Origin of the sequence: Cobetia sp. L2A1 (assembly GCF_009796845.1) — a bacterium.
Lineage (GTDB): Bacteria > Pseudomonadota > Gammaproteobacteria > Pseudomonadales > Halomonadaceae > Cobetia.
In genome coordinates, this window is record NZ_CP047025.1 from 1,670,491 (window position 1) to 2,131,863 (window position 461,373).

General features: G+C 56.5%; 388 protein-coding genes and 3 pseudogenes (2 of these 391 cut by a window edge). 198 read left to right on the top strand and 193 right to left on the bottom strand.

Annotated features, from left to right (window positions below):
- The 8 genes from glnT to amt all read left to right on the top strand — a co-directional run.
- Positions 1-1,050 carry the 3' portion of a type III glutamate--ammonia ligase gene (gene glnT / locus GQR90_RS07285; protein WP_158773516.1) on the top strand. 285 nt of this gene lie to the left of the window's left edge, so only the last 1,050 of its 1,335 coding nucleotides appear in the window; the start codon falls outside the window, past its left edge; it ends in the stop codon at positions 1,048-1,050.
- Between the two features lie 140 nt (positions 1,051-1,190).
- Complete coding sequence (locus GQR90_RS07290; RefSeq protein WP_158773517.1) at positions 1,191-2,108, top strand: class II glutamine amidotransferase; 918 nt, start codon at positions 1,191-1,193, stop codon at positions 2,106-2,108.
- Complete coding sequence (locus tag GQR90_RS07295; RefSeq protein WP_233266473.1) at positions 2,109-2,795, top strand: protein glxC; 687 nt, start codon at positions 2,109-2,111, stop codon at positions 2,793-2,795.
- 14 nt (positions 2,796-2,809) lie between these two features.
- Positions 2,810-4,150 carry an FMN-binding glutamate synthase family protein gene (locus GQR90_RS07300; protein ID WP_158773518.1) on the top strand — a complete coding sequence of 447 codons (1,341 nt, stop codon included), beginning with the start codon at positions 2,810-2,812 and terminating at the stop codon, positions 4,148-4,150.
- 505 nt (positions 4,151-4,655) lie between these two features.
- On the top strand, positions 4,656-5,342 hold the full coding sequence (locus GQR90_RS07305) for a dimethylamine monooxygenase subunit DmmA family protein (RefSeq protein ID WP_158773519.1): 687 nt from the start codon (positions 4,656-4,658) through the stop codon (positions 5,340-5,342).
- Positions 5,327-6,271, top strand: a complete 945-nt coding sequence (locus GQR90_RS07310) for a PDR/VanB family oxidoreductase (RefSeq protein ID WP_158773520.1) — start codon at positions 5,327-5,329, stop codon at positions 6,269-6,271. The genes GQR90_RS07305 and GQR90_RS07310 overlap by 16 nt, the downstream gene beginning before the upstream one ends.
- Positions 6,272-6,312: 41 nt before the next feature.
- Positions 6,313-7,362 (top strand): heme-dependent oxidative N-demethylase family protein, encoded by a 1,050-nt coding sequence (locus GQR90_RS07315; RefSeq protein WP_158773521.1) that lies wholly within the window; start codon positions 6,313-6,315, stop codon positions 7,360-7,362.
- A gap of 127 nt (positions 7,363-7,489) precedes the next feature.
- Complete coding sequence (amt, locus tag GQR90_RS07320; protein WP_158773522.1) at positions 7,490-8,836, top strand: ammonium transporter; 1,347 nt, start codon at positions 7,490-7,492, stop codon at positions 8,834-8,836.
- 108 nt (positions 8,837-8,944) lie between these two features.
- Here the strand turns inward: amt and GQR90_RS07325 are convergent, their stop codons facing one another.
- From GQR90_RS07325 to purU, 11 genes are all read right to left on the bottom strand, one after another.
- Positions 8,945-11,194, bottom strand: a complete 2,250-nt coding sequence (locus tag GQR90_RS07325) for a TRAP transporter permease (protein ID WP_158773523.1) — start codon at positions 11,192-11,194, stop codon at positions 8,945-8,947.
- Complete coding sequence (locus GQR90_RS07330) at positions 11,194-11,682, bottom strand: DUF1850 domain-containing protein (protein WP_158773524.1); 489 nt, start codon at positions 11,680-11,682, stop codon at positions 11,194-11,196. The genes GQR90_RS07325 and GQR90_RS07330 overlap by 1 nt, the downstream gene beginning before the upstream one ends.
- A 41-nt stretch (positions 11,683-11,723) precedes the next feature.
- Positions 11,724-12,695: a TAXI family TRAP transporter solute-binding subunit gene (locus GQR90_RS07335; RefSeq protein WP_158773525.1), complete on the bottom strand. Its 972-nt coding sequence runs from the start codon at positions 12,693-12,695 to the stop codon at positions 11,724-11,726.
- A gap of 28 nt (positions 12,696-12,723) precedes the next feature.
- Positions 12,724-13,809: a formimidoylglutamase gene (locus GQR90_RS07340; RefSeq protein ID WP_158773526.1), complete on the bottom strand. Its 1,086-nt coding sequence runs from the start codon at positions 13,807-13,809 to the stop codon at positions 12,724-12,726.
- A gap of 373 nt (positions 13,810-14,182) precedes the next feature.
- The gene (locus tag GQR90_RS07345; RefSeq protein WP_158773527.1) at positions 14,183-15,034 is read right to left on the bottom strand and encodes an IclR family transcriptional regulator; all 852 of its coding nucleotides are present in this window, start codon (positions 15,032-15,034) and stop codon (positions 14,183-14,185) included.
- 112 nt (positions 15,035-15,146) lie between these two features.
- Entirely contained in the window at positions 15,147-15,842 is a 696-nt protein-coding gene (locus GQR90_RS07350) for a sarcosine oxidase (protein ID WP_199269486.1), read from the bottom strand.
- A 1-nt stretch (position 15,843) separates the two neighbouring features.
- Complete coding sequence (locus tag GQR90_RS17780; protein ID WP_199269487.1) at positions 15,844-18,801, bottom strand: 2Fe-2S iron-sulfur cluster-binding protein; 2,958 nt, start codon at positions 18,799-18,801, stop codon at positions 15,844-15,846.
- Entirely contained in the window at positions 18,798-19,109 is a 312-nt protein-coding gene (locus GQR90_RS07360; protein WP_158773528.1) for a sarcosine oxidase subunit delta, read from the bottom strand. Before GQR90_RS07360 ends, GQR90_RS17780 begins: the two co-directional genes overlap by 4 nt.
- A gap of 33 nt (positions 19,110-19,142) precedes the next feature.
- A complete protein-coding gene (locus tag GQR90_RS07365; RefSeq protein ID WP_158773529.1) occupies positions 19,143-20,384 on the bottom strand; it encodes an FAD-dependent oxidoreductase in 1,242 nt (413 codons plus the stop codon).
- A gap of 40 nt (positions 20,385-20,424) precedes the next feature.
- Entirely contained in the window at positions 20,425-21,390 is a 966-nt protein-coding gene (gene folD, locus GQR90_RS07370; protein ID WP_158773530.1) for a bifunctional methylenetetrahydrofolate dehydrogenase/methenyltetrahydrofolate cyclohydrolase FolD, read from the bottom strand.
- A gap of 39 nt (positions 21,391-21,429) precedes the next feature.
- Positions 21,430-22,308 carry a formyltetrahydrofolate deformylase gene (purU, locus tag GQR90_RS07375; RefSeq protein ID WP_158773531.1) on the bottom strand — a complete coding sequence of 293 codons (879 nt, stop codon included), beginning with the start codon at positions 22,306-22,308 and terminating at the stop codon, positions 21,430-21,432.
- Positions 22,309-22,738: 430 nt separating this feature from the next.
- Here purU and GQR90_RS07380 point away from each other — a divergent pair, with 430 nt between their 5' ends.
- The 5 genes from GQR90_RS07380 (at position 22,739) to GQR90_RS07400 (ending at position 27,025) form a co-directional block, all read left to right on the top strand.
- The gene (locus GQR90_RS07380; protein WP_158773532.1) at positions 22,739-23,032 is read left to right on the top strand and encodes a hypothetical protein; all 294 of its coding nucleotides are present in this window, start codon (positions 22,739-22,741) and stop codon (positions 23,030-23,032) included.
- 300 nt (positions 23,033-23,332) lie between these two features.
- Positions 23,333-23,692 carry a hypothetical protein gene (locus tag GQR90_RS07385; protein WP_158773533.1) on the top strand — a complete coding sequence of 120 codons (360 nt, stop codon included), beginning with the start codon at positions 23,333-23,335 and terminating at the stop codon, positions 23,690-23,692.
- 669 nt (positions 23,693-24,361) lie between these two features.
- On the top strand, positions 24,362-24,778 hold the full coding sequence (locus GQR90_RS07390; protein WP_199269488.1) for an RcnB family protein: 417 nt from the start codon (positions 24,362-24,364) through the stop codon (positions 24,776-24,778).
- Between the two features lie 966 nt (positions 24,779-25,744).
- Complete coding sequence (locus GQR90_RS07395; RefSeq protein ID WP_158773534.1) at positions 25,745-26,203, top strand: RcnB family protein; 459 nt, start codon at positions 25,745-25,747, stop codon at positions 26,201-26,203.
- A gap of 405 nt (positions 26,204-26,608) precedes the next feature.
- Positions 26,609-27,025, top strand: coding sequence for an RcnB family protein (locus tag GQR90_RS07400; RefSeq protein WP_158773535.1), 417 nt, complete (start codon positions 26,609-26,611; stop codon positions 27,023-27,025).
- A gap of 140 nt (positions 27,026-27,165) precedes the next feature.
- Here the strand turns inward: GQR90_RS07400 and GQR90_RS07405 are convergent, their stop codons facing one another.
- The gene (locus tag GQR90_RS07405; RefSeq protein ID WP_158773536.1) at positions 27,166-27,657 is read right to left on the bottom strand and encodes a GlcG/HbpS family heme-binding protein; all 492 of its coding nucleotides are present in this window, start codon (positions 27,655-27,657) and stop codon (positions 27,166-27,168) included.
- 431 nt (positions 27,658-28,088) lie between these two features.
- On the opposite strand from GQR90_RS07405, the gene GQR90_RS07410 reads away from it, so the two are divergent.
- Both GQR90_RS07410 and GQR90_RS07415 read left to right on the top strand, forming a co-directional pair.
- A complete protein-coding gene (locus GQR90_RS07410) occupies positions 28,089-30,005 on the top strand; it encodes a TRAP transporter permease (protein WP_158773537.1) in 1,917 nt (638 codons plus the stop codon).
- A 73-nt stretch (positions 30,006-30,078) separates the two neighbouring features.
- Positions 30,079-31,059: a TAXI family TRAP transporter solute-binding subunit gene (locus tag GQR90_RS07415; protein WP_158773538.1), complete on the top strand. Its 981-nt coding sequence runs from the start codon at positions 30,079-30,081 to the stop codon at positions 31,057-31,059.
- 183 nt (positions 31,060-31,242) lie between these two features.
- Here the strand turns inward: GQR90_RS07415 and GQR90_RS07420 are convergent, their stop codons facing one another.
- The 8 genes from GQR90_RS07420 to GQR90_RS07455 all read right to left on the bottom strand — a co-directional run bounded on the left by GQR90_RS07420 (position 31,243) and on the right by GQR90_RS07455 (position 40,798).
- Positions 31,243-32,658: an amidase family protein gene (locus GQR90_RS07420; protein ID WP_158773539.1), complete on the bottom strand. Its 1,416-nt coding sequence runs from the start codon at positions 32,656-32,658 to the stop codon at positions 31,243-31,245.
- A complete protein-coding gene (locus GQR90_RS07425; protein ID WP_158773540.1) occupies positions 32,655-33,338 on the bottom strand; it encodes a DUF2848 domain-containing protein in 684 nt (227 codons plus the stop codon). The genes GQR90_RS07420 and GQR90_RS07425 overlap by 4 nt, the downstream gene beginning before the upstream one ends.
- A gap of 113 nt (positions 33,339-33,451) precedes the next feature.
- Positions 33,452-34,732, bottom strand: a complete 1,281-nt coding sequence (locus GQR90_RS07430) for a TRAP transporter large permease (protein WP_158773541.1) — start codon at positions 34,730-34,732, stop codon at positions 33,452-33,454.
- Positions 34,732-35,337 (bottom strand): TRAP transporter small permease subunit, encoded by a 606-nt coding sequence (locus tag GQR90_RS07435; protein ID WP_158773542.1) that lies wholly within the window; start codon positions 35,335-35,337, stop codon positions 34,732-34,734. Before GQR90_RS07435 ends, GQR90_RS07430 begins: the two co-directional genes overlap by 1 nt.
- A 198-nt stretch (positions 35,338-35,535) precedes the next feature.
- A complete protein-coding gene (locus GQR90_RS07440; RefSeq protein ID WP_233266474.1) occupies positions 35,536-36,582 on the bottom strand; it encodes a TRAP transporter substrate-binding protein in 1,047 nt (348 codons plus the stop codon).
- A gap of 157 nt (positions 36,583-36,739) precedes the next feature.
- Positions 36,740-37,540: a putative hydro-lyase gene (locus tag GQR90_RS07445; RefSeq protein WP_158773544.1), complete on the bottom strand. Its 801-nt coding sequence runs from the start codon at positions 37,538-37,540 to the stop codon at positions 36,740-36,742.
- A gap of 568 nt (positions 37,541-38,108) precedes the next feature.
- Entirely contained in the window at positions 38,109-39,845 is a 1,737-nt protein-coding gene (gene dld / locus GQR90_RS07450) for a D-lactate dehydrogenase (RefSeq protein WP_233266475.1), read from the bottom strand.
- A gap of 50 nt (positions 39,846-39,895) precedes the next feature.
- Complete coding sequence (locus tag GQR90_RS07455; RefSeq protein WP_158773545.1) at positions 39,896-40,798, bottom strand: LysR family transcriptional regulator; 903 nt, start codon at positions 40,796-40,798, stop codon at positions 39,896-39,898.
- 481 nt (positions 40,799-41,279) lie between these two features.
- Between GQR90_RS07455 and GQR90_RS07460 the strand changes: the two genes are divergently transcribed.
- The 6 genes from GQR90_RS07460 to GQR90_RS07485 all read left to right on the top strand — a co-directional run bounded on the left by GQR90_RS07460 (position 41,280) and on the right by GQR90_RS07485 (position 47,454).
- The gene (locus GQR90_RS07460; RefSeq protein WP_158773546.1) at positions 41,280-42,209 is read left to right on the top strand and encodes a LysR family transcriptional regulator; all 930 of its coding nucleotides are present in this window, start codon (positions 41,280-41,282) and stop codon (positions 42,207-42,209) included.
- A 315-nt stretch (positions 42,210-42,524) separates the two neighbouring features.
- A complete protein-coding gene (locus tag GQR90_RS07465; protein WP_158773547.1) occupies positions 42,525-43,400 on the top strand; it encodes an MBL fold metallo-hydrolase in 876 nt (291 codons plus the stop codon).
- A gap of 276 nt (positions 43,401-43,676) precedes the next feature.
- Entirely contained in the window at positions 43,677-44,702 is a 1,026-nt protein-coding gene (dctP, locus tag GQR90_RS07470) for a TRAP transporter substrate-binding protein DctP (protein ID WP_158773548.1), read from the top strand.
- Positions 44,703-44,777: 75 nt separating this feature from the next.
- The gene (locus GQR90_RS07475) at positions 44,778-45,413 is read left to right on the top strand and encodes a TRAP transporter small permease (RefSeq protein WP_233266476.1); all 636 of its coding nucleotides are present in this window, start codon (positions 44,778-44,780) and stop codon (positions 45,411-45,413) included.
- Entirely contained in the window at positions 45,410-46,687 is a 1,278-nt protein-coding gene (locus GQR90_RS07480; RefSeq protein ID WP_158773549.1) for a TRAP transporter large permease, read from the top strand. Before GQR90_RS07475 ends, GQR90_RS07480 begins: the two co-directional genes overlap by 4 nt.
- 17 nt (positions 46,688-46,704) lie before the next feature.
- Positions 46,705-47,454, top strand: coding sequence for a M15 family metallopeptidase (locus tag GQR90_RS07485; RefSeq protein WP_233266477.1), 750 nt, complete (start codon positions 46,705-46,707; stop codon positions 47,452-47,454).
- A gap of 101 nt (positions 47,455-47,555) precedes the next feature.
- Here GQR90_RS07485 and GQR90_RS07490 read toward each other — a convergent pair whose 3' ends face one another.
- The 5 genes from GQR90_RS07490 to GQR90_RS07510 form a co-directional block, all read right to left on the bottom strand.
- Positions 47,556-48,419, bottom strand: a complete 864-nt coding sequence (locus GQR90_RS07490) for a fumarylacetoacetate hydrolase family protein (RefSeq protein WP_158773550.1) — start codon at positions 48,417-48,419, stop codon at positions 47,556-47,558.
- A 164-nt stretch (positions 48,420-48,583) separates the two neighbouring features.
- Positions 48,584-49,165, bottom strand: a complete 582-nt coding sequence (locus tag GQR90_RS07495; RefSeq protein ID WP_158773551.1) for a cupin domain-containing protein — start codon at positions 49,163-49,165, stop codon at positions 48,584-48,586.
- Positions 49,166-49,217: 52 nt separating this feature from the next.
- Complete coding sequence (locus tag GQR90_RS07500; protein WP_199269490.1) at positions 49,218-51,104, bottom strand: TRAP transporter permease; 1,887 nt, start codon at positions 51,102-51,104, stop codon at positions 49,218-49,220.
- A gap of 102 nt (positions 51,105-51,206) precedes the next feature.
- Positions 51,207-52,151: a TAXI family TRAP transporter solute-binding subunit gene (locus GQR90_RS07505; RefSeq protein ID WP_158773553.1), complete on the bottom strand. Its 945-nt coding sequence runs from the start codon at positions 52,149-52,151 to the stop codon at positions 51,207-51,209.
- Between the two features lie 345 nt (positions 52,152-52,496).
- Positions 52,497-53,210 carry a GntR family transcriptional regulator gene (locus GQR90_RS07510; protein ID WP_158773554.1) on the bottom strand — a complete coding sequence of 238 codons (714 nt, stop codon included), beginning with the start codon at positions 53,208-53,210 and terminating at the stop codon, positions 52,497-52,499.
- Between the two features lie 476 nt (positions 53,211-53,686).
- Between GQR90_RS07510 and GQR90_RS07515 the strand changes: the two genes are divergently transcribed.
- The 5 genes from GQR90_RS07515 to GQR90_RS07535 all read left to right on the top strand — a co-directional run bounded on the left by GQR90_RS07515 (position 53,687) and on the right by GQR90_RS07535 (position 57,955).
- Entirely contained in the window at positions 53,687-54,670 is a 984-nt protein-coding gene (locus GQR90_RS07515; protein ID WP_199269491.1) for an ABC transporter substrate-binding protein, read from the top strand.
- 62 nt (positions 54,671-54,732) lie between these two features.
- Positions 54,733-55,494 carry an ABC transporter permease gene (locus GQR90_RS07520; protein ID WP_158773555.1) on the top strand — a complete coding sequence of 254 codons (762 nt, stop codon included), beginning with the start codon at positions 54,733-54,735 and terminating at the stop codon, positions 55,492-55,494.
- Positions 55,491-56,333, top strand: a complete 843-nt coding sequence (locus GQR90_RS07525) for an ABC transporter ATP-binding protein (protein WP_199269492.1) — start codon at positions 55,491-55,493, stop codon at positions 56,331-56,333. Before GQR90_RS07520 ends, GQR90_RS07525 begins: the two co-directional genes overlap by 4 nt.
- A gap of 10 nt (positions 56,334-56,343) precedes the next feature.
- A complete protein-coding gene (locus GQR90_RS07530) occupies positions 56,344-57,096 on the top strand; it encodes an ABC transporter permease (RefSeq protein ID WP_158773556.1) in 753 nt (250 codons plus the stop codon).
- 172 nt (positions 57,097-57,268) lie between these two features.
- Positions 57,269-57,955, top strand: coding sequence for a fumarylacetoacetate hydrolase family protein (locus GQR90_RS07535; RefSeq protein ID WP_158773557.1), 687 nt, complete (start codon positions 57,269-57,271; stop codon positions 57,953-57,955).
- A 131-nt stretch (positions 57,956-58,086) separates the two neighbouring features.
- On the opposite strand, the gene GQR90_RS07540 is transcribed toward GQR90_RS07535, so the two are convergent.
- Positions 58,087-59,370, bottom strand: a complete 1,284-nt coding sequence (locus GQR90_RS07540) for a Zn-dependent hydrolase (protein ID WP_158773558.1) — start codon at positions 59,368-59,370, stop codon at positions 58,087-58,089.
- A gap of 134 nt (positions 59,371-59,504) precedes the next feature.
- Complete coding sequence (locus GQR90_RS07545; protein WP_158773559.1) at positions 59,505-60,290, bottom strand: FadR/GntR family transcriptional regulator; 786 nt, start codon at positions 60,288-60,290, stop codon at positions 59,505-59,507.
- A 287-nt stretch (positions 60,291-60,577) separates the two neighbouring features.
- On the opposite strand from GQR90_RS07545, the gene GQR90_RS07550 reads away from it, so the two are divergent.
- Complete coding sequence (locus tag GQR90_RS07550) at positions 60,578-62,011, top strand: NAD(P)/FAD-dependent oxidoreductase (RefSeq protein ID WP_158773560.1); 1,434 nt, start codon at positions 60,578-60,580, stop codon at positions 62,009-62,011.
- Positions 62,012-62,027: 16 nt separating this feature from the next.
- Here the strand turns inward: GQR90_RS07550 and GQR90_RS07555 are convergent, their stop codons facing one another.
- Positions 62,028-63,194 carry an alpha-hydroxy acid oxidase gene (locus GQR90_RS07555; RefSeq protein WP_158773561.1) on the bottom strand — a complete coding sequence of 389 codons (1,167 nt, stop codon included), beginning with the start codon at positions 63,192-63,194 and terminating at the stop codon, positions 62,028-62,030.
- A 346-nt stretch (positions 63,195-63,540) separates the two neighbouring features.
- On the opposite strand from GQR90_RS07555, the gene GQR90_RS07560 reads away from it, so the two are divergent.
- The 9 genes from GQR90_RS07560 to GQR90_RS07600 all read left to right on the top strand — a co-directional run bounded on the left by GQR90_RS07560 (position 63,541) and on the right by GQR90_RS07600 (position 73,325).
- On the top strand, positions 63,541-65,316 hold the full coding sequence (locus GQR90_RS07560) for a phosphotransferase (protein ID WP_158773562.1): 1,776 nt from the start codon (positions 63,541-63,543) through the stop codon (positions 65,314-65,316).
- Positions 65,309-66,211, top strand: a complete 903-nt coding sequence (locus GQR90_RS07565; RefSeq protein WP_158773563.1) for a GAK system ATP-grasp enzyme — start codon at positions 65,309-65,311, stop codon at positions 66,209-66,211. Before GQR90_RS07560 ends, GQR90_RS07565 begins: the two co-directional genes overlap by 8 nt.
- Entirely contained in the window at positions 66,208-67,488 is a 1,281-nt protein-coding gene (locus tag GQR90_RS07570; protein WP_158773564.1) for an HprK-related kinase B, read from the top strand. The genes GQR90_RS07565 and GQR90_RS07570 overlap by 4 nt, the downstream gene beginning before the upstream one ends.
- A gap of 2 nt (positions 67,489-67,490) precedes the next feature.
- Positions 67,491-68,465: an NUDIX domain-containing protein gene (locus GQR90_RS07575; RefSeq protein ID WP_158773565.1), complete on the top strand. Its 975-nt coding sequence runs from the start codon at positions 67,491-67,493 to the stop codon at positions 68,463-68,465.
- Positions 68,462-69,235 carry a histidine phosphatase family protein gene (locus GQR90_RS07580; protein WP_158773566.1) on the top strand — a complete coding sequence of 258 codons (774 nt, stop codon included), beginning with the start codon at positions 68,462-68,464 and terminating at the stop codon, positions 69,233-69,235. The genes GQR90_RS07575 and GQR90_RS07580 overlap by 4 nt, the downstream gene beginning before the upstream one ends.
- A gap of 75 nt (positions 69,236-69,310) precedes the next feature.
- On the top strand, positions 69,311-70,621 hold the full coding sequence (locus GQR90_RS07585; protein ID WP_158773567.1) for a metallophosphoesterase: 1,311 nt from the start codon (positions 69,311-69,313) through the stop codon (positions 70,619-70,621).
- Between the two features lie 70 nt (positions 70,622-70,691).
- Entirely contained in the window at positions 70,692-70,982 is a 291-nt protein-coding gene (locus GQR90_RS07590; protein WP_158773568.1) for an amphi-Trp domain-containing protein, read from the top strand.
- Positions 70,983-71,155: 173 nt separating this feature from the next.
- Positions 71,156-72,007 carry a class A beta-lactamase gene (gene bla / locus GQR90_RS07595; protein WP_158775380.1) on the top strand — a complete coding sequence of 284 codons (852 nt, stop codon included), beginning with the start codon at positions 71,156-71,158 and terminating at the stop codon, positions 72,005-72,007.
- A 211-nt stretch (positions 72,008-72,218) separates the two neighbouring features.
- Positions 72,219-73,325 carry an NADH:flavin oxidoreductase/NADH oxidase gene (locus tag GQR90_RS07600; RefSeq protein ID WP_158773569.1) on the top strand — a complete coding sequence of 369 codons (1,107 nt, stop codon included), beginning with the start codon at positions 72,219-72,221 and terminating at the stop codon, positions 73,323-73,325.
- Between the two features lie 198 nt (positions 73,326-73,523).
- Here GQR90_RS07600 and GQR90_RS07605 read toward each other — a convergent pair whose 3' ends face one another.
- Positions 73,524-73,742 (bottom strand): TIGR02450 family Trp-rich protein, encoded by a 219-nt coding sequence (locus GQR90_RS07605; protein ID WP_158773570.1) that lies wholly within the window; start codon positions 73,740-73,742, stop codon positions 73,524-73,526.
- A gap of 35 nt (positions 73,743-73,777) precedes the next feature.
- Positions 73,778-74,686, bottom strand: a complete 909-nt coding sequence (locus GQR90_RS07610) for a LysR substrate-binding domain-containing protein (RefSeq protein ID WP_158773571.1) — start codon at positions 74,684-74,686, stop codon at positions 73,778-73,780.
- Between the two features lie 305 nt (positions 74,687-74,991).
- Here GQR90_RS07610 and GQR90_RS07615 point away from each other — a divergent pair, with 305 nt between their 5' ends.
- The 8 genes from GQR90_RS07615 to GQR90_RS07650 all read left to right on the top strand — a co-directional run bounded on the left by GQR90_RS07615 (position 74,992) and on the right by GQR90_RS07650 (position 84,061).
- The gene (locus GQR90_RS07615) at positions 74,992-75,912 is read left to right on the top strand and encodes a DMT family transporter (protein WP_267902049.1); all 921 of its coding nucleotides are present in this window, start codon (positions 74,992-74,994) and stop codon (positions 75,910-75,912) included.
- A 559-nt stretch (positions 75,913-76,471) separates the two neighbouring features.
- A complete protein-coding gene (locus GQR90_RS07620; RefSeq protein ID WP_158773572.1) occupies positions 76,472-77,485 on the top strand; it encodes a D-cysteine desulfhydrase in 1,014 nt (337 codons plus the stop codon).
- A 141-nt stretch (positions 77,486-77,626) separates the two neighbouring features.
- Positions 77,627-78,943, top strand: coding sequence for a histidinol dehydrogenase (gene hisD, locus GQR90_RS07625; protein WP_158773573.1), 1,317 nt, complete (start codon positions 77,627-77,629; stop codon positions 78,941-78,943).
- Positions 78,944-78,955: 12 nt separating this feature from the next.
- Positions 78,956-80,167: a DegT/DnrJ/EryC1/StrS family aminotransferase gene (locus GQR90_RS07630; protein ID WP_158773574.1), complete on the top strand. Its 1,212-nt coding sequence runs from the start codon at positions 78,956-78,958 to the stop codon at positions 80,165-80,167.
- Positions 80,168-80,333: 166 nt separating this feature from the next.
- Positions 80,334-81,272, top strand: a complete 939-nt coding sequence (locus GQR90_RS07635; protein ID WP_199269494.1) for a TRAP transporter substrate-binding protein — start codon at positions 80,334-80,336, stop codon at positions 81,270-81,272.
- Positions 81,273-81,399: 127 nt separating this feature from the next.
- A complete protein-coding gene (locus GQR90_RS07640) occupies positions 81,400-81,957 on the top strand; it encodes a TRAP transporter small permease (protein ID WP_158773576.1) in 558 nt (185 codons plus the stop codon).
- A 5-nt stretch (positions 81,958-81,962) separates the two neighbouring features.
- Positions 81,963-83,243, top strand: coding sequence for a TRAP transporter large permease (locus GQR90_RS07645; RefSeq protein ID WP_158773577.1), 1,281 nt, complete (start codon positions 81,963-81,965; stop codon positions 83,241-83,243).
- Between the two features lie 98 nt (positions 83,244-83,341).
- Entirely contained in the window at positions 83,342-84,061 is a 720-nt protein-coding gene (locus GQR90_RS07650; protein WP_158773578.1) for an aspartate/glutamate racemase family protein, read from the top strand.
- A gap of 73 nt (positions 84,062-84,134) precedes the next feature.
- On the opposite strand, the gene GQR90_RS07655 is transcribed toward GQR90_RS07650, so the two are convergent.
- Positions 84,135-84,962, bottom strand: a complete 828-nt coding sequence (locus tag GQR90_RS07655) for an AraC family transcriptional regulator (protein WP_199269495.1) — start codon at positions 84,960-84,962, stop codon at positions 84,135-84,137.
- A gap of 155 nt (positions 84,963-85,117) precedes the next feature.
- Between GQR90_RS07655 and GQR90_RS07660 the strand changes: the two genes are divergently transcribed.
- A complete protein-coding gene (locus GQR90_RS07660) occupies positions 85,118-86,317 on the top strand; it encodes an MFS transporter (RefSeq protein WP_158773579.1) in 1,200 nt (399 codons plus the stop codon).
- A 227-nt stretch (positions 86,318-86,544) separates the two neighbouring features.
- A complete protein-coding gene (locus GQR90_RS07665; protein WP_158773580.1) occupies positions 86,545-88,458 on the top strand; it encodes a bifunctional 2',3'-cyclic-nucleotide 2'-phosphodiesterase/3'-nucleotidase in 1,914 nt (637 codons plus the stop codon).
- Between the two features lie 97 nt (positions 88,459-88,555).
- Here the strand turns inward: GQR90_RS07665 and GQR90_RS07670 are convergent, their stop codons facing one another.
- Complete coding sequence (locus GQR90_RS07670; protein WP_158773581.1) at positions 88,556-88,861, bottom strand: 2OG-Fe(II) oxygenase; 306 nt, start codon at positions 88,859-88,861, stop codon at positions 88,556-88,558.
- Positions 88,862-89,039: 178 nt separating this feature from the next.
- Between GQR90_RS07670 and GQR90_RS07675 the strand changes: the two genes are divergently transcribed.
- The gene (locus GQR90_RS07675; RefSeq protein WP_233266480.1) at positions 89,040-89,882 is read left to right on the top strand and encodes an alpha/beta fold hydrolase; all 843 of its coding nucleotides are present in this window, start codon (positions 89,040-89,042) and stop codon (positions 89,880-89,882) included.
- Between the two features lie 185 nt (positions 89,883-90,067).
- Here GQR90_RS07675 and GQR90_RS07680 read toward each other — a convergent pair whose 3' ends face one another.
- On the bottom strand, positions 90,068-90,721 hold the full coding sequence (locus GQR90_RS07680) for a GNAT family N-acetyltransferase (protein ID WP_158773582.1): 654 nt from the start codon (positions 90,719-90,721) through the stop codon (positions 90,068-90,070).
- A 453-nt stretch (positions 90,722-91,174) separates the two neighbouring features.
- On the opposite strand from GQR90_RS07680, the gene GQR90_RS07685 reads away from it, so the two are divergent.
- Genes GQR90_RS07685 through GQR90_RS07700 form a run of 4 tightly spaced genes read left to right on the top strand, consistent with a single transcriptional unit; the run spans position 91,175 to position 96,067 of the window.
- Positions 91,175-92,734, top strand: a complete 1,560-nt coding sequence (locus tag GQR90_RS07685) for an ABC transporter substrate-binding protein (protein ID WP_158773583.1) — start codon at positions 91,175-91,177, stop codon at positions 92,732-92,734.
- Complete coding sequence (locus tag GQR90_RS07690; protein WP_158773584.1) at positions 92,731-93,657, top strand: ABC transporter permease; 927 nt, start codon at positions 92,731-92,733, stop codon at positions 93,655-93,657. Before GQR90_RS07685 ends, GQR90_RS07690 begins: the two co-directional genes overlap by 4 nt.
- Positions 93,654-94,553 carry an ABC transporter permease gene (locus GQR90_RS07695; protein WP_158773585.1) on the top strand — a complete coding sequence of 300 codons (900 nt, stop codon included), beginning with the start codon at positions 93,654-93,656 and terminating at the stop codon, positions 94,551-94,553. The genes GQR90_RS07690 and GQR90_RS07695 overlap by 4 nt, the downstream gene beginning before the upstream one ends.
- Entirely contained in the window at positions 94,550-96,067 is a 1,518-nt protein-coding gene (locus GQR90_RS07700; protein WP_199269497.1) for an ABC transporter ATP-binding protein, read from the top strand. The genes GQR90_RS07695 and GQR90_RS07700 overlap by 4 nt, the downstream gene beginning before the upstream one ends.
- Positions 96,068-96,167: 100 nt before the next feature.
- Here the strand turns inward: GQR90_RS07700 and GQR90_RS07705 are convergent, their stop codons facing one another.
- Entirely contained in the window at positions 96,168-96,692 is a 525-nt protein-coding gene (locus GQR90_RS07705) for a TspO/MBR family protein (protein WP_158773586.1), read from the bottom strand.
- A gap of 113 nt (positions 96,693-96,805) precedes the next feature.
- Complete coding sequence (gene rhtA, locus GQR90_RS07710) at positions 96,806-97,699, bottom strand: threonine/homoserine exporter RhtA (RefSeq protein WP_158773587.1); 894 nt, start codon at positions 97,697-97,699, stop codon at positions 96,806-96,808.
- 146 nt (positions 97,700-97,845) lie between these two features.
- Here rhtA and GQR90_RS07715 point away from each other — a divergent pair, with 146 nt between their 5' ends.
- Both GQR90_RS07715 and GQR90_RS07720 read left to right on the top strand, forming a co-directional pair.
- Positions 97,846-98,406, top strand: a complete 561-nt coding sequence (locus GQR90_RS07715) for a helix-turn-helix domain-containing protein (protein WP_233266481.1) — start codon at positions 97,846-97,848, stop codon at positions 98,404-98,406.
- A gap of 503 nt (positions 98,407-98,909) precedes the next feature.
- Entirely contained in the window at positions 98,910-100,370 is a 1,461-nt protein-coding gene (locus GQR90_RS07720; RefSeq protein WP_158773589.1) for a Na+/H+ antiporter NhaC family protein, read from the top strand.
- Positions 100,371-100,594: 224 nt separating this feature from the next.
- On the opposite strand, the gene GQR90_RS07725 is transcribed toward GQR90_RS07720, so the two are convergent.
- Positions 100,595-101,395 carry a helix-turn-helix transcriptional regulator gene (locus tag GQR90_RS07725; protein ID WP_158773590.1) on the bottom strand — a complete coding sequence of 267 codons (801 nt, stop codon included), beginning with the start codon at positions 101,393-101,395 and terminating at the stop codon, positions 100,595-100,597.
- A 205-nt stretch (positions 101,396-101,600) separates the two neighbouring features.
- On the opposite strand from GQR90_RS07725, the gene GQR90_RS07730 reads away from it, so the two are divergent.
- The 3 genes from GQR90_RS07730 (at position 101,601) to GQR90_RS07740 (ending at position 105,223) form a co-directional block, all read left to right on the top strand.
- Positions 101,601-102,452, top strand: a complete 852-nt coding sequence (locus GQR90_RS07730) for a carbon-nitrogen hydrolase family protein (protein WP_158773591.1) — start codon at positions 101,601-101,603, stop codon at positions 102,450-102,452.
- A gap of 98 nt (positions 102,453-102,550) precedes the next feature.
- Entirely contained in the window at positions 102,551-103,885 is a 1,335-nt protein-coding gene (locus GQR90_RS07735) for an APC family permease (RefSeq protein ID WP_158773592.1), read from the top strand.
- A 300-nt stretch (positions 103,886-104,185) separates the two neighbouring features.
- Positions 104,186-105,223, top strand: a complete 1,038-nt coding sequence (locus GQR90_RS07740) for a hypothetical protein (protein WP_158773593.1) — start codon at positions 104,186-104,188, stop codon at positions 105,221-105,223.
- A 179-nt stretch (positions 105,224-105,402) separates the two neighbouring features.
- Here GQR90_RS07740 and GQR90_RS07745 read toward each other — a convergent pair whose 3' ends face one another.
- From GQR90_RS07745 to GQR90_RS07755, 3 genes are all read right to left on the bottom strand, one after another.
- Positions 105,403-105,918, bottom strand: coding sequence for a DUF3455 domain-containing protein (locus GQR90_RS07745; protein ID WP_158773594.1), 516 nt, complete (start codon positions 105,916-105,918; stop codon positions 105,403-105,405).
- Between the two features lie 232 nt (positions 105,919-106,150).
- Positions 106,151-106,690 (bottom strand): redoxin domain-containing protein, encoded by a 540-nt coding sequence (locus GQR90_RS07750; RefSeq protein WP_158773595.1) that lies wholly within the window; start codon positions 106,688-106,690, stop codon positions 106,151-106,153.
- A 123-nt stretch (positions 106,691-106,813) separates the two neighbouring features.
- On the bottom strand, positions 106,814-107,386 hold the full coding sequence (locus GQR90_RS07755; RefSeq protein ID WP_158773596.1) for a manganese efflux pump MntP: 573 nt from the start codon (positions 107,384-107,386) through the stop codon (positions 106,814-106,816).
- Positions 107,387-107,816: 430 nt separating this feature from the next.
- Here GQR90_RS07755 and yghU point away from each other — a divergent pair, with 430 nt between their 5' ends.
- Positions 107,817-108,680, top strand: coding sequence for a glutathione-dependent disulfide-bond oxidoreductase (gene yghU, locus GQR90_RS07760; RefSeq protein ID WP_158773597.1), 864 nt, complete (start codon positions 107,817-107,819; stop codon positions 108,678-108,680).
- A gap of 130 nt (positions 108,681-108,810) precedes the next feature.
- Here yghU and GQR90_RS07765 read toward each other — a convergent pair whose 3' ends face one another.
- A complete protein-coding gene (locus tag GQR90_RS07765; RefSeq protein WP_158773598.1) occupies positions 108,811-109,875 on the bottom strand; it encodes an alcohol dehydrogenase family protein in 1,065 nt (354 codons plus the stop codon).
- A complete protein-coding gene (locus GQR90_RS07770; RefSeq protein ID WP_233266482.1) occupies positions 109,872-110,429 on the bottom strand; it encodes a TetR/AcrR family transcriptional regulator in 558 nt (185 codons plus the stop codon). Before GQR90_RS07770 ends, GQR90_RS07765 begins: the two co-directional genes overlap by 4 nt.
- Positions 110,430-110,839: 410 nt before the next feature.
- Here GQR90_RS07770 and GQR90_RS07775 point away from each other — a divergent pair, with 410 nt between their 5' ends.
- Positions 110,840-112,915, top strand: a complete 2,076-nt coding sequence (locus GQR90_RS07775; RefSeq protein ID WP_158773599.1) for a TonB-dependent siderophore receptor — start codon at positions 110,840-110,842, stop codon at positions 112,913-112,915.
- Between the two features lie 321 nt (positions 112,916-113,236).
- Positions 113,237-114,001, top strand: coding sequence for an HD-GYP domain-containing protein (locus GQR90_RS07780; RefSeq protein ID WP_158773600.1), 765 nt, complete (start codon positions 113,237-113,239; stop codon positions 113,999-114,001).
- 240 nt (positions 114,002-114,241) lie between these two features.
- Here the strand turns inward: GQR90_RS07780 and GQR90_RS07785 are convergent, their stop codons facing one another.
- Both GQR90_RS07785 and putP read right to left on the bottom strand, forming a co-directional pair.
- Complete coding sequence (locus GQR90_RS07785) at positions 114,242-115,111, bottom strand: urea carboxylase-associated family protein (RefSeq protein ID WP_158773601.1); 870 nt, start codon at positions 115,109-115,111, stop codon at positions 114,242-114,244.
- Between the two features lie 96 nt (positions 115,112-115,207).
- On the bottom strand, positions 115,208-116,692 hold the full coding sequence (gene putP / locus GQR90_RS07790) for a sodium/proline symporter PutP (RefSeq protein WP_158773602.1): 1,485 nt from the start codon (positions 116,690-116,692) through the stop codon (positions 115,208-115,210).
- Between the two features lie 183 nt (positions 116,693-116,875).
- Between putP and GQR90_RS07795 the strand changes: the two genes are divergently transcribed.
- The gene (locus tag GQR90_RS07795) at positions 116,876-117,802 is read left to right on the top strand and encodes a LysR substrate-binding domain-containing protein (RefSeq protein ID WP_088743312.1); all 927 of its coding nucleotides are present in this window, start codon (positions 116,876-116,878) and stop codon (positions 117,800-117,802) included.
- Positions 117,803-117,935: 133 nt separating this feature from the next.
- Here the strand turns inward: GQR90_RS07795 and GQR90_RS07800 are convergent, their stop codons facing one another.
- The 5 genes from GQR90_RS07800 to GQR90_RS07820 all read right to left on the bottom strand — a co-directional run bounded on the left by GQR90_RS07800 (position 117,936) and on the right by GQR90_RS07820 (position 122,018).
- Positions 117,936-119,249: an arsenic transporter gene (locus tag GQR90_RS07800; RefSeq protein WP_158773603.1), complete on the bottom strand. Its 1,314-nt coding sequence runs from the start codon at positions 119,247-119,249 to the stop codon at positions 117,936-117,938.
- A 40-nt stretch (positions 119,250-119,289) separates the two neighbouring features.
- Positions 119,290-120,024, bottom strand: coding sequence for an arsenical resistance protein ArsH (gene arsH / locus GQR90_RS07805; protein ID WP_158773604.1), 735 nt, complete (start codon positions 120,022-120,024; stop codon positions 119,290-119,292).
- A 51-nt stretch (positions 120,025-120,075) separates the two neighbouring features.
- The gene (arsC, locus tag GQR90_RS07810; RefSeq protein ID WP_158773605.1) at positions 120,076-120,495 is read right to left on the bottom strand and encodes an arsenate reductase (glutaredoxin); all 420 of its coding nucleotides are present in this window, start codon (positions 120,493-120,495) and stop codon (positions 120,076-120,078) included.
- Entirely contained in the window at positions 120,488-120,877 is a 390-nt protein-coding gene (locus tag GQR90_RS07815) for an ArsR/SmtB family transcription factor (RefSeq protein WP_158773606.1), read from the bottom strand. The genes arsC and GQR90_RS07815 overlap by 8 nt, the downstream gene beginning before the upstream one ends.
- A gap of 220 nt (positions 120,878-121,097) precedes the next feature.
- Positions 121,098-122,018 (bottom strand): LysR family transcriptional regulator, encoded by a 921-nt coding sequence (locus GQR90_RS07820; protein WP_158773607.1) that lies wholly within the window; start codon positions 122,016-122,018, stop codon positions 121,098-121,100.
- Positions 122,019-122,121: 103 nt separating this feature from the next.
- Here GQR90_RS07820 and GQR90_RS07825 point away from each other — a divergent pair, with 103 nt between their 5' ends.
- A complete protein-coding gene (locus GQR90_RS07825) occupies positions 122,122-122,493 on the top strand; it encodes a hypothetical protein (RefSeq protein ID WP_158773608.1) in 372 nt (123 codons plus the stop codon).
- Between the two features lie 63 nt (positions 122,494-122,556).
- Here the strand turns inward: GQR90_RS07825 and GQR90_RS07830 are convergent, their stop codons facing one another.
- Complete coding sequence (locus GQR90_RS07830; protein ID WP_158773609.1) at positions 122,557-123,471, bottom strand: LysR substrate-binding domain-containing protein; 915 nt, start codon at positions 123,469-123,471, stop codon at positions 122,557-122,559.
- A gap of 201 nt (positions 123,472-123,672) precedes the next feature.
- On the opposite strand from GQR90_RS07830, the gene GQR90_RS07835 reads away from it, so the two are divergent.
- The 4 genes from GQR90_RS07835 to GQR90_RS07850 all read left to right on the top strand — a co-directional run bounded on the left by GQR90_RS07835 (position 123,673) and on the right by GQR90_RS07850 (position 128,507).
- A complete protein-coding gene (locus GQR90_RS07835) occupies positions 123,673-124,929 on the top strand; it encodes a M24 family metallopeptidase (RefSeq protein WP_158773610.1) in 1,257 nt (418 codons plus the stop codon).
- Between the two features lie 281 nt (positions 124,930-125,210).
- Positions 125,211-126,842 carry a BCCT family transporter gene (locus GQR90_RS07840; protein WP_158773611.1) on the top strand — a complete coding sequence of 544 codons (1,632 nt, stop codon included), beginning with the start codon at positions 125,211-125,213 and terminating at the stop codon, positions 126,840-126,842.
- An 82-nt stretch (positions 126,843-126,924) separates the two neighbouring features.
- On the top strand, positions 126,925-127,314 hold the full coding sequence (locus GQR90_RS07845) for a hypothetical protein (protein ID WP_158773612.1): 390 nt from the start codon (positions 126,925-126,927) through the stop codon (positions 127,312-127,314).
- A 122-nt stretch (positions 127,315-127,436) separates the two neighbouring features.
- Entirely contained in the window at positions 127,437-128,507 is a 1,071-nt protein-coding gene (locus GQR90_RS07850; protein ID WP_158773613.1) for an NAD-dependent epimerase/dehydratase family protein, read from the top strand.
- A 56-nt stretch (positions 128,508-128,563) separates the two neighbouring features.
- On the opposite strand, the gene GQR90_RS07855 is transcribed toward GQR90_RS07850, so the two are convergent.
- From GQR90_RS07855 to GQR90_RS07870, 4 genes are all read right to left on the bottom strand, one after another.
- Positions 128,564-128,776 carry a DUF3820 family protein gene (locus GQR90_RS07855; RefSeq protein WP_158773614.1) on the bottom strand — a complete coding sequence of 71 codons (213 nt, stop codon included), beginning with the start codon at positions 128,774-128,776 and terminating at the stop codon, positions 128,564-128,566.
- A gap of 51 nt (positions 128,777-128,827) precedes the next feature.
- Positions 128,828-129,742 carry a copper homeostasis membrane protein CopD gene (gene copD / locus GQR90_RS07860; protein WP_158773615.1) on the bottom strand — a complete coding sequence of 305 codons (915 nt, stop codon included), beginning with the start codon at positions 129,740-129,742 and terminating at the stop codon, positions 128,828-128,830.
- Positions 129,739-130,104 (bottom strand): copper homeostasis periplasmic binding protein CopC, encoded by a 366-nt coding sequence (copC, locus tag GQR90_RS07865; protein WP_199269499.1) that lies wholly within the window; start codon positions 130,102-130,104, stop codon positions 129,739-129,741. Before copC ends, copD begins: the two co-directional genes overlap by 4 nt.
- 240 nt (positions 130,105-130,344) lie before the next feature.
- On the bottom strand, positions 130,345-130,935 hold the full coding sequence (locus GQR90_RS07870; RefSeq protein ID WP_158773617.1) for a sulfite exporter TauE/SafE family protein: 591 nt from the start codon (positions 130,933-130,935) through the stop codon (positions 130,345-130,347).
- Between the two features lie 169 nt (positions 130,936-131,104).
- On the opposite strand from GQR90_RS07870, the gene GQR90_RS07875 reads away from it, so the two are divergent.
- The 10 genes and pseudogenes from GQR90_RS07875 (at position 131,105) to GQR90_RS07925 (ending at position 145,144) form a co-directional block, all read left to right on the top strand.
- Positions 131,105-132,229, top strand: coding sequence for a tyrosine-type recombinase/integrase (locus GQR90_RS07875; protein WP_158773618.1), 1,125 nt, complete (start codon positions 131,105-131,107; stop codon positions 132,227-132,229).
- Positions 132,222-134,300 carry a site-specific integrase gene (locus tag GQR90_RS17520; protein ID WP_199269500.1) on the top strand — a complete coding sequence of 693 codons (2,079 nt, stop codon included), beginning with the start codon at positions 132,222-132,224 and terminating at the stop codon, positions 134,298-134,300. Before GQR90_RS07875 ends, GQR90_RS17520 begins: the two co-directional genes overlap by 8 nt.
- Positions 134,300-136,174: a tyrosine-type recombinase/integrase gene (locus GQR90_RS07885; RefSeq protein ID WP_158773619.1), complete on the top strand. Its 1,875-nt coding sequence runs from the start codon at positions 134,300-134,302 to the stop codon at positions 136,172-136,174. Before GQR90_RS17520 ends, GQR90_RS07885 begins: the two co-directional genes overlap by 1 nt.
- Positions 136,158-136,607, top strand: coding sequence for a hypothetical protein (locus GQR90_RS07890; protein WP_158773620.1), 450 nt, complete (start codon positions 136,158-136,160; stop codon positions 136,605-136,607). The genes GQR90_RS07885 and GQR90_RS07890 overlap by 17 nt, the downstream gene beginning before the upstream one ends.
- 295 nt (positions 136,608-136,902) lie before the next feature.
- Positions 136,903-138,039, top strand: a pseudogene (locus GQR90_RS07895) (IS3 family transposase).
- Positions 138,040-138,905: 866 nt separating this feature from the next.
- Complete coding sequence (locus tag GQR90_RS07900) at positions 138,906-139,964, top strand: CHAT domain-containing protein (protein WP_158773621.1); 1,059 nt, start codon at positions 138,906-138,908, stop codon at positions 139,962-139,964.
- A gap of 133 nt (positions 139,965-140,097) precedes the next feature.
- Positions 140,098-141,105, top strand: a complete 1,008-nt coding sequence (locus GQR90_RS07905; protein ID WP_158773622.1) for a PIN domain-containing protein — start codon at positions 140,098-140,100, stop codon at positions 141,103-141,105.
- A 385-nt stretch (positions 141,106-141,490) separates the two neighbouring features.
- A pseudogene (locus GQR90_RS17620) lies at positions 141,491-142,419 on the top strand (IS30 family transposase).
- Between the two features lie 278 nt (positions 142,420-142,697).
- Positions 142,698-143,777 (top strand): HNH endonuclease, encoded by a 1,080-nt coding sequence (locus GQR90_RS07920; protein WP_158773625.1) that lies wholly within the window; start codon positions 142,698-142,700, stop codon positions 143,775-143,777.
- A 497-nt stretch (positions 143,778-144,274) separates the two neighbouring features.
- Positions 144,275-145,144: a DUF2971 domain-containing protein gene (locus tag GQR90_RS07925; RefSeq protein ID WP_158773626.1), complete on the top strand. Its 870-nt coding sequence runs from the start codon at positions 144,275-144,277 to the stop codon at positions 145,142-145,144.
- Positions 145,145-145,368: 224 nt separating this feature from the next.
- Here the strand turns inward: GQR90_RS07925 and GQR90_RS07930 are convergent, their stop codons facing one another.
- The 4 genes from GQR90_RS07930 to GQR90_RS07945 all read right to left on the bottom strand — a co-directional run bounded on the left by GQR90_RS07930 (position 145,369) and on the right by GQR90_RS07945 (position 149,862).
- On the bottom strand, positions 145,369-145,626 hold the full coding sequence (locus tag GQR90_RS07930) for a hypothetical protein (protein WP_158773627.1): 258 nt from the start codon (positions 145,624-145,626) through the stop codon (positions 145,369-145,371).
- Between the two features lie 281 nt (positions 145,627-145,907).
- Complete coding sequence (locus tag GQR90_RS07935; protein WP_158773628.1) at positions 145,908-147,155, bottom strand: TauD/TfdA family dioxygenase; 1,248 nt, start codon at positions 147,153-147,155, stop codon at positions 145,908-145,910.
- A 241-nt stretch (positions 147,156-147,396) separates the two neighbouring features.
- Complete coding sequence (locus GQR90_RS07940; RefSeq protein ID WP_233266484.1) at positions 147,397-148,392, bottom strand: GlxA family transcriptional regulator; 996 nt, start codon at positions 148,390-148,392, stop codon at positions 147,397-147,399.
- A gap of 84 nt (positions 148,393-148,476) precedes the next feature.
- The gene (locus GQR90_RS07945) at positions 148,477-149,862 is read right to left on the bottom strand and encodes a bifunctional diguanylate cyclase/phosphodiesterase (protein ID WP_158773629.1); all 1,386 of its coding nucleotides are present in this window, start codon (positions 149,860-149,862) and stop codon (positions 148,477-148,479) included.
- A gap of 167 nt (positions 149,863-150,029) precedes the next feature.
- Between GQR90_RS07945 and GQR90_RS07950 the strand changes: the two genes are divergently transcribed.
- From GQR90_RS07950 to GQR90_RS07960, 3 genes are all read left to right on the top strand, one after another.
- Positions 150,030-152,552, top strand: coding sequence for a DNA polymerase II (locus GQR90_RS07950; protein ID WP_233266485.1), 2,523 nt, complete (start codon positions 150,030-150,032; stop codon positions 152,550-152,552).
- Positions 152,553-152,769: 217 nt separating this feature from the next.
- Positions 152,770-154,488, top strand: a complete 1,719-nt coding sequence (locus GQR90_RS07955; protein ID WP_158773630.1) for a multidrug ABC transporter permease/ATP-binding protein — start codon at positions 152,770-152,772, stop codon at positions 154,486-154,488.
- A gap of 464 nt (positions 154,489-154,952) precedes the next feature.
- The gene (locus tag GQR90_RS07960; protein ID WP_158773631.1) at positions 154,953-156,977 is read left to right on the top strand and encodes a TonB-dependent siderophore receptor; all 2,025 of its coding nucleotides are present in this window, start codon (positions 154,953-154,955) and stop codon (positions 156,975-156,977) included.
- An 88-nt stretch (positions 156,978-157,065) separates the two neighbouring features.
- On the opposite strand, the gene GQR90_RS07965 is transcribed toward GQR90_RS07960, so the two are convergent.
- The 10 genes from GQR90_RS07965 to gloB all read right to left on the bottom strand — a co-directional run bounded on the left by GQR90_RS07965 (position 157,066) and on the right by gloB (position 171,577).
- On the bottom strand, positions 157,066-158,250 hold the full coding sequence (locus GQR90_RS07965) for a DUF1513 domain-containing protein (protein ID WP_158773632.1): 1,185 nt from the start codon (positions 158,248-158,250) through the stop codon (positions 157,066-157,068).
- Positions 158,251-158,256: 6 nt separating this feature from the next.
- Positions 158,257-159,396 carry an imelysin family protein gene (locus tag GQR90_RS07970; RefSeq protein ID WP_158773633.1) on the bottom strand — a complete coding sequence of 380 codons (1,140 nt, stop codon included), beginning with the start codon at positions 159,394-159,396 and terminating at the stop codon, positions 158,257-158,259.
- Between the two features lie 99 nt (positions 159,397-159,495).
- A complete protein-coding gene (locus GQR90_RS07975; protein WP_233266486.1) occupies positions 159,496-161,004 on the bottom strand; it encodes a di-heme oxidoreductase family protein in 1,509 nt (502 codons plus the stop codon).
- 181 nt (positions 161,005-161,185) lie between these two features.
- On the bottom strand, positions 161,186-162,499 hold the full coding sequence (locus GQR90_RS07980) for an imelysin family protein (RefSeq protein ID WP_158773634.1): 1,314 nt from the start codon (positions 162,497-162,499) through the stop codon (positions 161,186-161,188).
- Positions 162,500-162,927: 428 nt separating this feature from the next.
- Positions 162,928-164,565 (bottom strand): ABC transporter ATP-binding protein, encoded by a 1,638-nt coding sequence (locus tag GQR90_RS07985; protein ID WP_158773635.1) that lies wholly within the window; start codon positions 164,563-164,565, stop codon positions 162,928-162,930.
- On the bottom strand, positions 164,562-165,677 hold the full coding sequence (locus GQR90_RS07990; RefSeq protein ID WP_158773636.1) for an ABC transporter permease: 1,116 nt from the start codon (positions 165,675-165,677) through the stop codon (positions 164,562-164,564). The genes GQR90_RS07985 and GQR90_RS07990 overlap by 4 nt, the downstream gene beginning before the upstream one ends.
- A 1-nt stretch (position 165,678) precedes the next feature.
- Positions 165,679-166,767 (bottom strand): microcin C ABC transporter permease YejB, encoded by a 1,089-nt coding sequence (locus GQR90_RS07995; RefSeq protein WP_158773637.1) that lies wholly within the window; start codon positions 166,765-166,767, stop codon positions 165,679-165,681.
- Positions 166,768-166,929: 162 nt separating this feature from the next.
- Positions 166,930-168,855 (bottom strand): extracellular solute-binding protein, encoded by a 1,926-nt coding sequence (locus GQR90_RS08000; protein WP_233266487.1) that lies wholly within the window; start codon positions 168,853-168,855, stop codon positions 166,930-166,932.
- A 309-nt stretch (positions 168,856-169,164) separates the two neighbouring features.
- The gene (locus GQR90_RS08005; protein WP_158773638.1) at positions 169,165-170,562 is read right to left on the bottom strand and encodes a LysM peptidoglycan-binding domain-containing protein; all 1,398 of its coding nucleotides are present in this window, start codon (positions 170,560-170,562) and stop codon (positions 169,165-169,167) included.
- Between the two features lie 226 nt (positions 170,563-170,788).
- Positions 170,789-171,577, bottom strand: coding sequence for a hydroxyacylglutathione hydrolase (gloB, locus tag GQR90_RS08010; protein ID WP_158773639.1), 789 nt, complete (start codon positions 171,575-171,577; stop codon positions 170,789-170,791).
- Between the two features lie 633 nt (positions 171,578-172,210).
- On the opposite strand from gloB, the gene GQR90_RS08015 reads away from it, so the two are divergent.
- From GQR90_RS08015 to nudC, 4 genes are all read left to right on the top strand, one after another.
- The gene (locus tag GQR90_RS08015; protein ID WP_158773640.1) at positions 172,211-173,056 is read left to right on the top strand and encodes a methyltransferase domain-containing protein; all 846 of its coding nucleotides are present in this window, start codon (positions 172,211-172,213) and stop codon (positions 173,054-173,056) included.
- Positions 173,057-173,316: 260 nt separating this feature from the next.
- On the top strand, positions 173,317-173,805 hold the full coding sequence (rnhA, locus tag GQR90_RS08020; RefSeq protein ID WP_158773641.1) for a ribonuclease HI: 489 nt from the start codon (positions 173,317-173,319) through the stop codon (positions 173,803-173,805).
- A gap of 133 nt (positions 173,806-173,938) precedes the next feature.
- On the top strand, positions 173,939-174,712 hold the full coding sequence (gene dnaQ / locus GQR90_RS08025) for a DNA polymerase III subunit epsilon (RefSeq protein WP_158773642.1): 774 nt from the start codon (positions 173,939-173,941) through the stop codon (positions 174,710-174,712).
- On the top strand, positions 174,712-175,485 hold the full coding sequence (gene nudC / locus GQR90_RS08030; protein WP_158773643.1) for an NAD(+) diphosphatase: 774 nt from the start codon (positions 174,712-174,714) through the stop codon (positions 175,483-175,485). The genes dnaQ and nudC overlap by 1 nt, the downstream gene beginning before the upstream one ends.
- Before the next feature lie 149 nt (positions 175,486-175,634).
- Here nudC and GQR90_RS08035 read toward each other — a convergent pair whose 3' ends face one another.
- Complete coding sequence (locus tag GQR90_RS08035; RefSeq protein ID WP_158773644.1) at positions 175,635-175,952, bottom strand: SCP2 sterol-binding domain-containing protein; 318 nt, start codon at positions 175,950-175,952, stop codon at positions 175,635-175,637.
- Positions 175,953-176,260: 308 nt separating this feature from the next.
- Here GQR90_RS08035 and sohB point away from each other — a divergent pair, with 308 nt between their 5' ends.
- A complete protein-coding gene (sohB, locus tag GQR90_RS08040) occupies positions 176,261-177,355 on the top strand; it encodes a protease SohB (RefSeq protein WP_158773645.1) in 1,095 nt (364 codons plus the stop codon).
- A gap of 264 nt (positions 177,356-177,619) precedes the next feature.
- On the opposite strand, the gene GQR90_RS08045 is transcribed toward sohB, so the two are convergent.
- Positions 177,620-177,934 carry an ArsR/SmtB family transcription factor gene (locus tag GQR90_RS08045; RefSeq protein ID WP_158773646.1) on the bottom strand — a complete coding sequence of 105 codons (315 nt, stop codon included), beginning with the start codon at positions 177,932-177,934 and terminating at the stop codon, positions 177,620-177,622.
- A 478-nt stretch (positions 177,935-178,412) separates the two neighbouring features.
- Here GQR90_RS08045 and GQR90_RS08050 point away from each other — a divergent pair, with 478 nt between their 5' ends.
- Positions 178,413-180,389: an acetate--CoA ligase gene (locus tag GQR90_RS08050; RefSeq protein WP_158773647.1), complete on the top strand. Its 1,977-nt coding sequence runs from the start codon at positions 178,413-178,415 to the stop codon at positions 180,387-180,389.
- Positions 180,390-180,529: 140 nt separating this feature from the next.
- Here GQR90_RS08050 and GQR90_RS08055 read toward each other — a convergent pair whose 3' ends face one another.
- Positions 180,530-182,131 (bottom strand): Na+/H+ antiporter NhaC family protein, encoded by a 1,602-nt coding sequence (locus tag GQR90_RS08055; protein ID WP_158773648.1) that lies wholly within the window; start codon positions 182,129-182,131, stop codon positions 180,530-180,532.
- Positions 182,132-182,643: 512 nt separating this feature from the next.
- Between GQR90_RS08055 and GQR90_RS08060 the strand changes: the two genes are divergently transcribed.
- The 3 genes from GQR90_RS08060 (at position 182,644) to GQR90_RS08070 (ending at position 185,823) form a co-directional block, all read left to right on the top strand.
- Entirely contained in the window at positions 182,644-184,095 is a 1,452-nt protein-coding gene (locus tag GQR90_RS08060) for an alanine/glycine:cation symporter family protein (RefSeq protein ID WP_158773649.1), read from the top strand.
- 215 nt (positions 184,096-184,310) lie between these two features.
- Complete coding sequence (locus GQR90_RS08065; protein ID WP_158773650.1) at positions 184,311-184,976, top strand: 7-cyano-7-deazaguanine/7-aminomethyl-7-deazaguanine transporter; 666 nt, start codon at positions 184,311-184,313, stop codon at positions 184,974-184,976.
- Between the two features lie 91 nt (positions 184,977-185,067).
- Complete coding sequence (locus tag GQR90_RS08070; protein ID WP_158775391.1) at positions 185,068-185,823, top strand: ParA family protein; 756 nt, start codon at positions 185,068-185,070, stop codon at positions 185,821-185,823.
- A gap of 144 nt (positions 185,824-185,967) precedes the next feature.
- On the opposite strand, the gene GQR90_RS08075 is transcribed toward GQR90_RS08070, so the two are convergent.
- Positions 185,968-186,792, bottom strand: coding sequence for an inositol monophosphatase family protein (locus tag GQR90_RS08075; RefSeq protein WP_158773651.1), 825 nt, complete (start codon positions 186,790-186,792; stop codon positions 185,968-185,970).
- 455 nt (positions 186,793-187,247) lie between these two features.
- Here GQR90_RS08075 and GQR90_RS08080 point away from each other — a divergent pair, with 455 nt between their 5' ends.
- Positions 187,248-188,531: a pyridoxal-phosphate-dependent aminotransferase family protein gene (locus tag GQR90_RS08080; protein ID WP_325064296.1), complete on the top strand. Its 1,284-nt coding sequence runs from the start codon at positions 187,248-187,250 to the stop codon at positions 188,529-188,531.
- Complete coding sequence (locus tag GQR90_RS08085) at positions 188,528-189,862, top strand: allantoate amidohydrolase (RefSeq protein ID WP_158773652.1); 1,335 nt, start codon at positions 188,528-188,530, stop codon at positions 189,860-189,862. Before GQR90_RS08080 ends, GQR90_RS08085 begins: the two co-directional genes overlap by 4 nt.
- A gap of 47 nt (positions 189,863-189,909) precedes the next feature.
- On the opposite strand, the gene uraD is transcribed toward GQR90_RS08085, so the two are convergent.
- Positions 189,910-190,443, bottom strand: a complete 534-nt coding sequence (gene uraD / locus GQR90_RS08090; RefSeq protein WP_158773653.1) for a 2-oxo-4-hydroxy-4-carboxy-5-ureidoimidazoline decarboxylase — start codon at positions 190,441-190,443, stop codon at positions 189,910-189,912.
- Between the two features lie 283 nt (positions 190,444-190,726).
- Between uraD and uraH the strand changes: the two genes are divergently transcribed.
- Both uraH and GQR90_RS08100 read left to right on the top strand, forming a co-directional pair.
- Positions 190,727-191,065, top strand: coding sequence for a hydroxyisourate hydrolase (gene uraH, locus GQR90_RS08095; protein ID WP_158773654.1), 339 nt, complete (start codon positions 190,727-190,729; stop codon positions 191,063-191,065).
- Between the two features lie 9 nt (positions 191,066-191,074).
- Complete coding sequence (locus tag GQR90_RS08100; RefSeq protein WP_158773655.1) at positions 191,075-192,298, top strand: urate hydroxylase PuuD; 1,224 nt, start codon at positions 191,075-191,077, stop codon at positions 192,296-192,298.
- A gap of 109 nt (positions 192,299-192,407) precedes the next feature.
- On the opposite strand, the gene GQR90_RS08105 is transcribed toward GQR90_RS08100, so the two are convergent.
- Complete coding sequence (locus GQR90_RS08105) at positions 192,408-193,064, bottom strand: TetR/AcrR family transcriptional regulator (RefSeq protein WP_158773656.1); 657 nt, start codon at positions 193,062-193,064, stop codon at positions 192,408-192,410.
- A gap of 255 nt (positions 193,065-193,319) precedes the next feature.
- Between GQR90_RS08105 and GQR90_RS08110 the strand changes: the two genes are divergently transcribed.
- Entirely contained in the window at positions 193,320-195,416 is a 2,097-nt protein-coding gene (locus GQR90_RS08110) for an NADH:flavin oxidoreductase (protein ID WP_158773657.1), read from the top strand.
- A 57-nt stretch (positions 195,417-195,473) separates the two neighbouring features.
- Here the strand turns inward: GQR90_RS08110 and sodX are convergent, their stop codons facing one another.
- From sodX to GQR90_RS08135, 5 genes are all read right to left on the bottom strand, one after another.
- Complete coding sequence (gene sodX, locus GQR90_RS08115) at positions 195,474-195,770, bottom strand: nickel-type superoxide dismutase maturation protease (protein ID WP_158773658.1); 297 nt, start codon at positions 195,768-195,770, stop codon at positions 195,474-195,476.
- 43 nt (positions 195,771-195,813) lie between these two features.
- Positions 195,814-196,314, bottom strand: a complete 501-nt coding sequence (gene sodN, locus GQR90_RS08120; protein ID WP_158773659.1) for a superoxide dismutase, Ni — start codon at positions 196,312-196,314, stop codon at positions 195,814-195,816.
- Positions 196,314-196,526, bottom strand: a complete 213-nt coding sequence (locus GQR90_RS08125; protein ID WP_158773660.1) for a hypothetical protein — start codon at positions 196,524-196,526, stop codon at positions 196,314-196,316. Before GQR90_RS08125 ends, sodN begins: the two co-directional genes overlap by 1 nt.
- Before the next feature lie 24 nt (positions 196,527-196,550).
- Complete coding sequence (locus GQR90_RS08130) at positions 196,551-196,955, bottom strand: hypothetical protein (RefSeq protein WP_158773661.1); 405 nt, start codon at positions 196,953-196,955, stop codon at positions 196,551-196,553.
- Between the two features lie 274 nt (positions 196,956-197,229).
- Positions 197,230-197,916 carry a hypothetical protein gene (locus GQR90_RS08135; protein ID WP_158773662.1) on the bottom strand — a complete coding sequence of 229 codons (687 nt, stop codon included), beginning with the start codon at positions 197,914-197,916 and terminating at the stop codon, positions 197,230-197,232.
- A gap of 366 nt (positions 197,917-198,282) precedes the next feature.
- On the opposite strand from GQR90_RS08135, the gene GQR90_RS08140 reads away from it, so the two are divergent.
- Positions 198,283-198,942, top strand: a complete 660-nt coding sequence (locus tag GQR90_RS08140; protein WP_158773663.1) for an NADPH-dependent FMN reductase — start codon at positions 198,283-198,285, stop codon at positions 198,940-198,942.
- A gap of 117 nt (positions 198,943-199,059) precedes the next feature.
- Here GQR90_RS08140 and GQR90_RS08145 read toward each other — a convergent pair whose 3' ends face one another.
- The 6 genes from GQR90_RS08145 to GQR90_RS08170 form a co-directional block, all read right to left on the bottom strand.
- Positions 199,060-200,103: a type II asparaginase gene (locus GQR90_RS08145; RefSeq protein ID WP_158773664.1), complete on the bottom strand. Its 1,044-nt coding sequence runs from the start codon at positions 200,101-200,103 to the stop codon at positions 199,060-199,062.
- 135 nt (positions 200,104-200,238) lie between these two features.
- On the bottom strand, positions 200,239-201,948 hold the full coding sequence (locus GQR90_RS08150) for a gamma-glutamyltransferase family protein (protein WP_158773665.1): 1,710 nt from the start codon (positions 201,946-201,948) through the stop codon (positions 200,239-200,241).
- Positions 201,949-202,050: 102 nt separating this feature from the next.
- Positions 202,051-202,890 (bottom strand): sulfite exporter TauE/SafE family protein, encoded by an 840-nt coding sequence (locus GQR90_RS08155; RefSeq protein WP_158773666.1) that lies wholly within the window; start codon positions 202,888-202,890, stop codon positions 202,051-202,053.
- 171 nt (positions 202,891-203,061) lie between these two features.
- A complete protein-coding gene (locus GQR90_RS08160; RefSeq protein WP_158773667.1) occupies positions 203,062-204,390 on the bottom strand; it encodes a TRAP transporter large permease in 1,329 nt (442 codons plus the stop codon).
- Complete coding sequence (locus tag GQR90_RS08165; protein ID WP_158773668.1) at positions 204,387-204,914, bottom strand: TRAP transporter small permease subunit; 528 nt, start codon at positions 204,912-204,914, stop codon at positions 204,387-204,389. The genes GQR90_RS08160 and GQR90_RS08165 overlap by 4 nt, the downstream gene beginning before the upstream one ends.
- A gap of 90 nt (positions 204,915-205,004) precedes the next feature.
- Complete coding sequence (locus GQR90_RS08170; RefSeq protein WP_158773669.1) at positions 205,005-206,096, bottom strand: TRAP transporter substrate-binding protein; 1,092 nt, start codon at positions 206,094-206,096, stop codon at positions 205,005-205,007.
- Positions 206,097-206,913: 817 nt separating this feature from the next.
- Between GQR90_RS08170 and GQR90_RS08175 the strand changes: the two genes are divergently transcribed.
- Entirely contained in the window at positions 206,914-207,714 is an 801-nt protein-coding gene (locus tag GQR90_RS08175) for a hypothetical protein (RefSeq protein WP_158773670.1), read from the top strand.
- A 40-nt stretch (positions 207,715-207,754) separates the two neighbouring features.
- Here GQR90_RS08175 and GQR90_RS08180 read toward each other — a convergent pair whose 3' ends face one another.
- The 4 genes from GQR90_RS08180 to GQR90_RS08195 all read right to left on the bottom strand — a co-directional run bounded on the left by GQR90_RS08180 (position 207,755) and on the right by GQR90_RS08195 (position 212,688).
- A complete protein-coding gene (locus GQR90_RS08180) occupies positions 207,755-208,243 on the bottom strand; it encodes an Lrp/AsnC family transcriptional regulator (RefSeq protein WP_233266488.1) in 489 nt (162 codons plus the stop codon).
- Between the two features lie 170 nt (positions 208,244-208,413).
- Positions 208,414-210,147, bottom strand: coding sequence for a bifunctional UDP-sugar hydrolase/5'-nucleotidase UshA (gene ushA / locus GQR90_RS08185; protein ID WP_325064297.1), 1,734 nt, complete (start codon positions 210,145-210,147; stop codon positions 208,414-208,416).
- 88 nt (positions 210,148-210,235) lie between these two features.
- Positions 210,236-211,666, bottom strand: a complete 1,431-nt coding sequence (locus tag GQR90_RS08190; RefSeq protein WP_158773671.1) for a uracil-xanthine permease family protein — start codon at positions 211,664-211,666, stop codon at positions 210,236-210,238.
- A gap of 119 nt (positions 211,667-211,785) precedes the next feature.
- Complete coding sequence (locus tag GQR90_RS08195; RefSeq protein ID WP_158773672.1) at positions 211,786-212,688, bottom strand: LysR substrate-binding domain-containing protein; 903 nt, start codon at positions 212,686-212,688, stop codon at positions 211,786-211,788.
- Between the two features lie 108 nt (positions 212,689-212,796).
- Here GQR90_RS08195 and GQR90_RS08200 point away from each other — a divergent pair, with 108 nt between their 5' ends.
- The 6 genes from GQR90_RS08200 to GQR90_RS08225 all read left to right on the top strand — a co-directional run bounded on the left by GQR90_RS08200 (position 212,797) and on the right by GQR90_RS08225 (position 218,573).
- Positions 212,797-213,555 (top strand): 5-oxoprolinase subunit PxpA, encoded by a 759-nt coding sequence (locus GQR90_RS08200; protein ID WP_158773673.1) that lies wholly within the window; start codon positions 212,797-212,799, stop codon positions 213,553-213,555.
- 97 nt (positions 213,556-213,652) lie between these two features.
- Positions 213,653-213,910 (top strand): acetyl-CoA carboxylase, encoded by a 258-nt coding sequence (locus GQR90_RS08205; RefSeq protein WP_158773674.1) that lies wholly within the window; start codon positions 213,653-213,655, stop codon positions 213,908-213,910.
- Positions 213,907-215,283, top strand: a complete 1,377-nt coding sequence (locus tag GQR90_RS08210) for an acetyl-CoA carboxylase biotin carboxylase subunit (RefSeq protein WP_158773675.1) — start codon at positions 213,907-213,909, stop codon at positions 215,281-215,283. Before GQR90_RS08205 ends, GQR90_RS08210 begins: the two co-directional genes overlap by 4 nt.
- Positions 215,280-216,176 (top strand): 5-oxoprolinase subunit B family protein, encoded by an 897-nt coding sequence (locus tag GQR90_RS08215; protein WP_158773676.1) that lies wholly within the window; start codon positions 215,280-215,282, stop codon positions 216,174-216,176. Before GQR90_RS08210 ends, GQR90_RS08215 begins: the two co-directional genes overlap by 4 nt.
- Positions 216,166-217,137, top strand: coding sequence for a biotin-dependent carboxyltransferase family protein (locus tag GQR90_RS08220; RefSeq protein WP_158773677.1), 972 nt, complete (start codon positions 216,166-216,168; stop codon positions 217,135-217,137). Before GQR90_RS08215 ends, GQR90_RS08220 begins: the two co-directional genes overlap by 11 nt.
- Positions 217,138-217,190: 53 nt before the next feature.
- Positions 217,191-218,573 carry a purine-cytosine permease family protein gene (locus GQR90_RS08225; protein ID WP_233266489.1) on the top strand — a complete coding sequence of 461 codons (1,383 nt, stop codon included), beginning with the start codon at positions 217,191-217,193 and terminating at the stop codon, positions 218,571-218,573.
- Between the two features lie 163 nt (positions 218,574-218,736).
- Here the strand turns inward: GQR90_RS08225 and GQR90_RS08230 are convergent, their stop codons facing one another.
- The 6 genes from GQR90_RS08230 to GQR90_RS08255 all read right to left on the bottom strand — a co-directional run bounded on the left by GQR90_RS08230 (position 218,737) and on the right by GQR90_RS08255 (position 226,652).
- Positions 218,737-219,045 (bottom strand): putative quinol monooxygenase, encoded by a 309-nt coding sequence (locus tag GQR90_RS08230; RefSeq protein WP_158773678.1) that lies wholly within the window; start codon positions 219,043-219,045, stop codon positions 218,737-218,739.
- A gap of 236 nt (positions 219,046-219,281) precedes the next feature.
- Positions 219,282-219,941: an oxygen-insensitive NAD(P)H nitroreductase gene (gene nfsB / locus GQR90_RS08235; RefSeq protein WP_158773679.1), complete on the bottom strand. Its 660-nt coding sequence runs from the start codon at positions 219,939-219,941 to the stop codon at positions 219,282-219,284.
- 214 nt (positions 219,942-220,155) lie between these two features.
- Positions 220,156-221,700, bottom strand: coding sequence for a guanine deaminase (gene guaD / locus GQR90_RS08240; RefSeq protein WP_233266490.1), 1,545 nt, complete (start codon positions 221,698-221,700; stop codon positions 220,156-220,158).
- A complete protein-coding gene (gene xdhC / locus GQR90_RS08245; protein ID WP_158773680.1) occupies positions 221,697-222,692 on the bottom strand; it encodes a xanthine dehydrogenase accessory protein XdhC in 996 nt (331 codons plus the stop codon). The genes guaD and xdhC overlap by 4 nt, the downstream gene beginning before the upstream one ends.
- Entirely contained in the window at positions 222,689-225,127 is a 2,439-nt protein-coding gene (gene xdhB / locus GQR90_RS08250) for a xanthine dehydrogenase molybdopterin binding subunit (protein WP_158773681.1), read from the bottom strand. Before xdhB ends, xdhC begins: the two co-directional genes overlap by 4 nt.
- Positions 225,105-226,652 carry a xanthine dehydrogenase small subunit gene (locus GQR90_RS08255; protein WP_158773682.1) on the bottom strand — a complete coding sequence of 516 codons (1,548 nt, stop codon included), beginning with the start codon at positions 226,650-226,652 and terminating at the stop codon, positions 225,105-225,107. The genes xdhB and GQR90_RS08255 overlap by 23 nt, the downstream gene beginning before the upstream one ends.
- A 315-nt stretch (positions 226,653-226,967) precedes the next feature.
- Between GQR90_RS08255 and GQR90_RS08260 the strand changes: the two genes are divergently transcribed.
- Positions 226,968-227,645 (top strand): TetR family transcriptional regulator C-terminal domain-containing protein, encoded by a 678-nt coding sequence (locus tag GQR90_RS08260; RefSeq protein ID WP_158773683.1) that lies wholly within the window; start codon positions 226,968-226,970, stop codon positions 227,643-227,645.
- 160 nt (positions 227,646-227,805) lie between these two features.
- On the opposite strand, the gene GQR90_RS08265 is transcribed toward GQR90_RS08260, so the two are convergent.
- Positions 227,806-228,381: a hypothetical protein gene (locus GQR90_RS08265; protein WP_158773684.1), complete on the bottom strand. Its 576-nt coding sequence runs from the start codon at positions 228,379-228,381 to the stop codon at positions 227,806-227,808.
- Positions 228,378-228,737: a hypothetical protein gene (locus GQR90_RS08270; protein WP_158773685.1), complete on the bottom strand. Its 360-nt coding sequence runs from the start codon at positions 228,735-228,737 to the stop codon at positions 228,378-228,380. The genes GQR90_RS08265 and GQR90_RS08270 overlap by 4 nt, the downstream gene beginning before the upstream one ends.
- Positions 228,738-229,110: 373 nt before the next feature.
- On the opposite strand from GQR90_RS08270, the gene GQR90_RS08275 reads away from it, so the two are divergent.
- Positions 229,111-230,058 (top strand): MurR/RpiR family transcriptional regulator, encoded by a 948-nt coding sequence (locus GQR90_RS08275; RefSeq protein WP_199269501.1) that lies wholly within the window; start codon positions 229,111-229,113, stop codon positions 230,056-230,058.
- Positions 230,059-230,333: 275 nt separating this feature from the next.
- Here GQR90_RS08275 and GQR90_RS08280 read toward each other — a convergent pair whose 3' ends face one another.
- From GQR90_RS08280 to GQR90_RS08335, 12 genes are all read right to left on the bottom strand, one after another.
- Entirely contained in the window at positions 230,334-230,738 is a 405-nt protein-coding gene (locus GQR90_RS08280) for a hypothetical protein (RefSeq protein WP_158773686.1), read from the bottom strand.
- 51 nt (positions 230,739-230,789) lie between these two features.
- Positions 230,790-231,404: a TerD family protein gene (locus tag GQR90_RS08285; protein WP_158773687.1), complete on the bottom strand. Its 615-nt coding sequence runs from the start codon at positions 231,402-231,404 to the stop codon at positions 230,790-230,792.
- Between the two features lie 78 nt (positions 231,405-231,482).
- A complete protein-coding gene (locus GQR90_RS08290; RefSeq protein WP_158773688.1) occupies positions 231,483-232,214 on the bottom strand; it encodes a hypothetical protein in 732 nt (243 codons plus the stop codon).
- A 17-nt stretch (positions 232,215-232,231) separates the two neighbouring features.
- Positions 232,232-233,107, bottom strand: a complete 876-nt coding sequence (locus GQR90_RS08295) for an aldolase/citrate lyase family protein (protein ID WP_158773689.1) — start codon at positions 233,105-233,107, stop codon at positions 232,232-232,234.
- A complete protein-coding gene (locus GQR90_RS08300) occupies positions 233,104-234,276 on the bottom strand; it encodes a cysteine protease StiP family protein (RefSeq protein WP_233266491.1) in 1,173 nt (390 codons plus the stop codon). The genes GQR90_RS08295 and GQR90_RS08300 overlap by 4 nt, the downstream gene beginning before the upstream one ends.
- Complete coding sequence (locus GQR90_RS08305; protein WP_158773690.1) at positions 234,273-235,028, bottom strand: hypothetical protein; 756 nt, start codon at positions 235,026-235,028, stop codon at positions 234,273-234,275. Before GQR90_RS08305 ends, GQR90_RS08300 begins: the two co-directional genes overlap by 4 nt.
- Complete coding sequence (locus GQR90_RS08310; RefSeq protein ID WP_158773691.1) at positions 235,028-236,224, bottom strand: phosphoribosyltransferase domain-containing protein; 1,197 nt, start codon at positions 236,222-236,224, stop codon at positions 235,028-235,030. The genes GQR90_RS08305 and GQR90_RS08310 overlap by 1 nt, the downstream gene beginning before the upstream one ends.
- A complete protein-coding gene (locus tag GQR90_RS08315; protein WP_158773692.1) occupies positions 236,221-236,649 on the bottom strand; it encodes a hypothetical protein in 429 nt (142 codons plus the stop codon). Before GQR90_RS08315 ends, GQR90_RS08310 begins: the two co-directional genes overlap by 4 nt.
- Before the next feature lie 56 nt (positions 236,650-236,705).
- Positions 236,706-237,284 (bottom strand): TerD family protein, encoded by a 579-nt coding sequence (locus tag GQR90_RS08320; protein ID WP_158773693.1) that lies wholly within the window; start codon positions 237,282-237,284, stop codon positions 236,706-236,708.
- A 93-nt stretch (positions 237,285-237,377) separates the two neighbouring features.
- Complete coding sequence (locus GQR90_RS08325) at positions 237,378-237,950, bottom strand: TerD family protein (RefSeq protein ID WP_158773694.1); 573 nt, start codon at positions 237,948-237,950, stop codon at positions 237,378-237,380.
- 100 nt (positions 237,951-238,050) lie between these two features.
- A complete protein-coding gene (locus tag GQR90_RS08330; RefSeq protein ID WP_233266522.1) occupies positions 238,051-239,055 on the bottom strand; it encodes a TerC/Alx family metal homeostasis membrane protein in 1,005 nt (334 codons plus the stop codon).
- Positions 239,056-239,069: 14 nt separating this feature from the next.
- Positions 239,070-239,534 (bottom strand): tellurite resistance TerB family protein, encoded by a 465-nt coding sequence (locus GQR90_RS08335; RefSeq protein WP_158773696.1) that lies wholly within the window; start codon positions 239,532-239,534, stop codon positions 239,070-239,072.
- Positions 239,535-239,875: 341 nt separating this feature from the next.
- Here GQR90_RS08335 and GQR90_RS08340 point away from each other — a divergent pair, with 341 nt between their 5' ends.
- From GQR90_RS08340 to GQR90_RS08390, 11 genes are all read left to right on the top strand, one after another.
- On the top strand, positions 239,876-241,096 hold the full coding sequence (locus GQR90_RS08340) for a TerD family protein (protein ID WP_158773697.1): 1,221 nt from the start codon (positions 239,876-239,878) through the stop codon (positions 241,094-241,096).
- Positions 241,097-241,267: 171 nt separating this feature from the next.
- Complete coding sequence (locus GQR90_RS08345; protein WP_158773698.1) at positions 241,268-241,912, top strand: vWA domain-containing protein; 645 nt, start codon at positions 241,268-241,270, stop codon at positions 241,910-241,912.
- An 11-nt stretch (positions 241,913-241,923) separates the two neighbouring features.
- On the top strand, positions 241,924-242,571 hold the full coding sequence (locus GQR90_RS08350) for a vWA domain-containing protein (RefSeq protein WP_158773699.1): 648 nt from the start codon (positions 241,924-241,926) through the stop codon (positions 242,569-242,571).
- Positions 242,572-242,580: 9 nt separating this feature from the next.
- Complete coding sequence (locus tag GQR90_RS08355; protein WP_158773700.1) at positions 242,581-243,642, top strand: TerY-C metal binding domain-containing protein; 1,062 nt, start codon at positions 242,581-242,583, stop codon at positions 243,640-243,642.
- On the top strand, positions 243,639-245,513 hold the full coding sequence (locus GQR90_RS08360; RefSeq protein WP_158773701.1) for a PP2C family serine/threonine-protein phosphatase: 1,875 nt from the start codon (positions 243,639-243,641) through the stop codon (positions 245,511-245,513). Before GQR90_RS08355 ends, GQR90_RS08360 begins: the two co-directional genes overlap by 4 nt.
- Positions 245,506-247,002, top strand: a complete 1,497-nt coding sequence (locus tag GQR90_RS08365) for a helix-hairpin-helix domain-containing protein (RefSeq protein WP_158773702.1) — start codon at positions 245,506-245,508, stop codon at positions 247,000-247,002. The genes GQR90_RS08360 and GQR90_RS08365 overlap by 8 nt, the downstream gene beginning before the upstream one ends.
- Positions 247,003-247,468: 466 nt before the next feature.
- Complete coding sequence (locus tag GQR90_RS08370; RefSeq protein WP_158773703.1) at positions 247,469-248,278, top strand: transporter substrate-binding domain-containing protein; 810 nt, start codon at positions 247,469-247,471, stop codon at positions 248,276-248,278.
- 47 nt (positions 248,279-248,325) lie between these two features.
- Positions 248,326-249,051, top strand: a complete 726-nt coding sequence (locus GQR90_RS08375) for an amino acid ABC transporter permease (protein WP_158773704.1) — start codon at positions 248,326-248,328, stop codon at positions 249,049-249,051.
- Entirely contained in the window at positions 249,048-249,701 is a 654-nt protein-coding gene (locus GQR90_RS08380; protein ID WP_158773705.1) for an amino acid ABC transporter permease, read from the top strand. Before GQR90_RS08375 ends, GQR90_RS08380 begins: the two co-directional genes overlap by 4 nt.
- Positions 249,685-250,485 (top strand): amino acid ABC transporter ATP-binding protein, encoded by an 801-nt coding sequence (locus GQR90_RS08385; protein WP_158773706.1) that lies wholly within the window; start codon positions 249,685-249,687, stop codon positions 250,483-250,485. Before GQR90_RS08380 ends, GQR90_RS08385 begins: the two co-directional genes overlap by 17 nt.
- 52 nt (positions 250,486-250,537) lie before the next feature.
- The gene (locus GQR90_RS08390; RefSeq protein WP_158773707.1) at positions 250,538-251,815 is read left to right on the top strand and encodes an amidase family protein; all 1,278 of its coding nucleotides are present in this window, start codon (positions 250,538-250,540) and stop codon (positions 251,813-251,815) included.
- Positions 251,816-251,930: 115 nt separating this feature from the next.
- On the opposite strand, the gene puuE is transcribed toward GQR90_RS08390, so the two are convergent.
- The 3 genes from puuE to GQR90_RS08405 all read right to left on the bottom strand — a co-directional run bounded on the left by puuE (position 251,931) and on the right by GQR90_RS08405 (position 257,625).
- Positions 251,931-252,884, bottom strand: a complete 954-nt coding sequence (puuE, locus tag GQR90_RS08395; RefSeq protein ID WP_158773708.1) for an allantoinase PuuE — start codon at positions 252,882-252,884, stop codon at positions 251,931-251,933.
- A gap of 89 nt (positions 252,885-252,973) precedes the next feature.
- Complete coding sequence (locus GQR90_RS08400; RefSeq protein WP_158773709.1) at positions 252,974-255,718, bottom strand: ATP-dependent DNA helicase; 2,745 nt, start codon at positions 255,716-255,718, stop codon at positions 252,974-252,976.
- Positions 255,715-257,625, bottom strand: coding sequence for a VRR-NUC domain-containing protein (locus tag GQR90_RS08405; RefSeq protein WP_158773710.1), 1,911 nt, complete (start codon positions 257,623-257,625; stop codon positions 255,715-255,717). Before GQR90_RS08405 ends, GQR90_RS08400 begins: the two co-directional genes overlap by 4 nt.
- Positions 257,626-257,911: 286 nt before the next feature.
- On the opposite strand from GQR90_RS08405, the gene GQR90_RS08410 reads away from it, so the two are divergent.
- The gene (locus tag GQR90_RS08410; RefSeq protein WP_158773711.1) at positions 257,912-258,634 is read left to right on the top strand and encodes a DUF3581 family protein; all 723 of its coding nucleotides are present in this window, start codon (positions 257,912-257,914) and stop codon (positions 258,632-258,634) included.
- Positions 258,635-258,779: 145 nt separating this feature from the next.
- Here GQR90_RS08410 and selD read toward each other — a convergent pair whose 3' ends face one another.
- Positions 258,780-261,188 carry a selenide, water dikinase SelD gene (selD, locus tag GQR90_RS08415; protein WP_199269503.1) on the bottom strand — a complete coding sequence of 803 codons (2,409 nt, stop codon included), beginning with the start codon at positions 261,186-261,188 and terminating at the stop codon, positions 258,780-258,782.
- 69 nt (positions 261,189-261,257) lie between these two features.
- Between selD and GQR90_RS08420 the strand changes: the two genes are divergently transcribed.
- Both GQR90_RS08420 and GQR90_RS17810 read left to right on the top strand, forming a co-directional pair.
- Complete coding sequence (locus tag GQR90_RS08420; protein ID WP_158773712.1) at positions 261,258-261,893, top strand: ACP phosphodiesterase; 636 nt, start codon at positions 261,258-261,260, stop codon at positions 261,891-261,893.
- Positions 261,894-262,277: 384 nt separating this feature from the next.
- A pseudogene (locus tag GQR90_RS17810) lies at positions 262,278-263,258 on the top strand (IS30 family transposase).
- Positions 263,259-263,389: 131 nt separating this feature from the next.
- Here the strand turns inward: GQR90_RS17810 and GQR90_RS08430 are convergent.
- From GQR90_RS08430 to GQR90_RS08485, 12 genes are all read right to left on the bottom strand, one after another.
- Positions 263,390-264,184: a carbonic anhydrase gene (locus GQR90_RS08430; protein WP_158773714.1), complete on the bottom strand. Its 795-nt coding sequence runs from the start codon at positions 264,182-264,184 to the stop codon at positions 263,390-263,392.
- A 194-nt stretch (positions 264,185-264,378) separates the two neighbouring features.
- A complete protein-coding gene (locus tag GQR90_RS08435; protein WP_158773715.1) occupies positions 264,379-265,686 on the bottom strand; it encodes a molybdopterin molybdotransferase MoeA in 1,308 nt (435 codons plus the stop codon).
- Positions 265,676-266,206 (bottom strand): molybdenum cofactor biosynthesis protein B, encoded by a 531-nt coding sequence (gene moaB, locus GQR90_RS08440; RefSeq protein WP_158773716.1) that lies wholly within the window; start codon positions 266,204-266,206, stop codon positions 265,676-265,678. Before moaB ends, GQR90_RS08435 begins: the two co-directional genes overlap by 11 nt.
- A 2-nt stretch (positions 266,207-266,208) precedes the next feature.
- On the bottom strand, positions 266,209-266,553 hold the full coding sequence (locus GQR90_RS08445) for a DUF1244 domain-containing protein (protein WP_158773717.1): 345 nt from the start codon (positions 266,551-266,553) through the stop codon (positions 266,209-266,211).
- 251 nt (positions 266,554-266,804) lie between these two features.
- The gene (locus GQR90_RS08450) at positions 266,805-267,863 is read right to left on the bottom strand and encodes a formate dehydrogenase subunit gamma (protein WP_199269504.1); all 1,059 of its coding nucleotides are present in this window, start codon (positions 267,861-267,863) and stop codon (positions 266,805-266,807) included.
- Positions 267,864-267,872: 9 nt separating this feature from the next.
- Positions 267,873-268,535: a formate dehydrogenase FDH3 subunit beta gene (gene fdh3B, locus GQR90_RS08455; RefSeq protein WP_024953166.1), complete on the bottom strand. Its 663-nt coding sequence runs from the start codon at positions 268,533-268,535 to the stop codon at positions 267,873-267,875.
- A 157-nt stretch (positions 268,536-268,692) separates the two neighbouring features.
- Entirely contained in the window at positions 268,693-271,539 is a 2,847-nt protein-coding gene (locus GQR90_RS08460) for a molybdopterin-dependent oxidoreductase (RefSeq protein ID WP_158773718.1), read from the bottom strand.
- Positions 271,540-271,785: 246 nt separating this feature from the next.
- Positions 271,786-272,016, bottom strand: coding sequence for a formate dehydrogenase (locus tag GQR90_RS08465; protein ID WP_158773719.1), 231 nt, complete (start codon positions 272,014-272,016; stop codon positions 271,786-271,788).
- Positions 272,017-272,216: 200 nt separating this feature from the next.
- Positions 272,217-272,891: a TorD/DmsD family molecular chaperone gene (locus tag GQR90_RS08470; RefSeq protein WP_158773720.1), complete on the bottom strand. Its 675-nt coding sequence runs from the start codon at positions 272,889-272,891 to the stop codon at positions 272,217-272,219.
- 67 nt (positions 272,892-272,958) lie between these two features.
- Positions 272,959-274,989 carry a 4Fe-4S dicluster domain-containing protein gene (locus tag GQR90_RS08475; RefSeq protein ID WP_158773721.1) on the bottom strand — a complete coding sequence of 677 codons (2,031 nt, stop codon included), beginning with the start codon at positions 274,987-274,989 and terminating at the stop codon, positions 272,959-272,961.
- A gap of 417 nt (positions 274,990-275,406) precedes the next feature.
- On the bottom strand, positions 275,407-276,261 hold the full coding sequence (locus GQR90_RS08480) for a DUF3306 domain-containing protein (protein ID WP_158773722.1): 855 nt from the start codon (positions 276,259-276,261) through the stop codon (positions 275,407-275,409).
- A complete protein-coding gene (locus tag GQR90_RS08485; RefSeq protein ID WP_233266492.1) occupies positions 276,258-276,857 on the bottom strand; it encodes a DUF3305 domain-containing protein in 600 nt (199 codons plus the stop codon). The genes GQR90_RS08480 and GQR90_RS08485 overlap by 4 nt, the downstream gene beginning before the upstream one ends.
- 308 nt (positions 276,858-277,165) lie before the next feature.
- Between GQR90_RS08485 and GQR90_RS08490 the strand changes: the two genes are divergently transcribed.
- Positions 277,166-278,074 (top strand): formate dehydrogenase accessory sulfurtransferase FdhD, encoded by a 909-nt coding sequence (locus tag GQR90_RS08490; protein ID WP_158773723.1) that lies wholly within the window; start codon positions 277,166-277,168, stop codon positions 278,072-278,074.
- Positions 278,071-279,036 carry a helix-turn-helix transcriptional regulator gene (locus GQR90_RS08495; RefSeq protein WP_158773724.1) on the top strand — a complete coding sequence of 322 codons (966 nt, stop codon included), beginning with the start codon at positions 278,071-278,073 and terminating at the stop codon, positions 279,034-279,036. Before GQR90_RS08490 ends, GQR90_RS08495 begins: the two co-directional genes overlap by 4 nt.
- A gap of 227 nt (positions 279,037-279,263) precedes the next feature.
- On the opposite strand, the gene GQR90_RS08500 is transcribed toward GQR90_RS08495, so the two are convergent.
- On the bottom strand, positions 279,264-279,896 hold the full coding sequence (locus tag GQR90_RS08500; protein ID WP_158773725.1) for a helix-turn-helix domain-containing protein: 633 nt from the start codon (positions 279,894-279,896) through the stop codon (positions 279,264-279,266).
- Positions 279,897-280,074: 178 nt separating this feature from the next.
- Complete coding sequence (locus tag GQR90_RS08505) at positions 280,075-281,172, bottom strand: histone deacetylase family protein (protein WP_325064298.1); 1,098 nt, start codon at positions 281,170-281,172, stop codon at positions 280,075-280,077.
- 237 nt (positions 281,173-281,409) lie between these two features.
- On the opposite strand from GQR90_RS08505, the gene GQR90_RS08510 reads away from it, so the two are divergent.
- From GQR90_RS08510 to GQR90_RS08525, 4 genes are all read left to right on the top strand, one after another.
- Positions 281,410-284,316 (top strand): bifunctional acetate--CoA ligase family protein/GNAT family N-acetyltransferase, encoded by a 2,907-nt coding sequence (locus GQR90_RS08510; RefSeq protein ID WP_158773726.1) that lies wholly within the window; start codon positions 281,410-281,412, stop codon positions 284,314-284,316.
- Positions 284,317-284,584: 268 nt separating this feature from the next.
- Entirely contained in the window at positions 284,585-285,793 is a 1,209-nt protein-coding gene (locus GQR90_RS08515; RefSeq protein WP_158773727.1) for a quaternary amine ABC transporter ATP-binding protein, read from the top strand.
- Positions 285,790-286,647, top strand: a complete 858-nt coding sequence (locus GQR90_RS08520) for an ABC transporter permease (RefSeq protein ID WP_158773728.1) — start codon at positions 285,790-285,792, stop codon at positions 286,645-286,647. Before GQR90_RS08515 ends, GQR90_RS08520 begins: the two co-directional genes overlap by 4 nt.
- Before the next feature lie 370 nt (positions 286,648-287,017).
- On the top strand, positions 287,018-287,911 hold the full coding sequence (locus tag GQR90_RS08525; protein WP_158773729.1) for a glycine betaine ABC transporter substrate-binding protein: 894 nt from the start codon (positions 287,018-287,020) through the stop codon (positions 287,909-287,911).
- Between the two features lie 182 nt (positions 287,912-288,093).
- Here the strand turns inward: GQR90_RS08525 and GQR90_RS08530 are convergent, their stop codons facing one another.
- The 5 genes from GQR90_RS08530 to GQR90_RS08550 all read right to left on the bottom strand — a co-directional run bounded on the left by GQR90_RS08530 (position 288,094) and on the right by GQR90_RS08550 (position 291,533).
- Positions 288,094-288,765: an RluA family pseudouridine synthase gene (locus tag GQR90_RS08530; RefSeq protein WP_158773730.1), complete on the bottom strand. Its 672-nt coding sequence runs from the start codon at positions 288,763-288,765 to the stop codon at positions 288,094-288,096.
- 83 nt (positions 288,766-288,848) lie between these two features.
- A complete protein-coding gene (locus GQR90_RS08535; RefSeq protein WP_158773731.1) occupies positions 288,849-289,400 on the bottom strand; it encodes a hypothetical protein in 552 nt (183 codons plus the stop codon).
- A 139-nt stretch (positions 289,401-289,539) separates the two neighbouring features.
- Complete coding sequence (pdxH, locus tag GQR90_RS08540) at positions 289,540-290,190, bottom strand: pyridoxamine 5'-phosphate oxidase (protein ID WP_158773732.1); 651 nt, start codon at positions 290,188-290,190, stop codon at positions 289,540-289,542.
- Positions 290,191-290,319: 129 nt separating this feature from the next.
- The gene (locus GQR90_RS08545) at positions 290,320-290,706 is read right to left on the bottom strand and encodes a branched-chain amino acid transporter permease (protein WP_158773733.1); all 387 of its coding nucleotides are present in this window, start codon (positions 290,704-290,706) and stop codon (positions 290,320-290,322) included.
- Entirely contained in the window at positions 290,703-291,533 is an 831-nt protein-coding gene (locus tag GQR90_RS08550; RefSeq protein ID WP_233266493.1) for an AzlC family ABC transporter permease, read from the bottom strand. The genes GQR90_RS08545 and GQR90_RS08550 overlap by 4 nt, the downstream gene beginning before the upstream one ends.
- Before the next feature lie 273 nt (positions 291,534-291,806).
- Here GQR90_RS08550 and GQR90_RS08555 point away from each other — a divergent pair, with 273 nt between their 5' ends.
- A complete protein-coding gene (locus GQR90_RS08555) occupies positions 291,807-292,523 on the top strand; it encodes a cytochrome b/b6 domain-containing protein (protein WP_158773734.1) in 717 nt (238 codons plus the stop codon).
- A 116-nt stretch (positions 292,524-292,639) separates the two neighbouring features.
- Here the strand turns inward: GQR90_RS08555 and GQR90_RS08560 are convergent, their stop codons facing one another.
- The 4 genes from GQR90_RS08560 to GQR90_RS08575 form a co-directional block, all read right to left on the bottom strand.
- Positions 292,640-293,113, bottom strand: a complete 474-nt coding sequence (locus GQR90_RS08560) for a c-type cytochrome (protein ID WP_158773735.1) — start codon at positions 293,111-293,113, stop codon at positions 292,640-292,642.
- 175 nt (positions 293,114-293,288) lie between these two features.
- The gene (locus tag GQR90_RS08565) at positions 293,289-293,696 is read right to left on the bottom strand and encodes a DUF2069 domain-containing protein (RefSeq protein ID WP_158773736.1); all 408 of its coding nucleotides are present in this window, start codon (positions 293,694-293,696) and stop codon (positions 293,289-293,291) included.
- Positions 293,697-294,314 carry an NAD(P)H:quinone oxidoreductase gene (gene wrbA / locus GQR90_RS08570; RefSeq protein WP_158773737.1) on the bottom strand — a complete coding sequence of 206 codons (618 nt, stop codon included), beginning with the start codon at positions 294,312-294,314 and terminating at the stop codon, positions 293,697-293,699. It abuts the gene before it with no gap.
- 31 nt (positions 294,315-294,345) lie between these two features.
- Positions 294,346-294,705, bottom strand: coding sequence for an ArsC/Spx/MgsR family protein (locus GQR90_RS08575; RefSeq protein WP_158773738.1), 360 nt, complete (start codon positions 294,703-294,705; stop codon positions 294,346-294,348).
- Between the two features lie 110 nt (positions 294,706-294,815).
- Between GQR90_RS08575 and GQR90_RS08580 the strand changes: the two genes are divergently transcribed.
- The 7 genes from GQR90_RS08580 (at position 294,816) to smrA (ending at position 302,554) form a co-directional block, all read left to right on the top strand.
- Entirely contained in the window at positions 294,816-296,129 is a 1,314-nt protein-coding gene (locus GQR90_RS08580) for a YihY family inner membrane protein (protein WP_158773739.1), read from the top strand.
- A gap of 214 nt (positions 296,130-296,343) precedes the next feature.
- Positions 296,344-297,444: an alpha/beta fold hydrolase gene (locus tag GQR90_RS08585; protein WP_199269505.1), complete on the top strand. Its 1,101-nt coding sequence runs from the start codon at positions 296,344-296,346 to the stop codon at positions 297,442-297,444.
- Between the two features lie 363 nt (positions 297,445-297,807).
- Positions 297,808-298,962 carry a spermidine/putrescine ABC transporter ATP-binding protein PotA gene (gene potA, locus GQR90_RS08590; RefSeq protein ID WP_158773740.1) on the top strand — a complete coding sequence of 385 codons (1,155 nt, stop codon included), beginning with the start codon at positions 297,808-297,810 and terminating at the stop codon, positions 298,960-298,962.
- Positions 298,959-299,840 carry a spermidine/putrescine ABC transporter permease PotB gene (gene potB / locus GQR90_RS08595; protein ID WP_158773741.1) on the top strand — a complete coding sequence of 294 codons (882 nt, stop codon included), beginning with the start codon at positions 298,959-298,961 and terminating at the stop codon, positions 299,838-299,840. Before potA ends, potB begins: the two co-directional genes overlap by 4 nt.
- Positions 299,837-300,625, top strand: a complete 789-nt coding sequence (potC, locus tag GQR90_RS08600) for a spermidine/putrescine ABC transporter permease PotC (protein ID WP_233266494.1) — start codon at positions 299,837-299,839, stop codon at positions 300,623-300,625. Before potB ends, potC begins: the two co-directional genes overlap by 4 nt.
- A gap of 1 nt (position 300,626) precedes the next feature.
- The gene (locus GQR90_RS08605; RefSeq protein ID WP_233266495.1) at positions 300,627-301,718 is read left to right on the top strand and encodes an extracellular solute-binding protein; all 1,092 of its coding nucleotides are present in this window, start codon (positions 300,627-300,629) and stop codon (positions 301,716-301,718) included.
- A 200-nt stretch (positions 301,719-301,918) separates the two neighbouring features.
- Positions 301,919-302,554 carry a DNA endonuclease SmrA gene (smrA, locus tag GQR90_RS08610; protein ID WP_158773742.1) on the top strand — a complete coding sequence of 212 codons (636 nt, stop codon included), beginning with the start codon at positions 301,919-301,921 and terminating at the stop codon, positions 302,552-302,554.
- Positions 302,555-302,686: 132 nt separating this feature from the next.
- Here the strand turns inward: smrA and GQR90_RS08615 are convergent, their stop codons facing one another.
- Positions 302,687-303,229, bottom strand: coding sequence for a hypothetical protein (locus tag GQR90_RS08615; RefSeq protein ID WP_158773743.1), 543 nt, complete (start codon positions 303,227-303,229; stop codon positions 302,687-302,689).
- A gap of 437 nt (positions 303,230-303,666) precedes the next feature.
- Between GQR90_RS08615 and GQR90_RS08620 the strand changes: the two genes are divergently transcribed.
- Together GQR90_RS08620 and GQR90_RS08625 are read left to right on the top strand one after the other, a co-directional pair.
- Entirely contained in the window at positions 303,667-305,682 is a 2,016-nt protein-coding gene (locus GQR90_RS08620) for a BCCT family transporter (RefSeq protein ID WP_158773744.1), read from the top strand.
- A gap of 409 nt (positions 305,683-306,091) precedes the next feature.
- Complete coding sequence (locus GQR90_RS08625) at positions 306,092-307,846, top strand: AMP-binding protein (protein WP_233266496.1); 1,755 nt, start codon at positions 306,092-306,094, stop codon at positions 307,844-307,846.
- 133 nt (positions 307,847-307,979) lie between these two features.
- On the opposite strand, the gene GQR90_RS08630 is transcribed toward GQR90_RS08625, so the two are convergent.
- The gene (locus GQR90_RS08630) at positions 307,980-309,227 is read right to left on the bottom strand and encodes a dicarboxylate/amino acid:cation symporter (RefSeq protein ID WP_158773745.1); all 1,248 of its coding nucleotides are present in this window, start codon (positions 309,225-309,227) and stop codon (positions 307,980-307,982) included.
- Between the two features lie 605 nt (positions 309,228-309,832).
- Between GQR90_RS08630 and GQR90_RS08635 the strand changes: the two genes are divergently transcribed.
- The 5 genes from GQR90_RS08635 to GQR90_RS08655 all read left to right on the top strand — a co-directional run bounded on the left by GQR90_RS08635 (position 309,833) and on the right by GQR90_RS08655 (position 316,511).
- Positions 309,833-311,035 (top strand): thiamine pyrophosphate-dependent dehydrogenase E1 component subunit alpha, encoded by a 1,203-nt coding sequence (locus GQR90_RS08635; RefSeq protein ID WP_158775408.1) that lies wholly within the window; start codon positions 309,833-309,835, stop codon positions 311,033-311,035.
- 95 nt (positions 311,036-311,130) lie between these two features.
- Positions 311,131-312,099, top strand: a complete 969-nt coding sequence (locus tag GQR90_RS08640; protein ID WP_158775409.1) for an alpha-ketoacid dehydrogenase subunit beta — start codon at positions 311,131-311,133, stop codon at positions 312,097-312,099.
- A gap of 88 nt (positions 312,100-312,187) precedes the next feature.
- A complete protein-coding gene (locus GQR90_RS08645; RefSeq protein WP_158773746.1) occupies positions 312,188-313,879 on the top strand; it encodes a dihydrolipoyllysine-residue acetyltransferase in 1,692 nt (563 codons plus the stop codon).
- Between the two features lie 53 nt (positions 313,880-313,932).
- Positions 313,933-315,867, top strand: coding sequence for a protein kinase domain-containing protein (locus GQR90_RS08650; RefSeq protein ID WP_158773747.1), 1,935 nt, complete (start codon positions 313,933-313,935; stop codon positions 315,865-315,867).
- A gap of 191 nt (positions 315,868-316,058) precedes the next feature.
- Positions 316,059-316,511 carry a hypothetical protein gene (locus tag GQR90_RS08655; RefSeq protein ID WP_158773748.1) on the top strand — a complete coding sequence of 151 codons (453 nt, stop codon included), beginning with the start codon at positions 316,059-316,061 and terminating at the stop codon, positions 316,509-316,511.
- 110 nt (positions 316,512-316,621) lie between these two features.
- On the opposite strand, the gene GQR90_RS08660 is transcribed toward GQR90_RS08655, so the two are convergent.
- Positions 316,622-318,031 (bottom strand): aspartate ammonia-lyase, encoded by a 1,410-nt coding sequence (locus GQR90_RS08660; protein ID WP_233266524.1) that lies wholly within the window; start codon positions 318,029-318,031, stop codon positions 316,622-316,624.
- Between the two features lie 322 nt (positions 318,032-318,353).
- Here GQR90_RS08660 and GQR90_RS08665 point away from each other — a divergent pair, with 322 nt between their 5' ends.
- Positions 318,354-319,286 carry a LysR substrate-binding domain-containing protein gene (locus tag GQR90_RS08665; protein ID WP_158773750.1) on the top strand — a complete coding sequence of 311 codons (933 nt, stop codon included), beginning with the start codon at positions 318,354-318,356 and terminating at the stop codon, positions 319,284-319,286.
- Between the two features lie 99 nt (positions 319,287-319,385).
- Here the strand turns inward: GQR90_RS08665 and GQR90_RS08670 are convergent, their stop codons facing one another.
- The 3 genes from GQR90_RS08670 to GQR90_RS08680 all read right to left on the bottom strand — a co-directional run bounded on the left by GQR90_RS08670 (position 319,386) and on the right by GQR90_RS08680 (position 322,884).
- A complete protein-coding gene (locus GQR90_RS08670; protein ID WP_158773751.1) occupies positions 319,386-320,543 on the bottom strand; it encodes a bifunctional nicotinamide-nucleotide adenylyltransferase/Nudix hydroxylase in 1,158 nt (385 codons plus the stop codon).
- Between the two features lie 340 nt (positions 320,544-320,883).
- Positions 320,884-321,837, bottom strand: a complete 954-nt coding sequence (locus GQR90_RS08675; protein WP_158773752.1) for a nucleoside hydrolase — start codon at positions 321,835-321,837, stop codon at positions 320,884-320,886.
- A 126-nt stretch (positions 321,838-321,963) separates the two neighbouring features.
- Positions 321,964-322,884 (bottom strand): ribokinase, encoded by a 921-nt coding sequence (locus tag GQR90_RS08680; protein WP_158773753.1) that lies wholly within the window; start codon positions 322,882-322,884, stop codon positions 321,964-321,966.
- 168 nt (positions 322,885-323,052) lie between these two features.
- On the opposite strand from GQR90_RS08680, the gene GQR90_RS08685 reads away from it, so the two are divergent.
- Positions 323,053-324,984, top strand: coding sequence for a PDC sensor domain-containing protein (locus tag GQR90_RS08685; RefSeq protein ID WP_158773754.1), 1,932 nt, complete (start codon positions 323,053-323,055; stop codon positions 324,982-324,984).
- Between the two features lie 147 nt (positions 324,985-325,131).
- Here GQR90_RS08685 and GQR90_RS08690 read toward each other — a convergent pair whose 3' ends face one another.
- A complete protein-coding gene (locus tag GQR90_RS08690; RefSeq protein ID WP_158773755.1) occupies positions 325,132-326,187 on the bottom strand; it encodes a D-2-hydroxyacid dehydrogenase in 1,056 nt (351 codons plus the stop codon).
- 312 nt (positions 326,188-326,499) lie between these two features.
- On the opposite strand from GQR90_RS08690, the gene GQR90_RS08695 reads away from it, so the two are divergent.
- The 13 genes from GQR90_RS08695 (at position 326,500) to GQR90_RS08755 (ending at position 338,314) form a co-directional block, all read left to right on the top strand.
- Positions 326,500-326,724, top strand: coding sequence for an FmdB family zinc ribbon protein (locus tag GQR90_RS08695; RefSeq protein WP_158773756.1), 225 nt, complete (start codon positions 326,500-326,502; stop codon positions 326,722-326,724).
- Between the two features lie 130 nt (positions 326,725-326,854).
- Complete coding sequence (gene aspS, locus GQR90_RS08700) at positions 326,855-328,639, top strand: aspartate--tRNA ligase (RefSeq protein ID WP_158773757.1); 1,785 nt, start codon at positions 326,855-326,857, stop codon at positions 328,637-328,639.
- Between the two features lie 243 nt (positions 328,640-328,882).
- Positions 328,883-329,461: a crossover junction endodeoxyribonuclease RuvC gene (gene ruvC, locus GQR90_RS08705; protein ID WP_158773758.1), complete on the top strand. Its 579-nt coding sequence runs from the start codon at positions 328,883-328,885 to the stop codon at positions 329,459-329,461.
- Between the two features lie 303 nt (positions 329,462-329,764).
- Complete coding sequence (gene ruvA / locus GQR90_RS08710; RefSeq protein ID WP_158773759.1) at positions 329,765-330,379, top strand: Holliday junction branch migration protein RuvA; 615 nt, start codon at positions 329,765-329,767, stop codon at positions 330,377-330,379.
- A gap of 202 nt (positions 330,380-330,581) precedes the next feature.
- Positions 330,582-331,625, top strand: coding sequence for a Holliday junction branch migration DNA helicase RuvB (gene ruvB / locus GQR90_RS08715; protein ID WP_158773760.1), 1,044 nt, complete (start codon positions 330,582-330,584; stop codon positions 331,623-331,625).
- Positions 331,622-332,056, top strand: a complete 435-nt coding sequence (gene ybgC / locus GQR90_RS08720; RefSeq protein ID WP_233266497.1) for a tol-pal system-associated acyl-CoA thioesterase — start codon at positions 331,622-331,624, stop codon at positions 332,054-332,056. Before ruvB ends, ybgC begins: the two co-directional genes overlap by 4 nt.
- A 123-nt stretch (positions 332,057-332,179) precedes the next feature.
- Positions 332,180-332,857, top strand: coding sequence for a protein TolQ (tolQ, locus tag GQR90_RS08725; protein ID WP_158773761.1), 678 nt, complete (start codon positions 332,180-332,182; stop codon positions 332,855-332,857).
- 13 nt (positions 332,858-332,870) lie between these two features.
- Complete coding sequence (tolR, locus tag GQR90_RS08730) at positions 332,871-333,317, top strand: protein TolR (protein ID WP_158773762.1); 447 nt, start codon at positions 332,871-332,873, stop codon at positions 333,315-333,317.
- A 3-nt stretch (positions 333,318-333,320) separates the two neighbouring features.
- Positions 333,321-334,616, top strand: a complete 1,296-nt coding sequence (gene tolA / locus GQR90_RS08735) for a cell envelope integrity protein TolA (protein WP_158773763.1) — start codon at positions 333,321-333,323, stop codon at positions 334,614-334,616.
- A complete protein-coding gene (tolB, locus tag GQR90_RS08740; protein ID WP_158773764.1) occupies positions 334,613-335,905 on the top strand; it encodes a Tol-Pal system beta propeller repeat protein TolB in 1,293 nt (430 codons plus the stop codon). Before tolA ends, tolB begins: the two co-directional genes overlap by 4 nt.
- 70 nt (positions 335,906-335,975) lie before the next feature.
- Positions 335,976-336,485, top strand: coding sequence for a peptidoglycan-associated lipoprotein Pal (pal, locus tag GQR90_RS08745; RefSeq protein ID WP_158773765.1), 510 nt, complete (start codon positions 335,976-335,978; stop codon positions 336,483-336,485).
- A 138-nt stretch (positions 336,486-336,623) separates the two neighbouring features.
- Positions 336,624-337,385: a tol-pal system protein YbgF gene (ybgF, locus tag GQR90_RS08750; RefSeq protein ID WP_158773766.1), complete on the top strand. Its 762-nt coding sequence runs from the start codon at positions 336,624-336,626 to the stop codon at positions 337,383-337,385.
- Positions 337,386-337,549: 164 nt separating this feature from the next.
- Positions 337,550-338,314 carry a YciK family oxidoreductase gene (locus GQR90_RS08755; protein ID WP_158773767.1) on the top strand — a complete coding sequence of 255 codons (765 nt, stop codon included), beginning with the start codon at positions 337,550-337,552 and terminating at the stop codon, positions 338,312-338,314.
- Positions 338,315-338,433: 119 nt separating this feature from the next.
- Here GQR90_RS08755 and GQR90_RS08760 read toward each other — a convergent pair whose 3' ends face one another.
- On the bottom strand, positions 338,434-339,120 hold the full coding sequence (locus GQR90_RS08760; RefSeq protein ID WP_158773768.1) for an HAD-IA family hydrolase: 687 nt from the start codon (positions 339,118-339,120) through the stop codon (positions 338,434-338,436).
- Positions 339,117-339,884 carry a bifunctional 2-polyprenyl-6-hydroxyphenol methylase/3-demethylubiquinol 3-O-methyltransferase UbiG gene (ubiG, locus tag GQR90_RS08765; protein ID WP_199269506.1) on the bottom strand — a complete coding sequence of 256 codons (768 nt, stop codon included), beginning with the start codon at positions 339,882-339,884 and terminating at the stop codon, positions 339,117-339,119. Before ubiG ends, GQR90_RS08760 begins: the two co-directional genes overlap by 4 nt.
- A 226-nt stretch (positions 339,885-340,110) precedes the next feature.
- Here ubiG and mtnA point away from each other — a divergent pair, with 226 nt between their 5' ends.
- The 3 genes from mtnA to GQR90_RS08780 all read left to right on the top strand — a co-directional run bounded on the left by mtnA (position 340,111) and on the right by GQR90_RS08780 (position 343,602).
- A complete protein-coding gene (gene mtnA, locus GQR90_RS08770) occupies positions 340,111-341,229 on the top strand; it encodes an S-methyl-5-thioribose-1-phosphate isomerase (protein ID WP_158773769.1) in 1,119 nt (372 codons plus the stop codon).
- 195 nt (positions 341,230-341,424) lie between these two features.
- Entirely contained in the window at positions 341,425-342,309 is an 885-nt protein-coding gene (gene galU, locus GQR90_RS08775) for a UTP--glucose-1-phosphate uridylyltransferase GalU (RefSeq protein ID WP_158773770.1), read from the top strand.
- A gap of 3 nt (positions 342,310-342,312) precedes the next feature.
- The gene (locus GQR90_RS08780; protein ID WP_158773771.1) at positions 342,313-343,602 is read left to right on the top strand and encodes a nucleotide sugar dehydrogenase; all 1,290 of its coding nucleotides are present in this window, start codon (positions 342,313-342,315) and stop codon (positions 343,600-343,602) included.
- Positions 343,603-343,755: 153 nt separating this feature from the next.
- On the opposite strand, the gene GQR90_RS08785 is transcribed toward GQR90_RS08780, so the two are convergent.
- Positions 343,756-344,340, bottom strand: coding sequence for a superoxide dismutase (locus GQR90_RS08785; RefSeq protein ID WP_158773772.1), 585 nt, complete (start codon positions 344,338-344,340; stop codon positions 343,756-343,758).
- Positions 344,341-344,922: 582 nt separating this feature from the next.
- On the opposite strand from GQR90_RS08785, the gene GQR90_RS08790 reads away from it, so the two are divergent.
- The 3 genes from GQR90_RS08790 (at position 344,923) to tamB (ending at position 352,606) form a co-directional block, all read left to right on the top strand.
- Positions 344,923-346,104 carry a hypothetical protein gene (locus GQR90_RS08790; protein WP_158773773.1) on the top strand — a complete coding sequence of 394 codons (1,182 nt, stop codon included), beginning with the start codon at positions 344,923-344,925 and terminating at the stop codon, positions 346,102-346,104.
- A gap of 141 nt (positions 346,105-346,245) precedes the next feature.
- On the top strand, positions 346,246-348,255 hold the full coding sequence (gene tamA, locus GQR90_RS08795) for an autotransporter assembly complex protein TamA (RefSeq protein ID WP_158773774.1): 2,010 nt from the start codon (positions 346,246-346,248) through the stop codon (positions 348,253-348,255).
- Between the two features lie 175 nt (positions 348,256-348,430).
- Positions 348,431-352,606, top strand: coding sequence for an autotransporter assembly complex protein TamB (gene tamB / locus GQR90_RS08800; RefSeq protein ID WP_158773775.1), 4,176 nt, complete (start codon positions 348,431-348,433; stop codon positions 352,604-352,606).
- Positions 352,607-352,770: 164 nt separating this feature from the next.
- Here the strand turns inward: tamB and GQR90_RS08805 are convergent, their stop codons facing one another.
- Positions 352,771-353,250, bottom strand: coding sequence for a YchJ family protein (locus GQR90_RS08805; protein ID WP_158773776.1), 480 nt, complete (start codon positions 353,248-353,250; stop codon positions 352,771-352,773).
- A gap of 49 nt (positions 353,251-353,299) precedes the next feature.
- Between GQR90_RS08805 and msrA the strand changes: the two genes are divergently transcribed.
- Positions 353,300-353,938, top strand: a complete 639-nt coding sequence (gene msrA, locus GQR90_RS08810) for a peptide-methionine (S)-S-oxide reductase MsrA (protein WP_199269507.1) — start codon at positions 353,300-353,302, stop codon at positions 353,936-353,938.
- Between the two features lie 152 nt (positions 353,939-354,090).
- Here the strand turns inward: msrA and GQR90_RS08815 are convergent, their stop codons facing one another.
- The 11 genes from GQR90_RS08815 to can all read right to left on the bottom strand — a co-directional run bounded on the left by GQR90_RS08815 (position 354,091) and on the right by can (position 368,230).
- The gene (locus tag GQR90_RS08815) at positions 354,091-355,323 is read right to left on the bottom strand and encodes an MFS transporter (protein ID WP_158773777.1); all 1,233 of its coding nucleotides are present in this window, start codon (positions 355,321-355,323) and stop codon (positions 354,091-354,093) included.
- A gap of 166 nt (positions 355,324-355,489) precedes the next feature.
- Positions 355,490-356,668 (bottom strand): dicarboxylate/amino acid:cation symporter, encoded by a 1,179-nt coding sequence (locus GQR90_RS08820; RefSeq protein WP_158773778.1) that lies wholly within the window; start codon positions 356,666-356,668, stop codon positions 355,490-355,492.
- Positions 356,669-356,875: 207 nt separating this feature from the next.
- Positions 356,876-357,934: a hydrolase gene (locus tag GQR90_RS08825; protein ID WP_158773779.1), complete on the bottom strand. Its 1,059-nt coding sequence runs from the start codon at positions 357,932-357,934 to the stop codon at positions 356,876-356,878.
- Positions 357,935-358,158: 224 nt separating this feature from the next.
- A complete protein-coding gene (pepQ, locus tag GQR90_RS08830) occupies positions 358,159-359,523 on the bottom strand; it encodes a Xaa-Pro dipeptidase (protein WP_158773780.1) in 1,365 nt (454 codons plus the stop codon).
- A gap of 104 nt (positions 359,524-359,627) precedes the next feature.
- The gene (locus GQR90_RS08835; protein WP_158773781.1) at positions 359,628-360,554 is read right to left on the bottom strand and encodes a LysR family transcriptional regulator; all 927 of its coding nucleotides are present in this window, start codon (positions 360,552-360,554) and stop codon (positions 359,628-359,630) included.
- A 306-nt stretch (positions 360,555-360,860) separates the two neighbouring features.
- Positions 360,861-361,928 (bottom strand): ABC transporter ATP-binding protein, encoded by a 1,068-nt coding sequence (locus GQR90_RS08840; protein WP_199269508.1) that lies wholly within the window; start codon positions 361,926-361,928, stop codon positions 360,861-360,863.
- Positions 361,925-362,956 (bottom strand): ABC transporter ATP-binding protein, encoded by a 1,032-nt coding sequence (locus GQR90_RS08845; RefSeq protein ID WP_158773782.1) that lies wholly within the window; start codon positions 362,954-362,956, stop codon positions 361,925-361,927. The genes GQR90_RS08840 and GQR90_RS08845 overlap by 4 nt, the downstream gene beginning before the upstream one ends.
- Before the next feature lie 19 nt (positions 362,957-362,975).
- The gene (locus GQR90_RS08850) at positions 362,976-363,956 is read right to left on the bottom strand and encodes an ABC transporter permease (RefSeq protein ID WP_158773783.1); all 981 of its coding nucleotides are present in this window, start codon (positions 363,954-363,956) and stop codon (positions 362,976-362,978) included.
- Entirely contained in the window at positions 363,953-364,999 is a 1,047-nt protein-coding gene (locus GQR90_RS08855) for an ABC transporter permease (protein ID WP_158773784.1), read from the bottom strand. Before GQR90_RS08855 ends, GQR90_RS08850 begins: the two co-directional genes overlap by 4 nt.
- 284 nt (positions 365,000-365,283) lie before the next feature.
- Complete coding sequence (locus tag GQR90_RS08860; RefSeq protein WP_158773785.1) at positions 365,284-366,879, bottom strand: ABC transporter substrate-binding protein; 1,596 nt, start codon at positions 366,877-366,879, stop codon at positions 365,284-365,286.
- Positions 366,880-367,573: 694 nt separating this feature from the next.
- Complete coding sequence (can, locus tag GQR90_RS08865) at positions 367,574-368,230, bottom strand: carbonate dehydratase (protein ID WP_158773786.1); 657 nt, start codon at positions 368,228-368,230, stop codon at positions 367,574-367,576.
- 285 nt (positions 368,231-368,515) lie between these two features.
- On the opposite strand from can, the gene gorA reads away from it, so the two are divergent.
- The 4 genes from gorA (at position 368,516) to GQR90_RS08885 (ending at position 375,897) form a co-directional block, all read left to right on the top strand.
- Positions 368,516-369,904 carry a glutathione-disulfide reductase gene (gene gorA, locus GQR90_RS08870; RefSeq protein WP_233266498.1) on the top strand — a complete coding sequence of 463 codons (1,389 nt, stop codon included), beginning with the start codon at positions 368,516-368,518 and terminating at the stop codon, positions 369,902-369,904.
- 422 nt (positions 369,905-370,326) lie between these two features.
- Positions 370,327-371,316 carry a TAXI family TRAP transporter solute-binding subunit gene (locus GQR90_RS08875; RefSeq protein ID WP_158773788.1) on the top strand — a complete coding sequence of 330 codons (990 nt, stop codon included), beginning with the start codon at positions 370,327-370,329 and terminating at the stop codon, positions 371,314-371,316.
- Positions 371,317-371,643: 327 nt separating this feature from the next.
- Positions 371,644-374,223: a TRAP transporter permease gene (locus GQR90_RS08880; RefSeq protein WP_158773789.1), complete on the top strand. Its 2,580-nt coding sequence runs from the start codon at positions 371,644-371,646 to the stop codon at positions 374,221-374,223.
- Between the two features lie 273 nt (positions 374,224-374,496).
- Complete coding sequence (locus GQR90_RS08885) at positions 374,497-375,897, top strand: PhoH family protein (RefSeq protein WP_158775414.1); 1,401 nt, start codon at positions 374,497-374,499, stop codon at positions 375,895-375,897.
- Between the two features lie 207 nt (positions 375,898-376,104).
- Here GQR90_RS08885 and GQR90_RS08890 read toward each other — a convergent pair whose 3' ends face one another.
- A complete protein-coding gene (locus GQR90_RS08890; RefSeq protein ID WP_158773790.1) occupies positions 376,105-377,070 on the bottom strand; it encodes a DNA-binding protein in 966 nt (321 codons plus the stop codon).
- Positions 377,071-377,463: 393 nt separating this feature from the next.
- Here GQR90_RS08890 and GQR90_RS08895 point away from each other — a divergent pair, with 393 nt between their 5' ends.
- Positions 377,464-378,768 carry a tyrosine-type recombinase/integrase gene (locus GQR90_RS08895; RefSeq protein WP_158773791.1) on the top strand — a complete coding sequence of 435 codons (1,305 nt, stop codon included), beginning with the start codon at positions 377,464-377,466 and terminating at the stop codon, positions 378,766-378,768.
- Between the two features lie 94 nt (positions 378,769-378,862).
- Complete coding sequence (locus GQR90_RS08900; RefSeq protein ID WP_158773792.1) at positions 378,863-379,294, top strand: SufE family protein; 432 nt, start codon at positions 378,863-378,865, stop codon at positions 379,292-379,294.
- A gap of 190 nt (positions 379,295-379,484) precedes the next feature.
- Here the strand turns inward: GQR90_RS08900 and GQR90_RS08905 are convergent, their stop codons facing one another.
- The 13 genes from GQR90_RS08905 to GQR90_RS08965 all read right to left on the bottom strand — a co-directional run bounded on the left by GQR90_RS08905 (position 379,485) and on the right by GQR90_RS08965 (position 390,205).
- Entirely contained in the window at positions 379,485-380,267 is a 783-nt protein-coding gene (locus GQR90_RS08905; protein WP_158773793.1) for an ATP-binding cassette domain-containing protein, read from the bottom strand.
- Positions 380,268-381,227, bottom strand: coding sequence for an iron chelate uptake ABC transporter family permease subunit (locus GQR90_RS08910; protein WP_158773794.1), 960 nt, complete (start codon positions 381,225-381,227; stop codon positions 380,268-380,270).
- A complete protein-coding gene (locus GQR90_RS08915; RefSeq protein WP_158773795.1) occupies positions 381,224-382,231 on the bottom strand; it encodes an iron chelate uptake ABC transporter family permease subunit in 1,008 nt (335 codons plus the stop codon). The genes GQR90_RS08910 and GQR90_RS08915 overlap by 4 nt, the downstream gene beginning before the upstream one ends.
- Complete coding sequence (locus GQR90_RS08920) at positions 382,231-383,145, bottom strand: Fe(3+) dicitrate ABC transporter substrate-binding protein (RefSeq protein ID WP_158773796.1); 915 nt, start codon at positions 383,143-383,145, stop codon at positions 382,231-382,233. Before GQR90_RS08920 ends, GQR90_RS08915 begins: the two co-directional genes overlap by 1 nt.
- A gap of 202 nt (positions 383,146-383,347) precedes the next feature.
- Positions 383,348-384,061, bottom strand: a complete 714-nt coding sequence (locus GQR90_RS08925; RefSeq protein ID WP_158773797.1) for an RES family NAD+ phosphorylase — start codon at positions 384,059-384,061, stop codon at positions 383,348-383,350.
- A complete protein-coding gene (locus GQR90_RS08930; RefSeq protein ID WP_158773798.1) occupies positions 384,058-384,459 on the bottom strand; it encodes an MbcA/ParS/Xre antitoxin family protein in 402 nt (133 codons plus the stop codon). Before GQR90_RS08930 ends, GQR90_RS08925 begins: the two co-directional genes overlap by 4 nt.
- Positions 384,460-384,514: 55 nt before the next feature.
- Entirely contained in the window at positions 384,515-384,859 is a 345-nt protein-coding gene (gene yidD / locus GQR90_RS08935; protein WP_158773799.1) for a membrane protein insertion efficiency factor YidD, read from the bottom strand.
- A 5-nt stretch (positions 384,860-384,864) separates the two neighbouring features.
- Positions 384,865-385,308, bottom strand: coding sequence for a phosphoribosyl-AMP cyclohydrolase (hisI, locus tag GQR90_RS08940; RefSeq protein WP_158773800.1), 444 nt, complete (start codon positions 385,306-385,308; stop codon positions 384,865-384,867).
- 39 nt (positions 385,309-385,347) lie between these two features.
- Positions 385,348-386,169 carry a metal ABC transporter permease gene (locus GQR90_RS08945; protein WP_158773801.1) on the bottom strand — a complete coding sequence of 274 codons (822 nt, stop codon included), beginning with the start codon at positions 386,167-386,169 and terminating at the stop codon, positions 385,348-385,350.
- 64 nt (positions 386,170-386,233) lie between these two features.
- Complete coding sequence (locus GQR90_RS08950) at positions 386,234-387,058, bottom strand: metal ABC transporter ATP-binding protein (RefSeq protein WP_158773802.1); 825 nt, start codon at positions 387,056-387,058, stop codon at positions 386,234-386,236.
- Positions 387,059-387,181: 123 nt separating this feature from the next.
- Positions 387,182-388,261 (bottom strand): metal ABC transporter solute-binding protein, Zn/Mn family, encoded by a 1,080-nt coding sequence (locus GQR90_RS08955; protein WP_158773803.1) that lies wholly within the window; start codon positions 388,259-388,261, stop codon positions 387,182-387,184.
- 75 nt (positions 388,262-388,336) lie between these two features.
- Positions 388,337-389,674 (bottom strand): dihydroorotase, encoded by a 1,338-nt coding sequence (locus GQR90_RS08960; RefSeq protein WP_158773804.1) that lies wholly within the window; start codon positions 389,672-389,674, stop codon positions 388,337-388,339.
- A gap of 60 nt (positions 389,675-389,734) precedes the next feature.
- The gene (locus tag GQR90_RS08965; RefSeq protein WP_158773805.1) at positions 389,735-390,205 is read right to left on the bottom strand and encodes a Fur family transcriptional regulator; all 471 of its coding nucleotides are present in this window, start codon (positions 390,203-390,205) and stop codon (positions 389,735-389,737) included.
- A gap of 240 nt (positions 390,206-390,445) precedes the next feature.
- Between GQR90_RS08965 and GQR90_RS08970 the strand changes: the two genes are divergently transcribed.
- The gene (locus GQR90_RS08970; protein ID WP_158773806.1) at positions 390,446-391,147 is read left to right on the top strand and encodes a DUF1826 domain-containing protein; all 702 of its coding nucleotides are present in this window, start codon (positions 390,446-390,448) and stop codon (positions 391,145-391,147) included.
- An 80-nt stretch (positions 391,148-391,227) separates the two neighbouring features.
- Here GQR90_RS08970 and GQR90_RS08975 read toward each other — a convergent pair whose 3' ends face one another.
- The 3 genes from GQR90_RS08975 to GQR90_RS08985 form a co-directional block, all read right to left on the bottom strand.
- On the bottom strand, positions 391,228-392,244 hold the full coding sequence (locus GQR90_RS08975; protein ID WP_158773807.1) for an alpha-L-glutamate ligase-like protein: 1,017 nt from the start codon (positions 392,242-392,244) through the stop codon (positions 391,228-391,230).
- A gap of 1 nt (position 392,245) precedes the next feature.
- Complete coding sequence (locus tag GQR90_RS08980) at positions 392,246-393,808, bottom strand: inactive transglutaminase family protein (protein WP_158773808.1); 1,563 nt, start codon at positions 393,806-393,808, stop codon at positions 392,246-392,248.
- Positions 393,809-393,906: 98 nt separating this feature from the next.
- Complete coding sequence (locus GQR90_RS08985) at positions 393,907-394,737, bottom strand: ATP-dependent zinc protease family protein (RefSeq protein ID WP_158773809.1); 831 nt, start codon at positions 394,735-394,737, stop codon at positions 393,907-393,909.
- 926 nt (positions 394,738-395,663) lie between these two features.
- On the opposite strand from GQR90_RS08985, the gene GQR90_RS08990 reads away from it, so the two are divergent.
- Entirely contained in the window at positions 395,664-396,251 is a 588-nt protein-coding gene (locus GQR90_RS08990; protein ID WP_158773810.1) for a DUF3833 domain-containing protein, read from the top strand.
- A 1-nt stretch (position 396,252) separates the two neighbouring features.
- On the opposite strand, the gene GQR90_RS08995 is transcribed toward GQR90_RS08990, so the two are convergent.
- The 6 genes from GQR90_RS08995 to nfuA form a co-directional block, all read right to left on the bottom strand.
- On the bottom strand, positions 396,253-398,127 hold the full coding sequence (locus GQR90_RS08995) for an EAL domain-containing protein (protein ID WP_158773811.1): 1,875 nt from the start codon (positions 398,125-398,127) through the stop codon (positions 396,253-396,255).
- A gap of 268 nt (positions 398,128-398,395) precedes the next feature.
- Positions 398,396-398,788, bottom strand: a complete 393-nt coding sequence (locus tag GQR90_RS09000; RefSeq protein ID WP_158773812.1) for an ectoine synthase — start codon at positions 398,786-398,788, stop codon at positions 398,396-398,398.
- A gap of 122 nt (positions 398,789-398,910) precedes the next feature.
- Positions 398,911-400,173 (bottom strand): diaminobutyrate--2-oxoglutarate transaminase, encoded by a 1,263-nt coding sequence (ectB, locus tag GQR90_RS09005; protein WP_158773813.1) that lies wholly within the window; start codon positions 400,171-400,173, stop codon positions 398,911-398,913.
- 227 nt (positions 400,174-400,400) lie between these two features.
- The gene (gene ectA / locus GQR90_RS09010; protein ID WP_233266172.1) at positions 400,401-400,964 is read right to left on the bottom strand and encodes a diaminobutyrate acetyltransferase; all 564 of its coding nucleotides are present in this window, start codon (positions 400,962-400,964) and stop codon (positions 400,401-400,403) included.
- Positions 400,965-401,249: 285 nt separating this feature from the next.
- On the bottom strand, positions 401,250-403,091 hold the full coding sequence (locus tag GQR90_RS09015) for a sensor domain-containing diguanylate cyclase (protein ID WP_158773815.1): 1,842 nt from the start codon (positions 403,089-403,091) through the stop codon (positions 401,250-401,252).
- 283 nt (positions 403,092-403,374) lie between these two features.
- On the bottom strand, positions 403,375-403,965 hold the full coding sequence (gene nfuA / locus GQR90_RS09020; RefSeq protein ID WP_158773816.1) for a Fe-S biogenesis protein NfuA: 591 nt from the start codon (positions 403,963-403,965) through the stop codon (positions 403,375-403,377).
- Between the two features lie 333 nt (positions 403,966-404,298).
- Here nfuA and metH point away from each other — a divergent pair, with 333 nt between their 5' ends.
- The 6 genes from metH (at position 404,299) to GQR90_RS09050 (ending at position 416,124) form a co-directional block, all read left to right on the top strand.
- On the top strand, positions 404,299-408,006 hold the full coding sequence (gene metH, locus GQR90_RS09025) for a methionine synthase (protein WP_158773817.1): 3,708 nt from the start codon (positions 404,299-404,301) through the stop codon (positions 408,004-408,006).
- Between the two features lie 263 nt (positions 408,007-408,269).
- Positions 408,270-409,598: an MATE family efflux transporter gene (locus tag GQR90_RS09030; RefSeq protein WP_158773818.1), complete on the top strand. Its 1,329-nt coding sequence runs from the start codon at positions 408,270-408,272 to the stop codon at positions 409,596-409,598.
- Positions 409,599-409,775: 177 nt separating this feature from the next.
- The gene (locus GQR90_RS09035) at positions 409,776-411,086 is read left to right on the top strand and encodes an ABC transporter substrate-binding protein (protein ID WP_158773819.1); all 1,311 of its coding nucleotides are present in this window, start codon (positions 409,776-409,778) and stop codon (positions 411,084-411,086) included.
- A gap of 232 nt (positions 411,087-411,318) precedes the next feature.
- Positions 411,319-413,649, top strand: coding sequence for a bifunctional diguanylate cyclase/phosphodiesterase (locus GQR90_RS09040; protein WP_158773820.1), 2,331 nt, complete (start codon positions 411,319-411,321; stop codon positions 413,647-413,649).
- Positions 413,650-413,927: 278 nt separating this feature from the next.
- Positions 413,928-415,580 (top strand): nitrite/sulfite reductase, encoded by a 1,653-nt coding sequence (locus tag GQR90_RS09045; protein WP_158773821.1) that lies wholly within the window; start codon positions 413,928-413,930, stop codon positions 415,578-415,580.
- Positions 415,573-416,124, top strand: a complete 552-nt coding sequence (locus tag GQR90_RS09050; protein WP_233266173.1) for a DUF934 domain-containing protein — start codon at positions 415,573-415,575, stop codon at positions 416,122-416,124. The genes GQR90_RS09045 and GQR90_RS09050 overlap by 8 nt, the downstream gene beginning before the upstream one ends.
- Positions 416,125-416,258: 134 nt before the next feature.
- On the opposite strand, the gene GQR90_RS09055 is transcribed toward GQR90_RS09050, so the two are convergent.
- Positions 416,259-416,432, bottom strand: coding sequence for a DUF2970 domain-containing protein (locus tag GQR90_RS09055; protein WP_158773822.1), 174 nt, complete (start codon positions 416,430-416,432; stop codon positions 416,259-416,261).
- Between the two features lie 262 nt (positions 416,433-416,694).
- Here GQR90_RS09055 and GQR90_RS09060 point away from each other — a divergent pair, with 262 nt between their 5' ends.
- Positions 416,695-417,060, top strand: coding sequence for a hypothetical protein (locus GQR90_RS09060; protein ID WP_158773823.1), 366 nt, complete (start codon positions 416,695-416,697; stop codon positions 417,058-417,060).
- 115 nt (positions 417,061-417,175) lie between these two features.
- Here GQR90_RS09060 and GQR90_RS09065 read toward each other — a convergent pair whose 3' ends face one another.
- Positions 417,176-417,460, bottom strand: a complete 285-nt coding sequence (locus tag GQR90_RS09065) for a hypothetical protein (RefSeq protein ID WP_158773824.1) — start codon at positions 417,458-417,460, stop codon at positions 417,176-417,178.
- A gap of 518 nt (positions 417,461-417,978) precedes the next feature.
- Between GQR90_RS09065 and GQR90_RS09070 the strand changes: the two genes are divergently transcribed.
- The 10 genes from GQR90_RS09070 to GQR90_RS09115 all read left to right on the top strand — a co-directional run bounded on the left by GQR90_RS09070 (position 417,979) and on the right by GQR90_RS09115 (position 432,593).
- Positions 417,979-420,210 carry a cache domain-containing protein gene (locus tag GQR90_RS09070; protein ID WP_158773825.1) on the top strand — a complete coding sequence of 744 codons (2,232 nt, stop codon included), beginning with the start codon at positions 417,979-417,981 and terminating at the stop codon, positions 420,208-420,210.
- 215 nt (positions 420,211-420,425) lie between these two features.
- Positions 420,426-421,217, top strand: a complete 792-nt coding sequence (locus GQR90_RS09075) for a FadR/GntR family transcriptional regulator (RefSeq protein ID WP_233266175.1) — start codon at positions 420,426-420,428, stop codon at positions 421,215-421,217.
- 118 nt (positions 421,218-421,335) lie between these two features.
- The gene (gene dgoD, locus GQR90_RS09080) at positions 421,336-422,484 is read left to right on the top strand and encodes a galactonate dehydratase (protein ID WP_158773827.1); all 1,149 of its coding nucleotides are present in this window, start codon (positions 421,336-421,338) and stop codon (positions 422,482-422,484) included.
- A gap of 124 nt (positions 422,485-422,608) precedes the next feature.
- Complete coding sequence (locus tag GQR90_RS09085) at positions 422,609-423,394, top strand: SDR family NAD(P)-dependent oxidoreductase (RefSeq protein WP_158773828.1); 786 nt, start codon at positions 422,609-422,611, stop codon at positions 423,392-423,394.
- Positions 423,391-424,422 carry a 2-dehydro-3-deoxygalactonokinase gene (locus tag GQR90_RS09090; protein ID WP_233266177.1) on the top strand — a complete coding sequence of 344 codons (1,032 nt, stop codon included), beginning with the start codon at positions 423,391-423,393 and terminating at the stop codon, positions 424,420-424,422. Before GQR90_RS09085 ends, GQR90_RS09090 begins: the two co-directional genes overlap by 4 nt.
- Before the next feature lie 27 nt (positions 424,423-424,449).
- Positions 424,450-425,064, top strand: coding sequence for a 2-dehydro-3-deoxy-6-phosphogalactonate aldolase (locus GQR90_RS09095; RefSeq protein WP_158773829.1), 615 nt, complete (start codon positions 424,450-424,452; stop codon positions 425,062-425,064).
- Positions 425,065-425,134: 70 nt separating this feature from the next.
- Positions 425,135-426,046 carry an SMP-30/gluconolactonase/LRE family protein gene (locus GQR90_RS09100; protein WP_158773830.1) on the top strand — a complete coding sequence of 304 codons (912 nt, stop codon included), beginning with the start codon at positions 425,135-425,137 and terminating at the stop codon, positions 426,044-426,046.
- Positions 426,047-426,319: 273 nt separating this feature from the next.
- Entirely contained in the window at positions 426,320-428,551 is a 2,232-nt protein-coding gene (locus GQR90_RS09105) for an alpha-galactosidase (RefSeq protein ID WP_158773831.1), read from the top strand.
- A gap of 49 nt (positions 428,552-428,600) precedes the next feature.
- On the top strand, positions 428,601-430,622 hold the full coding sequence (locus GQR90_RS09110) for a beta-galactosidase (protein ID WP_158773832.1): 2,022 nt from the start codon (positions 428,601-428,603) through the stop codon (positions 430,620-430,622).
- A gap of 582 nt (positions 430,623-431,204) precedes the next feature.
- Positions 431,205-432,593 carry a GntP family permease gene (locus GQR90_RS09115; RefSeq protein ID WP_158773833.1) on the top strand — a complete coding sequence of 463 codons (1,389 nt, stop codon included), beginning with the start codon at positions 431,205-431,207 and terminating at the stop codon, positions 432,591-432,593.
- A 127-nt stretch (positions 432,594-432,720) separates the two neighbouring features.
- Here the strand turns inward: GQR90_RS09115 and GQR90_RS09120 are convergent, their stop codons facing one another.
- The 7 genes from GQR90_RS09120 to GQR90_RS09150 form a co-directional block, all read right to left on the bottom strand.
- Positions 432,721-433,044, bottom strand: coding sequence for a hypothetical protein (locus GQR90_RS09120; RefSeq protein WP_158773834.1), 324 nt, complete (start codon positions 433,042-433,044; stop codon positions 432,721-432,723).
- A gap of 297 nt (positions 433,045-433,341) precedes the next feature.
- On the bottom strand, positions 433,342-435,546 hold the full coding sequence (locus tag GQR90_RS09125; protein ID WP_158773835.1) for an FUSC family protein: 2,205 nt from the start codon (positions 435,544-435,546) through the stop codon (positions 433,342-433,344).
- Between the two features lie 3 nt (positions 435,547-435,549).
- The gene (locus GQR90_RS09130; protein ID WP_158773836.1) at positions 435,550-436,491 is read right to left on the bottom strand and encodes an efflux RND transporter periplasmic adaptor subunit; all 942 of its coding nucleotides are present in this window, start codon (positions 436,489-436,491) and stop codon (positions 435,550-435,552) included.
- Positions 436,492-436,595: 104 nt separating this feature from the next.
- Complete coding sequence (locus GQR90_RS09135; protein WP_233266179.1) at positions 436,596-436,838, bottom strand: DUF1656 domain-containing protein; 243 nt, start codon at positions 436,836-436,838, stop codon at positions 436,596-436,598.
- A gap of 605 nt (positions 436,839-437,443) precedes the next feature.
- Entirely contained in the window at positions 437,444-438,739 is a 1,296-nt protein-coding gene (locus tag GQR90_RS09140; protein WP_158773837.1) for a TRAP transporter large permease, read from the bottom strand.
- Positions 438,729-439,352: a TRAP transporter small permease gene (locus tag GQR90_RS09145; RefSeq protein WP_158773838.1), complete on the bottom strand. Its 624-nt coding sequence runs from the start codon at positions 439,350-439,352 to the stop codon at positions 438,729-438,731. The genes GQR90_RS09140 and GQR90_RS09145 overlap by 11 nt, the downstream gene beginning before the upstream one ends.
- Before the next feature lie 157 nt (positions 439,353-439,509).
- On the bottom strand, positions 439,510-440,553 hold the full coding sequence (locus tag GQR90_RS09150; protein WP_158773839.1) for a DctP family TRAP transporter solute-binding subunit: 1,044 nt from the start codon (positions 440,551-440,553) through the stop codon (positions 439,510-439,512).
- Positions 440,554-441,129: 576 nt separating this feature from the next.
- On the opposite strand from GQR90_RS09150, the gene GQR90_RS09155 reads away from it, so the two are divergent.
- The 9 genes from GQR90_RS09155 (at position 441,130) to GQR90_RS09195 (ending at position 452,441) form a co-directional block, all read left to right on the top strand.
- On the top strand, positions 441,130-442,761 hold the full coding sequence (locus GQR90_RS09155) for an MFS transporter (RefSeq protein WP_158773840.1): 1,632 nt from the start codon (positions 441,130-441,132) through the stop codon (positions 442,759-442,761).
- A gap of 306 nt (positions 442,762-443,067) precedes the next feature.
- On the top strand, positions 443,068-443,487 hold the full coding sequence (rbsD, locus tag GQR90_RS09160) for a D-ribose pyranase (RefSeq protein WP_158773841.1): 420 nt from the start codon (positions 443,068-443,070) through the stop codon (positions 443,485-443,487).
- Between the two features lie 44 nt (positions 443,488-443,531).
- Positions 443,532-445,115, top strand: a complete 1,584-nt coding sequence (locus GQR90_RS09165) for a sugar ABC transporter ATP-binding protein (protein ID WP_158773842.1) — start codon at positions 443,532-443,534, stop codon at positions 445,113-445,115.
- Positions 445,115-446,092, top strand: a complete 978-nt coding sequence (gene rbsC / locus GQR90_RS09170; protein WP_158773843.1) for a ribose ABC transporter permease — start codon at positions 445,115-445,117, stop codon at positions 446,090-446,092. Before GQR90_RS09165 ends, rbsC begins: the two co-directional genes overlap by 1 nt.
- Positions 446,093-446,217: 125 nt before the next feature.
- Entirely contained in the window at positions 446,218-447,123 is a 906-nt protein-coding gene (gene rbsB, locus GQR90_RS09175; RefSeq protein WP_158773844.1) for a ribose ABC transporter substrate-binding protein RbsB, read from the top strand.
- Between the two features lie 136 nt (positions 447,124-447,259).
- Positions 447,260-448,270 carry a LacI family DNA-binding transcriptional regulator gene (locus GQR90_RS09180; protein WP_158773845.1) on the top strand — a complete coding sequence of 337 codons (1,011 nt, stop codon included), beginning with the start codon at positions 447,260-447,262 and terminating at the stop codon, positions 448,268-448,270.
- A 224-nt stretch (positions 448,271-448,494) separates the two neighbouring features.
- On the top strand, positions 448,495-449,754 hold the full coding sequence (locus GQR90_RS09185) for an MFS transporter (protein ID WP_158773846.1): 1,260 nt from the start codon (positions 448,495-448,497) through the stop codon (positions 449,752-449,754).
- Between the two features lie 206 nt (positions 449,755-449,960).
- Positions 449,961-451,154 carry a dicarboxylate/amino acid:cation symporter gene (locus GQR90_RS09190; protein ID WP_158773847.1) on the top strand — a complete coding sequence of 398 codons (1,194 nt, stop codon included), beginning with the start codon at positions 449,961-449,963 and terminating at the stop codon, positions 451,152-451,154.
- Positions 451,155-451,367: 213 nt separating this feature from the next.
- Positions 451,368-452,441: a hypothetical protein gene (locus tag GQR90_RS09195; RefSeq protein WP_158773848.1), complete on the top strand. Its 1,074-nt coding sequence runs from the start codon at positions 451,368-451,370 to the stop codon at positions 452,439-452,441.
- A gap of 293 nt (positions 452,442-452,734) precedes the next feature.
- On the opposite strand, the gene GQR90_RS09200 is transcribed toward GQR90_RS09195, so the two are convergent.
- The 4 genes from GQR90_RS09200 to GQR90_RS09215 form a co-directional block, all read right to left on the bottom strand.
- On the bottom strand, positions 452,735-453,268 hold the full coding sequence (locus GQR90_RS09200) for a hypothetical protein (protein ID WP_158773849.1): 534 nt from the start codon (positions 453,266-453,268) through the stop codon (positions 452,735-452,737).
- Between the two features lie 299 nt (positions 453,269-453,567).
- The gene (locus GQR90_RS09205) at positions 453,568-455,136 is read right to left on the bottom strand and encodes a c-type cytochrome (protein ID WP_158773850.1); all 1,569 of its coding nucleotides are present in this window, start codon (positions 455,134-455,136) and stop codon (positions 453,568-453,570) included.
- A 2-nt stretch (positions 455,137-455,138) separates the two neighbouring features.
- The gene (locus GQR90_RS09210; RefSeq protein WP_158773851.1) at positions 455,139-456,752 is read right to left on the bottom strand and encodes a GMC family oxidoreductase; all 1,614 of its coding nucleotides are present in this window, start codon (positions 456,750-456,752) and stop codon (positions 455,139-455,141) included.
- Positions 456,753-456,879: 127 nt separating this feature from the next.
- Positions 456,880-457,503 (bottom strand): sugar dehydrogenase complex small subunit, encoded by a 624-nt coding sequence (locus tag GQR90_RS09215; protein ID WP_158773852.1) that lies wholly within the window; start codon positions 457,501-457,503, stop codon positions 456,880-456,882.
- A gap of 374 nt (positions 457,504-457,877) precedes the next feature.
- Here GQR90_RS09215 and GQR90_RS09220 point away from each other — a divergent pair, with 374 nt between their 5' ends.
- The 5 genes from GQR90_RS09220 to GQR90_RS09240 form a co-directional block, all read left to right on the top strand.
- Complete coding sequence (locus tag GQR90_RS09220; RefSeq protein WP_158773853.1) at positions 457,878-458,420, top strand: carboxypeptidase regulatory-like domain-containing protein; 543 nt, start codon at positions 457,878-457,880, stop codon at positions 458,418-458,420.
- Positions 458,421-458,504: 84 nt separating this feature from the next.
- Positions 458,505-459,239, top strand: coding sequence for an AraC family transcriptional regulator (locus tag GQR90_RS09225; protein ID WP_158773854.1), 735 nt, complete (start codon positions 458,505-458,507; stop codon positions 459,237-459,239).
- A gap of 164 nt (positions 459,240-459,403) precedes the next feature.
- Positions 459,404-460,558 (top strand): DMT family transporter, encoded by a 1,155-nt coding sequence (locus GQR90_RS09230; RefSeq protein WP_158773855.1) that lies wholly within the window; start codon positions 459,404-459,406, stop codon positions 460,556-460,558.
- 198 nt (positions 460,559-460,756) lie between these two features.
- Positions 460,757-461,083, top strand: a complete 327-nt coding sequence (locus GQR90_RS09235; RefSeq protein WP_158773856.1) for an EamA family transporter — start codon at positions 460,757-460,759, stop codon at positions 461,081-461,083.
- A 118-nt stretch (positions 461,084-461,201) separates the two neighbouring features.
- Positions 461,202-461,373, top strand: partial view of a hypothetical protein gene (locus GQR90_RS09240; protein WP_199269394.1) — the start only. It continues 755 nt past the right edge of the window; the window shows 172 of its 927 coding nt (coding positions 1-172); its start codon is at positions 461,202-461,204; the stop codon falls past the right edge of the window.

Sequence of the window (461,373 nt, forward strand, 5' to 3'; positions counted from 1 at the left end):
GAGCCGTTCGCCAATGACAGTCGTGTCGTGCTGCTCAAGCAACTGGAGCGCATGAAGGACAAGGGATGGACGCTGAACACCGGGCTCGAACCTGAGTTTTCGCTGTTCCGCCGCGGTGAGAGCGGCCAGCTCTTGCCGGTGGATGAGAGCGATACTCTTGCCAAGCCTTGTTATGACTACAAGGGATTGTCGCGCTCGCGGGAGTTTCTCGAGCGGCTGGTGGAATCCCTGCAGGCGGTGGACTTCGACATCTATCAAATCGATCACGAAGACGCCAACGGCCAGTTCGAGATCAATTACACCTACAGCGATGCGCTGACTTCGGCTGACCGTTTCACCTTCGTGCGCATGGCGGCCGGTGAAATCGCCAATGATCTGGGCATGGTGTGCTCCTTCATGCCCAAGCCGCTGGCAGATCGCCCTGGCAACGGCATGCACTTCCACCTGTCTGTCTGTGATGACAGCGGTCGCAATCTGTTCGCGGACGATTCCGACGTACAGGGCATGGGGTTGTCGTCATTGGCGTATCACTTCATGGCGGGTCTGCTGGCTCACGCCCCAGCGCTGTGTGCCTTTGCGGCACCGACCGTCAATTCCTACAAGCGTCTCGTCGGCGGTGGCAGCACCAGTGGCGCGACCTGGGCGCCCGTCTTCATTGCCTACGGTGACAACAACCGTTCCGCCATGGTGCGTGTGCCCTATGGCCGCCTTGAATTCCGCTTGCCTGATGCCGGCTGCAACCCCTACCTCGTCCACGCCGCCATCATCGCGGCAGGGCTGGATGGCGTGGCGCGAAAACTTGATCCGGGCACGGCTCATAACATCAACCTGTATTCCCTGACCCCGAGCGAGTGCGTGGAGAAGGGCATCGAGAAGTTGCCCCAGAACCTCTCGCTGGCCATCGATGCGCTGGAAGCGGACAGCATCCTGCGCGAAAGCCTGGGGGAAGGCATCTGCGAGGAATTCATGCGCCTCAAGCGTGATGAGTGGCAGGAATACAACGCTCAGGTCAGTGACTGGGAAGTCCGTCGCTACGCCGAATTCTTCTAGAGGCCGATGACTGTCGAGGTCATCTTGTGGCGGTGACGCCATTCTTTTTGATGCGCAGGGGCCGGAGGGCTATACGGCCTTGTCATCTGCTTTCACGACATAACGTCATGATGTGAATCATGGCAGCGAGGGACATCATCATGTGTGGGATCGTAGGCCTATATCTCAAGAATCCAGCATTGGAGTCGCGCCTGGGCGAGCTGTTCGAGCCCATGTTGATCTCGATGACGGACCGCGGCCCGGACAGCGCCGGCTTTGCCATCTATGGCGATGAATATGATGCTGGCATCAAGCTGACGCTGCAAAGCGATGCTCCAGCAGAAGACTGGAGCCTGATTGCCAGCGGACTGGGCGAGCAAGTAGGGACAGTGGCGGACTGGTTCAGCAATGCCAGTGTCGCGGTCTTCAAGCTCGAGGGTGAAGAAGGTGCCGTGCGCGAATGGCTGACGATGAATGCGCCCCAGATTCGCGTACTCAGCGTTGGGCAGAGCATCGAGATTCTCAAGGCCGTCGGCCTGCCAGCACATATCGCCAGCCTTTATGGCCTCAAGAACATGAAGGGCAGCCACATCATCGGGCATACCCGTATGGCGACCGAAAGCGCCGTGACGCTACAGGGGAGTCATCCGTTCTCCACCGGTCGTGATCTGTGCCTGGTGCATAACGGCTCGCTGTCCAATCACAATTGGCTGCGCACCAAGCTCAAGCGTGAAGGCATCAGCTTCGAGACCGACAATGATTCCGAAGTGGCGGCAGGTTACCTGACCTGGCGTCTGGAGCAGGGCGACAGTCTGGAAGCCGCACTTAACGGTGCCCTCAAGGACCTGGACGGCTTCTTCACCTTTGCCATCGGTACCCGTGATGGCTTTGCCGTGGTGCGCGACCCGATCGCCTGCAAGCCTGCCGTGATCGCCGAGACGGATGATTACGTGGCCATGGCCTCTGAATATCGTGCCCTGGCCAGTCTGCCGGGCATCAAGGACGCCCGTGTCTGGGAGCCAGAGCCGGGAAGAATCTATTTATGGGAACGTGAAACGTCCCGTACGGAGGCCGCGTAAATGATGAAGACTCATGACTTGGCCACCACTGGATTACGCGAACTCAATCAGTCATTGCATGATGCACAGATACTTTCCAGTGCGCGTGAATGGCGAGTGACCAATCCTGATGGTGCACACAATATTGCCTGTGGCATCAATGAAGATATCAGTGTCGATATCGATGGGCATGCCGGCTACTACTGCGCAGGCATGAACCAGAAAGCTAACATTACCATTCATGGCAATACCGGAGTTGGTGTCGCCGAGAACATGATGTCAGGTTGCGTTCGCGTCAAGGGTGATGCCTCGCAATCAGCGGGTGCCACCGCGCATGGCGGCCTGTTGGTGATCGAGGGCAATGCCGCGGCACGCTGTGGCATCTCGATGAAGGGGGTCGATATCGTCGTCAAGGGCAGTATTGGTGCGATGAGTGCTTTCATGGGCCAGGCAGGTCGCATGGTGGTGTGTGGTGATGCAGGCGAGGGGCTGGGAGATTCCCTGTATGAGGCGCGTCTCTACGTGAAAGGCACGGTCGCATCTCTTGGCGCTGACTGTATCGCCAAGGAAATGCGCACCGAGCACCTGGAGGAATTGGGTGAATTGCTGGCGAGCGCCGGCATTGACGAAGATCCGGCCAGTTTCACGCGCTTTGGATCCGCGCGTCAGCTCTATCACTTCAAGGTCGACAACGCCTCAGCCTACTGATCAGGATGCCCAACATGACTGACGAAACTCAAACACAGCCCTACAACCCGGCACTGCGGGAATCCGCCACCTTTGGCCGCGATGTCATTCACGAGATTCAGCGTGCGGCAGAGACCGGCATCTATGATATTCGTGGCTGGGGCGCCAAGCGCAAGGTGCCACACTTTGATGACCTGCTATTCCTTGGGGCCAGCATGTCGCGCTACCCACTGGAAGGCTATCGCGAGAAGTGCGAGACCGAAGTCGTGCTGGGTACGCGTCACGCCAAGAAGCCCATCGTCATCAGTACACCGGTCACCATTGCCGGCATGAGTTTCGGTGCACTCTCCGCGCAGGCCAAGGAAGCGCTGGGACGAGGAGCCTCGGAAGTCGGCACCTCGACGACCACTGGTGATGGCGGCATGACGCCGGAAGAGCGTGGCCAGTCCTCACGTCTCGTCTATCAATATCTGCCGTCACGTTACGGCATGAATCCGGATGACCTGCGCAAGGCGGATGCCATTGAAATCGTGCTTGGCCAAGGTGCCAAGCCGGGCGGTGGTGGCATGTTGCTGGGCCAGAAGATCTCCGAACGCGTCGCGGGCATGCGCACGCTACCGCAGGGGATTGATCAGCGTAGTGCCTGTCGTCACCCGGACTGGACCGGCCCGGATGACCTGGCGATCAAGATTGCCGAGCTACGCGAGATCACCGATTGGCAGGTGCCGATCTACGTCAAGATTGGGGCGACGCGTACCTACTACGACGTCAAGCTGGCGGTGAAGGCAGGCGCGGATGTCATTGTGCTGGATGGCATGCAGGGCGGGACGGCAGCGACTCAGGATGTCTTTATTGAACACGTCGGCATCCCGACCATGGCGGCGATTCCGCAGGCCACTCAGGCACTCCAGGAGATGGGGCTGCACCGTGAGGTTCAGCTGATCGTGTCTGGTGGCATTCGCAACGGCGCTGATGTGGCCAAGGCGATTGCGCTAGGGGCAGACGCCGTGGCGATCGGTACCGCCGCGCTGATCGCGCTGGGCGATAACCATCCGCGTTATGCCGAGGAGTATCAGAAGCTGGGCTCCGCTGCAGGCTTCTACGATGACTTCCAGGATGGCAAGTGCCCGGCGGGTATCTCGACCCAGGATCCGGAACTCAGCAAGCGACTTGATCCGGTGGCTGCCGGCAAGCGTCTGGCCAATTATCTGCGCGTGCTGACGCTGGAAGCACAGACATTGGCCCGCGCCTGTGGCAAGTCTCACCTGCATCACCTGGAGCCGGAAGATCTGGTTGCCCTCAATGTGGAAGCCGCCGCCATGGCGCGTGTCCCGCTGGCAGGCACTACCTGGATTCCGGGTCAGTCGGGCTACTGATCTTTCGTTATTCATCGTGCCAGCTGGTGGTTCCTCGTCATTCTTCGTGAAATATTGGATATCATGACAGGGAATGATGGTGGGATATCTGAAGCGTTCCACTTCTGGTGGGACGCTTTTTTCATGCTTGAAAGGAAGTGGTGAAGGAAAGTGTTTTCGAGAATATTACGTGAATAAATATCAATGATGCATTGAGTTTTATGCTAGATGATGGCGATTATTATGTGCTTGAATGTCGAGATAAATGACGATTTACTTGAGAGTTCCAATCTGGTGATTATGGACTATTCCATGACATTTTTTGATGTCTTTTGGTGCGAATCATGACGAATAGTTGACTTCATTGGTGAAGATATGGCGTCAGGCGTATCTTGCGCCTTGCAAGACAGTATCTTTGCTTTTTTTGGCATGAATTCTGCTCTTTGAATGAGATGAAAAGGGATGTCAGGCATCTTCGGTTGACTGACATCACGACAAGAACACTCTCTCGGAGCAGGGTCGTCTCATGAAAAGCCCGCAACCTATTTCTGTCACTACCGGGATTCGCAGTCGCCAGCATTATCCTTGCATTGAGGCTTTGCCTTCTGCCCAGCGTTATCTGGTGGTCAGTCAGGCTCCTGTGCCCGGCATGGCGCAAGCCGCAGTCGAACAGCTCGAGCAGCTTGGCCAGCGTGTCAGAGTCTTGCTGGACCGTCGCGTAGGCGCTGAGGCGTCAGTTCTCGCCGCGCTGTCTGAGGTTCCATCTGACAAGGCAACTGGGGTGACTGGTGCCTGGCTCGAGATTCCCGAATCTGTTCTCACCACGCAAAGCCGTGATGAGGAGGCCGGATCACGACACGTACTAAGTGACGCAATCAATCACGTAGGCGCGTCGGGTTGTCTCATCGCCATCGGCAGCGAGCACTTCGTATGGCAGATCGCACAGCAAGGTCAGCAACGGGGGCTGGTACAGGACGACATCCTGATGCTGCCGGTCGCCGCCTGCGGACGGCACCTGTTCTGTGTGCACTGCCAGCATGTGACTGCCAACGTGCACCATACGCCTGCGACTTGCGGCGGTTGCGGCATGTCGCTGGAAGTTCGAGATCACTTTTCCAAGCGTCTGGGGGGCTACATGGGCGTGCGCGTCGATGCCGAAGCCCCGGGCGAACTGCCAGAGACACAGGAGGTAGCGCCATGTCTCGCTTCATGAAGGCGCGCATCGCGGCAGTGGGTCAGATCAGCACCACTGTTCGCCGCTTGACCTTGGTACCTGCCGAGTCGGGGCAGTCATTTACCCCATTCTCGCCCGGCAGTCATATCGTGTTGGGCATCCCCGGTGAGGGGCGGACCTGTCGCAATGCCTATTCATTGATCAGTGCGCCAGATGACTCATCGCAGTACTGCATTGCCGTGCGTCGTCAGCCGCTGTCGCGGGGTGGCTCGGAAGCCATTCATTCGCGCATCAAGGTGGGAGATGTGCTGGAGATGAGTGCGCCGGCCAATCTTTTCCTGCCTCAGTGGCAGGCCCGCCATCATCTGATGCTGGCCGGTGGCATCGGTATCACGCCGTTTCTGTCGTATCTGCCGGAACTGGAGCGGCGAGGTGCCAGCTGGGAGCTGCATCTGCGCAGCCAGGATCTCGACGCGGTCAGATTCCCTGAAGCTGCCGCGCACGTCGCCAGTGGTGGCATCACTCAGTATCGGCTCGAACGCCCCAATCTAGCAGCGTTGTTGTCACGCCAACCCGCCGGAACCCACGTCTATATCTGCGGCCCACAAGGCATGATCGATGCCGTGCATGCGGCAGCGGCAGCGCTCCATTGGAGCTCGGCCCGTGTGCATCACGAAGTGTTTGCCGCCCCGGCGCCGGGTATGCCGTTCACGGCCGTGGCGCGCAACAGTGGTGTTGAGGTGGCAGTCGAGGCTGATGAATCATTGCTGGAAGCCCTCGAGCGTAGCGGTGTCGAGACGACGAGCCTGTGTCGTGGCGGTGTCTGTGGTCAGTGTCGGGTCGAGTTGCTGGATGGCGAGGCGGAACATCGCGATGCCTTCCTGAACGATCAGGAGCGCGCCAGTCAGCGTTGCATCATGCCCTGCGTTTCACGCGCTCGCAGCGCCAGTCTGGTGCTGGATCTCTGAACACACCTCTTGCGGTGGATGGATACTCAAGGAGCAGAACAATGCAGTTTGCACCCCGTGATGATCAGGCTTTCCATGGTCAATTTACCTTCAAGAATTCAGCGCACGCCATCAAGCGCTTCCCGTTTCCGTTTCCGGAAGATGAGTATCGTTATTCAGTCAATATCGAGCCGCATGCCTTGCCAGGCAAGTCGGGTTCCATCACCGAGCACATGCTGGATATCGATGAGCATTATCTGAGCGAGACCGCCGAGCGGGCACGTGTGCTGGACAGTGACCCCAAGCGTTGCCTGGTGATGCCACACATGCAGCCCGCAGCGTGGGATTTTCTCGAATTCGTGATGACGTATTACGCCAGGGATTACCCCGAGTCCTTCAGTTTCGAACGCCAGGGTGATGACTGTCACTGGCGCAACCATCTTCTGGGGCTGGAGCAGTCCTTCCGCATGGGCGATGACACCACGCTGCCCATGGCGCCGCTGGACTATATCGGTCGTCAGGTACAGGGCGACATCGCGTTGCTGGATCAGCGTGACGGCGACCTCTTCATGGACGCCGGCATGATCACCTGCCCGGCGGACTGGTCACTGGCGTTTGATGCCGGCATGAGCTTTTCCCAATGGCATGGCCCGGTGCCACTGGCACACGAGATGGGCATCTTCGAGCGGGCACTGAAATACCTGTGTGCCATTCAAGTCGGTGGGCCAGTACATCGCCTCAACTGGACCATGACCATTCATCCGCGCATGGACAGTTCGCCAGAAACCTTCTCGGAGTGGGGCAGTGATCGCGCCACCATCACGCCGGACAATGCCGGACGCGATGTTCATCTGCGCGTCGAGCTGCAGACGCTGGTGCGCATGCCGCGGAGTCATGCGCTGTTCTTCGGCATTCGTACTTATTTGATCAACCTTGACGATCTCTGCACCAACCCCGTATGGCAGTCTCGTCTATTGAAGGTGTTGCATACGCTGCCGCCGGAGCTGATCGAGTACAAGGGACTGACACGTTATCTGCCCAGTGTGCTCGAGTGGCTGGAGCGGCGAGAGGCTGGCGTCGGTGCAAGCCAAGCGGAAAAGCAAAGTGCATGAGACGCGAATGAGAGGGGATGAGGCGGGAGTGAAGTGAGAGCGACACGAGCGCCAAACGGGAGTGACACGATAGCGACGCTCTCATCCGACAGCAGAGTCGACCGATAACAATAAAGAGGAATCGCGGGTGAATATTGACCTACTGCAACTCAGCTATGCGCTGGATACGTTCTACTTCCTGATGTGCACGGCACTGGTCATGTTCATGGCCTGTGGCTTTGCGATGCTGGAATCGGGGCTGGTGCGTTCCAAGAATACCGTCGAGATACTGACCAAGAACGCGCTGCTGTATGGCATCGCCTGTCTGGTGTTCCTGGTGGTGGGTTACAACGTGATGTACCCGGGCGACAATGCCATCAGCAGCGTGATTCCGGGCCTGTCGTTCATGCTCGGGGATGACAATACCTTGAGTGACATCAGCAGTGGTGAGGGGGCTGCCTATTACTCCAGCATGGCGGACTTCATCTTCCAGGCGGTGTTTGCTGCTGCGACGATGTCCATCGTTTCCGGTGCCGTGGCGGAGCGCATGCGCCTGTGGCCATTCCTGATCTTCGCGGTGGTGATGGTGGCTGTCATCTACCCGGTGGAAGGCTACTGGAAGTGGGGCGGTGGTTTCCTCGATCAGATGGGCTATCAGGACTTTGCCGGTTCGGTCGTGGTGCACATGGCGGGAGCATCAGCCGCGCTGGCAGCCGTGTTGCTGGTTGGTCCGCGCAAGGGTCGTTATGGTGCCAACGGACAGGTACGCGCCATTCCGGGCGCCAATCTGCCGATCGCCATGCTGGGCATGTTCATTCTGTGGATGGGCTGGTTCGGCTTCAATGGTGGCTCGATGCTCAAGATTGCCAGTCTCGAGGATGCCAACAGCGTGGCGAAGATCTTCGTCAACACCAATGCCGCTGCCTCGGCAGGCATGGTGGCGGCAGCATTGCTGTCACGCGCCATGTTCGGCAAGACTGACATGACCATGGTGATGAACGGTGCACTGGCGGGTCTGGTATCGATCACCGCGGAGCCGCTGCTACCGTCGGCTGGCCTGGCGGTACTGGTCGGGGCGGTGGGTGGCATCATCGTGGTGCTGTCGGTGGTGGGGCTGGATCGCCTCAAGATCGATGATCCGGTGGGTGCCATTTCCGTGCACGGTGCGGCGGGCCTATGGGGCATCATGGCGGTACTGTTCTCGAACCCTGACGCCACCTTCGGCATCCAGTTGCTGGGCACGCTGATCATCTTTGCCTGGATGTTTGCGGCTAGCTACGGCGCATTGCTGGTGATCAAGAAGGTCTGCGGTGGCCTGCGCGTCAGTGAAGAGGAAGAGATGGAAGGCATGGACATGCACGAGTGTGGCATGGGGGCGTATCCGGAATTCGTGACCATGACCTCGCCTGCACAAGGAAGTGGCAACGCTACCGGGAATGCCAAGGGAGCAGCCTCCCAGGTTTCCGGGGCGGCGCTGAAAGGCGCGATACGCTAAGCCTGTTCCAGCTCTCGTGAGGTAGAGCTGACCAACACAGAAAGGCCCGCCAACTGGCGGGCCTTTCTGTGTTCTTGTTAGAAAAGCTAGAAGCACTTTCGGATCGCTTCAGCTCAACGCATGGAATTGACGTTCCTGGCGTCCCTTGATCATGTTCATGGCTAGTACAGCAAAGGCTATTGTTGCTGCGACGACAATTACCCAAAAGGTATTCCCGACCAGTGCCAGTCCCGCGAGACTCAATAGAATCTTTTCGGTAAGCCCCAGGCGCGTGCTGAAGTAGCCAATATAGGCTGCTGAAAGCGACAGAATACATAGAATACCGCTGAACATGGCTAGCAGGAATTCACTCCAGGTGAAGTCAATGAACAGGAGACTGGGGGCATAAACGAACATCATTGGCACCAACGCCTTGCCCATCGACAATCGGAAAGCGGTAGTTCCTGTCCGCATTGGGTCCGATCCGGAAATGCTCGCTCCTGCGTAAGCTGCCAGCGCCACAGGAGGTGTCACATCTGCCAGCACGCCGTAATAGAAGATGAAAAAGTGGGACGCAAGCAGAGCGATACCGAACTCATCCAGCGCCGGCGCTACAATGGAGGCGAGTATGATGTAGGTAGGTGTTGTCGGAATGCCTGCGCCCATCAGAATGCAAGCGACCGCGACCAGCACCAAAGCAAAGAACAGAATGACGCCCGATTGATCTAGGAGCCCAAAAGGAACAATCGCTGAGAACCAGGTTCCGAGATCGGTGGCCAGTTCGATGACAGCGCCCGAAAACTTGAAACCCAGCCCTGTCAGGGTCGTAACACCCAGCAGGAAACCGACACAGGCGCAGGCGGCGGTGATGGCAATAGACTGCTTGGCGCCTTCTTCCAGACCTGCAATCAGACGGCGTGGTGTCAGTACGCTATCGCGATCCATGCGAATAAAGCCCAACGGTCGCATCACTAGCGGAATGTATGAACACAAGACCGTCAAGATGATGCCCCAGAAAGCTGCCAGGAAGGGTGTGAACTGCATCAATAGCAGCGTCACCATGACGACCAATGGAATCGTCTGATGCCAGTGGCGAGCCATGATGTCGCCGAACTTCGGAATGTCTTCACGTGGGATACCGACTAGCCCCAGTCGTTTCGACTCCAGATGTACCATGCTCAGTGCAGCGAAGTAATGGAAAGCGGCAGGGATGATAGCGACCAGTATCAGTTCGTTATAGGGAATGCCCAGCATTTCGGCCATTACGAAGGCGGAGGCGCCCATTATAGGCGGCGTGATCTGGCCGCCACAGGAAGATGCGGCCTCAGTGGCCGCTGCAAAACGGCCACTGAAGCCGTAGCGCATCATCATGGGAATGGTAAAGGCACCAGTCGTCACAGTATTGGCAACAGGTGATCCGGAAATCATGCCGAAGAAGCCTGACGAAACGACCGATACCTTGGCGGGTCCGCCGGTGTATCGACCTGCCAGTAAAGTGGCGAGTTCAATGAATAGCTGACCAAGTCCTGAGGCCTGTGCCAATACTCCAAACAGTACAAAGTGGAAGACGTAAGTGGCGACAACGCCAAGTGCGATGCCATAAATACCTTCCGTTCCCAGGTAAAGGTGCTCAATCAAGCGAACAATGTCATAGCCTCGATGGGCCAGTACGCCGGGGAGGTAGGGGCCTAGCAGTGCATAACATAGCGCCAGGACGGCGATGATCGACAGCGACTCGCCCATGGTGCGACGTGCCCCTTCAATGACCAACACGATGGCCAGCGTGCCTAGTACATAATCCATCGACTGTGGGAAGCCCACATTGACGATGAAGATCTGATCGAAGAACACCACAAGATAAGCTGAGAAAGCGACCCCGCCGACGGCGAGTAACCAGTCAATCCAGCTCGTGGTATTGCCACGACCACCGAGCGCCTTGAGAGGCAGCGCCGAGAGTCCGACCAGTAGGGCGAAAGCATAGACCACCGCGCTCAGTGTGACACCGAGCTGACTACCCAATGCCGAGACCATTTGATTTGCCAGTACAAGATAGAAGGCTGCATAACCAAGTCCCAATATCCATGAGGAAGTCGTACGCTTCGGGGTGGGCCGTGGGAATACAATGAATAGCAGACCCATGATGAATGCCATGTGCAGGCTACGATGTGAAATTTCGTTCAGTAGCCCGAAACCCGCCGTATAGATATGGAACAAGCTTAGTGTGACGCAGGCCAGCGTCACTCCATGCTTGAGAAATCCTGTCAAATGTCGAAAGTTGCTCTCGGCATCAAATTGCTTGATCAGGTCATCTACGTCCGGGCCTTGAGCTCCGGGAGATGAGTCGTCAGGCGCGGTATTGGGGGCACGCGACGGTGTCATTAGTGTGTCCTGTCATTATCATTTTGGTTGTTATTACCAATGTCATGGTCATCATCGCAGCTTGCGACGGGATACAGGAGTAATGCGGTATCCGGCCATTGATTGAGGTTCACGTGCTGACCATTACCAGTGAGACGATTGCGGAACCGGGCATCTGTATTGACGATTAAACGAGGGATAGGACGTGCCATGTGCAGCACGAACTCATCTTTATTCCGTGTGTAGCCTGTTGCATTCGGCTCGCCATCCATGGACGGCAGGCCTTGACCATGAGTGCGAAAACGCTCTGCTGTCTGGAGGATTTCGAGACTCTTGCTCAAGCGATACTCATCTGTGACGGGAGTCAGAGAGACGGAGTGAACAAAGCTCAAGTTGAACTTCCCATCCGAGGCAAGAGGCAAGCACTCACGAGGCTCCCCGCGATGAAAGTCGCTGATGGCGATTGCTTGTGCTGACGCGATCTGCGGTAGGCCTATCATGGCTGCCATTCCGGCAGCCATGATGCATACAAAGCGACACCCTATCGATATCACTCGATTAGACCTTTTTCACGATAGTAGCGCTCGGCACCCGGATGCAGCGGAATGGATACGGAGTCCAGTGCAGTTTTCAGAGTAATTTCCTTGCCCTTGACGTGTACCTTGGCTAGCGCATCAGTATTTTCATAAAGAGCTTTGGTCACTGCGTAAGCGATATCTTCTGGCAGATCAGCATGCGTTGCCCATATCGCGCGCACAGCGATGGTATTCACGTCCACATCGACACCTTTATAGGTGCCGGCTGGTAGGGTGAACGTCGTGTAATAGGGCTGGGCTTTTCGCAGTGCGTCGATGGCATCGCCTTCCAATGGAATGATGCTGACAGCATGCCCGTTGCTCAGTTCGACGATGGATGAAGTTGGCGTGCCGGCGGTGATGAGTGAGGCGCCGAGATTATTGTCCTTCAGCTTCTCTGCGGACTGGGTAAAGGAGGAGTAATCCTCTTTCACGTCGTCACGATTCATGCCGTAAGCATCCAGCAGGTCACCTAGCAACTGCCATTGGCCAGATCCCGGCGAACCTGAGCTGACGCTTTGGCCTTTCAGATCGGCAAAGGTCTTGAACTCTGGTTGCGCAACCAGCTGGACTGTTTCCGGATAAAGTGCACCAAGCGCGCGTAGATTGCCGAGCTTCTTGCCTTCAAACTGACCACTGCCGTGATAGGCAGCATCAAGAACATCGGCAGCAATGAAGGCGGATTCGATTCCCTTGCGTCCTAGCAAAGCAGCATTGGCTACTGAGGCATTACCCGTTTCAGCCGTCGCAGATAGAGCACGATCGCCATCAAGCTTGGCCGTCTCGGTAATGGTCTGCGCCAACATGCCGCCTAATGGATAGTAAGTACCGCCAGTACCTCCGGTAGCAATTCCGAAGAAGACTCGTTCCTCGGCATGAACGACACCGGTGGATAACATGCCACCCAACATGACAGAGAGTGCAGCAACCTTAAATGTCTTGCGCATTATTATTGTTCCTAGCAGTTCGCTGCTGTTAGTCCAGCAGCATGATGGATGCCAGCACGGCTGCCGTGCGGGCGGTAGTTTGCTGTTGGTCGTGGTGAGGGTTTAGTTCGACGACTTCCACCAGCGGTAGGCCAAAACGACATGCTCTTGCATGGAGTTTTACGTCCTGAATCAGAGTTTCGATAATACTTAGCGCAACCCCACGACTGGCCGGAGCACTGACGCCGGGTGCCTGATAATGTGGCAGTACGTCAAGGTCTAATGTCAGATAGAGCACATCTTTATCGATACAAAAATTGGCCAGTTGCTGGCGTGCTTGCTCGAGAGCCATGGCATTCATGGCATCTCCTGAAAGCTGCCGGTCTTCAATGACAAGTGCGCCAATATCATCAGCTCGCTGACGTAGTCCACGAGTATTGGCTTCAGCGGCCATACCAAGGCAGCAATACTCAAAAGGCTGCTTACGCTCAGCTAGAAAGTCAGCGATCTGACGGAAGGGTGTACCGGATGTGCCATGTGTGTCCGGGTTCAGGCGTAGATCAAGGTGCGCATCCAGATTGATGATGCCCAATCTCGGAGGGCTCTCAAGGTCGTTTTTCTGTTGAAGACATTCGAGTCGTTTCCACAGTCCTTGAAAACTGCCCCAGGCAGTTTCATGGCCGCCGCCTATCACGAGTAAACGAGTATGTGTTGCAAGTGCTTGGCTGACATGTGAGGCAAGATGTGCTTGAGCGTCAGCGAGATACACACCTAGCGTTTCTCTTGTGAATTCTTCCGAAAACGTTTGATGCTCATCCATCGGATCCATCATCGATGGTGCCGCTATATTGCCGTAATCACATACGCGGAGGGCGTTATCTATCGGCCAGGCTAGGTTGGCGAGTTGACGTCGCAAAGCCTTTGGACCATCCGCGGCGCCGGCACGTCCTTGATTGCGTATTACGCCCAGATCACAAGCAAATCCCAACAATGCATAGGCACACTGTCCTAACACCCGAGATTCAATGCTCGGGTGATAAGACATGACCTGATGATGCCAGCGCTTGCTCAAGGCTGAAGGCTCACCGGTATCATCTCGTCCTTTCCAATGCGGCGCGGGAGTCTGGCAGACCATGTTGAAAGCTCGTGAAGTTTGTAAGTCATTGATAAAACCACAGGTACGTCAGACTAACAATCATAAAATATGCGGTTTTATTCAGATATAAATTAATAGGTTTACCTGCGATTTTAAGTAATTTTTTATCGAAGAAAGATGCGACTGACTATGAGCAGGTAAGACACTTTCAATAAACGTGATTGAATCAAGTTATTGCCAGGTAAATTATTTTTACGTACTGACACTGACTGGCGTGGTAGTGGATGAGAGTGTGCAGAGTTGCGGCGATGAACTCATTGAAATGACAGCGCCTCTTCTGTAAATGCACCTGTGTCTCTTGTGCAGAGACGAGGGTGCATCTTAAAGATTCGAGAGACGGTGGTGAGGAGAGTCAACGGCGGTGCAAGCTGCCCAGCTCATGATTGATGTGGCGTGCGCAATCCAGCAGCGCACCTCGCAGCAGCGGCAGTCTGCGCTCATCATTCATCATGCCATCAGGGCCTGATAGGTTGATGGCACCGACAAGGTGGCCCGTATGGTCATGAAGTCCCGTCGCGATGGCAGTGGCATAATCGGAGCGGCTCTCGACCCAGCCCTGGGTGCGTGCTTCGTCAATGGCCTCCTTCAAGGCGGGCAGATTCTGTGGCGCGGGGGGCGGATAATCATCCAGCCGCGTCTGGCGGTACAGCTGCTGAAGGCCATCGTCATCGAGTGCCGTGAGCAGGATCCGCCCCATGGCGCTGACGTGGCAGGGCAAACGTGAGCCGATAGGGATATTGACGGACATGCGCTGAGCCGCGAATGCACGATACAGATAGATGGCATCCGTCCCTTCGCGAATGCTCAGGTGGCAGGACAGCGTGGTCTGGTCGCGGAGATTATCCAGATGGGGCGCCACGACATCCACGACATCGCGGCTGGCGAGATAGCTGAACCCGAGCGTAATGACTTGCGGGCCGAGTTCGTAGGTATTGCGGGCAATTTTCTTCAGATATCCCATGTCCGTCAGTGTCGTGACAATGCGATAGATGGCCGAGTTGGTGGCGCCCAGCTCATCCGCAAAGTCGTTGGTGGTCAGTACCTTTCGGCTGGTACTGAACATCTCGAGAATCTTGAGGCCACGAAACAGGGCCGGCACGATGTAATCATTTTCGCGTGATGCGGTCACCGAGAGTGCTGGCTCACTGGTGACGGCAGCCGCGGTATCTTGCCCCGGAGAGCGTGAGGTGTGTGACTCTGACATGCCTGATTCCTTATGCAACGTGGCGGAAGGCAGTTGTTACAAACGCTACCCCCTCACGCCGTACCGGCGTGAGGGGGGGATAGCTGATTCGATGGGCGGCAAGCGCTAGGGCTCAGTGAGGCAGCAGCAGGGTGGTGGCTGTCACTTTCTGGCCCTGATATTCCTGCATGGCATCGATCAACACTCCCCACATGTAGTGGCTGGAGGCGATGTCAAAAAGCAGGTGGAAGCAGGGGCACTCGAGACTTCCCACGTTGACGACGATGGTATTGGTCCGTGCCACCGACGTCTGCGCAACGCTACCCGGGGGGAAGGCTTCACTGCGCAGATCCACCCCACATAGCTTGGCCATCAGCGCTGGTACTGTAGTGCCTTTCACGCTGAACCAGGCGTGGGAATCGCGACGTGGCAACGAGTGGACACGTTGTCCGTCGGCCAGCGCGATATCCGCTTGCTCGATCAGTGGCAGATCACCGGCACCTTGGTCGTCACTCATCGTGGGAGAGAGTTGCAGGAATTCACCTACGGACAGGCGCACCAACCAGCTGCCATCCTGCTGTGCCACGGCCGTATTGGGCAACATGGGGGCCTGCCAGTTCAGCGCGGCGAGAAAATCTGTCGCGTCGCGCCCACGAATGCCGGCGCGGGCCAGAGCGCTGAGATCTGCCAGGATGCAGCGCCCGATATCGTTTGAGGGCTGCTCGGTCGTCAGTCGCGACGGTTCCGGTTGCGTCAGGCTGGCGGGCAGAGGGCAGCGCGCGAGTGCTTTGGTCACATCGGCCATCGGCATATTGATCGTGGTTGTCATGTCACATCTCCTGGCGAGCGGCGGGCGCATCATAGAAAGGGAGTTTGACCACTTCGGCCTCTACCAATACATCACCACTGGTGCGAATCGTGATACGACTGCCCGGCGCTGACACGTCAGTGCCGACGTAAGCCAAGCCAATGATGGCATTCAGTGTCGAGGAGTATTCACACGACGTCACGTTGCCGGTGATGTCACCGCCGGGCTTGGCGGCATCGGCGCTCTGTTCGCCGCCCGTCAACACCAGATGGCCTTCCAGCGGCTGCGGGCTGTCCTTGGGCAGGCGGAAACCGACCAGTTTGCGGGTCTGCGGCTGTGCCGCGAGAATGTCGATCGCACGACGTCCGATGCAGAACGGTTTCTTGGCGCTGACGGCCCATTCCAGGCCAATCTCACCAGGATGGCTCATGCCATCGGTATCCTGACCCACGATGATATGGCCTTTTTCCAGGCGCAGCAGACGCTGCGCCTCGACGCCGAAGGGACGGATGCCCGCTTCCTTGCCTGCTGCCATCAAGAGGTCCCACAGCGCTTCACCGAAGCGACTCGGTACGTGGATCTCATAACCCAGCTCGCCGACGAAGCCAACGCGCAGCAGGCGTGCCGGAATACTCCCGACGTGTCCGCTGCGCAGCTCAAGATAGGGGAAGCCTTCAGGGCTGATATCGATATCGTCGCATACCTTGCTCAGCACCTCGCGGGCCTTGGGGCCGGCCAGATTCACGGCACAGTAAGCCGCAGTGACATTGGTGATGTCGACATCGAGTCGCCACTGGGCATTCCACTTCAGCATCTGCTGATAGACACGGTCCACACCGCTGGTGGTGGCGGTGACATAGAAATGTGCTTCGCCGAGACGGCATGACACGCCATCGTCGATGATCACGCCTTGCTCGCTGGCCATGGTGGCATAACGCGTTCGGCCCACCGGCTGCTTGAGGAAGGCGAAGGTGTAAATGCGGTTGAGAAGTTCGGCGGCGTCCGGGCCGCGCAGCTCGATTCCGCCCAGTGTCGAGACGTCGATCAGGCCCACGCCAGTGCGCACGGCTAGCGCTTCAGCCTGCATCGATGCGTTGCGATCTTCGGGGCGGCCATAGAAGGCCGGACGTGCCCAATGACCTGCCGGCATCATGCTGGCACCCAGTGCCAGATGGCGCTGGTGCATGGGCGTCTGACGGTACGGATCGAAACCGCGACCAGCCAGCAGGGACAATGATTCGGCCACGAAGGGCGGACGCGCCGTGGTCACGCCGGTCTCGCTGACCGTACGCTGGGTAGCTTCTGCCACCAGACGAGCCGCCGGTAGCGCAGAGTGTCGGCCCTGTGACGGCCCCATGCCCAGCGTGGAGAAGCGCTTGACCAGCTGAATATCGCGATAGCCGTGGCGCGTGGCATTGATGATGTCGCGAATCTGCAGATCTTCGTCGAGATCAACGAATTCCTTGCCTTTTGGATGCGCGAACAGCGGCCAGCCGTATTGGCGGAAGGCACACGAGGCGCTGACGGGAGCGATGTCAGCTGCAGTGCCGTTGAGCCCCGCGATCGCAATCTGTGCAGCACGCTTGCCATCGGCCATCACGTCATCGAGATGATAGAGCCCGTTGGCAGAGCCTGCGATATGCAGGTGCGCCGGCAGGCCACTCAGGCTGAAGCGTGCGTCATCATCCAGATAAGAGAGCTTGGCACCGGCCTGACAGGCCAGCTGATAGACCGGCATGTAGCCAGCCGTCATGCACACCAGGTCACAGTCGATCACTTCGCCCTCAGTGGCCAGCTCGCCGCGCGCGACGATGCGGCGAATGTCGACACCCGTGACGTGATGGAGGGATTTTTCCGCCCGTGCCTCGAAGATGGCGTGTTCAAGTTTGAGGGTGATGCCTGCCTGAGTCACCGTCGTGGCGAGTGTGGCATCATCAGGCAGGGCGCGCATGTCGAGCAGGGCGACGATGTTAACGCCTTGCTCCATCAGGTCCAGCGCGGCGAGATAGCCGTCGTCACTGCCGGTGATGACGACACCACGCTGGCCCGGGCGGACGCCGTAGTGACGCATCAGGCGCTGAGCAGCACTGGCGAGCATGATGCCCGGTAGATCGTTGTTGCGAAACACCACCGGCTGATCGAAGGCGCCACTGGCGAGAATGCATTCCTTGGCGCGCACCTTGTACAGGCGCTTGCCGCGAATCACGGGAAGATAGTTGTCAGTGAACCAGGCGTTGCAGGTTGCTTCGGTCATGACGTCGATGCGGGCATGCGCCGTGACGGCATCGTTCAGGATCTGCAGTGCCTGATCGGCCGCCAGGCCTGCGGCGTCAAAGCGCGCATAGGTCAATGCACCGCCCAGCAGGCGACCTTGTTCGACCAACAGTACGCTCGCACCACCGTCAGCGGCAGTCAGTGCAGCGGCCATGCCGGCTGGGCCTGCGCCTACCACCACGACATCGTGAAACAGATAGGCCTTGTCATGATAGTCAGGGCGCACGTCCAGATTGAGCGTGCCCAGCCCCGCCTTGCGGCGAATCAGCGGCTCCCAGTACTTCCAGACGCCCTTGGGCTTGTAGAAAGAGCGGTAGTAGAAGCCGACCGGCATGAATTTGGAAAGCTTGCCCAGTCGCATGTCGCGGTCATTGTCCAGGGTGCCATTGACGTTCTGGGCCGTGACGGTCAGGCCGCTTGTGATCTGGCGTTCATCGCCCAGCACATTGGGCTCATCCGGCAATTGCACCAGCGTGTTGGCATCCTGGCCGGCGAAGGTCAGCGCGCCGCGCGGACGGTGGTACTTGAAGGAGCGCGACAGCAGCCAACGGCCATTGGCTGCCAGGGCGCTGGCGATGGTATCGCCAGCGACGCCCTGATAGCTCACGCCATCGAAGCTGAAGGAGACCGGAGTGTCATGCTGGATCAGGCTACCCATGGGAGCCGGAAGGCGCGCGGCAGTAGTGACGGAAAGCGGAGCGTTCATGTGCGGTCTCCCACGGTGTCAGAGTGATTCATCGGGAAGTCGATTCGCTGCGTAAAGCGTTCTGACGGGTCATAGGTACGCAGAATCTCGTCAGTGACGGTATGGCGTTCAGCAATGAACCAGTAGCTGGAAGCTGCGTGCATCCACCATTCGATGACGACACCGGCCGTGTTGTCACTGAAGAAGACATAGTCGGCCCACTCACGATCACTGGTAGTGTCCGGGTCGGGCATCTCGGTGAGTTCACCGCCATACACGAATTCACTGATGTTGCGTGGCCCATTCAGCGGGCAGGGCATGATTTTCATCGCGGGGTATCCTTGGCCTTCAAGCAACAGGCATCAGTGGCTGGCGGCGGTCGCGCCCATTTCGTTGACTTGGCGGAAGCGCGCGAAGCGCTCCAGCGCAAAGGGGGCGATCAGGTCTGGCGTCTTGCCGCCTGATGCCACCAACTCGGCCATCGTCTTGCCGCAGATCGGCGTAGCCTTGAAGCCCCAGGTGCCCCAGCCTGCATCCAGGTAATAATTCTCGACCGGGCTCAGGCCCATGATCGGACTGTAGTCTGGTGTCATGTCGGTCGTGCCTGCCCACTGGCGCATCAGTCGCGCCTGAGACAGGAAGGGGAACATCTCAAGCGCGGCCCCGATCAGGCTTTCCTTGAGGTCCAGCGTCGAGCGAGTGTTGTAAAGTGGATAGGGATCAGAACCGCCGCCAAACACCACCTCGCCTCGACTGGTCTGTTGCACATAGCAGTGCAGCGCTGAGGAGCTGACGAGAGGGTCGAGGAAGGGCTTGAAGGGCTGAGTGACCATGGCCTGCAAGGGGTAGCTGATGATGGGCATCGTGAAGCCCGCCTTCTTGGCGAGTATCGAGCTGTGTCCGGCTACCGCCTGTACCACGCACCCACACTGAATCGTGCCGCGATTGGTCTTGACCGCCCGTACCTTGCCGCCTTCAATGACGAGGTCCTGTACCTCGGTCAGCTGATGGATCTCGACACCGCGTTTGGCGGCTTCCTTGGCGTACCCCCAAGCCACGGCGTCATGGCGGGCGGTGGCGCCGTCCTTGTGCCATAGGCCCGCCATCACCGGTAGATGGCCGGGGTCCATGTTCAATGAGGGCACCAGCTCGCGGATCTGCTGGCGATCCAGCATCTCGGTACGCCCCCCGAAGTGCGTATTGACCTCAGCGCGTTGGCGGAAGGCGCGTACGGTGGCATCGGTGTGAGCAAGCGTCAGCTGGCCGCGCTCCGAGTACATGATGTTGTAGTCGAATTCGTTGGAAAGGCTCTGGAACATGCGCACGGATTCGCTATAGAAGCGCACGCCTTCTGGTGTCAGATAGTTGGAGCGGATCACCGCCGTATTGCGTGCGGTATTCCCGCCTCCCAGGTAGGCCTTTTCCAGTACTGCCACATTGGTGATGTTGTGATATTTGGCCAGATAATACGCCGTGGCCAGGCCGTGTCCGCCGCCGCCGATGATGACCACGTCGTAGCTGGATTTCAGCTCCTTGGGTGCAGGCAGATCGACGTCGACGGGGTAGTCGGAAGACAGGCCGTACTTGAGCAGAGAAAAGGGCATCAATAGCTCCCGGGGCGGAGTACTCCGCTCCATGAATTCTTCAGGACGACTGGCGCAGGGCAGCAGTCAGAGTGTTGGCCAGCAGGCAGGCTATGGTCATCGGTCCCACGCCACCGGGCACGGGAGTGATGGCACTGGCGACTGAGGCCACGGATGTGAAGTCCACATCACCGACCAGCCGCGTACGGGCTTGTCCAGTCGGACTGTCCTCGGCTGACTGCTCGATGCGGTTGATGCCGACATCGATGACCACGGCACCCGGCTTGATCCACTCGGCAGTGATCATGTTCGGACGGCCGACGGCCGCGACCACGATGTCGGCCTGACGGCATAGCTCAGCCGGATTGCGGCTGCGTGAATGCAGCTGGGTCACGGAGCAATTGGCCGCGAGCAGCAGACTGGCCATCGGCTTGCCGACGATATTGGAGCGCCCGATGACCACCGCATGCAGACCGGAGAGGTCACCCCCTTGCTCCACGAAGGTATCGCGCAGCAACCGCATGCAACCGGTCGGGGTGCATGGAGCCAGTGCATCAGCACCCTGGATGAGTGCCCCGACGTTCATGCGATGAAAGCCATCCACATCCTTGCGAGGGTCAATCGCTTCCAGAACGGCATCTTCCTGAATGTGCTCGGGGAGCGGAAGCTGGACCAGGATGCCGTGGACTGCCGGGTCTGCATTGAGGGAGGCGACCAGTGCCAGCAACTCGGCCTCGCTCGTGTCGTCAGTCAGACGATGCTCGAAAGAATGCATCCCGCACTCGACGGTCCGCTTCAGCTTGTTGCGTACGTAGACCTGACTGGCGGGGTCTTCACCGATCAACACGACGGCCAGGCCTGGCGTGACGCCGCGTGTAGCGAGTTCAGCGACACCTGCCGTGACCTCTTCCAGCAAACGCGTTGAAGCGGCCTTGCCATCGATCAAGTGTGCCCTTGGCGGATTGACGGCCTCTGAGGAAGGGGCAGTAACCAGCGTCGTCGTCGCAGTGGCGGTCGGGGTGTTCATGTGGGGAGCCTCCCTGGTGTGAATGGACTGCTGTCCGTGTTATTTGAAAATCACGGTGCGGTCATTAGCGAGGAAGACACGATGCTCGATGTGGTAGCGAACGGCATTGGTGAGCGCTTCGGTTTCGGTATTGCGCCCGGCAGCGACCAGGTCATCCGGGGCGAAGTTGTGCTCGACTCGCTGCACGGCTTGATCAATGATCGGCCCTTCATCCAGATCCGCAGTGACATAGTGTGCCGTCGCACCGATCAGTTTCACACCGCGCGCGTGGGCTTGGTGGTAGGGCTTGGCACCCTTGAAGCCAGGCAGGAAGGAGTGATGGATGTTGATGGCGCGCCCTGACAGCTTTCGGCTCAATTCGTCAGAGAGAATCTGCATGTAACGCGCGAGCACGACCAGCTGAGTATCGGTTTCCTCGACAATCTCCATCAAGGCAGCTTCCTGGCGTGTCTTGGTCTCCTTGGTGATCGGCAGATAGACGAAGCGGATGCCTTCACGCTCCACCATCGGGCGCAGGTCAAGATGATTGGAGACGACAGCGGTGATCTGCATGTTCAGCTCGCCCTTGCGGTAGTGATAGAGCAAGTCATCAAGACAGTGATCAAATTTCGAGACCATGATCAGTACTGGCATCTTGTCGCGCGCCCCCAGGATCTGCCATTGCATCTTGAAGGGCGCCGCGACATCCTCGAAGGCCAGTCGCACCTGCTCGATATCGCCTTTGATCCCTTCATTGAAGCGGAAGCGTGCGCGCAGGAAGAACTGTCCTTGATCTTCATCATCGTACTGAGCCAGCTCGCTGATATAGCACTCATGCGAACTCAGCAATGTCGTGATGGCTGCGACGATTCCCGAGGTGGCAGGGCAGCTGATGGTGAGGATGTAGTGATTTTCTGATGAGCAGGTCGCGTGGGGCATTGATGGGGCTCCTGAGTAAGCCGAAAGGTGTTTTTGTTCACATATCAATCAATTATTTTTCGGGTGACTGATGTTGGCGATTTTATGGTCGATGAATCACGCAAATGTTTCTTAAGTGAATAAGAGTATTTTTGGCCTTGCTGGTCAATAGCGTTCGCGAGGCCGAGCAAGGTTTCTGGATTTTTATGAAGGATAGTTTTCACTGGCAAATTAATGCTAGGTACTTGGCAGAGGTCATGTCGTCAAATTCATACAACGAAAGACCAAGATGCAAGAATTCGTCAACACAGGGTGGCTGGCTTGCCGTACGAAATATCTTGCCGTTAGTGTGTGCTCACGAAAGGTCTGGTGGGGGTGTCTTGAGAGATGCCATCAGACTGCGCCACATTTACCATGCGACGTTTCGCATGGCTGTATAAGGAAAGACATGATGCGCAAGATGACAATGGCAGCGTTGATGGTAGTGGGTATGGCTGGTTCTTCCATGGCGATGGCCAACTCATACCTGGATGCCAAGAAAGACGATGCCAAGACTCAGTACACGCAGAGCAAGGATAGCGCCAAGACTTCTGCCAACACCAAGAAGGACGCTGCTACCAGCAAGGTCAGCAGTGCCAAGTCCAGTGCCAGCAGCAAGGCAAGCGATACCAAGTCCAATGCCAGCAACAAGGTGAGCAGCGCCAAGTCCACCAAGTCCGCATACGAAGACAAGTACAAGAAGTGATCAGCATGTAGCGCGTCTTGATTGGTGCAAGGAACCCGTCAGCCCCATCGGCTGGCGGGTTTTTTCATGGGGGATTTCTCATGCTCATGCATACCCGATTGCAGGCCTCATCAATAAGTCACAGACAGTTGCTGTCGGTATATACATACAACTAAAGACCAAGATGCAATAAATCGTCATCCCGTGACTGTCTGCTTGCTAGCTGGAATATCAAGCAGTTAGTGTTTGCTTATGCTAACCGAAGTGATACTTGATCCTTTGGGCATGAAATTTCAGGCAAGACACCAAAAGGAAGACACGATGCGTAAGCTTACAGTGGCAGCATTGATGGTTGTGGGTATGGCGGGTTCTTCAGTAGCCATGGCAAATTCCTACGGTGATGCGGCAAAAGACAACGCCAAATCTCAGTACACCCAGTCCAAGGACAATGCCAAGTCCAGCTATAACACTGGCAAGGACAGTGCCAAGTCTCAGTACACCCAGTCCAAGGACAATGCCAAGTCCAGCTACAACACTGGCAAGGACAACGCCCAGTCCAAGGCGACCCAGGCTTCTTCCAAGATGACGGATCAGAAGAGCCAGACAAGCAGCAAGGTCAGCGATACCAAGTCCCGATATCAGAAGAAGAGCTATGCTGATATCATGAAAAATGAGCACTGATCAGCGATTCTGATCACCTCGCTGTGACCAGCGTGCAATAACGCTGTGTCATACAAAAACCCCCGCAAGCCAGTGGCTTGCGGGGGTTTTTGCGATTTTGAGGAAGTGTGTGCTCGATCCCCCGGGTAATAGCGTCGAGGAAGATACTGAGCTTCACAGCGGTTGATCATGGATTCTTCGATGAGATGCTCAGACAGGTGCTGGGCAAAGGCCTGAACACGGCGCGGTTACGCGTGGGTGGAAACAGTAACTGTAGCGGCGAAGGCACAGTGGCTGCTCGGGCTGCCTTTTTTCGACGATGTGCAGAAACAGGGCGATGTTATCCAGCAGCGTTGGTCATTTTTCCAAATCAACTTGGTTCAGGTTGAATGCTCGCACAGTTCGGGCGTGTGAAAAGCCGTATTTTTGACACCAGAAGGCATCTGTCCGAGCTCCGGCATCGTATCTCTTGTCATGAGCAAGCCGGTGGGCAGTGGAAACTTCTGACAACACACAGGGATGGGTAGGGAAGGGAAGTGCCACTGACGCCGCACCATTGCCTGACAGGTGCCCTCATGGAGGGTGGTGAGTGAAGTCTCCATGCGCATCAGTCGTTCCCCTGCACAGATGATTGTCGCTGTGCCCCAACGTTCGGCGCGCAACAGGTCGAGTACATCGAGGAGGCCAGGCATGCGATCTCGCACACTGACCGTTCTAACCCTGATCATCACACTGATGGTCCCTGCATTGGCTCAAGCGGCATCACATGGTCGTGATGCACGTGATGACCGTGGACACAGCCAGCAGCATCACAAACGTCAGAAATATCAACACCAGCAGCAACGACAGCACCGTCAATTGAATCGCCGTGATGATCGACGTCATGTACAGCAGCGTCGTCATTCCGCTTCATCATCCCATGGCTGGAGACGAGGAGGACATGTGCCTCGCAGCTATTACGCCAATACGCGTTATTGGGTCAATGACTGGCGTGGGCATCGTCTTTCCCGTCCACCGCATGGACATCGATGGCTGCATGTTGATGGCCGCTATGTATTGACTGCCATTGCCAGCGGAGTCATCACGTCCATCATCCTCGGGCATTGATGATGCCGTGTTCCCTGGGCTGAAAAAAGAAAAGCCGCCTCATCAGAAAGGCGGCTTTTTCGTGTCCAGTATCCAGTGCTTCATGTTTCATGATCTGCGCCTGGCTGACAGTGTGATGACGTATCGTCAGCCAGTGACAGGGATGTTGGCATGAAGAGTGGCGACACCTGCATTAACGACAGACGCATCTATAATCTCCTTCGTCGCAGGCGACAAGGTTTGGTATGCCGGTGACATTACGCGTGCTGGCACCAACAGCGAATTCCACCTGGTCGATGCGCGTATCGCCGAGCATGTCCCGAAGACCGTCGCGGTTCACGAGGCTGCCGCACTACCGCTGACCGGCTTCGAGATGCTATTCGAACGTCTGTGGGTCCACGAACCGGTGCCTGGCGCCACGCGCCACGCATGCCATCCCGATCACCGGCGGTGTAGGCTCCATTACTCTTCAGATGCTGCGTGCACTGACCGACCTGGCCATCATCGCCACGTCCCGAAACTCAAGCGTGGGTCAAGTCGCTGGGCGCACATCACATCATTGATCACAGCCAACCGCTATCGGCACAGGTAGAAGCGCTGGGCATCGGCGCTCCGGCCTTCGTCTTCTCCACCAACTTCTGCGAGCACTATGCACTGCAGGTAGCAGAGCTGATCGTGCCACAGGGCCGCTTCGGCATCTGATCGGTATCGGAAACTCAATACATCAGCGACAGAAAGTACTGGCCTCGCTCAGTTCGCGTCAGGCCAAACGTGTCCAGGCAGGTGATATCTGGCGTGAAGTGACTGGCAGTCTGCCGAAAAACAGCCATATTCCGAGTTATCCAACCGCAAATTGCGCTGCTGACGCGATATGCTAGGGGCAGAAATAAAGCAGAACTGGAGGCCGTGCTTCCTGGCGTAAATCATGGTTGTCTGAGCATGTCTCAGCGCGTCATAAAAGTACTGTATCTGTCGAGGAGGCCACACATGGCGAAGCGATCATTTGCCGTTCTGACCTTGGCGTTTGCATTGATGGGTCCTGTCATCGTGCATGCTGACTCATCGGATGACGGCAAGAGTAGCGAGCAACATCTCAAGAAGAAGCACGAAGCTCTCGAAGGGCAAGCGAAGGCGGAGCGCGTTCAGCGCCAACAGATGCAGGAGTTGAAGCAGATTCAGCAAAAGGTACAGCTCAAGGAGGAGCAGAAGGGTGAGCCCGAGGTGGCGAAGGACTCGCCACAAGCAGAGACAACCTCGAATCTCTGGCAACGCGGTGGGCAAGTTCCTCCAGAGTATGCCGCGGATGAGAAGCACTGGATCACCGACTGGCAACAACATCATCTTTCCAGTCCTGAGCAGGACAAGCGCTGGCTGCAGGTCAAGAGTGGTTATGTGTTGATGGATATCAAGACGCGTGTCATCGACGAGATCGTGTTGAGTCAGTGACGCCTTCTCGGTGTGAAAAAGCCGCCTCCTTCGCGAGGCGGCTTTTTCATATCGCAATGTTATCACCAGGCGTCATTTTTCTTGAGTACATGACGACTCAATTAACTCACTGATTACTGATTTAAGGTGTCATTTTTCAGCGACGGATTGGTTGCACCTGAGGTTTATCCAATGGCCACATCACGCTACAGGCGTTGCCATATTGGGAGCGACTGCTGGTTTTCTGTCTGTATGTCATGTGCGACATGTGGTGGTAAAATGGCGACAAAAGCAGCTATTTACGAGGAATGTGTGGTTAAGTTGCTGCTAATTTGCGCGATCTGGTTTTTATAGGTAGGGTTAGGTAACGCTGTTTCTTAACCCCCGGAGCATGAAGTATCGCCGGGCACGACGAGGAGGCCAGACATGCGACATCGCACACTGACCGTTCTAACGATGATCTTTGCCCTGATGACTACCCCTTTGGCTCAGGCAGGACCCCATGATCGAGATGACCGAGGAGATCGCGGCCACCATCAACAGGACCGCAAGCACCAGCAAAAACAGCAGAAGCATCAACGCCAGCAACAGAAGCATCAACGCCAGCAACAGAAGCATCATGAGCAGAGGCGTCGTGAACAGTCCAGTCGCTCTCACCATTGGCAACGTGGAGACCACGTCCCACGTGATTACTATGCCAACAAGCGCTACTGGGTGAGTGATTGGCATGGTCACCATCTGTCCAAGCCGCCGCGTGGACATCGCTGGCTGAACATTGACGGACGCTATGTGCTGGCAGCCGTGGCAGGTGGCGCCATCACTGCCATCATTCTGAACCGCTAAGTCGTGATCAGCGCGGGCGGCAATGCTCGCTGAACCATGACCCCACTGCTGGTATCGTACTTATCATCAATACCTGAAACGACAAGAGGGCCGCAATCGCGGCCCTCTTGTCGTTTGTGCTGGTTGAAAACCGCATGGGCTCATAACCCAGCGTCTTTCCAGCCCTCGGCAGCATGCTGCGGATGTGGCGTATGGCCGGCTGCCTTGACGGCTTCAATTGCGCAATACTCGTCCTTGTCGGAGGCATCACCACTGATGCCCACCGCACCGATGACCGTATTGTCGGCGGTACAGATGAGCACGCCACCAGGTACTGGCACGAATTTGCCCTGAGAGACATTGGCCAGGGCTGACTGGAAGGCGATGCGCTCTGCGAGTCGATCGCGAATGGTACGACTGGAAACCCCCATGCCCAGTGCCCCCCATGCCTTGCCGGTCGCGATATCCCCCCGCATGATCCCGCAACCATCTTCCCGCTGGAATGCTACCAGATGGCCCCCGGCATCCAGAACGGCCACCGCCAGTGGCAAGAGCTTTTGCGTGCGCCCGCAGCGCAGCGCAGCATCAATGATGGTGCTTGCATGCTCCAGTGACAGCGTGACGTGCAGGTGCTTCACGTAATAATCCGACATGGTGACAGGACCTCTTGTCTGACGTGGCGATGGGGCGAGAAACCGCTCACGGATAATCTACACGACTGTAGAAGGGCACGTAGCGTTATTTCATGCCATACAATGACAAAATCGATTTAATCAAATCAAGCACCAAAACGGATTTTTTGCGAGGAAATTTGTGCTTTATGACAGCTTGAGCTAAATATTGAGTGAAATAATCGATTTTATCGCTGTCACCAAAATCACGATACAGGAGGCATTGCGAGAACCTCATAGAAAAGCAGGACTCGATGCACCGTCTTGCGCCATGCGTGCTGGAGTGCCAGGGATTCGCCAGAGGTCATGTTGAGTGTGCCATAGAGCCACCGCCATGCTGCCTGCCCTGTTTCACCGCTGCATGGCGTCAGTCACTGGCCTATAACAACATCCAATACGCTGCAGGTGACATGATGAAAACCTCCACATTGGCCTTGGGACTTGCGAGCGGAATTCCGCTGCTCAGTCTCCTCTGGGCCGTACAGCTTCCTCTTTATCTAGGGCTTGAAATCGATCGGTTGCAGATGTTGTCGCTCCTGTTGGGGTTGGCAACCGCACTCGTCTTTTTGTTGGTACCCCACGAGCAGCGCAGGGTAGAGCGTTGGGGAAACTTGATGCTGGCGCTTTTGACGTTGGCTGTTTTCGGGTGGATCAGCCTGGAGTATCAGCGATTCCAACTGGACTTCCCTTATCTGACTGTTGAGATGCAGGGGCTGAGTGTACTGGCCGTCCTGATGGTGCTGGAGGCCATTCGTCGCACGACGGGATGGATCCTGCTGGGGGTCATTGGTGTCTTCTTTCTCTATTCCGTCTTTGGCGACAGCGTGCCTGCACCTCTGACCGGCAATACCTCGACCTTGAACGAGATCGCCGTCTATCTTGCCTTTGATCCCAATGCGCTCCTGGGCACCCCTCTGAGTGTGGTTGCCACGATCGTTATCGTCTTCATCTTCTTCGGCAATCTGCTGGTCAAGTCCGGATGTGGAGAGTTCTTCATTGATATCGCGCTGGCGGCAATGGGCAAGCGCCGCGGCAGTGCCGCCAAGACCTCCATCGTGGGGTCAGCACTCTTTGGTGCCATCTCGGGTAGTGCGGTCTCCAACGTCGTTACCACCGGGGTGATGACGATCCCCTTGATGAAGCGCTCCGGCTATTCCGGTGTACAGGCGGGAGCGATCGAGGCCATCGCATCAACCGGTGGCCAGTTGATGCCCCCCATCATGGGCGCGGCTGCATTTCTGATGGCGCAATCGCTGGAAATTCCCTATAGCGAAGTCGTGATTGCCGCATTGATTCCTGCGCTGCTGTATTACCTGTCTGTCTTCATCCAAGTGGATCTCATCGCGGCGCGTGATGACATCGTCCCTCAGGAGCAGTCGGGACGTTCCGTGGGCAGCATTCTACTGGAAGGCTGGCATTTCATCGTGCCTTTCGGCGTGCTGTTGTATGCCATGTTCGCGCATAACGTCTCCGCGGAACTGGCCGCCCTGTACGGCTGCGTCACCATCGTGGCCACGGCCAGCGTCAGGCGCTATCAGGGCCATCGACTGACCTTCAAGGGGCTCTGCGACGCTTTTCCGCAAACCGGCAAAGCCGTCATGGAGCTGACCATGATCGTGGCAGGTGCAGGCCTGGTCATCGGCTTGTTGAATATCTCCTCGGGCGGTTTCGCGCTCACTCTGGCGCTGGTACATCTGGGTGAGGCAAATCTCGGGCTCTTGCTGATGATCTCTGCTGGCGTCTGCATTCTGCTGGGGATGGGCATGCCCACCACCGGCGTCTATGTCCTTCTGGCGGCATTGGTTGCCCCCGCGCTGATAGAGGCGGGTATCGAGCCGCTTGCCGCCCACATGTTCATTCTGTACTTCGGCATGATGTCGATGATTACGCCGCCTATTGCGCTTGCCGCCTTTTCTGCAGCGACCATCACGGGTGATAGTCCAATGCGAACGGGTGTGGAAGCCATGCGGCTGGGATGGGTGGCCTATGTCGTGCCACTGCTCTTCGTGCTGTCCCCGGAACTGATCATGCAGGGGGAGCCGCTCAATATCGTACTGGTCTGCCTGGTGACCGTCGCGGGAGTGCATCTTGTCTCAGTTGCCATGGTGGGCTACTTCTCCCGCAAGTTGTCCTGGGGGCTACGTGCGGGACTGGTGCTGGCAGGATGTGGTGCGCTGTTGCCATGGGCACTCTTGCCGCAGGGAGAATGGCTGTCACTGGCCGCGACACTGATCGGCATCCTGCTGCTCACGCTGATCGCGCTGCATACCCGGCGACACGCCAAGGATGTTCACCATCAGTTGTCAGCGCCGGTCGATGGCATGAAATGACACCACTCTCCTCACGCCTGAGGTGAGTGGGTCTTATGCAAGGCTCGTCTTCCAATAACAACGAGGCACGCCCATGAAGTCGTTTAACAAGGCCAGCACGAGAACTCTCACGGCGGCACTGCTGTCGCTTGCGATACTGTCCAGTGCACAGGCCGCTACCCTCAATGTGGGGACCAATCAGCAGGGGTCGCTGTTCTATTCCATGGGTACGGCCCTGTCGAAGGTCATGGCCGACAAGTCGGGCAAGCAGTATCGCGTTTCTCCGTATGCCGGCTCATCGACCTACTTGCCGCTGATCAATGCAGGGAGGGTGTCCTTCGGTTTCGCCAATGGCAGTGAGGCACTCTTCGCGTATCAGGGCAGCGAGAATTTCTCGCGAGGAGCCAATGACAAGCTGCGACTGGTAGGTGTCATGCTCGCCAGTCAGGCTTCATTTGCAGTGGCGACGGAGTCAGACATCCACTCGATTGACGACCTCAAGGATAAGCGGCTGCCTTCGGGATACAACTCGGGTCGCACCTTTCATTACTACTCGAATGCCGCACTGGCGACGGGTGGGCTGACGATTGATGATACTCAGAAGGTTCCCTCGCCCAACTTCGTCACGGCCATCGAGGCACTCGAAGAAGGACGAGTGGATGCCGCACTTGTCACGCTGAATGTGGGCCAAGGCAAGCAGGCCATGGCAACCATGTCCAAGGGCTGGCACTATCTGAGTCTTGATGATTCGCAGGCCGCGCGCGATGCAGTGAGCGAGAGTCTGCCTTCAGCGAGAATCGTTTCACTGTCACCGAGTGACAATGCCACGGGAGTGGTGGAAGATCCCACCCACATGATCGAGGTGGATTTCTATCTGGTGACCAGCGCTGATGTAGATGATGAGACGGTATCCGAGCTCGTCAAGACGCTCCATGCCAACAAGACAGCGCTGGCCAATGCTTATGGCGTCTTCAAGCGCTTCGATCCCGAGACAATGGTGGGGGACAGCAAGGTGCCGTATCACCCGGGGGCCATCAAGGCCTACAAGGAGATGGGCCTGTGGCCAGAGGAGTGATCACTGAGTGAGGTCATGTATTGATGTCACCCCGAGGCATCACTTGCCTCAGCGCTCTGAAAAGCATGATTCGGCCTTGCTGTGCTCCTCTATGGCCCGGTGCTCTTTGGCACCGAGCAGACAGAACGCAAACGCCCCTCAAGGGTCTCCTGAGGGGCGTTTGCGTAGTGACTCACTATCGAATCATTGATTGCTTGCGTGAATCAGGCGCTCCAGTGCCTCAGCGACGCGCAGCAGTGCCACATCCTGCCCTTGCGGGCGTGACAGCATCAGACCGATCGGCTCCTTGCCGACTGGCGCAGGTGCGGGAATCGAGATCGAGCTGGCATCCAGATAATTGAAGACGCTGGTGTTGCGCAGTGCCCGCTTGTTGAGCGCCGCGAAGGCCGCGCCGTCCTGCTCCAGCAGGTCACGACGCGGAGCACGCATGGCGACGGTGGGCATCAATACCGCATCGACATCCTGCACCTGTTGCGCAAAGCGTTGCTGGATCGCATTGCGAGGCCACAGACGTGCCAGATATTCGCTGGAGGTGATGTCACGGCCACCATTCAGCCGCTCGGCAATCAGCGGGTCATACTGCGCTTCGTGTGCTGCCAGCAGTTCGTGATGCACGGCGGCTGCTTCAGGAATGACCAGCCCGCCGCGCTGGTTGATGGCGTATGCCGCCTCGATGGCCTCGACCGGCACACGCAGAATTCGCACGCCCCAGGCCTCGAGTCGCTCCAGCAGAGTGGTGAAGTCGGCAGCGACATCGGCATCGACTTCGCTGACCAGCTCGCTCTCTGGTACCAGCAGCGTCAGCGGGCGGGCAAGTGGCGTCGGATCAGCGACCTCACCGCTCAAGACTTCCCACAGACTGCGGCAGCAGGCGACGCTGGGGGCGATGGGGCCGACGCAGTCAAGGCTGGGTGACAGTGGGAAGGCGCCGTCTCCCGGCACGCTTGACTGGGATGGCTTGAAGCCCGTCAGGCCACAGAAAGCTGCCGGGATGCGCAATGACCCGCCGGTATCGCTGCCCAGAGTCGCGGCTGCCAGCCCGAAGGCGACAGAGGCCGCGCCACCGGAGGTGGAACCGCCAGTGATACGCTCGCCGTCAAACGGATTGGGCGGCGTGCCGACATGCGGATTCAGGCCGAGTCCGGAGAACGCGAATTCACTCATGCTGGTGCGACCGGCATGCAGGATGCCGGCAGCCTTCAAGCGAGTCAGCGCTGAGGCATCCTGATGGGCAGGTGCGCTTTGCGACAGCGCACGAGAGCCGGCGAGTGTCGTCATGCCGCGCTCATCGAAGAGATCCTTGATCGAGACTGGCACACCACTCAACGGCAAGGACGTCGCTGCGACCTGAAGCTGCTGCTGGGCTGATGCTTGCTCGCTCATGGCAATATCATCACGCGTGATCACGCTGTGGCTTGCAGCCTCGCCCAGGGCCTGATGGCGCTCGGCAAGCACTGTGGCAGTCTGCTCGGGGCCGAAACTGCCTGTCTGATAGGCATCCAGCAGCTGCGTCAACGTACGCTGGCGGGGCGAGCGCGCCCAGAATTCACGTGCGTTCTCGATCTTCAAGCTCTTGTCGCTCAGACCTTCATCACTCATGCCACCACCTCAAGTTCTTCCACCTCGTAACGGTGCTCGATACGACGACCCGTCTGCGGGTCGATCAGACGCATGGTAAAGCTCGGGCTGGGACGAATGCCACCAATCGCCGGCACGGTGCCGCACAGCAGTACGCTGTTGGGGGCCAGGCTGCCGTCCTTGGCAATGGCGGCGGGCAGGCGCTCCATCAGCGTCGCGACCGGCAGCAGCTCGGCAAGGGTGCCTTGCTGATAACGCACGGTCTTGCCGGCATCTTCGATTTCGCTCTCGATCACAAGGCTGTCCCAGTGATCAATGACTTCACTGAGCTTCCAGGCGTGGCGGGCGATCGGCTTGGCGCATAGCTGCTTGGATTCGGCGACGCCAACGGCTTCCAGCTTGCGATCGGTATGATCCGAGGCGATCGTCACCCACAGGGTGCCATCGGCATCGCTGACCAGGCAGGTCTCGACTTCACCGGAGCCTTCGCCACCGAGCATGGCGACCTGAGTGGATTGGGTCAGTGTCTCGCGTGACACGCGGTAGAACAGCGGGGTCTGGGAGGGCGGTGACACGCCCAGCAGCTTGAGCTCGTCGATATGGTGCTGCACGCCCGCCTGGTCGCGGCCAGCCCAGCCGGCAATCGCGACGCGCTGGATATCAAGGGTGAATTCGCCGTTGTCATGGGTAAAGGTCAGCATAGGTGTCGCTCCGTTATCGGGGGGGGTCGATGTTCTTTGAAAAATTCTTGAATGAATGGTGTTGCGTCAATGGCCCTTGCTGGCTTGGCAGCAGGGGCCAGGCAAAAGCGGATTTACAGTGCCGATGGCAGCCACAGCGCGATCTGCGGGAAGGCCACCAGAAGGGCTGCCATCACCAGCATCGCGCCCAGATACGGCAGGGTGCCGATGATGACGTCCGAGAAGGCTTCGCCACGCCGTGAGGCCTGCACGATATAGAGGTTCAGGCCGACCGGCGGAGTGATCAGTGCCAGCTCAACGAAGAGGATCATCACGATGCCGAACCACACCTTGTCGTAACCGGCCGCGGCGATCAGCGGCGTGACGATGGGGATGGTGATGACCATCAGCGACAGCGTCTCGATGAAGAAGCCGAGCACGATGAACAGGGTGATGACCGCCATCAGCAGCGCGAAGGGCCCCAGGTCATAGGTCTCAAGCAGACCAGTGATCTGCTGGACCATGCCGGAGGACGCCAGCGCAAAGTTGAGGAAGGAAGCCGCCATGATGATGAAGAGGATCATCGAGGTGGTCTTGACCGTGCCGTCCAGTGCGCGACTGATCATCGACAGGTTCAGTGAGCGGTTGATGGCGGCAAGTCCGAGGGAGGCCAGCACGCCAATGGCTGCGGCTTCGGTCGGAGTCGCCCAGCCCAGATAGATGGAGCCGACGATGACGATGAACAGCACCAGCAAGGGCAGCAGGAATGACAGGCTCTTGAGGCGGGTGCTCCAGCTTGCACTTTTGCGCGGGCCGCCCAGTGACGGCTTCCAGACGCACAGCAACAGTGAGGCCAGCATGAACAGCGCCGCCAGGCCAAGGCCCGGTACCAGACCGGCCATGAACAGCTTCGGGATGGAGGTCTCAGTCAGGAAGCCATAGACGATCAGGTTGATCGACGGTGGGATCAGGATGCCGAGGGTGCCGCCCGCGGCGATGCTGCCGCAGAACAGCTTGGGGTCGTAGCCGAGCTTCTTGCCCTGCGGCAGTGCCACGGTCGAGACCGTCGCCGCTGTCGCGACCGAGGAACCCGAGGTCGCCGAGAACAGCGCCGAGGTAGTGATGTTGGCATGCAGAAGACCGCCCGGCAGCCATGACAGCCAGTGGTCCATCGCGCGATACGCCTTCTCGGCGATACCGGCACGCACGATGATTTCGCCCATCAGCACGAACAGCGGAATCGCGATCAGCAGAAAGGAATCCGCGGCCGACCACAGGTTCTGGCCGAGTGCCTTGGTCAGTGGGAAGAAGGAATAGAACTGATCGATCCCGAAGGCGAGCAGAAAGAGCGTGACCGCGACAGGAATGCCGGCCAGCAACAGGGTGAGGATACCTACCGAGAGAAAACCCAACATCAGCGGGACTCCTGTGAAGTGGAGGTAGCCTGGGCCAGGGCCCCTTCGCTTTCTCCGTGATCGGGACCTGCCAGGGTTTGCAGCGTCGTGGTATCCCGCAGGCAGGCGGCGACCAGCACACGCAAGCCCAGCACGCTGGTGGTGATCGCGAACCAGGCATAACCAGCTAGCCACAGCAGTTGCGGAATCCACAGTGGCGTTGCCAGCGGGGTATTCGCCGTTGAGCCATTGCTCAGGGACTTGTCGAGTACCGGCCAGGCATTGACGAGAATGACCCAGGCCACCAGGTTCAGGGCCAGCATCGCGATGATGTCGAGCGTATGACGTGACAGCGCGGGCAGTTTGCCGTGCACGACATCGATGCGGATATGCGCGCGCTCCATCAGGGTATGGGAGAGCCCCCACGCCGAGAGCATGGCCAGCACGTAGCCGGCATATTCATGGACGCCAGGGAGCGGGTGATTGAAGAGCTGACGCATCAGGATTTCTGCGCCAATGAAGACCACCACCGCCAGGAGCAGTAGCCCCATCAGGCGGGCGGCATGGCGGGATATCGCGCGTGTCACTGACACGACGACATCGAGGGCATGAACGAAGGAAGTCATGAGTCGGGTCCTGCTGGAGCGCTGCGCGTGCTGCACGAGCGTAGGGCTGAAGTGCTTGAACCGCGCACAGGAACAAGCGATATGCGCGGCAAAGCGACAAGGTGCGTCATCGCCACCTGGCGCATCAATGGCTCCCACCTCACCGCGACGTTGCAGTGGGAGCAGGATGGCGAGGCATCCCATTGATGCGCTGACGGATCACTCGGCGGTGGCGGTCAGGCCGACGACCTTGCCAACGCTCTCGTTCCACGCCGTGCGAGTCTCGGCATCCACGCGAGCCGCCCAGGCCGGCAGCACACTGTCTTCCAGTGCAGCGCGTGCCCGTTTGGCATCGTCATCGCTGAAGTTGACCAGCGTCATGTCGGCACTTTCTCCCAGCGGGCATTCGCCCTGGCCGGTCAGACAGGCCACGCCGCGCTCCGTCTCGCCGCGTGCGTTTTCCCACACCGGCGCGGTGAACTCGGTATCCACCTGCTGTTGCATCAGTGTCTGGGTCTCGGCGGAGAGGCTCTTCCACTTGTCCAGATTGATGGCGGTGATCACGTAGTCCCATCCCCCCAGCGGCAGCGGCATCAGATGGCTGGACACTTCATGCCAACCGGCGCTGTAGCCGGAGAGCGAGCCGGTGACGGCACAATCGATCACGCCACGCTCCAGTGAGCCGGGCACCTCGTTGAAGGCGATGTTGAGGCTCTGGGCGCCCAGTGCTTCGATGAACTCACCCGTGGAGCGACCGCTGGCGCGTACCTTCTTGTCCTTCAGGTCATCAAGCCCTTCGATCGGGGTATTGCAGAACAGCACCTGAGCCGGATACGGCACGATGGCCAGCACGTGGCTGTTGAAGCGCTTGTTCATGGTGGTTTCTGCCAGGGGCAGGAAGGCTTCAGCCACCTTCTGTGCTTCATCCGCTGTCGGCGCCATCATCGGCAGATCCAGACCCTCGAGTTCCGGTGCATCGGAAACGGTGTAATCCGCGACGGTCATGCCGACATCGAACACGCCATCGCCCAGATAGCGATAGACGTCGGAGCCGGGAATGCCCATCTGATCGAAGGTGGTCACCTGGGTGCTGAGCTCGCCGTTGCTGGCAGCGGGCAGTGTCTCGCTCCAGAAAGGCTTCTCGAACTGGCGATTCAGCTCCAGACTGCTCCAGCTTCCCACGACGTTGAGGGAGTCGGCAGCGTTGGCGCTACCGGCGGCGGCCAGTGCCAGGCCGAGGGCGGAGAGGGCAAAACGTGTCTTCATGTGAGTCACCATTGTTGTTGTGCATCTGGTGTTGTCGAAAAAGGCTGTCGGTTCCGTGTTGCGAAGTCTGTCTTTCCCTGACCAGTCTTGTGCGGTGCGTCCCTGCGCTACATCGTGCTTGAGGAGTGCGGAGTGAATCCGTGGCTCCCGCTGGCTGTCATCCGTATTTGAGTCGATGGTTGGGAATATCGGTAATCAGCATGTGGCCCGGGCTGTGTGCGATCGCCAAGGGAAGGCGAGCATTTTCCAACGCCAGCTGAGGCGTGACACCACAGGCCCAGAACACCGGCATGTCACCTGTCTCAAGCGTAGGCGCATCGCCAAAGTCAGGGGCGTTGATATCGGCAATGCCGATCAAGGCGGGGTCGCCCAGATGGACGGGGGCGCCGTGAACGCGAGGCATGTCGGTGGTGATCTGAATCGCACGAATGGCATGAGTCGCCGACATCGGGCGCAGTGAGACCACCAGTTTGCCGTGGAAGCGTCCGGCACTGACGAGCGGAATATTGGTGCGATACATGGGCACATTGCGCTTCAGGCGCGCGTGGCGAACCTCGACCCCTTCATTGAGCAGTGCTTCTTCAAACGAGAAGGAGCAACCGATGGAAAACGCCACGAAATCGTCCTGCCAGAGAGCGGCGATATCCGTGCGAGTTTCCTCAAGCTTGCCGTGACGGTAGAGGTGATAGGCGGGCAGATCGTGACGCAAGTCGATGTTCTCACCCAGTCCAGACGGCACGGGGGAGCCGACGGCGGTGACATCCAGCAACGGGCAGGCCTTGGGGTTGGCCTGACAGAATTGCAGGAAGTCACTGGCAGCTTCTGCTGGCAGGATGATGAGGTTCGTCTGGGCGTAGCCTGCAGCGATGCCGCTGGTGTGGCTGGCCCATTGACCGCTGCGGATCTGCTCGCGTGCCTCGCTGGGCGACGACGCGGCACTGAGGAGTGTCTGGGGCATCGTGGAGAGCTTCTTGTGAAGTTATTGTTGTCTGCCTTCACCATACGAAGCGAGCTCAGATAAATCCAATCGATTTTTATCGAGTCAACTCATCGGAAATTCCTTTCATGCTGTGCGTGAATGGGGTGTGGTGTGGTTGGCATACGTCACCCAGCGGTCTGGCTGGTCAGGAGGGGGTACAGCGCAGTGACGAGAAAAGCCACGAGGGAGCCATCAGGCTAGCCGGTGTGATGCGTCTGGAGTGTGGTGCGCCTGAGACAGGCATGACAAATCTTGGCAGGTAATAAAGACAGGACCCGAGGCATTGCGCCAGAGGGGTAGCCGTATGTAGGGAGTCCTGCTTCCGTGCAGCGAATAGTGGAGAGATTTGTCGCAAGGCCAAGGAACAGGTATGGCGATGTGCTACCAGATTGCCTGCCTTGGACGGAGTTGAGTCGCCAGTGAAGTGGAGGACTCAGGAAAGGTACTTGCTTATAGTATTGACTGCCCGTCTCTTGACTGTGCAGCCAAAAAGCGGGCAAGCAATCAGGCAAGGTGTGCGATTAGCCCTCACCTGATTACATCTTTTTCAAGCACAGCAATTACAGTTTCGCTTGTACTTGTCCATCTTGCCAATGCCTGGGTTGAACGTATTGGTAGGGTCAAGCGTGCGGTAGAAGTCCTGCAGATCGGACTCTGCCTTGTATAAGTGGCCTACATTGTGTTCTGCCGGATATTTCGCACCACGAGTGTCCAGCAGTTCAAGCATTGCTGCTTTTACAGCCTTGGCATCAGCCCCCTTTTTCAAGATGTAATCTTGATGGAAGACATGACACATGAAGTGGCCATAGTACAAGGCGTGCTCGATCTGGCTGCTGATTGCTACAGGTAACTCTTCTACCCAGTTGTCATCATTTCGGCGCAACGCAATATCCAAGGCCAGTATTTCGCCTACGTCTTTATCGTGAATCGTTTCATAACGCATTGCTGCACCCGCTGCGGCAAAACGATTGAGATAGGCTTTTGAGGCTTCATCTTGACTACAGACAATGAAGTCACCTTCGTTTTCTTCAAATTCAAAGAAGGACTTGAGGTAGGATTTAGCCTCTGCGATACCACCGTCTGTCATTTTGAGCAGCAAGTGATGTTCGTAGTCATCACGGAACTGCAACAGCCTTTTCGGCAACTGCTGTGGGAATACACGACTGAACAGTTGCATCATGCGATCACTCATGTGACTTGGTAAAAACGACCATTTACCGAGTGTCGCATCCATACGACCTTTCATTGCAAATAACTTTGGAAGTACACCTGTGCCTAGATAGTGAATCGTCAGTACCGTATCCTTGCCGTATTTTTCAGATATGTTGAACATGTCCCGGTGCATATACTCACCCACGTCTGGCATGTTTTCAAAATTCTGCAACATGTGGCGACGTAAACGAGTTAATACATCGGGATTATTCGTACCGATATAGAATGTCTGTTCTTCCTTCGCCACAGGGAAGGTGTCCAGACGTACGGCAAAGACAGCTAATTTGCCAGCGCAACCACTGGCTTCATATAATCGGCGTTTATCGGCGTTGAAGCGCGCGGGTGTGTCGGCATCAATGTCACGGATACGGTCAGTATATTCACGATCAGAAGCTTGCTTTCCGTGGTCTGACAAGCCTTCCTTGGTGAAGTTGCCATTTTCCAGATTGGCGATCATCTCGTCTGGTGATTCACCTAAATCAATCCCTAGATGATTGACCAATTCTAACTTGCCTTCTGCTGTGACCTGCGCAAACAATGCCATTTCCGTGTATGCAGGGCCGCGTTTGACCAAAGCACCACCAGAGTTATTGGATATCCCCCCTACAATCGATGCCCCCAAGCTGGACGAGCCAATGACCGAGTGAGGTGCACGCTTGAGTGGCTTCAATGTGTTTTCCAATAAAAACAATGTCGCACCGGGGAAGCTCAAGACCTGCTCGCCTGAGTTCAACAGTACAATGTCATTCATAGCCAAGGTATTGATGACAACGACGTCACGGTCATAGTCTTCGCCGCTAGGTGTTGAACCCTCGGTGAGACCGGTTTTCGCGGCTTGCATGATAATAATGACATCAGCTTCCACACATACCTGCAGGGCTTGCCAAAGTTGTGTCAGCGTATGGGGAAATAGGACCGCCAGCGCAGCGCCAGAACCAGAACGAAAACCTTTACGGTAATATTCAGTACTGCGCTTTTGGGTTTGTACGTTGTCATCTCCTAGCAAAATATTTAGTTGCTCTATCAGTTTGTCATTTGACACGGTCAATACCTTTTGAAAGCGTGTTTTCACTCTACAAGATCATTCGACTAACGTACAAGGGACGCTGGCGCTGCGCGGGCTCAAGGAAGTGCTGTATGTGTATCCTGATCCTGCCGTGCGATCTCGATGGCCAGCTCACAGACCCCCTCGGCCAGTGCGTTCTCCATATGAGTTGGCCAGCAGGCGGTGAAGGTCAGTTCGGGTAGCTCGCAGGGCAGGCTGAGCAGGGTGCCCTGGCGGATTTCCTCAGCCACGATGCGCGGCGGGATGGCGCCGACGCCCAGGCCATCCAGTGTCATGCGCACGATGGTCCACAGCGAACTCGAGCAGTGCAGTTTGACCTTATCCAGCGCCATTTGGTGCAGCAGTGAGCCAAGCTCATGATAGGGGCGACTGTTGCGGGCAAAGGAGATCAGCGGTAGGTGTCCCAGGCGGCGTAGTGAGAAGTTGTCCGCGTTCAGGCCCAGTGTCGGACTGACCACGAAGCCCATGGTGTAGTGACACAGGAAACGATTGAGGACGTTCTCGGCGGTGACGGGGCCCATCAGAAAGGCGAGGTCTATATCGCCGGCAGTCAACATGGCGGCGAGACCGGGAGAGCTGTCGACCTCAAGTTCCAAGGTGAGTTCCGGGAAGCGATGCGCCAGCGCGGAAAGAAAATCCGGCAGCCAGCTGTGTGCCACGGTTTCGACCACGCCCAATCTGAGCACGCCTTGAAAGGGGGCATTGAGCTTCACGCTGGAAAGCGCCTTCTGGCGTGCCTCGAGAAGCCCTTCGGCATGACGATAGAACTCACGCCCCTTGGGAGTGGGCTTCACCGGTCGCCGTGTGCGCTCCAGCAGTCGGGTTTCCAGTGACGTTTCCAGCTTGTTGATGCGTTCGGAAATCGAGGGCTGGGTCAGGTGCAGATGTTGAGCCGCCAGACGAAATGATCCCAGTCGCGTGATCCAGACAAAGGCTTCTATTTCCTTGAAATCGAACATGACAGGGGATCCTGTAAAGACAGACGTGCGAGGGCAAGCGATGGCTAGATGATCGTTCGTTGAATATTTGCGTACACGGAGGCTCGTTTTTGGGCACAATGAGCGTCGACAAGAATGATGACCTTTAGCTTGAAAAGGAATGATGATGAAGTCTTCAGTGCGTATTGTCAGTCTAGTGATGCTGACCGCCGTTGTAATGGCTGGGTGTCGTTATACGCCGGCGAGGATCGATGCGGAGCCAATCATTGAAATCGGCGATGGCCATCATGACCACAAAAGTGGAGGTGGTGATTTCTGCCCCCCTGGGCAAGCCAAGAAAGGCAATTGCTGATCGCATGACCGACTAAAGGAGCTGCCCATGCAGCTCCTTTTTCGTTATCAGGCCAGTGGTCCTGGTATGAAAGTGGGCGTTTTTCAGTATCTTTCCCCATGTAAATTCTCAAGAAAACCCTGGGTTTTCCGATAGTGGTTCGTACCTCTCATGCTCAATCCTAAAGCGCTGATCGCGCTGAATGAAATCATTCGCCGTGGCTCGCTACGCCGCGCCGCACGGCACCTCAACCTCGACCCTTCGGCTGTCAGCCGCCAGATAAAGCAGCTGGAGGAGGAGGTGGGCGTGGCGCTGTGTGAGCGCAGCGAAACTGGCATGCGAGCGACCGAGTCAGGCCTGCTGCTGCTGGATCATTTTCACCGGCAACAGGCGGCGGAGGCTGCGGCGTTGTCACAGCTCAATGCCTTGCAGGGGTTGCGCATTGGTGAGGTTCGCATCGCGGTGGGTGAGGGTTTCATCGCGGACTTGATCTCGGCGCCCTTGCAGAGCTTCATGGCCCGTCATCCGGGTATCGAGGTGGTGGTGCGTATGGCTGGAGTCAACGAGGCCACTGAGCTGTTGCGGGACTTTGAGGTCGATATTGCTTTGCTGTATGCGCCACCGGTTGACCCCATCCTGTGCTGTCATGTGGAGACCTGCCAGCCACTGGATCTCATCGTGCCATCAGCGCATCCACTGCTGGAGATCGGCAAGCCGCTGACGCTGGCACAGGTCGCGAATTATCCGCTGGCGTTGATCGATGAATGTACCGGCATGCGGCAGATGGTGAACCAAGCCGCTCAGCAGGAGCGCGTAAACCTGCGTGCCCAGTTGCGCACCAATTCCGTCTCGGTACTCAAGAATTTCGTGCGCTCCGGGATTGGCGTGACCTTCATGCCAGAGCTCAGCGTGGTGGAAGAGCTGCGTCGTGGGGATATCTGTCTGTTGGCGATGCAGCATCCGGCGCTGGCCAGCACTCGGGCTCAGATTTGCACACGTAACGGGCGCGACATGACTGTTGCCGTGGAAGCCTGTCTGGCACATCTGCAGCAGGGATTGCGCTTCTTTACCGCGGATGCGCCCCGCCTGCTAGGCCTGTGAGGCGGAGATTGATTGTCACCAAGACTGAAGGTTTCAGGTGCTGAAGGTCGCCAATGCAGAGGGGACCAGTGCAGAGATCACTGAACGCTGACTTGGATTCGAACGCTGCATTCTCGTTATGCCGAGGGATACAGTAATGAGAGTGCATCCAGACTTACCAACGCCTCGTATCAGGAAAATGTCCGCCACACAGGTGGTGGGTGCCGGTCATGCAAGTTGATCGGTGCGCGAGCAGTGAATATGCCCGAGCTCTCACGGGGTATTCGTCTTGCTGTTCCCGCGGCTTTCCTCTTCCCGGATATGAGGACTTTCTCGATGCTGAAACCGCTTTGCAAGGCCATGGCCTTCGTGCTGCTGCCCTTGTCCATCAGTGCTCAAGCTTATGAGATCGAGCCGCTGGGTGATCGCCTGTATCGCTTCATCGATGATCGCCATCGCTCGGTCTTTCTGATCACGGACCAGGGAGCACTGGTGACGGACCCGCTGAATCACGCGGCCGCCACCTGGCTGAACAACGAGATCAAGGAGCGTTTCGATACCCCGGTCAGATATGTGGTGTACAGCCATAACCACAGTGACCATATCTATGGGGCGGAGGTCTTCGATAACCCGGATACCACCTTCATCGCGCATCGTCTTGCCGCGCAGGACATCATCAATACCCAAGCCAAGACCGTGGTGCCGGACGTGGTCTTTGACGATGAACTCAAGATCACGCTGGGCGAAGACACGGTGGTACTGAATTATCATGGCCCCAATGACGGGCGCGGCTCTGTCAGCATGCGGTTTGAGCAGCAGAAGACTCTGTTCGTGGTCGACTGGATCGTGGTGGGGCGGATGCCGTGGCAGAAGCTCTGGAGTTACGACATTCAGGGGATGATCAATTCGACACGCGCCGTGCTCGAGTATGATTTCGATACCTTCGTCGGCGGACATGCTGACGTTGGCACGCGTGCGGATGTCGAGCGCTATCTGGCCTATCTCGAGTCACTGTATGCCCAGGTGACCGACGGCATCCTGGCCGGCAAGTCGTTGGATCAGATCAAGCAGGATGTTGATCTCTCGGCCTGGAGTGATCTACCGCAATACGACGCCTGGGTCGGGCTCAATATCGAGGGCGTGCATGAACGTCTGATGGAAGAATCAGGCATGGGCTGGCGTAGTGATCTGGTTGGTGAACATACGCATTGATCCGGTGGCTTTCACCAGACGCTGTCAGCTGACGGAAGAGAGAGAACAATAACAACTGAGCCAACACGGCCCCGTTCAACTCAGGTTGATGGGGCCGTGTTGATTCTGATCGCAGAGAATCACATATGCGAGAGTAGTGTGGACAAAACAACAACACCATGGAGATTGATTAGTCTACAGCGTCAACGCTAGTGTCGATGAACGGTTACCTCGTTACGCGTTAAGCGTGAATGACGTCCCGTAGCACTCGATCACAACAATAAAGGGAACACCTTCATGTCTACAGTCACCTCCTTGTTTCGCAAGAGCCTGGCAGGCTCAACGCTTGCCTTGAGCTTGTTGACCGCCAGCGTCCAGGCGCAGACCATCAATCTGAGTTACAACGGCGCGCCGGATGCCGACAAAAACGCGGTGCACGTCTTCGCGACCAATCTCAAGTCGCTGGTCGAGGAGAAAACCGGTGGAGAACTGGAGCTCAAGCTGTATCCCAACAGCATGCTGGGCGAGGAGCAGGAACGCATGGAGCAGGTGATCAGCTCCCCGAGCCTCAACATTGCCTCCTTCGCGGGCATGGCGCCCATCGTGCCGGAAGTCTACGTGAGCGCCACGCCGTTCATGTTTGAGGACTTTGCCGCTGCTCGTCGCTTCTTTGATGAGGGCGACTACTGGAAGCAGGTGCAGGCACTCTTCAGTGAGCGTGCCAACGGCGCCGAAATTCTGGCCGTGGTCGAGGAAGGGGGCTTCCTCGCCTTCACCAACAACACGCGTCCGATCACTCAGCCGGCTGATTTTACCGGGTTGCGCTTCCGTGCGATGGACCCAAGCCAGGTCGCGCTCTATGAGGCATTCGGTGCCTCGGGTACGCCTATTCCCTGGACTGAGGTCTACATGGCGCTGCGTACTGGCGTCGCCGATGGCCAGATGAACCCGCCGATGTACATCCTGCTGGGCAGCCTGCAAGAAGTGCAGAAGTACCTGACGTTGGCCAATATCCAGTACTCGGATCAGTTCCTGCTGGCCAATGGTGAGTTGCTGAAAAGCCTGTCAGACGATGAGCGCACGGCACTCACCGAGGCTGTGAAGGAAGCCAATGCCCAGGCGCGCGAAGACAACCAGAATCAGGTCGAGTCGCGTATCACGTCACTTGAAGAGCAGGGCATGGAAGTCATCCGTCCGAGCAAGGCAGACATCGATGCCTTCCGCACCAAGGGCCAGCCCGCCTATCTGCAATGGCTTAAAGGGCAGGACATCGCGCCAGAACTGATCGAGATGGCCATGAAGGATGCTGGCGTCTCCGCATAACCTTTGCCTGCTGTTTTGAGGCCCCGGCATCGCTTGCTGAGTCTGTTAAAATGACATCGGCAGGGGATGCCGGGAATGACACATCTTCCTTGCTGGTTGTTGCGCATGAACTCTCTTTCTTCTTCGCACGCCCCGACGTTCAGGGGACGTGCGCTTTACTGGTCTGGACGAATCACGCTCGGGATGGCGGCCATTCTGCTGGCCTCTACCGTCATCATCATGCTCTATGGCGTGGTGATGCGTTATATCTTGGGGGGCGCGCCGATCTGGGTCGATGAACTGACTCGCTATCTCATCATCGCAAGCGTGATGCTGGCGCTGGGAGCGGTGTGGGTCGAGGGCGCGCACATGCGCGTCGCGCTGCTGGAGCGTCGTCTGGCTCCGCGCATGGCGCGTGTCCTGATCCACTATCAATGGTGGCTGACACTGCTGCTGATGGTGGGTGCCACCTGGATGACCTGGCACTATGCCATGTCTTCCAGCATGTTCCGCACCATGGGATTGGGCGTCAGCCGCATGCTGCCGATGCTCTCCATGCCGATCGGATTTGCGCTGATGACGCTGCAAGTATTGCTTCATGGCCCGCGTCCGCTGGCCTCGCAAGCCTATGAGCCCGCTCTTGAGGCTGAAGAGTCTCGTGAATCAACAGGCGCAGATAGCTCCGACAAGCTTTCGTTGCTCGACGACACTCCACAGGAGCCACGCACATGATCTGGGCAATGTTGGCCATCTTCGTCGTGCACGTGCTGTTGGGCCTGCCGCTGTTTCTGTCCTTGCTCGTCACTGCGGTGACCGGCTTTCTGTTCGTCGATATCTCGATGCTGGAGCGCCTTGGGCCTCAGCAATTCTTTGGCGGCATCAATGCCTTCTCGCTGATGGCGATTCCGCTGTTCATCCTCGCGGGCAACCTGATGAACATCAGCGGCCTGACCGAACGTCTCATGCGCCTGGCACGTTTGATGGTCGGCCATCTTCGCGGTGGCATGGGGCACGTCAATGTGGTGTCCAGCGTGTTCTTTGCCGGCGTCAATGGTTCAGCGGTCGCGGATACTTCTGCGCTGGGCTCGCTGCTGGTGCCTGCCATGCGCAAGGAAGGCTATTCGACATCCTTCGCGGCAGGTTTGACGGCGGGCAGCTCACTGATCGGGCCGATCATCCCCCCCAGCATCTTCATGATCCTCTATGCCTCGCTGACCAATACCTCCGTGGGCAGCCTGTTTCTGGCCGGTGTCGTACCCGGACTGGTACTGGCGGTGGCCTTCATGGCGATGAATGCCTGGTATGCACGTCGTCATGGGTTACAGGCTCGGGGGCAGGCGCCGGCACGTCGTGAGGTGTTCGCGGCCATTCTCGGCGCGCTGCCGGCGCTAGTCGCCCCGGTGATCATCGTGTCGGGCATCGTGCTGGGTATCGTGACACCGACGGAATCCGGTGCGCTGATCGTTGCCTATGTCCTGCTGTGCGGGCTCTGGCAGGGGCCGCTCAATCTGAAGGCCGTCTGGGGTGCCATCAAGGACACCGCCCGCCTGACGAGTGCCATCTTCGTCATCATGGCGGTATCGTCCATCGTCAGCTGGCTGCTGTCCTATGCCCAGATTCCCAATCAATTCGTGGCACTGCTGGCACCCTACGTGGACAGTCCGATCCTGATTCTGCTGCTGTTGAGCGCGATCACCTTCGTCACGGGCATGTTCATGGAAGAAGTCTCGGCCTTGATGCTGTTGACGCCCATCTTCGTTCCGGTGGCGATGGCGGCCGGCATTGATCCGATCCATCTTGGTGTCATCATCACGCTCAATATCACCATTGCCTTGATCACACCGCCCATGGGAGCCTGCGTGTTCGTGGCGGCTGCGGTCAGCAAGCTCGAGATCACCTCGTTGTTTCGTACCATCTGGCCCTTCGTATTGGTCGCCGTGGCGGTCCTGTTGATGCTGATTGTCTTCCCCCCTCTGACTCTGTGGTTGCCGACCCTGTCTGGATAACGTGAATGATTACATGTGTGACATCGTCTAACCCTCCCATTCCGAGTCGGGTCGAGCCGGAGTGGTCGCAGGTAAGCAGTATTCCCATCACCGGATGCAAGAGTGATCTGGTGCCGACCAGCCTTGCGCCTGCCTGCCTGCGGGTCTATCCCGCCTACGCCAGGCTGGGTATCCCGGGCGCGGTCAATGAATGTCTGGTGCGACGTGAGGTGTATCGGCGCTTGCTGCAAGCAGCGCGTGCACTGCCTGACGGCCTCTCGCTGGTCGTGATGGATGGCTGGCGTCCCTGGCGGGTGCAGCAATATCTGTTCGAGACGCTATATCAGTCGCTGAAGAGTCATGACCCGCAACTGGAGGAAACGCAGTTGCTGGCGCGCACGCGGGAGTTCGTGTCGTTGCCGAGTCGTGATCCACACGCCCCCAGTCCACACCTTACGGGAGGCGCCGTGGATGTCACGCTCTGTGATGCCGATGGACTGATGCTGGAGATGGGGACCCAGTTTGACGAAGCGACGCCGATCTCACACACCGACTATTTCGAATGTCATCCGCCGACCAGCGACTCGCAAACTTTGGAGGCACGCGACAACCGGCGACTGCTATATCGCGTCATGATCGAGGCCGGCTTCACCAACCTGCCCAGCGAATGGTGGCACTTCGACTTCGGCGATCAACTCTGGGCCTGGTACCGCGGTGAATCCCAAGCCCTCTATGGCCCGGCGGAGATGGATAGTATTGAAAGTCTGTGGAAGCGGTCACTGGGATAAGGTGTGCCGTTTCCCATGAGGCATGTGCCTCCTTGACAAGAAGCCCCGCCCGACGTCATGTCGGGCGGGGCTTTTGGTATCAGAGTGGCAAGAACCGAGGGTTATTGATCACGCTCATCAATGACGGGGCTCTTGCAGTTGCCGATACCTTCGATTTCGGCTTCCACCACTTCACCGGGGATCAGCCAGCGCTGCGGAGTCTTGGCGTGGCCGACACCTGGTGGGGTGCCCATGGCCAGATAGTCTCCCGGTTCCAATGTGGTGTATTCCGACACCATGGCAATGGTGCGTGCCACGGACCACAGCATGTCATCGGTGTTGGCACTCTGCAGGATCTCATCGCCGACACGACTTTCGATCTTCAGGCCGACGGCGCCCTCCGGCAGCTCGTCCGGTGTGACCGAAAAAGGCCCGATGGCACCGGTATCATCGAAGTTCTTGCCAGGCGTCCACTGGTGCGTCTTGCGCTGATAATTACGCACAGAGCCATCATTGAACACGGTGTAGGCGAAGACATGTGCCAGTGCATCTTCTTCGCGGATATGACGTCCCCCCTGGCCGATGATGACCATCAATTCGACTTCATAATCCAGTTGCTCAGAACAGGTCGGGCGGACCATCGGCGCGCCAGCGGCCATCATCGAATTGCGGCTGCGCATGAACAGTGCCGGATAGGTGGGAATCTCGTAACCGCCTTCCTTGATGTGATCGACATAGTTGAGGCCCAGGCAGATGATCGCGCCCGGACGAGTGATCGGCATGGCCGGCACGATGCTGTCGACCGCCACGCCGGGTTGCCCTTCGATGGCCTGTGACACTCGCGCCAGCAGCTCCGGTTGGCTGGCAAGCTGCAGGAGGTCATCGCCGACCTCCGGAAGACGCTCGCTGACGTTGATGGCAGTGTCGCCGACGACGACATGGACGGCAGTGGTGCCTTGTTGGGTCTGACCGACGAGGAATTTCATGGCGTTTGACTCCAGAGCAGCGTGTCATGAGTAGTGCTAGCAGTTATAGCGATATTGATAGCATATAGGTATAAAAAATCGATTTTATTTTCAAGCACGCATTCACTTTTGAAGGGCGTTTGCGTGGTATCGCGATAAGGAAATGCTTGTTTACCGGTCTTTCATCAGCGCAGTGGAATGCCTTTCTGATCTGTCACAGCGGCATCACGCTGCGTCACGCCATCGATCAGCACGAACATGATCACGCAGGGCTCAGTGCCACGATTTGACCAGGCGTGATTCGTGCCACGCTGGACGACGACGTCACCAGCCTTGAGCAGAACGTCATCTTCTTCATCATCCATCAGCATGGTGATCTCACCGGACATCACCATGGCGTAGTCCAGCGAGTCGGTGCGATGCATGAAAGGGTGGCGAGCGCCTGCGACGACATTGGCGCCGGCGCCCATCTCCGCGAAGGCCGCCGGACCATCCAGTGTCGCCAGCACCTCCGGGTCTTCCGGCAGAAACTCGACACACCGGAAGACGCTGCCATGAGTAGGCGGATGAAGAATGAACGGTCCGGTGCAGGTTTCCAGTGGGCCGTCATATTCCGCAGGCGTCCCGTCCGAGAGCCAGAAGTTGGTCAGCCTGACGCCGGGGCGGTTCGGGCGTTCCAGGTACTGGTCCGCCGTCTGGTCCGATTCTATGATGGCCTTGCCGTGCCTGTCGTGGCCTGTGACGACGCGTCGGAATGTCTGTGCCATGTGGCTGTCTCCTGTTTGAAGAGAGTTACGGGGGCGAGTTGATGGATTGCCATCAGCTCGTGGTGGAGTGAAGGAGGGACTGTCTGCGGTCATTCAGCAGCAGCCAAAGGAATACCAGCAGACCTATCGCTGCACTGATCCAGCCTTGGAACAGCAGGCAGAGTCCGGCGCTGCCTGCGAGGGCACGGTGCAGGGGCGTCAAGTCATTGCCCAGGCAACCGATGATGGCGGCGGCAATGGCGATGATGCCGATCACGCTGGTGATGATGGCCATGCTGTTGTCGATCAGGCTGCCCTGCATGAGCAGTCCCGGACCGTATACGAAGGCGAATGGCAATACGAAACTGGTCGCGGCATACAGGGCGGCGGTCCAGCCGACCTTGTTGACATCAGCCTCGGCGATTCCCCCTGCCACATAGGCCGCCAGGGCCACCGGTGGGGTAATGGTCGAGATGCAGCCGTAGTAGAAGACGAAGAAGTGTGCGGTCAGCACGGGCACATCGAGGCGGACGAGGGCGGGGGCCACGACGGTGGCCAGAATCAGGTAGGCCGCCGTGGTTGGAAGTCCCATGCCCAGTACGATGGAGGCGATCATCGTGAACACCAGCGCCAGCAACAACGAACCGCCGGAGGCCAGGTCGATGAGCATGGCGATCTTCGAACCAAGGCCGGTCACGCCGAGGATGCCGGCAATGATGCCCGCTGCGGCGCACGCTGCGGAAAGAGGGACGGCACCGCGCGCACCTTCTGCGACGCTGCTGGCCAGTGTCTTCAGGAAGTCGAGATCCAGCTGGCGGCGAGCGACGGCAACCAGCACGATCAATACCACCATGGCCCACATGGACGCCATGAAGGGCGAGTAATTCATCAGCATCAGCGCAATGAGGGTCGCGAAGGTCGCGATATACGGCAATCCCGACATCAGCACCTGGCGCAGCGGCCGCATGTTTTTCAGCTCGGTTCGCACGGGGACCAACCCGGATTTGGTCGCGCGCAGATGTACCACCACGAAGGCCGAGGCAAAGAACAGCAGCGCCGGCAGCAGGGCGGTCGTCATGATGGTGGTGTATGGCACGCCGACGATCTCGGCCATGATGAAGGCGGCGGCCCCCATGACAGGTGGCATGATCTGCCCGCCGGTGGAGGCGACCGCCTCGATGGCGGCTGCCTGATGGGGGGCATAACCTTCTCGCTTCATCATCGGGATGGTGACGGTGCCCGTCACGGCGACATTGCCTGCCGCGGAGCCGGAGACCATGCCGATGAGGGTCGAGAACAACACCGCGGACTTGGCACTGGCCGCGCGCATCCCTCGCGTGCAACGTGAGGACAACTCGAAGAAGAAGTCTCCAGCCCCCAGATTCGAGAGCAAGGCACCGAAGATAGTGAACACGATGATGTAGGTGGCGGCGACCCCGATGGGAATGCCATAGATGCCGCTGGTGTCGGTGGTCAGCACCAATACGATGCGCTCAAGACTTGCGCCACGTCCTTCCAGTACGCCCGGCAGCCATGGGCTGATGAAGGGATACAGGAAGAAGACCAACGTGATACCCGCCAGAATCAGCCCCACCCCCCGACGCGCTGCCTCGAAGACCAGTGCCACCAAAACGATGCCGGCATAGAAATCGGTGGTGTTGGTCATGCCGCCGCTGAAGGCAATGGCTTTCCAGCGCGTCAACAGGTAGCCGCTCGCCACCAGCATGGCGGCAATCAACAGTCCACTCAGCACCAGGTTGAGACGAGTCCCTGACCGTTTCTGTGTCACCGGCTTGAGGGCAAAGAGCAGTGAAAGTGCCAGCATCAGATGCGTGATGCGCATGGGGAGTGTCGACATCGACAGCACGCCTGAGACGATCAGCAGGTGGAAGGCCCCGAGAGAGAAACTGGCGACGGCTAGCGCGTAGTGAGGCGTCACCCAGCGAGAGAGAGCGGTCATTGTTTTTGTCCCGGCCATGGATGAGAGGGAATGAACGGCGAATTCTCATGTGCTGAAGCACTCATGATGCAGTGCTCACGGTGCGAGGCTTATCAGCAAAGCTCACTGGTGAGATGCCCGTTCGAAATAGCGTTTAGCGCCTTCATGCAGCGGGATGGCCAGGCGCTCGCTCATGGCGGGATCGATCTGGCGGGCGCTGGCATTTTCGGCCTGGAACTCTTCCAGATGTTCAAAGATCGCGGCAGTGATGCGCTCGACGGTATCTGCCTCCAGTGAGGTCGGGGCAATCAACATGTTGTAGACCCCGATCAACTCGCCATCGCCTTGGGTGCCATAGACATCTGCTGGAATCGTGACCTTCATGTAGGCAGGATTCTTGTCGATGGCGGTCTGAAGATCGCCGGGCGCAAAGCTCACGAAGCGCAATTTGGCGCCCGCGGCAGCCTGCATGACGGCGCCGGCGGGATAGCCGGACAAGGCCATGGCGGCGTCGACCGTGCCATCGGTCAGCTGACTGAAACCATCGGAGTAGGAAACGAAGCTGGGCGTGATGTCATCCAGTTCCATGTCATTGAGCGGAAACAGGTAGTTGAGAAAGCCCAGAGTGCCGCCGCCAGCGGGCCCTACGGCAACGCGCTTGCCCTTGAGGTCCTTGAAGCTGTGAATGTCGCTATCTGCCAGCACCATCATGTGCAACACGCTAGGGTGCAGGGCGGCCACGGCGCCCATCTCGATGGGGCCGGCGGCCATGTAAGGACCTTCTCCCGCGAGTGCCAGCTTGGCGAGATTGTTGTTGGTCAGCGCAAGCTCAACATCACCACGTCCAAGAAGATTGGGGTTGGCCACAGAGCCGCCGGTCACGATTGGCACCATGCTGATGTCATTACCGGCATGTTCATTGACGAGGTTGGCGATGGCCTGACCCATTGGATAGAAGGCTCCTCCCAATGAGGCTGTCCCCAGACGCAGGCTCTCGGCCTGAACGCTGGAGGCAGCGAGCGCCAGCGTGAGGGTGAGTGTGCTCAGTAATCGGCGTGACACAGTCATGGCGTATTGGCTCCTGGATGATCATCTGGCGTGATGAGGCATTCATTGCGAGCATAGACTTAAAAAATCGATATTTTATAAAAATATCGAAAATTATGACAAAAGTTGTAGAGAGCGCCAGCGGCGAGAAAGCGAGAAAGCGGGTGGGAAAGATCGGGCGGTAGGCAGGAAAACCGATAAGTAGATGAGGGGGGATAGGGTGAGACGAGAAACGACATCAAGAGCAACATCACGCCGGCTAGCGATGAATATCTGACGAGCGATAAAACGAAAAACGCCGCTAAGACAAATGTCTCAGCGGCGTTCAAGCATCATGGCTGGTGGTGAGATATGGGCCCTGTTGGTTCAGCCTGGCAGGCTTTCCTTGAGGTAATCACCGGTGTGATTGTAGTGGCTCAGCATCAGTGAGACCGCAAGATCAGCGTCACGCGCCAGGATGGCATCCGAGAGTTCCTCATGCTCAACCTTTATATCGCGGGTGGGATAAGCCACGACGCCAGACAGCTGACGATAGCGATAATTCTGGTCATAGAGCAGCTCGCACAGCTTGAGCAATATCGATGAGCCACACGCTGACAGGATGGTCATGTGATAGACGCGATGCTGCCTTTCCCAGTCTGCATTAGTCTCGAAGTGATCCGAGGTGGCAGAGCGCGGTAGCCGTGTGAGGCGATACGTTGCCAGCACGATCTGTTCTTCCCAGTGCTTGTCGCCGTTGGTGATTGACTCGCGCAAGGCCCGCTCTTCCAGCCAGCAACGCGTTTTCAGCAGCTCATCGAGTTCCTTCAAGCTGACCTGCGAGACACGGAAGCCGCGCTGATCCAGACGTTCAACGAAATGTTCAGACGTCAGCAGGCTCAAAGCCTCTCGAATCGGGCTGGCACCGACATCATAGCGTTTGCGTAACCCTTCAATCTTGAGCTTCTCTCCCGGCGGCAGAGCGCCGCAAATGATGTCGTTGCGCAGTAGGTGATACACCCGATTCGTCATGGATTCAGAGCTGACAGGGCATGCCAATTCACTGGGGTGTGCAGGTATTTTAACGTTGATATCGGGCATGAAGAATTCCTGTGTGCTTGATGCCCATGGCGAAATGGGCAGTACAGAAGAATGTTATTCCCAGCTAAAAGCCGATTATAGATCAAATTATCGATATTGAGCGTTTATTCATGGCAATACAGGGTTTGCGGCCTGCCGGTCTTGAATGCTGCATTCATTCCAATAACCCAGGTTCCAACGGTATTGGCAAGGAAAGCATCAACGAGGGAGATGTTTTTGCAAAGTGCCGTACTTGGGTGTCAATCCGTCTGATCAAGCATGCCTTGCAAAGGCATCCAGGCCAGCGATAACTGACGGGTAGGCCTAGCTCTATTTTGTGCTTCTTTAGTCGTTAAAATCGATATTTATGTGTTTTTTAATATTTTATCGCTTGCATGGCCTGCACCTGCTGCCTATGTTCCATGAACGAAACATGACGCCACATGTTTCGACACCTCCTTGATGGACAAGACAACAACGATAATAAAGGTGTATCCATGCCATTGAAAATGAAGCAGTTATTAGCCTCGGCCAGTCTCGCAGCCGGACTGGTGGTACTCAGTGCACATGCTGAAGCGGGCATGATCCGCATTGGTCTGGGGGATGTCGCCTCCGTCGAGACGCTGGCCTTCATGGTGGCGCTGGAGCGTGCCAAGGAGCAGGGGCTTGAGTATGAACTGACGACCTTCTCCAAGGAGGAGCTGGCCATTCAGGCGATGATCAGTGGTCAGATTGATGTCGGTATCGGCTCTCCATATTCGATCATCCAGAAATCCAACATACCGGTGCGCAACTTCTTCCAGCTCTCCAAGCTGGTGTTCTATCCGGTGGTCTCCAATGACTACAAGACCTGGCAAGACCTCGATGGTCAGCCCTATACCTTCCATGCGCGGGGCACCGGGACTGAGGCCATCGTTGATATCATCGCGGAGCGGGAGGGCATCACCCTCGGTGATCGTTCCTATGTGCCGGGTTCCGAAAATCGCATCGTGGCCATGATTCGAGGTCAGGTGAAAGCCTCCATCGTGGACCTTGCCAACAAGAATCTCCTTCTCAAGCAGGCAGGAGATCGCTTCCATGTGCTGCCCGGCCTGAAGGATGCCGCCAGTGACGAATTGCTGTTCGCGGATCGTAATTGGGTCGCAAGCCATGAAGACGATGTGGACTTGCTGGTGAAGTCACTGCTCAAGACCTGGCGCGAGATGGTGGCCGACCCGACCATCATCAACAAGGAGCGCGAGCGTTTCGGCTTGCTGGAAGACTTGCCGCATGAATTGCTGGAGGAAGTGGATAGTTATTACGCAGAAGCCGTGGCGGCAGGCGTGTTTGATCCTGAGGGTGGTGGCGAGAAGGCCGCGCGCAGTGATCTGGCCTTCTTTTCCCATGCGGGGCAGCTGGAAGGATCTGCCGAGACATTGAAGATAGAGGATTTCTGGGAGCTGGGGCCGCTTGAAAAGGCCAGACAGTCGTTGGGTGAATAACGTCAAGGCGGCTCGTCGCGAGATGAGATGTTTTCCCGATAGCTCCCAGGAGACTTGGCACCATGCGTGAATTCCTTACACATCCCCGAACGCTGAAGCTGCTTTCCGTCGTGATCGTCTTCAGCGCGTGGGAGATTGCCGGCCGAGTGCCGATCAGCCCAGCCTTTCCTACCTTCACGGACACGATGGGCGCCCTGTATGTGATGCTGACCGACGGCTCAATGCTCAAGGCTTACCCTGAAACACTCAAACCCCTGGTGATAGGGCTGCTTATTTCCGGTGTCTTCGGAGTGGGCAGTGGCGTCGCCATGGGCTTGAACCGCAGTGTCGAGTGGTTCTGCGCTCCCATCTTCATCGTGCTGCAATCGGCGCCGCTGGCAGCATTGATTCCCTTGCTGGTCATGACGTATGGCATTGGCCTGACGGCCAAGGTGTTGGTCGTGTGCATCATGTCGATGCCCGTCATCGTGTTGAATGCCTTCAATGCAGTGCGCCATACGCCCGTGTCGCTGACGGAAATGGGTGCCTCATTCCAGGGGCGTTCACGCGACATCATCATGAAGATCATCATCCCTTCTGCTAGTCCGCTGATCTTTGCCGGGCTACGTCTGGGCGCCTCTGCGGGCTTCATCGGCGCCATTCTCGGGGAGTTGTTGATCACGCCAACCGGTATCGGCGACTTGATCACCTTCAGTCAGTCCAAGGCTGATTACCCCTCCATGTACGCCGCCATCTTCTCGATCATCCTGATCGCCGTGCTGTTTCTCGAGATGCTGGAGCGCGCCGAATATTCGCTGTTCAGACCAGACAAGAGGGTTTCATGATGAATGCACTCAATAGCCATGTGGCGAGTATGAGGCAGGAAACAGCCCCGATGCCGCCGATCGTGATGGATATCAAGGACAGCGTATCGGCCGTGTCCGTAAAGGGAGTCTCAAAGACCTATCCCGGCGGTGTGCAGGCACTGGACAACATGACGCTGGAATTCGTGAAAGGCGAGCTGACCTCATTGTTGGGGCCGTCGGGCTGCGGCAAGACGACATTGTTGAAGATCATTGCGGGCTTGATACCTGCCAGTGCAGGAGAGGTCGTGGTCAATGGGCTTGTCGTCGACAAGCCAGGCGATGACCGCGCCTTCGTCTTTCAGGATTTTGCCTTGCTGCCCTGGGCGACCGTGCTGCGTAACGTGGCCTTCGGGTTGGAGCTCAAGGGAGTCAATCGTCGCGAGCGTGAGGACATTGCCGAGCGCTATATCAACTCCGTGGGGCTCAAGGGGTTCGAGAACAGTTACCCCCATGAGCTGTCCGGTGGAATGCGTCAGCGAGCCGGCCTGGCGCGGGCGCTGGCAATGAATGCCGATGTACTGCTGATGGATGAGCCGTTCTCGGCGGTCGATGAGCAGACGCGTCGCAAGTTCCAGGAAGACATGATCCGTCTGGTCGATGAAGAGAAGAAGACCTTCATCGTGGTGACGCATTCCATTGAGGAAGCGGTGTACATCTCCGACAAGATCGCGCTGCTGCTGCCACGCCCCAGCCGAGTCTCGGAAATCATCAAGCCGGATATCAAACGCGACATCAATCCCGATGCCATGCGACGTGATCCTGCCTATCTGGATACCGTCGAGCGTATCTGGAGCTCATTGCGCCATTACGTGGAATAAGGAGGGCACCATGAAGATATTCGGCTTCCAACTCCCGATGATGTCCTCGCTGTTGATATGGGCAGTACTCTGGGAGATCGTCGGACAGCTACACCTGACCATGCTGTTGCCGCCATTGTCTTCCATCCTGGTTCGGATGACCGAGATCGTACCGACGGCGTCCTTCCTCAGCGCCCTGGGCGAGACGTCGCGGGCTTTTTCAATCGGTACCGGGATCGCCATCGTGATCGGGGTGCCGATGGGCATCCTGATGGGGCAGTCGGTATTGATTGATCGCCTGTTGTTGCCTTGGGTGAACATGTTCCTGAGTGCGCCGCTGACCGCATTGGTACCGGTACTGATGATCCTGTTCGGGATCGGCGAGAAGACCGTCATCATTACCACTGTGCTGTTTGCCATCTGGATCATCGTGCTGGATGCACGGGCGGGCGTGAAGCAGATCTCACTGTCCCTTGTCGAGATGGCCAGCTGCTTTGGTGCCTCGCCTTGGCAGACCTTCCACAAGATCTACTTCTGGGCGGCATTGCCGGAGATTCTGGCAGGCATTCGGATAGGCTTCGTCAGAGCGATAAAAGGCGTCATCATCGGGCAATTGTTGGTCTCGATCATTGGCTTCGGACGCTTGTTCGAACTGTATTCGGCCAACTTCCTGATGGAACCCTTCTGGGCGATTCTGCTGGTGCTGTTCTTCTTCGCCTTTCTCATCTCGGAGTTGCTCTCGATGCTGGAACGGCGATTCTCCTACTATGCCGCTAACAGATGATATGGCAGTGAACAGGTGATATGTATGCCGCGAACGGGTATTGCGCGGCCAACCGTAGGCATGGGGTACATCGATGTCGTCTCGGGCATCAGCCCCTCGTCATGCCACTCTGACAAAGTGATTCTGTCAAAGTGGTTCCGACAAAGTGGTTCCGAAAAAGGACGTTACGAGAATGAATGAATACGTGATCAATCCTCATGCTGTCATCAGTGCTGCCGTTGCCGGTGAAGAGAAACGCTTCCCTATCCGCCGTGTCTACTGCATCGGCCGAAACTATGCCGATCATGCCATCGAGATGGGGCACGATCCGGACCGCGAGCCGCCGTTCTTCTTCCAGAAGAATCCCGACAATGTGTGCAATGTCGATACCTTCCCGTACCCGCCGCAGACCTCTGATGTGCATCACGAGATGGAACTGGTGGTGGCACTCAAGCGTGGCGGTTCCGATATCACGCTCGAGAATGCGCTTGAACATGTTTATGGCTACGCGTTGGGGCTGGACATGACACGGCGTGATCTTCAGGGTGAGATGAAGAAGATGGGACGGCCGTGGGAGATCGGCAAGGCGTTCGAGCATTCAGCACCAATGGGTCCGATACACCCGGTGTCTCGCACTGGCCATCTCGACAAGGGGCGTATCGCGCTGACGGTCAATGGTGAGCTGCGCCAGGAAGGCGACCTTGATCAGATGATCTGGAAGGTGCCGGAGATGATTGCCTATCTCTCGCGCTTCTATACTCTGGCGGCGGGGGACCTGATCATGACGGGAACACCGGCGGGCGTGGGCCCGGTCGAGCGGGGAGATGTGATGGTGGGCACGGTTGAAGGCCTGGGAGAACTCGTCGTGACGGTGGTGTGATAGCCCATCGTGATAGCCCATCCTGATCATCCATCGTCAGGCAATGATGAAAAGCCCACCTGCGGTGATCCGCAGGTGGGCTTTTTCAGTGTGTCTGGCCGTAGGGTCTCTGACTCGTCAATGCTGACTGATCAGCTCTGGCTCACGATTTCAGCTTGATCCAGCATCGCGTGGAAGAGGACGTTGCAGCCTGCGTGCAGATCAGCCGGCGCGGCATTTTCGATCTCGTTGTGGCTGATCCCGCCTTCACAAGGCACGAAGATCATGCCTGCTGGCGCAATGCGGCCCATGAAGATGGCGTCATGGCCCGCACCACTAACGATATCGCGATGGGAATAGCCCAGCTGACTCGCCGCATTGCGCACGGCCGTGACGCAGTTGTCGGCGAAATGTTCCGGCACGAAGTCCGCAGTCGGGGTCAATTCTGCACTCAGACGATGGCGTTGGCTGACGTCCTGGACGATCTGCTTGAGCTCTTCTGCCATGGCGGTGAGGGAGTCCGGTTCCAGTGAGCGCAGGTCGATGGTCATGTTGACCTGGCCCGGAATGACGTTTCGTGAGCCGGGATAGACCTGCATCATTCCCACGGTGCCACGACCATGCGGTTGGTGATCCATGGCGATACGGTTGACGGCCACGGTGATCTCGGCGGCGCCGAGCATGGCATCCTGGCGCAGTGTCATGGGCGTCGGACCAGCGTGAGCTTCCTGGCCGGTCAACGTCAGGTCGAACCAGCGCTGACCCAGCGCCCCCATCACCACGCCGATGGTGGTCTCCTCATCTTCCAGAATCGGCCCCTGCTCGATATGGCTTTCGAAGAAGGCGCGCACGTTCTCGCGCGACACCTCATCATTGCCACGATAACCGATGGCATCGAGCGCTTCGCCCGCGGTCACGCCGTCGGTGTCCTTTTGCGCGAGCATCTCGTGCAGTGACAGTTGGCCGGTATGAACACCGGAGCCCATCATGCAGGGGGCGAAGCGACAGCCTTCCTCGTTGGTCCAGACAACGACCTCGACCGGACAGCGCGTCTTGATGCCGTATTGGTTGAGGCTACGCAATACCTCAAGCCCAGCCATCACCCCGAAGCAGCCATCGAACTTGCCGCCAGTCGGTTGAGTATCGATGTGGCTACCTGTCATCACGGCGGGGGCGTCGGGCTCCGTGCCGGCGCGGCGGGCAAAGATGTTGCCGATGGCGTCGATGCGTATCGTGCAACCTTCGGCCTTGCACCACTCGATGAAGAGATCGCGCGCCTGGCGATCAAGCTCGGTCAGCGCCTGGCGATTGACGCCCCCCTTGGGTGTGGCGCCCAGCTTGGCCAGCGTCATCAAGGATTGCCACAGTCGATCGCTGTCGGTGCGCAGCTCGGTCAATGCATTGGTTTGCGTCTTGTCCTGTTGTGCCGTCGTCATCGGTCTTCCTCTTGTTATTGTTGATGTGTCGCCATGGAATTGAGGGGTAATCCTGCTGTGGCAGCGATACCCATGAAGCTCGAGGTTCGAGAGATTGAAGCTTCGAGAGGCTAAATCCTCTGGGAGTCGTTGGCTTACCGTTGCTCTGTGACCAGCAGCTGGCTGGCCATTTCCATCTCCAGCGCCGTCATGTGGTGCTCGGCGTCTCGCATGTGTTCTGTCATCAGCTGGCGGACCCGCTCGGTGTTCTCATCTCGAAAGGCAGTGATCAGTTCACCGTGATAATGCTGATTGGCTTGATCGAACTGCTTGCGCTCCGGCAGGTAGGCCTTCTTGATCACGACCAGCTCATGCAGCATGTCATTGAGGAACTGGCACATGAAGCTCAATAGCGGGTTGGGGCAGGCGCGTGCCAGCACCTGATGAAATTCCAGTTCCAGGAAACGCTGCCGACGTTGGTCTTCCTCTTCATGAGGATGGCAGCTGCATTCACCGACGTTGTACTCAAGCGCGGTGAAGTCATCCTCACTGAGCAGGCCCACCACCGAGGCGGCCATCTCGACCTCCAGTAAGCGTCGCAGCTGATAGACCTGTGCTCCATTCAATGTCTTGAAGTGCAGAAAACTTCGCAGCATGCGGCTGGCGGGTTCCATGCCTGGCGCATTCAGAATGGCGCCCCCATTGGGGCCGGTCTTGAGGGTGATCAGGCCCTCGACTTCCAGAATCATCAGCGCCTCGCGCAGAGTCCCCTTGGCGCAGCCATAAAGCGCCATCAGTGCTTTCTCGTTGGGCAGGCGATCGCCCTCGCTCAAACCATCGCGCACGATGGAGCGCCGCAGATCATCACTGATCAATTCGGCCAGTTTCTGGCGGCGTGGCGCTCCCGAGAGGGAGGGTGCCTGTGAAGAGATTGGCGGCATGGTGTGTCCTGAAAGGGTCTATCAATCTATTTATTCGTATAAATAAGATTTAGTCGCCCTACGTGAAGCTGTCAACTACCGCTGACTGCCTCATGGCACTGAAGCTTGCGGTGATCATCGCTTTCTGAATTGCTCTCGACTGTTCGCTACCTTCACCACTGAAGTCAATTTATGAGTCTATGCTAATTGAGATGGGTTGAGTTCGAGGTCGCGTTCATGTTGCAGTGCGGGAGATCGCACTGAAACGATCTCAATCGCGCGCCTTTCCGCAATCGCAAGGAGGTAGCATGGACAAGCAATCTCTCATATCCACCCCTGGTGCTCGTATTGTCATCGTCGGGGGTGGTGCTGGCGGTCTTGAGTTGGCGGTCCGACTGGCCAGGGCTGGCCATGACGACGTGGTGCTGGTGGACCGACAGACCACGCATGTCTGGAAGCCCAGGTTGCATGAAGTCGCCGCAGGATTGGGGCGTCGTCACGTCGATGCACTGGGTTATGCCGGCTTGGCGGAGACCTGGGGCTTTCGTTTTGAATGCGGCACGCTCGAGTCGATCGATGTGGAGCATCAGCAGATCACGCTTGCCTCTATCCATGGCCCTATCAGCGAGTGCTCAATAGACGGCCAGTCTCGTGCCCTGCCACAAGACACCAGGATCGAGGTGCCGTCTCGCGTACTGGACTATCGGCAACTGGTGTTGGCGCTTGGCGGCGTGACGCCCGACATGGGCGTTGAAGGTGTGCTGGAGCATGCCTGTCTACTGGACACGCCTGAGGATGCAGAGCGCATTGCTGAGCGCTACTCGCGGGGTCTGCTGGCGCATCACGTCAGACACGGCATGAGCGTCTGTGAAACTGCCGGCGAAACGGATGAATCGACTCAGGCAGCAGTCAATACGCCGTATCGCGTGGTGATCGTGGGGTCCGGCGCGACCGGGGTGGAGCTTGCCGCCTATCTGGCGAGTGGGGCGCATAGTGCATTGGAAGCGCCGGCCCACGGGGACAACGAGGTGGAAATCACGATTCTGGAGGCGACAGAGACCTTCATGCCCGGGGTGTCCGAGACACTGCGCGAGGCGATACATCAACGCCTGGTCGCGGCCGGGATTCGCATCGAACTGTCGTGTCAGGTGTCTGCCGTGACACCGGATCAGGTCAAGACAGCAGCGCAGGAGGGTGATGAGACATCCGAAAGCATCTTTGCGTCTGACCTGGTGATCTGGGCCGCAGGGCGAGTCGGCCCTCCCATCGTGGAGCGTATCGAGGCGCTCGCGAGCAACAAGAAGCGACAATGGAGCGTCACCAACGGCCTGCAATGTCTCGAACAGGACGCCATCTTCGCACTGGGCGACTGCTCCTGCATCGAGAACTCACCGGTACCGCCTACCGCGCAGGTCGCGAGTGAGCAGGCTGAATTTCTCGCCGAGGAGCTCCCGCGTCGACTGAAGGGCGAAGCCCCGCGTGAATTCGTCTTTGATGACAAGGGCACCTTGCTGTCGTTGGGCGCGGCGGGCAGCGTCGGCGAGCTGACCGGGAAGCTCACCGACAGATTCTCAGGCCAGGGCCATGATGATCTGCAAGTCCGCGGGCGTTTCGCCCGTGCGGCGTATCATGGCCTGCAACGTCAGCACCAGTTCGTGCTGCTGGGCCCCGTCAAGGGGACGGCGGAAGCCGTCAGTGATGCCTTCCGCCGCACGCTGAGCCCGCGCCTCAAAGTGCATTGAGGCGTCGCTCTGCTTCTCAGCGCCAGGTGACGCCCGGTAGCGGGTAGGTGCCTGGTCTGAGAATGCGCGTATCCACATCATGAATGTCACGCAAGCCACAGAGCGCCAGCGTAGTGTCGAGTTCCTTGTGGATGATCTCGAGTGTCCGAGTCACGCCTTCCTCGCCCATGGCACCCAGTCCATACAGGAAGGCACGTCCCAGATAGACCCCCTTGGCTCCCATCGCAATGGCCTTGAGGACATCCTGCCCTGAGCGGATACCCCCATCCATGTGGACCTCGGTCCTGTCGCCGACCGCTGCGAGAATATCCGGCAGCGCGGAGATGGAAGACGCGGCCCCATCCAGCTGACGCCCGCCGTGATTGGAGACGATCACGGCATCTGCCCCGGCTTGCACGGCCATCTCGGCATCTTCCGGATCCATAATGCCCTTGATGATCAGCTTGCCGCCCCAGCGATCCTTGATCCACTTGATATCGTCCCAGCTCAGGCTGGGGTCGAACTGGCTGGCGGTCCACTTCGAGAGTGAACTCAAGTTCTCGGCGTCCTTCACGTGACCGGCGATATTGCCGAAGCTATGACGTTTCGTTTTCAGCATGCCCGCACACCAGCGCCATTTGGTGGCCAGGTTCAGCGCAGTGGCGACGGTCGGGCGCGGTGGAACGCTCAGCCCATTGATCAAATCCTTGTGGCGTTGACCGATGATCTGAAGATCTGCAGTCAGCACCAGTGCGGAGCACTCGGCCGCCTTGGCACGATCGATCAGTCGGCCGACGTAGTCCTTGTCACGCATCACGTAGAGCTGAAACCAGAATGGCCGGGTGCTGACCGAAGCGACATCCTCGATGGAGCAGATGCTCATGGTCGAGAGGGTGAAGGGAATGCCGAAATTGCCGGCGGCCCGTGCGGCCAGCATCTCACCATCGGCATGCTGCATGCCGGTCAACCCGGTCGGGGCAATTGCCACTGGCATGGCCACTTCCTCGCCCAGCATCGTGGTGCGCAGGGTGCGATTGTCCATGTCGACCATCACCCGCTGACGAAATCCGATGGATTGAAAGTCGGCTTCATTGGCACGGTAGGTGCCTTCCGTCCATGAACCCGAGTCTGCGTAGTCGTAGAACATCCTGGGGACGCGGCGGCGTGCCAGACGTTGCAGGTCGTTGATGCAGGTGATGGTCATTCATGACTCCATCCAGGACAAGAGCGTGAGTGAAAGGGTATCTGAGGCTCAACGGGGTGGTAAAAGCGCCGCGTCAGCATCGGACGAGACGCATCGGCAGCCCCACTGTCTATTACCGGAGCCAGCATGAGCTATTGGCGATACGTCTACTTATGCATCATTTCGCCTGCCGGAGGGCGGCAGGCAGATGATCTTTCAGGCGTCTATTGCTGAGAATGATGCATGGGGGCGTTATCGCGTCTTTCATCGAGCCCCGTTTAGCCTGATTGCGCAGTCGTTACAGATTGTCATTTTCGGATGGCATACTGTGGAGTCATCATGTTTCCGGTGCTGGTGGAGAAAGCGAATGAATCAGGCCTGGCCTGAAAGTACGCGTGATAACCTGCGATTCCTGTGTTCTGAAGTCGACAATCAGTTCGCGTGTCTCCAGGCATTCGTATCGACACCGACAGCCGCGCTTGCCCGCAAGCTGCTTGACCGGCAGGGGTATGCGCAAAACCTGTGTCTGCGAATCGAGCAGGCATGTCCGGATGCGCGGACTCACAAGCGTTCGCAAGCTCGCGCGCGCTTTCAACAGAGCCTCGTCGACGTCGCCAGCGGCCTGGCACGGCTGAGTGAATTGGCGCGCGGCTGTCTGGAACAGCTGATTCGTATCGATGATAGCCAGCTCATTGACGACGTCGTGCTGATCAAATCATTGCGCCGGGTAAGACGCGGCATCTTGCGCAGCGAAATGTCACTCGAAAATGGCTCATTGTCCCTGTCGCTCAAGCTGGCCCGCAGCCGAGACAAGCTCAAACGCGACAGTGAAACGCGCATTGCTGGTTTGACGGGACAGCTGAAGAAGAAGCGCGCACCCGCTGAGGATCTGACGCATCTGCTGTTTGTGGCACGCGAGATCGAGCAGATGGGAGAGGTGCTGGGGCAACTTGGAGAAGCCGTCATCTCGGCAGCGCTGGGCCAGTCGCTGAATTTCGAGCGCTACGCCTCATTGACACACCTGGTCAACGAGCTGGGCAGTGGCAGCCCAAATACCGCTGACATGCATGTCGAGACACTGGCCGAGACTCGTTCTGGTAGCCGCATTTCGGGGATTGCTGCCTCAGGGTCTTCCCGTGCAGCCTTGGGCCATGATTCACACGGCGCGACTGATGCAGATACTCATGATGGCCAGTCCGCTGCCAGCAACGACAAGAGCTCGGTCAGGAAAGAGGGCAAAGGCAGTCGTTCAGCGTCATCACCCAGCGAGTATCTGGCCATCTTCAAGGATGGCCTGGAACGCAAGGTCGAAGAGGAGCGAGTCGGGGTTGAGCGTTGGCACGACATCTATCCGGGCATTGCACCTCGCATTCTTTCTCACCATCAGCAGGGCGACAGTGCCGCGCTACTGATTGAGCACCTGCCGGGCATGACGATCGAGCATATATTGATCAATGAGGATGCTGCACTCAATCGCCAGGCGCAGACAGTGTTGGTCGAGACGCTCTTCGATGTCTGGGGAGTGACGCGACAGAATACGCCGGTGCACGCCGCTCACATGCGCCAGCTCCTCAAACGACTGGCGGATGTCTATCAGATTCACCCGGAATTCAAGGAATGTGGCGTCAGCCTCTGCGGGCGGCCACAGGCGTCGCTTGAGCAGTTGGTCGAACAGGCCACGCGCGTCGAGACAACGCTGCAAGCCCCATTCTCGGTCTACATCCATGGGGACTTCAATGTGGACAATATCCTCTACGATCCCGTGGCGCAGCGTATCCGTTTCATCGACCTGCACCGTTCGGCCTACATGGATTACGTCCAGGATGTGGCAGTCTTCATGGTGTCTCACTATCGACTGCAATTGACGGATGACGTGCTGCGCGCGCGTATCCTGTCCATGGCCTTGCGGTTTGCACACAAGGCACGTCGTTTCGCCGAGATGCAGGAGGATGCCACCTTCGAGCCGCGTCTCGCGCTGGGGCTGGCGCGTTCATTTGCCACCTCGACACGCTTCATTCTTGATGCCGGACTGGCGGGACGCATGTTCATGCGGGCCCGCTTCATTCTGGAACATCTTCTAGCGGCTGACCTGTCACGTCCCGCTGATTACCGCTTACCTCTAGAGGAGTTGTTTGTTGATTAATCTCAAAATCGGGGTGGTCGGTATTCCCGGCAAATGGTCCACCGAGGTGCTGGCGGATCTCATCGAAGCGCGTAGCGGATTTCGTCTGGTGATCGACATGGCTGCCGTCTCACTGGACCTCGACAGTGGCCAGTTGCTCTATCGCGACGCGCAAGGAGAAATGCACGATCTCAGCGAGCTGGATGCCCTTGTCGTCAAGAAGATCAGTCGTGAGTACGCTCCCGGCAGTCTGGATCGACTGGAATTGCTGCGTGTCGCTGAGGCGCGTGGCGTGCGCGTGTTCAGTCGCGCAGAGAGCATGATTCGTCTGATCGATCGCCTGAGCTGCAGCGTGACGATGGCCAATGCCGGCATCCCGATGCCGGCCACGTTGGTGACGGAAGACATCACTGCAGCCTGTGCCGCCGTCAAGCGCTACGGTGCTGCGGTATTCAAGCCCTTGTTCTCCACCAAGGCGCGCGGCATGTGCATCATCGAGGACACGGGTGATGACCTGGCGCTGGAAGCTGCCGTCCGTGATTTCTCGGCCTTGCACCCGATGATGTATCTGCAGCAGCGTCTGAATCTGCCGGGGCAGGATTACGGCATGGTATTCGTGGGCGGCCGCTACCTGTGCAGTTATGCACGCATGAGTGGTGGCGACGCATGGAATACCACCATCCATGCGGGAGGCAAGTACGCACCCTTCACGCCCTCGGATGACCTGATCGCGCTGGCAGAACGCGCGCAGGCGCCATTCAATCTTGATTTCACCACGGTAGATGTCGCTTTGACCGATGATGGTCCAATCGTCTTCGAAGTCTCAGCCTTCGGTGGTTTTCGCGGGGCGTTGGAGGGGGCAGGGGTGGATGCCGCCGCAGCCTATCTGGATCACGTGCTAGAGGTACTGTCATGAATGCCTCGCTACGCGAATCGATCACGACTCTGGGCAGCAGACCTTTCGCGCAATGGCGGGCAGACGAGTGCTTCGGCGCGTTGTCGCAAGGGACGGCGTTGCTGGACGATGTCCTGTATTTCAAGGCGGAGGGCTTCCGTCTATGCCTGAAGACCGATCACCCTGAACTGCTCACGCGTCTTGCGGACTACTTCCGACATTGCGCGCAGATCCTGCCATCGACGAGGCTTCATGAGGTGGCCGGTCAGGATGTGCCGATCATGCATGCGCTGAGTGCACCACGACTGGAAGATTCCCCGCGGGCTGAAGCGTTGGGACTGGTGCCCGAGGCATTTGTTGATTGGCAGCCGGAGCCGGGCAAGACGCGACGCAAGGATGCGATCATCGAGCTTGTTGATGCTCGCCTGATCTTCAAGGTGCGCACCGGCATGTGCTTCTTGCGCAGCCGTGAACACAATCTCGCCTTTGGTCCCTGTGCTGACAACGAGAGCCAGATCATCAATTTTCTACTGACGCAGCACATGTCTTACCTGCAGCATCAGGGCGGGTTGATCTGTCATGCCTCGGCGATTGCCAAGGGGGATCGCGCGGTCGCGATCGCCGCGTTCTCCGGCGGGGGAAAGTCCACCACCATGGTGGCAGCGCTGGAGCATCCCGCGCTTGATTTCATCAGCAATGACCGCGTCTTCATCATGCCGGCGTTGTCTGAGGAGTCGCTGGAAGAAGAGGTGCCGCAAGGCCATTTGCCATCAGACCTTTTGCTAGCAGGTCAGTCGCTGACAGGTCAGCCACCAAGAGTCTGCGGCATTGCCAAGTTGCCCCGTATCAATCCAGGTACCATGCTGAACAATCCCAGGTTGCGCCCCTTGTTGACGCCTGAGTGCGTTGCGGCATGTGAAGCCATGCCCATCGATGAGCTCTGGGATCTGGAAGACAAGCACGATCTCATCATTCCCGATGTCTATGGGCCGGATCGCATTCGTCCCAGCGGCATATTGTCTGCCGTGCTGATTCTCAATTGGACACGTGGCAGTCAGGCGCCTCTGGAGGTCAAGGAGGTGGACGTCATGGCGAATGCCTCACTGATGCGCGCCGTGATGAAAACGCCGGGGCCTTTCCATCAGCTGTCAGACGGACGTTTCATCGCCAATGGCACTCTGCTGGATCCTGTCCCCTATCTGGCTCGCTTGAAGCAGGTGCGTGTCCTTGAGGTAACGGGTGGCGTGGATTTTGCCAGACTGATTGATGGTCATCTCAACCCCTTGCTGGAGGTATGACCATGCGCCATGAATTGCTGTTGATGCGCCATGGGAAATCCGATGGAACGGTAGCGACGGATGACTTTCACCGCCCCTTGAAAGAGCGTGGCAAGCGGGGTGCCCAACGCATGGGTGCCTGGCTGGCTCAGCAGGATCTCGTGCCTCAAGTCATCATGAGCTCGCCGGCACTGCGTGCGCGAGCGACTGCCGAAAAGTGTGTCAAATCGATGGGGCTGGGCGTCGATGTGATCGAGCTCAAGCCGGCGCTTTATTGCGAGGACGAAAAGCCGCTCTTGAAGACACTGAGGGCCTGCCCTGATAGCGTCACGCGCCTGATGGTGGTGTGTCACAACCCAGCGCTGGAAGATGCGGTGGTCTGGCTGACGGGCAAGCGTCCACGTCCGCCCAAGGCGACCAAGTTGGTGCCCACGGCAGCCGTCGTCAGGCTGAGCTTCGAGGGCAGCTGGGACTCACTGCGCTCCGGTCAGATGCAGCTTGAACTGATTCAGCGGGTGCGGTCCTTGCCGGAAGGATTTCCGTGGCCATTCCCGGGCGGTGATGAACGGCGTGAGCGTCCTGCCTATTACTACCAGCAATCTGCTGTCTTGCCGTGTCGCTGGGAGGATGGTCGCCTGGAAGTTCTGTTGATTGGTTCGTCTTCTGATCGTCATTGGAGCCTCCCCAAGGGCATTGTTGAGCCCGGTTTGAGTCCGCTGGCGTCTGCTCTCAAGGAAGCACAGGAGGAGGCGGGAATCGAGGGCGAGGCGCTTGAACACGCCCCTATCTACTTCACGTATGAGAAGTGGGGCGCGCCGGTCGAGGTCTGCCTGTTCGCGGTCGAGGTCGCGCGTGAGCTGGAAGAAAATGAGCGTGAAGAACCCCATCGGAGCCGTCGTTGGGTGTCCGCCGATGCAGCACCGGCGCTTCTTGGCAGACGCGAGCTTGGCGATGCGGTCAGTACCTTGGTGGGGTCGCTCGAGGCAAAAGCCTCATGACAGGACCATTCCCTCGGCGTGTGGCATTGATACGCCATGGCGAATATCACCAACAGCCTGATACGCCGAGCGCCCATCAACCCCATCCATTGACTCGTGAGGGTGAGGTACATGCCGAAGCCGGAGCACAGGAGGTACTGGCGCTCTGTCATCTTCATGGTTGGCAGATCGAGGATTGCCTGCATAGCTCCACGCTACTTCGTGCATGGCAGACTGGGTCATTCATGGCTGCCACTCTCGAACGCGCGCTTGGGCAGCCTTTCAAACTCATCACACACGATGTGCTGTGCGAGCGGAGTCTTGGCAGTGCCGCTAATCTGACCGCCAGGCAGATTGAGCATGTCATATCACAGGACCCGCGCATGTCGGCTCTGCCCAATGACTGGAAGTCGAACAGCCATTATCGTTTGCCCTTGCCAGGGGCCGAGTCACTGCTTCAGGCGGGAGAGCGTGTCGCAGCATATCTGCATGCCTTGCCGCTGCCTGCGTCATCCGCCTCACTGACATTGGTGATCGGTCACGGTGCGGCATTTCGGCATGCGGCGCATCTTCTTGGTGTGCTCGCGTTCGAGGAGATCGCACGTCTTAGCATGCATCATGGTCGTCCCGTGATCCTAGAAGAAGTGCTCCTGGAAGACGTATGCGAGGCTGAAGATGACAACGCACTTCAAGCTGCGAGTGCTCCTGAAGATGTGCGTACAACGACCCAGTGGCGTCATGTGGCGGGAGAGTGGAAACAACGCAAGTTACACGAATCTGCACGAGATTGAGCCATGGCTCATCTGGTCAGAGGAGTCTTGTCATGGCTGGGGTGAGACACGATGCATGTATTGAGGAGCAAGTGAATGACAGCCAATAGCCTGCGTCGTGCAGTGCCTCGTTATCGTGGCCCCGCTACCTACCTGGATGCCTTGCCGTCACGGGCTTGTGAATGGCCGCTCGAACACCAGCACACCAGCCCGAAGGATGAGACAGATGAATCTTCGAGAGATGCCAGTACTCGCCGTGGCACCTTTGGCAAGAAGGATTGGCCGTCTCGCGACATCATCTTCATTTCGGATGCCCATGCAGATGCCGAAGCCTTCATTGCCTCACTCGTTGCCAGTGGGGGCGTTCATCTCACGTCCAAGGGCTCGCTGAAACTGACAGTAAAGGGCAAGCAGTGCGTCTTCGTTATCGGCGGTGATTGTCTTGACAAGGGGCCGAGCAATATCGAGCTGCTGGAAGCACTTCGCTCACTCATGCTGAGTGGGGCACGTCTCAAGTTATTGGCCGGAAATCATGATATGCGCCTGATGCTGGCGCTGATGAGACTCAGCCATGACAACTCGGCACGTACCGATCACTTGTTCGTGCGCATGGGCGCTAAGGGATTGGCGTTGCTGAAGGAGGTATTTGATCACTACCTGGTCGATAAACCGCGCGCCATGAAAAGTATTCCCTCACGTGCCGAATGTCGGCGACGGCTATTTCCTGGCGCTGACTGGGCCGAAGATTTCCGGAAAACCGCGAAAGGCGTGTTGGAAGGGCATGCACTCGAAAAGGAAATAGCGCGGCTGGAATCCAAGATGTCGGGGTTCGAGAGAGCGTGTGAAAAACAGGGGCTGAGCTTGCGACAGACCTATGCCGCGGCCCTCAAGGCACATGAGCTGTTTCTCAAGCCTGGCGGACGTTTTACCTGGTTTTTCGACGAAATGCGTCTGGCATATCGCAGTGGGGCCTTCCTGCATGTCCATGCGGGAGTCGATGATGCCTTTGCCAAGCGGCTCGGCCATCAGCGGGTTGCTGAGGTCAATCGCGAGTTTCAGCGCATTCTGCGTGAAGATCCCTTCGCCTTCTATTACGGTGAGTTGGCCAATGTGCTGAGAACCAAATACCGCAAGAGCGACATGCCGCTGACAGCAACAGGGGTGAAGCATCTGTCAAAGGTCGGCATACGCGCGGTGATGCACGGGCATGTGAATCATTGCAATGGGCAGCAACTGAACTGGCGGTGTGGACTTTTACACATAGAGGGCGATATCACGCTGGACCGCAATTCGCGCAGCAAGGAAGGTCTCAGTGGCGTGGGGATGGGCGCGACGTTGATCGAGGCTTGCGGTCGGATCATCGCTGTCAGCAATGACCATTGCGTGGTCAAGGTGTTCGTGCCCTGACATCACGCACCGGTGGCCAGTTGTGAAGCACGAGTCATGTATAAAGAGACGGGTGTGAAAGGAGGCGAGCGTGAAAGGCGATAAGCAGGAAAAGTCACTATTCCGACATGAATCACTGCAGTCCATCGAAGGTGTACAGGATATTCTCAAGGCCATCATCAAGGGCCTCGGCAAGGGACTTCTGTCATTCAGGGACGAAGATGGTGATATTCGGCTCACGCCACGCGGACTGCTCACACTCAAGGTGACAGCTCGGCGAGAGGATGACTATCATCGTATGGATATACGGCTATCGTGGCACGCACGGCCCGGGGCCAAGCGGAACAAGACGCTGAAGATTTCCGATGATGATTCACATTGAATTCGTCACTCAAGGCGTCCGTCACGACAGTATTGGTTAGATATCCACGTATTGTGGGCACGCTGAAGGGAGAGACAGTAGTGAATATCATCATGGATGTGGCCACCCACACGAAGCCTGATGCGAGCGGTTTTTCGCGAAGACTGACGCGTCGATTGTTCACACGTCTTGTGATGCTGGGGTCTATGACGCTGCTATCGGCACACGCCATTGCAGAGGTTCCTGCGGCGCTTTCACAAGACTCGGTTCGCACGATTGAGCAAGAAGTGGATGCCCGTATGGGTGTTGCCGTACTGGATACCGCTGATGGAACGCGCTTCACCTACCGTGGCGATGAACGTTTCCCGATGAGTAGTACGTTCAAGGCACTGGCGTGCGGGAGTATGCTGGCCTTGGTTGATGCCGAGCAAGAGTCATTGCAGCGTAAAGTGAAGATCAAGCCGGAAGCCGTTGTGACCTACTCTCCGGTAACGGAGACGCAAACCGAGGGTGATGGCTTGACCCTCTCCGAACTGTGTAATGCGGCCGTGACGATCAGTGATAACACCGCAGGTAATTTGATTCTCGATGCCGTGGGCGGGCCAGCAGGACTGACTGCGTATCTTCGCTCACTGGGAGATGACACAACGCGTTTAGACCGCACCGAAACCTCGCTCAATGAAGCAACGCCTGGCGATGTGCGGGATACCACGACACCCAATGCCATGGTGACAACGCTGCAGAAGTTGCTATTGGGAGATGCGCTGTCGGAAGACTCGCGCATTAAACTGCAAAGCTGGTTGCTGGCGAACACGACGGGTGAAGGCAAGCTGCGAGATGCCTTGCCGGCGGGCTGGCAGATAGGCGATAAAACCGGTGGTGGTGGGCACGGCACCAATAATGATGTTGCGATTATTTGGCCGCCTGGTCACGCTCCGCTGATTGTTGCCGTCTATCTCACTGAGAGTGACGCGAGTTTGGCACAACGCAATGCCGCGATTGCGGGCATAGGACGTCTACTGGTGACTCAGGCGGGGCAGCGCTGAGGAGTCGTCTCAGCAAGTTCGTATCGGGTAGGCAACGGTGAGTTGCCAATCGGGCGCGAACGGTACCTTGTGGGATGCCATGTGCGCCCACACCTAGTGGTTACGCATCAAGAAACGGGGATGGCGATGGATGCCATCCCCGTTGTCGTTCAGATGGCTGGTGATGCCAGCGTCGTCGTTCATTCTGATCCGCCACCTCCAGGGATTTATCATGTCTACACTGTTCTCTCCGCTTCGTCTAGGGCCTGTCACGCTCGAAAACCGCATCATCATTGCACCCATGTGTCAGTACTCTGCTGAAGACGGACGTATGCAGGCTTGGCATGACCAGCACCTGGGGAGCTTGGCTCAGTCCGGTGCGGGGCTGTTGATTTTTGAAGCTAGCGCCGTGGCACCTGAAGGACGCATCACCTACGGTGATGCTGGGTTATGGGATGATGCGAGTCGCGATGCCATGAAAGCTGTCGTCGATCACATCCGTCCCTATTCACCGATGCCATTGGCGGTCCAGATTGGTCATGCGGGGCGCAAGGCCTCCTGCGAGAAGCCGTGGGATGGCGGCAAGGCCATCGCGCCCGGCGAATCCAATGGCTGGCAGGCACTGGCCCCCAGTGCGATTCCCTTCAGTGAGGGCGGTCCGCTACCAGAGGCCATGACGACACAGCAGATTGCCCAGACGATTGAAGACTTTGTGCTGGCGGCACGTCGTGCTGTAGAGGCAGGCTTGCAAGGCATAGAGCTGCATGCCGCACATGGTTATCTTCTGCATCAGTTCCTCTCACCTCTGAGCAATCAGCGTGAAGATGCCTATGGGGGTACGCTTGCCAATCGCATGCGCTTGACGCTGGATATCTTCGATGCCGTGCGTGCCTCGATCCCTGACGACATCGTATTGGGTGTACGTATCAGTGCGACCGACTGGGCAGAAGGTGGGTGGGACCTGGCGCAAAGCATTGAGCTTGCCAAACAGCTGGATACTCGCGGCTGCCATTATCTCCATGTCTCCAGCGGTGGGTTGAGCGAGCATCAGCAGATTCCGGTCGAGCCCAATTACCAGGTGCCACATGCCGAAGCGCTCAAGTCCCATGTCGTCATGCCGGTCATCGCTGTCGGCCTGATTACTGACCCGCAGCAGGCAGAGGATATCGTGACAAATGAGCACGCAGATGCCATCGCTCTGGCACGCGGGATTCTCTACGATCCGCGTTGGCCGTGGCATGCTGCAGCGGCGCTGGGTGAGACGATCAAGGTGTCGCCCCAGTATCTGCGCTGCCAGCCTCATGGGTTGAAACAGCTGCTGGAAAACCAGGAGGGCTGATACCTCTTGATCCTTGCTGGCAGCGCTGGTTCATATCCATGACTTGAGGACAGCGACTGGCGCGCATTCACGTCAAAAGAAACAAAACGCCCGCAAGCCTGACGATGTTTCAGGCTTGCGGGCGTTTTCGTGTCGGTCTTCAAGTGTCGGTCTTCAAGTGTCGGTCTTCAAGTGTCGGTCATCAAGGGGAGGGTGGCGTCATTTCCAGCCCATCTGCCACACGGTATCGTCCGCCAGGTCACGCCAGGCGAGCATGTAATCATTGTGAGTCATGACAGCCTGCAGAGTGACCTTGACGACATGTTCATTCTCTTCATCGCGGTGCAGTGTCGTGACGATGAAGTGGCGTTCGCGATTCTGTGGAGCAATGGCAGTCCATTTGCTCCGCAGCAGTTTCTCAGGGTTGATACGGTGCATGGTGGCTCCTGAAGCGGTATGAGTGCGCGGTTGGCTCATATCGAGGGGGGGGACTGATTGAGCAAGCCCCAAAGTAACTTGGCGGACTTGGTACCCTTGTCACAATGCCGATAGCAGGCGACTTCCAGTGTCGGGCTCCCTAGTTCATCCAGCAGGGATACCAGCTTGCCACTTTCGAGGTCATCCTCGATCAGGCCATGGGGAAGCCAGCCTATGCCCAAGCCAGCCATGACCAGCTCACGGATTCCGAGGGTAAAGGATGTCTCGCAGATGATATCGATATCCTTGGCGCGCTGTAGATCGATGAGGAAGGGCGAGGCCAGTATCTGTCCCATGAAGCTCTCCGGATCGTAGGCGATGAGCGGCAGGCGCTGATGCTCGCTGGGTACGTACATGGCGCGGCCGGACTCATCCGAGGCGCAAACGGGCAGTAGTTGTTCAAGTCCGAGTGAGATGCGTTCGATGCCAGTATTACTGTCGCTGAAGATAGGAGCGCCCTTGAGTTCGGAGCACAGCAGTAGATCCGCCTGATTGCGCTCGAAGAGCTCGATGCATTCATAGCGATCCAGTGACTTTACCTGCAACCCTGATTCCGGTGAATTATGGCGGAAGTAACGCAGCAACCTCGGCAGATAGCTGACCGTCAACGTGTGCTGGGTAGTGATGATAGCCTTGGGCCCTTGCCGAGCTTCACTGCGCAGGCGGCTCCGCAATGTGTATAGCCGTGTCAGCCATTCACGTAATTCAGGTTCATATTCCAGAGCATGCTGTGTCAGGATCATTCGCTGTGACTGTCGATATACCAGCTCTACCCCAAGCCATTCCTCCAGCTGACGAATTCTTCGTGAGAAGGCTGGCTGTGTCACATTCCGCCGTTCTGCGGCCAACGAGAATGTGCCTGCTTCGATCAATGCAAGAAAATCTTCTATCCATTCGATTTTCATGAGTCTCTTGGGCTACCCCTTGATGCGTTTGATCTTGGTATAAAAAGTAACAATGTACTGGAAATATGCCATTGCTCTTGGATAAAGTCTTCACTCAGGAGCGAATTTCCTGGATGCAACATCATGATACTCTAATGCAATATCTGTCTAGCGAAGATTGGTGGAGTAAAATTGGGGTTCAAGAAATTTGACGCACTGATTCACTATGGGGCTTGGCTGGAGTCATTATTATCGTAACGTAATTGACGGGTGATAATCTGATAAGACCAGTCAGTATATAAATACACGTCACAGTTTATACACTAGTGAGATGGGAGGCGATTCGATTGGATAATACGCGCGGTAGTATATTCATGATCTTGGCAATGGCTGCATTTTCCGTTGAGGATATGCTGTTCAAGTTGGCAGCGAATCATGCCTCGATTGGAATACTCCTCATCATATTTGGTCTAGGTGGCATGTCGATTTTCATGATGTTGACGTGGCGTCGAGGAGAGGACTTTGTCCCGCCCGCTATTTTTTCTCTTCCTATCTTCATTCGTGTGACGTGTGAGATAACCGCTCGATTATGTTTCGCATTGGCTATCACGCTGACACCCTTGTCCAGTGCGTCCGCCATCTTGCAAGCGACGCCACTTGTCGTGGTATTGGGAGCAGCCCTGATCTTTGGTGAAGTGGTCAGTGTGAAGCGATGGCTGGCCATTGGTGTCGGCTTCATCGGAGTGTTGATGATCGTGCGTCCAGGCCTCGATAGCTTCAGTGCGGCATCATTGTTTGCCGTGATCAGCACATTGGGCTTTGCGGGGCGGGATCTGGCGACACGCGCAGCGTCTTCGTCCATCTCCAATGTACAGTTGGGGATCTATGGTTTTCTCGCCTTGATTCCAGCAGGTATTCTGTTCGAGGTTTACCAACCGACATCGTTTTATTTTTCATCCGATGCAAGCTGGTTGATCCTCGGTGTCGTCATTTTTGGTGTTGTCGCCTATAACGCTTTGACAATTGCCATGCGTAAAGGGGCAGTATCGGTAGTGACCCCCTTCCGCTATACACGGTTATTGTTCGCATTGGCATTGGGAGTCGTAGTATTCAAAGAAACACCTGATGTCATGACCCTCTTGGGGGCGGGTGTGATTGTCTTGAGTGGAATTTATATTATGACTCAGAAAAAGGAAAATATCGCGATTGTATCACCGAGTCTCGGTGTCAATATCAAGAAGTCATAGTTGCCACTGCATGATTTCATGGTATCCAATAATTATCCCGCTTGAAGTGCGGGATAATGGTATGTCATGAACGCTACGTTTCAGGATATCAATAATGGTAATTCTTCTGAAGCCTCGTTATCTGGCCTGCAGCATCCCTCGTTGATCACGTCTCTTCATCATTTCATGGCTCAACCCTGTCAAGGTACGACAGCGTATTGGCAGGACGAGCGTGCGGTGAAGGTTGATGCACTTCAGGACGTACTGCCTGACGGCATCCTTGTAGGCCCTCATGATGGATCGCCTTTCTCTATAGAATCTTGATGAGCAAAGTGGCAGTGAATGTCACTGATATTTTTTGTATTAGCGATAAAAGATTCTTAGTGAAAGCTAGCGGATAGTGTTTTCATGATGCTATGCAAAAAAGTAATAAACTTTGAGAAACATGGCATTGGGCGGAGATCCTCAACACCATTAGGTTTGAGTCACAGCTAGGCGAGATGCCGAAGTGAGGTCGTATATCCAATGACCGACTGTTGAGAGTAACCCTATGACAACAATTACCCGTTTGGAGGCTCGTATGCATCTGTCCCGTTTCCCCCGTGTTCGCCTTGGTCACCTTTCGACTCCGCTGGAGCCGATGGACAACCTGAGCAAGCTGTTGGGTGGGCCGCGCCTCTGGATCAAGCGTGACGATTGCACCGGCCTTTCTACCGGCGGCAACAAGACCCGCAAACTCGAATTCCTGATGGCAGACGCACTGGAGCAGGGTGCCGATACCATCATTACCCAAGGCGCTACCCAATCGAATCATGCGCGCCAGACTGCGGCAGCTTCCTGCAAGCTTGGCCTTGAGTGCCACATCCTGCTGGAAGATCGTACTGGCAGTGATGACCGTAGCTACAACTACAACGGCAACGTCTTCCTGGATCAGCTGCATGGTGCGACTGTCGCCAAGCGTCCGGGTGGTGCCGACATGGCTGCCGAGATGGAAGCGCTGGCAGACAAGCTGATCGGACAGGGCAAGAAGCCCTACATCATTCCGGGTGGCGGCTCCAACGAGATCGGTGCACTGGGGTATGTGAATGCGGCACTCGAACTGCTTTCTCAGGCCAATGACATGGGCCTCAAGATCGATCACCTTGTGCATGCCACCGGCAGTGCGGGTACTCAAGCCGGGCTTGTGACTGGTCTCACCGCCTGCAACTCTGGTATTCCCGTGCTCGGTATCGGCGTTCGTGCTCCGAAAGACAAGCAAGAAGCCAATGTTTTCGCGCTGGCGCAGAAGACAGAAGCCAAGCTGGGTCTTTCCGGTGTCGTCAAGCGTGAAGATGTGGTCGCCAACTGTGACTACGTCGGCGAAGGCTATGGCATCCCGACCGCCAGCATGGTTGAAGCGGTGACGCTGCTGGCGCAGCAGGAAGGCATCCTGCTGGACCCGGTCTACTCCGGTAAAGGTATGGCAGGGTTGATCGATCTGGTCCGCAAGGGCCACTTCAAGGAAGGCGAGAACGTTGTATTCCTGCATACCGGTGGTGCAGTGGCACTGTTCGGTTACCCGGACGCTTTCAACTTTGAAGACTACAAGGCCTGATCCGCATCTGATGGTATCAGGAGGTTCCCTGTGACTTTCTGACGGCAAAGACCCGAGAGACGATCACAGCTTGCCAACGCGCTTCCCCATCTATTCGGGTGGGGAAGCGCGATGATTACAGCAGTTTCCGAGGACACCATAATGACAATCAGACACCTCAAGCTGGCTGAAGCAGCCGATGGCGTAGCAGAAGAAGATCAGCGGACAACCGCTATTGTCCAGGACATGCTGCAGGACATTCGCGCCCGTGGTGAAGACGCCGTGCGCATGTACGCCGAGAAATTTGATAACTGGACTGGCGATTTCGTGCTGACTGACGAAAAGCTGGCACGTTTGATCGAAAGCGTACCGCAAAGTGTCAAGGACGACATTGATTTCGCCCACCGTCAGATCAGTCGTTTTGCGATTGCCCAACGCGATAGCATGACCTCATTTGAAATCGAGACAGAGCCGGGTGTCGTGCTGGGTCAGCGCATCTTGCCGATTGATTCAGCGGGCTGTTATGTGCCGGGCGGGCGCTATGCCCACGCCGCTTCTGCCCTGATGAGTGTTGCGACGGCCAAGGCTGCCGGAGTGAAGTATATTACTGCCTGCTCTCCGCCCCGTGGTGACAGCATCAATCCTGCCGTCGCCTATGCGATGCATGTGGCAGGCGCTGATCGTATTCTGGAGATGGGTGGCGTTCACGCTGTCGCCAGCATGGCGTTTGGTCTGTTCGGCGGACGCGAAGCAGATATTCTTGTCGGTCCGGGCAATGCCTTCGTGGCAGAAGCCAAGCGGTTGTTGTTCGGTCAGGTCGGCATCGATGTCTTCGCAGGCCCTACGGAATCAGCTGTGATCGCCGATCACACCGCTGATCCCATGACAATCGCCGTAGATCTGGTTTCTCAAGCTGAGCATGGCCCCAACTCTCCGGTCTGGTTGTTCTCGACCAGTGAAGAAGTGGCACGCCGTGTGATCGAGCTGATGCCACAGGTCGCAAATGACATGCCTAATGCAGATATCATCCATGCGGCATGGCGTGACTTTGGTGAAGTGATTCTGTGTGATACGCGTGAAGAAGTGGTCGAAGTCAGTGATCAATACGCGTGTGAGCACCTGCAAGTCCTTTGCGAAGATCTTGATTGGTGGAAAGAACATTTGAGCAACTACGGTTCTCTGTTCCTCGGTGAAGGCAGCACAGTCACTCACGGCGACAAGTGTTCGGGGACTAACCATATCTTGCCGACCAAGCGTGCCGGGCGTTATTCCGGTGGTTTGAACGTTCATAAATTCATGAAAATTCTCACCACACAGCAACTCAGCAAAGAAGCCAATCTCAAATTCAGTGCTATCGGTTCACGCATTTCGCGTACCGAAGGCATGGAAGGTCATGCGCGTGCGTGTGACTGGCGCCTGACCAAGTACTTCTCCGAGCAAGACTGGGACTTCCCGGTCTACGCTCAGAAGCGTTATTGAGGAGAGGTCGATATGCGCCGTTTTTCCAAGTCATTTACCCAGCAGGAAGCTATCCCTGATACCGCTATTGATGCTGCTGTTGCGGTAATGCGTTCAGGCCGCCTTCATCGTTACAACCTGGCAGAGGGAGAGCAGGGCGAGACAGCCCTGCTCGAACAGGAATTCGCCGCCAGTCTCGGTGTGCCCTATGCCATGGCCTGCGCCTCGGGCGGCTATGCCTTGCAGCTGGCGCTGCGCGCCTGTGGTCTGGAAGCTGGTGACAAGGTGCTGTGCAATGCCTTTACCCTGTCGCCGGTGCCGGGAAGCATCGTGGCAGCGGGAGGGGAGCCGATACTGGTCGACATTCTCGATGACACCACCGTCGACCCGGCCGATCTCGCGCGTGCCGCAGACGAGAGCGGGGCGCGCTTCTTCATGCTCTCCCACATGCGTGGCCATATCGGTGACATGTCCGCGATCATGCAGGTCTGTGACAGTCGCGACATCACGGTGATTGAGGATTGTGCCCATACCATGGGGGCTTCCTATGACGGCAAACCCAGCGGAACCTTCGGCAAGGTCGGGTGCTTCAGTACCCAGACTTACAAGCACATCAACTCCGGCGAGGGCGGTTTGTTGGCCTGCTCGGATGATGAGGTAATGCGTCGAGCGATCATCCTGTCTGGCTCCTACATGTTGTATGACCGCCACCTGGCAGCACCGGATGCCGCAAGCTTCGATGTCACTCGACTCATGACACCCAACATGAGCGGGCGGATGGATAACCTGCGGGCTGCCATTCTTCGTCCTCAACTTGCCGATTTGCAACAGCGAAAAAGTCGCTGGAATGCACTGTATTCCTCTATGGAAGCGGGTTTGAAGGGCTTGAGGGGAGTGTCGCTGATAGCGCGATTCCCGCAGGAAGATTTCGTGGGGAGCTCCATTCAGTTCGGCCTTGAAGGCTGGGGCAAGGAAAAGATTTCCCACTTCATTGCGGGCTGTGAAGCACGTGGTCTACCCGTCAAGTGGTATGGAAAGCCGCTACCGGAAGACTACACCAGCCGTTACGATAGTTGGTCTTATTTGGACAACAATCGCCCGCTCCCGAATGCAGATCGTGTGTTATCGACGTTATGCGATTTGCGACTACCACTCACATTCGACGTTGATGATTGTGGCGATATTGTAATATTGATTAAAGACGCATTGCATGACTCGCGTACTCTACTATCGGTTGCATCTTGAAGAGAGATGGTCGGAAATAGGATCGCAGGTTCATATAATATAAATGTAGTTTATCTGCATTCATTTCTAGAATATCGTCTCCTGAATATTGGAGAGAAGGTCCGCAACCACTGGAGTGATAACAATGTTCAATAAAACTCTCCTGGCTACAGCAATGATGCTGGTCATGACATCCACTGCTCAGGCCAAGACCTTCAAGGTTGGCCTGGGGGATCCTGCTGATTCGGATCAAGGGGCATATGCCCAACGCTTTGAACAGCTCGTGGAAGAGCTGTCTGGTGGCGAGATGCAGGTGGAGCTGTTCCCGGGTGGTCAGTTAGGTACCGAGACCGGCATGATTCAGGACGCGCGCATCGGTAAACTGGATTTTGTCATGGCGGGTATCGGGAATCTTACCCCTTACGCACCACGTCTGGGTGCCTTGACCATGCCTTACGTACTTCGTAGTCATGCGGACGCCGTCAAGGCAACGACAGGTCCTCTGGCGGACAAATGGAATGCCATTGCCGAGAAAGAGGCTGGTGTCCATATTCTGGGCTGGCATTATTCAAACTTCCGCTATCTGACCAACTCCAAGCGACCAGTGACATCGCTTGAAGATCTGCAGGGTCTGAAGATTCGCGTGCCACAGAACAAGATCATGCTGGCGACCTATGAAGCCTGGGGCGCCAATCCCATCAGCATGTCATGGCCAGAAGTCTTCACGGGTCTGCAGCAAGGTGTGATTGATGGTCAGGATAATCCGGATATCGTCAACTACACGATGAAATTCCAGGAAGTGCAGAAGTATCTGACAGAGATTCACTACCAGTATTCTCTGCAGCCGATCATGATGGGAGTTCGCACCTACAACAAGCTGTCAGATGAAGAGCGCGAGATCATTGGTCGTGCGGGTCTTGAAGCTCAGTTGTATGGTCTGCAATTCCAACTGACTAAGGCATCCGAGGCACGTGCCGGCATGGAAGCCGAAGGCGTCGAGTCCGTAGCACTCACGGATGAAGACAAGTGGATCAGCATTGCCAAGGAAAAGGTGTGGCCGCAGTTCTATGACGAAATAGGCGGTAAGGAATCCTTCGATGAGTTGCAGAAGGCGTTAGGCCATTGAGTCTTATGAAATGTCAGCCAGTCACTGGCAATTGACATGATTCAACAACCTGTTTGAACGCTCGAGAATGAGGCATCAGGGCGCTGCTCTGGTGCCTCATTCAATGCAAAATACGAAGGAGGCTGCCATGTTGGCCAGATTGAACAATATTGAAGATTACGCCTGTCGGTTCCTGTTGGGTGTTTTCGTGCTGTTGTTGTTTGCACAAGTCGTGCTGCGTGTCGTCTTCGGTATCGGTTATTCCTGGATGGAAGAGTTGGCTAGATATGCCTTTATCTGGTTCGTCTTTCTGGGTGCTGCACATGCCGCCCATCTCGGCGCACATAACCGCCTTCAAACTCATATTAACCTGTTGCCACGCAAGGTGGCCTTGGGCCTGTTGCTGTTTGTCGACCTCATCTGGGTCGGTTTCTGCCTTATTCTCGCGTACAAGAGTCTCGATCTGATCAGTCTATTGACCGAATTCCCCTATGCATCTCCTGCGCTGGGGTGGTCACTGGCCTATGTCTATTACATCTTCCCGATCGCCTTCACGTTGATGGCTTTTCGTGTTCTGCAGGTGCAGTACATGAAGTTGGTACATGGCGTGGAGCCGGGCGATGTCGATGCACAGGAAGTGGAGAAGATCACTCAGAAGTCTCCGCGTGACGACGATACTGTTTACACCATCAAGGCGGAGAGCTGATCACCATGGCCGCTACTATTCTCTTTTCCTTGTTTGGAGCCTTGCTGTTTCTAGGCTCTCCCATTGTGGTCGCCTTGGGTGTTGCGTCTCTGGCGGTCTATGTCGTCAATGGCGATGACATCACTTCTCTTGTTGAACTTGCGTTTTCAGCCATCAACTCCTTTCCCTTGATGGCGCTGCCATCCTTCATTCTGGCCGGTGCCTTGATGGGCGACGCGGGTATCGCACGGCGTCTGATTCGTATCGCGGAAGAGTTGGCTGGGCCTGCAGCTGGTGGCCTTGGTGCTGCAGCGGTAATGGCCTGTATGTTCTTCGGCGCTATTTCTGGCTCTGGTCCCGCGACCACGGCAGCAGTGGGCATGCTGGTGATTCCCGCAATGATCGAGCGCGGCTATGGTAGAAGCTATCCAGCGGCGATCACGGCAACGGCCGGCGGCCTGGGGGTGGTGATTCCGCCCAGCATGCCACTGGTCATCTATGGTGTGACGGCGAATGAGTCGATTTCCGCGCTGTTCATGGCAGGCGTGATTCCCGGCATTATGCTGGGGGCGGCGCTGATGATCGCCAATTACATCACTGCCAAGCGCAATGGCTATCAGACGCAAGGCGTTCCTTATGATAAGGCACGTGTCTTCAAGGTGCTCAAAGAAGGCTTCTGGTCGCTGATGGCGCCGGTTGTGATCCTGGGCGGCATCTATAGCGGACTGTTCACACCAACGGAAGCGGCAGTCGTATCCATCTTCTATGCATTGTTCGTGGGCGTGTTCATTCACAAGGAATCTTCATTGCTGGGCCTGAATGAAGCCTTCCAGAACACGACCTGGCTGACCGGCCGTGTGCTCATCATCATGTTCACCGCCACGGCTTTCGGCCGGATTCTGGTGGAGCATCATATTCCGGCCATGATCGCGCAGGGTATCTTGAACATTACCGATAGCCTGTGGCTGGTATGGATTCTTGTAATCGCCTTCCTGCTCATCGTCGGCATGTTCATCGAGATTCTGGCCACCATCATGATCATCACCCCGGTATTGCTACCGGTGATGGTCGAGCTTGGAGTCGACCCGGTGCACTTCGGTATCGTGCTGGTCGTCAGTCTTGGGATTGGTTTCTCGACGCCACCGCTGGGTGAGAACATGTTCATCAGCTCCAGTATCGCCAACGTGTCCATCGAGAAGATTTCGGTGCGTGCCTTACCGCTGGTGGGCACCATGGTGCTGATTGCCTTGCTGTTGGCTTTCGTGCCGCAGTTGACGATGTGGCTGCCAGAGCTGATGGGCTTCTAGAGTCCGCATGAATCTCACAACATCGAGAGGGGGGCGCCAACCTCGCCTCCCTCTCGACTTTCATCCTTCAGAAACATTCGTGCCGGAGACAATGACCCATGAGAAGTTCGCATGACGCCTCAGGGACAGAGCATGTTGCGGTTGGCGTGCTGGGAGGGATGGGCCCTGAGGCAACCATCACTTTCATGCAACGCGTACTCGATGCCACCCCGGTCGAGGATGATATCGACCATGTGCACATGGTGGTCGACAACAATCCCAAGGTGCCATCACGCATCAAGGCCTTGCTGGAAGGGGGAAATGAAACACCGGGGCCGGCAATTGCGGAAATGGCGCAGCGACTGGAGCAGTCGGGCTGTGATTTCCTGGTGATGCCGTGCAATACCGCGCATTACTACTGGCAGGATGCGCAGGATGCTGTCTCCATCCCGGTCTGGCATATCGTCGAGCGTACGCTGGATGGCGTGGCGGAACAGTGGCCGGGAGCACGCATCGGCATGCTATGTTCCCCGGCACTGCGCAAGATCGGTCTCTATGAAGGTTTCATTGAAGCGCGTGACCTGTCATTGGCCTACCCACAGGATGAGCCGGCGATGCTGGAGGTGATCCGCAACGTCAAGAAGGGCCAGGTGAGTGATGAGGTCGTCGGTAATGCATTCCGCCGGGCAGCAGAGGACCTGGCCTCTCAAGGTGCCGATGTACTGGTGCTGGCCTGCACCGAACTTTCCATCATCAGTCACATGCTCGATGACGCCTTGCCTGTCGTGGACTCTGTCGAAGTTCTGGCGCGCAGTGTCGTGAAGGCGGCAACGCAGTAAGCCTGGATATCGACGGACAAAGCCCTTCCTCGCACTCTGCGGGGAAGGGTTTTTTACTTTCGTGTCTTGACGATCATTTGAGTCGTCGTCCCTGACGATTCTCGAGATAGCGCGCCGGTGTGGTGCCCAGCAATTTCTTGAACATGCTGATGAAGGCATTGACGGATTGATAACCGACTGCGTCCGACACACGTTGAACCGTCATGCCTTCGGCAAGAAGACGGATCGCGACGACAAGATGCAGTTGCTGTCGCCAGCGGCTGAAGGTCAGGCCGGTATCGCGCTGTATCAGTCGGGCGAGGGTACGTTCACTCATGGCCAGCTCGTCCGCCCAGTGCTTGAGCGTACGTCGGTCGTCGGGGGCCTCGATCAGGGCATCGCTGATACGGGTGAGGCGGCGGTCGACCGGCAGTGGCAGATGAAGTCGTTCTCCTGGCATGTTGGCCAGTTCCTCCAGCAACACCTGGACCAGGCGTGCGGTGGAGCTGTCATCGGCGTAATCCAGTGGCATCTGGGCCAGGCGCAGTACCAGTTCACGCAGCAGTGGCGAAATGGAGAGGGTGCAACTGTGGGCGGGCATCTGAAGTGCACCAGGTTCAATGAACAGGTGGCACATGCGGCCGCCACGAGTCAGCTGATTGCTATGGGGCAGACCGCCGGGAATCCAGACCCCACTCTGGGGAGGCACCATCCACAGCCCTTCGGCGACACGGCAGGTCACGACACCGTGAAGTGCGATCACCAACTGGCCCTTGCGGTGTTGATGATAGGGAATCTCGAGAGCTTGCTGGCCGAGATCGACGTGCAGCGCGCTTGCCGGACGGTCAGTGATGTCCGGGTCATACTGGCAGGCCATGGCCAGTGCAGCCGTACTCATCGGTGAAAATGAGGTCAGTGACATGGTTCACACTCAGATTGTCAGTTTGCAGGTATCTGAAGTCATAATGGCTTCATTCTGCAGCCGCGAAGTTGATTAAGCTATCGGTAATCTGTGCGAAGAGTCACCCCAGTCGTGACTGATCGCTGTCATCCAGTTCACTCGCTGCGAGCCCCCACATGACTGAACTCTGTCATTCTTCCTCTGTGCGCCGACTGAGTCAGCCTGCCGTTCTGATCGCCGGTATCTTGCTGATCGCCATGAATCTGCGGGCGCCATTCACCAGTGTGGCCACGCTGCTTGAAAGCCTGCGGCAATCGTTGGGCTTCAATGCCACGGCGGCGGGCATGCTGATGATTCTGCCTCTGTTGGCGTTCGTGATCGTATCGCCCTGTGTCCCAGCATTGGCCAGACGTCTGGGGCTTGAACGCAGTCTCGGCCTTGCCCTGGTCACCATCGCGGCCGGTGTCGTGGTACGGGCACAAGGCACGATGCTGGCGCTCTATCTCGGGATCGCGCTGATAGGCGCCGGGATCGCCGTCGGCAATGTCTTGCTGCCAAGTCTGGTCAAGCGTGCCTTCCCGCAGCATATCGCGCTGCTGACATCGTGCTATGTACTCACCATGGGCATCATGGCGGCGATTGCCTCGACTGCCATGGTACCGCTTGAGCAGTCGAGCCCGCTGGGCTGGCGCTTTGCCTTCGCCGTGATGGTCGTGCTGCCTGTGCTGACATTGCTGGTGTGGTGGCCGCAGTTGTCCAGCAAGACGGCCCCTGTCATCACCGAGGCTGCCACGCATCTGGAGACACCACTATGGAAGGTGCCGCTGGCGTGGCAAGTGACCTGTTACATGGGGCTGAATTCATTGCTGTTCTATACCATCAACAGCTGGCTGCCGAGCATTCTTGCCGACAATGGTTTTGCGCTTGGGCAGGCGGGCTCCCTGCATGGACTATTGCAGCTGGCCTCTGCCTTGCCGGGTCTGGTGCTGGTGCCATTGATGCCCAGGCTCAAGGATCAGCGACTGATCGCGATGCTGGCGCCCTGCATGACCATTGCGGGACTGCTGGGACTCTGGATGGTGCCGCAATGGGCCATCATCTGGGTCGCGCTGATCGGCGGAGGGACGGGAGCTACCTTCATTCTGGCGTTATCCTTTGTCGGTCTGCGGGCGCGTCATTCCTTGCAGGCGGCATCACTCTCCAGCATGGCGCAGACGCTGGGATACCTGTTGGCTGCTCTCGGGCCTCCCATCATCGGGCGCCTGTATGACTGGCAGGGTAACTGGCAGATGGCACTGTTGAGCTGCGCCGCCATCGGTATCGTCATGGCTGGTATCGGGGGGCTGGCGGGGCGAGATATCCAGCTGCCACGCTAGGCGCTGCCACGCCTCGCGTTTCTCCAGACATTTTATCTTTCACAAGGATGTGTCACATGTCATCACTTCCGGGCCGATCAGGCACCGCAACGCGCCTTGTCTCAGCACGGCCTCCTGTGTCCGCACTGGCGTTCGCAGGGCTGCCCTTCAAAGGACTTCCATCTACAGGACTGCCATCTGAAGGGCTGCGATCTATAGCGCTTGCTGTCGTCGGGCTAGCGGCTGCGATGTCGCTGAGCCTCCCCGTAAGTGCCGCGACCCTTTCGTTGCGCGTGATCGAGACGACGGACATTCATGCCAATGTCATGGACTACGACTACTACAAGGATCGTCCCAGTGTTCGCATCGGTCTGGTGCGCGCGGCGAGTCTGATCAAGCAGGCACGTACCGAGGTGGCCAACAGTGTGCTGCTGGACAATGGCGATCTGATCCAGGGCAGTCCGATGGGCGACTACATGGCGAACAAGGGTCTGGAGGAGGGCGAGGTCTTCCCAGCCTACAAGATCATGAATCAGCTCGACTATGATGTCGGCAACATCGGCAATCACGAGTTCAATTACGGGCTTGAGTATCTCAAGCGCGCACTTTCGGGGGCTCAATTCCCCTATGTGAATGCCAACCTGCTGGATGCCGGCACGGGCAAGCCATACTTCACTCCCTATCGCATCATCAAGCATGCCTTCACTGATGATCAGGGGCAGCCTCATGAGCTGAAGGTCGGTTATATCGGCTTTGTACCGCCGCAGGTCATGACCTGGGACAGCAAACATCTCAAGGGGCGTTTGACCGCCCAGGACATCACGGCCAGTGCACGGTACTGGGTGCCGAAGATGCGCAAGGCCGGTGCTGATGTCGTGATCGCCATCCCGCATTCGGGGCTCTCGACAGACCCCTATCACGTGATGGCCGAGAATTCGGTCTATTACCTGTCACAGATAGACGGTATCGATGGCATTGCCTTTGGTCATGCCCATGCCGTCTTTCCCAGTGACGAGTTCGCCAGTGTCCCCGGAGCGGATATCGCCAAGGGCACACTCAATGGCGTAGCGGCGATGATGCCCGGCCACTGGGGCAGTCATGTGGGAGTGATGGACCTGACATTGAGTGATGCTTCCGGACAATGGCAGGTCATTGATGGCAAGGCGCAGGCACGTCCCATCCAGGTGGCGGGCGAACCTCAGGTGGAAGAGGACGCGGCGCTGGCAGCGCTGGTAACGCCAGAACACGATGCCACGCGTGAGTACGTCAATCAGAATATCGGTCGAGCGAGTGCTGCCATGAAAAGCTATCTCGCTCTCGTGCAGGATGACCCGACCATCCAGATCGTCAATCGTGCCCAGGCGGACTACGTCAGACGCTTCATCCAGGGTGACCCGGATCTCGCCGACCTGCCGGTCCTGTCAGCAGCAGCGCCCTTCAAGGTGGGAGGCCGACACAACGACCCGACCCAGTTCACGGAAATGGACGCCGGGGAGCTGAGCTTCCGCAATGCAGCAGATCTCTACCTGTACCCCAATACCTTGGTGGCGCTGAAGGTCACTGGCAAGGAAGTGCGCGAATGGCTGGAGTGCAGTGCAGGTCAGTTCAACCGCATTGACCCGCAACGCCGTGAGCCGCAGATGCTGATCAATTGGGAGGGCTTTCGCAGCTACAACTTCGATGTCATCGATGGCGTCAATTATGAAGTGGATGTCACCCAGCCTGCGCGGTATGACGGTGACTGCAAGCTGATCAACCCCGAGGCGAAGCGAATCACCGACTTGACTCGCGATGGACAGCCCGTCAGTGATGATGAGGTCTTCCTGTTAGCCACCAACAACTACCGTGCCTACGGCGAGGCCTTCCCCGGCACAGGTGAGTCACATGTCGCCTTCGCGTCACCGGACGAGAATCGCAGCATCCTGGCGCAGTACATCCAGCAGCAGACACAGGAAAAGGGGGCGGTTGACCCGGCGGCTGACCACAACTGGCAGCTGGCCTCCATCGACAGTGGTGTGCCGCTGGATATCCGTTTCACGACCGCCAGTGGCGAGCAGCCCGCCGAGTTCATCAAGGCCAACGCCGTGTATCCCATGACACGGGTTGGTGAAGATGAGGCAGGTTTTGCTCTCTATCGCGTCGGACTGGACAAGCTGCGCTAGTTTTCAAGGACAAGCCTGTGTCAAAAACGCCAGTCAGCTCATGCTGACTGGCGTTTTTGTATGTAGCGGCTGACAAACACATCGTCGTCCATGCGCTTCAGCGCCAGGGCGCATGCAGGGCAATGCTGAGCAGCACCCGCTTGCCCTGTTCAATGCGACTGACGCTGTGCTCGTGAAGGTCGGGGCGAAAGAGCACGATACGATCAAAGAGGGTGAAGAGGGTGCCATCGGCCTCAAAGACGCCACCTTGGCGGGGCTTCTTGAGCACGATATTGAGCTTGTAATAGCGTCCACTGCCCATCGGGTCATTGTGACGCATCACGCGATGGCCTTGCGGGTAGGTCACCAGATTGATGGTCAGGCGACGAACATCGAGCAGACTGCGGTTGATGACGCGGGCCATGAGCGCTCCCCTTGAATTTGGTGGGCAGTATTAAACCCTAAATTGAGTGATTGATCAAAATCTTGCTTGAGTGATCACTCAATGATGCGTAAGGTGGCTCCATGTTCACGGCGAAAGGGCGATATCTTCACTCATCGTCATGCCGTGATTGAGTTTCTTCCAAGCAAAGAGGTCAGCAATGAGCCACGACAACATGACAATGGAAGCCCTGGAAACCCGTTATGCGATGATTGAAGGTCACCGCATCGCTTACAAGGAAATGGGGGAAGGGCAGCCATTGTTGTTGATTCACGGCATTCCGACCAACAAGCTGATGTGGCGCGATGTGATGCCGGAACTTGCCAAGCATTATCGTGTCATTGCACCGGACATGCTCAACTATGGTGAGTCGGACATGCCGCTGGATGCCGATGTTTCCATCAATGCTCAGACGCGTATTTTCATCAAATTGATGGATGCGCTGGGCGTGGCAAGCGCTGATGTCGTATCACATGACATCGGCGGCGGCATTGGTCAGCTCATGGCCGTCAATCACCCCGAGCGCGTTCGTCGTCAGGTACTGATCGACAGCGTGTGTTTCGATTCCTGGCCGATCCCGGAATTCAAGCAATTATTGGAGCCGGGTGTAGAGGAAGCGACCAGTGTCGAGGAGTTCATCAGCACCATGCGCGGCTTCATGCCCAGCGGTGTACATGATCCGGCTGTGGCCACGGAAGAAATGGTAGAGCGCTATGTCGCGCCCTGGAACAGCGCCGAAGGCAAGGCAGCCTTCTTCCGCAACATGCGCCGTCTCAACAAGGAATACACTGAAGCGATCGCGGGTGACCTCAAGAATATCGAGATTGATACCTTGGTACTGTGGGGCGACAAGGACAGCTTTCAGAAGCCGGATTATGCCCCCATGCTGACAGCTGCTATCCCGGGTGCTGAGCTTGTCTGGGTCAAGGATGCTGGCCACTGGGTGACGGATGAAAAGCCGCAAGAAACGACCCGCTATATTCTTGAATTCCTGGCACATTGATCGAGTCGCAATGTTCAGGTCAATGATCTAGAGGGCGTGTAATTATTACTCGCTCATCATGAACATCAACGCCCAGTCAATTGACTGGGCGTTGATGTTTTATAGGTATCACTAATGACTACTGGATCATTGAATTACGTCCGTGTGCGCAGCGATACAGTCTTTTTCCCTCTCACTAGACCTTCTTATTGAAGAGAGTGATGACGCTGTTGCGCGTATATTCCAGACAGGCTATGTGAAACCAATGTTGCTTGTGCCACGGCAGCCTTCACATCGCTGTCAGCATGAAGAGTGCTATCCGCCATGGCATGAGTCGAGACAGTTGAGTGAGGGTTATGCTGCAGTGCGAGGATGCCACCGGCTCGAGTCGGTGTGCATTGCTCGCTGACCTGCTCAAAGCCATGGCGTTCATAAAGCGCTAACGCGGAGCTATCAGAAAAGACTCGCAATCGCAGTGCTCTGAGGTGTTTCTGTATTTTCATTTCATGAGTATCTGCTGTTTGCAGACTGATCTCTGGCTGGCGAGCAAGGGAAATTAGCCATTCCAGGCATGCTGAACCAATGCCACGCTGTTGCCAGTCTGGCAAGAGCTGCAGATCACGTAGATATAGCATATCAGTCAGGACTTTCAGGCTAAGAAAGCCGACCCACTCGCCATTGACGCGTATCGCAAAATTCTTGTTGTCCTGCCATTTCTCCTTGAACTGATCCTCGTTCCAGTGGAAACCATGCCGTTTGTAGGTTGCGAGCATGTTGCCACAACACAGGCGCTGTGCCGCATCGATTAGATAGCGATTGGCCGGTGTGTCGTTGATTGGGGTAATGCTGAGATCATCCATGATCCCTCCGTTTTCATTGGTGTTTGCAAGGGGAATATTGTCCAACGCAATATTTATGATGCAGCCTGACTCTCTAGTCAGTTAGTACACCCTAATTTAAGCACACCATCTTCAGGTTTTGTGGAAAGTCTGACAAGTGAATGTCTGTCCAGTACCCGAAGTGAAGTCGATGGTTGCTAGAATGCAATGGTTATACTATAACATTGCATCTCTTGACTGGCGTTCCTCGAGCGGCAGCGGTGAAGCTCATTTTCAGGATACGCGATATAGATGCTCAACAGTCTTTCAAGGTTACGGTGTCGTCACCGTGGGCGACTTTCTGGTCGGCCGTTAGCCCTGCCCACGCGTCTCCTCGCTGGATCAGTCCAGCCCGATCACGCCCGTATTCTGCTGAAAAACAGCCTGCGTCAGACGTTACTCAGCAAGATTTTTCGGGGGTCATGGCTGACAGTGATGACACTGAGTCTTGGTCTAACATCGGTGGTGCATGCAACGGAAGGGGTGGCACTCTCGTCACAGGAAAGTGCTTCGCGGAGACTGGAGATCGTCGCGCCCTTTGATATCAAGGGAGCAGACCCGCTGCTGAGTGGCATCCTGTTTCAGCGCATGCAGGTAGTGGAAACACTGGTGGATGTAGATGCCAAGGGGGAATTGCGTCCCGGGCTCGCCACGGACTGGACGGTCACGGATGACGGCCTGGAGTGGCGTTTCACGATGCGCGCGGATGTGCATTTTCATGATGGCAGCCTGTTGACGGCAGAGGTCGCGCGTCAGGCGCTGGAGATCGCGCGTGGCAAGCCGGGTCTGCTCAAGTCAGTACCGGTCGAGGAGATTCTGGCTCAGGACGATGCCTCCACCGGCAAGGCGACCCTCGTGATTCACTTGAGTGAGCCATTCGCAGCGCTCCCTGCGTATTTAGCCGATTACCGTCAACAGATATTGGCACCATCTGCCTATGACGACTCAGGGACTGCGCTTGCCGTAATCGGCACCGGGCCTTATCGCATGATGAGCATGTCACCGCCATTGAGTCTTGAGGTGGCTGCTTTTGTAGATTACTGGGGTGAGCAGCCCGACATACGGCGCGCACGCTATCAGGCGGTGAGTCGTGCCGAAGGCCGGGCACTGATGACAGAAAGTGGTGATGCCGATTTCACCTATTCGCTCGATCCCGCCAGTCGCCAGCGTCTGAGGGATTCACCTCGTGTCTCGCTGGCCTCTGCGCCGACCCCGCGTACCTTGCTGCTCAAGGTCAATGCCAATCATGCGGCATTCAACTCATCAGACGTACGTCGGGCATTGAGTCTGGCGATTGACCGAACTGCCATCGCGCAGGTGGTGCTGCGCTACCCCGAAGGCGCAAGCCAGCTATTTCCGCCGATGATCGAAGGCTGGCACAACGCGGCGCTGCCGGCGTTGCATCAGGATGTCATCAAGGCGCGTGAGTTACTGGAGGCTGACGGTTGGCAGGTAGGAGAGGACGGTATTCGCCATAAGGGTGACCAGCGCCTCGCCGTCACGCTGATCACCTTCTCTGATCGCCCTGAATTGCCGCTGGTGGCCACAGTGCTTGAGCGTCAATTTCATGCCATCGGCATCGCGACACGTCTCGATATCACCAACTTCTCCGCGATTCCTGCGGGCCATCATGATGGCAGTCTTGAACTTGCCCTGTTCGCACGCAATCTGGCCCTGGTGCCAGACCCCATCGGCACCTTGCTGAGTGACTATGCCGGGACGGTCGAGGCGCCGGGTGGCGATTGGGGTGCGATGGGGTGGCATGATGTGGACTTCTCGGCTGAACTTGCCCGAATGGCACGCGAAGGCCATGCCGCCTCCGACAATGGCCGCGACCCGCGCCGCGAGGCCAGTCGCGTATTGCAGGATGCACTACCCGTAATTCCGATTGCCTGGTATTACCAGAATCTGGCGATCTCAAATCGTCTTGAAAGCGCTCAGGTAGACCCCTGGGAGCGTAGCTTCGGTCTTTCTGACCTGCGGTGGGCACCATGAATATTTCTTCACGCCTGTTGCAGCTAGTGATGGTGGTGCTGATGGTTGGCGGCGCTAGCTTTCTGATGATGCAGAGCCTGCCGGGTGATGCCTCGTGGCGGATCGCCGCTGGGCGATATGGCTATGATGCTTTGGATGCGGCAGCCGCAGCTTCGGTGCGCGCGGAGATGGGGATGGAGGCTTCCGGCGGGTTGAGCTTCCTTTACTGGCTGGGCGATATCCTGCGCCTGGAACTTGGTACCTCGTTGATTACCGGTGAGCCGGTCTGGAACGAAATACGCCACCAGTTGGGTAATTCGCTGTCACTGGCAGGTGCAGCGCTTGGTTTGTCATTCTTGATCGGCCCTCCGCTGGGTTTGCTGGCAGGGCTGCGTGCTGGGGGCCTGCTGGACCGCAGTCTGTTGGCAATCTGCAGTCTACTGCGCGCCATCCCTCAGTTTTTGCTCGCATTGGTATTGATCCTGTTGATTGCGGTGGAGATGGGTCTGTTACCTGCCGCAGGACATGGCGAGGCAAAGCACTTCATCCTCCCTGCGCTGACGTTGGCACTCGGGCTTGCGGCGGTATCAGCTCGCCTGGCGCGAGATGCCATGGCGGCAGTGACGCAAACCGCCTTTCACGATTTCGCGCGCTGGAAGGGGCTCAGCAACGCACAGACCTTCTGGCGGCATGGCCTGCGGCATGTCGCGCTGCCTCTGGTGACCTATCTTGGCCTGCAGTTCGTGACGTTGGTGGAGGGAGTCGTCGTGATCGAGAGCATCTTCGGCTGGCCAGGCATTGGACACGCACTGGTGCATGCCATCTTCTCGCGTGATGTACCGATGGTGCAGGGCACCGCGCTGGTACTAGGTATCGGTTTTGTGGTGATCAATCTGCTTGTTGATCTGCTGGGCCGCCAACTGGACCCGCGAGGTGTGAAATGAACGTGCTTGAACGAGTTTCCGTGCGCCATGCACCGCAAGCCATCTCTCGCCCGCGCTGGCCATTGCGTCGCGTGATCGGTGCGAGTCTGGTTGGCAGCCTCGTATCACTGGCGTTGTTGGGCCTCTGGATACTTCCGGGCGACCCGCTTGAACAGCATCTGTACCTGGCACTGCAGGGCATGCACGCCACATATGCGGATGGAAACCTGGCGTCTGCCCCGCTGGGTTACGACCATCTTGGACGCTCGTTGTATCACCGTCTGGTGGCAGCGCTTGGTCTGTCATTGTCCATCGCGGCTGGGGCGGTGATCTGCGCTACGCTAGCGGGTATCTCGCTGGGGGTGTTGGCCGCCGGGCGTGGCGGCTGGGTGGAGCGTCTTCTGACTTTGGTGGCCGATAGTCTGTTGGCGTTACCGGGGCTGCTGCTGGTGCTGATGGTCAGTGTCATCTTGCCCTCCACGCCAGTCGCGTTGTGGCTGGGTCTCTCGCTGGTGTTATGGGTTGAGTTCTTCCGACTGTCGCGGGCCACTGGTCGTAGTGCACTGGCCAGCCCTGGTATTGAAGCCAGCCGCTTGTTGGGATTCGGTGTGCTCTATCGTTTCCGTCATCATCTTTGGCCAACGATGGCTCCTGTCATGTTGACGGCGATGGCTTTCGGCATGGCCAATGCGTTGATGGCGATTGCTGCGCTGGGGTTCGTGCATGTCGGTATTCCAGAGCCGACTCCGGAACTTGGGACAATGATGGTCGAGTTATTACCGTACTGGCGTGAAGCCCCGCTGGCGCTGCTGACCCCTGTTCTGGTCACCTTCCTGTTACTGCTGGGGTTGTTGTTGATGTCCGGTGGCGATGCCAAGGCATCCACCGCAGGCAATATTGCAGGAGCGCGCGCATGAATGCCGTGATAGAGCATGTGAAGCCAGCAGACGCATCCGAGACGGCCATCGTGCTGGAAGCGGAGGCAGTCAGTGTGATGCTACGGGGCGCAGTACCAACTCAACCCCCCTTGTTATCGCCGCTGTCGCTTTCACTACAGGCGGGTGAGCCGCTGGTGGTGATCGGCGAGACGGGATCCGGCAAGAGCCTCCTGGCCCAGGCGCTATTGGGCACTTTGCCACGTGAACTGGCCGCCTCTGGCAGTTTGTGGCTCGACGGAGTTGAGTATCCGTTGCACACGCCGGCCAATCGACAGCCGCTGTGGGGGCGTCGCCTGGCGGTGCTCCCGCAGGAGCCGTGGCTTGCGTTGGATCCTTTGATGAAAGTGGTCAAGCAAGTCGGAGAGGCTTATCGGCTGGTGGCAAGGCGTGGAGTGCAGGACGCTCGGCAAGCTGCTCATACGGATCTCGTACAGCTCGGGGTTGCCGCAGCCAGTGACCAGCTACCTGGCAAGCTCTCTGGCGGCATGGCGCAGCGTGTGGCCTTTGCTGCTGCACGTGCGGGTGGCGCGCCGTTATTGATTGCCGATGAGCCGACCAAGGGGTTGGACGCCGCGCGTGTCAGCGAGATTGGCGACATGCTGCTCAAGTCACTGGCAGAAATGCCACGAGCAGGACTGATGGTGATCACGCATGACATGACGTTGGCACGCCAGATTGGTGGGCGTCTCATGGTGGTTCGCAAGGGGGAGATCATTGAGCAGGGGGATACGCGCAAGATCATGGCGGCGCCGGCGCACCCCTATACGCGTCGACTACTTGCGGCTGCACCCGAGGCATGGCCTGAAGTACCACCCTCAGTGAGCACGGCATCACCTTCGTCTGGCTCGCGCAAGCCCATCATCCGTGCCCAGGGGCTGACGATAGCGAGGGGTGATCACCCGCTGCTGCGTGACGTGAATATCAGTATGAGCCATGGTGAGATCGTCGGCATTCAGGGCGCATCCGGCTGCGGCAAGTCATCACTGGGAGATGCGCTGCTGGGTCTGCTCGCACCTCGTGAAGGGCAGGTGTTGCGTGATGATGTGGCAATGCATTACCAGAAGCTGTATCAAGATCCTGTCGCGATCTTTCCGCCGCATCGCGCCTTGGGACGCTTGCTGAAAGATGTCATTACACGCCACCGGCTCGATGAGGGTAGATTGTCCGGGCTGATGGAGCGACTGGCCTTGGCGCCAGAGCTGTTGGCGCGATTGCCCGGACAGGTGTCTGGAGGTGAGCTGCAACGCTTTGCACTGTTGCAGTTGATGCTGATCAAACCGCGCTTCATCTTCGCCGACGAACCGACATCACGACTGGATCCACTCGTGCAGCAGGAAGTGATCACTCTGATGGTCGCGATGGTTCGCGAGCAGGGGATGGCGTTGATGCTGGTCAGTCACGACACGGAACTGCTGCGCAAGGTAGCGGATCGCGTGCTGGTCGTTGAAGACGGTCGATTGCGAGAATTACCACACCCCCTGAAGTCAGGATAGATGCCATGAGTGTTCTTCAATCATGAGGACACGCTGTCATGGACGAGATAGCCCAGCCAATGGCTGGGCTATCTCGTTATGGAAGAAGGCGAGATGACTCTCACCCAAGCAGGGCGGGGTTGGCCTGCCACACTGACCATGTCAGTGCGCTTGCGAGCGTCACCCATAGCAGATACGGCACCATCAGCAGACCCGCGAGGCGATCGATGCGCCAGAATGCCACCAGTGTGATGGCGATCAGTGCCCACAGCAGCAGGACATCGGCGAAGGCCGCAGCGCCCATCTGCCACGCAAAGAACAGCCAGCTCCACAGCGCATTGATGACCAGCTGAACAACGAATAATCCCAACGCTATACGGCGAGCTGTTTGCATGCCATCACAGGCCTGTTTACTTTCGCGCGCGACCCGCCAGGCCGCTATCGCCATCATCACGAAAAGCGTCGTCCACACTGGCCCGAAAGCCCCTGCAGGAGGCGCCCAGCCGGGTTGAGTGAGGCTGGAATAGAACGACTTGGCCTCGACCGAGGCGATGGCACCAATGGCGGCCGTGGCAAAGCACAAGCCGAACCAGAGCACCATCTGGCCCAGTGAACGAGCGGGTGAGGACGATGGAAGAGAAGACATTTGACGACTCCTGAGGCAGGGAGAAAACCTGAGAGTACCATCAGTCATCGCTGATGAATGCGCGCGGGCATCAGATGCACCAACGCGTCAATGATACGGGCAGTTGCCATGTGTCAGTCGGGGACTGGCGCTTCGATGATATCCGACGCCTTGCCGGTCAGTGTGGTGCCCACCGACGCCGTGATCACCAGACCAATGGCCAACCATTGCAGTGTGCCCAGCGATTGGCCGAGGAAAAGCAGTCCCGAGACCGCTGCAACTGCAGGCTCCAGGCTCATCAACGTGCCAAAGGTGTGAGTCGGCAGTTTGGGCATGGCAGCCATTTCCAGCGTATAGGGCAGGGCGGTGGAAAGCACCGCTACGGCAAGTGCCAGTGGCAGGACATCCAGACTAAAGAGCGCCGTCCCCGCTTCCATCAATCCTATCGGCGCCACGCAAAGTGCTGCGATCGTGATACCAAGCGCCGCACTCTGTGTACCATTACCGGCCCCGGCCTTCTGTCCAAACAGAATATAGAGTGCCCAACAGACGCCAGCCCCCAGAGCGAAAGCTGCTCCAATGGGATCGATCGGCGCAGCAGTCTCCTCTCCCAGCAACAGCAGCAACACCAGACCCACGATTGCCAGCGCCACCCAGCCAAGATCCAGCCAACGACGTGAGCTTAACAGGGCGACTGCCAGTGGCCCCGTGAATTCGAGTGCCACGGCAATCCCCAGCGGCACTGTCTGGATCGCCTGATAGAACAGCAGGTTCATCACGCCCAGTGCCACGCCATATATTGCGATCGACTTCCATGCCTTGCGTGTCACGGCCTTGCGCCACGGGCGCAGGATGACCAGTAACAGGGCTGAGGCTATCATCAGGCGTATGGCCGTGGCCCCGGCAGCACCCACCATCGGGAAAAGTAAGGTCGCAAGCGACGCACCACTCTGAATCGAACACATCGCGACCAACAGCATCGCTATTGGCCATAGACGAGAAGGTGACGCTACAGCGGCAACGGACATGTTGGTCTCCTTGATGGCGTGGGCATGGCCAGTGCCAGGCACATGCGGCATGATTCATGAGGTATGCAAGGAGCAAGAGCGCCCGGTGCAGTACTGAATGAGCCGGGGCTCTTATCGTCAGCCGAATTGTACGGATGCGCATTATATTGCACAATAGTAAAGATCGACCCGACGTCCTGATACATGTCGCGACCAATGTTCGTCGTCTGCGCCAGGCAGCTGAGCTCAGTCAGCAGTCGCTGGCGGAGCAAGCGGGCGTCAGTCGTCGCATGCTGGTCAATATCGAGAAGGGTGACGTCAATGTCAGCCTCAGCACGCTTGATAAACTGGCTGAGGCGCTGGGGGTACTGTTCTACGCACTGGTACAACCACCAGAGAGTCAGGACTCTGCGCGCATCAATGAAGTTGCGTGGGTAGGGAGCACTCCCGAGAGTCGCGCGGTACTTCTGGCGAGCAAGCCCGCGACCCAGGAAGTCGAGCTGTGGGCCTGGACGCTAGCGCCTGACGAGGAATACTTCTGTGCAGCCGACGGTGCGGGCTGGCACGAGATGCTGGTGGTCACCGAAGGCGAGCTGACGCTTGAGCTTGCATCGGGTACCCATGTGATTGCGCAGGGTGACTTCCATGTCTACCCCAGCGATCAACCCTATCGCTATCACAATGCGGGTATCGGCACGCTGCGCTTCATTCGCAATGTACTGTACTGAAGGGCGGATCAGGACTCTCCCGCACATGATCGTGCGTGTCGAAATGTAAAGCGGCTTTCTCCGTTCACGCCTCACCAGTGCACTTCATCGATGCACTGGTGAGCGCCCTCTGTCCGCTTCCTGCCTTTTCTTTCCACAGATATTTTTTGCTGGCGCTGTCTTGGCGCTGTCTTGGCGCTGGCCACAGGCGTGTCCGCCCAGTCCGAGTCAGCATTAGAGAGTGCTATTTCCTTCTATACCGCCACAAGAAGCACTGCCATTTTTGATCTTAATATTGCTAATTAACTGTGTTTCTAATGCTTTGCAGCGTTATTGCTCGGTCATGTCGAAAGCTAATGAGTTGCGCAACATTTTGGCATTGGTCGCAAGGCGGCTTGCTCACATAGCCTGACGATGCCTGCAAATTGGAGCCTTTTGCCGGTCGCTCGTCACCTGGCGCAACGGCAAGATCCTTAGCGACGAGTGATATCCAATAACAAGACGACACCTCAAGGTGCATTCATATGACTCAGACAGAAACGAAAGAACTTCAATTCCGTGGTGGTGTGATGGGGGCGCTCATGCCGCTGTTGGTTCTGGTGTCGGGTCTTATCTATCTCTCTGTCATGGAGCGTGCCGGTACCAAACCGTTCTGGGCCTGTGCCTGGGTAGCGATGGGCGTAGGACTGTTTCTGTGTCGCAATCGATCGGCCTATTGTGAAAGCTTGCTGCGCGGAATGGGTAACCAGACCGCGACGGCCATCATTGCCCTCTGGCTGCTGGCGGGAGTTTTTGGCAAGTTGATGACGGCGGGAGGTTTGATAGAAGGCCTGCAGTGGGTAGGAGCCTCGTTGGGCGCTACCGGTGGTGGCTTCGTATTATTGGCCTTCGTCATCTGCATGGTGTTCTCGCTGGGGACAGGCACCAGTGTCGGGACTGTCATCGGTCTCGGCCCCGTTCTCTACCCGGCGGGTGTGATGCTGGGCGCAGACCCGACCGTGCTGGCCGTAGCGCTGCTGTCCGGTGCGGCCTTCGGCGACAATCTCTCGCCGGTGTCGGATACCACCATCGTGTCGTCCTTGACTCAAGGTGCCCAGGTCGCCGATGTCATTCGAACGCGCTTGCCACTCTCGCTGTCCGCTGCGGGCATCTGCGTCGTCATCTTTCTCTTCTTTGGCGGCAGCGATGAAGCGCTCAGAGAAGTGTCCCGCTTGAGCCAGGGCGACATCAGCGGGCTCATCATGCTGTTGCCACTGATATTGGTGGTCGCACTTGCGCTCAAGCGGCGCCATATCGTCGAGGCCATGTTCTTCGGCAATCTGGCGGCGATGATCTGTGGCTGGCTGACGGGGGCGATCACGTTCGGCGATATCTTCTCGTTGCCAGCAGAACGTGGTGTCAGTACCGGGTTGATCGAGAACGGCATCGCCTCCGTCACCGGCGCGGTACTGTTCGCGCTGATGGTACTCGCGCTGACGCAAGTGATGTTGGATGCCGGCTTGATGCGTCGCCTGCTCGACAAGGCCAACGAGAGTCTGATCAAGACACGCACGGGTGCCGAGACCGGTATTGTCGCCGTGACGATCGCTGCTTCCATCCCATTGTCTGCCAACGCGCCGGCGCTACTGCTGGTCGGGCCGGGACTGGTGCGCAAGCTGGCCGAGAAGTTCGGGATTGCGCCAGAGCGCAGTGCCAACCTGATGGATTGTGCCGTGTGCACCGTCTTCTTCCTGTTGCCGTGGCACATTGCGGTGGCGGTCTGGCAGCAGGTGATCGCCGCCAGTGCAGCCGAGACGGGTGTGGCGGCACCCAGCGCGATGGCGTCCTTCTTTACGCCGTATCCCTGGGCCATGCTAGTGGTGTTGGCCATCTCCATCTACTGGCGTTCGCGCAACCAGAATGACCAGGACCTCCGCACAGAACATGGCGCGGCCGCTGGCCACTCCTCTGATGCCGTGCCGGCAAGCCCGGTAAAGCCTGTCTGATAGCGGATGAAACGGCAGACCAATGTTCTGTATCGCATTCGCATGGATGGCCACGCACGCAAGACTGACAAACGCCTCGTCCCCGCTCGATGATGAGCAGGGGCGAGGCGTTCTGGTATCTAAAGCCGCGTGTTCTCGAGCTTGTTAATTGCTATCACAATACATACTCCGTCGTGCTGCGTTTCATCCGTAACGTGCTGTATTGAAGGGCGGTTCAGGGTTATTCAGGGCTGTTCCTGCCAGAAGCGAGAAAACAGCTCGGCCTGTGTATTAATTCCCAGCTTGGAATACAGATGCTTCTTGTGAGCGCGTACTGTTTCAATGGAAATGCCCAGCCGGCGGGCAATTTCCTTGGTCGAGCAACCTCCGAGCATCAACTGGCTCACCTCTCGTTCACGCTCGGTCAGGCCATGACGTGAGGTGCCTGGCAGTTGTTGATCACCCATTGGGTGCCAAGGATGTACGCGAGGAGGATGGCTTCGTGAGGTTTCATAGGCAATGCGTAGTCGCATCAACTCGCAAAGCCATGGCTGGATCAATTGCAACAAGCCGAGTGCAGCCGTATTGAAGGTTTCAACCGACCCTAGTGAGAGACACAAGAGACTGCCATTTTCCAACGGCTGATTTAGTTGCACTTCATCCGCGACAATATTGCGCCTGAAATAGCGTTGGTAATATTCGGTCTGCGTAAACTGCTCGGGGGCGACATCGTCCAGAGTGACCAATGTACAGACGGGGGCCGCTCGCGCTGCAACATAGAAGGGATCCAATAAATACAACCCCTTCTGATAATCCTGGAAGAGCATCTCATCTGCACCGTCATCTTCATCACTGTCTGCCAGGATCGTGGGCGGATGATCACGGTGGAATACCAGGGCGACCCATGTGTTGAAACACAGATGACGTGAAAGCACGCGACTCGTCGAGCGCCAGAATGTTTCCTTTTCAAGCTCGCGCAGGAGTAGCGAGAAGTCTCTGTGCCATCCGAGCGAGGTCAGCACGTCTGCTGATTCTTCGGTGCTCATGGTGAAGCATGTCCCCTTCATCAAGAATCTTGTGGCAGCTCACATGATGCACATGGCAGAGGAGCTGTGTCTGTAGGCTGTTGGCAGGCCCCTTTCTGGGGTAACCCTGTCAGGTAATTGGCAACTGCTGTGAAATGCGGATACTCGATCTCACTCTCCTTCAATCCCCCGTCATGCCTTTGGATATGAGGCACTGGAGTTCTGCATGAAGATAGCGTTAGCACAAGTTCCGAGTGTCGAGGGTGATATCGCACGTAACCTTACCACGGCGCTTGATGCCATCACTCGTCATGGTGACGCAGTCTCCTTGATGATATTCCCCGAGACACACCTCAGTGGATTTGCCGAAATAGGGCACGTGGCAGACCGCGCACTGTCTCTGGACGGGCCTGAAATCGAGATGTTGTGCGACGCGAGCCGTCATCATGACTGTGCGCTTGCCATTGGGCTGTTGGAAGAAGGCGAGCAAGAAACCTACAACACGACGTTATTGATCACGCCTGAATCGGGTGTCGCGCTGAGCTATCGCAAGACACACCTGTGGCCAGACGAGCGAAACCTGGTGGTTCCCGGCGACCGCATGGCCGTTATGGAATGGCGTGGGCTGACCTTGGGGTTGATGATCTGCTACGACATCGAATTCCCGGAGACCTCACGCGCGCTAGCGCAGTTGGGCGTCGATGTCATCGTGGTAACCAATGGCAACATGGACCCCTATGGCCCGACACATCATCGTGCCGCGCAAGCACGTGCTCAGGATAATCAGTGTTTTCTTGCGATGAGCAACCGATGTGGCGAGGGGGCAGGACTGACCTTCGCGGGCGAGAGCGGCGTATTTTCACCGTCAGGAGAGACCGTGTTTCAGGCAGAGCGGGAAGAAGGTATCTATCTCGTCACACTGGATATTGCGTTGCTTTCACGCGCGCGCAAGGACTACGACTATCTCGCCGATCGTCGGATGGCACTCGCGGGAGAGTCGAGTGCTCCGCTTCCTACCTCGTCTCAGGATCCTCTCAGCCAGGCGAGCACTTCCAACAGCACTGCCTGGCGCTTCTGAATAGAGCGTCGACGGGATTCAGTGCAACATTTCTCGGGCTGATGCCTTTGCCGGGAAAGGTAGTCAATAAAGATCAATAATTATAAAAGGTAATGAAGATGTCTCGACAGAAAAACTTGCTCTCCTTGAGTCAGGTCGTCATGTTCGGCTTGGCGTACATGACGCCGATTATCGTATTGGGCACCTTTGGCGTATTGGCAATGGTGACTTCAGGCGCCGTATCAGGTGCCTATGCGGTAGCGCTGCTTGCGATGTTGTTCACGGCGCATAGTTATGGGCGCATGGCCTGTGCCTACCCTGTGGCGGGCTCCGCCTATGCCTATGTTCGGCATGCCATTGATGAGCGTCTCGGGTTCATCGCCGGTTGGGCAATCATCCTGGATTACTTGTTCTTGCCAATGGTTATCTGGCTGATTGGGGCGGCTTACCTCAACTCGGCTTTTCCGGCAATTCCCGTTGCCGCGTGGTTGATTGCCTTCATCATTGTCACGACACTCATCAATATTGTCGGGCTGAGATTGGCGAGTGCCATCAATGGCGTGATGATGTTGATACAGATGTTGGTGATCGTGGCATTTGTGGCATTGGCCATTCGCTACATCGTCGGCGATGTCTCGCAGCCGTTGTTCAGCCTCGTACCCTTTACTGGTATGGGAGAAGCATCAGGGACGCTACCGATGTTGATGGCCGGTGCTGCCATTGCCTGTTACTCCTTCCTCGGGTTTGATGCAGTGACGACCCTGACGGAGGAGACGCGTGATCCTCAGCGTACTTTGCCGCGTGCCATCTTGTTGATCACGTTGATTGGCGGTCTCATCTTCGTTGTCGTGTCTTATTTCGTGCAATTGGCAGCACCTGGAGGGGTCTTTGAAAATCCTGATGCAGCAGCGTATGAGATAGCACGCAATATCGGTGGAGACCTCTTCGTCAGCATCTTCCTGATTGGCCTTGTGGTGGGACAGTTTGCCTCCGGTATAGCAGCACAGGCGAGTGGCGCGCGTTTACTGTATGCAATGGGACGTGATGGACTCCTTCCCAAGCGGCTTCTTGGTCAGCTGGGGCGCTATGGAACACCTGTCGGAGGGCTAGTGTTGAGTGGGATGGTGGCGCTGTTGGCACTGACCATGGACGTCCTCTCTGCCGCATCCTTCATTAACTTCGGGGCCTTTGTCGCCTTCGCCTTGGTCAATATTGCAGTGATGGCTCATTACTATGTTCGAGAGAAACGTAGAGGCCTGCACGGAGCTGTCTTCTTTTTACTTTTCCCCTTGATTGGCTTGTTTGCCATCGTATGGCTGATGGTCAGTCTCGATGCGCGGGCGCTGTTGCTAGGTGGCGTCTGGCTTGCCATCGGTATGCTCTGGCTGTGTTGGTTGACGCGAGGCTTCAGGCAGCCCATGCCTGAACTGGCCAGCCTGACGGCTGCGCAATAGGCCGATAAGATAGCGCTGGAAAAATGATACAACGATGCCCCGCCCGTCATGGTGGGGCATCGTTGTATTGGGCGCTTAAAACTGACTGACAGAAGCTGGCATCCTGCTTCTCGGCACAAGCTGGATCTTGCCCCATTGTGTCGGTGCTGCTTGGTAGGTCGCGCCACGGCTGGAGCCCCAGAAATGGCGACTATCAGAGTGTGTCCATGACAATGCGAACTCCGCTACTCATCGCCTGTCCCATCTGCTATCGAGATAAAACGTTCCAAGACTTATTCTCTTCACGACAGGGAGCAACGCATGGCTCGAGTCCATATCACGCAACAGGGTACGATCCATTGCTTCCCGGCAGGCTTGAAGGATGCATCAGGAAAGCTGGTCAATGCCGAGATATCTGCCGTGGCCTACGATGGCGAGCGGCTGTTGATGGCAAGTGACAAGCCGATTCCGGGAGAGGGACGATCGGCGGTCTTCACGCTGCCGCTGAATTCACACGGGCCTGACGACAGCCAGCTCGAGTATCTGACCGCCCCGCGTATTCGTCAGGCGGTCAAGTATGAGGATTTCGCACTGACGACCGATGGTCGGCACATGCTGGCAACGACAGGTTTTGATCGTATCGACAGCGAGAGTCATGAGCTCAATGATTACAACCATCTGCTGATCTGGCCGGTAGGCGAGCCAGACAAGGTGCAGGTCGTGGACCCTGATCCGCGCGATGGCGTCGAGGGGTCACTGGAGTTTCGTCAAAAGCTTGAGGCGGCCATCGGTGAACCCTATTACAAGATCGAAGGGCTGGCGGTGATTCCCAGCGATAGAGGAGATGGGCTGTTGTTGTTCGGGATACGCGAGCAAGGCAATGCACATGATGATTTCGTCTATGTGCGCCGTGTCATCGGCGCGCGTTATGCCCTGACCGACAATGACAACATCGAGTTCATCGAGGACCTGCATGATGTCTTCAGCTTCGATCCTGCCGACTATGCGGGAGTGCAGCACGAATGCGGCTTATCCAGTCTGGAATATGATCCTTATCATGCACGGCTTTATCTGGTCACGAGTTTCGAGACCGAGCAGGCGGGTAAAGAGGTGATCGGCGGTTATCTATGGGTGCTGTCTCTGGAAGCGTTTCATGCGGGAAAGGCACCTGTACTGGTGACCGATGAGAAGGGTGAAGTGCTGGAGTTTGAGCACAAGGCCGAGGGCCTGGCAGTACTGGACCGTGATCGCTTGTTCATCGTTTATGACAATGATCGCAATCACGCACTGGGCAGTATCGATGCACGCGATGAACGTCACTCGTGTGAAGCCCCCTATACCCTGCTGACACTGGTATGAGATAGCTCAGAAGGAGAGTGTTGGTAGCGGGCTGTCATTGAAGATTGTCCATCAATGAAAAAGCCCGGCACACAGGTGTGTGCCGGGCTTTTCGCTTTCATGCATGACTCGGTGATGTCTGATGATTCAAGCCATCAGGAGATAGCGATGCATGAGCGGGTAATGCAGGACGTGTCGTCTTACATGGCCTTGTAGAAGAGATAGTCGGCCTGATACGTGACGATTTCGACCTTGTCCTTGTGCGCTTCATCACAGGCCATGGCCGGTGCTGCGCCACCCTGGGTGTTGAGGCGCTGAACGTAGGTCACCCCCATCATGTGGCCTTCGCCTTCAGCAGGATTGGCCTGCACCAGCTGCAGCGGAATGTTGCCATCGCCGTTGGGCTCGACACCCAGCTGCTTGCCAGTGATCTTGGAACCATCCATGGCTTCCCAGGTGGCGGGCGGGCCATAGTACTTGCCGACCTGTTCGCCATCGGCATCGTTGAGTGCTGCGTCCGGACCCTTGAAGACCCAACCCATGGTGCCATCGTCCTTGGTTTCACAGGCCCACTTGATCTCACCGACGCCAACGGTTTCCATGGCGACCTTGTTACCTTCCGGTACCGCGACACTTTTCGGTACGTCCATTGCCAGTGCCATCGGGCTCAGCGCGAGGGCGGCCAGTAGGCCAGTCATGCAGACAGTTGTTTTCATTGTGTCGACTCCATAGACAGAAAAGGATAAAGCGATCAGTTGCAGATATGTCGTTGTCCCGTTGCATGATTGTTAACGCCAACGCTGAATGTCTGGATGTCGAGAATGAAAAACTTTTTTCATATTTTGTTGGTGAAACGAGGGATGGCTGACGTTTTTCCAATGAAAACGCCCCGTCACACAAGGTGCGACGGGGCGTTTGAAGTCTAGCGAACGTTGTCAGATCCAGCGCTCATTCGTACTGCTTGGTACCCCGGATCGGGTAGTGGTTGTCCGGTTTGCGGACGAATTCTATTCCGCCGACAAGCGTGTCCAGATCAGGGCGCACGAAGGGCGCATTGGCCACTTCCTCTATCTGCACCTTGCCCTCGGCATTGACGATGAAGAAGGCCGGTTCCGGGAAGTCGTGATCGGTCTCTTTCTCGCTGCGTGGCTCCGAAATGAACAATCCCAGCGTCTGCATCTGTTCCAGGCTCAGCCCGCTGGCGAGCGGGAAGTTGAGATCCAGTGATTCCATGTGTTCACTCAACTGCTGCTGGCTGTCAGCAGAAACAGCGACGAGATCAACGCCTTGGGCGCTGAAGCGTTCGCGATAGCTCTCCAGCTTGTTGAGGAACTTGGTACAGATCGGGCAATGCTTGCCGCGATACACGATGACCAACTGCCAATCATGCTCACCTTGCGGCTTGCCCAGTGTCAGTGTCTCGCCGTCGCTGCGTGTGACGTCAAGCGCGGGAAAATCGCTGCCGGGATGTAGTTTACGGGTATACATGCCATTGACTCCCTGATGATGAAGCGCGTCGTGGAGAGTAGCTCTGCCACGTTCCTGATCCGCGGACTGACGTGAACCGCTTGCTCAATAGATGCAGGCGGTGACGCTCATTTCAAGGGGGGCTCAGCCCAGATACCCAGTGTGCTCGAGCAGAATGGTCGTCCCGATGCCGATCAACACGATGCCGCCGATGATCTCGGCGCGTTTACCGACCATCTTGCCGAGTGCGCCACCCAGCATGACGCCGATAGTCGCCATCAGGAACGTTGCCGCGCCGATCGAGAGCGCGGTGGTAATGATATTGACTCCGGCGAAGGCAAGCCCGGCACCGACTGCCATGGCATCGATACTGGTGGAAAAGCCAGTCAGCACCAGGCGAGGGAGAGAGAGCTGAGCATTGCAATCCGTCTCGTCTTCCTCATCCTTGGAAAGCCCTTCATGAATCATGTGCAGGCCGAGCAACAGCAGCAAGCCAAAGGCGATCCAGTGGTCCCATTGTTCCACGTAGGCGGCGACGGATCGGCCAATCAGCCATCCGATCATGGGAGTGATGCTTTCGATGACACCAAAGATAAGACCGATACGCAGCGCGTCTGACAAGGTGGGTCGCCGAATGGCAGCCCCCTTACACAGCGCGGCCGCGAAGGCATCGCAGGACATGGAGAAGGAGAGCAGGAAGATAGAGAATACGGGCATGTGTCAGGAGTTCCAGGCCGGTTACGAGTCAATAACAGAAAGACGCCACCGGCCAGGAGCGTCTCTTCTGTCATTGGTCTCGCCGAACCGTATCCTGTCAGATCATGGGCGTGATCTGGTGGTGGGTCCTCGGTGCCACGGCAATGCCTGCCGACTGTGTTGACATCCGAGACTCTCATCTGAGCGATAAGAGCGGGCTACTCCCCAAAAACTGGTGGCATCTTAGCAACAAACTTTCGCCATTTCATCCCCTTGTGATACGTAGTGCTTGCCGTCATAACTGTTGGCACACGACAACGAGACAGGTCTTGCGGTCTGACGGCTTTTTCACGCGTCCGTCCGTCGGTAGCAGTTAGCGACGAGTCGTACATACCGAGAAGCCCCCACTGGTTGTCACTAGCGCGAATTTACCGTTCCAAGGAGTCAATCAATGTCCGATAGTTATCAGCCACCCAAGGTATGGACATGGGAAAACGAGAGCGGCGGCAAGTTTGCCAGTACCAACCGTCCGATTGCTGGTCCGACTCATGACAAGGAGCTCCCGGTTGGCGAGCATCCCTTCCAGCTGTATTCCATGGCGACACCGAACGGCGTGAAAGCCACCATCATGTTCGAGGAGCTGCTGGCGCTGGGTCACAAGGGTGCGGAATACGATGCTTGGCCGATCCGTATCGGCGATGGTGACCAGTTCGGCAGCGGGTTTGTCGCGATCAATCCGAACTCCAAGATCCCGGCCCTCGTCGATAACACGGGTGACGCACCTTTGAGAGTGTTCGAGTCGGGCTCCATCCTGCTGCACCTTGCGGACAAGTTCGGTGCCCTGATGCCGAAGGATCCGGCACAGCGTGTTGAGGTGATGAACTGGCTGTTCTGGCAGATGGGCTCCGCGCCGTATTTGGGCGGCGGTTTCGGTCACTTCTACAACTACGCACCAGAGAAGCTTGAGTACCCGATCAATCGCTTCACCATGGAGACCAAGCGTCAGCTCGACGTGCTTGATCGCCAGTTGGCTGATAATGCCTATATCGCGGGAGATGAGTACACCATCGCCGATATTGCCATCTACGCCTGGTATGGCTCTCTGGTGGAAGGCAAGCTCTATGACGCAGCCGAGTTCCTGGCGGTGCAGGACTACACCCACGTGCAACGCTGGGCGAAGTCGATTGCCGAGCGTCCTGCAGTCAAGCGAGGTCGCATGGTCAATCGTTTCTGGGGTGAGCCTGAAGAGCAGTTGATCGAGCGACATTCGGCGAGTGACTTCGAGACCAATACCGAAGACAAGCGCGCGCAATAAGCGCCAGCATCTCTCAGTGGCATGAAAAGGGCTACCCATCGGGTAGCCCTTTTCATGTGTCACGTCTGAAGTGCCAGATCCGCGGTATATGATCGTCGACCACGTCGGCGCTTCGGTCAGTCGCGGGAGCTCAGTCAGTCTGGCTGACGCTCAGGACGATCTTCCCCACATGACTCTTCTGTTGGAACATTTCCTGAGCCTTGGCGATATCCTCAAGCGGGAACGTCTCAGCGACCAGTGGCACGATATTGCCTTGCTCGATATGGCGGATCAGGTTTGGAAACACTTCGGGTGCCAGTACCGTGCAACCGAAGAAGCTCAAGTCCTTGAGATACAGCGTGCGCAGGTCAAGCTCCACCACTGGCCCTGCAATCGCGCCAGATACGGCGTAGCGGCCCCCTTGGCGTAGCAGCTCAAGCAGCTGAGGCCATTGAGGGCCCCCGGCCAGATCAATGACCACATCCACACTGTTGCCTGCCAACGCCGTCGTCAGTGGCTGGTCTCTCAACACGACCTGATCGGCCCCCAATTCACGCAGTGTCTGCGCCTTGGCCTGGCTGGTTACGGCAATGACATGCGCGCCGCGCGCCCTGGCAAGCTGGACGGCCGCTGAGCCGACGCCGCCAGAGGCGCCCGTGATCAGAACGCTTTCTCCCTGAGCAAGGCTGGCGCGGGTAAGCAGGTTTTCAGCCGTCGAGTAGGAGCAGGGGAAGGAGGCGAGTTCAATATCGCTCAAGGGACTGTTGATGCAATGTGCCTGGCTGGCGGCGACTGTCGTGTACTCGGCAAAGCCACCACTGCATTCGGCGCCGAAGTACCACGGCGGGGAGAGGGCGACGCCGTCATGCTCGAACAGACAAGGGTCGATCAACACGCGCTCACCTACTCGTGACGGGTCCACGTCGCGGCCCACGGCGGTGATCTCGCCGCAGACGTCAGCGCCTTGAATGCGGGGGAACTCCATCGGCTTGCCAGACCAGCTGGCATCTTCATCGTCGGCATTGCCCTTGGAGTACCAGGCCAGACGAATGTTGACGTCAGTATTGTTGACGCCTGCCGCGCCGACGCGAATGAGTACCTCGCGATCGCCCGGGGCCGGGCGGGGGATGTCATCGCGTACGTCCAGCATCTCGGGACCGCCATGTCCCGTCAGGTAAACGCCACGCATGGTCTCGTTCGTTGCTGACTCGTTCATGTACCTGATTCTCCCAGGAGTGTGAGGGTCGCCGAGCGTGCGGCATCGATGGCGTCTCTGCCCAGTACCAGCCAGGCCGAGGATGCGCCTTCGTGGATCAAAAACAGCTCAGTGGCGAGAGTCGGTTGGCCGCTTCGATCCCCCAGCCATTGGAGGATTTCCCGCTTGTGGCGCAGAACCGTGTCGCGAACATCGGTGTTGTCCGGAAAGGCGGCCAGTGCGTTGACCGACATGCAGCCATTGGGAGCCTCGTGTTGCATCCAATGCGCCAGACGTTGATAGAGGTGAGAGAGCGCACCTGCGCCTTGTGCCGGCACGTCGTCCTCCAGAAAGGCCAGATAACGCTCGTGCCGATGCTGGAGTGCCCCGATCACCATGCTTTCCTTGGAAGGAAAGTGGCGATACAGAGTGCGCAAGCTGACGTCTGCTGCTGCTTTCAGCTCGGAGACGCTGGGTTCTGCAAAGCCGCGCTGGCTGAACAGCGCTTCCAGCCGTGCCGCGATATCGTGCGTGAGCATGTCGTGACCATTGGCGAAAACAAGGGGGGAGAGCATTCGTTCTACCTGCAAAGGGTAGAGCGTTCGTTCTCCCTGTGTCAATGCCCTTCCAGTAACTGCGGCTCACGGCAATCGATTCTCTGCTTCCTATCCGACATGTCTTGTGACGGATGCTGCGCGTATCTCTGGTGCGTAAACCGTAAATGTGACGGCATCAATGGCACTTTGGGGAAGGAATGCGCACATTGTGTTGCGGTTGTTATTGATAAGAATTAGCATTCGCGACTAATTCGCTGGCGCGGGGGGCGTCAGCCATGGCCACTTCTTGCTCATGAAGCGAGAAAAGATGTCGAATCAGCAGGATGCTGTCGCATCGCGTATCAAAGGGTTTTCAGGTGCCAAGTCATTCTCGGGATAGCGCAGCAAACACGTACAAGGGACATTTTTCCTGCCTGATCTTCAGCCTCATGGCACTGCCGACGGCCGCAATGGCGGAAGAAGACGCGACGAACAGTTCAGGTGTCGCAAGCTCAGTGATCGTGGTGACGGGGGAGCGTGAAACGGAAGTCGCACCCGGCAGCTATCGGGCAGAGGCCTCCAGTATTGCCAACAAGCAGTCGGTCGATTTTCTCGAGCAGGCGCGCACCATCAATGTCGTGACGCAGCAGGTCATCCACGATTTCAATCTGGATGACCTTGAAGAAGCGCTGCAACCTGTCGCCGGAATCCAACTGGGCAACACGCTCGGGGGCACCGAGGATGGCTTCGTCAAGCGGGGCTTCGGCAGCAACAGTGATGGCTCGATGTTGATTGATGGCATTCGCCAGCCGCGCCGCACCTATTCCACCGCGACGGTGGACCGGGTCGAGGTCCTCAAGGGACCATCATCGCTCTTCCAGGGTCAGCAGAATCCGGGCGGCGTGATCAACATGGTCACCAAGCGCCCGCAGTACGAGACGCATACAGAGCTCAGTGGTGAGGTGAGTTCATTCGGCGGTGGCAATACCAGTCTGGATACCACCGGGGCCATCGGGGATACGGGGCTTGCCTATCGCTTGATCCTGTCGCATGAAGATGAAGACTCCTGGCGTGAGTACGGCAATGATCGGCGTACCATCATTGCGCCTTCGCTGCGCTGGGAAGGTGAACACAGCAGTGCGCAGATCAGCTATGAATATCAGGATTACGATATTGATATCGATCGTGGCACCATCTTCTACAACGGCAGCGCTGCCGATGTGTCGAGTAGTACGCGCTTTGATGAGACGTGGAATCGCGTCTATGGACACGATGAGTCGCTCAATGCCTGGTGGAAGCAGGACATCACCGACAATTGGGATCTCAAGCTGACCTATGGCTGGACGCGTCGCCAGTATAGTGATGCGCGAGCCAATGTCACCGATGTCAGCGATAGCGGCGATGTGACGGTACGTGCCGAAGAGAACAAGGGCTATGAGCGCAGCGAGCATTACACGGCACTGGACGCCACGGGGGAGGTAGAGATTGCGGGTCAGCGACATGATGTGGTGATCGGTGCAGATTATGAAACCACTCGCGACTACCTGGATGAGCGTTATTTCGGTGATTCCGTCACCGTCTCGACTGTGAATGATGTCACCCATGGTCAGCTCTCCCAGGTAACCTCCGATGACATCAATACCTCGCGCAGCAATCGTCTTGATGAGACACAGGCACTCGGGGTCTATGTCAGTGATCGTTGGCATCTGAATGACAAGTGGATTCTGGGACTAGGCGGGCGCTACACCTGGTTTGAACAGCAAAGTGGTGAGGGCGAGGACTTCGTGTCCGATCCTGATTACAGCGACAGCCTCTTCCTGCCTTCCGTCAACCTGCTGTATCGCATTGATGATGCCAGCTCTACCTATATCAGTTATAGCGAATCGTTCGTGGCCAACGGCACCGACAGCGATAGCGGTGAAAGCCTTGATCCAGAGGTCGGCAAGGGCTATGAGATTGGCTACAAGCGTCAATGGAATCCGCGCCTGGCGACGTCTGTCGCGCTCTATCGCATTCGCAAGGAAAACGTGGCGGTCACCGACAATGGCGTGACGCGTACCATCGGCGAAGCGGGCTCTGAAGGGCTTGAGTTCAGCTTGGACGGCGCACTGACAGACCGTACCTCCTTGCTGTTCAGCTATGCCTATACCGATACCGAAGTGATCGAGGATACCGAGGGAACGGAAGGCAATCGTCTGCCGAATGCGGCGCTCAATGCCGCGAGCCTCTATCTTGCGCATGATCTCGCCATCGACCCGGCCTACGGTGCCTGGCGTATCGGAGGTGGTGTGCGCTATGTCGGCGAGCGCGAAGGCGATGATGACAACAGCTTCTCGATGGATGCCTATACTGTCGCGGATGCCTTCGTGGGCTGGCGTCACCACTTCTTCGGCCCGGACACCGAGTTCAAGCTGAACGCGAAGAATCTCTTCGATACGACGTATTACTACGGTAGTGGCGGTGATACGCGTGTATTGGTGGGAGACCCGCTGGAAGTGACACTGTCTGCCAGTGTCGGCTGGTAATACCATCTCTTTTGAAGGCCATGTCGCAAGCGAGATGAAAAAAGTGGGGTATAACGAGAGGTATAGATAATCGGTTATTTAGTACTTTGGTATTGAATAGCCGGTTCATGAGCAGATGGCTTTTCTGATGTCTAACAATGCATCAAGAATGTCTCTAGACTAGTACATTACTGCTAGCTGATTGAGTGATGTGCGGTTACGTCTCGTCTCATCCTATGTGCCAACGCTGCACGACCCCGCGTTGGCCATCATCAACTGTTCAGTCGTCGTAGTGTCAATAAAGGGCTTTTACGCCCGCATTCTATGAAGCAGGGAGCTTCAATGAACCCCATATTGTCCATGTCTCTGATGCCTGTATCAGGGGATGGCGCGGCAAGGGCAGTTGCCGTTCAGTCCAGTTCCCCGATGAACTCGTTTGATGATCGATTACCTGATTACATCAAGTCTTCTCCACCGGGCTTGAAGCCGTTGGAACCGGCGGTGCTGACCCTGGTGATGGCCATCTATCGGCATGATCCCGATACGTTGGCGCACTCTTGGCGGGTCGCCGGTCTTTGCGTTTATCTGTATAGGCGCTTGTTGGCGGAGGGGCAGCGCAAGGTGCCACTGGATGATCTCTACAGCGCTGCATTGCTGCATGATATCGGCAAGGTGACGGTACCAAGTGATTTGTTGCAGGCCCCGCGCTCATTGCAAGCGGAGGAACGTACGCTGGTGCAGAAGCATGCTGCTGAAGGGGGGAGAATGCTGCAATCCTTGCGTGGTCCACTCAAGGCGTTGGCATGCTCGTTGGCGGTATCTCATCATGAATGCTGGAATGGCTCGGGATATCCCGTAGGGTTGCCATCGCGGCTGTTGCCGCTGCATTGTCGTATCGCGGGGCTGATGGATGTCTTCGATGCGCTTGCGTCTCCCCGCGCTTACAAGCCCGGCTGGCCGCTGGATAAATTGGTGGCGTTGTTCGTGGCGCAGGCAGGCAAGCAGTTTGATCCCAAACTGATCAATAGACTGGCACCCTACTGGACGTCCTTGCTGCAAGAGCACGGTCGATTGATGGACATCACCCTCGATACCCCATCTTCCTGACGCCAGACTGATGGAAGATTCAGGGCCCATGGGGCGTGCCGCAATGGCAAGTACCTCATCCTGAATCCTCCAGTACAGTGATCAAACGACAAGGCCCCAACCTGAATATTCAGGTTGGGGCCTTGTCGTATTGTCGTCGTGCTTCACTCACTTCATTTCAGTTCACGCTCATACCTCATCGCTCCGATAGAGCTGGAGGCAACTAGCTGGGGGCGACTAGCAGGGGACAACTAGCAGGGCTCAGCTACAGCGCTCGCGCTTGATGGCTGCCCAGTCAGTCGTCGGGTTCTGGCGGCCGTGATTACCAGCATATGGCGCCACCTTGGGTGATTCCCAACCATCCAGCGCATTGTCTTCCAGGCGGTAGATCTCCACACCCAGCGGGTTGCAGGTCTCGAGCGGATCGCGTGCATCCGGCCCCCAGAGATCCACCGACAGATCACCACCCGGGCAGCAGGACATCGCGCACAGCAGGTCCGTCTCGGCGAAGAACTCCAGATAGTCACCCTTGCGTGCCGGGCAGGCCTTCATGAAGTACTTGTCGTCATTGTTGAGGCCGGTGCACTGGAAGATGTTGAGCACGTCGTGAACATCAAATTCGGTCAGGCCCCAAGGCGCGACTGCTCGCACCAGATTGGAGTGGCAGTGATGATCGAAATCCTCGCCGGTCAGCAGACGATTGACGTAAGGGTCGCAGCGAGTGCCCAGCAGGTCATGCACGCGGCCGCCGTCCTCGTCGACGCCGTAATCTGCCAGGGTGTCGTCGATGATGGTCGCCATGGGACGCAGGTAAGGTAGCGTCGACCACAGGCGGTCATAGGTGCTGACATGCGCGCGTTGCAGCTGGCGAGTCCGGGAAGCCCACATGCGTTCGCGCGGATTGTGCAGATTCCACATGTTGAAATCACCGACCTGTGAGCCTTCGGTGATCTTGATGCGCAGCACGTGGCCCGCCGGCACTTCCCACGCCAGACCATTGCGCAGCGGCACGGTATGGGTCGCGATCAGTGTGCGCTCGGCCTTGCCTTCGGTGAGGCTGTCGTAGAAGTCATGATCGACATCCAGGATCGAGCCCTTGGTCGCTTGATAGGCGGCAGAAACATTACTCATGGCAAGACTCCTCGTGAAATGAAACAGGGGCAGTATGGTGATTCATGCGGTCGCTTGGCAGACCGTGGGAGATGGGCGTATCACTCATGGACTTGCTCATGCCTCCTCACGGTGCCAATGCTTCATCAGGCGATCAAAGCAGGCGCTGGCCGTCGGCTGAGTACTCATGCGACTGACGATGATCACCGCCATCAGGGCGAACAGGAAGCCGGGCACGACCTCGAACATGTCGAAGATCTCCAGTGGGCCACCGCTCAGCGGCTTCCAGATCGCGACGGTGAGTGCCCCCACCAGCAGGCCAGCGATAGCCCCGTTGCGCGTCATGCCACGCCAGAACAGCGACAGCAGGATGACAGGGCCGAAGGCGGCGCCGAATCCGCCCCAGGCATAGGACACCAGGTCGAGAATGCTGCTGTCGCGGTCGGTACCCATCACGGTGGCGAGCAGAGCGATGGCGATCACGCTGGCACGACTCAGCCACACCAGTTCTTTTTGTGAGGCCTTGGGGCGGATCAGACCACGATAGATATCCTCGGCAATCGCACTGGAGCAGACCAGCAATTGGGAATCGACGGTGCTCATGATGGCCGCCAGCACGCCGGCGAGAATGAAGCCTGCCACCCACGGGTTGAGCATGATCTGGCTGAGGGTGATGAAGACACGCTCACTGTCCTTGAGCCCATCGCCCAGCTCGCCGCCGAACCAGTAGTAGCCCAATACGCCGACCGACACGGCCGCCGCCATCGTCACGGCGGACCACAGCAGGGCAATCCGACGAGCTACCCTTATGTCCTCGCGCTTGCGAACGGCCATGAAGCGCACCACGACATGGGGTTGGCCACAGTAGCCAATCGCCCAGCCTGCCAGTGACAGCATGCCCAGCAAAGTCACGTCTTCCAGCATGCCGCCGATCGGGGCGACATCCATCGTCCCGGCTGGCGCCGCAGCGGGATCACTGAACAGCGCCACTGCCGTCATGGCTGCCACGGCACAAAGTGAGGCTGCCATCATCAGGCCCTGAATGAGGTCGGTCCACGAGGCGGCGAGAAAACCGCCGAGGAAGGTATATCCGACGATGACCAGGGCACCCAACCACAGCGCGACGCGATAATCGATCTCGAAGATGCCCTCGAACAGTACCGCGCCACCGACCAGTCCGGCTGAGACGTAGAAGGTGAAGAACACCAGCATGACGACGGATGACAGGGTGCGCAGTACACGAGAGCGGTCCTCGAAGCGTGCTTCCAGATAATCCGGAACGGTCAGCGCATTGCCCGCCGCCTCAGTGAAGACACGGAGTCGCTCGGCAACCAATGTCCAGTTCAGATAGACGCCAACCAGTGTCCAGACTGCGATCCAGGCCTGCGAGAGGCCGCCACTGAAGATGGCGCCCGGCAGGCCCATCAACGCCCAACCACTGAGATCTGACGCGCCGGCACTCAAGGCCGCGACGCTGGGCGGCAAGCCGCGGCCACCGAGGATGTAATCCGACAGGTTGTGGGTGATGCGATAGAAGTAGATGCCGATGCCCAGCATCAGCAGCAGATAGAGTCCGAATGACAGCAGGACAGGTAGGTTCATCCAATATGGCCTCATGATGACGCAGGAGCGTCTTGTTCTTGTTGACGGTCGTCGGTCATGCCAGCAGAGAGACTGTACGGCCGACGCCAGTGACATCTACCTTACCCATGAGTAGAATTTCTAAAAACTGATAAATAATGATCCGATAGATGATTTCATATCATGTATTGAAAGGACGACATCATGCGGCCCAGCCTGTCTTCATTGAATACCTTCGAGGTCGTCTCACGACTGGGCAGCATTACTGCCGCGGCCGATGCGCTGAATATCACCCAGTCGGCCGTCAGCCATCAGATACGCCGCCTGGAGGCCGCGTTAGACGTCAGTCTGCTAGAGCGTGTCGGGCGCGGCGTGATGTTGTCAGAGGCCGGGCGCAGACTGGCGGATGGCCTGCAGGTCGGCTTTGCCAAGATCGAACAGTCAGTCGCGGAATTCGACGGTCATCAACCGCATGGGCAGCGGCGTCGACAGTTGCGCGTCAGCTGCCTGCCATCGGTGGCGGTGCGCTGGTTGATTCCAAGGCTCAACAGCTTTCGCGAATGCTGCCCCGATATCGCGGTCAGTCTGCAATACGCGGGTATCAGTGCCCGTGGCTTGCTGCCGGAGGTTGATGTGATGATCACCTGGCAGGACGAGCTGCCAGGCAAGGATGCGCAGGGATTCCGGTTGTTTTCCGGGGCCACCCAACCGGTGGCCAGCCCGCTGTACCTGGAATATCACCGCCGCCCGACCCAGCCGGCAGACCTGCTCAAGCTCGAGCTGATCCATGATCAATCGCGTCAGCCGTGGCATGACTGGTTCAACAACTGCAGCCTGTATCCCTCTCAGCTCGACAAGGGCGATCTCTATCAGGACTTCAGTCTGCTGAGTGCCGCGGTGGTTGCGGGCCAAGGCGTTGCTCTCTGCCCGCCACGCCTGATTCGCAAGGAGCTGGAAGACGGCACCCTTGAGTGCCTGTTCGACATGGCCGCCAATCAACAGCGCGCCTATTGGCTGTTCCATCACGCGCAGCCAGCTCAGCACGTGCAGCAGTTCTGTGACTGGATGCGTGAGCAGATCGCGGCCGAGGGCGAGGAGGTGGATAGAGGCGTCATCACCCTCAGCCGCTAGCCACTGACATCGCACTTGAGCCATCGTCGAAAGAGACGAAAAAGCCCCACCGAGAGACTCGGCAGGGCTTTTATTCAGCAAGGCATCAGGTCGTAACCTGTGTCGTGATCTGCGACGCGAACTGGCGAGACCGTCAGCCGTTGAGTATCCCCAGCCAGCCCCATAATCCCAGTAGCGCCGCCAGCAGCACCGGCGGTGTCAGTATCAGGCCGACCTTCATGTACTGCCCCCAGCTGATGTGGTGGCCTTTCTGATCGAGCACATGCAGCCACAGCAGCGTGGCAAGACTGCCGATCGGGGTGAACTTGGGGCCCAGATCATTGCCGATCACGTTGGCGTAGACCATCAGCTCCCGCGTCGTGTCACTGACCTGCTGTGCACTCAGGTGATCAATGGCGAGTGCGCCGATCAGCGTGGCAGGCATATTGTTCATCACCGAGGCGGTGATAGCCGCCAGTACACCGGTGCCGAGAGTGGCGATCAGGCTGCCTTGACTCGCAAGCCAGGCAAGAATGTCGCTGGCGTGGTCGGTCAGGCCGGCATTGCCCAGCCCGTAGACCACCAGATACATGCCCACCGAGAACAGCACGATCTGCCACGGTGCCCCGCGCAGTACTGGTCCGAGGGCTATGACTGCGTCGCCCGAGCCCAGCCAGCGCCCGGCAATGGCCAGCAGTATCAAGGCAGCGCTGCCCGTGACGACGCACAATGGTACGCCCAGCGGGGCAGTGACGAAGTAGGCGATCAACAGCACGCCCAGCAGCGGGAAGGCCGCGCGGAACACCTGGGGGTCCTTGATGGCGCTCGACGGTGCCTCGAGCTTCTCAAGCGTATAGTGCGAGGGCAACTCCTTGCGGAACATCAGCCACAGCACGATCAGCGTGGCGGCCAGCGCGATCAGATCGACCGGCACCATCACGGCGGCGTAATGCGTGAAGGAGATATCGAAATAGTTGGCGCTGACGATGTTGACCAGATTCGAGATCACCAGTGGCAGACTGGTGGAATCGGCGACGAAACCGGTGGCGATGATGAAGGCTAGCGATGTGGCAGCGCTGAACTCCAGACGCACCAGAATCGCGATCACGATCGGCGTGAGAAGCAGGGCCGCGCCATCATTGGCGAAGAAGGCTGCGATCACCGCACCCAGTAGCACGATCAGTGGGAACAGCTTGCGTCCATTGCCGCCGCCCCAACGCGCGACATGCAGTGCCGCCCAGCTGAAGAAGCCCGCCTCATCGAGGATCAGCGAGATGATGATCAGCGCCACGAAGGTGAAGGTGGCGTCCCACACGATATCCCACACCACCAGTACATCCGGCAGATTGACCACGCCACAGGCCAGCGCGACCACGGCGCCGCCCAGGGCGCTGGTGCCGATCCCCAGCCCACGTGGCTGCCAGATCACCAATGCCAGCGTGATGGCGAAGATTGTCAGGGCAAGCATGACGTTTCCTTGTCGAGAGTGGAGGAAGAACTCGAGGGCATCAGATCGCGGATTGATTGACGCGTTTCGAGACGTCTTCGGCGCTCTCGACCCGCTCCGAATAGCGCTCGGTCAGGTAGGGCGCGCGTTCACGGTTGAGCCATGTAAACTTCATCAGCTCTTCGCAGACATCGACGATGCGAAGATAAAGAGGAGACATGCGCATGCGGCCCGTCTCATCGAACTCATTGAAAGCCTTGGGCACCGAGGACTGATTGGGGATGGTCAGCATGCGCATCCAGCGACCCAGAATGCGCATCTGATTGACGCTGTTGAAGCTCTGGCTGCCGCCACTGACCTGCATGATCGCCAGTGTCTTGCCCTGCGTGGGGCGCACGCCGCCCAGTGACAGGGGAATCCAGTCGATCTGCGCCTTCATGATCGAGGTCATGGCGCCGTGGCGCTCCGGGCTGACCCACAGCATGCCTTCTGACCACTGGGCCAGTTCGCGCAGCTCCTGCACCTTGGGGTGATCGGCGTCGCAGTCATCCGGCAGTGGCAGTCCGGCGGGCGAGTAAAGGCGTACCTCGGCACCGAATGCCGTCAGCAGACGGGCGGCTTCCTCGGCGCAGAAGCGCGAGAAGGAGTGCTCACGCAGTGACCCGTAAAGCACCAGAATGCGCGGTGCATGGTGCGGGGCTTCCGGCCCGACCAGGCGATCGATCTCCAGCGGGCGCCAGTGTTCGGCATCGATGTTGGGCAGGTCGGCCAGCGCCGCTGTCATCTCATCTGTCATCGTTTCTCTCGCTTGCCAATGCATGTGCTCAGGGATGTGTGCGTTCATTGCTCACGCCTTGGAGGCATGAACGACGTCGCCGTCTTCCTTGGTGTACTCCGCGACGGGATTGTCCAGCAGCGCCAGTACGACTTCAGATGGGCGGCAAAGTCGGGTAACGGTGGGGGTCACCACGACTGGGCGATTGATCAGGATCGGATGTGCCAGCATGGCGTCGATCAGCTCGGCGTCGCTGAGAGCGGAGTTTTCTAGCCCAAGTTCATCAAAGGGCGTGCCCTTGCGGCGCAGCAGCGGGCGTGGGCCGCCCCCCATGGCGGTGATCAAGGCCTCAAGCGTTTCACGCGTCGGCGGCGTGACCAGATACTCGATGACCTCCGGTGTCTCACCGGAGGCCTTGAGCATGGCCAGCACATTGCGCGACGTGCCACAGGCCGGGTTGTGATAGAGAGTGATGCGGGTGCTATCAGTCATGGTCTTGAGGCTCCTGAGATGCCTGGGATGTACAGGCGGAGGTGCAATCGGGGGTAGTGAGCGACGCCAGTAACGGATCACAGACTTCCGGCGAGCCCGCGCAACATTCGCGCAGCAGAAATTGCACGGTGGTCAGCATGTGGGACAGGTTGGCGCGATAGATCAGTGAGCGCCCCTTGCGCTGGGAGTGGATCAGCCCGGCGCGGCTCAATACACCCAGATGCGTCGAGAGGGTGTTGTGCGGTACCTCTAGCACTCGAGCAATATCTCCCGCGGGCAGGCCTGACGGTTCGTGGCGTACCAGCAAGCGAAAGGCCTCGAGCCGCGTTGCCTGAGACAGAGCGGCAAAGGTCTCGAGCGTGGCCTGGGGATCGGACGGCATGTCTGGAGTGCTCATTATTCTGTCCATATGTCGAGACTTTTCGAAATGAAGATTGTGCCATGGTAGAACAGCCATGGCTGACAGGAAAGTCCTTGTCACTCATGGCGTTTTGTCGAGAGGCAAAATGAATGCAAGAAATCCATGACCGAAGTGATGGAAAAGGAACAATCCGGGGCGTGAGCTTGGGTGTGAGCAGGAGCAGGAGCGGCTAGTGAAAACGTCAGGGCAGCTCGTGGCTGATGGCGCTGAGGAAGCTGTCCGAGTCCTCGAGGCGCGACACGATGAGGTCGCGAAGTGCCATGACACGTGCTGGCACCAGTTGTCGGTCCGCCCATACCAAATGGATAGTGCCTGCTGGACAGACGACATCCGGCAGCAGGGCTTCAAGCTCGCCGCGTGCCAGAAAGGGTGCAAGCGTCAGGCGCGGGGCCAGACAGATTCCCATGCCCTGGCAGGCTGCCTTGATCGAGAGCCGGAGGCTGTTGACGCTGTAGCGAGGTGACAAGGCGAGACACAGGTTCTCGCCGTTCTGAGTGAGCTCCCATGCCGTCATGGTATTGCCCGAGAGCAAGTCATGCCCTGCCAGGTCATGGATGCTCTCAGGTCGGCCCTGCTGATCCAGATATTCGGGCGCGGCCGCCAACATCAGATGGGAGTCGAACAACCGCCGCTGGATCAATTGCGGCGCCGTGGCAGGAGAGGACACTACGGCCAAATCCACCTGATCATCGAAGAAGTGACTGATGTCCGAGCCGAAGCTGATGCGGATGGTCACCTCGGGATGCTGGCGCATGAACTCGATGGCGGTGGCTTGCAGGAAGTGATCGGCGAAGGGCTCGGGGCAGGAGACGTGGATGGCACCGCTCAATGTCGGTTGCGTATTCATCTTGGCCAGCCATGCGTGATCGACCTGCTCCAGCAGCTGTGCAAAGCGCTGGTAGCACTCTTCGCCGCTGGCGGTCAGCTGGAATTGCTTGGCCGAGCGATGGATCAGCTTTTCCCCGAGCGTCTGCTCCAGGCGCGTTACCGCACGCGACAGCGTCGGAGCGGATGTCTGGTGATGTCGTGACGCCGCGGCATAGCCACCATGATGGACGGCCTGACAGAACCAATGCAGATCGGTGAGATTCTTCGCATTCATATTTGCACGCTTGTATTGCGCTTCTGGTGATTAATACCGCGTGGGAAGGCTGCTATCGTCATGGGATGACCCCTAGCCCTATGCGCCCTGGAGAGAAGCATTCATGCGCAAGATACCTGCCAGATATCAGTTTCCCGTCACCATGGCGTTGATGTTGCCCATCATGCTGTTGGGGATGCCGTTGTTGATACTCTCCCGCAGCATACCCGCCGAGGGTTCATTATTGAATGCTTGGCTGCGCTACCTGGCGGAAGGTTTGCCGCTGGCCCTGCCACTGGCACTGGTGGCCATCATACTGGTACGTCTGCTCGTCACGCGTGTGTTGATGGCTCCGGCGGGTTTGCCCGTCGCTCAGCTCGACGATACCGGACATGAAGCACGATCGTCAGGTGTCCTGGTTTCAGAGAGACCGGCCGCTGAAGTGCCCAGTGCCCAAGCGCCAATGTCAGCAGTGTCGGGCGCTACCGAGCACTGATGCGAGTAAGACGCCCGCCGTCTCTTGCTGCTGGCTCACGCCTTTCATGTCATACCTGCCAACTCAGACCTGCTCATGCAGCCAGCTGGCCAATGCTGCCTGGCGAGGGTTCTGGCTCTCGAGACGCGCCGCAAGCCAGTAATCACAGCCGGAGGAATACTCCAGCGTCCCCAGCCGCACCAGCTGTCCCCGTGCCACCAATGCACTGACTTGCTGATGACTGCCCAGCGCGACGCCTTGCCCGGCCAATGCGGCATCCAACACCAGGTGGTAGCTGGTGAATTGACGTTGCACATTGAGCGCCAGCCCCGGCTTGCCCATGCCGCTGAACCAGCGTGGCCAGTTGATCCAGTTGGGTTCGAGGCGCTCGTAGTCGAGCAGTGGCAGAGCCGCCAGCAGAGGTAGCTCCCGGCAGTCGCGGGCACCTTGTGGCAGCTCGGCGATGAAGTCGGGCGACGCCACCGGATAGAGCGTCTCGGTGAACAGAGGGGTCAATTGCCAGTCCGGATGCGGCGCCATGTCATAGCAGATGGCGAGATCGACATCCTCGGTGAGGATGTCGCGATGATGATCTGCAGTGATCAGGCGCAGGCCACTGGCAAGCGTCGGCTGGGTGGCGCGAAGTCGATTCAACATCGGCCCCAGCCAAAGGTGCGAGATGGCGCTGTTGGCGGCCAGTGTCAGACGGGCATTGGGAGAAGGGCGGCTGACGCTCTCCAGCGCGTCGATCATGAAGTCGAAACTGGTCGCCAGGCGCTGGCTCAACTGCTGTCCTGCCGCGGTCAGAGAGACTCGTCTGCCGTGGCGATGAAACAGCTCGGTATCGATGTGACGCTCAAGGATGGCGATTTGCCGGCTGACCGCAGCCTGGGTGATATGCAATTCACTGGCGGCGCGCGTGAAGTTGGCGTGACGTGCGGCTGCCTCGAAGGTCAGCAGGCTGTTGAGAGGCGGCAGGCGATGACGAAAGCTCTTCATGCAGGGCTCCGAGACGAGGAGGGTAAAGTCGGCTGATAGGCCAGTGCTTGATGACTTCAGGTTATCAAGGTTGATCAGGATTGACGCTATACACAGCAGGATTCATCAGGTTCACACTGATGTCATCGTAACATGCTTCGTATCCCGTAGATGATCACGGGCTATCAGCATGACACTCCGTGACCTGACTGGGTAGCAAACATGAACGAACTTGATTGGCATGCCGACCGTAGTGATCTACATCCGCTGGAGCTTCAGGACAACGCCCCCGAAAGTGCAGGCATCGACCTGGTAGCCGTGCGTCGTTATCGACAGAATCGGCTGCGCGAAGAAATGAGTACCCAGGGCGTTGATGCCTTGATCATCTCGGACCCGGTCAACATCCGCTATGCCAGTGGCGCACGCAACATGCAGGTTTTCAGCGCTCGTAATACCCCGGCGCGTTACCTGCTGCTGACCCAGCATCGCAGTGTGCTGTTCGAATTCACGGGCTGTGAGCATCTCGCCGATGGCCTGGAAACCATCGACGAAGTGCGCCCGGCAATGACCGCCAGTTTCGTCGCGGCAGGCCACGATATCGCAGAGCGTGAACAGCAATGGGCGCGCGAGATGCTGGCGACCATTACCGAGCTGTGCGGTCTGAAAGCGGTGATCGGCATGGAGCGCATGAATGCCGGGACCGCTATCGCCTTTGATCGTCTGGGCGCGCGAGTCGTCGATGCACAGGCACCGCTTGAACGTGCGCGTGCCATCAAGTCTGACGAAGAACTCAAGTGTGTCGTGGCCTCGCTGCGTGCTACCGAGCGCGGCGTGGGGCGTCTGCGTGAGGCAATCCGTCCCGGCATTACCGAGAACGAGCTGTGGTCGGTACTGCATCAGTCCATCATCGCTGACAACGGCGACTACTGTGAGACTCGCCTGCTAAACTCAGGCCCGCGCACCTATCCCTGGTTCCAGGAAACCGCATCCAAGCGACTGGCCGCCAACGAGCTGGTGGCACTGGATACCGATGTTGTCGGCTGCCACGGCTATTATTCCGACTTCTCGCGCACCTTCCACGTCGGTCCTGACAAGCCGACCGAGACTCAGAAGCTGCTGTATCGCACCGCCCATGAGCAGGTACAGCACAATCTCGACATCATGCGTCCCGGCATGAGCTTCCGTGAATATTCCGAGAAGGCCTGGAACATCCCTGAGCGCTTCCATGCCAACCGCTATTACCTCTCTGCCCATGGCTGTGGCATGACCGGCGAATATCCCTACCTGTATCACCATGCCGACTTTGCCGTCTCAGGCTACGACGGTGTGATCGAGCCGGGCATGGTGCTCTGCGTCGAGAGCTATATCGGCGACCCCGAAGCCGGGGAAGGCGTCAAGCTTGAGGAGCAGTGCGTGATGCGTGAAGACGGCCTCGAGATCCTGAGCAAGTTCCCGTTCGAGGAAGCCTTGTTGAACTGATGATTTCAGGATGGCGCTGCTGATCAAGCAGCGCCATGGCACCCCCTTGGCCCGCAGTCTGCAGTCCGCAATGACGTTGTTGTTATACCCCGGGATATTCCGGTCGGGCAGTTGTCTGGTCGCAATCTCCTGACGCGTTTCGTAGTGACACAGATGTAGAGACACAGATCACCATAATTCCAATAAATGATCGTGCCGCCATCGTCTGCTTCCTTCATGTACCAGTGCTTATGGCGCGTGAGGGACGGCTGGCTGCGCGCCTACTGACGTGAGGTAAAGACATGTCGTCCGATTTGCATGAAAGCAGCATCAATATCACCTGCCAGAAAACGGGGTTATACCGAGGACTCAACATTCCGGTGACGCTGATCAGCAAACTGATCATCACTCTTCTCGTGGTATTTGCCGTGGCCCTCCCTGATCGGGCTGTGGCGCTGTTGACCACGATCAATCAGACCATGCTTGAGCACTTCAACCTCTATTACGTCTATGCTGTCGCCTTCTATCTGGTGTTCTGCACGGTGCTGTGTGTGTCGCCGTTGGGGCGCAAGCGACTCGGACGTGATGATGAAGTGCCTGAATTTTCGCGTTTTGCCTGGTTTTCGATGATGTTCGGCGCCGGGATGGGCATCGGATTGCTGTTCTACTCCATCGGGGAGCCTGTCTCGCACTTCAATTTCAATCCGGATATCGCGGCAGGCAAGGTGCAGGCGGGGTCCGAGCAGGCCATTGAAAGTGCCGTCAGCTATACCTTCCTGCACTGGGGACTGCATGCCTGGGCAATCTATGCCTCGGTGGCGCTGGCGCTGGGATATTTCGCCTACCGTCGTGGCTTGCCGTTGACCATTCGCAGTACCTTGATGCCCATCTTCGGCAAGCGGTTGCTGGATGGCCCCCTGGGTCACGCCGTGGATATCATTGCCGTGGTCGCGACCACTCTGGGTGTGGCCACCACCATGGGCGCCGGTGTCAGTCAGCTGGTGGCAGGGCTGGATTTCGTGATGCCGGGGACTGAACTTCTGGACTCCGCCGGTATTCCACGCCCTTGGCCGTTGATCCTGACACTCGTCGTGATAATGGGGCTTTCGACACTGTCCGCCGTGACCGGAGTGAAGCGAGGCGTCAACTGGCTCAGCCAGTTCAACATGCTGCTGTCCTTTGCCCTGCTGGCTGTCTTCATCTGGTTTGGAAGCCGTCTGTTTGCCAGTGAACTGCTGGTCTCTGCGACTTGGGATTATCTGAGAACCCTGCCGGAACGTAGCTTCCAGACCTGGCCGGTGACGAGTGCGCTAGGCCAGTGGCAGGTGGACTGGACCATTCTGCAACGTGCCTGGTTCATTGCCTTTGCGCCATTCGTGGGGCTCTTCCTTGCGCGTATTTCACGGGGCCGCACGATCCGTGAATTCGTGTTGGGCGCGGTCGTGGCTCCCAGTCTCATGTGCTTCGTGTGGATCTGCTTCATGGGCGGCAGCAGTCTGCACATGGAGACTAGCGGGCTGGCGCAAGGCGCGATTCTGGCAACCGTACGTGACAACATCGCCACCGTGCTGTTCGTGACGCTGGATTACCTGGATACCGGCGCCTTGATCAATGTCATTGTCGGCGGCACCTTGATCCTGATCATCACGTATCTGGTGACCAGTGCGGACTCCGGTGTGCTGGTACTCAACGCCATCATGGCCGGGGGCGAGGAAACCAACGAGAGCCGTCATCGCATCATCTGGGGTGTTCTGTTGACCCTGGTGGTGGGCTCATTGCTTCTGGCGGGTGGACTGGCAGCCATACAGAAAGCGATGCTCATTGCCTCTCTGCCATTCTCGTTACTGATGATTCTGATGTGCATTGCCACGTTCATGTCATTGTTGCGTGAGCCTAGCGACCTGCGAGCGGTGAATGAGGCTGCGCCAAACTGATGTTGGCGGCGTAAATCAGGCATTTGCGTGGCAGTGTTGGTAGCATGTGCGCCATTGGCTATACGACAAAGGAAATGGCGCGATGACGATGATGATGGTGTTGCAGATAGTGGGTGGCTTCGTGCTGGCGGCGGGTGTATTGCTGGCAGCGGTGCCTGAGCTGGTCAATCGCTTCAAAGGGCCGAATGACACGCCGTTGACCGTGCCCAAGGAGACCGGCGATGCGATTGCACGTCGCATTCGCTGGGGGTGGTTGATCGCGGTTGGGTATCTGTTGATGTATCCGCCGCTGGGTCTGGGCTGGTTGCCCGTGCTGGTCACGCTCGCCGTCGTCTCCGTCGCGGGTATCATGACGGCGCGCTTGATGGGGCTGATGCTGGATGGCCTTGATATGCGTCAACTGTTCCGCTTTGCCGCTGAATCGCTGATTCTGGGTGGTCTATGGGCCTGGTTCGTCAAGCTATCGGCTTGACAGTGGGGGACCGCCGCTACCCATCAGTGGCGATGTGATGGCACTTTCAAGCCCTGGCACTCGCCGGGGCTTTTTGTTGATGCGAATATGGTGGCAGGCAACCCGCTACCTCACGGAGTCTCATGACCTATCTCTCTGACAATGATCGCGAAGCACCGGTACTGGTAACGGGAGCGACCGGCTATGTAGCCGGCCAGCTGGTCCGTCGTCTATTGGAAGAAGGGCTTGACGTGCATGCCGCCGTGCGTGACCCGGATGACACGACGCGCGTGGCAGCACTCATTGCCCTGTCAGAAAGATTGCCTGGTACATTGCGGCTGTTTGCCAGTGATTTACTGTCTCCTGGCAGTTATGCCGAGGCGATGGTGGGGTGCCGTGTGGTCTTTCATACTGCATCGCCTTTCACGCTGAACGTGAAAGACCCTGAGCGAGAGCTGGTACAACCAGCCGTGGAGGGCACCCGCAATGTGCTTCAAGAGGCCAATCGTCACGCGAGTGTCGAGCGGGTCGTGCTGACCAGTAGCTGTGCAGCCCTCTACAGCGACAATGCCGATGTACAGACCGCGCCAAAAGGCGTCTTCGATGAGGATGTCTGGAACGAGACGGCGTCTCTCAGCCATCAAGCCTATTCGCTGTCCAAGACGCTGGCGGAGCGAGAGGCCTGGAACATCGCTGAGCAACAGTCGCGCTGGCGATTGGTGGTCATCAATCCGGCACTGGTGCTGGGCCCCGCGATTGACGAGCACGCCACATCACAATCGATGAATCTCATCACACAGCTATGTGATGGCACCTTGAAGATTGGCGTGCCTGACTATGGCGTGGGAATCGTCGACGTGAGAGATGTCGCTGAAGCGCATCTGGCGGCAGCCTTTTTGCCGAAAGCAAGGGGACGCCATCTGGTGGCAGGCCATTCCAGCAGCTTCATTGAGCTGGCGAGCCTGCTGCGGGCTCATGCGGGTCCGAGTTATCCCATCCCCACACGGCACTTGCCAAAATGGCTGGTCTGGCTGACTGGCCCGCTGGCAGACAAGGCTTTGACGCGCAAGATCGTCGCGCGCAACATCGGGCATGCTTTCCGCTTTGACAACACGCGTAGCCGCGAATGCCTCGGGCTTGAATATCGTCCGCTGGCCGAGACGCTCAATGACATGTTCGATCAGCTGGTCGCGAGTGGACGGTTATCGAAGTGAGCTGACTCAGTCATCTGTCGTGCTCTCTATAGATCGGCGCAATTGAGGGGCGCCGTCTAGCGATGACGCAAGGGCTCGAGTAACGCATTCAGGCCGTTGTGATCAATCTCGTGCATCAAGGCCAGCAGACGGCCAGCTTCGCCCTGCGGGAAGCCCTTGCGCGCAAACCAGCCAAGATAGTCGCCGGGCAGGTCGGCGTAATAGCGTCCAGCATATTTGCCATAGGGCATCTTCTGGGTAGTCAGTTTCTGCAGGTCTTCGGGGCGCATGGCTTGTGTCTCATGGGCTGGGGGTCAAGGTGACGTGGCATTATCGCGTATTCAGTGCGGGTTCAGCATGGCAAAGCGTGCGACCAATGCGATCGCCAGTGTCGCCAACATGATTTCCAGCCATGACAAGCGGCTCAGCATCACACCTGCCTTTGCTTGTGGTGACAGCCTCGGTACCAGGTGATAGCGATTGAAGACCGCAATGCCGACCATCGTCAGCACGAGCAATATCTTGACGCTGAGCAGCCGCTGATAGTCGTGTGACCAGTCCAGCGGCAGTGCACCGACGATCAACCAGCTATTGAGTGCACCCGAGAGGATGACCACTGCGACGGCCACATGACCCACGCGCGAAAAGCGAATCAGCGCCGCGACGACGGTGTCGTGCCAGCGGGGCTGATGCAAGAGCCTCAGCGTCGTGATCATCGGGAAGAGGGCGCCTAGCCAGAAGCCACCCGCCAACAGATGCATCCATTGATTGCCGCGATGCAGCCATTTGAGCTCACCGCCATGCATGGCGGAGTGTCCAGAGATCGTCAAAGATGCCAGCAACGCCATGCTGGACATCGCGATGATTTCCAAGCGTCTGCCGGGTGTCATGAGAAGTGCGATCAGACCTGCCAGTGCGATGATGGCCTTGCAAGACCATGCCAGACCTATCGTGGTCTGGGTCGCGACACGCCAGAGCAGAGAGGGTGCGAGCGCATCTAACCACCCCCTTCCCAGGATGGCCGTATGCAGGGGCAATTGGCTTACTGTGGCGAGCAGGACCATCCCCATCGCCACGTTGATTACTGAGCCCCAGCGATTCGCGAGCCGCTGGCGCAATTCCCTTGAGGGCAGTATCAGCAGGTAGCTCGTGATCCCCCAGAGAAACAGCGCCGCTCCATCAAAGACGAAGCGGCTGACAACGAGTGCACTGTCTGGGTCGATGGCGATGAGTTCAATCCCGACCTGGCCGATCACGGCGTGATGGTGAAGAGGTAGTCGCCCTCTGTCTTGTGTCCGTCAGTCGACAGGACGTGCCATTGGATCTCGTATTCGCCTGGCGTGAGCGATTTGGTGACTGGCGCGGTCAGCGTCATGTCCTTGTTTCTGAGTGATGCATCGCCCATTGAAACCGGCTGGCCTTTTGCATCGGTCATTTGAATACCACTGAACGGCAGCTCCAGTGATTCGGTGAAGGTCAGGCTGATGACCTTGGGCGAGGACACTTTCGCCCCCTCTGCAGGAGTGGCCGTGTCAATATGGGCATGGGCGAATACCTGGCTGCTGAACAGCATGCCGCCGACGACGAATGAGGTTATCCAATGCTTGGCAAGAGTCATCATGAAGTCCTGTGAGTAGTGGCATCCCCTTATCAGCGGGGAGCTGCAAGGCCGGCAAGTCGACAAGCGTGAGTCGAGGAAATGGCGGTCTTTGGGAGCACCTGTAAAAGCGCTTTTAAAAGTAAGCGCTCATATAAACACGAGTGCCGTCAAAAGGCATCTGTCGCCAGAGGAGCTGAATCCTGCAAGCTGTGTCGATGGGATATGACCACGCCACTGGAAGAAGGCTCCCGCGTGTGACTATCCCGCCGTCAGAGAGGCGACCCCCATCCATGCCAGGCGAAGTGACAGCAGCGTCAGTGACCATTTGAAGAGACCTTCGAAATTGTGATTCGACACCCTGTCGAGGAAGCGCAGGCCGATGCGTGTGCCGATCAATCCCGCGATGATCATCAATAGCATCAGGCCGAGCCAATCGCGGAAGACGAATCCCGCCATGCCGAATACGAAGGCCTTGGTCATATGTTGCGCCACCATGCAGGCGGAGAAGGTAGCTACCTTGGCATGTCGCTCACCGCCACCCTGCTTGATGAAGCTGGCAACGAGGGGGCCGCTGGCGCCGATCAAGCTCGACAGCAGGGTAGTGACTGCCCCTGCGATCACGGTGCCCGTGGTGGATAGCGCTCGTTTGGGCAAGTCTGGTCCCCAGCAGGTCACCAGCACGAACACCGCGATGCAGAGTTCCAGTACACCCGAGGGCAGACGAATCAGTAGCCAGGAAGCGACCAGCGCCCCCAGTACGGCCCCCGGCAGAAATGCGAGAAAGCGCCGCCAATCGATATGCCGCCAGGTCATGGCCATGCGCCCACCGTTGGACCCCAGCTGCACCATTCCGTGTTAGAAGGACCGCTAGATTTTATAGATATACGCAGGCTCATTGCCACCTTTTTGCGGAAATTCCATATAGTGAGGACCAAAAAAATAATATATAAAAATCAATCACTTGCCTGAAGTATAACTGTATAATATATCTATAAAAGTACCGTCCAGGAGGATTTGTATGGGGTCTAACGTCAGGTGTGTCGAAGTAGATTTCAGCGAAGCCAAAGTTGAAAAGGTTAAAAGGCTAGGTGTTGTACCGCAATTTTTTAGTGATGAAGCGACGCTGCTAAAAGCTGCAAATCAGTATATGAGAGAAAAGTCGAGAAGACTTTCTCCAAAAAGTTTACGAACAGAAGCAGAGCATCTTAAGGAGTTTCTATCTTGGCTATTTTCGACCAGGATGGAATTTAATGAAATAGATATAGATTCCTTTGACTATTATGTCGAAGCTTTATGTCTTTATAAGAAATCCAATGGAGATGGACTTAGTTGGAACACAGTAAATGCTCGTACAACAGGCGTATATCGATTTTTAATCTGGTGTTATAGTAAGGGGCATTGCCCTCATTTAGAACCAAGCGATGCGCGCTTAGTATCCGATAGCGCAAAAGGAATATATAAAAGTCGCAGACACCTTTCACGTGCAATTCAAGAGCCAGTAAAATTTTTAATCATGGAGGATGCGCTTAAGTTCATAAGTGCCCTAGGTGTTATCTCAGGACGAAATAGGCCACAAGTCAAGAATCGGAATATTCTAATCGGTGCTCTTATGTTGCAAACGGGAATCAGGGTGTCTGAAGTATGTACATTCCCACTATCTGACCTTCCTGAAGTGCAAGAAAGATTGAAGTTAACACCTGCGAGATGTGTAGGGAAAGGCGGTAAAGCGAGGGTAATACTTATCCCTAACGAACTTTTGCTTAAACTTTGGGAATACGTCGATATTGATCGAGAGAGCATTTGCGAGAAAATAAAAAAAATTTTCCCTGATGCTATCTCAACAAGTTTATTTATCTCTACAAAAGGCTCGATACTTACCCCTAACTGGGTACAAAAGCTATTTCGTAAAGCAGGCCAATATTCTAGTATCAATGCCCACCCTCATAGTCTTCGCCACACCTTTGGAACTTATCATTACCTGTTGAATAGAGATCTACAGGGTCTTGCAAAGCTAATGGGGCATGAAGATGTGCAAACAACTCATGAATTTTATGTAGATACTGCCACCAAGGTGTCCTACGCATCTACGTATTCAGATTGGAATAAAAAAATAGATACACACCTGGAAGAAATCGATGACTAGTGAAAAATATACATCCATACAAGCGCTACACGCTATGGAAATGCGTATACAACGAGATTTATCCTTTACAGCAACTTGTAAAAATACAAACAAGGAAAAAGTATTTGACTTTTCAAAGAAAAAGTATGCGCGGAAAAATAGTGAAATAATGGAAGTTTTCGTCTGGGCTATTTACAAGCTTAGACACAAAAGCGGAAACACCACAAAAGTAGCTTACTACGAAAAATGCAACAGTTTCTTTGAATTCTTGGAACAACATAGTATATACAAACCTGAGTCTCTCGAAACAGCTACTTTTTCTCGATACATTGAGTGGCTTAAACGGCATCCTAGGATGTCATACGCTACAGCAGCTAGTGTATATCGAAGTTTAAGGACTATTTTCGATCAAATGGGAAACCATCCTAAGATTAATAAAAAAATTCGACCGCCAAGAAATGCTTTCCCGAAGTCTACCAGTTTGCAAAAAGTAGATGTTGGTTATGATGATAAGGAATTTAAACAGATACTGAAATCTGTGATACAGAGCTTGAGAGATTCTAAAAAACGCTTAGAAACAGAGTATAATCCTAAATATCTTGGATTAGAAGCGCCACTAGAAGGTGTTGCAACACTATATGCTGCCACAGGTAAGTATGTAACATGGGCAACGCATGAACACAGAGTTTGGTTTTTTGAGAATGCAATGAAATGTCAGGAATTAAACACTTATTCGGAAATAGAAAAAATACCAAAAGGGCATGTTTTCTGGTACTCCATTATTCGTGACTACCCCCATCCAAAATATAAAAACATTAGACAGTTTTATGAGTATATTGGTGCTGGACCCAACTATAAACCAAAATATATTGACAAGCCAAGCCCTGCTAGATATAGATCACCATGGAAAAAGTGGGATTACGTAGTATGGTATTGGGAAAATAAAATGGGAGCACATAACTATACAGAGCGAGAGTTGAAAGAAAAATTTCCAGAATTTAGAAATGCAATGAAAGAGCATTGGACGAGCGCAAAAAAAGCTATGGAGCAGTTAAATGTTTGGCGTTGGATTTCGTCATATGATCTAACTCCTTACTATTTAATGCTGATTATTAGAACAGGTCTTAATCCATCTACTGTGCAACGGCTAAATGTAGATTGCATACAAAAAGATCCAGTTAATGCAGAACTGAAGTATATAAATTGGACTAAATATAGATCAAATAAAAAAGATCGAACAATTTCCGAAGAAAAAGCAAAAAATGATACTTGGGCTATTTCTATTATAGAAAGAGTAATAAAAATCACAGCCAAAATTCGACCTGAAGGGATGAAGGAGTTATGGATTAGTGATGCCAATAATCAGAAAATTCCAAAACCTTTTACTGCTGGATATTTTGAGTCAGGTGTGAGAAAGCTATTTGAAAAATATCCAGTGCTTTACTCAGATAGTGGTGAAAAAATTAAAGTTTATGCTAAAAATATAAGACCAACTATCGCCTGGAATGAGTACTTGAGAACAGAGGATCTACACTATTTACAAACCTTGCTTGGACATTCTAATGTATCGACTACCTCAGATTACTTAAGACGCTTGGATGATCCAGTTTTTAGAGTTCGTAGATCTATCCATAGTGACGCTATGTTTTTTGGACTCGACCAAGGCAATCATCAAGAAATTAATAAAAAAACTGGAGATAACGCAAGAGTTATTGCAAAAGATGAAGATAATGGTATTTATAATGGGCTGCTTAATCATTGTAGAGATCCTAAAAATTCTCCAGTACAAGGACAAAATACAGGAGAGCTTTGTTCTGTCACAACTGATGTATGCCTTGGTTGCCAAAACTTAATAATTACACCTGTAGATATAATGAAGCACTTTTGTTACATTTATTTTCATGACTTCCTGTTAACTATAAACGAGATATCGGTGGAAGAATACGATAAAGCAATTTCATACAAGAAGCATTTTTGGAGTAGATATATTTTGCCAAAGTACCCTGATACCATATTGGAGAGTTTAATGGCAGAGGCAAAGTCATCTCCAATCCCTATTTGGGATCCAAAGTGCTATGAGGATACAAAATAATGAATGATAGAATCCCCCTCGAATCCATTGAGCCTACAACTTACCAAATTACTACCGTGCATAGTAGTTTAAAATCAATCAAATATCTTGATATAACCCAGTTAGAGTTAAAAGAAAAACATGATATAAAAGTATCAGTTAGTTCTAGATATGAAGACAACATTTGGGATTTTCATGTAGAGTTTCCGTATAGCAGTACAACAGAAGTTTCTTTAAGCTTTAGGATAGAACTTAGTGATGGTACTTTATTAACAGATGATGGTAATAAAAAGTTTTTAGAGCAAGCTAAAGACTTTTATTACACGATGTTAACAGATCCAGTTGATACGAGGCCGAAGTTTTCAACTTACGTAAAGACAATTAAAAGAGGTTTTAAATGGTTGTTCAGCTATATGAAGAGAAATGGGATAAAAAAACTTTCCGATATCGAACAATATGATGTAGACGAATTCTTAGAACAAGTCGCTTCTACTAGAATAAAAGGTAAGGAACAGGAACCTATTAATAATAGAACGTTAGCTACTAGATTAGAGGGTGTTGATTGGATTTACGAACAAAATCCAAAAATGAAAGATGGATTAGAAATAGATATCTTTTCGGAGTACGGTGGGAGAAGTAGATGGTCTCGCGCCGCGGCCGAAGTTGTATTCAGTCGGAAGGAATCGCGTACTGTAGAAATGCCTGACGAGGTTGCCAGGGAATTAATTCAGTGTGCTATTTCAGATCTAAGAATAAGCGATTGTCTACAAGAAATATATGACATAGATATTCAATATGAAAGAAAAATGATAGGTTATAAAGAGTGGGTTAGTATTAGAGAGGTGATTTATCAAAGACATGGTTATTTGGAGGGGCGAATTGAACGACAAAAAAGAGCCACTCTTGAATCCCAGCTATTTGCTGCCTGCTATACGATAATAGCCCTATTAACGGGTATGCGTCTTCATGAAGTTTTAAATATCCAGTTTGGATCTGACAAAAATTGGTGCGCTGAAACTTTAGAAATGAATGGTCAATTGTTTAAGCTTTCTTTTGTACTAAGTAAAACGACTAAGTTAGAGCCTAAGCCTACTGAATATAAATGGCAAACAGTTCCTATTGTAAAGTCAGCTTTAGAAGCATTAGAAAAGGTGTCCAAGCGAAATTATGACAATGGTAGCCCTTGGCTTTTCTCAGGTCACAAATCGAGTGCTAGAATGGGAAAGGGAGCTATAGGGCATAGTCTTAAAAATTTTGCAGTAAAACACGATATTAGATTTAACGGCGAAGTCTGGGATTTAGCGTCCCATCAGTTTAGAAAAAAATTCGCAAGAATTATGGTGAGACAAGGGCTGGGGCTTCGCGCTCTACAAGATCAGCTCAAGCATTACGATATCGAGATGACAAAACTGTACGGCGACCCAAACCTATATTTTGAATTACAAGCTGAAAAGTTCTTACTCTCGGAAGAATTAATGACGGAATTTATTGGCTCACAGATCCCAATTATCGGCGGAGGTGCAGTTGAAATTCAAGAAATTCGTAAAGAGTTTTTAGGGCTGGCAAAAAAAGATCGAGGAAAATTTCTTAAATCCCTTCCGTCACAAGGATTAGTTGAGCAAACTGACGATGGTCTTTGTTTCTATAGAGCAAAAAAAGCATTGTGTGGAGGTGATAAGACTAACTGTAGACCCGCTGATTGCAATAATTCTTTCATGGTGGCTACTGGGAAAAAGAAAACTCTTCTTTATAGGAGAAAAGAAAACAATAGGCTGATTGAATTTTTTCGTGACCAGCCATTTAAGATTATGCACTTGAAGGAAAGAAATAAAGAAATTGATAAACTGCTATTCCAGATAACATTAATAGAGAGCTCTAATGAAGAAAATATCTAGAGGTAGCCATCAAGGATTGCTAAAAAATCGAGAAGAGACAAAGCGTCTGAACACAGAAGCATTGTGGCAACAGGTTCAGCGATTAAGGAAAGAAAAGCCTAACACTCTTTGGTCATATAAAGAAGTATGGCAGGGAGCAGGGCTAAAAAGCAATGTGGCACTCAACAGCCCTTGGAATGCAAGTATAAAAGAAGCTGTCGCAGAACATAATAGGCTATTGAGAGAGCAGGCTGAAAGTGGTACAGCTGGCCAAACCCAGCGAAAGACCTTGCGAATTACTAATAAAGAGCTAAGAAACCAAATAAAGCAGTTAAAAATTGAGCATGAAAAAGCACTTTCAAAAATGGCTATATGGGAGGCTGAAGCTGATTTTTATCAACGCGATAATGAACGCTTACAGCGTAAAATAAACCGTTTATTAGAAACTGAATGACACAATTTATCTAAGCTGCCAACAATGCTTACTGTGCGACACTTTATCACAAATTGGCTCGTAGCTTCCGTGCGAAGACATGTCTTTCTTGGATGCATTCCGGTCTACGAGCCAACTTTGGACTGAAAACTCGATTGTTAGCTGTAAACTAATGTCATCATCCTACACGATCTTCCACCATGGTCCCGATCTCATTGATGGCTCGATTATGATCTGCGAGAGCCGCATCTGAAGTGGACCCCAGAATTCGGACCAGGCGCTAAGCTCTGATCAGACCGACCAGGAGAGCTTGATCATGAGCAGGAAACGTCGACAGTACAGCAGTGAGTTCAAAGCCAAGGTAGCCCCTGTCGCCCTCAAGGGGGAACAGCCCACGTCGGAGATCGCAGCCGGCTTCGAGATCCACCCAGCCAAGGTGAGTCAGTGGTAACGCGAACTGCTGGACAACGCCATCGGCGTCTTCGAGAGCAAGAGCCCCGGTAAAGCCGCCCAGAAGACCCAAGAGGAGATCGATACGCTCTAACGTGAAATCGGCAAGCTGACGGTAGAGCAGGATTTTTTGTCACGCGGGCTCGGTCGTTGAGCTGGGCCCAACGCCTGGCACTGGTCGAGCCGCAGGCGCCCGACATCAGCCTCCGACGTCAGTGTCAGCTACTCGGTATCAGTCGCTCCTCGATGTACTATTAGCGCAAGGCGCTACGGGCCTATGACGTGGAGCTAATGCGTCTGATCGACGCGGAACATCTGCGCACACCGGTCTATGGCTCACGACGGATGTCAGCCTACCTCAATCGCCTGGGACACGCAGTGAGCCGCAAGCGCGTTCAGCGATTGATGCTCGGGATGGGGCTACAGGCTATTTATCCGAAGCCATGCACCAGTCGGCCAGGCATGGGACATCGGATCTATTCTTACTTGCTGCGGGGGGCGAGTCATCGACCGTCCCAATCAGGTATGGGCGACCGATATCACCTATATTCCTTTGGCGCGCGGGTTCATGTACCTGGTGGCCATCATGGGTTGGCACAGCCGTCGCGTGTTGGCCTGGAGAGTCTCCAACACCCTGGATACGGACTTCTGTATCGATGCTTTGGAGGAAGCCCTGGCGTGCTACGGAAAGCCCGAGATATTCAATACAGATCAAGACTGTCAGTTCACCAGCCAGGCGTTCACCGAAGTTCTGGATGCCCATGATGTTCGGATCAGCATGGACGGCAAGCGATGCTATCAGGACAACATATTCGTGGAACGACTCTGGCGCAGTGTGAAGTATGAGTGCGTTTACCTGAAGGCTTTCGAGAGTGGCGCCCACTTGCGAAGGGATCTGAAGCGTTACTTCGCTTGGTACAACACGGAGCGGCCCCACCAAGGGCTGGACGATGCTACACCTGATGAAGTGTACTTCTCTCAACCACTGCCCCAGGCGGCCTGACGCCGATGATGATCCGATCCGAGCTTAGATGACCTGTCAGATGGTCCAAAGGACGGGGTCCACTTCAATCGTAGCAGGGCTGCTCCTGGCCGATGTCGACCACACAGCTTGGAGGGCGGCCATCATGGATGAGAACCGTCTCCAGAAGGCGCGCCCGGCGCGACAGCCAAGTGCAATTCGCAAACCCTTTCAGCGGCTTCCTCCGACATTTGGCTGCACTTTGCTGTAGCCGTCTACCAGTTCGCCTCCCATGTCGCTTCCTCGGGAAGAAATATGTCGTAAGTAGCCTTTCACATACTTTGCCAAGTAGTATTAAATGCTAATAATTGAAACCAAAAGTTACGACTTTTTTTGCTACGTCTGTAGGTGGTGGAGGTGTTAGAGCTGTTGGCGCGGCACTACTTGGAGCGTCTGGTGGAATGCCTGAGAGCCCTAGGCCCGTGGTGATCCGCTAGAGGGCATCAGGTGGCGGTAGCGTGCCTGATCGTCTGGCATCGCCTGTATAGATAGAGGCACATAGCATCGAAGGTCTCATAATAGAACGTCAGGCGCAGGGATGAGTTCTATTTGTCACCACATTCGCCGGGCCCGCCTCAAGCTTGTGGTGAAAAGTTCTGCAGCTATTCTATGAATCCAAATTTTCAGGTTGCAATAAAAAACGGAGTACCTACTTACGATCCAAAGAGGACATTCCACAGAGGCTGCGTACGCTATTAGAAATAGTAATACTATTGATATGTACTTAATTCTATATTTTCCAATAGTATGAGATATGCTGCGATCACGTAGCATAATATATATTGAATATTTGTGGTTTGAAATGAGATGTCAAGCATTCCACATAATACAAATGTTAGGTCATTATCATGTCTATTGAAACTCTGCGGAATCGCATAGCTCAGCTGGAAAAAGAGAAGGCTAACCTCGAAAAGTCGCTGAGCCGAGAACGGGAAAGCGCACGAAAAAGACAAGCTGAGATTGCGCAAGTGTCACGCTCGATCAATAAGAACATGTCGTTGAGCATGCTGTCTTCTAAAAAGCGTCAGATTGAGTTAAAGCAGAAGCAATTGAGTGCGTATGAGAAGAAGGCAGCTGATTTTCAGATCAAAGTGGCTAATAAGAATTCGGAAATCATGAGAAAACTCAGTGAAGCGGATAGGGCTGCAAGACAGGCACAGCGGTATAACATACAGGATGAAAAAAGACGGCAAGACAAACAGATTCATCACTCGAAGCAGGTCACAAGGGAGCTTAAACTTCAGTCGCAAATTCACAATCAGTTATCGTCAAATCCAATTGTTGTGAAATTTGCAGACTTGCCGAAGAAAATTAACGTTCTATTTATTGCATCGAACCCAAAGGATCAAACACAGCTAAAGCTGGATGAGGAAATTCGAGCTATTACTAGAAAAATTCGGGAGTCAGAGTATCGAGATGCGATCGAGCTAAAGGCAATTTGGGCCACACGTCCGGATGACCTGCTGCAGGCTGTCAACGAGCACAAACCAACAGTCGTTCATTTCAGTGGTCATGGTTCGGATCAAGGAGAACTCGTTTTCCAAGATGACTCTGGGAGTACTAAATTAGTTTCACTTAAATCCATTGTTCAATTTTTCAAGGTGATGGCTTCAGGAATTGAGCTTGTGGTGTTCAACGCATGCTATTCTCATTCACAGGCAGAGGAAGTGACAAACCATGTCAAAGCGGCAATTGGCATGAGTGATTCCGTCGGAGATGAAGCCGCTCGTGTATTCGCCGCTCAGCTGTATTCAGCAATTGGCTTTGGAAAAAACGTTCACGATGCCTTTGAACAAGCAAAAGTAGCACTTCTACTTGCAGGAATTCCGGAAGAAAATATTCCTGAGCTGTTCGTGGCTGATGGAGTCGAAACTAATAGCTTGATCCTTGTGCAACCACAAACCTAGAGAAGCCGTAGCAACAGACGTTTGACTCACAGATTTTGCTTCTGCACAAGCAGGAATCTCTTTAAATGCCGCTAAAATATGTCGTTAATTTAGCCAGATTCAGTGATAAGAGATAACCGAGAGTGAGAATTGTATGAATTATATGTTCCTCGATACGTGTGTGTTACTGGATATTTCTACGAAAAGAAGTGATCTCGCGCTTGTGTCCGCATTAGAGATCCTGTTGAGTTCGAACAGCGTAAAATTAGTTTTGGCTGACCTGGTTGTTGAAGAGTATGAGCGAAATAAGGATAGTGTGGCGAAGAAAACTACACAACGCTTGTCTCAAGAGTTCAGGCAGGTCAAGGCTGTGGTAAATGAGTTTGCTGGTGAAAAGCAAGCGGCAACCATAAGCGTTCTAAATGATATCAATGCAAGGCTACCTCTTTTAACCGAGGCAAGCTATTCAACTATTCGTAGAGTTGAAAGGCTGATCGAGTCGGCGGTGGTAACTGCAGTTAGTGAGCGTTCAAAAATCGCTGCCGTTCATCGTGGGCTAGAAAAAAAAGCGCCATTTCATATAAGCAAAAACTCTGTTGCAGATGCTGTCATTATTGAACAGTTTTTCGAGTTTATGTGTGGTCTAAATAGTGGCGATGATACTTGTATTTTTATTACCCATAACCATAACGACTTTTCCTCGAAAGATCATCGTAAACCGCATTCGGATTTTGACGAGATATTTTCATCTTCGCATTCTTTTTATTTTAATAGTCTAGTCCCCGCTATTAACCACATTGATTCTGACTTGCTTTCCGAAGTTGAGTTCGAGCATGACTTTTCAGAAGAAACCAGAGGATTGAGAGAAATATTGGACTCTATGGATGAGTTGGTCGATAAGGTCTGGTTTAATCGCCATCAAAACCATATGCGGCTCATCGAAAATGGTAGAATTAAAATAGTTCCTGAGGGAACTGAGCGCTATGACTCAAATATAATTCATGAGAATATTTTCCAGGGTGCTATAAAATCAGCTGAACTTATTGAAGGAAAGTATGAAGATACAGGCCCGTGGAGTGACTTTGAGTGGGGAATGCTAAATGGGAAGTTATCAGCGCTACGTTGGGTACTAGGTGATGAATGGGATATGTTGGACACATAAGTTAGAAAATTATTCTAGTAGTCGGCTATTTCCGAGTAGTGAATTTATTGTTCCTTCAGCTTGTGGCCGGGCGTAGTATAAACGGATGACCATACAATTATATAACACTTCTCGCTTGAAAAACTAGCATGCGATTTATACCTTCTAATACTCGAAGAAAAAGAGAGTAAAAATTGGACTTCAGGGATATTAGTCATAACAGCAAAAAACTAACTATTCACCTGGATTCATAGAATAACCGCAGCACTTTGGACCGCACGGTAGAGGCAGGAGGGCCAGCGCCGGTACCCTTCTCGGCTAACCGACCAAAGTGAAGCAGAGTATGGAATACCGACAGCTGACTCAGACCCAACGATACCAGATCCACGCCCGTTATGACTTGGGCATGAGCCAGCGCCAGATCGGCAGGGAGCTGAACCTCCACAGCAGCATGATCAGCCGTGAAATTCGCCTTAACGCCACCGCTGATGGCTATGATCCCGAGCAGCCTCAGACATTCAGTGATCATCGGCGCCGCACTGCTACCAAATGGACAAAGCGCCTTCCAGGCATGATGGCCGCCGTTGCCGGTCGGCTACGTGAGGAGTGGAGCCCGCAGCAAATCAGTGGCTTCATGGCGCCCTTGGCCGGCGTTAGTGTCAGTCATCAATGGATCGACTCCTTGATCTGGGACGACAAGGCACGGGGTGGTGGCCTTTGGCGGCATCTCCGTCAGCCCAAACGCCGCAATAAGCACTGCACGCACGCCAAGAGTGCCGGGTTGGGTAAGATCCCCAACCAAGTCGGTATCGAGCACCGCCCAGATGAGATTGATGACCGGCGCTTCATCGGCCACTGGGAGGGCGACACCGTGATACAGGGCCACAAGCAATCAGGCCTGGTCACGCTGGTCGAGCGTCGCAGTGGCTATTGACTGGCGGCACGACTGCCCAAGATCTCGGCCGAGTGACGCAAGCAACCATGATCCGCTTGTTGAAGCCGCGTCGGGGAGCGGTCCAGACGATCACACTGGACAATGACTCGGAATTCGCTGGCCACGAAGCGGTGGCCAAGGCCGTGACGGCGGCGATGTACTTCTGCGATCCCTACTGCTCTGGACATTGTGGGACCAACGAGAATACGAATGGCCTGATACGGCAGTACCTCCCCAAAGGAACGGATTTCCGCCAGGTCAGCAATGCAGAGCTACGCAAGGTGGTCGAAAAGCTGAATGACCGTCCTCGAAAGCGACTCGGCTACCGGACACCGGCGCAGGTGTGTCTAGGGGAATACTCAGGAGGCCTGAATACCGCAGGTGCTGCGCTTATTGCTTGAATTCAGGTCACAAAGCAATAAGCGAGCCGCACTTTAAAGAAAAGACAGTTCTGTTGCAAGCACATGGAACTATGTTGATTTATGGCTGAAGTGAGCAGGAAAGCATCATGCTCGTTTTCTATGGAATCAAGCTTATAGTTTTTATGATGCGACATTGCTTCTTTTAAAAGTATCAGTGTCTGATTTATCGAAATTACGCAATTAGATTGTCAAGCTGCCCTTTGAATATAAGTTATAATTTTAGGTTATTATGTTTTCAATTAATATCGGAGTTGGATATGAGTGATAAAGAGAATAAGTATGGTTTAAAGCGTTATGTGCCTTCTGATATTCGAGCGAAAATAAGAAGGGATGCTGGGTTTGGATGTGTTATTTGTGGATGTGTGCTTGTTGACTATGAGCATATTGATCCTGAATTTAGTCAGGCGAAAGAGCACAATCCTGAAAAAATGACTCTGCTTTGCATATCTTGTCATGGGAGGGTTTCAAGAAAGATAATATCCAAAAGAGCCGTTTGGGAAGCCAAGAATAACCCTAGATCACTACATGATGGCTTTGTACACGATCTCTTGTTTGTCAATACTGAAGAAATGGAGATCAAGATCGGAAACTCATCGTCGAAGAGTACGAAGATAATACTAACTATATGTGGAAAACCTATCATATGGTTTGAGCCTCCTTTCGAGGACGGAGAGCCTAGTAAGTTATGCGCCATTTTTTATGATGAAAATGGGAAAGCAATTTCTTACGTAAATCGCAACCAATTTACTGCGCTCTCAACTAACCAGGATGTTTGGAGCAAGTCCACAAAGCTATCAATAACCTCAAATGATGTCAGATGCTTAGTCATGGATAGGGAAGGAGATAGTGTACTTCACATTTCAAAAATGCAGGGAAAATATTTAGATACGTCAGTTACAATAGATAGTCAAGATAGATTAATAATGACTCAAGGTGTCTCAACATTAACTATCGGTGCGCTTCGGGTCGAGAACTGTGGTTCTGCTATTGTTCTTGGTGATATACCAGCGATAGCGAAGTATAATAAATTGTCTCTGGCGGTTTCGATTGCGTATAATTATGGCGCTAAAGCCGTTTTAGATCTAAAGAATAAGTTTGCTGGCTGGATTGTTAATGGGGAAATTTTTAATCGAAAGTATGAGCTGGTAGGGTTCATGAGGGCAAAGAAAGTTTATAGTATCGCTAACGAGTTTATAGGCTCCTTGAATGGATCATATATTGCTCATATGGATGATTGCTATGAAAATGGAGAGCCCATTTTCGTATCGCCAGAAAACATGGAGTTTAAGCGTAACAATCCCAGCATAGGATATGATGTTAGCTTTAGGCTGTTATGATGAGTAATTTGGAAAAGCCATCAGTTTGGCCCCTGAGCTGCACTATGGCGGCATTACATCAGCCTTATCTGAACGTGCGACAGATATAGGCGTCTTAACGCTTGCGTAGGCAGCTTGCCGGCGATCTGCGCTGAAGACAAGTAGCGCCGAAGGAGATGCTCGACAAGGCTGAACCGCTTGCTATCAATGGAGAGCTTTCGCCTGTGCCAGCGCCGACACTTAAGTCGTGACGTGCTACTACTACTCGGTTCTCGATCCCTGAATCATTAATTCGGCTAAAAATTCGCGGCTAACAGTGGAGGATAACAACCAAGCATTGTGCTTTGTCTCGAAGCCTCAAGCTGTGTGAGAGATAAACCTAGGTAGTGGCTCTATCGTTGACGTTGAATTCTTAGTATGACACGAAATCAGTACATTAGAGAAAAGCCTTGGTGCTGCACTCAGAAGCTGTGGCCAAATTGTTATTAAGTTTTTAATTATATATTATAGAGGTGTCTATGCTTTTTCATTACACAAGTTTAAATGGCCTTTTAGGCATTATAGATAGCAATAGTATATGGGCTAGTCATACTGATTATCTTAATGATTCTATTGAAATTCAGCATGCATTAAGGCTTCTTGAGTCATTTTCACGCAATATTTACATGGAAGACGACTATCTTTCTTCATTTGGCTGGGCTGTCGGGCAAGGTATTCGTAATATGGTCCGTGCAACGGAGTATATTTGTAGTTTTAGTAGGGAGGCTGATTTACTTAGTCAGTGGAGAGGATACTGCCCTAAAGGGTCAGGAGTATGCCTTGGTTTTGATGAAAAAATAATTCGTGATTACTGTAATGCTAATGGCTTTGTTTTTTCTAAATGCTTATATAATGAAAATGAGCAAAAGGAAGATATAAAGAAGATATTAAATGACTGCTATCAGAGTTTCCCGAAGCCTTTAATTTCAAGGGATGAATATAACTCTCTTGAAGTGGAAAAACAATGTGAGTATGACGCTTGTTATAGGGAGCATTTAACTATCGGTTTAGGTAAGAAAGAAGCTGATTTTGCTATAGAGAAGTTGTGTAAAGAGATCCAGGAGTATGCTCCATTGATTAAGGACGGCGGATTTTATGAAGAAAATGAGTGGCGTGTAGTAGTAAGTAATCCTAAGGGAAAGATCTCTTACCGCGTAGTAGACTCTTACTTAGTGCCTTATATGAATATATCATTTCTTGAAAACAGTAAGGATGCGCTAAAAAAAATAGTTATTGGGCCCAATCCTAATGCGCAAAAGTGTGCAGCCTCTATAAAGTTGGCCCTTAAATCTAAAGGGTTTATGAATACACAAGTTGAAATATCTTCAATCCCCTTTAATAATTGGTGACAAGAGGTTTATGTTTAATGATGCTCCTACTATTTTCTCTATGCAGTTCAAAGTTAAGCTATAGGAGGTTGTTAAGATAAAATATAGAGGTTATCTATATCGTAATTGTTATGGTCTATGCTGACGCAATATGTTTGTTTGCGAAATGCTTGGCTTTATCCTACTCCAACTACTCTGCATACATAGTCTTACATCTACTATATCTACGCTCAAGTGCCCATGTTTCAGCATTGATAGCGTGAATAATGTTGCTTTAGTCCTCCTAATCCCTGGACCGGAATCAGGGCACCGACAGGCATTACCTGAGCCATGACAATGATCAGCAGGGTGCCACCGCCAACCCCCACGGCAGCCGAGAGAGCAGAGGTCAGCGCTGCAAACAGGATCAAGGTCAGCGTGACAGGGGGAGACAGGGGAGACGCATACAGTGACCATGAATTCAGGTGGTCCAGCAGCAGAGACAGCTGTGATATCTCAGGCATGATGCGCGTCTTCTCGGCAGGAGTCTGGCGGTCTTCAGCAGTCGGCATCAAGGCAAGAGCTGCCACCATGCTGAGCTGAGATTGAATAGGCGGCTAAGGATACACTGGCAGTGAAGAACTTCCCAAGCGATGGTGCCGAGAATCTTTTCCTGACAACAGAACACCCCATCTCAGGGAGACTGAGATGGGGTGTTCTGTTGTCACTGGTTCACTGTGCTTGCGAGCATGGCATCACGCCAGTGCCCTTGCACAGGTGTCCTCATACAAGGCATGGCGCCTTGTCACGCAAGTGATTCGCTGTCAGCGCGGACGTCATACTGCTCCGTGACCCGCTGGGTACGTTCATCACGCTTGAGCATGCGATAGCGTGAGCGCACCTCGTCACGTTCCAGGTAGCAGCCTTGCAACCAGCGGCTGCCACTCTCGCCTTCAAAGGCATCACGTGCATGCAACAGGCGGCGATTGTCAAAGATGACCATGTCACCTGGAGTATAAGTGAAGCGCATGGCAAAGCGCGGTTCACGCAGCATGCGCTGAAGCGTCATGAGTGCTTCATAGGCAGTTTCGGTCTGATCGAAGGGTGCCATCATCGGGCCACGCAGGAAATCGGCGATCCGCACTTCCAGCAGCTCTCCCGCTTGACCCAGTACGATCATCGGGGAATACCAGACATGGTCGGTATTGCGCGAGGTGTTTGCATAGCGCCAATGTATCGTGGTGAGCGTCGCGTAAGCTTCAGGATGCTCTTCCTTCATGGCGGTGGCGATGGCAAAGCCATCCATCATGACCGCCATGCCGCCTTCCACGCTGTTCTCGATGCAGTACAGGCACTGCAGACCCGGCTGATATTCACGTGTCGGCAAGTCGACATGCGGCGGCAGCGCGATGGAGGTATAGGCGTTGGAATCCGGGTTCTGAATGGCGCGCACGTTGAAAAGATGCCCGAAGTTGGTCGAACGGATCGAACCGATACGCTCGGCGACCTTTTCGATGGCGCCTTCTTCTGCTGGCAGGTTACGCAGGCGTACCAATCCCTTGCCGAGCAGCTCATGCAGCGTCGGATTCAGGATGGCAGCCTCTTCCTTGCTACCGTGTTCAGCACCGGCCAGTGTTGCGGCATCGATGGTGGGTGGCTGCTGGAGTTGATCGCCATTCCAGAGAGATACCGGGGGAAGTTCCGATGGCAGCGACTGTTGATTGTCATAGTCATTGGCGCGCAGGAACCCCGGATGGAAGCGCAGACGACGATCTTCCGGCGTGAACAGCACCGACAGTGCCCCCTCGTCATCAATGCTGGCTTCGGCGATCTCCGGCCAGGCGGGAATCAGGGAAAGATCCAGAATCCGCTCACGAGTCGCCGGGTTGATCGTGGAGTCATCGGCAGCATTCTCACGCAGCCAGACGCTGTGAAAACGGCTGACACGGCCATCGCTCCAGGTCACGCTGAGTTGGCGCGCCTCATGGCTTACGTCTTCCAGGGTTTCGTCGATCGGCCAGCTATCGTAATCCGGTGTCATGGGCAGTGACATGCTGAGCTCCTTCCTGTCGTGTATGAATATCTCATGCACATGGTGGCAGCTCTCGCGGATAATTATTGTGCCTGATTCGACGTGCACTATGCTCAATTCGACATCTTGAGTCAATTGCCTGGTGCTTGATTACATCAGGCATGAACCCATCAGGCATGGGCACATCGGACATGGGCACATCGGACTTGAGAGATGAGGGAACCCTTTGACGCGATGATCAACGTTGCCTGCCAATCGACGTTCAATTCCTGCTACGTGGCGACTGGCAACGTGCCTGTGATGGCGTGATGCCGAAGCGTTTGCGAAAGGCACGCGTGAAGCTTGAATGCGAGGTGAATCCGCAGGCCAGAGCAATGTCCGTGATGGCGTGGCGTGTATCCTGGATCAGGCTTCGCGCATGGAGCAGGCGGCGTTCACCGTGGTAAGCCTGTGGAGTACAGCCCAATCCCTGATGAAAGCGTCGCTCAAGCTGGCGCCAGGAAAGGCCCAGCTCCTTTGCCAGCTCGCCGATGCGCAGCGGTGTCTCAAGGCCGTTTTCCATGCGTGTGATGGCCCGCCTCAGCAGGGGGTCTGCAAGATCGGCGGATTGCTGGCTGAAGCCACGCTGGCGACTGGCGGGCAGACGGCCCTGATCGAGAATCAACTGTTCCCGCACGGCGCGATACATGGCCTGGCCGTGTTGACGCCGAATCAGCTCCAGACTCATGTCGAGCGGCGCGCTGCCCCCGGCGCAATAGAAGCCATCCTCATTGATCTCGTAGAGGGATTCCACGGCATCCACATCATCGAAGCGACCACTGAATTCGGGCAGGCTTTCCCAGTGCAGGGTGACGGTCTTGCCGCTGAGCAGGCCTGCGCGAGCTAATATGAAGCAGCCCGTATCAATGCCGCCTATCTGGCAGTCAGTGCGTGACAGGACGTTCAGCCATTCCAGTGTGGCGTCTTCAAGCCGTGCTTCGGGGGCAAAGCTTGAGCAGACAACAAGGCTGTCCATGCCATGCAGGTCTTTCAATGACGTGTCGACAGGCAATGTCATGCCATTGGAGGCTTTCACGGCAGCGCCTTCCTGACTGGCCAGCGTCCATTGATATAGACGCTTTCCGCTCAACCGGTTCGCGATTCTCAGCGGCTCTATCATCGAGAACAAGGCAACCATGGCAAAGCCGGGAATCAACAGGATTCCCGTATGCAGTGAGACATTGGCTTGAGCAGGGCCGGGGGGAGGGGGTCGGTACATCACGCATCGCTTATCAGCCAAAAGACAGATCGCACCTTAGCCGGTTAATCGGCAAGGTGCGAGTCTGCTTGTGACCGCAAGGAGTCACAGCATCTTGAGGCAGTTGCGCCCAGCTTCCTTGGCGGCATACATGGCTTCGTCTGATCGGGCAATCAATGCATCACGCGACGATACATCTTCTGGAGTTGCCACCGTCAGGCCGATGCTCAGCGAGATGGGGAGTATGCGGCCGTTGTGTACGATCTGACTGTCTTTCACGGCTTGGCGCGATAGATTGATGCGGGTCGCGGCATCACTTGTCAGAGCGTCAGGCAGGATGGCCAGGAATTCCTCGCCGCCCCAGCGAGCCAAGGTGTCAGTAGGCAACAGGAAGTCGTGACTCAAGGTTGCCAGATGCTGGAGAGCCAGATCACCTGCATCGTGGCCATGTTGGTCATTGATCTGTTTGAAATGATCAAAATCCAGCAATGCCACACAGACGGTTCCTGTGCTCTGAGCGAGAGTGGCCAGACATTCATCCAGTACTTTCTGAGCATGACGCCGGTTGGCGAGTCCCGTCAGAGGGTCGGTGATCGCGACCTTCTCGAGTGCCTTGTGTGCCTCTTCCAACGCCTTTATGTCATTGAATCTCGCCACTTCATGGCCTGCCCACAGGGCGATCAACCGCACCAATTCGACATCCTGCTGCGTGAATGGCGCCACGGTATCGGCACTTGAGAAGTTGAAGGTGCCATAGCGCTCACCATCGACGATAACCGGGGCTCCGATATAGGCCTCGAGGTTGAAACTGGCATAGCAGGGATGATGGCGGATGTCGCTCTTGCCCACATTGTGGAACGCTTGAACGCTGTCAGCCTTGTAGACGTGATCACAATAGGTCTCACTGAGCGAAAAGCTCAAGCCGGGTGTCAACAAGTCTTCGGGATGGCAGGCGCGTTGAACAACATATTGATCCCCATCAATTCGGCTGAAAATGCCGATCGGCAATCCGAAGTGCGCACATCCCAGATGCAACAGCGCATCGATGCGGTCATCAAAATCCAGATCTCGAGAGGATGTGATGGCATGCAGGCTGTGAAGTGTCTGCTCTGTAGTGACGCGCCGAGAAACATCACGAATGAGCCCGAACATGAATACGCTGTCACTGTCGGGGTCCTTGATGGGGCCGCCGACGGTCTCACCATAAAAGCTCGCACCGTTCTTGCACAGATAACGAATCACCGTGCCTTCGCTATTCAGTGCCCCCTTTTCATTGAAGCGAAGCGAACCCTGGCGCTTGAATTCATCAGCATTCAGGTAGAGGCGTTGGGTGGGCTGCCCGATGACCTCTTCCAGGGAATAGCCAAAGGTATCCTCTGCGCTGGCATTCATGTAGGTGATATTGCGCTGCGCATCAGCCATCAGAATGATGTTGTCGATCTGGCCCAGCATCTGGCCAAGCAGTTTCTGTATCATGTCAAAGCTGGGCATGGTGTCACTCCTTGTGTCATGCCATATGGCGTTTATCATCACTTCCCATGTGCCAAGAGGGAGAAGTCCTGCCCCTCGCGCTTCATCTTATCGTATGAGATTGAGACAAGTGTTGGTAACTACGTCCTTCAGCGTACGCCTATTCAACGAATTATCGAGGTGTCACTGTGCCTGACGTCTGCAAGACGGGTAGCGAGATTGCTCCGCCGAGCCGTGATGCCACGCCTTGTGATGTGAGGCCAATGACGCATCATGGCTTCCTGCTGACGCGCCATTGGCAGGATACCACCAGCGGAGTGGTGGTCAGCTTCTGGATACGCACTCACGAGGCGGCGATTCATGTGCAGTGTGACCCTCAAGAGGTAGTGGCCTTTCTCCCGGCAGCACAGGAGGAAAAGGCGCGCGGTGTCATCGCTGAGGCATTGCTGACGGAGCGGGAGGTGGCGCTACGCTCACTGACACTGGAAGATTTTCAGCATCGTCCCGTTGTCGGGCTCTATTGCCGGCAGTATCGCGTACTGGGAAAACTGGTACGTCAGCTGAAAGCCCGGGGTGTCGATGTCTACGAAGCCGACGTTCGTCCCCCGGATCGCTTCCTGATGGAGCGCTTCATCACGGCTGGCGTGAGTGTGCAGGGCAGCCATCTCGACAAGGGTGTCATCCTCGGTGCTCGACTCAAACCCTTGAACGATTTCCGGCCACCTTTGCGCTGGGCGTCACTGGATATCGAGACTGACGCCCATGGCAACCTCTATTCCATCGCTCTGGAGGGCTGCGGACAGCGCCAGGTTTATATGCTGGGGCCCGACACTGGTGAGCCCGCAGACGATATCGATTTTTCTCTCGAGTACCTTGCAACACGCCGCGAGCTGCTGGAGTGCTTGAACCGCTGGATCGCACAGCATGATCCCGATGTCATCATTGGCTGGAATCTGATCCAGTTCGACCTACGCATGCTGGTGCGACTCTCCCAGCAGGAGCACTTGCCGCTGACACTGGGGCGTGACGGCAGTGTGATGCAGTGGCGTGCCCATTCACAGCAGCCAGACCATCATTTTGCCGAGATCGCCGGCCGTTGGGTGGTGGATGGCATCGAAGCGCTCAAGTCTGCCACCTGGCACTTTGCATCCTTCAGTCTTGAGAATGTCTCGCGTGAACTGCTCGGGGAAGGCAAGGCGATTGATGATCCCTACGGCCGGCTTGATGAAATTCTGCGCATGTTCGCCGAGGACAAGACGTCACTGGCACGTTACAACCTCAAGGATTGTGAGTTGGTAACGCGTATTTTCAAACAGGCCGGACTGATGGAGTTTCTGCTCGCCCGCGCCCGCGTTACCGGCTTGCCTGCCGATCGCAGTGGTGGCTCGGTTGCGGCTTTCACCCACCTCTACCTCCCTCGCTTGCATCGACAGGGTAAGGTAGCCCCCAACCTTGGCGATATCGTCGGTGAGGACAGCCCCGGCGGTTTCGTGATGGACTCACGGCCTGGCCTTTATGACTCGGTATTGGTGCTCGACTTCAAGAGTCTGTATCCCTCCATCATCCGCACCTTTCTGATTGACCCCCTCGGGTTGATCGAAGGACTGCGCGCACCTGATGATGCGGTGCCGGGTTTTCTCGAGGGTCGCTTTTCCCGCGACACACATTGTTTGCCGGGTATTGTCTCGGAGGTCTGGAAGGCTCGCGATGCCGCGCGCACGTCAGGTGATGCCCCGCTGACACAAGCACTCAAGATCATCATGAACGCCTTCTACGGTGTATTGGGCTCGCGTGGCTGTCGCTTCTTCGATCCCCGTCTGGCGTCTTCCATCACTCGGCGGGGCCATCAGATCATTCAACAGACGGTCGAGCTGATCGAAGCACGTGGCTATACCGTCATCTACGGAGATACCGATTCCACCTTCGTGTGGCTGGGCAAGGCTCATGATGAGGATAGTGCCTGTGCCATCGGACGAGAGTTGGCGGGACATGTCACCGAGTGGTGGCGAGCGCATCTGGCCGAGACACTGGCGCTCGACAGTGTACTGGAGCTGCAGTTCGAGACTCATTACCAGCGCTTTCTCATGCCGACCATTCGAGGTGCGGAAGAGGGCAGCAAGAAACGCTATGCCGGGTTGAGGCAAATCAGTGACACAAAAACGGAGCTGGTGTTCAAGGGACTGGAGTCGGTGCGCTCCGACTGGACTCCGTTGGCCAAGCGCTTTCAGCATGAGCTGTATCGACGCATCTTCGCCAACGAGCCCTACATTGAATACCTCAAGGATTACGTCAGTGCCTATCTGCCACGCCGCTCCTACGGGGCTGACAAGAATGCCGTCGAAGAGGCGGAACACTCACAGGCCCGGGTATCGAGACCGACACAGATGCTTGAGATCGAGCCGCTGGTCTATCGCAAGCGACTCAGACGTCGTCTGGACGATTACCAGCGCAATGTCCCCCCGCACGTGCGTGCCGCGCGGCTGGCGGATGAAGAGAATCAGCGACGGGGTTTGCCCCTGCGCTATCAGAAGGGTGGGTGGATCCGTTACGTGATGACGACGGCAGGCCCGGAGCCAGTCGAGTATCTCCGCTCGCCCATCGACGTGGAGCACTACCTCAGTCGTCAGCTCAAACCTGTGGCCGACGGCATCCTGGCGTTCGTGAATGAGGACTTTGATCGCCTGTTGGATCGTCAATTGACCCTGTGGTGATGCGCTTCAATCCATGGCCATCTCCGACGATGTCTGACGGTATTTTGATGGCATGTTGTTTTTTGAATCTAAATGCTAATCTTTATCAATATTTCTTGCATTAAATTATGCCAGCCGTAAGATCCCCCTTCACTAACTGATGGCGGCCTCTGGCTGCGCTCTTCAACGCGCAGTGGATGTCGCCAGAGGCTTGCATCGTGAGGGGAGTGGCAGGGATTTGACGTTATTGCGGGTAGTCATTGCTCAGTATCGCTGGGCATTCATGGGTGTGATCGTACTGAGCCTGGCGAGCGCCGGACTCGGCATTGGCGTCATCGCCTATATCAATCAGCGGCTGATCGCCCACTCGGGCATGCAGTCCAGCGACTTTGTCGGCGTCTTGCCGGAATTCCTCGTGCTGATCCTTCTGTTGCTGGCCGTGACGCTTGGCGCGCAACTGGCACTGACGACGCTGGGCCATCACTTCGTGCATGGCCTGCGCGGTCGGGTGATCAAACAGATTCTCGATACTGACATCGAGCGACTGGAGCAGCTGGGCAGCGCCAATCTCCTGGCCAGCCTGTCCAGTGATATCCGCAATATCACGCTGGCCTTCGTGCGCCTGCCGGAACTGGTACAGGGCATCGTGCTGACGATCGGCGCGGTGGTCTACCTCGGCTGGCTATCGCCCTGGATGATGCTGGTGACCGCCGCCTGGGTGACGCTGACCATCCTGGGCGGGAGCTGGCTGGTCACTCGGGTCTATCGTCATCTGGCCCAGGTCCGCGAAGCGGAAAGCCGGCTGTATGCCAACTACGAGGCCGTCATCGATGGCCGCAAGGAGCTGGCGCTCAATCGTGCGCGTGCACGTGAGTATTTTGACGGAGACTACAGCGTCAATGCCCGGGACTATCAGCGCCACGTCGTGCGGGCCGATACTTACCATCTGAGTGCAGTCAACTTTTCGAACATCATGATGCTTGGCGCCATCGGTATCGTCTTCTATCTGGCCAATGGACTTGGCTGGGCCTCCAGCAATGTGGCGGCGACCTATTCGTTGACCTTGCTGTTCTTGCGTACGCCATTGATACAGGCGGTGGGGGCACTACCGACCCTGCTTGGCGCGGATGTGGCATTCGGCAAGTTGCGCATGCTGGCGTTGGCTCCGGTACGCGAGGAGTTTGCGGCCGGGTTGCCAACGGCGAACTGTCATACCGCCTCCCGGGTGTCTGCACCCTGGCAGACTCTGAGTCTCAAGGATGTCAGCTTCACCTACGCAGACCAACAAGGGGAGCAGGCCACTCAGGCGGCCGCATTCTCGGTCGGGCCGCTGAATTTGACGCTGTTACGCGGCGAGCTGGTCTTCCTGATTGGTGGTAATGGCAGTGGAAAGTCGACACTGGCCAAGTTGTTGACGGGGCTCTATCGCCCGACATCCGGCGCGTTGCTGCGTGACGGGGATCCCGTGGACGAAGACGAGCGCGAGGCCTGGCGACAGCAATTCTCGGCGGTCTTCACGGACTTTCATCAGTTTGATCGACTGCTGGGCCCGTCGGCTGACTCTGCAGATCCTGCGCTTGTCGAGCAGTGGCTGGGGTATCTGCACATGCGCGAGAAGCTGGTACTTGAGGGTGACCGTGTCATCAATACGGCGCTGTCCCAAGGGCAGCGCAAGCGCCTCGCCCTGTTGATGGCGGTTGCAGAATCCCGAGACATTCTGCTGTTGGACGAATGGGCCGCGGATCAAGACCCGCAGTTCCGCCGTGTCTTCTATCGAGATCTGTTGCCACGCTTACGTGAGATGGGAAAGACCGTCTTTGCCATCAGCCATGATGATCACTACTTCCAGCAGGCGGACCGTCTGTTTGAAATGCGTTCAGGAAAGCTTCAGGAGCTGTCAGGCGCTCAACGTGAGCACATCAGTCGCGATGCCGTGGCTCGGCTGGATGAAGTCTGAGTCCATGACTGTATCAATGCGTCTGTGACATGAACGCCCCTACAGTATTAGCGTCTCTGCAATAACGAGAGCGATGCAAGTGCACGATGCAGCATTGAACACCGTCCGGAGCTCAAGATCGCAGGGAAGCCTCTGGGCGTCGTGAGAGCACGATGGATCTCACGATGATCACTCATGGATGATAATCGTACCGCTCGCCGCTGATGCACCAGGCACCTTATGGGGGCCGCAGAGAATGGTGCCGAACAGAATGACGGCCAGTAGCACGGCAGTCGTGCGCGCTCAATCAGGTAAATACGAATCATCGTGATTGTCATCCCCGTCTGGCTTGAGCGTGCCTTTTAGAGACGCGCCTACGGGGGAAGTGATGACGCGATGAGATTCTCATCTTTGCAAGGGAACACCTCATGTCCAGTCATCCGTCTTACCTCAGCAGCGCCTCCGGCTCGTGCGGCAGACGCTCAATGCAAGACACGCCGCTGTCACGCGCGATTCGACTGTGTATCGCCACGGGGTTGTTGGCTCAGTCACCGATGCTGCTGGCCGCCAATCCTGACGATACCCTGGTCGTGGTCGGCACCGCCTTGAAGGTCGAGGCGCCGCTGGTGGAAACGCCGCGGTCGGTCTCGACCGTCAATCGTGATGAGCTCGATACCCGCAACGTGCAGCAGTTGGATGAAACCTTCCGTTATCGTGCCGGCGTCCTGTCCGGCCACTATGGCTCCGACAACAATACCGACTGGTTCAAGGTGCGCGGCTTTGATCAGTCCACCTATCAGGATGGTCTGCGGATCTATCGTGAGGGCTTCTATCAGTGGCTGCCGGAAACCTACGGGCTGGAGCGTGTCGATCTGTTCAAGGGGCCGTCGTCCATCCTCTACGGTGAGGCGCCTCCCGGAGGTCTGATCAATGCCATCAGCAAGCGTCCGACAGATGAGCCGCAGGCCGAGATTCAGATTCAGGTCGGCAATCGCGGGCTGCGTCAGACAGGCCTGGATACCAGCGGATATCTGAACGATAGCGGCGATGTTCGCTATCGCCTGGTGGGCCTGTACCGTGAGCGCGATGGTGATCTGGACAATACCGACAATGAGCGTTATTACTTCGCGCCCAGCCTGACCTGGGATATCTCGGACGATACTCAATTGACCGTGCTCGCGAGTCTTCAGAAGGATGATGGTGTCCCCACCAATGCCTTCAAGCTGGCCTATGGCACCGTGGATGATACGCCGTTCGGCAAGGTGGACCCGCAGACCAACTACAGTGAGCCGGGTTATGACAAGGATGAGCGCACCCAGTCATCGCTGGGCTACGAACTGCGCCACCGCCTGAACGATACCTGGTCGCTCGAGCAGGATTTTCGCTACAGCCAGCTGGATCTCGACCTGATCAGCAGCTACATCCTCTATCAATCCTCGGCGCGAGAAGGTCAACGCGGCTTGCTGTATCGCGAGGGCACCATCGACAGCTATACCGTCGACAACCGCGCCATCGGCAAATGGTATGGCGAGCGTACCGAGAATACCCTGCTGCTCGGGGTGGATTATCAGAACCTGAGCCTGTCCGGCAAGGAGGCGGATGATTACGCCTTCGGCGACCCGATTGATCTGTTTGACCCGCAATATGGCAATTACACGGCGCTGTCAGATGATCAGATCACGCGTCGAGATATCGACAAGGAGCAGATCGGGCTATATGTGCAGGATCAGCTGCGCATCGATGACAAGTGGGTGTTGCTGGCGGGGGTCCGCTACGACCAGGCGGAGACCGAAAACGTCAATCAGACGACGGGTAGTCGCGAGCGCTCTGACGATGACGAGGTCAGCTGGTCGGGTGGGGTGATGTATCTGACTGACTTCGGCCTCAATCCTTACCTGAGCTATACCGAATCCTTCGAGCCGATCAGCGCCGTCGATGATGGCGGCTCTCTCTATGAGCCGCGTGAAGGTCGCCAGTGGGAGCTGGGAGCCAAGTACCAGCCGGCCGGCTGGGATGGCTATGTCACAGCGGCTGTCTTCGACCTCACTGAGGACAATACTCTCGTCACCACGGGGGGAATCCAGATGCAGGAAGGGGAGCGCCAGTCGCGGGGTTTCGAGCTCGAGATGGTGGGCTACCTGACTGATCACCTCAAGCTGACCTCAGCCTACACCTATACCGATGCTCGCCTGGAAGATGATGTGCGAGCGCCGCTGATTCCGCGCCACCAGGCCTCAAGCTGGCTGGATTACGCCTTCGAAAGCGGCACTCTGGACGGTCTGAGACTCGGTGCTGGGGCGCGGTATGTGGGTGAATCCGTGGATGGCGACACTACCGTCTCGGATTACCTGTTGTTTGATGCGATGGTCGGCTATGACTTCACTCGCGAATTGAGTGCGCAGATCAATGTCAGCAATCTCACCGACAAGGAATACGTCGCCAGCTGCAGTTACTGGTGCTATTACGGTGAGTCACGCAGCATCATCGGCAGCCTGACCTATCGCTTCTGAGTCTGTCTGCGGGAAATGACGACGCCCCGCAGGCCTGTGCCTGTGGGGCGTCGTCATTGGTGGAGCAGATCATCAAGACATCATTCGCTCACATCAGCGCAAGGTGGTTGTCCCAGTGAGTATTGGCGAGGCGAACGGGGCCCAGGGCTGGCAGGCCATCTTCATCGATCAGCAGCCATTCGCCGCGTCCGTTGCTGACCACGAAGCCTGCCGGCGTCTCGTTCGTTGCCGGTACCGCCAGCACGCCAGCACAATCGGCGAAATCCAGCGTCGAATCCAGCTCTCCCGTCTGCAGGTTCCAGAGCGTGATCAGGTTGCCACGTGGTGCGGTCGCGACTGCCAGTTGCCCATCGGGGGTGATGGCGATGCTTGCGATGTACTGCTTGAGCTGCGGGAGATACTCCAGCGGCAAGGGCAGTTCCTCGAGTCCCGTACCGGAAGGGCGCTTCATCACGACCAGCGGCCGCTGGTCGGATGCTGGTCCCTGATACTGATAACCCGCCACGATGGTGCCATCGCGACCCACATCCAGATGGCGCAGCGACAGCTGATGATGTGAAGGGGAATCCTGCCACTGGATCTCGCCGCTCACCCGGTCCAGCAACGTCAGATTGGACTGCATGGTGTCCAGGTTGAGCTTGACCCGGCCAGTCTCCGGACGCGTCAGAATTCCACCATTGGCGATGACCAGCAGCTGGCCATTCGGATGCAGTCGAATCTCGTGCGGCCCAACACCACCACTGTTGAATTCGCCGATGCGCGCGAAGCCGCGATTCACGTCGTAGATGCCGATACGTCCTTCCCCGCGCGCGATCGCATTCTCGGTGGTATACAGCAGGCCGCCATCCGGGCTGAACACGCCGTGCCCATAGAAGTGGCGATCTGGTGCGGCCACGATCCGCGCGATCTGTTCACCGCTGTCGAGGTGGAAGACATTGATTTCCGTCCCCGGACGGCGCGCGAAGATCAGCGCCCAGGGCTTGTCGGGATGACGAGTCGCACCATGAGCGCGTTCCTTGATCGGGCGACGCCAGCGCTCTACGCCTGAGTAGCTGGTGCAACTGGCGTAGTGCTGGCCACTGTCGTCATCGCAGGCCGAGATGGCTACCCCGAGAGGGGCGCGTCCGCGGGCACTGGCAGCATTGTTGCCACCGGCCAACGCCACGCCGCCGGGTAGCCCCATCAGTGGTGCGCAGGCCAATGCCTTCAGCAGTTGTCGGCGCTGTGCCCCGTCTGACATCGAGCGCCGGGGCTGTGTCGAGAAAGTGTTCATCGCTGATCAATCGCCATCCGTGCTGTTGAAGCCGAGCGATAGCCCGAGTGCCGGATTGAGCGTGTCGGCAAAGCCTGCCTGCAACGTTTCGATATGGATCATGGCCTGCTGAAGGTCGCCATTGCGTGGGTCGTCGCGCAGCAGAGCGGCGAGGTCGTTGGGCAGGGCAGCGAAGGCCTCACGGGCATCGACGAAGTCCTGGGTCGTGGAGGCCACCATGCGCGGATCCACCTGGCCATTCAGGTAGCCGTGAATGCCAGACACCTTTTCATTGCCGACCCACAGACGCTCCATCTCTTCCAGCGTCGCGCGAATGTTGGCCAGCCCCATGCCTCCGCGCCAGGACTCCGCTGCATAGGGATTGGCGGTGCCACCATTGTCCAGGCCGATTGGGCGGCGCAGCTTGCGGTCCTTGATGGCTTCCAGCTGAACGGTCATCGCGCGTATCAGTGACAGCACGGCATCTCGTGGGTCACTGAAGCTGCCCTCACCCTTGGCCAGTTGTGGTGCGAACTGCTGCCATTCTTCCAGCAGCGTCCTGCCACTGCCGGCCAGATAAGCAGTATTGGCTATCATAAGCTCGCAACGACGCGTGTCAGTGGTCAGCGGGGTATCTGCGTACTTGGCATCAAACAGCTGATACTCCACACCGCCAAGACCCTGCAAGACGATGGACTGCTCGGCCAGGCTGTCAGCCGTGATGGGGGTATCGGCGGCCAGCAGCGTCTGTGTCTTGCGTGCCACCAGATCCTTCTTGTCCGGCCAGAAGTACAGCTGCCACTGACGCGAGTTCTGCAGGATGGGCCCCATCTCGATCCAGTTGACCTGATTCAATCCGAGCATGGCAGCACGCCAGTTGTTTTTCAGTGTCTCAAGGGAGACGTCGCCTTCCGTCGCGCAGTATTGTCGCGTATGGGTTTCAAGTGTGGTGAGGCGCGCGGCGAGCTGCTGATGAGCCGTCGTCAGCGTGTCCGCCGCGAACTGGCTCACGGCAACAGCGCTGTTCTCGGCAGTGTTCGCTTGAGAAGACGTCGCGACCAAGGCCGTGGACAGCAAGGTCACGCCAGATATCAACAGCATCGCGTTGGAGCGCTTGCGTTGTGGGCGAGTCGCCAGGCGAGAAGCAGTCATCAGATCACGAGACATGAACAGGATTTCCTAAATCAGTGCCGCAGGAGACACGCGGCGATAACAAGATGGACATGGCAAATAGTGCATGCTTATTCGAGTCTGTCGGTATCAGCCTCAAAGTGATTCGAGGAATCGCAGCAGCGCTTCACGTTGATCCGTCGGCAGGGCCACGACAGCATCACGGCTGTCCTGGGCTTCGCCACCATGCCATAACACCGCCTCAAGCAGGGTGCGTGCACGGCCATCATGCAAGAAGCCTGTGGCAGGATTCACCGTCTGGGCAAGGCCGATTCCCCACAGAGGCGGGGTGCGCCATTCGTTGCCGCTAGCCTCGAATTCGTGCCGTTGATCGGATAGCCCATCCCCCATGTCGTGCAGCAACATGTCGCTGTAGGGCCAGATCGTCTGGTCGGCCAATTGTTCGGCTACGCCACTTTGCGGTGTCGTCAGGCGTGGTCGGTGACAGTTGGCACATTCCAGTTCGCGGAACAGTTGCTCACCCGCTCGCACTTCAGGCGTCTCGATATCGCGACGTGTCGGCACGGCCAGATTGCGTGAGTAGAAAGCCACATTATCCATCACATTGTCTTCGACTTCCGTCGTGCCGCCGTTGGGCATCTCGTCGCACTTCTGTACGGGTGTGCAATCAGTGGATCCGACAAGTGTTGAGGTGAGGCCCATATCGCCGGCAAAGGCCTTGGCACTTTGCTGACGAACACTCGGTTGACCGGCCTTCCAGCCAAAACGCCCCTGTACCAGCGCATCATCAGCGATGGACCATACCGTATTGGCTCTGCCACTGATGCCATCGCCATCACTATCCTGTGGATCTGCCCATTCCAGTAGCGTGTCATCGCTGACGGCTTCGAGCAGCCCAAGGCCTACCATGCCGGGGGCAAGGCGAGGTGAGAGGGCGATGGGGCCGGGGTCCCCATAGCCAGGGTCGGCAATGGTGTAGTGGGGCGCGCGCAGGTTGACCTCATGGCCATCGGCCAGGGTCACGCCCCGTTCCTGGTAGTTCACCTGCATGCGACCTTCCACCGGCATGCCAGGTACTGAGGCATTCTGCAGTTGAGTGCCATAGACGGGATGTGGCATCACGCCGCTGATACGACGGAATTCACGCTCCTCATCGCTCCAGCTGTGCGCGGGACTATCCGGCATGCCCAGCCGCAGGAACAGCCCTATCGCTGGATCTCCCGCCACCGGCAGGCTACCGCGGCCATCCTTGACGTGACAGTTCTGACAGGCGTTGGTATTGAACAGAGGACCGAGACCATCGCGTGCCGTGGTGCTGGCGGGTGCGATCACCCACGGGCTCTTGAAGAAGCTGTTGCCGACGCTGAACGACAGGCGTTGATCAAAGCTCATGTTCTTGGCGGGCAGTGAATAGGCATTGGTATCGTGCTTGCGCACGCTGCCTTCACCCCCGCTCTTGGGGGTTTCCTGCAGTGGCAGGCTTGAGAGATAGCTGGCGACTGTCAGCGGCGAGCCAGGAGACTGGCTCGGGTGTGCGCCCCAGGCGGGGGTGGTGGCTATCAGACTGGCAATGGCGATAGCCAGAGACAGACTGCGACAAGGGCTGCTGTCAACCGAAGCATGTGGCGTCATGGTCTTGTGCATCAACATCATGTGTCCTGGCGTGCGCGGTCAGGGGGCTGAATTCAAGGGTGTGGCCCAGTGACCACTTCCTTCAATTAGCAGGCGCGCAATAATTGCGAGTCCGAAACCATCAACGCCCGAGCCCGTCAGATGACAGGCTCGGGCGATCGGCCACGGCGTGTTGCAAGAGGCGCTTTACGGATTAGAACTCGTGATCTGCCGTATCGGCTTTCAGACCGCTGATACCAACCGTGTCAGCGATCTCTTCGATCAGACGCGTCTGGGCGACCAGATCATCGATGCTGGCATTGATGATGGCAGCCCCTTCGGTATTGCCCGGCGCGATCATCTGATCGAACTTCATGCCGTCTTCGGCTTCAGCGGTATCGACCATGACCTGAAGCTGACCCATGGTGGTGTCGAGCGCGTCGTGCATCTTCTGGGCCAGTTCCGGATTGTTGTTGGCGACCAGCTGATGCAGGGACGGGCCCTCGAAGGAACGGCCATCCAGGGTCACGTACTTGCCCTCAAAGACATTCTGAATGCCCTTGGCATTATAGAAGTGCGAGTAGTGGGTGTTGTCCGAGAAGCAATCATGCTCGTCCTCGAAGGAGTTGGCTTCCAGCGCGACCTTCATGCGCTCGCCACCCAGTTCGCCCAGTGACAGGGAGCCCATGCCGAACAGCATTTTCTCGAGGCCTTCGCCTGCTGGAAGTGCCGTCAATTCCGCACGGTAGTTGTCCTTGGCACCTTCAGCCCACTGCCCGACCATGTATTCCAGATCGCTGATCAACAGGTCATTGGCGGCCAGCAGATAGGCACCACGACGGTCGCAGTGCTCCGCCGTGCAGGCATCGCCCTTGGCGAAGTCGCTGGCCGGGCGATTGCCGGCACCTGCCTGGAAGCCGTTGAGGTCCTGGCCCCACAGCAGGAATTCAATCGCGTGATAACCACTGGCGACGTTGGCCTCAAAGCCACCCAGCTCATTCAGGGAGGCCAAAAGCTCTGGCGTGATCTCGGTGGTATCGATCTTGTCGGCACCGATCTGGACACTGTCGCTGGCGATGATGTTGGCGCTGGCGCCCGGGTTGCCCAGTTCTGCCTGGTAGCCGTCACCTTCGACGTAATCGATCAGGCCTTCATCCAGCGGCCAGGCATTCAGCTGGCCTTCCCAGTCATCAACGATGGCATTGCCGAAGCGGAACACTTCGCTCTGCTGATAGGCGACACGCGCCTGCTTCCAGGCAGTGCGAGCGGCGGCCAGCGTTACCTCGGACGGGGCTTCAATCAGGGCAGCGTTGGCGGCACGCAGCGCATTGGCACTGGCGAGTGCGTCGCTGTAGGTGGCGTGGGCCACATTGGCGTATTGGGAGACAACGGCTTCGGCGGTGACATCCTTTGCCTCTGCCTGCTGGTGACCTTCATGGGCGTGAGCAGCACCTGCGAGCAGTGAGACGGAAAGTGCAATCGCGGCGGTGAGCGGCTTACGAGAAGCAAAGCGGAATTGAGCGGTCATGAGGTTCCCTTGGTCAGTCTATTGTTATGCCGTGCGCGTAAAGCCACGTTGCATGGGCTCCAGGTGTGTCGAGAGGTGACGTTCACGTCTGCTGACCTCTCTTCAATTGGCCCAGGATCTCATTGAATCATATTGAGAACCTTTATTATTTGCAATCACCTGTCGAGACTTTTGCAACTCTGAGGTGCGGTAAGTGCAATCCATCTAATGGAAGAATTTTGTAGAGTGATGGCGCCTTTGAGAAGAGAAGACAGTGCTACAAGGATCTGCGCTGAGGTCTGCTATCGTACTGATCGCGTGCTATGCAGGGCATTGGATGAGCATAGAGAAAAGAGGCAAGTTGAAAACAAACGGGCTGGCGCAATGCCAGCCCGTTTCATGTGTCGGGACGTGTCAGAGCCCGTCATTACTCGTTTCGATGCCATACGCTAGATGCTGCGCAATCCCGCTGCCGCAATCAGGGCGCGGGTGTAGTCCTGTTGCGGGTTGCCGAGCACGTCAGCAGTAGTACCGCTTTCGATCAAGCGGCCTTCGCGCAGCACCATTACCCGGTGCGAGAGCGCACGTACCACTGCCAGGTCGTGGCTGATGAACAGATAGCTCAAGCCATGTCGCGCCTGCAGATTTCGCAACAGGGCGATGAGCTGTTTCTGGACGCTACGGTCCAGCGCTGATGTGGGTTCATCCAGCACCAGCAGGCGCGGTTCCAGAATCAAGGCGCGCGCCAGTGCCACGCGCTGACGCTGCCCGCCGGAGAACTCATGGGGGTAGCGATCCGCACAGGCGCTGGGCAACTCAACCTCTTCCAATACTTGAGCGACGCGCTGTCTTACCTCTTGATCAGAGAGTTCCGGCTGATGAAAGCGCAGTCCCTCGCTGATGATGTCGGAGACCGGCATGCGGGGCGATAGTGAGCCGTAGGGGTCCTGGAAAACGATCTGCATCTGGCGGCGTCGCATGCGTAGCGTCTTGCGATCCAGCGTATCGATGCGCTCACGTTCGAGATGGATCTCGCCACGTGCGGACTGCAGTTTCAATAGTGCCAGTGCCAGCGTTGTCTTGCCGGACCCAGACTCTCCCACCACGCCCAGTGTCTCACCTCTGGCAAGCGTCAGATCCAGGGGATGCAGAGCGATGAAGTCGTCCGGGCGCTTCTGAAACAACTTGCGTGTGCGCGAGAAGCGAACTTCCAGCTTGCGCGCCTCGAGCACGGGAGTGGCGGCATCGCTGTCGTTGAGCGCAATGGCACTGCCTTCAGGTTCAGCGGCCAGCAACGCTTGCGTGTACTCCGCACTTGGGTGGTCAAAGACCTGCGCCACCGGCCCTTGCTCGATGCATTCACCGTGACGCATCACGAGCACGCGGTCAGCATGACGACGCACCAGATTGAGGTCATGACTGATGAGCACCATGGCCATGCCCTGATCACGGCGCAGGCTATCCAACAGCGCGAGAATGTCCTGTTGTACGGTGACATCCAGAGCTGTGGTCGGCTCATCGGCAATCAACAGCGGCGGTTGATTGGCCATCGCCATGGCGATCATTATCCGCTGACGCTGGCCGCCAGACAGCTGGTGTGGCCAGGCGTCGATCATTTCTTCCGGGCGCGGCAGTTGCACCTGACTGAGCAGCTCGAGTACTCGTGCGCGAGCCGCATTGCCTGCAAGTCCTTGATGGAGGCGCAGGCTTTCTGAAATCTGCTCACCGACGCGCGTCAGTGGATTGAGTGATGTCATCGGTTCCTGGAAGACGAAGCCGATGCGCCCACCACGTACACGCTGCCATTCCCGGGATGTCAGCGTGGCAAGATCGAGTGTCTTGCCATCGACTCCAGTGAACTCGCGTGTGCCGGTGACATGGGCGTGCCCGGGCAGCAGTCCGAGGCTCGCCAGCAGACTGACAGACTTGCCGGAGCCGGATTCACCGACGATAGCCAGACATTCTCCGCGCTTCACCTCAAGCGACAGACCTTTGACCACCTCGGTCTTGCCGAAGCGGATGCCAAGATTCTCGAGGCGAAGCACGCTGGGTTCAGACCCGGATGTGGTCCACGTTGACTGATTCATGCGTTCTGCTCCCGAGCGCTGACATGACGCGGATCAAAGGCGTCGCGCAGCCCCTCACCGATGAAGACCAGCAGGGTGAGCATGATGCCGAGGCTGAGAAACGCCGTCATGCCAAGCCACGGGGCCTGCAGATTGTTCTTGCCCTGGGCGACCAGCTCTCCCAGTGACGGTGAGCCGGGTGGCAGACCGAAGCCGAGAAAATCCAGTGCGGTCAGCGTGGTGATGGCTCCGGTAAACAGGAAGGGGATGAAGGTGAGCGTTGCGACCATCGCATTGGGCAGTACATGACGCCACATGATCAGTCGCGACGGCAGGCCCATGGCCCGCGCCGCCCGCACGTATTCCAGATTGCGGGCACGCAGGAATTCGGCGCGCACGATATCGACGATGCCCAGCCACGAGAACAGCAGCATGATGCCGGTCAGCCACCAGAGATTCGGCTCGACGATACTGGCCAGGATGATCAGCAGGAACAATACAGGCAAGCCAGACCATATCTCGATAAGACGTTGGCCGACGAGATCGACCTTACCGCCGAAGTAGCCCTGCACGCCACCGATCAGCACGCCCAGCACCATGGATCCTATCGTCAGTACCAGCGCGAAGATGACCGACAGGCGAAAGCCGTAGATCACGCGCGCCAGTACATCGCGGCCCTGATCATCGGTGCCCAGCCAATGGCGGCCATTGGGGGCCGAAGGAGCGGGAGAGCCGAGGTTGAGATCCAAGGTGTCGTAGGAGTAGGGGATCAAGGTATTGAGCATGAAACCCTGCGCACTGATGGCCTCGATCACATAGGGATCGCGGTAGTCGGTGGCCGTTGGAAGAAAGCCGCCGAAGGTCGTCTCGGGATATTCGTGCAGCATGGGCAGGTAGCTCTCGCCCTGATATTCCACCCATAGTGGCTTGTCATTGGCGATCAGCTCTGCGCCGAGTGAAAGCACGAACATCACGCCAAAGATGAGCAGCGACCACCAGGCACGGCGGTTATCGCGAAATGCCGCGATCCGTCGCCGCGTGATGGGGGATAAACGGCCCGTCGAGGCTGGTGCGGCGTGACTGCCGCCATCCTCAAGCTGGCAAGTGGTGTCGGATAGTGTCTCGTGGCGCATCTCAGGCCTCCCGTGTCGCGAAGTCGATGCGCGGGTCAATCCACACATACATCAGGTCGGAGATCAGCTTCAGCACCAGACCGATCAAGGTATACAGATACAGCGTGCCGAAGATCAGCGGATAGTCGCGTTGCAGCACGGCCTCGAACCCGAGCAGGCCAAGACCATCAAGAGAGAAGATGACCTCGATCAATAGCGAGCCGGTGAAGAAGATACCCACCAGTGCCGCCGGAAGCCCTGCAATGATGATCAGCATGGCATTGCGGAACACATGGCCGTAGAGGATGCGATTTTCGCTGGCCCCTTTGGCGCGCGCCGTCAGCACGTATTGCTTGTGAATTTCGTCAAGGAAGCTGTTCTTGGTCAGCATCGTCAGGGTCGCGAAGCTGCCAATGGCAGAGGCGGCGACGGGCAAGGCGATGTGATGGAAGTAATCCAGAATCTTGCCGCCGGTGGACAATTCATCAAAGTCCGGCGAGGTCAGGCCTCTGAGCGGGAACCAGTCCAGATAGCTGCCACCGGCAAACACCACGATCAGCAGGATCGCGAACAGGAACCCCGGGATGGCATAGCCGACGATGACTACGCCTGAGGTCCAGATATCAAAGCGCGAACCATGCACCAGCGCCTTGCGGATGCCCAACGGAATCGAGATCAGATAGACCAGCAGCGTCGTCCATAGTCCCAACGAGATGGAGACTGGTAGGCGATCAAGCATCAGGTCGATGACTGGCTTGTCGCGGAAGAAGCTGTCGCCGAAATCGAATTGGGCGTAATCGACCACCATGTCACCGAAGCGTTCCCAGGCGGGCTTGTCGAAGCCGAACTGCTGCTCCAGTTCTGCGATGAGGGCGGGGTCGACGCCCGAGGCGCCTCGATAGGTGGATGCTCCTCCGCCACCGCTGGTGACACCATCGCCGCCGCCACTATTGAGGCGGGTACTTGCTCCCGCACTCAGACCATCCAGACGTGACATCAGCTGCTCGATGGGGCCACCGGGAGCGGCCTGCACAATCAGGAAATTCAATAGCAGGATGCCGAGCAAGGTCGGCACCATCAACAGGACTCGGCGCAGAATATAGGCACCCAAGAGCAATCTCCCTGCGTGCCATCCTTGACCGACATCTCATATGCAGGTCGGGTGGCATCGTGTTTATTGGTTTGACTGATGCGGAGGAGCCACCGTGTGGCTCCGTGCACCGTGGCTACGTGAAGACACGGGGCCTGATTCACCCACTGATGTGACGTGCGATCATTCGCCGGGTTCGAGAGCGGCATCCTTGGTAGGTTCCACCCACCAGCTGTCCAGACTCAGCAAGTACTCCGGGAAGGGCTGCGGGTAGCCGAACTTGTCCCACAGGGCAATGCGCGTGGCGGCGAGATGCCACTGGGGCACGACATGAAAACCCCAGCGCAACACGCGATCAAGCGCGCGGGTGGCTGCGAGCAGATCTTCGCGGGTCTGGGCTTGAATCAGCTTGTCAGTCAATGCGTCGACCACCGGACTCTTGAGGCCGATCAGGTTACGAGAGCCCGCAACGTCGGCATAGTCGCTGGTCCAGTATTCGCGCTGCTCGCTGCCAGGACTGTTGGACTGCGGATAGCTGCCCACCACCACATCGAAGTCGAAGCTGCGGCGACGGTTGATGTACTGATTGACATCGACGGTGCGGATGCGTGCCTTGATACCGATACGCGCCAGGTTTCTCAACCAGGGCTGGATGACGCGTTCGAACTGAGTGTCGTAATTGAGCACCTCGATTGTCAGTGGCTTGCCGGTACTGCGGCTTACCAGCTGCCCCTTGACCACCTGATAGCCCGCGTCACGCAGGAGGCCCAGTGCCTTGCGCAGGCGTGGACGCAGCTCGGTAGGCTCATCGATCGGTAGCGATTGCTCGAAGACCGACGCGGGAAGCTCGTTCTTGAAGGGCGCCAGCAGCTCAAGTTCCTTGCCAGTCGGCACGCCATCAGCCGCCATGTCTGAATTCTCGAAGTAGCTGTGCGTCTGCTCATAGGCACCGTAAAACAGGTTGCGGTTGATCCAGTCGAAATCGAACACCAGGGCCAGCGCCTCACGTACGCGCGGATCCTGAAAGCGAGTGCGCCGCTCATTGAGCACGAAGCCCTGCATGCCGGCAGGATTGCTGTCGGGCACCTCAAGCTTCGTCAGGCGACCTTCATGCAGGGCGGGTGTGTCATAGGCGGTTGCCCAGCTCTTGGCGCTGCTTTCGACATGCAGATCGATGCTGCCGGCCTTGAAGGCTTCCAGTGATACGGTCTGGTCGCGATAGTAGTCGTAGACCAATGTCTGGATATTGTTGCGGCCCTTGTTGACTGGCAGGTCCTTGCCCCAGTAATCCGCCACACGCTCGTAACGCACCTGGCGTCCGGCATCCAGCGAGGCCATGCGATAAGGGCCAGAGCCCAACGGAGTGTCCAGCGTGGCACGCGTGAAGTCGCGATTCTTCCAGTAATGCTCGGGGAGCACCGGCAGCTGGCCGATGATCAGTGGTAATTCACGTGCGGCGTTGGGCGCCATGTCGAACCTGACGGTATCGTCATCGATCACGCTGACGCCGGTCACGTCGTGGTAATAGCTCTTGAAGAAGGGCAGGCCTTCATCCTTGAGCAGTCGATAGGTGAAGACAACGTCTTCGGCCGTGATCGGGACACCGTCATGGAAGCGGGCGCGTGTATCGATATCGAATTCGATGGCACTGCGGTCTTTTGCCAGCCGTATTCCGCTCGCCAACAACCCGTATTCCGTGAAGGGTTCGTCGGCGGATTGCATCATCAGGGTGTCGTAGATCAACCCGCCGAAGTAGTTGACACCGGCCACCGAATTTCCCTTGAGAATGAAGGGATTGGTCGAATCAAAACTGCCGATGGCGGCGCGCGTCATGCGGCCACCGACGGGTGCATCCACATTGACATAGGGAAAGTGATCAAAGCCTGACGGGTGAACGGGTTCGCCATAAATGGCCAGTCCGTGCACGGTAGGCACATTCAGTGGGGCTTGTTGCGGCGCCTGTGCAGACGTCGGTGACAGGGCGGCTGTGGGCTGTGAGGTCTGTGCCTGCGCACTGCCTGTCAGCGTACCCCCCAGCATCAGCAAGCCGATGCACAGGGCTCGCAGCGCACTCGAGGTGCGGCGCGTGACAGGAGAAAAAGGAGGCATCGGCAACTTTCCTTGACTGAATGAACGTGGCCCGTGGGCTATTGATGGCATGGATAAAAGGCGTGACCACAGCATGTGCATGTCGTCTGAAGAGGACTCTGTAAGAATCGACCTCGCCAAGAGTATCGAAGTTCCTCGCCAGCGGCCATGCTCGGGCCGGCGGGCGAATACACGAGGTTGCCATATTCACATTGGGTGACGAGTTTCCAGCAGAGAGTGAGACTAAAACGCCCCCGGCATCGGTGATGACGGAGGCGTTTGATCCATTCTGTTGCTCGGTATGTTCCAACCACTAACGAGTGCGGCCGATCAGTTCGCGCTGTAGAGCGTCAGCATTTGACCCGGACGTAGATAGTCAGCCGAGGACAGCTTGTTCCAATGGGCAATCTGACGAGTGGTGACATTGTGGCGAGCGGCAATGCGTGACAGGGAATCACCGCGCTTTACGCGCACCTTTTGCTGACCATTGGCGCTGGCTAACTGAGTCGCGGTAGTGCCGAGTCTATCCGGTACCATCAGCGCCTGACCGACACGAATCGTATTGCTGGAGATATGATTCTTGGCTTTAAGCTCCGACAGTGACAGGCCGCTGCGCCGCGCGATGACTGACAGCGTGTCGCCGCGCTGTACGCGATAGTCGTTCCAGCTCTGTCGTGCTTCCTCGGGTAACGAGGCAAGCTGGCTCAGGAAGGTGTCGCGTGCCGTGGCAGGAATGACCAGTGAGCTATCCCCTGGACTAGTCGCCCAGCGCTTATAGGCGGGATTGAGTGCACGTAGTTGTGACTCGCTGATACCCGCCAGTTTGGCAGCGGTGGAAAGATCCAGCTGCCCACCGGTATCCACGGCGGCGATTTCGGCCTTGTCTGGAATCTCTGGCAGCGTGATGCCGTACTCATCCGGTGCACGGATGATGGCGGCGAGTGCCAGCAACTTGGGCACATATTCCATTGTTTCATTGGGTAGGCTGATGCCCCAGTAATCATCATCGCCATCGGCCCGCTCGCGAGCACGATTCACGGTGCCGGCTCCCGCGTTATAGGCAGCCAGCGCCAGTTCCCAGTCACCGCCATACCAGCGTTTACCCTGAGATTGGAGATAATCCAGTGCAGCGTCAGTGGCGAGGAGTACATCCTTGCGACCATCGTACCAGCGATTGCGCGTCAGCCCCATCTCGTCACCTGTGGCCGGCATGAATTGCCACATGCCTGTCGCGCCGCCAGGATGAGCAGCGTCAGGGTCGTAGGCGCTCTCGATGAAGGGCAGCAAGGCCAGCTCCGCTGGCAAGCCGCGCGCTTCTGTCCGGCGTGTGACATAACGAATCCAGGGACGTGCCTGCTCAGCGATGCGTTCGACGTGCTTAGGGTGTTCCGTGTACCAGTCGATCCACTTGCGTACGCGCGGGCGTCCGGTGTCCTGCTGTAGTTGGTAGCCTGCGCGAAGCCGCCCCCAGACATCGTCATAGCTTGCGGGAATGGCGTCCAGTGCTTCCATGAAGTTCATTGGCGAAGCTTGCTGAACACTAGACGCCGTAATGTCATTGATTGCCGTCGAATTGGCGCTGGCAGGCAGCGCAATCATAGGCAAGCACATGCTAGCACCGATGGAGGCGAGACGGATGAGTTGGCGCAATCGGTACTGGCCGAGAGATGCATGAGACGGCGTGTCGGCGGTCTTCTGGCCGTCGGTACGGAGGTCTTTCTGCTGCATTGAATGATTACTCTATGGCGAGCCGGTATCGGATGGGCACAATACGGGCTCAGCTAGCCGGACATTCCGGCACAATCAGTGACTGCGGGGGCTGATCGAGATCAAAAGGGCCCTCGACCCGCTGTCACGCGTAACGTCTGTTCCGGTCGCTGCAAATAGCCACATGGCAATTGTTCTTGTGCCAAGTGGCGGCAGTCACGTGGATACAGACGCGCGGGCAGCGGAGCTAGAAGCTGTCCTTCCATTGGCGCAGTGCCGTAAAGGCTGCCAAGGCGGGGTCTTCTTGGTCCGAGGAGGCCGAAAGGCGTCCTTCCTGTATCAGGTGCCGTTGAAGTGTTGGATTGGCACTGTGCAGGAACGGATTGATATGTCGCTCTCGGTTGATGTTTGAGGGCAGTGTGGGGCGTCCAAGCGCACGGATACGCTCGCAGTCTGCGATGACATCATCCAGCAGGCTATTGTCGGGTTCTGCTGCTTGAGCAAAGGCCAGATTGGCCAAGGTGTATTCATGTGCCGGGAAGACAAGGGTATCTTCCGGTAAAGCAGCCAGTCGGCTGAGCGAGTCATGCATCTGTTGCGCCGTACCCTCAAACAGGCGGCCACAGCCACCACTGAAAAGGGTGTCGCCACAGAACAGCAGTCCTGGCATGCCCGAGGTCACAAATGCGATGTGATCCAGCGTGTGCCCGGGCACTTCCATGACCTCGAATAGACGGCCTTGCACACGGCAGGTATCACCCTGCGCAACGTGTTCATCAATGCCTTGAATGGCCGGATTGTGCGGGCCGATGACACGTGGCTGATAACGTTTTATCAGTTCTGGCAGTCCACCCGTGTGGTCTTTGTGGTGATGGGTGATCAAGATGGTGTCCAGGGTCAAGCCTCGTGATTCCAGAATGTCAATCACTGGAGTGGCATCACCCGGATCAACCACTGCAACGGCATTGCTGCCATCGCTTTGAATCAGCCAGATATAGTTGTCCTGAAAAGCCGCTATGGGCGTTACGCTCATCATATTGGTCAGGTGCTCTAGGTCATCTTGTGCGTATTTGTCAGTGTATTGTGGGGTCTTGCATGCCGGTGACAGATCGAGAGCTTCAACTTGTCTGTTGGCAACACGCCATCAGACTGAAGCGATAAAAGGCATGTGGTCATCGGTGAACACCAGAGGTTCACCGTGACGACCTGGATACTGACGAATATGCTTGAATTATTAGCTGCTGATTCTGCTTTCCATCATCTGTTAGCCTTAATGATAGGGCGATGTACTGATGATGGTAGCGCCTCAGCAACGCGGAATATGTTCTGTCATGGTGGTATCGGGACTGACTATCCTGTCGTCTTGCTCTTGCTTGCCTGAGTCAATGCGTCTGTCTGTACCATTGAACCGGGCAGTATCATGACCTTTGAGCGACAGTATCGTTCATTGCAGACAAGGACGTGTTTCGGCCGACAGAGTTGCTACAAAAGAGCCGAGCGAGTGTGCCGAATGAATGTCGTTGAACGTATTTGCACCATTTGACGGCATCAAGCCTGCCGAGCAAGCATGTAAGTGTCAAACCCCTTATGGTGTGAGAATGTAGACAAGTGTCAAAATTTACCTGTGTCAGAGGGAGTTCCTCTCTCTGAAACGTCGGGAGATGGATGGATGTGGAAAGGTCCCTTCTCTGTGGTCAGTACTGGTGAGCAGCTCTCGGCGGAAGAGCGGCAGCGTCAACATGCTCGCTTGCTAGGTGCGCATGTAAGAGCCATGCGTGCCTTCCTTGACGGGCCTGAGGGGCAGGACGTGCTGACAGCTGAGCGCGAGATGCTGACGCCATTGTTTGAGCGCTGCTTCGGCTTCCATAGTCTGTGTCTTGGCCCGGGAGGCAATGATCTATTGTCACAGTCCACGATTCGCCATGCGATTCGGTGGGCACCCAGTCCGGAGCTTGCCGAATCGCCGTCGACATTGATCTGCCCACTGACACAACTTGCGCTACCGGATGAGAGCATGGATCTGGTCATGATCCACCATCTGCTGGAAGTGGCACCTGAACCTCACCGCTTGCTGCGTGAAGCCGCACGCGTGCTTCGTACCAGTGGCAGTCTGATTATCGTTGCCTGGCAACCGCTGTCGGGTGAGGGGCTTTTGCGCCTTGATCCTCGGCGTCGTCATATCGCGCCATGGGAAGGTTGCTGGCGGACCCCTGCTGCCTTGCGTGATTGGTTGGCATTCGTGGATTTTGACATTGAGCGTATCGACTACGCCGGTTTCCACCTGCCGGGACTGAGGTTGCGTCATGGTTGGCTGGAAAGCCTGGGGCGTCGTTACAACCTGCCGCTAGGCAGCCTTATGCTGATTCGGGCACGGCGCAATGTCGGCCACGTGCAGCCAATCAATGCCAAGCGTCCTCGCGTTGCCATTCGGGGTGTCGCCATTAGCCAGGCAACCCGTATGTACTCTCGTGAAGTGCATGCACTTCATCGTGAGTCGGACAAGGACAAGTGCTGATACATCATCGAGCTCAGTGTCCAATATCATGGAAGTAGCAACGGGTAGAGCTAGCAACGGGTAGAGCTAGCAACGGGTAGAGCTAGCAACGGATAAAGGGCATGACGCTGTAAAAAAACACAGTGGCTTTTGCCGCCGTCCGGCACGAATGGTTAGAATGACGCTAATTGCTGTGCGTTGTTGTCTGTGATGAGAGTGTTGAAGTGCTGACAGACAAGCCTTGATCGCACGCGTTTCCTTCATTCTTTGAGAGTGTTCCCGTGAGTCAAAGTCCTTCCACGCCAGATTCAGCCACTGACACTTCATCTGCCAAGGTTGTGATTCATACCGATGGTGCCTGTCGGGGTAATCCAGGGCCGGGTGGCTGGGGCGCGATCCTCGTCAGTGGCAAACATCGTAAAGAGCTCAATGGTAGCGAGCGCGAAACCACCAATAATCGCATGGAAATGACAGCCGCAATCGAAGCACTGAAGGCGTTGACCAAGCGCTGTGATGTGGTGCTTTGGACAGATTCCGAATACGTCAAGAACGGCATTACCAAGTGGGTCCACGGCTGGGTCAAGCGTGGCTGGAAGACGGCCGCCAAGCGGCCGGTCAAGAATGAAGAACTCTGGAAAGCGCTATTGGTTCAAAGCGAGCGTCACGACATCGAGTGGCGCTGGGTGAAGGGGCATAGCGGTGATGAGGGGAATGAGCGCGCCGATAGTCTGGCCAATGAAGCGATCGACGAGATGCAGCGGCGTGGTTAAGGCGTTTCGTCAGACGTTTCATTCCAGAAGCGCAGCACCGGATATGTCATGTTCTGATCCGGTTTTTGTATCATGAGGCTCACGCCTGACGGCAGCGACGTGAGTCGCGCCACTGTCCACCAAGAGGTCTGAGATGCGTCAGATTATTCTCGATACCGAAACGACAGGTATCGATCCGAAGGAAGGCCATCGCCTGATCGAAATCGGTGCGGTGGAGATGGTCAATCGCCGCCTGACCGGCCGCACCTATCACCAATATGTCAATCCCGAGCGTCTGATCGATGAAGAGGCGATTGGTGTGCACGGCATCACGGATGAGCGTGTTGCCAACGAGCCGGTATTTGCCGAAGTGGCTGACGCCTTCTGGGAGTTCATCAAAGGCGCTCAGCTGGTCATCCATAATGCGCCATTCGACGTGGGCTTCATTGATAACGAATTCAGGCTGATCAATTCGAGGCGCAACAATCCACTCGGACCGGTGGCCGATCACTGCGCCATTCTCGATACGCTCAAGCTCGCCCGTACCAAGCACCCCGGTCAGCGTAATAACCTGGATGCGCTGTGCAAGCGCTACGACATCGACAACGGTCATCGTGTCTTACACGGGGCCTTGCTGGATGCCGAGATCTTAGGTGATGTCTACCTGGCGATGACGGGTGGTCAGACTGCACTGGGGTTGGATGTGCTCGATGAAGGTGATGGCGAGGAAGGTGGGGTCGTGGGGGTACGTCGCCTGCGAGCCAACCGTCCTCGTCTGGTGACACCAGGGCTTTCTGCACTGGAGCTTGAGCGTCACAATGCCTGGTGTGAAGAGATACGTGCCAAGGCAGACTGCGCGTTTGATCATGTCACCATCGCAGCGTTGGGCAGCCTTGATTCTCAGGGCAATCCGGCAGGGGATGCCTGATGCTGGTGCGTGATCTATCGCGGATGGCTAGCCGCCACGGATATCTGATTCGTATTGGTCGCGAAGGCGTCGCGCCAGCCACTGATGGTGGCATCATTCAACCGCAGTGCGATTGGCCATCGGGTGCGATAGGCATTGGTGAGTGGCAGGGGGCACCGATTGCCGTGCTCGGCGAGAATGGCTCACCAGAGTGGCCAGGTGCACGTCAATGGCTTCACAGTTTGCCGCGTGAGCAGTTTCCATTGCTGTCGAGTGCGCTGCAGGTACTCAAGTGGATGCGTGACCATCGTTTCTGCGGTCGCTGTGGCAAGCGCATGAAGCGTCTTGAGCACGAGTTTGCCATGCACTGCACTGGTTGCCAGCACCGTAGCTATCCTCGTATCTCGCCATGCATCATCACGCTGATTACCCGAGGACGCGAACTGCTGCTGGCGCGTAGTCCGCGTTTCGGTCCTGGCATGTACTCGACGCTTGCAGGTTTTATCGAAGCTGGTGAGAACGCGGAAGAAGCAGTACGGCGCGAAGTGTTCGAGGAAGTGGGGGTTGACGTCGGGCGGGTGAGCTACTTTCAAAGCCAGTCATGGCCCTTCCCGCATTCCTTCATGCTGGGCTACTACGCTGAATATGCCGGTGGCGATATTGCCATTGATGGTGTCGAGATCGAAGATGCCCAGTGGTTTACCCCAGAGGATCTCCCGGGGTTACCACCGAAATTCTCCATCTCTCATGCGCTGATTGATAACTTCTTGCGCTCCGTCGCCAGCGGTCGCTGAGAGTTGCCTGGCTTGGTCACCAAGTGTTCGCGCCGTGCCGCATGTGATCAGTGAAGTGAAAGTGACTGACAGTCGCCCAACAAAAAGCCCCTGCCAGTTGGCAGGGGCTTTTTGTTGGGCTGCCCACATCGGGCTTCGCCGGGCGACTGTCAGTTGTTCGGGAACAGTGAGGTCAGCTTGGTCGCCAGCATGATGTTACCTGTCGCCTTCAGGCGGCCGGTCATGAAAGCCTGCATGCCGTCAACTTCGCCTTTCATCACGCCCTTGAGCGTTTCACTGTCAGTGCTGAGGGTGACAGAAGGGTCGTCGTGCTCACCTTCGGCAACATCCAGCGTGCCGTCCTTGATGATCATATGGTAATCATCGCTATCAGTAATGTTGAATTGGAAGACTTCATCCATACCCTTTGCGGCTTCCGGATTGAAGCGGTTTTTAAGCATATCAATGACAGCATTGGCGGTAGCCATGAGGGTATTCCTTCTTGAGACGAGTGGTGATGAGAGCCGACGAAACATGAAAGCGATTCTCGAGGATGTCTACCAGACTATTTCAAACGATCGTTCCAATCAAGTCGGCGCTGCGATCTCGTCAATTCCATATGCGGGACGTATCTTCTGCGGATGAAACGCAGGCAGTGTCAGTCTTTTATACTTGCAGGCAGGCGGCGTTGCCCCCATGTCTGTCGGATCCCTATCCACCGGCTACGTTGCCGGTGAATCTGTTATCTGCCCGAGCAAAGGCTCGGCAATCATCTTGTCCGCTCAGGAGTAAGTGCATGCAATGGATTTCGGCCTACGGCCTCTTTCTGGCAGAGGCGATCACTGTCGTGGTCGCTATCGGTGTCATCGTTCTCCTCATTGCACGTGCGCGTCATGGTGATGGCGGTGAGCGAGAAGCCAAGCTGAAGATTCGGCCTTGGCATGAACGCATGAAAGGTTATCAACGTGAGCTTAGTCAAGCAGGCCTCGAAGACGCCGAATATGTCGCCAATGAAAAGGCACGTGCCAAGCAGCACAAGCAAGAAGCCAAGCTACTCAAGAAGACGCTGAAGGCGAAGGCCAAGAGTGATGGTAAATCATCTGTCGACACTACTGCTCGCACCAGCGGGCGCCGTGCATTCGTGCTGGATTTTGTGGGTGACATCAAAGCGACCGGTGTTGAAAGTCTGGCGGAGCAAATTACCGCGCTTGAGGGTGTGCTGGGTGAAAAAGATGAAGTGATACTGAGACTCGAGTCTGGCGGTGGCCTCGTCCATGCCTATGGCCTGGCAGCTGCCCAGCTTGATCGTTTACGTGCCAGTGGTGCACGCCTGACGATTACTGTCGACAAGGTAGCAGCCAGTGGTGGCTATATGATGGCCTGCGCGGCAGATCATGTGGTGGCAGCACCGTTTGCGGTGATTGGTTCCATCGGTGTGGTCGCTCAGGTGCCTAACGTTCATCGTCTGCTCAAGAAGCACGATGTGGATGTCGAGATTCTGACGGCAGGACGTTACAAGCGGACGTTGACCATGCTGGGGGAGAATAGTGAAGAAGGACGCGAGAAATTCCTGTCCGATCTGGCGCGCACTCATGAACTGTTCAAGCAGCACGTTGGCAGCCGTCGGCCGCAGCTGGATGTCGAGGCCGTATCTCAAGGTGATATCTGGTATGGAAGTGAAGCCATCGAGATCGGGTTGATCGATGAGGTAGGTACTAGCCAGACACTGTTGGCCCGCTATCTGAAAGAAGACGTCAAGGTATTCGAGGTCAGCCTGGAGAAGCCGCGTCGAGTGATGGATCGCTTTGGCAAGGGTGTCACACTGAGCCTGGACCGAGTGCTTGATCGTGTGCTGGAACGTAATGCCGAATCCCGCTGGCACCAGCAGTAAGTCAGGAGTTATCGGCGTGAAGAATCAAGTCGGGAGGGGTACGGCGCTTTGGCGTATTCACTGCCAATAGAAGGCCATTCCGTGGCCCGCCTATGTCAGATCGAGTGCGCGAGAGAGGGGTAGTGCTTTTGATGATGAAGTACTATTCACTCTATATTTTCCAGGCGTTGCATTCGCCTGATGCGCCAATAGAGCCGATATGTTGCTCGTGCCTACGCTAGTTGCCTTGTCAAAAGGGTGTCAGTCTTCGACTGGCGCCCTTTTTTAGCGATAGAGTTCCTGTAAAGCGCGAATGACGCCGGCGGCATGCGGGCCTTGCAGTGAATAGTAGATGGTCTGGGACGAGCGTCGGGTCCGCACCATGCCTTCGCGACGCAAGATTGCCAGGTGTTGGGAAAGTGCTGACTGAGATAGCTCAAGACGAGCGTTCAGTTCGCTGACGGACATTTCACTATCACTGAGAAGGCACAAGATGCGCAGTCGGTTCTCATTGCCCATTGCCTTGAGCAGAGCCGTGGCTTCTTCGATGATTCGATCACCAGACTGGTGCAGCGTGATGACATTGCTGGGCGCAGGCATGGGGCTCGTCCTCGCGGTTGATAATTTGGTATTCATGCATAGTCTCCTGAATGTTCAATTCTGGGTAGCGTGTGGCGTTGTCCAGCCGGTTATGACCTATCCTTGATTAGTGAATGATCAATAACTCCGCGTGTTACGTCCAAGGGCATCTTAAACGGTAAATCATCGAGGGTGGAGACTTGATGCTTTGACATTTCGACAAGTCTGCTCTGAGCAGGCATTCAAGCGTATGTTTCAGTTTCTTCTCTGAGCGCTTCAGCACCAGAGAAGTGGCTTGGCCAGTGGAGTTGCACCTCAACAAGGCAATTATGTTCTAAGGTAGATCAAGGTATGACGACATCTACGTAGAGCGTCAGTCTGTGGACGCTATGCGGAGCATTTATTGTCTGACAGGACTGTTTTGCTCACGCCAGAGGTGATCAACGGAAGTGTAATACAACAACAATAACCGCTACCCCAGCCATGGAAGAGGTGATACATGCTCGAGGACACCCTGCTTGCAGCACGAGAACGCTACATGGCGTTGGTCACCAGTGCCAATGAGGCACCAGAGAACTTCTGGGCGACGCAAGCCCGACGCATTCATTGGTTTCGAGACCCAAAGACCATTCTCGCCTGGGATGCTCAGCAACATGCGCGCTGGTATATCGATGGTGAGATGAACATCTGTCATGCAGCGCTGGACCATCATGTTGCCGAGGGGCGTGGTGATCAGGTCGCGCTGTATTGGGATTCGCCGGTAACCGAGAACAAACGCCAATATTCCTATCGTGAATTGCGTGACGAGGTAGCACGACTGGCAGGCGCCCTGCGTAATCTTGGTGTCGAGAAGGGCGATCGCGTCATCATCTATATGCCAATGGTGCCCGAAGCCATGATGGCGATGTTGGCCTGCGCGCGGCTGGGTGCCGTGCACTCGGTCGTCTTTGGCGGCTTTTCTCCCAAGGAGCTCGCCGTTCGTATTGATGATGCCGCGCCCAAGGTCATCATGGCAGCCTCCTGCGGCGTCGAGGTAGATCGCGTCATTCCTTACAAGCCATGGTTGGATGAAGCGATCGAGCTTGCCAAGCATACGCCAGAAGCCTGTCTGATTCTTCAGCGCGAGCAGCAGCTAGCGACGCTGGGTCCGCGGGATCATGACTGGCAGGAGTGTCTAGATGATGCCCATGCGACGGAAGCTGTCAGCATGCTAGGTAGTGAGCCGCTTTATATTCTTTATACCTCTGGTACGACTGGCAAGCCCAAGGGCGTCGTGCGTGATCACGCTGGCTATGCCGTGGCTCTTCATTATTCTATGGAGATTTTATACGGTGTCCGTCCGGGTGACATCTTCATGGCGGCATCTGATATCGGCTGGGTGGTCGGGCATTCCTATATCGTTTACGGCCCGTTGCTGATCGGCGCGACGGCTGTCATGTACGAAGGCAAGCCGGTCAAGACACCTGATGCGGGAGCCTTCTGGCGGTTGATCGAGGAATATCGCATCAACTGTTTCTTCAGTGCGCCGACGGCATTTCGTGCGATCAAGAAGGAAGACCCGGAGGCATCGCTGCGCAATGGTCGCGACATTTCCAGTCTACGCAGTCTATTTCTGGCCGGTGAGCGGCTGGACCCGCCGACCTATCACTGGCTGAACGATCTATTGCCGGTCCCTATCGTGGACCACTGGTGGCAGACCGAGACCGGCTGGCCAGTTGCAGGGAATTTGCTGGGGCTCGATATGCTTGATGATGCGCAGGCATTACCGCATGCCCCCGTCCCCGCACGTGCAGGCAGCGCTACCTGGCCGCTACCCGGATTCAATGTCCAGATATTGGATGGCATGGGCGATGAAGTCGCGCCAGGGGAGCAGGGCAATGTGGTGATTCGGCAGCCGCTGCCACCAGGGTGCCTGACGGGACTCTATCAGGATCCTGGTCGTTTTCAGTCGGCCTATCTCGCGGCGTACCCCGGTTATTATCTGACGGGGGACGGTGGCTACTTTGACGAGGACGGCTATCTGTTCGTCATGGGACGCATCGATGATGTGATCAATGTAGCGGGGCACCGTCTTTCGACGGGCGAAATGGAGCAGGTGTTGGGCGCGCATCCAGCGGTTGCCGAGTGTGCCGTAATTGGTATTGAAGATTCATTGAAAGGTGAGATGCCGCTGGGGCTCGTGATCGTCAAGGATGATTGGGTTGGCGATGAGCAGATGTTACGTCAGGAACTATGTGAGGGAGTCCGCGTCAGTATTGGCGCCATCGCATCACTCAGGGATGTGTTGATCGTGGAGCGCTTGCCCAAGACCCGCTCGGGCAAGATTCTACGCAAGATGATCCGTCAGATCGCCGCGGGTGAGCAGTATCAGGTGCCTTCGACCATTGATGACCCCTCAAGTCTTGAAGACGTAAGAGAGGCACTCAGTGAGGCAGGTGTTGGACGCGCCGAACACGCCCGCTGCACGCTGGAGTAGCGGGCTCTCGTCCGATGACAATAGTGAAATGTCATCTACAGGAAAAGCCCGTACGCAAAAGCCCCGCCATGAGGTATGGCGGGGCTTTTTATCGTCTATTGCGAGGCGATATCCGAAGCAATCAGCAAGCAGCGCTAGAATCAGACGCGAGCAACCACAGGATTGGCGCGTTCACGACGAGCAAGCCAGGCGATACTGACAACCAGTAGACCGGCAAGACTCAACCAGCCGAACAGCGTGCTGTCCGTCAGGCCCATGACCAGATAGGCCAGCAGCGATATGGCCGCACCTAACAGCGCATAGGGCAGCTGTGTCATCACGTGATCGATGTGGTGACAGCTGGCGCCAGTGGACGACAGGATGGTGGTATCGGAAATCGGTGAGCAGTGATCGCCGAAGACGGAGCCCGCGAGTACCGCGCCCATCATCGGGAGCATCATGCTGATCTCGGTGGCGGCCGCCATATCTCCCGCGATCGGCAACATGATGCCGAATGTGCCCCAACTCGTGCCGGTCGCGAAGGCCATCAATCCGGAGAGTACGAACAGCAACATCGGCAGCCAGGTCGGGGAGACTACGCCATTGACCAGGGTTGCCAGATATTGACCAGTCCCGAGCGAGCCGATGATGCCAGTCAACAGCCACGCGAAGACCAGAATATAGACGGCAGGCATCATTGAGCGTGCGCCTTGAACGATGGCACCGACACTTCGACTCGTCCCCATGCGATGACGCAGCAGCATCAATACGGCCGCCAGCAAGCCTATCGCGCCGCCGATGATCAGTGATTTGGCCACATCCGTCAGCTCAAAAGCACGAATGATATCGAAGGCTTCGCCGTCAGCCGCAAGCGCGCTGGCACCGGTCTGTACGATCATGAAGAAGGTCGCGATGACCAACACGACAATGGGGATCAATAGATCAATTGGCCGGCCGCGCTCGGATTCTTCCACGTAGGTGTTGCCCGGCGGATTGCCACGCGAGGCATCGAACAGTTCGCCATCACGTGCCGCGATGGCATGACGACGCATGGCGCCGAAATTGATGTCGAACCACGCCGAGGCAATTACCAGTACCAGAGCGGCGATAGCGTAGTAGTTGAGCGTAGACAGCTCAAGGAAAGCACCAAAAGGGCTGATATCCGTGATGTGGTGCGTGGCCAGAATCCCGGCGATCAGGCTGATGATATAGGCCCCCCAGCTGGAGATCGGCGTCAGTACGCAGACGGGTGCGGCAGTCGAATCAATCAGGTAGGCCAGACGCGCACGCGAGAGCCCCTGGCGATCGGTCAGCGGACGGCAGATATTGCCTACGGCTAGACTATTGAAGTAATCATCGATGAAGATGAAGACGCCCAGCATGACCGTCATCAACTGTGAGCCACGACGCGTGGTTACCCGTGCGCGCGCCCAGTTACCAAAGGCGCGTGTGCCGCCTGCCAGAGTGATCACGCCAACCATGGCCCCGAGTGCCAGCAGGAAGAGCAGGATATAGACGTTCCAGCTATTGAGCGTCACGTCACTGAGATGACCGCTCTCGGGTAGCTCAACGAAGACTGCCACCAACTGCTGCCAGAGGTATTTGAGCGTTGCGAGCGGCGCAAAGCCATTCAGCAGAAGCGCGCCGGAAACAATGCCCAGTCCGAGGGAGAGCATGACACGGCGTGTCAGTATTGCGAGGCCGATGGCTATGATCGGGGCGAGCAGCGAAAGCGGGGACGCCGCGTAGCTGGTCAGTTCCATGTATCACCTGTTTTCAAAGGCAGACGCCGGGACAATGCGTACTACCGAGTGCCATATTGGCTGTTATGGTGCGTGGGCGTCAGGGAGGTGCACCGCCTGATCGCAGCGCGCCCCAAAAGACCGCCAGTGCCGAAAGGCACGCGGAAAACATTCGGACGCGTACGACACGTCTTGCCACTTCAAACCTGCTGAAGCAGGTAGACCGGAAAGGTGGCGCATTATGCCCGAGCCGGCGAAACAGCGAAACATTGGTCCTTTAATCTAAAGTCTATGATCCAGTGAATAGGACCGTCATTTACGCTGTTATCCCTTAAATTCCTGTCATGAAATGCATACAGGCAGTGCGCTCTTCTTGCTTATCCACGTTGAATATGAAGAATGGCGCACACCAAAGCATGTCGAGCAGCTTTCCCATTGGAGAGGCTGCTCGCTGTCAGCAGGGGCCGAGGCCTGCCTTGATGCCACTGCTGACAGCGACGACGAGACCAAGAACCCGCTAAAGCGAGACCGACATGTCGGAAACTACTTCCATCATTCCAGCGCCGATTCTCGCGCTGATCGACGCTGGCAACGGCCTGCTGTGGGGCAGTGTGCTGATTTACCTGCTCATCGGTGCAGGCATCTTCTTCACTGTCATGACCAAGGGCATCCAGTTCCGTTACTTCGGCCACATGTGGAAGCTGCTGGCCACTTCTCGTCAAGGCAGTGAAGGGGGCATCTCTTCCTTCCAGGCGCTGGCAACATCACTGGCCGCACGTGTCGGTACCGGTAATCTGGCGGGCGTGGCCGTCGCCATCTCTTTGGGTGGCCCGGGCGCTATCTTCTGGATGTGGATGACAGCACTGGTCGGCATGTCCACCAGCTTCATCGAGTCCACTCTCGCGCAGGCCTACAAGGTGCCTCACGATGACAAGACCTTCCGCGGTGGACCGGCATATTACATTGAGAAAGGCCTGGGGCAGCGTTGGATGGCAGTGCTGTTCTCCATCTTCCTGATCATCGCTTTCGGCCTTGCCTTCAACTCCGTGCAATCCAACTCCATCGCTCTGGCCATGGAACAGGCCTTCAGTGTGCCGCCGTGGATCATGGGTATCGTGCTGGTCGTGGTGATGATTCCGATCATCTTCGGTGGCATGAAGCGCGTGACGCGTACCGCAGAACTGATCGTGCCAATCATGGCGATTCTCTATCTTCTGCTCGCCATCTTCGTCGTCGTCATGAATATCAATGAGCTACCGCAGGCCGTGGCCACCATCTTCCGCAGTGCCTTCGGTCTTGAGCAGGCCGCCGGCGGCGCGCTGGGCTACACCATCGCCCAGGCGATGATGAACGGCATCAAGCGGGGCCTGTTTTCCAACGAAGCGGGTATGGGGTCCGCTCCGAACGCAGCCGCCATGGCGACCACCAAGCACCCAGCCTCACAGGGCTTCGTGCAGATGCTGGGCGTGTTCATCGATACGCTGGTGATCTGTACCGCGACAGCGGCCATCATCATCATGAGTGGTACATTGCAGTCCGGTAGCGACGCAGATGGCATCCAGATCACTCAGGCTGCACTGACCTCTCAGGTCGGCAGCTGGGGAGGCGGCTTCATCGCGATTGCGATCCTGTTGTTTGCCTTTACCTCGCTGGTCGCTAACTACTCCTATGGCGAGTCGAACATCGAGTACATCTCTGGCAAGAAGAACGCCAAGCCGGTCATCATGATCTATCGCTTTGCCGTGTTGGGCATGGTCATGCTGGGGGCTGTCGCGAGCCTCAAGAACATCTGGAACTTCGCTGACCTGTCGATGGGCATGATGGCGCTGATCAACCTGATCGCCATTCTGCTGCTGTCGCCGCTGGCCTTCCGGATCTTCAAGGATTACGACCGTCAGCATAAGGCAGGCAAGGAACCGACCTTTGATCCGGACCAGTTCCCGGAACTCAAGGGCAAGATCGATTCGAGCATCTGGAAGAAGTAAGTGTCTGAACGGCAGCATGAGTTGACGGCCTGACCAACTGGCCAGAATCTGCACTGTCCTGCATGCCAATGGCCGCACATCGTGATACGATGCGCGGCTATTTTGCGTCTTGGGGCCTGTGGTTTATCGGCCTCGTGATATAGATAATCGTCTCATGCCTCGCGTCAGGGTTCCCTCACCCCTGAGCGGTGACTTGCAGTTAAAAAGGACTTTGTATGTTGATCCTCTCCGACGCCCAATCGCGGCGTGCGCTGATTGCACTTTCCCTGTTTCATATCATGATCATCACCGCCAGCAACTATCTGGTGCAGCTGCCGATGACCCTGTTTGGCTTCCACACCACGTGGGGGGCCTTCAGCTTCCCATTTATCTTCCTGGCGACAGATCTCACCGTGCGGCTATTCGGCAAGCATCATGCACGTCGTATCATTGCCCTGGTGATGCTACCAGCACTGGTGATCAGCTATATGTTGTCAGTGATGTTTCAGGGAGGAAGCTTCGCGGGCATTGAAGCGCTGGGCGACTTCAATCTGTTCGTGGCACGCATTGCGCTGGCAAGTTTCATTGCTTACGTGATTGGCCAATTGCTCGATATTCAGGTATTTGATCGGCTACGCCGCAATGCGCATTGGTGGGTAGCGCCGATGGCCTCGACGCTCTTCGGGAATCTGGCCGACACCTTCGCCTTCTTCTCGGTAGCATTCCGTAATGGGCCAGATGGTTTCATGGCAGCGCATTGGATCGAAATTGCCTGGGTGGATTACGCCATCAAGTTGGCCATCTCTTTGCTATTATTTTTGCCCATGTACGGCCTGCTGCTGAACTGGCTGAGTCGTACCCTGGTGGCCAAAGGTCTGGTGGCGAGTCGTGAAGGGGTCTGATTGACCGTGTTTCATCTCGGTTCGCGCACTGTCATCTAACTGCTGCCATGATGTGCTAACGTGGAGAAAAACAGGGAGAGGCAGGGTGGCAATGAGAATCGTGGCGCTATACAGCATCAAGGGTGGCGTGGGCAAAACGGCCTCGGCCATCAACCTTGCTCATTCGGCAGCAGCTTGTGGTCTTCGCGTACTTCTGTGGGATCTTGACCCTCAGGCTGCGGCCACCTTCTATGTGCGTACCAAGCCGCGCATAAAGGGAGGTATCGAGAAGCTGGTCAAGGGCAAGCAGGAGATGGCGCGAGTGATCCGCGCTACGGAGTACGAAGGGCTGGATATCCTGCCCGCCGAGTTCTCCTACCGGCACCTGGATCATATTCTCGAGGATGAGAAGCGCTCACGACTGCGTAAGCTGCTGAAACCGATTCGTGATGATTATGACCTGGTGGTGCTGGATTGCCCGCCGAGTATTTCCAGTCTATCGGAGCAGGTCTTTGCGGCGGCCGATGCGTTGCTTGTACCGCTGATTCCGACGGTGCTGTCACTGCGCACGCTTGAGCAGCTCAATACCTGCCTGGCGGAGTTGGATCTGGATGCTCAGGTGTGGCCGTTCTTTACGCTGGTTGATCGCCGCAAGACATTGCACAAGAACGTGATGTCATCACTCAAAAAGGATTATCCGCTGCAATTGAGCGCCAATATTCCTTATTCGAGTGTGGTCGAGCGGATGGGGATCGAACGCGCACCGATAGCCGTTTATTCGCGTACCAGCGCACCTGCAGTCAGCTATCGTGAATTGTGGCAAGAGGTTGCCCAGCGTCTTGGCTTGCCAGAGGCGCCTGCGAGCTGACGGTTGCTGACAGTGAATGGCTTGCTGTCAGGCGCATGATGGAACACAGATACAATAATGGCCCGCACTCCTTGGAGTGCGGGCCATTATTGTATCTGGCGGGCAACAGCGACGCCGTCATTTACGCCCTACGACATCAAGGCGTTAGAGCCCCGGTAAGCCAGAGGTTGCATCCGCGTTTTCCAATAATTGTTTTAGGGGGGCATGCAGCGCAGGCGTACTGACGACTATATTTTCGCCGTACAGATCTTCAGGAATGCCATCCGGGCAGCGATAAAGGTGGCCCGTGCGTGCGCCGGCTTCACGTGCTATCAGCAGGCCCGCAGCAAAGTCCCACGGCAGCACTGTCTCGTAATAGGCGTCCAGACGTCCGCAGGCCACATCGCACAGGTCCAGGGCGGCACTGCCATTGCGACGCACATCCTGACAGACCAGCAGCATGGCAGAGAGACGCTTGAGCAGCGGTGGGCGGCTGTCACGGTTGTACGGGAAGCCCGTGGCAACCAACGCTCGACTCATTTCTTCCATGCCGCTGACCGAGATCGACTCGCCATTGAGCCAGGCACCCTTGCCGCGAATCGCGGTAAAGGTTTCTCCCAGGAAGGGGGCGTGAACGACACCCATCTGTACCTTGCCTCGTTCGCACCAGGCGATGGAGACCGCGACATGGCGCAAGCCATGTGCGAAATTGACGGTGCCATCGATGGGGTCTATTACCCAAAGACCGCCCTTGGTACCAATGACGTCGCGCTCCGGGGAAAGCTCTTCGGTCAGACGGGCATCTTCGGGGAACTCGGTCTCCAACGCCTCCGCCAGGAAGGTATCGATCGCTACGTCGATGTCGGTGACTAGCTCATCGCCTTTCTTGTAGTGGTGAGCGAACCCTTGTTCCTCACGCGCCTTTATCATTCGTTCACCGGCCATTCTGGCCAGCTCCGTTGCGCGTTCCAGGCGTTGTTCCAGCGTCATGTAGCTCTCCAGCAGTGTCGAATAGGGCAGATGAGGGCCTGAATGCCCGTGCGCATCCACCATGTTCCCTTCTGTATAACAGACTCGTGTGGCGAGTTCAGCCTCGTGCTGTCATCGACAGTGCGTCGTAAACGCCAAATGATACGTGCGGGTGCGTAGTAAACGTGCGCAACAATGGTGCGCGGTATTTTTCCAAGTGGCAGCAGGGTGCAGGCCTGGTCATGCATTTATCCCGTCATCTTTCATGGTGTCATCAACCGCGCCTGCCGCGACGTTATCAGGAGCAGGTTAGAGGTACGCATATTTCAACATATGTTTCATTATTCGCTATATGGCTCACTTGTTGCAGGGTTATGAGTGGCGTTTACTAAGCAAGCCTGTCAGCCAAGCAAGCCTGTCAGTTGATTGCCCGAGCGACATCACGATATCCGGGTCAAGATATTCAAGGAGCGACCGTGAACACGACGTTTGACCAGATTCATCCTCCCCAGCGTTTACTGATGGGCCCTGGCCCCATCAATGCTGATCCGCGTGTGTTGCGTGCACTCTCTGCACCGCTGATCGGTCAATACGATCCGGCCATGACGCAGTACATGAACGAGACCATGCAGCTCTATCGCGAGGTCTTTGTCACTGACAATGCCGCGACGCTACTGATCGATGGCACTTCACGCGCTGGCATCGAAGCTGTGCTGGTGTCACTGATTCAGCCGGGTGAGCGAGTGCTGGTGCCGATATTTGGACGTTTCGGCCATCTGCTGCGTGAGATTGCCGAGCGCTGCGGTGCCGAGGTGCATGTGATCGAATGTACTTGGGGTGAGGTCTTCCGGCCGGAGCAGGTCGAGGCAGCGATCCGTGAGGTCAAGCCACAATTGTTGGCACTGGTACAGGGCGATACCTCCACCACCTTATGCCAACCGCTCGAGGAGATCGGTGCGATCTGTCGCCGTGAAGACGTGCTGTTCTATACCGATGCCACCGCTTCTCTGGCGGGTAATCCGCTCAACACTGATGCGTGGGGATTGGACGCCGTGACGGCTGGCTTGCAGAAGTGTCTGGCGGGCCCCTCGGGCAGCTCACCACTGACGCTCTCTCCGCGTGCTGTTGAGGTGATACACGGGCGTCGACATGTGGAGGCGGGCATCAGTAGCGGCAGTGATCGTCTGGCGGAGCCCGGTGCCCGTATTCGCTCCAACTATTTCGACCTGTCGATGATTCTCGATTACTGGGGGGAACTGCGTCTGAATCATCATACCGAGGCGACCAGCATGCTGTATGGCGCTCGTGAGTGCGCGCGGCTGTTGGTCAATGAAGGCATGGACAACGCCATCGCCCGACATGCTCTGCATGGGCAGGCGATGGTAGAAGGGCTTAAGGGCCTGGGTCTCGAGATGTTCGGGGATCAAGCGCATCGCATGAACAACGTCAGCGCGGTGATGATACCGGCGGGACTGGATGGCGAGGGCCTGCGTCGCAGCATGCTGGAAGATTTTGGCATCGAGATCGGCACCAGCTTTGGCCCGCTGCATGGCAAGGTCTGGCGTTTTGGCGTGATGGGGTACAACGCACGACGTGACACCGTGCTGACGACCCTTTCCGCGCTTGAGCAGACCCTGCGTCGTGGGGGTGTCAGTGTCCTGGCGGGAGGCGGAGTCGGCGCGGCGCTGGACTTCTACCAGGATTATCAGGAGCCACCTGCCGAGAGTGGTACTGCACACACCCCGGGAGGCGAGTCATGAGCGATGCCGGACAGTCGCTCATACAGGACACCATCGCACCACTGGAAAGCGCAGCAGACGTGCTGGCAGCCTGTGATGCGTTGGCCGCGATCTCGCGCAGTGACAGTGGAATCGATCGCCGCTATCTCACGCGGGAACACGCCGGAGCCAACGCGATGATGGCAGCCTGGCTGGGGGCGGCTGGCTTGCGCAGCTGGCAGGATGGTGCGGGCAACCAGTGGGGCTGCTGGTGCCCTGCAACGCTGGTGGGAGAACCTGATGTGCCTCGGTTGGTGATCGGCTCGCATCTGGACAGCGTGCCGGACGCCGGGCGTTACGACGGCATTCTGGGAGTGCTGCTGGGTATTGCGGCGCTGACGCACTTTCAGTCTCAAGCCACGCATCACGACAAGACACTGCCTTTTGCGCTGGAAGTGGTGGGCTTCGGCGATGAGGAAGGGGTTCGCTTCGGGGCGACGCTCTTGGGCAGTCATGCGATCGCCGGCGGCTGGCAGCCCGAGTGGGAAGCGCTCAAGGATGAGGATGGCATGAGTCTGCGTGATGCGCTTCAGGCGTTTGGTCTTTCGGGGCAGACGGCGGCGCAAGCCTCATTGCAGAGCACGCCACCGCTGGGGTATCTGGAAGTCCATATCGAGCAGGGCCCGGTGTTGGAAGCCGAGAATCTGGCACTGGGTACGGTCACTGGCATCGCGGGGGCGCGGCGCTTTGCCGTCAATTTCGTGGGCCAGGCAGGTCATGCTGGCACCACGCCGATGGCCATGCGCCAGGATGCATTGTGCGCCGCCGCCGAGTGGGCGCTGGCGGTGGAAGCCTTGGCACGTGACGTGCAGCAGGGCAAGCGCAGTGACATGCCAGACCACTCATTGGTGGCGACCGTGGGGTGCTGTGAGCTGCACCCGGGGGCCGTCAATGTCATACCCGGCGGCGCCACGCTCAGTCTGGATATTCGCGCGCTGGATGATGCCCAGCGTGACCGGGCGTTGGATGAGTTGCTGAGCACGGCAGAGGGCATCGCGACACGGCGTGGTATCCGCGTGACGCATCAGCAAACCCATGCGGCGGATGCGGTCGCCTGTGATGCCCATTTGATGAAGGCGGTCGACGCGGGGATTGCATCGACAGGGCAACCTGCCTTCCGGCTGCCAAGTGGTGCGGGTCACGATGCGATGGCGATCAGCCACCTGTGCCCAGTAGGCATGCTGTTTCTGCGCTGCGAACGCGGTATCAGCCACCATCCGTTGGAAGCGGTGAACGAAGAAGATGTCGCGCGTGCACTTGCAGCCCTGATTGCGAGTATCGAGTCACTGGCTGCGGAGCAGGGCAGTCAGTGATGCGGAGTAGAGCAGCCAGTGATGTGAAGCAGGGCAGGCATGACACGCTAATCGGCTGACAGCATGGCAGGAAGTCTCACCGCGGCAATCGCATCAATCTGCGCCAGTGCCTCAGAGAATTCAGCCTCGGTAGTGTGCGGTAAGCGCCTCTCCAGCTCATTCAGGAGACTTGCTGCACTGTGCTCTTTTACACAGATGATGAACGGTATCTGGTGGCGTGTCTGATAGGCGGCATTGGCAGTAATGAACCGCTCGCGTGTGGCGTCGTCAAGTTGATCCAGTCCTGCGCCACGTTGCTCGTCCTGCGAGGCTTGAGACAATGTGTCTAGCTTGGCAACGGCTAGTTCGGGATGCGCGAGAATCAGCTCGCGTTGCTCAGCATGACTGGCAGCACGCACTGCCTGGGCGCAGGCGTTGAGCAGCACCTCCGGGCTATGGAAGGGCCGTTCACTGGCGGCGCGCTCCACTACCCAATCGGAGTGCTCATACAATCCGCTCAAGCGACGGGCCAATGCTTCTGGCGGCAAGCCGTTAAGCGTGTCCAGCATCACGATGTACTGCATTGGTGTCTCGATTGGCATGCGCCTTGCTCCACAGTGAAGTTGAAAGGTGTGAGGGATCCAATGAATCATCAGCTTGCAATGCGTATGCCGCCGGTCACTCTGGCGTCTATCGGCGGCTTCAAGTAGCGCCAGGATGGGCGACTCACCTCATTGATCAATAGGGGCGAACTGCGGCTTGCACCCTGACCAATAGGTCAAGTTATAGGTCGCACCAAGTAAGTGCAATTGAACAATAGAACACTAGTCTTCAGACCCTGGCTAGACGCTCAATGGATAGATAGCCAATAACAAGGATTTGGTCATGCCTAGACTTACTACTCACGTACTCAATCAGGCCGAAGGCATTGCTGGCAGTGGGGTCTGTGTCGTACTGGAGCTCAAGACTGTCGAGGGCAGTTTTCAAGAAATCGCCCGACGCGTCACCAATACTGACGGGCGCCTCGATGCCCCTCTTCTTGATGATGACCAGCCCGGCGACTATCGCCTCAGCTTCATGATTGGCGATTATTTTGCCACGCGCCCCTGTGGCAAGGGCATGCTGACCCGTGTGCCCGTCGAGTTCGCGCTTGAGGCTGCAGGTCACTACCACATCCCGCTGCTGGTCACGCCGTGGGCCTACAGCGTCTATCGCGGCAGCTAAGGAGCAGGCATGAGTGCATATCTACTCGATTGGGCGATGCTGCTGACGCGCTGGCTGCACGTGATGGCGGGCATTGCCTGGATTGGTGCGTCGTTCTTCTTCATCTGGCTCGACAATCGTCGTCAGCCTGCCCGCCATGCGGTCGATGGGCGTCCGGGGGGTGAGTTGTGGGCCGTGCATGGCGGTGGGCTTTATCATCTGTTTCGCCATGATGGGGTCAGTGAAACACTGCCCAGCGAGATTCACTGGTTCAAGTGGGAGGCCTACGTCACCTGGCTTTCTGGCATGGGGCTTTTCACGCTGATCTACCTGTTGCAGCCGCAGGCCTATCTGATAGACCCACGCGTGTTCGAGATGAGCGGTACCCTGGCCGTGTGCAGTGCTCTGGGGCTGCTGGTCGGCGGCTGGCTGGGCTACGAAGCGATCTGTCGCAGCCCACTCAAGCGCAATGCCGGTGGCCTGTTCGTGGCGGTCGGTGTGTGGCTGACACTGGCGGCCTGGCTCGCCACGGAGCTGTTTTCCGGACGCGCCGCCTTCCTGCTGATGGGGGCACTGATGGGCAGCATCATGGCGGGCAATGTCTTCAACGTGATCATTCCGGGACAGAAGGCGTTGCTGGCGGCAGCGCAGCGCGGTGAAACGCCTGATCCCATGCATGGTCAGCGGGCCAAGCAGCGTTCGGTTCACAACACCTTCATCACGCTACCTGCCGTACTGATGATGATCAGCAATCACTACCCGCTGCTGTATGCCAACGAGTATCGCCTCGGTGTCATTCTGCTGCTGCTGGTGACCGGTGGCCTGATACGCATCGCCACGGTAGACCATCACAAGGGCGTCAAGCGTCTCTGGGTACCCGTGGGGGCATTGCTGGCGCTGATCGGCGTGATCGTGCTGTGCGCACCGCGGCCGCAGGCCGTATCGCCAGCCACCGAGTCGTCCGAGCCAGTGGCGGCCAGTGGCACTGTCGGAGAACAGGGCGCGCTGCGCGAGCAGGTCACCCATATCATCGAGCAGCGCTGCGCAGGCTGTCACAGCGACACGCCCAACTTGATCGGCCTGACGGCGCCGGCGGCCGGCGTGGCTTTCAATGGCTGGGAGGATATCCAGCGCCAGGCCCTGCGTATCCATCAGCGTACGGTGGTCGACAAGAGCATGCCGCTGGCCAACATGACGCAGATGACCGATGCCGAGCGCCAGATGCTGGATGACTGGTGGAAGGCAAGTCAGTGAACTGACACCGGACTCATCACTCTCTGCCATTGCAGCATCACGTGAGTGCCACATCATCATCACTTCTCGCAGCCCTCGCCGATATCCCGTCGGCGGGGGCTGCGCCGTTTCAGCCCGTGTGGCGCGCGGCAAACCGCGCAAGGTCGTCGGGTTGACAAGGCTCGCCAACGAACACTTCCACATATTCCGCCATGCGGCCGATGCGCTCCTCGGTGCTTTCCCGCGTGCGCATCGAGAGGTAACCGATCTGGGTGAGATAGATGGTGCGGGCACGCACATTGGCGAGCTGCGCCGGTTGCCCGAAGCGCACCAGCATCTGGGTCAGCGCGGCGATACGGGCAGTGTCTGCCAGCGCGACGGCATCTGCGACCGCGTCATTCTGGGCCGCCCAATTGCGGATCGCCAGCTCGAAGCGCGAGTCGAACAATGCCTCATCCAGCCAACAATCAAAGACGTTGAGCATGGCCTCGACGACCGTGGCCGCGTAGCGCTCACATTGCTGTAGCAGCCCGGCGGTATTGGTCGTGTCCCAGCGGGCGAGCAGGGCGTCGAGCAGCGCTTCGCGGTCCTTGAAACCCCAGTAGAAGCTGGTGCGTGACAGTGCCAAGGTCTTGGCGAGCGTCATCACCCGTACCGAATCGACCCCTGCCTCGAGCAGCTGATGATAGGCGGCGTCCAGCCAATCCTCTGCCTTGCCACGCCCAGCGGGATGCGGTCGTGTCCGTGTGCTTGAGAGGGCAGGCGTGGGGGCGCTGGCATCTGACATTGATGGTCTCCTCGAAGGCAATCGTTGGCTCTGGGCGCATAGCCAGCGTTCAGAGAGTGACAAGAGGGACTCTAGAGAGCATGAGCATGCTGTTTGCGACTCCCATGATGCTGACTGCGCCAATCGTGATGGAACAGTCTTCAAAGGGCGCGCATGGCCTGAAGTGTGGCGCTATAGTCAGCGTATGTACAGAAGTGTACACGACAAGAACAAGACTGTTTACCGTGTCTCATGACCTGACTTTCAGGAGGCCGCATGGCTCAGGATCCGCTGCTCACCCCGTTCACGCTCAAGCACCTGACACTCAAGAATCGCTTGATGATGACCTCCCACGAGCCTGCCTACCCCGAAGACGGCATGCCCAAGGCACGCTATCGCGCCTATCACGAGGAGCGGGCGCGTGCCGGTATCGCGCTGACCATGACAGCGGGCTCTGCCTCGGTCGCCAAGGACAGCCCGCCGGTGTTCAACAACATCCTGGCGTATCGCGATGAGGTGGTGCCATGGCTCAGCGAGCTGACGGATGCCTGTCACGAGCACGGTACCGCGGTGATGATCCAGCTCACGCATCTGGGGCGCCGCACTCGCTGGGACAAGGCAGACTGGCTACCCGCCGTATCACCATCGCACCGTCGCGAGGCATCACATCGTGCCTTTCCCAAGCGCCTTGAAGACTGGGATATCGCACGTATCGTGCGTGATTACGCGGATGCGGCCGAGCGCATGCAGGCTGCAGGGCTCGACGGTATCGAGTTGCAGGCCTACGGCCACTTGATGGATCAGTTCTGGTCGCCGCTCACCAATACGCTGGATAGCCCCTATGGCGGCAGTCTCGACAATCGTCTGCGCTTCACGATGGAAGTGCTGGCGGCCATTCGTGCGCGCGTGGGGCAGGAATTCATCGTCGGCGTGCGCTACACCGGCGATGAATGTCTGACTGGCGGACTGGATGCAAGTGATGGCCTGGAAGTCTCGCGCCTTTTGCGCGACAGCGGTCAGGTCGATTTCCTCAACGTGGTGCGTGGGCACATCGATACCGATGCAGGCCTTACCGATGTCATCCCGATTCAGGGCATGGCCAGCGCGCCGCATCTGGATTTTGCCGGGCAGATTCGGGAAGCGATGGACTTCCCGACCTTCCACGGCGCCAAGATTCAGGACATCGCCACGGCACGTCATGCCATCGCCACCGGCAAGGTCGACATGGTCGGCATGACGCGTGCGCACATGGCAGACCCGCACATCGTGCGCAAGCTGATGGCCGGCAAGGAAGAGGATATTCGTCCCTGTGTCGGGGCCAACTATTGTCTGGATCGCATCTATCAGGGTGGCGCAGCCTACTGCATCCACAATGCCGCCACCGGGCGCGAGCTGGAGCAGCCGCATGACATCGCGCCTGCTGAAATCGCCAGAAAGGTAGTGATCATCGGTGCAGGACCGGGAGGGCTTGAGGCCGCCCGAGTCGCCGGGGAGCGCGGCCATCAGGTGGTAGTGCTGGAAGCCGCCGACCAGCCCGGTGGCCAGATTCGCCTGACGGCACAGAGCGAGCGGCGCCGCGAGATGATCGGCATCATCGACTGGCGCATCAGCCGTTGTGAGGCGCTTGGGGTCGAGATTCGCTACAACGTCTTCGCCGAAGTCGATGACGTGCTGGCGGAGCAGCCTGACGTGGTCATCGTCGCCACGGGCGGCTATCCCGAAGAAGACATGCCTTCGACTGGCCACGATCTGGTCGTCTCCAGCTGGGACATTCTCTCCGGTCACATCACGCCCGGCCGCAACGTGCTGCTGTTTGATGATGCTGGCGACCACGCCGCGCTTCAGGCCGCCGAGAGGATCGCCAACTCCGGTGCCAAGCTCGAGATGATGACGCCAGACCGCACCTTCGCACCGGAAATCATGGCCATGAACCTGGTGCCCTACCTGCGCAGCCTGCAACGTCTCGCCGTCACCTTCACGCCCACCTATCGCCTCGGTAGTGTCACGCGCAGTGAGGATGGCCAGCTGCTCGCCCATATCGGCAGCGATTATCTGGATGACGCCGTGGCACAAGGCAAGGGCACCGGTGCCTACGCGGATCAGCGCCTCGTCGACCAGGTAGTCGTCAACTACGGCGCCCGCCCGATGGAAGACCTCTACTTCGAACTCAAGCCACATTCGCGCAACGGCGGGGCAGTGGATTATGACGCCTTGATTGAAGGCCTCGCCCAGCCCGCTGACGGCCCCAGTCCGGCACACACCGAGCGCGCAGTAGATGGCAGGTTCCAGCTCTACCGTATCGGCGACGCCGTCGCGACCCGCAACACCCATGCGGCGATCTATGACGCGCTGAGGCTGATGAAGGTGGTGTGAGGCAGAGCGGAGTTCTCAGCAGTCATGGTTTCGTGAAAAAGAGTTGCTGAAGGTCGCTCAGGAATGGGTGGGATGGAGGGAGTGGATAACACGTCCTTTGACGAGGTCATTAGACAGCAAGCCCATCTTTTCAGTAGAGGTACTGTCAGGATGGGTGCCTTCCAGCCATAGCATGCCGTCTGGTTGTATCGCGCGGATTCGCTTGATGATACGGCCGAACTGGGGATGCTGTGCCACCACGATATCGCCGACGCGATAGCGTGAGTGCCAGCGTTTCAGCGTTACAACATAATCTCCCGGCGCAAGGCCGGGAGACATGCTGAGTCCATTGACGCGGTAGAGTCCGATGGGCATCAGTTCACTCTTGATCAATTCTTTTGCGCGTCATGTCGTTGCCTCAATCCAGTTTCGGATAGACGACATTTTCAGACGGCGGGTACGGGCAGGTCGCGGTAAAGGTCGTGACACCCTTGGTATCCCAGAACGCCGCCGCGAATTCATTGATGAGGGTCAGTAGCTTCTCGCCCTTGTCGCGTTCGATGCCTTGTTTACAGGCAGAACCGGCCAGCATGATGCTGTGCACCAGCGTATCGATGTCTGGATATTTGTCGCGCTGCGGCTGCTTGATGTAGTCGCCCCAGATGATGCGGATCTCGTGCTTGGCTTTCTCGGCATGATCTTCCTTCTGCTGCACCAGGCGGGCCAGCAAGGCCTGGTCTGCCAGAGAGAGGCTCTCTTTCTGGCCCAGCTCGTTGATCAGGTCCATGAAGCGAATGACACTGAGCGCGGCAATCTGCGCCGCCGCCGGATCATAGATCTTGCAGGGAATATCACAGTGGGCAGAAGCCGAGGGCAGGGCGACCAGTCGATCAATACCGCGTAGTAGCGAATGAATCATCAGTGATCGTCCTTCTTTTTAGCGCGTGAATGTTTCTGTTGAGCTTGATTCATCACGTAGCAGGCTGTCGCAATGACGGCTGCGATGGAGGCGAAGAGGATGCCGTGCGTCAGCGGACTGGTCCAATCGCCATGGTCGTGCCCCGGGTGTGCCTGTGCCGTATTGGCTATCGCCAACAGCATCAGACTTCCGATTCCGATCATCTTCTTCATGCAGTGTCTCCTTGAGCAATAGCGTTAGTGCTGAGTGTTTGCTTTGCGCCCAGAATGGGCATGTCGTGTCTGGACTCCCAGCCATTGAGCGGTATTCATGATGTCGAGCCGAGTCTGACCGGTACCACGAAGCAGCGCCTGTTGATGCTCATGGCAAATATCAGGCTGCATCAAGGCATGGGAGAGTCGAGCATGCGCCGCCTGCAAAGCGTTCAAGGCTTCCTGGTGCTGACCTTGAGCACGATAGAGATCCGCCAGGTTCTGATAGCTCACCACCAGCGCCACGACGCCTTCCTCAGGATTGTTGGAGGGAGCCACCAGCGCATCGGCACGATAACAGGCACTGAGATAGTGATGTTCAGCACTAAGGTAGTGGCCCTGCTCGAACAGAGCATTGGCCGTTGTCGTCTCGAGTTTCCATTCGTCCATGAGTCACTCCCGTGTGCTGGTAAGGTGCGCTGGCAGTCATCATATGCAATTAATGATCTACATGATTGTGATAATCATTCTCATCTAATATTGGTTTATTCTGCCTCGTGATGCAAGCGCTTGATCAGGAAATCATCCTGTCTGGCGGACATTGTTCATCAGGGCAATGCGATGGGGCGAGACGAGCAGGAATTGTCATCCAATACGGCTGGTCATCGAGTCAGAGGACCAGCCATATCAGTCATGGGTCATGCTTGTCTGGAGTACGAGTGTCTCAAAGGGGCGTCGCATGCAGAAGGGGATTGGCAGTAAATTGTGCAGCAGTGCTGACTGATGGGCTCTGTGCTGATACTGATGGAGTTCTGTCCTGTGCCAGTTTCAAGATTGAGTCCATGCTGGCATACACCATGTACAGCTCCCCCTTGTCGTGGCCAGTCTTGAGGGTGGATTCATGCAGAGGTAACAAACCGAATCGCTTGAATATCTTCATGTTGGAGCGTTTGCATAGGGCTAGAATGCCATCGCCATCCTTGGCTTTCACATGCTTGGCAGCGGCTGCCATCAGCAGATTGCCATGTGCAAATCGCTTGGCGCTGGGGTCCATCACCAGGCGACTGAATTCATAGATGGAGCCTTCTGGAATGGTGACGTCCTCGCTTTCATCAAACAGGGTTCTGGACTCCAGCCCCCCAGGCGTGACGCGGATACTCCCCATCAGCGCATCACGCTGAGTATCCACCAGACAGATATGTTGGCTATTGCTGTCGATCACATCGTCGTGATCCTTGTGTTTCTGCAAGTAGGCTTTGGAGGCACCATGATGGGCATCTCGCAATTTCAATACCTGCTTGAACAGCGGATGACGCCGTCCGAAAAATGACACCGTGTCTCTGTTGTTCTGATGGGAAAAGGATGTCGTGAACTGCTTGATGACCGCGATGTCGGCGTCGTTCTCTTTCATTCCTGCTGGCTCCTCTGCCCAATGCACGGGTTAGATGCTTCATTCTCGCACTACGAAAGCCTTAGTACTTTATTAGTAGTGTCGCATGTTTGTTACAGGTGATCGACCTCGCACCATGTAGGACATTCGCTCATTGGATGTACGAAAAAGATGACAAAAAGTCGCATCTCTCCGTGGCGATGCATTTGTTGATTATTCAATGCTCAATTGAGGAAATAACAAGGTTGCAGAAGAGCTTGATCATCGTAATGCCAGCGCTCAGCCTGCAAATGTGCACGAATATGACTACCCCTCCAGAGGCATGGCTTTCGCTGAGTAATAGCACCGTCTGACAACGTTTCATTCATTGATGCGAGGAGTATGTTGATGTCGTTAAAGATTCTGGTCTTTCTTGGCTCTGTACGTACCAGCACGCCGCCATCACCTGCGCGATTGGGTGAGCGGGTGGCAAAGCGTTGCGTGGCACAGTTAGCAGAAGATGGCCATGACGTCGTGCTGATCGATCCGCTCGATTACGACCTGGCGGATCCCTTCAAGCCACTGTTTTCCTATTCCCAGAGCCAGGTGCCGGAGGACTTGTTGAGTCTGGCGAGGGAGGTTGAATCGGCGGATGGCTATGTGATGGTCAGCCCTGAATACAATCACGCCATGAGCCCGGCACTGGCGAACCTGCTCAATCATTTCGGCAGCTCACTGTATTCCTACAAGCCTTCAGTCATTGCGACGTATTCTGCCGGCCAGTGGGGCGGAGCGAGGGCAGCGGTCAACATGCGTACCTTCCTGTCGGAATTGGGCTGCTTGCCGGTATCGGCAATGATACATATCCCCAAGGCGCAGGAGGTTCTTGAAGACGATGGTGGCTACGCCAAGGGACAGAATGCAGAAGAGTGGGCCGGATACTTCCATCGCGCCTTCAGCCAGCTGAGCTGGTGGGCCAATGCTACCAGGCGTTATCACGAAAGCGAGGATGGTGAGCGGCGCCCAGGCGCTTTTACCCGCAGTCCCTCACAGCGCAACGCGCCTTGAGATGACAATGGCAGTCCTGCGTTTACTAGACAATAAAAAGGGACTGCCTTGGCAGTCCCTTTTGCGTTTCTGGTGCGTCTCAAGCCAAGTCAGGCCATGAGGTGTTTTGCTGTCTGCTTACTCGAAGTAGCCACGCACCTTGTCCATGTCATCTGTCTCGGTCAGCACCAGTGAGAGCAGGATGCGGGCCTTCTGGGGATTCAGGGCGCCGCTGCCGATACCTTCTTCCTTGGCGCTGACGATGCCATTGCCGGTACGGGTGCTACGTACGACAGGGATACCATCTTGCATGGCCTGCTTTACCAGCGGCTTGAGCGTGTCCGGGATGGAGCCATTGCCACTGCCGGCAATCACGACACCCTTGGCACCGTTGTCGAGGGCGGCGGTGAACAGTGCCGGGTCCATGTCCTGGTGAGCGTAGATGATATCGACCTTCGGCAGGCCATCTAGAGAGGTCACATCGAAGTGTGGTTTGTCAGTCGGTGTCGCCGGTGTGTAATAGAAATGCGGCTTGCCGCTGATGAAGGCACCCAGATAGCCTTGCTCGGTCGCCTTGAAGGTATCCATCATGATGGCATTGGTCTTGGTGGTGTAAAACGCCGACCCGATGCGGTCGTTCAGCACGATCATGGCGCCACGACCTTCCGCGCCTTTATCGGCGGCCAGCGTGACGGCTTCCAGCAGATTGAACGGCCCATCGGCACTGATGGCGGTGGCAGGTCGCATGGCACCGACCATCACGACCGGCTTGTCGCTGTTGACGGTAAGGTCCAGGAAGAAGCCTGTCTCTTCCAGCGTGTCGGTGCCGTGGGTGATGACCACGCCATGCGTCGCATCCGTGGCCAATGCTTCATTGATGGCCTTGGACAGCTTGAGCAGGATTTCCTGGTTGATGTTGCTGCTGCCCGTGTTGGCGATCTGTTCGCCTGTCACGGCAGCGACATCGGCCAGTTCCGGAACGGCGTCCAGCAGCGCCTGCACACCCAGACTGCCAGAGGTGTAGTTGGTGGTATCCGTGGAGGAGGCTGAGCTACCGGCAATCGTGCCGCCCGTGGCGTAGATCTTCACGCCCGGGAGATCAGCAGCACTTGCCAATGAACAAGCGGCCAGCGAGATGGCGGCGACGAGAAGTCTGGGAGATAGGCAGTGTCTTGTCTTCATGGTGGTGAATCGCTCTTTATCGTTGTTGTCGGGGCGGTATCGCCCTTGTCTCGGTCGGCTGGTGTCAGCGGATATCGTGGTACATGAATTGACGCGTCAGTCATGCCTTCATGATCATGCCCTGGATATGTTTCATCAGGTGAGTGCCGCGCCGCCATCACTGCGGGGATCATGTGCGGCCTCGACGGTACCGTCGGGATGGCGCATCACGGCACCGGCATGGCCAAGGGTATCGCTGTACGCCTCGGCAACGATTTCGACCTCATGGCCGAGTGCCCTCAAGGCATCTGCCATGTCGCCATCGAGACGTGATTCCAGCTTCAGACTGGTGCTGACATCGCCCCAGGTACGCCCCAGCAGCCAGCGGGGAGCACTGATGGCAGCTTGCAACGACATGCCATGACGGGCAATGCGCGTGAAGACGGCGGCCTGTGTCTGCGGTTGTCCTTCTCCTCCCATGGTGCCGAAGGCCATCACGCGGCCATCATCGAAACAGGCCAATGACGGGTTGAGAGTGTGAAAGGGCTTGCGTCCCGGCGCGAGGCTACGCAGTGAATTCGGGGCGAGATCAAATGCCAGGCCGCGGTTCTGCCACATCACGCCACTGCCAGGCAGTACCACGCCGCTGCCGAATTCCCAGTAGACACTCTGGATGAAGCTGACGGTAGTGCCGTCGTTGTCGGTGGCGCCCATCCAGATGGTGTCGCCTTCGGCGGGTTCGTAAGGCCAGGTCAGCGCCGACTGCATGTCGATCTTTTCAGCCTCTTCAGCCAAGGCTGATGTTTCAAGATGCGCTTGCTGGGTCGCCACGTATCCTTTAAGGCCGCCTTCCATGGCATCCGGTGAGGTGATCAGATCATCACGTACCAGGAAGGCACGTTTGGTCGCCTCGATCAGCGCATGCAGATGACGCGGCGTGTTGCCTTCCTCTTCTCCGATGCCGTGAAGCGCGCTCATCTCGTCGTAGAGACCGAGAATCATCAACGTCGCCATTCCCTGAGTGGGTGCTGGCAGGTTGTAGATGTTGCTATCACGCAGACGGACTTTCAACGGCGTGACGCGTCTGGCCTGATAACCGTTCAGGTCACCCAGGCGCAGTGGACTGCCGGCCGCTTCCAGCTCCTCGGCCATGCGCGCTGCCAATTCTCCGCGGTAGAAGTCATCAAGCCCTGCCTGCGCCAGATGCGCCAAGGTGGCGGCCAGTTCTGGCTGTCGCAGACGCGCCCCTTCGTGAAAGGCAATGGCATCGCCTGTTTCACTCTGGCCGAGATAGCGTTCAGCGAAGACAGGGAGTTGAGAGAGGGTGGCGAGGTGCTTCTCACTCAATGCCTGCTGGCTTGCGCTCACGGCAATACCGTCATTGCCTAGACGGATGGCAGTGGCCAGTAGCTGCGTGAGCGGCAGGGGTGTGTGCTCTGGAGCAGAAGTCTCTGTCGAGTACGCGAGAGCTTCCTGCCAGCCACCAATGGTACCGGCGACCGTCAAGGCTGCCAGTGGTCCGCGCGTCGGAATGCTCGTGCCCTTCGCCAGCGGTGAGGCGCAAGCATCATCAGAGGAGGGTGCAAAGCCATAGCCGAGATCGGCATAGAACTCACGGCTGGCAAGTTCTGCGGCAGCACCACAGGCATCAATCGCGATCGGCGCCTGGCCGGGGCGCTTGATCAGCCAGAAGCCATCGCCGCCGATACCATTCATGTGCGGATAAGCGACAGCGACGGTGGCGGCCATGGCGACCATGGCCTCAATGGCATTGCCGCCATCGCGCAAGATGTCGCGTCCGGCTTCTGCTGCCAGGTGATGTGGCGCGGCACAGGCGCCACCAAATCCACGTCGGGTATGCATCATGGCCTCTTGCTCCTGTTGTTGTTCATGTGGGCATCACCACGCGAATCGAGGGGTTGGCTCGCCAGGTGTGATGATGCCAGAGGTGGTCAATGCACTAGCAGGTCAGCTACCGGTGAAGAGGTCATAGAACATGCGCAGCGCGGTGAAGAGCAGGAAGATAGCGAAGATCTTCTTGAGTCTGGACGCATCCATTGAGTGGGCAAGCTTTGCCCCCAGGGGTGCGCAGAGCATGGTCGCGGGCACGATGGCCGCAAAGCCAAGCAGATTGACGTAGCCGATGGAGCCCGGCAACAGATTGGGTTCGCCCAGGCCACTGAGCACGAAGCTCACGGTACCCGGCAGACTGATGACCAAGCCGAGCGCCGCACCGGTACCGACCGCAAGATGCATCGGCGTGCCCAGGGTGCTCAAGGTCGGCACGCTCAAGGTGCCACCGCCAATTCCCATCAGCGTCGAGACACCGCCAATGAAGGTCCCCAGCACGCCGCTGCCCAACGGTCCCGGCAAGCCCTTGCCCAGTGCCTTGGATTGACGACGGAACATGTTAAGGGCGACCAGCAGAGCGATGGTGGCAAATAGACCCATCAAGACGGCACCGCTGAACAGGCTGGAAAGCAGGCCACCGATGATGACACCGATGATGACGCCAGGGAGTAGCCGCTTGAGAATCGAGGGGTCCAGACTGCCCTTGGCGTAGTGTGCCCTGGCGGACATGATCGAGGTGGGAATGATGGTGGCAAGCGAGGTACCGACGGCCTGATGCATGCGCACGGCGTCGTCGACGCCCAACAGGCTGAACAGATGGAAGAGCACGGGGACAATGACGATACCGCCGCCGACCCCCAACAATCCTGCCATCACGCCGGCAATCATGCCGGTGACGACGAGTGCGACGATCAATCCGATGATCCAATGCAGCGGATAGGCTGAGAACAGTTCCATGGCGTTTCCTTGTGATACGCATCACCGTACCGAGTGTCGTCGGCATGAAGGGTGATGCGCTTTGGCGACTCCTCGCAGTCGAGGAGAGTAGATGTCATCCGGTTGCATGATATTAGACAAACGTGATGAGCGCCCCCCCTTCGGGTATCGCGGGGGGCAGGTGATGGTTTCCTACCAGCCGATGGCTTCCGGCAGCCAGGTGGCGAGTCCCGGGAAGCAGAACAGCAAGACCACCGCCATTGCCTGCAATCCCACGAAAGGCAGTACACCGAGATAGAGGTGGCGCGTCGTGACTTCTGGTGGGGCGACGCCCTTGAGGAAGAACAGCGCCCAACCAAAGGGTGGCGTCAGGAACGACATCTGCAGATTCATCGCCACCAGCACGCCCAACCACACCATGTCGGTGCCATAGCCAACGAAGATCGGCAGGAACATCGGCAGTGCAATGTAGCTGATCTCGATCCACTCGAGGAAGAAGCCGAGCACGAATAGCACCACCATCAGGAAGACCAGTGCGCCCAGCTCGCCCCCCGGCAGCAGGTTGAACAGATCATGCACCATGTTTTCGCCGCCAAGGCCGCGGAAGGCCAACGAGAAGGGCTGGGCGCACAGCAGGATGAAATACACCATCGCAGTGATGGTCAGGGTCGAATGCAGGCACGCCTTGAGCATCGTGATATCCAGACGCCGTGCCAGCAACGCGATCAACAGGCTACCCAGTGCACCCATCGAGGCGGCTTCCGTCGGGGCGGCAACGCCACCCAGGATTGAGCCAAGTACGGCGAACACCAGCATCAGCGGCGGAATCACGCTGCGCGCTAGATCGCGCAGCAATTCCTTCATGCCGCCGGCCGCCTCGCGTTCCGCCTTCGGGATGGCAGGCACGAGTTCCGGCTTCCACCAGCCAAGCACCAGCAGATAGACGATATAGATGATGGCAATCGCAAGGCCAGGGATGAAGGCCGCAGCGAACAGGGTACCGACGGATTCGCCGAGAATTTCTGACAGCAGAATCAGTACCAGACTCGGTGGAATGATCTGCCCGAGGGTGCCGGACGCACAGATGGTGGCCGAGGCCACCCCCGGGTGATACCCGCGACGCAGCAGTGTCGGCAGTGTCAGCATGCCAACGGTGACGACGGTCGCACCGACGATACCGGTGGATGCACCCATCAGCACACCAACCAGAATGATCGCGATACCCATGCCGCCATTCACGCCGCCCATGGCGCGGCCGATGGTCTCCAACATGTCTTCCGCGACGCGCGATTTCTCCAGCATCACACCCATGAAGACAAACAAGGGTATCGCCAACAGGGTGTAATTGGTGACCACGCCATAAAGCCTTGAGGGCATCAGGCTGAAGAGCAAGGGGCCGAAGCCTGCAAGCCCTGCCACGAAACCTGCCACGGCCAGTGAGATAGCGACCGGGATACCGATCAACATCAGCATCAAGAAGCCACCGATCATGCCCAGTGCGATCCATTCATTGGGGCTCATGAGCGTACCTCGTGGCCATCAGAGGGTTTGGTAGGCGCCATCAGTCCCATCAAGGCACGTAGACAGTCCGCGACGCCTTGTATGGCGAGTGCCGCGAAGCCCAACGGAATGAACGCCTTGAGAAGATAGCGATAGGGCAGTCCGCCGGGATCCGGTGAACCTTCCATCAGCTGCCAGGATTGTTCGGTGTATGCCAAGCCCAGCCAGGCAATGGCAGCGCCAATGGCGATGGTCATCACTGCTCCCAACAGATCCACGAGGCAGCGGCCCTTGGCGGAAAAACGATCATAGAAGACATCGACGCGTACGTCGGCGCGATGCTTGAGGGCATAGGAAATGCCCAGCAACGCGATGGGGGAAATCAGGTGCCACTCCAATTCCTGGAGAGGAACGGGGCTGATGCTGAAGAAGTAACGCAACAGCACGTTACTTGCGACCAGTAGCACGAGCGCCAGCAGCGAGTAGCGGGCGACGATGCCCAGCCGCTCGATGATGGCTTCGAGGAAATTGATGATACGCAGCATGGCAATCCTCACAGGCGCCACGGCGGGACAGGCCGTGGCGCAGACAGGGCGAAGTGATGAACCGCAGGAACAGCAGTCAATACGGCGTTTTTAGAGCGCCAGGAAGGTCTTCTCGCTGATGGCGGCCCATGCCTTGTGTTGCTCACGGAAGGCCATGAAGGATTCATGCACGCGGGCAGTATCCGGGTCAGCCGCTGCCATGTCGGTCAGCGTCTTCTCGGTGACTTCCTTGAGGCGGGCGACGACGTCATCAGGCAGTGGTTGTGCGATGACACCTTCATTCTCGACGAGATCTGTCAGTGCCTCGGCGTTTACCGATTCACACCAGGCCTGACTTTCGACATTGCAGGCCGCGGCCGCCGCCTTGACGATGGCTTGCAGGTCTTCCGGCAGGCTTTCCCAGGCGGACTTGTTGATCATCAGCTCGGTGACGTTGGTCGGCTCGTGCCAGCCAGTGGTGTAGTAGTACTTGGCGGCTTTCTGAAGGCCCAGGCGGCGATCCTGATAGGGGCCGACGAATTCGGCGGCATCGATGACGCCACGCTCCAGCGCCGGGAATATCTCGCCGCCCGGCAGCAGACGTACGGCAACGCCAAGCTCGGCGTAGACCTTGCCGGCCAGACCCGGGATACGCATTTTCAGGCCTTTAAAGTCTTCGACCGTATTGATGGGCTTGCGGAACCAGCCGGTCATCTGCACGCCGGTATTGCCCATCGGGAAGGCGATCAGTCCTTTGGGGGCGTAAAGCTCGTGCCATAGCTCAAGGCCGCCACCGTGATATAGCCAGGCGTTCATGCCCTGGGTATTCATGCCGAAGGGCACGGTGGTGAAGTACTGCGCCGCAGGAATCTTGCCCGCCCAGAAGTAGGCATTGCCGGCATTCATCTCGACCACGCCACTGGCGACGGCATTGAAGCCTTCTAGGGCCGGAATCAATTCTCCCGCCGCGAAGTGCTGAATCTTCATGCGTCCGCCAGACATGGCCTCGACCTTGCGGCAGAAATCCGTCGGACTGCCCGGGCCTTCCACATAGAAAGGCGAGCCAGGCCCATAGGCATTGGTCATTTTCCACTGATAGGTCTTGTTGGTGTCGGCACGCACGATGGCGGGTGCGCCCATCACGAGTCCAACGGTAGAGGTTGCCAATGCGGCGCCCAGAAACTTGCGACGATCGAATGTCATGGGAAGATCTCCTGCGGACGGATGACCGATAGTGCCCTTGTGCTGCCGATTGACGGATGGCGTCGACAAGGGAGATGCCTGAACGGCGGCTGACGTCGTGGCCAGCGATGTTGTTGTAATGGTGCTGTGATTCAATGCTGATGCTTGTGCAGTCGTAAGAGTGTTCATTTGTCAGCTATGAGGCTGTCATTTGTTAACGAACGACACTGCAATCATTGCAAAGTCTATGCCAAGTCGAGGTATTTGAGTTTAAGTGTTTAATAACAATAAGTTGAGGTTGTAATATTGAATGATTTCTTATCAATAGACTCTGTATCAGGCACACTGAGTTGCACAAATCGGCGCGCAACATCGCAGTATTGAATCGCCAATAGGCTCACATCCGCTTTTTTTGCCATTTTTTTGCGACATTTGTGTGCCGACAAGACGACAGGGCATGACAAGTGTTTGGCAAATGTGGGGTGATCATTACCTAATGTCATTGGCGTCAGTTCGTGGTGCGCTCGCATCATTCTGGTGCGTCCATGCCTGTCAAAGAACGCGCCTCGCTCATGGTCAGGACCGTCAGTGGGGCAGATCGTCTAGGCAGGTTGTTTAGACAGGTCTCACAAGATGCCGCCACTGAAGACAGTGGCGGAGGAGGGATGGCATGATGCCGCTTTCCATTGCAGGAGGCCCCTTCATGCCCTCGCACGAGTCTGACGCATCGTCGCGTTACCCCGCAGCATCGCCTGATGGGCAGCGGTCAGAGCCTCCCTCTGTCCCATCATCTCTCTGTGCCCCGCAACCTCTCGAATCCTGGCGCGGTGCGCCTGTCATGCCACGTGGCGTGCTGGCGGGCATTTTGCTGGTGCTGGCGGGGCTGGCCTGGTGGGATGCGCCGCAACAATGGGCGCTTGAATTTCTCGATGCGACGCTAGGGCAGGCCTTCAGCGCCTTTGCCATCGCCAAGGGGTTGAACGCGACCATCTCGGTACTGCAGTCCTCGACGATTGATCTGCAGGTCTTCCAGGTGTCCCCCGGAGAAGCACTGGACCCCGCCAATGACATGATCGAACGCTTCTCCTGGGTCATGTTCGCCGCCACGGGTTCTCTGGCGCTTCAGAAGCTGCTGCTGGGTATTTCCGGCTCGCTGGTCATCAAGCTGATTGCCACCCTCAGCTGTGTCATCGCGGCACTCGCCGTGTTGAGTCGCAAGCGCCATTTGGGCACGCCCTGGTGGCAGGCTGGCCTGTTGCGTCTGGCGCTATGGGCAATCGCCCTCAGATTTGCGGTGTTGTGCGTGGCACTGGCGAGCGGTTCAGCGGGACAGGCATTTCTCGATGACAGTCGTGATACGCAGATGGCGCAGCTGAGCGTGACACAGCAACAGCTGGCAGAGGTGGCGGACAAGCAGGTCGGCGGAGATCACGAAGAGCGCAGCTGGTGGCAGCAATTCAAGGGCAGCATGGAAGGCTGGGTCGGTGGACCGATCACCAGTGTCACCCAGGGCTTTGACGCGATGACGGACAAGGTGATCGATCTCACGATGCTGTTCATCACGCAGACCGTCCTGTTCCCGCTTGGCTTCCTGTGGATCGCCATGCGCCTGCTGAGAGGTCTGGGACGGTTGAGGTAGCCACTAGAGACTGCTGCTGGCAAGGGTGTGTAGAAGTACGTTATAGGCGTGCACCGCCGCGGCGATGCTTGACGCGGGTCATCAGTGATTTGCAGTCCACCGAGAGAATCTCATCGCGGTTGAAGATGTGGGCGCGCACGAAGGCGTCAAAGGCTTCATAGCTATCGGTGAGGGTGTGGATGTGCAGGCTCTTGAGGTCACTCATGATGTAGAGGCTGACCACCTCGACGCAGGCTGACAGCTCCTCGGCGATGGTCTCGATGGCGCTGGGGGCCACGGTGAGGTCCACGAAGGTGGAGATGCCCTTGCCCAGCTTGTCGGGATTGATGACCGCCGTGAACTGTTCGATCACGCCATTTTCGACCAACGCCTGAACGCGGGTGCGCGCATGGGCGCGTGAAATGCCGAGCTTGCGGGCGATATCGGCGTAGGACATGCGGCCGTCCTTGATCAACAGGTTGAGCAGTTCGCTGTCGGTGCGATTGAGGTTCATGGTGACGGTCTCGACGGTCTTTTCATTGGGGGACATGAGCCATCAGGCCTGTCTCTTCAGAGGTTGTACAGTCTGCACACGATGACGGGGCGCCCAGGCGCCCCGTCATGGCAAATTGCGGTCTCCAGCGATTCTGTTACCTGACACTCTCACTAAAACGGTTCCGTCTAAAACGGTTCAGTCTCACGCAATTTTGACTCACGCGCTCATTGATAGACGATCTCGCCTTGCGGGGCGAAGCGAGTCACATCAATCGGGCTGTGCTCGGCCAGGTATTCCTTGAGCACTTCAGCATCGACGAAGCCGGTATTCACATATCCGGAGTGATCGGAGATCTTCGGATAACCATCACCGCCCGCGGCATTGAAACTGGGCACCGTGAAGCGATAGGTCTTGTCCATTTCCAGCGGTTGGCCCTGAATCTTGACGTTCGAGACGCCTGCCTGCGGGCCTTCGCCCGCGGTGACCGTCATGCTGATGCCGGCAAACTGGGCATAGGCACCGGAATCCACTGGCTGGGTGGCGACGACATTCAGATAGTCGAGTACCTCACGTCCGCTCATGTTCACCTGAGTGATCATGTTGCCGAACGGCTGCACCGTCAGCACGTCCTTGTAGGTGACGTCGCCGGCCGGCAAGGAATCTCGCACGCCACCGGAATTCATGATCGCGAAATCGGCCTGCGCGCGCTGCAGGTGTGCGGTCGCGATCAGGCGGCCCAGGTTGGTCTGCTGGAAGCGGACGATATCGCGATCACCCTCAAGCTTGCCGTTGGTCAGGGCAATGGTGACATTGAGCTGTGCCTGGCCTTTCTCCTGATAGGGGCGCAGGAAGGTCAGCATGGCGTCATCTTCGGCGATCTTGTCCTCAGCCAGCACCTTGGTGCGCTCACCGTTCGTCTCGACGGTCTTCTTGAGATTCACCGGAATCAGCTGATAGTTCACCATCGTCAGCTCGCCATTGCGGAACTCGTAATCGGCACGCCCGACATACTTGCCCCATTCATGGGCCTGTACGATATAGGTGCCATTCTGCTTGTCCGGCGTGCAGTCATCGCCAGGCTGGAAGTCAGCCTGCATGATGTTGGGGCCTTCCATGCATACCGGTTCCTGGGAGTGGCCACCGACGATCATGTCCAGCGTACCGTAGGGCAGGTAGCGCGCCAGCGTCACGTCTCCCGGGGCATTGATGCCATGCTCGGCATTCTGATAATGCCCCATGTGAGTGACAGCAAAGATCAGGTCGGGATGTTCATGCTGCTCAAGGTCCTTGATGACCTTGGCGGCCTCAACCTTCGGATCCGTGAAGTCGATACCACTGACATATTCGGGATTGCCGATCTTTGCGGTGTCATCGGTGGTCAGGCCGATCACGGCAATCTTCACGCCCTGTTCGTCGAAGATATGGTACGGCGCGAACAGACGCTCGCCGCTCGCCTTGTCATGAATGTTGGCGGCCAGCATCGGGAAGGTGGCCCAGTCACGCTGTTTCTCAAGCACCTGCAGCGGATTGTCGAACTCGTGATTGCCTACGGCCATGGCGTCATAGCCGAGACGATTCATGCCCTTGAAGTCTGGCTCTGCATCCTGCAGGTCCGACTCCGGTACCCCGGTATTGATATCACCGCCCGAGAATAGCAAGACGCTACCCCCCTGCGCGGCGACCTCGGCACGAATGCGATCCACCAGCGTCTTGCGGGCGGCCATGCCGTACTCACCGTCGCTGTTCTTCCAGAAGCGGCCATGGTGATCATTGGTGTGCAGGATGGTCAGGTGGTAGGTGGTGTCTGCCTGCCAGGCGTGGTCTGGCTGGGTGGCGCAGGCTGCCAATGATCCCAGCAGAGCCATGCCGAGGACCATCTTCAGGCCAGGTGCAGCCTTGCCTGCCATGAGGACGATCGTGTGTCCCGCGAAGTGGCGCGTTCCCTTGGGTTGCGTCATCAGTGGTCGCATCCTTGTGTTCTTGTGATGGCGTTTGACGTGGTTGTCGTTGTTCGTGTATCGGTGCTGCGGCACTCAGTGAACCCGTTCATGCATGTTCCTGATCATCGCTGATGGCGTCCAGCGACTCATCAGGCTGTGCCTTGGGATTGAAGACTTCTCCTTCCTCCATCTTTGGCAGCAGCAACTCGGCGAGGATGGCCGTCAGCCCGCCCATGGTGATCGGTGAACCCAGGGCATCTGCATAGGCACTGGGCAGGGCACTGAGCACTTCGGGCACCATGCCGACTCCCAGTCCAAGCCCCAGTGCCAGCGCGATGATCATCATTTCGCGGCGACCGATCGGCTGGGCCATCAGAATGCGAATGCCGGACACGGCGATCAGCGCGAACATCAGCGTGGTCGTTGCGCCGAGCACCGGACGCGGCATCTGGGTCAGCAGTGTCGCGATGAAGGGTGATAGACCAAGCAGCAGCAGGAAGCCTGCCACGTAGCGTCCGATATGGCGGCTGGCGATGCCGGTGAGTTGGATCACCCCGGTGTTCTGGCTGAAGGTCGTGTTGGGGAAGGTGCCGGCCAGCGCCGCCAGGGCAGAATTGAGGCCATCGGCGAGCACACCGCCGCGCAGACGCTTCTGATGCACACTGTCATCGACGGAAAGCCCCGAGGCGCGCGCGCTGCCAGTCAGATCGCCCACGGTCTCGATGGCCGTGATCACGAAGATGAAGGCCACCGGCAGAAAGGCAGCCAGCGAAAAATCGAAGCCGGAATGGAAGGTGGCCGGCACCGGTAGCGCGATCAGTGCGGCGGAGGCAAGTTCAGGTGCGTCGTAGAGTCCACCGATGGCGGCAATGAGGCAGCCGACGGCCATGCCGATGAAGATGGAAGCGATCCGCAGCCATGGATAACGCGAGACCTGGCAGCACAGCACCGTGATCAGCACACAACCAGCCAAGGCCAGATTGGCCGGCGCACCGAAGTCCTCGGCACCGAAGCCGCCGCCGATATCGGTCATGCCGACCTGGATCAGGCTCAGCCCGATCAGCATGACCACGATACCCGTGACGACAGGGGTGATGACCCGTTTTAGCCACGGCAGCACGGTCCCCAGCGCCATCTCGATCATGCTGCCGATCAGGCAGGTACCGAACAGAATGGCGAGCACCTGTTCATCCGTTGCATTCTGCGCCCGCGCAATGAGTCCCGCCGTGATCAGCGCCCCCACAAAGCTGAAGCTGGTCCCTTGAATGCTCAACAGGCCCGAGCCAAAGGGGCCGATGCGCTGGGATTGAATCCAGGTCGCGATGCCTGAAACCACCAATGCCATCGACAGCAGACTGGCGGTATAGGCCCCCAGGCCGAGTGCGCTGGTGATGATGAGGGTCGGGGCGATGATACCTGCGAGGCTTGCCAGTAGATGCTGTGCCCCTGCCAGCGCCGAGATAGGGATGGAGGGGCGACTTTCCAGACCCAGCAAGGGCACATCAAGGTCAGAAGGCGGGTGAGTGGGTCGGGTCATGGGGCGCTCCTTGTCCTCATCGGACAGCCGGTCGCAAGTGCAGTGGGTAATGACGAGATGGCATTCGTCTTCTCATCGGCACAGTTTACAGGCAACAAACAGGCCAGTATGCCCCGAGGCTAGGAGTTGGCCGCGATCATGAAGGCATGAAATGCTGCTGCCTGTGGAGTCAAGGGACGATCTCGATACCAGGCTAGCCCCACAGCCATATCCGGAATCGGATCGACAAGATCAATATGCTCGATACGACGGCCTTCCAAAGACCAGGGGCGGTACACCATATCCGAGAGAATACTCACGCCAGTGCCATTGGCGACCAAGCTACGAACTGCCTCAACCGACGCGGTATTGAAGATGACGCGTGGCTTCATATCGCAAGGCTGCCAGTAGCGTAGGGCGGTGTTAGCGGCCTCATCTACGGTCAGCATTATGTAGGGGTAATGTGTGACATCACTAAGATGTACTTCGCCTTTCTCAAGTAGAGGGTGCCCGCTATTTACCCATAGACGGCGCGGCGACTGAATCAGTTCTCGGTGTACGAGGGGTGCCTCGCTGCCGAGGTTGGATGTTAGCACGATGGCCAGATCAAACTCCCCGCTGCAAAGCCCGGTCTGGATATTCAGGCGCGATGCCTCGTGCAAGTGAACGTCAATGTGTGGGTAGCGACGCTGAAATCGAGCTAGTAGCGGCGGCAAGAAATAGCCTGCGACCGTATAACTCATGGCCAGTTCCAAAGTGCCAGATAAGGGCTCGCGGCTGGCACTCATACTGCCCATGGCCTCATCCACCGCATGGAAGACATGGCGTACCTGCAACAGGAAACGTCGTCCCTCATCGGTAAGTTCCATGCCATGAGCACTGCGTCGAAACAGCTTTACGCTCAGTTCCTCCTCAATTTCCCGTACGCCTGTCGTGATGGATGACTGCGAGACATTTAGGTCAACTGCTGCCTGAGTGACTTTGCCTGATTCAGCGACAGCCAGGAAATAGCGCATCTTTCTGAGTGATAAGTCACGTGCCATGGGGCTTTCCTGAGGTATTGGTTTTTTTGAAGATGTAAAACAAAAATGAAAACTTCAAAACGGCCAGCTCACGGTCTTTAAATGAAGCACGACCTTGAGGAGTGAAACATGAAAACCTGTATTGATCTGAATGCGGATATGGGCGAGGGGTTTGGCTGCTGGAGTATCGGTCAGGGGATTGATGCAAGCATCATGCCTTTGATTAGTTCTGCCAATATTGCGGCTGGATTCCATGCCGGTGATCCAACCACTATGCGCCAGTGCTTGCGTAGAGCTGCCGTACACAACGTCAACGTCGGTGTGCATCCAGGCTTCAGGGATCTGGTGGGGTTCGGGCGTCGCCATATTGAGGCAGCCCCTGACGAGCTGGTCAATGACGTTCTTTATCAGCTTGGGGCACTGCGCGAACTTGCTCATGGTGAAGGCCTAGTACTTCATCACCTCAAGCTGCATGGCGCCTTGTTCATGCATGCGGCTAAAGACAAGCCTTTCGCAGCTGCGCTGTGTGAGGGGTTGGCTTGCGTAGCGAGTGATCTACCCATCTATTGTCTTGCTGGTTCCGCGCTGGATCTTGAAGCGGAGCAACGTTGCCTGCCGCGTGTCCATGAGTTCTATGCCGATCGTGACTATGACGATACAGGCTCTATCGTCTTCATTCGCAAGATTGTTCCGCGTGACCCTATGGAGGTTGCCGAAAAGGTAGCATTGGCCTGCCGAGAAGGTCGTGTCATCAGCGTCACTGGCACTTCTGTTCCTGTCAGTTTCGACTCGATCTGCATCCATAGTGATACACCTGGTGCACTTGAGATACTCAAGGCTGTCCGCCATCGATTGAATGAGGAGGGCGTTCACGTACGCGCGGCTTGACTATTTAATTATTCATCATCGATGCGTCTGCAGTACATACCTACACAATGACACTGATCATCACTGGCTTACATATATAACAATAAGGATTTATCTCATGGTTCAACATCAAGTCACTGCACCTCTCCCGGGTGTTTTCTATCGCCGTCCATCTCCGGAAGCGGATGCATTTGCCGAAATCAACAGTATTGTTCAAGTCGCTGACACTCTCGCTGTTGTCGAAGTCATGAAGCAGTTCTTTGAACTAGAGGCAGGTGCCACGGGGCGGGTGGAATCATTCCTCGTTGAAGATGGCAGTGTGGTTGAGGCTGGGCAGGTGGTTGCAATCATAGTGACAGGGGAGGAACTTTCATGATTGGTACATTATTGATTGCCAACCGAGGCGAGATCGCTCTTCGTATCGTCAGAGCGGCGCGTGAGCTGGGAATTCGTAGTGTCATGGTGCATAGCGAGGCGGATATCAACACGATGGCAGTGCAACTGGCCGATGAAGCGCACTGCATTGGTGGTGCTCGTGCCAGTGAAAGTTATCTCGACATCGATGCTGTGCTGGGAGCTGCATGCGCCAGTGGTGCAGATGCAGTGCATCCTGGCTATGGATTCCTGTCCGAGAGTGCCGAGTTTGCGCGTCGGGTGACCGAGGCGGGACTGATATTCGTGGGACCAGATGCCAGCATAATCGAGCGTATGGGAAACAAGGCCATGGCGCGTAATACGGCGATTGCAGCCGGCGTGCCAGTCGTTCCAGGATCACAAGGTTCGCTGGCGACTCTCGAAGAGGCGCTTGAGGTCGCTGAAGAGGTTGGTTATCCGTTGATGATCAAGGCCTCAGCCGGTGGTGGGGGGCGTGGCATACGTATTGCCAATACTCCTGATGAGTTGACGACATTATTCCCTCAGGCCCGAGGCGAAGCTGAAGCATGTTTTGGTAATGGCGATGTCTATCTGGAACGCTTCATTGGAAGTGCTCGGCATATCGAGGTTCAGATTCTCGGTGATGGCGTCAGGGCCGTACACCTGTTCGAGCGAGAGTGTTCCCTCCAGCGACGTCGCCAGAAGATTTTTGAGGAATCTCCATCGCCGGCGTTGGATGCAGCAACGCGCGAGCAGCTTTGTCAGTCGGCTGTGGCGCTTGCCGAGTATGTGAACTATTTCGGTGCAGGCACTCTTGAGTACCTTTATGACGACATGACCGGCGAGTGTTTCTTCATCGAGATGAATACTCGGATACAGGTCGAGCATCCTATTACTGAAATGGTGACAGGTATTGATCTCGTACGGGAAATGCTGCTCATGGCCGGAGGGCAACCCCTTCGTCTACATCAGTCAGAGATCATTCTCAACGGGTGGGCAGTCGAAATGCGGATCAATGCCGAGGATCCCGCACGGCAATTCTTCCCGTGTCCGGGCGAGGTCAAAGGCTTGCGTTGGCCAACTGGCCCTGGGATTCGTATCGAGAGTGGACTTTATCCGGGATATCGGGTCCCGCCTTACTACGACTCATTGGTGGCCAAGCTTGTGGTCTGGGATACCTCGCGCGCGATGGTTTTGCGCCGCGCGCTCCAAGCATTGGAAGAATTTCAGCTGGAGGGATTCATAACCACCGCCAGCCTTCACCAGCGCTTGCTCCAAGATCCCGAGGTTGCGGCAGGGCGCTTTGACACACAATTTCTCGAACGCTGGCTGGCGCTCCCAGCTGAGCGAACTGCCACGGAAGTTGCCGCATGAGTGAACACATCATCACACCAGCCCGGTATAGCATTGCAGGTGACGAGTTTCTGTTCGTCGAGATCAGTGAAGAGATGAGCCTAGAGGCATTTTTCCGCTCGATCAGCATCACTCAGCGTCTGGAGGTCGAGTCGCTTGATGGCGTGCAGGAAATTTGCGCAGCCAATGCCTCCTATCAAGTGCGCTTTGATCCCGATGTCTTGAGCGTAGATGTCCTGATCGCGCGCCTGAAAGCCCTGGATATCGAGGTCATACAGCAATCAGTTCGCCGTCTGGAGACGCGCGTGATCGATGTGCCCGTACTCTATAACGACCCTTGGACGCACGAAACTCTGATGCGTTTTCGCGATAGGCATCAGGATCCTGAAGGGACAGATCTTGAATACGCCGCTCACATCAATGGTTTCAATAGCGTCGAGGACTTCATCGAGGCCCACAGCGCCAGCCCCTGGTTCGTCTCCATGGTCGGCTTCGTGGCCGGATTACCATTCATGTACCAGATGGTGCCGCGAGAGCGCCAGATTCAGGTACCCAAATATTTGCGCCCTCGCACGGATACGCCCAAGCAGACGGTCGGCTACGGCGGCTGTTTCAGTTGTATCTATTCCGTGCGTGGCGCGGGGGGGTATCAGATGTTCGGGGTCACGCCCATGCCCATCTATGACCCCGCACAAACTCAGCAGCATATAGACGATACGATGATCTTCTTCAGGCCTGGCGATATCGTGCGGTACCGACCAGTTGAACGAGCGGAATACGATCAATTGGTAGTCTTAGCCGAAGAGGGAAGATATAGACCGCGAGTAGCTGCATTCACCTTTGACCTCGATGCATTCAATCGAGACCCAGATCGCTACGCCCAGGAAGTGAAGGAGGTGTTCAGTGAGCATTGAAGTCATCAAGGCTGGTCTATCAACCTCGATTCAAGATACAGGGCGCAGTGGTAACTATCATCTTGGTATTCCCCCGTCAGGAGGTATGGACCAACGTGCGTTGCGTGCCGCCAATTTATTGCTTGGTAACGCGGAAGATGCAGCAGTACTCGAGTGCGCCCTGATGGGACCTGTATTGCGCTTTACACGTGAGTTAAAGGTGGCAGCCTGTGGTGCCGAGATGACACCGCGTATTAATGGAGTCCCTCAACCGATCAATCAGGTGTTACATGTACCTGCCGGTGCTGTGCTCAGCTTCGAGTTCGTCAAGGCGGGTGCGCGGCTTTATCTCGCCATTGAAGGTGGCATTGATGTCCCGGTTTGTCTTGGCAGTCGCAGCACTTATGCCTTGGGGAGTCTTGGAGGCCTTGAAGGGCGTCCATTGAAGGTGGGTGACGTACTCGAGACACTGTCTGTCATGGGGGCAGCCCTAGTTGGTAGAAGCATGCCACGGTCATTGATGCCGACATTCGGCACGCACTATGAATTACGCGTGATACCGGGAATCTATGATCATCGCCTTACAGACGAGGCTCGTGAGCGCTTTTATCAAGAACACTGGAGTGTGGCTTCCGAAGCTGATCGGATCGGATATCGGTTCAAAGGCGGTACCCCGCTCGACTTCGTTACACGTAAACCGCCGTTCGGTGCGGGCGATGACCCTTCCAATATCGTCGATGCATGCTATCCGATCGGCTCGATCCAAGTACCCAGTGGTAGTGAACCTATCATCTTGCACCGCGATGCCGTCTCGGGTGGGGGCTACGCGATGATTGGAACAATCATTAGTTCCGACATGGATTTGGTCGGGCAGATTCAGCCGCATCAGACGGTTCAGTTCGTACCAGTCACGCTGGAAATGGCGCTGGCGGCACGACAGGTATACCAGGCTGACCTAGAGCAGCTCAGACGTATGCCTTGATGTTTTACAAGGGTCTCAATCGCGTACCTATAACAATGATAAGGAGTCGAGACATGTCGACCATCGCTTCCAAGAAGTCCCAAAGGCCATCCTCCAAGAGCGTTTCCGGGACAGAACAAACAGACTTGGATTATTCCGAGCAACCAGTGCCGGCTCAAGGGCGAATGCCCAAGGCTAATCTCATGATGGCTTGGTGGGCCGTATGCAGCGCCTTCTTCTACATGGTGGTCGCGGCGGCGATGGCACGGAGTTACGGCACGGTCAATGCACTTATCGGGATCATATTGACGGTGATCTGCTACGGCATCATAAATGGCATCATCAGCCGTTATGCTATTCGTAGTGGTCTAACAGTGGCGCTTTTCTCACGCATTTTGTTTGGTCATGTTGGAGCCATCATTGCCACACTGATCTTCTTCGCCACTGCGCTTTATTACGCAGTATTTGAAGGCTACGTCATGGCACTGGTGCTATCAGAATGGAGTGGCACACTATCGCTGGGCGTGGCGGCTGCCATCGTCGTTGTGGTCGGTATTGGGCTAATTTTCGGTAGCGTTCAACACTGGCTAGACAAGTTCAATGGCGTATTGTTACCGGTCTACATTGTCGGAATGCTTGCGGCTGTAGGTATGGCCATGTCGCAATTTGGCTACCCTGAAGGGTGGCTTACCCGTGTGCCGGAAACCGGCGCGTCGCCCTTTGGTTGGGCACATACCTTCGTTTACTACATGGGCGTGTGGGTACTGATGATGTTCACGTTTGATTATGCACGTTTTGGTCGTGAAGAAGATCGTGACTTTCATGCACGAGTGACCTTCGGCATTCCTTTTTATCTGATGACTTTCCTGTTCAGTGGCTTGGTCGGCATCCTGTTGGATGCGATGATCCCCACTGATGGTCTGTCTGAAGTCTCCATCGTACTGGGCTTGCTAGAGTTGATGGGAGTCGGAGGGCTTCTGTTGGTATGGGTGACTCAAAGTCGTATCAATACCGCGAACTTCTATCTGGCAACCGTAAACCTGCAGGCCTTTCTCTCGAAATTATGCGGTGTTCGTATGGCCAAGGTGGTAGCGGGCGGTCTAGTCGGATTGATGGCGTATGCACTGATGCTAGGTGATGTCTTTGGTTATCTATTGCAAGCTCTCGCGTGGCAGGGTGTCTTTGTTGTAGCCTGGGTGGGCGTAGCGTTGGCCTATATCCGCGGCAACAATTCTCAGGCCTCGCTGGCAGACAAGAACAGGCTTGATAAGGCTCCGGCATTCAATCGCAATGGCCTGCTAGCCTGGGGGATAGCCACTGGGATTGGGATGCTACTAATGAACTTGTCAACCATTGCCGATTTTTCAGCTCCTGTAACCTTTGCCGTAGCATACCTGCTGCAGACACTGGCCTCACGCCAAGCTGCCTCGAATGAATTGTCTGTACCGCGGATATGAAGCTTGTTAGAAGTGATAAGTGACTGGGCACATCCAGAGTGCCTTCTCTTTATCACTTGTTATCATTTTCCTGATGCGAGAAGAGCCCGCTTTGCAGAGATGCAGAACGGGCTCTTCTCATAATATCGTGCTCACTCTTGGTTAAGTGAATGCACGGTTGTCGTCAAAGACTCTGAATACGCTGAATCTTCAGGCCGATTTCGCCTTCCGCGAAAGCGCCGAGGAACGCCTGGAAGTGATCAGACGCGATGTGCGCGTCCAGTGCCTCTTCATCCCACCATTCTTCCAGTACCACGAAGTCGCCTTCTGGAGCCGGATCATTCTCGGCGACGTTCTTGTCGACAGCGAAGCATTCGTACTGCAGGCAGCCCTTGTCGGACTGACTCTTCTCGATCAGCTCTGCAAGGGCACCACGCGCCTTGTCCTGTTGGTCGACGGGGAAGGTCAGGGTCGCGATGAGTTTGAGGGACATGGTCAGAATCCTGTCATTGTCAGATGGGGTCGTAACGCATCAGAAAGCGTCGTAAAACGCCACTGAGGCGTGAAAGTTGAAGATGAGCGCCTCTTGGCATCAGCAAGGTGTCACGTTCACGAAAAGGCTGCAACGCGCCAACTGCGAGAAGACTGTCTCACAGTGAGATGACGCGTTGCTTCATTCGCGATGCTCACTCGCGCGGGCTGAGCGAGGGTAATGCTGAAGCGGGTATCTTACAGATGAGTGAAGATCTCATCAGCCGACAGGCGAGACTTCGGCAGTTCCGCATTGAAGTCACCGGCGGCACGGTAACCAAGGCTGACGGCGACCAGTGCATTGAAGCCTTTCTCACGCAGGCCGAATTCTGCATCCAGCGCGACCGGATCGATACCTTCCAGCGGTACGGTATCGATGCCCATGCTGGAGGCTGCGTAGAGCAGGCTGCCGTAATTGAGGTAAACCTGCTTGTCCATCCAGTGCTGCATGTCCTTCAGGTCATGGCGATGCAGATCAATGAACAGACGGCGAGCACCGTCCATCATGGCGGAGAATTCATCACCGGCAGTGAAACGACCATCGGAAACTTCTGCTTCCAGCAGGTGATTGAGGTAGTCATCGTCCAGTGTCGAGCGAGTGCAGAACAGCACGACGTGAGACGCATTGGTGATCTTGGGAGAATTGAAAGCGTACTTCGTATCGGTGCCGGCACGGGTAAAGCGTGCCTTGGCGTCGTCGCTTTCCAGCACCAGGAAGTGCCACGGTTGGGAGTTGACGCTTGAAGCGCTCAGGCGCATGACGTTTTCCAGTTCCTGCCAATCGGCGGCGCTGATCTTGCGTGCCGGATCGAAGGATTTGGTGGAATAGCGATGCTGCATGATGGCAGTGGGAGTCATGATGACGCTCCTTGAATGATGGGGGCAGGCCTATGGCACTTGGCTTACCAAGCTCTGCGACCTTGGTAGAGGATGGCGTCATCATAACGGGGTTGTATGGCAGTGAAAATACTAATCCAGCGCATCTTTATGGTGAAATATTGGCACCAATTACCGAGGTGTCGAGCAAATATCGAGATGTTGTGATCATCATGATGCTGTTATGGCACTAATATCATGAGTGGGAGTCGCAAGGGGGTATACGGCGGGGCGCATGAAGCATGCCGTTCTGCTTCATGCAGCGTCCCGCCACATGCACTTCACGGATGACACGGTCATCCCCGAGCATCATCAAGGCGAACAGCACCTCTTCCAGCGGTACCTGATCCTTGCGGCCCCAGCGAGTTCGACGCGCCAGCAGCGGTGTCGCGGCGGGGTCGAGTACGATGACATCTGCCTCCATGCCCAGGCGCAGGTGGCCGATCTTGTCCTCCAGGCGCATCGCCCGAGCATTGCCCAGCGTCAGTTGATAGAAACCCTGCCATGGAGTGAGGGGCTGATTGGCGCGCTGAGCCAGTCCCTCGACATCATGCGCCACGGCCCCGTGCAGCTGTCCGACCTGATAGGCCGCCTTGAGGCTTTCCAGCTGGCAGAGACTGGAGCCACCGCCGACATCAGTGGCGATGCTGATGTTCATGCCCAGTGTGCGGGCACTGGCGCGATCAAACAGTCCGCTGCCCAGAAACAGGTTGGAGGTCGGGCAGAAGGCAATGCTGGCGCCACGCGCGGCAATCCGTGACCGCATGCCATCATCCAGGTGGATGCCGTGGGCGAAGGTGGTGCGCTCATGACTGAGTCCCACGTCCTCATAGACCGCCAGATAGTCACGGCTGTCGGGAAACAGCTCGGCGACCCACTTCACTTCATCCAGATTCTCGGCCAGATGCGTCTGCAGGTGCAGGTCGGGTTGGCTCTTGAGCAGTGCGCCGGCAGCCTTGAGTTGCGCAGGTGTTGAGGTCGGCGCGAAGCGAGGTGTCAGTACATAGCCGAGACGATCCCGCCCGTGCCAGTCAGCGATCAGGCGTTCATCATCCTTGAGTGAGGTCACTCCACTGTCCAGCAGCGCTGGCGGGGCGTTGCGATCCATCATCACGCGACCGGCGTGAAGGCGCATGCCGCGTGCCTGAGCGGCAGTGAACAGAGCATCGGCACTGGTGGCGTGGGAGGTGGCGAATACCTGAGCGCTGGTCGAGCCATGGCGAATCAACTCATCCAGGAAGACCTCGGCCACTTCAGTCGCATGAGCAGGATCAGCAAAGCGCTGCTCGGCGGGGAAGGTGTAGGTGTTCAGCCAGTCGATCAGACAGTGCCCATAGCTTGCGATGATATCCAGCTGCGGGAAGTGCACGTGGGTATCGATGAAGCCTGGCATCATCAGTCCAGTGACGACGCGCGGCGGGCACAGCCGCATCAGTCCACTCACGTCGTCGCGCTGGGCGAGCGAGTCATGGTCGCCCACGGCCACCACATGGCCTGCATGCATCACCAGCAGCGCATCCTGGTAGTACTCGATACCGTGCTGGGCCAAGACATCGTTCGAGGCAGATGTGCTCGGCATGTCGGCCATCATGAAGTCAGCAGGATCTGCCACGAAATGCAGCAGGGGACCACGTAGCAGGCTGACGCTCGCCACGTCCTTCACTGCACCGCGCAAGGCATGAGTCAGGCGGGTCGTATCAAGGTGGCAGGCCGCTTGGGTGGAAGTGTTCGAGTCCATCATCGTGATGCCTTGTCTGTGTGTTCGTCTGTCATTTCGTCAATCGATACTGCTCTCGATTGAGCCATCGATACTGCGTTGGATCTGTCCGTATCTGCCGCGGCACTGAAGTGCGCGCGAAGCTGACGGGCCTCGCGGCGTGTCAGACCCTGCCTGTCCAGCGAGGCAGGGGGATCAACATCGCATGCCAAGGCGGAGGCTCGAGCAGCTTCCAGCTGCAACAGCTCCGCGACCACGCCAATGGCGATCTCCTCGGGGCGCTTGCCGGGAATGCCCGCGATACCGATCGGGCAACGGATACGGGCGACCTCATGTTCGTTGAGGTCTGCCCGCAAGCGCTGGCGGAAACGCGCCCACTTGCTGGCGGAGCCGATCAATCCCAGCGAGGCGAGGTCTTTGCGAGATGCCAGCAGGGCGACCAATGCCTGGTCCTCGACGTGGTCATGCGTCATGACCAGTACGTGACTCTCGCAGGCAGGTGGGACAGACGTAGCTGTCTGAGAATCGAGGATATCGAGGTTGTGACACGTCACACGGGCCTTGCATCCCTCTGGAATGGTCACGCTGGCAAGTTGCTCAAGTCGGGAGTCACACCAGTCGATGTGCCACCCCAGCGGGGCGAGCAGTGTGACGATGGCCTGACCGACATGTCCCGCCCCGAAGAGGACGAGATGGGGAGCGCTGTCGGCAAAGGCTTCGATCAAGACCTGCACATGGCCGCCACAGCATTGCTGGGCGTGGGCGCCAAGAGCGATTTCTTCCAGGTGACAGCCTGCCTTGGCAGTGTCGAGCAACGCACGCGCGCGCTCGACGACCAACTGCTCAAGACGCCCGCCGCCAAGGGTATCGTGCAGTGTCTGCGGGGTGATCAGCATCTTGGTACCCGCGCCACGTGGCGCAGACCCAGCGACGGTGATCACCGTGGCAAGCGCATGAGGCGTCAGTGCCGTCTGTGCCTCTGCCAGCGCCTGATACCAGCGACGTGGCGCTGTCATGGCGTCATCCTGTCAAGAGATGTGTCTGTCTGTGAGGCTAGCCATTCTCGCTGCTGACAGGCTGCCATCATCACGCGCTCTGGCGTGGCAGGCGTGTCGAGTCGTGCGGCATGGCGATAGTCGGTGAGCGAAGCAAGGGCATCGCGCAGCGCTGCCCAGACACTCATTGCCAGCATGAGAGGGGGTTCACCCACGGCCTTGGAGCGGTAGATGCTGGCCGCCGAATTGGGATGTCCCTCCAGCAGTTTTACCCGCAATGCCCCGGACGGCACATCACTGATCGCCGGAATCTTGTAGGTGGCCGGGCCATCGGTCAGCAGACGGCCCTCATCATTCCATTTCAACTCCTCGCTGGTCAGCCAGCCCATGCCCTGCACGAAACCGCCCTCAATCTGGCCGATGTCGATAGCCGGATTCAGGGAATCCCCCACATCGTGCAGGATGTCGGCCCCTTCCAGTCGGTATTCACCGCTCAGGGTATCCATCACGACTTCACACAGTGCTGCGCCGAAGGCGTAGTAGTAGAAGGGATGTCCGACTCCCTTCTCACGATCGTAATGAATGTCCGGTGTGGCGTAGAAGCCTTTCTCGGATAGCGAGATGCGTTCGATATAGGCCGCCTGCACCAGCTCACCCCAGCTCATCAGCACACCGCTGTCCCCGTGCAGCTCGCCATTGGCAAACGTGAGGCTGTCTCGCGGCTGAGCGAGATGTACGGCGGCGAAGTCCAATAGACGTGCCTTGAGACGCTGGCAGGCATCGCGCGTGGCCATGCCGTTGAGGTCTGCGCCTGAACTCGCTGCCGTCGGTGAGGTGTTGGGGACCTTGTCGGTGCGGGTGGCAGTGATACGGACCTTGTCGACCGGCAGCCCCAGTTCACGTGCGGCGACCTGAATCATCTTCGTGTGCAGGCCCTGGCCCATCTCGGTCCCGCCGTGATTCACCTGCACGCTACCGTCGGTATAGATATGCACTAGCGCACCGGCCTGATTGAGGTGCTTGGCGGTGAACGAGATGCCGAATTTGACCGGTGTCAGCGCCAGTCCTTTCTTGACCACTGGACTGGTAGCATTGAAGGCGCGAATCTCGGCGCGCCGCTGCCAGTAAAGCCCGTCTTCTTCGAGGCGTTCGATCAGGGTTGCCAGCAACGGATGCTGATTGACATGCTGACCGTAATGCGTGGTGTCACGGCCTTCGCAGTAGAGATTGCGCTTGCGGATCTCCAGTGGGTCACGGCCCAGTTGACGGGCGATATCTTCCATCGCCGCCTCGACTGCCAACATGCCTTGCGGGCCACCAAAGCCACGAAAGGCGGTATTGGATGCCACGTTGGTGCGCGCGCGAATGCCGCGCACATGAGCATTGCCAAGGAAGTAGGCATTGTCGGCATGAAACATGGCGCGATCGACAATGGCATCAGACAAGTCGGGGGAGTGGCCGCAGTCACCGATCAGCTCGATGATGGCCGATTCGATACGCCCACTGTCATCGACACCGAATTGGTAGTGATGATGAAAAGGGTGGCGCTTGCCGGTCAGGCGCATGTCATCACCACGTGACAGGCGTAGGCGGGCAGCACGACTAGTGTGGCGTGCCACCATTGCCGCAAGGCAGGCAACAGGAGCGGCCTGAGTTTCCTTGCCACCAAAGCCGCCGCCCATGCGACGCGTTTCGACTGTCACGGCATGGAAGGGCACGCCGAGTACCTCGGCTACCAGCTTCTGTACTTCACTTGGATGCTGACTGGAGCTGTGTACCAGGAGTTCATCCTCTTCGCCTGGCAGTGCTAATGCCGCCTGGCTTTCGAGATAGAAATGCTCCTGTCCGCCACTCTCAAGCTCGCCTTCCAGCTGCCATACCGATTTTCTGAGTTGCAGGGCAACACTCTCGAGATCTGCCGGGCGTCCATTGGTGAGCCGTGCCTGGGTATGGGTAGGGCGCACCAGGTCGCCGTGCTTGGCGGCATCACGTGGGTCGAGGGTGATCGGCAATGGCGTCACGCTGACCTTGGCGAGACGTGCCGCTTGGCGCGCTGCACGCTCGTTCTCGGCGGCGACCACGAACAGTGCCTGTCCATGATGGCTGATGACATCGCTGACCAGTAATGGGTCCCCCGGGAAGACGGGCCCTACATCCTGATGGCCTGGTATATCCTTCGCGCTCAGGACACAGACCACACCGGGTGCAGCCCGTACGGCACTCACGTCAAGGTGATCGAGCGTGCCATGACCCACCTCGCTCAGGCCAATCGCCAGATGCAGGGTGCCGGCGGGTAATGGGAGGTCATCGATATAGCGCGCTGTGCCACTGACGTGACGCTCTGCACTCTCATGGGGAGCTGACTGACCCGCAGCACCACGGCCCGCGAGGGCGTGTGCTTGATCCGTTTCAGGCTCAAGGCTTTCTGTGGGCTCAAGACTGTGCAAGGTACGCATCGAGGCTCTCCGGCGGGGGGGTGATTGTGGACGAGGTTGCGCCAGTGCGCTCATTGAGTATGCGTTGGGCAATACGCGGGATCAGATGACTGGCGGCCTTGAGGCGATACTCCCGTGAGCCACGTACATCCGACAAGGGTGAGAAGTCAGCACTGGTGGCCTGCTCAATGACGCCGCGCATCTTGCTGTCGAGTGTTGCAGGGGCGAGGGAATCGAGCGGTGTCGTATCCAGCAGGGCTTCCAGATGATGCGCACGTGCGGGAATACCGGCCATGCCACCGAAAGCAACTCGCCAGTGTTGCGGGTGGCCATCGGCATCGCGTCGCCAGGCGAACACACCCAGGAGAGTGGAAATATCATCGTCGCGGCGCTTGGAGAGCTTGTAGGCTGCCAGCCGCTGGCTCGCCACCGGCTGCGGCAGGAAGACAGAGTGGATGATTTCATCCGGCAGCAGCTGGGTGCGCTTGTAGTCGAGGAAAAAGTCTTCAAGTTTGAGAATGCGTTCGCCGTGCTGATTCATGAGCTGCACGTAGGCTTCGAGGGCGATCAATAGCGGTGGCATATCGCCAATGGGCGAGGCGTTGCCGATGTTACCGCCTACGGTGCCGCGATTACGGATCTGCTCGCTACCCAAACGGTTCAGTAGCTCGGCTGCATCAGGATAGTGTTCGTGTAGTAGCGGCATCAGCTGGCGGTAGGTCACTGCCGCACCCAGCCACCAGCCTGACTGTCCGGCGTATTCACCCTCATCAATGCGGCACAGGTCCGCTACCTGAGTGACGTCCAGCAGTGCTGAGAAGTCACTCAGGCGCTGGGTGTGCTCCAGCATCAGGTCGGTACCCCCGGCAATCAGTGGTATCTCGGGCTTTTCAGCACGAAGTGCCAGCAGTTCAGCCAATGTACGGGGTCGATGATGACAGCTGTCAGCATCGGTGTTTGATACAGCGACGGTTTCTGATACGCAAGCGAGTGTCCGTGATGAACGTGCCGATAGAGTGGCCGCACCGAACTCACCTGACAACAGCCGATGCGCGGCGTCGCGAATGGGGCGATAGCCGGTGCAGCGACATAGATTACCGCCCAGTGCATGGTCGATCAGTGTGTCACGCTGGCGGTCATCGAAGAATTCGCCATCGCTCACACGCTGCTGATGATCGACATGCAGGACGGCCAGACTCATCGCGATACCAGGTGTACAGAATCCGCACTGGCTGGCGTGAGTGGTCACCAGTGCCTGCTGTACGGGAGAAAGTGAAGCTGTCTTGCTGGCAGGCGATGCCAATCCTTCCACAGTGATCAGCTCACAACCTTCAAGCTGATGCGCCGGCATCAGGCAGGCATTGGCAGTGGTGAGAGGTTGGCCCGGTGACTGCAAGGCTATCGTGCAGGCACCGCAATCGCCAGATGCACATCCTTCCTTGGTGCCTGATTGCCCCAGCGAAGTGCGCAGCACCTCCAGCACGGTCGTTCCTGGTGCAGGAGTGGGCAGACAACACGCGTGTCCGTTCAAAGTGAAGTCGATCATGCTGGCATCCTGTCAGGTCGTATTGTCATTGTGGTGCCTTGTACGCGATGACGCAGGCCGAGATCTATAGTGAATTCATGTCGGGGCATGAGCGGCGTCGAATCAGCAGTTAACCATGCCATGTTGTATTTCTAGCAACAATCTGACCAAATGGTCAGTCTATGATGTGTTATTTTTGTCACTGCGCTCATGCACTGAGAAATCTAGTGTTTTTTTAGGTGAAGATTTTCTCAGCAGCACTCTCCGTCATACGCGACGGAGAGTGCTGCTGAGAGTGTTTTCGCAAGATAATTCCTGACTTGATGAGTGATGCCGATGCCCGCGGATTCTCCTTCTTCTCTGTATGCCGAAGTCCGTCGTTCTCGTAATGCAGAATTTAGCGTGGCCCCTATCAGTTCTCCCCGTGAGCAGGCGGAGAGCCGTATTCTTGAAGCTGCAGAGTGTGTGTTTGCCTGTCATGGCTATCGTGGCAGCACCTTGAAGCAGATTGCCGATGTGGCCGAGCTGCCCAAGGCGAATCTGCTGTATTACTTTGGCTCCAAGGAAAAGCTCTATGTGCACCTGCTGGAGCAGACGTTGACGCGCTGGAATGCATCACTTGAAGATATCTCGCCTGACGATGAGCCGCGCGATGTGTTGGAGGCACTGGTACGCACGAAGTTACAACTGGCGCGTCAGGCACCACAGGCATCGCGCCTGTTCGCGGCTGAGGTCATCAGTGGCGCACCTTTCTTGCGTGAGTATCTCAGTGGGCCACTGCGTGACTGGGTACAGGTGCGTTGCGATGTGATGAAAGCCTGGATGGCAGTCGGCAAGCTGCGTGAGGCGGAACCGATGTGGGTGATCTATTTGATATGGTCTACCACTCAGCACTACGCTGACTTTGCGGCCCAGATCGATTATCTCGGCGGGGCCCCACAGAGCGATGAAGACTGGGAACGTCTGGCAGACTTTGTCTCCAGCACGCTGTGTGATGGTCTTTGCCCGCGCTAGCGCTGTCGTGATTATCAAGGTGAGGTGCTTTTGCTGGCACCTCACACACAACAATGCCCGCTCCGGTTTTCGGGGCGGGCATTGTTGTGTGTGAACGAGATCAAGGAACAGGCATTGTGTGATTGAGCAGTTGACCCGAATGTCCGTGGTATGGGCTCGGCTAACTGACCAGTGCCAAAGCTGCCATCCTGACATTTGAAAGCGTGGCACCTTGCAGCTGTTGAGTTTCACAATGTTGGTGCATCTGCCAGCTATCACGGCTCTCTGTGGCGAGATAGATCAATGCGGCATCTGCCCTGAGCCACAAACGGGCCAGGTCTCGCTGGTGTCGGGTACGATTGGCAGTTGGCAGCGCGTTAGCGGTAACGATGACCACGGGTGCCTTGAGTAACCAGCGTGGCGCATGGTTAGGCCAACTGTGATGTACGGCCTCCAGCCATGGTGCCTGGGGATGCGCGGGGGAGGCTTGCCAGCGCCAGCCACGACCGACTTCCATGATGCCGCGCGTCGTCCAGATCAGGCTGCGGCGAGGGAGTTGACGCTCAAGACTCGCCAGCAACACATTGTCGCTATCGGTCAGTGGTTGTATTGCGCCATTCTCAAGGCTCAAACGTTCTCCTGCGTGCTGACCGATGATCAGCTCAACCTGAACACGTGCGACCGGCGCTCCTACTGGTAGACTATTTTCCAGTGGGATGTGCATGCCGCACTCCATGCCAATGGTATAGACGCTCATGCCAGCATACCTCGGCGGGCCAATGCCTGATGGCGATGCAGAATTTCCCAGTCGGCCTGTACCGTATGAATGACCTCAGGATTGAAGACCGCTTGCTGCTTCGCGATAAGTGAAGAGGCGATGTCGCCTGAACTGCGGGTATCGTGAGGTGAAATCTCACTGGAAGAGGATGTCTGCAGACTGGAAGACGGGGCGATATAACCCATCGCCATCACATCCAGGAGTTGATGAGATTCTGTCTGGTCAGCCACTTTTGTCACGGCAGTCCGCGACAATAGCGTGAACTTCTGCGTGGTGACCTTGGCAGTCATGGCCCGGCAGGTTTCGAGAAGTGTTGTCATCGGAGTGGTGGCCATGAGAAAGCTCCTTGCTCATCGCGAGCGCTTTATCGGAAAGATTACAGCCAAGGTGTTGAGTGACTGCCCACCATAGTTAAGCGTATAGCATGCCTAGCGATGCGATATTATAGGTAAAACAAGGATTTGAGGTTGTTAATGGTTGGCCGAGCATGGGTCATCATGCTCTGGTGACCCTTTGTATCCGCTTATCATCGTCTTTTGTGCACTATTGACTCACTGCTGGCCCGGCGATTGCACTGTCATGGGGCGCATTGAGACTGGGGGTGATTCATCATTTTGCTATCTGGCGCATTGATATGCTGTTTCTCGAAGGTTTTCACGGCTTCCTCGAGTATCTTTTCAGTTCATAATAGAGGCAGGGATCACGATCATGACGCGTACTCCTCGCGATGATGCAACGCAGGCCATGTTGGATGGCTCACGTTCACTGGATACAGCGCCGCTCTCGACCCCTTTGGTATCAACGCAAGTTGAGCGAATGGCAGGCGTGAGCCTTCACCAGCGTCTGACGCGTTCGTTGGAGCAACTGACCCCTAACGAACAGCGCATCGCGCGCTTTTTACTCGCGCATCAGGATGAGCTGGCGCTCTACAATGCCGCCGAACTTTCTCGACTGACGAATGTGTCCAAGGCGACCGTCAGTCGATTGTTTCGGCGGTTGGGCTATCGGGATTTCCGTGAAGCGCGTGATCAAGCACGTAGCTTGCGTCAGGCGGGGGTGCCGGTGGCTCTGGCCGCGCCCACCACAGATCATCATCAGCGTCATTATGAGCAGGAATGTCGCAATCTACGCCAGGCACTGGCAGCGTTGGACATGCTGGATATCGACGCCTTGTGTCGAGCGTTGATAGCGGCGGGTGGTATTCAGATCATTGGCTTTCGCAATGCTTATCCGCTGGCGCTGCACTTGCGGCAACAGTTGCTGCAGCTGCGCGCTCACGTTGGCGTATTACCACAACCAGGGCAGTCATTGGGCGAGGAGGTCGCGCGTCTGACAGCCTCTGACGCCGTTATCGTGTTTGCGATGCGGCGGCGCCCCAAGGAACTGGCGCGCTTACTGGAATGGCTGGGCCAGGCACCCTGTACTGTCATGCTGATCTGTGACGACAGTCTCACGTATATACCGGCGGGTATTGAGCATGTACTGCGCTGTCCACTCGACAGTATCAGCGCCTTCGATAGTTACGCCGCGGCCATGAGTCAGATTAACTTGCTGGCAACACGCTTGTTGCATCACGACCTTGTCGGAGGACGTAGCCAGATTCGTCGTGTTACTGACACCTTCGAGACACTTGATGAGTTAAGTGGTGGTAAATAGTAGTGGCTATGACTGGCTCGTCATTGTTGATTGACACATGATATAGGCGCTGGTTTTATTAACCAGTAGGCGAGTCACTTTGGGGTTACTTGGGATGGTTAGTAATTCGTTATCAATTAATTATTAAGCAATACCTTGCCGTAAGAAGGATTCTGCTGATCAGTCGTCAAGATTCAATGCGGGCGCCTGTCGTTGACTATTATCAATAGACTCGATGTTTTGCAGTGGCAGGCTGTGAGATAGACCTGGGGCAGTTGGCCCCAGGACGCTACTCTTCATATCTTGCGGAGGCTAATGCTCGGGCTATTGGCAGTGCGGTGTTGCTCGAAGTGTTCCAGGCGTTCCAGCTTTTCCTCTGTCAGCTCGAGTTGTTGCACGTACCGCCAAAGCGGCAGCCCGCGTGCTCTCGCACGTTGCTCCAATGCTTCCTTGGTGGCCTGATCGATATTGGCTCGCGCCAACTGGTGCCGTGATTTATATCGGTGTGATCTTACGTTGTCACGCGCGCGTCGCCACTCGTCATCGGTGGCCCATTTATCCGCCCACACGAGCAGGCTATGGGCATCACGGATCTTGATAAGGTCGGCCCGAGGCTGAATCTTGCCCTCACAGGCCGCTTGTCCCAGGAAATACCGAACATATAAAACGACCTCATCCTGAGGGGGCGCAGTCTTGTTCATAAGCGAGAGGGCCGGCGTTGGTGGCCGACCCATCCTCCCGATGCATGATGATTACGCGCTGATGTAGTCCTGAGCGAAGGAGGCGAGGGTCGTCTTCAAGTCGCGGGCTTCGACGGCAACGCCGATGGAACGGAATTTCCAATCGCTACCGTGACGATAGACACTGCCCAGAATCATGCTGACACGGCCAGAGAAGGTCGCGTCATTTGCGACGTCAAAGGTGGCAAACACTTCACCCTGACCCGCGCGGCCATTATGGATACGTGCACTGGCGAACGGGATGTCACCGAAGTTCTGCTGATTGAAGGAGTTCAGCACCAATGCCAGCTGAGTCACGCTGCTGGGTACCTTGTTGAGATTGATCTGAATGATCTCGTTGTCCTGTCCATCATCGCCGCCGGTATCGCCAACGCGATCATCACCGCTGTGCTTGATGGAGCTGCATTTCGAAGTGAGCTGACCAAAATAGATGATGTCGACGATCTTGCCACTGGCATCGAACATGCCGATGGAGGCATCCAGATCGACGGCTTGATGTTTGACGCCGCCAAACAGTTTCTTCTTCTCGATGGCGCCCCAGTTCACACCGATTTCGATGTAATCCAGCTTGGAGCCGTCATCCTTGGCGAGACTGATGCGCTGACCCTTGGACAGATTGATAGCCATTGTCATGTGCTTCCTTGTTGCGTGCCGGTGTCCCGGCAGAGAGTCGGAGCAGGCCACCCGTGGGATGACCCGAGTACGTCAGCTGAACAACTTACCGAAGAGGCCTTTCTTGGGCGCCTGTTGCGGCACATTCGCGAAACGGCGCTCGATGCGTTTCTTGGCGTTGTACTTGGCGGCGTAATCCGCCTGAGCGCCCTTGAAAACAGCAGGGCCAGAAATGTCGACGTCGATGGAGGTGCCATGCCAGGCAAGCCATGCGGTTTCTTCCTGGCCCGGACGTGACGTCTTGCCGGAGGGTGCCAGGATGACTTCATCCTCGGTCACGATGGCGTAGCCGATGATATAGGTATAAACACCCTCGACATTGGCTTCAGGGTTTTGCGCAAAATCGTAATCACAGACCACTTCCTGGCTACCGAAGCTCATCTTCATGCGGGGCTTCAAGGTGGCGACGGCGACGGCACCATTGGCGACGGCTGAGTAAACGCTGAAGCACAGCGCCACAGGGCCGCCCATGCGCTTGGCGATATCACGAGCCACGGTGATCTGTTCTTCGCCAGGCATCTCGTTGCTGGCGCCCTGGACATCGCCGTGATGATGCGCGAAGGGCACTTCACTGAGGCTGCAAGGGTAGGCACCGTCGATCAGGTACATTTGCTCGTCGGGCATCAGAATCGAGCAGCGCAGATCCAGGTCGTCATTATCCTTGTCATCACCGTTATCGACCCATTGCGCGCGAACCAGAAGATCACTGCTGCCCTTGGTCAGGTCTATCGTGGCGGTCTGGTCTGGCTTGCTGAGATTGATCATGGTGTTGTCTCCTTGATTCACGAGGTCGCGTTGATGTTCAAGCTTGAGATGCGACGTGCCCAGGTGGCATGACAGGTTTGTTCCATCATCTGCCCGTCGTGCCGGAATACGGCGGTATCGGAGTGAAGCAGAGCGTCTGCCTGCGCCTTTTGACGTGATAGCGCATGGGTGAAATGCGCTTCCACGACATCAATCTGACTCGGATGAATGCAGGTCTTGGCGTAAAAGCCCCACGCGATGTCTTGTGCAATTTCGCGAGATAGTGTGTCTGTTTCATCGATCAAGTCGCACACCGGTGCTGCCAGTTCGTAGCCTGCAGGCCTGAAGGTAGTGATGATCCGTTCCAGCGTGCCGCGCAAGGGCGTGTCATAGATGGTCTGCCCGGATTGACGTTTGAGACCGATAGCCCCCAGCAGATCATTTGCCCCGATACGCAAGGCAATCACGGGATTGGACAGTGCTTGAATGGCCTCCAGCAGCGCATCTGTGGTGGAGTCTCGAAACAGAGCGAGCGTCTCAAGCGTTGGCATGACGGCAAGCGTTGGTGCCATTTCAAGCACGACCTGCCACCCCGGTGCCGTCTCAGCATCGAATTTCGGTACGACCACGCCATCGATGCGTGCCATTGCCTCGGGCGATGCAATTAACTGTTGCAGCACAAGGGGAGAGCGCGGGCGCACGAAGCGCAGGAAGGGCACGTCCAGCGGTGCTGTCTTGAGTGCCTTGATCAGTCGCCGAACGGCCCACGTCACTTCACTGTCGATGACGGCATCTTCGGTACAGATGATCAGTGATCGTGCCGTGTGGCAGCCTTCACTCAGGATGCTGTCCAGTGATTTATGCGTGGCTGGCACGTACAGCGAGGCGCCCAGATGCCCATAGAGTTCATTCATTGGGTGGCCTCGTCGCGTCGTCCATCACGCTCCAGCGCCTTGATCAGTGCGCAGGCATGAAACGGCATGTCGGCGTCTACGATCACCGGAACCTCTTTCTCTTCGGCCAACAGCAACAGGTGTTCAACGTCGGGATGCTCACGGTCGCGCACCATCAACAGTGCGGGGACGCGGCGCAGCATGACGCGGGTTGCCTCGGCGATACCCGGCTTGATGTGATTGATGTCTTCAATCGCATAGTCCTGGCGAATCTGACTCAGCATATCGCGCATCAATGCCTGTTGGCGCAAGCGGTCGCTATCGCGAGTGACGTCATCAGAGATGTCGATGTCGTTGCCTAAATGAGCTGCAATACGTTCGATGAAGGCTTGCGATTGATCGTGCTCAGCCAACTCGTCATAGATGACGCAACCATGAAAGGCACCCATGGGTACCTGGTCGTTCAAGACGGAACGAGAGACCAATCCCGAGACAGTAGCGTTCAGAATGCCCGACGGAATGGCATAGTCTTCGTAAGTGGCAGCATAATCGGCGGTGCCTCCGATATCGGAGACGACAGCCAGGCGCACGGGGACTTCGGATTGCTGACGACTGTGACGCTTAGCGTTGTAATGATTGAGGTCACGCTTAAGCTCACCGGTGATGACGCCCTTGGCGGTCCATGCATCCACGAACACGATGCGATTCGCTGAAACGCCGACTTCATCGAGAAGATAGTCCAGCGCGGCATGATCGATGCCTCGGTCCCGAATGATCGAGACGCTGTAATGTGCCGCTGCCTGGCCCTCATGATCTACTAGCGCCCGGCGTAGCAGGGCACCCACCGGCGTGCCGGCGCGTACTAGACTCACCAGCACCAGCGGTGATTCACTGCGGCCGTATTCCAATAGCAGTTGGCGCGCCAACTGGTGGATCTCACTGGCCAGTCGCGGGGCATAACGGGTGCACAGTGTATCGAAGAGCTTCAGATATTCAGCGCTCGGTGCGGGTTCACGGTGGATCATCTCACTGTAATGCGCCTCACCTGACTGAATGCGACGCTCCTTCTCCTCAATACTGAGGAACTGGCCCTCGATCGGGGTCAACAGGAAGTGACAATCGTCAGGCTGATAGGAGCCATGCAGCGGTGCCTTCGGTGGCACTTGCGACATTGTGGCCATCGTCGTCATTGGGCATGCTCCTCGAGCTGATTCCAGATCTGGCTGCGTGTCGGGATGACGCTCATGTCACTGCCGGCCATGAATTTCAGGTCGGAGAGACTGTCACCCAGTGCGATCACGGTGTCCTCGGGCTGACGGTTGAGCACCTGTTCCAGCAGATAGTCACAGGTCGCAGCCTTGCAGGTATACGCCGGGCGCATTGCTGCATTGCGACGATTCATGTGCAGCGTCAGGTCGTGAGCGACGGCCACATCAAGCAGGGCTTGATGAAGCCCTGGCGGAAGAGACTCTGGCGCCTTGATCGATAGATAGACGGGCACTTCAAGGTCACTCAGCTCGCGCAATGACAGTGTCACTTCGGGGAACTGTCGTGCGAGAATCTCGCTCAATGCCTGTCGTGCGCCAGCAATGCTGGTCGCGGCAGCGGCTTGCTGAGGCGCGAGATGCTGTTGCCATGCTGGCAGCAACTGTCCCTTGTGCAGAAGAAGCGCCCCATGGCTGACCACGGCGTAACCGCTGACAAAGTCGAGAGTGACGCGCTCCAGGGCATAACTGGTGCGGCCCGTGACTGGCACGATGATATCGGCCTGGCTGCTGAAGACTTCCCATAGGCGCTGCTGCTGCGGCGTTTGCCAGGACAACGGCTTGCCATCGCCATCGACAGCGGCCATGTGAGTCCGCGTGGTACCGGAAGGCAGCGAACGCTCACTGGCGAACAGCGTGTCATCGAGGTCTGTCAGTAGAATGAGCCGACCCGCCATCAGACCGTCTCCTCCGTTGCAGGAGTAGCATGTGCCTGACGCCCATGAGCGACATGAGCCTCCTGCAACGCGATCGAGTAACGAGGAGTCTCGACGCCGTCAAAGGCCATCGGGTGTCGGCATACATCAGCGTTATAGAGAAAGTGGCGCTTCTTGGGCTGGCCGAGTGCCGGTATCTCCAGGTGGCTGGCGATGCCATCACCGAGGGCAATCGGGGAGCGGGTCGAGCTCTGGAAGCGTACGTCATGGCCCGCCTTTGACAGCGCGAGCGCCACGCGGAAGGGCGCATCCAGAAACTCCCCCATGCCATAGATCACGAGAGGCCCTGTGGTAGCGGGGTCACCTACTTGCTCCAGACGTGACCGTAGCGCCTCGGGCATCGGATCAGGGGCGTGCCCCATCCGCTTGCCGAACAGACCATCCTGCTCAAGCGGCAGCGGGTGTGCTGCTCGATCTTCCTGCATCAGCACATCACAGAAGTCGGTATCGACATCCTCTGGTAGCACCGCGTCATGATCAGCGTCCGGCGTGAAGGTGAATGTCCCCGCCATCAACTGAACGAAGCGCACGTCCAGATGTGCCGGCAGCGCTTCAAGCAGTCGTGCACGTGCTTCATCGGTCAGCCAGCTGACCAGCGAGACGATGTGCAGGCGAGTGACGTTGGTCAGCACTGCCTGGTCGACAAGCGCACTGGCCAGCTGAGCCAGCGTCAGGCCGGTGGAGATTTCATCGTCGACCAACACAAGATCAGAGGCACCGGCGACGACGACAGCCGCCTCCTGACTCAGATGTGCCATATGCATGGTATCTGCGTGCGAGTGTGCTTCGCGAATGCGTATCCAGGGCTCCGGGACAAGAAAACGGGTGGTGTGCTGGTAGATACAGTCACAGTGAAGATGACCAATATGTCGAGCCACGCCCGCGCCCAGTCCGACGGCTGTTTCAGCCATGCCGACCACGTAGGCACGTTCTCCGACCAGTTCAATCTTCTCGGCCAATTCGGCGTGTATCCGGTCCATCGTCATGGGGTCCACGGGAACATGCTTGCCGAGTACGCGAGAGACGAACAGATAGCCGCGGCGTGGATTGAGACGCGAGGCAAAGGTGAGTAGCTCATCGAGCCGTTCAGCACTCTCGGTCAGTGTCAGGTCCAATCGACCGGCGGCAATGTGCTGTGTGAGGGTCTGAGCTGTCATGCGGCAGGCTTCCTGTTGAGGCGGAGACTCTGGAAAGATCGCTTGACCAACTGAGTCAGCACGTAGACGCACCAGCCAGAGAGGCTGAGTACGGCGACGAGGCTGAGTTGATATTCAGGCGTTATCGCGCCAAACAGTCTTTCCAGAATCATCCAGAGGGGCATCGCCAGCAAGGAAGGAATGACGAGGACATGCCAGAGCATCTCTACGCGACTGAGGCGCACGCGGTATCGACTAAGCGCGAGGGCCCAGGGACGATGAAGGAAGGTCGCGGCAACAGCGATGGACCCGAGAGTGATGGGGATCAGGCACCACAATGGTTGCTGCTGGAATCCAAGCCAAAAGCTGCTCCAGGTAACGAGAAGCCAGAAAGCGCCTTCTACTGCACCGATGAAATCGGCACGCAGTTTTGAACGTGTAGACATTGAGACTCCGAAATAGGGACGGGGGCCGTGGCCCCCGCCATCAGTACAGCTGAGGCTTAACTCGCGCTCAAACCATACTTGCTTGCCAAACCGGCGAGGCCATTGGAGAAGCCTTGCCCAATGGCCTTGAACTTCCATTCACCGTTGTTACGGTAAACTTCACAGAAGATCATGGAATTTTCCACGGAGTAATCTTCAGACAGGTCGTAACGAACGACTTCCTGGCTGGACTCGAGGTTGACGATGCGTGCGAAGGCATTTTCAATGCCGCCGAAGTTCTGGCCACGAGATTCGGCTTCGTGAATGGTGACGGTGACGGCCAGTTTCTCGACATCGGCTGGTACCTTCTCCAGATCGACGATGATGACTTCGTCGTCGCCATCACCCTCACCGGTGAGGTTGTCACCGGTATGCTCAACCGAACCATCGACAGACTTCAGGTTGCCGTAGAAGATGAAGTCCTTGTCCTGGCGACACTTGCCTTCGCTGTTGAGCAGGAAAACACTGGCGTCCAGATCGAATTCAGCGCCGGTCGTAACGCGGTTGTCCCACCCCAGCCCGATATGAATCTTGCGAATCCCCGGCGATTCCTTGCTCAGGGAGATGTTGCCGCCTTTGGAAAGAGAAATAGCCATCGTGGTGAACGTCCTATCACTGGTGAATGTTCAGAATGAATCAAATGTGGACAGGCCCGATCGCCGGGCCTGCCTGTAGCCTTGCGGCCGGTTTTACTGTAGGCCATAGCCTTTCAAGAAGGCGGCCAGGCCGCCGGCAAAGCCGTCGCCCTTGGCGACGAAACGCCAGTCGCCGTCTTTCTTGTACAGCTCACCAAAGATCACTGCTGTTTCGGCAGAGTAGTCTTCGGTCAGGTCGTAGCGAGCGACCGCTTCTTCCTTGCCGTCCTGAAGAATGCGGATGTAGGCGTTATCGACCATGCCGAAGTTCTGACCGCGAGCATCTGCTTCGTGAATGGTGACCACGACCACGATCTTGGCAACAGAGGCGTCAATCTTGGTGGTATCCACGATGATGCTTTCATCATCGCCGTCACCTTCGCCGGTCAGGTTGTCGCCGGTAGAGGAAACGCCGCCACACGGGGAGGCCAGATTTCCGTAGAAGACCAATGATTTCTCGGCGCCCACCGGCTTGCCAGCGTCATCCAGCATGAGTGCGGAGGCATCGAGGTCGAAATCGGCGCCATCGGTAATGCGTGCATCCCAGCCCATACCCAGAGTGAATTTGGTCGCGCCCTGTGCTTCCTTGGCGAGATTGATACGACTGCCTTTGCTAAGGTCGATCATGAATAAACTCCTGTGATTGGGGTCAGTGCCGGTGGTGAGGCACTGGCAAACACCCTTGTGAGATGCTTGCCAGTACCCCCTCGCGGGGATACCGGGTCGATCAGGACTGTTTATCGGTGTGCGGTTCTGCCTTGCCCGGGAAAACCAGACTCGCCAGGACCCCGCCAATGATAAGTCCAAGCACCACGAACAGACTGATTTGGTGGTCGATGTGGTAGATATCAAGCGCCGACGTCGCAAGCTTGACCGCAATGAAGACCAGTACCAGTGCAACCGCCTTTTCAAGATGCACCAGAAGCTTGGCCGCGGCCGCCAGCATGAAGTACAGATTACGCAGCCCCAGAATGGCAAAGATCACGGAGGCGTAGATCAGGAAGGGCTCCTGAGTGATCGCCACGATGGCCGGTACGCTATCGAAGCTGAAGATGATGTCCGAGATCTCGATACAGATCAGGCATAGCAGTACCGGCGTGGCATAGAAGCGGGCACGCTGGGGGAGGGTAAGGCCCTCACGCTCGGCAATCGCCCTTGCGTCCTTGCCACTCACCACGAACTGCTTGCCGACCATGTGCGGGAAGACCGGCATGAATTTCTGCGTCAGACGGACTGACCAATGCCCGGAATAGTCTTCCGAGGTCTCGTCATCACCGCTACCACCAAACATCTTGATGCCCGTCCACAGCACGATGGCCGCAAACAGCAGTTCGACCCACTGCGACATACCGAATAGCGCCGTGCCTGCCGCCACGAAGATGGCGCGGAAGATAAGCGCCCCTGCAATGCCGTAATAAAGAATGCGGTGCTGCAGAATGCCTTTGATATTGAAGCTGGCGAAGATGGCGACGAACACCATCATGTTGTCAATTGACAGCGCCTTCTCAAGGACATATCCCGACAGAAACAGACTGGCGGATTCTTCCGAGTAGCGAAGGTGCAGATAGCCGTAAAACGCCATCGCCAACACTACCCAGAAGACTGACCATCCCAGCGCATCCTTGAATGTCACTTCTTCGGCATTTCTATGCGCAAACAGGTCAAGCCATACGGAAGCAATGACCACCACCGCCAGCACGATGACTGCTTCCATCGGGTATCCAAATTCCATCAAGTCTCGCTCCTTTATAGACCGAAGTCTGTCGGGTCGAGACCCAGTTCACGGGCAATGACCGTCGCTTTGGCTTTTTCTGCTGCGTCGAAGTCACCATCCGCTCCGCCAATGGCAATCGCAAGACGTACCACCATGCGCGCCTGGTCATCGTTCTTCTTGACCTTGCCGATGTCATTCAGCGCGGTGATCTCAGCCAGATCGGCATCTGTATCTGGATTCTGAGGATCAAGGGAGTCCAGATAGTTCTTGAACTTGCGCGCGACCTCGGAGGGATCGAATACGCTGAGCGCCTCATGATTGCGGACAAACGCGATGGTCTTCTGTTTTTCATCACGAGAAATTTCTCCATCTGCGACGGCGATCATGGCACTGGCTGCCATGGCGGCATTCAGGAAGCTCTCGGATTTGTATTTTTTCGCTTCAGTCTTGAGGGAGTTAAAAGATTCTCTTGCTTTCGACACGATTGAGTTGAGCATGATATTTCCTTGCGGTTAGCGTGTGACTCACGGTGACAGCTACAGCGTACCTTAAAAAACAGAGGAGGCAATAAGAAAGGCTGCTTCGGAGGGAGTCAGTTGATCTGTTATCGTGCAAACGTTGACCTGTATGGCAGATGAACTCTTTTTAATAATGAATGTAACATTAACCAATTTGGAAAATCCGACCGAACAAGCTGAGAAGCGTATACTGGTTTTTGACGATATTTTCCGGTACACGTGGATTTTATAAGCCTGTATGGTAAGTCGATACTTACTAAAGATAATGTCCATAAGTTGTTATAAATCTATCATTAACGAATTTTTCATGGAGTGTTCATATGGGAACATTACTCGTCGCAGGTCAGAATACGCGTCTCACGGGAACTCGATACACACTTGATTTACAGGTGCCAGAAGCAGAACACGTCACCCTGGATGCCAGTGCCTTGTTGTTGGGTAGCACGGGGCGAGTGCAGGGAGATGCGGATTTTGTCTTCTACAACCAGCCAAAGCACCCCAGTGGTGCGGTAAACCAGGTATCCGGTGGGCGTTTTGACGTAGATCTCAGCCGCTTGCCTGAACATGTTGAGCGCGTAGCCTTCGTGTTTACGGTTGAGCAGGGGCTATCGGCACTCTCTAGTGGCTACGGTTTCACGCTGGGTGGTGAAGGGCAGGAAATCAACTTCTCAGGAAAGGGCACCGGACGGGCCGAGAAGTCATTGATCCTGATGGACCTCTATCGACGTAATGGTGAATGGAAAGCAAAGGCGGTCGACCAAGGGTTTGTGGGAGGCATGGCTCCTCTGGCGGAGCACTTCGGCGTCGCCGTTGGCGATAAGCCTGCCCCAACAGCTCAGCCCGCCCCAGCCGCCAAGCCCGCCCCGACACCTGTCGCCAAGCCTGAGCCAGCGCCTGCGTCGACTCCAGCGCCGATCAATCTGAGCAAGATTACACTCGAGAAGAAAGGTCAGACCATTTCACTCGAGAAGAAGTCCAATTCCTTTGGCAAGATTCACGTCAATCTGAATTGGGAGCAGGGCACGGGCAAGGCCAAGAGTGGCGGCTTCCTGAGTGGGCTGATGGGCGGCGGCGGAGATGGCAAGATCGACCTTGATCTTGGCTGCATGTATGAATTGCGTGACGGAAAAGCCGGTGTCATCCAGGCGTTGGGCAAGCAGTTTGGCTCCCTGGAGCAGGCTCCGTATATCTTCCTGGATGGCGATGACCGGTCAGGCGCGGCCAGCAATGGCGAAAATCTCTATCTCAATGGCCATCATTGGTCGGACATCAAGCGGGTCATGATATTTGCCTTCATCTATGAAGGAGCTGCCAACTGGGGGCAGGCGAACGGTAGAATTCTGTTCAAGGCTCCCGACCAGCCGGAGGTTGAAGTTCGTCTGGATGCCACGGATAGCGGCAAGAAGTTCTGCGTGGTGGCCATGCTCGAGAATGATGGCGGCGCGCTGAAGGTGTCGAAGGAAGTGAATTATTTCGCGGGCCACAAGCAAGCAGATACCCACTATGGATTCGGCTTCAGCTGGGGCCGAGGGAGCAAGTAATTTCCGCTATTCTCTCGATGGGTACCATGGCCAGTTTTGCACCGACCCACGGGCATTCTCTAGAGTGAATGACCGTGGTGTTTTCCTCACTGAAATCCTGTCCTGTCATACGGTCCCCTTCCTGTTCAGACGACCCTTTCGGTGGTCGTCTCTGTACTTAAAGAGGTCATCATGCGTCGTCTTCCTGTCTATCTCGTGCTCGACAAGTCCTATTCCATGACTGGTGAGCCTATCAATGCAGTCAATCAAGGCCTGCAGGGCCTGGTCGATATGTTGCGCCAGGATCCTCATGCGCTGGAGACCGTCTACCTATCAGTGATTGAGTTCAGTTCGAAACCGACCCAGACCATTCCGCTGACGGATCTGATGACGTTCCAGACACCGACTATCACGCCGGATGGCATGACGGGGCTGGGTGCAGCCCTTACGCTGACCGCCGAGCGTATCAAGGCTGAGGTCAAGCAGACGACGGCTGACACCAAGGGCGACTGGCGTCCGCTGGTATTCGTCTTCACTGATGGCGCCTCGACGGATGATATCGCCAAGGGCATCACGGCGATCAAGGGCGTCAGCCTGGCCAAGTTGATTGGCTGTGCCGCCGGTAAGGAGGCAGACGTTGAAGGCCTCAAAAGCTTTGCCACCGACGTGGTGCAGCTGGATAGTAATAGCGCCGAGTCCATTCGCGCCTTCTTCGCCTGGGTGTCGGCCAGCGTGTCCATGACCAGTCAGAATATCGAGGGCGGCGGAGGCGACGCCGGTGGTGAACTGCCACCGCCGCCGAAGGAAATCCAGGTCATCAACTTGTCCAAAGACTGAGCGAGGGCACCATGCAACGTCGTCTCCCCATCTATTTGCTGATCGACTCTTCCGGTTCCATGCGCGGCGAGCCGATCCAGTCTGTGAACGTAGGCCTCTCAGCCATGCTGACGGCACTGCGTCAGGACCCCTACGCACTGGAAACGGTGCATCTGTCGATCATTACCTTCGATCACAAGATTACCGATCTCGTGCCGCTGCAGCCGCTGGAAACAGCGCAGGTCGATGATATCGAGCTGCCGCGCTCTGGTGCTACCCACATGGGGGAGGCGCTGAATCACGTCTGTGATTGCGTTGAGCGCGACGTCATGACCTCGACGGCAGATCAGAAGGGAGACTTTCGTCCGATGTTGTTCGTGATGACCGATGGTTCCCCCTCGGATCTGATGGAGTTCGAGGGTGCCGTGAAGCGTATCAAGGGCATGAAGTTCTCCGAGATCATCGCCTGTGCCGCGGGCCCCAAGGCCAAGACAGAACATCTCCAGAAGTTCGCCTCCCAGACAGTAAGCCTGGAAACCATGGACAGCTCGAGCTTTGCGACCTACTTCCAGTGGGTGTCTGCTTCTATCGCTGCCACTGCGAGTGGCCAGCAGGCAGGTAATGCGCCGGAAGACATCACACTGCCGCCGCCGCCCGCTGAAGTGCAGGTCGTTCTGTAAGGAGTTGACATGAGACGCCTACCGATTTTCTTTGTACTGGATGTTTCCGAATCGATGGCAGGGGAGCCACTGATCCGACTGCAAAAGGCGATGGAAAGCATCGTCGATCAGTTGCGTCAGGACCCCAATGCACTGGAAACCGTCCATATCTCGGTGATTGCTTTTGCGGGCCGCGCCGGAACGATCGTCCCGTTGGTGGAATTGATGTCGTTCTATCCTCCGCGTTTGCCGCTAGGCGGTGGGACTGCCCTGGGCGAAGCCCTCGACGAGTTGATGGTGCGCATCGAGGTTGACGTAAAGAAGACCACGGCGGACCAGCGGGGAGACTGGGAGCCCATTGTTTACCTGCTGACCGACGGTCGGCCGACCGATCGTACTGATGATGCCATTCGTCGTTGGCGTGAAGACTTCGCCAGCCGCGCGCATCTGATTGCCGTCACCCTGGGCAAGGGAGCGGATACGCGCGTACTCAAACAGCTCACGGACGATGTACTGACACTGGCTGAGGAGGGCGGTGAGGAGCTGGCTCGTTTCGCCCAATGGGTCACTGCCTCAGTGGCCGCACAGAGTCAGGCATTGGATACTGGCCGAGCGGCGCCAGGCATCTCGCTGGCCAAGGCCGGCGATGCTGGCATCACATTGGTCAAGCCTGGTGATGAGATGACGCCAGAAGATGATCAGGTGGTAGTGCTGACCGGCCGCTGTGCCCGTCACCGCAAGCCGTATCTACTCAAGTATCAAGCGCTCGCCATGCCCAATGCGCTGGGACATTTTAGTGGTACTTCCCCGACAGGAGTCTACGGTCTGGAAGGCTGCTATGGGCTGGAGGAGGATTACTTTGACTGGACAGCGCAGCGAACGGCCCCTGCGACGCCTGTCAGTACAGATCAGCTGGAAGGCGTTGCGCCATGTCCGCATTGTGGCGCGGCGACCACCTTTGCGCTGGGCGGCTGTAATCATCTCATGTGCTGCAATGGCCCGGGTGAGCAGACGTGCCCGTGGTGTGATGCGAGCGTGAATTTCGGAACAGGTAGCAATGATGCCTTTGATGTAGGCCGAGGTCTTGGATGAAACATTCTCACGACTATTACGCGCAGATCTTCATGCTGCTGATGACGGGACAGCGGGGTTACTACCGATCCGACGTTGTGGAAAAGTTGATGGCCGACACCGATGCAGTCGCACTGGTCGATGACTTCACTGAGCGTTTTCGCACTCACGTGGTCGAGTCGACACGTCCCGACGATATCGTGGAGACCCCGATTGAGCGCCCCGCGATGGCAGAGCTCGACGTTGACGATGCCGTGCCGCTCGCCGAACTGACATGCCCGGATGCACTGCCACTCGCGGATGCGGAGATGGAAATGCTGACACCCGTGCCTCGGCCTGAGGGAGTGACACATGAGGCGGTCTTGCTACCGGACATTGAGATGACAGCACCTGTCATTACCGATTCGCTTGAAACGACTCACCTGAATGCTGCACCTGCCGAGCCAAGCACTCTCGAATCAAGCACTCTCGAGCCAACCATCAAGTCGCCTGAAGTGCCAAGCGAGTGCACCGAGTCCGTGTCAGTAGAAGAGCAGGGCACCGTATTGTCGCCTGGTGAAGTCCCCTCCCATTCGGCAGCTCCAAAGGAGTCTTTCGTGAGTGAAGTGACCCGCAATATCCCCAATGGCAAGTCAGGCCAGCCTTACCAGCATGACCTTGGCGAGCTGCTATCGGCGGCTCCCGCGGAGGTGACTGGCCTGATGCTGATCGACGATGGCGGTACAGGGTTACGTCTCGAAGGGTGTCAGTTGATCGGTGAGTTGGCGGCAGCCGGCAATGCCGAGCTGAAGGTAGCAGGGCAGAATGCGCCGGGTGTGAATCTGGCAAGCTGGACACTGCGACTGGCGATCATTGCCAACCCGCGCGATCTCTGGAAGACCTTGCCATCGGATACGACAGCCCCGTATGCCAAGGCAGATTGCGACGTCGCACGCCTGTCGACGTCATCAGGCTGGCGGATGTACATGGCGTCACAGCGGGGGCGCTCGCACGCGCATCGTGGTGGTCAACGTGATGATCATGGTGTGATCCGAACGACCCGTAATGGTTGGAATATCCTGGCGGTGGCTGATGGCGCGGGTTCCTGCGCTTTTTCCCGACAAGGAAGTCTACTGGCGTCGACTCACACGGTTGATGGGCTGATGGCCTATCTGGAAGCCGATGATGGCAACTTCGAAGCCGTCGTCCTCGACTATCTAGATAAGCAATCCGCTCGCAATACTCCCCCCAAAGAGTGGATCGATGCGCTCTACCACAGTGTGTTTACCTCGCTTCACCACGGCTTCAAGGCGATCTGTGAGGAAGCTCAGGCTGCCAATCAGCCTGTCAAAGCGTTTTCGACAACCTTGTTGCTGGCGCTGCACAAACCCTCAGCCCAAGGGGATCTGGTGATTACCTTCGGCATTGGTGATGGTGGCATCGCGGTACTCGAAACTGGTCGCGCCGCCACGCTGATGAATCATGTCGATGCGGGCGCGCATGCCGGTCAGACACGTTTCCTGGATGGTGCCGTGTTCAGCAATGCCGAGCAGGATTTCTATCCGCGTATCCGCATCCAACGCTTCACATCACTCAAGGCACTGGTGTTGGCCACCGACGGTATTACCGACCCGCTGTTTGCGTCAGACAATGATCTGCACGAGGGTGAAAGCTGGTGGCGCGTGTTCGATGACCTCGCACCAGCATTGGAGGGCGAGCAACCTGATGATCTACAGAGCGATAAGGTGGTGGCTGACCCTGCCATTGGACCGTCGCATGATCCACTGGTGCGCTATCTCGATTTCTTCACGCCAGGCCATCATGACGATCGCACGTTGGCGGTATTGCTACGACCGCAGACAGCGTCTGATACGCCCTCGGAGGCGCGAGTAGAGGAGGCCAATCATGAGTGACACCATCATCACTCTGACGGCGTCCAATGGAGAGCAGGTCCAGTTTCGCGACAAGATCATCGCTCAAGGCGGTATGAAGGACGTCTACGCCTCACCGGACAAGACCTACGTGGTGGCTTTCTATCGTGCTGATCTGGATGACGCCTCACGCCAGCGTCTGCAGATGATTACCGGGCCGTACCGCGAGCGTATCTTCGGTGAAGCCAGTGGCGATTATTGGCACCAGATGTTTTGCTGGCCCACGGCGACGGTCGAGCATGAAGGCCGAGTCGGTGTGGTCGCGCCGTTCTATCAAGATCATTTCTTCTTCGAGCATGGGTCGTTCAACAATGACATGCTCAAGATTCGTGGCAAGGACAAGGAAGGCAAATGGTTCGCCGCGCCAAACAATCAGTTCAAGTTTCTGGATGAACGTGAACGCGGTAACTGGCTGTCCTATCTCCAGCTATGTCTGCGATTGTCGCGGGCCGTCCGCAGGCTGCATGCCGCGGGTCTGGCACACAGTGATTTGAGCTACAAGAATGTATTGCTCTCACCGACCACCGGGCAGGTATGCATCATCGACGTGGATGGGCTGGTGGTGCCAGAGCGCTTTCCACCAGAGGTCGTCGGCACCCCGGACTTCATTGCGCCGGAAGTGGTGGCCTCCAGTCACCTTGAGAAGACGGATCCGAATCGTGCGCTCCCCAGTATCACGACGGACCGACATGCGCTGGCGGTGATGATCTATACGCTATTGCTGCTGCGCCATCCGCTGCGAGGCAGGAAGGTGCATGCCGAAGATCCGGGCGAGGATGAGCGACTGACCATGGGGCGCGAAGCGCTCTTCATCGAGCATCCTGTCGATAGCAGCAATCGCCTCAATCCCTCTGAAGCCAAGCCCACTGAATTGCCGTGGAAAGATCCTGAAGCGCTGCCCTATACGATCACCGGCCCCTATCTGAAGGAGCTGTTTGACAGCGCCTTCATGGAGGGCTTGCAGGCGCCGCGCAAGCGGCCGAGCGCCGACGAATGGGAAGCGGCGCTGATCAAGACCGTCGATCTCATTCAGCCGTGTCAGAACAGCGACTGTGCTCAAGGCTGGTATGTGTTCGCCAATACCACCGCGCCACGGTGCCCATTCTGCGGGACGCCCTACAAGGGTGAGTTACCGATTCTCAATCTGTATTCAAAGCGCGGTGACAGTTTCCGGCCAGACAATCATCGCTTGATGGTGTACTCCAACCAGAGCCTGTTTCCGTGGCATGTCGATCGCACCATCACGCCTAATGAGCGGTTGGCGGCAAATCAGCGCTCGCGCGTCGGCTACTTCGTCCAGCATCAAGGGCGCTGGTTCCTGGTCAATGAAGCAATGCCGGCGTTACGCAACGCCCAGACGGGCGAAGATCTTCCTGTGGGTAGCCAGATAGAGCTCAAGGAAGGCCTACAGCTCATCACGGGCAAGCATCCGGGCAGCCGTCTGTTTCACGTTCAGATGGTGAATGGCTGATGCTGGTGAAAACGCCACTGGTTTCTCACTAACTAAGCACCTGACTCTTAACTCTGGTTAGCTTTCCGTGAAAAGGAGAGCACCGAGGTGATGGGGTGTCAAACAGTGCATTGTTATGATGCAACGACATTATCTTCTGCACCAAATCGTGTTTTCACCGGATCATCCTCAGCGTGATGCCGCGATAGTCAGTGTCACGCTGGGGTATTGCGTCCAGTCTCCGCCGCGTGATGCCGCGGTTTGTGTTTCATAGAGTCTTGTCAAAGCCATGAATGGCACATTCGTTGCAAAGATTGACTAGAGATCCACTTGTTTCATTGGTCAGGTTTTACCGGTTGGTAACACCATCGACACGGCATGTGGTGAACTTTCCAATAACAACGACCCGCCTGATGGCATCGAGCGATTCAAAGGCCAGAGGCGTCGCCGGCTTATCGCTCGTACTGACACACTCTGGAGAATCTTGATGAGTAAGCACAACCGGCTTGGTAACTGGTTACGTAAGGGTATTCTGCTGATCCTGTGGGGCACGCTGGCGACGACTGCATTGACTGCCCGCGCTGACGCGCTGAGTGACATTACCGACAGCGGCGTACTGAAGGTGGCTGTCCCCCAGGATTTCCCCCCGTTCGGCTCGGTCGGATTGGACCTCAAGCCGCGTGGCTACGACATCGACATGGCTCAGTACCTGGCTGACCAGTTGAAGGTGGAACTGGAGCTGGTGCCTGTCACCTCCGCCAATCGCATCCCTTACCTGCAGACGCGCAAGGTCGATCTGGTGATCTCGAGTCTGGGCAAGAATCCTGAACGTGAAAAGGCGATCGATTTCTCCAATGCCTATGCGCCGTTCTTCCTTGGCGTGTTCGGAGAGAAGGGTAGCGAGGTCGACTCCGCTGAAGGGCTTGCTGACAAGACCATCGGCGTGACACGTGGCTCGGTGGAGGACATGGAGCTCAGCAAGGTCGCGCCGGCGTCGACTACCGTGAAGCGTTTCGAAGATAACAACACCACCTTGTCGGCCTTCCTGTCCGGGCAGGTCGAGATGATTGCCACCGGCAACCTCGTGACCGCTTCCATTGCTGAACGCAATCCGTCTCGCGTGCCGGTCAGTGTGCTGCCACTCAAGAACTCTCCCTGCTATGTGGGCATGCGTCATGACACCCCTGAACTCAAGGCGCGCGTGAATGAATTGATCGCACAGGGCATCAAGGATGGCACGCTCAACGCGCTTTCCGAGACCTGGTTCAAGGCCCCGTTGCCGTCACTGGATGCTTGAGCCGACAGGCCACGCGCCTGATGTCACATCCTGGTGAGGCGATACTGATGAACTATATTCCTGATTTCTCGCGGCTGTTGCCGTATGTCCCGGACCTGTTGGCCGGGCTGATGACGACGGTCTGGCTGACTGTGCTGACCACTACGTTTGGGATACTCGGCGCGGTCATGTGTGTTTGGCAGCGCCATCGTACGCCGACAAGTGCCTTCAGCCGGCTACTGGGCATGCTGGTGGAGCTGCTGCGCAACACGCCGTTCATCGTGCAGCTGTTCTTCATCTTCTTCGGCCTGCCTGCGCTGGGAGTCTCGCTCAGCGCCGAGATGGCCGCGGTGATCGCGATGACCTTGAATCTTGCCGCCTACAGCAGTGAGATTCTGCGTGCAGGAGTCGATGCGACGGGGCGCGGACAATGGGAAGCTGGGCGTGCTCTGGGGCTGACGCCCTGGCAGAGCTATCGGCATGTGGTGCTGATGCCGGCGCTGGAACGCATGTATCCAGCGCTGACCAGCCAGTGCGTGATCGTGATGCTGGGCTCCGCGGTGGTGTCCCAGATCAGCGTGTCGGACCTGACCTTCGCGGCCAACTTCATTCAGTCGCGGACCTTCCTGAGCTTTGAAAGCTATGTGGTCACGGCAGGGCTCTACCTGGTGCTGGCCATCACGATGCGCTCATTGCTGAATCGACTCGGACGACGTCTCTTCGGCTTTCGTCACCTGACAGTCGCCCGCGTGAAGCCTCTGGCAGTCACGCCGTTCAAGGAGGCTCGGCCATGATCGACTTCACGTTGTGGGACATATTGCGCAACCTGCTGCTGGCGGCGCGCTGGACACTGGCACTGTCCTTGATTGCCTTCATCGGCGGCAGTCTGGTGGGACTGGCGCTGACCTTTCTGCGCCTGACCCGCTGGCCGGGCGCGGCACTCTTCTGTCGTCTCTATACCGAACTGTTCCAGGGGACGCCGCTGTTGATGCAGTTGTTTCTGGCATTCTTCGGTGTGGCCGTGTTCGGGCTGGATGTCTCGGCATGGACAGCGGCGGCGGTCGCGCTGACGCTGTTCAGCAGTGCCTTTCTGCATGACATCTGGCGTGGCTGTGTCGAGGCGGTGCCCAAGGGGCAGTGGGAAGGGGCCCGCGTGCTGGGGCTCGGTTACCTGAAGAGCATGCGTCACATCATTCTGCCACAGGCACTGCGCATGGCCATCGCGCCGACCGTCGGCTTCTCGGTACAGATCATCAAGGGCACCGCATTGGCGTCGGTGATCGGCTTCGTCGAGCTGACCAAGGTCGGCACCATGCTCAACAATGCCACTCTGGAACCCTTCACCGTTTTTGCGCTGGTCGCGTTGCTCTACTTCGCCATGTGCTATCCGCTGTCGCGGCTGGCTCGTTACCTGGAGGCACGTCTCAATGTCACTGCTCGCTGAAAGACCGCCGCTCAATGGCACCTCATCCAACTCGTCAGCCGCCAGCAACGCGGACGATTCATTGGTCTGCCTGTCGTCCTTGACCAAATCCTTCGGCGATCTGCAGGTGCTCAAGGGCATCGATCTCGAGGTGCGCCCCGGGGAAGTGGTATCGATCATCGGACGCAGCGGCTCCGGCAAGAGCACCTTGCTGCGCTGTATCAACCAGCTGGAACAGCATGATGGTGGCACTATCCACGTCGGCGGCAAGGTATTGGACGGCACCGAGATGGACGCCGCCGCCCTGGCACAGGATGTCGGCATGGTGTTCCAGAGCTTCAATCTGTTTCCCCACAAGCGAGTCGGCGAGAACGTGATGCTGGCGCCGATGCTGGTCAAGGGTATCGCCCGTGACATCGTCGAACGTGAAGCGCGCGACATGCTGGCCAAGGTCGGGCTGGCAGAGAAGTTCGATGCATGGCCCAGCCAGCTGTCTGGTGGGCAACAGCAGCGGGTGGCGATCGCGCGCGCCTTGGCGATGCATCCCAAGGTACTGCTATGCGATGAGATTACCTCCGCGCTGGACCCGGAGCTGGTCGGAGATGTGCTCAAGGTGCTGGAGCAGCTCAAAGGTGAGGGCATGACGCTGATACTGGTGACCCACGAGATGAATTTTGCCCGTGATGTCGGGGACCGCGTCATCTTCATGCATCAGGGGCGCGTCCATGAGTCCGGGGACCCCGCGACACTGTTCGCCAACCCGGCCACGGAAGAACTGCGGCAATTCCTCGGCGCGGTGCTTTGATGGCATCACGGATGAATGCCAGATCCTCATGTGTCGAAAGGAGTCGGTCCCATTGGACAAGCGTATCTATGTAGCGCCAGCGCATTTTTCGGGGCCGCGTGGCGATGGCCCGCTGAATGGCAAGCGACTGGTGGTGAAGGACCTGTTCGCGATCAAGGGCGAGCGCACCGGGCAGGGCAATCCTGATCTGCTGGCCAGCGCCCCTATCGAGTCAGCGACGGCGCCGGCTGTCCTCGCGCTTCAGAAGGCGGGAGCGGACTACCACGCACGCACCACCACCGATGAGCTGGCCTACAGCCTCAACGGCACCAATGCGCATTTCGGTACGCCGCAGAACCCACGTGCGCCGCTGAGATTGCCGGGGGGGTCGAGTGTGGGGTCGGCAGTCGCGGTAGCCCGTGGTGAGGCTGATATCGGTCTGGGCACTGATACTGGCGGTTCCATCCGGGTGCCCTCCAGCTACTGTGGGCTCTACGGGTTGCGGCCGACTCATGGTCGCATTGAGATGTCAGGCCTCAAGCCGCTGGCGCCGCGTTTCGATACCGTGGGCTTCATGACGCGTGATCTGGCCACGCTCACGCAGGTCAGTGAGGTCCTGATGCCACCGACGTCGGCAACGCGTCTGCCGGCACGTATCATTCTGTTGGTACCCGAAGGACTCGCGGCTGGCCCGTATCAGCGCCTGCTGGGGTCGTTGGCACGACGCCTTGAGTCACTCGGCTTTCGCTGTGAGCGACGAATGTTGAGCCAGGCTTTCATGGCACACGCCAGTGAAGCCTTCCGGATTCTGCAGGGCTGTGAGATTCGTCGCACGCACCAAGCGTGGTTGAGTACACCAGAATACGGCCCCGAATCACGCTGGCCGCGTCTCAACCCCGATATCGCGGCGCGCCTCAAATGGTGCATGACGCTGAGCGATACTGACGAGCAGGCGGCAGAAACCAAGGCGGATAGCGTGCGCCGCTGGTACCGCCAGCAGCTGGTGGCAAGTCAGCAGGGTGATGAGATGCCTTGCGATGAAAGTAGCGCGGCATCCCATGGACATGCCGAGGCCACCAGCGAGGCAGTCTTCGTGCTACCGACCACGCCGGGTGCTTCACCGTTATTGGGTGCGAGTCTCGAGGTGATGGAGGGTTATCGGTATCGGCTGATGGGACTCACTGCACTGGCGGGCTTGAATGGCGCGCCACAGCTGAGCCTGCCATGGATGGTGGATGGTGCCGCGCGATTGCCTGAAGAAGCCGCACCACCGCCATGGGGTGTCTCACTGCTGGGCTTGCCGGGGCGTGATGAGAGTCTGCTGGCATTGGCCAGACTGCTGGAAGGCTGAAGCGCTTTGTTTCGATAACGCTATTACGTACCTTTCCTTGTGACATACGAAAACGCCGCATCCCGAAAGGGGTGCGGCGTTTCTGATGGTACTGACAGAGGGAGGAGACTGAGCGCTACGTGGCAGGAGTATAAGGATGCTCGCGTTGCCAGTGTTCGGCGATGTCGATACGCCGCGTGATCCATACCTTGTCGTGCGACTGGACGTAGTCAAGGAAGCGCTTCAACGCGGCGAAGCGCCCCGGACGCCCGGCGATACGGCAATGCAATCCGATGGAGAGCATCTTGGGGGCCGTTTCACCCTCGACGTACAGCACGTCGAAGGCATCACGCAGATACTGGAAGAAGTCCTCGCCGGTATTGAAGCCCTGGGCGCTGGCAAAGCGCATGTCGTTGGTATCCAAGGTATAGGGCACGACGAGATGTGGCACCTGTTCGCCGCTGGAGGTGGTGACTTCCATCCAGAGCGGTAGATCATCGCCGTAGTAATCGCTGTCGTAGGTGAAGCCGCCATGCTCGACCACCAGACGGCGAGTGTTGGGGCTGTCACGCCCTGTGTACCAGCCTTTTGGCGCATGACCAACCAGCTCGCGATAGCTCTCCACCGCGCGCTCGAGATGGGCGCGCTCGTGCGCCTCATCCATGTGTTGATAATGCACCCAGCGCCAGCCATGACTGGCGATCTCATGGCCATCCTCGACAAAGCGCGCGACGAGATCTGGATGACGCTCCATCGCCATGCCGACACCGAATATCGTCAGTGGCAGCTCACGGCGTTTGAATTCATCGAGAATGCGCCATACGCCACTGCGTGAGCCGTACTCGTACATTGACTCCATGCTCATGTGGCGGGCCGGGAAGGCCTCGGCGCCGATGATCTCGGAAAGAAATTTCTCACTCTCGCTGTCGCCATGCAGTAGACAATTCTCGCCCCCTTCTTCGTAATTGAGCACGAACTGCACCGCAATCTTCGCCTCGCCTGGCCAGTTGGCATGAGGTGCATGGGCACCATAGCCGACCAGGTCGCGGGGGTATTCGTCGCCCCACAGGGCATTGTCGTTGTCTGGCATCGTTCGGCTTCCTTGAGAGCTGAATGCATTGACTGAACATTCGCGTGCATGCCGTGTGCCATCGCGGTTCAATTTCCAGGCAGCGCGACTCAAACCGGCTCCATCCACCAGCGAGGCAGTAGTCGTGCGACTTCTGGGCGCAAGAAGCGATCATCAATCAGATGGATCACGCCCTCATCTTGCTCGCTGCGGATGACACGGCCGGCCGCCTGCACAACTCTGGTGAGTCCGGGATACAGATAGGTGCAGTCATCGGCGTTCAATGGCTGAACAAGATGCATGTTGGCCGAGACAGAAGAGGCGCTGGTATCACCAGTGTCGCCAGGTGAATGGTCAAGGGAGCGTTCACGCGAACGCTCAAGTGCGTCGGCCTTCAGCCATTCTCCCAGACGCTGCTTGAGGGCTTCATTTTCCGGCCCGAAACCAGCGAGTCCTAATGTGGCAATAAAGGCCCCAATCAAGCGCGAGCCGGGCAGATCTATACCCTCACCGAAGGCACCTCCGAGTACGGCAAAGCCGATGCCACGCCCTTCGAGCGTGAAGCGTTGCACGAAGTCGCGCCGCGCCGTTTCTTCCATGCCACGAGTCTGATGCCATTGAGGAATGCTCGCGTCGTGGAGGCTCAGAGCGGCCGCCACTTGATCGAGGTAGGCAAAGCTTGAGAAGAAGGCCAGATAGTTGCCGGGGCGCTCGTGATATTGCGTCGCCATGAGATGTGCGATGGGCTGACAGGACGCGTCACGATCCCGCAGGCGAGTGGAGATCCGATGGCGACTGACCTTGACCTGATGAGCAGCAAAGGGCGAATCGACACTTAACCAGACGGCATTGTCGGCCAGGCCAAGCAGGCGATGATGAAAGGCCGGCGGATTCAGCGTCGCGGAGAACAGCACGCTGGCATGGCTAGTGCGTAAACGCGGGGCTAGCCACGGTGCAGGGCTGACACAACGTAGACGCGGCTGGATATGGTGTATCGAACGCGCTTTCGACGTTGTAAGGGATGCACGGCCAGCCCCCATTCTTGTGGTGGAGGGTGATACAAGGGTGATCTCAAAGAGCGAGTGTGACCCAAAGCCTTCTGCCAGGCGCGTGAGAGATAGGGCGGAAAAGTATGCCTCCATCAGCTCTGCATCGACGAGGCCGTCCCCTGTTGCATCTATGGTCTCAGTAGCGGTAGGCGGCTCTACTGCAGCGATTAGACCAAGTTGCTCAGGGGCTGTTTCAGGGTGTTTCGTGTGTCCTTGTGCGTTGAGGGCTTTCCGTTCTGTGGCTTCGGGCTTTTCAGGGTCAGCCAACCAGTCGCCAATGGCGGCACTCCACTGACTCAGTGCCTTGAAAAAATCGGTGGGCAAGGCGGTGAGACTATAAAGGCCATCGGCTGGTGGCGTGGTCGCGTGGGAGGAAATCTGCTCGGGCAACGCTCGCCACTGCTTGGCTAATGCACGCGTGGCAGAGCGCAGCACAGACGGATAGCCGGTGCGATTCAGTGTCTTGAGCAAGGAGTGAAAGTGAAATGCATCAAGTTCACCGCTATACATGCTGCGTGCACGCTCAATGAGGTTATGGCTTTCATCGACCAGCAGTGCCACCTTCCAATCATTTGCCTGTGTCAGCGCAAACAGCAGCGCATGACTATCAAAGTAGTGGTTGTGATCGCCGATGATGATATCGCACCAGCGTGACAGCTCCTGCGCGAGGAAATAGGGGCATATCTGATGGGCAAGCGCATGACGGCGTGTTTCCGCCAGGGTGAGGGGACGCTTGGCGGTGAGTGCTGCTATGCGAGCCGCGGGCAAGCGATCGTAAAATCCTTGAGCCAGCGGACAGGAGTCTCCATGGCAGGCGAGAGTCGGGTTCTCGCAGGTCTTGTGGCGAGCGCCTAGCTCCAGAATGCGCAGCGGCAGAGAGGTATCCAATGAAGGTTGATTGCTGACAAGCAGTGTATCGAGCGCCTCCAGCGCCAAGGCACGGCCCGGTGTACGTGCTGTCAGGTAGAAGATACGGTCGGTATCACTCGCCGGCAGCGCGCGAAGTGTCGGAAAGAGCGTCGCCAGTGTCTTACCGGTGCCGGTGGGGGCTTCGGCCAGAAGCTCACGTCCGGTGATCACGGCTTTATAGGCACCCTCAGCCAATTGTCGCTGCCCCGGTCGCCACTCAGGCCAGGGAAAGCTGAGTGTCTTCAGCGCTGTATTGCGCGATTGACGATGTACTAGCTCCTGCGCGGCAAACTCGCTAAAGCAGGCTGCCAGTCGCTTAAGTTCTGCCTCTAGTGCTTCGCTACTCCACCATGCTTCCAATCGCTGCTCATCACTGGTGCCACGCCGCTTGGGATTGCTGATGATATCCCCTGCAACGGTTGTATCTGCGGTGGTCTCATGTGCACCGGTATCGGTAGGTATCCCCGCACCGGTATCTGCGCCTATATCCAGGTAGACCAAGGCTAGCGTGATGCCGTCGAGTTCTCGTGCCCGGCACATCAGTGCGCCATAGATGCGAGCCTGCGCCCAATGTAGCGTGCGATGGTGCGCCGGCTGGCGAGACAGATCACCGCGATGAGTCTTGATCTCTTCAAGGCAGTTGCGCACCGAGTCATAGCCGTCTGCGCGTCCCCGAATGTCGAGATTGCCGACACTCCCACTGAGAGAGATTTCACTCTCATAGCCTTTGCCACGTCGTCGCACGATACGTTGATGACCTTGTACGCCTTGCTGAGCGGTGGGTGACGGCGTGAAACGCAGGTCGAGATCACCCTCGCGTGCCGCAAAGGCGCACAGCTCGCGTACGGCAATACAATAGCGTTGTGGCTCGCTCTGAGTCTCGTCAGCTGTCTTCATGGCGCGGATGATGCCTCCTCACCAGGGGCTTTCTCGTGCGGCGCTTCCTCGCTTTGCACTTCAGCTGCTTGCCACTGCACCCGACACTCGAGTGCGGGAATGGCGTGCCGAGCGAACAGGGTCAGCCATTGGCGCTGGTTGTCTTGCAGGCGATCCGTCGGTGCCTTGACCTCGATCATCCGGTAGCGCTCATGCTCACGATGCGGGAAGAACTGGATCAGGTCTGGCAGGCCCGCGCGATGTTCCCGTGGGTTGGTCATCAGGTGACGGAAGCAGGCCTCGAGGTGTGCGGCGGGGATGCAATCAAGTGCCAGCGTCAGTAGCTCCTGACTCAGTATCTCCCAATGCACGAAGGGCGCTTGAATCCCTTGTTTCTGCTGATGGCGGGCGAGAATCGTGGCCGTGTGGCTGCCATCATGCAGAGAGGCGAAGCAGGCCTCAAAACCTGCTTCGCGTCGCGTGACAAAGTCCGGGCGATAGAGATCCGCCGGACCGCTATGGAAGGCATGGAAGAAGGCACCAGGGAGAGGGGCGAAGATGACCTCCCAGCACAGCAGCGTGAAGAGCGCTGGAATCAGGCCGTTCTCGACATAGAACACCGGCGATTCTGGCGTCGCCAACGCATGGGCGACAGCGCGCTCGACTCCGTAGATGCCAGCCTCGGCCGAGACGGCAAGACTCGGGACCTCGATCGTGATCTGGGGTGTCGCAGCAGGTTTGCGGCGTTTTGGGACCGGCAGGACAAGGCCACGACACAGGCGGGGCAGGGCGCGCTCCAGTGCCAGTTGCTCATCGAGCGCGATATCGGTGCGTGCCAAGCGCTCGCTCGCCAGTGCATGGGCACTGGCAATGTCCGATGAGAGCTCCAATGCCCTCACGCGGCGTGGCATGGCGCGTGAGGCATGACCGGACTTGTCAAGCTTGGCATATTCGCACGCAGCCTCGTGATGCCATCCCTGGCGTTCGGCATCGCGCGCTAGCGAGAAACGCAGACGGTCTCGGCGCTGAGTCAGCCAGGCATTGCTGTCAGCAGCCTGACGATCGTTGCTGTCACTCGCACTCTCAGCATGCTTTCCCCCAAGACTTTCATCCTCCAGCGTTGCCACGATGGCCTGCCACGTGAGCTTCAGAACGCTCTCCTTGTGCGTGCCGTGAGTATCAGCACGAGTCTCATCGGCTGGATTGTCGAGAGGGGGGGCAGGTGCGCTGACGGCTTCCTGCCAGGCCTTGCGAAGCTGCTCCAGCGCCAGATAGTGGTCCACTTCCCAGCGCTGAGTGAATGCACGTGATTGCGAAGAGAGGACGACCGGTTCACAGCGCAACAGCCCCAATTCGCTGAGCACGAAGTCCGACAGAGTCTGACGCAGATTGCCGAAGTACATCAGACTCAAGCGCTCAGGAAGATCCCCAAGGGAAAGTGTCAGCGTGCTGGTGTCCGGTTCCCCCAGCCACTCATGTAACGGGCGCGGACGTATATCTCCCAGCAGTGCCGTAATTGCTTGTGGCATCTGACGTTTAGGCATTGCACGAGGCAGCATGGGAAAGGCCACCTTGAGGCGCGGTAGTGTCGACAACGCCAGCATGCTTTCAAGTGGGAGAGACGTGTCACGCAGACATAAACTCGTGTCCTCGAGGGCCTCCTCGAAAGAGGCAGTGAGGGGGAGGCTTGCTGCCTCAATATCGCCAATCTCTGGATAGCTCAGTCGTGCCAGCTCGAAGTGATCTCCCTTGCGCATCATCAGGCGGACGAGAAGTGCACGGGAAGCCTCTGGCAGAGCGCTTATCGCGTTTACCGTGGCGGTTTCTCGTGGAGTGAGCAGTGCTGAGTGGCATTGGCATACCCAGTCCAATAGCGTATCGAAATTAGCCAGGTAATAGCGCGGATTGTCGAGCGGAGCAGCGTGCATGGCGACCTGTCAGCATGGCGTGTCGGAGAGCTTGTCGGGAGTATCACCTGTCCTTGGATGACTCGCGGGCATGGTATTATATACAGTATATTGCCCTTCATTTGGCTGCAATGGCTTGTAAAGCGTGCGTCAGGTCACCATCTGCTTGTCAGCAAGTGGTAAAATAGTTGTCATGTGCCGGTGTACTGATTCATGCCTGGCCGCTGATTCCTCCCATGGGAGGCATTTCCGCGATGGTTCAGGATGGGCCATCGACCATCATTCAAGCAGGGCAGGAAGGCAGTCCATGTTTCTTGATCAGTTTCACCGGGTCGAAGATGGCCGTGTGCGGATTACCGCAGAACAGGCAAGTCGATTCGCCAAGCAGATGGCGGGTGACTACAACCCCATTCATGACCCGGAAGCTCGACGCTTTTGTGTTCCTGGCGATCTGCTGTTCGCTCTGCTGCTGTCGAAATTCGGTTTGTCTCAATGCATGACCATTCGCTTTTGCGGCATGGTCGGCAACGATGTACCGCTGACGTTTGAGGCACTTGATGTGCCCGATGAGAATGGCGTGTCACTTCGTGTGCGTGATGAAGCCGGCAAGGTCTATCTGACCGTGGAGCGCAGTGGCGAGACCACGCATGAGGCATCCGTCGTGGCCAATTTCACGCGGCAGTACATTGCCTTTTCCGGGCGTAATTTCCCGCACTTTCTGCAGCCATTGATGCTGGAAAAGGGTGTGATGTTCAATCCGGCTCGCCCGCTGGTGATCTATGACAGCATGGGCTTCTGTTTCGAGCGTCTGGCAATTGCGGATCTGAAACTCGATTTCGTCGGCTCGTCGCTTGAGGTCAACGGCAAGCGTGGCGATACGCTGTTGGAGTTTGGTATTCACGATGGCACTGAGTGCATCGGTAGCGGTTCCAAGAAATTGGTGGTCAGCGGCCTACGCGATTATTGCGCTGAGACAATGGATGCCTTTGTTGAGTCATTTGAGGCACTCAAGCGCAATGCTGAAGCTTGAGGGTGTTGAGTGAACGCTGTCGGCACTGATTCATGTTGGAAAATCGTATGTGGCTGATAAAAACGCCCCACCGAGAGGGATACTCTCAGGTGGGGCGTTTTGCGTTTCTGGCGGCTCGCTCGCAGCGCTTGATCCGTCAGTGGTTTTAGCGTGTCACGCTGATCGGCGCGAGTGCATCACCATGTTCCTTCACACGGCCAATAATGGCGCTGGCGGAATATCCTGCTGCCTTGAGTGCAGCAAGGCAGGCTTCACTCTGGTCAAGTGGGATACTGGCCAGCAGGCCACCGGCGGTCTGCGGGTCAAACAGTAGCGGATAGCGTGGGTGATCTACCAGTGCTTGCTGATTCTTGAGGGCACGTTTGAGTCGTAGGTTGGCAGGCTGCAGTGAACTGACCACACCCCGCGCAACACATTCCTCGGCACCTTCCAGTATTGGCAGTGCGGCGATATCGAGTTCGGCATCGACTCCACTGGCTCGAGTCATCTCGACAAGGTGCCCCAACAGCCCGAAACCGGTGATATCCGTCGAGGCGGTCGTGTGATGGCGGCGCAGAATATCCGCCGCCTGCTGACTGGATTGCTGCATGCTCACTAGCGCCGCATCAATCCAGCGACCACGCGCTACCAGTCGTGCATGAGCCGCCAGTAGGGTACCGGTGCCGATGGCCTTGGTGAGAATTATCACATCGCCAGGCCGCATGCCGCCCTTGCAGGTGACACCGGTCAGGGACTCGTCGACCAGGCCATTGAGCGCAAAGCCCAGCGCGAGTTCCTGTCCTTCGCCGGTATGTCCGCCGACTAGACTGCAGCCGGCTTCATTCAGCACCTCAGTTGCCCCTTGCATCAGTTCGCGTACCAGTGGTTCGATCTTGCGCTCTACGCCTTGTGGCACCGTGGCAATCGCCGTCGCCGTGTGTGGGCGTGCACCCATGGCATAGAGATCGCCTAGCGCATGGTTAGCGGCAACGCGACCGAACAGATAGGGGTCATCGATGAAAGCGCGGAAAAAGTCGACACTGTGGACCAGCGCCTGGCCTTTTGGGATTCGCACGATGGCAGCATCGTCTGGCGCATGCAGTCCGACCAGTACGTCTTCATTCTCACGCGGTGCCAGGCTGCCCAGCGCACGCGAGAGCACGTTGGCCCCTACCTTGGCACCGCAGCCGCCACAGCGCATGGCCAATGCCGAGAGTGCCTGGTGCGCATCCTGCTCATCCAGCTCAGCAGTAAGGTGAGGGTGAAGCTTTTTGGAAGGGCCGCTCAATGCCTGCCAGGCATTCTTGCAGCGCTCGCCTAGCTCAGACATGCCACTGCCAGCCTCTGTGTTGGAAGCGCTCTGCATGCTGGGAAGATCATTGAAGCGCGTCATGAACTGACGATCGATGTGGTCCTTCCAACGCCATAGCCAGGGACGAAGACGAGGCGAAACCAGTCCCAGTGAGCCACGCGAAGCGATGGCGTTTCTGTCGCCAGTGCTGATCAACGCCAGCCAACGGGGTTGCGGTAAATAATCCTTGAGGGGCTCACCACGTACGGCCCGTCGAAGGTTGTCGGCCAGCGGACGCGATTGACGTACGGCGAAGACACCGGCTTTCTCGCGCGGATGATTGACTTGATGTGCGATGTCGCCAGCCGCGAAGATGGCGTCGTCATCCAGTGTCTGCAGGGTATCGCGCACCTTGAGAAAGCCGTCATCATCCAGACTCAAGCCAGTCCTGGAAAGCCAGCGTGCACCGCCGGCGCGTGTCACCCAGATGGCTTCATCCGCTCGATAGGCGGCTCCGGAGGCGCTGATCAACTGACGTTGTTGAGTTTCTGTATGGGTCTCGACAGCAGTGATCTCCTCGCCAAAGTGCACCGTGATACCGCGTGCAGCGAGTGTGTCTGCCAGGGCATCCCCGACCGCTTGCGTATGCGTCGGCAGCAAGCGCTTGCCACGCGTGATGAGCGTCAGGCGAGGGGCAAGCCCTGCTGGCATCTCATTGACCAGGCGTTGCTGAATGGCCAGCAATAGCTCGACACCGCCCGCGCCGCCACCGACCAGCACGATATCCAGGGGGGAGGTCGCGGCACGAGCACGTGCGAGCAAGCGTATCCAGCGCTCCTGGAAGGTGCTGATCGGCTTGACGGCCACTACTGGTGCATCATGCGCTTCAGGATTGCCGATCCCCTCGATGTGATCCAGTCGCGGGGTGGAGCCGATATTGATCGACAGCACGTCGTAGTTCACCGGCGGCCGGTTGGCACAGAGCACGCGGCGGTCTTGACGGTCAATATCGATCACATGGTCACGATAGAAGCGAGCACCCGCGAACTGACACAGGCGTCTCAGGTCGATATGCACGTCATCGAAGGTGTAATGCCCCGCCACATAACCCGGTAGCATGCCGGAGTAGGGCGTGTCAGTGTCACGGCAGATGACGGTCAGGCACACGCCGGGTTCCGGGTGCATGGCGAAGCGCATCAATACGCCAACATGGCTATGTCCGCCGCCAACCAGGACGATGTCACGCACGATGGGCGCCTTGGCAGGCATGGACGCAGATGGCATCAGAGATCTCGGCAGTCAGAAAAGGGCGGGGTGATGAACAATGAGTAATGATATCAGGAGTCTAGCAACTTGAACTTTCTGGGTCATGCGCGCTTGAGTCTGGCGGGCAACGATGACTTTCTGTTTGGCAACTTGATCGCCGACGGGGTGCGCGGCAGTGACTTGAGTGACTGGTCATCGGAAATAGAGGCGGGCATTCGTTTTCATCGCCGATGTGATGCCGTGATCGACTCGCATCCCGAGACGCGCTGGTTGCTGACACAAGTGCCTCCCGCCTCGCGTCGTGTTGCCGGTATCGCGCTGGACATGATGTGGGATCACCTGCTGGCGGGCGACATGCGCGATGACGATATCGAACGCCTGTATCGCTTGTTGGCGCGTGAGGACGTTCCATCTCGCCTGGCCAGCTTGATCGAATGGGTTGAGGTACGCGATGCACTCAGGCGTTATCGTGAGCTGGATTTCACGTTATCGACCATTGCCAGCATCGGAGAGCGTATGACAGCCCGACGATTGGCGGCCAAACGAATTATGCCTCGCCAATCGCTGAGGGGTACGCATGGCGCTGGTGGTCTGGATGCAGGAGAGAATCCGCTGGCAGGCATCACGCCGTGGTTGGCGGACAACCGCGCATTGCTGCAGGATAGCTTCGCACGGTTGTGGCCGGACATGCTGGCATTGCGCCAGCATGTCGTACTGGGATGAACGCCTCAGCGTAGCTCGAGACGCGTGAAGGGACGCAGCAAATAGGAAAGCACGCTGCGCTCTCCTGTAACTGCGCCGCTGGTGCTCGCTTCTGATAGTCTTGCCTAGAAATATCGCCGGCGAACTGGTCCCCGTGACGGTAAAGATGGCTTAGTTCATTGGGATCCGCATACGAAGTGCTCGATTGAAACAAGATCGCTATTTTCCAGAGTGACGAAAAGATTATTTCATTGACGGGTCATCGCTTCGATATCTCGAGGCTTCAGACCTGGATTCATGGAATAAGTACAGCGCTTTGAATCACCCGGTAGAAACAAAAGAGCCAGCGCCGGTACCTTCTCTGCTTTACCGACCAAAGTGAAGCAGAGCATGAGCTACCAATAGCTGACCCAGACGCTACGATACCAGATTCATGCACGTCGTGACGTAGGATTGAGTTGACGACAGATCGCTAAAGCACTTGGCATTCATGACAGTACCGTCAGTCGCGAGTTGCGCCGAAACGGGATCGATAGCGGCTATCATCCTGCGCGTGCCCAGACATGCAGCGATCATCGGCGCCGTACTGCCAAGAAGCGGACCAAGCGCTTATCCAGTATGATCGCCGCCGTTGCTGTCCGCCTGCGTGAGGAATGGAGGAGCCCAGAGCAGATCAGCCGGTTTATCGCGCCCTTGTCCGGTATGAGCATCAGCCATCAATGGATTTATACGATAGTCTGGGATGAATAAGGCCTGGAGGCGATCTCTGGAAGCACTTGCGCCAGCCGAAACGGCGTAGCAAGGATCGTGCTCATACCAAGAGTGCTGGACTCGGCAAGATATCAACTTGCGTCGCTATCGAGCATTGCCCAGTCGAGGTCAATGACAGATGGTTCATTGGTTACTGGGAGGGTGACACGGTGGCTCAGGGACATAAGACTACGGGGCTGGTTAGGCTGGTAGAGTGCCGAAACGGCTTATTTCTTGGCCGCACGATTGCCCAAGCTTACAGCGGAACTGATGCAACGGGCGGTGGTTCGGTGACTGAAACCTCGTCGTGGTGCTGTCCAGACAATTACCTTGGATAACGGCCCGGAATTTGCCGGTCGCGAAGATGTCGCGAAGGCTTTGGTAGCAAAGACTTATTTCTGTGATCTCTACTGCTCCGGCCAGCGAGGGGCCAACGAGAATACCAATGGCTTGATACGGCAATACTTCCCTAGAGGAACAGACTTCCAGAAAGTCAGCAATTCTGAGCTACGCGAGATAGTCGATACACTGAATGACCGGCCCCGAAAGCGCCTCGGCTATCGAATACCGGTCCAGGTATTCCCGGGAGAATATTCAGGAGCCTTGGATACTGCACGTGATGCACTTGTTGCTTGAATTCAGAAGCGTAACGGCGAGTGATGCGACGTGCTCGTTATTGCTGTTCAGGTTAGATCTCAAGAATCTGGAATGAAAAACGCCACCCCAAAGGATGGCGCTTATGACTTCAACTATTTGAAATTACTTATTTATCTTTGTAGTGGGCGAGCATTTTCGCCACCTTGCCATTTCAGATAGGCATCAATCTGTGCCTGTGAGGCTTCGACGGGTGTCTTCATGACGTACCAGTTGACGGACTCAGAACACGGCGGAGTGGTGAGAGAGCCCTCATACTGCCAGCCCGAGTGATCACGTGGCAGCAGCAGATTAGCCGACAAGCCACTGGTCAGCGTTTCTGATAGGCCTGATTGCGGGAGACGACTCAGCAGTCGATTGAGTGCCAGGTTGTCGTGCCCCGCCTTGACCATGACCGCGATGATGGCCAGCTTGCCCTCAGGCGTCGAATGGACAAGGTGAATCTCCATCGCTGAGTGCTTGCCATCGATGGAGTGCTCAGAGGGTATATGGAGGTGCACTTGTGACAGTGTGTACTGGATCCCCTCCAGCGTCATGGTATTGCCACTCGCGCCTTCGATCTGCAACGTATGACCGGTGTCACGCGTGACGAGCAAAGGGGAGTGGTAATCGAGCTTCGGCCCATTTTCATCCAGGGTGCGTTGCTGGCTATCGATATTGATGGGCGATTGTTGCTTGCCCGTCGTGCACTCTGCATAGCCCGGCGTCAATTCACCCCAATGCTCAGGACCATTTTCACTGTTGGCATCTTGAGTGGAATAACTCCATTCAGTGACTGAGGTGCCCGGGGCGGGCAAGGAATCACTGCTCTTGGCCTGCACGGAAGCCGAAAGTGCGGAAGTGGCGATGATAACAGCCGCAATGAGCGGGCGGAGTGACATGAGAGTGGTCGACGGGGCGACGGACATCGGGAATTCCTTGCGCGACTAAATCTTGGGCAGCGCAGATAGTGTTGACCTCACATGAAGAGGCGACATATCTGGCAGTGCAAAGTGAATCAGTGTGCCGGACTTGCTAGCAAGGTCAAGACGGCGCTGGACAGGGACGGTGGTTGTCGCCATTCAGCGCCATCAGGTGTGACTGCTAGTGTCTGCCAGACTGCTCAGGAAACAAGCCATAGACATTCGATGGAATCACCGACTGAAATACGACTCTGAGGTGGGATGATAGCCAAGGCTTCAGCGCCCACGCAGGAGGACAGGATGGCGGAGTTCTGATCACGGAAGGCATGGGCCTGCAGTTGGCCATCGCTTCCGGGAGCCAGTGTCACGCGCAGGTGATCCTGACGGATGGCGGTCTTGGCGGTAAAGGCAGCACGCACCTTGAGTCTTGGCAATTCATGCAGTGCATGGCAGCGGGTCATCGCTCCCAGGAGCGGTCGCAGGAAGAGCCACGCGCCCACCCAGCTGGAGACGGGATTACCTGGCAATCCGACGACGCGCACTGAGTGCCCGGTACTTGACGCGATACGGCCTAGCGCCAGGGGTTTGCCAGGCTTGATGGCCAGTCGCCACAGATCAATGCTGCCGAGAGATTCGATGGCAGGGCGCACGTGGTCTTCTTCGCCAACACTGACACCACCACAGGTCACGATCAGATCGACTTCCTCAGCTGCTGATGCCAACGCATCGCGCGTGTCAGTGAATGTGTCAGGCACCTTGAGAGGCGCGATCACGACATCAGCACCAAAGTCGCTCAGCATCTGACTCAGCATGACGCGGTTGGAATTATAGATCTGGCCGCGTGCCAAGGGTTGGCCAGGTTCTATCAATTCATCACCGGTGGCAAAAAGCGCCACTCGGACCTTGCGCCGCACCGGCACTTGACTGAGCCCTTGTCCGCACAATAGGCCAAGCGCCGCAGCATCCAGTCGTATACCAGCGGCAAGCAAGCGATTGCCTGACGCGACATCCCGCCCGCGGACCCGAATGTTATCGCCTTTCCTCCGTGGGCCGGGTAGCCAGGCTTCCTGGACGCCCGACGAGCTTTCACGCAGCGTGACCTCTTCTTGCATGATTACCACATCAGCGCCCTCTGGAATCTCCGCCCCGGTAAAGAGCCTTCCGCAGCTCTTGCTGGCGAGAGGTTGCGGTGCATGCCCTGCGGCAACCCGCTGGCTGACCGGTAACCAGGCACCATTGCCAATATCTGCGACGCGTGCGCAATAGCCGTCCATCTGGGAGTTGTCGGCAGGCGGTACATCCAGCTGGGCCAGGATATCGTCTGCCAAGACTCTGCCAGCGGCTTCTTTTACCGTAACGCGCTCGACTCCCATCAAGACACAGTGTTCACGCAGGGCTACGAGAGCACTGGCCAGTGGCGCGAGTGGAGTAGGGCCGGGCACGCTGTCACAGCCGCAAGCATCCGCCGTTGGTGTCTTTGCAAGGGGTGAGGTTGGCTCAGTGGGCATGGGTACCCCGCTCCGGAATGACCAGATTGGCAAAGTTGCAGGGACGGTGTCGACTGTCCAGCTGTTCCTTGAGAATGCCGTCCCATGCAGTACGACATGCGCCGGTGGAACCTGGCAGGCAAAAGACGACGGTGCGATTGGCGAGGCCACCCAAGCAGCGGCTCTGGATGGTAGAGCTTCCGACTTCCTGATGTGATAGCTGACGGAACAGCTCACCGAAGCCCTGGATTTCCTTGTCGAGCAGCACACGTATCGCTTCCGGGGTCGAGTCGCGCCCGGTGAAGCCCGTACCACCGGTCGTCAGGATCACTTGCACCGAAGCATCCGCAATCCACTCGCTGACCACGGCGCGCAGCTGATAGACATCGTCTGGCACGATACGTTTTTCATGGAGTTGGTGGCCGGCCGCAGTGAGACGTTCGACAAGAGAGTCACCGGAACGATCATTCTCGGCTGTGCGAGTGTCGGACACGGTCAACACCGCGATAGTCAGGCCTATCTGTACGTCGTTGCTGCTCATGTTCACTCCTTCTTCCCTTGCTGACGTGCCTCGAGTGCGGCCAGCTGCTCAGGTGTCGCCTTGCCCTGATGATGTGTTTTCCACTCCGAATAGGGCATACCGTAGACATGCTCGCGTGCTGCCTCGTAATCGAACGCAACGGCGCGCTCTTCACCCGCAGTCACCAGCCATTTCGATAAGCAGTTGCGACAGAAGTCGGCAAGAATCATCAGATCGATATTCTGCACATCCTTGTTGTCGTCAAGGTGCTTGAGCAGGCGACGAAAGGCAGCGGCTTCCAGCTCGGTACGTGTCTGTTCATCCAGTTCGCTGATTTTCTGAACTGAAGGGATATTCTTATCAGTCATGATTGTCTCCTGACAGGACAAGATAGTGGACTTGTCGCTATGAATATTGGCGCATCTCAAGAAACCGTGCGGCTATCTCACTGACTTTACGCAACTAATGACGAGCTGTGAACTAGTGACGTGAGACACCTGTGTTGCCAGTGGGGAAGCACATGGATATCAAGAGCGCAGGCAACAAAACGCCCGGCAGGTGAACCTGTCCGGGCGAGTGGTCAATTGAGCCTTGAAACGACAGGCTGACGGTTATCGACTCAATTGGGGCGTTGATGTCGTGCCAAGGCGTCATCGGATGCCGTGGAAGGATCTGACTGAGGATCCGCTGCTTCCGCCTGCTTGACCTCGTCGTACCACAGGTTGTGGTGCTGCTTGGCCCAGGTTTCATCCACGTAGCCCGTCTTCATGCCTTCCAATGCCCCTTCGGTACCGGCAGTACCGATATAGATGTGACCGAAAGACACGGCGATCAGGATCAGTGATGCAATCCCATGGAAGGCGTTCGTCCACTGCATGACGTCACGCGTCTGTCCGAAGATGGGGAAGTCCATTATCAGGCCACTGACAACCACGACGAGGCCGACGCTGGCCAGAATCCAATACCATGCCTTTTCGCCACCATTGGCAAAGCCGGCATCTGGATGCTTGCCCTTGATCATGCCGCCACCCTGACGGAACCATTCGAAGTCATGCTTCTTGGGCAGATTAAGTGACAGCCACTTGGCCAACACGAGAATCAGCATGATCGAGAACAGTGGGCCTAGATAGTTATGCGCCAGTTTCGTGGCCATGATCATGTTGGCCCAGAACACATCCCCGAAGATGTTGCGGAACACGAACTTGCCCCACAGCAGATTGATGCCAGTGATCGCCAGAATCAGGAACAGCGTCGCCAGCGTCCAGTGCATGGCACGTTCCAGCGCCGTCCAGCGCAACATCAGCTTACCGGAGCGTGGGTGATCAAGATCATTGCGGCCCACCAGCAGATAGAAGATGGCGAGGACTGCCAGCATGCCCCCCAGAGCGATCAGGCCACCTGGCGAGATCCAGCGATTGCGGATCTGACGCCAGGTCTCACCACTCTGGTTGATCAAGCTGTAATTGGAGTCGTGGCGGCTGTCGATGGAATTATCACCATCCTTCACCTGTCGCCAGGTGTCAGCATCGACCGTTCCCACGGCTTGTCCGATCTCGGCGCTCGGGTCGGCCGCCACGGCAAGAGGTGCCAGCCACAGGCTCGCCATCACCAAGCTGAGGAACGTGATCACGACGAGCAGGCGTGACATTGTAAAGAGCGTTGTAAAGTGCGCGCGCATGTCGCCTCCTTACCCCTTGCGGGCTGCGTCATAGGCCAGACTATCGGCCTGATGAGTCACACTGCTGGTGGTCAGGTTTGCCGAGGTGTCTGGATGGCTCGCCTTGTCGACCGGTGACCATGCACCGTCTTCGTGACCGCGATAGACCACACGCTGACGGAAGATATCCGAGACAGTCTCGGCATCACCGGCCAACAGTGCCTTGGTGGAGCACATTTCGGCACACAGTGGTAGCTTGCCCTCACTGATGCGGTTGGCGCCGTACTTTTCATACTCTTCTTCAGGGCTTTCAGCTGGACCGCCGGCACAGAAGGTGCACTTGTCCATCTTGCCGCGTTCACCGAAGGCGCCCTGTTGAGGGAATTGCGGTGCGCCGAATGGGCAGGCGTACAGGCAGTAACCGCAGCCAATGCAGATGTCTTTATCGTGCAGCACGATACCGTCATCAGTCTTGTAGAAGCATTCGGTCGGGCAGACCGCCATACACGGTGCATCGTCGCAGTGCATGCATGCCACCGAGATCGAGACCTCGCTGGGCTTGCCGTCATCAAGGGTCACGACACGACGACGCTGAATGCCCCATTCTGTTTCGTTGGCATTCTTGCAGGCCGTGACGCAGCCGTTACATTCGATGCAGCGTTCTGCATCACAGAGAAATTTCATCTGGGCCATGGTGCTTCTCCTTCACGGCCTGTTGCCGGGTTCCTCGGTCAACAGGTCGGACAATTCTGGTAACTGATTCAGGTGATGCACTTCCTGCTGGACGTTATCCGTCTGAAAGTGCATCTGCCACGCTGTCGTTCAAGCTGTCTCGGCTGTTTATCAGGGATCAGGCGAGACTGACACGACACAGCGTGACCTTGGTTTCCTGCATCATGGTCACGGGGTCATAGCCATAGGTGGTGGCCGTGTTGGCCGATTCGCCAAGGACGTAAGGTACCGTGCCTTCTGGATAGCGAGACTCGAGGGATTCACCTTCGAAAACACCTCCGAAGTGGAAGGGCATGAAGACGACGTCCGGCCCGACACGTTCTGTCACCATCGCCATGACCTTGACGCGGCCTCCCTCGGCGCCTTCTACCCAGACCATATCGCCATCCTTGATGCCTTGGTCATTGGCCAGCGCAGGATTGATCTCGACGAACATCTCCTGCTGTAGCTCGGCCAGCCACGGAATGGAGCGCGTTTCCTCACCACCCCCTTCGTATTCCACCAGGCGACCAGAAGTCAGTGTGATGGGGTACTTGGCACTGACGTCGTTGTTCTGGATGGAGGCATAGAGTGTCGGCAGGCGATAGATGGATTCGGAATCCGGCCAGGTCGGATAGTCCTTCACCAGATCACGGCGCGCGGTATACAGCGGCTCGCGATGCTTGGGAATCGGGTCAGGGAAGGTCCAGACAAGTGCACGCGCCTTGGCATTACCGAACGGGGCGCAGCCGTGTTTGATCGAGACGCGCTGGATGCCACCGGAAAGATCGGTCTTCCAGTTCTTGCCTTCAGCCGCCTGCTTCTCCTCTGCTGTCAGGTCGTCCCACCAACCGAGCTGCTTGAGCAGCTTGTCAGTAAACTCCGGATAGCCGTCTTCAATCTCGGCACCCTTGGACCAGGAACCTTCGGCCAGAATATTGGTACCGTTGTGCTCAACGCCATAGCGCGCACGGAAGTTGAGGCCTCCTTCGGCAACGGACTTTGAAGTGTCATACAGAATCGGTGTGCCCGGGTGGCCCATTTCCGGCGTGCCCCAGCATGGCCACGGCATCCCATAGAAATCTCCGTCCGCAGGGCCTCCGCGCGCCTTGAGTGTCTCGAAATCGAAGGTATGCCAGTTTTGCTGGTGCGCCTTCATGCGCTCAGGGCTCTGAGCGGTATAACCGACTGTCCACATGCCGGCATTGAATTCACGGGTAATGTCCTCGACCAGCGGGACACTACCTTCGATCTTGATATTGCGGAACAGCTCGTCCGCAAAGCCAAGCTTCTTCGCCATCAGGTACATGATTTCGTGATCAGGCTTGGACTCGAACATCGGTTCGATGACCTGATCACGCCACTGCAATGAACGACTGGAGTTGGTAACACTGCCGCTTGTCTCGAACTGAGTGGAGGCCGGCAACAGATAGACGCCATCGGTACGATCGTGCATGACAGCGGCGATGGTCGGATAGGGATCCACCACAACCATCATGTCCAGCTTGGCCATGGCCTTCTTCATCTCAGGCCCACGGGTCTGTGAATTGACGGCATGGCCCCAATAGAACATCGCCTTCAGTGCGGTACGCTGAGAGATGCGATCAGGATCTTCCAGTACGCCATCGACCCAACGCGAGACCGTGATGCCATTGGTGTGCATCGGCTTGCCGTCATGATATTCGGTCTGGTCGTAGCGCTTCTGGATCCAGCTGTAATCGACGTTCCAGACTTTGGCCCAATGTTTCCATGCGCCTTCGGTCAGGCCGTAATAGCCCGGCAGGGAGTGGGACATCAGCCCCAGATCCGTCGCGCCCTGGACGTTATCGTGACCGCGGAAGATGTTGGCACCACCACCGGACTTGCCGATGTTACCGAGTGCCAGCTCCAGGATGCAGTAGGCACGGGTATTGTTGTTACCCGTGGAGTGTTGCGTGCCTCCCATGCACCAGACAACACAGCCCGGGCGATTCTGGGAGAGACGACGCGCCACGTCGAGCATGTCGGCTTCACCGACCCCTGTAATGCGCTCGACCTCTTCAGGCGGGAAGTTGGCGACTTCGGCACGCACTTCATCCATCCCGTAAACGCGCTGCTGGATATAGACTTCATCTTCCCAGCCATTCTTGAAGATATGCCACAACAGGCCCCATACGTAGGCAACGTCAGTGCCCGGGCGCAAACGTACGTACTTGGTCGCCTTGGCGGCAGTACGGGTGAAGCGCGGATCCACGACGATGATCTCGGCGTTGGAACGTTCCTTGGCCAGCAAAATATGCTGCATGGCAACCGGGTGTGCTTCTGATGGATTTGAGCCGATGAACAGGATCGAACGACAGTTGTGCATGTCGTTGAACGAGTTGGTCATCGCGCCGTAGCCCCAGGTATTGGCAACACCGGCGACCGTGGTGGAGTGGCAGATACGCGCCTGGTGATCGACATTGTTGGTGCCAAACAGGGCGGCAAACTTGCGCATCAGGTAGGCCTGTTCATTGCTGAACTTGGCCGAGCCCAGCCAGTAGATACTGTCAGGGCCGTGCTGTTTGGTCAGCTCGAGCACCTTGTCACCGACTTCCTCGATGGCCTGTTCCCAGGACAGCTTCTTCCACTTGCCGCCCTCAAGCTTCATCGGGTATTTCAAGCGGCGGTCCGAGTGACCATGCTCACGCAGCGATGCACCCTTGGCGCAGTGTGCGCCCCGGTTGAACGGGTGGTCGAAGGCGGGTTCCTGCTTGGTCCAGACACCTTCCTGCACCTCGGCATACACACCACAGCCCACTGAGCAGTGTGAGCAGATGGTGCGTTTCGTCTCGACCGTAGCAGTAGACACTTCGGTCTTGGCCTCGGCGCGCCTCATCATCGGGGCAGCCATGAAGCTCGCCGCAGCGAGGCCGCCGGTCGCAACACCACTGCGTTTCAGGAACTGGCGGCGGTTGATGCCGAGTCCCGTAGTCTCTGTGGCAGAGGGGGTGGGGGTCAGTCGCATGACATCATCTCTCCTCGTCACCCGAGTCACTGGCCAGGCCGCGTGAGCGGGTCAGGGGACAGTGTCGGGAGCGGCGGTCTTTCAGGTAGGGCATGTACCCTGACCTGTGCCGACTTGTCGCGGTCAATGGCAGCGTGGAGTGAACTCCACGTTGCCCGTGTTCAGGCTGGCAGTGTCTCTGTGGCGACGGCTGCCGGCGCTGCCTGTCTATAGCATCAGCATGATCATTCAGGCGTTCGGCGCGACTCAGTCACGCAGCGTGGCGTAGAACGCCTTGACATGATCACTCTCGCGATAGCGATCGGAGGCTTTATCAACGTCTTTGGCCTCCGGTGCTGCCGTATCCGGAATCACGGCTCCTGCCAATGAACCCACGGTGGCAACACCAACGGTGCTGGCGCCTAGTACACGCAGGAACTTGCGGCGTCCCTGGCGAGCGAGGTTATGCGTGTCTTTCTTGTCATCATCAGTCTTCATGCTGATCTCCTGTCTGGCAGAGGCGCTGTATCACGTGTTCATCTCGCCTTGGCCGTGGCTGTCTTCGATAGCTGTCATGCATTGCTATGTTGTGTGTCATATCATTCGCGGTGGTCTATGTCGTAGCGAATAGCCTAGCCGTGAATGTAGTGCGTGAATCGAGCTCCTTGACGCCTGAGGTGCGATACCCGCAGTTGTCATCATGACGGGAGGCGGATGCCTTGCCATTCACTCGCGTTATTCGTATCCGAGCCTGTTCGCGCTGCTGCAGAATATGTGCTCACGGTGAGAGACTCGCCCAGGTTCAAGCGCTCAGCATTCAGGAAGGCCTGACCCAGATATCCGACGGCGGCGTAGAACGGACTGTCACGTCGAGCGAGGTCTACGCAGCAGCGTTCGCCCCAGTTCGATAGGTGGCGGCGGAAGAAGCCGGCCTGTTCACCAGGCAGCTCGTCAATCAGCATGGCCATCACCTCACATAGCGCACCGAGGTGATCTTCGGGTTCATGAACATCGCTTTGACGCTCGAATCCGAGGCGCTTGAGGTCCTGGCGCAAGGCAACCAGCGGCATTTCCATCAATGAACCAGTCAGATACCAGCTGGCATAAGGCACTATCTCGCCTTGTACGACACCGACCAATGTCTGGAAATACTCGTCCTCCAGGCGGCGCGGTTCGCTAACGCGCGCTGCCAATGACAATGATGCCAATGCCCTCGGTATCTGCTGCTGATCAGCGCCGGGCAGGGTGATGGCGTCGTGTTCTAGAGTAGCGAGAAACGCAATGAGCTCCTCGTCAGGCGCAGCACGTATCAGGCGCGCCAGCAAACGATAAAGATCAGAGCGTAGCGCCTGTTGTTCGACGCTGTGGCTCATCACTGATTCATCCTCAGATGCCATAGGCGTAATGTCTCCAGAAGGAGCCGTTGGAAATGTCATTGGCTCAGACCTTGAGTTGGGCGTCGGGATTACGTGCCATTTCGTGCCAGATGTCCTTTACGCGACAGTCACTGCACATCTTGAGCCGCAAGGCACCATCACCTTGGAAGTAGGCGTGTGATGCCAGCTTCGTTTGCATCGCGGTTATGGTGGCGGTCGAGCCGAATGGAGTGCCGCAGCTGATGCAGGGGAAGGGTACATCCTGTTTGAGGAGCAGGGGGTCGCGGCGAACATCGGGCTGTGGGACAAAGCCGGGCGTCAAGGTGATGACCTGCTCCGGGCATGCCTGCTCGCAGAGGCCGCATTGCACGCAGTCACCCTGGGTGAAAGACAGCGCCGGAGAGGTACGATTGGCGCTCAGTGCGGTCGTTGGGCAGACCGCGACACAGGCTTGGCACAGGGTGCAGCCCTCAGTCTCTATAGCGAGGCTTCCAAAGGCGGCACCTTCAGGCACTGCTACCGAATCTTGCGCGAGATCAGCGGCCGCAAGGCCCGCCAGGTGATCGAGTACTCGATTGAGGCGTTCACGCTTGCCGGGACGCTCATCAGGACGGCCCAGCAGCCAATCACGTGCAATCGGCTGACCGAGCGGATGCTCCTCTTCACTATTGGCACCTGGCGCAAGCGCCACACACAGCGGCGTTATCAGTGGCAGCGCACTAGTATCATCCTCAACGGAGGACGTCTTCTTGGCAGACGATGAAATGAATGCCAGGCGTGACGTGCCATGGTGATCGGTGGCCAGCTGCATGCTGCCCAATAGCGCAAGTGTCAGGCGACGCTCCTGCTCTAGCTGCTGGCGTTGGCCTGCCGGAAGGGCGTCTGGCAGTTCGACGAGTATTTGAGATGCCCCAAGCGCAAGTGCGGCGAGCCATTCGTCGTGACCGGTGGCAGTGATTTCATCGAGTGTAATGTCGAGGCAGCGCTCGCGGTCGGTGACTGAAACAGCACAGGCGTCAGTTTCCGGGGTATCAAGGCGATACCGCAGCAGTGGATAAATACCACCGGCATCCTGATAGCGCTCCAGCAAGCGCTGAATCTGTTCCATGCGCTGTTCTACGGGAGGTTGGGTAAAGCTCAGTGCCCCGGTAGGACAAGCGCTGATGCAGCTTGCTGCGCCATGACACAGGAAGGGGTCAATCTCGATATGCGCGTTGCGACGACCGGCGATCGAGAAGATGGCGTCGGCACTGCACGAAGATAGGCAGCGCGTACAGCCGATGTTGCCGGCACTTGCATGTGCGCAGACATCCAGGTTGACGCTGACATAGTTCGGTTTATCAAAACTACCGACCAGACCGCCGAACTGAGCTGCCCATTCCGTCATTTCTGGCAGCGTAGTGACATCGAGCTGCGCATCACAGGCCAAGCGGTCCAGCTCGATCAATACGGCATCTGGCGCACGTAAATACCCTGGTGGCGCAAGCTCTGCCTGGTTGAGAGGCTGGGTTGCCAAGTCTGCAATCAGATCAAAATGTGTCACCTGATGAAGGCTGGGCTGGCCGTCTGGCTGAATGATAGGCGTGGCTGGGAGTAATGCGGACGCCAGATTGACCCCGTCGCTGGTCAGCATGAACTGGCCAAGATAGCCCGAGAGGCTGAGCGCATTACGAGATGCTGTATGCGATGGCAGCGCCTGGCTTGCAGTGAAGTGTTGTTCATCGAGGGAGACCAGGGCGCTGTTATCCTGATCACTTGTCAGTAGAGCCAGCGACAATCGTGTCGTGGTGGGCAGCTGTAACAATAGAGTTGCCAGTGCGCGTATCCGTGCTTCACTGCCGACCAACAGCGTTTGCCCCCGGCTGCGATAGCGGATAGGCGCGCTACCTGCATCGCTGGCGAGCAGTGGGAGGCTGGGAGCCTGCGTGCCGATCGCAGCAGACCCTGTCATGGAAGACAGTGCTCGTTCGCGAGCCTGTTTATTCAGCGCACGCTGGGTATTCTCAATGCTCAGGCCGGTACTGGCGTGTACAGCCAAAGGCGTGCCGCGCGATGCCGGATCAAGCGGCTGCGGGTGCGTGGGACTCGCCGTCATCTTACTCATCCTTTTCGGTCGTTGCGGCCCTGTCAGTCGCTGCTGCCGTCAGGTGGCAGAAGGCTATCGCAGGGCCCTGTCGCCGCAGATTCTCGAGGCAGACGCCCGGTCAGCAATCAACAGTCCTTCAATGGGTGATCAATGGCATGCTCTGCATTGCGCCGTGGGCGGTCAGGTCGCCTCAAAAGAATAGCTCAGGTAGGCAGATGCCACGGGCATTGTCTGCCGCCCTGAATTTCTCAGTGAATCAGGAGCTGCGGCGTGGCAAGCATGTCATGCAAAATCTAGCGAGTGCGTTGCAGACATTGCACCTTGTTAATGCGCGCTGTAGTCACTCATGAGCCATAAGGCTGACCCCAAAACCGATAGTGAGCTGCTGAACTGGGTCATATTGACTCAAGGTAAGTGCGCAGCGCGTCATCCTGGTAGGTTGGGTAATCGTGAAGTGTCGTTGGTAGAGGGCTGGGCGGCGGTTGGGGAATCATCCGCATAAGCTGAATCAGTTACATCGTCTGCTTCACGTTGAGGCTCGACGCTTTCAGCGGTGGTGGCTATATCGTGAGGTTCGTGCTGTGTTTCTGTGTCTGCTTCATTATGCTTTTCATGATTTTCGTCCAGCGCTGTGTCTTGCTGACCCGTGGCTGGCGCCGGCTGCTCCTGGTCTTCTTCGTTCTGGTCTTCTTGGTCCTGTGTTGCGAGGCTTTCCTCGACCTTATGGGTCCAGCGCCGCAGGGTCTCGGCCACGCCATCTGCTAACGGGCGCATCTTGGAAAAGTCCTGGTCGTAATCATCCAGCCCGTCACGCAAAGAGTGTTCTCCCCCCATGAAGATGCGCCGGAGCGCTTGCTGGCGAAGAGCGGGGTCCACGCCGGTCTGCATGAATGCACTGACATCGGCATCAGGCATCAGTGTCTCTGGATCGGGTAGCTCGATAGCAGACGTTTTGTCAGCCTCGTGCTCATCGATGCATTGCTCCGCATGCCCTTGGTCGGTTGGGACCTCCGCACGAAGTTCACCGTTGTCAGCCACACCCTGATGACCAGCAGGGGGTGGCTGATCATCCGTCAGGCTCGCAGATGCTTCCCTGGTCGCCGCTATCGCAGTACTCATGTCTGAGGTGGCGGGCGTACGTGACGATGTCTCGAATGCTGTTTTGGCCTTGTTTGTTTGCGTGTGGTCGGTGTGCTGTTTGCGCCGCGACCAGCGTGACAGCAGACTCTCCTGTCCCTCATCAGCGCTGTTGGTCGGGGAGCTTTCCGGGCGGCGTGTCATGATTTTTCATCCGCTTGCTGGGGGGCATCCGGTGAATGCTTGAGCGGTTGTCCTGACTGACTCGCCCGCCCGGCACCCTTGCGCTTTTTCTTCTTGCCTTCATCGACACGCTCACCATGACGAGCCAGATAGCCTTCTAGCCAGACCATCAGCGCGGGCGGCATGGGGGTGTCGAGCACCAGTTGATCACCATCCATCCATTGAGAGGCGACTTCCTGGCAGGCCGTCACGACACGTGGCTGCATGCCATCGTCTTCACGCTCCTCGCAGAGCACAAATAACCGCGGCTGGTCACAACGCAGGTTGTAGCGATAATCAGTGCGTTCGGTGAGATGTAACTGGAGTGCTAGCGTGCGGTGATTCGCGAAGTCAGATCGTGGGCTGTCATCTTGAGGCTGATGGGCGTCTTCAGCCTTGGCTGGCGCGAGTTGTGCGATGCGCCATGTGTCGATGCTGAAGCGGCCCAGCCGCTGAGTTGTCGGTGCCAGTGAAACACTCATCCAGCGCGTATCGTCACTGCGCGGAGTGACTGGTGATGGTAGTGAGGCGTGTGGCTCGGGAGTTGTATCCAAAAGTGAATCTGAATGTTGAGTCATGGCATCTCTCATGAAGTGCTGTCTTGCGCGCAGCCGCGTAGCGCAAAGAGCGCAAAGTCGATGGGCGTAGCGGTCATCTTTCTTGAATGGCTGAGTCTGTATTTTGCAAGAAACATGCCGTAGTGGACGACGCTATAATCGGTCTATCTCGTGTAAAGGACACTGAGATAAGGACACTGGTATCCTGTGCTCATTCCTACTGCTGCACTTCTACTACACACCATTTTGAAGGCGGTGAAGGTGGTTTTAGAAGGGTAGGCAGTCCCACCGTATTTCGCATCAGGCACGATGAGGGAGACCCCGACGTCATGAAGACTTCCGTACGGCCTGCGATTAGTCATGCCAAGCTGCCGACTACGTTAGATATCGAAGTGATGGATGAGCGTGGCCAGCAATTTCAGCAATCAATTGCGGCTGAACGCTCACTTACCATTTATCTCAATCGACGTGAAATCGTCACGCTGATGACTCTGGGAGCCGAGCCGGAGGCTCTGGTTGCTGGCTATCTACGCAATCAGGGATTGTTGGGGGAGCTTGAGGATCTTGAGGCACTGCAGGTGGACTGGGAGGTCGAGAGCGCCTCGGTCGTGACACGCTATCTGCCAGATGATATCGAGCAGCGGCTTGGCAAGCGTACCGTGACGACAGGCTGTGGCCAAGGCACGGTATTTGGCAATCTGCTGGAGCGTCAATCGCTCGCCGCGTTGGATTCACGATCCTTCAGTCAGGCGCAGCTCTATCGATTGCTCGATGCGTTGGCCGCACACAATGCCACGTATCGTAAGGCAGGTGCCGTGCATGGTTGCGCATTGTGCCGTGATGATGAGGTACTGGCCTTCATTGAGGATGTCGGGCGGCACAATGCAGTCGATACGCTGGCAGGCTTGAGCTGGCTATCGCCGTTGGATGAAAGTGCGCTGAATTACTCCGGAGCCAACATCTTCTATACCACAGGTCGATTGACGTCGGAGATGGTGCTCAAGGTCGCCCAAGCCGGTATTTCCGTATTGGTGTCGCGCTCTGGTGTGACACAAAAAGGCGTTGAATTGGCGAGTCGTTTTGGTGTGCTGTTGATTGCGCGCGCCAAGGGCATGCACTTTCAGGCCATTGATCCTGTTGGTCGGCTGGTACTGGACGCCATCCCGCCACTGCGCGCGGCGGATGTCGCAAAGGCTGCTGGAAAAATTGTCGCCAAGGAGCAGGGAGGCAAGCCATGAATCAACCTGTTGCCCCGACATCACCGCTCGCATCCGCCGCTGCGCCCGTGAGCCATGACAATCCGTTCCTGACGGTACAAGAAGTAGCCAAGCTGTTGCACCTCAATGAGAAGAAGATTTACCAGCTGGCGAGTGACGGCACCATGCCGGCGACCAAGGTGACCGGAAAGTGGCTATTCCCGCGTCGGCTGGTAGAGCAGTGGATACTCGAGTCAAGCCATCATGGTGTGCTCGCAGACCGGCTCATGCTTACCGGCAGCGATGATCCATTGCTGGCGGCACTCTCCATGCGCCTTAACCAGCAGCATGGCGGCAGTGCTTTTTACGGCATGAGCGTCACGGGAACACGGTTGGGTCTGGATTTGCTCAGCCAGGGACGAGCGGATGTCTGTGCCATTCACTGGGGGCGGGCAGAAGAAGCGGCGTTGCGTCATCCTGCGCTGATCCGAGGGCATGATGGCTATCGGCAGTGGGTGCTCGTCAGATTGGCACGCCGCACACAGGGCTTGATCATTCGCAACGAAGACCGCCATCTGCCAGTGGAGCCTAGTGGGCTTTTCGGTGCACAACGGCGCTGGGCTGTCCGGCAGGAAGGGGCGGGATCTCAGCGTTTCCTGCAGGAGTGGTTGTCGGGTCATCAAATGCGTCCCGAGCAGCTCAATACGCTCGCCATTGCATACTCGGAGCGTGAAGTTGCTTCACTCGTGGCACGAGGTGAGGTCGATGTCGGACCTGGAACCTTGTCGGCCGCCAACGAGTTTGGACTTGGCTTCGTGCCTGTCTGTGAAGAGGCGTTTGATCTTGTCGTACCGCGCAATGTTTATTTCCGCGACTTGTTTCAAGGCATGCTTCGCTATCTCACTACCCCCAATGGCATTCAACTAGCTCAGTCACTGGGAGGATATGATCTTCGTGAGTGCGGTCAGTTGATCTGGCGCGGTGATGCGACACAACACGACTGATTATCCTGAACTCAGGGCATGAAGCCGTCGGACCTAGAGCACTGAAAATCAAGCTGGGCACGTTCAGAGTCAAGATAGATAAAAGCGCCCACTAGCGAATCGCTAATAGGCGCTTTTTGTTGTCTGTGCTGCCGGGGTTTCATTCTCATGTTTTTATTGAGAAAAAATTCTCGCTGTTATATTGCGATGTTAAAACCACTTAGCCGTTAGCCATCTGGAGAGAATGATTAGTCGGCATCAGTTCGAGTGCAGACAGATAACACCACGGCATCATCTTCACTGGTGGAAACCAGTGCATGTCCCATGTCTGAGTCGAAGTAGATACTGTCGCCCTGGTTGAGTACGAGAGGTTCATAGAACTCCGAGTAAAGCTGAATGCTGCCTTCCAGCACCATCAGAAATTCCTCGCCATCATGACGCACCCAGTCCGGGAAATCGTCAAAACTGCGTGCGCGAACACGTGTCTTGAAGGGAATCATGCGTTTTTGAGCGAGCTGCCAGGAGAGCAGTTCATGCTCGTAGGTGGGGGTCGGATGACTCTTGCCATCCCCCACGCGCGTGAGATCTCGCCGGCCAAGAGTACCGCTCTGACGCTTGGGGGGGCTCAGTAACTGGGGTAGATCGATATTGAGCCCGCTGATCAGTTTCTGCACCGCGGTGAAGGTCGGCGATATCTGTTCGTTCTCGATCTTGGACAGCGTAGAGCGAGCCAGTCCGGTGCGTTGGCTGACATCCTCCAGGGTCCAGTGATTGGAGAGCCGGATTTGCTTGACGCGCTCACCAAGCTTGAGGGGTTCTACAAAGGGCTTACGGCCGGAGGCGATTCGAACGGCTGCATCCTTGTCAGTGGGTGTGCTCATGAGGGCTTCGCTGTGATCAGTGGCGCTGGCGGCCATATGTTTACTATAGGAAACTTTTTCGCCAGCTTATCACGAATGGAAAATCACGCAGAGCCTCGAAAGTCATGCGCATTGCTACCAGCGACAGTGAAAATGGTGTTTTGGACATCGTTGACGTTTCCTGCACAAGGGAAACGATTTAGAACAATGGATGTTCACGATCGCTGCGCGTATCACTGGTCGCGGGATTGGAGTTGGGAGTGAGGGGAGTATTACCCATCCTGCGAGTAATGCCTGTCTTGGGGGTAAGGTGTGAAGTGGTTGATAAGCCATCTTCCATCGGCAACCCGACCAGCGCCTTGACGTGCGCTTCGGCACTTCGCCCAAGCGCGTCTAGACAGTAGCCTCCTTCCAATACCGAGACGATACGACCGTGGCAATGGCGTCGTGCGACATCCATTGCGAGGCGGGTGATCCAATAATAGTCATCGTCTTCCAGACATAATTCTGCCATCGGATCTTCACGGTGTGCGTCAAAGCCGGCGGAGATCATGATCAGCTCCGGTTTGAAGTCATCGAGACGCTTCAGCCACTGAGCTTCTATGGCGTGTCGAAAGACAAGGGAGCCGCTGCCTTCGTCCAATGGGGTGTTGTGAATATGCTCCCAGCTGCTTTCCAGATAGCGCCACGGATACATGGCTGTCTGGAAAGATGAGCACACAAGGGTGTCTGGGTCGTGTTTGAAAATATCGACCGTGCCATTGCCCTGATGCACGTCAAAATCAAGGATGGCGATGCGTTTCACGCCGTACTGCTGGCGCGCATGCAATGCCCCTACTGCCACATTGTTATAGAAGCAGAAGCCCATGGCATCGGTACGTTCTGCATGATGCCCAGGGGGGCGTACCGCACAGAAAACGTTGTCAGCTTGATTTCGCATGACCTGATCTACACCGCGCACGACTGCACCTGCGGCTAGACGCGCTGCTATCAGGCTATCGGAACACATCAGTGTGTCGTCATTGAGAGCGAGCAACTGGCCATTCTGAGGTGGGCACTTCTCCAGCGCTTGCAGGTGACGCATCGGGTGTACGCGGGCAAGTTGCTCAAGCGTTGCTGCTCTGGCGCTATATTGCTGCACATGCTGAATGACTCCGCTTAGCGCGAGGCGTCGTTCGATGGCTTGTAGGCGCAATGGGCTTTCTGGGTGGGTAGGCCCCATGAAGTGGTTAGAACAGTCGCTATGAGTAATGTATGAGGTGATCATCGGCATGCCCGCTCGCAAAACGCTTGTCATAATGCAAAGTATAGACACTACATTAGGAGCCGAGCGCTGCGCGGGATAGTGGCAGATGGTCTAGCGCGGCGTGTTCTGGCTTCCGAGACTCTGCAAAATCTGCGTTATCGCTACCGTGTTGCAGTCGAGCCACATGCATTGAATGGATTTATCCGATGCGTGTGGCTGTTCAGAGGACGTTGTTCACGGCATGCTGAGATGAAGGTATTCACTATGCAGGTCTGATAGGACAAGCACATGAGCACGCGATTTCTGCGTAATTTCTTCGAACCCCGCAGCGTGGCGGTGATTGGCGCTTCGGAAAAGATGCACTCCCTTGGCGGACAGGTACTCAGGAATCTATTGGAGGGGGGGTTCAAGGGCACCCTCGAGGTCGTCAACCCAAAGGGATATGAGACGGTGCATGGTGTGAACTGTGTGCGGCGCGTGAGTGATCTATCTCAAGTGCCGGACCTCGCTATCCTGTGCTCGCCCGCAGAGACCTTGCCGAAAATGGTGGAAAAGCTCGGGCGCTTCGGTGTGAAGGCCGCCTTGCTGATTTCAGGTGGCGTTGCCCCTACGCCCACCAGCTCCTTTGCCAGGGCGACCGAGAAAGGCTTGGGAATGCTGACGGGTCGGGACGCTCGGTCATCGGTATCCGAAACGCCACGCTTTCATTCTGACCAGGGAGACTTGAACAGTCGCTTGCTCAAGGCGGCTCGGGCCAGTGGCATTCGCCTGTTAGGTCCTGAATGCATGGGAGTCTGCGCGCCCCATAACCATCTCAATGCCTCCTTCAGTGGTCAGCCGGTGGCCAAGGGGAAGGTCGCCTATCTAGGCCAGTCCGGCATGTTGGGCAATGCGATGATTGACTGGGCGGCAGGGCGTGGCATCGGTTTTTCTCATCTGGTGACGTTGGGCGACAGTGTCGATGTCATGTTGCCGGATCTGATTGATTACCTGAATCAGTACGGCCCCTCCCAGGCACTGCTATTACATCTCGAACGTATCCACGACGCGATGCACTTCATGACGGCATTGCGTGAAGCATCACGTAATCGCTTGGTACTGGCGATAAAGAGTGGTCGTACCCCAGAGGCTGATCTGTTCGGTACACATGTCACGCCTGGTGTTCCTAACCGCGATCGTATTGTTGATGCCGCATTGGCACGCGCTGGCGTGGTACGTGTCAACGATAGCGAGGACATGTTTGATGCATTGGAAACCCTGAATCGCATGAAGCCGCTGCGGGGTGATCGATTGGCGATTGTCTCCAATGGCCTGGGCCCCGCTCTCCTCGCTATCGATAAGTTGATGGCGGGTGGCGGCAAACTAGCGGAGTTGAGCGAAGATAGCCGCCTGGCACTACTCAAAGGTGAGCTGGATGTGAGTCTACCTGGACGAAATCCAGTTGATCTTGGAGGGAATGCCACGCCGGAAGATTTTGTTGCTGCAGTGAACATCGTCGCCAATGATCACGGGGTAGATGCAGTCCTCGTGGTGCATGCGCCAACTCGTCTTGCACCATCTCGAGTCACTGCTGAGGCGTTGATTGCTCATCGCAAGCAATTTCGTCGCAACCTGCTGACGAGTTGGATGGGATTGGAACAGGCACTGGCGGCACGCCATGAGTGTCATCTCGCCGGCATTCCTACCTATCTTTCGCCTGAAAAGGGCGTCAAAGCCTTCCTGCAGATGGTCGATTACCATCGGGTGCAGTCACTGCTGCAACAAACGCCGCCCAGCTTATCGTTCTCTACTACCGGCGAAATACGCGCCTGTGCCCACGACCTGGTGCACAGTGCGCGTCGCGCGGGACGTGAGTGGCTGACACACTCGGAAACGGCTCATGTCCTGGAGACCTACGGCATTACCACTGCTCCCAGTCGCTATGTCGCCGATGCATCAGAAGGCGCGCGCGCGGTACAGGAGCTACAGCGTAGCGCCAGGCAGGATGATCTTCCGGACCGCAATGGCCCCTATGCGCTGCGCGTTGTACATGAACACAACAGTCAGCCTTTCCGCTATCGGCGTTACCCTCAGCGACTGTCGTCAGGTGTGGTGCAGGATCTCGCTGGACCTGAAGATATCGCGCTGGCCATTCGGCGCATCACTAACAAGGTAGCGGAGCGTGATGTCGAGCAGGGGCGCAGCGGTAGTGCGACAACGCGTATCCACGAGTTCTGTCTGCAGCCGATGCAGCGAGGTAAGCATTCATTGCAATTGAGTGCTGGCATCACGCGGGATGACGAGTTTGGGCCTGTCGTGGTGTTTGGTCTCGGCGGCTACAAGGTCAATGTGCTGGCAGACCGGCAGGTTGCGCTACCTCCGCTCAACATGACGCTCGCACGAGAACTGATTTCACGCAGTCACGCCTCCCGGTTGATTGCAGAGCATTCACCCGATCCAGAACGTGATTTCTTACGGTTATGCACCTTTTTGGTCAAATTGGCACAACTGGCATCGGATTTGCCTGATATTTGTGGGTTGGAAATCAATCCGTTATTGCTCAATCGTGACGAGGCGGTGGCTGTCGACTTTACGCTGGATCTCGGCAAGCCAGCGCGTTTCGCGATCATGCCGTATCCAGAGGAGTTGCGAGAATCCTTTCAGTTGGAAAGTGGCATGCAGGTCGAGGTGCGTCCGATAAGAGGCGAAGATGCCCCGCTGATTACGGCGTTCCATGCGCGTTTATCGGAAGAGAGTATTCGGTTTCGCTACTTCCATCATAAGGCTGACCTTAGTCAGCGTGATCTGGCGCTGCTTGCCCAAATCAATTATGACCGTCAGATGGCCTTCATTGCCGAGCGAGACGTACAGGAGAGTTCCGGCGATGCACCGCGGCGGGAAATGCTTGGAGTGGTGCGTGTGTGGAACGATCCAGACAATATCCGTACTGAATTCTCGGTCATCATTCGTGATGACCTTCAAGGAGAAGGGATAGGGCGGTTGTTGATGGAAAAGATGCTGCGTTACTGCCGTTCGCTGGGCACGCTGGAGATGGTGGGCAAGATCATGATCGATAATCATCCCATGCGTGCACTGATGAAACACCTCGGATTTACGTGCCGATATAACATGGAAGAGCAGGTGATCGATGCCAGTATTCGGCTCAACGAGCCGATGAATGACTGGCAGCGCTTACGTCTGGAGTCCAAGGCCTGAGATGAGGGTGAAAGTAGTTGGTCAGGAAGTATTTCGATGTTCTACCTTCGTCGCATAATGATTTGTTTTGGTTTGAGTGAGTATCAATAACGCTGTATCATCATCACAAATATAAGAATCCTTTATAGGAATTGGCGCAGGGGATGACGTTTCGTTTTGTCAGTACGTAATATTCAGGGAAACATTGTCCTTGGTGATGATGTGAGTCTGTAGTGCGCGCTTGGCAGCCGTAGTGGTCACTTCCTGTGCCCAGACAACAGGAAAGCTAATGACTGACACTCCCGATGTGAAGATCCGGGTGCGCAATCTGAGCAAGGTGTTCGGTAATCATCCGAGCAAAGCGCTCGCACTGCGTGACCAGGGTCTCAAGCGCCCTGAAATTCATGAGAAGACTGGCCAGACACTCGGGCTTTCCAATGTTGATTTCGACGTCATGGAAGGCGAGCTTCTCGTCATCATGGGCCTCTCAGGTTCTGGTAAATCGACGCTTATCCGTTGCCTAAATCGTCTGATTGATCCCACCGAAGGCGAGATCATTATCGATGGCCAGGATGTGGCCAAGTTGGATGAAAAGTCATTGCTTCAATGTCGTCGTAAACACTTCTCAATGGTCTTTCAGAATTTTGCGCTATTTCCTCACCGCACAGTGCAGCAGAACGCTGAATTTGGTTTGGAAGTGCGTGGTGAAAGCAAGGAAGTCTGCTTTCAGCGTGGTCGTGATGCGCTCAAGCAGGTTGGCCTGGATGGTTGGGAGGATTCTTATCCCAGTCAGCTTTCGGGCGGGATGCAGCAGCGAGTAGGACTGGCACGGGCACTGGCGAATGACTCGACCGTACTGCTCATGGATGAGGCATTCTCTGCGCTTGATCCGCTGATTCGCAAGGATATGCAGCAGGAGCTACTGGCGCTGCAGCACAAGATGAAGAAGACCACGATCTTCATCACTCATGACCTTGACGAAGCACTTTCCATCGGAGATCGCATCATTTTGCTGAAGGATGGTGAGATTGTGCAGATAGGCTCTCCCGAAAGCATTCTTACCAATCCAGCCAACGACTATGTCGCGCGCTTTGTCGAAGGCGTGGACATGTCACGTATCTTGACGGCTCGGTCCGCCATGACCGATGTGCGTGCGACAGCGCGTGATGACGATGGTCCTCGCACGGTATTACGCAAGATGGGTGAGAATGGGCTGAATAGCCTCTTTGTGGTGCGCCGTGATCGCACTTTGCTTGGCATTATCACTGCAGAAGATGCTGAACGTGCGGTGCGTGAAAACCTGACAGACCTGACCGAGCTGATCCACTCTGATTGTTGCAAGGTCTCTCCTGATGAGCCGTTGCATAATCTGTTTGCACTGTTTGCCGGACACCACAACCCGTTGGCGGTAGTGGATGAGCAGTCACGACTGTTGGGTGTGGTGGTCAAAGGGTCCGTACTGGCTGAGTTGGCCGAAGCAGGGGAGGCACAGGCATGAGCGAATCAACAGGCTTTACCATTCCCAAGATTGAACTGGGCGATTGGATAGAGGCAGGGCTGGATTACCTGACCAATAATTACTCCGGCATTACGCGTGGCATCTCGAAAATTACCGAAACCGGTATCGACCTGCTAAATGACTCCCTGATGTGGCTTCCTGAATGGGCGCTGATTGCGCTGGTCGCATTGCTGTGCTGGCGGTTATCGGGAATGCGCCTTGCCATCGGCGCGGTGCTTGGGCTAGCACTGATCTGGAATCTTGATCTATGGGATCCGATGATCGAGTCTTTGACGCTGGTCGTTATTGCCACGCTGGTGGCCGTCGTCATTGCCTTGCCGCTGGGAGTCCTTGCAGCGCTGTCGGATCGTTTTTACAAGATCATCATGCCGACGCTTGACTTCATGCAGACCATGCCGGCTTTCGTTTATCTGATTCCGGCAATTCCATTCTTCGGGATCGGGTCTGTCTCGGCCATCTTCGCAACGGTTATCTTTTCTATGCCACCGGCGATCCGCTTCACGACCTTGGGAATTCGACAGGTACCCAATGATCTGATCGAAGCGGCTGATGCCTTTGGGGCCACACGCAGTCAGAAGCTGTTCAAGCTGCAGCTTCCACTGTCACTGCCCACCGTGATGGCCGGTATCAACCAAACCATCATGCTGGCACTGTCAATGGTCGTGATTGCGGCAATGATTGGTGCTGATGGCTTGGGTAGCGAAGTGTGGAAAGCCATTCAAAGGCTGCGTCCGGGCGATGGCTTCGAGGCAGGTATTGCGGTCGTGATTCTGGCCATGCTGTTGGATCGCCTGACTCAAACCCTGAGCAAGGGAAAGAAACGGCGTACCTGAGTATCGCGCTCATCAAACGCTAGACGCTGTCATGTCACGATAGCGTCATAACAAGTAACGGATACATCAAGGTATTCGTTACTTGTTGATCGGAACTGTTTTCCGATGCGTAGGCCACCTTCAGATGGTCTAGCAATATCGTATTGGATAATCTTTTTAATATTTTTGTATCACAGCAAATGAACGCACGGCGCCCTGTTACAGGAAGAGGGGGCCTCAGTGTATCCAATGCTGACGTGACATTTCTGCACTCAGCACCCTTGATATTTATAAGGGTGCATTACTGATCGATTCAGACACCTAACCCATCCGGGCAGATGTCATTACTCTTTCATCGGGTAATGAGAATAAGCAAACAAAGGGGAAAGTGATGATTAAGCAGGAATTTACCTTCGCAAGCACAGCATCCATCACCGCCAAGGCATTGTTGTTGGGCGCGGCATTATCAGCAACAGGTGGTGCCTACGCAGCAGGCGATAAAGGCGATGTCACTCTGGCCTATGTCGAATGGTCTTCTGAAGTGGCCTCAACCAATGTGGTCAAGGCGGTATTGGAAGAGCAAGGCTATAACGTCGAACTCAAGTCGCTGTCTGCTGCTGCCATGTGGCAGGCTGTGGCCTTCGGCGATGCAGACGGCATGGTGGCTGCATGGTTGCCGACGACTCATGAAGACTACATGAAGAAGGTCTCCGCCAAGATAGAAGATCTCGGCGTCAATCTGGATGGCACCAAGCTGGGGCTGGTGGTACCTACCTACAGCAAGCTGAACTCCATCGAAGACCTCAAGACTCAAGGCGATGATATTGATGACCGTATCATCGGTATCGAGCCGGGTGCAGGCCTGACGCGTCTGACGGAAAAAGTGGTTGAGGATTATGGCCTGGAAGACATTGATCTGAGGACGGGGAGTGGCGCGACCATGACCGCTGCGCTTGATAATGCTATCAAGGGCAAGCGCGATATCGTGGTGACCGGTTGGACACCTCACTGGATGTTTGCGCGCTGGGATCTCAAGTATCTTGATGACCCGAAAAATGTGTATGGCGGCGCCGAGCAGATCCACACCATCGCGCGTCTGGGGCTCAAGGAAGACATGCCAGAGGTCTATAGCATTCTGGACAACTTCCACTGGACGCCGGAGCAGATGGGGCAGGTGATGCTCAAGAATCAAGAGAAAGACGCCGATCCGTATGAGACTGCCAAGGCATGGGTGGATAGCCATCCGGATATCGTCAAAGGCTGGTTGCCGGCGACTGCTCAATAATACCCGCGTGTACTAATACGCTGATGATAGTGAAACGCCCCCGCAGGCTTGCTTGCGGGGGCGTTCTTGTCGATGACGAGCTACATTCCCTGATAAGCAGGCATCAGAATGGACTGATGTGCAGTTGGAAGAGCGTAAAACCGACAGGTACTAAAACTGACAGGTACTAAAACTGACAGGTACTAAAATGGACAGGGGCTACGAATTTCCATTCGCTCACCGCTAACGGGATGATCAAAGGCGATCATTTCGGCGTGTAACATCAGACGGTTGGCCATGAAGAAGGCTTCATCTGTCGCGTAGAGGTCACAGCCCAAAATGGGGTGGTCGATTTGCTGGCTGTGAATCCGCAGCTGGTGAGTGCGCCCTGATACCGGTGTAAATTCAACGCGTGTGCGCTGTGGACCTTCAAGACGCTCAATGACGCGAAAGTCACTGATGGCTGCCTTGCCCGTCTCGTGGCAGATTTTCTGCAGTGGGAAGTGATCGATATCCTTGGCGATAGGAAGCGATATACGTCCAGTATCTTCCGCCAGGTGACCGTGGAGTATCGCGATATAGGATTTTTCGATAGTGCGATCTTGAAACTGACGGGTCAGATTCCCATTGGCCGGCTTGTTAAGTGCGACCAACATGATGCCGGAGGTGCCGAAGTCAAGGCGGTGCAGCAGCTTTGCCGTTGGGTATTCCTTTACTAGTCGATGGTGCAATGAATCCAGGTTGAGCGGGTGCTTGCCCGACAGACTCAAGAGCCCCGTTGGCTTGTCGATCAATAGAATGTCGTCATCGGCGTACAGTACACGATAGTGGTCGTGACAGAGAGGAACGATGAACGGGTCGGTTTGTGGCTGCATGAGGACTCATCAGTGGCGGTGGGGTGGAGAATGCAATAAAGAAACCAGCAAACTGGCGACGAGAATGGCGCGATACGGGGGTATCAGTCTTCAGGTAGCGGGGAGGCCTGAAGGTCGATATCTTCCCAGAGATACTCGTACTCATCGTCTTCATCATCCTCGGGCGCACGACCGATAAACACGCTCGCCGTAAAGGCACGCAGGAAGACCACCTCGCTTCCATCGAGCGCTGCCAGGTGCTCGTCGCGCTTGAGTTTTTTGATCTTGCGCTTGCGAGCCGCTTGGTCATTGCGCGCCTCCCGTGTTTCAGCACGCCACTGGACTGCCAGATCACCGGGCGCTGTCGACTGTATCAGAAGCGCTTCAGGACAATGGGTCGGAATATCCGGAGTACCTTCATCGCGAACCTGGTATTCCCAGCGCGCCGGATCGCCATTGCGAGGTGCTTGCATCAGATGTTGGCGAATGAAGGTATAACCGTGCGGATGCTCCAATACGGTGTACAGCACATTACCGACCACTGCGTGGTCTATCAGCGAGATGCCGTGGCTGTCTGAAGGTATATAGCCAGCCAGCAGGCGATCAACGAGTACCTGGCGCGCTACCTTGGGTGTTGCACTGTCGTCCCATGCCATCAGGGCTCCTTGTACTTCGCGAGGTGAGAAACGAAAAACGGGGCGCTATTGTCGTATCAGGCGCGAGCAAGGGCAAGCAGACGACCGATGACTGGGGCCACAACGCAACAGGCCCCGCGTATGCGAGGCCTGTTGATCATCAAGGTGCCAGTAGTAGCTTGTGCCAGTCGTCCACCTCTGCATCCGGGCGCTGATAACGTACCCGATCGTGCAGGCGTGATGGTTGGCCTTGCCAGAATTCGATCATCTCTGGTACGACTCGATAGCCGCCCCAGTGCTCCGGACGCGGAATTTCGCTATTGGCATATACTTGCTCAAATCGTCCCTGGCGTTCCCCCAGCCAGTCGCGATCCGGAATCTCGACACTCTGCTGTGAGACCCAGGCGCCCAACTGGCTTTCCTTGGGGCGAGAAGCGAAGTATTGGTCTGAAAGCGATTCCTCAACTTTCTCGACGCTCCCCTCGATACGCACCTGACGCTGCAGGGCCGGCCACCAGAAAGTGAGTGCCGCCTGTGGCACATTGGCCAGTTCGCTACCCTTGTGGCTCTGATAGTTGGTATAGAAGATGAACCCCTTTGTATCGTATCCCTTGAGTAACACGATACGTGCATGTGGCTTGCCCTGACTGTCGACAGTTGCCAGTGTCATGGCATTGGCATCGTTATCATCTGCCGATAGCGCACTGGTCAACCATTCCTGGAATAGATCAAAGGGGATCTCGGGGGTGTTGGCAAGATTCAGGCCATCACCGGAATAGGTTCTGCGCACGTCGGCAATATCGCGATTCATCGCGGGCTCCCTTAATGAGTTGCTCATGTAATATCACAGACTGTGTACCGTCCTGCTCAAGATCGCAAGCCACAGACAAGACGAGATCACGTGTCAAGCCTCTATGCACAGCAGATGTAAAGTAAAGATTTATCCGATAAGCGTCGACGTACCGATCTGAATCCACACCATGTACATGCCAGTGCCTACGGCAATCGAAAGCAAGGCGTTTCGTCGCCAAAGTTGCAGGCCTGCCACGCAGACGGCTGACAACAACATGCCTGCACCCTCGGCACTTGTCAGCCAGTCTTGCCACGCTGTTGGTAGACTTGCTGAGGCATTGAACGTGGGCAATGTCATCGCTGATAGAGAGACGATGATCAGCACTGTCATCACGATGGCAGGCAGGTAGCGGCCCATGTGCAGTATCAGCGGGTGTGCCGAATGACGAGACAGAAATAGAAAGGGCATTACCCGTGTGGCGAAGGTCGCCAGTGCCGCGACGATGATCAGTATCAGGGCATGCGTCGTGCTCATGAGCGCGGGCTCCGCGTGGTATGTGTTGAAGCCTTCGCCGTACGGCGCTTCAGGATGGCGTAATGTCCAAGCAATACCATGCAGGCGCTGGCGATACTTCCTAACAGCAACTGATCTTTGGGCAGTATCCACAATCCGACGCAGGTAACGCAGAGACCAAGCACAAAAGGCCAGCGTTCGCGTAGGGCATACCATTGCTCGATTCCCAGTACGACGAATAATGCAGTGAGTGCGAACTCGATACCACTGCTGTCAAAGTTGAGCTGTGCGGCGGCTAATCCCATCAAGGTGCCGAGCACCCACCACAGCTGATCAAGTGCGGTAATTCGCAGCATCAGTCGTTGATCTTCGCGGCGTGCGTGGGCGTTATCGCGATCGCCACTTCGTGGCAGGCTGGCCAGTAGTGAGTAGGTTTCATCAGTCAGCCCGAATATCAGATAGGCCTTGGCAATGCCTGCATCCCGAAAGCGTTCCAGCAGCGATAGTCCATAAAAAAGATGACGTGAATTGAGCAGGAGAGTGGCGACAGCAAGTTCAGTGACGCCTGCTCCTGCACCCAGCAGTGCCACTGCGAGGAACTGGCCTGCTCCTGCGAGTATTACCAGTGACATCAATAGTCCAAGCCATGGACTGAGGGGGAGCTGGCTAAAGAGGACACCAAAGGCCGCTCCCAGAGGGAGATAGCCAAACATGACGGGCAGCGTCTGACGTAATGCTTGACGCCACAGCTCACGGCTATCACGAGGTGTCGCTATCATGCAGAGGCGAGTGGTCGAGATATCAGCAGATGACTCATTGGATGCAAGGGGCGAGGTTGTAGTCGGCATCAGTCGCTTCAGGCTCATTGGGTACTGGGCAGCGCTGCTGGAAAACGCTGGTGTAGATCAATGCCAGCATATAATGCGACAGCGCGATAAGCGATGCGGCCAAGGTGGCAGTAGGTAGTGGTTTCCACTAGGGAATAATTATAATCTCGCTTTGTGATGGGGTGTCGTGGTTATTTCATGAAGCAATCCGCTTGTGTTGCGATCAGTGTCAATACCCTGACCCTCATCAGGACAGGAATGATATGTAGATACGTCTGTCACGGAGATATCGCTATGCCAGTTGACGATGGAAACCTTAACACCACACGTCTCGTGCCGGTCTGGGACTGGGCGATACGCCTCTTTCATCTTGCGCTTGTCCTGGCGATTGGCGGACTGTGGTACACCGCAGAATTCGGCATGGGGTTCGATTTCCCGATGGAATGGCATGCTCGCCTGGGGTATTGCGTGCTCGGGTTGGTCAGTTTTCGGTTGATCTGGGGTCTTGTGGGAGCAGGTCACGCGCGCTTTGCCAATTTTCTGGTATCGCCGGCAAGGACATGGCGATACGGCCGTGCATTCCTGGCCAGACGTTCACCTTCTTATGCCGGGCATAACCCCTTGGGCGGCTGGATGGTGATGGCGTTATTGCTGACCTTGCTGGTGCAAGGCGTCAGCGGACTATTTTCCACAGACGATATCTTGTTTGACGGACCGTTACGGGAATGGGGCTCACCTGCACTCGTTGCCGTGCTGAACTGGCTTCATCACAACAATATCACCGTGCTGTGGGTATTGATCGCTCTGCATTTACTGGCGGTGATGTGGCATGCCTTTCAGGGTGAGAATTTGATTGCAGCGATGTTGACCGGCAAGAAATCCTTCAGCTCAGTGCAAGAGGTGCATGACATCGAGAGGGGGTATCAGCGATGTGCGCCAATAGTGCCATGCTTACTGGCAGTGTTCGTAATAGGGATTGTGGGTAGTGCTATCTGGCTGACGATTCGCTGAGTGATACTGAATAGCCATCAGTCGCTGTTCAAAATCACTGATGGCTATGTAGCATGCCGAGCGCAAAAGTCATGTCGCTGAAGGGGCTAGCGAGAGAGGATTAGAAGACAGAGTCATCAGTCTGCGCGATACTCCTGGTGACAACTTTTGCAGGTCTTGGCGGTGGCGGCAAATTGTACACGGATCTTTGCGAAATCTTGTGTGGCCGCGACCTCTGATAATGTCTGGCTCTGATCCATCAATGCCTGGGCGTGTTTTTCAAATCCCGTCTTGTCAGTGTCAATCTTGCTCAGCGCATCGGTATCCCCGTCGTATGACCCTGCAATGAAGCCTTCCCAAGGTAGTTGTGCGAGCAGCGCCAAGCGTTCGGCTCTGGTCTGGAATTCATCCGCGTCATAGTCCTGCTTGCCTTTGACCATTGCGCCCATCGGGCTGAATTGCCATGCAAGAGTATGAAATACTGATTGACGGTATTGGATGGCATCTTCCGTGCTGTCAGCACTAACGGTTGTTGAGAGCAACAGCCCCGCCAATAGCGATGCCGAGGTAAGAGAGAGGAAAGAAAAACGACGCGTCATCAGGTCAGTCATGTCGGTATTCTCTTTTATAAGTGATTATTATTTATTCATGCACGTCAAGTCATGCGTCTTTATCTCATATGTCGTTATTGTATGCACGTCATGCCCATCTCCTCTACCAGTCGATTCAATACTGGACTGATAGAGGGGATGGGCGGCACATCAGGAGGGTATCTGCAATTCCGCCTCAGGCCTGACGATGTTGCCTTTGGTTCCGTGAGCGAAAACGCGCATACGCCATGCTGGAGAAGAAAAGTCCTGTTGCAGTGACGGCTTCAAGTACACCAACAACGGCATGTCCCGCAAGGCTTGCCAGCATGACGCCTTGCATGATATAGAGCAGGCTGACGAACGCTAGCCAAACGTGGCCTCGTGCACGACGTGTCCAAACGGCGGGAAGGAACAGTACGATAGGTAGCAAACGAATCAATAGCGGCAAGAAGGCATTGTTATCGCTTTGCGCCATCAACTGGATCCCGCCGAGCAGCAGAATGAGGGCCAGACCCACAAAGCTGACAATCACCCCGCGACGGCTTTGTGCTTCCAGTACATCCAGTCCCTTTTCGCGTTCTACTCGTTCAAGCCAGGCGCGCATCTATTTCTCCCTCAGAGGTAGCATGGAAAGGGCCAGGCGTGCGATGCGTTTGCCCTGTGCGTGGGCCAGACGGCGCTCATTGGCATCAACATCGTTGTCGCCACGCTTGCCGCTGACATGTGTCGTACCGTAAGGCGTGCCACCTTGGGTCGTTTCAAGCAGTTCAGTGGCGCTATAAGGTACGCCTGCGTAAACCATACCGTGATGCAGTAACGGGATCAGCATGGTAATCAGCGTCGTTTCCTGGCCACCATGCAGTGAGCTCGAGGAGCTGAATGCCGTGGCGGGCTTGTCGATCAGCGCGCCATTCATCCAAAGCTCACTGGTGGAGTCGAGGAAGTACTTAAGTGGTGCTGCCATGTTGCCAAACCGGGTCGGACTACCGATCGCAAGGCCAGCACAATGGCGTAGGTCATCCAGTTCGACAAACATGGCACCGCTGTCAGGAATCTCGGGCTGTGTTTGCTCGCAGACCGTCGATACCTCGGGGACACAGCGCATACGCGCTTCGATACCGCTAACGGATTCGATGCCCGCCGTGATCTGTTCGGCCAGTGTTTGGGTCGCACCATGGCGAGAGTAATAAAGCACCAATATATAAGGTACTGAAGCTGACATGGGTATCCCTTCAAATCAGGTGGAGAGACGTTTAGGCGTCGTCGAGTAAGGCGAGTACATCTTCTGGTGGACGGCCAATGATGGCTCCTCGACCATCGTCCAGAATGGGTCGTTGCATCAATTTTGGCGTTGCAACAATTGCATCGAGTCGTTGCGCATCACTGGGGGACTTGAGTCCCAAGGCTTTCCACTCAGCTTCATTCTCACGTGTCAATGCCGAGGCACCGCCCACCAGACGTAGCGATAGCGCTTCAAGCGCGTGTCGATCGAGCGGTGTGTCCAGATAGCGTACGACCTCAATGCCTTCGCTGCCCAGTCGTGATTGCAAAAGAGTCAGTGTTTCCCGTGACTTGGAGCATCGCGGGTTGTGATAGAGTTTCAATGTTGACATGACTGTCTCCGTTTCTGCGCAAGCGAATGGCAATACGCAAGCGCTGATGGCCAAGGCCTGCGGTGGCTTATGAATTCAATCAGGCACGTATTGTAGAGGGGCGCACAAGAATGCCACAACTGCCAAGGATGCAGCGGGCCAAGCCCGTCATTGATGTGGTTCTCAAGGTCATATCACGATTCAATTACCACGATGGCAAGAAGACGGCCTCGGCACTGACCTATACGACGCTGTTTGCCATTGTGCCCTTGATGACGGTCATCTATTCGATGTTTGCCGTCATCCCGAGCTTCGATGGCGTGGGCGATCAGTTGCAGACGACCGTCTTCGCTCAGTTCTTGCCGTCGACAGGCGAAACGATACTTCAGTACCTGAATGAATTTTCCGGACAGGCACGCAATCTTACCTCTGTCGGTCTGATCTTTCTGTTCGTCACATCCGTGATGATGATGGTGACCATCGAAGGGGCGTTCAATGCCATCTGGCAGGTGCCGGAAGCCCGCAAGGGATTGTCCAGCTTCTTGATGTATTGGGCGGTATTGACGCTGGGCCCGCTGATGCTGGGGTCCGGCTTCCTGCTGTCGTCATTTCTGACGTCGCTGTCCTTCTTTGACTCGGCAGCGTCGCTGCTGGGGGGCAAGGCGCTGTTGCTTCGTCTGCTGCCACCCCTGCTGAGCGCAGCTGCCTTCACCTTCATCTATGCCGCCGTCCCCAACTGCAAGGTGCGTCTGCGTGATGCGGCAGTCGGTGCACTGACCACTGCAATCGCGCTGGAGTTGGCCAAGGCGGGGTTCTCACTGTACGTGACTCACTTCCCGTCCTATCAGGCGATATACGGTGCTTTCGCTGCGGTACCTCTGTTCCTGCTTTGGGTCTTCCTGTCCTGGTGCATCGTGTTGCTGGGGGCGGAAGTGGCCGCCTGGATGGGCGAGCGTTCGCATGCTGACTGGCATCGCTGGCCGCCATTCTGGCAGACGCTGGGCGCGGTCATGCTGCTCAAGGATGCCCATGAACGCGGCGAACCGTTGTCTGACGACAGTCTTACTGAAGTGCTCGGCAGTCGTTATCGTCGTGTGCTCAAGCCGCTGATCGAGGAAAATATCGCCAGCCAGAGTCAGGATGGTCAATGGGTGCTAGGACGCGATCTCGCTCACTATACCCTCTGGGAAATGGCGCATGCACTGCCTTGGGAGCTGCCGGCTGGAGAAGAGGGCGAGGCACCGCATCCGCGTCTTGAGCTGTTACGCAAGGCGCTGTTCCATGCTCGTGAAGCCGAGAAGGAACGCATGAGTTGTGGTCTGGTCGAGGTATTGCCGAGCGCCAGTGACGTTGATCCTGAGACGCTGGAGTTGCGTCATGATGACGATGAAGACTTGTTGGGTGGGTCAAGGGGCAAACCTGTCAAGGCCAGCAAGTCTCACTAGAACGTGACTGCATCTTTTTGAGATGTCTGTTCGTAATGAACAGAGGGTCTCGTGATCAGCGACTGCGTCGTCGTAGAGAGATGGCGGATAGCATTGGCATGAAAAAGGCCCGCGTCTTCGCTGGGCCTTTTTCATGCCCGTCATCTGATGCGCCCATCACGAGTCTGCCGATAAAACACAATACCAACAGGCATTTCACTACAGGAAGACATCCATGATGTTATCTGCACAGCGTGCTGCGGTAGCACGTTCTACTGCGGCCACCGGTAAGATGTGGCCGCGTGATCTGATAAGTCCGCCGGCGATATTATGTGCCGCCATCATCATGTCGCTCGGTGCCGTGATGCTGCCCGTGGCTGAAGCGAATGATACAACCCATGCAGGATCGCCGGACAATCACTCAGTTGAGGCACTTGAGTCGACAGAAGCAGCTTGGCCTGCCAAGACGCACTATCGATATGTCATGGTAGATGGGCAGCGTCTATTCTATCGCGAAGCGGGTGAACAACATGCTCAAACGATCGTGTTGCTGCATGGGTATCCTGCGTCTTCACATTCTTATCGAGAGCTGATTCCGTTGCTGTCGGGCCGTTATCATGTCATCGCCCCGGATTATCTGGGATCTGGCTATAGTGATCGTCCTGATCCTGAAGAGCAGCCTTATACCTTTGACCGGCTCGCACACTATACAGAGGGGTTGCTCAAGGCATTGGGCGTCGAGCGCTATAGCCTGTATATCCAGGATTTCGGTGCCCCCGTCGGCTTTAGAATGCTGCTCAATGACCCTGATAAGCTACAGGGATTGATCGTACAGAATGGCAATGCCTATCTAGCGGGACTGACGCCTGCCAGACAAGCCTTCTTCAAGAAGGCCCATCAGGATACCTCCCAGGCACAGCGTGACACGCTCTATGCATTCACTGGCCAGCAAGCCATTGTGGACAAGCAATACCTGCGGGATGTGGCCGCCACGCCCCAGGTAATGAACCCGGATAGCTGGACGCACGACTTGCACTTCCTGGAAACTCGCAGTGATAGAGTGATTCAAGTGCAACTGCTTCAGGATTATTATAATAACCTGCTTGATTATCCTGCATGGCAAGCTTATCTACGTGAGCGCCAACCTCCTACCCTGATTGTATGGGGCAAGAATGATCCTGCCTTTATCGCGGCAGGCGCGGAGGCCTATTTACAAGATGTTCCCGATGCTGAGCTGCACTTGTTGGAGGCGGGGCACTTTGCGGTCGAGGAAAAGCCTGTCGAAATCGCCAAGTATATCGTTGACTTCATGAACAGATTGCCGAAAGTAGAATGATCTATAAGAGTTCATTCTACTGGTGATCATCTGACACACCACGATTGACAGTCCATGAAAAAAGACGCCAGTGACCAAGGGTCACTGGCGTCTTTTTTCATGGACTGTCGTTTCAGCACAGTCTTTGCCCTTGAGTGAGATAACAACACGCTTCTTGCGGGTAGCGCCTGCGGTCGTCTTTCTCGCAGGTGACTGTTGGCCATGGTAATATTGTTGACACGTAAGCCGTTCAAGCTGCACCAGGTTTTGAAGTGATGTGTACAGGAACAGCACATAGTTTGCGTATGGGCGCGCCTTGATCGGCGCGCCTTTCATGTATTGAGGGAGTCGTTCGCGTTTCCCCTTGGAGGTGACAGCCTGCCGATGAAAAGTTCTGCTCCTGCGACTGCCCCTCTGGTCAAGTTGCGCTCCATTTCCAAGACGTTTGGCGATCGCAAGGTCCTTGATAGCTTGGATCTGGATTTGAATGATGGTGAGTTCGTGACGCTGTTAGGCCCGTCAGGGTGTGGCAAGACCACTGTGCTCAGGATGATTGCCGGCTTCGAAGAACCCGATACGGGCAGTATCACGCTTGAGGATGCGGTACTTCATGATAAGCCCGCGCATGAGCGTCCGGTCAATACGGTCTTTCAGAGTTATGCGCTGTTTCCGCATATGAATGTCTATGACAATGTGGCATTTGGTTTGCGGATGGAGAAAGTGGCCAAGGCCGAGATTCATGAGCGTGTGCGCGAAGTGTTGGAAATGGTGCAGCTGGCGCATCTCTCTGACCGCCGCCCGGATCAACTCTCGGGTGGACAGCAACAGCGTGTGGCTATCGCACGTGCCGTGGTCAAGCGTCCACGTGTACTTCTGCTGGATGAGCCGTTGTCAGCGCTGGATTACAAGTTGCGCAAGCAGATGCAGAATGAGCTCAAGCGTATTCAGCGTCGATTGGGCATCACTTTCGTCTTCGTGACACATGATCAGGAAGAAGCACTGTCGATGTCAGACCGCGTCGTGGTGATGCGCGAAGGCGGTATTGAGCAGATAGGTACGCCGCGTGAAGTATATGAATCACCCAATACCTTATTTGTGGCGCGCTTTGTTGGTGAGATCAATCAGCTGGCGGCACAGGTCATTCGTCCGCGACCCGCCGGGCGTATCGAGATTCAGGTGCTGGACAAGCGCCTTGAGCTCAGCAGCCATGGCCGTGAGTATGTGGGTGGTGAGGCCGTGCAAGTGCTGTTGCGCCCGGAAGACATGCGCCTGAAGCTCGTCGATGATATGGAAGGTTTCCCCGCACGTGTGATTGAGCGCAACTACAAAGGCATGACACTGGATACCGTGCTGGAGCTTGATAGTGGTCAGCAGATACTCGCCAGTGAGTTCTTTGATGAAGATGATCCGGACTTTGATTATCGACTGGGTGAGCGGGTGAGGGTGAGCTGGGTGCCTGATTGGGAGATTATCCTCCCGGACGATGAGCCATCCGCGACCCCTGGCGCCCTTGGCTCTGCGATGGGAGCGGATGCATGAGCCTGGTGCGTAACCCGTTCAAGACTGCCACGTTGACCATCATCTGGGGCTGGCTGATTCTGCTGGTACTGGCACCCACACTGCTAGTGGTGTTGGTGAGTCTGATGCCAGAAAGCACGGGGCAGATGATTTTCTCTGATCTGAGTCCAGCGGCGTTGTGGCAAGGTTTTCTCAGTAACTACGGTCAATTGATCAGTCCGGTCTATGTCGGGGTCTTTGGTCATTCGTTGTGGATCGGTCTGGTTACGACGATTATTTGCCTGGTACTCGGTTATCCGTTTGCCTGGATGATCTCGCGCGCCAGTCCACGTCTACAGCCGCTGCTATTGCTGTTGGTGATCATTCCATTCTGGACCAATTCACTGATTCGGATTTATGCACTACGCACTCTGATCGCCACAAGAGGATTGCTCAACGATGTGTTGATGAGTCTCGGGCTGATCGATGCGCCGCTGCGCCTGCTGTATACCGAGGAAGCGGTGATTGCCGGGCTGGTTTATATGCTGCTGCCGTTCATGATTCTGCCGCTCTATGCTGTCTTTGAGCAGCTCAGTCGTGCCACCCTTGAAGCCGCACGAGATCTGGGTGCCAATGGTGTGGCGTCCTTCCGCCATATCGTGTTGCCGTTGACCATGCCTGGCATCATTGCGGGCGTGCTGTTGGTCTTCCTGCCGGCGATGGGCATGTTTTACGTCTCCGACTTGCTCGGTGGCTCACGCCATCCGCTGATCGGCAATATCATCAAGGGCCAATTCCTGGAGGCCAACAACTGGTCCTTCGGGTCTGCCATCAGCGTGATGTTGACGATGATAATGGCCTTCCTGCTGCTGGCATATTATCGCAGCGTGAAGTTGTTCAAGCGCGAGGCGACCTTATGAGCCTGCGTAATATGGTGAGTCTGCGCATGTTCAGCCGTTTTTACATGACGCTGATCTTTACGCTGCTGTATGTGCCCATCCTGGTGCTGATCGGGATTTCGTTCAACGACTCACGCAATCCGTTTGCGTGGGGCGGTTTCAGCCTGCGTTGGTACGACAAGTTGCTGGGTAACAGTAATCTGATGGAGGCGGCGGTCAATACGCTATGGCTTGGAGTGACCGCCGCGACGTTGGCGACCTTGATCGGTACGCTGACCGCAACAGCACTTCATCGTTATCGTTTTCGAGGCAAACCACTGCTCAATGGCATGCTGTTCACGGTAATGATGATGCCGGACATCGTGATGGCCATTGCATTTCTGGCGCTGTTCATCGCCCTTGGCATCCAGCTGGGTTACTTCTCGTTGCTTGTCGCTCATGCAACGTTCTGCCTGCCATTCGTCGTCATTACGGTCTATTCACGCTTGTCGGGTATCAATCCGCAGCTGCTCGAGGCAGCGCGTGATCTCGGTGCCAGCGAATCGCGTGCGGTATGGCATGTGCTAGTGCCAGCCCTGATGCCTGCCATTGCTTCCGGTTGGCTACTTAGTTTCACTCTGTCGCTGGATGATGTGGTGATCTCGACCTTTGTGACCGGGCCAACTTTCGAGGTACTGCCGTTGCGCATCTACTCGATGGTACGCCTGGGGCTCAAGCCTGAAGTGAATGCATTGGCGACCCTATTGCTGGGGTTGTCGCTATGCCTGCTGGTGATTTCCCAGTTGTTGATCAAGGAGAAAAAGTAACATGCAACTTCTGTCTTCCCGTATCGCTCCCCGTACTGCGCTGGTGACTGCTGTAGCAGCAGTGATGGCCTCCTTCATGACGCTGGGCAGTGCAAGTCAGGCTGTCGCCGATGATAGCGAGAAGGTGCTGTACGTCTATAACTGGACGGAGTACATGCCTGATGAGGTGATCGAGCGATTCGAGGAAAAGACCGGCATTGATGTCATCTACTCGACCTTCGATTCCAATGAGGCGATGTATGCCAAACTCAGGCTGCTGGACAGTAACAACAGCTACGATCTCGTCTTCCCATCGACCTATTATATCGACAAGATGGCGCGGGAAGGACTGCTTCAGAAGCTGGATATCAGCAAGTTGGATAACTTCAAGGACCTGGATCCGAATCTGGTCGATCGTGAATTTGACAAGGGCAATCAGTACAGCGTGCCTTATATGTGGGGTAGCGCCGGTATCGGTTATAACCCCGACTATGTTGAGCCGGGTGAGCTGACTGGCTGGAATGATCTCTGGAATGACAAGTATCGTGACAAGCTGCTGCTGTCCAATGACATGCGTGAAGTCTTCCACGTCGCGCTGGCAAGCCTTGGTTTCAGTGGTAATACCACCAATCCTGACGAGATCAAGGCCGCTTACGAGAAGCTGACGGAGTTGATGCCGAATGTGCGTGCGTTCAATTCTGACGCTGCGCGGGTACCCTTCATGCAAGGAGAGGTCGATGCGGGACTGATCTGGAATGGTGAGGTCTATCAGGCCAACGAAGAAGGTGTGCCAGTGGATTACGTCTATCCCAAGGAAGGCATCATTCTGTGGATGGATACCATGGCCATCCCGTCCAATGCGCGTCACGTCGATGCGGCGTATCAGTTCATGAACTACCTGATCAGTCCGGAAGTCAGCAAGGAGATCAGTGAATATGTCGGCTATACCACGCCGAGCCTGGCAGCCAAGAAACTGATGGCGCCTGAAGTGCGTGATAACCCGGTCGTCTTCCCGACCCAGGAAGATCTAGAACGCGGTGAGTTCCAGACTGATGTGGGCGATGCACTGTCGATTTATCAGACATACTGGGAAAAGCTCAAGACCGGTCGTTAAGTCTCAGCATGACAAAATACGGCCAATGATACTGCCAATGACTTGAGTCTGACCAACGCCCCGAGGCATGCTTTGCCTCGGGGCGTTATTGCGTGTGGGCGATGATCAGTGGATTGCGAGTGTCCGTTCATGTGCCTGCTTGTATCACGAAGTCCACCGCCAGTAGCGACCTCTCATCCTGATTGATCGTGGAGGGTGCCATGTCTCGTTTTTCCCCAGTGATAACGTCTGCGTCGCGCGAGGTCAGCAGCGGCGAGGTAGATGATCTCTTCAGCCGTGAGATGTTCGGTGTCACCCCTCTGACGCGAGGTACTGATCGGGCCGATATTGTGGTTGAGTCCAAGGGGCCCAGTGCTGCGCAGCTTGCACGCCGTGAGGACGCTCAGAAATCGCTCGGCAATGAACTCGATGGACTGTCTGATAGCTACGTGGAGCATCTGTCGCCCCATGACATCATCGAGTATCGTCGTGATGGCATTCAGGTTGGGGTAATGGAGCGTCTGCGTCATGGGGGCTATCCACCAGAGACGCAGCTCAATCTGATACGTAGGCCTTTGATCGAGTGCCGGCGGGAGGTACAGCGCTTTGTCAGTGATGCGTGGGAAAGCGAATTGCGCTCGTTACTGGTCATTCATGGCAGAGGGCGCGATGGCGAGTCTCACGCAGCCCTCATTCGTGCCTACCTGGTGCACTGGCTGGAGCAGATTCCCGAAGTACAGGCATGGTGCAGTGCTACGCCGCGCCATGGTGGATTAGGTGCCACACTCGTCATGCTGCGTAAATCGCGTTCAGCACGCGACACCAATCGTGAGCGGCACCAAAAACGACGCGGCTAGTGTTGATCACCCGCTGGACATTGCCATTCTTGCGACTCGCGGAATGAAAAACGCCCGCCACGTGGCATTCATGGCGGGCGTTCTCGTATCTTGTTGGCTCACGTCGACTCGTCAAGCCCGTGCTGTGCGCGACTACTGAACGCTATACCCACGACCAGTCAGGCAGGCGCTCAGTGCTCGACGATAGACGTCGGCACTGCTTGCCGTGACAGGCGGGGCGGCTGAATAGACATCGGCACCACTCTGCTGATTGGCCCAACGGTGGCACTCATAACGGTCGCGAGCACTCTGGTCTTCGTTCTGGCCCTTGGAGGGATAGGCAATCACATCCACTGCCGGCGCGGAAAGCGTGGCAGGTGCTGGGGCTTGTACCGGAAGATACTGTTCCTGGCTGGCATCCCACAGGTAGTACGTGCCGGCGGCCAGGAAGAAGAGGGTCGCACCGACCCAGATACCGCGTGCGCTACCAGGTAGGCCATGACCATGCCCCGGGCCACCTGGTGCCCAGTTAACAGCCCTGCCTGGACCACCATGTCCTAGCACGATGCCAGGCCCGATGAGGCCTGGGCCATCGAATCCACCGCGACCCGGACCCGCAATGGCAGTCGAGACGGGAATGACCGCGAGTAGCGCCAAGGATACTCCCAAGGATCGGGCCGCGCCTTTTATGGTCATGTTGACATCTCCTTTGAAACGCATGTCCGCGCAGTATGTTCCCGGCACTGCGAGGCAGTGTGTAAAAAGCAGGGAAATAAACGTCATGTCATGTCCCTGTAGTATGACAGTCGTTGACTGATATCGCCCCGTGCCCAGTACTGTCCATTTCGCAGATGACAGTCTTTTTTCAGATTGTCTATCACGTGTGGAACAGATCTTGTGGAGCCCTTGAGGCGGATTAAAGATGGGCGGGAGATGGCCTGGGCTTGCGCCATGTGTGCCTTTGAGAAATGTCAGTCGAGTGCAAGATGGTAAAAGTGGAGGGCTCCTTGGCCTTTGGTCGTAGATGAAAGCGTGGTATTATCTTGCGAAATATTGTCCGTTTTTTGTCCGTTGATTTGACTGACGGACCTGCTTTATCACCCTCGCTTCCCCTGTACTCAAAGGATATGCATATGCGTTCTACCCCTGCTGCGGATGGTGGAGATTCACCGCCCCGTACTGGTTTGTTTGCCAAGGTTAACCCACCGGTTTTCTTCGGCGCCAATGCGATCATTCTGCTGTTGGTGATCTTCACAGCGGTCTTTTCTGATACGGCAGTCTCCGTATTTGAATCCGTACAGCACTGGATTACCAATACGGTCAGCTGGTTCTACATACTGTGTGTGGCCATTGTGCTGATTTCTGTCGTCTATGTCGGATTCTCGCGTCACGGTGAGATACGCTTGGGCCCGGATCATTCTCTACCTGACTACAAGAACGTGACCTGGTTCGCGATGCTGTTCTCGGCAGGCATGGGAATTGGTCTGATGTTCTTCGGCGTCGCCGAGCCCGTCATGCACTTCCTGAATCCGCCAACGGGCACTCCTGAACAGGTGGAGACTGCACGCGAAGCGATGAAGCTGACCTTCTTCCATTGGGGTCTGCATGCCTGGTCCATCTATGCCATCGTGGCGCTGATTCTGGCGTACTTCAGCTATCGTCATGAGTTGCCGCTGACCTTGCGTAGTGCGCTATATCCGCTGATCGGTGACCGCATCTATGGCCCGATCGGACATGCGGTCGACATCTTCGCCATCGTGGGGACTGTCTGTGGTGTTGCCACCACGCTGGGCTATGGTGTCGCGCAGGTCAATTCCGGACTCTCGCATCTGACAGGACTGCCTAACAACGATCTTACTCAGGTCGCGATCATCGTCATCATCACTGGTCTTGCGACCATTTCAGTGGTGACTGGGCTCGACAAGGGCATTCGCATCCTGTCCGAGCTGAATCTTGGGCTGGCGGTAGTGCTGATGTTGTTCGTGTTGCTGCTGGGGCCGACAGCATTCCTGCTCAAGGCATTTGTCCAGAATACTGGCTTCTATATGGCCGATATCGTCGGCAAGACGTTTGAGCTTTACGCTTATGAACCCAATGACTGGATCGGAGGCTGGACACTACTTTACTGGGGCTGGTGGATGTCCTGGTCGCCGTTCGTGGGGATGTTCATCGCACGGGTGTCTCGTGGGCGTACCATTCGTGAATTCGTGATCGGCGTATTGTTTGTCCCTGCAGGGTTTACGCTGCTATGGATGACTATCTTCGGTAACACTGCCATTTCGATGATTCTCGATCATGGCGTCACTGCACTAGTGGATACGGTCAACGACAACTATTCGTTGGCGCTATTTACCTTCCTGGAGCAGCTACCCTTATCGTCGATTACGTCCGTGATCGCGTTGGTGATGGTTATTGTATTCTTCGTCACCTCAGCAGATTCAGGCTCGATGGTCGTTGATATGTTGGCCTCGGGTGGACGCGAAGATACACCGACCTGGCAGCGCATTTACTGGGCCTTTGCGGTGGGTTTGCTGGCGATCGTATTGCTGTTGGCGGGTGGGCTGAGTGCGCTTCAGACAGCGACCATTGCAACAGCGTTACCCTTTGGCGTGATTCTGCTGGCATCCATCTTTGGGCTGCTGCGTCAGCTTAATCAGGAGTCGGTCAAGCGTCGTTCGCTGTCGGTGAATACTGCTGCGGCCACGCCGATGGGTGAGAAGGGGAACTGGCGCAAGCGCGCTCAACACCTGATGAGTTTCCCGACGCGTACGATGGTCCGTGGCTTTGTACGTGGCACCGTCGCTGAGGGGATGCAGGAGTTGGCTGAAGAGTTGCGTGGCCAAGGGCTTGAGGTTGAGGTGACGGTCAGTCGTGATCGTGTCTACTTCAAGGCTCGTCACGGTGAAGAATATGATTTCATCTATGGAGTGCGGATTCGTTCTCACCTGCGTCCCGACCTCGGGCTGGACCAGGAAGATGAAGGCGATGAGGAGGATTATTGCCGTGCAGAGGTCTTCCTCAAGGAAGGCGGCCAGTCCTACGATCTGATGGGATATACCAGAGATCAGGTCATCAACGACTTGCTCGAGCAGTACGAGCGGCACATGCATTACCTGCATCAGCTGCGTCTGAGCCAAGCGACCAATTAAGATTGGCGGCAGGCCGGCTATCACTCTTGGCCACCACTAGCCTCTAGCAGGGAAATGCTGGTGAATGGAAGTCAGAAGGGAGTGATCAGTCGGTCGTGACGAAGGCTGCATCATCAACAGTACGCCCCGCAGAGTCTTCTGTGGGGCGTACTGCGTTTCATCCAATGAGTATTGTCGCGTCTCCTTTTGTGCACTCAAGCGTTGCACTTGACACCAAGGTCGCAAGGCGGCATTAAACAGTCGTATGTTTCAATGCGCTAGCAACGCCGCTGAGTTAACCAACGGCGCCTGTTACCAGTTGAGGCTATGCTTGCATCATATGCCTCTGAATCATGCCTCTTAATCAAAACAACAAGGCGGCGGGCATCATCACCCTGATGGTGTCACGCGCTGATACAGGAGACTCGCCATGCATAACGCCAGCCAAGATCTTGGTGATGGTTCACCTCCCACAGCCCCCCCGACACAGAATGCGCGTCGCGAGACCGAGATCACCGAGAGACAGTCCTGCTTGCGGTCAGCGGATGAGATCGACTTCACTGGCCTTGATTCGTTGATGGACATGTTCGAAATTGCCTGTCATGAGCATGCCGAGCGTCCGGCCTTTACCTGCATGGATCGCACCATGCGGTTTGCTGAACTGGAGGAAACCAGTCGCCAGCTGGCGGACTGGTTCCAGCATGAGACGGACCTGAAGCCTGGCGATCGTGTTGCGATACAGCTGCCCAATACGTTGATGTTTCCGGTCGTCGCCTTCGCCGTGATTCGTGCTGGGCTGGTGCTGGTCAATACCAATCCACTGTATACCGAGCGCGAGATGGAGCATCAATTCAATGACTCCGGCGCTCGTGCCCTTGTGGTACTGGCCAACATGGCTGATAAGGTCGAGCGCGTACGTGCCCGGACTCAACTGGAATACGTACTGGTCTGTGAGCTAGGTGATATGCATCCGCCGGTGAAGCGTGTGTTGATCAACGCGGTGGTCAAGCACGTCAAGAAGCTCGTGCCCAGCTATCATTTGCCGAATGCGATTTCGCTACGCAAGGCGATTTCCTCAGGCAAGGCTGCGCGTTGGGAGCGTCCGACGCTGGCACTTGATGATGTCGCAGTTCTGCAATATACCGGCGGCACGACGGGTGTTGCGAAGGGGGCGATGCTGACACATCGCAACTTGCTGGCCAATATGCTGCAAGGGCGCATGGCGCTCACCCAGGGGCTAGTGGCGGGACAGGAGACATTGGTTGCGCCACTACCGCTTTATCATATATATGCCTTCACCATTCATTTGGCCTGCATGCTGGCCGAGGGCAATCACTCGTTATTGATTCCTAACCCGCGCGATATTCCTGGTTTCGTCAAGACGCTCAAGAGTTCGGAGTTCACGATGTTCGTCGGGCTCAATACGTTGTTTGTGGCGCTTTGCAATAATCCTGCATTCCAAGCGCTGGACTTCTCGAAGCTCAAGATCACCACCTCTGGTGGTGTCGCGCTGACGCGAAAGGCGGCAGAGGAATGGAAGCGTGTGACGGGCAGTGATATCTCCGAAGGCTACGGCATGACGGAGACATCTCCTATCGTGTCGTTCAATCCACTGGATGCCATCCAGCTCGGCACCATCGGTCGGCCAATGCCGTCTACCGAAGTACGCCTCTATGATGATGAAGGGGGATTGGTGGCGATGGGGGAGCGTGGCGAGCTATGCGTGAAGGGGCCACAGGTGATGAAAGGTTACTGGCAGCGGGAGCAGGCTACCCGGGAGAGCTATACCGCCGATGGCTTTCTGCGCACCGGTGATATCGCGGTCTTCCAGGATGATGGTTATATGCGCATTGTTGATCGCAAGAAAGACATGATCATTGTCTCTGGCTTCAATGTGTACCCCAACGAAGTTGAGGACGTCATCGTGCGCCACCCCGAGGTGCTGGAGACAGCTGCCGTTTCCGTTACCGATGAACGAAGTGGTGAGGCCATCAAGCTGTATGTGGTGCTCAAGGATGGCAGCCAACTTGATGCCGAGACACTGCGCGATTGGTCGCGCAAGGAGTTGGCGAGTTACAAGGTACCGCGGCATGTCGTATTCATAGATGAACTCCCCAAGACCAATGTCGGCAAGGTACTGAGACGTGAGTTGCGTGATTCTCCTCCCGAAGCAGTCGAGCATTAAATGACGTTTGGCTCATGACACTGGAGTCCTTGATATCGTTTGATCCTGTCTCTGACCATGAAAAATGCCCCGCTCAATGAGTGGGGCATTTTTCATCTTCGACCATCCATGACACAAGACGGTGACAGTGTGATTACTGTTTGTGCGGCGCGTTGTAGATCTCGAGGTCTAGCTCGTTCTCCGACTTGCCGACCAGGGTGGTGACCATCAGATCGCCCGCGACATTCACGGTAGTGCGCGCCATGTCGAGAATACGATCGATACCTGCAATCACGGCAATGGCTTCCAGCGGGAGGCCGACCTGGCTGAGTACGATGGACAGCATGATCAGACCCGCACCTGGTACACCTGCCGTACCGATGGAGGCCAATGTGCCTGTCAATACGATCATGCCGTAATCCATCGCCGAGAGCTCGATACCCGTCATCTGTGCAATGAACAGTGCCACGACACCCTGATAGATAGCGGTGCCGTCCATGTTGATGGTGGCGCCGACAGGCAATACGAAGCCTGATACCCCTTCAGAGACCCCAAGGTTCTTCTGCGCACAGCGAATGGAGATCGGTAGCGTGCCTGAGCTTGATGCCGATGAGAATGCGACCACGAGCGCATCGACGATGCCCCGCAGATAGCGCATCGGATTGAGTTTGCCCAATATCGCCAACAGTCCTGAATACACCACCAATACGTGCAGGATACTGGCGAAGTAGGCCACCGCGATGACCTTGGCCAATGGCAACAATACGTCCATGCCGTAGCTACCCGAGACATGCGCCATCAGACCGAAGACACCGAACGGCGCGAAGGCCATCACGAACTCGGTCAGCTTGTACATGACTTCTGCAAAGCTATCGAAAACGCGCACGACCGGCTCGCCCTTGTCACCGATCATGATCAGCGAGACGCCAATACCGATGGCAAAGACGATGATCTGCATGATGTTGCCGTTGGCCAGCGCATCAATCGGATTGCTGGGAACGAGGTCGACCAGAATCTGCACCAGCGACGGAGCTTCCTTGGTATCCATCGCCTTGTCGAAGCTGAACTCGAAGCCGGCGCCCGGCTGGAAGATAGCCGATGCCAGCATGCCGATGGCAATGGCGAAGGCTGTGGTCAGCAGGTAAAGCGCAATCGTCTTGCCACCGATACGGCCCATCTTCTGCGGATCGCGCATTGACGTGATACCGACGATCAATGTGCTGAATACCAGCGGTACGATCAGCATCTTGATGGCATTGATGAAGATGTCGCCCAACGGCTTGAAGACGCTGGCATCCTTGCCCATCAGGGCACCGGCCAGAACACCGAGTGCGAGACCACCAAGAATTTTCTGCCATAACGGCAAACGACGCCATAGATTGGGGCGGGAAGGGTCACTCATGGGACTGTCCTTACTCTAGGAGGCGATGTCAGTCGCTATTGCACCCAGGATTACCCGAGCGCTTTGGGATGTGAAATGCCCAAAAGCTTGAGGCACTGATTTGGTGCGCGAAGGTTACCAGTCCACTCACTGAGGCCATCTGCACCTTTAGTCGTAAATTCTGTCTGTTCAGTGCGAATTCTAATGCTCATGCCGATATTGCATGCCCCCATGGCACAAAAGGTTCAACCAAAGATGTAGTTAGTCAGCAGGACTATTCACTGCATTTGGGTATCTTTTACGTTAACGTCAACTGCTAACCCTGTCATGACAACTTCAACTACGCTGATAGATAACAGGTGCTATCCGAATCTGTTGGCATGATGTTGCTACTGACAGACCATCTGCCTGCCCGTCCTCACAAAGGGAGGGCGGGACCCTCAAACACCTGATCGGTAAAGGGGATGATGAGCATGTCCGAGACAAGAACAACAGGACCTGAATCGAGTAGGTCAAAGACGCGCACGTCCGACTCGTCAACGCGTTCGGTGGATGAGTTGATGGCGACGCCCACCGTCCAGCAACTTTCACCTGATAGTGCCGATGTCTTGTATCGTGCTGCTTTCATGACCGGAGATGAGCTGACCATCCCCATCTTCAAGCGCTTGCGTCAGGACGGTACTCTCTATCGGGAGGGTGATGACGTCAGTCTTGAGCGGGTTAAGGCGCTCAAGATCTATCACACCATGTTGTTCACCCGTGTGCTGGACGAGCGCATGTTGGCGGCCCAACGTCAGGGGCGCTTGAGCTTCTATATGCAGTGTACCGGCGAAGAGGCCACTGTCATTGGCAGTGCCGCGGCGCTGGAAGACGATGACATGATCATGGCGCAGTATCGCGAACAAGGCGCATTGGCCTGGCGCGGTTTCAGCTGTGATGAGTTCATGAATCAGATGTTTGGTAATGAGCTTGATTATGGCAAGGGCCGCCAGATGCCGATCCATTATGGCTCGCGTGATCTTCACTACATGACCATCTCTTCGCCCTTGGCGACACAGATTCCCCAAGCGACCGGGTATGCCTACGGCCAGAAACTGGCCGGTAAAGGTCGTTGCACGATTACCATTTTCGGTGAGGGCGCCGCCTCTGAAGGTGACTTCCATGCTGCGCTCAACATGGCCTCTGTGCATCGTGTGCCGTGTATCTTCCTATGTCGCAATAATGGCTATGCCATCTCAACTCCGTCCAGTGAACAGTTCGCTGCTGACGGAATTGCGCCGCGCGCGTTCGGGTATCACATGCAGTGCATTCGTGTAGACGGCAATGATGTGATCGCTGTTTATGAGGCAACGTGCGCGGCACGCAAGATCACCGTCGAGACCAACCAGCCTGTGCTGATTGAGGCAATGACCTATCGCCTGGCGGCACACTCGTCCTCTGATGACCCGTCTGGTTATCGCAGCAAGGAAGAGGAGGCTATCTGGCGTGACAAGGATCCCATTCTGCGAATGCGGCACTGGCTTGAAGCTCAAGGCTGGTGGAGCGAGGAAGACGAAAAGGCAACCGGTGATCAGTTGCGTCGTGAAGTACTCGAGTCGATGAAGCGTGCCGAGAAACTGGCACCTCCGCCGTTGGAGTCCTTGATTTCCGATGTCTACGACACTCCACCGCCGTTACTCCAGCAACAGCTGGAAGACCTCAAGCAGCATATACGCAAATATCCTCATGCCTATCCCAAGGGCGCCAGCAGCATGGGATTCAGTGCCCAGGAGATTGAACAGAGTCGCAAGGCCCATGAGCAGTGGCAGCCAGGAGGCGAGCAGTCATGACTGAGCAACAGATGATTTCAGCGAGTAACGCAGGGAAGGTGGGAGCTGCAGCACACACTCACGCTATTTCAACGACGGATACTGGCAGCAAGAAAATGAACATGTTGCAGGCGATCAATAATGCGCTGGATATCGCCATGGCCGCCAATCCCCAGGTCGTGCTGTTTGGTGAGGATGTTGGTGTGTTCGGCGGTGTGTTCCGTGCCACCAGTCACTTGCAGGACAAATACGGCCGTGATCGCTGCTTCAATACTCCGCTGACAGAGCAAGGCATCATCGGCTTTGCCAATGGCTTGGCAGCACAGGGCTCCACCCCGGTCGCAGAGATCCAATTTGCCGATTACATCTTTCCAGCGTTCGACCAGATCGTGAACGAAGCGGCCAAGTTCCGATACCGTTCTGGTGATCTGTTCAACGTCGGCGGACTGACGATTCGCACGCCCTACGGCGGTGGTATTGCAGGCGGGCTCTATCATTCCCAATCACCGGAAGCCTACTTCGCCCACACGCCCGGTCTCAAGATCGTGATTCCGCGTAATCCGCATCAGGCCAAAGGGTTATTGCTGGCGGCAATTCGTGACCCCAACCCGGTGTTGTTCATGGAGCCCAAGCGACTGTATCGCGCTTCGGTAGGTGAAGTGCCGGAGGCAGACTATGAGCTACCGCTAGGTGTCGCGGAGGTGCTCAGTGAGGGCAGTGACATCACCCTGCTAGGCTGGGGAGCGCAGATGGAGATAATCGAGAAGGCCGCTGCCATGGCGGAACGCGAGGGCATTGACTGCGAAGTCATTGATCTGCGCAGCATCCTGCCTTGGGACATTGAAACCGTGTGTAAATCGGTGCTCAAGACCGGCCGGCTGGTAGTCAGTCATGAGGCGCCATTGACAGGTGGATTTGCCAGCGAAATCGCCGCCACGGTTCAAGAGCGCTGCTTTCTGTATCTGGAAGCTCCGATACGACGCGTTACTGGCCTCGATACACCTTTCCCGCTTGTACTCGAAAAAGAACACCTGCCGGATGAACTGAAGATTTACGAGGCCATCAAGCAAAGCCTGAGCTACTGACGGGCTGATTATCCCGCCTGTCAGGCAATCCTCATGTGTGAGTGACCGCTTGTGTTTTCGTGAAAAGTACCAGGGAGTGACGTGCGCCATGAATGATTTCATCCTGCCCGATATCGGCGAAGGTATTGTCGAGTGCGAGTTGGTCAAGTGGTTAATCAAGGAAGGTGATCGTATAGCAGAAGATCAGCCGGTTGCTGAAGTCATGACAGACAAGGCATTGGTGGAAATACCGGCACCACATGGCGGTATCGTGGTTCGCCTTTATTATCGGGAAGGCGAGATTGCACGCGTGCATTCACCGCTGTTTGCGGTGGATGATGGCGCTGGAGAGAACGACAGTGAACATCAGAATGAAACCGATAACGGTGCTGATCACGAGGATGACACCGTTGTGATGACGGGACAGCAACAGGCCCGAGAGACAGACACTGTCACTAGTGTGTCTACTGTTCCAGCCCGGCTTCAGACATCTGCTGTCGAGCGCCGCTCACGGGACTTCATCCTACCGGATATCGGTGAGGGCATCGTTGAGTGCGAAGTGGTGAACTGGCATGTCGCAGAAGGTGATACGGTGGAAGAAGATCAAACCATTGTCGATGTCATGACCGACAAGGCGTTGGTGGAAATCACTGCTTCTGAGCCAGGGCGAATCGTGCGCTTTCATTATGCTCAGGGCGAAAATGCACGAGTGCATACCCCGCTATATGCCTATGTCTCGACAGCTGATGAGCAAGATGTCACTGAGCAGGACAGCCCAACAAGCGACGTGTCTACCCTCAACATGATTGAGCAGAATACAGGCCATGGGGCAGGTGCTAGCACTAGCACGGCGCGTGGTGTTCGTATACCTGCTACTCCTGCGGTACGTCGTCTTCTGCGTGAACATGCGCTGGAGATAGCGGCCATTGCAGGTTCAGGGCGTAACGGACGTGTCCTCAAGGAAGACGTGTTGGCATTCCTCGATAGGCAGCGCATTGCGCAGTCGGCTGATACCCGGGATACGTCATGTTCGAGTGATCATCCTGGTAAACGGCTGGCGTCGGTACCTGAGGCCACCCACTCGTCGTCACGCTTGACATCGAAAGTGGTTCCGCTGAAGGGTGTCGCTGCCGTGATGGCACGGCGTATGGTTGAGGCCAGTACTCAAATCCCGCACTTCCACTACGGCGATGAGCTGGATATCACCGACCTGCTACTGCTGAGGGCACGCCTGAAACCTCGGGCGGAGAAAGAAGGTGTCCGTCTGACACTGATGCCTTTCATCATGAAGGCGATGGCATTGGCTGTGATCGCAGAGCCTGTGCTCAATTCACGGCTCAGTGAGGATGGTGAGTCCATCCAGTATCTGGATTCCTGCAATATCGGCATGGCTGTCGATGGTGCCGCGGGACTGATGGTGCCTAACATCAAGGGCGTCGAGCGGTTGAGTATTCTCGAGATTGCGCGTGAGGTAGGGCGCTTGACCGAATCAGCGCGTAGTGGACGCGTGGCTCAGGCAGATTTGAAAGGAGGCACTTTATCGATTTCCAACATCGGCGCGCTGGGCGGTACCTATGCGGCACCCATCATCAACCAGCCTGAGGTGGCGATTGTGGCGCTGGGTCGCACGCAGCGTCTACCGCGTTTCGATGCCGAGGGTCATGTGTGTGCCCGCGACATCATGACCATCACCTGGGCGGGCGACCATCGCCTCATTGATGGCGGCACCATCGCGCGCTTCAGTAACCTGTGGAAGCATTATCTTGAGCATCCTGATGAGATGTTGCTGTCACTGGCGTGATGATTGATGCAGACACTCTGTTGTAGCCACCTCCTGATCCGCGAATTGACCCTATGAGCGATACCCGCGCCCACGAGCGGCTACAGCAATTTTACATCCCTGAAGAGCAGTCCATCTACCTGCTCTCGCATCATGATGCCAAGAAACTGAAAGACTGGGTGGCACTATGTGTTGCCCAGTTGGAAGGGCTTGGCTACAGAGACATCCACCTGGTTGGCAAAGGCGCCTATGGCTTCGTGTTTGCCGGTTGGCGTGGACAGGGTGGCAGGGATGATGAAGGTGTCCGTGAGGAGCACGTCTTCAAGTTCACGCGGGTAACATTGCCACAAGCGTTACAGGACCGCCTCGAGGAAGAGGCTTATATGCTGGATCAGGTCGCGCATCCGCGTATTCCGCGTTTGATCAGTTATCAGCGTGTGCGTCGCCAGTCGATTCTGGTGATGGAGCGTGCGCCTGGCATTAACCTTGAAGAATACTCCCTGCGTCATGGAAGAATGTCGCCTCGCCTGGTGGTCAAGATCGCCTGTCAGCTGGCAGATATTCTCAAATCACTGCGCGGGACTGGCACAGGAAGTCGCACTGGCGTTGGTTCGACTTCGAGCATGCCTCACATCGGACGTCCTGTGGTACACGGTGATATCAAACCTTCCAACCTGGTATTTGATGCCGTGCAAGAGCAGGTCGCGTTGATTGACTGGGGGAGTTCAGTGTTCGCTCAGTTGGATGAGCGATTGCAGTTTGTCACGACAAACGTCATGCAGCTGATGTCGGACAACCTCCAGCAGACCAATGCACGGTTGGGGGATGTCTACTTCATCGGCGAGGAGCAGCTAGGAGGCGCGCTCTCCTCGCCACGATTTGATGAACAGGGCGTCGCGGCCACACTCTATGCGCTCGCGTCGGGTCAATCGTGTCGCTTTGGCGTGCAGGCCATACCGGCAGTTTCACTCGGGTTACCACGCGAGTTTGCCCGACTGCTGGATGGCTTGTTGTCTGAAGTGTCCGCACAACGAATGCACGCTGGTGACTATTTTCTACGTGAGATGCCTCGGTTGGCTCGACTCGTCATGCCGGAGCTCGATTTACCGTCGCCTCAGGCTTTGCTGCCGGTGTGGGTTCGTCCTGCCACGCGTGAGATTGATACGGTGGTCTATACCTCGCGCAAATCGTTTCTACGTGAAGCCTTTGAGCCATCGGGCTGTCAGGGCGGTAATGCGCTGGATGATATAAACGATGTGCAGCTGGATCGCTATTACAAGAATTTCATGCAGGGAATGGGAGAAACAGAGAAAGCCTTTCTCGCCGCCGTCAGTCGGCTGGGGAAGTATCCTGTTGTCGGTGGGCTAGCGATCAGATGGCAGCCACAAGGTATCTATATTGATACAGCGCTGCATCTTCATGATCCTGCATTGAAGGCTGCCTTTGTGGTCGCGATCAATAATATGGTCGCACTCGCGCGAGCTATTTATCGCCAAGGTGTATTCAAGGCCTGTCTGTTCAATGCACGCGATACCTTGCATCTTGAACGTAAAGATCCTGATGCTGCCTTTGTCTTTCCGGTGCCTTCGATTGGTCGCGCGATGCCGAGATTGCCCTACGAAGTCAGTGCCGTACCGGAACTTGAAGACGAATCACGCATTCATTCGTATTTTGAAGATGGGCCAGATCCTGAAGAGCTATTGGTGTTGCCCGGTGAGATCATGAGTGCGCTGGCGGAGCTCAATCAGATTCATCATACTGGCATGCTCATTTTTGAGGCATTGCCACATCACCTTAAGATCCACAGTTATTATCGGTTACTGGATCCGTCGCGTGAGACCGATTTCGCCCGCTTGCTGGCGGCGATATTGGATGCAGTACCCCTGATTTCGGGACTCGGTATTTCAGGCTTCATGAAGATGCCTTACAAGAATACCAAGCACTTCAGCCATGTCGAATCTCAACCAGAGTACTTCTATCCACGTGATCCGCGTGAGATGGCACAGTAATCTGAGAAAGTCATGAGGTAGATACTAAAGGCAATTTATCAGAGAGATTTGAGGCAATAATAATACTCTGTATGAACCCGTGTTAGAGGATGTAAAGGTTATCTGGTAGATAGGCCGATATTGATATAGCATTGTCGCTGTCGATATGGTTCGACACCTTTGTATCTATACCTATAAAACAGGGAACGTGTATGACTTTGTTCAATCGTGTATCACTTGCGATCTTGCTAGGAGGTCTTCTCGCTGGTTGTAGCGCCAATACAACGATCAGCAGCCCCTCCGAAACGGCAAAAATCAATCTCAAAGACGTCAGCTATCATCAATCCACGATTCAGAAGAAGTTACCGACCACCAGTTTTGGTAACTACGAATTTGAAGTAGTCGACGGGCAGAAAACACCAATGTATGGCATTCTACCGCTCAAGTTCAATGGCGGTTATCTGGCACTCGATATACTCTTCTTTGCTCCGGCAGCGTTCTTTAACTTGCGCGAAGTATTTCCTTATTACGAGATTGACCATGATCAAGGTGTAGTGCGTTATCGCAGTGAAAAGGGAGGAGAGTGGACGACCTATACGCCTACGCTGGAAGAGGCTGAGCGGGCACGAAAATACTTTGCTGCACAGAAAAGTTCCAGTCAGTAGTCGTTTCCCGGTAGTGTGAGGATTGGTATCAAAAAACGCCGCATCAGCTCACTGCTGATGCGGCGTTTTTGTGTGTGCGACTTAACATCGAGATAAGTCGTCGAAATACATTAGTCTTTCATCTGACGAGGGCGTGTCATGGCCTGCGGTGAGAGAAGCGCCTCTAGTCGTGCGTCATCAAGCAGACCTTCTTCCCGTACCAGTTCTAGTACACTACGGCCGCTGACAAGAGCTTCCTTGGCGATGCGCGTCGCATTGTCATAGCCAATATACGGATTGAGTGCGGTGACTAAACCGATGGAGTTATTGACTAATTCGGCGCAGCGATCACGGTTTGCAGTGATGCCAATGACACAGCGATTATTGAGCATGGTCATGGCACGACTTAGCTGCCGGATAGAATCGAACAGCTTATAGGCGATCAAGGGTTCCATCACGTTGAGCTGGAGCTGTCCTGCTTCTGCGGCCATGGTTAGCGCGGTATCGTTACCGATCACCTCGAAAGCGACCTGATTGACGGCTTCCGGAATCACTGGGTTGACCTTGCCCGGCATGATCGAACTGCCTGGTTGCTGTGGCGGCAGATTGATTTCATTAAAGCCGGTGCGCGGGCCAGAAGATAGCAAGCGCAGGTCGTTGCAAATCTTGGATAGCTTGACCGCCAAGCGCTTGAGCATTCCATGGAACAGCACAAAGGCGCCCATATCGCTGGTGGCCTCGACCAGATCAGATGCCGGGCGGAAGTCGATGCTGGACCGGCGTGCGAGCGCTTCAATGGCCAGTGCGCTATATCGCGGGTCAGCATTGATGCCGGTACCAATGGCAGTACCTCCGAGGTTTACCTCTTTCAGCAGCTCATTCAGGTTGGCGATACGCTCGACATCCTCGCGCAGGGTGTTGGCGAAGGCGCGGAATTCCTGGCCCAACGTCATCGGCACTGCATCCTGTAGCTGGGTGCGTCCCATCTTGACGACGTCGTCAAACTCCAGCGCCTTGGTGGCGAAGGCGTTGGATAGTTCGCTCAGGGCATCAACCAACATGGAGTGACTACGTAGCAATCCCACACGAATGGCAGTGGGGTAGGCATCGTTGGTGGACTGCGCCATGTTGACGTGGTTGTTGGGATGCAGCTGCTGGTAATCTCCTTTTTCCAGGCCCAGAAACTCCAGACCCAGATTGGCGATCACTTCATTGGCATTCATATTGGTGGAGGTTCCGGCCCCACCCTGGATCATGTCGACCACGAACTGGTCATGATGATCGCCGTTCATCAGGCGAGAACAGGCATGCTGAATGGCATCGTGTTCACGTGTCTCAAGATAGCCTAGTGTGTGATTGGCTTCGGCGGCGGCAGCTTTTACCAGTGCCAGGCCTTCGACCAGTCGTGGGAAGTGCGACAATGGCACGCCTGATAAATGGAAGTTATTCAGCGCGCGTTGCGTCTGGATGCCGTAATAGGCATCAGACGGTACGGGTTCACGCCCAAGAAGATCCTTTTCGAGACGGAAACCGTTGGCCAGTGCCTCGCGCTCGGCATAGCTCAGATCTTTGAGCGATGGTGAAGTAGAGCTAGCCTTGGAGGCTTGGGTGGTTTCCGGAAGACTGTTCACTTGGGCGGAACTCCTGGCTGAAGTACACTGTTGTGCTTGAATGGCGGTTGAGGTGGTCAAGGGTAACCAGCGCAGCACTGCGTCGACCAATGCCATTCATTGCTGCCGTATACGCGAAACGCATAAGACGAAGGTGGTATTACGGGAAGTGCCGTCAGCCACTGTTCACAAGACCCTGCATGTCCGGCCTGTCGTCTCCGATCCGGCATGTGATAAATGAATGGGAGTTTGGGTGAACCTGGAATCAAAATGGCTGGAAGACTTCGTTGCGTTGTCCAATACGCGCAGCTTTTCTGCCTCGGCGCGTCAGCGTCATGTCACCCAACCTGCATTCAGCCGCCGGATTCGGGCACTTGAACAGGCCGTAGGTACCACACTGGTGGATCGCTCTACCACGCCCGTCAGTCTGACACCGCAGGGGCAGTTGTTCCTGGTGACGGCGCGTAATCTCACTGAGCAGCTGTCGGAGTGTCTCGCGCACCTTCGTGGGCTGAGCATGGCGAATGAGACACTGGACATTGCCGCAGCGCATTCGCTGGCATTGGCCTTCTTTCCAAAGTGGATATCTCGACTTCAGCAGGGTCTTGGCGAGCTACCGACACGTCTTTCGGCAATGAATGTGGGAGATGCCATTCACTCGCTTCGCGAGGGTAACTGTGACCTGATGCTGGCCTATTACGATCCCTATGCCAGCATGCAGCTCGATGCTGAGGTCTTTCCGTCCTTTTCGGTGGCTAAGGTCAACATGTTGCCGGTCTGCGCCCCATTGGAAAATGGTGCGCCACGCTTTCCCCTGACGGGACAGGACGACACTAGCCAAGATGTCATCCCACTGCTGTCTTACACCCAAGGGGCGTTTCTGGGGCGTAGCGTGAAGATGCTGCTCAAGAACGATCCGCTACGCTTGCGCTTGCGGACCGTGTTTGAGATGGCGATGGCAGAGGGACTGAAGGGCATGGCGCTACAGGGGGTGGGAATGGCCTGGATTCCCGATTTCTGTATTCGTGATGAGCTCTCGAGTGGCAAGCTGGTGCGTGCCGGCAATGAAGCCTGGGATATTCCGCTGGAGATTCGCCTCTATCGCTGCTCGCTGGTACATAAACCCGGCATCGATAAATTGTGGAAGCAATTGATGAATCTGCCTCGCGATGTTCTGGAAGCCTGATATCGCGTTTCATCGCTTGTATTAAAAACGCTGTACAGGAAAAACGGCAGGCCATTGGCCTGCCGTTTTTTGTCATGCTATTTGAGACGTTTTGATCGCTCAGAAGGCTGCCGGACCCGCGTGCAAACCGAGAAAATTCTGGATGATAAAGAAGTGATCCTCGAACAGAGTATCCGGCTCCAGGTCTGCAAGCGCGACCCAGCGTGCTTGCTCCTCACTTTCCTTTCCGCTGCTACGTAGCCTTGGTAATTGCTGTTCTGGCCTTAATGCAAAGTAAAATGCTTCCGCCAGCGTTCTTCCCCGCCAACTGCGATGCGGCGCATCAAACATGCGCTGGCCGCGCAGAGATCCTCGCAGCACAGGCTCTGGTACTTTTAGGCGTACGCGCTCTTTCAGCTCTCTCAGGCAAGCATCCAGTAGACGTTCCTGGGGCTGAACAAAGCCCCCGGGGAGGGCATAAAGCCCCTTGCCGGGAGCTGCACGACGTGTCGTGAGCAAGACATGTCCTGATTGTACGACCACAGCGTTGACGGTAATGAAAAGTGGTGGATAGGGCGCATCGCTCCAGGCAGCCCTGTACTGCTCCAACAAGCGTCGTTCTTCGACCAGCCCCTGCCATGAAGTCTCGTCCAGGAAGCTGCGCAAGTGCTCAGCTACTGAGGCTGGCAGCAGCTCGCGCCCTTCGTTGTCCAGCCAATCTTCGGCCCGCGCTCGCTCAGTAAAGATAACCTCACGAATGCGACTGGCGGCCATTCCTTCATGAAGTGGAACGGCGACAGATTCCCACTGGGGGAACAAGCTAAGGTAGTAACTTGATTGCGTGCTGCTGTCGTGCCGATTAGCACCTATCAACGCAATGCGCGGCATTCGATTGGCTTGAGGGCGGGCTATATCACGCACTTTACGCTGTACATCGCGCACCCAGACATCGTCGTTATAGAGCGCATCCAGCAGTGGGACGATTTCAAGGCGCATATTGGCAGAATCCTCGAAACAGCTACGGATCATGCGCGTGCGTTCATCGAAGGTGAAGGGATTGCGCAGTGAACGCGCTTGCCACGCTGAGCCGACGAGAACGATCACCTGCCGAGCGACTCGCAAAGCCTCTTCCATAACAGCGACATGGCCATGATGGACAGGCTGGAAGCGTCCAATGAAGACGAGACAATCATACTGATAGGTCCGGGATTCAAGTTGACCCTCCGTACCGATCGATGACTGACGATGTGTTGTAGGCAGGATGGAGGACGATGGCATAGAAGACTCCGTAGCGCACTGACAAAAAAATCCGTCTATTGAGAGTAACAGGTCATCGCAAGCGCAGCAGGCTCGCTGCATGCAATGAGAGATGTCCAGCCTTGCTGGCAAGTCGCTCACCTGACTCATTATTTATAGCGTTATCTTATAGATGTTGACAAATTATCCTGCCAAGATTCTGCTGTTAATCGGGCTGGGAAGGGAGTTGCCATATCAAGTCAGTACGAGGGGGCGGGGAGTGCGCAAGCAAGCAGGAGAGAAGATCAATCAACTCATGCTCGCTCCCCGAGCGATATAGGCCTCTCGCTCGGGGAGCGTCATATCAATACACCAGCAACGCTTAAGCCGTTTTGGCGGTCAGAACGTCAGTGATCCACTCGACGACCTTATCACCCTGTGCATTCACGCAGACATCGACCAGAGGCGTCTGGGACCACTGGCTACCCAGGAATTCACGGCCTTCAGGTGCGAATAGAGTCTGCCCTTCAGCCAGGCCTTCAACTTCAACATTCAGGTGGCCGCGTTCAACCGTGAACATTTCTGGCTTCATCAGCCAAGCCAAGGCACAGCTATCATGCGGGCAGCAACCGTCGATGCCGCGTGCTTCCTTGTAAAAGGCCTTATAGAACTGATAGCTGCCGGAAAGTACTTCGCCCAGCGCACCTTGTGCAACGCGAATGCGCTCGACATGGGCCGGCGTCAGGATGCAACGATGGGTGGCGTCGAGACCCACCATCGTCAGTGGCCAGCCAGCGGTCAGTACTTTCTTGGCCGCATGCGGGTCATTGAAGATATTGGCTTCGGCGACAGGAGAAACATTGCCACCCTCACGGATGGAGCCACCCATGACTACAACCTGCTTGACCTTGCTGATGATGCTCGGGTCCAGCTGCAAGGCAGTCGCCAAGTTGCCCAGCGGGCCGACAGCGACGAGAGTGATTTCACCGGGACGTGCATTGACCTGTTCAACGATGAACTGCGGTGCGCTGACGGAAAGCGCCTTGCCCTTGGGCGTCGGGATGTCCATGTTGCCCAGGCCGTTGGCACCGTGAATGTGTGCCGGTGCCGGGAACTTGTCTTTGACGAGTGGCTGAGCTGCCCCCTGTGCAACTGGAATGCTCTGTCCTGCCAGCTCGCCCAGCAGTAGGGCGTTGGAGGTGGCGGTCTCGATGGTGACGTTTCCGAAAGTCGTTGTCATCCCGAGGAATTCGATGTCTGGATGTGCCAGACAGATGGCGATAGCTTGCGCGTCATCTACGCCCGGATCGGTATCAAAAATAATGGGAGTGTTCATGATGTCCTCTTAACAGTAGATATGCGCTTCTTGGCAGTATGTCTGCCAGCGGTATCTCCCCTGCGCGGATAACTAGCGACGGGAAGACATGAAACGAGCCTGTCATTGTGACTCGCAAGGCGTTATTCAGTTGCTCAAGGTGGCTAGTGCCGGCCATTCGGCCAAAGCATCGGCAACATCGCTGGCGACCGGGATGCTGGGGGCAGCACCTTCTCTGCTGACACATAGCGCAGAGGCGGTACTGGCACGCCGTAGACTGCCCTCAATATTCAAGCCGTCAATCTGACTGGCGAGATAGTAGCCAATGAACGTATCGCCAGCGGCAGTCGTATCGACGGCTTTTACGCGATGCGCCGGCAGCTGAATGCGTTGCTCTCCCAGCTGATAGCAGACACCTTCACTACCGAGCGTCATCACGACCTCAGTATTGGGGAGTCGCGCATGCAACGCATTGAGCAAAGTGTCGACCGGCGCACTTTCTTCCAGTTCGACAAGCTGCGCGGCTTCGCCACGGTTGAGGAAGAGCACTTGGCAATGCTCTAGTGGTAAGCGCAGTACCTCAGCGCCCATCGGGGCTGGGTTGAAGGCAATTTTCATCTGCTTGGCATGGGCTAATTCAATGACCTTGCCAAGTGCGTTGCATTCATTTTGCAACAGTAGCCAATCGCCAGGCGCGACACTTGAAAACAACATGCCCAAGTGTTCATCGGTAAAGCCATGATTGGCGCCCGGATGCAGGATGATGCTGTTTTCGGCGTGATCATCAACTTGAATGATGGCATGACCACTCGCGCTGGCACTAAGCTCTACCTGCGAAGTGATGACTCCTGCGCTTTCCAGTGGTTCAAGCGCCCAACGATCACTGTTGCCCAGGCGACCCCAGTGTGTGACGTCGCCTCCTGCCCGTGCGAGGGCGAGAGACTGGTTGGCACCCTTGCCGCCCAATACCTGACGGTAGGAGAGGCTCGCCAGGGTTTCACCGGGCCGCACAAGGTGGGGTACCCGATAGACATGATCAATATTGATAGAACCGTAGTTGTAAAGCATGCAGCCTCCTTGGGGTCGAGCATCCTAGCAAAGCCTTGGGCGCCTGTCCCCAGTCCTGTTACCAAGGTCTGACCTGTTGGTCATGTTTCAGCGTTGAAGCCAGTAGCCTTCCAGAACGCAAGGGAAGTGCATACTTCCAATATCACAGCAGGACTCAGGATATTGCCCATGCAGGCTCCGACACGTTCCGCTATCACGATCAAGAAGTGGGTTTGGCGCGCGCTCTTTACCAGTACCATGATCCCGTTATTGCTGGTAGAGACAGCACTGGTTGCTGTGTATTTCCTGTCGAACGACGAAATTCGGGATGCCAATCTAAGTTATCTTCAGGCTCAGTCCAGTAGTGAACTTAACCTGGCGATATTACGAGAAGCAAAATCGCTTGGTCGCCAATTGGAGCATGTGCAGAATCTGTCGAGCAGCATGGCTTTACAGGCAAGCGATATCGCGCTGGATGAGGATGCTGTCATCGCGCCTTCTGAGCGTGCGCGTCACACTGCGCATCTGAATGGAGTATGGGCGACACAAGGCAATAATGGAGACCAGGCCAGTGGTTATTACCCGCGCCTGCCGCTGTCAACGCATGACATCCCCTTGGCGTTGAGAATGACGGGTATAGACCCGATCATGCGCAATATCGTGTCATCGCATTCTTCGGTAGTGCAGACGTTCACGACCTTGGCCGATTGTTATGTGCGTATCTACCCCTACGTGGACCTGGCGGAGCTCGTACCGGCCGATCATGATTGTCGTAATTTTTCTTTTTTCTATCGGGCTGCGCCTGATGAGAATCCTGCGCGTAGGACGATCTGGACGGACGTTTATGAAGATCCTGCCGGAAATGGTTGGATGACCTCGGCGGTGACACCTTTTTATGCAGAGGATCGTTTTCTTGGTGTCGCCGGGGTCGACATGACGCTGGATGTCATCGTTAATCAGATACTGGCGATGGAGTTGCCCTGGAGTGGATTCGCCATACTATTTGATAAGTATGGGCGTTCATTGGCAGTGCCTCAGCGAGGCGAAAACCTACTGTCATTGATGCCAATCGAGCGACCCGATATGGGAGAGATGCTGGAAGAGGATATCATCCGTCCAGCACAACTCGAGCTTGAGAAACACGACGTTTTCGCACCGCTCGCTGCGCAGATACTGGCACAACGCCGTGGCTCAGGTAGTGTCATGGTGGAGGGGGCTCCCTATAAAGTGGCGTGGGAGCGCTTGGAAAGTAATGACTGGATCATGCTGAGCATGGTGGCAGAAGACGCCGTGTTTTCGCGCACGGCCGAGATTGGGCGCAACTTTCAGTTGGTCGGCATGGCGTTGGTCGGTGGACTGATCCTGTTTTATTTAAGCTTCTTTATTCTGATGAGCTGGCGCACTCACCATATCAGCCGTCGACTCTCGGTGCCGCTGTCAGAGTTGCGCGACCGTTTACATCGTATCGGCATGGGGGCAGAGGTCGAGTCAGCAGGGGCCAGTGGCATTGTCGAACTGGATGAGGCAAACAGCACTGCAGAAGAAATGTATCGCCGTTTGCGGCAGACACAGACGGAATTGCAGGCCAGTGAACGGCGGCTATTGGATTCCTTGGAAGCCAGCGGCGATAGTCTGTGGGAGATGGATATTCCTGAGCACGTCATTCGTGTTCATCCGAATCTCTGGAAGATGCTGGGGGCCAGTGGCCATGAGCCGCTAGTCATGCGTGAGGCCGATTTTGATCGTCTGATACACCCAGAAGACCTTGAAGCAGTGCACATGCTGAGGCATAAGGTGTTCACTACCTTTGGCGAAAGCTTTGAATGCCAGTATCGAATGCGTGCCCCGAAAGAGGAAGATCTGCAATACATTGAAGATATGGGGGTGGCGAATAACGGAGCGATCAGCGGTGGCGCCGAGACAGTACACGCAGCATTGGCTGCCGAGGAGTCAGTGATGTCGCGTGAGGAAACAGAAGGCGACAGTGACCTAATCTGTTGGGTGTTGCTTAGCTCTCGAGGTCGCGTCGTATCATGGGATGCTGAAAGGCACCCACTCAAGGCTGCTGGTATGCATATTCGTCTGGATCAGAATCCACGATTACGGCCGGGACTTCTATAGAGATGTTTCAGGCGTTGCGCCAGTCAACCAGTGACCTTTTGTGATGACTTGGCTTACGAATAGCACGCCTCATCCTCGCAGATACTGAGGCGTACTATTCATGTGGCGTTAGCCTGCCGGGGTGGCGTTGTAGCGTTATTGCCTGGCTCACTTCTCTTGCGTGTGGTTCTCGCTCAATGTCGTGTCGCGTAAAAACGTCTCGATATTGGCAAGGCTCAGATCTAGCATGTTCTGCCGGGCTTCCTGGCTAATCCATGCGTTGTGTGGCGTGACGATTAGGTTTAGTACCTTGTTCTGGTCGTGGCGCATATCTTCCAATGCTGACAGCAGTACATGGCCGTCCTGCGGGGGTTCTGTCGGTAGGCTATCCACCGCAAGGCCTCCCAGCTGACCTGACTCAAGGGCTTTAAGGGCGGCGGACTCATCAATGATTCCGCCACGCGCACAATTGACCAACAAGGCGCCGGGCTTCAATCGGGATAGCGCGGCCTCGTCAATCAGGTGCTGGGTTTCGGGAGTCAATGGGCAATGCAGGCTGATGGCATCTGCTTCAGGTAGCAGGCTAGTGAAACTGGGCCGCTGTGCCGTTGGCTCACTGCCGGGGCGGGCAGCAAAGGTCACTCGCATCCCGAAGGCTTCGCCTAATTTCCCGACAGCACTGCCTAGCTCGCCCTTGCCGACAATGACAAGATGTTTACCGGCCAGCTGTGTCACGGGACGATGCATCAGGCAGAACGTGGCACTACGTTGCCAGTCACCTTCTGCAACATCTGCCTGATAGCCGGCCAGGCGTCCTGCCAGTGCTAGCAGTAGCATCCATGTATGTTGGGCCACAGACGCTGTGCCATAGGCATTGACGTTCATCACGCGTATACCCTGTGCCTTGGCCGCTGCAATATCTACGTTATTGGTGCCTGTCGCCATGACGGCAATCAATTTCAGATCTGGCAACTGCGCCAGATGATGTGCTTCCAGACGTACCTTGTTCACCAGCACGATAGGTACGCCCGTCAGCCGTTCAACCACTTCCTCGGGCTGAGTCGCTCCATGGCAGACCAATCCATTCACGCCTGCCTGCAACTGGCTGAAGTCCATGCCATCGCCCAGTGAGGCTGCATCGAGCATTACCGCTTGAGGCGTTGAGGACGCCTGGTGGTAAGGCGGAGTAGAAGCTAACTGGGAAGTGTGATTTTGATCAGACATCGTGTTCCTCGTGGCTAGGTGAGGTAGCAGGCTACCGTCGATAATAGCCCTGACAGACAATGCCATGTGGAGGATTGTCTGAGGGTGTTGCCCCGCACGGGGCCGAGCACGCTATAATGTGCCCCTTTCGCTTTGACTTGAAAGCCGTTCAGCTGGCCTTATTGTACGTGTGCTAGAGACATCGCCTGTGAATGTCGTGGCATTAGGGCATTTACGGCGCGGTAGGCTCAAGGTACGCCGCAAGGCATAACTTTGTCATGGTGTGTGGACTGCCTATGCAGCTTTACGCCCTATTTCAGGAAAGAAAAAACCATGCCGATCTATGAATACCACTGCAAGGCCTGTGGCCATCGGATGGACAAGTTGCAGAAAATCAGCGCTGCACCACTGACGGAGTGCCCGGAATGCAAGGCAGATCAGCTCGAGAAGCTGATTTCTGCCGCCGGATTCCGTCTCGCGGGAAGTGGCTGGTACGAGACGGATTTCAAGTCCGGCAACAAGAAGAATCTGGCCGGTGGTAACGACAGCACCTCGTGACAGCACTTCCTGAAAGCCAGTGATGGAAGTCAGTTTTCACAATTACAGTGCGTCATTGCCAGCGGCAGGCCCTCTGAGACAGGTACGCAGCACGCGTATCGATCACGAATTTGAGCAACAAGGAAACAACATGCGCAGCCACTATTGCGGCAAACTGAACGAGACCCTGATCGATCAGGATGTCACTCTGTGCGGGTGGGTGCACCGCCGTCGCGACCACGGTGGCGTCATCTTCCTCGACATGCGCGACCGTGATGGCATCGCCCAGATCGTTGTCGATCCTGATACTGTCGATGCCTTTGCCACTGCCGACAAAGTGCGTAGCGAGTATGTTCTGCGTATCAAGGGCCGCATTCGCATGCGTCCTGAAGGCACCCAGAATCCGAATATGCCGACAGGCATGATTGAAGTGCTGGCCAAGGATGTCGAGGTGCTCAACACTGCACAGACTCCGCCGTTCCAGCTTGACGATCACAACAAGGTCGGTGAGGAAGTTCGCCTCAAGTATCGCTATATCGATCTGCGTCGTCCCGACATGATTGAGAAGTTGCGTCTGCGTTCACGCATTACCCACAGTGTGCGTGCCCAGCTTGAAGCGCTTGGCTTCCTCGATATCGAGACACCGATTCTGACGCGTGCCACTCCGGAAGGCGCACGTGACTATCTGGTGCCGAGCCGGACCTATGCTGGCAACTTCTTTGCTTTGCCACAGTCTCCGCAGCTGTTCAAGCAGCTACTTATGGTCGCGGGCGTTGACCGTTACTACCAGATTGCCAAGTGTTTCCGTGATGAAGATCTGCGTGCCGATCGTCAGCCGGAATTTACCCAAATTGACCTTGAAGCCAGCTTTGTCGACGAGCAGGACATCATGGGCATGACCGAGACCATGATCAGTGGCCTCTACAAGGAAGTGCTGGGTGTCGATTTCGGCAAGTTCCCGACCATGCCGTACTCTGAAGCCATTCAGCGCTTCGGTTCTGACAAGCCGGACCTGCGTATTCCGCTGGAACTGGTCGATGTTGATGACCTGATGAGCAGTGTGGACTTCAAGGTCTTCTCCGGTCCGGCCAAGGATGACAAGGGCCGCGTCGCGGCGCTGCGTGTTCCGGGCGGTGCTAGCCTGTCGCGCAAGGAAATCGATGCCTACACCAAGTTCGTTAGCATCTACGGCGCCAAGGGCCTGGCATGGATCAAGGTCAACGAGCGCGCCAAGGGCATCGAGGGTCTGCAATCGCCGATCGTCAAGTTCATGGAAGACGTGGTTGATGAAGTGCTGGACCGCTGTGGCGCCGTCGATGGCGACATCGTGTTCTTCGGTGCCGACAAGTCCAACATCGTTGCCGAAGCGATCGGCGCGCTGCGCGTCAAGCTGGGTGAAGATCTCAACCTCTATACCTGTGAGTGGGCGCCACTGTGGGTCATTGACTTCCCGATGTTTGAAGCCGATGCCAACGGTCGCCTGAGTGCGTTGCATCACCCGTTCACCGCGCCGTCCTGTAGCCCAGAAGAGCTCAAGGCCAATCCGGAAGCGGCGCTGTCACGCGCTTACGACATGGTCATCAATGGTACCGAATTGGGTGGTGGTTCCATCCGTATTCACGACCAGGCCATGCAGCGTACCGTGTTCGAAGTATTGGGTATCGGCGAAGAAGAAGCGGAAGAGAAGTTTGGCTTCCTGCTCGACGCCTTGAAGTTTGGCGCGCCGCCCCACGGTGGTCTGGCCTTCGGTCTCGATCGTCTGGTCATGTTGATGACTGGCGCCAAGACCATTCGTGAAGTCATTGCCTTCCCGAAAACTCAGAGCGCCGGTTGCATGATGACTGACGCTCCCGGCGAGGTAAGTGGTGAGCAGCTCAAGGAGCTGAACATTCGTCTGCGCCAGAAAGCCAAGGTAGAAGAAGACGGCCAGGCCTAGGGTTTTAAGGTCTGTCGTGTGGTGCCGCGAACGGAGTCAGAGTGTCAATTTGACTAATTAGTGGCACCTCTGGGTCTTAGGGCCTTAAGACGGTGTGATACTGAGCCTTGGCAAAGAATGCCGGGATAACGGTGTCGCACCGTCTTTTTTATGGCATGGTGGCTGGTTATATGAACAGTTGTTGGAAAGATGCTGTGTGCAACTGCGGTAGATTCAAGTGACTCCGACTGATGAGAGTGCCGCATGATCATTCTTGGAATTGACCCCGGTTCTCGCCTGACCGGTTATGGCGTGCTGGACGTGTCTGGCGTGCAGCCACGTTATGTGGATAGTGGGTGCATACGGATGTCACAGGTCAGCCTGGATCAGCGCCTCGCGCAAATCTACGCCGGTATCAGTGAAGTGATTGCAATGCATCGTCCGGCTGAGTTCGCCATTGAGCAGGTCTTCATGTCAAAAAATGCAGACTCTGCTCTCAAGTTAGGACAGGCGAGAGGAGCCGCCATTGTCTGTGCTGCCAATCATGGTCTGCCTGTTTCCGAGTATGGCCCCAGGCAGATAAAGCAGGCAGTGACGGGTTCTGGTGCGGCAGACAAGCTGCAAGTCCAACACATGGTGACCCATACGCTGAAACTGTCGGCCACGCCGCAAGCCGATGCTGCAGATGCATTGGCAATTGCCCTGACACATTGTTTTGCGCGTCGCCGTCTTACGCCAAGTAGTGCTCAATTGGATGCGCTTGGCTTGGGTGCCACTGGCAATCGAAAGGGCTCACGCATACGACGCAGTAGTAGTTGGCGTGGATTTGAGCCAGACAAGTAATGTACCTGCCAGGTATAAATACGATATTGTGCTGAATAAATGCTAATTTTCAGTTAGTTGTGAACATTCTGTCGTGATGACGCACAGAGAATTGCGTCGCTTGTTTAGCCGATGTTGACGAAGCATCAGCAGAGAATGTTGCTACTGACTGTCATGATCGTGCGACAAATTCGTCGTAACACTCGGACATGCCGCCTGCGTCTCATCTTTGGTAGGCTTGCCCGCAATGTCATCATCAGAGCAGTGACTTCACCTGGGAAACACATCCAGCACACATCACTGCCGAAAAGGACTGCCTGAAACATGATTGGACGTCTGACCGGACAACTGCTTGAAAAGCAGCCCCCTCATCTGGTGCTTGATGTGCACGGTGTGGGGTACGAGCTTGAAGCCTCGATGAATACCTTGTTGGGACTGCCGCCGGTGGGCCAGGACTGCCAGCTGTACACGCACCTGGTGGTGCGTGAGGATGCTCAGTTGCTGTATGGCTTTGGCAAGGAGCCAGAGCGACGTCTATTTCGTGAGCTGATCAAGATTTCCGGTGTCGGCCCGCGCTTGGCACTCGCCATTCTTTCAGGGATGGAGCAGGGCGATTTCATTCGCTGTATTCATGATGAAGATAGTCGTGCCCTGACACGCTTGCCGGGAGTCGGTAAAAAAACGGCTGATCGTCTGATCATTGAAATGCGTGACCGCCTCAAGCATTGGACGGTGCCAATGGATGATGGCCTGAGCGAGATGGAGCGCGCTTCGCAGCCGCAACCTCCCATCACACACCCACTGGCGGACGCAGAAGCCGCGCTTGTGTCACTGGGATACAAGCCCGTCGAAGCCGCCAAGATGCTGTCCGGGCTTGAATCAGGTGCCTCTACCGAGGCTCTGATCAAGGCCGCACTGGTACGCAAAATGGCTAGCTAAGCCACGGATCACGCGGCTGATAGTCTTGCTTTGAAAAAGCAGACGATGTGATTGGATTTATTGACTAGGGGATGGTGGGTATCTGAGGTAGAAAGTGCGCGCTCCAACGTTAAAGCGCAAGATCGTTGCACGCTTCCTGCTATCCGCCTCTCGCCACTGTCCTATGCATGCCACATGGGTCACCAGGAGTTGAGCAAGCATCATGATGGAGTCGGACCGACTGATCTCCGCAGCGACGCATGACCCGGAAGAGCGGGTAGATCGTGCCAATCGCCCGCGTACACTGAGTGAGTACATCGGGCAGCCGGTGGTGCGTGAACAGATGGAGATATTCATCAGCGCAGCCCGAAAGCGTAGCGATAGTCTGGACCATACCTTGGTATTCGGACCGCCTGGGCTTGGCAAGACAACGCTGGCGCACATTATTGCAAGTGAGATGGGAGTCGATATCAAATCGACCTCCGGGCCAGTACTGGAACGGGCAGGGGATCTGGCTGCCATGCTGACCAACCTTCAAGAAGGTGATGTGCTTTTCATCGACGAGATCCACCGCCTATCACCGGCAGTCGAGGAAGTGCTGTATCCCGCGATGGAGGATTATCAACTTGATATCATGATTGGTGAGGGCCCCGCTGCGCGTTCGATCAAGCTGGAGCTGCCACGATTCACGTTAGTGGGTGCGACGACTCGAGCTGGCTTGTTGACGGCGCCATTGAGAGATCGCTTTGGCATCGTTCAGCGTCTTGAGTTTTACGACATCGAGTCACTGACCAGCATTGTGGCACGCAGCGCCATGCTATCGGGAATGGAAGTCGAGATGGACGGTGCGCTTGAGATTGCGCGTAGATCACGGGGTACGCCGCGTATTGCGAATCGTCTACTCAGGCGTGTGCGTGACTTCGCTGAAGTGCGTTCTGACGGTCGTTTGACACTTGAAGTGGCCGACAAAGCGCTCAATATGCTCAATGTCGACAGTCACGGGTTGGACAATATGGACCGCCGTTTGCTGCTCGCCATGATAGAGAAATTTGATGGTGGGCCGGTAGGTGTTGACTCTCTCGCAGCGGCCATCGGTGAAGAGCGTGACACCATCGAAGATGTATTTGAGCCGTACCTGATTCAGCAGGGTTTCATGATGCGCACAGCGCGTGGACGGCTGGTAACGCGCTCTGCTTATCTTCATTTTGGCATCACGCCTCGTGAAGATCAGTCGCGCTTGCCGCCGGACGGATATGATGCGTCATGACATCCAATGACGAGGAAATGTCGTTAGTCCGTCATGCTCCATGTTTTCGCCACATTGTGCGCGTCTATATCGAGGATACTGATGCCGGCGGCATCGTCTACTACGTGAACTATCTTCGCTTCATGGAGCGTGCGCGCAGTGAATGGTTGCGTGAGAGAGGCTTCTCTCAGCAAGCGTTGCTCGAAAAAGGGATTCAACTGGTAGTGCACAGTGTCACAAGTCGTTATCTTCGTCCGGCGTATTTAGATGATCTGCTAACGGTGACCGCCTCAGCAGGCGAGCTGCGTGGCGCGCGTCTGAACTTTCAACAGCAGGCATTCAGAGAAGACGCGCTACTGTGTGAGGCAGAGGTGATCATTGCCTGTGTTGATGCCGTCTCGTTCAGACCGCGTCGCTGGCCAGTGGAATTGCTGAGCGCACTTGATGTCTGAATAAAGTTCGGGATGCAAGGCTCGATAGTGCGAGGCGTGTGTTTCAGCCAATTTTTAAGGGTGTCGCTGAAAGTCAGCGGCACTAACTGAACCAAGTAAAGAGGGAATTCCGTGGAAGATTCGATGTCGATCATTTCGCTGTTCGTGAACGCCAGTCTGGTGGTTCAGGTAGTCATGGTGCTGCTGTTGGTAGCTTCCATTGTTTCCTGGGTGCTGATTTTCCAACGTGGTATGGCATTGTCGCGCGCCAAGAAAGCTTACACTGCGTTTGAAAAGCGCTTCTGGTCGGGTGTTGATCTGAATCATCTTTATCGTGAATTACCCAGTGATGAAGAGGCAACTCCCGGTGCCGCTGGCGTATTCCGTGCAGGTTTTCGAGAATATAGCCGACTCAAGCCGAAGTCAGATGATGCACAGGCCGTGATGGACGGCGTGCAGCGCAGTATGCGTGTCACGCTGTCACGTGAGGAAGAAAGGCTTAATATCAGTTTGCCGTTCCTGGCGACAGTTAGTTCAGTCAGCCCTTATGTGGGTCTGTTCGGGACGGTGTGGGGCATCATGGGGTCTTTCCAGGCGTTGGGAACTGCCCAGCAAGCGACACTCACGACAGTGGCACCCTGGATTGCAGAAGCGCTGGTGGCGACAGCGATGGGTCTTTTCGCTGCAATTCCTGCGGTCATCTTCTATAACCGCCTTGCTACACGGGCTGATCAGCTCTTGGGGCGTTACGAGGACTTCGCAGAAGAACTCCACTCCATTCTGCATCGTAATCTGCACAGCCGTGGCGGCAACGACGCTTGAGGGGAGATAGACAATGAAAGGACCGTATAGCAGAGGACACAAGCGTAAGCTGTCCTCCGAAATCAATGTGGTGCCCTTCATCGATGTCATGCTGGTACTGTTGGTCATCTTCATGATCACTGCGCCCATGATGACGCAGGGTGTACAGGTTGAACTTCCCAAGGTGACCTCCAAACCCATCGATAATCCGGATGATGTCACGCCACTGATCGTCTCTCTGGATGATCGTGGTAACTACTACATCGACATGGGGTCTGATGAAGACAAACGTTCCCCAGTGGCACTGGATGAACTAGGCAGCAAGGTCGCCGCGATTGTGGCTGAAAAGCCGAAGACGCCAGTGCTGGTCAAGGGCGCCAAAACGGCGCCTTATGGAGATGTCATGGGGCTGATGAGCACGCTTCAGGGCGCAGGTGTACCCAATGTCGGGCTGATTTCAGAACCACCGAATGAGGGCTGATGCATGAGTCAGCCAGAAACTGAACAGCGGGTAGGTTATGGCTTGCCCGTCATACTGGCAGTGGGCCTGCATCTTGTCATTCTGGTGCTGACACTGGTGAGTTGGCCTGAATCTGAGCCAGAACAGACCAGCAATACCATCGTGAATGCCACACTGGTAAGTACTGAAACCACAACCAATCAAGCGCAGCAGGCCAAGGCTAGCAAAGCGCGTGATGCGGCCGAAGAGGCCGATGAACAGCAAAGTGCGAAAGAAGAAGCGTCCAAACAAGCCGAGCGTGCCGCCGAGCAGCAAAAAAATGCAGCGCAAGAGAAGTCTTTAGCGCTGAAGGCGCAACAGGAAAAAGCAGCTGATCAAGCCAAGACAGCGGCGCAGGAGAAAGCGGCCGAGCAGGCCAAAGCGGCGGCTCAATTGAAAGCTGAGCAAAAAGCTGCTGCTGAAACTGCAAAAGCCGATGCTGCGCGTCGTGCAGAAGAGGCCAAGGCGATTGCTCTCGACCGGAAGAAGGCTGAGGTTGAAAAGCAGGCTAAAGCCGACGCGTTGAAAAAGGCTGAGGCTGATAAAGCCGCAAAGGCTAGCAAGGAAAAGGCTGAGGCTGATAAAGCCGCAAAGGCTAGCAAGGAAAAGGCTGAGGCTGATAAAGCCGCAAAGGCTAGCAAGGAAAAGGCTGCTGAAGAGGCGCGCAAGAAAGCAGAGGCTGACAAGGCTGCTGAAGCCAAGGCCGATGCTGAAGCCAAGAAGGCCGATGCCGAGAAGGCTGCCAAGGCTAAAGCCGCAGCCGAAAAAGCAGAAAAGGATAAAGCTGCCAAGGCTGCTGCCGAAAAAGCCGCCAAGGACAAGGCTGCCAAGGAAAAGGCTGCTGAAGAATCACGCAAGAAATCTGCTGCAGAAGCCGCACGCAAGAAGGCGCTGGCTGACAAGGCGGCACAGGCTTCCGCTGGTTCGCTCGACAGCCTTATCGATAATGAAAGCGATGCAATCAGTGGTGCCAAGCAGGCTGCTCAAGCTGCCAATGGCTTCGTTGATCTGGTCAAGAAATATGTCGGCCAGAATTGGAGTCGTCCATCGGGTACCATGCCTGGTAAGACGGTAACGCTTCGGGTTTCATTGTTACCGACGGGTGAGCTTGTGTCGGCGGCAGTGAAAAAGAGTAGTGGTGATGCCGTCTTTGATCGCTCTGCGATTCAAGCGGTGCAAAAAGCCGCCCCGTTTACGGAGTTGCAGCAGCTGCCTTCGGGCGCGAGAAGCAAATTCCGGAACTTTGACCTGTACTTCAATCCAGAGGACCTGGGCCGATGAGACGATTGACGACATGGATGATGGCGGCCGCTCTGCTGGTGGTAACTGGCATGGCAAGAGCTGACCTGACCATTGAAATTACGAAAGGCAATGACAGCGCCACGCCGATTGCAATTGTGCCGTTTGAAAATCTGACCGGTGGCAGCTTGCCGCAGGATTTAGCACGCATCGTCTCAGATGATCTTGCGCGTAGCGGCCAGTTTGAGCCGATCAAGCGCGATAATCTCGTCGCGTTGCCAGGGACAACTCAGGATGTCTTTGTCAATGACTGGAAGCGTCTTGGTGCCAGCTATATCGTTGTCGGCCAGGTAAAATCTGCCAGCAATGGCGGCTATAGCATCCAATATGAGTTGATGGACGTGTTGGGCAACAAGCGAATGCTGGGTGAAGTCATCACTGGAAGCAACGGTGAGTTGCGTGCTCGCGGCCATTACATCAGCGATGAAGTTTTTGAAGAAATTACTGGAATTCGCGGTGCTTTTTCTACGAAAATCGCATACATTACCGCGAATGGAGTGGGTGACAATATCCGCTTTGCGCTGTATGTTGCCGACTCTGATGGCCATAATAGCCAAGAGATTCTCGCATCTGACGAACCGATCATGTCGCCGGCCTGGTCGCCGGATGGCAAGAAGTTGGCGTATGTGAGTTTCGAGTCTGAACGTCCTGCCATCTATGTGCAGGAGCTGGGCAGTGGGCGTCGTGCCAAACTGACTGGTTTTCAGGGCATCAATGGTGCACCGGCCTGGTCGCCGGATGGTCGTAAGCTTGCGATGGCTCTCTCCAAAGATGGCCAGCCTGAAATTTACGTGATGGATATTGCCAGTCGTCAATTCAAGCGGCTGACCGATAATCCTGCCATCGACACTGAACCGGATTGGCTGCCAGATGGTAGCGGTATGGTATTCACGTCGGATCGTGCAGGATCGCCTCAGATCTATCGCCTTGATTTGTCCGGTGGCACTGAGCGCCTGACATTTACTGGCAATTACAACTCTCGCGGGCGCTTGACACCTGATGGAGAAACCCTATTCATGATCAACCGCTCAGGCAATGGTTATCAGGTTGCCAAGCAGGATCTGAAGACCGGCCGGGTGACATCCCTGACTGATACTCAGTGGGATGAATCACCAAGTGTTGCACCCAATGGCACTATGGTGATATATGCCACTCAGCAAGGAACCCGAGGGGTCCTGGGCGAAGTGTCGGCAGACGGAAGGGCACAATTTGCCCTGCCGTCACCTCAGGGAGACGTACGTGAACCTGCGTGGTCGCCCTACCTGAACTAAACCACTAGAATGCACCCGAGCCACAAATAAAGGCTTGGCATTCGTACCCATTAGAGCAAGGAGCTTTACAATGCAGTTCACCCCGTATGCAAAAGGCCTGTTGATTGCCCTGTCCCTCAGCGTGATGGCTGGTTGTTCCAGCAGCGGCGGCGCTCAAGACGGCGACATGGATTCCGCTAACAGCGGTGCCAACACTGCTGGCATGAACTCTGGCGCCAACACCAGCAGCAATCAGATGAGCGACGCGGCCATGCCTAGCGTTCGTACCATTTACTTCGCATTCAACAAGGACACCATTCGTCCTGAGTTTGAAAGCGTCCTGATGGGTCACGCTCAGTACCTGAAAGCCAATACTGGCTCCAACGTCGTTCTGGAAGGCCACGCTGATGAGCGCGGTACTCGTGAATACAACCTGGGCCTGGGCGAGCGTCGTGCCAAGTCCATCGCACGCTTCCTGACGGTTCAGGGTGTTTCTCCGTCACAGATCGAAATCGTGTCCTACGGTGAAGAGCGTCCGGCCGTTCAGGGCCATGGCGAATCTTCCTACGCCAAGAACCGTCGTGTGGTCTTCGACTACTAAGTTCGGCATTCTCTCTGTCCACATTTAGTATGTGGTAGAGATGCTAGGAACTTGTGTTGAGCAGGCCCGAGCAAAAAGGTTTCCTTGATTCTCGGGCCTGATCACGCGATACCATGATGATTCGGCGGAGCCGACAGCATGAAACACAGCCTGAAATGGTTGTGCGGTGCGGGAGCCTTGTTGCTCCCGTTATCCGTTATGGCCGCACCCGCGGTCGAGGATCTTACCGCACAGTCAAACTCCCTCTATCAGCAGGCCAATACTCATATGAGTGGTGGCGGCACCCTGACCCTTCTCAACCAGCTCGATGAACAGGTACAGGAAATTGCACGGCTTCGTGGTCGAGTTGATGAATTGGAATATCAGTTCAAACGTATGACCGAGATGTCACAGCAACGATATCTGGATCTTGAACAGCGAGTCTCTGGTGGAGATTCTGCCGGTGAGAACGGTCAGGTCGTCGATGCACAGGCCGCTTCAGCGGTCAGTGGTAGCGCGAGTACTGGTAGCAGCGTAGCCAGTAATGGCGATGCCCAGAAAGATTATGAGAATGCGTTTGCCAAGGTTCAATCCAGAGACTTTGACGGTGCCATTGTCGCCTTTGAAGCTTTCGTGGTTGATCATGGTGATTCCAATCTCGCCGCCAATGCGCATTACTGGCTAGGAGAGTTGTATTCCGCCAAGAATCAATTGGATTCCTCTGCACAGGCCTTTGATACCGTGATCAGTGAGTACTCTCAATCCAGCAAGGTGCCGGATGCGATGTACAAGCTGGGCCTGGTCAAGGCGCGCCAAGGTAAAGCGCAGGAAAGTCGTACGTTGCTTCAGACACTGGTAAAGCAGTATCCGGACAGCAAGGCCGGCACTATGGCCAAGGACTTCCTCGCCTCTGGTGGGTAAGCCAGAATGTATTTCATAAAGCCCGTCTTGCTAGAATAATCCGTTATTCTAGCAAGACGGGCTTTATGCGTTCTGACATGTGCTCACATGTCATGATTCACGACATCCGCTTGTACGTGTGACTTCGTGTTGCACGAGCCAAGCGTCCAGTAAGGGATATCCCCATGGCAGAATGCAAGATCGACTATCAGGCACGCGAAGATTTGCTGAAAGGGCGTGTCATTCTCGTAACGGGTGCGGGATCAGGCATTGGGCGTGAAGCAGCAATTGAATATGCGCGTCACGGTGCCACGGTGATATTGCTGGGCAGAACCATTGCCAAGTTGGAAGAGGTATATGATGTCATTGAGTCGTTAGGTGCCCCGCAACCAGCCATCTATCCGCTTAATTTCGAAGGTGCCACACTGAAAGATTATCAGCAGATGGCAGAAACACTGGATAAGGAATTTGGCCGGCTCGATGGTGTGCTGCATAACGCGAGTCTGTTGGGCAAGATCACGCCTTTTGAGCAATATGATCCTGCATTGTGGGAGCAGGTCATGCAGGTGAATATCAATGGACCCATCTGGATGGTACAAGCACTATTACCATTGCTGAAGGCTTCCAGTGATGCCTCTGTGGTATTGACCAGCTCAAGCGTTGGTCGTAAGGGGCGCGCCTTTTGGGGGGCCTATAGCGTCTCCAAGTTTGCGACAGAAGGATTTTCCCAGATGTTGGCTCAGGAGTTGGAAAATACCAGTCAGGTGCGTGTCAACACGCTCAATCCCGGCGGTACGCGTACCGCGATGCGCAAGTCGGCATTTCCTGCGGAAGATCCGCAAACACTGCGGACACCGGCTGATATTATTCCGACATACCTGTGGTTGATAGGTCCTGAAAGCCGTGGGCACACCGGTAAGATGTTCGATGCACAACCGCCTAAAGTTTGAGGTATCTCAGAGGCTCTTGGGCGTTGTCTGAAAGTTGTCATTCCCTCAGTAAAATGCGCCGTCGGCAGTTGCCAGCGGCGCATTTCATTGTCAGAGCGTTGGTATTGGTCGTGGCTGTTTCAGTTCAATCCTGTCGCTCTCAGAGCGGCGTTGACCACTTCCTCTGAGGTATCAAACCATATGTCGGCTGGCCAGGCGTCCACATCATCTCCTACCCGCACGTAGCCATAACGTACTGCTACGGCTAACATGCCAGCGGCCCGTGCAGCCTGCATGTCACGATCGTGATCGCCCAGATACCAGCATTCAGAAGCTTCTACATTCAAGCGCCGTGCTGCCTCCCAGAGAGGGTCTGGGTGTGGCTTCTTGACAGGCAAGTCATCGGCGCACAGCAGGCAGCCCGGCGTCAGTTGGAGCGCTTCGATCAAGGGGACGGCAAACTGGCGGGGTTTATTGGTGACGATCCCCCACGGCAACGAGGTCCGTTGGCATGCCTCAATCAGGACATCATAGCCGGGGAAAAGCATACTTTCGGCCGCCACATCACGCGCATAGAAATCAAGCAGGCGCGTACGCTCCTGACCGTGGAGTGGGTGATCGAGATCATACCCCAGTGCCAGCATGACCAGCGCACTTCCACCGTGCGAGACTTCGGCACGAATGATGTCGTAGTCAAGTGGTGGCAGCCCATGATACTGGCGTAGTTCATTCGTTGCCCGTGCAAGGTCTGGTGCGGTATCGACAAGAGTACCGTCCAGATCAAAGATCAATGCTGCCGGGCGAGGCAGTGCGGTGTGATGACTCATGCCAATTCTTCTGCTGTCGGGCGCCGCGTATGCATCAGATAATTAACCGAAAGGTCTTCCGGGTTGAGGCGATACTTCCTGGTCAGCGGGTTGTAGGTCATCCCGGTACTGCCTTCCATCTTGAGGCCTGCACTGCGCGCCCAGTTGCCAAGCTCGGATGGACGAATGAACTTGCTGTATTCGTGCGTACCGCGGGGCAGCATTTTGAGTAGATACTCAGCGCCCATAATGGCAAAGGTATAGGCTTTGGGATTACGGTTGATGGTCGAGAAGAAGACCTTGCCACCGGGTTTTACCAAGCGCGCGCATGCCGCGATGACCGAAGAGGGGTCTGGTACATGCTCGAGCATTTCGAGACAGGTCACGACATCGAACTGACCAGCCATTTCTTCTGCGACAGCTTCCGCCGTTGTCTGGCGATAATCAACTTCTACGCCGGATTCCAACTGATGAAGGCGGGCGACGGACAATGGGGCTTCGCCCATATCAATTCCGGTGACCATGGCGCCACGGTGCGCCATGGCTTCAGACAGGATGCCGCCGCCGCACCCTACATCAATGACCTTCTTGCCCGCCAGGCCCGCATGGGTGTCGATATAATCAACGCGTAGAGGGTTGATGTCATGTAGCGGTTTGAATTCACTGTCGCGGTCCCACCAGCGGCTGGCCAGTGCGGAAAACTTGGCAATCTCACCGACATCAACATTCCCCAGGTAGTCCGGGGCAGTGGCGTTGGCGTTTTGCTTGGCGTCGCTATGACTCATCATCGGATCCTTACCGTCACGGAAGTGCTGCATGTTGAGCGTGTTGGGCCTGTACAGGCGCGCTACGCTCGGGCACGATCCCTCCATTCTAATCCGCCAGTCGTCGCGGGTCAGCGGTATGGGGAAAAAACTCGTTGCAACGGTGTCTTGCGTTGTCAGCGGTATGCATCTGTCAGGAATGATATCGGTGCATTCCCACCATTATGTGCATCAACAGGGAGTGGTCATGAGCCTGATTCCAATTCGCTGGGTAAGCCAGTCAACGCGTCTGAATGATGATGAAAGCGACATTGTCAGGTTGGCATTGCTTGATCAGCGGCTTTTGCCCGGAGAAATACGGGAAGTCTTGCTTGAGAATGCGCAGGGCGTTGCCGATGCGATCACCGACATGGTAGTGAGGGGTGCGCCGGCTATTGGTATTGCCGCTGCGTATGGCGTCGTGCTTGAGGCTGCGGTTTCCTTGCGTGAGACGAGTGACTGGCAAGCACGCCTGGCCGCGGCTTGTGATGTTCTCGCTGCTTCACGACCTACCGCAGTCAATCTGTTCTGGGCATTGGGACGTATGCGTGACGTGATCAAGGCACATGGCTCGAGTGCCGCTGTGCCTTATGATGCCTTGCTGCGCGAGGCGAAACGCATTCATGAACAGGATTTGGAAGATAACCTGCGCATGGCCGAATTTGGCGCGCAGGTGATTGCGGCCTCTCTGGTTGACGGCGTTACCCAATGTGAAGTGATGACGCACTGCAATACCGGCGCACTGGCAACCGGCGGTCATGGCACGGCGCTAGGCGTCATCCGCACCGCGTATGCTCAAGGTCTCATCACGCGTGTACATGTGAACGAAACGCGTCCCTGGTGGCAGGGATCTCGACTGACTGCATGGGAGCTGGTGCAGGAAAAGATTCCTGCACGATTGGCGGTGGAAGGTGCCGCCTCACTGATTATGCATCAAGGGGCACAGTCACCGGATGGCGTGCGCTGGTTAATTGTAGGGGCCGACCGGATTGCCGCCAATGGTGATACCGCCAACAAGATCGGTACCTTCTCGCTCGCGGTCCAAGCGCGTGCACATGGCGTCAAGGTCATGGTGGTCGCGCCCTTGGCGACCTTCGATGCCACGCTCGCCAGTGGTGATGACATTCCCATTGAGACGCGCGATGCTTCTGAACTGCGTCAGGCCGGAAATCGCAAGATAGCTCCCGACGAGATTGATGTCTTCAATCCTGTCTTCGATGTCACGCCGCACGGGTATATTGATGCTATCGTGACCGAGCACGGTGTTGTGGAGTCGCCTGACAACGACAGTATAGCTGCCCTGTTAGGGCGAGCCATGCGTGGCTGATACGGTGTATGGCAGCTCTTCGCGTAACGAGTATGATGAAACTGCCCCGTGGTGAAGGGATTTCTCACTCCATCGTCAAACTGGCATAATCCCTGCCTATGTTTAGGGATGGTCATCGAATAATATCGATGGCAGTTACTCGGCAATGCTGTTTTACAGACGTTTGCCATGACACAGACACAAGGAAGATGCTTCATGATACGCAAGGCTGTTCTGCCGGTTGCCGGCCTCGGGACTCGCTGCCTCCCGGCCTCCAAGGCTATCCCCAAGGAAATGATCACCATTGTCGACAAGCCGGTGATCCAGTATGTGGTTGAAGAAGCGGTTGCGGCGGGTATCAAGGAAATCGTGCTGGTGACGCATTCCAGCAAGAATGCCATCGAGAACCACTTCGACAAGCACTTTGAACTCGAAACGACTCTGGAAGCCAAGGGCAAGTTTGAGCTTCTGGAAGAACTGCGCAATATCATTCCTGATGACGTCAAGATCATCAGTGTGCGTCAGCCAGAGCCGCTGGGTCTCGGACACGCAGTGCTGTGTGCCAAGTCTATCGTGGGAGACGAGCCGTTCATTGTGATGCTGCCAGATGTGGTCGTGGATGGTGAAGGTCTTGAGAAGAATGATCTGACGCGCATGATGGAAGCCTATGAAGCGACAGGCGCTGCGCAGATCATGGTGGAGAATGTCCCGCAGGAGATGGCATACAAGTATGGCATCGTCGCCATCGACGGCGAAGCACCAGAGGCCGGTAAGTCTGCCTTGATTACCGGGATGGTCGAGAAACCTGCGCCGGGCACTGAACCTTCGACCCTGGCGGTCATCGGTCGCTATCTGCTACCGGGGCGTATCTTTGAATTGCTTGAGCAGACTCCGCCGGGTGCTGGTGGTGAAATCCAGCTGACAGACGCCATTGATGCGCTGCGCGACGACAAGGCTGTTGCGGCCTATCGTATGGCGGGTGATACCTACGATTGTGGTCATCAACTGGGCTATCTCGAAGCCACTATCTCTTTCGCCAAGCGTCACCCGAAGTTCGGTGAAGGCTTCCGCGAGCTACTAGCTCGTTATCAGGAGAAATAAGCCATGCAGGTGCTGGTGCACGGAAGCGAACTGGCAGCGGCAACCGCCAGCGCCGCTCTGGCAAGTGTGGGTCATCATGTGTGGTGGTGGCCACACGAAGACATGGATTGGACGTCGCTGAATCACGTTGCCTGGCTCAACAGTGAGCCGGGTCTGCGAGAGCGTCTGGATCGCCATATCGAGCGAGGAGATCTCACTCTCGTCAGTAGCCTCGATGCGCTGCGCCGGATCGATATTCATTGGGTCGCCGTAGCGCCGGACCAGCGTGAAAGTGCGCTGGAGCGTATTGCCCAGGTGGTGAACTTATTGGATGAGCCGATAGTGCTGATCAATAACTCGACCTTCCCAGTGGGGACGACTGAACGTTTTGAGTCTCTGTTGCCGCGTGACGATCAATATGCGGTCGCGTTGCCTGATATGCTCGAAGAGGGTCGCTCGCTGGAGACGTTCGAGCGACCGGCACGCTGGTTGCTCGGCAGTGAATCTCGGGTAGCCACGCAGCGAGTACAGGAGCTGCTGCGCGCCTTCAATCGTCGTGAAGATGTCTTTCAGATCATGCCGCGGCGTGCGGCGGAACTGACGAAGCTCGCCATCAATGGCATGCTGGCGACGCGTATCAGCTACATGAACGAAGTTGCGGGCTTGTCGGACTCTCTCGGTGTCGATGTGGAGTATGTCCGTCAGGGGATGGGGGCTGATCCGCGTATCGGCTTCGGCTATCTATATCCCGGCTGTGGTTTTGGAGGCCCCAATTTCTCACGTGACCTCATGCGTCTGGCAGATGTTCAGCATCAGACGGGACGTGAGTCGATGTTGCTTGAGCATGTACTCGACATCAATGAAGCCAAGAAAGAGACGCTGTTCCGCAAGCTATGGCAGCACTTCGATGGTGAGTTGCGAGGGCGCACGGTGGCGATCTGGGGGGCAGCGTTCAAGCCTGGTACCGCAAGAATAGATCACGCGCCGGTGCTGACGTTGCTTGCAGCATTGTGGGCACAAGGTGTGAAAGTGCGTGTACATGACCCTGCAGCATTGTCCGCTCTCGGTGAGGCCTGTGGTGCTCATCCGTTACTGGAACTGGTGGACGGCAATATGTATGACGCACTGGAAGGTGCGGATGCGCTGATGCTGGTGACTGAATGGAAGTGCTACTGGAATCCTGATTGGCAGCGTCTCAAGCGCACGCTTGGCGCGAGTTTGATACTCGATGGTCGGAATATCTATGACCCTCGCTATGTGGCGAGTCAAGGACTTGTCTATCGTGGTATTGGCCGTCGTGCTACGCCGGACTGAGACTGTCACTGATGACTAGTGATTCAACACTGTCCGAGTACACAGTGTTCAGATATGAAAAAGCCCCGCCAATTGGCGGGGCTTTTTTTGACATCTGTTACGACATCATCACTCTCGCATGTCGCGAGTCGGGCGTAATACTCGAAGAGAGTATCAGGCCGCGAAGTTCTGGGCCGCGAAGTCCCAGCTGATGATGTTCCAGATGCTTTCCAGATACTTCGGGCGCGCATTGCGGTAATCGACGTAGTAGGCGTGTTCCCACACATCGACGGTCAGCAGCGGCGTCAGGCCAGCAGTGGCAATCGGGGTGTCAGCATCGTCGGTGTTGACGATATCCAGCTCGCCTTGTGCGTTCTTGACCAGCCAGGTCCAGCCAGAACCGAAGTTGCCGGTCGCAGAAGCATTGAAGGCTTCCTTGAAGTCGGCTACTGAGCCCCACTTGGCAACGATAGCGTCTGCCAGCGGGCCTGTCGGCTCACCACCACCGTTCGGGGACAGGCAATGCCAGTAGAAGGTGTGGTTCCACACCTGAGCTGCCTGGTTGAATAGGCCGCCCTTGGCTGTCTGGATGATTTCTTCCAGAGATTTTTCTGCGTCTGGAGTGCCTTCGACCAGGCTGTTGAGCTTGGTGATGTAGGCCTGATGGTGCTTGCCGTAATGGTACTCAAGTGTCTCAGCGGAGATAGTCGGCTCGAGTGCGTTCTTTTCGTACGGCAGTGCCGGAAGTTCAAATGCCATGGGACTCAGCTCCTTTTCCTCACCAATAGGATCTTTCTCTGTCTTCATGGGGGCAGGAATCAGTAGTTTCAAGACCTGCGCCGTTCCTTTTCCTCGTGTCAGGCCACTTGCGAGAAAAAGGAACCTTGTGGCTTTCCCCACGACTTTTCAGCGCCATCAAACAACGAATGAAATGTGCAAATAGCGTGAAAAGCCTTGTGAATCCAGATAGCTACGAAAACAAAGGCTGCGCGTATCGCAGTCCTGGCACTATAGCACCCACACACCTACAGGCCAACGGCGGTGCGGATAAGGTTACGAGGCCTCAATAACGTCAACAATCGTACAACGGCGACGCGAACTGATGACCATATAGCGTCATTCCAAGAGGCTTGGGGAACCTGATGAGATGGCAGAGGTCACCTGTTAGACTCAAATGGTGGGCAAACTCGTGGAGTAGTGTTTTCAATCAGTACTGTATTTTTATACAGTTGTGCGAAAAATCGCATATTTTATCAAGGTGCTTCGAGCGTCTTTCATGAATAATGACGCACACCTTCTACTTTGCCTGACCGATCATCACGTGCTAGCCATGGAGTCAGAATGCGGCCAGAAAGTTCAGAACCTTCTCTCAACGACAATGCTGCTGATGCCTTGGTCGCACGCCGTGACGATGCATTGATGACTCATCATCAGGCTCCCCGTCCGGGTAGACGCTGGCCACTATGGCTATGTGTTCTGGTGTTGGGCAGCATCGTGGGTTGGCAGCAATGGCAGCTTCAGGGGCTAAAGGATACGGGAGGGGATCAGCGTGATCAGCTGACTTCTCGGGTAGCAGAGCTTGAACATTCACTTGCCAATAGTGCTCAAGGCAGCGCCAAGGTGCAGGAAGAGGTACGTTCGCGGATAGACCACCTGTCTCAGCAGTTGGAGTCCGATGTCCTGCCAGCTCTGACCAAGGTGGGCCAGTCGAACGACACCCTGGGTGCCGACGTCGCCGATCAACGTACCCAAGCGAAGCAGCAACTGGCCGAAATCAATCAGCGCTTCTCCGATAGAGAGACTGTCCATGGCAATGACATGGCTGACCTGTCTGCTGCCCTCGATACCGTCAAGTCATCAGTGAAGGGGCTTCGTCAGTCAGATGAGAATCGCGATACCTTGCTGACGGCGCTTCAAGGCTCGGTCAGTGCTATTGAGTCGTTGAGTCGTGATGGCAGGGCTGCGCTGAATACGCGGCTCGATAGCCAGTCGAATACGCTGGCACATCTTGAAAATAGCGACGAACAGGTGGGTCAGCAGCTCAATGCGCTTGCTGTGCAGTTAGGGGCACTGGCGGGTAAGGTTGAGCAGCATGCCAGCCGCCTGAGTACTCTGTCGTCAGGACATGGTGAGTCAGGCAAGGAGGTGGTCGAACTGACGCGCGAGCTCGAGACACTCAAGACACGTCTTGCCTCGCAGCAACACTCGCTTGAGCAGCTGGGTAAGACATTGGATACGCTGCCCAAGGCCGCCGCAGGATTGGATAATACTGCCGTCAGTCGACTGATTGAGGCGCGGGTCGCGCCGTTGGCCAAGGCGCAAACCTCGCTTGAATCCCAAGTGGGCGATATCAGGCGTCAACAGACGGCATTTGGCGCGGATATGGAAGCACAAGCGCAAGACAGTAATGGTGATCAACTTCGCTCCCTGGAAGCTAGTCGACGTCAATTGAGTGGCCGTGTGGCGTCGCTGCTGGGACAGATGTCGGAGCTACAGCAACGTGTAACACGTCTGGAGCGCTGAGTGAGGCGTTATATCGTCACGAGGATGTCGTGGCATGAATAACATGCCCCAAAAGCCCCGCGATCAACTGAGCGTTGTAGAAACATGACAAATGGCAACGATGGACAGTGCTCACATATAGCACTCAACAAAGGACGTTCAATGAGTGGCGACAAGAATCTGCCGAAGCTGCAGTTTGGGCAACGAGGTAATGAACGCCGCTACCTGCGCTGGTGTCAGCCGCTTATCTTGTGTGGCGGACTTTGGTTGGCTCCCCATGTATTGGCGCTAGACGCCGAGGTCAAGGGAATCAAGGGCGCGCCGGCCACCAATGTGGTCAACTTTCTGGCGGGATTGACGCTGGAAGCGGGTGTCCCCGCTGAACGATATGAAGACGAGATCTTCCGCCAAACCCAGGAAGCGCTGCAGGCCTTCGGGTACTACGATGCTCAGGTGGTATTGAGCTATCCGGAAGAGGATGAGGTACTGGTGACTCTCGATCCCGGCTCACCTGTCGTGATCCGCAAGGTGGTCATTCGCCTTGAGGGAGATGCAGCCGACGACAAGGTCATGAAGGCGGCAGTGGCCAAGGGTGATCTCAAGGTTGGCGATTCATTGCTTCATTCGCGCTACGACACCCTCAAATCCACGCTTTCGTCGTTGAGTCTCGAGCGCGGCTACTTCGATTCGACGTTCTCCCAGCAACGCATCGAAGTTCGCCCCTGGGAAGCGTCCGCTAGGGTCTACCTGGTGATGAAGAGCGGCAAGCGTTATCGCTTCGGGGACATCACTTACCGCAACAGTCAGATCGAGCCTGAACGCGTCAAGGCGATGCAGCCATTCCAGAAGGGCGATTATTACGAGGCGAGCAAGATCTCCCAGTTCAGCAAGAACCTAAGCGAAGCGGGCTGGTTCCGCTCGGTGGGTATCAAGCCTCAACTGGAAGATGACGCGGACAAGGTCGATGGCGTCAGCCCCGACACCAAGGTCATGAAGTCCTATGATGAAGCGTCTGGATTCGAGGATAGCTGGCTGGGCGATACCCAGTTGGAATCTACGGCGGTTGCTGCGGATGCCAATGGGAGTGACAGTGCCGATGTCTCTGCCAGCCCGACAGATTCTGCACTTGTTCAGCCCATCTCTGACCAGCCCATCTTGACCACCGAGGCGCTTGAAGCGGCGGTGGCAGTGACGGATAAAGCGATCGTCCCGATCGATGTCAATCTGATCCCCGCGGACCGCCACTCCTTCGAGACTGGTATCGGCTATGCCACCGACGTGGGCCCGCGCGTGCAGTTCAGCTGGGAAATGCCCTGGCTCAACCGTTACGGACATAGCCTGACCAACAGCCTGTTCCTCTCATCGCCAGAGCAGACGCTGGAAGGCGAGTACCGCATGCCGCTGGCAGATCCGCTCAAGGACAGCTACGTGCTGGAGTACGGGGTGTCCATCGTCGATGACGATGACGAGGACAGCAATGAAACCTCGGTGCGCTTTGGGCGCGAGTGGAAGTTCGACAATGGCTGGCAGCAGAAGGTGTACCTGGGGGCTAGCTATGATGACTTCACCATCGCCTCCGACACCGGTCAGGTCTTCCTGCTCTACCCGGGGGTCAGCTGGACGCGCACCCGTACCCGGCCCACGGCATTCCCGATGTGGGGGGATCGTCAGAAGCTGACGGTTGAATACGGCAATGAAGCCTGGGGATCTGACGAAACCTTCGTGTGGACCCAGTTTGATACCAACCTGATCCGTTCCATCGGTGACAATCACCGTTTCGTGGCACGTGCCAGCGTTGGTAACCTCGATACCGACAACTTCCATGGTATGCCGAGCTCGAAGCGATTCTACGCGGGCGGCGACAGCAGTGTCCGTGGTTACTCCTATGAGAGTCTCTCGCCGGAAGATGATGACGGTGATGATGAGGGCGGTAGTTCCCTGGTGACCGGTAGCCTCGAGTACGATTATCGTCTGACCGGTGACTGGTGGGGCGCGACTTTCTACGATGCCGGTAATGCCTTTGACGGCTTCTCGGAGTTTGAGCTCAAGACGGCCGCCGGCATGGGGATTCGCTGGATCTCTCCGGTAGGGCCGATTCGTCTCGATGTTGCGCATCCTTTCGACGACGACAGCGCCTACCGTGTTCACTTCTCCATCGGCCCCGAGTTCTAGAGCTCGACGCCAATGTGAGGGGTAGCAGGCGTTGTGTCCCAGACAGGGCGCCTGTACGAGAATGTCAGGATTCGTCATCGCCATCATTGTGCGTCATCAATGATCGGCGGCGAGAATCCCGAGACGAATAAAGGACTGTCAGTACTGATCACGACGTGCTGATAACGATACGGAGATGCGTGATTTGTCTAATCCCTATATACGCCGAGTCGGTTGGCTGGTGCGCTTGTTGATATGGCTGCTGGTCTTCCTGATCGGCCTGGTGATGTTGCTGGTCGGGGGAGTCTTGTCTCCCTGGGGGACGGGGCTTGCATTGGATCAGGCGCGTTCACGTGGCTTCATTGATTACTCCAGTGCCAGTGGCTCTCCCTTAGAGGCGCTGACGCTCCAGGACTTTTCCCTCACGCTGCCCGGGCTTGCGCTCAAGGCGGACTCACTCAACCTGGCATGGAGTGATGATTGCTTGCTGGAGGGTAAGCTGTGTCTGGAGACGCTTGACGCCACTGGGCTCGATGTCGCTCTCAGTGACACAGGTACTACTGCGGAACCCGAGGAAGAGGACACCAGCGATTCAGTCAATGTCCCCATCGTGGTGCCGTTCCCGGTGGAAGTGCGCAACATCGCCCTTGATGACTTCGCGCTGTCGCTGGCGGATGGCAGCCAATTGACCTTTGCGCATTTCCACACCTCTGCCTCATTGGTCTCGAGCACCCTGACGCTGGGTGAAACACGCCTGGTGTCCAGTCGGTTCTCGCAGAGCGATGGCACTTCTGATTCATCTTCTGAACCGATTGACGGTATCAGTGTGACAAGCGAGGCTCAGCTCGCCTCTCTGTCCGTGATGGCACCCTATGCTGCTGGTGATGCTGAAGCGTCCTCAGCTCAGTCAGTGGAGTCAGGCTCGGAGAAGGAAGCGACCAAGGAAGCGACTACCTCGGCTGATGACACACCTTCACGCATCGCACTGCCTGAGGTGTACATACCGCTGACCATTGATGTGCCTGATCTGGCGATTGAAGACTTCAGGCTTGAAGGGCCGAGCCCCTATGAAGTCAGCAAGCTGGGTCTGGCCGTCCATCTCGAAGGCCATGAGGTGACACTCTCCAAGCTTGAGATCGATTCACGCGACGTCAATGCCGATCTGGTCGCCAATGTGACGCTGAGTGGTGACTATCCATTGTCTGCGACATTGAACGCCGAAGCACTGATCGATCCGGTACGCAATGAAACCGTCTCCCTGACGCTCGGTGGCTCACTGGCGGCGCTTGAAGCCAATCTGACCGCTGCTGGCCCGCTGGCAGCTCAGTTGGAGGCCAAGGCCGATGTGCTGTCCTCTGAGGTGCCTTTTGATGTCAAGCTGACGTCCAAGCGCATCACCTGGCCATTTGCACCGTCTACGCCAGTGGCACAAGCGGCTGCCACGTCAACGGAAGCTTCCAAGACAGCGACGACAACCAAGGCAAGTGCTGCGTCGGCTTCCGGTAACGCCAGTGCTGATAGCGCCAACACGTCCAAGGCCGCCACAAGCAAAGCCACCTTCACTCCTGATTATCTGATCGAGAATCTGGCTCTGACGGCCAAGGGCTCGCTCAAGGGTTATACCACCTCTCTGGATGCCATCATCCAGGGGCGTGACATTCCTCGCGCGACCCTGTCTCTCATCGGTGATGGTGATCTCGAACATTACCGCTGGCAGCCATTGAAGGTGGCGCTCAAGCGGGGCTCTGCCACGACGAAAGGCGAGATTCACTGGAAGGATGGCATTCAGGTCGCGGTGCAACTCGTACTGGACAAGCTGCATCCGGAAGACCTGTTGCCTGCACCTGCCGATGGCGGCCAGAAGGCCGTACGTGGTGAGCTCAGCGGTGGCCTCACCGCCAGCTTCAATCAGCCGGCCTCAGGTGCCTGGACGGTGGATGTCAGCAAGCTGGACATCAATGGCACTCTGCTGGAGCGTGCCTTCAAGCTCAATGGCAAGTTGTCCGGTGACTCCAACATGCACTGGAACGTCAATTCGCTCGAATTGCGCCAGGGGGACAATCGTCTGACCGCCAATGGCCGGATCGCCGAGACCATCAAGCTGGCGGCGAATCTGAACTTCCCGGCACTGGATACGCTGGCACCCGGCGTGGCCGGTGAGCTCAAGGGGCAGTTAGAGGCCAGTGGCACGCTGGACAAGCCGCAGATGACCAGCAATTTCACCGCCCGGCGTCTGCGTGTCGGTGAGAATCGCATCTCCGATCTTGCGTTGTCGGCAGACATCGATGCGCGCAAGCGAGGAGTCGATGACCCCGCACTGAACGTGGCGCTCAATGCAGATGACGTTCGCGCTGGCGGACAGCAGATCGCCACGGTGGCCTTGACGCTGGGTGGCTTCCTGAGTGACCACACCTTGAATCTGGAGACCGAGATGACTGGCGCATTGTCGCGCTTCGGGCTGACACTCAAGGGAGGGCTCAACAAGGCGCATGACCGTTATCGCGGAACGCTATCGCCTCTGACCGCTGACACGGCCTACGGCAATCTTTCCTTCGATACCCCTGCGGTCTTCGACGCCGATCTCGCCAAGGGCAGCGTACAGGTTCAGCCGTTCTGTCTGAGTCGCGAACAGGGTGGTCAGTTGTGCGTGGCAGAACCGCTCACCGCTGGCGATGCCGGCAAGGCTGTCGTGACATTGGAAGGCGTGCCGTTGGATCTCGCGCAGAGTGCACTGCCGGACGGCTGGGTGATCGGTGGTGCGACTGGCGGCAAGGTCACCGCCAGCTGGACGCAAGGCGGCAAGCGTTGGAATGCCAATGCGGAATTGGCTGGCAAGCTGACGCTGGCGGGGCAGGATGCCGATGGCAATGATTGGTCATTGCCGGAAACCACCTTGCAGCTGGCATTGGATGCCACACCCGAGAAAGCCACCCTCGATACACAGATCTTGCTCGACAGCGCGGGCGGCCTTGGACTGACGGTCGCGATTGATGATCCGGCCGGGAATGCTCAGCTGGATGGCAACCTGAACATTCGCGATATCGATCTGTCGCCCTATCGTCCGCTGGTGGCGGGCATGACGACCCTGGAAGGCAAGCTTGCCGGAGACGTGAAGATCGCAGGTGATCTCAGCCTGCCGACACTGACGGGCCCGATTGCGTTGACGGGAGTGCAGGTTGAGGGTGATGGCTTGCCGGTATCGCTGTCTGATGCTGAATTCCGGGTCGACTTTGCCGGTGACAGCGCCGCCATCGATGGATATCTCGTCGGGAATGATGCGCGCTGGGAGCTGGACGGCAAGGCAGCCTGGCCGACGCTGGATGACTGGACTGCTGCCATCAACCTGGATGGCGCCAAGAACCCGCTTGAACTCAGTATCGCGGGTATCGGACGCATGCGTATCGCACCGGACCTGCAGGTCAATGCCAATCCCAAGCTTCTCAAGCTGCGCGGTGACGTCAAGATCCCGTGGACACGTATCGAGATAGAGCAGACGCCGGCATCGGCCGTCTCGCCCTCAAGCGATACGGTCATCATCGAGCAGAGTGATGATTCCCAGACGGAAAATCCAGCGGAATACGCCGATGGCAGTGATACGGCTCAGGCACTCAACGACGCTGGCATGGCACTGGACATCAAGGTCGGGGTGCATATCGGCCCTGATGCCAAGCTGGCTGCCATGGGCCTGGAGACCAAGCTCAAGGGTGATCTGGAGGTACGTCAGTCCAAGGGCAGTGTCCAGGTGTTCGGTGAGGTCAACCTGGTGGACGGTACCTACAAGAGCTTCGGTCAGGATCTGCAGATCAGTACCGGTCAGGTGTTACTGGCAGGGCCACCTGCCAGCCCGCGCCTGAATATCGAGGCCATTCGTGATCCTGATAACACCGAAGATGATGTGACTGCCGGGGTTCGTGTGACGGGACTTGCCTCTTCTCCGAGTGTCGAGATCTTCTCCGATCCGGACATGGAAGAGTCCGAAGCGCTGAGTTACCTGCTACGCGGTGAAGGTCTTGATGGCGACAGTAGCAGTGATGATGCCGTGACCTCTGCGCTGGTTGGCCTGTCGCTGGCCAAGAGCGGCAAGGTAGTCGGGAAGATCGGTGAAACCTTCGGGGTAAGTGATCTGAGTCTTGATAGCACGGGTAGCGGAGATGATAGTCAGGTCGTGGTCAGTGGGCACCTCGCCAAGGATCTCGAGCTGAGCTATGGCGTCGGGCTATTCACCCCGATCGCGGAACTCACGCTGCGCTACAAGCTGTATCGCAACCTCTATGCCGAGGCGGTATCAGGAACGGCGCAAGCACTCGACCTGCTGTATACCTTCAGTGTGGGCCGCAGTGAGCTGGCGCCTCAGCCGGGCAGGGATAGATGAGGTTGGCCTTGAAGGGGATGATCCCACTCGGGATCACCCCCTGATTGACATGAACGTGTACTGCCTGAAGCCTTCGCAACCTGGTTGCGGAGGCTTTATTCATGGCGTCATGCCCCATGAATAAAGTCGACTTGAGTGGAGACGATTGACTGCGGCAGGCCAGCTCAGTGGATCGCGCAGCAGCGTTTGGCTTTCTTGCCACTTCGACAGGGGCATGGGCTGTTGCGACCAATATCGAGCGCGAGCCATCTAGCCTCACCATCGATATAGCGCCAGTGATGACCGTCATGTCGAAAACGACTAAGTTCCTGCAATTGTTGAAAGTTTCCCTGCTCGAAGAAGGTCGCATGAAAGCGTACCATGCCGGTATCGACATCATGTTCGCTCTCGATAACCTCAAGCGCTACCCAGTGAGGCCCGGGGGCCGCGAGGCTTTCTCGGGCAGGACAGGTAGTGCTGTCCCAGCTGGCGATCAGGAAATCGGTCAGACCCATGCAGAAGGCGCTGAAACGTGCACGCATCAGCATTTCAGGTGTTGCGGCACTTGCGATGTCGTCATGGACAGGCTGGCAACAGTCGCGATAACGGCAAGCATGGGGTGTCGCGAACTGACAGGGGCAGGTCTTGGAAAGTGAAGATGACATCAAATAGCCTATACACGATTGCACGACGCGACACAGGAGAGAGTCCGCCATGTGGATGACAGAAGATAAACAGACCATTCCCTCAGCGCAGGATGCCCTGCCGGGACGCAGTGAAGCGGTAACGATCAAGGGTATCCATCACGTCACTGGTCGCTCGATTGTACCGCCGTTCCAGGAGGGATGTGAGGAGATCATCCTGGGGCTGGGGTGTTTCTGGGGGGCTGAACGTCTCTTCTGGCAGCTCCCGGGTGTGGTGGCGACTGCCGTCGGCTATGCCGGTGGTACGACCCCGAATCCCAGTTATGAAGAGACCTGTACGGGCAAGACAGGACATACCGAAGCGGTACGTGTCGTGTTTGATCCGACCGTGATCGGGCTGCCTGAAATCCTGCGCGCCAGTTTTGAAGCCCATGACCCGACTCAGGGCATGCGGCAGGGCAATGACATCGGCAATCAGTACCGCAGCGCGATCTACTACGTGAATGATGCGCAACGTGACATCGTCGAAAAGAGCCTTGCAGACTATCAGCAGGCACTGAACATCTCAGGTCTGGGGCGTATTACCACTGAGGTCGCCCCGCTGACGGAGTTCTACTACGCAGAGGAATACCATCAGCAGTACCTTGCCAAGAACCCGGGCGGATACTGTGGCTTGAAAGGTACCGGCATCAGTTGCCCGATTGGCTAAGGTGATTTTGCCACAATGATGCAATATTCAGTACGTGACTGAAACGAAAAGGCCTCATGCAATCCGCGCTCCTCGCGGGTTTCATGAGGCCTTTTCATGATGAACGATTCACTACGCCTGGCTTGTGCTTGAGTGCCTTGTCACTGACTGCATCACGCCTGATCAGACGTTGTCTCTGTTGATGGCCGACCACCTTGCGTCAGGCGCGCATAGCCCATCCAAAGTAATGCGATCAACGGGAGAGTTGCACCAATCAGCATGATGCCATTCCAGCCTGAGTGGTGATATATCACGCTAGTCAGTGCTGATCCGATGGCTCCGCCGATGAAAAGGCTTGTCATGTAGATGGCATTCAGGCGTCCGCGACTGGCGGGGTCGAGTGCATAGATGGCGCGCTGCCCCAATACCATGTTGGTCTGCACTGCGAAGTCGAGCAGTACACCGGTCAGGCCTAGTCCCACAATTTGCATGCTGGCGGGCATGAGGCCACTGGCAAAACTCAGGCTGGCCAATATCAGTGCACATAGAGTCGCGATGGAGGTGTAACCGGCATCTGCCAATCGGCCACTGATGGGCGCTGCAATGGCTCCGGTAGCGCCGACCAGCGCAAATAATGCCACCTGGGTCTGTGACCATCCATGCTGGGTGACCAATTCAAGCGGCACCGCGCTCCAATAGATGCTGAAAGCGGCAAACATCAACGCCTGATAGAGCGAGCGACGACGAAGCACTGGCTGGTCGCGCAGAAGGTGTACCAGCGTGAGCAGCAATGCCTGGTAACTGGATGCATGGTCCGGCTTGCGTGTCGGAACGACGCGGATCACGGCGATGAGCACTACCAGCATGACGGCGGCGCCGATAAAGAAGATCGCTCTCCAGCCAAAGTGGTCTGCCACCAGACTGGAGACAGGACGGGCCAGCAGTATCCCCAGCAGCAACCCACTCATGATATTGCCGACGACTCGCCCGCGTGAGCTTTCAGGCGAGAGATGTGCCGCCAGCGGGATCATGATCTGTACCGAGACGGAACTGACACCAATCATCAAAGACCACAGCAGGAAGGCAGAGGGTGCATCGGACAAGCCTGCCATCACCAGGCTGGCGCCTGACACCACAATGGTGGTGATCAGCAGGCGGCGGTTTTCTACCAAGTCAGCTAGCGGTACCAGGAACAATAGTCCCAATGCATAGCCACCTTGCGTGAGAGCGACGATAAGGCTGGCGCCATTCTCGGACAAGCCAATATCTCCCGCAATCATGTTGATGATCGGCTGGGAGTAATAGACGTTGGCAACAATGGCACCACAGCAAAAGGCAAATAGCACCACGAGAGTATTGCTCAGCCCTTCACCAGGTGCTGATTCAGAGGGAGCCAGTTTTGACATGATCACGTCACCTTTTGCACTGAAGCTTGGTTCGAATGAAGGTATTCAATGCCGTAACAGTCACGGTGACTACCATGGTGCCCATGATAGAGATGGCGCAGGGATGAGATAAGCGCCTAAAGACGCAACTCAAGGGTGCGTCAGCGCATGCTACAGTGGCACGACGTCACTCATCTCGGGACTGGTAGCGTTGACGGTCCTGCTCGGCTTCCGAGAAGCGATCGATCCACTGCACCAGGGCACCATCGCCAGTCACGTTGCAGGCCGTCCCGAAACTGTCTTGTGCGAGATAAAGCGCCATCATCAGACCGACGGCAGCTACATCAAAGCCCAACACGCTCTGCAAGATACCGACTGACGTCATGGCAGCGCCTCCAGGAGAACCGGGCGCGGCAATGATGGTGACGCCCAGTGCTGCAATGAAGGGGAGTAGCGTCATCAAGTCAGGGGCGGGCAGTGCGGGCATCACGAGCATGACGCCAATCGCGCAGATGGTGAGTGTGATGGCACTGCCACACATGTGGATGGTGGCCAGCAGTGGTATCGCAAAGCTCGCCACTGAGGGGGATATATGGTTCATGCGGCACTGGCGTACGGTGACCGGGATCGTGGCGGCGGATGACATGGTGCCTGCTGCCGTGAAGTAGGCGGGCAACATATGGCGCAATGCCTGCATAGGCGCACGTCCTGTACTCATGCCGCTGGCGACATACAGAAATGTCAGCCATAACCAGTGCAGTGCCAGCGCCAACACCAAAATCATTCCGAAGCTTTTCAGGGTATTGGCGACTGTACCGGCAATGGTCATCTCACAGAACAGTCCTGCGATGTAAAACGGTAGAGCAGGGATGAGCGCCTTGGCAATGAAACGCTCGACGATATCGCGTCCGCCGTCTGCCAGGTTGCGCATCCCCTCATGTGCGGTCGCAGAAATGCCAATGCCGAACAAGAATGCCGTTACCAGCGCAGTACTGATATCCGTCAGCGGTGGAATATCCAAGGTGAAGTACGGGAATAGCACGACGGCTTGACTGGCAGGTAGCTGCCCGTGATGCACAATGTGCGGAACCAGTTCGAGTCCTACAATCGCCGACATGAGTCCTGCGAGCGTAGTAGAGGCATAGGCCAATGCGATAGTGAGCGCCAGCAGGCGACCGGACGACCGCTCAAGGCGGGCGATCCCGCTCATGATGAAGAACAGGATGATCAGCGGAATGGAGTATTCCAATAGCTCACCGAACAGCACCTTGAAGGTGAGTAGGGCGCGGATCAGTGAATCAGGTGCCCACTGACCCAGCATAATGCCAACAACGATACCGAGCACTAGACGAAAAATCAGGTTCATTATCAAATCTTTAGCGGTTGGATCGGGCGCGAAGTTTATCACCCCTCGTAGATTGCGGCAGTGACTTATCTTGCCTCGTAATTTATACCGTTACCATTTTTAATGGCATTAGCGTTATGAAAACCATTGTTAGACGTGGTGTGAAGAGGCTACCCATACCTCCAGCCAACAGAAATATCAGGTAGCCTCTCGATGAATATCACGTCATCACTGTGCTTCACTCTGTGTTTCAAGCACCACTTGCGGCTTGGGCAGACCACTCCAATCCTCTAGCTGGCGTGCGACTCGGCGTGCTAACCAGGAAGAAAGACGACCTCGACGCCATTCGATAAAGCCAACATGTCCGCCATGCTCGCTAAGCTCAATTCGCACAGCTTCAGACGGCTGACTGAAACGAGAGAACAGATCACGTGGCATGAAGGGATCATCCAGTGACTGCAAAACCAAGGTGGGCAACTCAATATCACTCAGCAGGCGACCGGCAGATGAGCGTGAATAGTAATCACTGGCTGAAGAGAAGCCATGCAGCGGGGCGGTGACTTCATTGTCATAGGCCCAGAAGCTGTTGAGTTGGGTCAATTGATGGGCACCGATGGAAATCGGCAAGGGACCATTGGCGAGTTTGGCAGCCACCTTGGCCTTCATTCCCTTGAGCAGATGACGCTGATAGATCTGCGAAAATCCCTGATTGAGCACATCTGCGCTCGCCGCGAGATCCAGCGGTGCACTGATCGCAATCGCACCAGCCAGATCCAGGCCATCGCCGCCTTGTTCCGCGACCAGCTTCAATAGCATGTTGGCGCCTAGAGACACGCCACAGGCGACCTTGATGGCATGTGGGTAACGCCTACCGAGTTCACCTAGCACCCAGTATGCATCTGCCGTGTCGCCACTATGATAAGCGCGGGGCAAACGGTTAGGGGACTGGCCACAACCACGGAAGTGCATCATCACCGGTCGCCAGCCCAGCTTAGCTGCCGCGTTGAGTACATCCCGCGCATAAGGCGATTCCAGATTACCTTCAAGCCCATGAAACAGGACAAACAGTGGCGCATCGTCGAGCAACGGTGTCTGTCGCTCGTGCTTGGTGTGACCATCGCTGATCACCCAGGCCAACTCGACAAAATCACCATCCGGTAGATTCAGGATTTCGGTTTGGCGTGCCAGCGGCGCGCAGAGCAGAAGTCGTGGCAACAATGTCTGCACATGACGATTGCCGAAGCCGAAGGCAGGACGAAATTCTGACGTGAAGATGGAATGTGGCATGGCAATGGCTCCGGAGGCAGGGCTATTGAGCGAACACAACGACCTGCACTTGTATGCAATATCGACCAACTGTCAGCAGTCAGCATCATTTCATCATCCATCGTCGGCCGCTAGTTGCAGTGCAGCATGCTGATACCTGACACGAGGTGATAAAAAAGCTGCCGACGGTACATGACCGAGGCAGCTTTTAGAGGGTGGATTGCGGCGCAAAGCTGAACCTGTGATTAAAGGCCTGTCGCTGGTACACGTGTCAGGTTATGGGCCCCATCTGCGGTAATGACCAGATTATCCTCGATGCGAACGCCACCATGTGGGGCAAGCGCCTCAACCAGCGACCAGTCAATCGCCTGGCCCCGCGCATCATTGCGTAACGGTTCCAGCAGCATCGGGATGATGTAGCAGCCCGGCTCGATGGTGATGGCCATGCCCTCCTGAAGCTCACGTGTCAGACGCAGCATCGGGTGGCCCACAGGCGGGTTACGAACATCGCCATTGATGAAATCAGGAATACGACCGGCGACATCATGCACCTGAAGGCCGAGGAGATGCCCTAATCCATGCGGACAGAAGGCAGCAGTGATGCCCTGTTCCACCTGTGCTTCCGCAGGCAGTGACACCACACCCAAGGTGCGTAGCAGCTCGCCCAGCTCACGATGCATCTCGAGATGCAGTGCAACGTAATCAAGACCCGGTGCAAGCCTTGTGATCAGACGCTTCTGTAGTGCATCGACGCCCTCGATAAGTGCACGATAGATCGGTAGAGCATCATCTCCCGCCCAGCTGCGCGTGATGTCAGAGGCGTAGCCATGCACGCTGGCTCCAGCATCGACCAACAAACTATGACGAGTTGCCGGTGCTTGAAGCGCGTAGTGCTGATAGTGCAGAACCGCAGCATGTTCATTCAAGCCGACGATGTTGCCATAGGGCACGTCGGATTCACGCTGACGCGATGCACCAAGATAGGCGAGCTGAATATCCAGTTCGGCCCCCCCGTCCATGAAACGACGACGCGCAGCTAAATGCCCCTGTGCGGCGCGCAGACTGGCTTCTTCAAGACACGCTATCTCGAACTCACTCTTGCAGACACGGCCTTCATCGAGCTGACGGAGCAGGCCAGCGGGGTTGGCGTCAGCCTTGAGTGCTTCGCTGACATCCGGCTGCAATAGCGCAATTTCGCCCAGTAGCGCAATGCGTCCGGCAGGACGTGTCGGCAGGGCCGGCTTGCGCAGATGAATGATCTCGAAAGCTTCTGACCACGGCGCCGCCTCTGGTGTTGGCAGGGTCGGAGACAGATGCCAAAAATCATCCGGGGCGTATAGGTACAACAGCGGACGTTCTCCGGGGCGTATGACCAGCCAGCTATCGCTCAATCCGGCCATTGGCACCCAATGCAGGAAGTGCGCATGTGATTTGAAGGTGGCGTCCTGGTCATCAGCGAAATGACGCTTGGGCTTTCCGCTGTGAAGCACGATGGCATCCAGTGCATGCTGTTGCATGGCCTGCTCATAACACTGCTGCAGTGCCATCAGATGACGACGATGTGCTGCGGCGTGCGTAAGGACGGGGTCGTTCAGATAAATATCGGACATGCAGATTCCCATCGGGTCGTGATCAACAGCTGACAAGCCGCTGACAGAAGTGATAACGCGTAATACGGGTGATACCAGGCTCAATGATGATGCTGGATGACAGCTTATTCAATTGATGCCGGACCAAGACAGTTTTCCAGGTGTTGCCATAGTTCACTGACGCTGTCGTGCCGCGGCTCACGCGGGCGGTAAAGACGAATATGCAGCGGTACATCCCAGCGTGCGTCGCCTGCACGGACTAGCTGGCCACTGGCAATTTCAACCTCGGCAAGGCGCAGTGGCAGCCAACCGATACCATAGCCTTGCATCACCAATTCCTTGATGTTGGACGCCTGGATATTCTCGTTCATGGTAGTCAAGTGCGCCTGCACTGGAATCTGCGCTAGATGTGCCGTCAGCGTGGTCGCAATCACGGCACGTGGATGCGGGCTGATAAATGGCAATGGCGAGCGACGTGTGCCTGGCAAGGCATATCGCGGCGTGCCATCGGCATGAGGCGCGCAGACCGGGATGAAAGTTTCCTCTCCCAGAATCAGGTAGCGGTAATGCTCGAGCTCGAAACCAAGATCCAGCCGCGCCTGTGGCCAATAGCACATGGCAAGATCACATTCACCACGATCGAGTCCGTGGAAGTAATCAGCGGCCAACCAGCCGGTAGCGCGCAGGTAGGGCAGCACCTGCTCGCGTAGCTGGTAGTTATCAAGCCACTGTGGCAGAAACTGCGAGATCAACGACTGCGGCGCTGCGAGAGAAATCTTGCTGGCCTGCTGCTGTGCCATCGCCTGCAAGCGTTCCCGCGTGGTGCGTACGCGTTCAGTGATCTGTTCGCACAGTCGCAGAAACTCATCGCCAGAGGGAGTCAGCGAGAGCGGCAGAGTCTGGCGATTGATCAGGGTGGTACCCATGTCTTCCTCCAGCAGCTTGATGCGCCGAGAGAAAGTGGGCTGTGAGACGTTCTGCGCCTCGGCCGCCCGCGAGAAGTGGCGGGTCTTGGCCAGCACGATGAAATCTTCCAGCCAGCGAATTTCCATGTGTAGAAGGTGCCTCGAAGCCTGGGGACAGGCTTGGTCAGGATCTCAGGCCGGCTATCTCTGTGGATAACGCAAGCCTGATGTCAGGGGCTAACGGGGGGGTGCTTTCTGTCAGGTGCAATATGGCAGGTCTTTAACACTCAGGTCTGTTCCGAGCACACTTGGCGAGCTCAGAACAGACCTGAAACTGACCACCTAGTCAGATGGGCAGATATGCCGTGATGTTGCCTCACTCTGGACTAAAGATGCAAACCTGCTCATGCACTGCAATTCCCTGTCTTCCCTGTTGTGATAATGGACAAGCCTTTAGTCGATGCGTCCTTCCTCGACGGCATGACAGGCCACCTGGCCGGTATCTTTCGCGATCAGGCGTGGAATCTCGATACGGCAGCGCTCATTTGCATGAGGGCAGCGGCCATGAAAGACACAGCCGGGAGGTAGGTTGACTGGCGTCGGCACCTCACCTTCGAGACGAATATGATTAGGCTTATCGTCGTTCAGGCGCGGGATGGCCGACATCAGGGCTTGCGTGTAGGGGTGGCGTGGTCGAGCGAATAACGAACGAGTATCCGCCAGCTCACACAGGGTCCCGAGATACATGACTGCCACACGGGTGCCGAAGTGTTCGACCACCGCCAGATCGTGAGTAATGAACAGGTACGTCAGATCTCGCTGCTCCTGGGCATCCATCATCAGATTCAACACCTGCGCCTGAATGGAGACATCCAACGCAGAGATCGGCTCGTCGGCGACGATGAACTCAGGATCAACCGCCAGCGCGCGCGCGATCGAGATACGTTGACGCTGACCACCAGAAAACTCATGGGCGTAGCGCTTGCCCCAGTCCGGATCAATGCCGACCGAACGCATCACGTCGGCTATCTTGTCGCGAATCTCGCCATCATTGAGCGTCGGCTGATGGAAGCGCAAGGGTTCTTCCAACGTCTGTTGAATGGTCATGCGGGGATTCAGCGAGGCGTAAGGGTTCTGGAAGATCATCTGCATACGACGGCGATACGGCAGTAGATCGCGCGGCGCCATGTTGTCGATGCGAGTGCCGTCGAAACGCACTTCGCCACCACTGGGCTTGAGCAGGCCCATGACGGTACGCGCGACCGTGGATTTACCGCAGCCGGACTCCCCGACGACACATAGCGCTTCTCCGCGTTTGACGTCGAGGCTGACGCCATTGATGGCGTGCACATATTCCTGCTTGCGACGCAGGCGGCCTTTCTCGAAGGTCAACTGCTCCAGGAAGTCGCCGGAGAGGGAAAAGCGTTTCTCGAGATCACGAATCTCGACCAGGGTTTCACCCAGTGCCGCACTGCTCCCGCTGGAGAGGCGTTGTTCGGGCGTGAGAATAGCCTGACTCATGCGTTCACCTCTACTCGGGGGACATGGGAGCTATCGGTCACAATCGGTGTCCATGACTCTCCTTTCACCATCGCTTGTACCATGTGGCAAGCGACCTTGCAGTTGCCTGAAGCCACGAAAGCCGGCACTTCCGTGTGGCAGATTTCGGCTGCGAAATCACAACGCGGATTGAATGCACAGCCGTTTGGAATCTTGGTCAACGTCGGCATGGAACCACGAATCTGATTCAGACGGCTGCCAGGTGTCGCCATCTGGGGTAGGGCATTGATCAACCCTTGCGTGTACGGATGCTGAGCATCATTGATGATCTCACGCGTTGGCCCCTGTTCAATTACACGTCCGGCGTACATGACCAGGGTGCGCTGAGTCACCTGACTCACGACACCCAAGTCATGGGTGATCAGAATCAGGCCGACGTTGTGCTTTTCGCACAGCAGCAACAGCAGCTCCATGATCTCGGCCTGAATCGTCACATCGAGTGCAGTCGTCGGCTCGTCGGCGACAATGATGTCAGGGTCCAGCAGTAGGGCAATCGCGATGATGATGCGCTGACGCATGCCGCCGGAGAGCTCATGCGGATATTGATCAAGGCGCTTTTCCGGCGAGGGAATGAACACTTGATTGAGCTTGTGCAGTGCAATGCCACGGGCATCTTTGGTGGAAATTCGCCGATGCGCCTTCAGGCACTCGATCATCTGTGCACCGATGGTCAGCACTGGATTGAGCGTCATCATCGGGTCCTGGAAGATCATCGAGATCCGATTGCCGCGGATAGACTGCAACGCCCTGGGCTTCATGGTGTTGAGTACCGCGCCATCGAACTTGATTTCGCCCCCCGCGATATAGCCCGGCTTGGCAATCAGGTTGAGGATAGTGAAGGCGGCTACCGATTTGCCGGCACCGGACTCCCCCACGATCCCCAGGCGCTCACCGCGCTCCAAAGAGAAACTGACGTCGCGCAGGGCGCAGACCTCGCCGCCTCGCATGGCGAAGCGGACATCGAGGTTATTGACTTCAAGTAATGCCATTTCAACGTTCCTCTCGGCTTCAGCCCTTGTAGAGACGGGGGTTCATGACATCACGTAGCCAGTCGCCCAGCAGGTTGATGACCAATACCAGCACGATCAACACACCACCGGGAATCAGCGTGATCCACCAGCTACCCGACTGGAGATAGTCGAAGCCGGACTTGATCAGTGAGCCTAGCGATGGCTGGGTTTCGGGCATGCCGAGGCCGAGGAAGGACAGCGCTGCCTCCGAGATGATCGCGTTGGCGATCTGGACGGTAGAGATGACGAAGATCGGGGACAGGGTATTTGGCAGAATGTGGCGGAACATGATGCGGCGTGAACGGAAGCCCATGACACGCGCCGCATCCACGTATTCCTTGCTCTTCTCCGCCAGCACCGAAGCCCGCACGGTACGTGCGTACTGTGGCCACTCTGCCAGCCCGATGATCAGTACCAGCAGCAGCAGTGCATAGTCCGAGAATACCGCACCACCGAATGTCGCCTTGATGATGGCACCGACCACGATGGCGACCATCAGGGTCGAGAAGGACAGCTGAATATCTGCCATACGCATCAGGAAGGCATCAACACGCCCACCCATGTAGCCTGCCAGCAGGCCAAAGGTCACACCGAGAAGCGCTTGCAGAATGACGGCCCCAAAGCCGATCAACAGGGAGACACGTGTGCCATAGAGGATGGTGGAGAGCAGATCACGGCCCTGAGAGTCGGTGCCTAACAGGAAGGCTGAATCCCCTCCCTCCATCCAGACCGGCGGAAGCTCGGAGTTCATGATGTCGATCGTGGCGAGATCATAAGGATCGGCAGGCGCAATCAGAGGCGCCAGGAAGGCGCCGAGCACCATGGCCACGAAGATCAACAAGCAGGCTTGCGCCATCCAGTCACGCTTGAAGCTGTAGATCAGATAGGACTCACGCAAGCGCTGCCAGCGTCCCGGTACCACGATGGAGTTGGTCTTGGGCGTTGTCGCGCTGGCCACAGAAGAATTCGTCTGGCTCATGCTGGTTTCCCCGCAAGCTTGACGGTGGGATTGACCAGACCGTAAATCAGGTCGACGAGGGTATTGGTGACGACGAAGATCACACCGACCATCATCAGATAGGCCACGATCAGAGGAATGTCAGAACGCGTAATGGCTTCGAGGAACATCAGCCCCATGCCCGGCCACTGGAAGACGGTCTCGGTCAGAATGGTGTAGGCCACCATGGTGCCGATCTGCACACCGCCGACGGTAATCACCGGGAGCATGGTGTTTTTCAGTGCGTGCAAGAAATAGATGCGTCCAAGGCCAAGACCCTTGGCTCGCGCGAACTTGATGTAGTCCGATTGCAGAACTTCCATCATCTCGGCGCGAATCAAGCGGATGAACAACGGCAACATGATGGACGCCAGTGAGATAGCCGGCAGTACCAAGTGCCATAAACCGTCAGCAGTGAAGAAACCGCTGTTCCAGCTACCAGCAACGTGGGTCAACTCGCCACGGCCGTAGGAGGGCATGCCACCATCGGTGGAGAGCATGCCGTTCAGGATATCGCCCCAGACGGTATCGCTCGGAAACCAGTCAACCGTGATACCGATGGCAAACACCTGAATCAGCAGAATAGCGGTCAGGAACACCGGCACCGATATCCCGATGATCGAGGTTCCCATGAAGATGCGTGAGAACCAGTTGCGCGGTCTGATAGCCGCAAACACGCCAATTGGTGCCGATAGCAGAATGATGATCAGGCTTGAGGCCATCACCAGTTCCAGCGTCGCCGGCAGGTGCTTGAGAATCACCTCGGTGGCGGGCTGCTTGTAGAAGTAGGAGTTGCCGAGGTCACCTTGCAGCGCATTACCGGCAAAACGCAGATATTGGGTGATGAAGGGATCATTGAGGCCCATTTCATCGCGCATCACGTCGCGTTGAGCTTCGGTCACGGCCTGGCCGGTCATTTCACGAAGCGGATCACCCAGATTGTCCTGGATGGCGAAGCTGATGATGCTGATCACGAACATGACCAGTACGGCGTGCATCAGGCGTTTGATCAGAAAGGCAATCATGGATCGCCACCTTCCTCGTGAGCATCACGATCTAGAGCGCAACAGACAACATCGCGCAGGGTGTCAGGAGACCCTCCTGATAGCTGTTCCAGGTAGAGAGCAAAGGCTCCCCAACCCATCGTCCAAAGGGCGATGGCAGGTAGACTACGGAGGACGTTCTTGTACGCTTGGCTTCAGACGGAAGTAGCGTCAGGTGAGCCGGATTACATCATTACAAACTCCCGCCCAGGCAGGCGGGAGCTATTTACCCATCGCAATTTCAATAGTGAGGGAATGGTGAGGGATCAGTCCTGCTCGATGACCAGATCACCCAGATACGGGAAGTCCATCACATTGACGATGGGGGCGATATCGACACCATCACGTGCACCCCATGCCAGATTCTGCCAGTGCAACGGTACGAAGGCCGCATCGTCATAGATGGCTTTTTCGGCAGCCTGCAGCATCTTGGCCCGCTTCTCGGTGTCGGTTTCCAGATTGGCATCAGCCACCATCTTGTCGACTTCCGGGTTGCAGTAGTTGCCGGAGTTGTACTGGCCCATGCCGCTATCGGCATCGGGGCAGTTGGTCAGGAATTCAAAGAAGTTGGCACTGTCTTCGGTATCCGAGTGCCAGCCCAGCATCATCATGTCGGCTGCACGTGCATCGAATTCCGGCCAGTACTGGGCCTTGGGTAGCGTCTTGAGATCAACCTGGATGTTGATCTTCGCCAGCATTGACGCCACGGCCTGTGCGATCTTGGCATCGTTCACGTAGCGATTGTTCGGCGCCATCATGGTGATCTTGAAGCCATCCTCATAGCCGGCTTCCTTCATCAGTTCCTTGGCCTTGGCTACGTCATAGCGCGGTTTAAGCTCAGGATTGTGGCCTTGGTAGCCGTCAGGCGACATCTGAGCGGCCGGCGTCGCGAAGCCTTTCATCAGCTTCTGGGCGATACCTTCTTGGTTGATGGCATAGTTGACGGCCTGACGAACGCGCTTGTCCTTGAAGGCTTCGACGCGCTCTTCGTTCATCTGGAAGGTGATGATGCGGGTACCGCTCATCTCGACCAGATGAACACCGTCCTGATTGCGGATGCGTTCCAGATCTGTCGGCGGTACCGGTGAAATGAAGTCCATGTCGCCTGACAGTAGGGCGGCAACACGCGTGGCATTTTCCTTGATCGGCGTCAGGACGATTTCATCGACGTTGCCCGGTGATTCGGTGTCCCAATAATCCGCAAAGCGATCAAAGGTGACCTTGACCCCTTGCTGACGATCGGTGACGACAAACGGGCCAGTACCGGATTCATTGCGTGATGCGAAGCTATTGGCCGCCTTGGCGATCTCGTCCTTCGGCTTGCCGTCTTCGGCATCACCAGAATAGAACTTGCTGTCCATCGGGAAGATATAGGTCGCAGCGTTCAGTACCAGCGGGAACGGCTGATCAGTGATCAGATCGATCGTATAGTCGTCCACGGCTTTCACGTCGGTGAAGGGCGCGAAGATCGCCTTGAAGTCCGCGCTTTTCTTCAGGCGCTGGATGGTCCAGACCACATCATTGGCGGTGAAATCATTGCCGGAGTGGAACTTGACCCCTTCACGCAGATGGAAGCGCATGGTGTTGTCGTCGACACGCTCCCAGCTCTTGGCCAGGCGTCCATCGAAACCAAGATCCTTGTTCCAGCGAATCAGCGGATCAAACACCATATGCGACAGCTGCAGGATGCCGCCGGAGAGCTGCTCGTGAATATCGAGCGTGACCGGATCAGCATCGTAGGCCATGCGTAGGGTGACATCTTCGGCCAGCGCCGGCGCTGTCATGGCCAGAGTGGCGCTGCCGATCAGCGCACACAGGGTCTTCTTTTGGAAGAGGGTCTGGAAGGCATTCTGACAGGTCATGAGCTTCCCTTTACGTGTTTTGTTTGATTGTTCTTGTGGCTATCTTCGAATTCATCGCGCCATGAGATGGCAGCGGGGTGAAGACAGGAGATGCACCCTAACAGTAGAGAGTCACTTGGCAACGAGACAATCGAAATGTTGAGTAGCGAGATTCAGGTCATGAATAGCCCTCTTTGAAAGAACGCAACGTTGCTCAGTATGGTGCGTTGAGAGGCAAGGAGAGATTTTGCAAAATGGCGAGGTAATATCAGAAATATCAATATTATTTTAGGCGCATGTAGGTAGGTGGTCGATGTTTGCTCATGATGCATGCAAAATACCGATGTAGTGGAATTAAGTTATTATATATCAGTTGGTTATTAGCGTATCCAGGTGCTGATAGAGAGTAAAATTGAGGGCTTGAGAACGAAAAAACACACCCTCCATACACGCAAAAATGTCGCTCAGACCATTGAGCGAGGTGTATCGATCATTGCGAACAAATACCGTTGGATGGCTGAAAAGGTAGCGTTGATGAGTGATTCACCCTCTGAGCGATACAATGTGGTGCAAAGCCAAAACTTATCCCAAAGTCTAGCTTTGTGAGCTGCTGTCAAAGCCGTAACGCATAACGCCTCCCGAAAAGGGAGGCGTTATGCGTTACGTATTGCTTGGATACCAGGCGTCCGTGCACAGTGCTACGCCGAAGGCGTATTCACTCGGAAATTAGCGGCAGTGGCTCAAGACGATCAACCCGGTAAAGGTGCGGTACCTGAGAGAGATTGCTGATCGTGCACTCGAGGTTGTTGACCCGACCATCAGAGAGACCATAGACCCAGCCATGGACCTGAATCTTCTGACCGCGCTCCCATGCACGTTGCAGAATCTTGGTGCGCGCGAGATTCTGAACCTGAGAGCGAACATTCAGTTCGCACATGCGGTCAACACGGTCGTCCAACGGCAGCCCCATGATTTCGGCGTAGTGCAGGTTATAAAGTTCGCGCAGACTGTGAAGCCAGTAATCCACCATGCCGTTGTCACCGCCAGTTATCGCGGCACGAACACCACCACAACCGTAATGGCCGACGATCATGATGTGCTCGACCTTTAGGACATCAACGGCGTACTGAATCACTGACAGTGCATTCATGTCGTTGTAGTGAATCAGATTGGCGACATTACGGTGCACAAACACCTCACCCGGCGGGAGGTCGATGATCTGGTTAGCCGGAACCCGAGAATCCGAGCAGCCAATCCACAGATAGTCCGGATTCTGCTGGTTCGATAGACGTTTGAAGAACTCAGGATCGCGCTCGGTCATGGACTCGGCCCAGGCCTTGTTTTGCTCCAGCAGCTTTTCGATATTACTCATGGCAGAGGGACCACTTTTTTCAGGATGACGGGGTAGGGAGAATAGATAGTCTTGTACGGAACGCTTTGGCCGTAGCACCAATGGGGCTGCGCAGGTCGCTGCAAACAGCCGCCTTCAACAGCATATTGTAACTTTTGTCTAACATGCACTTGTAGTGTTTTTACCGTGCGATACCCCACAGGGTCAACCTGTGGGGTAGGGATGGAGAACGGTTGCACTGATCACGGGACTCCCGAGGGCGCTAGAGTCCTGATACCATGTCGGCAATTTACCGAGGAGATTCCCGTGTCCGATAAGACTATCCAGCCCGCGACAGACAGCTTCGACTTCGACTTGTTCGTCATTGGCGCCGGTTCCGGTGGCGTTCGTGCAGCACGTACTGCTGCCGCCACTGGCGCACGCGTCGCTGTCGCGGAAGACCGCTATCTTGGCGGCACCTGCGTGAATGTCGGTTGCGTGCCGAAAAAGCTTTATTCCTATGCAGCGCACTATCATGACAGCTTCAAGGACAGTGCTGGTTTTGGCTGGAATCTCGAGGAAGCTCCGCGCTTTGATTGGACGACGTTGCGGGATCGCAAGACTGCCGAGATTTCACGCCTCAACGGCATTTACCGCAACATGCTCAACAATTCCGGCACCACGCTGATTGAAGGACGTGCCACCATTGCGGATGCCCACACTGTAGTCGTCAATGGTCAGCAGTACACCGCAGCCAAGATTCTTGTCGCTACCGGTGGCTGGCCGTTCCTGCCGGACTTCCCGGGCCGTGAGCATGCGTTGGATTCCAATCGCATCTTCGATCTGGAAACCTTTCCCAAGCGTTTCTTCGTCATCGGCGGCGGTTATATCTCTGTTGAATTCGCCAGTATCTTCAATGGGCTGGGTTCAGAGACACACCTGAGCTATCGCGGTGACCTGTTCCTGCGTGGATTTGATAACGAAGTGCGTGAGTTCACGCGTGACGAGATGGCCAAGAAGGGCGTCAATCTTCACTTCAATACCACTGTCGAATCCATCGACAAGCAGGGTGATGTCTATCACGTCACCCTCAATGATGGTACCGCACTGGAAGTCGACTGCATTCTCGCCGCCACGGGCCGAAAACCGAATATTGATGGCTTGGGACTCGAGAATGTCGATGTCACTCTGAATGCCGATGGCACCGTGCGAGTCAATGAACGCTTCGAAACCAGTACACCCTCGATATTGGCTCTGGGCGACATCATCGGTGGGCCAGAATTGACACCGGTCGCCTTGGAAGAAGCCATGCATCTGGTGCGCGCGCACTTTGGTGATGGTGTTGTCGGTGGTCTGGATTACACCACCATCGCTACCGCGGTGTTCTGCCACCCCAACATCGGTACCGTTGGATTGAGCGAAGAAGATGCACGCACCACCTTCGACAGCATTCGCGTCTATACCGCTGACTTCCGTCCGCTCAAACACACGCTGTCAGGTAGTGATGAACGCAGTCTGATGAAACTGATCGTGGATGATGCCACGGACAAGGTCGTCGGCGTTCATATGGTCGGAGACGAAGCCGGTGAAATCATGCAGGGCATCGGCATCGCAGTGCGTGCAGGCCTGACCAAGGCTCAGTTCGACCTGACGGTGGGCATCCATCCAACTGCAGCAGAAGAATTTGTGACCATGCGCAGCGTGACCCGTACCTGATATGCGATGAACCTATCCGCTTGAGAGCGCAGTATTACGGCAACATTTGTCCTGTCATCCTGTAGTTGTCCATTTGCGATAGCGATTCGTCGAAAAAACGCCTCACGCCCTTATCGTGAGGCGTTTTTTATTGGATAAGTCACGGACACTGATTCTTTCTCATGAGAATCAGGGCACTTGGACATGATATTGCCGACACATACGTCTTTCGTAGCATAAAGCATCACGAGGACGTACCAGACACATCAGCTATGCTAAGCTCTCTTTAGCTTCACGCACCTACAAGTTACTGAAATCACAACCTTGTCACAGGTGAGTGATCGCTCCGCACACAGCCTTTTATAGCGCTAGGGGTAGGGCACGGATAACGTGTCAGGTGTAGGCGGAAAGACTAATAACAAGCCAGCAAAGGGAGTTTCAACATGACCATGATCAAGAAGACGCTGACAGCGGCGGTCGCGACAGCAGGTCTTGGCCTGATGGCTATCGCTGGGGGCGCCAATGCCGCCGAGCAGACCTTCGTGACCATCGGCACCGGCGGTGTGACCGGTGTCTACTACCCAGCAGGTGGTGCTATCTGCCGTCTGGTGAATCGTGGCAAGGCGGAACACGGCATTCGTTGCAGTGTTGAGTCTACCGGTGGCTCCGGCTACAACCTGAACAGTATTCGTACTGGCGAGCTGGACATGGGCGTCGCTCAGTCTGACGCGCACTACAATGCCTACGAAGGCGAAGGTGACTTTGCGGACTTCGGTCCCAACAAGGATCTGCGCTCCCTGTTCTCGCTGCACCCGGAACCATTCACCGTCGTGGCACGCAAGGACAGCGGCGTGACCGAGTTCGATCAGTTGGAAGGGAAACGCATGAACATCGGTAATCCGGGTTCAGGCCAGCGTTCCACTATCGACACACTGCTGTCTTCCCAGGGCAAGGACACCAGCATCTATTCCGTGGCGTCTGAGTTGAAAGCCTCTGAGATGTCTTCAGCGCTGTGCGACAACAAGATTGATGGCTATGTCTACGTTGTCGGTCACCCGTCCGGTTCCATCAAGGAAGCAACCACTACCTGTGACGCGAACATCGTCAACGTCACCGGTGAAGCGGTCGATAAGCTGGTCGCCGAGAAGCCGTACTTCTCTGTCGCCACTATCCCGGGTGGCATGTACCGCGGCAACGATGATGATGTGACCACCTTCGGTGTTCGCGCCACTATCGTCTCTAGCGCCGCTGTCGAAGATCGTGTGGCTTACGAAGTCGTCAAAGCGGTATTCGACAACTTTGACCAATTCCAGCGTCTGCACCCGGCCTTCCAGGTATTGAAGAAGGAAGAAATGGTCAGCGCGTCTCTGACTGCACCGCTGCATGATGGTGCCAAGCAGTACTACAAGGAAGCCGGGCTTTTGAGCGAGTGATGCATGTACTGATCTCAGCATGCAGCAAGCCTGATTGAGCTTGATCACAGGGACCGCACTCGTTGCGGTCCCTGTGCATGTGGACGACAGCATTTGTCACTTTGCACGATCGGGCCAAGCCCGAGGCTAGCGTCGGTGAAAGCTGCCTGATTTCTGCCAATTAATGGAAACATCTGTCAGGCCGGACATACTGAAGACGTAACCAGCTTGATAAGCATGTGGTTGTACATTGTCATTGCCGTATTGGGCCTTGTCGCGTCCTGCACGCGTGGTCCCCTGGTGACATTGTCGACTATCGCCTGACTCGCGTAGATCGGATCATAAAAAATGACCAAAACTCAAACTGCAGCAACGTCTGGGGCGCCTGGCGCCCAGCCGGATCATGACGCTGAAGTACTGAAAATGTTGGAGTCGGAAACCGGCGGGCGTCACCCGACAGGTGTCGGATACCACTTCATGTGGCTTGTGCCTCTGGCGTGGTCATTATTCCAACTGTACCTCGCGTCACCTCTGTCTTTATTGAATTCCGACACCGCGCGTGCCGTGCACCTCTGCTTTGCTATCTCATTAGCGTTCGTTTCCTATCCAGCTTACAAAGGGGCGCCGGCCAACCGTATCCCACTGTATGACTGGGCACTGGCGATATTTGCCGTGGCCGGTGTCGCTTATGTGCTGATCTTCAGTGATGAGCTAGCGCGGCGGGCAGGGGCTTACACCACGATGGATCTGGTGTTCTCGGGCGTCGGTCTGGTGTTGTTGCTGGAAGCGACACGACGTGCTCTCGGACCGCCGCTGGCAGTCGTCGCCAGCGTCTTCCTGCTTTATAGCTTGTTCGGCGCGTATATGCCGGATGTCATTGCCCATGCGGGTGCCAGCCTCAACAAGCTGCTAGGGCATCAATGGCTGACCACGGAAGGGGTCTTCGGGGTTGCGCTAGGCGTGTCCACCGATTTCGTTTTCCTGTTTGTCCTGTTCGGAGCCTTGCTTGAGCGCGCCGGTGCTGGTAACTACTTCATTCGCATGGCCTTCTCGATGCTGGGTCACATGCGCGGTGGGCCGGCCAAGGCAGCTGTCGTGGCGTCTGGTCTTTCCGGCATCATTTCCGGCTCGTCGATTGCCAATGTGGTGACGACAGGGACCTTTACCATCCCGTTGATGAAGAAGGTGGGCTTCCCAGCCAGCAAGGCTGCTGCCGTAGAAGTGGCTGCGTCGACCAACGGTCAGCTGACCCCTCCTATCATGGGTGCTGCCGCTTTCTTGATGGTCGAATATGTCGGCATTCCGTATCTTGATGTCATTCGTCACGCACTGCTGCCGGCATTGATCTCCTATATTGCGCTGATTTACATCGTTCACCTCGAAGCCTGTAAAGCGGGAATGGAAGGGCTGAAGCGTACGCACAAGACCAGCCTGATCGCGACGCTATTCACCTTCCTGTCCGTCTTTATCGGCATGAGCATCCTGACACTGGTGGTGTACTACGGTATTGGTTGGATCAAGACGATGGCCGGTGATAGCGCCGTCTATATCGTGTTGCCGCTGCTGCTGGCTGCCTACATAGGATTGGTTGCCTACTCAGCCCGTTTTCCTGAGTTGGATCATGGCGACATCGATGAATTGCCGCCTGTCGGTCCGACTGTCAAGGTAGGCCTTTACTTCCTGCTTCCCGTCGTCGTACTGGTCTGGTGTCTGACGGTTGAACGCATGTCTCCAGGGCTTTCTGCCTTCTGGGCCGTGCTGTTCATGATCTTCATCACCGTGACTCAGCGTCCTCTTGTCGCTGTCTTCCGCAAGGATCCCCAGATGGCCGCGGCCGCTCGACTGGGTGGCGAAGATCTCTTCCATGGTCTGGTGATCGGCGCGAAGAACATGATCGGTATCGGTGTTGCCACTGCCGCGGCAGGCATTGTCGTCGGTACCGTGACATTGACGGGCCTTGGCCTGAAGATGACCGCCTTCGTCGAGTTCATCTCGGCAGGCAATCTGATGTTGATCCTGATCTTTACCGCCGTTATTAGCCTGATACTCGGCATGGGGTTGCCGACCACGGCCAACTACATCGTGGTCTCGACACTGATGGCGCCGGTTATCGTCAATCTGGGGGCGGAAAATGGCCTGATAGTGCCGCTAATCGCGGTCCATCTGTTCGTCTTCTACTTCGGAATATTGGCGGATGATACGCCACCGGTGGGGTTAGCGGCCTTTGCGGCCGCCGCGATTGCCAAGTCGGACCCTATCAAGACCGGTATCCAGGGCTTCACCTACGATATTCGTACCGCGATTCTGCCGTTCATGTTCATCTTCAACACCAACCTGCTGTTGATGAATATTGATAGCTATTGGCATCTTGCGATTACCGTGGCTTCAGCAGTGGGCGCGATGCTGGTCTTCGCGGCCGCGACACAGGGGTACTGGCTGACCCGAACCCGCTGGTATGAAACGGTGGCGATGTTACTGATCACCTTCACGCTGTTCCGCCCCGGTTATTGGTGGGACATGATTTACTCGCCGGTCACGTTGATTCCGCCGCAGCAGATCGAAGCGATGATGGCTGAGGCGCCCGCCAACTCTGATCTTCGTATCCATGTTTCTGGAACCAACCTGGATGGTGACACTGTCTCCAGAACCATGTTGCTGCCAGTGACGGATGCCGAAGGAGGCGAGGCGCGTCTGAGTGATGTCGGGCTGACGCTGGATATCAGTGACGAGAAGGTCGTGGTGAGCATGGTTGAGTACGGTAGTGTGGCCCAGCAGGCCGGGATCGATTTCGACTTCACCATTGACGATATTGAGCAGACGGCTGAACGTCCGCCAAAAGAAATTGCCATGCTGCCTGCCATTGCGCTGTTATGGCTGATTGGCTGGCTACAGGTAAGGCGCCGTCGCCGTGAGGCGATTGCCGCCTGATGGGGACATTTGATCCTGTGATATAAGTCGTCAATAAGTTGATGACAAAAAGCCGCCCCGGCATGCCGGGGCGGCTTTTTTGATGGTATCTGGATGGCTGGGCAATGCGTGATGACGAAAAGAGCGCAGGTCTTCAGCGGAGACAAAGTATGCGCCTGCGTTGCGTGACCTGTCATTAGTCCCAGCGTGAAATTGGTGAGTGATTTGAAACACAATCGACATATTCAGCATGCTAGTTTCAAAGGGCACACTCCAACGGAAGGCATGTCGCCAATGGTAAGAGTCGAGAAGCAGTCCCGTCGTCTGTATGTCCTCGATACCAATGTGTTGATTCACGATCCCTCAGCCATCTTTCAATTTGATGAGCACGATGTCGTCATTCCCATGACGGTCCTTGAGGAGCTGGATAAGCACAAGAATGGCAATAAGGAGATTGCCCATACTGCTCGTCAGGTTAGCCGCACCCTATCGGACCTCACCGCCGACATCACTCCCCAGGAAATCCTGCGCGGCATTCCGCTGCCGGGGACACTGAGCGGTTCTGGTCATCTCCACTTCCTCTCCGGTGCCGTCGATCAGAGTGACGATTGCGCTGATAATCGTATTCTTGCTGAAACCCGAAGTCTGGTAGCACGCAGCCAGGATGCTTCCGTCATCCTGGTGACCAAGGACATCAATCTACGTATCAAGGCTGCTGCGCTTGGGATGGCGGTTGAAGACTATCTGACCGATCGTGCCTTCACCGACAGTGATGCCATGATCGAGGGGGTCAAGCTCTACCATGAGGCTGGACCTGATGGGCAGGGTGTCTGGGATGACCTCAAATTTGATGTCACCGTGACACGTGAACATCACCGCACCTTCTATCAGCTCTCCGGACAGATGCCGAGCGATTGGTATCCGGGCATGCTGATTGCTGATTGTGACAAGGGAGCAAGCTTCGAGGCCATCGTACGTGAACTGGGGCATGATCATGCCACGCTCGAAGTGCTGCAAAATTATCGTAACGAGCGCAGTGCATGGGGGGTCAATGCTCACGATAGTCGTCAGAACTTCGCCCTCAACCTCCTGATGGATGAAAGCGTCGACATGGTGTCGATCGCCGGCAGTGCAGGCACGGGGAAAACATACATGACCCTTGCGGCGGCCTTTGAGCAGACGCTCGAGAAGAAACGCTTTGAGCGCATCATCTTTACCCGCGCGCCGATTGCGATGGGCGAAGAGATCGGCTTCTTGCCTGGCACCGAAGAGGAAAAGATGTCGCCCTGGATGGGAGCCTTCCACGACAACATGGATAACTTGCTGCGCAAGGAAGGTGAAGGCACCAGCGCCTGGAGCGAGGAAGCGACGCGCGCCTGGATTGGTAATCGTGTGCAGATTCGCTCACCGTCATTCATGCGTGGGCGCACCTTGAGCAATACCTTCCTGATTATCGATGAGGCTCAGAACCTGACACCCAAGCAGCTCAAGGGTCTGCTAACCCGCGCAGGCGCAAATACCAAGGTAGTGTTACTGGGCAATGTCGGGCAGATAGATACGCCTTATCTGACCGCCAACACCTGTGGTCTTGCCGTCGCCGTGCAACGATTTGCCAGCTGGCCACATGCAGGGCATGTCACGCTCAAGTGCGTCGAACGTTCACGTCTGGCTTTGGTCGCCGAGGAGTTGCTGTAATGGTTGAGGGTATTCAACGGCTGACATAGTCCTGCCAGCCTCTTGTCCCATGTCTTACCTCTATCGCACATAAAAAGCGCCGCCCATCAGGGCGGCGCTTTTTATGTCATCAACCCAGATAGCGTCTCGGGTGAGGCTAACGCGCAGTTACGTCACAGCCGATAGAAGCAAGCTCTTTACAGCAGGATTTAACATCTACAGCAGGTTTTAGCAGACAAATGGCGGCAAGGGCGCATGCGACAGACGCTCTTGCAGCATACGGTTCTCATGATTTACCTGCGCCAGCAGCGCTTCAGCACGCGATTGCTCCGCCGTTGAGTGCTCTAGCTGCGCCCGTAGACTCTTGAGCTCAGAATCACGCTGCTGACGCAGTGTGGCTTCTTCAAAGCGTCGCCGTTCTTCTTCCTGCAGCAACTTACGCTGCTCTGCCGTCTGGGCATCCAACCGCTCGATACGTTTCTCGAGCTGCTCTTGACGACGGCGATGCTGCTTGTCGAGCTCATGCTTCTCGAGGCGAGCATCATCCAACATCTTCATCAGGCGCGTTTCGCTGGCCTCATGGCGCGATTCTTCCTGCACCAGGCGGTCTTTCCACTCAGTATCCTGATCCTGCAACGCCTGCTGATGCCTCTCGTTGTCATGCTCGCGGGAGCGCTCCAGTGCCGTGGCATCTTCCTGAGCCAACACAAGCCGCTTTTCCAACTTTTCCTGGAGTTGCTGCCAGTGATCACGCTCGTGAGTCAGCGCCGCCAGTGCCTGTACACGCTCCTCAAGCCGCGCTTGTACCTGTGTCAGTTGCCCCGACAGGGCGCTCAGACGCTGCTCAGCATCTTCTGCGCGCCGCTGTGACTGCGCTTCAGCCTCACGGGCAGCGCTCGTCTGCTTGTCCGCTTCCTGTCGATAGTGGACAAGACTTTCGTTAGCGAGGCCCTGAGCCTCTTTCCATACCACCGTCAGTGTCTCTGTCAGGCTGTCCGGCATCGCTTGGCTCAGAGGCTCATCGCGTTTTTCCGCACGCCGCTGGCGCCATTCACGTAGATGGTCGCTGATAGTAGTGAAGCTGCCGGTACCGAGCACTTCGCGAATTTTCTGCACGCTCGGGGCTTCGCCCCGCGCCATCAATGACTCGATGGCTCGTTGTACATCCTCGTACTGGACGCCAGTGCGCGCCATGGGAATCTCCGTCCATATTCTGAAGTAAATGCTTAGCGGCCATTACGCCATGAAGTGGTGCGGACTACCACCTTAATAGCGCCGTACCCGTGCGATAACCCTTCGGCACGAGTATTCATGGGCGTTCTCTTGCTTGTGCCAAAAGAAGGATACCCCTGTTTGAACGCATCATACCGGTTTGATGGCGTAGGATAAAGTTAATTACGTTATACGTAATATGTAATTTACAGTACGATAGAGGGTATAAATTCATGATTACGCGCCTTATCTTGAATTATCATGACTACACCAGCACAATCACTCTCATAGGCGTCAAGCTTTCGTGGTGGCAGGGCATCAGCAAGACAATCACATGACTAACAAAGTGCATCACATACAGGGAAATCCAGCCGTATGGCGCATAACTTCGCTGAAAATGACGCAAATGACAGCATCAGCAGACTGGTGAGCAATCTAGAAGGTGAGCTACAGAAAGCCGAGGCGACAAGCGTCTTGGTACAAACGTCAGACCCCTTGATTGCCGCCCGTACTGACATAGAGGCCGTTGCCGCCTGGTTGGCTGAATATCGCCATAGCGCCCAAACGCTACGTGCATATCGTAAAGAGGCGGAGCGCCTGCTGTTGTGGCTGAAAGCCGAAGGTGGGCAGGGGCGTAGAGAGACACTCGCGAGTCTTGATCGAGAGCGGCTTGAAAAGTTCGAGGCCTTTCTTGCAGACCCACGGCCTGCTGAGCGTTGGATCGGCAGTGTGCGTGCCCGCAAGCATCCAGAGTGGCGACCGTTTCGCGGTCCGCTGGCTCCCGCCAGTCGACGACAGAGCCTGGTAATCTTGCAGGGGTTATATAGCTGGTTGATCGAAGCGGGTTATCTACACCGCAATCCTTTTCGGCTGATGCGTGACAAGCGTCGCCTGGATAATCGTACTCAGCGCATCGAGCGCTATCTGGAGCGACCATTATGGGATTGGCTCTGGACGCGTATCGAACAGCAGTGTGATATCGACGTCACCGTAAGTCACACTCATGTCGAGGCACTGGCAGTCCCCGACGACAGCCAGGCCGCGATGAAACATCGGCGCCAATGTTTCATCGCTGAGCGCCAGCGCTTTCTCTTCGCGTTCGCCTATCTCATGGCACCGCGAATTGCCGAAATGGCGGCGGCCCGCATGGGAGATATCGCACTCAGAGAAGGACAGTGGTGGTGGCGCGTGATAGGCAAGGGCGCCAAGTTGGCCGAGATTCCCTTGCCGCCGCCGATGCTTGATGCCCTGATTCGCTGGCGTCGCGTGCGTAATATGAGCGATTTACCCCAGGCGCTACCGGATGATGAATACTTGCCGCTCATCCCTCGACTGGATGGCCATACCCCGCTGGGAGATAACCAGCTTTATCGATTGATCAAGCAGACGTTTGCACAGGCCGCGGACGATATGCGTGGGCGAGCTGAGCAGGAGGGCAATGCCAGTGAGTTGATGGCGCGCAGCCTCGACAAGGCCAGCCCTCACTGGCTACGCCATACCGCGATCACTCATCAAGCACAGGCAGGCGTCGAGCTACGTTTCCTATCGCGTTCGGCTCGTCATTCACGACTGGATACGACGGCTCGCTATCTGCATGCTGAAGATGCGGAATGGCAGGAGCAGATGGCCAGGCACTCATTGCGCGCGCATCCGCAAACGACTGGTGATGGAGACATCTGAGCACCGTGCGCCACTCGAGTTGGCGCGTTATCATGGCGTCATTACACGGCACATGCCGTTCGTTATCCTTAGCATCAGACAAGATGGAGACAGCATGAGCGAGGCCCAGCAAGCGCAGGCGGAATTGGTCGAAGAATTCAGCTTTTTCGATAACTGGATGGACCGCTATCAGTACATCATCGACATGGGTAAGGCGTTGCCTACCTATCCAGAAGAGCTGAAGGGGCCGCACACCAAAATTGATGGGTGTCAGTCCAATGTCTGGATTCATCCTGAGGTGAAAGGCGAGGGCAGCGAGCAGCGCCTGCGCTTCCAGGCTACGTCTGACGCCGCGATCGTGGCTGGCCTGATCGCAGTCGTACTGCGGATCTATAATGACCGCACGCCACAGGAAATCGTCGCCACTCAGCCGACCTTCCTCGCAGAGCTAGGGCTTGATAAACACCTGTCCCCGACGCGCTCCAATGGGCTGCACGCCATGCTCAAACGCATCTATGGCGTTGCAGAACTACACGTCAAGGCGTGAAGCCGAGCTGAACAGGGCTGATCAAGAGAGCCAGTATTTCATCATGGCGCTCCCGTGAAACGACAACGCCCGCCGCGTCAGGTCTCCTCATGAGACGGATGCGGCGGGCGTTGTCCATTTCAGCTTCTGATATTGCGTCAAACTCTGACCTGGGCGAGCTAGCTGATCTGGGTGAACTAGATAGATGAAGTCATTGACGTACGATGACCATGGGAGATCCGGTGGCAGGATCAGGATGGATGTCGGCGTCGACGGAAAAGACATGCCTCATCAATTCTGAGGTCGCCGCACAGGCGGGCTGGCCACTCACCTGCAACCGACCCTCTTTCAGCATGATGATGTGGTCAGCGTAGCGAAACGCCTGGTTGAGATCATGCAATACCGCTACAACCGTCTGGCCGTCCGCGATCATGTCGTGAATCATGCTCATCAGCTCAACCTGATGGTTGATGTCCATATAGGTCGTGGGTTCATCCAGCAGTACCAGCGGAGCCTGCTGGGCAAGCACCATGGCGACCCATGCACGTTGACGCTGTCCACCCGAAAGATCTTGTAACTGGCGGTGCGCCAGCGGACCTATCTGCACACGCTCGATGGCTTCATCGACAATGGCACGGTCCTTACCTGTCAGGCGTCCCCAGAGATCGTTATAGGGGCTACGACCGTAGCCCACCAACTCACGTACGTTGATACCTTCAGGAATCGGCAGCACCTGAGGCAGAAAGGCGACCTGCCGGGCCAGCGCCTTGGGCGATTGACGGTGGATGGAATGACCATCCAGCATTATCTCGCCGTGACTGGGGGTGAGCGAACGGACAAGGCTCTTGAGCAACGTGGATTTCCCGCAGCCATTGGGGCCCACTAACGCAGTAAACTGTCCCCGCGGGATCTCGACCTTCAGTCCTTCGATAATGGGGGCTTCACCATAGCCCAGTGTGAGATCAGTGATCTCGAGTATCGCGTCGCGTGTCATCTATTTGGCCTTATGCAGCAGCCACAGGAAATAGGGTGCGCCGACAATCGCCGTCAGCACGCCTGCGGGGATTTCCGACGGAGGCATCAGGCTGCGACCGAGCATGTCAGAAGCGAGCAATATCACGGCCCCTACCATCGCTGCGACAGGGAGTAGCTGAAGATGCCTGCCGCCCATGATTCTTCGTGCAATGTGCGGTGATACCAGTCCCACAAAGGTGATCGGCCCCACGATCGAGACCGAGACCGAGACCATCAATACCGCCAACCCGAGGGCTCCCCAGCGTAGACATTTCATCCGGACGCCGAGCGAGGCGGCCGATTGATCGCCCAGCGCCATCAGGTCCAGTGGTTTCGCCAGCAGCATCGACGCACACAGCATGGGCAGCAGTGAGATGACCGGCCAGAGCTGCTGCCAGCCACGCGCCCAGAGGCTGCCGGTCAACGACAATAGCGCCGTGTTGACCTCGGTCGGATGCGTGAGCAACAGGAACTCCGTGATGCCCGAAAAGGTGACGGAGATCGCGATCCCGGTCAGTGCAAAGCGGACTGGAGAAAATTCATCGATGTTATAAGCCATCAACAGCGCTGCGCCACAGAAGCCTCCGATTCCGGCCACCAGCGGCAAAAGCGCGGGTGATGTGCTAGGGAAGATGAGTAGGGCGATACTGAGTGCAAGACCAGCACCCTGTGTCACACCCAGAATATCAGGTGACGCCAGGGGGTTACGGATGATGCCTTGCACCAGGGCGCCAGAGACTCCCATGGCTGCCCCCGTCACGAGGGCAATCATGCTGCGTGGGAAGCGGTGGTTCCAGACCACGAAATCCTGTGCATCATGCTGTATCAGCAGGTGCATGACGGACGCGAGATTCACAGTGTGCTCGCCCAACATCAGGGCCATCACGAATACCGCTGCCAGCATGACTGACACGAGCCCCAGTTTCACTGCCGATGTCATCGTAGCCTCCTTGCCATCAGCAGGAAGAAGGGCGCACCGATCAATGCGGTGACTGCACCTGCGGGCGTCTCTGAAGGAAAGGCAACCCAACGGCCGATGATGTCGGAGAGCAATAACAGGATGGCCCCACACATGGCACTCGCCAATACCAGTGGGCGGTAATCTACCCCAAGCATGCGGCGTGCGATATTGGGTGCCATCAGTCCAATGAAACCGATGGGCCCCACGACAGCGACGGTCACGCCGACCATGATCGTGCCACCGGTGAAGATGATGATACGCAGTCGATTCAGCGGTACGCCCAGCGACTGGGCGCTGTCATCGCCGAGATTCATGAGATTGAGGTGCTTGGCCACTACGATGCTTAGCAGGAATGCGCCGATGAATGCCACTGCCAGTAGCCAGACGTCAGGCCACCTGGCGCCCACCATGGAGCCAGCCAGCCAGTTCAGCACTCCCATGGAGCGCTCCTCTGCCAGCAGGATGACCAGGCGTGTCATGCTGGCGCATAGCGCAGCAACGGTGATGCCTGCCAACACCAATCGTGCACGGGAAGCATCTGTCGACCAGGCCGCGCCCAGCACGAAGACGATGAGCCAGGCAATTCCACCACCCAGTACTGAAATCATCGTATTTCCAAACGGGATAGCGATTGGCAAGACGCCACTGGACACCAGTGCAAGACCAAGACTTGCACCGCCAGTGACACCCAGCATCGTGGGAGACGCGAGCGGGTTGCGTGAGATGCCCTGCATCAATAGCCCAGCCATGCCCAGCAGGGCGCCAACGAGAATGGTTGTCAGGGTGCGCGGAAGGCGGATATGACCAATGATCTGTGACGTCATGTCATCCGTCTGACCTGTCTGTCCAAAGGCCCATACATCCGCTGGCGTCAGCGTGAAGGTCGAAAAAGCCCAAAGCGACCACCAGGCCAACATGATCAGCACGATAAAGGCCGCCCCAAAGAGGATGGAGGGGCTGTTCTTGATTGGTGGGACTGTCATTATTCGGAATCGACGTTCTGGAAGGTGCCATCAAACATTGCCGCGACATCGGCAGCGATCTTTTCTGCTGCCATGATGCCTCGATTACGCGCCCAAGCGTTTGGATCGACCGAATAGACATGCTTGTGCTTGACCGCTGTCAGCAGGCTCCAAAGCGTTTCGCCATGCCATCTGTCGATGATGGAAGGACGACGATAGTGTCCCACCATGAAATATTGCGGATTGATCGACAGGAATTGCTCCAGGCTAACGAAATTCTGCGAATTCGGCCCAGCATCGGGTATCTCCAACCCCAGCGCTTTCATGACGGAGCCATCATAGGACTGAGGGCCATGCAGTGACAGGCTATCTTCGCGTGCGGCAGCAAAGACAGCGCTCGCCCCGTCGGGAATTTTCGACGCATACATGGCCATGGTCTCATCATGCTTTGCCAAGCGCGCTTTCATTTCATCGCTCTTGCCGACGGCCTTGGCAACAATTCGCGCAGACGCCAAGCTACCGGCGTAGTCTTCGCCGCGAGATTCCAGTAGCAATGTCGGTGCAATGGCAGACAGCTGGGTGTACATCTTTGCGTGACGATTGACATCTGCAATGATCAAATCCGGTTTTAGCTCGGCAATGGCTTCTATGCTGGGCTGCGCGCGCTTACCGACCGATGTGTAATCCCCCAGTACGTCACGGACTTGTGGCGGCAGGCGGTTCTCGTCGTTGTCATCCGCCACACCGACTGCTGGCACCGCGATGGATGCCAATGAATCCGCGAAGGAAAACTCAAGTACCACAATGCGCTGGGGAGTGTCGGGGATCGTCACCTCATGGCTACCATCATCGATGGTGATCGATTTGGCGAACGCTGCCGGTGCGCTTGTAAAGAACACCAGCACCGCAGCGCAAAGAAGGGACCTCAACTTCATTGACAACATCTCCGTTTCGTATAGGCAGGGAATCCATGAGTCAGACGCAGGAATCTTGGTCCGTTCACGCCGCTTTTCTGACACTGTCAGCCCAGCATGGTTTCCGCTCAATGAGACTCTGCAATCACATTGATGAAGACTGAATGGGGATGAGAACAGGAAAGGCGGCACGCCATACCGCATTGGCGGAAGGAAATAGCGGCTAGCGGTGTTCCTTCACTTCCAGCACATGCGTCATGGCTTGATGCTGCCCATCCCAGACATAACGCAGGTGGGGTCCCTGAATGGGAATACTCACCGCCGGTGGTCGCAGGATGGCTGCACATTCAGCTGCAACATCTACAGTGGAATTGCGTACGCTCGGGTACAGCAATCCCCAGCTACCACTTTCTCGCAGCTGTGCTGCAAAGACTTGTCCCGCTGGATAACTGGCCATATCGGCAAGACACAGGTCGTCATACCCTTGGCGAATGTCATGCAGTGACTGTGTGACTTGATTCACATAGCTACGCATGGTCATTTCCTGGCTAGGTTGTGAGGTATCAGCCAGGAAGCGCGCCATATGGAAGCGCGTTTCGACAATAGCGGTATCCAACGTACTGGCGCAGTAGTAGACGCCAAAACTGCCATCCGTAAAACGTGATATGCGGCCAATATGCGTAAAAGCGGCCATGACAGGGGTCGAGCCAGGGCCACTGATGCGGTCTTCCGGAGCAACGCGAGAGAGCTCTCCCACCTCTTCGCGTAAGCGGTCATTGGTCATCGCTTCGATCGCAAACGCCATTTCCAGCTCATCTGGCTCAAGAATATCCTCGAAGACCGAGATGGGCGGGAAGGCACTTGAGATCACGCGCCAGGCACTTTTCCATTCAGGGAGTGCAAGTGGCGGCGCGGCGTGCACCGTGGAGAGACTCATCCGCGCACGCCATCGAGATAGCGGCGAGTATCTGCCAGGGACACCACCTGGCCGGCCAGCATGTAATCCAGCGCACTACGGCCATTGAAGGGTGCGGCACGATTGGGGCGGCGCACCCACTCATGGGCCATTTCCGGCGTATTGCTGAATAGAATACGTAGCGCCTTATGAATACCCATCACGTAGGAGATACGCTCCAGTGTGTCATTCGGCAGACGGACTTCCGGCAGCTTGCGATATTTGTGGTAGGTCGTTGTGCCGACACCTCCCAGCAGCACTCGCTGATCGGCAGCACTACATTGCCACTTCTCCGTGATATTGAAGAAAGACTTGAGTGCCACTCGGCCTGCACTGGGGCTGGTGGGGGAAACACGATCAATGGCGGTAGCGGTGGACATGTGAAGCCTCCTGCAGCTAATCAATTACACAAGTGTAGTTTATCATCTATTAACTTCACTTGCGTAGGCAAGAGTGGTCTCCACGGGAATGATCCGTACGGGAAGGCGCTGCATCACTTGATACGTCACCCTTGCGCAGAGGGACTGGATCAACGCCACCGGGGCCACCCAGTGGATGACAGCGCGATAACCGTTTAAGCGTCAGCCAGAAGCCCTTGAGCGGGCCATGCTCCTTGATCGCTTCCAGCCCATAGTGTGAGCAGCTGGGATAGAAGCGACAACGCGGCCCCAACAGAGGACTGATCACCAGCTGGTAACCGCGCAGCAAACCGACCAGCAGGCCAGTCATGACAGCTGTCAATCGACGGCGCAGTGGATGCCGTGACTCAGGATTCTCCATGTGACTCACTTGCCATACAAATCTGCAGGGTCGATCAGCGGAGCCTGAGTAATAGCGGCACCGTCAGTATCCAGCTGCCAGTAGAAGCAGCTCTTGCGACCGGTATGGCAGGCAGGGCCGGTCTGATCGACCTTGACCAACAAGGTGTCACCATCGCAATCAAGGTGCGTGCTGACCAATAGTTGCTGTTGGCCCGAGCTTTCACCCTTGCGCCACAGCTTGCTGCGCGAGCGTGAAAAATAACAGACGCGACCACTCGCCAACGTTTCGCGCAACGCTTCGACATTCATCCACGCCATCATCAATACTTCACCGCTGTCATGTTGTTGCGCGATGGCCGGGATCAAGCCGTCAGCATTCCAGGGCAGGGCATTGAGTAAGGTATCCAGCGCGAGCTTTTCGCCAACGTCTGCGTTTTCCAGTGACTTCAGCAGTCCATCCTGTGCCATCCGAGAGAGTCCTTGCAGTAATAGATGAGAATATGTCGGCTAGCGTCGCTGGCCACGCACACTGCGCCAGACCAGCGATACCAGATACGCGATGCCGGCGACCAGAACGATGGTCGCACCTGCGGGGAGATCGAAGTGCCAGGAAATCGCCAGGCCACCCGTCGTGAAGGCCATGGCGGCCAGGCTCGCGATCACGATCATCATTCCCAGAGAGCGAGCATGATGGCCTGCCAATGCCGCTGGTAGCGACAATAATGCCAAGACCATGATCAAGCCTACTGCCTGCAACAACAGCACTACGGTAATAGCGACCAGCACCAGCAGCAATAGATAGAGCGATTTGACCGGCACGCCACGCAGACGTGCGAACTCTTCATCGAAGATCACTGCCGTCAGTGGCCGATGCACGACCAACAGCACCAAGGCCAAGCCACCCACGACCCATGCCAGCATGCTGATGGCCTCCGCTGGTACCAGCAACAGATTACCGAACAGGTAGCTCATCAGATCCACCTTGTAGCCCGGAGTCTGACTGATGAAGAGAATGCCTGTCGCCATGCCAATGGCCCAGATCGCACCGATCACGGTATCTTCCTGATCAAAGCCTTTCAGGCTGATGTAACCAATCAACAATGCGGCGAATACGGCGCTGATGAAGGCACCGATCAGTGGGCTAGCCCCGAGAAAGTACGCGATGCCCATGCCGGCAAGTACGGTGTGAGCGATGCCACCGGCGAGGTAGCCGATACGCCGCACAACGACATAGGGCCCGACCAAGCCAGCCGCGATGCTGGCCAGTAGTCCGGTAAACAGGGCATTTTGCAGGAAATCCTGGCTGCCCAGAGCGGTGATGAAGTTCATGCGAGTCGGGCCTTTAGCTCACAATAGTGGGCCATGGGAGAAATGAAAGATGCGAGTCGGGGACTTAGTGATGATGGTGAATCATGTGCACATGCTCACCATAGAGCTTCTCGATGGAGTCAGCGGTGAGTGCCTCGGTATCATGGACGACCATCTGCCGGTTCAAGCAAGCGACTCGATCGACATAATCACTGATGAATCCAAGATCATGACTGATTACTACGACACTCATGCGATTGGCCAGACGATTGAACAGTTCGAACAATGAACGCTCGCCGTCGCTGTCGACACTCGCCGTGGGTTCATCAAGCAATAACAATTGCGGGTCTGATGCGAGTGCTCTAGCAATCAGGACTCGCTGCAACTGACCACCGGAAAGGGCATCGATATGCCGACGGCGCAAATGACTGATGCCGACTTCCTCGAGCACTGGCTCGATCACTTCGCGATCAGCACGCGGCCAAGGGCCCCAATGGCGTAACTTGCCCTGACGCCCCATCAGCACCACATCCTCGACACGAATGGGGAATCGCTTCACGAAGTTGGCGAATTGTGGAACATAGCCGATATGGCGAGCTGCGACGCTGGGCGATTTTCCTAGCACCTGCACGCATCCTGATGCTGGTTTGAGCAACCCCAGTACCAGCTTCAACAAGGTGCTTTTTCCACCGCCATTCGGGCCGATAAGCCCGACGATTTCACGTGCACCCACCTGGAAATCAATGTTGTCGAGAATGACTTGCTCGCCATAGCGAAAGGTCACACCTCGAATATCGATGGCATCTGGTGCATCAGCTGGCACTGGGCGGAAGATCGGACCTACGCTCCGACCGGTCGCCGGTGCCTGAGAGTCCGCCCGTGTGGCACGAGCGGAGGGAATACTGGCCATGAAGAGGGTAGCCTCATATAGGGACGCAGGCGGCCGCTTGCGCGACCGCCTGACAGGTAAAACGGGTGGCTCGCCAGTCCATTGCGACCGGCGAGCAAGGTCATGATTGATGACTGACGACGATTACTGGCTGTCAGTCAGCTCGAAGCCCTTGCTCAAGGCCAGAGAGGCTTGGCGAAGGTTATCGATATAATCTTCAGCCAGCGGATCAAGCACAGCCACCTTGGCATTCAATGAACTGGCAATACGCTTGGCTGCCGTCTGAGAGAACTGACCGGAAACAAAGATGGTGCCGATCTTCTCTTGCTTGGCACGCTCTATCAGCTCGGCCATTTCACGCGGCGTCGGCTCACGACCACTGGTCTCGATGGCATGCTGCTCCAACTGATAACGATCGGCGAAGTAGCCAAAGCTCGGGTGGAAGATCATGAAGTTTCGGCCCTGATACGGCGCGAGCTGCTGACGGATTTCATTGTCGAGTGCGTCAAGTGATGCCAGCAATTGCTGCTCATTGGCCTTGATGTCATCGGCATGTTCTGGAATACGTGCTTCCAGAACATCTGACGTGCGCTCGATCATCTTCATCATGCGCTCTGGATCCAACCAGAGGTGAGGGTCTGCTTCACCCTGACCTTCTTCATGCTCATCGTGGCCCACATGCGCCTCATGACCTTCGTGCTCGCCATGATCAGCATGACCTTCGTGTTCGTCATTACCTTCGTGCTCATCATGACCTTCGTGCTCATCATGATCGTGATGGTGAGCCTCACCCGCGCCGAAGTAACGCGTCTTGATGCCTTCCTCGAGGTGCGCGACCTGCATCTGCGGGTGATTCTGCTCCAATCGCGGCAACCAAACCTGCTCGAAGGGCACCCCAATCCCCAGGTACAGCGAGACACTCGACAACGCCGCTACCTGGCGAGGAGTGGGGTCATAGGTGTCAGGGCTATTGCCAGGCGTGACCAGCGTGGTGATATCCACGTAATCACCGGCCAATTTCTGCACCATCCAGTGCAACGGCGGAATGCTGACAGCGACATTGAGAGACTTGTCATCAGCACTGGCTGTTACCCAAGGCGCCGACAGGGCAGCCATGCCGCCGAGACATGCAGCCGCCAGGCGCAAGCGCATACCGCGACGCACAGAGTGACGACGCTCGAGATGTCCGGCATTACGAAGGACATGGCCCGCATACATTGTCATGAAACAACTTCCTCTTGAGATCACGACGTCATGCGGGCCTCATGTGCCGGTATACACCGGCACATGAGGCCTCAATCAGCCGCGGTTGAACGACAACCGTTGGCCGTTGGCCAGCGGATTGACAGTCTTGCCGTCGTAGGCCTTGATGCCATTGACGAAAGTTGCATCGATGCGTGCCTTGAAGGTCACGCCATCAAAGGGGCTCCAGCCACATTTGTAGAGTACGTTCTCGCGCGTCACGCTGGTTTCACCCGCAAGATCGACCAGTACGAGGTCAGCAAAGGCACCTTCACGGATATAACCGCGATCCACGATGGAGAAGCGTTCCGCAACGTTATGGCTGGTCTTCTGTACCAGCGTCTCCAGGTCATAAACACCCTCCTGAACTTGATCAAGCAGCGAGAGCAGTGCGTGCTGGACCAGTGGCATACCGGAAGGCGCCTTGAAATACGGGTTCTGCTTTTCTTCCCATGTGTGCGGAGCGTGATCCGTGGCGATGATATCGATACGACCATCCATGACAGCTGCACGCAGCGCAGCACGATCCTCGGCTGTCTTGACTGCTGGATTGCACTTGATCAGGCTGCCGCGCAGGTCGTAGTCAGCATCGCTGAACCACAGATGGTGCGCGCAGACTTCTGCCGTGATCTGCTTGCCTTTCATCGGACCCGGTGCAAAGAGTGCCATTTCCTCGGCGGTCGTCAGATGCAGAACGTGCAGCTGGGCATCATTGCGAGTAGCCAGATCGATGGCCAGACGCGAACTCTTGATACACGCCTCACGAGAGCGAATTCGGCCATGCTCGGAGAAGGGCACGTCTTCCCCGAAGCGCTCACGCCAGCGGGCCTCATTCTCCAGAATCATCGGTGTATCTTCGCAATGCGTGACGATGGGCGTCGGTGCATGCTTGAAGATGCCTTCCAGAATCTCCGGATCATCGACCAGCATGTTGCCGGTAGACGCACCCATGAAGATCTTGATGCCACAGGTCTGGTTCGGGTCTAGTGTCTTGATCGCTTCCAGATTGTCGTTGCTGGCGCCCAGATAAAACGCATGGTTGGCATGCGCACGTCCGGCGGCCACCGCGAACTTGGCTTCCAATGCAGCGCTGTCCAGCGTCGCAGGCTTGACGTTGGGCATGTCGAAGAAGGTGGTGATGCCTCCCGCTACGGCGGCGGCCGATTCAGTGGCAATGTTCCCTTTGGCGGTCAGGCCTGGCTCACGGAAATGCACCTGATCATCAATCATGCCTGGCAGCAGATGGCGCCCCTTGGCATCAATGACTTCGCGTGCATCGAGGTGTGACAAATCACTACCGATGACATGGATGCGGCCATTCTTGATGCCCACATCCAGCGTGGAAATGGCGCCTTCATTGACGACTTGTGCCTGTGAGATGCGGATGTCCAGCATGTGACGTCCTCCGTGGGAATCGAATGTTATAACGTATCAAAATCGCCCGCAAGGGCCTGTTTAGTGTGCAGGAGATCTCGCGGGGGTGAGTCCTTGTTCAATGCACTCGCCACAGCGCCCTTCCAGCTCCACCGTCTGCCGCTCTACTGTAAAACCGTGGCCGTTGGCGCTATCAGCAAGCCGAGAACCAAGATCATCATCATGCATCTCTTCAACCCGTCCACAGCCACGGCAGATTAACAATTGAAAGCCGTGTTGGTGTTCTGGGCAATGGCAAGCCAGATAGGCATTGAGCGATTCGATACGATGGACAAGCCCCTGCTCAATCAGGAAATCCAACGCACGGTAAATCGTGGGGGGGCGTGCTGCGCCATGTTCCTTGGCGAGCTGATCAAGCAGGTCATAGGCTTTGAGTGCGCCATGACTGGCCGCAATCAATTCCAATACACGTCGCCGAATCGGCGTGAAGCGCGCGCCACGTGCCAGACATTGTCGTTCAGCCTGGTCGATCAGCGAAAGTTGCTCTGGCATGAAGAATCCTGAGTATCGGAAGGGCAGTACTCACAGTGACAACAGGGAGTGTTGCGCGTGATCTACCTGAATGACCAGAGCTCTATTCTAGGCAAATTGGCCTTGCTGAGCCACCGCTGAGCCACATGCAACGATGTAAAAGCGGTCACTGGGAGAAGATCAAGCACTGGCCCGCGCATTAAAAGAAATGTTATAACATAACTATATTGGGTATTTTCATGTAATTCCGAGGGACCTACCATGGCCTGTATTGAGCAGCTTACCGCCTTTTCATCTTCTACCTCGGGAAGTCACGACACTTCTGGCTCCCTTGATCACGATGTGACTCCTTCGCTGCATTGGCATATCGGGCAACAGGCGCTGGATCTTGGAGAAATTTTTTGTCCTGATATCACACTGGCTGTCATGCAGCGGCGTATCGATGCATCGCTGATGCTGGCTATTCACGCTCAGCTAGGTGGCTCCTATCCGCTCCATATGCGATGGCGCGGGCCTATTGCCGAAGTACGCCAGGCATTGGAGCGCTATTTGCCAGCACCTGATGCAGGGGAGGCCTTGATTGATGACATCAGTACGCTTGGAGCTGCCATGGGCGAGCTTTTCGAGGTCACGGACATCGGTTTGCGCCTGGAAGTGACCCAGCAGGCCATGTGCCCACGCTTCCACGTAGACAAGATTCCCGTGCGCTTGGTGACCACGTATCAAGGGCCTGGAACGCAGTGGCTACCAGAGGGGGCGGCAGATCGATTGGCACTGGGGCATGGTCAGCACGGGCACCAGGATATCTGTATCGACCCTGAGCAGATTCGAGAGTTGCGCCCCGGTAGTCTGGCATTACTCAAAGGAGAGTGCTGGCCAGGCAATGAAGGGCGGGGCCTTATTCATCGCTCGCCAGTCGTGCCGAACGGCAAGCGCCTGATGCTGAGCATAGACCCGGGCTGACACGCCGGTCTCACTGAATGCAAAACACCCCGCCTGGGCGGGGTGTTTTGCATCATATCAATGATTTTGACGAACAGGACTTAGTCAGCCACAGGGGCCATGCCGACGTTCGCGACATCTTCCTTGCTACGAGCAAAGTGCTTGCGCGCAAACGCAACACGCTCTGCCACCGGCACTCCATCAGGTTGTCGCTCGATAAGCTCAAGACGCTTGCGCAAGCCTTCGCCATTGGCCATCTGAATCGCAAGCCCTGGACGAGCGTTCAGCTCCAGCAACATCGGGCCATGTCGGCGGTCCAGCACCATGTCGGTACCCAGATATCCCAGGCCTGTCATCTCGTAGCAGCCAGACGCGAGCACCAGCAGCGTTTCCCACTGTGGCACCTTGAGCGAGAAGATGTCGTGTCCAGTATCAGGATGCGCAAATTGCGGGCGGTCATACTGAACGCCACGTACTGCCCATCCCGTCCCGATATCCAACCCGACACCCACAGCCCCCTGGTGAAGGTTAGCCTTGCCGTCCGATGCCGATGTCGACAAACGCATCATCGCCATGACTGGGTAGCCCTTGAAGACGATGACACGAATGTCCGGCACGCCTTCATAAGTGAACTCGGCAAAAGCCTGATCGAAGGAAATCAGCCCTTCAACCAGCGCCACATCAGGCGAGCCACCCAACGAATATAGCCCTGACAGGATGTTGGAGACATGGCGCTCCATATCAGCACGATTGATCCGAACGCCACTGGGCTTTACGTACTCTTCACCATCGTGGTGCTCGATGACGAGGATGCCCTTGCCGCCAGAGCCCTTGGCCGGCTTGATCACGAAGCCTGTGCTCTCACGTACCATATCGACGACACCCTTGACCTCGAACTGGCTAGTCACAGTGCCGATCAGCTCCGGCGAAGCGAGCCCATGTTCCTGACACAGCAGCTTGGTCTGCAGCTTGTCATCGACCAGCGGGTACAGCCGGCGATCGTTGTACTTCGAGATATAGCCAATGTTGCGGCGATTCATGCCGACAACGCCCTTGGCGCGTAGCAGACCTGGCGTGGTCCAGTTGCGAGACCAGCGATTTATCCATGACGAGAGCATATCAATCCTCCGTCAGTGGCTTGAAGCGACGCAGTTCCAGCAGACGATAGCCAGTGTAATTGCCGAGCAGCAGGATAAAGGCCATCAGTACCAGTTGCAGCCCAAGGAAGTTGAAGGTGAGGTGACGTACCCACGGATTATTCATCGCGAGGTAAGCCAATACGGCGGTCAGCAAGCTACCACCCCCTTGCTTGAGCACTTCCTTGGGGCCTTCTTCCTCCCACAGGATCGACATGCGCTCTACGGTCCAGGACAGAATGATCATCGGGAAGAAGGTGATGGTCAGGCCAGCATTCAGGCCGAAGCGATATGCCAGCACGGAGAAGATGGAGATGATCGCAATCACCATGATGATGACCACCGACACCCTTGCCACTAACAGCAAGTTGAGTCGCGATAGATAACTGCGAATCACCAGGCCGGTTGCCACGATCAACAAGAAGCCGATCAAGCCAGTGATGAGACTGGTCTGAATGAAGGCGAGGGCGATCAGTACCGGCATGAAGGTACCAGAGGTCTTCAGACCAACCAGCACGCGCAGCAGTACCACGACCAGCGCGCCTATCGGGATCAGCAGGATCGTCTTGAACAGCGCCTGTTCTTCCAGCGGCAGCGAGTGAATAGAGAAGTTGAGCAACTCATCATTCGCCAGCTTGTTACGCACGGCAACAGCGGCCGGCTCATTGTGGCGAATCATCGAGAAACTGACGCGTGAGTTCACGCCGCCTTCGACTTCCAGCATCGGTGCGCCGCGACCTTCCCATAGCAACAGGTTGTCCGGCTCACCCTGCTTACCGGTTTCAGGATTGATCAGTACCCAGTCGGTATTGATGTCTTCGGCATCGGCTGAATCAAGATCAACGGTTTGACCGTTCTTCGGCGTTTCAGCAAATACCTGCAGCCAGAAACTGACATTCTGACGACGGCGACCATCTTCCAGGCTCAAGCCACTGACGAGGCGGGCGCTGACACCGGCTTCGTTGAGCAAGCGCAGCATCAGATCCGGGCGGTCGAATTGGGTCAGCAACAGGCGTCCATTCTCACCCTGACGCTGGCCGTCAAACTGCTTGATCAGCTCACGAGCAAAGGTAAAGGAGTCAGCGCTCTTGGCACGAGCCTGATCGATGACCTGTGCAGCCGCCGTATCATAAGGACGCTCCCAGGAGACTTCCTGCGGTGCCGGCAAGCGCTTGATGGCGGCGGGCGTGGAATTGTCGGACTCAAGCATGGTGACGGTGTAATACAGCAGCTGGGAGCCTGCAGCCTCACGGATGGACCACTCCGCACGACGGCCTGGCAGGTCATCCAGATAGGAGAGACCGAAGCCTGACGATGCCGTGTTTTCCGTCAGGACACTGTAGCCCTTCTGATTTTCAGGCAGTGCCAGTGACGCCTTTACTGGGCCACCGGAGGCAGTAAATGTCACCTGTGCCTCGATATCCCACACTTTCTGCTGTGCACCGGGCACCCAGGGGACATCGAACGAGATATGGCGATACGCCGTCAGTCCCACTCCAATCAGCATCAACAGGCTGACAAGCAGGTAAAAAGCAAAACGCGACATGGGAGTCCTTGAGATATTTTATACAGTCCACATGACTCGGGAAATTGCCGAGTCATGTCAGTAGGGATAATCAGTATCAATAAGCAGCGGGGCGCGACTTAGTCCCGGTTACCTTCATTCGGGTCCTGGTCCTTGGCCGCATCTGCACTCGGGGCGCCACCCGAGAATTCGGGGCGAGGATTGATGAAGGTGCGGCTAACATCGACAGCGGCGATGTCCATCATGAAGCGACGGCCCAGCAATATGGGATATGTCAGATCACGACGGTCGTTCAGCGTGAATTCGACCCGCTGTTTTATATCACCCAATGTCATCAACATGCTGACAACCGGGCGCTCTTCGCGGCCTGCTGCCTGGACGATGGTCACGGTCCTGCTGACTTTGGCTTCGACCCATTTGTCGCGTACATCAGCGACGAAATACTTGGCATCATCACGCAGCGCAAGCTTGAACTTGACCCACTTGTCACCATCACGCTCGAACTCGGTAATGTCACGTGCAGAAAGAGATGAGGTATTCGCGCCTGTATCAATGCGCGCCTTGAAGTAGCTACCAATCGCGGGGAATCCAACCCACTCGACACGACCCAGCAGCGTCTTGTCCATGATCGGGTTATCCGACGCGGCCTTGCAGGCCTGTATCGCCTGTGGTGCTGCCGGCGCTTCCATTTCGGCGTGCATGCGGCGCAACTGACTACCGACTTCACGTACATCGCGACGAAGTGAGCTGTTCAGCGCCTGTTGTTCTGTCAGTTGCTGCTTCTGAGCATCACATTGACTGGCAAGTTGTCCCTGCAGCGCATCCATACGTTGTGAGAATGCGGCAGGCGTCAATACCGGTTTCTGCGGCTGGGGTTGTGCCGGAACGCAGCCAGCCATTACGACGGCGCTAGTCAAAGTAATAGGCAGCAGCAGCTTGCGGATCAGCATAGTGGAGGAGGTCCCTGTTCAGCCTTGCTACCGACCTGCGTCTAACGCGGTCGGCATGCACAATTCTTGTTCATCGCCACGTCAGCACTGTAATACGCTGACCTAGCGATGCCTGGATGTTTCCTATGCACCTTTTACCCCGTTAGTACCAAAGATGCACAGGAGGCCGATCATACGTAGGCCTAATGGTAACTGTCCATGTTTCAGGGCGCGCGTTGAGCCCCAAGACACGATCTGCCATCGTGTTGCCGGTTTTTGTCGCCATGTGCTGACAATGATAGATGATAGATGATGCCCGCATGAAAAGGCCTTATGCATGGAGTCACTCGCGATTCCTGAGGTGCTCGCTTCAATAGCGTCGCCACACGGTGACGCAATGGAGGGCGTTTCGCTACAGTCGCAGCGATTACATTGACACTTTCTCTATTCGCTTGCACATTCCAACCACAGGCGTTGTGCATTTATCTGATTCGTACCCAAGCTGGCTATCAACCTTGGCAGCGAAACATGCACTCAAGAACAGCATGACAGCACTAAAACATGTGTTTGACTGACGTCATGTACCGACATGAGCAGATAAATGACCATAAAGAGAGTACACAGAGCGAAAGGGAAGGCCTTTAGCCGCCAAAGCAGGAAATGTGGTCTGTGAATCATAGAGAAGAATTTTATCCAATTTAACATAATATATATTCTACGAACCATGGCATTCAGTAGCAGATATCGAAGCCAGCGATGTTTTTACGCCCAACCTCAGCGAGCTGCACTCGCGCTTTGCGCCGTTTTTGCTTACGATGCCAATACTGCATAATCTCTGTTCATGAATTGGATAACTTTTGATGCTGCACTCCCGTAAAGCACCTAGGTTCTGAGCTTGCTTGTGCAGTGCTGGATATCGAGTATGAAAACAGAATTCGGAGATAAAGATGCGCTTACCTCGCTTGCGCAAGACACTTGCCGCCAGTCTGTTAGTGATGACCGCAGGCTTACTCACGGCATGCAGCGGTCCGCAGATTGAAGATTACGCAGATAGTGGCCCTGAACTCAGAATCGATGACTACTTCGTTGGCCACACCCGTGGCTGGGGCATGGTTCAGGACTACAGCGGCAAGGTGACTCGACGTTTCGTCGTCGATGTCGTTGGCTCAAAAGATGGCGACAAGCTCATTCTCGATGAAGACTTTGTCTACGCCGATGGCGACACCCAGAACCGTCGCTGGACCTTCACCCCAACGGGTGATCGGCAATGGACAGGGACGGCGGCCGATGTCACAGGTTTGGCAACAGCGACCAGCAGCGGCAATGCCTTCCGCATGAACTACGTGCTCCAGGTACCCATTGATGGCAGTACCTGGGAGTTCAGCATGGATGACTGGATGTATCTGCAACCTGGTGAGCGCATCATTAATCGCACCTCAATGCGCAAGCTTGGCATAGAGGCGGCAAGCATCACCCTCGCCTTTCAGCGCTGTCCCTGCGAGCCTGCAACGCTAACAAACCCCTTATCCCGATGAATCAGCTTTTTATTTCCGTTTTGATATTAATCAGCCATTTCTGGTAGCTGTCCGTCGGTGGCACTGGCTGACCAAACGCGAACCCCTGTAACTGATCAAATCCCAGGTCCTCAAGCATCTGTTGTTGGCGAGCATTTTCTACACCAACAGCTATCGCTTCGAGACCCAATGCGTGCAATGCGGCTGTCCATGCCTTGAGCAATCGTGCCTGACGCGGATCTGTCTGTAACTGAGCAATCCAGCTCGGATGGAGTTTGACGCTTTTAGCAGGCAACAGGCTCAATAGCCGCAAGCTGTCATTCCCCGGGCCAAATCTGTCGATACAGAATGAAATACCGTCGCTGATCAGTGCCTTCATGGCTGCCACCAGTGGTTCGGGCGATTCCCTGAAATCTTCCGAGCCACTGATATCGAGCTGTAGTTGTTGGCCCTTGATTCTGTAAAGCCTCAAGACACGCCGCATGGCATCCACGTAATCGGCTTCCAGTAGTCGAGTTGCCGCGATATTGAGCGATAAAGGCAGCACATCGGCACTGCCTTCTTTATCTGAATTCTGCCACTGGTTCAATACGGCGCATGCCTGACGCAGCACCCAAACGTCAAGTTCTTCGGTAAGCCCGGCTTGCCTTGCAATCCGTAGCATCTGATACGGCGATACCCAGCGATCCTGCTCTTTCCAGCGAAGCAACACTTCATGACCACTAAGCGCCAGAGTGCCGCACTTGAATATTGGCTGTATGTGCACACACAGCTCATTGTCGCGTAGCGCCTGGGCAAAGCGATTGTTGAGGTGGATGCGTAGCTGCAGAGTCGATGTCAGATCTGCGACCTGAACATCCTTTTGTAACGGCGCCCAATCACAGGCGCCATGAAGCTCTTCTTCGAGTATTTCAATCAATTCATGTGCTGTGGTGTCGCCAGGCGTAAAGCTCGCTGAACAAAGCAATAATGTGGGTCGTACAGTGGCAGAGAGATGTAGTAGCCAGGGCTGATTCACAAAGCGTGACCAGCGCATGCCACTGACTGCTTGCTTCTGAGGTAGCAGAATTATCAGTGTATCGTGATTCAAGCGGCCCTTGAGCAGTTCGTCACTATCAAAGTTCTCGTTGAGTTGAGTCGAGAGTGACTGCAAGACACCATCAACGAAATTGATGCCCTTCTGCTTGCGCCAGCGCTCGCTGCTCTGAACCTTGAGCAGGATAGCTTGTAGCGTTTGATCAGACGAGTGACCCTTTAGCCAGCTGTCAAACTTCTGGAGATAACGCCGGCGGGTGCTATAGCCGGTAATAGGATCAATACTGGCTTGTAACGTGGCACGTGCTCGCTCAGCCAACAGTGCGTCACGCTGGATGAGTTCATTCTCGACCAGTGCCGCACAACGTACGAGTCGCTCGAGCTGGGCCTCACTGAGCTGACGAGGCTTGTGATCAATCAGGCACAGAGTCCCCAGTGGCAGCCCACTGCTGTCACGCAGTACTGCACCGGCATAGAAGCAGACATGAGGCGGCCCAGTGACGAGTGCATTGTCGTAGAAGCGCTCGTCTTTGGTTGCATCGTTGACGACGAAAAAGCGCTCTTCGTGCAGAGCGTGTGCGCAAAATGCGAGATCTCGGCTCGTTTCACGGGCATCCAGCCCACAGTGTGCCTTGAACCACTGCCGATCTTCGTCTACCAACGATACCAGGCAAACAGGCACATCGAAGATATCCGCGACCAACCGCGTCAGGTCGTCGTAACGCTTCTCGTGATCGCTATCAAGAACCTGCAGGGAATGCAGGCTACAGATGCGCTCCTGTTCACGTGGATGAGGAGCGGCCGGCCTGAAGCCGGGACGGCCTCCCGGCGCTAGCGATGTTGCTGAGGTAGGGTCTGCCATCGGCTGCGGCCTCAAGGACATAAATCGAGAGAAATATGACACATGCCAATAGATGCATGTTTATGCCACTTCACGCATAGCATATCTATTACCGTAAGTACTTTATGGGTTGATAGCCAGTCGTTATATCGCATGATTATCTAACCTGCGGATACTATTCTCTGGAGCCACAACGCAAAACGCCCCGCAGCATATGCTACGAGGCGTCATGTAATACTAACTTCTACTATTGGCAATACCTACCACAAACACTAGCTATCGCGATCGATCAGGCTTCAGCAGGTGCATAGGAGCCATCTTCGCGATGGTTCTCCTTGCCGGTAAGACCTGGCGTGAAGACACAGGCCAGATGCATGGTCTTGGTAGCACGCAGCAAATGATCGTCGTGCTGGTCAAGTATATAGACATCACCCGGCTTGATTGGCCAGATCTTGCCATCAGAGAGGGTTTCTACCTCGCCCTCACCTTCCATGCAATACACCACTTCATAGTGATGCTTGTAATGGATATGCGTCTCAGTACCTTCGAAAATACGCGTAATGTGGAAGGAACACTTTCCACCATCTTCGTCCAACAACAGGCGCGTACTATCCCAGTTACCATTCTCGGCTTTTACCAGACGCTCTGTCTTGCGAGATTCTTCGAGATTGCGAACGATCATGTAGTTCTCCTTTGTATGCTGCCCGATAACTGGCAGCTGACAGTAGGTGACACGCAGGATGGCACCACGATAACCAGAAGGTGCACGAACGTCCTGCCTTACTTGAGCTGAAGATCGGCTTGTTACTTGAGAACGGCAGCCGCATTTTCTTCGATGATATCGAGCGCTTCCAGCAGCTCTTCATCACGAATGGTCAGCGGGCACAGACATTTGACAACCTGACCTGAGTGACCACTGGTCTCGATAATCAGACCCTGCTCGAAACAGCGGCTGGTAATCGCATCAGCCAGTTCACCACTGCGCACATCAATACCACGCATCAGGCCACGGCCTTTCTCGTGAGCCTCAAAGCCATTTTCACATGCCTTGGCGGCAATCTTCTGGAAGCGCTCTTCGACAATACGGCCCTTGCGCTGAATATCACGCTCAAACTTGTCATCGCTCCAGAAGTGGCGCAGTGCAGCGGCGCCTGTCACGAAGGCCAGTGCGTTACCACGGAAGGTGCCGTTGTACTGACTCGGCTTCCACTGATCTAGCTCAGGGCGCATCAGCACCATCGCAAAAGGCACGCCAGAGGCGGACAGTGACTTGGAGTTACACACCATGTCGGGCACGATATCGGCGTGTTCAAAGCTGAAGAACTTGCCAGTACGCCCACAGCCTGCCTGGATATCATCGATGATCAGCAGGATCTTGTGTTCTTTGCACAGTGCATCGAGACGTTGTAGCCATTCGATGGAGGCCGGGTTGATACCACCCTCGCCTTGTACTGTTTCCACCAGCACCGCTGCCGGACGATCCAGACCACTTGAAGAATCCTTGAGCAGCTTGTCCAGGTAAGCAACCGTGTCGATGCCCTCGCCCATGTAACCATCGAATGGTACGAACTGAGCACCCTGTGCCGGCAGGCCAGCAGCATCGCGGAACTTGGCATTACCGGTAGTGGCAAGTGCGCCCATCGTCACACCATGGAAGCCATTGGTGAACGATACGATGTTATGACGACCCGAGATCTTGCGCGCCAAACGAATGGCAGCCTCAATCGCGTTAGTGCCTGTCGGCCCCGGGAAATGAACTTTATAGTCCAGTCCACGTGGCTTCAGAATGACTTCGTCAAGTGCTTCAAGAAAATCACGCTTGGCAGCTGTCCACATATCAAGGCCATGGATGATGCCATCGCTGTTGATGTAGTCGATCAGCGCCTTCTTGAGTACTGGATGGTTGTGGCCGTAATTAAGTACGCCAGCACCGGCGAGAAAATCGATGTAACGCTTGCCATCCTCGGTGAATAGGTAGGCATTCTGCGCTTTGGTGAATACTGTCGGGAAAGAACGCGAATAAGTGCGTACCTCGGATTCCATCCGTTCGAGAATCTGTGTGTTCATGCTTTCACCTCCCTGGTGAGGAATATCCATCACTCGCCCGCTAAAACGAAGTCTCTTTAAGATTCAAGGAAGACTTCGTACTACAGGAACATCGAGTGGGAGATTCCATGGGTGTAGAAAAGAAATCTGACGCTTGCTGCTATCGTTTTTCTGGCGCGCTTGCCGCGTGATATCCCTCATACTTTGACTCGGATATCGTGACTACGCATGAAGAGCGCCCTTGATACTTAAAGGTCGTTCGGAAGGAACGGCCCGATACGTACCAGATTCTCTGGCATGTGCTCCCCGCCCAGCTGGTCGGTAGAGAAGTACTCGCGTGAATTCAGCGGCACCTGCCAGCGCTCCGAGAGGCGAGTGAACAGCGCCCACGAAGCTTCATTGTCAGGAGTGATGGTGGTTTCCAGGTGGCGCACGTGTGCCATTTCCGGACGCTTCATCACAGCCTCTACCAAGCGACGAGCCAAGCCTGTGCCGCGAGCCTTCTCGCCTACCGCAATCTGCCACAGGAAGAATGTCTGGGGGGCATCATTGCGGGTATAGCCTGAGACGAACCCGACGACCTCACCCTCTTCATCTGTCGCTACTGCACAGCTGTCACGGAATTGAGTCGCGAGCAACAGGTACGAATACCCTGAATTGAGGTCCAGCGGCGGACATGCCTTGACCAGCTCATAAATGCCCCAGCCATCATCTGTTGTCGGCTGTCGGATAAACAACGGCTTAGTCGCGCGGTTTATCACGGCATCGTGCGTGTGGTGGGCCAAGCCCTGAATCGTGGAAGTCATTGTCATGGTTTTCATATGATTTTTCGCAGTTGGCGAATTCGCCGTAAACCATAACAAACGGTTATGGATGATGCAAACCATAAATTATTCTCACACCACGCATGAATAACGGAGAATTATCCAAAAAGGCATGCGTTGCTGGCGCAAAGGGGGGGGTAACAGCGGTCAGAGAATCATTTCTGGCCGGTGAGTAAGCGTCACACACACGGCGCCCTGTTGGGAGCCGTGTGAAGCTAGCTGAGAGTACTGAATGAGAGGGTACTGAAGGATGCAGGATACCAGCGACAGAATTCAGCCTTGATCACGAGGTGTATTCGACGGCGTTGATGCAGAGGGTAATGTAGAGGGTTGGTCTCGACGCTTGCGCGCCGTGGCGACAATCTGGCCCAGCTCATCATGCTGACTAAACTGGACGGCACAGTTACGCCCTTCACTCTTGGCGGCATAGAGCGCCATGTCGGCATTGTGAGACAACTGCTCGCGACCCTGGCCATGCTGTGGAGCAATGGCGATACCAACACTACATCCAACTTCCAGCTTGTGATCTTCATAGAGGAATGGCTTGCCGATGCTATCAATGATGCGTTGGGCCAGCTGAGCCAATTCTCCATGTCGCCCAAGATTTGCCTGAATATCGGCGTTGTGCACCAGCACCACGAATTCATCACCGCCAAGGCGCGCAACAAAATCGCTTTTGCGAACGAGTTTTGTCAGCCGCTCTGAGATAACCTTGAGCGCCACATCACCGGCAGCGTGCCCGTGAGTATCATTGATGGGCTTGAACTTATCGATATCGAGCATCATGCACGCAAGCTGACCACCATTCTCATCGACCTCCTTGAGTAACTGGTTGATGCGATCATAGAAGTGTTGGCGATTTGGCAAACCCGTCAGAGAGTCGTGCATCGCAAGCTGGGTAATGCGCTTCTTATAGTTGTTGCTCTCAATGATGTTGTATTTGAATTTCTGGAGCGCACGTGCCATCTGTCCGACTTCATTGGAACGCTGAGTCCCGTCGATCACCACGCTGACATCGTCTTCAGCCAACGTATTCATGGTATTGGTAAGACGACGAATCGGCGACAGTACATAACGGGCAAAGAGCCACATGGAAATGCTGACCAATACGAAAATCATCACCAGTGCCACGCCATTGACGATGGGCGCTAGAGAAGACAGGAGCTTCAGGGTCTCGCCAACAGCTGAAGAAGTACGACTGATACGTAGCGTAGTTTGATGATCCAGTGCATCCAAGCCAGCCAGCGCTGATGTGTCATCAATCTTGACGCGCGCATCCAATGCCCGTGGCAGCATATTCGGCGCTTCAGCATGTAGTCGGCTAATCAGAGTCAATCGATCACTGTATGACTGCACGACATCGGCAATATCTCGAATCGCACGTTGTTCGGCCTGGTTCAGGCCCAGTGTTCGATAGTCGGCCAACGTCTGACGCAAGCGAAGGATATCCTCATCCGTCTGTTGCCCATAGATAGCATCGCCTCGCAGCACGTAATTCTTGAAATGATGAATCATCGCGCCATAACCCATATTACGACGCAAATTAGCCGTCAGCCGTACCTTGCCCATGCCTGTACTGGTGAGGCCATCGATATCATGTACTTCATCTTCGGCGATCCTGCGCAGTGTATTCAAACCACTGACTGCCAGGTAATCGTCTATCTTGACCTGTTTATCAATGGCGGCAGCGGTCTCACCTCGTGATTGCATGTCACGTACCTTGATCACCATCTCTTCATAGCGATCCAGTGTCTGACGCAAACCCTCGATGCCCGACTCTTCTTCCTGACTCAAGCCAAGATTCTGATATCGCAGCAACGCACTGCGCGTTGCACCTATCTGGCGTTGAATCTCGCCGACCAGAGAGTCATCCTCGCGAAGTACCAGATTCTTGAAATCGTGAATCATGCCGCCGTAGCCCATAGACTTGGTAATCTGGCTTTCCAGTCGGGCCTTGTCCGAACGCGCCTGCTGATACTCCTGCCAGTCATGTTCAAGTCCAGTGACATTGCGCGTAACAAACGCCAGGACCGTCAGCAACACCAGCCCTGCCAGTGCTGACAGCACGCAGATGATGATATTGAGGGTACGAAAACGAAGGTTGGCCAGCTTCATGAATGATGCTCTCTTGGCTTGAGACGTCGATAGAATAGTGCTCCAGACAGCCATGGCGCCGGCCTACAGCAGGAATACCCCATCAAGATACCAGAAAAACTAATTCTTCATTAGTGTCGAAACTAATGCTTGTCATTAGAAAACGTCAGCAATATTCACTCAGATGTCTTTGTATTCCATAAAAAAAGCCCCCGCATCGATTGCTCGATGCGGGGGCTTGAACGCTGTGACGCCAGATCAGCTAGCGGACCTGATGATCAGACACGCCTTGCTGACCAAGGAATCAGTTGTAGTAAGCGTTGGTGGTGTCGGTATGATCTGTGACGTCGCGCACACCAGTCAGCTCCGGAATACGCTCCATCAGCGTCTTTTCAACGCCATCCTTGAGCGTCAGGTCGACTGCTGAGCAGCCTTGACACCCGCCGCCGAACTGCAAGACAGCCACTTGCTCTTCGGTCAGCTGCATCAGCTTGATTTCACCACCGTGGGCAGCAAGCCCCGGGTTGATCTCGCTATAAAGGAGATAGTTGATGCGATCTTCCAGCGGGCTGTCGGCGTTGACCTTGGGCATCTTGGCATTCGGGGCCTTGATGGTCAGCTGGCCGCCCATACGGTCGGCATTGAAATCAACGGTGGCTTCCTCAAGAAACGCGATGCTGTTCTTGTCGAGATAAACCTTGAGCTTGGGAAGTGCCAGCACCTCATCAGTTGGCTCTTCTTCACCAGGACGGCAGTAGGCCAAGCAGGTCTCGGCGTAAGGCGTACCCGGCTGGGTAATGAAAATACGAACGCCAATGCCCTCGACGTTCTGTTTCTCGAGCAGTTCTGCCAGGTACTCCTGGGCGCTGTCGGTAATCTGGATGCTCTCACTCATGGCGTAGAGACTCTCTCGATGTCAGGTGACTTATAGCGTCATGTTAAGGAAAAGCTAGCGCACTCGCAATCCTGAGTAATTCACTCGGGATTAACGTGCGGGTTTCAAGCAGCGTTTCTGATCATTCTCTGCTGTCTAGTCCTGGAGCGAGTGCCCTCACCGGAGCATGGTGCATCCTCGGGAGTCTGGTAGCATAAGGCCACCGTGCCGGATGAATCATCTCTTGTCACAGGCCACTATAATCATGAGTTCGCGCCTGCAGCAGCGTAAGAGTCACCTCTTGCGCAACGCTACAAGACACAACGCGACACGCCTTATCTGCTGGAGACTGTCATGGCGAGAGCCTTAGTTCCCCTCCCCCCTGCGCTTCAAAAGGCATTAGCTGAACGCATCCTTATCCTCGATGGCGGCATGGGCACCATGCTGCAGAGCTATGGGCTAGAGGAAGAGGATTTCCGTGGTGAACGCTTTGCCGACTGGCCTCGCGATATCAAAGGCAACAATGATCTGCTGGCCCTGACACGCCCCGATATTGTAGACGCCATTCACCGTGCTTATTTCAAGGCCGGCGCCGATATCGTCGAAACCAACACCTTCAATGCCACCCGGTTGTCACAATCGGACTACGGTATGGAAGCGCTGGTCTACGAGATCAATCTCCAGTCAGCCCGCCTGGCACGCAAGGCAGCCGATGACGTTGCCGCCGAGACAGGCATCGCCCGCTTCGTCGCCGGCGTACTCGGGCCCACCAGCCGCACCTGCTCCATCTCGCCAGACGTCAATGACCCGGCCAAGCGTAACGTGACCTTCGATGCGCTGCGTGACAACTATCGTGAAGCGGCACTGGCGCTATTTGAAGGTGGCTCAGATCTCATCTTGATCGAGACCATCTTCGATACCCTGAATGCCAAGGCCGCTATCTACGCACTCGAAGAGTTGTTTGACGAGGGCCATCCGCGTCTGCCGGTAATGATCTCCGGCACCATCACGGATGCCTCTGGCCGTACGCTGTCGGGCCAGACCACTGAAGCCTTCTGGAATTCTGTGCGCCATGCACGCCCGCTGAGCGTCGGCCTCAACTGTGCGCTTGGCGCAGAAGAGCTACGCCCTTATCTGCGCGAGCTGTCAGACAAGGCAGATACCTTTGTCTCCGCCCACCCCAACGCAGGCCTGCCCAACGAATTCGGCGAGTACGACCAGACCCCGGAAGAAATGGCCGAGATCATTGGTACCTTCGCGGCCGACGGTTTGCTCAACATCATCGGGGGCTGCTGTGGCTCTACGCCGGAACACATCCAAGCCGTCAAGGCAGTGGTTGAGCGCTACCCTCCTCGTCAGCTCCCGGTCATCGCCCCGGCTTGTCGTCTATCAGGGCTTGAGCCCTTCAACATCACGGTAGATTCCTTGTTCGTCAATGTCGGGGAGCGGACCAACGTCACCGGCTCCGCACGCTTCCGTCGACTGATCAAGGAAGAGGATTACACCACAGCGCTTGAGGTCGCGCTCGAACAGGTCGAGAACGGCGCGCAGATCATCGACGTCAACATGGACGAGGGCATGCTCGAGTCCAAGGAAGCCATGGTGCGCTTCCTGAACATGATTGCTTCGGAGCCGGATATCTCTCGTGTGCCGATCATGGTTGATTCCTCCAAGTGGGACATCATCGAGGCCGGCCTGAAGTGCATCCAGGGCAAGGCAGTCGTCAACTCCATCTCACTGAAGGAAGGCGAGGGCAGCTTCCGGCATCAGGCGCAGATCTGTCGTCGCCATGGTGCTGCCGTCGTCGTGATGGCCTTTGACGATGTGGGCCAGGCGGATACCTACCAGCGCAAGATCGAGATCTGTGAGCGTGCCTATCGCTTGTTGGTTGATGACATAGGCTTCCCGGCGGAAGACATCATCTTTGATCCCAATATCTTTGCCATCGGCACCGGGATCGAGGAGCACAACAATTACGGCGTCGATTTCATTGAGGCGACTCGCTGGATTCACGAGAATCTGCCTCACGCGATGATCTCGGGAGGGGTCTCCAATGTCTCCTTCTCGTTCCGCGGTAATAACCCCGTCCGCGAAGCCATTCATTCCGCCTTCCTCTATCACGCCATTCAGGCCGGCCTGAGCATGGGTATCGTCAATGCCGGCCAGCTGGCACTTTATGACGATCTTCCCGAAGAGCTGCGTGAAGCGGTACTCGATGTCGTACTCAATCGTCGCGATGACAGTACCGAACGCTTGCTCGACATCGCCGACAAGTACAAGGGTGACGGCAGTACTGGCGAGAAGAAGGAAGATCTTGAATGGCGTAGCTGGCCGGTCAACAAGCGGATTGAGCATGCATTGGTCAAGGGCGTCACGGTGCATATCCTGGAAGATACCGAGGAAGCACGCGTTCAGGCTGCCCGTCCCATTGAAGTCATCGAAGGGCCACTGATGGATGGCATGAATGTGGTCGGTGATCTATTCGGTGCTGGCAAGATGTTCTTGCCGCAGGTCGTGAAGTCAGCACGAGTCATGAAGCAGGCCGTTGCCCACCTCATACCGTTCATCGAAGCGGAAAAGAATGGTGAAGTGCAGGCCAAAGGCAAGATCGTGATGGCGACGGTCAAGGGCGATGTGCATGACATCGGCAAGAACATCGTCGGCGTGGTGCTTCAGTGCAACAACTACGAAGTCATTGACCTGGGCGTCATGGTGCCAGCCGAGAAGATTCTGCAGACGGCCATCGACGAGAAGGCTGATATCATTGGTCTCTCCGGCCTGATCACGCCGTCGCTGGATGAAATGGTCAATGTAGCCAAGGAAATGAAGCGCCGCGGCTTTGAATTGCCGCTGCTGATCGGTGGCGCAACGACCTCCAAGGCGCACACTGCAGTCAAGATCGAGCCGCAGTATGATCATCCCGTCATCTATGTCACGGATGCCTCACGTGCAGTGGGGGTAGCATCCCGTCTGCTGTCGGAGGAGCTCAAGCCTGCCTATGCGGCCGAGATTCGTGCCGAGTATGAGAAGGTGCGCGAGCGCAATGCCAAGCGTCGTCCCAAGGCCGCGGACCTCGACTATCCTGAGGCGCGCAAGCGCCGCTTGCAGCCGGATTGGGAGCAATACACGCCCCCCGCGCCCAGCTTTACGGGGCTCAAGGTCTTTGATCACTACCACCTGGATGAACTGATCGAGTGTATCGACTGGACGCCGTTCTTCATCAGCTGGCAGCTGGCGGGCAAGTACCCGAAGATTCTCGAGGACAGCATGGTCGGTGAGGCGGCGCGATCGTTGTTCGACGACGCCAAGGTCATGCTGCGCAAGTTAGTCGATGAGAAAGTGCTGACGGCGCGAGGTGTCATCGGCTTCTGGCCAGTCAATTGCGTGGATGACGACATGTTGGAAGTCTATGCGGATGAGTCACGTACCGAGGTGATCGAACACCTGCATCATATCCGTCAACAGATGACCAAGAATCGTGATGGTGTCTGCTATAGCCTGGCGGACTTCATCGCCCCGAAGAGTAGTGGCAAGCCCGATTGGATTGGAGGTTTTGCCGTCACGACGGGGCATGGCGCTGACGAACTGGCCAAGGCTTATGAAGAAGCTGGAGATGATTACAGCGCCATCATGGTCAAGGCGCTGGCAGACCGCCTTGCCGAAGCCTTCGCGGAGCGGCTCCATGAGCGTGTGCGAAAGGAATTCTGGGGCTACGATGCCGATGAATCGTTGGATAATGAGGCGATGATCGCGGAGAAATATCGTGGCATACGTCCGGCGCCAGGCTATCCGGCTTGCCCGGATCACACCGAGAAAGCCACGTTGTTCCGCATGCTCGAGCCTGAAGCCAATGCCGGCATGCTACTGACTGACAGCTTTGCGATGTGGCCGGCCGCCGCTGTTTCTGGGTGGTACTTTGCGCATCCGGAATCCAAGTACTTCTCTACTGGCAAGATCACGCGTGATCAAGTGCAGTCGCTGGCAACGCGCAAGGCCATGGAGATGAGCGAGATGGAGCGCTGGCTGTCCCCGATATTGAGTTACGATCCCGACGCCAGGTGATAGAAGCTGCGGACGAAAGTGGCACTCACCACGCACCTTCCCCGCCATGAGACTCAACTACGCCTCACGCCTTGATACGTGAGGCGTAGTTGTTTGTCTCTCTTGAGGCTCGTCGTGTTCTCTCTGTGACGAGCACGCTATCATGGCCATCTTCTTTTACTGCTGTGAGTCGCCTGTGCTGCTGTTACTGCCCCCTTCTTGCATTCCCACTGCCTGCTCTGGCTCCCCTCTCTGTCTTTCACTTTCGCAGGTGGGACTCACTCATGCTGCCTGATCGTGTCCGTAGCATCAGGATTCTTGCGCTTGCGCTGCCAATCATTGGTGGCATGCTGTCGCAAAGCCTACTGAATCTGATTGATGCTGCTCTGGTCGGTCAACTGGGGGAGACAGCGCTGGCAGGCGTCGGGGTTGGCGGATATACCATGTTCATGGTGACCGCAGTCCTCTTCGGGCTTTCCTCGGGAGTTCAGGCACAGACCTCACGCCGACTGGGTGAACAAGCGTTGTCACGCTGTGGCGAAGGGTTGAATTCAGGACTCGTCATCGCGCTGGTCGCCGGAATTCCGCTCACGGCGGCCTGCTATCTGGGCTCCCATTTCCTGGTGGGGTTAATCAATGGGCAACCCGAGGTGCTGAGCACCGGCACCTCCTACTTTGAATGGCGCGTGCTGGGACTGATTCCCATCGCGATGGCATTCTGCTTTCGTGGCTACTGGAATGGGATCCAGAGTACCGGCGTCTATCTACGCATCATGGTGATCATTCAGCTCGTCAATGTCGTGGCCAGCGTATTGCTGATACATGGCTGGCTTGGCTTGCCGGAAATGGGCGCAGATGGCGCCGGCGCTGGTACGACGCTGTCACAGTTCGTCGGGCTGGGGCTATGGTTGCAGACCACCCTGCGCAGCGGCAAAGGGCACGGCGTGCTGAAAGCCTTGCCAGCTGCCTCGACATATCTGGCCACCCTGAAGCTCGCCATTCCTCATTCCTTTCAGCAACTGTGGTTTGCCGCCGGCTACGCAATGCTGTTCTGGATTCTAGGCAAGATCGACGCTGCCAGCGTGGCTGTGGCTCATGTGCTGGTCAATCTATCACTGTTACTGATATTGCCAGGTGTCGGGCTGGGTCTTGCAGCCATGAGCCTCGTGGGGCAGGCACTGGGGCGTGGTGAGCGAGAGGATGCTCATCGATGGGGATGGGATACCGTGCGTATCGCACTGCCCTGCCTATTGCTGTTGGGGCTGCCGCTGTGGGCTGCCACCGATACCGTACTGGGACTCTTTCTCCATCGCTCCACACTGGTGGCGCTGGGGCATCTTCCCCTTCAACTGACTGCCGTGATGATCGCCGCGGATTGCGCGGCGATTGTGCTTGGACAGGCACTGTTGGGGGCTGGCGCCAATCGCACGGTCATGACGGCTACGCTGAGCTTGCAATGGGCAGTTTTTCTACCCTTGGCCTGGTGGTTTGGAGTCTCGCAGGAGGGTGGTCTACTGGCGATCTGGTGGCTCCAGCTTGGCTATCGCCTGCTCAACTCCTGCGTCTTCGCCATGCTATGGCAAGGTAGAGGCTGGCAGAAGCTGGCAGTGTGATAGTGGGACAGCGATCAATGAAAGCAGACACTCACTATTAGAACGCCTGTCGCTGTCCTGTTCACACCTGAAACGTTGAACGCATCGTTGTTTCTTCTGAATTATCACCTACTTGCCAGAAGGCTTTCCCGTATTCTGACAAGAGACACTCCCCTTGGTAATGCCCGGAGATAGCTCATGCGTCGCTTTACGTCGTGTTGGTTTGGCCAGACGATGACCTTCCTGCTTGTCACCATGTTGGGGGCCAGCTCTTTTGTAGCTGCACAGGCGAATGCGAGCGAGTTTTCACACCCCTATGGCACCAGTACGCAAGGACCCGACTCTCTGGTCCCGGAGGCCGCGCTTGCCTCAATGGCTTCCGCCACTTCATCGTCCTCAATTCACGAAACAATCGATGGTACGGACAAGCTGATATCCCAAGGTAGGTCCAGTCCCCTCTCGGCAACGTTCATCAATCCCGGCAAACAAGGCGAGCGTTTCTGGGACATGGTCACTGACATCATGTCAGCCTCCGCTCAAGACCTGAATATCGCGCTGGAGATCCTTTATGCCGAGCGAAGCCCTTATCGACTCCGCGAGCTTGCCACGGAAACACTCACGCGCAGCATGCCACCGCACTACCTGTTGCTGGTCAATGAAGAGCAGGCTTTTTCCGAGCTACTGAGTATCGCTGACACCACGCATACAAAGGTATTGATGCTGCTCAATGATTTGCCCGCAGAACATCGTTATTTGAATCAGTCGCAGAGGATTCTGCATCCTTCCTGGATAGGAAGTGTCATTCCAGATAATCATGATGCAGGAAAACGCATGGCCACGTTACTGCTGAAAGAGGCACGGGCTCTCAGACCTGACACCCCACTTCATGCATTGGCACTGATCGGAGATACACGGACACCCGCCTCCATCGCGCGCAATGCTGGCATGTTGTCCGGCTTCGGCTCGGATGATGCACTTACCATTGACCGTATTCTGGAAGCTCGCTGGAATCATCAAGATGCCGAACGTCTCACTCAGCAGTATCTCACGTGGATAAAGAAAGAAAAGCACGGTGTGGATATAATCTGGTCCGCGAATGACGCCATCGCCGAAGGTGCCATCAAAGCATTGGAATCAACCAGTATTCAGCCAGGTAAAGATACTCTGGTGGCGGGACTCAACTGGTCGCCAGAAGGTATCAAGATGGTTGCAGACGGACGCATGCTACTGACGGATGGTGGGCACTTCATGGCCGGTGCCTGGGCCATGATCATGATACGAGACCATACTGACAATCCCGAGATGCTGGCACGACTGGTAACGTTCCCCATGTCAGCCATTACCACCCACAATGTCCTGGAGTATGGTCCTCTATTACTTGCACCTGATTGGACACGCATTGATTTCAAGCGTTATCGCCTTACGCCAAGTAATCCTCGTTATCATTTTGATTCCATGCAAGTATTGGAACAGCTCAAGATAGAAGCACTACCGGATATCAAGATATGAATGACAGATAGAGTCGGAGAATGAAATATCAGAGACAGGATTTCACGGATTCCTTTAACCTTTTCAGATACCAGGATGTTCAGCACATTCAGAGACCGATCCAAAGAGGGTATTTCAACCCCCTATTCATCTGTCGAGATGTCTGGAGCAACGTTGAACATGAGGGATAATGGTGATGAAGACGATGAGCAATGATCCCTCCGGGTTTCGACCTCAAGAAGAGACATCTTCAATGCCTCATGGCACCTTTCTCATATGGCGAACTCTGCGCTTGCTGGTGCCATTGATCTTCATCATTTGCTTGATCTTCGGGTTCCTGAGTTTCTATCTCTATGCCAAGGAAAGCTCGGAGCACATGCATCAGGATCATGAAAAAGTCCTCAATCTGGCGGCATTGGCATTGCCGAATGCCATCTGGAACTTTGATCAGGCTGTCATCCAGCAATATCTGGAAACGTTGAGTGACCAGCCCAGTATCCATGCTGTCAGATATTATGATCATCACGATGATCTAGTGGAGTCGATCACCAAGGAAGGGACAGCGATCTCACCAATGACTCATGAACGTCAATTGGTCTATTCCAGTTCGCTGGTGACTCAAAAGGTTGGCAGGCTGGAAATAGAAAGTACTGATCAACCCTTGGTCGAAAAGCTTTATCAAGTCGCCGCGCTCTTGTCTGGCATTGCCTTGTTCATCGTGGCGGGTGTGGTCGTATTGATTTCCTGGCAGTTGAAGCACTATGCATTGACTCCGCTTAACCGGGCAATCAAAAGCATGCGCCAATTGGAGGGACCCACAGAACACTTTGAGGCGATTCCTCTGGTTCGTACCCATGAAGTCAACAATGTGATCGACAATCTGAACATGCTGGGTAGGCAACTGTTCGTGATGATGGAGGCACTCAGAAATAATGAAGAGCGCTATCAGCATTTCTATCGTGACACGCCCGCCCTGTTATTGGTCGTCGACATGAATGGCATCATTCAGGATGCCAGTCAGGAGCTGATCAATCTCATCAGTATCCCGCGGGCTACGTTATCGGGCATGAGATTTGATGAACTTTTTGATTCACGCGAGACAGACCAGCTCAGTCGTGTGCAGTCAGCTCTCCAGACAGGTACTGCCTGTGATGACCTGGTATTAGTACTGAAGTGTCAGTATCAAGAGAATCGCGATGTGCAGGTTGTCATCCCAGCTGCCAAAGAAACACAAGAGAGTGCGATGCTATTGTTGAACGACATTACCGAGTTGATGCAGACCCAGAAGCGCCTGATGGAGCATGAACTGGTTGACGGATTGACGCGTCTTCCCAACCGCATCGCCTTGAATCGGCATCTGACATCACTGATGTCGCAAGAGGTTGCTTTCAGTCTGCTGTTCGTCAATATCGACCGTTTTCATAGCATCAATCATCATCTTGGGCCATCTGATGGAGACCGCCTACTGGTCGAGGTCGGTGAGCGGCTGCAACAGTGTGAACCGGATTGGCTGGGGCGCAATGGTGGGGATGAGTTCGTGATGCTGTGTGATATCAAGCAACTCTCCAGCCTGGTAAAACGAATTGAGCAAGCGTTTGCAGAGCCATTGTTGAAGGCCGGTGAGCCGATATATCTCTTCTTCAGCATGGCGGGTCTCGATGCTCACGCCGGCCTGCAGACGCCCAACCAACTACTGCATCAACTTGAGCACACCATGGTCGAGATAAAGCATGCGGGGGGTAATCAGTACCGGATGTGTTCTCGAGAAAGTGCTCAGCAAGAAAGCGAGGCACTGTTTCTCAATGAAAGAATGATTCGTGAAGCCCTGACCATGCAGTGGTTCTCACTCTATCTGCAGCCAATCTACGACGCTGCCAGTCCAGATCTTGATGCACCCGAATTACTGGGCGCTGAAGCACTTATTCGCCTCGAACACCCTGAGCTAGGGCTGATATCCCCCGATGTCTTCATTTCTGCCGCAGAGAAGACAGGCCAGATCATCGAGATAGGGAATTGGGTACTCAAAGAAGCCGCCGTCATCCTCTGTGAATGGCAAAAACAAGGTTTCAGTACACGCTATCTCTCGGTGAATGCTTCGGTTATCCAGTTCCGGAATCATGGGCTTCTTCATCAACTTGAGTCGCTAATCGAGCGTTACCCGATAAACCCGACACAGCTGGTGATTGAGGTAACAGAGAATCTCATGCTCGATAGTGAGGAGAGTCTTCGATACCAGCTCGACGCGATACGTAAACTGGGAGTCAATCTGTCGCTGGATGACTTTGGCACCGGCTTCTCCTGTCTGTCCTATCTGCATGAGCTGCCCTTCGGCACCCTGAAAATCGATCGCTCATTCGTCAACAATGTGAGCACCAGCCCAAGAGACAAGCAGTTGGCTCGCGTCATCGTGGACATGGCCAGCTCCCTGGATATGCAGGTAGTGGTGGAGGGTATCGAACAACGCGATCAGGCGGAAATCTTTCAGGCGATGGGGGTACGCGCTTTCCAGGGCTATCATTTCGCACGCCCGATGCCCCTGGAGTCTTTCGAAGCACTTTTCGGAGCGACTGACAGCTCTCCTTGAGCCCCAGCTACACAGCCAACAAGAGCAGCAAGATAGCCAGTGAATCGTCATCCTCATTTCCCTCTTTGCTTGCAAGGCCATCTCACTTGACGGGGTGGCCTTTTCTTTTCACAAGACTGGCGGCACACTTGCAGCACCTTCTTCATAACGCGATCGTCGAAAACTATGATGATTTATTCTTTTAAAGAATAAAGAATAAAAGGTAGAGTGGCCCAAGCATCAATAAGATTCGCATCAGTGGACGCCCACCTGATGCCCGACCGTAGGACACACCTGACATGTATCGCTATGACACCTATGACCAAACACTGGTCGACGAGCGGGTAGCTCAGTTCAAGGACCAGATGGATCGTTATCTGGCCGGTCGTCTGGGCGAGGAAGAATTCCGCCCTCTGCGCTTGCAGAACGGCCTCTATATTCAGCGTCATGCTCCCATGCTGCGTATTGCCATTCCCTATGGCATGTTGAGTGCAGCTCAGCTCCGCACATTGGCTGATATCAGCCGTCGTTATGACCACTCCTACGGTCACTTCACGACGCGTCAGAACCTTCAGCTCAACTGGCCGAAAATTGAAGACGTTCCGGCCATTCTCGGTGAATTGGCACAGGTTGAGATGCATGCCATTCAGACCAGCGGCAACTGCATTCGCAACACCACTACCGACCAGTTTGCCGGTATTGCGGAAGACGAGACCGTTGACCCACGCCCATGGTGTGAGCTGATTCGACAGTGGTCCACCCTACATCCCGAATTTGCCTATCTGCCGCGCAAGTTCAAGATAGCAGTGACCGGCGCCGGCGCTGATCGCGCCGCCATTCAGGTTCACGATATCGGCATCCGCCTGACACGCGGTGAAGACGGCAGCGTCAAAGCGACTATTCTCGCCGGTGGCGGTCTTGGCCGTACGCCGATGGTGGGCGATGTCGTACGCGAAAATCTCGACTGGCAACACCTGCTGACCTATCTGGACGCTATCGTTCGCGTCTATAACCAGTGGGGCCGCCGTGACAACAAGTACAAGGCTCGCATCAAGATTCTGGTAAAAGCGCTGGGCATCGAAGAATTCCGCGTTCGTGTAGAGAAAGAGTGGGCCCATCTCAAGGATGGCCCTGAAACACTGACCGATTCCGCCGTCGCGAATGCCACCGGTTATTTCCCGGAACCGGCTCGTCGTGACGTCACCGAAGATGCGATCAAGGCCTATGAAGCGCTGCGTGTCGAGAATCGTGCCTTTTCTCGCTTCGTAACCAATAACGTCGTAGGTCACAAGATATCGGGCTACAAGGCCGTCACTCTGTCCCTCAAGCGTCGCGAGCTGGCACCCGGTGATGTCACTGCTGACCAGATGGACGCTGTCGCCGACCTGGCAGAACAGTACGGCTTTGGTGAGCTGCGCGTCACTCATGAGCAGAATCTCGTATTGTCCGATGTTCCCGTCGATGAGCTGGAAGCGCTCTGGAAAGCGCTCGATGCGCTTGGCATGGCAAATCCGACCGTCGGTACGCTGGCCGATATGATCTGCTGCCCTGGTGGCGATTTCTGCTCACTGGCCAACGCAAAGTCCATCCCTATTGCTCAGGCGCTGCAAGACCGCTTCGCAGACCTCGATTTCCTGTATGACCTTGGGCCGATCGACCTGAATATTTCCGGTTGCATGAACGCCTGTGGTCACCACCATGTCGGTAATATCGGCATTCTGGGTGTCGACAAGAAAGGTCAGGAGTTCTACCAGGTCTCGCTGGGCGGTCGTAGCGATGACAACGCGACCATTGGCAAGATTCTAGGTCCGTCATTCAATGCAGAAGACATGCCGAATGTCATCGACAAGGTGCTCAAGGTTTATGTCGAGCAGCGCCTTGAAGACGAAGTCTTCGTCGATACCTACCATCGCATCGGCATAAAGCCGTTCAAGGAGCGGGTCTATGCCTGAGGACACTGTGGAAATGACGCCAACAAGAGAGTTGAGTGATCTTCGGCAAGGCGGCGTGATTCGTCAGAATCAGCTCGTCACCGAAGATGCCTGGCAGGTCGTGCGTATTGATGAAGAAGGCAATCTGCCGTCGTTTGAGCAACCAGCACTTGTCCCACTCGCGCATTGGCGTGAATGCGTAGCAGCAGGCAGTGCCAATGAGCAGCTAGCCCCTTGGATTTCAAGTGATACTGAATTGACGGTTGAACTCGGTGAGACACTGTCAGACGCCCCGCTACTTGCAGTCGACTTCCCGAGCTTCAATGATGGCCGCGGGTATACCATTGCGCGCCTGCTGCGTGAGCGCTACGGCTATCATGGCGAGATTCGCGCGATAGGCGATGTCCTGGTTGATCAGCTGCATTACATGGGTCGCTGTGGCTTCAATGCCTTCCGTCTTCGTGATGATCAGTACGTCGAAGACGCTCTGCATGCACTATCATCCTTCACGGTGAGCTATCAGACAGGCGTTGATCAGAAGACGCCACTGTTTGCTCGCCGCTGATAACGTCATCGTACGCTGATTGCAGGCCGTGATTTCATCATGAAAAAGCCCCTACAGGCCGGAGGACATCTCCGGCCTGTAGGGGCTTTTTCTATCTCGGTGCCAGCAAGCCACCTTGAGAATACTCGGTAGCGCTAGCCTGCAATAAATGTCGCCAACAGTGCCATGCCACCTACCAACAGTGCAGCCATCACCAATCCAATAACAACAAAATCAAGCAGATGCCCCTGCTCAAAATCCCGTTTTCGATTCGCTTCCTTTTGCACACCAATGAATGCAGCAAGTACGGATTTGACTTCATTGATCATGACCGTCCCCTTGGATGACCTCATTCACTACATCATCTGATCTGATACTTGATCCAGGGCACACTAGTGCCAGTTACGATAAAAATCCCACCCTGACGTGCTATGCGAAGCGCTCAACAGACGACTATGCTCAATGAACTTGCTTGCCTGACTCGCTGCAGAAGCTTCTTTCGATACTCATACTATTGGCCACAAACAGAATAAATACCAGCCACAGATGTCCTAAATCTTGCGTCACATCCCCTCAGGGTAGGAGTTCATCATGAAATCAGTGACCCAGCCACCCCATGCTGTCACATCGTTTTTTGCCGACCCCTTCTCTTGGCTGAATCGGCCAGATGACCTCATTCGCCCGCTTGGGCCCATAATGCGCTCTCAGCAGTTGTTCTGGTCCATGGGACTCAAGGTCTATCAGCAAGAGCTTGAATTCATCAGGATATGTCAGCTGAAAAGCCTGGAGATGGGACAATGCTTATGCCGGCTACCGACCGACATGGAGAGTGCCGGCGCTACCCATCAATCACTGGGTAATATAATGACTGACGTGCATAAGCATGCAACAGAACGCCTGCAGCAACTGAAATCGTTAAATGACGAGCTGAAAGATGCTATTTGGGAGGAGTTATAATCTGTAAATAGCCTATAAAAATCAAAATAGGAAATTAAAGTGCGATTACAGGCAATATAAGGTCCCGCTCTTTATAAAAAGACGGGACTTTATATTGCCTAGCGATCACACAGTGTCAGTCAGACGTCGCGTAGAATTCTTCCAACTCGCACAGCCACTTGTGAGCAGCCTTACGGTCTAGAGCAAATTCTGCGATCAGTGCCTCAAGACGTGCCACGAATTCAGCCTCACGCTGGTGCGCACGATCTTCAGCAACAGACGTCTTCGGCTCTTGTGGAGCTGAAGGTTTTGAGGAGCGATCAAGCGCGTTCAGCTCTTCAGACAATGCTTTTTCAAGTTCATCAAACAAGGCACGCTGCTTGCGAGCACTCGCAATAATTTTTTCATCTTGTCGGTTCATGCACGATTTTCCACTATTGATCTTGTCGACAACAAGAAGACAACCTGAGATGCCCACTACAGGAAATATGTACCATGCGACGCTGTAAACGTCAGCAGAAAAGCACCCTGCAGGGTGGCCTCGAATCAAGGCATTAAGAAGGCAATATCAAGGAAAATATGCCTGAATAGCAGATATCTTCTTGAAAGACATACAGAAAGAGCGCTTCATCATGCCCCTTTCAACGCCTGCTAGCAAGCCCGCGATCACACAGACAACCCTATGCTACACACAGCATAAACCAGCTTGGCATCGCGTGCGTGAAATCCATAGCGTTTGCACAATGCCGTGATCCGACTGCCGTTCTGACAGACGACACGCTATGCTCAAAGACATAATCACTCAGGCAATCATATTGGCAACTGAGCATAACTCACGGATGAAGTGTTGTGATGATCAAGGATAGCGATCTCTCTCCCTCAAGTATCGGGCTAAAACGCCCGAAACGTCGACTTTTAGCCCCAATGGATATGGTGGGCATGCCCCTACGCCAATGGTTAGGGCTCACCATACTCACCGGCGCATCACTGGGTGGACTACTGGTGTTTCTAGAGTCGGAAAACCGCGAACTATACACACTAAACGCACAAGCGACGCAAACGCTCATCATGAAGGAACGTAGGCAACAGGCAAGCCTGCTGGTAGAGCAAACGCTGGGTGTCATTGCCTCGCGGCATAGGGATTATGAACATCGACTACAGCGCATGCTGATGACGATCATGCGTGCTCCCTTCTTGGGGATTAGCCACCTGAGTGGCCGTGATCGCTCCTTCATCAGCACCGAGCTATTACGCCAGTTCCCCGACCTGCGTATCAACCCGGATTGGATTTCCATCGAGCAGCTACCGACGACCCTACTTCCCACGTGGTGGTCTCCCGAGTTGACTCTTCGTCTGCAGTCTAATGAGCGCAAACCACAATTTATGCGTGGCTCTGATACAGGTCTTGTTTTTGCCATTCCTATCCAGCACGGATCAGACGCCAGCGGGGAGGTACGCCGTCAGCGCATTCCTGCCAGTGCCAGTTGGACCCTGGTGCATATCGATCCAAAGATGGTGGCTTTCCTTGTCTCAAGTGAGCTTCGACAATCCTTGCATGCCAGCCTCAGCGAAAAAGCTAGACACTACGTCTGGATCAACGAAATCATCGACCCTGCGGGAGGGAGATCTTATGCGCGGCGCTTGATCCATCCGTTACTTCCTGACACGGAAGGCGAGCTACTTTCCACACAGTATCGTGATGCGACTGGTCGTTACCCTTATCAGACAGAGCTCGAGGGAGTGCTAAGCGGCAGAGGCATATTCTTTGACTACCATTTTCCCAAGGCACCCGGAGCCACGCCGGAAGAAAAGACTGCCTATGCAGCGCTCTACCCTCCGTTTCACTGGATAGTGGCGAGTGGGGTCTATCTCGACGATATCAATACCGCAGCATTTCAGGCCCACGAAGCGAGTATGGAGAAAAAGCATACGCTTGAGCGTTGGCACTTCCTCATCACGCTGGCCGTCACTCTATTGCTGTGTGTGAGTATCGGCTATACGTTGCTTCGTCAGCTGCGTACGCGCCAAAGGCTAATGCGTAGACGCATGAATTTTCTAGAGAGAAAACTAGAGCAACAGGGCGAAGACAGGCTAGTGACAGCACTGAAAATCATCAGAAATGAGCGCTGCCCTGAGCGTGTAGGCGATGAACTTATCGTGGCGAAGTACGTGACTGACATCGCCACGGGACTCGCGCTGGATAACGAGGAAATCTCGGCGTTAGCGCGTGTTGCACTGCTTTACGACCTCGGCAAGCTGGCACTGCCCGATGCATTGCTCAAACCACGTCATCAGCTCCATTTTGATCAATCCCAGCTCTTGCGTCAGCATATCGCTATCGGCAGTCGCTTGATGGCCGATGCGCTCATGGCGCCTCATGAAGCAGACCTTTTGAGCGCGAGTCAGCAATACATGCCCAGCATGAGCACGTCCTCTTGCGAGAAATTATCGCCGACCACTCCAGGCCCAGGCATACTGGCGCTTGTCGTGCAGATAGTGGAGCAGGTCAGACACTCGCACCTCACCGCAGCCGAAGCCATTAGCGAGGTAGAGCATCGCCCACAGCAACCTTTTTCGGCTGAAGTCCTGCAGATGACCCGCAAGGTATTGGCAGAGCAGCCCATACCCCCGGCAGATGCCACGCGACACCGCCTCATGCCACTTCAGATCGAGCGGTTTGCATCCCATTGGCGAGACCACGCGACCGGATGCTTCAACCGTCGCCTGCTGGATGCCTCACTCGAAGCACGACTCGAAAATGGCCAGCCGACGTTGGCGCGCCGCATCAGCCTATACCACCTGCAATTGCGCACACCGAACGATGCAGCCGTGCTGGATCAGCAGTTCGGGCCCCAGTTGAATGCCTGTTTTTATCCGCTTCAGGTATTTCATCTTGCTACAGGCCACTTTCTGGTACTGAATAGCGAGAATTTCCGCGAGGCTGAAGCGCCCCACTCGTCAGCAGACATTCATCAATCGTCGCTTGCCCAGCCCGCCTCTGACACCGCCCGAGAACCACTATCGCGTCTCTCGCAGGAAAAGCTTCATGCCCAATTACTCTCCCTTGATGGCGCCGCACATCTCGACATCACTATGCACCCTTTATCGTGTCCACAGTCACTGAAAGAGTGGCAAGCCGTTATCGATAGTCTCATCCATACCCAAGTTTGAATTCTGCTTCCTTCATCGCCTTCTCAATGCCGCCCCTTGGATCCCCCTCCAAGGGGCGGTTTGCGTTAGTACTCAGCAATCGTCCCTGAGGGGAAAGCAGCAGACCAAAGTTGCATGTCATTATGCTTGTTCAAATGTCGGACATTTATTATTGTGAGTTCAGACATTTATTGAGCCGGCGCTTGCTTGGTGCAACGACGGCAAAGAGGCTACGCGTGACAACACCCCTATCCGTCCTTACCGCTCCCGACGCATCGACAACGAGCACCGCTCCCATCCGTATGGAAGCCATTGCCACGTTCATGGCACGCGAAATACTTGCCGGTGACTTTGGGCCTGGCGACAGCTTCCCGCGGGAACTGGATCTTTGTCAGCGCTTTGATACCAGCCGCAATCGCCTGCGTAATGCTCTTGCCCAACTGGTCAGTGCTGGCCTGCTGGAGCGCACTGCAGGTCGCGGCACGGTAGTACGTGCCATGAGTGAATGGCAGCTGCTGGACCCGCTGATGAGCGACTGGATCAGCGGTCTGCATGACATCAATCCGGATCTGATACGTGAGATCTATGCCTTCCGTCTCTCAGTGGAACCCTACGTCAGCGCACTGGCTGCCATGAAAGCCAACGCTCAGGATCTCGCACGCCTTGAGCGGGCATTTGAAGGCATGGTCAAGACAGCCAATGACACCACGCGCGATGCGCACGCCGAGTACGACGTGGCCTTCCATGAAGCCATCTATCACGCCACGCATAATCTGGTGTGGACACAGCTGGGCAGCCTGCTGCGGCCCTCCATCAGCCAGCTGATTCAATCGACTCAGCAGGTGGCGCAACAGCATGATCATAGTCACCACCGTGCCAGCCTTGATCGCCACCGCGCGGTGATGGAAGCCATTCGTTTACGTCAGCCGGAAATGGCGCGCACCTGTGCCGAACGCGTGCTGGAAACCGCTGCACGCGATCTCGGTTTTGGCCAGGATCATCCGCGCCTCGATAGCCGACCTTACTGACAGCTATCGGCGGCACCCATGTTTCCCCTGAATCTATGCTTCCCCTGAGTCTCGCACCACTAAATATTGGCAACGTCGTGCCCATCGACTTCCATTCGCACGCTAAAAGGATACTCCCGTGAAAATCACCCGACTGAAGACTTGGCAAGTACCGCCGCGCTGGCTGTTTCTGAAAATCGAGACCGATGAAGGCTGCTATGGCTGGGGAGAGCCGGTAATCGAAGGGCGTGCCTCGACCGTTGAAGCTGCCGTACATGAGCTCTCTGACTATCTGATAGGCCAGGACCCACGCAATATCGAGCATCTATGGAATGTGATGTATCGCGGTGGCTTCTATCGTGGCGGCCCGATTCTGATGTCAGCGATTGCCGGTATTGACCAGGCGCTATGGGATCTCAAGGGACGTGATCTGGGAGTGCCCGTACATCAGCTGCTGGGTGGCCCCGTGCGCGACAAGATGCGTATGTACGCCTGGACCGGGGGAGATCGCCCGGCTGATGTCGGCACAGGTGCCAAGGCACTGGTCGATCAGGGCTTTACCGCCTTCAAGATGAACGGCACGCCGGAAATGCAGATCGTCGATTCACACAAGAAGATTGATGACGCAGTGGCGCGTGTCGCTGAAGCGCGCAACGCCGTCGGCCCAGATGTGGGTATCGGTATCGACTTCCACGGCCGGGTCCATCGTCCGATGGCCAAGGCGTTGCTGCGTGAACTTGAACAATTCCACCCGATGTTCATTGAAGAGCCGGTCGCGCCAGAGCACCTGCCTTCACTCAAGCACATCGCTGAAGGTATCTCGACGCCGATTGCGACCGGTGAGCGCCTGCACACCCGCTTCCAGTTCCGTGATCTGCTGGCGGACGGCATGGTCGATATCATTCAACCAGACCTCTCCCACTGTGGCGGCATCAGTGAAGGCTTCAAGATTGCCGCGATGGCCTCCGCCTACGATGTCGCGCTCGCGCCCCACTGCCCGCTCGGCCCGCTGACGCTGGCGGCCTCATTGCAACTGGATGCGGTGTGCCATAACGCCTTCATCCAGGAACAGAGCATGGGCATTCACTACAACAAAGATAACGATGTCCTTGATTATCTGGTGGACAAGGACGCGCTGTTGATCAAGGACGGCTTCTGCGCCATTCCACAGGGCCCGGGGCTAGGTGTCGAGATTGATGAAGCCTTCGTCGAAGAGCGCTCCAAGGTCGGCCACCGCTGGCGCAACCCGGTATGGACTCACGAAGACGGTTCCGTCGCTGAGTGGTAAACCCCGCTACACGCCATGCACTGTCGCTTTGACAGTCTTCGCTGACAATTGCCCTGAAGCGCGATTGCACTGAATACGACAGGCCCTGCTTACATGGCCTGTCTCAATGAAAGATGGAGCCTTCATGACTGCGACCGTATCCACTCCTGCCTTTGCCGACTTCCGTTACCCAGACCTCGACGGCGCCAGCATCTTCATCACCGGGGGCGGCTCCGGTATTGGCGCGGCGCTGACCGAGGGCTTCCTCGCTCAGGGCGCCAAAGTGGCCTTCGTCGGTTTGTCCGACGCGACTGAATTCTGTGATGCAATGGAAGCTAAATATGCCAGTCGGCCACTCTTCATTGCCTGCGACATACAAGATATTGCGGCGCTGCAAGCAGCAGTCGCACAGGCGCGCGAGGCACATGGCCCGATTGGGGTACTGGTCAACAACGCAGCGCGTGATACCCGTCATACGCTGGAAGACTGGACCGTTGAGCAATGGGACGCCTCCATCGCGACCAACCTGCGCCCGCAGTTCTTCACGGCTCAAGCGGTCGCCGCTGACATGCGCAAGCTCGGTGGCGGCGCCATCATCAATCTATCCTCCAACAGCTACATGCTAGGGCTTGGCGGCTACCCGACCTACGTCACCGCCAAGGCTGGCATCATGGGCCTGACCAAGGCGCTGGCACGCGAACTGGGGCCGGACGCCATTCGTGTCAACTGCCTCATCCCGGGTTGGGTCATGACGGAGCGTCAGCGCGAGCTGTGGGTCAATGACAAGGACCTCAATGAGTGCATTGATCAGCAATGCCTCAAGGAAGCCATTCCCGTCGAAGACATGATCAACCCGTGCCTGTTTCTCGCCTCTACCGCCTCCCGAATGATGACTGGTCAGCCGATGGTCGTTGATGGAGGGCGGGTGTGAACGCCCTGCCTCTTTCTCACTCACCCGCTATCTCACCCCCTGATACGCTCGAGTGGATCGCCGTCGACTGGGGGTCTAGCAACCTGCGTGCCTGGGCGCTGGATGCCAATCACAAGATCATCGCTCAGGCGAGTAGCTCACGCGGCATGCTTGGACTTGCAGCAGATGAATTCGAGGATGTGCTGCGTGTACTGGTCAATGACTGGCTACCGGCAGTAACCACGATCTCATCTGAGTCAGTCACGATACCCGTCCTCATCTGCGGCATGGCCGGCGCACGACAGGGGTGGGTCGAGGCGGCATATTTGCCATTGGATGCACCGGACCCCCTGTCCAGGGACGTACTGGCGGCCATCGGGGAGCAGCTGACCTCAGTGGCCACGCGCGATCCACGCCTGAGCGTGTCGATTGTGCCAGGGCTTTGTCAGCGTCAGCCTACCTTCGATGTCATGCGTGGCGAAGAGACCCAGCTCGCGGGCTTGGTAGCCAATACCCCGGATTACACTGGCGCAGTGTGCCTGCCAGGCACCCATGCCAAGTGGGCGCACCTTGAGCACGGCAAGATCATCTGTTTCAACACCTACATGAGTGGCGAGCTCTACAAGTTGCTCAGTCAGGACTCAGTGCTCAAGCACTCCGTGGCTGGCGGTGACCTCGCGGATGTTGCCCAGTACAACGCCTATCTGGCGGGTATGGAGACGGCGCTTGCGTCGCCAGAGCGCATCACGGCTGAACTGTTCGGCATTCGTGCCCGCGACCTGCTCGACACGCGCCTACCCGGTGACAAATCCCGCACGGCAGTGCTTGGCGCACGCTTGTCGGGGTTGGTGCTAGGGCTTGAGCTGGCAGGTGCCACGGCATCACTGTCCGAGAATGCACGGGTGACACTGATAGGCGATGCCGTGCTGTGTCAGCGGTACCAGATTGCGCTGAAACACCTCGGTTACCGCGTCTGCATCGCTGCCAATGCCGACATGATACTGGCCGGCCTGGGACAGATTCACCGCACACGCCACGCCGTCAACTGACACCTTCATCTTGTATTGGAGATATTCATGAGCCTCCCCCTGGTTGCCATTCTGCGCGGTGTTGCACCGCATGAAATCATCGCCATTGCCGATGAAATCATCGCCGCGGGCATCACTCGCATCGAAGTGCCGCTCAACTCACCACAGCCACTCGAAAGCATCGCCTCATTGGTCAAGCACTGTGAAGCCCATCATGACGGCAAGATCCTGATTGGCGCTGGTACTGTGCTCACCGCCCAGCAAGTGCGTGAGGTTCACGCCGCTGGCGGACGCCTTGTCGTGTCACCGAATGCTGATATCGACGTCATTCGTGAAAGCCGTCGCCTGGAGATGGTCTCGATGCCGGGCATCGTGACGCCGACAGAAGCTTTCGCCGCAGTAGCTGCCGGTGCTTCTGGCCTCAAGTTATTCCCGGCTACCCAGGTCGGCATCACCAACATGAAGGCGATGCTGGCGGTACTGCCAAGAGGCACTGACCTGTATGCAGTGGGCGGTATCGGGACCGACAACTTTGCCGAGTGGCGTGCCGCGGGCGTTCATGGCGCTGGATTGGGGACTGCGATCTACACACCGGGCCTGACAGCGACTGAGGTTGGCGAGCGTGCCCGCGCACTGGTGTCTGCCTGGACAGCCGCTGACTAAATACACTTCACCGTGGGGGAAAGCGGCTGATCCCTCACGGGCTATCACCATCAACAAGCAGGAGTGCAAGATGACGCAATCAACTTGTCTGGGAGAGGCCAAGTGCTGTGTGGCTAGCCACTGCGAGCTAGGTGAAGGGCCGGGCTGGAACGCCGATCAGAGTGAAGTGCGCTGGCTGAATATCCTGGCCGGCGAGCTGCATCACGCCTCTGCCGACGGCAGTCATCACCGTATGACGGCACTTGCCCGCAAGACCTCCTACGCGGCGCTCACCACTGAGGGTGATTACCTGCTGGTGGCCGAGCGTCAGCTGTCACGTTTCGACCCATCCACGGGTGAGTTGACGGACTTTCTCCCCTTTGAGTCCGATCACTCACCGGCGACACGCAGCAACGATGCTCGCGTCGATACTCACGGTAGCCTGTGGCTGTCGAGCATGGGTGTGAACGCGGAAACCGGTGCAGGCAGCCTCTACCGGCTACACCGTGGCCAGCTGACGTGTCTGATGAGTGGTCTGAGCATCCCCAATGCTTTGTGCTTCTCACCCGATGGTCGCTTCGCCTACTTCACCGATACTGTCACCGGACAGGTGATGCGTTGGATGCTCGATGCTGACGGCTGGCCACTTGCCTCAGCGGGCGGCCATGAGGCACCTGAAGTCTGGGCTGATCTTCGCGAATCAGGGGGTGGCCCAGACGGAGCAGTGATCGATAGCGAAGGCTTCATGTGGATCGCGCTCTGGGGCGCAGGTCGCGTAGCGCGCTTGAATCACGATGGCGATGAAGTGGCACATGTGGCATTGCCCGTCAGCCAGCCCTCGTGTCCGCTCTTCGGAGGGGAATCGCTCGACACGCTCTATATCACGACGGCCCATGAGGCCCTCAAGGTCGCTGACGACACGCAGGATGGTGACCTGTTTGCATTCGAGCTGTCATCCGCCGGCATTCAAGGGCTTGTAGAGCCGAGACTGGTGTTGAGTTAGCCCCGGAGTTAGCCCTTGAACAAGCCGCTGCGTGCAACCTGAGCCAATCCGGCCTTGGGCAGGCCAAGTGCTAACGGGTTCTGATGTTGGCCTCTGTATTGGCCTGTGACAGCACAGGGGTCATCAGTTCAGGGGGCATTGATGCCTGACGGGAGTCATGAATTCATCAGGCGCCTGTTGCTATCTCTGATCGTCTTTTCCCTGGGCTCCTTTTACATAGGCTGTTGTCTGCCTCGCCCAATGCTTCTCTTTATGGATATTCAAGGATTGATCATGTCGTTATCCGATGCCTTATCTGCCACATCAATGACCTCGCGCGCGGTACCCGCGGCAAGCTGGCTGAGTGATCAGCAGTGGCTGAGCATGAGCGCTGATGGAATTCAGCTACAGCTGGATCTCAGCGATGGTGTCTTGACGCTGGCACACTTCGGTCGTCAGACATTGGTTGACCCTGCACAGCACCGTCTGATGAGCGGCAGCGCCACGCCCGAGGCCAGCCTTGACCGCTTGCCACCGACCACTCTCTTCAATGACGCCGGCCAGGGCTTCGCTGGTTATCCTGCGTTGATAGGGGATCGCGAGGGACGTGACTGGCTCACTGATATGCGTCTGAGTGATGTCGAGTGCACCACAGATTCCCGCGGTGCCCATGCGCAACTGTCGTTGTCGGATAACGTCAGCGCACTTGAGATTGTAGTGTCGCTGACGCTGACGATAGAGGGCGTGCTGCGCCAACAGACCATGCTGACCAACCACGGCAGCGTGCCCTACCGCCTCGAGTGGCTGGCGGCCTGCTGCCTGCCTCTGCCAGTCCGCTTCGAGGAGTGCCTGAGTTTCGGTGGCCGCTGGGTGCAGGAATTCACCGAGACCCGCCACACCCTGAGTGAAGGCACGTTTACACTGGAAAACCGTCGCGGACGCAGCTCACATCAACGCGTACCCTCACTGATCATCGGCACGCAAGGCTTCAGTGAGCAACGTGGTGAAGTGATCAGTGCACATCTTGCCTGGAGTGGTAATCATCGTCTGTTGGTCGAGCGTCAGTTTGATGGCAGCACTCAACTGCAGATGGGGGCGCTGCTATTACCTGGCGAGCAGTCACTCGCCACAGGCGACAGCATCACGACGCCTGAAGTGGTCATGGCATGGTCTGATAGCGGCATCAACGGCGCGAGTCAGCGCATGCATCGCACTCTGCGTGCTCGCCTCGACTGGCCGACTGCCGACAAACCGCGCCCCGTCCACGTCAATACCTGGGAAGCACTCTACTTCGATCATGACGCGGCACGTCTCGATGAGCTGGTCACTGCTGCGGGTGACGTCGGAGCGGAACGCTTCGTACTGGATGATGGCTGGTTTGTCGGCCGCAATGGAGAGCGCGCGGCACTCGGTGACTGGTATCTGGATGCGCGCAAATACCCGAAGGGATTAGGCCCGCTGATAGCAGCGGTTCACGCACAGGGAATGGAGTTCGGTCTGTGGGTGGAGCCCGAGATGGTCAATCCGGACAGCGAGCTTTATCGCACGCATCCCGACTGGATTCTGGGCTTGGCCAACCGAGAACAGCCACTGGGGCGTTATCAGTGCGTGCTGGATCTCACTCGCGAAGACGTCGGCGACTACCTGTTTTCGCGTCTGGATGCGTTACTCAGTGAATATCCGATCAAGTACCTGAAGTGGGACATGAATCGCGACCTGACCCACGCGGCGACTCAAGCGGGTGAACGCACCGGCAGGCCGGCGGCCCACGCTCAAGTCGAAGCACTTTATACCCTGCTGGCGCGCTTGCGTCAGGCGCATCCTTCCGTCGAGATCGAAAGCTGTGCTTCAGGAGGTGCCCGGACCGACCACGGCATCCTTCGTCATACCCATCGCGTGTGGACCTCAGACTGTAATGACCCGCATGAACGTACGCATATTCAGCGCGGGGCTAGCCGCTTCCTGCCACCAGAGTTACTGGGGGCACATATCGGTCCCGATCATGCCCACACCACGTCTCGCCGCACGTCGTTGGCCTTCCGCGCCTCAACGGCACTGTTCGGCCATCTAGGGCTGGAACTGGATGTCAGTCAGCTCGATCAGACAGAGCGCACTGAACTGCGTGGCTGGCTTGAACGCTATAAATCGTTGCGTGGCCTGCTGCATAACGGCGTCAGCTGGCAGTTGGATTGTCTTGACCAGCACCAGCACGCACATGGTGTGGTCAGCCTCGATGGCCATGAAGCACTGTTCAGTGTCAACCAGCTGGCGATGCCACGTCACGCGTTACCGGCACTGCAGCCACTGGCAGGACTCCAGAAAGCACAGTCCTATCGCATCGAGTTACTTGAGCTACCCGAGCATCCAGAGCGTCGCATGAAGCAATTACCGGCCTGGATCGAGGCGCAGCAACAGGGTCAAACCATTGTCGTCACTGGCGACTATCTGATGCGTGCAGGACTTGCATTACCGATACTCGATCCTGATCAGGCGATTCTTATCCACCTGCAAGCGATTGATTCCTGATGCCTGAGTTCGTCTTCTCTTCTCATACAACGCTTCAAGGGTGACTCGCATGCAACTCGGTGTCTGTTATTACCCCGAACACTGGCCCCGTGAGCGCTGGGCGCAGGATGCCCGCGACATGGTCGACGCCGGCATTCGTGTCGTACGGATCGGTGAGTTCGCCTGGAGTCGACTAGAGCCGACTTCAGGTCAGCTCGAATTCGCATGGCTGGATGATGCCGTCTCGGTACTGGCTGATGCAGGTCTCAAGATAGTGATGGGCACGCCTACTGCGACACCGCCCAAGTGGCTGGTGGATGCCCATCCCGAGATTCTTGCTGTGGATGAAAATGGTGCTGTGCGTGGTTACGGCTCGCGCCGCCATTACTGCTTTTCCTCACCCGTCTATCGCACGCTAAGCGAGCGTATCGTAAGCCTGATGGCAGAGCGCTACGCTCAGCATCCCGCCATCATGGCCTGGCAGACCGATAACGAATACGGCTGTCATGACACCATTCTCAGCTACTCAGTAGCAGCACGCGCACGCTTCCCACAGTGGCTCGCGGCGCGCTATGGCTCGGTCGAGGCGCTCAACGAGGCGTGGGGAAGCGTCTTCTGGAGCATGGAAGTTACCGACTTCACGCAAGTCGAGGCACCGGTCGGTACCGTTACTGAGCCGCACCCCGCTATCGTGCTCGACTACCGCCGCTTCTGCTCGGATATGGTGGTCGAATACAACCGATTGCAGGTGGATACTCTGCGCACTGCCGGTGTCAGCGTCGATATCGTGCATAACTTCATGGGCCTGTTCACCGAATTCGATCACTTTGATGTCGCGCGCGATCTCGACATCGCAAGCTGGGACAGCTATCCACTCGGCTTCCTTGAGCGTGGTGCCCATGATGAAGCGACCAAGGGCTTCTATCGTCAACAGGGGCATCCCGACTTTGCCGGCTTCCACCACGACCTTTATCGCGCCATGTGCAAGGGTCGCTGGTGGGTGATGGAGCAGCAGCCAGGTCCCGTCAACTGGGCCATCAGCAATGCAGCCCCCCTCCCCGGCATGGTACGGCTATGGAGCCATGAAGCCTTTGCCCACGGCGCTGAAGTCGTCTCTTACTTTCGCTGGCGCCAGGCCCCCTTCGCGCAGGAGCAGATGCATGCTGGTCTGCTGCGCCCTGATGGTACACCGGCGTCTGCGTGGCCAGAATTGCTACAGGTGCGCGATGAACTAGCCGCGATGGCCATGCACGACGATGCATCGGCTCAGATTGAAGCCCCTGCTCGTGAGCGCGCACCGGTAGCACTGATGTTCGACTATGCCTCTATCTGGGCCTGCCAGATTCAGCCCCATGCCGAGAATTTCGATGCACTGGAGCTACACCTCAGCTGGTACAGCGCACTGCGTCGATTAGGCCTCGACATCGACATCGTGTCGCCATGTGATGACGTGACAGGCTATCCGCTGGTGGTGCTGCCATGTCAGGTGATCGCGGACGATGCACTAGCTGCTCGCTTATGTAGTGCGCGTAACAGTGGCAGCCGGATCGTCATTGGGGCTCGTTCTGGCTCACGCACGGCTGATCTGCGAATTCCTGACCAACTGGCACCGGGAGCGCTGACGGCACTGACTGGCGTCACGGTAGATCGTGTGGACGGCTTGCGTCCTGCCGCTGAACCAGCCCTTACCCTGACCAATGGCCATCGAGGTCACGCGCTACGCTGGCGCGACATGCTCGACATGCAGCGTACGACGGCCAGCGTGCTATCGCGCTTTGATGATGGTGAGCCCGCCATACTTCAGCAAAACAGCGTCAGCTATCTCACCGCGTGGCTGGATGAAGATAGCCTGCTGGCAGTTCTCGAGGCCGAGTGTCGTGACGCCGATATTGCCACCGTCGCATTGCCACAAGGCGTACGTCTGCGTCGTCGAGGCACACTGTGCTTCGCCTTCAATTACGCGCCCGAATCACGTTGGTTGCCTGACGGGCTAATGCCGGAGTCAGGTCGGGTAACCGGTAACCAGCAGTTACCCGCCGCTGGCGTCAGTATCTGGCGATCCGATGATCTGAACGTTGATACGAACAAGTGATGCCCAGTCGAATCTTGGCGTCGACGCAGAGATAAGCCCATCAACGTAGCATTACATCTGAAACGTGATTTTCTACGTATAACACTTTGAACCTCTGTCAGATTTCGCGACTGACAGACTGTACGATCGATTTTTGCGGTGCCTTCAGGGCACCGTTTTTTTTGCATGTCCAATTATAGCCACACCCGCAAGATGGGTGACCATCCACGGTAACCAGAGTCCACCTCCCGCATCATTCTACTGCTATCCCCGCTGATGCCTCTCGATATGTCGTCGCAATTCCTTCGCCCCGCGAAGAACCGATTCGTTCTGTTAATCAACAGTTAAACAAGATAACGGTATATACCTATAGCATCATCAGACCATCTCTTGTGGCGCCTGGTGCTTGTCTCACCGCCTCTGCTGCCACTTAAGCCGCATTGTCCTAATGTCGGACAAACACTACGGTATGCAGCATGTCACTGCATATCAGCCTAAACGTAAATAGTAAAAAACAGGACACGCACCTGATAGCAGAACATACGTCGTTAATGGCAGACGACACTACGCCTACTACAACGCCAACCACGAGAAGTCCCCTCCATGAGTATTCTTGCCATTCTGATCTCGCTTGGGCTGCTGATGTTCCTGGCCTATCGCGGCATCACTGTCCTGTTGCTTGCCCCTCTGATGGCAGCACTTGCTGTCATCTTGTCCGGCGATGCCGGCACGCTTCTCCCAAGCTATACCGTGACCTTCATGAGTCAGCTGGGCGGCTATCTGGCCAAGTTCTTCCCACTGTTCATTCTCGGGGCCTTGTTCGGTCAGCTAATGGCAGATTCCGGCGCAGCGCATGCCATCTCCGAAGGCCTGGTCAAGCGGCTGGGCAGTCGCCACGTGATATTGACCGTCGTACTGGCCTGCGCAATCCTCACTTACGGCGGCGTGTCGTTGTTCGTGGTGGCGTTCGCGGTCTATCCCATCGGGGCGCAGTTATTCCAACGCACGGGCACGCCGAAGCGACTGTTACCCGCTGCGATTGCACTCGGTTCCTTCACGTTCACGATGACAGCCTTGCCAGGCACGCCGGCTATCCAAAACGCCATCCCTATCCCCTACTTCCAGACCAACAGCTTCGCTGCACCGGGATTAGGCATCATTGCCGGCCTGATGATGCTGGGACTGGGTACCTGGTGGCTCAAAGGGCGTGCCAGCAAGGCACAGGCGCAAGGCGAGCACTACGGCACACATCCTGATGAAGGACTCGAGACAGACGCTGCTCCCGTCGCCAAGATGAGCATGATGACTGCACTGATTCCGCTCATCATGGTCATTGGTCTGAATGCGCTGCTGACTTACCTCATTTTCCCACGAATCGATTTCTCGTATCTGGCTGAGGCCTTCCCTGATCTCAAACCGGCAGGCGCGACGGGCATGTGGTCGATTCTTATCGCACTGGCCATTGCGTCTACCTGGTTGGTCATTACGCGCTGGAAGCAATGGAGCGATATCAAGACAACCGTCAACAATGGTTGTTTCGGCGCGATGCTGCCGGTCTTCAACACAGCGTCGGAAGTTGGCTACGGCGCTGTCATTGCGAGTCTGGCAGGCTTTGCCATCGTCAAGGAGGCCGTATTGGGGCTCTACCCAAGCAATCCGCTGATTTCAGAGGCCGTGGCGGTCAATGTGTTGGCAGGGATTACCGGATCTTCCTCCGGCGGCATGAGTATCGCGCTCTCGACATTGGGGTCAACCTACATGGAAATGGCGGTGAAAACCGGCATTGACCCTGAACTGATGCATCGTGTGGCAGCGCTGGCGGCTGGCAGCATGGATACCCTGCCACACTCTGGCGCGGTCATTACGTTATTGGCGATCTGCAAGCTGACACACCGCCAGTCTTACGGGCAGATGTTCATGATGACAGTGGCCTTCCCAATGCTAGCGCTGATTACCGTCGTGATACTCGGCAGTGTCGTCGGTAGCTTCTAATCACAACGTAGTGGTTGCTCTTGCGCCATATGCCATTCAATGGCGCTGATACATGAACGTCACCGCCACCTGCAGAGGTGGCGGTGACGTTTTATCACCACGATCATCGCGACATCATTGTGGTGCTTCAATAAACGTGATGCGGCACATGCGGTGTGCTGACGTCCTCACGAGCACGTGTCTTGATCCAAAGTGTCAAATCATCCTGATCATAGCCCGGGTGCTCTGCCACCCAATCCACGATACGTGATGCGATAATCTCGGCGTATTGCTCGTCATCGAACTGCAGCACCATGATATCTTCTCCAGCCTGACTCACACGCAGCAACACTTCACCGGCCGGTAACACGTAGAGATTCAATGCATGAAGATACTGGGTCGTGAACGTGACACGACGAAAACGCTCAGGAACAGCTCGCCCACTGCTACTGATATCATTCATGAAAGCCATGGCACCCTCCTGCACTAAAAGGCTCATACATTACACTCAGTCTCGAGCAATCCTTTTTATCATAGCGCAGATAATCTGATCAGTTGCTATTAATTGACATATTTTCAATCAACCAATTAACAGCGCGACAGAATATATATTCTCTCATCACTTTTAACGTGATTTTTAACCAACGAAGTTGCAATCATTCCACAATGAAATCACGCAGAAATAAAATTGCCCACCGATAGAGGCAGGCAATCAACTACTTATCTTTCATGCGCTATTCGTCACGATAAATGGCCTCGGGCTTCACCCTCAGCCGTGGTGCTGCCTGATAGCATCGCTTTCGAGAGTCAGGTGAATACGTGCCAGCCAACCCGCCAGCAATGCCTGCTTGTGACGGCTCATACTCTCGTGAACCGAAATGGCATCACAGAGTCGATGACTAGCAGATTTGAGATGGTGCGGCCGTTCACCGCGGGTCGCACGTTCAAAATCCTCCGCCAGCACGAGAATAAGCGCCTTCAATGCGCGCTCGACCTCTTTGGGCATCTTGCTGCCTAGCTCACGACGCACAAAGCTGATGCCACGCCCGATATCCATGCCGGTAAGCCCAAGTGACAACAACGGCATCCCTGACACCTGTTGCTCTTTCAGCTCAATTTCCTTGTCAGTCCCGCGCGCAGCCTGCTCTTGATTACGCACTTGCTCGTGGCGAGCAAGACGCAAGAGGCGGTCCCCCATCCGTCCGCCGAACCAGCTATCGAGCTGTGCGGTCGAGCGCTCAGACAACTCACGAATATCGCTGACAGTGGAGCGAATAAGCTGTCGTCTGTCCCAACTCGCCCCCGGCACCGGTATCAAGCGGAAACCGATGATGGTCACGACCAGACCGATACCCGCGGCCAGGCTCCTGTTGAGTGTATAGGCGACATCAAAGGTCATGCCGTTATCCGGCATCACCAGCAGGATATTGAAGACCACGAACGGCAGACAGATACCCGCCAGCACTGGTACCACGGAGCCCATCAGCCCCAAGAACAAAGGCACACTGAAGATGAGAATAAAGGGCACAAAATGTTGGGCATGGCTGAGCAGGATATTGCCAAACAGCAGTACGCTGGGCACTGCGAACATCAGGCCTTTCAGTACCATGGGAATAATGGGCGCGGGATCATCGCGACTGGCAAAAATGCCGGAGAACAACGTGCCAAGCAGCATGGATACGGCACCATTATCCCAGGCCGTCGCCACCCAGAACGTCGCCGTCGTCGCAAAAATACACATGGCGCGCAGCGCATTGGTTGCCGCACGTCCATGATCCCGATGCCAGCTCATGCTTGGCTGACGCAACTGATGGCGCCCCGGATGGTTGATGACTTCACGGGCCTGCAGCATCACCAAGGTATGACCCAGCACTTCCCTCAGACTGAACAGCAGTCGTGCTTCAAGCGCCGTGATACTGCGATGGCCACGAGACAGTCGCAGGCATTCTCCACGAAGTTCCTTGAGCGTGACGCGTGCCTGATCTGTCCCCTGATTGTCTGCCATGCTCTGAAAGGCAACTCCCAATCGCTGCATGAGGTCCATCGTCGGCTGACTGAATCGCTCCGCCATCAGCGTAACGCTCTCAGCGTCTGAAGCATCTATCTCTTGCACCTCCTGAGGAGGGACGAAAAATTCTGGGTGTCGTAACTGATGAAGCGCTTTGAGCGTCGCATAGAGCCGCATACTGCGCCGCGTCAACAGATGAACTCCTCGGATACGGCCCTTGCCCTGCGGACCTTCATAGCGAGCAGAATGCGCGTCAATCTCGAGATTGTTGAGCGCATCAAGCCCCGTCATGAGTTGTTCCAACATCGCTTTACGTTCATCCCGCTCCCGCGTGCGCTGCTCCAGCCCTCCCGGCTGACCCGCACTCTGTCCTGAGTTCAGCGGCATCGAGAGCGCAAGCGCCATATAGCGGAAGGTGGCATTCACTGCGGTATCCGCCAGCACGCCCAGGTGATTGCGCACACGAATCGGCCAGACCAACGCACTCACCAGTACGGCGCACAATGCCCCAAGGCTCAGCTCGCTCAAACGCGCGAGTGCCACCGTGAAGAAGGTGCTGGGGGCCGAGGATGTCAGTACCACGACAATCATGCAGGCCACCGCCCCCATGACACAGCCATAGGATAGATTGTTATGCGTCAGCGAGGCGCCATAGATGCATAGCCCGATCCAGAGCGTGACACTACCAAGGGCAAGCTCCGGTGTCTGGGCAAACAGGCCCATGATGACAGTCGCCACGCAGATGCCGACAAAGGTTCCGGTAATCTGACAAATGCCCTTCTCGACCACCATGCCGGACATGGGCCGAGTCTGAAGAAAGGCTGCCGAGATCAGCGCCCAATAGGGACGTTCAAGGTCGAAATAGAAGGCAGCGTAAAGCGCCAACGCCATGGCCAGCACACCCTTGCAGGCGAACTTGAGCGCGAAGGGCGTTGGCTTGAGAAAGGCAGCGAGTGCAGGCGACATGCGTTAGGGTGTCCCGTCAACAGTATCTGCTTGCGAAGCCGAGGGCCTCCTGGTATTCGACGATGCATCCTCAATCAATCTGACCGTCGCTGTCATTCCCGCCGCCAGGTTGACGCCGGTGGCGCGTACCGCCTTGATGTCATCGAACTCGACGCGCACTGGAATACGCTGCGCAAGGCGTACCCAACTAAAGGTAGAACTGACCTGAGGGAGTTGCTGTGCATTGATAGTGGTATTGCTGTCTGCAATGCCCTGACCAATGCCGACCACATGTCCCTTGAAACTTTCGCTACCGCTCATCAGGGTAATCTGAACCTCGTCACCATGACGCACATGCTGCAGCTTGGTCTCCTGGAAGTAGGCACTGAGGTAGAAGGAGTCATTCTTGATCAGAGCCATCACCGATGTGCCCGCCGTCACATAGTTACCCTGACTCAGGTGCATATTGAGGATGCTGCCATTGGCAGGCGCCGTCAGCTGAGTACGATCGAGATCCAATTGCGCAGATTCCACGGCGGCTTCAGCCTGTTGCACATCGGCACGGGCCACTTCCGCTTCAAGGCGCGCAGTATCACGCGCTTCCTCACTGATCGCACTAGTGTTCAATCGACTACGCCGATTGGCCTCGTGCTCCTTGAGACGCAGCGTCGCCTTGGCGCTTGCCAGGCTTGCATTGGCCTTATCCAGTGCCGCCGAGTAGCGCGCGCGATCTATCTGCAGAATCACATCGCCTTCATGTACCTCGGTGGTATCGGCCACATTCAGCTCGCGCACCCAGCCCGAGACATCCGGGGTTAGCGTGATGACTTCGGCCCGCACCCGTGCATCTCGCGTCCAGGGGCTATACATGTAGGTCTTCCACAACCACAGTGCACACCACACAGCGGCCGCCACCAGGCACAGGGTAATGATCCATTTCACGACTTTCTGTCCGGGCTTGCTCATGCAGCGTTCCTTGAAAAATTGATCCAGCGATGGGGCGAGGGAGCGACTGAATGAAGTGCGCTCACCAAGCGCCGACCATAAGCAGCAATATCCGCGGTCATCACTCAGGTCACCAGCGCAACCACTGAGGCCAGACAGATGATGAAGAGAGAAATATCAAACCAGGCCTCGAACCATAGCTCATGATTGGCCAGCAAACGGTGCAGCAGCGAACGGATAAGTCCTGCCGCCAGCAATGCCACCAAGGCATAGACCAGCATGGGACTGATCAGAAATTCACCCACCACCATTTCATGTAGCCCATTGAAGCCTGCCATGAAGCCAGTGTCTGCGGATGTCACGTTCATCTACTGTTTTCCTTTGACGCGCACCAACGCGGAGCACGATACCAATGAAGCCAACACCGAGCCTTGGAGACTCCTCAGAAGCACAGCTGCAATCCATGGCGTATGCACATCTCGTGCTACCCATCGATAGACATGCCATGAGATGGCGATATGATCACGAAGCTGCACAGCAACCCGCAGAGAGTCCGTACGCGATTATCACTCGGCCCGAGGGGATTGCGTACAGTCAGCGTTAAACGATGGAGGCACAACCTCCGTCATTCAAGCTTTCCCGTCGTCTCGTTAAAGAACAACGAATACATTATATGCAGGCTAACATTTTTTGCGCTCCACGCCACGTTGCGTCAGGTGAACTCCGCAAATTCATTGGGATGTCGGCACTTTCCCATTACACACAAACTTTTCAGTCTAATGCTAAATCGTTGCAGACGGCATGGCGCCTGGGAAGCGCATCTGATAGCGCATTCCTACCTCAACTGCTTGAGCAACAAGGGTAATCAACACCTGCTTGCAGCAAGAAAAAAGAAACGGCTTACCCATAAGGCAAGCCGTTCACATATTCAGGTGACCAGGCGCTGCATGACATCTCGGGAAGAAGAGGCAGCCTAGACGGCATATCCCAATGTACGTGGCAGCCACAAGGCAAGTTCAGGGAACATCATCACTACTGCCAGCGCCCCCAACATCGCGACGACAAACACCAACGCCCACCCCACTGTCTTCTCAATCCGGACACCCGCCACACTACTGGTCACCATCAAATTGACGGCAACGGGAGGCGTGAACTGCCCAATGGCAATATTCATCGCCAGCAGGATACCGAACCACACCGGGTGCCAACCGAAGTGCTGCATCACTGGTATCAGTACTGGCATCAGAATGAGATAGATCGACACCGCATCCAGCAACATGCCAGCAATCAATACTGCGATCATCACCAGTATCAGCAGTACAGTGCCACTGTCCGATAGCGTGATGAGCCACTCTGCGAGATGACGAAAAGTCCCCAGCATGGTGCCAGCCCAGGCGAAGATACCTGCCAACGCGATAATCAGCATGACCACACCCGAGATGACTGCAGCCTCGCCGAGTAGCTGCCACACCTGCGACAACTTGAGCTCCCGCGTGATGAAGAGCCCTATGCACAGCCCATATGCAGCTGCGACCACTGCAGCCTCTGTCGGGGTAAACAGTCCTGAGCGCAAGCCCCCCAGGATGATCACCGGTGCCAGTAACGCTGGAATCGCAGAACGGAAGGCTGGACCTAGCGGTATACGCGTCACCTGACTGGGGTCTTCCCAGCGATAGCGTCGCGACAGATACCATGCCGGTACCAATAGCGCCACTCCGACCAGCAGACCCGGAATGAGGCCTGCCGCGAACAGCGCACGTAGATCCACGCCCGGTACCACGATGGAATACAGAATCAGTGCGATGGAAGGCGGGATCAGAATCGCTGTCGAAGCCGAGGCCGCAATCAGCGTCGCCGAGAAAGCCTTGGGATAACCGGCCCGCGTCATGCTGGGTATCATCACCATGGCCACCGCTGCCGCATCTGCCGGGCCAGAGCCACTCATCCCGCCCATGATCAGACATACCAGCACCGCAACCAATGCCAGGCCACCATGGCGCGGGCCGATCAGCGCTTGCGCGAAGTGAACCAGCCGTGCTGCCACCCCCGCCCTTTCAAACACCAGCCCCGTCAGAATGAACAACGGAATGGCGATCAATGGGTATTTGGCAACGCTGTTGTAGGTATTGGTGCCCAATGTCGCCAGCATGTTGATCGGCAGGCCCGCGACGATACCGACGGCACCTGACAGGCCAAGTGCAAAGGCGACCGGCACCCCGAGTACCAGCAGCGTGACAAAACTCGCTAACAGCCAGAGATCAGGACTCATGATCACGCCCTTTGTCCGGGGTAGACGCAGCGTTATTGCCTTGCTTCGCTACTTGATCGACAGGTCCTTGATCAGCGTCTTGCTCAGGGCCGCGCCTGAGTCGCTCGACACATTGCTGCCACTGACGCCACGCCATCGCCACCGCGAGAACAGGCAACCAGATCACATACCACCAGTTGGGCAGCCCAAGCCCCGGCGAGAGCGAATCCCACTGATACTCTTCCAATGCGAAGCGGCCGCCAAACCAGACAATCATCCCCAGCACCAACAGGCAGGCCAGTGTCTGAAGGACGACGACGACCCGCCACACGGGTAATGGGAGATAGTCTTCCAGCATGGCAATGCGAATATGTGCCTGATGACGAATCGCCACCGAGGCACCCGCCAGCGTCAATAGCACCAGCAGGAAAACGGAAAACTCTTCCGTAAAGGCAAAGGATGCATTGGTGGCATAGCGCACTACCACGTTAGCCAGACTGATCAGACCGATCCCCCCCAAGGCAAGCGCCGCCAGCCAGGATTCCGGCCGCGCCTTGGCGGGCTCAACGATGGGAGGAACGTCCGGCGGCTGGCGTTGGGTGCCACCGACTGAATCTTGCGAAACTTGGGACATGCTACTGTATCCACACACACGCCGAGGTACAGCGACCTCGGCGCAAGACCTCACGAATCAACAACACACGCCACCGCTAACACGACAGACATTGCACTAGAATATGGCGTGGGTCATCACGAAAAACGTCACTCTTCAGACACTATCCATCCGTCATTCAGCGTGACGCTTCTACCTCGGCACGCGCAGTCTCGACCAACTGCTCGCCGATCTTCGGTGTCCACGTGGCATAGACAGACTGGGTAGCATCGCGGAAGGCTTGCATGGCGTCTTCCTCCAGCGTGATCACCTTCACGCCACGCGCTTCGATGTCCGCCAGCCGCTGAGCATTCCCTGCACGACTCATGGCCGTTTCCCAGACTCCCGCTTCTTTCGCCGTCTCTGTCAGTAACGTACGTTCATCTTCATCAAGCGATTTCCAGACGCGCTGATTGGCAGCAAATATCAGCGGATCGGCCATGTAATGCCATAGCGTCAGATTGGTCTGGCCGACTTGATCAATACGTGCCACATCAAATACCGACAGCGGGTTTTCCTGGCCATCCACAGCACCCGTGGTCAGTGCCGGTTTGGCATCTGCCCAGCTCATCTGTGTCGGGTTAGCGCCAAGCGCAGTGAAGGTGTCCTGGAATAGCGGTGAACCGACAACGCGAATCTTGAGGCCTTGAAGATCTTTCGGCGTCTTGATCGCACGCGAGGAGTTCGAGACTTCACGGAAGCCATTCTCTCCCCATGCCAGCGGCACAATGCCCTTTGACTCAATCGCCGCGAATATCTGCTTGCCTGACTCGCCCTGCGTCAGCGCATCAATGGCTGCATGATCCGGCATCAGGAACGGCAGTGAGAACAGGTTGAGCTCTGGTACCTGTGGCGACCAATTGATGGTTGACCCGACCGCGAGGTCAATCAGCCCCTGACGCATGGCTGAGAACTCCTTGGTCTGATCCCCCGCCACCAACTGGGCATTGGGATAGACGCGCAGGGTCAGCTCGCCCCCTGAGCGCTCCTTCACGAGCTCCGCCCATTTTTCAGCGGCTTGCCCCCACGGAAAAGCATCAGACAAGACAGTGGAAACAGACAGCTCACGTGCTTCGGCGTTATTTGCGATCATCGGTGTCAGCAGTGCCAACCCGAGCAGACCAGTGGCAATGAAGGAGTGGCGGCGTGTCGTGGCGGTAATGTGTGCAGCAAGCAGGGTCATGAATAACCTCTTGATTATGATTGTTAGCGTGAAGTGTCGAGTCCAGCAGCGACATGACGCATATCCATGCGTTTTTGTCATTGAATGCAGTGTCTAGTCACTCAGCGCATCAACAAATGTCGCACATGCAGTACGCATGCAGAAGCAGATTCTCATCTGTATGGCAGCGTGACCATTCGACCATGCGACGGTAAGACTCGGCCCGTATGAAGGCTTACGCGAGTAAATACTGTATGCATATACACTAACCGGTAATGTAGACACTTCCTACAGGCAAAACCTCACCCCAGCGGCCACAACTCCTTACTCAACGGGCCCTATTGGCTCCTGGATAGCCCCATGACGCATTAACGTCGCGCGCGGTAATGGAAATGCGCCTTTCACCGTAGGTGTATATTCATACAGTCTCGGTCATGAGCACTCCTTGGCCAGAAGCGACATCTTGCGTGTCATCGGCTCTTGTCAGGGGGCTTGCGGTCGCAGTCCTGCCGCAGGGTGGGTAGACTGGCGACCATTCCCCCAAGGATTGACCCACGACAGACAACGTTATTTCCATGCAGACGAGGCCCCTCTTACATGCAGAACCCCCAGCAGGAATCTAGCTCCACTCCCTTCGAGACCACTTTCGAGAATGATTACGAAAGCCAGGATCCCGACAGCCTCGCGCCTGTCATCGGCAAACCGACCAGTAGTCTGGGTGCGGCCGTGGCTCTGTGGTCGCTATTGCTGGGGGTAGGCATGCTGATGCTGGCCAATGGTCTGCAAGGGAGTCTGCTGGGGATACGCGCCTCATCGGAAGGTTTCAGCAATACGATGACCGGTGTGATCATGTCGGCCTACTTTGCTGGCTTCCTGCTCGGCTCGACGGTAGCCCCGCGAAAGCTCCGCAAGGTAGGCCACGTGCGCACCTTTGCGGCACTGGCCTCGATCACCTCGGTGTGCATCCTGATCCATGCGATGTATGTCGTGCCGGAAGTGTGGATTGTCATGCGCTTCATCACCGGCTTCGCCTTTGCGGGTCTGTATGTCGTGGCCGAGAGTTGGCTCAATAGCCAGGCGACCAATCAGATGCGCGGGCGCCTGCTCGCCATCTACATGGTCATCACCTATCTCGGCATGGGCGGCGGTCAGCTATTGCTCAACGTCGGCAATCCTGACACCTACCTGCTCTTTATTCTGGTCTCGGTAATCATGTCGCTGGCGCTGGTGCCGATGCTGCTGTCTGCCTCGCCGCAGCCGGAAGGCGCACAGCCAGAAGCCATGGGACTACTGCGCCTCATACGCCTTGCGCCCTTGGGCACGGTGGGCAACTTTGCGACGGGGATCGCCAACGGCACCGTATTCGGCATGGGGGCGGTCTACGCCGACCGCGCAGGCCTATCACTGCAAGAGGTATCGTGGTTCATGGGCGCCTTCATTCTGGGGGCGGCGATACTGCAATGGCCGCTGGGCAAGCTGTCCGACAAATTGTCTGCCAAGAAGGTCATTCTGGTCTCCAGTGTCGGCGCCATCGCGCTCTCGTTCGGGGGGCTGCCTCTGACCGGCGGTAGCATGATGACCATGGCGTTGCTCGGTGCTGGTCTGGGCGGGCTCATTCTGACGCAGTATTCCCTGTTCCTGGCCGCGGCCAACAATCTGCTGACCACACCGCAGATCATTTCCTCCAGCGGCACGCTGGTATTGGTCCACGGTGCCGGTGCCATTCTCGGCCCGTTGACGGCCGGCCTGCTGATGGAGCGCTTCGGAGCTAACGGCTTCCTCTACACCCTGGCTGGCGTCCATATTCTGATCGTGATCGTCGCTGCCAGTGTCACCGGCAAGCCGCGACAGGAACTCGGCGATGACGAAGGGGACCACCCCGGTCACTATGTGGTCGCGCCCTCTCCCACGAGCCCGCTGGGTGCTGCCTGGGTCGAAGAGGCCATCACGGAACCCGACACCGGTCAGCTGGAATTCGACTTTGACGCTGACCCCGTACTGGAAGCAGAGATGGAGGCAGAACTGGAAGCCAAGCGCGACGCCGAGCGAGAGAATGCGGAAGGCGACGACGTGGTGCAACAGATCGAGAGTGACGAAGGTGTCATGAATGATCGCGTTACCGGCATGGAAGACGACTGGCACCTCGATGGTCATGTCGATGAGCAAGCGCAGCATCTCTCAGAAGAGGAGCGACGCGTGAAGACCGAGCCTGAACGCGAAAGCTACTAGCCGTCTCCCGCACTCCTTCTTGACGACAGGACCTTCCAGAAGGGCCTGCTTCAAGACAGAGCTTTCAATCGAACCGAGCATCAACAACACCGCCCATGAGGCGGTGTTGTTGCATCTGCCTGTTTGATTGGCTCTCCAACATCTCTTGGAACCTTCTCTCCCACTACAAAAAAGTAGTCGCTTTACAGCGACTACGACGTATCGCCTACCGCGCCGCAAACGTTTGCGGTCCATAATTGATGCCATTGTGAACCCGTCAAGAAACGACTGGATCGCCTCGCCCCTGCCTCTTTCAAGGACTGAGACGTGAAACGACACGGCATATTGAACGCCCCGCTCAGCGGACATCTCGCCCGCCTCGGGCATACCCACACACTGGTGATCGCGGATGCAGGCTTGCCCATTCCCGCCGATGTGCCTTGTGTCGATCTGGCCGTCCTGCCCGGACTGCCGGCACTGCTCCCCGTGCTGGATGCCCTGCTGGCCGAGATATGCATCGAGCGTGTGACGCTGGCCGAGGAGCTGCCCGTGAAGAGCCCCTCCTTCCATGACGCCGTCATTGAGCGCCTGGACACCCTCGACCGTCTCTCGTTGATACCGGTGGGGCGTCAACAGATCAGCCATGAAGCCTTCAAGGCGGAAGTGAGCAAGGCCAGCGTCATCGTGCGAACGGGCGAATGCACCCCCTTCGCCAACCTCATCTTGCACTGCGGGGTGCCTTTCTGATGACAGCGTCCGTGATGGGCCAACGCTCAGACGCGCCCCATGCCATGACCGAACAACCGGCTGAAGAACCGCGTGTGCTGATGGCACTGCGCGGTATCGACAAGGGCTTTTCCGGCGTCAGCGTCCTCAAGGGTGTCGACCTGACGCTGCGCGCGGGTCGCGTACACGCACTGGCAGGAGAAAACGGTGCTGGCAAGTCAACACTGATGAAGATTCTGTCTGGTGTGTATCGCTACGACGCCGGCACGCTATTGCTGCGCGGCGAACCCGTCGTCTTCACCACTCCGCGCCAGGCAATGGATAGCCGCATTGCCATCATCCACCAGGAACTCAATCTGGTCCCGGGCCTCTCGGCAGGTGAAAACATCTACCTCGGGCGTGAGCCGCGCACCGCCATTGGCACCGTCGACTGGAAACGCCTGCATGGTGATGCCAGCCGTCTGCTGGCGCGCCTGCGCCAGTCGTTGAATTCGCGCACTGCCGTGGCGGATCTCAGCATCGGTCAGCAACAGATGGTCGAGATCGCCCGCGCGCTGTCGCTGGATGCCGAGATCATCATCATGGATGAGCCGACAGACGCACTGACCGACATCGAGACCGACATACTGGCCGAGGTAGTGGCAGAGCTGCGGGCAGAGGGCCGCTCACTGGTGCTGATCACTCATCGTCTCAACGAGATCTTCAGCATGTGCGATGAAGTCGCCGTGCTGCGCGATGGTCAGATGATTCATCAGGGCCCGACGGCAGACCTTGATGAAGATGGCCTGATTCGCCTGATGGTCGGGCGTGAGTTGGCTGAACGGTATCCGTTCGTCCCGGCCGATCCGACAGGCGAGGTGATGCTGGAGGTCAAGCATCTGCACGCACCGGGCGTGAACGGGATCAGCTTCTCGGCGCGCAGTGGTGAAGTGCTCGGTTTCGGCGGCCTGATGGGCGCCGGTCGTACCGAACTGGCGCGCGCGCTGTGCGGCGATACGCGCATCAGTAGTGGCGAGGTCATCCTCAAGGGCCAACACCAGCAGTTTTCCAGTCCAGCTGCCGCGCTGGCGGCAGGACTGGTCTATGTGCCGGAAGACCGCAAGCAGGCGGGACTGATTCTGGCGCACTCGGTGGCCAGCAACATGTCACTCAGTGCCTTACCGAGCTTCTGTGGCGCTTTCGGACGCATCCATCATGCCAAGGAAGCCGCCGCGGTCGACCAGTTCGTCAAGAGCATGCAGATCAAGATCAGCGATACCGCGCAACCGGTTGATACGCTGTCCGGCGGCAATCAACAGAAGGTCTCGCTGGCCAAGGCGCTGATGCCCGCCCCGGAGCTGGTCATTCTTGATGAGCCGACCCGTGGCGTGGATGTCGGCGCCAAGCGCGAAATCTACCTGCTGATCAATGAGCTCAAGCGACAGGGCAAGTGCATCTTGTTGATCTCCTCTGAAATGCCCGAGCTGCTGGGACTGGCCGACCGCATCCTGGTGGTGGCCGATGGGCGTATCTCCGGTGAGTTCAGCCGCGAGAACGCCACCCAGGAAGCCATCATGACCGCGGCCTCAGGACTTGAGAGCCACCTCAGCAACACCACTTCCGCCCCCAGCACCCCTTCTTCCGATTCCTGTAACGAGATGCCGATCTGATGTCCACACCTTCTTCTTCCGCCAGCAGTTCACGCCGCATCGACGTCATGCGTCTGCTGGTCGACAACAAGGCGCTGATCGCACTGGCGCTGTTGATCGCCGTCAGTGCCGGGCTGTCTGACAACTTCCTGTCCACCGACAACCTGCTGAACGTGCTCCGCCAGACCAGCATCAATGCCATCATCGCGATGGGAGTGACCTTCGTGATCCTCACCGCCGGCATCGATCTTTCGGTCGGCGCCGTGCTGGCCCTGACCGGTGCCTTCGCGGCCTCGATGACCGCCGCTGGCTTGTCACCGTGGTTGAGCGTGCCAGGTACCATCGTCGCGGGTGCTGCTCTCGGCGCGGTGTCCGGCCTCTTCGTCGCCTTCGGTCGTATCCAGGCTTTCATCGTGACGCTGGTCGCGATGACAGTGCTGCGTGGTGCGACCCTCGTCTACACCGATGGTCGTCCTGTCTCCATCGGCGTCAGCGAAGCCGCCGACAGCTTCTGGAATCTGGGCGGTGGCTACTGGCTCGGCGTACCGATTCCGATCTACATGATGTTCTTCGTCTACGTGCTGTGCTGGGGCGTGCTGCATCACACGCGCTTTGGCCGCCATGTCTATGCGGTCGGCGGCGGTGAAAAGGTCGCACGTCTCTCCGGCATCAACGTCAATCGCATCAAGATCAGTGTCTATGCCATCGCCGGAGCCTTCGCGGCACTGGCCGGGGCCATCCTGGCGGCACGACTGGGCTCTGCCCAACCGAACGCCGGTACCGGCTATGAGCTGGATGCCATCGCCGCCGTCGTCATCGGCGGTACCAGCCTGATGGGTGGCCGTGGCCGCATCTTCGGTACGCTGATCGGTGCCCTGGTGATCGGCGTGCTCAACAACGCGCTCAACATCATGGGTGTCTCGAGCTATTACCAGATGATCGCCAAGGGTGCGGTGATATTGCTCGCGGTGCTGATCGACAGCCGCGCGCAGCGATAGATCATCGGCAAGAATGGATCAACGATAGGCAACGTCAGACGCAGTACCACAACAACAGCACAGCAGCATCGATAGCCCAGCCCTGCACGCCAACCGCAGGGCCAACGCCAACAAGGAAATGTCTCATGAAGAAGCAGCTCGCCACCTCCATCAAGACAGCCATCGCCACCACGGTCGTGACAGCAGGATTGGGGCTCGTCACCACCCAATCTGCCATGGCCGACAAGATCGCGTTGGTTGTCTCGACACTCAACAACCCGTTCTTTGTCAGTCTCCAGCAGGGGGCCAAGGACAAGGCAGAGGAACTCGGTCACGAATTGATCGTGCTGGATTCCGGCGACGATGCCGCGCGTGAACTCTCCAATGTCGAGGATGCCCTGTCGCGCGGTGTTGACCTGTTGCTGATCAACCCGACCGATTCCGATGCCGTGGTCTCAAGCGTGCGCACTGCCAATGGCCGCGATGTGCCGGTCATCACCCTGGATCGCAGCGCCAACGGTGGCAAGGTCGCCGCTCACGTCGCGTCTGACAATGTCGCAGGGGGCGAGTTGGCAGGCAACTTCGTGGCCGACAAGCTCGGTGGCAAAGGTCAGGTGGTACAGCTCGAGGGTGTCGCGGGCGCCTCTGCCACGCGTGATCGCGGTGAAGGCTTCCTGAAGGCCATTGGCAGCAAGCCGGACATCAGTCTGGTCGCCAGCCAGCCGGCCAACTTCAACCGCACTCAAGGCCTGAACGTAATGGAAAATCTGCTGCAGGCGCATCCGGGCGTGAATGCCGTCTTCGCGCAGAATGACGAGATGGCACTCGGTGCCCAGCGGGCATTGCAGGCCGCCAACAAGGACATCCTGCTGGTCGGCTTCGACGGCACCGATGAAGGCATCAAGGCTGTCCAAGCAGGCAAGATGGATGCCACCGTGGCCCAACAACCGGCACTTATCGGCAGCCTCGGCGTCGAAGTCGCTGACAAGCTGCTCAAGGGTGAAGCCGTCGAGAAGACCATCGCCGTGCCGCTCAAGCTGATCACCCAGTAAGCCTCGATATACCGCTATTCGCAGGATAGGCGCCGGCAGAATGGTGCTCGAAGCACACCTGCTGAACGAACGCCGGCCTTGAGTCGGCGTTCGTGTTTGGACACTGTCTTTCATCCGTCTTTCAAGGAACCGTAACGTGATTCGACTCAAGGAAGTGGCCGCGCAAGCAGGTGTTTCCGTGACCACAGTGTCCCATGTCGTCAACGCGACTCGCCCTGTCGCCAAGGCAACGGAAGCACGAGTGAGGGAGGCCATCAAGGCACTGGGTTATCGCCCAGACAGCGTGGCGCGGGCACTGAAATCCAACCGGAGTCGCACGTTGGGCATGATCGTCACCAGTGCGCATAACCCGTTCTTTGCCGAGGTCATTCGTGGTGTCGAGGACCGCTGCTATCAGGCGGGCTACAGCCTCATCCTGTGCAACAGCGACGATATCGACGACAAGCAGCTCAATTATCTGGAGACTCTGCGCGATCGCCGCATTGATGGATTGGTCGTGATGACCGCCAAGAATGGCGCCGGTTTTCTCGAGGCATTGAGTGCACTGCCACTGCCCACCGTGATGATGGATGCCCATCCGCAGCCAGGCTGGGACATGACCGTCATCAATGATGATTCGCGTCTGGGAGGTAGGCTCGCCATCGAACATCTGCTGGCCCAGGGGATAGAACGCATCGCGCTGCTGACAGGACCGAAGGATCACGCCCGCTCGCGTGAGCGTCTGGCCGGTGCAATGGCCGCGCTGAGAGACAACGGGCTCGGACTGCCCGAAGACTGGCAGTTGAACACCGAGTTGATGCTGGCCGACGGCCATTGTGCAGCACATCTCCTGCTGGCCAACCCTGATGATCGTCCCGAGGCGATCTTTGCCTTCAATGACCTGTTGGCGCTTGGCTGTCTGCGCGCCGCGCAAGATCTTGGCATTCGTGTACCACAGCAGCTCTCCGTCATCGGCTACGACGATATCGAGATCAGTGCCTATCTCAGCCCGGCTCTGACCACAATCCGCCAGCCCATCTATGCACTGGGCACCACCGCGGTAGATCAGCTGATCGCGCGCCTGGAAGGTACCCCCTTCCCGGGCCAGACTCAGCTGGCACCCACCTTGGTCGTGCGCGAAAGCGTCAAGCTCAAGGCGCAACCGTGAGCGCTGTCCTTGTCAGTGTCCCTGTCTGGCATGGCGTCAAGTCAACCAAGGCACTCAGCTGATGCCTCAGATATCTACTCATGCTGTTTGGGCATCAAATATATCAAATATCGACATTTCCGTGATAAGTCGTCGAGCCCTAGACTGTCCGCCACGACTCAATCGTGCAGCCTTCACCCGTGTCGCCCTGAGGCGTACACATGGCACGACACCAAGGACATGACATGCCTAGCGCGCCCTCCTCGAACGACACTTCCGCTACCGGGGTTTCTGCTACCAATACCTCTGCAACAGACACTTCAACAACCGACACCTTCGTGCCGCCGGCCATCAGTCGCGCACTGCTGCTGTTGATGGCCATTGCCGTCGCGGCCACCGCCGCCAATCTTTATTACAATCAACCGCTGCTGGCCGAGATGGCCGCATCACTCGGCCTCAGCCAGGGCATGGTCGGTCTGGTGCCATCCGCAACGCAGTTCGGCTACGCCGCAGCCATCCTGTTGATCTCGCCACTGGGCGATACCATGGACAGGCGCGTGCTGATCCGCAATCTCTCGATCACCCTGTCATTGGCCTCCCTGGCCATCTTTCTGGCGCCCAGCCTCTGGCCGCTGCTGATGGCAAGCTTCGTGGTCGGTCTCGGTGCCAACATCACTCAACAGTTGATTCCGCTGGCGGCCTCGCTCTCGACCCCAGAAACACGCGGCAAGGTCATTGGCACCCTGATGACCGGTCTGACCATCGGTATCCTGCTCTCGCGCACCTTGAGCGGTACCATCGGTGAGTATTGGGGCTGGCGCAGTGTCTTCCTGGTCGCGGCTCTCATTGCCGTCATCATTGGCGTGCTGTTGCATCGACATCTGCCCAGCCAGAAGCCCTCGGTCAGCATGGCGTATCCGCAACTGATCGCTTCCATGTTCACACTCGTCAAACGCCATCCACTGCTGCGTGAGTCAGCCTTGACCGGCGCCCTGTGGTTTGCGGCCTTCAACGCGATGTGGGCGACTCTGGCGATTCACGTCAGCGATGCGCCCTTCGACTACAGCATCCAGCAAGCCGGACTGTTCGGCATCATCGGACTGGCGGGTATCTTCGGCGCCAAGGCCTCAGGCCGTCTGGTCAATCGTGTCGGTGCGGGGCGTCTGATCACTGTGGCGCTATTGATGGTATTGGCAGCCTTCGCGGTACTGGCGATCTGGGGCGATAGTCTGGCCGGATTGATCGTGGGCATCATCCTGCTGGATCTCGGGGTGTTCGGGGCGCAGATTCCCAATCAGGTGAGGGTCTTCTCGATTGATCCCAAGGCACAGAGCCGCATGAATGCCGTTTACATGCTGGGCTATTACCTCGGGGCGGGTGCGGGCTCCGCCATCGGCGTCAAGGTGATGAGCCTCTATGACTGGGAGGGCCTGTCTCTCTTCGGCCTGAGTCTGGCGGCAGCGGCACTCCTGCATCACTGTCTCACGCAACGCAGAGCGTTCTGACACGTTGTGCCTGGGGAGACATGAAGGCTATGGATGTGTCATCAGCCCTGTAGAAGCGGCGACCTGAAATGCCCTCACAATTCAGGTAGACTCTGCGCGCCATTTCGGTGCGTACGCAGGGGTTACCCCGTGCGAGTCACGGCGAAGTGGTACGCGATTCACGGCCTGCGGTCCGGGCAAGAACCCGTCAAACCTTCGAGATCCACATGAAGCTCATCGTTAAACTAATTCTTGGCATCATTGCCGGTCTATTGATCGGCCTGATGGCTCCGGATGTCCTCGTCCGCATCGCCCTGACGGCGAAGATCATCATCGGTCAGCTGATCAACTTCACCATCCCGTTGATCATTCTGTTCTACGTCATGAGCGGCATCGCCTCCCTGCCGAAAAATTCTGGTGCCATGCTCGGCCGCACGGTCGGCATGGCATACGGCTCGACGATTCTCGCCGGCATCCTGGCCTTCCTGGTCGCTAGCAATCTATTGCCGGGCATGTTGACCGGCATGGCACCGATCACCGAAGGTCGCGAGGCACTGGCTCCCTTCATTGATCTTGAGATTCCGCCGGCCCTGCCAGTCATGACAGCGCTGGTATTGGCATTCGTGTTCGGTGTCGTCATCAGTCGCCGCGAACTGCCGACGTTGAAGAGCGCCGTCTTTGAATCACGCGAAGTGGTCGATGTCTTCCTCAATCGCGTCATCATTCCGTTGTTGCCTCTTTTCATCGCGGGCACCTTTGCCGAGATGGCGTATGAAGGCAAGGCATTCTCCACACTCGATACCTTCTGGAAGGTGCTGGTACTGGCCATCGTGATGCACTGGGTATGGCTGAGTGCCGCTTATCTGATGACAGGGCTGTTGCAACGCCGCTCACCACTTGGCCTGTTGCGCAACATGCTGCCGGCCTATCTGACCGCACTGGGCACCATGTCATCGGCGGCGACCATTCCTGTCAGCCTGCGTCAGACCAAGGCCAATGGCGTGAGCGACGAGGTGGCGGATTTCAGTGTTCCGCTATGTGCCACCATCCATCTGTCAGGCTCCACCATCACCATCGTCACCTGTGCCACCGCCGTGATGCTGATGAGCCATGATCTGGCCATCGCCAGTCTCGGCGACATGATTCCCTTCCTGATCATGCTCGGCCTGACAATGATCGCAGCGCCGGGCGCACCGGGTGGCGCCGTGATGGCGGCACTGGGTGTGCTGGGTAGCATGCTGGGCTTCGGCGAGGCGGAACTGGGGCTGATGATCGCGCTTTATCTGGCGCAGGACAGTTTCGGTACTGCCACCAACGTTACTGGCGACGGGGTCATTGCGCTATGGGTTGACCACTTCGCCCGTCGCGATGGTGTGGTGGCCAAGGCTGGGGCGAATACCCAGGGTGAATCGGGCGCCTAGCCCTCGTCATCGCACGCCTTTCCAGTCCGCAAGAAAGACACGCAAGACAGCTGAGCAAAAGGCCTCGTCACTCATTGGAGTGACGAGGCCTTTTCATTGCGTGCATTGCGTTCAGGTGAGACATGACGCCGCGTAGCGCCTGACAGCATGATGGCAAACGTCTAAGATGGCGGCCATTCATGTCCGCTATTGTCCCCGTCGTCGGAGTGCAAGATGTTCCTTATCCCCGTTTCTACTTTCCGCTTGTCGCGCGTCTCTCGCATCGTGATGAACGCCAGTCTACTCAGCACATTGCTGGTCAGTGCACAGCAGGCAGCCGCTCTCGAGGTTGGCATGCCAGCAAATGCTGGTGTCAGCGCTAGTCCTGCCGTGATGCTCGAAGCTCATGGCACATTAGACAACCCACTGACGTTGATGCAATTCGCGGCGACTGACGACGTGGAACAGGGGCTTGAAGACGGCACACTTGATGCCGCCTATGTGACGCCAGAAATGCTCAAGCAGTTGATAGACAAAGGCCTGGCGCTTCGTATCCTGGACGGTGCTGATCTCGATGATGTCAGCCTGGTCGCGCGTGATGAGCTGATCCGCTATACCGAGCTATTTGAGCCGCGGGATATGTTGGTACGCTTTTTGAACGACACCACGCGCGCCATGCGAGTTGCAATGAAAGATGATGATGTTCGTTCACGCCTGGCGCTCCAGCAGTGGGTCGAGGTCAAGGTCGGCTCGAGCATGCAGCTGGTCAGTCCGCGCTCGCTGGATGAGTTGGAAGGCGATGAATACGCCGGTGATGCACCCAAGGCACTGGTCAATAGCCGCAAGATTCATTCAGCCTTCTTGAACGGTGACGATGCCACACGCCTGGTCGCGATTCATCCGTTATCCAAGGACTGGTTGCCGCGTGCCAACATGCTGGACCTGCCACGCATGCTGCTGGTCAGCCTCGCTGACACTCAGGATGCTGCACTGGCGGGTGAGTTGGATCAACTCGCTGCCGAGCACGTCCGCACGCAGCAGGCACTGCATGACGAGGAACCCACCAAGATTGCCTTCATGCTGAAACAGGACTGGCCTGCCGAAGCGGGTGATGCCCCGAGCCTACCGCGCGTTGTCCATGCACTGAACGGCCATTCGATTCCGGTTGCCGATATGCGCAAGGCACTCTCTGCTTGGCTCGACCTGAAGGATAGCGAATCGTCATCCGTCATCTGGCCTGAAAGGACTACGCCTGTCTCGTCAGCTCAGCAAACACCTGAAGCGACAGCTCATGCTGACAAGAGCTGACGCTGAGAATAGCTGAGATGGAAAAGCACCGAGACCGACAGACGCGTGTTGCGCTCGCCATCGAGACATAAAAAAACCCGCCGGGATGGCGGGTTTTTTTATGTCGCTAGAGACGACTACAGCATGCAATGAAGCGTCAGGAAACACTTCAGACCCAACAACTGGCTGCCAGTCGCACTTCACAGGAGAAGCAGACAGCAGCCAATGACAGCGGGGCTATTGATCAATGCCGTAATCGATAACTCTGATCAGTGATCAGGATGGATCAATCGACCCATCCTGATAGATCAGTCTCAGGCGTCGAGAGATTCAGAAATCTGCGACTGCGCCTTCGGACCAATACCTTTCACTTCAGAAATCACGCCATCAGCGTGCGCTTGGCGCACCTTGGCAACGTCATCATAGCCAGCATCCGTCAAAGCACGGATAGCAGCAGCATTCAGACCGAGGTCTTCAAGCGTTGCTGCATCTTCTTCAGTCTGCTCGCCTTCAGCAGAAGCACCCATCGGCATCATGCGAGACTGGGCAATTGCCTGCTCGCGCGCCAGACGTGCCTTGTACTGGACAAGCTTCTGGTTGAATTCATGTTCAATCTGCTTGCGATGCTTGTCAGAAGCCGAAGCTTTCTCGCTGAGGCGTTCATTGCGCGCGCGCATTTCCTCAACTTCTTTCTTTGCCTTGTCACGGGCATTACGGAGCTTATCGGCTTCTTTGCTAGCTTCACGCAGCTGACGTTCCAGCTCCTTGATGCGGGCATTCTGGTCTTGCTTGGTGTCCTGCTCCTGAAACAGGGATGCAAGCTGATCGTCAAGAGTGGCGTCGGTCATACTGCTATGTTGCCTCGAATAATTGGTAAAGAGCTAAAGTCTGGGCGCACATTCTACCGCAGTTCTTCAGTTTGTGCTGCATTTGCGCGCAACACGCACGGCATGAATGCGAATTAGGGTCCTGCGTACTGCAATTTTACCCTAACTTCGTCGTAGCGCCAGTGCGAGTTGCCCTTGAAAGCAATGTACTGCCAGTAGGAAACCGTTCAACACAATCAAACCTTGTCAAACAGGGGCAGCCACATCACGGCTAGCTGCCCCTGAAAAAGCGCCCTGTCTGTCAGCGTAGACTGGTGTGCTTACTCGCCACGCCAATCCTTGAGCTTGTCACTCAGCAGCTGACGACGCGCATCTGGCGCGGCCAGTGTCTGGCTGTCATGGCCTTCTCCGAAGCGATTCTCCAGATAGTCCATCAGATTGATCAGCTCATTGTCGTTCAGGCTGCTGTCAAAGGCCGGCATGAAGACACTGTGGCCATTGCTCTCACGCTGTACGCCATTGAGAATGGCCTGCGCCAGATTATCCGGATAGACGCTGCCGGTGACACTGTTGTGGAACAGTGACGGGTAGTAGCCGTCTTGCGTACCCGCACCATCAGCACCGTGACACATGGCACAGTGGCCCAGATACAGACGCACGCCAGGCGTTGCATCCGTCAGCTGGCCGATCAACTCCTTGTCATCCGGACGCTTGTCCAGCGGCTGCCCACGAAGCAACAGCACGTCATCGGCCGGTGCGCCCTGATTGAAGCGAGTCGCGACCTGCGGGGCATCTTGCGAGCCCTTCTCGTCGGCCTGCTTCTCAGATGGCGCCGTAGCCTCCGCCTTGCGGTCATCATCATTGACCGCCTCGCCCTGCTCGCCCTTGCCATTCAATGCGGGCAGTGACTTCAGATAGACCGCCATCGCATTGAGGTCTTCGTCAGTCATATGGCGCATGGAGTGACTGATGACATCCGCCATCGGGCCACCCGCCTGTGCCTTGCCTTTCAAGTTGCCCGTCGAGAGATAGGTGACGATATCCTGCTCGCTCCAGCTACCCAAGCCATCCTTGACGTCCGGCGTCAGGTTGAAGGCACGCCAGCCTTCAATCATCGCACCACCGAGATACCCTTCTTCATCGCCGGTCAGCGCCTTCTCCTGGAAGGCAAGGCCGCGTTCGGTATGGCAGCTACCGCAGTGACCCGGGCCCTGCACCAGATAGGCGCCACGATTCCAGTCAGCCTCTTTCTGCTCGTCATCCTGCCATGGCTCAAGCGGTGAGAAGATTTCTTCCCACAGGCCCATCGGCCAACGCATGTTGAGCGGGAACGGAATTTCGCTCTCACGATTCGGCTCGCTGCTCGGCGTGACATCATGCATGTTCCACGCATACAGCGCCTTGATGTCATCATCGGTCAGACGCGCGTAGGACGGGAACGGCATCGCCGGGTACAGGTTATGGCCGTCAGCTGCTTCCCCTTCGCGCAGCACACGGGTGTATTCCTCAAGGGTATAGTTGCCGATGCCATGCTCGGTGTCCGGCGTGATGTTGGTGGAGAAAATCTCACCGACCGGTGTCTCGAACGGGAGGCCACCTGCGTAGTCTTCACCATCCTTGGTCGTGTGGCAGGCAGCACAGTCACTGGCCTGCGCCATATAAAGACCTTGCTTGACCAAGGCCGGGTCACTGGTGGCCGCCTTGTCAGCAGCAACCTGCTTGGCGTGCTCATCTTCCCCGTTGCCACAACCACTCAACAGCAGTGTGCTGACGCCGGCAAATGCCGCTAGACGAATGGCGCTTCCCAGATGACGATGCGCAGGACGGACCATCAGGCGTTTCTTGGCAATACTCTCATCATTCACGGCGTTACGACCTGGCTGGCCCATGCTCATATTTCCTGTTCTAGCTGATCGGCGATACGGAGAGACAAGGCCGCGATGGTCAGGGTGCAATTGACCGACCCAACGGTCGGCATGCAGCCGGAGCTGGCGACAAACAGGTTGTCATGGCCATGCACACGGCAATCGCGGTCCACCACGGACTTCTTGGGGTCGTCTCCCATCAGGGTCGTACCGCAGATATGCTGGTTGTTGGAGAATTCGTCACGGAACGCGATATCCGTGCCTCCCATCAGCTGAGCGATACGTGCATATTGTTCTCGGGTATGCACGGCGCTGCGCTTGACGTAATCATCGATAGCATAACGGAATTCTGGCCTCGGCAGGCCGAGCGCATCGCGTTTTTTTGATGGCGTGATGCGATTGGACGGCTCCGGCAACAACTCATGGAAGCTATCCAGTTGCACATAACGGCTGGCACGATTGTCAATCTGGGCCTGCAGGTCGGCGCCCAGGCGCAGCGGGGTTTCCGACAACACCTCCGTCGTCATCTGCTGTGTACGCGCCATGTTGGAGAGGTGCAGCTTCTTGGAGGCGTACTCCTTGCGGAAGTCCCCATCACGCCAAGTGATGATCGAGGTCATCTCCTGAGGCCCACGCCCTGCCCACAGCACTTCATCGGCCAGGAAGCTGACGCCGGTACCGGGGTGATCCATCAGGTGACGCCCCACCATGTCATTCTGATTGCCGACACCATTGGGCGTATGTGCATTCACCGACATCTGCATCAGCTTGGGCGTTTCGATACCGTTGGCCGCCAGCACAACCTTGGGCGCGCTCAGGCGATGTTCCTTGCCCTGCGGATCGAGATAGCGCACTTCACGGATCTTGCCGCTGGCATCGCTTTCCAGATGGTGCACCACAGCATTGTCGATCAACTTGGCACCCGCACGTTCGGCCTTCTCGACATGGATGATGCCGGAGTACATCGCCCCGATCGGACAGATCGGCATGCAGTTGTTGTTGCCACAGCAGGTCGGGCGATCGTCGTACGGGCGACTGTTGCGCGCGACAGGTTCGGTGACCATGTCAAAGCCATGCGGATTGATCCGCTGACTGACACGCTGCTCATTCCATGACAGCGGCAACGGTGCCATCGGATAATCAGCGCTGCGCGGGCTGCCGAGGTCAACATCATTCGGGCCCCATACCCCCAGCGCCTGCTCGGCACGGAAGTAGTAGCCTTCCAGGTCATCATAGGAAATCGGCCAATCCAGTCCGACGCCATATTCGCTTTTCAAGCGGAAATCGCTAGGCAGGAAGCGCCATGCAGACGCCGCCCAGTGCCAAGTAGTACCACCGACGGCGCGAATGTATTGCGCGTCATAGACCTGCTCGCCCTTCTGCACGAGGTAATTGGCATTCTCGCCATACAGCATCGGGTGTGGCGCAGCCTTGCTTGCCGGATAAGGCCCCATGAAGTCCATCTTGTCGGCTTGATTACGGAAGCGCTCCACAATCTGCCAGCGCTGCATGCGAGGGCCAGCCTCAAGCATGATGACTGATTTACCTGCCTCGGCAAGCCGGTGGGCAATCAAGGCGCCAGCAACACCAGAACCGACGATGATGACATCGGCATCATGCGAATGGGATTCCGCAGCCATGCAGGATTCTCCTCAGAGGAACATTTTTTAGACGTGAATCTTGATCGGGAAGTACCCGAGTCAAGTTGTCAGGAAGTTCAAAAAGCGTATCAGGGACAGCATCAGGGTCAGGACTGACGAGGCATGATCACTCAGGACGCTGTGCCCAGAAGCCCGGTTGGTTAGGGCAATAGGTGCGGATGATCTGCACATCGCGAGGGCCGGCATACATGGCCGCGTATTCATAGGCGATGACTTCCGCCGCGGGATCATCAATTGCAGTGCCAACCGTGCCCAGCATCCAGGCTTGGAGGACACGTCGCACCAACTGCATCTCGGAGGCGTCGAGATCGTCTTCCTTCAGATAGTCACGCGCCTCGCCAAGTGCCAGCAACTTGTTCTTCAGGGCGGGCAAACTACCCATGCCTGGCACATTGGGGGCAGGGATACGCACCAATGCCTCAAAGAAACGCTCACCCAGACGTTTATCCAGCGTCTTGTCGCTCAGTAACCATGCTGACAGGAGCATGAACGCCTTGAAGGCTGAGTCATCATCAGACGCGGCACCGGATGACGCCTCTGATGAGGTGGCACTGGCCGCCAGTGCAGAAAGTGACAGGCTGGAAAGCGCCACCAATCCCAGCCCCGACACACCCAGCTTGAGCAGACGACGACGTGCCGGGCTGGTCGGCTCAGCGACTTGGGACGCTTCATGATGACCATCCTGGCGCATGGGGACATCATCCGAAACACTATTTTCACGTGGGGTCATGCAACTCTCCGAAGAATGAAAACCCGATAACGAGCTCGCGATATACCCTCAGGTAGCCACGCAAACATTAACGATGTATGAATAGAGGCAACTGTCTCGCATTAATAGACAAAGGTCTAATGAATAATGCTTTTCTGTTTCAACAATTTCATAGGTTAGCTGACAGCACGCCAACGGTATGAGAGAAAGATAGATACGTGCCCCAAGCACAACCCCGGGGTGGCGATGCTCTTTGCTCACAGGCATGTCGGCCACCACTGACAGTTTCCTGAACTCCACCAGGCCAGTAGGATGGCGCTATCAAGGTGGCGCTTGTGACATGCTGCACCCATCAGTCGCCATCGCTACATCATCATCTTCGAGGAAGGTCCATCATGCTTCGCCAACTGCGTACTCCCCTTGCCCTGCTGCTCTGCACGGCAGCCCTTGCCGGTTGCGAAAGCGCCTCGCGCATGGCCGACAGCATCACCATGCCGGACTTCAGTTCGACGCCCGAGGTAACTCAGGGCGAACAACGCGTCGAACGCACGATTGCCTTCCCTGAAGCCGAATACGCCAAGCTTGACAAGACCGGCACCTCTGTCATCAAGGGCCGCATGTCTTATGACTGGAAGGGGCAGACGGTCTACGCCAATGGTGATGGCATTTCAGTGGCACCTGTCACGACCTACTCCGCTGAAGCCGCTGAACTGGCGCTGTCGGGCAAGACAGTAGAGAGAGCTGACTCCCGCGCTCAGGCGTATACCCATATCGTGCGGACCGACAGCAATGGCTACTTCAATGCCGGCAGCCTGCCCTCCGGCACCTTCTATGTCGCAGGTGTGATCAAGCTACCCGACGGCACGCGCAGCCCGCTGATTCTCAGCCAGGTGCAAGTCGGACGAGGCCAGACCCGTAGCATCGAACTCAGCCGTTGATTGCGCGCTGGTCGCCGCGCTCCATTACAGCACCAACACCGCCACACTTGTCCGCATTCACCGCCTGATGATGGCCATTGCACCATGACGACACTCTCACTGCGGGCCTATCCCCCGCAGGCTACCGTGCATGATCACGTGCATCACCAATTGATATTGCCGATCCGAGGACATCTCGATGTCCAGGTGGGCAGCCATCAGGGCACCGTGGTCACCGGGGAGTGCGTCATCATTCGCCCCGGCGAGTCGCACCTGTTTCATGCCAAGGATGCCGCGCGGTTCATCGTCGCCGATCTGGACTATCTGCCCGACAATCTCGCGGCATCTCAGCGGGTGGTGTTCTCGATCAGCACTCTACTGATGAATTACCTGCTGTTTCTCGAAGCCCAGCTGCAGGGTGAGATAGACAGAGAGATCGACCGGCTGTCGATCTCTCTGTTTCTCGGCCTGCTGGAGAAGCAGACCTGCGATCATCGGGTCGATCGCCGGCTATTGCGGGTACTGGATACCATGAAGGCCCAGCTTGGCCAGCCCCACGACGTCGCCTCACTGGCCAGGCTTGCTCACTTGAGCCCGACCCAGTTTCACAAGGTGTTTCGCGACAGTCTGGGGATCAGCGTCAAGCAATATCTGACTGCGAAACGCATGGAGCGCGCCCGCGCGCAGTTGATCCATACCGATCTGAGCGTGCAACAGGTGGCCGAGGCCGTCGGATATCAGAATCTTTCCGCCTTCTCTCGGCGCTTTTCCTGCCATTTCGGGCAGTCCCCGCGCGAAATGACACGTCAGTATTCCAGTCTCACTCCAGCAAACGATTGAGCTGCCTTTCAGAACCCTTCCAGAATGCTCGATGTCATTGCTGCGCTGGCATGTGATGGTTTGCTTCTCTCGGCAGATCAGAGCGTAGTTTCAGCACAATAATATCTCGCAATGAAGCGTAATCTCGTACTCACCGAGACACACTTCATTGCGAGCCATTCATCATGCAGCATTCCTTCTCCCAGGCGCCCTTACGCTCTGCTCTGCAACGCCAGGTCGGCAACCTCTCAGTCCTCACGGCAGCCTTGCTATGGGGGACAACAGGCACCGCAGCCCACTTCAATCAGGGTGTCAGCCCGCTTGCAACCGGCGCCTTCGCCATGGGGTTTGGTGGCATATTGCAGGCAGTGCTCTCGCGCAGGATCCTCCGCGTTGAGCTGGCGATACTCGTCGCGCATAGACACCTCGTCCTGTGGGCAGCCCTGTGCATCATCCTCTATCCCCTGGCGTTCTATTCCGCGATGGAATACACCGGCGTGGCGATGGGGACTGTCATCACCATTGCCACAGCGCCACTGGCGGCTGCCGCCCTGGAGTATGTGCTTGACCGCAAGCACGTCAGCCCTCGCTGGTACGCAGCCCTGATGCTGGGCATGGTTGGAGTCGGCCTGATGGCCATGGGCGAGACACGACTGCCTGATGCCTCAACGCCTGCAGACGCCTCTGCCATCGCGCAGGAAAGCCACAAGCTCATCGGTATCGGACTTGGCATTCTGGCTGGCGCCAGCTACGCCACCTACTCCCTTCTCGCGAGACGCATGATGCTGTTGGGTATCCACCGGCGCGCCGCCATGGGGGCGATGTTCGGCATCGCAGGAGTGCTGTTGTTGATCGGCCTGGCGGTCAGCTGTCTATTCATCAATCCTCGCCTGTTCGCCACGCCGGTGAATGCCACGGTCGCCGTGTACATGGCATTGATCCCGATGCTGTTGGCCAGCTTGATCTTCGGACGTGGACTCGCCTGCGTTCCCATCAGCAGAGTGACCGTGCTGACCATGTTCGAACCGCTGGTCGCCGGACTGCTGGCCGTCATCGTGGTCGGTGAACAGTTCACCCTGATGGGCGCAGTCGGTATGGTGCTGATCATGACGTGCCTGATGCTGCAACTGCGTCCTCAAGCAGTGCAGGCCGCGCAGAACACTCAGCAGCCGGAGCTCGCGACCTGGACGGCTCCCCACACGGTAGCAGAGCCCCAACCCGACTCTGCAGACTGGGGTGACTCTGATCTGTGGAGCGACTCTGATGCATGGAACCAACCGGACTCTCCCCGATCGTCAGAGACGACATCATCGAATGTTGGTGATATTTCGTCGTATTGACCGACAGTGGTTTCAGCACACTTTTGCAGGCAGTGGCCATGGCGTGAGCAGCACAGGGCAGCTCAGAGAAAGGCAGCTCGGATCAAGAGACGTCCAGAGAAAAAAGAACAGCCCAATGACGATGCCACGCGCCGATGTTGCAGCACCTGACAGCGCAATCGACATGGGCAGCCTCGCCGTTCTGTTTGCCGCGCTGCTGTGGGCAGCCTGTTCGGTGTCGCGCTGATCGCAGGCCTGGGCTTCAGCATACTGACGGCAGACTCGCGTCTGTTCACCACACTCGGCAACACCAGCGTCGCGTTCTACATGGCACTGGTACCGATGTTCCTCGGCTATAACATCTTCGGCAACGGCCTGCAGACCGTTGCCGCCAGCAAGGCTACCCTGTTGGCACTGTTCGAACCGCTGGTCGCCGCGCTGCTCGCAGTCACCATCGTCGGAGAACAAATCGCTCAGCTGGCTGGGCATGGCGCTGATCGCCGCCTGCCTAGTAATCCAAGTGAAGCCACAGCGTTAAGGTATTAAAAAAATAATGTTGACACCTTTAAACATGACTACAACCCTAATAGAGATAGTCAAAAATCAAAACTATAAGGGAACGATCATGACAAGGAAGTTGATAATATTCGGCAATGGACTTGGCATGGCTCTAGATAGCGATCATTTCTTACTATCTAGAGCTTTGGAAAAAGTGTGGAGCCTTGATGACTTCTTGACTGATGAACAAAAAGGTCTTATCAAAGCCTGTCTAGATACAGACGAATGCCCAAGAGGTGAAGAGCAATTAGACATATTGCATCAAGTCGCATCACACT

Coding starts and splice junctions, on each gene's coding strand:
- GQR90_RS07290 (WP_158773517.1), top strand. CDS start 1,191: ATGTGTGGGATCGTAGGCCTATATCTCAAGAATCCAGCATTGGAGTCG.
- GQR90_RS07295 (WP_233266473.1), top strand. CDS start 2,109: ATGATGAAGACTCATGACTTGGCCACCACTGGATTACGCGAACTCAAT.
- GQR90_RS07300 (WP_158773518.1), top strand. CDS start 2,810: ATGACTGACGAAACTCAAACACAGCCCTACAACCCGGCACTGCGGGAA.
- GQR90_RS07305 (WP_158773519.1), top strand. CDS start 4,656: ATGAAAAGCCCGCAACCTATTTCTGTCACTACCGGGATTCGCAGTCGC.
- GQR90_RS07310 (WP_158773520.1), top strand. CDS start 5,327: ATGTCTCGCTTCATGAAGGCGCGCATCGCGGCAGTGGGTCAGATCAGC.
- GQR90_RS07315 (WP_158773521.1), top strand. CDS start 6,313: ATGCAGTTTGCACCCCGTGATGATCAGGCTTTCCATGGTCAATTTACC.
- GQR90_RS07325 (WP_158773523.1), bottom strand. CDS start 11,194: ATGACACCGTCGCGTGCCCCCAATACCGCGCCTGACGACTCATCTCCC.
- GQR90_RS07330 (WP_158773524.1), bottom strand. CDS start 11,682: ATGGCAGCCATGATAGGCCTACCGCAGATCGCGTCAGCACAAGCAATC.
- GQR90_RS07335 (WP_158773525.1), bottom strand. CDS start 12,695: ATGCGCAAGACATTTAAGGTTGCTGCACTCTCTGTCATGTTGGGTGGC.
- GQR90_RS07340 (WP_158773526.1), bottom strand. CDS start 13,809: ATGGTCTGCCAGACTCCCGCGCCGCATTGGAAAGGACGAGATGATACC.
- GQR90_RS07345 (WP_158773527.1), bottom strand. CDS start 15,034: ATGTCAGAGTCACACACCTCACGCTCTCCGGGGCAAGATACCGCGGCT.
- GQR90_RS07350 (WP_199269486.1), bottom strand. CDS start 15,842: ATGACAACCACGATCAATATGCCGATGGCCGATGTGACCAAAGCACTC.
- GQR90_RS17780 (WP_199269487.1), bottom strand. CDS start 18,801: ATGAACGCTCCGCTTTCCGTCACTACTGCCGCGCGCCTTCCGGCTCCC.
- GQR90_RS07360 (WP_158773528.1), bottom strand. CDS start 19,109: ATGAAAATCATGCCCTGCCCGCTGAATGGGCCACGCAACATCAGTGAA.
- GQR90_RS07365 (WP_158773529.1), bottom strand. CDS start 20,384: ATGCCCTTTTCTCTGCTCAAGTACGGCCTGTCTTCCGACTACCCCGTC.
- folD (WP_158773530.1), bottom strand. CDS start 21,390: ATGAACACCCCGACCGCCACTGCGACGACGACGCTGGTTACTGCCCCT.
- purU (WP_158773531.1), bottom strand. CDS start 22,308: ATGCCCCACGCGACCTGCTCATCAGAAAATCACTACATCCTCACCATC.
- GQR90_RS07380 (WP_158773532.1), top strand. CDS start 22,739: ATGCGCAAGATGACAATGGCAGCGTTGATGGTAGTGGGTATGGCTGGT.
- GQR90_RS07385 (WP_158773533.1), top strand. CDS start 23,333: ATGCGTAAGCTTACAGTGGCAGCATTGATGGTTGTGGGTATGGCGGGT.
- GQR90_RS07390 (WP_199269488.1), top strand. CDS start 24,362: ATGCGATCTCGCACACTGACCGTTCTAACCCTGATCATCACACTGATG.
- GQR90_RS07395 (WP_158773534.1), top strand. CDS start 25,745: ATGGCGAAGCGATCATTTGCCGTTCTGACCTTGGCGTTTGCATTGATG.
- GQR90_RS07400 (WP_158773535.1), top strand. CDS start 26,609: ATGCGACATCGCACACTGACCGTTCTAACGATGATCTTTGCCCTGATG.
- GQR90_RS07405 (WP_158773536.1), bottom strand. CDS start 27,657: ATGTCGGATTATTACGTGAAGCACCTGCACGTCACGCTGTCACTGGAG.
- GQR90_RS07410 (WP_158773537.1), top strand. CDS start 28,089: ATGAAAACCTCCACATTGGCCTTGGGACTTGCGAGCGGAATTCCGCTG.
- GQR90_RS07415 (WP_158773538.1), top strand. CDS start 30,079: ATGAAGTCGTTTAACAAGGCCAGCACGAGAACTCTCACGGCGGCACTG.
- GQR90_RS07420 (WP_158773539.1), bottom strand. CDS start 32,658: ATGAGTGATGAAGGTCTGAGCGACAAGAGCTTGAAGATCGAGAACGCA.
- GQR90_RS07425 (WP_158773540.1), bottom strand. CDS start 33,338: ATGCTGACCTTTACCCATGACAACGGCGAATTCACCCTTGATATCCAG.
- GQR90_RS07430 (WP_158773541.1), bottom strand. CDS start 34,732: ATGTTGGGTTTTCTCTCGGTAGGTATCCTCACCCTGTTGCTGGCCGGC.
- GQR90_RS07435 (WP_158773542.1), bottom strand. CDS start 35,337: ATGACTTCCTTCGTTCATGCCCTCGATGTCGTCGTGTCAGTGACACGC.
- GQR90_RS07440 (WP_233266474.1), bottom strand. CDS start 36,582: ATGAAGACACGTTTTGCCCTCTCCGCCCTCGGCCTGGCACTGGCCGCC.
- GQR90_RS07445 (WP_158773544.1), bottom strand. CDS start 37,540: ATGCCCCAGACACTCCTCAGTGCCGCGTCGTCGCCCAGCGAGGCACGC.
- GQR90_RS07455 (WP_158773545.1), bottom strand. CDS start 40,798: ATGTTCGATTTCAAGGAAATAGAAGCCTTTGTCTGGATCACGCGACTG.
- GQR90_RS07460 (WP_158773546.1), top strand. CDS start 41,280: ATGCTCAATCCTAAAGCGCTGATCGCGCTGAATGAAATCATTCGCCGT.
- GQR90_RS07465 (WP_158773547.1), top strand. CDS start 42,525: ATGCTGAAACCGCTTTGCAAGGCCATGGCCTTCGTGCTGCTGCCCTTG.
- dctP (WP_158773548.1), top strand. CDS start 43,677: ATGTCTACAGTCACCTCCTTGTTTCGCAAGAGCCTGGCAGGCTCAACG.
- GQR90_RS07475 (WP_233266476.1), top strand. CDS start 44,778: ATGACACATCTTCCTTGCTGGTTGTTGCGCATGAACTCTCTTTCTTCT.
- GQR90_RS07480 (WP_158773549.1), top strand. CDS start 45,410: ATGATCTGGGCAATGTTGGCCATCTTCGTCGTGCACGTGCTGTTGGGC.
- GQR90_RS07490 (WP_158773550.1), bottom strand. CDS start 48,419: ATGAAATTCCTCGTCGGTCAGACCCAACAAGGCACCACTGCCGTCCAT.
- GQR90_RS07495 (WP_158773551.1), bottom strand. CDS start 49,165: ATGGCACAGACATTCCGACGCGTCGTCACAGGCCACGACAGGCACGGC.
- GQR90_RS07500 (WP_199269490.1), bottom strand. CDS start 51,104: ATGACCGCTCTCTCTCGCTGGGTGACGCCTCACTACGCGCTAGCCGTC.
- GQR90_RS07505 (WP_158773553.1), bottom strand. CDS start 52,151: ATGACTGTGTCACGCCGATTACTGAGCACACTCACCCTCACGCTGGCG.
- GQR90_RS07510 (WP_158773554.1), bottom strand. CDS start 53,210: ATGCCCGATATCAACGTTAAAATACCTGCACACCCCAGTGAATTGGCA.
- GQR90_RS07515 (WP_199269491.1), top strand. CDS start 53,687: ATGCCATTGAAAATGAAGCAGTTATTAGCCTCGGCCAGTCTCGCAGCC.
- GQR90_RS07520 (WP_158773555.1), top strand. CDS start 54,733: ATGCGTGAATTCCTTACACATCCCCGAACGCTGAAGCTGCTTTCCGTC.
- GQR90_RS07525 (WP_199269492.1), top strand. CDS start 55,491: ATGATGAATGCACTCAATAGCCATGTGGCGAGTATGAGGCAGGAAACA.
- GQR90_RS07530 (WP_158773556.1), top strand. CDS start 56,344: ATGAAGATATTCGGCTTCCAACTCCCGATGATGTCCTCGCTGTTGATA.
- GQR90_RS07535 (WP_158773557.1), top strand. CDS start 57,269: ATGAATGAATACGTGATCAATCCTCATGCTGTCATCAGTGCTGCCGTT.
- GQR90_RS07540 (WP_158773558.1), bottom strand. CDS start 59,370: ATGACGACGGCACAACAGGACAAGACGCAAACCAATGCATTGACCGAG.
- GQR90_RS07545 (WP_158773559.1), bottom strand. CDS start 60,290: ATGCCGCCAATCTCTTCACAGGCACCCTCCCTCTCGGGAGCGCCACGC.
- GQR90_RS07550 (WP_158773560.1), top strand. CDS start 60,578: ATGGACAAGCAATCTCTCATATCCACCCCTGGTGCTCGTATTGTCATC.
- GQR90_RS07555 (WP_158773561.1), bottom strand. CDS start 63,194: ATGACCATCACCTGCATCAACGACCTGCAACGTCTGGCACGCCGCCGC.
- GQR90_RS07560 (WP_158773562.1), top strand. CDS start 63,541: ATGAATCAGGCCTGGCCTGAAAGTACGCGTGATAACCTGCGATTCCTG.
- GQR90_RS07570 (WP_158773564.1), top strand. CDS start 66,208: ATGAATGCCTCGCTACGCGAATCGATCACGACTCTGGGCAGCAGACCT.
- GQR90_RS07575 (WP_158773565.1), top strand. CDS start 67,491: ATGCGCCATGAATTGCTGTTGATGCGCCATGGGAAATCCGATGGAACG.
- GQR90_RS07580 (WP_158773566.1), top strand. CDS start 68,462: ATGACAGGACCATTCCCTCGGCGTGTGGCATTGATACGCCATGGCGAA.
- GQR90_RS07585 (WP_158773567.1), top strand. CDS start 69,311: ATGACAGCCAATAGCCTGCGTCGTGCAGTGCCTCGTTATCGTGGCCCC.
- bla (WP_158775380.1), top strand. CDS start 71,156: ATGCTGGGGTCTATGACGCTGCTATCGGCACACGCCATTGCAGAGGTT.
- GQR90_RS07600 (WP_158773569.1), top strand. CDS start 72,219: ATGTCTACACTGTTCTCTCCGCTTCGTCTAGGGCCTGTCACGCTCGAA.
- GQR90_RS07605 (WP_158773570.1), bottom strand. CDS start 73,742: ATGCACCGTATCAACCCTGAGAAACTGCTGCGGAGCAAATGGACTGCC.
- GQR90_RS07610 (WP_158773571.1), bottom strand. CDS start 74,686: ATGAAAATCGAATGGATAGAAGATTTTCTTGCATTGATCGAAGCAGGC.
- GQR90_RS07620 (WP_158773572.1), top strand. CDS start 76,472: ATGCATCTGTCCCGTTTCCCCCGTGTTCGCCTTGGTCACCTTTCGACT.
- hisD (WP_158773573.1), top strand. CDS start 77,627: ATGACAATCAGACACCTCAAGCTGGCTGAAGCAGCCGATGGCGTAGCA.
- GQR90_RS07630 (WP_158773574.1), top strand. CDS start 78,956: ATGCGCCGTTTTTCCAAGTCATTTACCCAGCAGGAAGCTATCCCTGAT.
- GQR90_RS07635 (WP_199269494.1), top strand. CDS start 80,334: ATGACATCCACTGCTCAGGCCAAGACCTTCAAGGTTGGCCTGGGGGAT.
- GQR90_RS07640 (WP_158773576.1), top strand. CDS start 81,400: ATGTTGGCCAGATTGAACAATATTGAAGATTACGCCTGTCGGTTCCTG.
- GQR90_RS07645 (WP_158773577.1), top strand. CDS start 81,963: ATGGCCGCTACTATTCTCTTTTCCTTGTTTGGAGCCTTGCTGTTTCTA.
- GQR90_RS07650 (WP_158773578.1), top strand. CDS start 83,342: ATGAGAAGTTCGCATGACGCCTCAGGGACAGAGCATGTTGCGGTTGGC.
- GQR90_RS07655 (WP_199269495.1), bottom strand. CDS start 84,962: ATGTCACTGACCTCATTTTCACCGATGAGTACGGCTGCACTGGCCATG.
- GQR90_RS07660 (WP_158773579.1), top strand. CDS start 85,118: ATGACTGAACTCTGTCATTCTTCCTCTGTGCGCCGACTGAGTCAGCCT.
- GQR90_RS07665 (WP_158773580.1), top strand. CDS start 86,545: ATGTCGCTGAGCCTCCCCGTAAGTGCCGCGACCCTTTCGTTGCGCGTG.
- GQR90_RS07670 (WP_158773581.1), bottom strand. CDS start 88,861: ATGGCCCGCGTCATCAACCGCAGTCTGCTCGATGTTCGTCGCCTGACC.
- GQR90_RS07675 (WP_233266480.1), top strand. CDS start 89,040: ATGAGCCACGACAACATGACAATGGAAGCCCTGGAAACCCGTTATGCG.
- GQR90_RS07680 (WP_158773582.1), bottom strand. CDS start 90,721: ATGGATGATCTCAGCATTACCCCAATCAACGACACACCGGCCAATCGC.
- GQR90_RS07685 (WP_158773583.1), top strand. CDS start 91,175: ATGACACTGAGTCTTGGTCTAACATCGGTGGTGCATGCAACGGAAGGG.
- GQR90_RS07690 (WP_158773584.1), top strand. CDS start 92,731: ATGAATATTTCTTCACGCCTGTTGCAGCTAGTGATGGTGGTGCTGATG.
- GQR90_RS07695 (WP_158773585.1), top strand. CDS start 93,654: ATGAACGTGCTTGAACGAGTTTCCGTGCGCCATGCACCGCAAGCCATC.
- GQR90_RS07700 (WP_199269497.1), top strand. CDS start 94,550: ATGAATGCCGTGATAGAGCATGTGAAGCCAGCAGACGCATCCGAGACG.
- GQR90_RS07705 (WP_158773586.1), bottom strand. CDS start 96,692: ATGTCTTCTCTTCCATCGTCCTCACCCGCTCGTTCACTGGGCCAGATG.
- rhtA (WP_158773587.1), bottom strand. CDS start 97,699: ATGTCCGTTGCCGCTGTAGCGTCACCTTCTCGTCTATGGCCAATAGCG.
- GQR90_RS07720 (WP_158773589.1), top strand. CDS start 98,910: ATGACTCAGACAGAAACGAAAGAACTTCAATTCCGTGGTGGTGTGATG.
- GQR90_RS07725 (WP_158773590.1), bottom strand. CDS start 101,395: ATGAGCACCGAAGAATCAGCAGACGTGCTGACCTCGCTCGGATGGCAC.
- GQR90_RS07730 (WP_158773591.1), top strand. CDS start 101,601: ATGAAGATAGCGTTAGCACAAGTTCCGAGTGTCGAGGGTGATATCGCA.
- GQR90_RS07735 (WP_158773592.1), top strand. CDS start 102,551: ATGTCTCGACAGAAAAACTTGCTCTCCTTGAGTCAGGTCGTCATGTTC.
- GQR90_RS07740 (WP_158773593.1), top strand. CDS start 104,186: ATGGCTCGAGTCCATATCACGCAACAGGGTACGATCCATTGCTTCCCG.
- GQR90_RS07745 (WP_158773594.1), bottom strand. CDS start 105,918: ATGAAAACAACTGTCTGCATGACTGGCCTACTGGCCGCCCTCGCGCTG.
- GQR90_RS07750 (WP_158773595.1), bottom strand. CDS start 106,690: ATGTATACCCGTAAACTACATCCCGGCAGCGATTTTCCCGCGCTTGAC.
- GQR90_RS07755 (WP_158773596.1), bottom strand. CDS start 107,386: ATGCCCGTATTCTCTATCTTCCTGCTCTCCTTCTCCATGTCCTGCGAT.
- yghU (WP_158773597.1), top strand. CDS start 107,817: ATGTCCGATAGTTATCAGCCACCCAAGGTATGGACATGGGAAAACGAG.
- GQR90_RS07765 (WP_158773598.1), bottom strand. CDS start 109,875: ATGAACGAGTCAGCAACGAACGAGACCATGCGTGGCGTTTACCTGACG.
- GQR90_RS07770 (WP_233266482.1), bottom strand. CDS start 110,429: ATGCTCTCCCCCCTTGTTTTCGCCAATGGTCACGACATGCTCACGCAC.
- GQR90_RS07775 (WP_158773599.1), top strand. CDS start 110,840: ATGGCACTGCCGACGGCCGCAATGGCGGAAGAAGACGCGACGAACAGT.
- GQR90_RS07780 (WP_158773600.1), top strand. CDS start 113,237: ATGAACCCCATATTGTCCATGTCTCTGATGCCTGTATCAGGGGATGGC.
- GQR90_RS07785 (WP_158773601.1), bottom strand. CDS start 115,111: ATGAGTAATGTTTCTGCCGCCTATCAAGCGACCAAGGGCTCGATCCTG.
- putP (WP_158773602.1), bottom strand. CDS start 116,692: ATGAACCTACCTGTCCTGCTGTCATTCGGACTCTATCTGCTGCTGATG.
- GQR90_RS07795 (WP_088743312.1), top strand. CDS start 116,876: ATGCGGCCCAGCCTGTCTTCATTGAATACCTTCGAGGTCGTCTCACGA.
- GQR90_RS07800 (WP_158773603.1), bottom strand. CDS start 119,249: ATGCTTGCCCTGACAATCTTCGCCATCACGCTGGCATTGGTGATCTGG.
- arsH (WP_158773604.1), bottom strand. CDS start 120,024: ATGACAGATGAGATGACAGCGGCGCTGGCCGACCTGCCCAACATCGAT.
- arsC (WP_158773605.1), bottom strand. CDS start 120,495: ATGACTGATAGCACCCGCATCACTCTCTATCACAACCCGGCCTGTGGC.
- GQR90_RS07815 (WP_158773606.1), bottom strand. CDS start 120,877: ATGCCGTCCGATCCCCAGGCCACGCTCGAGACCTTTGCCGCTCTGTCT.
- GQR90_RS07820 (WP_158773607.1), bottom strand. CDS start 122,018: ATGAATGCGAAGAATCTCACCGATCTGCATTGGTTCTGTCAGGCCGTC.
- GQR90_RS07825 (WP_158773608.1), top strand. CDS start 122,122: ATGCGCAAGATACCTGCCAGATATCAGTTTCCCGTCACCATGGCGTTG.
- GQR90_RS07830 (WP_158773609.1), bottom strand. CDS start 123,471: ATGAAGAGCTTTCGTCATCGCCTGCCGCCTCTCAACAGCCTGCTGACC.
- GQR90_RS07835 (WP_158773610.1), top strand. CDS start 123,673: ATGAACGAACTTGATTGGCATGCCGACCGTAGTGATCTACATCCGCTG.
- GQR90_RS07840 (WP_158773611.1), top strand. CDS start 125,211: ATGTCGTCCGATTTGCATGAAAGCAGCATCAATATCACCTGCCAGAAA.
- GQR90_RS07845 (WP_158773612.1), top strand. CDS start 126,925: ATGACGATGATGATGGTGTTGCAGATAGTGGGTGGCTTCGTGCTGGCG.
- GQR90_RS07850 (WP_158773613.1), top strand. CDS start 127,437: ATGACCTATCTCTCTGACAATGATCGCGAAGCACCGGTACTGGTAACG.
- GQR90_RS07855 (WP_158773614.1), bottom strand. CDS start 128,776: ATGCGCCCCGAAGACCTGCAGAAACTGACTACCCAGAAGATGCCCTAT.
- copC (WP_199269499.1), bottom strand. CDS start 130,104: ATGACTCTTGCCAAGCATTGGATAACCTCATTCGTCGTCGGCGGCATG.
- GQR90_RS07870 (WP_158773617.1), bottom strand. CDS start 130,935: ATGGTGCAGCTGGGGTCCAACGGTGGGCGCATGGCCATGACCTGGCGG.
- GQR90_RS07875 (WP_158773618.1), top strand. CDS start 131,105: ATGGGGTCTAACGTCAGGTGTGTCGAAGTAGATTTCAGCGAAGCCAAA.
- GQR90_RS17520 (WP_199269500.1), top strand. CDS start 132,222: ATGACTAGTGAAAAATATACATCCATACAAGCGCTACACGCTATGGAA.
- GQR90_RS07885 (WP_158773619.1), top strand. CDS start 134,300: ATGAATGATAGAATCCCCCTCGAATCCATTGAGCCTACAACTTACCAA.
- GQR90_RS07890 (WP_158773620.1), top strand. CDS start 136,158: ATGAAGAAAATATCTAGAGGTAGCCATCAAGGATTGCTAAAAAATCGA.
- GQR90_RS07900 (WP_158773621.1), top strand. CDS start 138,906: ATGTCTATTGAAACTCTGCGGAATCGCATAGCTCAGCTGGAAAAAGAG.
- GQR90_RS07905 (WP_158773622.1), top strand. CDS start 140,098: ATGAATTATATGTTCCTCGATACGTGTGTGTTACTGGATATTTCTACG.
- GQR90_RS07920 (WP_158773625.1), top strand. CDS start 142,698: ATGAGTGATAAAGAGAATAAGTATGGTTTAAAGCGTTATGTGCCTTCT.
- GQR90_RS07925 (WP_158773626.1), top strand. CDS start 144,275: ATGCTTTTTCATTACACAAGTTTAAATGGCCTTTTAGGCATTATAGAT.
- GQR90_RS07930 (WP_158773627.1), bottom strand. CDS start 145,626: ATGCCTGAGATATCACAGCTGTCTCTGCTGCTGGACCACCTGAATTCA.
- GQR90_RS07935 (WP_158773628.1), bottom strand. CDS start 147,155: ATGTCACTGCCCATGACACCGGATTACGATAGCTGGCCGATCGACGAA.
- GQR90_RS07940 (WP_233266484.1), bottom strand. CDS start 148,392: ATGTACCGACCCCCTCCCCCCGGCCCTGCTCAAGCCAATGTCTCACTG.
- GQR90_RS07945 (WP_158773629.1), bottom strand. CDS start 149,862: ATGCCCAGCTTTGACATGATACAGAAACTGCTTGGCCAGATGCTGGGC.
- GQR90_RS07960 (WP_158773631.1), top strand. CDS start 154,953: ATGCAAGACACGCCGCTGTCACGCGCGATTCGACTGTGTATCGCCACG.
- GQR90_RS07965 (WP_158773632.1), bottom strand. CDS start 158,250: ATGAACACTTTCTCGACACAGCCCCGGCGCTCGATGTCAGACGGGGCA.
- GQR90_RS07970 (WP_158773633.1), bottom strand. CDS start 159,396: ATGTCTCGTGATCTGATGACTGCTTCTCGCCTGGCGACTCGCCCACAA.
- GQR90_RS07975 (WP_233266486.1), bottom strand. CDS start 161,004: ATGCACAAGACCATGACGCCACATGCTTCGGTTGACAGCAGCCCTTGT.
- GQR90_RS07980 (WP_158773634.1), bottom strand. CDS start 162,499: ATGACCGCTCAATTCCGCTTTGCTTCTCGTAAGCCGCTCACCGCCGCG.
- GQR90_RS07985 (WP_158773635.1), bottom strand. CDS start 164,565: ATGAATCAGTCAACGTGGACCACATCCGGGTCTGAACCCAGCGTGCTT.
- GQR90_RS07990 (WP_158773636.1), bottom strand. CDS start 165,677: ATGCGCCACGAGACACTATCCGACACCACTTGCCAGCTTGAGGATGGC.
- GQR90_RS08000 (WP_233266487.1), bottom strand. CDS start 168,855: ATGCCTCCTTTTTCTCCTGTCACGCGCCGCACCTCGAGTGCGCTGCGA.
- GQR90_RS08005 (WP_158773638.1), bottom strand. CDS start 170,562: ATGCAGCAGAAAGACCTCCGTACCGACGGCCAGAAGACCGCCGACACG.
- gloB (WP_158773639.1), bottom strand. CDS start 171,577: ATGATGAGCGTAACGCCCATAGCGGCTTTTCAGGACAACTATATCTGG.
- GQR90_RS08015 (WP_158773640.1), top strand. CDS start 172,211: ATGTGGAAAGGTCCCTTCTCTGTGGTCAGTACTGGTGAGCAGCTCTCG.
- dnaQ (WP_158773642.1), top strand. CDS start 173,939: ATGCGTCAGATTATTCTCGATACCGAAACGACAGGTATCGATCCGAAG.
- nudC (WP_158773643.1), top strand. CDS start 174,712: ATGCTGGTGCGTGATCTATCGCGGATGGCTAGCCGCCACGGATATCTG.
- GQR90_RS08035 (WP_158773644.1), bottom strand. CDS start 175,952: ATGGCTACCGCCAATGCTGTCATTGATATGCTTAAAAACCGCTTCAAT.
- sohB (WP_158773645.1), top strand. CDS start 176,261: ATGCAATGGATTTCGGCCTACGGCCTCTTTCTGGCAGAGGCGATCACT.
- GQR90_RS08045 (WP_158773646.1), bottom strand. CDS start 177,934: ATGCCTGCGCCCAGCAATGTCATCACGCTGCACCAGTCTGGTGATCGA.
- GQR90_RS08050 (WP_158773647.1), top strand. CDS start 178,413: ATGCTCGAGGACACCCTGCTTGCAGCACGAGAACGCTACATGGCGTTG.
- GQR90_RS08055 (WP_158773648.1), bottom strand. CDS start 182,131: ATGGAACTGACCAGCTACGCGGCGTCCCCGCTTTCGCTGCTCGCCCCG.
- GQR90_RS08060 (WP_158773649.1), top strand. CDS start 182,644: ATGTCGGAAACTACTTCCATCATTCCAGCGCCGATTCTCGCGCTGATC.
- GQR90_RS08065 (WP_158773650.1), top strand. CDS start 184,311: ATGTTGATCCTCTCCGACGCCCAATCGCGGCGTGCGCTGATTGCACTT.
- GQR90_RS08070 (WP_158775391.1), top strand. CDS start 185,068: ATGAGAATCGTGGCGCTATACAGCATCAAGGGTGGCGTGGGCAAAACG.
- GQR90_RS08075 (WP_158773651.1), bottom strand. CDS start 186,792: ATGACGCTGGAACAACGCCTGGAACGCGCAACGGAGCTGGCCAGAATG.
- GQR90_RS08085 (WP_158773652.1), top strand. CDS start 188,528: ATGAGCGATGCCGGACAGTCGCTCATACAGGACACCATCGCACCACTG.
- uraD (WP_158773653.1), bottom strand. CDS start 190,443: ATGCCAATCGAGACACCAATGCAGTACATCGTGATGCTGGACACGCTT.
- uraH (WP_158773654.1), top strand. CDS start 190,727: ATGCCTAGACTTACTACTCACGTACTCAATCAGGCCGAAGGCATTGCT.
- GQR90_RS08100 (WP_158773655.1), top strand. CDS start 191,075: ATGAGTGCATATCTACTCGATTGGGCGATGCTGCTGACGCGCTGGCTG.
- GQR90_RS08105 (WP_158773656.1), bottom strand. CDS start 193,064: ATGTCAGATGCCAGCGCCCCCACGCCTGCCCTCTCAAGCACACGGACA.
- GQR90_RS08110 (WP_158773657.1), top strand. CDS start 193,320: ATGGCTCAGGATCCGCTGCTCACCCCGTTCACGCTCAAGCACCTGACA.
- sodX (WP_158773658.1), bottom strand. CDS start 195,770: ATGCCCATCGGACTCTACCGCGTCAATGGACTCAGCATGTCTCCCGGC.
- sodN (WP_158773659.1), bottom strand. CDS start 196,314: ATGATTCATTCGCTACTACGCGGTATTGATCGACTGGTCGCCCTGCCC.
- GQR90_RS08125 (WP_158773660.1), bottom strand. CDS start 196,526: ATGAAGAAGATGATCGGAATCGGAAGTCTGATGCTGTTGGCGATAGCC.
- GQR90_RS08130 (WP_158773661.1), bottom strand. CDS start 196,955: ATGGACGAATGGAAACTCGAGACGACAACGGCCAATGCTCTGTTCGAG.
- GQR90_RS08135 (WP_158773662.1), bottom strand. CDS start 197,916: ATGAAAGAGAACGACGCCGACATCGCGGTCATCAAGCAGTTCACGACA.
- GQR90_RS08140 (WP_158773663.1), top strand. CDS start 198,283: ATGTCGTTAAAGATTCTGGTCTTTCTTGGCTCTGTACGTACCAGCACG.
- GQR90_RS08145 (WP_158773664.1), bottom strand. CDS start 200,103: ATGAAGACAAGACACTGCCTATCTCCCAGACTTCTCGTCGCCGCCATC.
- GQR90_RS08150 (WP_158773665.1), bottom strand. CDS start 201,948: ATGATGCATACCCGACGTGGATTTGGTGGCGCCTGTGCCGCGCCACAT.
- GQR90_RS08155 (WP_158773666.1), bottom strand. CDS start 202,890: ATGGAACTGTTCTCAGCCTATCCGCTGCATTGGATCATCGGATTGATC.
- GQR90_RS08160 (WP_158773667.1), bottom strand. CDS start 204,390: ATGAGCCCCAATGAATGGATCGCACTGGGCATGATCGGTGGCTTCTTG.
- GQR90_RS08165 (WP_158773668.1), bottom strand. CDS start 204,914: ATGCTGCGTATCATCAATTTCCTCGAAGCCATCATCGAGCGGCTGGGC.
- GQR90_RS08170 (WP_158773669.1), bottom strand. CDS start 206,096: ATGACATTCGATCGTCGCAAGTTTCTGGGCGCCGCATTGGCAACCTCT.
- GQR90_RS08175 (WP_158773670.1), top strand. CDS start 206,914: ATGCCACGTGGCGTGCTGGCGGGCATTTTGCTGGTGCTGGCGGGGCTG.
- GQR90_RS08180 (WP_233266488.1), bottom strand. CDS start 208,243: ATGTCCCCCAATGAAAAGACCGTCGAGACCGTCACCATGAACCTCAAT.
- ushA (WP_325064297.1), bottom strand. CDS start 210,147: ATGACGCAACCCAAGGGAACGCGCCACTTCGCGGGACACACGATCGTC.
- GQR90_RS08190 (WP_158773671.1), bottom strand. CDS start 211,666: ATGACCCGACCCACTCACCCGCCTTCTGACCTTGATGTGCCCTTGCTG.
- GQR90_RS08195 (WP_158773672.1), bottom strand. CDS start 212,688: ATGGCACGTGACTTATCACTCAGAAAGATGCGCTATTTCCTGGCTGTC.
- GQR90_RS08200 (WP_158773673.1), top strand. CDS start 212,797: ATGAAAACCTGTATTGATCTGAATGCGGATATGGGCGAGGGGTTTGGC.
- GQR90_RS08205 (WP_158773674.1), top strand. CDS start 213,653: ATGGTTCAACATCAAGTCACTGCACCTCTCCCGGGTGTTTTCTATCGC.
- GQR90_RS08210 (WP_158773675.1), top strand. CDS start 213,907: ATGATTGGTACATTATTGATTGCCAACCGAGGCGAGATCGCTCTTCGT.
- GQR90_RS08215 (WP_158773676.1), top strand. CDS start 215,280: ATGAGTGAACACATCATCACACCAGCCCGGTATAGCATTGCAGGTGAC.
- GQR90_RS08225 (WP_233266489.1), top strand. CDS start 217,191: ATGTCGACCATCGCTTCCAAGAAGTCCCAAAGGCCATCCTCCAAGAGC.
- GQR90_RS08230 (WP_158773678.1), bottom strand. CDS start 219,045: ATGTCCCTCAAACTCATCGCGACCCTGACCTTCCCCGTCGACCAACAG.
- nfsB (WP_158773679.1), bottom strand. CDS start 219,941: ATGACTCCCACTGCCATCATGCAGCATCGCTATTCCACCAAATCCTTC.
- guaD (WP_233266490.1), bottom strand. CDS start 221,700: ATGATGGACTCGAACACTTCCACCCAAGCGGCCTGCCACCTTGATACG.
- xdhC (WP_158773680.1), bottom strand. CDS start 222,692: ATGACAGCGCCACGTCGCTGGTATCAGGCGCTGGCAGAGGCACAGACG.
- xdhB (WP_158773681.1), bottom strand. CDS start 225,127: ATGCGTACCTTGCACAGTCTTGAGCCCACAGAAAGCCTTGAGCCTGAA.
- GQR90_RS08255 (WP_158773682.1), bottom strand. CDS start 226,652: ATGATCGACTTCACTTTGAACGGACACGCGTGTTGTCTGCCCACTCCT.
- GQR90_RS08260 (WP_158773683.1), top strand. CDS start 226,968: ATGCCCGCGGATTCTCCTTCTTCTCTGTATGCCGAAGTCCGTCGTTCT.
- GQR90_RS08265 (WP_158773684.1), bottom strand. CDS start 228,381: ATGAGCGTCTATACCATTGGCATGGAGTGCGGCATGCACATCCCACTG.
- GQR90_RS08270 (WP_158773685.1), bottom strand. CDS start 228,737: ATGGCCACCACTCCGATGACAACACTTCTCGAAACCTGCCGGGCCATG.
- GQR90_RS08275 (WP_199269501.1), top strand. CDS start 229,111: ATGACGCGTACTCCTCGCGATGATGCAACGCAGGCCATGTTGGATGGC.
- GQR90_RS08280 (WP_158773686.1), bottom strand. CDS start 230,738: ATGAACAAGACTGCGCCCCCTCAGGATGAGGTCGTTTTATATGTTCGG.
- GQR90_RS08285 (WP_158773687.1), bottom strand. CDS start 231,404: ATGGCTATCAATCTGTCCAAGGGTCAGCGCATCAGTCTCGCCAAGGAT.
- GQR90_RS08290 (WP_158773688.1), bottom strand. CDS start 232,214: ATGATCAATCTCAGCAAGCCAGACCAGACCGCCACGATAGACCTGACC.
- GQR90_RS08295 (WP_158773689.1), bottom strand. CDS start 233,107: ATGAATGAACTCTATGGGCATCTGGGCGCCTCGCTGTACGTGCCAGCC.
- GQR90_RS08300 (WP_233266491.1), bottom strand. CDS start 234,276: ATGACGACGATGGCCACAATGTCGCAAGTGCCACCGAAGGCACCGCTG.
- GQR90_RS08305 (WP_158773690.1), bottom strand. CDS start 235,028: ATGGCGGGTCGGCTCATTCTACTGACAGACCTCGATGACACGCTGTTC.
- GQR90_RS08310 (WP_158773691.1), bottom strand. CDS start 236,224: ATGACAGCTCAGACCCTCACACAGCACATTGCCGCCGGTCGATTGGAC.
- GQR90_RS08315 (WP_158773692.1), bottom strand. CDS start 236,649: ATGTCTACACGTTCAAAACTGCGTGCCGATTTCATCGGTGCAGTAGAA.
- GQR90_RS08320 (WP_158773693.1), bottom strand. CDS start 237,284: ATGGCTATTTCTCTTTCCAAAGGCGGCAACATCTCCCTGAGCAAGGAA.
- GQR90_RS08325 (WP_158773694.1), bottom strand. CDS start 237,950: ATGATCGACCTTAGCAAAGGCAGTCGTATCAATCTCGCCAAGGAAGCA.
- GQR90_RS08330 (WP_233266522.1), bottom strand. CDS start 239,055: ATGGAATTTGGATACCCGATGGAAGCAGTCATCGTGCTGGCGGTGGTG.
- GQR90_RS08335 (WP_158773696.1), bottom strand. CDS start 239,534: ATGCTCAACTCAATCGTGTCGAAAGCAAGAGAATCTTTTAACTCCCTC.
- GQR90_RS08340 (WP_158773697.1), top strand. CDS start 239,876: ATGGGAACATTACTCGTCGCAGGTCAGAATACGCGTCTCACGGGAACT.
- GQR90_RS08345 (WP_158773698.1), top strand. CDS start 241,268: ATGCGTCGTCTTCCTGTCTATCTCGTGCTCGACAAGTCCTATTCCATG.
- GQR90_RS08350 (WP_158773699.1), top strand. CDS start 241,924: ATGCAACGTCGTCTCCCCATCTATTTGCTGATCGACTCTTCCGGTTCC.
- GQR90_RS08355 (WP_158773700.1), top strand. CDS start 242,581: ATGAGACGCCTACCGATTTTCTTTGTACTGGATGTTTCCGAATCGATG.
- GQR90_RS08360 (WP_158773701.1), top strand. CDS start 243,639: ATGAAACATTCTCACGACTATTACGCGCAGATCTTCATGCTGCTGATG.
- GQR90_RS08365 (WP_158773702.1), top strand. CDS start 245,506: ATGAGTGACACCATCATCACTCTGACGGCGTCCAATGGAGAGCAGGTC.
- GQR90_RS08370 (WP_158773703.1), top strand. CDS start 247,469: ATGAGTAAGCACAACCGGCTTGGTAACTGGTTACGTAAGGGTATTCTG.
- GQR90_RS08375 (WP_158773704.1), top strand. CDS start 248,326: ATGAACTATATTCCTGATTTCTCGCGGCTGTTGCCGTATGTCCCGGAC.
- GQR90_RS08380 (WP_158773705.1), top strand. CDS start 249,048: ATGATCGACTTCACGTTGTGGGACATATTGCGCAACCTGCTGCTGGCG.
- GQR90_RS08385 (WP_158773706.1), top strand. CDS start 249,685: ATGTCACTGCTCGCTGAAAGACCGCCGCTCAATGGCACCTCATCCAAC.
- puuE (WP_158773708.1), bottom strand. CDS start 252,884: ATGCCAGACAACGACAATGCCCTGTGGGGCGACGAATACCCCCGCGAC.
- GQR90_RS08400 (WP_158773709.1), bottom strand. CDS start 255,718: ATGAAGACAGCTGACGAGACTCAGAGCGAGCCACAACGCTATTGTATT.
- GQR90_RS08405 (WP_158773710.1), bottom strand. CDS start 257,625: ATGCACGCTGCTCCGCTCGACAATCCGCGCTATTACCTGGCTAATTTC.
- GQR90_RS08410 (WP_158773711.1), top strand. CDS start 257,912: ATGTTTCTTGATCAGTTTCACCGGGTCGAAGATGGCCGTGTGCGGATT.
- selD (WP_199269503.1), bottom strand. CDS start 261,188: ATGCCATCTGCGTCCATGCCTGCCAAGGCGCCCATCGTGCGTGACATC.
- GQR90_RS08430 (WP_158773714.1), bottom strand. CDS start 264,184: ATGTCCGTCGCCCCGTCGACCACTCTCATGTCACTCCGCCCGCTCATT.
- GQR90_RS08435 (WP_158773715.1), bottom strand. CDS start 265,686: ATGCCCACTGAGCCAACCTCACCCCTTGCAAAGACACCAACGGCGGAT.
- moaB (WP_158773716.1), bottom strand. CDS start 266,206: ATGAGCAGCAACGACGTACAGATAGGCCTGACTATCGCGGTGTTGACC.
- GQR90_RS08445 (WP_158773717.1), bottom strand. CDS start 266,553: ATGACTGATAAGAATATCCCTTCAGTTCAGAAAATCAGCGAACTGGAT.
- GQR90_RS08450 (WP_199269504.1), bottom strand. CDS start 267,863: ATGCGCGCGCACTTTACAACGCTCTTTACAATGTCACGCCTGCTCGTC.
- fdh3B (WP_024953166.1), bottom strand. CDS start 268,535: ATGGCCCAGATGAAATTTCTCTGTGATGCAGAACGCTGCATCGAATGT.
- GQR90_RS08460 (WP_158773718.1), bottom strand. CDS start 271,539: ATGCGACTGACCCCCACCCCCTCTGCCACAGAGACTACGGGACTCGGC.
- GQR90_RS08465 (WP_158773719.1), bottom strand. CDS start 272,016: ATGAAGACTGATGATGACAAGAAAGACACGCATAACCTCGCTCGCCAG.
- GQR90_RS08470 (WP_158773720.1), bottom strand. CDS start 272,891: ATGAGCCACAGCGTCGAACAACAGGCGCTACGCTCTGATCTTTATCGT.
- GQR90_RS08475 (WP_158773721.1), bottom strand. CDS start 274,989: ATGACGGCGAGTCCCACGCACCCGCAGCCGCTTGATCCGGCATCGCGC.
- GQR90_RS08480 (WP_158773722.1), bottom strand. CDS start 276,261: ATGACACGCCGCCCGGAAAGCTCCCCGACCAACAGCGCTGATGAGGGA.
- GQR90_RS08485 (WP_233266492.1), bottom strand. CDS start 276,857: ATGACTCAACATTCAGATTCACTTTTGGATACAACTCCCGAGCCACAC.
- GQR90_RS08490 (WP_158773723.1), top strand. CDS start 277,166: ATGAAGACTTCCGTACGGCCTGCGATTAGTCATGCCAAGCTGCCGACT.
- GQR90_RS08495 (WP_158773724.1), top strand. CDS start 278,071: ATGAATCAACCTGTTGCCCCGACATCACCGCTCGCATCCGCCGCTGCG.
- GQR90_RS08500 (WP_158773725.1), bottom strand. CDS start 279,896: ATGAGCACACCCACTGACAAGGATGCAGCCGTTCGAATCGCCTCCGGC.
- GQR90_RS08505 (WP_325064298.1), bottom strand. CDS start 281,172: ATGACAAGCGTTTTGCGAGCGGGCATGCCGATGATCACCTCATACATT.
- GQR90_RS08510 (WP_158773726.1), top strand. CDS start 281,410: ATGAGCACGCGATTTCTGCGTAATTTCTTCGAACCCCGCAGCGTGGCG.
- GQR90_RS08515 (WP_158773727.1), top strand. CDS start 284,585: ATGACTGACACTCCCGATGTGAAGATCCGGGTGCGCAATCTGAGCAAG.
- GQR90_RS08520 (WP_158773728.1), top strand. CDS start 285,790: ATGAGCGAATCAACAGGCTTTACCATTCCCAAGATTGAACTGGGCGAT.
- GQR90_RS08525 (WP_158773729.1), top strand. CDS start 287,018: ATGATTAAGCAGGAATTTACCTTCGCAAGCACAGCATCCATCACCGCC.
- GQR90_RS08530 (WP_158773730.1), bottom strand. CDS start 288,765: ATGCAGCCACAAACCGACCCGTTCATCGTTCCTCTCTGTCACGACCAC.
- GQR90_RS08535 (WP_158773731.1), bottom strand. CDS start 289,400: ATGGCATGGGACGACAGTGCAACACCCAAGGTAGCGCGCCAGGTACTC.
- pdxH (WP_158773732.1), bottom strand. CDS start 290,190: ATGAATCGCGATATTGCCGACGTGCGCAGAACCTATTCCGGTGATGGC.
- GQR90_RS08545 (WP_158773733.1), bottom strand. CDS start 290,706: ATGAGCACGACGCATGCCCTGATACTGATCATCGTCGCGGCACTGGCG.
- GQR90_RS08550 (WP_233266493.1), bottom strand. CDS start 291,533: ATGCCGACTACAACCTCGCCCCTTGCATCCAATGAGTCATCTGCTGAT.
- GQR90_RS08555 (WP_158773734.1), top strand. CDS start 291,807: ATGCCAGTTGACGATGGAAACCTTAACACCACACGTCTCGTGCCGGTC.
- GQR90_RS08560 (WP_158773735.1), bottom strand. CDS start 293,113: ATGACTGACCTGATGACGCGTCGTTTTTCTTTCCTCTCTCTTACCTCG.
- GQR90_RS08565 (WP_158773736.1), bottom strand. CDS start 293,696: ATGCGCGCCTGGCTTGAACGAGTAGAACGCGAAAAGGGACTGGATGTA.
- wrbA (WP_158773737.1), bottom strand. CDS start 294,314: ATGTCAGCTTCAGTACCTTATATATTGGTGCTTTATTACTCTCGCCAT.
- GQR90_RS08575 (WP_158773738.1), bottom strand. CDS start 294,705: ATGTCAACATTGAAACTCTATCACAACCCGCGATGCTCCAAGTCACGG.
- GQR90_RS08580 (WP_158773739.1), top strand. CDS start 294,816: ATGCCACAACTGCCAAGGATGCAGCGGGCCAAGCCCGTCATTGATGTG.
- GQR90_RS08585 (WP_199269505.1), top strand. CDS start 296,344: ATGATGTTATCTGCACAGCGTGCTGCGGTAGCACGTTCTACTGCGGCC.
- potA (WP_158773740.1), top strand. CDS start 297,808: ATGAAAAGTTCTGCTCCTGCGACTGCCCCTCTGGTCAAGTTGCGCTCC.
- potB (WP_158773741.1), top strand. CDS start 298,959: ATGAGCCTGGTGCGTAACCCGTTCAAGACTGCCACGTTGACCATCATC.
- potC (WP_233266494.1), top strand. CDS start 299,837: ATGAGCCTGCGTAATATGGTGAGTCTGCGCATGTTCAGCCGTTTTTAC.
- GQR90_RS08605 (WP_233266495.1), top strand. CDS start 300,627: ATGCAACTTCTGTCTTCCCGTATCGCTCCCCGTACTGCGCTGGTGACT.
- smrA (WP_158773742.1), top strand. CDS start 301,919: ATGTCTCGTTTTTCCCCAGTGATAACGTCTGCGTCGCGCGAGGTCAGC.
- GQR90_RS08615 (WP_158773743.1), bottom strand. CDS start 303,229: ATGACCATAAAAGGCGCGGCCCGATCCTTGGGAGTATCCTTGGCGCTA.
- GQR90_RS08620 (WP_158773744.1), top strand. CDS start 303,667: ATGCGTTCTACCCCTGCTGCGGATGGTGGAGATTCACCGCCCCGTACT.
- GQR90_RS08625 (WP_233266496.1), top strand. CDS start 306,092: ATGCATAACGCCAGCCAAGATCTTGGTGATGGTTCACCTCCCACAGCC.
- GQR90_RS08630 (WP_158773745.1), bottom strand. CDS start 309,227: ATGAGTGACCCTTCCCGCCCCAATCTATGGCGTCGTTTGCCGTTATGG.
- GQR90_RS08635 (WP_158775408.1), top strand. CDS start 309,833: ATGACCGGAGATGAGCTGACCATCCCCATCTTCAAGCGCTTGCGTCAG.
- GQR90_RS08640 (WP_158775409.1), top strand. CDS start 311,131: ATGAACATGTTGCAGGCGATCAATAATGCGCTGGATATCGCCATGGCC.
- GQR90_RS08645 (WP_158773746.1), top strand. CDS start 312,188: ATGAATGATTTCATCCTGCCCGATATCGGCGAAGGTATTGTCGAGTGC.
- GQR90_RS08650 (WP_158773747.1), top strand. CDS start 313,933: ATGAGCGATACCCGCGCCCACGAGCGGCTACAGCAATTTTACATCCCT.
- GQR90_RS08655 (WP_158773748.1), top strand. CDS start 316,059: ATGACTTTGTTCAATCGTGTATCACTTGCGATCTTGCTAGGAGGTCTT.
- GQR90_RS08670 (WP_158773751.1), bottom strand. CDS start 320,543: ATGCCATCGTCCTCCATCCTGCCTACAACACATCGTCAGTCATCGATC.
- GQR90_RS08675 (WP_158773752.1), bottom strand. CDS start 321,837: ATGAACACTCCCATTATTTTTGATACCGATCCGGGCGTAGATGACGCG.
- GQR90_RS08680 (WP_158773753.1), bottom strand. CDS start 322,884: ATGCTTTACAACTACGGTTCTATCAATATTGATCATGTCTATCGGGTA.
- GQR90_RS08685 (WP_158773754.1), top strand. CDS start 323,053: ATGCAGGCTCCGACACGTTCCGCTATCACGATCAAGAAGTGGGTTTGG.
- GQR90_RS08690 (WP_158773755.1), bottom strand. CDS start 326,187: ATGTCTGATCAAAATCACACTTCCCAGTTAGCTTCTACTCCGCCTTAC.
- GQR90_RS08695 (WP_158773756.1), top strand. CDS start 326,500: ATGCCGATCTATGAATACCACTGCAAGGCCTGTGGCCATCGGATGGAC.
- aspS (WP_158773757.1), top strand. CDS start 326,855: ATGCGCAGCCACTATTGCGGCAAACTGAACGAGACCCTGATCGATCAG.
- ruvC (WP_158773758.1), top strand. CDS start 328,883: ATGATCATTCTTGGAATTGACCCCGGTTCTCGCCTGACCGGTTATGGC.
- ruvA (WP_158773759.1), top strand. CDS start 329,765: ATGATTGGACGTCTGACCGGACAACTGCTTGAAAAGCAGCCCCCTCAT.
- ruvB (WP_158773760.1), top strand. CDS start 330,582: ATGATGGAGTCGGACCGACTGATCTCCGCAGCGACGCATGACCCGGAA.
- ybgC (WP_233266497.1), top strand. CDS start 331,622: ATGACATCCAATGACGAGGAAATGTCGTTAGTCCGTCATGCTCCATGT.
- tolQ (WP_158773761.1), top strand. CDS start 332,180: ATGTCGATCATTTCGCTGTTCGTGAACGCCAGTCTGGTGGTTCAGGTA.
- tolR (WP_158773762.1), top strand. CDS start 332,871: ATGAAAGGACCGTATAGCAGAGGACACAAGCGTAAGCTGTCCTCCGAA.
- tolA (WP_158773763.1), top strand. CDS start 333,321: ATGAGTCAGCCAGAAACTGAACAGCGGGTAGGTTATGGCTTGCCCGTC.
- tolB (WP_158773764.1), top strand. CDS start 334,613: ATGAGACGATTGACGACATGGATGATGGCGGCCGCTCTGCTGGTGGTA.
- pal (WP_158773765.1), top strand. CDS start 335,976: ATGCAGTTCACCCCGTATGCAAAAGGCCTGTTGATTGCCCTGTCCCTC.
- ybgF (WP_158773766.1), top strand. CDS start 336,624: ATGAAACACAGCCTGAAATGGTTGTGCGGTGCGGGAGCCTTGTTGCTC.
- GQR90_RS08755 (WP_158773767.1), top strand. CDS start 337,550: ATGGCAGAATGCAAGATCGACTATCAGGCACGCGAAGATTTGCTGAAA.
- GQR90_RS08760 (WP_158773768.1), bottom strand. CDS start 339,120: ATGAGTCATCACACCGCACTGCCTCGCCCGGCAGCATTGATCTTTGAT.
- ubiG (WP_199269506.1), bottom strand. CDS start 339,884: ATGAGTCATAGCGACGCCAAGCAAAACGCCAACGCCACTGCCCCGGAC.
- mtnA (WP_158773769.1), top strand. CDS start 340,111: ATGAGCCTGATTCCAATTCGCTGGGTAAGCCAGTCAACGCGTCTGAAT.
- galU (WP_158773770.1), top strand. CDS start 341,425: ATGATACGCAAGGCTGTTCTGCCGGTTGCCGGCCTCGGGACTCGCTGC.
- GQR90_RS08780 (WP_158773771.1), top strand. CDS start 342,313: ATGCAGGTGCTGGTGCACGGAAGCGAACTGGCAGCGGCAACCGCCAGC.
- GQR90_RS08785 (WP_158773772.1), bottom strand. CDS start 344,340: ATGGCATTTGAACTTCCGGCACTGCCGTACGAAAAGAACGCACTCGAG.
- GQR90_RS08790 (WP_158773773.1), top strand. CDS start 344,923: ATGCGGCCAGAAAGTTCAGAACCTTCTCTCAACGACAATGCTGCTGAT.
- tamA (WP_158773774.1), top strand. CDS start 346,246: ATGAGTGGCGACAAGAATCTGCCGAAGCTGCAGTTTGGGCAACGAGGT.
- tamB (WP_158773775.1), top strand. CDS start 348,431: ATGCGTGATTTGTCTAATCCCTATATACGCCGAGTCGGTTGGCTGGTG.
- GQR90_RS08805 (WP_158773776.1), bottom strand. CDS start 353,250: ATGTCATCTTCACTTTCCAAGACCTGCCCCTGTCAGTTCGCGACACCC.
- msrA (WP_199269507.1), top strand. CDS start 353,300: ATGTGGATGACAGAAGATAAACAGACCATTCCCTCAGCGCAGGATGCC.
- GQR90_RS08815 (WP_158773777.1), bottom strand. CDS start 355,323: ATGTCAAAACTGGCTCCCTCTGAATCAGCACCTGGTGAAGGGCTGAGC.
- GQR90_RS08820 (WP_158773778.1), bottom strand. CDS start 356,668: ATGAACCTGATTTTTCGTCTAGTGCTCGGTATCGTTGTTGGCATTATG.
- GQR90_RS08825 (WP_158773779.1), bottom strand. CDS start 357,934: ATGCCACATTCCATCTTCACGTCAGAATTTCGTCCTGCCTTCGGCTTC.
- pepQ (WP_158773780.1), bottom strand. CDS start 359,523: ATGTCCGATATTTATCTGAACGACCCCGTCCTTACGCACGCCGCAGCA.
- GQR90_RS08835 (WP_158773781.1), bottom strand. CDS start 360,554: ATGGAAATTCGCTGGCTGGAAGATTTCATCGTGCTGGCCAAGACCCGC.
- GQR90_RS08840 (WP_199269508.1), bottom strand. CDS start 361,928: ATGAGTCAGGCTATTCTCACGCCCGAACAACGCCTCTCCAGCGGGAGC.
- GQR90_RS08845 (WP_158773782.1), bottom strand. CDS start 362,956: ATGGCATTACTTGAAGTCAATAACCTCGATGTCCGCTTCGCCATGCGA.
- GQR90_RS08850 (WP_158773783.1), bottom strand. CDS start 363,956: ATGAGCCAGACGAATTCTTCTGTGGCCAGCGCGACAACGCCCAAGACC.
- GQR90_RS08855 (WP_158773784.1), bottom strand. CDS start 364,999: ATGATTGCCTTTCTGATCAAACGCCTGATGCACGCCGTACTGGTCATG.
- GQR90_RS08860 (WP_158773785.1), bottom strand. CDS start 366,879: ATGACCTGTCAGAATGCCTTCCAGACCCTCTTCCAAAAGAAGACCCTG.
- can (WP_158773786.1), bottom strand. CDS start 368,230: ATGAGTAATATCGAAAAGCTGCTGGAGCAAAACAAGGCCTGGGCCGAG.
- GQR90_RS08875 (WP_158773788.1), top strand. CDS start 370,327: ATGACCATGATCAAGAAGACGCTGACAGCGGCGGTCGCGACAGCAGGT.
- GQR90_RS08880 (WP_158773789.1), top strand. CDS start 371,644: ATGACCAAAACTCAAACTGCAGCAACGTCTGGGGCGCCTGGCGCCCAG.
- GQR90_RS08885 (WP_158775414.1), top strand. CDS start 374,497: ATGGTAAGAGTCGAGAAGCAGTCCCGTCGTCTGTATGTCCTCGATACC.
- GQR90_RS08890 (WP_158773790.1), bottom strand. CDS start 377,070: ATGGCGCGCACTGGCGTCCAGTACGAGGATGTACAACGAGCCATCGAG.
- GQR90_RS08895 (WP_158773791.1), top strand. CDS start 377,464: ATGGCGCATAACTTCGCTGAAAATGACGCAAATGACAGCATCAGCAGA.
- GQR90_RS08900 (WP_158773792.1), top strand. CDS start 378,863: ATGAGCGAGGCCCAGCAAGCGCAGGCGGAATTGGTCGAAGAATTCAGC.
- GQR90_RS08905 (WP_158773793.1), bottom strand. CDS start 380,267: ATGACACGCGACGCGATACTCGAGATCACTGATCTCACACTGGGCTAT.
- GQR90_RS08910 (WP_158773794.1), bottom strand. CDS start 381,227: ATGACATCGGCAGTGAAACTGGGGCTCGTGTCAGTCATGCTGGCAGCG.
- GQR90_RS08915 (WP_158773795.1), bottom strand. CDS start 382,231: ATGACAGTCCCACCAATCAAGAACAGCCCCTCCATCCTCTTTGGGGCG.
- GQR90_RS08920 (WP_158773796.1), bottom strand. CDS start 383,145: ATGAAGTTGAGGTCCCTTCTTTGCGCTGCGGTGCTGGTGTTCTTTACA.
- GQR90_RS08925 (WP_158773797.1), bottom strand. CDS start 384,061: ATGAGTCTCTCCACGGTGCACGCCGCGCCGCCACTTGCACTCCCTGAA.
- GQR90_RS08930 (WP_158773798.1), bottom strand. CDS start 384,459: ATGTCCACCGCTACCGCCATTGATCGTGTTTCCCCCACCAGCCCCAGT.
- yidD (WP_158773799.1), bottom strand. CDS start 384,859: ATGGAGAATCCTGAGTCACGGCATCCACTGCGCCGTCGATTGACAGCT.
- hisI (WP_158773800.1), bottom strand. CDS start 385,308: ATGGCACAGGATGGACTGCTGAAGTCACTGGAAAACGCAGACGTTGGC.
- GQR90_RS08945 (WP_158773801.1), bottom strand. CDS start 386,169: ATGAACTTCATCACCGCTCTGGGCAGCCAGGATTTCCTGCAAAATGCC.
- GQR90_RS08950 (WP_158773802.1), bottom strand. CDS start 387,058: ATGGCCAGTATTCCCTCCGCTCGTGCCACACGGGCGGACTCTCAGGCA.
- GQR90_RS08955 (WP_158773803.1), bottom strand. CDS start 388,261: ATGACAATGTATGCGGGCCATGTCCTTCGTAATGCCGGACATCTCGAG.
- GQR90_RS08960 (WP_158773804.1), bottom strand. CDS start 389,674: ATGCTGGACATCCGCATCTCACAGGCACAAGTCGTCAATGAAGGCGCC.
- GQR90_RS08965 (WP_158773805.1), bottom strand. CDS start 390,205: ATGCCAGAGCAACTTTCGCTGATCGACCAGGCTGAACGACAATGTCTG.
- GQR90_RS08970 (WP_158773806.1), top strand. CDS start 390,446: ATGGCCTGTATTGAGCAGCTTACCGCCTTTTCATCTTCTACCTCGGGA.
- GQR90_RS08975 (WP_158773807.1), bottom strand. CDS start 392,244: ATGCTCTCGTCATGGATAAATCGCTGGTCTCGCAACTGGACCACGCCA.
- GQR90_RS08980 (WP_158773808.1), bottom strand. CDS start 393,808: ATGTCGCGTTTTGCTTTTTACCTGCTTGTCAGCCTGTTGATGCTGATT.
- GQR90_RS08985 (WP_158773809.1), bottom strand. CDS start 394,737: ATGCTGATCCGCAAGCTGCTGCTGCCTATTACTTTGACTAGCGCCGTC.
- GQR90_RS08990 (WP_158773810.1), top strand. CDS start 395,664: ATGCGCTTACCTCGCTTGCGCAAGACACTTGCCGCCAGTCTGTTAGTG.
- GQR90_RS08995 (WP_158773811.1), bottom strand. CDS start 398,127: ATGGCAGACCCTACCTCAGCAACATCGCTAGCGCCGGGAGGCCGTCCC.
- GQR90_RS09000 (WP_158773812.1), bottom strand. CDS start 398,788: ATGATCGTTCGCAATCTCGAAGAATCTCGCAAGACAGAGCGTCTGGTA.
- ectB (WP_158773813.1), bottom strand. CDS start 400,173: ATGAACACACAGATTCTCGAACGGATGGAATCCGAGGTACGCACTTAT.
- ectA (WP_233266172.1), bottom strand. CDS start 400,964: ATGACAATGACTTCCACGATTCAGGGCTTGGCCCACCACACGCACGAT.
- GQR90_RS09015 (WP_158773815.1), bottom strand. CDS start 403,091: ATGAAGCTGGCCAACCTTCGTTTTCGTACCCTCAATATCATCATCTGC.
- nfuA (WP_158773816.1), bottom strand. CDS start 403,965: ATGAGTGAGAGCATCCAGATTACCGACAGCGCCCAGGAGTACCTGGCA.
- metH (WP_158773817.1), top strand. CDS start 404,299: ATGGCGAGAGCCTTAGTTCCCCTCCCCCCTGCGCTTCAAAAGGCATTA.
- GQR90_RS09030 (WP_158773818.1), top strand. CDS start 408,270: ATGCTGCCTGATCGTGTCCGTAGCATCAGGATTCTTGCGCTTGCGCTG.
- GQR90_RS09035 (WP_158773819.1), top strand. CDS start 409,776: ATGCGTCGCTTTACGTCGTGTTGGTTTGGCCAGACGATGACCTTCCTG.
- GQR90_RS09040 (WP_158773820.1), top strand. CDS start 411,319: ATGCCTCATGGCACCTTTCTCATATGGCGAACTCTGCGCTTGCTGGTG.
- GQR90_RS09045 (WP_158773821.1), top strand. CDS start 413,928: ATGTATCGCTATGACACCTATGACCAAACACTGGTCGACGAGCGGGTA.
- GQR90_RS09050 (WP_233266173.1), top strand. CDS start 415,573: ATGCCTGAGGACACTGTGGAAATGACGCCAACAAGAGAGTTGAGTGAT.
- GQR90_RS09055 (WP_158773822.1), bottom strand. CDS start 416,432: ATGATCAATGAAGTCAAATCCGTACTTGCTGCATTCATTGGTGTGCAA.
- GQR90_RS09060 (WP_158773823.1), top strand. CDS start 416,695: ATGAAATCAGTGACCCAGCCACCCCATGCTGTCACATCGTTTTTTGCC.
- GQR90_RS09065 (WP_158773824.1), bottom strand. CDS start 417,460: ATGAACCGACAAGATGAAAAAATTATTGCGAGTGCTCGCAAGCAGCGT.
- GQR90_RS09070 (WP_158773825.1), top strand. CDS start 417,979: ATGCCCCTACGCCAATGGTTAGGGCTCACCATACTCACCGGCGCATCA.
- GQR90_RS09085 (WP_158773828.1), top strand. CDS start 422,609: ATGACTGCGACCGTATCCACTCCTGCCTTTGCCGACTTCCGTTACCCA.
- GQR90_RS09095 (WP_158773829.1), top strand. CDS start 424,450: ATGAGCCTCCCCCTGGTTGCCATTCTGCGCGGTGTTGCACCGCATGAA.
- GQR90_RS09100 (WP_158773830.1), top strand. CDS start 425,135: ATGACGCAATCAACTTGTCTGGGAGAGGCCAAGTGCTGTGTGGCTAGC.
- GQR90_RS09105 (WP_158773831.1), top strand. CDS start 426,320: ATGTCGTTATCCGATGCCTTATCTGCCACATCAATGACCTCGCGCGCG.
- GQR90_RS09110 (WP_158773832.1), top strand. CDS start 428,601: ATGCAACTCGGTGTCTGTTATTACCCCGAACACTGGCCCCGTGAGCGC.
- GQR90_RS09115 (WP_158773833.1), top strand. CDS start 431,205: ATGAGTATTCTTGCCATTCTGATCTCGCTTGGGCTGCTGATGTTCCTG.
- GQR90_RS09120 (WP_158773834.1), bottom strand. CDS start 433,044: ATGGCTTTCATGAATGATATCAGTAGCAGTGGGCGAGCTGTTCCTGAG.
- GQR90_RS09125 (WP_158773835.1), bottom strand. CDS start 435,546: ATGTCGCCTGCACTCGCTGCCTTTCTCAAGCCAACGCCCTTCGCGCTC.
- GQR90_RS09130 (WP_158773836.1), bottom strand. CDS start 436,491: ATGAGCAAGCCCGGACAGAAAGTCGTGAAATGGATCATTACCCTGTGC.
- GQR90_RS09135 (WP_233266179.1), bottom strand. CDS start 436,838: ATGAACGTGACATCCGCAGACACTGGCTTCATGGCAGGCTTCAATGGG.
- GQR90_RS09140 (WP_158773837.1), bottom strand. CDS start 438,739: ATGAGTCCTGATCTCTGGCTGTTAGCGAGTTTTGTCACGCTGCTGGTA.
- GQR90_RS09145 (WP_158773838.1), bottom strand. CDS start 439,352: ATGTCCCAAGTTTCGCAAGATTCAGTCGGTGGCACCCAACGCCAGCCG.
- GQR90_RS09150 (WP_158773839.1), bottom strand. CDS start 440,553: ATGACCCTGCTTGCTGCACACATTACCGCCACGACACGCCGCCACTCC.
- GQR90_RS09155 (WP_158773840.1), top strand. CDS start 441,130: ATGCAGAACCCCCAGCAGGAATCTAGCTCCACTCCCTTCGAGACCACT.
- GQR90_RS09165 (WP_158773842.1), top strand. CDS start 443,532: ATGACCGAACAACCGGCTGAAGAACCGCGTGTGCTGATGGCACTGCGC.
- rbsC (WP_158773843.1), top strand. CDS start 445,115: ATGTCCACACCTTCTTCTTCCGCCAGCAGTTCACGCCGCATCGACGTC.
- rbsB (WP_158773844.1), top strand. CDS start 446,218: ATGAAGAAGCAGCTCGCCACCTCCATCAAGACAGCCATCGCCACCACG.
- GQR90_RS09185 (WP_158773846.1), top strand. CDS start 448,495: ATGCCTAGCGCGCCCTCCTCGAACGACACTTCCGCTACCGGGGTTTCT.
- GQR90_RS09190 (WP_158773847.1), top strand. CDS start 449,961: ATGAAGCTCATCGTTAAACTAATTCTTGGCATCATTGCCGGTCTATTG.
- GQR90_RS09195 (WP_158773848.1), top strand. CDS start 451,368: ATGTTCCTTATCCCCGTTTCTACTTTCCGCTTGTCGCGCGTCTCTCGC.
- GQR90_RS09200 (WP_158773849.1), bottom strand. CDS start 453,268: ATGACCGACGCCACTCTTGACGATCAGCTTGCATCCCTGTTTCAGGAG.
- GQR90_RS09205 (WP_158773850.1), bottom strand. CDS start 455,136: ATGGGCCAGCCAGGTCGTAACGCCGTGAATGATGAGAGTATTGCCAAG.
- GQR90_RS09210 (WP_158773851.1), bottom strand. CDS start 456,752: ATGGCTGCGGAATCCCATTCGCATGATGCCGATGTCATCATCGTCGGT.
- GQR90_RS09215 (WP_158773852.1), bottom strand. CDS start 457,503: ATGACCCCACGTGAAAATAGTGTTTCGGATGATGTCCCCATGCGCCAG.
- GQR90_RS09220 (WP_158773853.1), top strand. CDS start 457,878: ATGCTTCGCCAACTGCGTACTCCCCTTGCCCTGCTGCTCTGCACGGCA.
- GQR90_RS09225 (WP_158773854.1), top strand. CDS start 458,505: ATGACGACACTCTCACTGCGGGCCTATCCCCCGCAGGCTACCGTGCAT.
- GQR90_RS09230 (WP_158773855.1), top strand. CDS start 459,404: ATGCAGCATTCCTTCTCCCAGGCGCCCTTACGCTCTGCTCTGCAACGC.